The sequence below is a fragment of the Posidoniimonas polymericola genome, from assembly GCF_007859935.1.
In the GTDB taxonomy this organism is placed as follows: domain Bacteria; phylum Planctomycetota; class Planctomycetia; order Pirellulales; family Lacipirellulaceae; genus Posidoniimonas; species Posidoniimonas polymericola.
The window spans coordinates 343162-800041 of the sequence record NZ_SJPO01000001.1; the positions used below are offsets into that span (position 1 = coordinate 343162).

Below are 456880 nucleotides of genomic sequence, written 5' to 3' on the forward strand. Positions count from 1 at the left end.
CTTGACGCGGGCGATGAGCGGCTTGACCAGGTCGCGGTCGGCGCCCATCAGCAGGCCCTCGGCCAGCTCCACCACCGACACCTTCGTGCCGATCTCGGAGTAAACCGTGCCCATCTCGAGGCCGATGTAGCCACCGCCGATCACCAGCATCGACTCGGGGATGTCCTCCAGCGCCAGCGCGCCGGTCGAGGTCATCACCCGCGGCGAGCCAATGTCAAGGAACTTCGGCAGCGCGGGGATCGATCCGGTCGCCAGGATGCAGTGGTCGAACGTCAGCCGGCTGTCGTCGTCGTAGGTGTCGGGCGAGCCCCCCTCGAGCTGCAGGGTGTGGCTGTCGACAAACACGCCCCGCGCGTGGATCTGCTTGACATTGCGGCGTTTGGCGAGCTGGCTCAGGCCGCCGGAGAGGGTGTCGATGACGTTCTCCTTGCGGGCGCGGAGCTTGTCGACCGAGATCTTCGGCGGCTGGAACTCGACGCCCCACTCGGCCATCTCGTGGGCCTCGCTGACGACTTTCGCGACGTGCAGCAAGGCCTTGGAGGGGATGCAGCCCCGCAGCAGGCAGGTGCCGCCGAGCCGCGGGTCGGCCTCGACAATGGCGACCTCCAGTCCGAGGTCGGCTGCAAGAAACGCGGCGGCGTAGCCGCCGGGACCGCCACCAAGAACGACTACCTGAGAGTGCATGGGCGAAGGGGTGAGAGGGGATTGGGGCGTGCGTGGTAGAGGAGGCGGGGGTCTGCGCCTGGCGGCGCCGACGGTCCCACGAAGCCGCAGATCCTGCGTCGCTAGCCCGTCGGCCGCTCCCTGACCGCAGACCTCCGTCCCCTCTCTTCTCAACTGTTTGGCTGCAAAGCATTTGCAGCCCTCTAAGTTTATCGAATGGCGCCCTCTACACAATGGCCGACCCCGCCACCCGGGGGCGGCCGCCAAGGCGCAACCTGTTTTCTGCTAGGCCTTTGGCGTTCTCGAGCAAAAACGCGGTGATGCGCCTTCCGACACATCCCGCGGCTCCAATGCCGCCGCGGGCCCGGGCGGCGCGTCCCTCGAATTGCGGCGGCGCGGTCCCGCCACTCCGTCGGCCGACCATCAACGGCTGACCGACCGTGGCGACCTCGGGGCCGGCGCTGCGGGATGAAGTTTTAATTAATTCAAATTTTGCCTTGCACCGCCTGCGGGTGGTCGCTAGGTTCATCGAAGGAATTAAAACTTGGTCCCCGACCACTCGCGACTCAGCCCAGGAGGCCCCGCCGTGGCCCGTCCCGAATCGGAGTTCCCCACCGACCTCGAGCTCGAGATCCTCAAGGTCTTGTGGGCCGAGTCCCCGCTGCCGGTCCGCGAGGTCCGCGCCCGGCTCGAGGCCGACGCCAACCGGCCGCTCACCCACAGCTCGGTGATCACGGTGCTCAACATCATGCACCGCAAGGGCTACCTCGAGCGGACCAAAGAGGGCAAGTCGTTCCTGTTTGCGCCGCGGGTCGACAAGCAGCAGGTGTCGCAGGGCTTTGTCGGCGACCTGCTGACCCGGCTGTTCGACGGCTCGCCGTCCGCCATGGTGCTCAACCTGCTCGAGGGCTCCGACGTCGACGCCGACGAGCTGGCCGAGCTCCGCAAGCTGATCGCCCGCAAGGCAGCCCGCAACGCAAAGGAGCAACAGTGATGAACTTCCTCGCGCTCTTCGACTGGATGGATCAGACCGTCTGCACGCGGGTCTGCCTGACGCTCCTGCACTCGCTGTGGCAGTTCGCGGTGCTGGCAGGCGTGGCGCTGTTGGTCGAACGGCTCGCCCGTCGAGTCGAGGCGACCTACGCCACGCAGGTGGGCCTGCTGCTCGTCGGGCTGACGGCGCTGCCGGCAACCTACCTCATGATTGGCGAGGACGCCGCCACCGCGGTTGCCGAGTCCGCGCCGGTTGCCGTCCATCAGTCTCCAACAGCGGCTGCACCCTCCGCACCACAAGAGTTCGTGATCATTGAGAGCGAGGTTCCAGCGGCGACTGCGCCGCCGGTTGTGGCGCCCCGCGCCGGCAACGCCGCGCCTCAAGACGCGGAGCCGGCCGTCTCGTGGCAGACCGTTTCGCAGTGGCTGCTCGTTGCTTACCTGGCCGGGGTCTTGTTGATGCTGACCCGACTAGCGGCAGCTCTCTTGCACGCCCACCGACTGGCCGCCCGGGCGACCCCAGTCGCCGTCGGGCGGCACGCGGACTACCTGCGACGGATCGCCGAGCGGTGGAACATGGCCGCCGCGCCGGCGCTGGCGATGATCCCCGCCGGCGTCACGCCAAAGGTGGTTGGCCTCATGAAACCAACCATCCTGCTGCCGGGCGCTGCGCTGGCCGGCATGACCTGCGAGGAGCTCGAGCTGATCCTGCGGCACGAGCTGGCCCACGTCCGCCGGCACGACATGTGGGCCAACCTGATGCAGCGGCTCGCCGAGGCGCTCCTGTTTTTCAACCCGGCGGTCTGGCTGCTGAGCCGCCGCATCAGCACGTTCCGCGAGTACTGCTGCGACGAGCTCGCCTGCGAAACCGCTGCCGAACAGAACGCAGAGGAGCTCGACCCGCGGTCCCGCTACGCCGCGGCCCTGGTGCGGGTGGTCGAGCTGAGCCGCGGCGCCGCGCCGGCCCAGGAGGTCGCCACCCTGGCCGCCGCCGGCGGCCGCCCGTCCGAACTCCGCCGCCGCGTCGCCCGGCTGTTCGGCGAGCCCCAACGCGAGCCGCTGCGGCTGTCGCGGGGTGGGTTGTTGGCGGTCGGTGGTTTGGCAGTGCTGTTGGCGCTGCCGCTGGCCAACTCACCGGCTTCGGAGAAGCAGTCGGCAACAGAGGCGCTCGAAGGACGGTTTCCTGAAGACGATTCGACAGAACAGCGGCCCAGCTCTCAGCAGCCGATCACCGGTAGGGTGGTCCTCGCCGAAACGAGCGAGGCAGTCGCCGACGCCGAGGTCCGGCTGCTCTCTTGGCCGAAGATCCGCCGACGCTACTCGGTGAAGACGACCCGGACCGATGCCCAGGGCTTTTTCCGCTTTGACGAGTACGAGGAAGGCGACCTCAAGCTAGCCGCCTACAAGGGTAGGAAAGCATCTCGCACCAAGCGTTACGATGGTTTCGACGTCGAGCCGGGCAACAAACTGATCCAGCTCGGCCTGCAAGATGCGCCTTCGCTGAAGGTAACCGTCAAGTCGAAGGCGACCGGCGATCCCATCCCCGACGCCCGCGTCCGGCTGACCTGGACCGATGGCGACCGCGACCACCAGACCGATGACCAGGGCGAGGTCACGATTCACGGCCTGACCGCCGAGGTCTGGACCATCGAGGTGCAGGCGGCCGGATTCGCCAAAGACGGGCAGGCAATCAGCCTGCAGCCGGAGCAGCTCGCCGAGGTTACGAGCCTGCTGGCGCCGGGCTTCGAGCTGCGGGGCGTGGTGCGTGACACGGCCGGCGCGCCGCTCGCAGGGGTTGGCTTCAGCGTCTTCCCGGCGAGTATGCGGGGAGGGCAGATCGAATGGCTCGAGACAAACGCCAACGGCGAGTACTCATTCCCGTTCCTGCCTCGCCAGCCGCTCAAGCTGATGCTTTCCAAGGACGGGTTCGCCGACACGCGGCTTGATCTGCTTCCGGGTTTGGAGGAGAAGCCGTCGATCCGTGACTTCGAACTCTCCAAGCGGCCCGACGGCGGTTCCGTGACCGGCATCGTCACGACTGAGGACGGCCAGCCAATCGCCGGCGCCCGGGTCGTGAACCAAGGCAATTCGTCGGACGATCAGCGCGAGACGGTGACGGACAGCGAAGGGCGTTTCAGGCTCGACGACGTGTTTCAGGCGGTCTCCGGGCACGAACTTTTTATTCGGGCCGAGGGCTTCGCCTCGCGTGCGGTCAACTTCGAGCCGGGTCCAGCTGATAATCCCGCAGTAGCGGACGTTACCCTTGAGTTAGGCCGACGCATAGCTGGTCAAGTCGTCGACGAGGCCGGCACGGCGGTCGAAGGAGTGCGCGTCTACTACGCGGAAGGGAACCGTTGGCCTGGGATGCTGCTTGGGGGGCAGGCCGATACCGACGCGAATGGGCGTTTTCAGTTCAACTCGCTCCCTGTTGATTGCCCCTTCACGTTCACCAAGCAGGGGTACTCGCAGATTGAAGGCCGGAAGCTTCCGCTGAACGGCAAGGAGGAGGTGCTGGTCACGCTGTTGGACGAGGGCGTCCTGTCCGGCCAAGCGATCGACGACCAGTCCGGCGAGCCGGTCACGCCGATCACGGTGCACATCACGTTCTCGCCCGACAGGACAAAGGAAGACCCGGGGAGCTCGTTGACCGGCGCCCGCGCAACCGGCGAGGGCGAACGCTTTGCGACCGCCGACGGCGCCTTCCGCTTCGGCGACCTCGTGCGGGGGATGCCGCTGCAGGTGACCGTTAAGGCAGAGGGCTACCATCACGAAGTAATGCGGAGGCTGGTGGCGGCCAAGGAGGAAGACGCCGCGCCCGTCACCTTCCGAATGCGACGCATCGACCCTGCTGAGCAGCTCCGCGTCGCAGGGCGGCTGGTCGATCAAGACCAAGCACCACGGGCCGGCGTGGACCTGTGGTTGATCGTTTCGAAAGAGCGGCCGAGCCGGCGCGACGACTTCCCTTTTAACTGGGAGATGATTGAGTCAGGCGGTCTGGCAGAGTACGCCGACTGCCAGCAGTTCCTTAGCGCCACGACCGACGCGAAGGGCGAGTTCGTCTTCGAGCAGGTTACACGCGGCAATGAGATGGAGATCGCCTACAGCGGCGCCGGCGTAGCAAGGGGACGCTTTGCAGGCGTCGACAAGCTGACCAGCGACGCACTCACCAGCATCGTTGTGCCGGTAATCGAAGGTGGCGTTGTGCACGCCCAGGTGGACCCCGAAGCCTACCCAACGGCAGACGCTGTGATTCTGATGGGCAAGGACGGAGCCTATTACCCTAAGCATGACGGCGCGTCGCGGAGCTACCGCGCCGACGGTCTACCGCCCGGCGAGTACGAGATCCAGCTGTACGGTCGGTTGCCCCGCAACGCGGCCAGTCCCAGCGAACTAGAAACCCGCGTCCTGGAGCGAAAGAAGATCCGCGTACGTTCGGGCGAAACCACCGAGGTGAAGTTTGGGCCCAATCAAGCAGGCGGCGAGCCAAAACCTGGCGAGCAGGCAAACGACACTTCGCAACAGCAACTCTCCCAGCTCCGCGTCCTCGTCGTCGACGAAGCCGGCCAGCCAATCCCTGGAGCCACGGTGCGGCAGAACCATGTCATCCACACTCCGGGCGGCCCGCGCGCGACCACGATCAAGAACCAGCTCTACCAAACCGACGCCGACGGCTGGGCCGTGGTCGAGTGGACCGGCAAGTCGAAGGACCTGCGGCTGTGGGCCTCGGCGCCGGAGCACGTGACGATGCACGCGATGTGGGCAGAAGAACTCCAGCGGGACGGTGACCGGATACCGCTCGAATTCGGGTTCGAGCTGCCCGGCGGGACCGAGATCGGCGGCCGCGTGGTGGACGCCGACGGCGCGCCGATCGAGGGCGCCGAGGTCACCTACATGGACATTGCGATCACCTGGGCGTACCTCGACACGGGCAACTTAAAACGCGTCGTTCGGCCGGTCCGCGTCGCGGACGGTCCGACAGTGAAGACCGACGCCGACGGCCGCTGGACGATGAATGTCGCGCCGAGCGACAAGGAGATCGAGAAGGGTATCGAAGAGGGGAGGCGATGGGATTCATGGCTGCAGCGACCGCCTAGGCCGCTGCTGCTCAAGGTAAACCACCCTCTATACGCCGACTTTCATGGCGGCGCGTACAACCGGCTAGGGCTGATCGAATCGCCGCCGCTCGCCGAGCTGCGTAGCAAGGAAGCCGTCGTTGTACTTCAACCGCTTAAGGGCGAGGCCGCGGCCGTGGCGGATAATGCTCAGCACTCTGACGCCGCTCCGCAGCCAGCCCTTCCAGCGGAGCCAGAGAAGCCCTCACCGCCGCTCGCTCCCCCGCAAATCGACGCCCCTGAATTCCGCGTCGTCATCGCCAAGCACGTCCTCCTCCTGAACGGCAAAGAGATCGTCACCTGGGCCGAGCTGAAGCAGCGGATGAAGGCGGCCGGCGATCCGGCGAAGCTGCAGCCCAGCTTCTACGTTACGCGGGGCTGGCGGGAAGGAGACGAGAGCGAGGAGGCGGCGGGCGCGGCCATGATGCTGCTCCGCGAGCAGGTCGGCTTCGACGGGCACAGCGTCGGCAGCTTGTGGCCCCGCACCGACCTGCGGTACGACCGGATTGAGGACGCCGAGGACCTGACGCCCGAAAACCCCGAGGCGGTCGAGGGCACGGTGGTCGACGCCGCCGGCGAGCCGGTCGCGGGCGCCGAGGTGCTGCTCGTCACGCCGATCGACGAGTCGATCGGCTACCGCGCGTACCACGTCGCGTTGGTCAGCGGCCGGGTCCGCAACCCGCTCGAGCACGTCATGACCACCACTGGCGCCGACGGACGGTTCCGGTTGCAGGTCGAGGCCGGGACGCCGTACCGGCTGCTGGTGCTGCACCCCGCCGCCGGCTACCGCAACCTGCAGAAAATGCACCTCCCCGAAGACGGCAAGATTGCCCTGCTTGAGTGGGGGACCCTGCAAGTCGGCGTTGATGCTGAGGAGAAGCCGCAGACGGTCGATCTTTCGACCCGGGTAACAGCGGACGACCCATTGCCCGAGATCGTGATCAACCAGTACTGGAGCGACCAGGGCCAGGCGCCCGTCGACGCCACGTTCACCTACCGCCACGTCCCGCCGATCGTGCAGACCGCCATCCAGCGGAGCGTGCCGACCGCGGGCGGTGGCGCGACCTCGGTGCACGGCGCTAGTGTGAGCCTGTTGCCCGGGGAAGAGCAGTCGCTCTCGTTCGGTCCGCTATCGACGAAGCAGCGTGAGCAGATCGAGAGCATGCAGGAGAGGTTTAGCCGCCGCGTCGAGGACTGAGCTTGCGGTCAGTGCCAGTGGTTCGTACTCGCGTTGCCTTCTCCAGCACGCGGAATCGGTTGGTCCGTCGAAAAGGGGGACAGGCACGGCGCGATTCGATTACGCGCGGGGTTGAACCTCCTCCCCGCTTCGAGCCAGTCCCCGTTTTCGACCGCGACCTCGGTGGGCTACTCCTCCAGCACCGGGAAGTAGGTCACCCGGATCTTGGTCGATCCGAACGGGATCAGCTCGACAATCTCTTCGGGCTGGTTGGAGGTGACCGGGCTCTGGGGCGGTTCCTCGGAGTCCTCGCTCTCGCCGGCGACGCAGCTCAGACCCACGTAGTAGCCGCGGTAGCCGTCGAGGCGGTCGGTCGGATCGCTGACGCGGAACATCAGCCCGGCGTTGCCGCCCGCGGCGGCGGTGATAGTCGCCTCGAGGGTGACGTCGCCCAAATCCTCTTCACCACGTGCTAGGAGCTTGCCGGACGGCTTCGCAGTGACGCGGTGCTCACTGGCCTCGCTCGACCACTCCCCGCCGAATTCCTGCCAGTCGTCGATCGGCTGGCCGTCGAGCCGCACGTTGTCAAACCGGGCGCGGTTCTCGTAGGCCCGCAGGCCGATTGCGCCGCGGGCGAACGAGTCGTCGCGGTGGTCAATCAGGGGACGCTTGCTGTTGTCGACGAACACGCGGATCTGGTCGCCGCGGCACTCGACGCGGAGCTCGTGCGGCCGGCCCGGCTCGAGCGGCGTATCAACGCCGGCCAACGGCTGGTAGTTGTTGTCGGCGCGGCCGAGCTCGAGCCGGCCGAGCTGAGTCCGCATCCCCCAGTCCGGCAGCCGCCGGGCGGGCACGCGGAGCGTGACCGGCGCGGCGTCGGTCGCGAAGGGCGTGTCGGACACCCCGCGCTCGAGGACCTCGACCTCGGGGGCGTCGCGGTTGACCCGCAGGGCGTAGTTCCAGGCGGAAGCGGGCCGCACCTCGTACTCGTCGAAGTTGTCGAGGTAGTCGTTCGACTTTTCCCACGCCTCGTCGATCTTGAGTGAGAACGCCAGCGGGCCGCGGGTGAGGGCCACCGAGTCGTTCGCCCAGGTCGAAGCTTCGACCTTCATCGGTAAGTGGAGCTCGACCTGGTCGCCGTCCTGCCATTCACGCTGGACGCGGCAGAACGCGCCGGGCTTCACCCCGTCGATCGGCTGGCCGTTGACCGTGATGCTGGGCTCTTCGCACCACGCGGGCACGCGGAGCACCAGCGGGAAGGTCAGCGCCCGTGGGGCGGCGATGGTTAGCGTGATCGTGTCGCCGAACGGGTAGTCGGTCTGCTGGGTGATGGTTAGCTGGTCGCTGTCGTTGACCGGCAGGGTCACGCGGTTCGGCCCGTAGGCGAGCGCCGCCAGCCCGCCGTCCTCGGTGGCGGCCCACATGTGCTGGATGAACTTGGGCCAGCCGAAGTGCCAGTTGTAGCAGCAGCAGGGGAAGCCCGAGTGCGGGCCGGGCATGTTGGCGTTGTCGTAGTCCTGCTCGAAGCCGTGCCGGCCGCGGGTGGCGGCGACCTGGTTGGGGAACTGGTAGTAGGTGAGCTGGCGCATGTTGGCCGTGGTGTGGGCCGGCAGCGAGTTGTACGCGACGCGTTCCATCTGGTCGCCGAGCTCGGCGTCGCCGAGGATGGTGAGCGCGACGCCGTTCGACAGGATCCGCTCGACATCGGCGCACAGCTCGACGCCGTCGGTGCTCTTGCGGCCGGACAGCATCTCGGTGCCGCTCACCTGACCGTCGACGCGGCCGTACTGCCGCTCGAGGTTGGCCACGCCGGCGGCGAACGCCCGGCGGTCGGCCTCGGCGCCGGAGAGCTGCCACGCCACGGCGGGCATCTTCAGCGCCTGGCTGACGTTGACGATGTGGTGCGGGTGGAAGTCGCTGCCGAAGTCGTAGAACCGGTTGTCGGTGTAGATCGAACTCCACGGGTACGCCTGATCGGCGAGCAGCCGCGCGAGGTCCAAGAGCTTGCGGTCGCCGGTCTGGTTGTAGGTCCACAAGACGATGTCGATGTTGTCGCCGGCGCGGGCGCGGCCCCAGTCCTGCAGCGGGCGGTCGGGCAGGGCGGCGAGCTGGTGCTGGAAGTACCGGGTGAGGAACGGCAGGACCCGTGGGTCGTCGGTCTGCTCGTCGTAGTCGCGGAGGTAGTACAGCACAACCATCCGCGGCCACCAGTCGTCGTTGCTGGCGGGTCCGAAGAAGCCGTCGGCGCGTTGACTCTCGATCGCCCAGTCGACCCACTTCTGGGCCCGCTGCTTCAGTTGGTCGTCGTCGAGCGTGTAGGCCAGGGCCAACAGGCCTTTAACGTAGTAGGGGCCCTTCTCCCAGCCCTCGCCGTCGCCGCCGAGCCAGCCGGAGTCCGACTGCAGGGCGTCGTAGATCCGCTCGGCCGCGCCGGTTAGGCCGGAGCGCTGCAGCTCGCACTGCCGCAGCAGCCAGCCCTCGGGCCGGACCGCGCCGATTGGCAGCCGCAGGTACGGCGTGGACTGGAGCGGCGCGCGGTTGGCGATGACGTGTTTGGCGGCTGGGTGCTTGCCGACTGGGTGCTTGCCGACTGGGAGGTCGGCCGCGGGGCAGGGTAGGGGCGCATGAAATAGGACAGCGAGCAGCGGGGCGGCAACCGCCGTCACCCTGGCGAGACGCATCAACATTGGTCCAGTCCTGGCAAGAGAGTCTCAGGGCCGCGCCATTGAGGGGCAGCGCAGTCACCTCGGTCCGGCGACGCAGAGAGCGGCCAGGCGTCCCGTCGGCACAGACAAGCAAGTATAGCCGATCGCGGTCGCCGGTTCGAACCGGCGCCTGCGTCGGGGGACGCCGCAGGGGACGCCAGTTTTCCGCAGCCGGGAGATCTCGGCGCCGCGATTGCTGCTACAAAGACTCCGCAGGCGAAAGAAACACAAGAAAGTCTCAGGAAAACAGGAGAAACGAACCATGGCAGCGAAGAAGGTAGTGATCGTGACCGGCGCCGGCTCGGGGATCGGCGCCGCGGCGGCGAAACGCTTTGCGGCGGACGGCTGCGCGGTAGTCCTGAACGGCCGCACCGAGTCGAAGCTCCAGGCGGTGGCCGACGAAATTGGCGGCGAGGACGTCCTCGTCCAGCCGGGCGACGTCTCGAGCCCCGACGATGTCGCCAAGCTTGTCGAGGCGACCATCGCCCGCTTTGGTCGGCTCGACGTGCTGGTCAACAACGCCGGCATGCTGGTGCAGGGCGGGGTTGACGAGGTCTCGCCCGAGGACTGGACCAAACAGATGGCGGTCAACGCCGGCGGCATGTTCTTTTGCATCAAGGCCGCGCTGCCGCACCTGGTGAAGAGCGGCGGCGCGGTGGTCAACGTCTCGTCGGTCTCTGGCCTGGGGGGCGACTGGGGCATGTTCGCCTACAACGCCACCAAGGGCGCCGTGAGCAACCTGACCCGCGCGCTGGCGCTCGACCTGGCCGCCCAGGGGGTCCGCGTCAACGCGGTCGCCCCGAGCCTGACCGACACCGAGATGGCGGGCGGCATCATGGACGACCAAGCGGTCATGCAGAAGTTCAAGGAGCGGATCCCGATGGGGCGCGCCGCGGAGCCGGCCGAGGTCGCCGCGGTGATCGCGTTCCTCGCCGGACCCGACGCGGCGTTCGTCAACGGCGTCGTGCTGCCGGTCGACGGCGGCCTCAGCGCGTCCAACGGTCAGCCCAACCTGAGCTGACCACCGCCGCGTGGGTATCCGGGAGCCGCTCGAGCGACTAGCCTGACGGCGTCCCGTGTGCTCCCCCGTCAAACGACCCGTCAAACGACCCCTCAAGCGACCTGCTGTGAACCACCTCCGACTCGCCACCAATGTGCTGCTTGCCTGCGCGGTTGCGGCGTGCGCCTGCACGCCCGCTTCTCCGGTTGCCGTCAAGCACCTGGTGCACGATTACCCGGCGGAGGACGTGTCTGGGCTCGTGAACGTGGTGGTCGAGATCCCTGCCGGCACCAATCAGAAGTGGGAGACCGACAAACAATCGGGCCGGCTAGTCTGGGACACCAAGGACGGCGTCCCGCGGGTCGTCGCCTACCTGCCTTACCCGGGCAACTACGGCATGATCCCCCGCACGCTGCTGCCCAAGAGTCTCGGCGGCGATGGCGACCCGCTCGACGTGCTCGTGCTCGGCCCGGCGGTCCCCCGGGGAAGCGTCGTGCAGGCCCGGGTGATCGGCGTGCTGCGGATGCTCGACAGCGGCGAGCAGGACGACAAGCTGATTGCGGTCGCGCCCGAGTCGGCGCTCGGCGGCGTGAAGTCGCTGGAGGAGCTGCAGCGAGACTTCCCCGCCGCCGCCGAGATCGTCGAGCTGTGGTTCACCCACTACAAGGGTCCGGGCGAGATGCAATCGCAGGGCTACGCCGAAGCCGACGAGGCGCGGCGGATCCTTAAGACCGCTATCGCCGCGTACCAGGATGATGCCGCGACGCTTGATTAACGCCGCGCCCACTCACTCAGCTTCCCGCTGGCTGCGGCAGCGGGAACACTACCGGCGGCATGCGGATCGCGTGGTCATCGGCGCCAGTGGGGATCAGGTAGTCGAGGCTCACCTCGGGGTCGACGCCAGCGGAGACCTCGGGCGGCGTGTCGAGTAGCGCGCGGATGGTCTGGTCCTCCTGGTCGGTGTCGGTGCGGACGGCGTAGCCGCGGAACACGTCGTTGAGCTCGTGCGAGCCACCGTCGTCCCAACCGTTGGGGCCGAGCGAGTACAGCAGGTACCCGCGGCCCGTCCGGCGGTAAGCGAACGGCGCGTGGTGGAACAGGTCGGTTGGCGTCTCCGGCAGCAGCCCGGGCGTCAGCGCGTCGAGCGACTCGGGGTACCCGCCGTGCTCAACGCGGTAGAGGGCCAACGCGGCGGCGATCGGCATGAGTTTACGCTCGACGTTGCGCCGGTCCTCGGCGGTGAACACTGATTCGACCGCCGGAAGCATAAGCAGGGTCATGATCTTTCCGATGCTGTGCCCGCGGCCGGACCGGCTAAGTATCGACACCGCGGTGGACAATGTCGCAACTTCGTCTGACATGGCCATAAGTTCTGTGGACCAGAGATCGATCGCCTTGGTTCTGGCCTCCCAGTCTTCCATCGAAGCGGCCTCGACCAGACGGTCGTACCACGGGGCGGCGAATCGCAGCGTCGCGTTCCAGTTGACACGCGTCGCCGCCGCGGGTGGCAGCTTGAAGTCCGCGCCCAGGTCCTGCATCTCGAGGGCGCCGCGGATGCGGGCCATCGAGAGCACGCTGGTGATGAACATCTGACGCTCGCCCTTGTCGATCGCGTGCAGCATTCCGTCACGCTGGGGCCAAGTCGACAGGTCGTCGAGGATTTGCTGGGCCAACTCGCGGCTGAGTTCCGGGTGGTTGAGCAGGTGAACTATCAGCCGATTGGCGACCCCCTCGATGGCAATCGACACCAATTCCTCGACCAGTGTGGTCGACTTCAGCCGCGCGGACAGCGCGTACATCGCCCGAAGGTCCGACCAAGCTCCTTCGAGATCGCCCTCGCCTGTGCGAAGGTTGGCCCGTGCCGCGAGGCATCGCGTTGCGTCGCGTGAGTTTTGCACGGTCGGCAAGAGCATCGCGATCCAGGTCTCGTCCGGAGCCACAAGCAGGCTTGGTGAGGGAATGTAGAACTTCGGCTTAGCAAGGCCCTCGTGCAGCAGGCCGTATTCGGCCGAGTGCTGCTCGATGTGCTCGGCGACCAACGGCGCGTCGTCTGCCGTCCACGGCTGGTGGCTTAGCTGCGTGATCAGGCGCTCGGCCCGCTGGTCGGCCTGCTCCTGCGATTCCCACGGCGCATCCGGTTCTGCTTGGGGAAGCAGTGTTGCGGCTACCGACACGCGTAGCTCGTCGCTCGCCTCTGGCGAGACCATCCCGTTGGTCTCCGGAACGGCCATGCCCAACTCGTCGCAGATCACCTGCTGATCTTCCGGTTCGAGCCCCGCCGGCCACATCGCCTGCAGGTACTGGATGCCGCCGTTGTTCTCGGGCGTCACCCCCTCGCGGAGCTCGGCCAATAGCGCTCCGGAGTAGTCGGGCAGGCCGTCCTCGGCGAGCGGCTCGGTGAGGTAGGTCGTCTCTCGGGAGACCACAATCGGCGTGCTGATCGGCGCCAGTTGGAAGGCGATCCAGACAGTGAAGATCAGCATCAGGCCCGAAAGGACTTTCTTCCAGTGTCGCAGCATCGCCAAGGGCCCCGAGTATGACGGTCGAATGAAGAGAATGTCAGCGAGCCCGCAGTGTAGCGGAACCGCTACGCGGCTGCAGCGAGTCTCGTTGCAGCCCATCCGTCGCCGCCGCCCAAATACTGGCCAACGGCCAATCTCACCGTAGCCTAGGGCATCGCCCTAGGTTTAGGGCCAGCACGCATTCTTGGCTGAAGGCCAAGCTCAATCGTGCTGAGTTGAGGTTGGCCTTCAGCCAACGGGCCGAAACGCTCTGCTAACCTAGGGCGATGCCCTAGGCTACGGTGAGCGAGGCCTTCAGCCTCGGGGGGACCCCTTACCCGCCACGATCCCGCCGACGCAAGTTCGACATATTGCTGCGGAAACGTTCGCGATCGTTTGGTCTAATGTGCCGTGGGTTGCTGGAGGCGGTACGCGCCCCTCGACGAATTGTTTACCTTCTATGCCCCGCTAGCGCCGACGGGGACGACCCTCGGCGCAGCCTGCTGCCGGATGGACGCGAGACGCTGTCGAAGGGAATCGAGTGACCGACCACAACACCGCCGCCGAGCTGTACCGCGACGTCACCCGCGCCGCCACGCTGGGGCTGGCGGTCAACCTGCTGTTGGGCGTGGTGAAGCTGATCGGCGGGATCATCGGCAACTCGTTCGCGCTGGTGGCCGACTCGGTTAACTCGCTGGGTGATGTGGTCTCGACCGTGGCGGTGCTCTTCGCCATGAAGGTCGCCCAGCGGCCGCCCGACGAAGAGCACCCGTACGGGCACACCCGGGCGGAGGGCATCGCCGCGTCGAGCGTCGCGCTGATGCTGATCGTCTCGGCGGCGTTGATTGGTTGGGAGGCGCTGCGGCGGTTTGGCGTGCAGCACGGCTACCCCCCGATGTGGACGCTGTGGATCGCCGGGGCGAACATCGTGATCAAAGAGAGCCTGTTCCACTACAAGGTGCAGGTCGGCCGGCGGACCGGCTCGGCTGCGATCATCGCCAATGCCTGGGACCACCGCTCCGACGCGTTGTGCGCGCTAGCGGTGCTGATCGGGCTGGCCGCGATCCGCCTCGGCGGGGCTGACTACATGTGGGCGGACGAGGCGGCGTCGCTGATCGTGGCGTGTGTGATTGTCGCCTCGGGAGTGCACCTGTTCCGCTCGAGCGCCAGCGAGCTGATGGACGTGCAGGCCCACCCCGAACTGGTCGACGACATCCGCGAGACTGCCCTCGACGTGCCGGGCGTGATGGGGGTCGACACGCTGTGGGTTCGTAAGAGCGGGCTGGAGTTCTTTGCCGACATCCACATCGAGGTCGACCCCCAGATGACCGTGCACGAGGGCCACCAGATCGGCCACCGCGTTAAGGACGCACTGATCGAGCGGCACGCGTCGCTCCGCGACGTGCTGGTGCACCTGGAGCCGTTTGGGGAAGACTAGTGGTTGGTGGCGGCATGAAGCCTCGCGGCTCCGCCGCGCCCGGCGACTGTGTCTTCGCCGCGCCCGACGACTGTGTCTTCGCCGCGCCCGACGACTGTGTCTTCGCCGCGCCGGCGACTGTGTATTCGCCGCGCCGGCGACTGCGGCTCAATCCTCGCGGCGGTCGTTCACGTCAATCCCGCGTTCGCGGGCCTGCGATAGGACATGCTCGAGCAGCGCGGACCGTAGCGGTCGGTGCATCGAAAGGTAGTCGACCTGGCCGTCGGCGTGGTGCAGCTCGGCAATCGTCGTCTGCCTACGCGTTTTCTTGCGGCCGTCAGGCCGACGGCGAGTGCGGTAGACCTCGATCCGTTCGACATCGCCGAGCGTGAACCGGCGGGTGTAGCCTTGGCCAAGCACGCCCTCCCCAAACTGGATCGCTTGCGGGTCGGCGGCGTTGGCGACAAACGGACCGGTAGCCGCTGCGGCGGCAGTCCAAGCTAGTCCGACGATCAGCAGCAGTAGCGCGGCCCGTCGAGACTTGCCGCGGGCGACGCCACCAAGCAGCACCCCTGCGATGGCCGTTAGGAACACGCCCGACGCAACGCCGGGCGCCCAGCCGGCCCACGGTTCCCAGACGGTTAGCCGTTGGGCGTCGAGCGAAAACGCCACCTGGTTGCGGTTCAGCCAGCCCGCCAGGAGGGACAGCAGCAGCAGCGCCGCGAGGCCAATTAGCGAGTACTTCGTCTTCATACACTCAGAAGCATTGGATGTAGGGCAGCAGCGGCGATTATGAGGGCCAGCCAAACCGGCACGCAACCTGCATTGCCCTCGTCTGACGGGGATTCGACACCCATTCCTGGAGTAGTTTCGCCATGATTCAATCGATCTTGGGCGCTCTGGCGCTCGCTCTGTTCGCTATGGCATTCGTCAATATTATCGGCCCGACCGCCGCGTCACAGCCGGCTGACAGCATGCGGCTGGTGCTAATCTCGGCCTCGGCGGTCCTTGGGCTGTGCGCCTGGCTGACCGGCGATCACCCAGGTCGGGTGTAGCCCCCGGGCATACCGAGAAAACCCAGAACAGACCGCGCCAACTCACCCTCAGATTTTGGATCCGATGCGATGAGCAACAAGTACCGAGAAGGTCAGCAGGTCAAGTGGAAGTGGGGCGCCGGATACGGCCACGGCGAGGTGAAGAGCCGCTTCGACCGCAAGGTGACGCGCAGGATCGATGGCCAAGAGGTCACCCGCGACGGCTCCAAGGAAAACCCGGCCTACTACGTCACCGTGGAGGACGCCAACAACGTGTTGAAGCTCGGCAGCGAGCTGGAGTCCGACGCGTGATTGTCTCGAGCGTCGAGGAGGGTTGGGAGATCGTATTCCAGCGATCGCATGGGCTGCTCGCCGGCCAGATAGCCTCGCGGTTTCGAGACGAGTTCCGCCCGGAGCTATGGACCGAGACACTCCAGGCAATCCTCTCGCACGACGACCACAAGCAGCCGTTCGATGGGCGGCACTACGTGACTGACCTCGGCGCACCGAAGGACTTCACGCTGGTCTCGATGGCGTCGGAGGACCGCGTCGAGGAGACCCGTCGCCGCATCTTGCTGAGCCACCGCAACCACCGCTGGTGCGGGCTGCTGATCTCGCGGCACGCCGAGCAGCTCTACGGCGGCCACGAGGGCATCACCAGCGAGATGCAGCGGCTGCTCGAAGAAGAGCGCGACCGCCGGCGCCTGGTGCTGCGTCAGCTCAGCAAGAAGAAGGCCCAACTAGAACTCGCCTACCAGCTGCTGCGGTGGTGCGACCGTTGCTCGCTCATCCTCGTCCGCAAACAGGTCCCCGCGATGCAGCGGCGGATAGAAGTCACCCACTCGCTTCAGGGCGAGCGGCACGACCTGTGGCGCCGCGAGGACGAGTCGCTGGCGGTCGAGCCGTGGCCGTTCGAGCCCGATGAGTTCACAGTTCAGTCGGAGTACCGCGTCGCGACGCGGCTCCAGTTCGAGGACGACGCCGACCTCATCAACCACCTCGACGAGGCCGAGGTCTGCGCACGGGAGTGGGTTTTCCGCAGGAAGAACTGAGCGCTACGCCGACTTGTCTTTCGGCTTGCGACCGGCCCACTCGCCCAGGCCGCGGAACACGACGAAGAACGTGGGCACAAACAGCAGCGACGACGCGGTCGCGGCGATCATGCCGCCGACCACGGCGTTGCCGACCGCCTGGCGGCTGGCGGCGCCGGCGCCGCTGGAGATCAGCAGCGGCAGGAAGCCCAGGATCGAGCTGAAGGCGGTCATCAGGATAGCCCGGAAGCGGAGCTGCGACGCGGAGATCGCCGCCTCGCGGATGCTCATCCCCTTCTTGCGCTGCGCAGCAGCGATACGGCCATTGCCACGTACCGGCCGCCGCCGTGCGGTTATCGCGTGCATTTGCCACCGTTGTGCGGAGCTTATTGGTTGCGACTTGCCGTGGAAATCTGATGCGAGAGCAGCGTCATTTCTGCGCGCTGCGAACGCCAAGTCGCGGTGAGACCACCCGCAACCGCTGGCGGTCTTCTACGAGATTTTCCGTTGGTTTTCCGGCTCGGGCGTCGGTGGCGCTCTGCGTGGAAAGCGGGGGCTGTGCGGGCGTCCGATAGGCGAAATCGGGCGCCAGGCTTACCTAGGGGCTGCTATTTCACTTTCGCCGCCCGTCGGATCCTGCTTAAATCCCGGTACGGGCAGGAACAGGAGTCGATCGCAAACAAGAGGCGTTTGCGTGATGGTCGCGGTTGGGACGCACCACGACCCCTCTGGGATTCTGTCTTCTCATCACGTCCAAGCTTAACCACCCGATCGCGCTACCGCTGCAGGGACAGGCTTCCAGGGCAGCGGGCAAAACGACCGAATGATTCTCGGTCCCGGAGCAAATGTCTAACACAAATACGATTTGGGAGCAGGTGCGCGCGGGCGTCCTGCAGGCTGTCCAGGGTGTGGTCGCGTCGAAGGGGCGCCCGGCCCCACCGCACTCGCGGGGCCGCAACAGCGGTCAGCATATTGAGGCTCTCGAGCCGCGCCGCCTTTTGGCGGCTGATATCCCGTACCTCAGTTCGGTGAAGCCCGAGCTGGTGGTCCGCACCGACTCCGACAGCGAGGGCGGCACGGTCCTGGTCTCAGCGATCGAGGGCGGCGTCATCGAGGTTCAGTACGGAACCGACAGCTCCCTCGACACGAAGTTGTTCGACGCGAATCTTATCGAATCGATCGTGTTCTACGGCGGCGCGGGCGACGACCGCTTCGGCAACGACACCAGCCTGCCGTCGATTGCGTACGGACGTGGCGGCGATGACACGCTGGTGGGCGGTAGCGTCAAGGACTACCTCATCGGCGGAGACGGGAACGATCTGTTGCAAGGGGGCGCGGGAGACGACCGGCTCGAAGGCGGTCAGGGGGACGACTCCCTGCTAGGCGGCGCAGGCGTCGACTCGCTAATCGGCGGCGATGGCGCCGACTATCTGTCAGGCGGAGAGGGCAACGATCTGCTCTACGGGAACGATGGCAACGACCTGCTGGAGGGAGGGGACGGCGACGATCTGCTCCGCGGGGGCCAGGGCGGCGACCGGCTCTACGGGAACGCGGGCAACGACCAGCTTGTCGGCGAAGCGGGTGCCGACCGCATCGAGGGCGGCTCGGGCGACGACCGGCTCGAAGGCGGCGACGGAAACGACCTGCTCTTCGGCGAGGGGGGCGTCGACGTGCTCCTTGGCGAAGCGGGCGACGACTACCTCTCCGGCGGTGACCAGAACGACTCACTCTACGGCTCCGACGGCAACGACACCCTGGACGGCGGCGGCGGCGACGACTTCATGCTCGGCGGCGCGGGGAACGACCGCTTGTACGGCCGGGCCGGAGACGACACCATCGAAGGAAACGACGGCGCCGACTTCCTCCAAGGGGACGCCGGTGACGATCGACTGCTCGGCGGCGGCGAGGTGGACTTCCTCTACGGCGGTTCCGGTTCGGACGCGATGTTCGGCGGGGACGCTGGCGACGTGATGATGGGCGGCGCCGGCATTGACTTCCTCTACGGGGAAGCGGGGAATGACTCCCTTAACGGCGGCGATGGCGATGACCGCATCATCGGCGGCGTAGGGGACGACCGGCTGTTTGGCCGTGCGGGCGACGACTATCTCGAGGGCGGCGACGGCGACGACTACGTCGAGGCCGGAGATGGCGACGACCGCGTGCTCGGGGGTCCGGGGGCCGACTACATGCTAGGCGGCGCGGGCGTCGACTCGATGTTTGGTGGACTCGGCGACGACCAGATCCTCGGCGAAGGCGGAGCCGACCTCTTGTACGGAGAAGCCGACAACGACTCTCTCAACGGGGGCGACGGCGACGACCGAATCGAGGGCGGCGATGGGGATGACCGTTTGTTTGGCCGCTCGGGCGACGACTACCTCGAGGGCGGAGACGGCGACGACTACGCCGAGGGGCAGGACGGCGACGACCGGATCTTGGGCGGTCAGGGAAACGACTACCTGCTGGGAGGCCAGGGCGTGGACTCGCTGCTGGGCGAAGAGGGCAACGACATCCTTGACGGCGGCGACCAAGGCGACTTCCTGTATGGGTTCGACGGCGACGACTCGATCGTCGGCGGCGACGGCAATGACAACATCTACGGCGGCCCCGGCGCCGACCGGCTGTATGGCCGGGCGGGTGACGACTACATCGAGGGTGGCGACGGTGGCGACTACGTCGAGGCCGGCGATGGCGCCGACAGGGTCTTGGGCGGTGACGGAAACGACACGCTCAGCGGCGGCGCCGGCGCCAACACCCTTGTCGGCGAGGCCGGCGACGACCGCCTAATCGGCGGCGTTGGCGTCGACCACCTCTACGGCTCTTCCGGCGACGACACGCTGTACGGCGCGGAGGGGGATGACTACCTGGACGGCGGCGCTGGCAACGACGTCGTGTTCGGCGAGCAGGGGAACGACGCCGTCCGCGGCGACGACGGCGAAGACGTGCTGGTCGGCGGCGCCGGCGAGGACGAGGTGGAGGGCGGCGCGGGGCGGGACCTCCTGCTCGGCGGCGAAGGGGTCGACCTGCTCCGCGGCGAAGCGGGCGACGACATTCTTATCGGCGGCGGGCTCACCTTCGAGGACGACGCCGCCGCGCTCCGCGCGGCGCTCGCGACGTGGACCTCGTCGGACGGCTACGACGCGCGGGTCGCCGGTTTGGAGACGCCAGGCTCTCTTGGGCGGATCATCGTCGGCCACACGGTTGTCGACGACCTGGTGAGCGACTCGATGTCCGGCGGGGGGGACCAGGACTGGTACGTCCTGGCGAGCCACATCGGGATCTGGAATCCGCTGGGCGCGCCCCAGATGGGCCACATGGGACACATGGACATGGGCGGCGGCCACTTCACACTGCTCAGCTCGCCGCCGCCGCTGGAGGGGTTTGAGCTGATCGACTCAATCGACACGATCGTCGATCAGCAGGCGAACGAGCAGGCCGCGTCGATGGCCGCGCACATGGCCGACCCCTCCAAGCTGCGGGAGCACCTGGCGCTGTTCCAGCTGGTGCGGTACCAGGACGTCACGACCATGGCGGTCCGCAGCGGCAGCTGGTTCGACCCTACGGTCTGGTCGGACGGCGTCGTCCCGGCTGCTGGCGCGCGGGTGCTGGTGCCATTTGGGACACAGCTTGTCGTGGACGGCGTGTCCAAAGCCGACCTGGCCACCGTTCGCGTCGATGGCGAGCTGCGGTACGCCACGGAGGTCGACACCCAGCTCCGCGTGGAAACGATGGTCGTGTCTGCCAGCGGGCGGCTTGTCATTGGCGAGGAGGCGGCCCCCATCAGCGGCGATGCCAGCGCCCGACTGGTGTTCACCGACCCCGGGCCGATCGACGTCAGCGCCGACCCGTTCTCTATCGGGCGAGGGCTGATCACCCACGGGGCCGTGACGATGTTCGGCGATCAGAAGACCTCGTTCGAGCAGACGCACAAGCCCCTCCAGCAGGGCGCCACGCGGATCTTCCTCGACGCCGCCCCGGAGAGCTGGCGGATCGGCGACAAGATCGTCATCGCCGGGACCGAGTTGAACGGTCAGCAGGACGAGGTTCGGGTCATCAAGTACATCGTTTCCAACATCGTCTTTGTCGATGCGCTCGACTACGAGCATGTCGCCCTCGAGCCCACGCTTGGGGTTCATGTGGCGAACCTGTCCCGCAACATCATCATCGAGTCCGAGTCGACGGAAGTCGATCGCCGCGGGCATGTGATGTTCATGCACAACCGCGATGTCGATGTCCACTACGCGGGCTTCTACAACCTGGGACGCACCGACAAGTCGCGGGCGCTCACCGACCCGCAGGTCGACGCCAATTGGAATCAGATCCCCGGCACCGGCGACAACCCCCGGGCACGGTACGCGGTGCACTTCCACCGCAACGGCGTCGTCGCGGACACGCCCCCCGCGGTGGTGCAGGGGAGTGTTGTGGAGGGCAGCCCCGGCTGGGGCTTCGTCAACCACAGCAGCTATGTCGACATCAGCGACAACGTCGCGTACGGCGTCAACGGGGCGGCGTTCGCCACGGAAGAAGGGGACGAGATCGGCAGCTTCCGCGGCAACATCGCGGTGGCGATCACCGGCACCGGGCTCCTGCCCAACGCCCGAGCCAACGTTCAAGACTTCGGTCACAGCGGCGACGGCTTCTGGCTGCAGGGCGCCGGCGTCGCGGTGACGGACAACGTGGTGGCCGGCGCCCAGGGGCACGCCTTCATCTACTACACGCGGGGATTCGAGCGAGGCAGCGGCATCACACGATTCCTCTCCGCAAACCTCGACGACCCCTCGCTGGCCGGCGGCGACGAAACGATCGACGTCCGCTTCGTCCCGATCAAGGAGTTCTCCCGCAACGTGGGTTACGCATCGGGCGCCGGGCTCAAGATCCGCTACCACCTCCGCTTCTCCGAGCACGACGCGACAAGCTTGGTGAGCGACTCGACCTTCTGGAACACCCTCGAGGGAGTGCGGCTGCCGTACAGCGCTCGGGTGATACTAAAAGACATCACGGTAATCGCCGACGACGCCTACAACGCGCACACCGGGGTTGGCGGCAACCGTGTCACGGAAAGCATCACCTACGACAACCTGCGTGTTGAGGGCTACGCCCGCGGCATCTGGATGGCGTCCGCCGGCCAATCGGTGGTGAACGGCGGCCTGTTTAATAACATCTCGAATATTCTTGTCGGCAGCGCGATCAAACCGGGCAGGTCGGTGCTGATCACCGGCGACCCGGTGTTCCTTCACCCGGCTGACTACCCGATCAGCCTGACCGCGAACATCACGATGTGGTTCCACAACGAAGAGTACGCGCCGGCGTTCGACTACTTGTTTAACGACACCACGGTCGTGCTAAACTTTGGCGCCTACAGCAATCGGCGGCTGTACTTCTCAGTGCAGGATCCGGACGCGGTCCCGTTCCCGGCCGCCGCCGACCACATCCCGGCCGAGTACGTCGGGCTCACCAGCCAGCAGCTGTTCGACCGCTACGGGCTGGCGATCGCCGGCCGGATGGCGCCGGACGGGCTGATCTCCGTGAACGGCATTGCTGGATTGTTGTAGAACCTAGGTCTGAGGTCGCCGCGTGAGCCGCGTCGGGGCCTCGCGGAGGCCTCCGGCGCCCGAGAGCCGTGCTACGCCGACTTGTCTTTCGGCTTGCGACCGGCCCACTCGCCCAGGCCGCGGAACACGACGAAGAACGTGGGCACAAACAGCAGCGACGACGCGGTCGCGGCGATCATGCCGCCGACCACGGCGTTGCCGACCGCCTGGCGGCTGGCGGCGCCGGCGCCGCTGGAGATCAGCAGCGGCAGGAAGCCCAGGATCGAGCTGAAGGCGGTCATCAGGATCGCCCGGAAGCGGAGCTGCGACGCGGAGATCGCCGCCTCGCGGATGCTCATCCCCTTCTTACGCTGCTCGGCGGCGAACTCGACGATCAGGATCGCGTTCTTGCTGGCGAGCGCTACCAGCAGCACCACGCCGATCTGCGTGTAGGTGTTGTTGTCCATGCCGCGGGCCATCAGCATCACCACCACGCCGAGCGCGGCGAGCGGCACCACGGCGATCACCGCGGCGGGCTGCACCCAGCTCTCGTACTGCGCTGCGAGCACCAGGAACACAAACACCACCGCCAGCAGGAAGATCAGGTACTGCTCGCCCGACGACTGCTTCTCCTGGAACGACATGCCGGACCAGAAGTAGCCCACGCCGGGCGGCAGCGTCTGGTCGGCCATCTGCTCCATCAGGTCGAGCGCCTGGCCCGAGCTGACGCCCGGCGCCGGCTCGCCGTTGATCTGGGCGGTGGGGTACAGGTTGTACCGGGAGATGAGCTGCGGCCCGAGCGTCTGGCTGACGGTGACCAGCGAGCCGAGCGGCGCCATCTCGCCCGCGGCGTTGCGGACGTCCAGGTAGGCGATGTCCTCGGGGCTGGCGCGGAACCGCTGGTCGGCCTGCACGCGGACCTGGTAGGTGCGGCCGAAGCGGTTGAAATCGTTCACGTAGGCCGAGCCGAGGTACGCCTGGAGCGTACCGAACACGCTGCTGAGCGGGATGTTCTGCGACTTCACCTTGTCGCGGTCGACGTCGGCGAACAGCTGCGGCACGCCGGCGCGGAAGGTGGTGTTGAGAGCGGTGAGCCGGTTCTGGCCGTTGCCCGCGGCGATCATCTCGCTGGCGGCGTTCTGCAGCTCCTCGAGCCCGACGTCCTGCCGGTCGACCAGCTGCATCTGGAATCCGGTGGCGTTGCCCAGGCCGTCGATCGGCGGGGGGACAAACGCGATGGCGAACGCCTCCTTGATCTGCGCGAACTCCCGCCGCAGGTTCCCGACAATCGCGTCCTGAGTCTTCTCCTTGGTCTCGCGGTCGGCCCACGGCTCGAACACGATGGCGGCCATGCCGGAGTTCGAAGCCCGGCTGCCCGATAGGATGGAGAAGCCGGAAATCAGCACGCGGTCGCGGACGCCGGGCGTCCGCTTCAGCACGGCGTCGACGCGGTCCATCACCTCAACGGTCCGCTCGAGCGAGGCCGAGTCGGGCAGCTGGATGTTGGCGAACGCGTAGCCCTGGTCCTCGGTCGGCATGAACCCGGTCGGCAGCCGCCCAAAGCCCACGGCGGTGGCCGCCACCAGCACGCCGAACACCAGCAGCGTCAGCGGGACCACACGGACGCTGCCGCCGATCACCGCCTTGTAGACGCTCGTGACGCGGTCGAACACCGCGTTGAAGGCGCGGAACAGCGGGTTGCGGACCTCGCCCGAGGGCCGCAGCAGGATGCCGCACAGCGCCGGGCTGAGCGTCAGGGCGTTGAGCGTGCTGATCACCACCGCGGCCGAGATGGTCAGCGCGAACTGCTTGTAGAGCTGCCCGGTGATGCCCCCCATGAACGCGGTCGGCACGAACACCGCCAGCAGCACCAGCGTGGTGGCGATCACCGGGCCGGTCATCTCGTCCATCGCGCGGACCGCGGCCTCCTTGGACGACAGTCCCTCGTCGATCCAGCGGGCCGTGTTCTCCACCACCACGATCGAGTCGTCCACGACGATGCCGATCGCCAGCACCACGCCGAACAGCGTCAGCATGTTGATGGAGAAGCCGATGGCGGCCATCACGCCGAACGTGCCAATCAGCGCGACCGGGATCGCCGCGCACGGGATCAGGGTCGCCCGCCAGTCCTGCAGGAAGATAAAGATCACCAGCACCACCAGCAGCACCGCCACGAACAGCGTGGAGTAGACCTCCTCGATCGACGCCTCGACGAACTTGGTGGTGTCGAATGGGATGTCGTAGGCGATGCCGGCGGGGAAGTCCTCGGAGAGTCGCTCCATCGCTTTGTGGACGCCGGCGGCGATCTCCAGCGCGTTGGCGCCGGGCAGTTGGTAGATGGCGATGTTGGTTGACGGGTCGCCGTTGAACTTGGAGTCGATGCCGTAGCTCCGCGAGCCGAGCTCCACCCGCGCGACGTCCCGCACCCGGGTGAACCGCACGCCGTCGGCGGTCTTGATGATGATGTTCTCGAACTGCTCGACGTCCTTCAGCCGGCCGAGCGTGTTCACGGCGTACTGGAAGGCGGTGCCCTCGGGCGCGGGCGGCTCGCCGATCCGCCCGGCGGCGACCTGCACATTCTGCTCGCGGATGGCGTTCAGCACGTCCTCGGTGGTCAGCTCGCGGGCCTTCAGCTTGTGCGGGTCGAGCCAGACCCGCATGCTGTACTCGTCGGCGCCCATCACCTCGACCGACCCGACGCCGTCGATGCGGCTGAGCTCGTCGCGGATGAAGCGGGTGGCGTAGTTCGACAGGTCCAGCGCGCTGACCGACTTGTCGGGCGAGGTGAGCGCAATGAACTGCAGGATCTGCGTCGACTGCTTCTTGGTGGTGATGCCCTGGCGGCGGACGTCCTCGGGGAGCTTCGGCTCGGCGACCGCGACGCGGTTCTGCACCAGCACGGTCGCCATGTCGAGGTCGACGCCGATGGCGAACGTCACGGTCAGCTTGTACGAGCCGTCGTCGGCGCTGACCGACGACAGGTACAGCATGTCCTCGACGCCGTTGACCTCCTGCTCGATCGGCGCGGCGACCGTCTCGGCGACAACCTTCGCGCTGGCGCCGGGGTAGCTGCAGCTCACCTGCACGGTGGGGGGCGAGATCTCCGGGAACTTCGAGATCGGCAGCCCCCGCTGGGCGACCGCGCCCGCCAGCACGATCACGATCGAGATGACGCTGGCGAAGATCGGCCGGTGGATAAAGAAGCGGGACATATCAGCCAGGGGAGCAGGGCCAGGGGAGCAGGAAGCGTGGGTTCGGTGACATCCGCGGCGCCAGGCCGCTACTGCGTCGCGGCGTCGGGCTGCCCCGCGGCTTCACTGCCCGACACGGGGGGGCTCGCCTCGGTTGGCCGGACGGTCGACCCGGGCCGGGCGCGCTGCAGGCCGTTGACCACCACGCGGTCGTCGGGTTTCAGCCCCGACTTGATGACCCGCTTGCCGTTGGACAGGCCGGCCGTGACGATCGTCCGCCGCTCGACCTTGTTGTCGGCTCCGACCACCGTGGCGTAGGGGCCGTTCTGGTCGCGGCCGAGCGCCGCGTCGGGCAGCAGCAGAGCCTCCTGTTCCTCGCGCGGGATCGCGACCCGCACGAACGAGCCCGGCACGATGGTCAGGTCCGGGTTTGGGAACACGGCCCGCACCAGGTACGTGCCGGTCGCGCGGTCCACGGCCAGGTCGGCGTAGTCGAACGAGCCCTCGTGCGGGTAGCCCTCCTCGTCGGCCAACCCGATCAGGATCTTGCGGTCGTTGTTGTCGCGGGTCTTGGGGCCCGGGGCGTCGCCCCGCTCCTGCGCGGCCTTCTGGAACCGGCGTAGCTCGGCCTCGTTGATCGTGAACGTCACATAGATCGGGTCGTACTGGATCACGTTGGTCAGCAGGGTCGACTCGCCCGCCCCGACCAGGTTGCCGATGTCGACCTGCTCCTTGCCGACGCGGCCCTTGATGGGCGAGGTGATCTTGGTGTAGCCGAGGTCGAGCTCCTCCTGGCGGACCGTGGCCTGGGCGGCCGTGATCTCCGACGCGGCCGACTCGATCGACGCCTGCGCGACGTCGATCTCGGCGACCGAGTTCTGGTACTTCGTGCGGAGCTCGTCCAGCTCGGCCTGGGTCACGCCGCCGCTCTGGGCGGCGCGGGCAGCGCGGTTGTACTGCGCCTGGTCGTTGGCGGCCTTGGCCTGGGCCTGCTTGATGACGGCCTCGGCGCTCCGCTTGCGGGCGTTGGCGACTTCCTCGGCCGCCTTGGCCGCGTCTACCGCGGCCTGGAACGGCGCGGGGTCAATGACGAACAGCTGATCGCCCTCTTCGACCATTGCTCCCTCGGTGAAGCTGGCCTCCTGCAGGTAGCCCTCAACCCGCGCGCGGATCTCGACCCGCTTGTAAGGGACGGTCTCGCCAGTGACCTCCAGCAGGTCGGCGACCCGGGCCTGTTCGGGCGAGGCGACGGTCACCTCCGGCGGCGGAGGCGCCTGGAACTCGTTCTTGGGGTCGCTGCACCCGAGCGGCAGCAGGAGCAGGGACAAGAGGGCGGCAAGCGAGAAGCGGCGCATCGTGGGTTTTCCGTGCTCCGTGGTAGGCGGATGGAACTGCGGGACAGTCTAGCCCACCCAGCGGGGGGACGCCACGACCTGCGGTGGTCGGCAACGGTTACCCGACGGCCCGTGATATCCAGAAAGACGAGCGTTAGGCGAGAGCTTTACTCGCCGAGCACCCGGCGGAGCGCCGGGTCGAGCGCGGGGTCTTGGAACCGGTAGCCGGTCTCGAGCAGGCGGGTCGGCTGCACCGCGGCGCCGGCCAGCAGCGCCTCGTCGGCCATCTCGCCGACCGCGGCGCGGAGCGCGAACGCCGGGACCCGCATCACGGTCGGCCGGCCGAGCACGCGGCCCAGGGTCTTGGTGAACTCGCGGTTGGTCACCGGGTGGGGCGAGACCGCGTTCACCGCGCCGGCGACCCCCTCGTTCGCCAGGCAGTGCTCGATTGCGGCGACCATGTCGGCCAGCGTAATCCAGCTCATGTACTGCCGGCCGTCGCCCAAGACGCCGCCCAGGCCGAGCTTGAACGGGGTGAGCATCATCGCCAACGCGCCCCCCTTGGGGCTCAGCACCACGCCGGTGCGGGTCTGCACGACGCGGATGCCGGCCTCCCAGGCGGGCCGGGTCTCGGACTCCCAGGCGACGCAGGTCTCGGCCAAGAAGCCGCGGCCGGGCGGGCTGTTCTCGTCGACCGGGTGCGACCCGCGGTCGCCGTAGAAGCCGACCGCCGACGCGCTCACCAGCACGCCGGGGCGGGGTTCGAGCCCCGCCAGCGTAGTCGCCAGCAGCCGCGTCCCCTCGATGCGGCTGGCGGCGATCGCCTGCTTCTTTGCGGGGCTCCAGCGGCCCGAGGCAATCGGCTCGCCCGCCAGGTGGACTACCGCCTGGACGCCGGCCAGCTTGTCGCGGTCGATCTCGCCGTCGGCCGGTTTCCAGTAGATGTCGGCCGAATCGGCGGCCGGCCGGCTGCGGACCAGCCGGCGGACTTCGACGCCCTGCTGCTCGAGCGATTGGCACAACGCGGCGCCGACCAGTCCGGTGGCGCCGCTGACCGCGATGGGGGAGGGGAGGCTCATGCCGTTATTCTGACGCCTGGGGCGCCAATCACAAGCGGCGCCGTCCCTTGAATTCGCGGCTGGCCCGCTCCATCAGCCGCTTTTCCTTGGCGGTCAGGCTGTCGGCGCCGTGGTCGCTGATCTTCTTGAGGATCCGGTCGACCTCGACCTCGAGCTTGTCCATCGCGGCGTCGGAGTCGTCGTCGGGTTCGGAGTGCACGCGGAGCTTCGGTCGCCGCTTGAGCGACGGCAGGCTCAGCTCGCCCGGCAGCCAGCCCGCCAGCCGCCAGTGCTGGAAGTGGTACGCCGCGGCGAACGCGGCGCCGCCGAGGTGCCCCTGGAACGAGACCATTTCGCGGTTCTCGCCAAACGCCCGCATCAGGTCGTTCCCGACGATAAAGGCTCCGAGCACCCACATCGGAATCGGGAACACGAACATCAGCAGCACGGTGCGGTGCGGGTACAGCAAGGCGAACAGCACGACGACCGCGACCGTGCCCGCCGAGGCGCCAATCGTCGAACTGGGCGACTGTGTGGCGAAGTCCCAGGCGACAATCGCTAGGCCGCCCGCCAGCACGGCGCCGAGGTAGTAGGCCAGGAACTCTTTGTAGCCGAAACGCCCCTCGAGCTCCCGGCCGAACATCCACACGCCAAACATGTTGCCCAGCACATGGAACAGGTCGTACTGGCTGTGCGCGAGGGCGTAGGTTGCAATTTCGTACACGCGCCACGGGGCCTGCAACCAGCCGAGGGGCTGGAGCGCGAGGGCGTCGATCGCCGGGTTCGGGATCACGCCGGTCTGTGGGTTGCGCGGCCCGTTGAACAAGATCTCGATAAAGTACGCCGCCAGCGTCACCACGACGATTTGGTTGACCGCGGTGATCGGGAAACGGAGCTGGAGGCCGCCCCCGCCGCCGTAGCTGTCACGCCATTGGGGCTGTCGTTCGTAGTCGCGGTCGTAAATGCCCACAGGCGTATGCTAGCTAGGATTCTTGGAGAGGCGGGGCTGGGTGAAGAGCTCAATCGGCGGCCTAGCCTATCTTACGCCGCGCCCCGGAGAAAGTGCAGGTTTTTGCCGGTGGGGCGGGGTCCCGAGGGCCAAAACCGGGGAGCCGGCGGCGTAAGCCGTCGGAGCAGCGCTACGGCCGAGGCTGCCGGCGGAATCCTCCGGCGCCTGACGGCGCCGGCTCTTGCTAGTCCCAGCTCGGGCGAGCCCGGCTCACGCTACTCCGGCGACAGATTGTCGCGGGTGGTTGCCTCGGGCCGTCCGCCGCCCGATGCTAGAAGCAAGATTGGCCTGTCTCACCTCACACGAGCAGGCGGCGATCGTCGCTCCACGCCACCGGACCACCAATCCAATCCCCCCGAGCCTACGCGGATGTTCTACTACCCGGTCAACGACTTCGGCCCCGTGATGAAGGGGATGATTATCGGCGGGCTGGGGATCTTCCACGTCTACCTGGCGCAGTTCGCGATCGGCGGCGGGCTGCTGATGAGCTGGTTCCAGTGGCGCTCGATGCGGAAGGAACGGGCTGACGGCGAGCTCTACACCCGGTTTATCGACGGCCTGTTCCGCGTGCTGGTGCTGGTGTCGTTTGTGACCGGCGCCGTGACCGGTGTGGCGATGTGGTTCACCACCATCCAGATCAGCCCCCGCACGATCGGGCTGATGGTCGACCAGTTCCACTGGATGTGGGCGATCGAGTGGACCTTCTTCAGCCTGGAGGTCGCCGCGGGGTACGCGTTCTACCGCCGCGGGCCGTCGCTCGACCCGCGGAGCCGGCTGACGCTGCTGCTGCTGTACTCGCTGGCGGCGTGGATGAGCCTGTTCTGGATCAACGGCATTTTGTCGTGGCAGCTGACGCCCGGCGGCTGGCACGAGAGCCACAACGTGTGGGCCGGGTTCTTCAACCCAACGTTCTGGCCGTCGACCATCTTCCGCACCCTCAGCTCGATGGCGACCGCCGCGCTGGTGGCGTGCCTGGTGGTGAACCTCAGCCCGCGTTTCGACGCCGACGAGCGGCGGACGCTGGTGCACGCGTCGTTCCGGTTCCTCGTGCCGATGGCGGCGATGCCGCTCTTGGGCTTCTGGTTCCTGGCGGCCGTGCACCCCGAGTCGCGGAGCTGGGCGCTAGGGGGGAGCATCGCGATGACGATGTTCCTCGGGATCGGCGTCGGCGCGTCGGCGTTGATCGGCGCCTACGCCGTGGTGGTGATGTTCAAGCCGAGCATCACCGTCAACGGGGCGACCGCCGCGCTGCTGATCGCCCTCGGCTTCGGCGCCACCGCCGGCGCCGAGTTTGTCCGCGAGGGGATCCGCAAGCCGTACACCGTGCACGGCACGCTCTACTCGAACTCGATCTCGCAGGACGAGGTCGCCGAGCTCCGCCGCGTCGGCTGCACCACGGGCGACCCGTACCCGCTGCTCGGCGACCAAGAGCTCCCGGAGCAGGTCGCCCTCGGCGCGCACGTGTTCCGCGTGCAGTGCGGCGTCTGCCACACGTGGGACGGCGCCAACGGCCTGGCCCACCTGACCAACGGCTGGACCGACGATCAGCTGCGGCTCAACATCGCCCAGCTGCAGCGGACCAAGGCGTTCATGCCGCCCTTTGCCGGCACGGCCCAGGAGCTCGAGGCGCTGGTGCAGTGGCTCCGCTGGGGCCACGCCGAGCAGCCCGCCGAGTGGGCCAACAGCGACGACGCGGCGGTGATCGAGCAGATCCAACGCCACCTGGACGAGGTCGGGGTCGAGCCCGGGATTGAGGTTGCCGAGAGCAAGCCGTTGGGCGCGAAAACCGAACCCAACGGAGACTGAAAAGTTGAGGTTTTAGGGAGGAAAACTGCCGTATGGCGCGGTCCAATAGAGGGCTCGGAAGGTTCTTTGTTGGTGGTTGGGATCGGCACGAGAAGGCACGAGAAGGCGATAGCGGTTTTTCGAGGGCGGCGCTCAATCACAATCCCCCTCCCCCAAGGGTGAGGGGCTAGGGGAGGAGGCCTCGGCAAGATGGCGGAGCTTGGATCCTTCCGATTAGTTGTGACCCTGGAAGCATAAGGAGGAGGAGCTGCGCTCCGCTAGTTTATTGGGCCCCCTCTCCTAACCTCTCCCCTTTTGGGGGAGAGGCATTGTTGCGCGCCGCTTCGCGGCACTGCTGTGGGTCGACGTTCAAGCAATGAGTTTTGTCCCCTTCGGCGGTTGGAAAAGTAGAAAATCAGCGGAAACGAAAGGCATGGCTGGGACAAAACCCCCGGTGGGGCGAGCGTGCTGCTCCGTGGCGTTGCCCGTAGCAGATATCCGACCGCAGAGTTTTGTCCCCTGTGGCCGTTTAGAAAGTCGTATTCCGGCGGAGTGGGAGCCGTGGTCGGGACAAAACTCGGCGGAGGAATTGAGGAGCTTCGCTCCGCTGTTTTTTAGGCCCCCTCTCCTAGCCTCTCCCCCTGCCGGGGAGAGGGATGGTACGCGCTGCTTCGCGGCATTGCTCTGAGTCACCTGCCAACTGCCAACTGCCACCTGCCAACTGCCAACTGCCAACTGCCAACTGCCAACTGCCAACTGCCAACTGCCAACTGCCAACTGACACCTGCCAACTGCCAACTGCCAACTGCCACCTGCCACCTGCCAACTGCCAACTGCCAACTGCCAACTGCCAACTGACAACTGACAACTGACAACTGACAACTGACAACTGACAACTGACAACTGACAACCACCCCCTACCCACCCCATGTTTCCCTTCGACCAACCGACACCCACTGCCTTTTACTTGGTGCTGTACCTCGGCACGCTGCTGCTGCACGTTGTGCCGATGAACTACGTGCTGGCGGGGTCGAGCTACCTGGCGTTGCTCGGCGTTTGGGAGACCGCCCGAGGCCAGGTGAGCGAGCCGCACCGGGCGATCGCGGCCGGGCTGCGGGACTGGATGCCGTTTGCGCTCAGCATCGCGATCACCGCCGGCGTGGCGCCGTTGTTGTTCCTGCAGGTGCTGTACAAGGAGCCGTTCTACACGGCCAACCTGCTGCTGCTGCACCGCTGGATGGCGATCCTGCCGATCTTGATCGTGGCGTTCTACCTGCTGTACCTGCAGAAGTCGAAGCGGTTTGTCGCCCGGCCGGCGGCGGTGCGGATGCTGGTGTCGGTCGGCATCTTCTGCTGCTTTGGTTTCGTCGCGTGGAGCTGGACCGAGAACCACCTGCTCAGCACGCGGGGGCAGGAAGTCTGGATCGAGCAGTACACCCAGGGGGGCTGGTTCTACGGCGACTGGGAGCTGCCCGCGCGGCTGGCGTTGTGGTGGGTCGGGGCGTTTCCGATGCTGGCGATGATCCTCGCCTGGCAGGTCCCGGCCGCCCGGGCGTCGCTGGTGCGGTTGGCTCTCGTGGCGCTCGCCGCCTCGGCAGTCGCCGGCGTGGTGTACTTCCTGCAGATCCCGGCCGCTGCGCGGTCGCAGATTGTTTCGCGTGGTTGGCCCTACCTCACGCTTGGCCTGCTCGGTGGGGCCGGGCAGGCGGCCGTGTGGACGCTCGCCTGGCGGGTGCGTGAGCTGACTGCCGGCCTGCTGGCGGGGCTCTCGGCGGCCGCGGTGCTGGCGGCGCTCGGCGTGACGGTGCTGCGTGAGCTGAGGCGGCTTTCGGCGATCGACATCACCGCGTACTACGACCAGCACGCCGAGGCCGCGGGCGTGGGGGGCTGGTGGCTGTTCGTGCTGCTGCTGCTGATGAACGCCGGCCTGATTGCGTGGGTGATCCGGATCGCGTGCCGCCCGGCGGCCGAGCCGAACCCCCAGAAAGCCAATTCAGCGACTGAGTAAGCTGGCACACCAACGCCCCGGCTGGGTCGCGTAGAATGAGCACACGCGTGGCTGCCGGCCGCGCCCTGACCAATTCCAACCAGGGGTCCCCGCCATGAAGTGCCTCGCCCAGAAGCTGCTGATCGTCACGTGTTTGTTCGCCGCCGCCAACGCCTTCGGTGAGGAGCCGCCGCTGCTGAAGCCCGAGCTGGAGAAGATGAGCCAGGGCGCTGCCGATCGGGTGCCGCCCGAAATGCTGCGAATGTTCGCTCAGGGGATCGCCGAGGTCCGCGACACCGGCATTGAGGGCAAGGCGGCCAACGTCGGCGACCCCGCGCCCGACGCGACGCTCTATGACTCCGAGGGCGACAAGGTCGAGTTCAGCTCGCTGTGGGCCGAAGGGCCGGTGGTGCTGACCTTCTATCGCGGCGGCTGGTGCCCGTACTGCAACCTGCAGCTGCAGAACCTGCAGAAGTCGGTCGCGGCGCTCGAGGGCGCCGGAGCGCGTGTCGTGGCGGTCGCGCCGGAGCTGCCCGAGAAGGTCGGCGAGACGGTCGCCAAGCACGACCTCAGCTTCTTGGTGTTGTCGGACAAGCACAACGCGCTCGCCAAGAAGCTCGGCATTGTGTTCAAGCTGCCGGACGTGATCCTGCCGGTCTACCGCGACCGGTTGAAGCTGGCCGAGTACAACGGCGACCAGGCGTTCGAGCTGCCGCTGGCGGCGACCTACGTGATTGATGCCGACGGCGTGATCCGCTACGCGTTCCTCGACGCCGACTACGCCAAGCGGGCCGAGCCGCGCGACGTGCTGGCGGCGTTGAAGAAGCTATAACACGAACGGATTAACGAGCCGCGGCGGGCTCGGCGAAGAACAACTCGCCGACGCCCCGCGCGGCCTGGCGGAACTCGGCCGCCGGCATCGCCAGCGTCTGCCATTTTTCCGACAACGGCCGGGCGGCCCGGACGTAGCGGTCGAGCGGCACGCCAACAAACGCGTACGCGGCGCCGCGGTAGTGCAGCACCTGCTCGACCGGCACCGGCGACGCCTCGGCGGTCAGGTGGTAGGCGAACACCAGCAGCGCGTCGAAGCCGGCGCCGAACCGGGCCCGCCAGCGGGTGAGCGAGTCGAGGTCGTCGCGGGTGGTCCAGTTCTTCCAGTACTGCCGCTGCTTGACCCCGGCCGGGAAGCGTCGGCCTTTGACGTCGACCAGCCACGAGGTCCCGGTTCCCTCAGCCGAGGCCGACGGGGTGACCAGGAAGTCCACGCTCTTGAGCGACGCGTCCTCGGCCAGCGCGCGGCGCTGCTCGTCGACCGCGACGTAGGCGATCCGCTCGGCGCGGAGGTACGCCTCGAAGGCGGCCTCGTAGTGGTTGTGGCGGTTGGCCATCGGGAGCAGCGGGGCGAGGGTGACAGAAAGGTCCGGCGCCAGCAGCGGTTACCAGCATAGCGGAATTCGAGGCCCACAGGGCTTCTTTTCTGCTTGGCGGCGGGCCGGATTGGCGACAACCGTGCGTCCTTACCGGGGAGCTAAATCCGCCATTCCGCTCGCCCGAGCAAACGCCTATCATCGGCGCGGGGCCGTCTGCGTGCTAGCATGCGCGGACGGAATTCGCCGTGAAAACCAGACCCTTGGGAACACTTTTACAAAGCTGCCGCCATGAGCAACACCCGCACCGAACGCGACACGATGGGCGAGATGCAGGTCCCGTCGGACGCGCTGTACGGCGCGTCGACCGCCCGCGCTGTCGATAACTTCCCGATCGCCCACCAGCCGGTCCCGGCCGACGTGGTGCACGCGTTTGGCTACCTCAAGGCGGCCTGCGCCGAGGCCAACCTGCAGCTCGGCAAGCTCGACGCCAAGCGGGCCGAGGTGATCATCGCCGCGTCGATGGAGGTGGCCGAGGGGAAGCACGACGAGCACTTCCCGGTGGACGTCTACCAGACCGGCAGCGGCACCAGCACAAACATGAACGCCAACGAGGTGATCGCCAACCTGGCGAACCTCAAGCTCGGATTCGAGCTTGGCGCCAAGGGCGCCGACGGCGCGGTGCACCCCAACGACCACGTCAACATGGGGCAGAGCTCCAATGACACCTTCCCCACGGCGATGCACATCGCCGGCGCCGCCGCGATCAGCGGTCGGCTCGCGCCCGCGCTCGAGCGTCTCGCAACGGCCCTCGGCGACAAGGCCAAGGCGTGGGACAAGATCGTCAAGATCGGACGCACCCACCTGATGGACGCCACGCCGATCCGCGTCGGGCAGGTGTTCGGCGGCTACGCGGCCCAGGCCGGCTACTCGGCGACCCGCGCCGGCCGCGCGCTGGCCCGGCTGCTGGAGAACATGCCGATCGGCGGCACTGCGGTCGGCACCGGCATCAACACCCACCCCGAGTTCGCCGCCAAGGTCTGCGCGGCGCTCTCCAAGCAGCTCGGCGTCGAGTTCGCCGAGGCCAACAACCACCCGGAAGCTCAGGCCGCCAAGGACTCGTTTGTCGAGGCCCACGGCGAGCTCAAGGCGATCGCCGTCGCGCTCTCCAAGATCGCCAACGACATCCGCCACCTCGGCAGCGGGCCGCGGTGCTCGCTCGGCGAGCTCATGCTGCCGGCTACCCAGCCCGGCTCTTCGATCATGCCGGGCAAGGTGAACCCGGTGATGTGCGAGTCGATCATGCAGGTCGCCTGCCGCGTGATTGGCAACGACGCCACCGTGACCACCGCCGGGCTCGGCGGCGTTGGTTCTATTTTCGAGCTCAACGTCGCGATGCCGGTGATGATCGACGCCTTCATGCAGTCGGTCACGCTGCTGACCAACGGCGCGGGCGTGTTTGTCGACAAATTGGTCGAAGGCCTCGAGGTCGACGCCGAGCGTTGCCGCGGGCTGATCGACCAGTCGCTGATGATGGTCACCTCGCTCGCGCCGGAGATCGGCTACGAGAAGGCGGCCAAGCTCGCCAAGGACGCCCTCAAGTCGGGGCAGACCATCCGTGAGATCTGCCTCGAGGAGAAGGTGCTCGGCGAGGCCGAGCTCGACAAGCTGCTAGAGCCCATGAGCATGACCGACCCGCACGCCTAGGCTTCAGCAGGAAGCTGGAGTTGGGCCCGCGGCCCAAGCTACAACCGCCCACCCCGCCAGGGGTGGGACCGCACGACCAAGGAACTCTCGCATGGACGCGAAACGTTTCTCTCCCATTCTGGTGGCTCTTGCAGCGCTGAACGCCACCCCTTCGGCGGTCGGCGAGCCGGCCGCGCTGCCGTCGCCAGTCGAGCCGCCGCTGCGGCTCGCACAGCCAGTCGAGCCGCCACGGCCGCTCGCGCAGCCCGACGAGCCGGCGCCGCTCGCGCTGCCGCGGTCGATCTCCGCGGCGCCGCCGCGCCCCGGCGTGCACGACGCGTTCGACCTCGAGCGGCCGCCCGCCAGCCCGGGGCCGCTGCCGCCCGTTCGCCATGAGCAGGGCCGCGACGACCAAGTCCATCAAACATCGCTCGAGCCGGAGTCGCCCCGCCGCCAGCAGCTCCTGGCCCTCTACAACGAGGCCGAGCGGATGGCGGGCCGTGGGCGGTCCGCCGCCGACCTCACCGACTTGATTGAACGCTGCGAGCTGGCGGCCGAGCGGCTCGGGCCCGACGATTCGCCGGAGCTTACCCGGCTCACCTCGTGGGCCTACAACCGCCGGGGCGAGCTGCACGCCGCCGCCAACCAGCCACGCGACGCGTTCGCCGACTTCCAGCACGCCGTGGTGCTCGACGACCAGAACGCCCCCGCGCTGGTCAACCGCGGCGTCACGCTCGCCCAGTACGGCAAGACCAAGGAGGCCCTGGCCGACTTTTCCGCCGCCTTGGCGCACGACCCGCGTAGCGCGCTCGGCTACCGCAACCGCGCCGAGCTGCTGGCCGGCGCCGGCCAGCACGACCGCGCGATCAACGACTACAACAACGCCATCGCCCTGCACCCCGCCGACCCGGCCCTGCACGCCGGCCGCGGCTTCGCCCAGGCGCAGCTCGGCCGCTACAGCCACGCCGTGCGTGACTACAGCGAGTCGCTCCGCCTGATGCCGGGCGACGCCGACACGCTGGTGCTCCGCGCCAACGCTTACGCCGAGGTCGGCTACTACGAGCAGGCGGTCGCCGACCTCGACGCCGCGCTGGCCCTCGCGCCCGCCTCGGCGTCGGCCTACCAGAGCGTCGCGTGGCTGCTGTCGACCTGCCCCGACGCGCGGTTCCGCGACCCGGCCAAGGCGGTCGAGTCCGCCCGCCGGGCCCTCCGCTTCGGCGCCCAGGGCGACCCCTGGCTGCTCGACGTCGCCGCGGCGGCCTACGCCGGGGCCGGTCATTTCGAAGAAGCCATCCGCATCCAGCAGCAGGCCGCCATGCTCGCGCCGCTCGAGGCCCGCCGCGAGCTGCAGCAACGCCTTGCGCTCTACCAGCAGGGCCAGCCCTACCGCCAGCCGCCGGTCCGCACGGCCGTTGCCCCAGTCGTGAGAGCCCAGGCGAACCGCTAGCTGCGTTCCAACCGGGAGACGGCGACCATCCATCCCACGTTCCTCAGTGCCGCGCTGTCGTGCCTTGTGCTTGCCGCCTGCACGGGCTGCACCGGTTCGCGTTGGGGCCGCAGCCACCCCAGCTACGCGGCCAAGTACCCTCGCCACACCGGCAACCTGGCGCGGATGGCCAAGCAGGCGGTCGACGCCCGCCACGTCGCGGGCGAAACGGGTCTCTACTCGGGCGTGAGCGGACGCGACGAACCGGCTGGCGGGGCGGTTCACTTGGGTGGTTTTCACTATCCTGAGTACCTCAACGGCGCCGTCGAGACGCGGCTGGGAATCCAAGGGGTTGGGGTTCCGAATAAGGACTTCTTCTCCGGCGGTTTCGAGTGTGGAGCCCGGCTTCAATCGCCATCGCGGCTGGCGCCATTCGTTGGCATCGGCGGCTACGCAGGCGGCAACGAAAAAGACGACGGCCGCGACAACAACGGCAACGGCTACATTGACGAGGACTTTGAGAAGAACGACACCAGCTACGACGTCGCCGTGATCCCAGAGGTTGGCGTCCACTTTTGGACTACTCCCTACATTCGCACGTCGGCATCGGCGAGCTACTACGTCACCTCCGCCGGCGGTGATTCCGATTTCATGCTGTACGGCGTCAGCCTGTCGGTCCTGACCAAACCGAAGTCGCCTGCCTACACTGACCCAAGTGAGTTTTGCCCGATCGATTGCGGCGACGCCACCGACAGCAGCGGGCTCTTCCCCGGCGAACTCTACCCCAGCGAGCCCTGGCCGCAGGCCGACTCCACCGAGCCGCCGCTCAACCCGGCCTACGAAGGCCTGCTCGATCCCTAACCCGCCGCCTAAGGGCGAACCAAGCCCGCCATCCGGTTGTCCTCCCTCGCATGTCCGAATACCGCTGGAACCAGTCCGACGCCGCCCGCGACTACGACGCCGCGGCGCCGGTGATTCACCCGCTCTACCTCGAACAGCACGCCGCGCTTGTCGACGCGTTGCCGTTTGACCCGCTCAAGGAGTTCCGCCTCTTGGACCTCGGCGGCGGGTCGGGCCGCCTGGCCGAGCGGGTGCTCGACCGCTTCCGCTACGCCACGGTGATCGTGCTCGACCAGTCGCAGCCGTTTGTGGGCCTGGCCCACGAGCGGCTCCGCCGCTTCGGCTCGCGGGCGAGGACCGTCTGCCGGCCGATGCAGGAAGCGTGGGGCGCCGACTTGTCGCCCGCCGGGGCGCGGCTCGACGCGGTGGTCAGCACCTCGGCGATCCACCACCTGGAGTCGGCCGAGAAGCTGGAGCTGTTCCGCATGATCCGGGCCGCGCTCCGGCCGGGCGGCGTGTTCTTGAACGGCGACGAGCACCGCCCCGAGTCGGACGCCGAGTACCGCGCGCTGCTCGAGGAGTGGGGCCGTCACATGGAGGAGGCGCACGCCTCGGGCGAGATCCCGGAGTCGTTTGGGCCGATCATCGAGAAGTGGCGGACCCGCAACCTCGAAGAGTTCGGCGGCCCCCGGTCATCGGGTGACGACTGTCATGAAACGGTCGAGGGGCAGGCCGCGTTGCTCAGCGAAGCAGGCTTCGCCAGCATTGAGGTCCCATGGCACGAACGGCTGTGGGCCGTCACGGCAGCGTCGTAGCGAGGGATTCTACGAAGCGTCGCGGCTCCGCCGCGCCTAGCAAATCAAGCTAGCTCTTGATGCCGCTGATCTTGATGGTGGTGAACAAGGCGCGGTGGCCGTTCTTGATGCGGCTGTTCTTGCGGCGACGCATCTTCATGACGTCGATCTTCTTGCCCTGCGTCGTGGCGACCACCTCGGCCGAGACGCTCGCACCGTCCACCATGGGGGCGCCCAGCGTGACCTTGTCGCCCGAGCCAACGGCCAGCACCCGGTCGAAGGTCAGGCTCTCGCCTTCCTTCAGTCCGCGATAATCAATGGCCAGCTGCTGGCCTTCTTCGACTTTGTATTGCTTGCCGCCGTCGGTGATGATCGCGTACATGGCTAGGTTCGACTCGTAGGACGCTAGTAAAGGGCCCGCAAGGGACCGGTTGAGAATCTCAGATTTTAGCGGCGGATCGGCAACCTGTCGAGGGGCGATCGCCCGCGGACGGCCGCTGCCGGATCGACTTTTGTCCCTAATTCCGACATGCAATCATAGGGACAAAAGTCCGGCCCCATTTCTCGCGGCGATCTCTGTAAGTTGTTTTTGTGGAGATGGTTACGGCGAATTCCGTGCGACGCCGGCTCCGACTTTTGTCCGATTCGGCTCGCTGGCCGGGACAAAAGTCCCTTCTGCGTGTTGGTCCCACGGGCGCCCGCGGCAGGCCCCCCCCGCGGCAGGCCCCCCATTGCCCCGCCCCGTGCAACCATTGGAGCCGCCTTGGTGGCTCTTTTCTACCGAAATCCAGACAAGCCCTAGGGGCAGTTAAGCTTCGCTCACTACCGCTGTCGCGAACCCAGTAGCGGGCAACCGTGTCTAAGCAGCACCCGCCTGTGCGGCGGCGGGCCCTTTGAGTGGCCGCGCCGTGGCTCCCCTGCAATCAGAAACACAGCGACCCCAGCTAGCGACACTCCACCGCGGAGGGCCAAGCCATGAAACTCACTAACCTATCGGCCGAACCGACCGGCAAGCTCCACTCCTGGTTGCCGACCGACCTGGAGGCCGAGGAGGTCGTGTTCCTGCCCGACGCGTGCCCCGGCAAGTCGCCGCTGCCAACCGGCACGGCCGTGCTGACCCATCAGCCTGACTGGCGGCGGTTCGCGGTCTCCGACTGCGGGTGCGGCATGCGGCTGCTCCGCTCGGGCCTCGCGCCGGGCGAGCTCGACCAGCGGCGGTGGGACGCCGTAGCCGACCGGCTGCGCCGCAATAGGGGCCGCCTCGGCGACCTGGGCGGGGGCAACCACTTCCTCGACGCGCTCGAGCCGTACGACGACGGCCCGCTGTCGTTCCTGGTGCACACCGGCTCGCGGAACGAGTCGGGGCACGTCGACGACCTGGTCGGCTCGCCCGACCGGTTCGACGCCGAGTTCGACCGCAACGTCGACTGGGCGTGCGACAACCGCGCCGCCGTGCACGACGCGCTCGAGGCGGAGTTCGGCCCGCTCGAGCTGGTGCTCGACCTGCCGCACAACACGTACGAGCGGCTGGCCGACGGCGGGGCCGTGATCCGCAAGGGCTCGGTGCGGGTCGAGCCGGGTGACCTGACGGTGCTGCCGTCGCACATGGCCGGCGACGTCGCGTTGGTCCGGGCCACCGCCGCGGTCGCGGGGACGCTCGACTCGATGAGCCACGGCACGGGCCGCAGCATGTCGCGGGCGGACTGCAAGCCGCTTGCCGAGCAGTACGACTTCGCCGCCCTCCGCGCCCGGGGGCTGCTGCCCACCGGGCTGGCCGACGCTTCGCTGCGGACCGACGGGCCGTTTGCCTACCGCGACCTTGACGACTGCCTGCGGCTGATCGACGGCTACGTCGAGACCGTCGCGCGGTACGCGGTGGTCGGGTACATGGGTCACCTGTAGTCAACGAAGAAGGAGTCTTTGCGATGGACAACCCGACCTGGCTGCTGGTGACCACCGGGCACGGTCCGGCCGAGTGCGAGCTGTTTGCGGCGCACCTGGTCGGCCTGATCAGCGCCGACGCCGAGTCGGCTGGCGTCGGCTGCGAGCTGGCCAGCACAACGGGCGGCGCGTGCGAGCGCGGCGTCGCCTCGGCGTTGTTGTCGTTGTCACGGGGCGATGTCGACGAGTTTGCGTCGCGTTGGGTCGGGACCCATCAGTGGGTCTGCCCCAGCCCGGTGCGCCCCCGCGCCCGCCGCAAGAACTGGTTCATCGGCGTCACCGCGCTGCGGGCGCCCCAGGCGCCCGCGTGGCGCGAGTCCGACCTGCGCGTCGACACGTTCCGCAGCTCGGGGCCGGGCGGCCAGCACGCCAACAAGTCCGACACCGCGGTCCGCGTGACGCACGTGCCGACCGGCCTGGCGGCGGTGGCGCAGGAGGAACGCTCGCAGCGCCGCAACCGCGACCTGGCGCTCGCCCGATTTGCCGAGCTGTTCGCGGCGCAGGGCGAACGCGGCCGCCGCTCCGCCGCGACCGAGGTCTGGCGCCAGCACGCGGCGCTGCAGCGCGGCGCCGCGGTCGCGGTCTACCAGGGGCGCCAATTCCAGCGACAAGCCTAGTGGGCGTTCGTCGTACCAGACCCTGCGTGATGCTGGGGAGGGCACAAACGGTTCCGGCGGGGCGCCCACAACGGGGCGTCAATATGTCGAGCCCCGACCACAGGTGGTCGGGGCTCGACGGGTTCCATTGATCACGGCTCGCGGGCCACAGTTCAAGGGTCGAGCGGTGAAGGCCCGATTCCCCGGGCCTAGACCATCGGCGCGGGATCGATGTCGCCGTAGAAGCCGGCAAACACGAAGTCGGCGAGCTTCTCTTCAAGCATGTCGTCGGCGACCGCCTGCGAGCCGTAGTCGCCTTCGTCGCCCGGCTTCGGGTCGACGACGCTCCCGCCCGAAATTGCGAACGCGGGGACCTCGGCTCCGCCGCCCTCGCCGCCCGCTTCGTCGGACGCGGGGTCGCGATCGAAATCTCCAATCACGTCGGGAACGCCCAGCTTGTTGCTGTCGTCGTCGGTGTAGGGGGCGTAGTCGCCGTCGCCGGGCACGCAGCCCCCTTCATCCTCGCCCTCGACGCCCCATTCGACTTTCTCGTCATCCTCGCCATTGTTGTCGTCGTCGTTGGTGTCGTCCCACGCCCACTCGACGGCGTCATCGCTGGGGTCGTCGCTGGAGTCGCCGCCGCTGTCGTCCGATGAGCTGTCCTCCCAGGCCCACTGGACTTCGTCGTCTTCCCATTCATCTTCGACGGTCTCGGCCCCAGTGAAGAAAATTTGCCCCTTGCTATTCCCCGACGCCCAACTGCGTGCGACAAGGTCCCCGTCCTCGTCTTCTCCATTGTCCCCACCGTTGCGGTAGACCTCCGCCCCATCCCACTGCAAGTCAAACCCGTCATCGGTCGATATCAGCCAGCGGTCGATGCCTGGGGACTTTGCCGAGACGTTGCCGTCCTGATCGAAACCGATCTCATCTCCCGGCTCCAGCCGCAAGCGGATCCGATAACCGTTCTTAGTCTGGACGTCATAGAATCCGTTGCCCAGGGGTTTGACCGGGTCGTCCTGCCGAAGCTGCGCGTCGCGATCGGCCGACAAGCCTCCCTTGGAGATCTCAACGCTGAGGGCGGGCTTCAGCACTTGTTGGCCGCTTTCGCTATCAAGCGCGTGGTCCGCGATCGAATCGACCAGTTTTGACGGATCGAGGTCTTGGACCATTGGCTGACCAACGTAGACGCTCGCGGCGAGCGCCTTCGGATCGACAGCTGGGGCGTCAACGCCCAGGTCGGCGGCCATCAGGACTCGGGTTTCGAGGGACTCAAGGGTGCGGAAACGGCGGTGCGAACTCATGTTGGGATTCCGGTAGCAAGGAAGGGGGTGCGTCGGCGCCCTCGAACGAGGGTTCAGATCCCGCGGCACAAGGCTCTTACGAACGGGCCGCGGAGCTGTTACCGAAACCTCAATAATTCTTCCGACCAGGATGTGGCAGACGGCAGGCGCTGCCGTGTTTGACGATGATTCTGCTGGAAAACGGCCTGTCGGCGCTGCGCACTCGGTGGCGATGAGGGGCGGCCGCGACAAACGTCCCTGGCGAACTGAGGTTTAGGGCAGGGTCCCCGTTCGCCTTGAACTGGCGGTGGTCTGGGCGCTCCAACAAGGAATGCTTGGCCACACTGTGTGTGCCATTCGGTGTTGGGAACCCGTCGGCGGAAACTCCGCCGCCTTGTCGCCTTCTCCCGCGGTCTCCTGCCAACGCCGACCTGCTCACGATTCCCCAGAGTTCTCCTGCACGACCAAGCCGTGCGAGACCGGCGTCTGTTCGTGCGGCGTGTTCGTCGACGCGCGCAAGTTGCAGTCGCCAATCACGATCTAGGTCGCAGCGTTTGATTTCTTTGAAACCGTGATGGTAGACGCCGGCTTCCACCTGGGGTTGTTCGAGCGGTTTGAAGCGGCCGAGGTGTGCTTGAGCGAAGGCTCATTAAGTAGGCCTAAGGAGCACGCCCCGCTCAGCAGAGGTCGTCCAAAGGTCATCGTTGAACAGGCGCCCGCCGCGTGCGAGATCTTCGGAAACTGTTTCCTACTATCGCGTTGCTCGCAAGCCGCTTCCCAATTGACGCAGAACGCGCGCGTCGAGGGGTTTCCGCCTAGCCGCCGCGCGGCAGGCCAGATAACGTTAAGGCAGACGGGGGGCGTCTGTCGTAGGTTTGTAGCGATGGAAGGAGGGCCTGCATGTCCCCAAGATTCTCGATACGTCTGCCAGAAGGGGGCCGGTACCTGGTAGCGGATGGCCTGCAAGGGCCCGTGACGTTTGAGGTCGGCGTCGAGATTGCACTCGGCCTGATCGCGGCCGACGAGCCGCGCCGTTGGCGACGCTACCTGGTCGACCTCCGCGGCGGTCCGACCGTTGCCTCGGACGCCGAGAAGTACGCGTTCGCCTACCACAAGCTCGACTCGGTCGGCGCTCCGCGCGACTCAAGGGTTGCGTTGATCCCCGACCCGACCGACCGGTCGCTCGACTTCTTCGAGACCGTCATGCTGAACGCCGGCTACAACCTGCGGCTATTCGGCAGCGAACCGGACGCCGCCGCGTGGCTGCTGGCCGGGGACGACGCCGTGGAACGCCGCCCGGCAGGGCCGCCCCACCGCGACGCCAGCTAGAACCTGCCGCAGAAGGGCACACGGCAGAGCACGCGACAGAACACACGGCGGTCGCCACGGACGTGGCGACCGCCGGTGCTGCTGACGCTTGCTGGACCGTGGGGCGTCGCTAGCGGGTCTCGAACCGGACGTCGTGCCCGGCGTCGTCGGTGCACTCGATCTCGAGGTGCTCGGCCCCCAGGCCCTCGCGGCCCTGGATCAGGATCTCGACCTCGCCCTCGTCCTCGATGCGGGCGAGCTCGCGCCGCTTGCGGTTGTTGAGGTAGGTCGCGACCTCCTCCTCAACGGTCACGGAGATCCGCGCGACGTCCTCGAGCTGCGAGGCCATGATCAGCTTGCGGACCACCTCGATCGACATGCTCTCGGCGCTCTTCACCAGGCCGCTGCCGACGCAGCTCGGGCACTCCTTGTAGACGCTCCGCTTGAGGCTCGGGCGGATCCGCTGGCGGGTCATCTCGATCAGCCCGAACGGGCTGGTGCGGAGGATCTTGGTCCGGGCGCGGTCGCGTTTGACGGCGTCGCGGAGGGTCCGCTCGACCAGCCGGCGGTGCTTCTCCTTGCGCATGTCGATGAAGTCGTTGACCACCACGCCGCCCAGGTCGCGGAGGCGCAGCTGGCGGGCGATCTCCTTGGCGGCGTTCTGGTTGAGCTGGCAGGCGGCGTCCTCGGCGGAGCCGGCCTGGCGGAAGTTGCCGCTGTTGACGTCGATCGCGACGAGGGCCTCGGTCTGGTCGATGACCAGCGAGCCGCCGCCGCGGAGCGGGACCTTCCGCTGGTTGATCAGCGCGATCTCCTCGTCGAGCTTGTAGCGGTTGAACAGCGGCTCCTTGGCGTCGTGCAGCTGCAGCCGGCTGACGTACCGCGGCATGACGATCTGCAGGAAGTCGCGGGCGCGTTCGAAGGCCGACGGCTCGTCGATGTGGATGGCGTCGATCTCGCTGGTGAAGATGTCGCGGATCGTGCGGATGACGATGTCGGACTCCTCGTAGATGTCGCACGGCCCCTCGGCGTTCTTGATCCGCTTGACAATCAGCTTCCACAGCCGCACCAGGTAGGCGAGGTCGCGGGAGAGGTCCTTCTTGGTGCGGTCGGTGCCGGCGGTGCGGACGATGAAGCCGAGGCCCTTGGGCGGGGCCAGCTCGCGGAGGATGTCGCGCAGGCGGCGGCGGTCGTCGTCGTCCTCGATCTTCCGGGAGACGCCGATCCGGCCCAACGCCGGCATCAGTACCAGGTACCGCCCGGGGATGCTGATGTAGGTCGAGAGGGTGGGCCCCTTGGTGCCGATGCCCTCCTTGATGACCTGCACAACGACCTCGTCGCCGCGTTGGAAGATGTCCTGGATGGGGGGCTTCACGCGTGGCCGCACGCCGGGACGCAGGCGCCGCTGGCGGGTGTCCTTCTTGGTGGCGACCGCGCCGTTCTCGTCGACGTCGACGTCTTCATCGTTGTCGATGTCGTCGTTGTCTTCGTCGTCGTCCGATTCGTCGACCGCTTCGGACGAGCGGCCGGCCTGGCTGCCGTCGGGCTCGATCGGCAGGCTGGGGTCGTAGCCCCCCTGGCGGAAGTACTGCGGCTCGACGTCCGAGATGTGCAGGAAGCCGTTGCGTCCGACGCCGAAGTCGACGAACGCGGCCTGGATGCTCGGCTCGAGGTTGACGATGCGGCCCTTGTAGATGTTTCCGACGTAGTTGTCCTGGCTGCTGCGCTCGACGTAGAGCTCCTCCAGCACGCCGTTCTCAACGATCGCGATCCGGCATTCTTCCGGCTGCGCGACGTTGATCAGCATTTCTTGTTTCATGGCGGTGAGTAGTTTGAGTGTGGTGTTTGGTAAGCGGCTGACGGGGGCCGGCGACCGCCGGCGGGCAGCCTATTAGTCGATGTGTTCTGGCAAGCGTTTCAGTAGTTCTTCGCGGAGCAGCGCCTTGACGTCGCGCGAGCTCTCCATCTCTAGCACGCGCTGGGCGACCGCCTCGCACTCCGGGATCGAGACGCTGCGGCACAGCCGTTTGAGTTCCGGCGCCGCGGCGGGGGTGGTGCTCAGGCTCCGCAGCCCAAGCCCCAAGAGGAGCATCGTGTACAGGGGGTTGCCGCTCATCTGGCCGCACATGCTGATCGGCTTGCCGTGCGCGTCGGCGCTGTCGATCGACATCTTGATGAGCTTGATCACCGCCGGGTCGGCGCTCGTGTACAGGCTGGCGACGTCCTTGTTGCTCCGGTCGACCGCCAGCGTGTACTGCACGAGGTCGTTGGTGCCGATGCTGAAGAAGTCCACCTCGTCGCAGAAGTGGTCCATCATCATCACCGCCGACGGGACCTCGACCATCATGCCGACCTTGATGTCGCGGTCGAACGGCACGCCCTCCTCCTCGAGGTCCTCCATCGCGTCGGCCAGCACCATCTTGGCCCGCCGCAGCTCGATCAGCGTGCTGATCAGCGGGAACATGATGCGGATGTTCTTCGTGACGCTCGCCCGCAGGATCGCACGCAGCTGCGTGCGGAACATGTCCACGTGTTTGAGCGCCAGGCGGATGCTACGCAGGCCCAGGAACGGGTTCCGCTCGTCCTCCGGGTCGGGCAGGGCGGGCAGCTTGTCGGCGCCGAGGTCGAGCGTCCGCATCACGACCGGGAAGCCGGCCATCGCCTCGGCGACGTCGCGGTACGCCTGGTAGTGCTCCTCCTCGGTCGGCTCGCCCTTGTTGGCCAGGTAGAGGAACTCGGTGCGGTACAGGCCGATGCCGTTGACGCCGCGGTCCAGGCACTGCTGCGCCTCGCTGGGGAACTCGATGTTCCCCAGCAGCTGCACCTGAATGCCGTCGGTGGTCTCGGCCGGCAGGTCCTTGAGGCTGGTCAGACGGTTGGCCAGGTCTCGCTGGTGGTCGACCTCGTGCCGGTAGCGGGCGAGTGTCTCCTCGTCCGGCTGGAGGATGATCAGCCCCTCGTCGCCGTCGATGATGACGGTCTCGCCGCCGGACGCGTCGGACAGGAACGCGCCGACGCCTACCACGGCCGGGATGCCGAGCCCCTCGGCCACGATCGCGGTGTGGCTGCCGGGGCCGCCGACCTCCGTGGCGAAGCCGCGGACGAACCGCGGGTTCATGTGCGCCGTTTCGCTGGGCGTGAGGTTGCGGGCGAGCACCAGCACCTCGCTGGTGATCTTGGCAAGGTCCTCACGCCGCTCGCCGAGCAGGCGGTGGAGCAGCCGCTTCTCGATGTCGAAGACGTCGTTGGCGCGCTCGGCCATGTAGTCGCCCTTGAGCGACTGGAAGACCTTGGCGTACCGCCGCAGGGCGCGGCTCACGGCGTACTCGGGCGAGTAGTGCCGGTCGCGGATCATCTCCTCCAGCTCCTCGCGGAGCCGGGGGTCGTTGAGCATCTGCACGTGGGCCGAGAAGATCGACGCGTACTCGTCGCCCAGCTGCTCGGAGACCCGCTGGCGGCTCTCCTCGATGTCGGAGGTGACGCGGGCGATGGCCTCGTGCAGGCGTGTGAGCTCGCGCTGGACCACATTGCGCGCAAGGAACCGCCGGGGGATCCGGAATCCCTCGTTGTCGAGCACGATCGCTTCGCCGATGGCGACGCCAGGCGAAACGGCGATTCCCTGTAGGCGTTTCATAGCGCCCTTTCGGGCACAGCCCCGGGGGCCGCGAGCGGCGGCCGCGGGGCAATCGGCCCGCGCCGCCCCGCGCCGGGACGGCCGGGGCCGCCCCTGGGCCTCTGAGAGCAGGCGCGCGGCCGGTTGCTGGCAGCAACCGCGGCCGCTGGTTGGGGCCGCTCTCAGACCCGAGCCGCGCGGCGATCGCCGACGGCTCTTGGCTGAGGGTGTGCAGTAGTTCTTGTGTTAGTAATCGGCGGGGCCGCCGGGCGGTCGCCCGGTCGCTCTCGCCGCTTTGCCCGCTGTGTGCGGGTCCGCTGTGTCTGTAGCAGACGCAGTGCCCTTGGCGGACGCTGTGTCTCACGTGGCCTGGCAGCCGTGGTTCGGGCTTGTTTGGGTCGCTCGTCCGCTCTGCGGGGTCGTGCCCGCGGCGGCTCTCAGCTCGCCTGATCCTGCGTGGCTGTTTGGTCGTCGCTGTCGTAGTAGGCGCCGATCAGCTCGGCGATCTTCTCGACGGCCTGGGGGGCGTCTACCCCGCTGGCCGCGACGGTGATCGTTGATCCTTGGCGGGCGCCCAGCGTCATGATCTGCAGGGCGGCCTTGGCGTCTACCTTGTATCCCTCTAACTCAAGCGTGATTTGTGACTCGTAACGCATGGCCTCGGTCGCGACGAGGCTGGCCGGTCGGATGTGCAACCCGTTGGGGTTTTGCACCAACACGATCTGGGTTTGTTGAACGTCGGCCATCGCAATGCTCGTCGCAAAGCCCGTCCCTTGCACAACGCGTCGCGACGCCCGGCGTCGGGCGTCGGCGGCGGGCGGCTAGGAACCGAACTGGTTGTTGTCGGCCTCTTCCAGCAGCTGCCAGATGTCCTCGGAGGTTGAGCTCTGCTTCAGGAACCGGCAGAACGAGTCGTCGCGGAGCTGCCGCGAGATGTTCTCCAGCGCCCGCAGGTGGTCGCCCGGCCGGTCCGGCGGCGAGACCAGCAGGAACAGCAGGTGGACCTTCTCGCCGTCGAGGCTCTCGAAGTCGACGCCCCCCTCGCTGACGGCCACGGCGCCGCACAGCTTGTTGACGGTGGGGTGCTTGGTGTGGGGAACCGCGACGCCGCGGCCGATGCCGGTGCTGCCGAGCTCCTCACGCTTCATGATCGCCTGGACGATGCTGTCGAAGTTCTCCTCCGCGATCTCGCCGGCCTCCATCAGGGCGGTGGCCATCTCGCGGATGACGTCCTCTTTTTCGGTGGCCTCGAGGCGGGGCCGGATGGCTTCCTTACGGATGAAGTCAGAAAATTTCATCTGTCACTTGTGTCCTTGTGTCTTAACGCTTTTTCTGGCGCTGTGTCTGGCTCGTAGCGGGGCGCCGCGGCCTTGGCCGCGTCCCGCCGGGGGCCCCGGGCCGGCCGACAAGGTCATCGCCGGCTGGGCGGGGGGTCGCTTTTATTGGGGCGCCGGCGTTGCCCGGGGCGCCGCGTGCGATCAGTCGTCGCTGTCGTCGAAGCTGTCGTCCGCGACCGCCTCGGCCGTCTCGCCGGCTGCCGTATCGTCCTCTATCCGCTTGACCGAGGCGTCCCGGTTGCGGGTCTGTACCTTGTCCTTGTAACGGCGCAGCTGCTGCTCCATCTTGTGCAGCGCGCTGTCGAAGACCGCTATTAGATTATCGCCTTGATCGTGCGATACAAAGTCGTGTTTGTGTTCCGCCGACACATTCACGTCTACCCGCGGCTTGTTCGCGTCCTTCAGGTCCACCACGACCTCGATGGCGCTCAGACGGTCAAACAATCTGAGCAGTTTCTCTGCCTTGGTGACAAACTTCTCCTGGGTCGCTTCATTCAGGTGCCCGTGCCTGGTCGTGACGTTAATCTGCACCGAGTATTCCTTAGCGAGACGTTAGCTGAATCCAGTCAAATAAGATCGCGCGGCCCAACCGGCCGAGGGCCTCATTGTAGCGGCCGCGAGAAAAAGACGGAACCGAGCTAACTTGGGGCGGTCGTGGGGGTGGCGCAACGCCGCCCCCCAGGCCGAAACCACAGAAAATGAGGCGTTCGAGGGCTGTTTGACACCGGCGGAAGCCCTTCCCCCGCCCGCGGCCCGGCGGGGGCTCGTCCGTCGTTGTGCGCGGAGCCGCAGTCTTGAGCCGCCGGCTACTCCGCCGAGTTCATCAGCCCCGCGGGGCTCAGATCGCCGTCCTCGAGCCGCGCCCGCTGCCGGTTGATGGCGGTCTCCCGACCGCCGGTCGTGCCGGTCGGGCTGAACACCTGGCGGCGGCCGGTGATCTGCTCCAGGTTGCTGTTGGCCAGCACGCGGACGTCCAGCTGGTCGCTCGAAAGCCGGTCGATGAGCGTCCGCATGGCGCCGACCCGCCACTCTTCCGGCGTCCGGCCGACCTGCTGCAGGTTGTACCCGCAGAGCATCTCCCACAGCTGCTCGGCGACCTCCACCGGCCGCTGCCGGTGCAGCTCCTCGTGCACCGCCTGGGCGAGCGCCGGGCTGCTGGTCATCGCGAACCGCAGGGCGGCGATCTCGTCGGTCCAGGAGAGGTGCTGCTCCTCGTCCCGGAGCGCTTTGATGGTAGAGTCGAATTGTCCGATGTGCACCGCGCAGATCGTCGCCAGGGCGCGCTCCTCTTTGCGCTTCGAGTTGTTGAGCGTGGCGAGCTGCGTCCAGACCGGCGGGCCGACCTGGATCTGCGCCGCCAGCCGTGGCGACGCCTCGCGGGCTACCTGCGAGTTGGCCCGGTCGTCGAGCCAGTCGGGGTCGGCGTTGTAGGCCTGGATCTTGCCGACCTGCTCGTCGGACATCAGCCACATGCCGCGCTGGTCGGCGTTGACGTCGAAGCCGTCGCCCGACCACTGCACGTCGCCAACCGGGGCGTAGCACTCGGCCACCAGGGGTGCGGCCTGCTTGCGCGGATCGACCCCCGGCTGGAACTGCCGCTTGACCTCCACCGCCAGCGACGACGCCTCGCCAAGGGTCAGCCGCCCGAAGCGCTGACCCACGGAGAATGAAACCTCCGACGGCGCCTTGCCCATGTTGGTCAGCAGCACGCGGCCGTACACCAGGTTGATGTCGGGCGTGCGCTGGCCGAGGCTGGTGGCGTCCAGCCGGGTGCCGTCGAACAGGTCGAGCACGACCTCCGAGTCAAACGCCACGGCGGGGCGGTAGGTGGGCAGCGACAACAGTTTGTCGCCCGGCATCACCTCGCTGCGGTCGGCGATGCGCCGCCAGTTTTCGGTGTCCGGGTCCTTGCGGAGCAGCACGGCGCCCTGCGAGAAGACCAGGCCCAGCCGCCGCGGGGGCTCGGGCTCGGCCGGCGCTGGCGGCGCCGCGGGTTCGGCGGTCGGACCGTCGTCGCCGCTGTCAGAGATTGCCGCGGGGCCGTCGGTCATCGGGCTATCAGATCCATCGGCGTCGGTCGGGTCGCCCGGGATCGGCGGCTCGTCCTGGGGCAGCGGGCTGGTCGGCTGCTCCGACGACGCCATCGGCACGGCAGCGGCCGCGTCGTCCGGCGACTCCATCGGCTCCACCGGCTCCACACCCGGGGGCGGGCCGAGGGGGAGCGGCTCGTCGGCCGGCGATGACTCACGAGCCGGCGGCTCGCTGGTCGGCAGCCCCGCGGGCGTGTCACTCAACGGCCCGCCATCAGCCGAGTCGTCGCCCGCCGGCTTGTCGACCGCGGGGGCATTGTTCGTGGGGACATCGATCGGTGGTGGCAGAGGCGTGTCGCCCGACTCGGGGTCGGGTTTGGCGGTGGCCTCACCGCCGGTTTCTGCTGGTCCGCCCTCAGGGGTCGTGGCCAATGGCGGCGGCTCGGTCGGCGCTTCGGCGTCGCCGGCGTTGGCGACCGCCGGCGCGTCGTCACGCATCCAGCCGCCCGGTCCGAACGCGAGCAGCGCCGTCACGCCCAGCACAAGCAGCGCCGCGATCGCCGGCAGCAGCCGGGTCAGCATCGAGCGTTCCGACGCGCGGAGGTAATCGGGGATCTCCGACACGCCGCTGTGCTCGGTCACCGGCGGGCCGACTTCCGCCGCGCCGGCGGGGGGCGAGGCAGTCGCGGCCGCGGCGCCGCGGCCCATCGCGTACAGCCGGTCCTTGGTCGCGGGGTCGATCTCGGCCCGCTGGCCGAGCACCATCGTCAGCACGTGGTGGCACAGCGCCGCCTCGGCCAGGTGCGAGTCGGCGTCGGGGAAGGTTTCGAGGTCCAGGCACCGCTTCTCGAACTCCGTGACGTCGTCCGGCGGCAGCGTGTTGTCGAGGTACTCCGCCACGACGTTTGCGTCGCTGTGCGGCCCGCTGGCGTGCAGGTCGGGCGCCGGTTGCCGCAGCCGTCGCGTGGCGTCGCGGGTGCGGTGCAGCAGGTCGTTCGCGACGTCGCTCGCGGCTACCCGCTTGGCGAGCTCCTCCTGGTCCTGCGGTTCAAGAATGTTGTCGAGGTAAGCCAGCAGCGTGCGGAGGGTAAGTCGCATAACAAATCGGCGCCGTTTGAGGGGGTGTCGCGGGCGGGGAACGCCCGTCAGTAGTTGTTAGTGCGAATCTGCGCCGCGCTCCGTGCAAGATTCTGCGAAAAAGAAAAAAGAGGGTGAATCCAGCCGGCAAGCGTCGCCCCCTCCGTTGAGGAAGCGTGGCGCGGAATCAGGTAAGATTTTCAAGCAGATCGGCGGCTCGGCCGGCGTTGTTCTAGCGGCGCGGCCTGGGCCCGGCGTCCTGCTTGCTTGTCTTTGGCCAGCCAAACGTTTGGGGAGGCTTCGTATGAAGGTAGCTGTTCTGATCTGCGTCGCCGCGGTGTCGGCCTTTGCGGGGGCAGGCCAAACGCACGCCGCCGCACGCCCCAACATCGTCTACATCCTGTGCGACGACCTCGGCATCGGCGACGTCCACGCCTTCAACCCCGACCGCGGCAAGATCGCGACCCCGTCGATCGACCGATTGGCGGCCGAGGGGATGATGCTGACCGACGCGCACACGTCGTCGTCGGTCTGCACGCCGAGCCGCTACAGCATCCTCACGGGCCGCTACGCATGGCGTACCCGCCTGCAGTCGGGCGTGCTGTGGGGCAAGGGGGCGCCGCTGATCGCCGAGGGCCGGCCGACGGTCGCCTCGTTTCTGAAAGAGCAGGGGTACGCGACCGCGTGCCTCGGCAAGTGGCACCTCGGCCTGGGTTTCGCCGACGAGGAGTACACGGCGCCGCTGACCGACTCGCCCATCGACCACGGCTTCGACTACTTCTTCGGCATCTCGGCGTCGCTCGACATCCCGCCATTTGCATGGATCGAGAACCGCCGGTTCACCGAGGTCCCCAGCGTCAAGAAGACATTCTACCGTGAAGGCGAGGCCGCACCCGGCTTCGAGGCGGTCGACGTGCTGCCTACCCTGACCGACAGGGCGGTCGCCTACGTCCGCGAGCACGCCCCGCGCGACGAGCCGTACTTCCTGTACCTGCCGTACGCCTCGCCCCACACGCCGATCGTGCCGACCGAAGAGTGGCGCGGCCGCAGCGGCCTGGGCGACTACGCCGACTTCGTGATGCAAACCGACCACTCGATCGGCCAAGTGATGGAGGCGATCGACGCCTCGGGCGAGGCCGACAACACGATCGTCATCGTGACCAGCGACAATGGCTTCGCGCCCGCCGCTGGCGTCGAACGGCACGAAGACAACGGTCACTTCCCCAGCGCCGGATTCCGCGGCTACAAGGCGGACGTCTGGGAGGGGGGGCACCGTGTGCCGCTGGTCGTGCGGTGGCCAGCGGTCGTGGCGGCCGGGTCGCGTTCGGAGCAGCTGGTGGGGCTGATCGACCTATTCGCCACCGTTGCCGACGTGCTCGAACAGGACCCGCCTGCCGGCGCGGCCGAGGACTCGGTCAGCCTGCTGCCGATCCTCCAGGGGCACGACGAGCCGGTCCGCGACTCCACCATCCACCACTCGATCGACGGCTGCTTCGCCCTGCGTGACGGCGCGTGGAAGCTGGCCCGCTGCGCCGGCTCCGGCGGCTGGGCCCAGCCCCGTGAGAAGCAGGCGGCCCAGCAGGGCCTGCCCCCGGTCCAGCTGTACAACCTGACCGCAGACATCGCGGAGCAGCACAACCTGCAGGCCGAGCGGTCCGACGTGGTCGAGCGGATGAACACCAAGCTGACCGAAGCGGTCCGCTCGGGCCGCACCACGCCGGGCGGGCCAGCGGAGAATGACGTCCCGGTAACCATCGACAAGAAGCCCAAGAAATAGGCAGGCGGCATGCACCGTTTTTTGATTAGTCTGACGGCCGCGTTCGCCGCGGCGCTCCTCGCGCCGACGGCGGGCCACACCGCCGCGCCCAATATCGTCCTGATTGTGGCCGACGACCTCGGCTGGAACGACGTCGGCTACCACGGCGGCAGGGTCCGCACGCCGCGGATCGACCAGCTGGCGTTCGAGGGGGTCGAGCTCGACCGCTTCTACGTCTGCCCGGTCTGCTCGCCCACCCGCTCGGGGCTGATGACCGGCCGCTACCCCAACCGCTTCGGCCTGCACAACGACGTCATCCCGCCGTGGCGGGACTTTGGTCTGGCGACCGACGAGCAGTGCCTGCCCCAACTGCTGGCCGCCGCGGGCTACGACCGCCGCGCGTGCATCGGCAAGTGGCACCTGGGGCACTCGCGGCGGAGCTACCACCCGCTGTCGCGTGGCTTCACCGATTTCTACGGGCACCTCAACGGCGCGATCGACTACTTCACGCACCTCCGCGAGGGCGAGCTCGACTGGCACCGCGGCTTCGACGCCTGCCGCGACGAGGGCTACAGCACCACGCTGCTGGCCGACGAGGCGGTGCGGTTCATCGAGGCCTCGTCCAGTGAAAAGCCCTACTTCGTCTACCTGCCGTTCAACGCTCCCCACTCGCCGCTGCAGGCAGAGGAAGACCAACTCGCACGCTTCGGCTTCGACCCGGGCAAGCCGCGGTTCGGCAGGAACAACAACCGGGAGGGCTTCGGTGAGCAGGGACGCGGCAACACCAAGCGGCAGACCTACCGGGCGATGGTCGCCGCGCTGGACGAGTCGATCGGCCGGGTGCTCGACGCGGTCGAGGCGACCGGCGACGCCGACAACACGCTGGTGTGGTTTCTGAGCGACAACGGCGGCACGCCCCAGCACGGCGGCAACAACAAGCCGCTGCGCGGCGCGAAGGGGAGCGTGTGGGAAGGGGGAGTGCGCGTGCCGTCGGTGATCCGCTGGCCGGCCGCTATCGAGGGGGGCCGGCAGTTCGAGTCGCTCGCCGCGTACGTCGACGTGCTGCCGACGCTGCTCGCCGCGACCGGGGGCGGGCCAACCCCCAAGAACGAGATCGACGGCGCCAACCTGCTGCCGATGCTCGCCGACCAAGCGCCGGCCGGGCAGCGCAGCCTGTACCTCGGCAGGCGCGCGGTCGTGACCCGCGAGTGGAAGCTCAAGGGCGACGAGCTGTTCCACGTGTCGGTCGACCCCAACGAGACGGCCGACGTCGCCGCGGATCACCCGGAGGTAGTCAAGGAACTCCGCGAGGATCTAGCGCGGTACGAGGCGTTAACCTCCGATATGCAGAACCTGCCCTACGGCGCGGGGCACGAGGGGTTTGTTGCGCCGAAGAATTGGAACATCGAGCGTGAGTAGCAGCGCACGAAATCAGCAGCCGACAGTTTACCCCCGTCGGCTCGGGAATGGCTCGCTCAGGTCCACTCCGCTACCCAATGGTCGCCAGCTCCTTCAGCTTCGCGACAATCGCCTCGCTCCCCTCGACCGGGGCCTGGCAGGCGTGGTTCTCGCAGACGTAGAGCTTGGGCTCGCCGGACTGCTCCTCGCGGTTGTTGAACGTGCCGGTTAAGAGCGGCGAGCCCGGGGCGTCACCCGCTCGACAAGCGATGACGCGGCGCGGCAGGAAACGCCGGTGGGCCGACTCGGCCAGCCGCCCCGCTTCGGGGCCGGTGAAGACCAGCTCGGGCGTGGGGCCGGCGTACAGGTCGGCCGCGATCAGCATCTGGCCCATCGCGATCGGCACCCGCTCCATCATCGAGGCCGCCGCCTGCAACGCCCTGTGTGCGGCGGTGAGGTACTTCTCGTTGCCGGTCAGCTTGCCGAGCCGCACCAGCGCCGTCGCCGCCAGCGACGCGCCGCTCGGCGTCGCGTTGTCGGTCAGCTCGAGCGTGCGGGTGATCAGCTCGGGGTGGTCGTCCGAGGTGTAGAAGAACGAGCCGCTCTGGTCGTCGGCGAAGTGCTCGAGCACGGTGTCGAGCAGCGCGGCGGCCGCTTCGATGTGGCGCTCGTCGAAGGTCGCCTCGTACAGGCTGATGAGTCCGCCGGCCAGCGCGGCGTAGTCGTCGAGGTAGGCGTTGAGCTTCGCCTTGCCGCCGGCCCAAGTGTGCAGCAGCCGGCCCGGCTCGGGCGAGAGCTCGGCCAGGACGAAGTCGGCGGCCCGCCGCGCGGCGTCGATGTAGCGTGGCTCGGCGAGCGCCGCGCCGGCCCGGGCCAGCGCGTCGATCATCAGGCCGTTCCAGTTGACCAGCACCTTCTCGTCGCGGCCCGGGCGGACGCGCTTCGATCGCTCGGCGAGCAGCTTCTGCCGCATCGCCGCGAGCCGCTGTGCGAGGTCGGCAGGGTCCTGGCCGAGACGCTCGGCCTGCTCGTCGACGCTCTTGGGGAGGTTGACGATGTTGGCGCCCTCGAAGTTTCCGGTCGGCGTGACGTCGTAAACGCGGCAGAACAGGTCGGCGTCGTCTTCGCCGAGGGCGGCGCGGATCTGCTCCGACTTCCAGACGTAGAACTTGCCCTCCTCGCCCTCGCTGTCGGCGTCCTCGGCGCTGTAGAAGCCGCCGGCCGGGTCGGTCATGTCGCGGAGCACGTAGTCGATGGTCTCGCGGGCGACCTGCGCGTAGCGGGCGTCGCCGGTCGCCAGGAAGCCCTCGACGTAGGCCGCCGTCAGCGACGCGTTGTCGTACAGCATCTTCTCGAAGTGCGGCACGAGCCACCGCTCGTCGACCGAGTAGCGGGCGAAGCCGCCGCCGAGGTGGTCGTACATGCCGCCGGCGTGCATCCGGTCGAGCGTGTGGGTGACCATCTTCAGCAGGTCCTCGCGGCCGGTGCGGCTGTACGCGCGGAGGATCGCCTGCAGGTTCATCGGCTGCGGGAACTTGGGCGCGGCGCCAAAGCCGCCGTGCTGGGGGTCGAAATCTTTCTCATAGCGTCCGCATGCCGACACGATGAAATCGCCGTCCAGATTGGCCTCGCCGCGGTCGGGCAGCGACAGCGACTGGATGCGGGTGGTGAGTTCCGCAGCGGTCTCCTCGGCCTGCTGGCGGCGGTTCTGCCACGCGTCGACCACGGCGGCCAGCACCTGGTCGAAGCCGGGCATGCCGCGGGCGGCGGTGGCGGGCCAGTACGTGCCGCCGTAGAACGGCTTGAGCCCCGGCGTCAGGAAGACGCTCATCGGCCAGCCACCGCGTCCGGTCAGCATCTGCACCGCGTTCATGTAGATCTGGTCGAGGTCGGGGCGCTCTTCGCGGTCGACCTTGATCGACACAAAGTGCTCGTTCAGGTAGCCGGCGATCTTCTCGTTCTCAAAGCTCTCGTGCTCCATCACGTGGCACCAGTGGCACGCCGAGTAGCCGATCGAGAGGAAGATCGGCGCGTCACGCAGCGTGGCCTCCGCGAGCGCCTCGTCCCCCCAGGGCCGCCAATCGACCGGGTTGTCCTTGTGCTGGAGCAGGTAGGGGCTGGATTCCGTGGCGAGATGATTCGGCATTAAGCAAAAAGCTAGGCAAATGGTGAGAGATCGGACTGCTAGCTGCCCACAAAGTAGGCAGGCGTCACCCTAGCATTACGGTTCCGCAGTCCTGGTCAACTGCCCGGCATCGGCCTGGTTGACGGACAATCCCGCAAATGGGCGTCGTTCGAGCGGCCCGCAGTCGCGAATGGCACAACGGTTGCATTGCCCCAAGCTCCTTCCTATGCCGGCCCCCAGCGGCCCCCGCCCCGACGGGATCGCCCCGTGCGATCCCTCTTTGCACCGTCGCCCCGACGGTCCCCCCGAAAGAAGAGATGCCAGCGATGCAAAAAGGTTTTCTGATCGACATGGACGGCGTGATCTACCGCAGCAGCCAGCTGATCCCTGGTGCGGTGGAATTCATCAAGCTGTTAACCAAATGGGATATCCCGTTCCTGTTCCTCACCAACAACAGCCAGCGGACCCGCCGCGACACCGCCACCAAGCTGGTGCGGATGGGGATGCCTATTCAGGAGAGCCACATCTACACCTGCGCGATGGCGACCGCCCGGTTCCTCGCCCGGCAGAAGCCCGAGGGCACCGCCTACGTGATCGGCGAGGGCGGGCTGCTCAACGCGCTGCACTCTAACGGCTACTCGATCGTCGACAAGCACCCCGACTACGTGGTGGTCGGCGAGGGCCGCACGCTGTCGTTCGAGATGCTCGAGCACGCCGTGCAGATGGTGCTCGACGGAGCCAAGCTGATCGCCACGAACCTCGACCCGAACTGCCCCACCAACACCGGCACCCGGCCGGGATGCGGGGCGATCGTCAAGCTGATCGAGGAGGCGACCGGCATCCAGGCGTTCAGCGTCGGCAAGCCGAGCCCGGTGATGATGCGCTCCGCCCGCAAGGAGATTGGCATGACCACCTCCGACACGATCATGATCGGCGACACCATGTCGACCGACATCATCGGCGGCGTGCAGATGGGCTACAAGACCGTGCTGGTGCTGACCGGCACCACCAGCCGCGAAGACCTGAAGAAGTTCGCCTACCAGCCCGACCTGGTGGTCGAGTCGATCGCCGACCTCTGCAACGAAGAAACCCTGCTGAAGGAACTCATGCAGGCCCGCAGCCGCGAGGATGATTCTCCTTCGGAAGTCCTGCAGTGGGCCGGCGCGGCGAACTAGTCGCAACACGAAGACGAACGGCTTGAACGGGGCCCCGCTGCTTGCCAGCGGGGCCCTGTTTTGTTCTTGCGGATCAACGGATCGGCAACGCGAAAACCAACGGCTTCCGCCGTTGGCTACCGAAGATCGGCTGGCTTCAGCGGCAGCGAGAGTCCGTAGCTGCCGGCGGAAGCCGGCAGTTTTGCCTACCGGCAACGCCGCAATTACGATGGCGGCATGCCGGATTACCTCTTCACCATGCACGCTTACCAGAGTTGGATGCCCGATCGTCCCCAAGGGTACGTTCGCCGAGGGGACGGGTTACTCGAACCGGATAGTGGAAGGGCGTTTGCCTACCGCCAGTCGGCCACCGAATCGCCAATCCTATTCGGCCCTGCCGAGTACCCCGTGATGGCGTGGATCACCCACGACTGCTGCCAGAACCGCGGCTGGCAACTTCGTGCCATTGCGATCATCCCGAGCCACACGCACCTCGTGGTAAGCTGGCGGGACGTGACCGAATGTGGAAAGGTCTTCGCCAAGATCAAGAACCTGGTGAGCCTCGAGCTGAACCGCAGCGGGGATCGGCGCCGTGAGCATTGGTTCAGCCGCTCCGGCAGCAAGCAGCAGGTGAAGGATCGCGAGCACTATGAGCGGCTGCTCTGCCGCTACCTACCGAAGCACAACGGCTACTTCTGGCGAGAGGGCATGCCGCCACCGCAGAAGCCGGCGTGAGCGGTGGGCAACGCGGAAACCAACGGCTTCCGCCGTTGGCTGCGGAGGAAATGCGAGGAGGATCCATTCGAAGCGTTGGAGAGTAGCTGCCGGCGGAAGCCGGCAGTTTTCGCGTTCCTAGTCAGAGGGTGCGATCGCAGCCAATCCGAAATCCGTACGGCTTCCGCCGTAGGTTACTCGATCCACCCGCCACCGAGCACTCGCTCGCCTTCGAAGCAGACCACCGCCTGGCCGGGGGCGACGCCGAACTGGGGCGTTTCGAATCGCACGCTCAGCTTGTTGTCGGCGAGCACGGTCAGCTCGGCCAACGCCGGCTTGGCGTTGTAGCGGATCTGCGCCAGGCAGCGGCGCTGCTCGCCGGGGGTCACGTCCACCAGCCAGTTGGCGCCGCTGGCGGTGAGCTGCGTCGAGTCGAGCGCCGCGCGATCGCCCAGCACGACGCGGTTTGTGTCGGGTTCGATCCGCACGACGAACGCCCGCTCGCCGAGCGCGACGCCGAGCCCCTTGCGCTGGCCGACCGTGAAGCCCTCGATGCCGTTGTGCCGGCCGACGACGCGGCCGTCGGTGGTGACCAGCTCGCCGGCGCGGCCGCCGGCGTCCGAGTTGTTCTGCTCGAGTCGGCGGCGGACAAACTGGTCGTAGCGGCCGCTGGTGACGAAGCAGATTTCTTGGCTGTCCTTCTTCTCAGCGACGTTCAGACCGATGCCGGCGGCCAGCTCGCGGATCTTCGGCTTCTCGAAGCCGCCGACCGGCAGCAGCATCCGCGACAAGTCGCGGCGCTTAATGCCGAAGAGCACGTAGGATTGGTCCTTTGCTTGGTCGATTCCGCGGAGCAACGCCGGTTCGTCGCCGGAGCTATCGATCCGCGCGTAGTGGCCGGTCGCGACGTACTTGGCGCCGACCGAGTCGGCGTAGTCGAACAGCTTGCCGAACTTGATCCAGTTGTTGCACTGCACGCACGGGTTGGGGGTCCGCCCCCGGGCGTACTCGGCGGCGAAGTAGTCCATGATCTGGCCGAACTCTTCGTTCAGGTCCAGGGCATAAAAGGGGATGCCCAATCGGTCGGAGACCCGCCGCGCGTCCTCGGCGTCGGCGGCGGTGCAGCAGCCCTGCTTGTGGTCCAGGCGGTTGACGATCGGCAGCGAGCCCACGCCCGTGGGGGCCGGGCCCTCGTCGGTGGAGCAAACGGCCGGCGACTGCTCGCCGTGCCGCATGAACACGCCGATCACTTGGTGGCCGGCCTCGAGGAGCAGGTGCGCGGCGACGCTCGAATCAACGCCGCCGGACATGGCTAGGACAACGAGGGGCATGGGCTCGTGGTAGGGGTATAGGAACGAATTGCCTTCATCTTAGCCCAGCCCGCCAGAGTTGGGACCGGCGCCCTCGCAGCTTTCCGCCAGCGCGCCTACAATGCTCAATCCCAACCGCACCGAGTAGGAGGCAAACTAGGTGGACAAGCAATGGTACGATCGCGCCGCCGCGATCCAGGAGGCCCTGACGCAGCTCAGGGACTCTCTTTGACTACGCTAGCAAGAAGCAACGGATTATAGAGATCGAGCAGTCTCAGGCCGCGCCCGACTTCTGGAACAACCAGGAGCAGGCGCAGGCCGCGATCGCCGAACTCAAGGGGCTGGCGACGATAGTCGCCCCGCTCGACGAGGGGATCGCCGCCAACGAGGACCTGTCCGCGGCCATCGAGATGGCCGAGGAGGACGAGTCCTTCGCCGAGGAGGCGCCCGGCATGGTCGAGGCCCTCGAGGCGCTGATCGAGAAGCTCAAGCTCTCGGCGCTGCTCAGCGGCCCACACGACAACACCGGCGCCATCATCAGCATCAACGCCCGCGACGGCGGCACCGACGCCAACGACTGGGCCGAGATGCTGCTGCGGATGTACATCCAGTGGTCGCAGAAGCACGAGTACAAGGCCGAGCTGCTCGACCGCCAGGACAACGACGAGGCCGGCATCAACAACGCCACGATCGCGGTCCGCGGCCCGATGGCCTACGGCTACCTCAAGGGCGAGAGCGGCATGCACCGGCTAGTGCGGATCAGCCCGTTCAACTCCGAGGGCAAGCGGCAGACCAGCTTCGCCGCGGTCGACGTGTCGCCCGAGATCAGCGACTCGGTGGACGTCGAGATCGACGAGGCGGACGTCCGTGAAGACACGTTCCGCGCGAGCGGAGCCGGCGGCCAGCACGTCAACAAGACCGACTCCGCGATCCGCCTGACGCACATCCCCACCAACATCGTGGTGCAGTGCCAGGCCGAGCGGTCGCAGCACAAGAACCGGGCCAGCGCGTGGAAGATGCTCCGCGCCCGGCTCGCCCGCGTCGAGGAAGAAAAGCGAGAGGCCGAGGAAGCGGCCAAGTACCAGCAGCAGGCCAAGACCGGCTTCGGCAGCCAGATCCGCAACTACTTCCTGCACCCCGACCAGCGGGTCAAGGACGCCCGCACCAAGTACCAGCAGGGCAACTTCCACGCCGTGATGGACGGCGAGATCCAGGGCTTCCTCGAGGCGACCCTCCGCTGGCGGGCCGGGCAGCCGATTGAGGACGACGACGAGGACTAGCTTGGGCCTGGGCGACTCATCGGAGGCAATAGCCGCGGCCCCGTCCGCCGACCGCTACTTAAGGCCGTTGCGTAGAGGATTGTCTTCATCCCACAGTGGGGGCAGCTATGTTCGCTCGCAGACCGACGCACCCTGCCGTCGAACACGCGGTGGCGACGCCATCCGGGCTGCTCGTGGCGGTCTTCGCGCGCGACGAGAAGCGGTACACGCATCGAATCGAGGTCCGGCGGCCGGGCGAAGATGTCGTCGTGCTGCTCCAGGCGCTCAGCGGTCGCGATCCCCGCATCCCGGCCAGCCCGCCGCTGCACGGGCTGAACGTCGACGAAATCGGCTACGCGCCGCGGCCATTGGTCGCCGAGGCGAAGCTGATTGGCATGTCGACCGACAGCAGCTGGCGGGTCGCCCTTGGCCCCGCGCCGGGCAGGGCCGACGCCCTGCGGTACGCGGCGAGCTGCCGCCTGGCGAGCATGTTCCCGGAGGTGCGTTCGAGCTACCGCGCGGCCGGCGCGACGCTCATTGAAAAGTCGAACGAGGCCGCGACACTACGCACCGCGGGCGTGCGGTGGCGGATCTCGTTGCAAGCAACCGAGCAGCTGCCGCGGTCGCCGTTCTGCCGAATCGAGCTGCCGAGTTCACTCGAGTGGTCGAAGCGGCCATCGGTTGCGGTAGTCGCCGAGCCAGCGATGAACGCGCAGCCGCCGCTGCGGCTGGGGTGGTGCTTCGAGGTGTCGTTGGAAGAATGACGCCTCGTCGGTGCTCGAGATGCTAGCCTCACGGCAGCGATTGGATATCGTTGGGCAGTCGGCTCAGCTCAGCCCAGCGTTCACCGCCACCTTCCAACTCATCGGGGTCGTCTCGCGTGTTCCAGGCGTAGCTGATGTGGGCCATCACGTGCCCGAGATTGATCTTGTAGTCGACTTCGTCGACAGCGCCGTGCTCGGTCATGCGATCGATCAGGTCGCCGAGGTGCTCGCGGGCGTCGTCGAGCTGATGGAGCAGCAGGGCCCAGGCGACGGGGTTTTATCGCTGATTGATCATAGCGGCAGTTGTTTGGTGGGGGCGGAGAGACCTGCTAGAATAATGCCATGAGCACCGCCGCTGGCCAACCCGATCTGCCCCTCTCGTTCTCCCTGCCGCAGACGCTGGGGCCGTACCGGGCGGCGGACTATCTGAAGCTGCCCGAGGGCGAGCCGGTTGAGCTGATCCGAGGGGAGTACATTGTGTCGCCGGCGCCGAACTATACGCATCAAGCAATATCGCTTTGCATGTCTGCGTTACTGCTTGAGTGGACCAAGCAGGGTGGGGGGCGAGGCGCAGCGGCGCCTTTTGACGTGAAGCTGTCAGACTCCACAATTGTCCAGCCCGACCTTGCGTATGTGTCGCTCGCTCGCAAGGACGTTATCAAGGAGCGTGCCGAGGGCGCCCCGGATCTGGTCGTCGAGATTGTCAGCCCCTCGAACGCCGCCCGCGACCGGGTTCACAAGCTGGCGCTCTACGCCGAGCACGGCGTGCCGGAGTACTGGATCGTTGACCCCGCGGAGCGGGTGATCGAGTTCTTGCTGCTCGACGGCGACCGCTACAAGGTCGAGCCGCTCACCAGCGACTCGTACCAGTCGCCGCGGCTGGCGGAGGTGTCGATCGACCTGCGGGAGTTCTGGGCGGACGTCGCGAAGCTGATCGGCGGTTGAGTCGGGCTCAGCCCTTCTCGGCCAGCATCTTGTCGAGCGCGGCGAACACGCCCTCGCTGGCGCGTTCCATCTCGGCGACCGCGGCGGGGACCCCCTGGCGGTCGGAGCCGGGTCCGAGCATCGAGAAGATCTTGCGGGTCGCCTCGTGGACGCCGGCGTGGGGACGCTCGAGTGTAGCGTAGGACGGCGCCCGCGAGAAGTTCTCCTTGCCGGCGCCGCTGCCGTACCACTTGCCTAGGCGGCAGCCGGTGCTGTCGACGAAGTCGAAGGTCGGCTTGTCCGACAGGATGCTCAGGTACGTGTTCACCTTCCACAGCACGTGGTCGAGCTTGGCCAGGCTCATGAACACGCGGTCGCTGGTCGCGACCAGCCGCTCCTGGGTCTGGGCGTTCTGCTCGCGGGCCGAATCGAGGGTCGACTCGAACGAGGTGATGGTCCCCTCGATCCGTCCGGTGCGCTCGTCGAGCCGCTGGATCCCCTCGGACAGGTCGGTCGACGAGCGGCGGATCTCACCGACGGTCTTGGCGATCTGGCTGGCCGCCTTCTGCGACTGGTCCGACAGCTCCTTGACCTCGGTGGCGACCACCGCGAAGCCGCGGCCCGACTCGCCGGCGCGGGCGGCCTCGATCGTGGCGTTCAGCGCCAAGAGGTTGGTCTGGTCGGCGATGTCGCGGATCGAGCCCGCGACGTCGCCCACGGCGTGCAGCTGCGAGTCGGACTTCGCGACGTGCTCCCGCGCCAGCGAGACATCCTGGCGCATGACCTCGGCGCCGGAACGGATCTCGGCGAATTGGCGGGACATTTCGGCGAACAGCTCGGCCGCCTCTGCCAGCAGGCGGTCATTCTCTTGATTGTGCGCAACCGACTCGGCCAGGTTCGACTGGATATTGGCCAGCGCCGTGCGGAGGTGGTCGTTCTCTGCACGGAGCATCGCGACGAGTTCGTCGTTGGCGCGGGCGTGGTCGGTGGGGGCTTCGAGGGTGCTGTTCATCTTGGTGGCTGCCATCAGGGTGCGAGGGGCGTCCGTCCGCCAGGACGCCGTGTAGAAGCCTAGGACACCCACGGGGCTATTCCGCTGAGCCGCCCCTCGATTGCGGGAGCGTGAGCCGGCGGGGCGTCGCGCCCCGCACCGTATCGCAGCATACGCCGGTTTTGACGGTTCTGCGAGAAGCGCGCCCGCGTCCAGTGTAGCAACGGGCCACTAACGCCGTCGCCGCAGCGCGAGCGACGGCGTCGCGAATAGCAGCAGCAGCGTCGCGGACCCGGGTTCAGGGATTAACTGGATGAACCCGCCCACGTCGGGGATCACGACTACCCGGAACACGTTGGGCGGCGGGCCCGGCAGCATCGCGCCTGCCTTCTTGTCGACCGTCACGCGGAAAAAGCCGTCCACCGAAAATCGGTCGTCAAACGCCGGCATCACGATGGGGCCGAACACGCCGTTGTCGTTCAGCACGGTCGAGGCGTTCAGGCCCCCGGCGACATTGAACGCGTCGAAGGTCTCGGTGTCCGACAGGGTGACCGCCGCCGCGCCGGGCGCGCCGGTCGTGGTGTCGGTCCAGGTGGCCGAGAATTCGTAATTGATCCGGTAGCCTTCCGGGGCGAAGCCGTTGAGGCCCAGCGTGAGGCTCAGCGGGACCGCGGGGATGCCGGTTCCATCGACGAAGAAGTCGAGGTTAAAGTCGAACCGGTACTCGATCACGCCGTCGCCGGCCGCCAGGTCGCCGTTGTCGGTGAACGCGCCCGAGGGCGCGACGGTGAACACGCCGAAGTGGTTGCTGTTGCTAGGGTCGAAGGGGGAGGACTGGGTCCAGTGGGAGAAGGCCCCGACCGCCTGCACGACCGACTGATTGGGCGGGTCGCTGGAGACCGCGCCTTGAGAGACGAGACTCCCCTTGTCCAGTTGCGGGATGATGCCGGGGAGGCCATTGAGCGGCGAGGTCGAGGTTTGGACGCCGACGTCGGTGAAGTCGGCGGTCAGGGACCACAACCCGGTTCCGGTGCTGCCCCGAGTTCCCGCCAACGCTAGGCCACCGGGCGACGCTACTACGGCCGCAACCAACACGCACCAGTGCGCTCGCATGAGACCCAACTCCCTTCGAGAAATGAGTGGAAGAACTAGGGACGCCGCAGCTATGTGAGGAAGCCCGATTCCGAGGAGGGTAGCACCACGCTCGCAGGCCGACAAGCACACGGGGCGCCAGCGGCGCGACTGCCGGCGCCACGTGGTGAATCTCTAGATCCCGACTAGCTGAGAGGCTTACCGGCGCCCGAGCAGCGGGAAGAACTGCCCGCCGAGCGGCTGACCCTTGGGGACCGCGGGCACGCCCTCAAGCAGCGGCTCGTCGGAGTCGCTCGCGACGCCGTCCGCCACCAGGTTGACGACGACCACGCGGCGGGGGCGGTCGCTCTTGTTGGCGGGCGAGCCGTGCACCGTGAGCGGCGCGTGGAACGCCGCGTGGCCGCGCGGCGCAACCACGGAGACCGGCGCCTCGAGTGCGGCGTACTGCTCTGCGGTCAGCACGCCGCGGATTGCTTGCATGTCGCCGGCCAGGCCGGTCACCGGCAGGAGTTCCCAATTGTGGCTGCCGGGGACGTACTGGATGGTGCCGTTGTCGGCGTCGCAGTCGTCCAGCGGGATCCAGATAGTGAGGTGCCGCATCGGCTTGGTGCGGGTCCAGTACGAGTAGTCCTGGTGCCAGGCCACAACGCCGCCGTGGTGGGCCGGTTTGCAGAACAGCTGGTCGTGCCAGAAGCGGGGCGGCGCGCCGAGCAGCTGCCGCGCTGCGCCGACCAGCAGCGGGTTCCACAGCAGGTCGTGGAAACCTTCACGCAGCCGCCAGGCGCCCAACGCGTGGAACAAGGCCGTGTCGGGCGTGGTCGACTCGTTCGTGTGGTACTCGTACCACAGCTCGCGGCCGGCGTGGACGGGGTCGAAGAACTCGTCGAGCTCGCGGCACAACGCGTCGCACTGCTCGCCGGTCAGCAGCGGGACGCCCGCGAGGAACCCCTGGCGGCCAAATGCGTCGACCTGGTTGGCCGATAGCGGGGCAGGGGAGACACCATCGGCGGGCGGGAACAGCCCGCCGATGGGGCGGTGGACGGTAGAGAGATCCATGCAAGTTTCCCTGTCCAGGGCGGTGCGGGGCTGCTGTGTGTCGCATTCTCGACGATGAAATTGTAACCGATCGGCGTTGTCCGGTATTAGGGGATGGCCCGTTTGTGCGCCGCACGGAACAGAACAGAAGACGCAGCGGCCCCGCCCGAGGCAGGCGGAGCCGCCCACTACGAGGCGGATTCCGCGAATGAGTTCAGGCACGCGTTTGCGCTATTGTTTTCTGCTCACCCTGGGCACGATCGGCCCGCTGCTGGTGAGCACCCTGGCCCACGCCGACGTCTTCCCGCGGCGGGGCGTCTCGAAGAGCACCGGAGCCCGGGACGGCATCTACCTGGTGCTGCGTGACGTCGGCGACAGCCCGCTCTCGGCGTCGGACGTCACCCGGATCCGCACCAGCGAAGAGCAGACCCGCCGCTTCTACGCCGAGAACTCCGGCGGCAAGTTCGACATCGCCTACGACCACATCCTCGACGTGCCGCTGACGCTCAACGCGGACCGCACCCGGCCCGAGGGCTGGTTCGAGCTGGCCGAGAACTACGTCCGCAGCAACTACGGCATCGAGCCGGAAGACTTCCACCTCAACGTGTTCGACGTCGAGCGCACCACGCCGGACCCGAACCAGGGCTGGTCGGGCATCGCGATCATCCCCAGCAACAACATCGCCGTGCAGCCGGACGTGTCGAGCAGCTGGGGGCAGATCGTCGTGGACCACGAGCTGGGCCACCGCATCGGCGCGCCGCACTCGGGCGCCTACCGCGCGGTCAACGACAACAACTACAAGCCGTACGTTTGGGACGCCGCCGCCGGCCAATACGCTGTGTACAACTCCGACCTGCACGGCCACCAGGCGATGCCGCTCGGCATCCACAAGGACGAGTACGGCAACCCCTTCAGCGTGATGGGCAACATCAGCCACGAAGACTTCGCCATCAGCGACAAGCTGCACACCTACGGCTGGCTCAACGAGGACCAGGTGCCGGAGCTGTCGGAGCTGGGCGAGGGGACCTACCGCATCTACGCCCACGACACGCTCGAGAGCGTCTACAACGATGCGAACGATGTGTACGGCGTCACGGAAACCTACCAGCCCGACAAGCTGTACGGGCTGACCTACACCCGGCGGGCCGAACGCTTCAACACCAGCCGCGGCCAGTTCGAGCAGTACAACCAAGAGCTGACGATCGAGTACCGCGCCGGCCGTGGCGGCGTGCAGTTTTACCTCGACAACGCCGTCATCGACCTCGACCTTGAGGGCGGCTCCGACCGCAACAACCGCGAGCGCGAGCTCGAGTCGGGCAAGAGGGTTAGCGACCTCGACTTCGCCACCTCGGTCTTCTACACCAACACCGAGGGGGAAGACTTCCTCAGCTTCAACCCCCCCGCCCCCACGGACGTCTGGGACCTGAACGATTCCTACTTCGACTTCCGCGCCCTGCGGGGGTACAGCGACGAGTTTGGCTCGTTCATCGACCTGCAGGTCACCGCGCTCTACCGCCACCCCGACGGTGACTACAACGACGACGGCGTTGTTGACGCGGCCGACTACGTCGTGTGGCGTGACAACCGCCGGGCGGATCCGGGCACGCTGCCCAACGACCCGAACAACGTCCGGATCGGCACGGCCCAGTACCAGACCTGGCTCGACAACTACGGCGCCACGAAGTTCGGCGGGTCGGCCACCGCTGCCGCCGCCGTGCCCGAGCCCGCCGCCTGGGCCCTGGCGTGCCTGGCCCTGATCGCGACGCGTCGACGCGGCCGGGCTTAGCCCCCCGGGCCGGCGCCTGCGGGACGCCGCGACCGACCCTGCCCGACACGGTGGTCGTCGGTCTGGCCGATTCTGTTGAAAACGACGCTCAGAAAACGCTCATCCCTGGCGTTTGCTTGTTGGGGAAGCGGTCTGCTCTGATCGCGGCTACGGGCTGCTGATCCTCCCCACGGAACCAAATAGGCGGAGGTTGGCTGATGACTCGAGGCGGCTGCGCGCAGACGGTGTGGGTTGGTTTAGCGGCGGTCGTCGGGGTGATGGCGTCGGCCGCGGCCGACGCGGCCGTGTTCCCTGGTGCGGGCAGCAATAAGAGCACCGGGCTCCGGTCGGCCCTCTACATGAAGGTCCGCGACGTCGACGACGCGCCGTTGACGATTGACGAGCGGCAGACAATCGAGAGCGTCGAGGAGAAGACCCGCCGCTTCTACGCCGCCAGCTCCGGCGGCCAGTTCGACATCCGCTTCGACCAGGTGGTCGACGTCGCGCTCCAGCTCAATGCCGACGGCACACGCCCCAACCAGTGGTTCGCCAAGTCCGAGGACTACGTCCGCGATACCTACGGAATCGAGCCAGAGGACTTCCACCTCAACCTGTTCGATGTCAACCGCACGACCGCCGATCCGAACCAGGGCTGGTCGGGCATCGCCATCCTGCCCGGCAACAACATTGCCGTGCAGGCCAACGTGGCGAACAGCTGGGGGCAGATCGTTGTGGACCACGAGCTGGGCCACCGCATTGGCACGCCGCACTCTGGCGCCTACCGCGCTGTCAACAACGCCAACTACACCCCCTACGTCTGGGACGCAGACCAGAACGAGTACGCAGTGTACAACTCGACAGCGCACGGGCTGCAGCCGACCACCTTCGGCATGCAGCTCGACAGCTACGGCAACCCCTTCAGCGTGATGGGCAACATCAGCCACGACCAGTTTTCGGTGAAGACCAAGCACGACAAGTTCGGCTGGCTTACCGACCAGCAGGTCCCTGACCTGGCCGACCTGGCGGACGGGACCTACCGCATCTACGCGCACGACGAGCTCGAGGTGGTCTACGACGAGGCGAACGACGCCTACGGGGTCGAGTCAACCTACGCCGCCGATAAGCTGTACGGCCTGCAGTACTCGCGGGGCGGCGAGCAGTTCAACCCCGACCGCCGCCGCTTCGAGCCCTCCACGCAGAACCTGACGCTCGAGTACCGCAGCGGCCGCGACGGCGTGCAGTTCTACCTCGGCGGCGCGATCCTGGACCTCGACCTCGAGGGGGGAACCAACCGCAGCGGCCGGGAGAAGGAGCTCGAGGTCGGCCAGACGCTCAGCGACCTCGACATCGGCGTGTCGACCTTCTGGACCAGCGCCGACGGCCAGGACTTCCTCAGTTTCAATCCGCCTGCGCCGACCGACCCGTTCGAGCTGAGCAGCGTCTGGCGGGAGTTCTCGGTGCTGGGGACCGCCGCCGACGAGGTCGGCAGCTACATCGAGGTCGCGGTCTCGTCGGTGACGGCCGGCATCTTGGGCGACCTCAACGGCGACACGCTGCTCGACCAGTTCGACCTCATTCTGTTCCGCGACAACTGGCTGAACGACCTCTCGGGCCTCGACCGCCTGTCGCGGCGTTCCCTCGGCGACCTCGACGGCGACGGCCGCGTCGACAGCGACGACTGGTCGCTGCTCCGCGGCGCCTTTGCGACGCAGGGCGTGTCAGTGGTCGGCGGGGCTGTCGTGCCAGAGCCGACGGCGGCTATGCTGCTGCTGCTCGGCGCGGTGGTCGGCTCCGCCCGCCGGACCCTCCGCGATTCAACCGCACTCGATTCTTCGACCTCGCCAGGACACCCGTGATGCTCCGATCTTTGCTGCTGATAAACACGCTGCTAGTGACGAATCTGCTGGCTTGCGCGAGCGCCGCGGAGTCGGCGATCGAGGCCGGCCGCCGGGTGCTGGCCGCCGACTACAGCGTCGGCCGCATTGCGCTGATCGACCCCGACGGATCGATTGCCTGGGAGCACAAGATCGGCCCGATCCACGACCTGCAGCTGCTCGACAACGGCCACGTGCTGTTTCAGCTCTCGTGGACCCGCATCGTGGAGGTCGACCCGGCCGACAACCGCATTGTGTGGGAGTACGACAGCGCCGGGGGCGACAACCAGGGGCAGCGGGTCGAGGTGCACTCGTTCCAGCGGCTGCCCGACGGGCGCACAATGATCGCCGAGTCGGGGCCGGGCCGCGTCATCGAGGTTGACCAGGCAGGCGAGATCCGCCACGAGTTGAAGCTGAAGGTCGACCACCCCGACCCGCACCGCGACACCCGGCTGGTCCGCAAGCTGGCGAGCGGCAACTACCTGGTCGCCCACGAGGGGGACGGCGCCGTCCGCGAGTACGCGGCCGACGGCGAGGTGGTGTGGGAGTACGAGGTCCCGCTGTTCGGCCGCAAGCGTCGTGGCGGGCACGCCGCGGAGGCGTGGGGCAACGCCGTGTTCGCCGCCGAGCGGCTCGCGAATGGCAACACGCTGATCGCCACCGGCAACGGCCACGGCGTCATCGAGGTGACGCCTGACAAAGAGGTCGTCTGGCGGCTCAAGCAGCGGGACCTGCCGGGCGTGACGCTCGCCTGGGTCACGACCCTGCAGCCGCTGCCCAGCGGCAATGTCATCCTAGGCAACTGCCACGCCGGGCCGGACAACCCGCAGATCGTCGAGGTGAATCGCGACAAACAGGTAGTGTGGTCGTTCGAGGATCATGAGAACTTCGGCGACGCGCTGTCCAATTCGTGGGTTGTCGGGGTAGGGGAATAGCGGCCGTGATTAGCCGTGCTCGTCTCCGCTTCCCAATGTTGGCCACGCGCGTATAGTGAAGTGTCCGGGCCCGATTTTGGCGCCTGGCGATCCTCCTTGATGCCCTTCCAACCGGCGTGCCAGCACCGACCGCACAACCCGATCCCGCCCCGCCCGAGACTGCCCAGCCCGAGCCCGCCAAGCCGGAGCTGGTCGTGCTGATCCACGGCATTGGGTCCACCCGCTGGCTGCTGTGGCCGCTAGCGCGTCGACTCCAGCGGGCGGGCTACGCGACGCGGCTGTGGGGCTACTTCTCGCTGCTGGGGTCAAACCGCCAGATCGGACGGCGGCTGGCGGGGCACCTGCGGCGGCTGGCCGAGTCCGGCGAGTACGGGCGGGTGCACATCGTCGCGCACAGCATGGGCGGGATCGCGACCCGTTGCGCGCTCGCGGAATTCGAACAGCTCGGTGAGCGGACCCCGCACCTGCTCGGCAGGATCGTGATGGTCGGCACCCCCAACCGCGGCTCGCACACGGCCACCCAACTCACGCGGCTGCACGGCCGTCTGAGCCCCACGCTGTACGAGCTGCGCGACACCCCCGACAGCTTTGTGAACAACCTCCCCGCGCCGCCCGAGCACGTCGAGATCGGCGTCATCGCGACCCGCGCCGACCGGGTGGTCGCACTCGACGCGACGCACCTCCCGGGGCAGCGCGACCATTGCCTGGTCGAGGGGATGCACACCGGGGCGTTGTGGACGCCCGAGTGCGCCGGACAGGTCGAGCACTTCCTGCGGCACGGCGAATTCCACCGCGCCGACGCCCCGGCGCGGCTGACCGAGCGGGCGGTGCTGTCTTAGCGGCTTCTGCCGGCAGGGCTACGGGCTGAGTGACTCGTTGAGCCACTTGCCGTACGCGTGGCTGGCGTGCGAGATCGGCGTCGCGATCACATCGGGCACGTCGTACGGGTGGAGCGAGCCGATCAGCTCGGCAACCTCGTCGAACGCGGCCGCGCGGCACTTCAGCGTGCAGACGTACTCCTCGGTCGACTCGACCTCGCCCTGCCAGCGGTAGGTGCTGGTCATCGGGCCGGCGATCTGCACGCAGGCGGCCAGGCGGCGGTCGACCAGCTCGGCGGCGATGCGTTCGGCGACCGCGCGGTCGCCGGTCGTGGTCTGGATCTGGACAAATTCGGTCATGCTGGTTTTGACGTTGAATGGTTGGGGGTTGGGCGGCCATTCTACACGATCGCGAGCATTTTCTTGCGGGGCGCCGTGGCGTCTGCTAGTGTCGATAGGGGAACGGCACGCACGACGCGCGCCGATCCTCCTCTCTTTTTCCGGGCCGTGCGATGAAGTCCCTGCTTCTGTGGAGTTGCTTGCTGGTGGCCTGCGGGCTGGCGACGGGGTGTCGGCAAAACCCGCTGATCGACTGGACCAGTCGTCAAGCCGAAGAGATGGAGCGGCTGACCAGGCTGTTCAAGGAGATCAAAACTCCGGAGGACGCCGACGAGCGGCTCGAAGAGATCCGCGAGTGCTACCAGGCGATGACCAAGCTCAAGCGGGACGCGCCGGCGCTGTTCCGCAAGCACGCCAAGGACAAAGTGCTGAAGTCCACCGCCGAGTCGACCAACAAGCGGCTGAAGCGGGCCGATCAGGACCTGACGCGGGCCGCCGGCGCGCTCGAGAACCGGCGAGATTTTTCAGAGCCGTTTGGCTCGATGCTGCGCGTCGAGGCGATGGAGTTCATGCTCGCCACGGTCGAGGTGATCGGAGAACTGAGCACGATCGAGGGCGTGCCGCCGCAGCCAAAACTCGGGTCGGCCGACGCAATCCGCGAGCCACTCCGCATGTACCGCGAGTACGGAACCGCCCAGGTGGTAGAGGTCGAGATGATGGGCCGCGGGCGTGACGCCGCGGGGTTGCTAGAGCGGGCGGCCGGCTCCAACGCCGAGAGCTACACGATGCCCGACGCTTCGCTGGTGCTAGTTGGTCCTGTCAGCGACTTCGACGACTACCGCCGTGCGCTTGCCGAGCAGGGCGATGTCAGCGAGATCGACCCCGGCCGCCGAACGTTCAAGTTCCGACCTGCCGGCGGGTCGGCTTCCAGCAGGTCGATTGCCGACCGGGCCTACGCCGGCAATGGGCGCTCCGCGTCACGGTTCGGTGGCGGGCTCTTCGACGATGATCCCTCCGACCGGCCCTCCGACCGGTCCTCCGGCAGCGGAGCCGCAGGGGTGGCCGACGCGGGCCCGACCGGCCCGCCGCGCACGGAGCAGGAAGCGATCATCCAGCGGATGCTCGCCCAGGCCCGCGGCGAAGTCGTCCCCGCCAACCAGTCCGCCGGCTCGCCAGCAGACGTATTGACCGCCGCGGCCGAACCGGCGGCGGGGCCCGACTGGTCGAGGCCGGCGCCCCCGGAAGGCGAAGCCGCGCCGCCGCTGCGCTCCGCGAGCCCAGCCTTGGCGAACCTGTCGCCGAGCGAGCAGCGCTACCTGCGGCTGGCGGAGCAGCTCACGGGCGAGAACCGGTTCGCCAAGCGGACCGCGGCCGACAAGCTGCTAGAGATCGCGCCGACCGACATCAAAACCAAGGCGACCCGGCAGAAGGTGGCCCGCGGCTACCGCACGCTGCTGTCGGACGCCGACTTCATGGCGACCGAGGGCGAGTCCGTCGTCCGCGGCCTCGAGGCGTACGCCGGCCGCCACTGCGTGCCGCTGCTGATCAACCACATCGCCACCCGCCCGGTAGAGGTTCCGGTCGCCGTGATCGAGGCGATCGCCAAGCACCCTTCCCCCGCGGGCGCCAAGGCGCTGGTGCTGCTGCTGGAGTCGTTGGCCAACCGCGACCAGGCAGCGGACGCACTCCGCCAATTTGGCCCCGACGCCGAGCCCGCGCTGCTCGCCGCCGTCGCCGAGCTCGACCCGCTGGCCAAGCCGATCGCGGTCGAGCTGCTCGGCGAGATCGGCACGCGTGCGTCGGTGAGTACGCTTTCGCGGCTGGTCAGGACCGGCCCCTCAGCCAGCCGCGCCGCCGCCAGCGACGCGCTGCGGCGGGTGCAGGACCGCCTGTAGCGGGAGCGGCTCTGACGCGGCAGCGGCCCTACAGCCGGCGCAGCCGCGCCAGCCGCTACGACCTCCGCCCCGCCGCCGGGCCCCCGCGGCGTCCCGCGCACTAGGCTTACCAAAAGAGTAGACACCACTCCTTTGGGACGGCCGCCTGCGCGATGAACTCGCTAACTCCTATCACGTCTGTCATGATCCCGCCGCTGCGGGTCCTCACGCCCGAGGACCCGGCCGGCGTCAGCGGGGCCAAGCAGCTCCCACGCGTGCTGCACGTGATCAACGGCGAGCACTACTCCGGCGCCGAGCGGGTGCAGGACCTGCTCGCGCTGCGGCTGCCGGACCACGGGTTCGAGGCCGGCTTTGTCGCCCTCAAGCCGGGGCGGTTCGGGAGCTGCCGACGGTCGGTCGACACGCCGCTCGAGGAGCTGGCGATGCGCTCAAGGTGGGACCTGCGGGCCGTCGGCCGGGTGGCCAGGGCGGCGCAGGCCGGCGGGTACCAGATCATCCACGCCCACACGCCGCGTTCGGCGATGGTCGCCGCGCTGGCCGCGCGGCAGCTCGAGCTCCCGTTTGTGTACCACGTGCACAGCCCTACCAGCCGCGACTCGACCCGCTGGCTGGCGAACCTGGTGAACGGCCGCATCGAGCGGCTGAGCATCGCCGGCGCCGCGAAGCTGATCACGGTCTCGCCGACCCTGACCGATCACATGAAGTCGTTGGGCGTGCCCGACGAGCGGCTGCGGTGTGTGCTCAACGGCGTGCCGAAGGTCGCCGGGGCCGAGCCCCGCAAGAAGCGCGAGGGCGTGTGGACGCTCGGCATGGTGGCGTTGTTCCGTCCGCGGAAGGGCGCCGAGGTGCTGCTCGAGGCGCTCGCGCTGCTCAAGTCCAAGGGGCAGGACGTCCGCCTGAGTGCGATCGGCCCGTTCGAAACCCCCGACTACGAGGAGCACCTGGTGTCGCTGGCGGGGCGGCTGGGGGTCGGCAACTCCGTGAGTTGGATTGGCTTTACCGAGGGCGTCGGCGCCGAGCTCGATCGGGTCGACGCGCTGGTGCTGCCGAGCCTGTTCGGCGAGGGGCTGCCGATGGTGGTCCTCGAGGCGATGGCCGCCGGCCTGCCGGTGATCGCCACGCACTGCGAGGGGACCGCCGAGGCGGTTGCCCACCGCGAGACCGGCTACCTGGTCGAGCCGTCGAGCGTCAGCCAGCTGGCCGGCGCGATCGACTCGCTCCTGACCGGCGAGCTCGACTACGAGCAGGCGTCCGCCCGGTCGATCGCCCGGCACGCCGAACGCTTCTCCGACGACGCCATGGCCGCGCAGGTGGCTGAGGTGTACCGCGAGCTGCTCGGGCTGCCCGATGCTCGCGCGGAATCAATAGCCGATGGATTACATCCATCGGAAGCCCCTGTTTGAGGCTGCCACCTACGGTCGCACCGCTTGGTGCGCCTCCGACAGATGTAATCTGTCGGCTACTCATCCGCTACCGCGTGGTCCCGGCTTGCGGGGCGGCGGCCGACTGCGTGTTGGGGGCGTCGATCACGTGCTGCCAACCGAGCGGCGTGCTCGGCGTGGCGAACAGGGTCGCCCAGCGGAGGCGGTCGATCGTGTTGTTGATGCTGACGCGGTCCTTGTAGAACACGTACGCGCTGCGGCTCGAGTCGGGGCGGATGATGTTCATCGACAGCGGCAGCAGCGTGCGGCGGTCCAACTGGATCTCGACCATCTGATACTCGACCGCGTCGGCCATCTTCTTCGGCACCGCCGAGATCTGGATCACGTCCGGGATCGGCTGCCGTTTGGCGTCCAGCGCCTGGAACGCCTTCATGAAGAACCGGGCCTTGAGCTTGTCGGCCTCGGCGCCGAACAGGAATGGCAGCGGCGTGTCGACGATGCCCTTGCCCTGCATCTCGGGCGGGATCGGCCGCTCGACCAGCTGCTTGGGGTCGGTGTGGAAGTTGTACTGGAAGACGCTCTTGCCGTCGCACACCCAGTGCTCGCCGATGGCGTTCTTGTCGTGCTCGTGCTTGCCCTTGGGCGGGCCCTGGTAGCCCGGCTCGACGGACTCGGCCTTCCAGCGGTGGATCTTCTCAATCTTGAAGCTCCCCTTGTCCGGCTTCTGGTAGCTGATCTCGCCCTCTTCGATGTTCGAGGCGATGTTGGCCGCCGGGCTGAAGGCGTCGTACTCGTAGCGGACAAACGGGCAGCTGAAGGTCTTCACCTGGTCGCTCGACTTCTCCCACACGGCGAGCACCTGGTCGAGGTACTGCTGCTGCTGGGCGTTGAGCTGGAACCCGGGGGGCGCCTTGGGTTGCACCGGCGCGGTTTGCTGCCCTGCAGCGAGCGGGCAGGCAAGGAACAGGGCGATCAGGGCGTGGTAGATTAAACGCGTCATGCGTGGGCCTGTAAGTGGAGGCTTAAGGCTTTCCGGCCGCCCTCCTTGGCGACCGGTTTCGATTTAGGCCGCGGAGTATACCAGCGGCGGCGTGCTCGACCTATGGCGAAAAGATGCTGCCAGCAGCACGCGTTGACCGAACGCCAACTTCAACCCAAGAAGCTGCGTTGAGATTGGCCGTTGGCCAATGAACGGCGGCCCACGTGCTAGCTAGCAACAATCTCGAACGCCCACCGCGGGTCGCCCTCGGAGCGTTCGCCTGGCGCCAACACTACCGAGCGGTCTGCCAGCATCACCTGCGCGGTGGGGTGGCCCTCGATCCCGACCGGCCGGACGACCGCCGTCGGCCTGCCGCTGATTTGCAGCGTCAGCTCTCCGCCGGCGAGCGTCGCCTCGACGCCCTCGCCGAGCTTGTACTCGGCGGCCACGTGTCCGCGGGTATGCTTAAGCCGGCAGGCGAGGTCGAACGACAGCCGTCCGCCCGGCGCACTTTCGTTGCTGTGGGCCCCGTCGCTGCCAGCATCGATGCCGCCGGCTTCAATGCTGGCCGACCAGTAGCGGCCTTCTGCCATGCCGGTCAGGAAGGCGATCGACCCGCCGGTGGGGGTGGGCTGCTCGTAGACTTCCTGGAACACCGGCCCGGTGAGCGGCGGGGTCGGCGCGTGGCACGCCAGCAACTCGGCGCCGCCGATCAGGTAGCGCTGCAGGAAGCGGTCTCCCTCGAGGCGGAACTCGCCGCTCAGGCTGCCGGTTTGAATCGTTGTCGGGGGCTTGGGCTTGGTCACGGCTGGGGTGGGTCTGAAGGTTGCGGCTCAGCGGGGGACGAATCGGCAGATTCTCGCTCGGAGGGCGGCGGCCTGGCAGGCGCCAGTTCGTCCATCAAGGCGTCGCGACGCTCCTGGCGGAGGCGACGCTGCTCGAAGAAGTTGTCGCGGCGGTTGACGCCCTGCTCGCTCAGCGGACCAAACCGCTCGCCGGGCGGGCGGTTGTCAAAGTCTGGGGGCGGGCCATCGCCCAGCGGTGGGCCGACCTCGTCTCGCGGTCCGAACCGGTCGCGCGGCCCCAGCCGTCCTCGCCCGCCGGGGGGAGGCCCCAGGGGTTCGCCGTTGGGGCCCAGTCGCGGCGGCTGCCGGCCGTCTGGCGGCGGGCCCAACCCATGCGGGCCGGGTCCTCGGGGCCCCGATCCCCGGCGTCCGCCGAACCCGTCTTCAAACTGCCCCTCGAGCGGCGGGGTTCCGTTCGCCCCGTCGCCGGCCGCCCCGGGCTCGCGGAAGTCATTCGGCGGACCCATCATCGCGAGCACGCCGAGCACCCCTGCTCCGCCGAGCAGCAGCGCCACCGCCGCGGCGATGGCCGCGGTGCGGTTGGCGGCCAGCCAGCGCTGCGCTTGGGTCGTGACGCTGGCCGCGGCGATCGCGACCGGCTGATCGACGAGGAATCGCCGCAGGTCGGCCGCCAGCGCGGCGCCGTCGGCGTAGCGGTCGGCCGGGTCGGCCGCCATCGCCTTGAGGATGATCTTCTCCAGGTCGACCGGCACGCGCGGGTTGAGCTTCCGCGGACGCTCGGGGCGGTGCTCGTTGATCTTCTGTAGCACCTGGCTGGGGGTCGGCGCCTGGAACGGCGAGCGGAAGGTCACCAGCTCGTACAGCGTCAGCCCGAGCGAGTAGAGGTCCGACTTCGCGGTCGCCTCGCCGCGGAGCTGCTCGGGCGCCATGTACCGGAGCGTGCCGAGCAGCTCGCCGGTGCGGCTCATGTCGTCCTGGTTGATCATCTTGGCCAGGCCGAAGTCGGTGACCCACACGCGGCCGCTGCGGTCGAGCAGCAGGTTGGCCGGCTTGATGTCGCGGTGCAGGGCCCCGCGGCCGTGCGCGTAGGCGAGCGCGTCGGCCGCCTGGGCGCCGATCTTCGCCACGCTGCGGTAGTAGGCGGGGTCGAGCGCGTCGATGTCGACGTTGTCGTCGTCCAGCAGCGATTGGCCCAGCGAACCGGCCCGCACTGCGCTGGGGAGCGACCCCGACGCGGAGAACGCGATGGTGAGCGCCTCGTCGGAGGCGGCGCTCGGCGTCTGGACCTCGGTGGTCCGGGCGAGGTCGAAGTCGTCGGTCGCCATGGCCGCGGCCAGGCCGTCTTCGAGGCTGCTCGGGGAGCTGGCTTGGAGGGTCTCGTCGGCGGCCAGGCTGACGCTCGAACAGGCGGCGAGGGCGTCGCCCCGCGTGCGGCGGCCGACGTGCCGGGTGAGCACGTCGAGGCCGACGCCGTCGATCCGCTGCATCACCAGGTAGTGCAGGCCGTCCTGCTCGCCGACGCTGTAGATCGGCACAATGCTGGGGTGCTGCAGCGCGGCGGCGGTGCGGGCCTCGCGGCGGAAGCGTTCGAGCTGCCGGGTGTCGAACAACGCCCGGCCCGGCAGCACCTTCACCGCCACGCGGCGGCCGAGCGACTCCTGCTCGGCCTCGTACACGACGCCCATCCCGCCGCGGCCGATCTCGCCGAGGATCCGCAGGTCGCCGAGCCGGTCGGGCGCGTCGAAGTCCCGCGGCCCGATGCTCTGCTTGTCGGGCTTGGCGCTCTCGAGCGCGACGATGGTCGGGAACAGGTCGCGGATCTCCTCGGCCTGATCCGGGTGCGCGGCGGCGTAGTCCTCTACCGTGACCCGCCGCCCGCGGCGACGGTCCTCCAAGAACTGCTCGGCGAGCAGCTCGATGGGTTCACGGTTTTCAGTCGGCTCCGACATAGGACGTGCTGGTAATGAGAACAGGAGGGAGCAGAGAGAGCAGAGGAGATAGGGCTTAAGATCCTTGGTCGGCGCCGGGGAGCATCAACCTCGAGAGGCCGTCAACCAGTCTCATTGTATTGAAGTTAATGACGAGCCCGAGTGGCATGTCGAGTAGTTTCATGTAGCTTAGGATCTGAGCTTTGTGGATCGGGACGACCGATTGAGTCGCTTTGACGTCTACCAGCAGGCAATCGTTGATCAGCAGATCGAAACGCAGCACTTCTTCGCGAGTGAAATGTTTGTAACGCACCGGCACGTTTTTCTGGGACGCGACGTCGTAGCCGCGCAGCTCGAGTTCCTTTGTCAAGCACCACTCGTAAACGGACTCGAGCAGGCCGGGACCCATGGCCGTGTGCACTTCGATAGCGGCGCCGATTACGTCCTGGGTGATTGCCGCCGCGTCTTTGAATTTTGGGTGCATCTCGCCCGACCCGTCTAACGCCGTTTGTTGGATTTGATCTGGAGCGGGCGTTGCTTCAGAGCCTCTGCTCTCTCTGCTCCCTCATGTTCTTCTTCTGTCAATGCTGCCGCCTACGTGAAGGTGTGTTTCCAAATACCTAGGGCGTTGCCCTAGGCTACGTTGAGATTGGCCGTTGGCCAATGTGGTGATGGGACTAGCTACTGGTTCAGCAGCGTCTCCAGGCTTTTCATGCCTGGGATGCTGTCGACGACTTCTTTTAACCGCTTGATCGCGCGGACGTATCGGATGCTGGCGGCTTTGACTTCGATGCCGAGCGCCTCGGCGACCTCGCCGTTGGTCAGCTCCTCGAAGTGACGCAGGGCGATGATTTCTTGGTCGTTCTCGCTCATCGTGGCGATCGCCTGCTGGAGCTGCTGGCCGAGCTCCTCGCGGATGGCCGCCTGGCTGGGCGAGGTCAGGTGCCCGAGCAGGCAATCTGCTAAGGAAACGCTGGTCGCCACGGCGTTTCTACTGGGGACGCGGTGCACCTCGCGGCCGGCGTCCCGCATCTGGGCGCCGACGTGCCGGCGGTGGGCGTCGATCAGGGTCTGGGTCGAGATCAGCCGCAGCCACACGAACAGGCTGCTGTCGGGGTCCTTTGCGACCGCCTTGCGGAAGTGATCCAAGCGGGTCGACGCCTGCAGGAACGCCTCCTGCAGGATGTCGTCCGGGTCGAGCCGCCCGCGGAGCCGCCGGTCCATGCGGAACATGACGCCGGTGCGGAGCCGCTCGCGGTGCAGGCTGAACGCCTCGCCGAGGGCCGCGTCGTCGCCATCGACTAGCCGCTGGCGGAGCTGCTCGTCGGTGGCAGGGGACATAGATCGCTCGTCGAGGTAGGGGCCGCGATAGCAGGGGCACAGCTAGTAGTATCGCGGATTGTGCTCTCTCGGAAAACCTCAGGCAAAACGCCCCTCCGGTCGAGCGGCGCCTCAGCCTGCCGCGGCAGCCGGGCGGTTGCGCTGGCGTGCACCCCGGCGCGAATCTCGGCGGCCGGCTGTAGACCGCGCCCGGCCGCCCGCGTTTAAGAACTCGGATGCGTCATTCAGGACGGCGCCGCCTGAGGGAGGGCGGACGCGAATCCCCAGTTGGGTCTACGGGACAAAGGAGTACCGTGTCATGTTATTCAAACTCATCGCAACAGGCGTAGCGGCAGCGGCGGTTTCGGCCGTGACGATCGGCTTCGCCCAGGGCCAGCCAGGCGACAACAACGACGCCCCGCGGCCTGCCCGGTTGGGGCCGATCGCGCCCGGACAGGTGTTCGACAGGATCGACGCCGACGGCGACGGCGTCGTCACGAAGGAAGAATTTGCCAAACATCAAGAGCAGCGTCAGGCCCGCCGGCCGGGCGGTCCCCCCGCGGGCGGGCCCGCGGATGTCGGCCCCCAACGCGGTGGTCGCGGCAACGGGCAGGGCATGGGACAAGGTCGCGGACAGGGTCCTGGGCAGGGCCGACGCATGGGCCAGGGCCGCAACGCCGGCCGTGGACCGCAGGGCCAAGGCTTCAACGCCGACCAAGGACCGCGGATGGGGCCGCCGATGGGACAGCAGGCCGGACGCCGCGGAGGCCAGGGCGGACCCGGTCGGGATGATTTCACCGGCCCGCCGCGGGGCGACTTCTGCCCGCACTGCCAGGGCTCGGGGATGGCTCCGCAGGGTCCCGGAATGGGGGGTCCCGGAATGGGAGGCCGTGGGATGGGTGGCCGAGGAATGGGTGGCCGAGGAATGGGCGGCCGCGACTTCGGCCCGCCGCCGCGTCTCGAGGGCGATCAAGCCGCCCCGCCGCGTGGTCCGCGAGGTCAGGGCCGCCGTGGTGAAGGCCGTGGCCGCCGCGGCTTCGACCGCCCGCCGGTCGACGACCAGCCCGCCGCCGAAGAGCAAGTGCAGGAAGAATCGGAAACCTGACCTCCGACACAGGCGACCGATCCTCAAAGCACCCGGCAGCGGCCGACGAGAGTCGGCCGCTGTTCTTGCGCGCGGAGGCTACTTTACCGCGGCCGCCGCTTTGGCGCTTGCGACTTCTTCGTAGCCGACGTCGTAGACGCCGAGCTCCATCAGTTGGGCGGCGAAGGTGTAGGGGTCGGCCGCGTAGACCTCTGGGATCTCGACCGAGATCCGCGACGCGTCGACCGTCTTGACGTACTCAAGGGCCGCCTCCTCGTTCCATTGGTCGGTCGGGATAAAACAGTCGCGGTACATTCCCTGGATAAGGTCGCGAACGGTGGTTGTCTCGACGACGCCGGCGTACTGTTTTTTGAGCCGGATCAATACCCGCCCGTTGCGGACGATTGGATGCTGAAACAAAGCCTCCAGCCGCATGCCGTTGACCAGTGTGCCGGTCGCCGCGTCGGACTCCGCCTCGACGAAGCCCGCCGCCCGGCCGGCTTTCACCCCCTCGGGCGTCAAGAGCGTGGTGGCGATCAAGTAGCCGCCGGCGATGCTCTGGCCCGACAGCGAGGTGATCCTGCAGGGGAGGATCTCGCCGCGCGTGGCGGGCTGCTTGCCGAGCGTTGCCTGGACCCGCACGAGCTTGAAGAACGGCTGGTACTTCTTGTCTTCAAGCAGCTTCTCTCGTTGGTCGCTGTCGCCGACCCAGGCGAAGGGGTTTGCGAGCGTTCGCTTCTCGGAGAGCGACAGCGTCTCCGATCGGTCCACCGCTGCTAGGTCGAGCAGCAGCCCGCAGCCGTTAATCGATTCGGGATGGTAGGTGATCAAGTCGGCAACCTGCCTTAGCTCGCACCGCCCAGGAGAGGAAGTCGCTGTGTGCGTTGGCGACTCCGGGTAGGCGGCGTGGGCCGATAGCGGCAGCGCCGCGGCAGTAATCAGCGTGAAAACGGCGAGCAGGCGCACGGACATCAAGACCTCGCGACAGAAGAGTTGGCGTAGAGAGAATGTTCGAATGCGATCGTAGTCCACGGTTCCCCGCGGCAACCAGATCAGTTTGTAGCCAGTCGCGACGCGTCGCCACGGATCAGCCCATGGCGCCAGCCATGGGACCGACCTGGTACGCGGTCCTACGGCTGGCGCCGCCAGCCAGGGGAACCGCACTTGCCGGTGTGACCGCTACGGCCGCGCCAACGCGAACGCGGCCGACAACCATTCAGCTAGCATCCCTGGCGGTCCGATGCAGGATCATGGCGCGCCGTCGCTGCGCCGCGGTCACCACTCCCTTCACGCCGGCCTCAGGAGAATCACCATGTGGAGAAGCTTCTTCCTCGCGATGGGCGTGTTCTCGCTGCTGCTGGGCGCCGAGTGCCTGGCGATCGACCAGGCCACCATCAAGCCGCGGATCCAAGGCGGCCAGGTCATCCGCCCCGAGAAGACCGTGCAGCCCCCCGACTGGGCCCCGTGGAGCCTGATGGCAGGCGGGGCGGTGATCGTCCTCTACACCTTCACACTCCCGCGTCGCGTGAAGGACTAGGCGGCCCAAAAGACCGGATGGCCAAGCCGAAATGCCCAATAAGCAGGGATTTAGCCCAAAAATCGGGGCATTTTGGCTTGGCGATCGCTCATTGAACGCCCCGCCATCTGCTTGAAACACCGGCCCGCGGCGGTCTATCATGAACCGCTTGGCTCTTTCTGGGTCATGACGGTAAGTCCGTTGACCCACCATCCCGATTCCCCCGACCCCGTTTTACGCCATGGCGACTGTCACCAAGCCAGAGTCCTCGACCGCATCTGAACTCGTTTCCGGGGCCGACATCCTGGTGCAGTCGCTGGTCAACCACGGCGTCGACACCATCTTTGCGTACCCGGGCGGCTGCAGCATGCCGCTGCACCAGGCCCTCACGCGGCACAAGGACAAGCTGCGGACCATCCTGCCACGGCACGAGCAGGGGGGCGGCTTCGCCGCGCAGGGCATCGCCCGCTCGACTGGCAAGGTCGGCGTCTGCATGGCGACCTCCGGCCCTGGAGCGACCAACCTGGTCACCGCCATCGCCGACGCCAAGCTCGACAGCATCCCGCTGGTCGCGATCACCGGCCAGGTGCCGACCGCGGTCATCGGGTCCGACGCCTTCCAAGAGACGCCCATCGTCGAGGTTTGTCGCGGCATCACCAAGCACCACTACCTGGTGACCGACGTCGAGGATGTCGCCCGCGTGATGCGCGAGGCGTTTGTCATCGCCAGCACCGGCCGCCCCGGCCCCGTGCTGGTCGACATGCCCAAGGACGTGCAGCTCGCCCTCTGCGAGCCGGACTACGACGCGCCGCTCGACCTGCCCGGCTACCTCAACAAGGAAGGCGAGTTCGAGGTCCCGCAGGCCCGCAGCGAGCAGATCAAGCAGGCGGCCGCCGCGATCAAGCGGGCCAAGAAGCCGGTGATCTACGCCGGCGGCGGCGTGGTCATCTCCGGCGCCAGCGACGAGGTCCGCACGCTCGTCAAGAAGACCGGCATCCCAATCACCACCACCGTCATGGGCCTGGGCATCTACCCGGGGACCGACCCGCTGTCGCTCGACATGCTGGGCATGCACGGCAGCGTCTACTCGAACTACGCGGTCGACGAGGCCGACCTGTTGATTGCCCTCGGCGTGCGGTTCGACGACCGCGTCACCGGCAAGCTCGAGGAGTTCTGCAAGCACGGCAAGATCATCCACGTCGACATCGACGCCGCCGAGCTCAACAAGAACAAGCCGGCCCACATCCCCGTCCAGAGCGACGTCAAGCAGGCCCTCACGGAGCTCAACAAGATCGTCGAGGCGCCCGAGGACATCAGCCCCTGGGTCGAGCAGTGCCTGGAGTGGAAGAAGAAGTTCCCCTTCAAGTACGACGAGTCGTACCCCGGCATCACCCAGCAGCACGCCATCAAGACCCTCTGGGAGATCGTCCACGAGAAGGACCCGATCATCTCGGTCGGCGTCGGGCAGCACCAGATGTGGGCGGCCCAGTTCTACAAGTTCGACAAGCCCCGCACCTGGCTCAGCTCCAGCGGCCTGGGCACGATGGGCTTCGGCCTGCCGGCCGCGATGGGAGCGCAGAGCGTGTTCCCGGACCGGCTGGTCATCGACATCGACGGCGACGGCTCGTTCCAGATGAACATCCAGGAGCTGTCGACCCTGGTCTGCGAGAAGCTACCGGTGAAGGTGCTGCTCTTGAATAACCAGCACCTCGGCATGGTCGTGCAGTGGGAAGACCGCTTCATGCAGGGCAACCGTGCCCACACGTACCTCGGCCCGGTCGACCACCCCGAGTGGGCCGGCAAGGGCGACGGCATCGGCCGCGCCGGCCGCGACCACCGCTACGCCGACTTCGTCAAGATCGCCCACGGCTACGGCTGCGGCGGCGCGTACGTCGAGCGTAAGGAGGACCTGCCGGCCGCGATCGAGGAGATGATCGCCTACGACGGACCCTACATCCTCGACGTCAACGTGCCGTACCAGGAGCAGGTGCTGCCGATGATCCCGAGTGGCCACACCGTGCGGGATATCATCACGGAGTAGGCAGCCGCTCACTGATGTCGAGCCACCCACCAACCCCCGGCGGAAGCCGGGGGTTTTTTATTGACGCCCCAGGCGCCCGTCGGGGGCCGGGGCGGGTAAGCTGGTCCGATCCCCTCTCAATTGCTGTTCTCAAATCCAACGAAAACTGTGGCGGACTCGTCCCACCCATCATCGCCCTCGGCCGAAGACCTCCAGCAGGCCGCCCAAATCCTCGAGCAGGTCGCCGCCGACCGCGGGCTGCTCGCGCAGCTCCCTGAGGAAGACCGCCAGCGGCTGCTGCGGATCGTGAACCAGGTGGCGCTGCCCGACCGCGGCTCACGCCGCAAGCTCCGCAAGGAGTTCCACCGCAAGAAGCAGGCGGCGCTCGACGAGCAGCGCAAGGCCGACGCCGAGCGGCTCGCGACGACCGGCATCCGCGCTCAGTACAGCACGCGCCAGCTCAAGAAGCCAGAGCCCCCCGCGCCGTTCGACACGCCGCCGCCCGCATTAACGCACGATGCTTCGGTAGCCACCGGTGAAGGGGCAACGGGGCAGGGCGCCGCCGACCCGCTCAGTGATTGGCCCAAGCTCGACCTGCCGCGGACCTGCTACACCTGCAAGGCCGAGTACGACCGCCTACACCACTTCTACGACGCCCTCTGCCCGGCCTGCAGCCAGCTCAACTGGACCAAGCGCAACCAGACCTGCGACCTCTCGGGCCGCGTGGCGGTGGTGACCGGCGCGCGGGTGAAGATCGGCTATCAGGCGGCGCTCAAGCTGCTGCGGGCCGGCGCGCACACGGTAGTGCTGACCCGCTTTCCGCGCGACGCCGCGCGGCGGTTCCTGGAGGAGGCCGACCACGAGGAGTGGCGGGGCCGCCTCGAGATCCACGGCGCCGACCTCCGCCACACGCCGAGCGTCGAGGCGCTGGCCGACCACCTGGCCGGCACGCTGCCGCGGCTCGACTTCCTGTTGAACAACGCCTGCCAGACCGTGCGGCGGCCGCCCGGCTTCTACGCGCACTTGATGGAGGGCGAGCGGCGGCTCGGCGAGTCGCTCCCCGACGAGGCGCGGCCCATGCTTGCCTCGTACGAGGAGCTCCGCAAGCAGGGCACGCGCGAAAACAAGCCAGAGCTGGCCGGCGCCGCGCTGGCCGCCCTCGGCGACGGGCTCGCGCGGGACAGCATCGCGGGCATCGTGAAGGCGGCCGAGTTGTCGCAAATCCCGCTCGTGGCCGGCGACGAGGACCGCGGCGAGCACCTGTTCCCCACCGGCCAGTACGACGTCGACCAGCAGCAGGTCGACCTGCGGAGCGTCAACAGCTGGCGGCTCCGCCTGGCCGACGTGCCGACCGTTGAGCTGCTAGAGGTGCAGCTAGTGAACGCCATCGCGCCGTTCATCCTCAACGCCCGGCTCAAGCCGCTAATGACCCGAGTCCCGACGCCCGACAAGCACATCGTCAACGTGTCGGCGATGGAGGGCGTGTTCTATCGGGCGTACAAGACCGACAAGCACCCGCACACCAACATGGCGAAAGCGGCCCTCAACATGCTGACCCGCACGTCCGCTCAGGACTACGCCCGAGACGGCATCCACATGAACAGCGTCGACACCGGTTGGATCACCGATGAGGACCCGGCCGAGATCGCGAAGCGGAAGCAGGAAGAGCTGGGCTTCCACCCGCCCTTGGACCTGGTCGACGCCGCGGCCCGGATCTGCGACCCGTACATCGACGGCCAGCTGACCGGCAATCACGTGTGGGGCAAGTTCTTGAAGGACTACCAGGTGGCGAACTGGTAGGCGTGCTCGCTAGGCGCTCTGCACTCGTACGGCTTTCGACGGCCGCAGGGCGAGCAGCAGGAGGATGAGGGCGATTGGCAGCAGGGTCGCCACCGCCCCGTTCCCGTAGGCGATCTGCAGGGCGGCTTCCCCAAATTGGTTGGCGGGTAGCGTCCTGACCAGCACGATGGTCGTCGCGATCCTTGCCGCACACGCCGCCAACAGTATCGCACCGGCCGCGGCGGCGAAACCAACGACGCCAATACGCGAAAATCCGTGGCCAATAACGGCCCCCCGGGCAGTCAGCATGACCACCGCCCCAAAGGCGATCCACGCGGCGGCCGAGGCCGCCACCGAAGACCCGCCCATGAGCGTTCCCGTGCCGCCCAGCCAAGCGGTCACGGCTTGAGCCGCCAAGCCGACGGTGTTGGCGACGGCTTGGCAGACAATCAGTGCGAGGCCGCCGGCCGCCATCCACCGCACCCGCCGTCTCCAGACGGCCGTGGTGTTGACCTTGCTGTACTCGACCGCCAAGTCGGGCGTCCCGCCAACCCGATGCGCGGCGACCAGGAACGCCTCTTCCTCGCTGAGGCCCAGTTCCCCAAGCGTGTCCAGCGAGTCACGCAGATGAATCTCGAGCTCGTCGGCGTCGGTGGCGTCAATCGAGCCGGCCGACTGCAGGTTGGCTCGCCAGTCACTGATCGACTTGTTCAGCTCAAACATGCCTTGGGTCCCCAGAGGAGGGTGAGGGTATCGTGCACCGCCAGCCAGTGCTCGCGGTGCTGGGCCAGCGACTTCTTGCCGTTGGCGCTGACGCTGTAGTACTTCCGCCGCCGGCCGTTGTTGGCCTGCTTCCAGCTCGACTGGATCAGGCCTTCTTTCTCCATGCGGTGGAGTACCGGGTAGAGCATGCCCTCGCTCCACTCGATCTGCCCGCCGGAGGCCTGCCGCACCTGCTGGATGATGGAGTACCCGTAGTCCTCTCCCCGCGACAGGATCGCAAGGAGCAGGGGGCGGGTAGAAGCAGCGGCGAGTTCTTTGGGAAGCATGATGTCGCCCGTGAATACCTAGCGTTGCTAGGCTTTTTACTTGTGTCCGCTAGGTATGTCAACCAAGTGATGGAGAACCATCGATCCACGATGGGGAATTCGTGCCTGCGGCGACCTGCGACCTGGATTTTTGGTGGTTTGGGGTGTCTTGCCGGCCCCAGCTGATGCCGATATACTGCGGGGCTCACAAAGCATGCGAGGTCCCTCACAGGGCCACGCCTACCGTACAGAACCCCGCCTCGGCGGGCCGCTAAGAGCGGGAGACTCCAATGACCATCGATAAATCACTCAAAGTTAAGCGTGGCTCCACGGGTACCCGCAGTGTGCTGACCCGTGTCGAGCGGCTCAAGCAGCTCAAGGACAACGAGCGCTGGAGCGAGGGCGATTCGCCGTTTGGCATCCCAAAGGTGCGGGTGAAGAAGCTCCAGATGAAGAAGAAGAAGAAGAAGGAAAAGGACGAGGACAAGAAGTAGCCTCGGCCGTAGGCGAGCGCCGTCCCGAGCGGGTTCTTTCCGCTGTAGGGCTCGGGCTATGCGAATCCGACCGGCCCTGCCGGACCTTCCGATGCACATCGCAAGAAAAAAGAGTCGCACCAAACTTGGTGCGGCTCTTTTTGTTTCATGCGGCGCCGTCGACACTACTCGACGTCAAATTCATCCAGCTTGCGATCGAGGGCAGACAGGATAGCGCTCTCCGCCTCGACGCGGCCGCCGTTCATATCGGCCAGCTGGTCGCTGCGCCGCGCAACCGCCCGGCCGATCAGCCGCTGGAGCGTGGCCGCCGACTGCAGCCGCGGCCCGACGTCAGCCTCTTCAGGCGAAAGGCCGGCGAGGTAGAGCTGCAGGAAGTTGCGTTGGTCGTTCAGTTCGTCCAGGTCGCGGACGATCGCGGCCAGGCGGAACGCCGACAGCTCCTTCGCGCCGACCAGCAGGCCCTCGAGTTCCCGCAGGCGGGAGTTGTAGCCCGCGACGCGGGTCGAGAGCTCGAGCAGGTCGATCTTGACTGCTTGGCTGCGAGAAACCGGCTTGAACCGCTTGCTGCCTCCGGACACGCCCTGCTGGGCGACCCGCGCCCCGTCGTCGGCGAAGGGGTCGCTCCAGTCGAGCTTCTGGGCGGCCGGATGGTCGGCCCAGGCGTCGGTTGGGGCCGTGGGCTCTGGTGCTGAGAAGGCGGCAGGCTCTGGCTGCGCTGCGTACTCTGGTTCGGGTTGGTCCGGGCTCTTCCGCTCGGGCGCCACAACCTCGATTGGGTCCGCGGCAAATGTGGGCGGTTCGACCGGCAGCGGATTGCTAGGTGCGGGGTCGTAGGCGATTGGGCTGGCGGGTTCTGCGGGCGCTGGTTCTGCCGCCACCACTTCTGCTACGGGCGCCACCTGGGGCGGCAGGAACTCGGGCGGGCTCGGCAGGGCGCCGCGGCCGCCCAGCATTGAGCCGCGGATCACGCCCTTGAGCCACTGCTCCATGGCGTCGGCGTCCTGGTCGGTGCGGGCCGAAGCGTTCCAGGCGTCGAGCGTCTGCTGGAGCAGTTCCCGATTGGCTTGGTAGGTCGACTCGTTGCTGCGGTGGCTCTCGCTGCGGAGCTGCAGGTGCTGCGCGGCCCGCCCGACCAGCGATTGCAGCTCGCTGGTGCGGGCGGTCGGCTGGGCGGTCAGCGTCGTGGGGAATGCCGCGACGATCGCCAGCACAACGGCCGGGCAGATCGAGCAAAGCTTCGGGGCGGTGGTCATTGTGTTTCGGGTTCCGGCGACGGTTACAATGAGGGGTCCCGCTTCCGCGGGCGCAGCACGCGTTTAAACCTAGACCCGCCGCATTGCAAGTCAACCCGCGACCCCCTGACCCGTCCCGGACTCGTCGCACAAAGGGGCGTCTGTGGCCGCTTGTGCTGGTGCTGCTGGCCGTGCCGGTTGTGCCCGCCGTGCTGCTGGGCGAGGACTGGGTTCGCGGCCTGTGGTCAGGCGAACTCCCCGATCGGGCATTGATCGTGGCTGGCGCCGCGTTGCTGGCGTCGGACATCTTGCTGCCGGTCCCCTCGGGGCCGCTGCTTGTGCTGCTGGCGTCGCGGGTCGGCTGGCCGGCCGCCACGGCCGCCGGCGTGATTGGCCTCACGGTGGGAGGGCTGGCTGGGTACGCCCTGGCCCGCTGGGGCGGCCGTCCGCTGGCCGTCCGCTGGGCGGCGCCGGACGAGCTCGCGCGATGGGAGCAGGCGATCGCCGCCAATGGCTCGTGGATGGTGCTGGCGTCGCGTCCGATTCCGGTGGCGGCCGAGGCCGTGACCCTGGCGGCCGGGCTCGGCAGGATGACGCTGGGGCCGTTTGTTGGCTGGCTGCTGGTCGGCAACCTGCTGACCTCGCTGGTTTTTTCGGTGCTCGGTCAGGCGGCGGCTCAGAGCGAGGTGCTGAGCGTCGCGGTTGTGTTGGCGGTCGCTGCTCCGCTTGCTCTGCATCAATTGGCGAGGAACCGCCACAATAGGCGGGCGCCTAAAGACTGAATTATCCAGGTTTCGGCAAATAGCTTGTTTTTTAGGGGTGACTTTGGTTTCGCTCAGATCAGGAGCTGGCGGGCGCCGTTTGCACGGTCGACCCAATCGATAAGAACGAATTGCAAGTGTCCGACTGGAAAACACCACAGAGCAACTGCCCCTTCAGCGAACGCCGTGTGGCATGCCGATACCCCTCGTGTCGGCACTCCGCAGTTCAATCGCGGCGTTGTTCGGCATGTACCACTAAGCGATCCAACCTTGCGGGCAGGGCATTGTTGGGATCGTCACAGCGGCGTCGCCGTCGAACAACGGCGGCGCGCGCCGCTGCGCACATCCTGATTGCGTCGCGCTCCGCCTGGGCGGGTTCCACGAAACCAACACGTGGGGACCAGTTCCATGCAACGCACGTTCGAAGAGTCGAGTCACTCTGGCAGCTGCTACGAGGTCGTAGTGGCGTCCCGGGACGGAGAATTCATCTCCACCGTACAGGCGCTGGCCGCGTCGCTCCCGACCCAATTGCAGGTCCGGGTGACGGCCGACGCCGATCATGTCGAGACCAACGGCCTCACCGCCGCGGTGGTCGTCGACCGCCGTTCTCTGTTAGGCCTGGGGGGCTCGGTCATTGCCCGGCCGATGCCCGAGGTCCCGGTGCTCTGCGTGCTCGACGGCGCCGAGGGCGCCGCGCTCGAGGCGCTCCGCCGCGGGGCTTGGGACGTGCTGGTGCCGCCGTTCGAGGCCCGCGACCTGCAGCGGCTGATGGAGCCGCTGGTCGCCGAGGGCGTCCGCCGCGCAGGCGACCGCGAGCTGATCAAAGACTTCTATTCCCGGCTCAACGCCCTGACCGACGCCGAGAGCGAGGTCATGGAGGCGGTCTGCGACGGCAAGCTCAACAAGCAGATCGCGCGGGAGCTGAATGTCAGCATCCGCACGGTCGAGCAACGCCGCCGCCGGGTGTTCACCAAGATGGACGTGCCGTCGGCGGTGCCGCTGGCGTGCCGTGTCTCGGAGGTCCGCACGATCGAGCGGCTGTCTCGGCCCGCCACGCTGAGCCCTCCGCCCGCCGACCCGCTGGGCCACGCACCGGCCATGGGTCCCGCTCCACCGGCGCCGACCCGGATGCCCGCCATCGCCGTGCCGACCTACAGCGCCGCTCCGATGAACCAGCCTTGCTGAGCGGCCGCCGGCAGTGGCGACATTGACCCACCTGGGGGCAGGGGCCCGCCGCGACAGCTTGCGGCGGGCCGGGGTCAAAACAGCCATTGCTGGCCGCCGGCCGCGGCCGGCGGCTTGAAGGCGGCGGCGTTGAGCCGCTCGCCGTCTACGTAGCCCAGCTTCCGCTTGAACGCGCCGAAGGCTTGGCCGATCTGCAGCGCGTACGCGCCCTCGCCGCGGTGGCGGACGCCAAACCGCGAGTCGTTTAGTTTGCCGCCGCGCACCGCGCCGATCATCGCCGTGACGCGTTCCAGCGACTCTGGCGCCGCGATCCGCAGCCAGTCCATGAACACCTCCTGCACGCCTGGAGGGAGCCGCAGCAGCGTGTAGCCCGCCTGCACGGCGCCCGCCTCACGGGCGGCGGCGAGGATCGCCGGCAGCTCGCTGTCGGTCAGCCCAGGGATCACCGGCGCGGCCATCAGCTGCACCGGGATCCCGGCGTCGGTCAGCTCGCGTATCGCACGGAGCCGCGCCGCGGGGGAGCTGGTCCGCGGCTCCATCTTCCGCGACAGCTCCGCGTTGAGCGTTGGGATCGAGATCGCCACCCGGCCGGCCCCGTGCGCAGCGAGCTGCTGCAGCACGTCGATGTCGCGGGTCACGCCCGCGTTCTTGGTGATGATCCCCACCGGCTGCAGGCACTCGGCCGCGACCTCCAGGCAGCCCCGCGTCAGCCGCAGCTGCCGCTCGATCGGCTGGTAGCAGTCGGTCACCCCGCTGAAGGCGATGGTCTCTGGGGTGTAGCGGGGCCGCGCGAGCCACTCCCGCAGCAGCGCTGGCGCCCGCCGCTTGACCAGGATCACGCTCTCGAAGTCGATCGCCGGGTCCAGCCCGAGGAACTCGTGGTACGGCCGGGCGTAGCAGTAGCTGCAGCCATGCTCGCACCCGCGGTAGGGGTTCACGCTGTAGCGAAACATAATGTCCGGCGAGCTGTTCTCCGTCACCACACTCTGCGAGTCGTCGTCGAAGAACCGCGTCGGCGGCCGCCGGGCGAGGTCCTCCAGGATGTCGTCCTCGGCCAGGTGCTCGTGGTCGGCCTCGAGCTGCAGCGGCTCAAAGCGGTTGCCGACCGGCGCCTGGGCGCCGCGGCCGCGGAGCGGTTTGCCGGGTTCACGTGCCATGCACGGTAGTATACGGGTGTTTAGTGCCTGTGCAATGCCGCCATCCCTTGCGGTTGCGTTTGCACAACGCAGCGGGGCCCGACGTCCTGGGTTTGCCTCACCGGCTCCGTCCGACCGGTTCTGGGCGGTTTGCTCGAAAGCGTTGTGAACAAACACGTTAGCTCCCGGGGCTGGCCTTTTCCGGAGCGACTGGCGCCGCGGGTGCGTTGGTCGTTGGGCACAAGCGAACCGCTTCCTCCCTCGGATTCGCCTTGAGTTGATTGCGGCGTACTGCCGGGGGCCCCGTCCCCTCGGGCCCCCGGCAGCCGCCCAATCCAGCGACCCAACCCAACGACCCGACGAGCCGAACCCTATGCACGCTATCGAACTTGTGGATGTTGCGGGAGTCTTGAGCCTCGGAGCCCAGGGGCTGCTCGACGACTGCCCGCAGATCTCGCAGGACGCGCTCACCGAGTACTGGACCTCGTCGCGTTGCCGGCTCGACGCGTGGGGCCGCCAGCTCCGCAGGTTCGCCTCGCCCGGCGCCGACCTGGCCGGGGCCGAGTTCCGCTCGCTCGCCGAAGAGGTCCTCCTCAGCGAGGCCCACACCCGCACCCTCGCCGCGCTCTGCGTGCTGCACGACTCCCGCTGGGGGGGCGAGCAGACCGCCGGGGCCATCGCCCGCAACGTCCTCGCCGGCCACGACGAGGCGGTCCGCCGACTCAAGCCGCTGCTGTCCCAGTCGCCCGAGAAAGAGTTTGTCCACATCCAGAGCCGCGCCCGCCGCTGGACCGACCTCCTGCTCGGCTACCTGCTGCCGTGCTGCAGCGCCCCCGGCAGCAAGAGCCCCGACGGCCACGTCATCGAGTTTTCGTTCGACCCGCAGCGGGTGGTCGACTTCGCGTTCGACGCCGGGGCCCACTCCGGCCACTCGGCGGTCGACGTGCAGCGGCTCTTGTCGGCCAGCCTGCGGATGACGCTGCAGGGCTGCTACGCCGAGCCGGTCTGCGGCGAGAACAACCAACGCATCGCGGGCGCCAGCCTCGGGTTGTTCGGCCCCGAGGCGTTCGACTCGTTCGGCGTGCTCCGCAGCACCTGGGTGCGGCGGCTCGAGCACACCACCGACGAGACCCTCGGCATGATCGACGGGCTGTTCGCCGAGAAGCCGCTCCCCGCGCCGACCCCGGCCGTAAAGCGGTTCTAGCGGTCCCCAACCTGGCGGACTTTTGTCCCTTATTCACCCATCGATTCATAGGGACAAAAGTCGCCGCCCACCGCGAGCCCCAAGGCCCGCTTCACACGGCGATAGCAGTCTCTGGCAAGTCACCCTCCAGTTCCCACGCCCGACTTTTGTCCGTTCTTGCACGCATCCGGGACAAAAGTCGGATGGTCGCGACTGGCGGTTACCGAGCAAAGCGTCGCAGCTCGGCCGAGCCAGGCCCCTGACCGCACCTCCATTTGACCGCGCGGGGTGGCCTAAGTTCTACAACGAACTGGCAAGAATTCGAGGTTCGTTTCAGCCGCTCGGCGGGCGTGTGGCGCGGACCGATAAGAGCCTAGTTATGCTTCGCTCAGCACCCACTCGCGGGCGGAGTCGACCTCGGTGTGATCGAAGTACTTGATCTTGGCCGTGGTGAACGGGCGGCAGAAGACCGACATCCCCTTCTCCCACTTGCTCTCGCCGACCAGGGCCAGCCGCTCGATGTGATTGAAGTGCTTGACGTCAAACTTCAGGTCCTCCCACAGGGCGCCCGCCTCCCAGCCGTGGAAGTCGTGCATCACCACCAGCACGCGGATCTTGCCGTGCTCGCTGATCCGCTGCTCGATCTCCGGGACGAAGATCTCGTAGGCTTCCTTATTCAGCTTGCCCGTGACCTCGATCTCGACCAGGTTGCCCTGGGCCGCTTCGACTAGTTCGAGTGACATTGTCTCTCCTCGCTTTCGGTTGGGGGCGCCCACCACGGCGACCGCGGTGGGCGTCCGGTGCGACGCGGACCTTTGTCTGCCCTGTTCTCTACGTACTCGCCGCCGGCATGGGTTGCTGCGGTTTCGAGCCTCCCCCCGGGCTGCAACCGATTGCACGCGGCGTGCAACAGCCCGCAGGGCCGCTGGATGCCAGTAACGATTCACGGCGACGTCTGCCGAGAACGGTTGTCCGCGCCGGTCTCGTGCTGCAACATCAGCGCCGAATGAACCGACCCGGAGATATCGCCCGCCATTTTTCTCCGTCAATCAACGAGAGGACCGGTTCGCACCGAAGTTTGCGCACGAGTGCGCGCACCTGCCCAGCGGGGGGGCGGGAGATGGGCGACTGCAACCGGCGGCGTTACGCCGCTAGCGCCATTGGAAGCAGGCGCCGAGAATAGGAACCGCCTTACGACACCCGGTTTAGTTAGGCATCAAGTAGGCTAGGCGTCGCCGTGTGGGATCGTGCCTGCCAGGCATTGACGCCGATTGCGAAAAGTGGAGCGAGTGGCGGCCGCGGCGCACGATAAAAAGCCACTCCGTGCTGCCCCGCACGGAGTGGCCTGCTGCCCTAGTACGCGTCGGCGATGACCTCGCCGTCTTGCCGGTGTGCCAGCTGGTTGAGCACTTCCTGATTGATGTCGTAGTTGAGTGAATGCACCGAGCCGTCGGCAAAGACCGCGTTGAAGCCGCCTGGGTGAGCCGCTCCGAACGCGTAGTCGTAATCCTGGCTGCAACTACCGGAATTTCGCGGGGTGCGGTTGCCAAAATCGATCGCGGAATCGGCGCGTGGCGGAACGATTGCCGCACGCATGTTGTTGCAGTCCCATCCATCTACCCAGCCGGCGTCGTCGCCGGGATAGCCAATCCCTCCATCGGCCGTGCCGCCGTTGTAGTAGTCAATTGGCACCAGCTTCTCACCGACTACGAACGTCTTGCTCGACCCGTCAACAATCTTGGCGAAGGTCACCTTTGTCTGCCAACCCTCATGGCGGCCGCCCCCAGACAAGCTTGCCGTGCTGCTATTGACGAGCCAGTCGCAACGCTGCACGACGCCGTCGAACCCAAAGTACCGCCCGACCCGCTTGAATCCAGAGGCTTGGTTACGGCTAGGCAGCCCAGAGCCACAGCTGCGGCACCCCCAAAACGATTCGCTGATCTGACGCTGTGCGCCCGGCTGACGGTAGTTTGCCATTTGCAGCTCGGCCAGGTAGGCGTCGTAGTCCATGTCGCCGACCTGCGACCGCGAGGGGCCCGCGGTAGCAGCGGCGTAGTCGGTCTTTGAGACCCCCGACAGTGAACCCGGGTCAGGTTGCCGGCGCGAGGGGCAGACATACAGTGACACGATCTGGCCGTTTATTTGTTCAGACTGCGTGAACTGGCTAATCGTGCCCTCTTCTAAGTAGGGGAGAATCTGGTAGGCCCACGTCAAACCCTGCTCAAGCGGGCCGTTGGGGGGGCCGACCCGCGCGTTCTCGTTCGCTACGCTCCCGGTGTCGGCCAGGTAGTTCTCGATGTCGGCCCCGGGATTGGTGCCGCCGAGTGGGAAGAACTTGTAGGTGTCGTAGAAGTTCTGGATCGACAGGCCGATGTTCTTCAGGTTGTTCTTGCACTGCATCCGCCGGGCCGACTCGCGGGCCGCCTGGACGGCCGGCAGGAGCAGCGCGATCAAGATGCCGATGATCGCGATCACCACCAGCAGCTCGACCAGGGTAAACCCGCGGCGTGCGGTGCGGTCGGGCATAGTAGACCTAGGTAAGAACATCTCGTGCCTTCGATTCTGTTGCGAGGACCGATGGGGCCGCCGCGGGCGAGGGCCCGCGGCGGCCGTGCTCGGGGCGTTCTAGCTGCGGCGGCGACGCAGGCCGACGACCAGCGCGGCCGCGGTCAGGCAGCACAGGCCGGTTGCCGGTTCGGGCACGGCGCCCGCGGCCGCCGACGGGGCGGAAGTGGCGCCGTAATTGGCGGCCCAGTCGTCGTAGTCGGACTGGTCGTAGGTCGTGCCGAAGCCGTCACGCCAAACCGTGTAGTCGGCGGCGTCGACCATCCCGTCATTATTGAAGTCGCCCGCCAGACCGGCGATGGCGGTCATCAGTGAGAAGTCGTCCCAGAAGGCCGACTGGGCTCCGCCGGCCGGGTTGTTGAAGATGTTGTTCACGACGCCGGCCACGCGGACCTGGGCGGTGCCCGCCGGCGCGGTGGCCGATAGGCTGTGGTCGTGCCAGAGGTTGTCGGAGGTCTGGCCGCCGTCGACCCGCAGATCGTACGACGCGGTGTCGATGACCGTGCCCGAGCCGTCCAGGAAGCTGAGCTCCATGAGCATCTGGTTCTCACCGTTGCCCTGGTCGGCGGCGAAGTTGACCTCGAACCGCGAGGAGGCATTGAACGTGTACTCTACGCCGGCCATGGCCTCGACTGATTGCTGGACAACGCCGTTGGATCCGTCTCCGGCGAACGCGCGCACCCACACGCCATTGGCGCCGCCGGTGTCGCCGTTGTTGGCGAAGCCGGCGTACGAGAGCACGTTGACGTCGCTCGGAGTCTCGACAATCTCCCAGATCTCGCTGAGGACGTCCTCGAGCGTCGGCGGGGTCTCGTTCAGATTGCCGTTAAGGAGCAACTCCGTGCCGGGAGCGCTGTCGTTCGTGAACGAGAAGTTGTCATAGAACGCCGACTGGCCCGGGTCGATGTTCTCGACCATGTCGATCGCTTTGGCGCTGATGCGGGCTTGGGTGGCGCCTGTCGGGGCGGTCGCGGTGAGGGGCGTGTGCGAAAGCCAACCCCCACCAGAGAATTGAAAGTCGTCGTTGACGAGGTCGAGCGTGGCGGGCGTTCCAACCGGTGTGCCCGAGCCATCAAGCCACTCGATCTCAAAAAAGCTCTGTGTCGGAGTCGGCGTCGCGACGCCGCCGTTTTGCTGGCCGAGCGGAGAGAGCCCGTCGAGCGAGACGACGCCGCCCGAGTAGTTCTGTTCGAAGTTCGAGGCGCCCGTTAGCGTGTACGAATCGCCCGCGGATACGGCGACCACCTGCGAGAGGATCGCGTTGATGCCGTTGAAGCTGCGGGCCTCGTCGCCGCCGTTGAACGCCTGCAGCCAGAGGCCCGAACCGCCTTCTTCGTCGTTGATATCGTTGGCGAACCCTACGAGCGCGGCGGCGCCGACCGGCGACATGCTGCCGTCGCTAATAAACTCCTCAAGCGTCCAGAAAGGGACTTCCCCACCACTAACGGTTGCTTCGAAGCCGCCTGCTGTCAGCAGCTCCGCGGCGGGCGCCTGCACGGCGATCGACGCAGTTGCTAGGCAGAGAGACAAGACCGCAGAAAGTCGCAAAGTAGTCTTCATCGTGAGTAGTCCTGCTTGAGTAGATGAGCCTTCGCTTGCGCCCCGGCCACCGGTGGATTTCATCAGCAGCGCAATGCCATAAGTGTTCTGAGCGGAGCCGACGGGCGCGAGCAGAACTGCTGCCGCCGCCACGCCATAGCCGCGAAGCGCTGACGTTGGGAATCGTTGTGGCCGAAAGACAAGTAACAGAAAGAGCCGGACACGAGTCGTACGCCGGATCGGTCCGCACAAGGACGCACGATCCGACACTAGGATGTTATTAATTCCTGCGAGTCATTGCAAGCGCTTGCGGAAGATTCTGAGAGATTTGTCTCAGGGTGATGCGCTGTGCCGCGTTCGCTGGCCCGGACCCAGATTATCGACGAGACAGGCAAAAAGACGCAGTAATTCTGCGATAAGTCACGCCCCTTCCGACGCAATCGGCCACCACGCCCCCACCGTCCGACCCCGCCGTCGACGGCGTCCAATCGGGCCAGAGTCGCACGAAATGCAAGGGCGACTGAAATCGCTTTCATAGCGGCGGATAAGGCGTGGATAAGGCTCGCGTGACCCGAAATGGGCTGATCCGGCGTGTATTTGACGCGTGTTTTCACCCCAGTCTCACACCACGACTTCCTCTGCGGATGGCCGACTACGGCCGCGCCAGCCGGTCCTCGACCACGTAGCGTTCGAACCCCGGCATCTGCTCGCACAGATCCTGCAGCACCCGCGATGCTAGCTCGCGGGCGCCGGCCGGCGAGAAGTGGGTGGCGTCCCCCTCGGTCTGCAGCCGCGCGGCGGTGACCGGGCCGAGGTCGTTGAACAGCTGCTCGGAGATCGCCCGCAGGTCGACCAGCGTGACCCCTTCTTCGGCGGCAACCGCCCGGGCCGCCTCGGCGTACGGCGCGTTGCCGACGTCCTGCCGCAGCCGGTCGGTCCCCTCGTCGTACAGCCGGCGGCGGGGCGGGGTCAGCAGCACCGGCACGGCTCCGGCGTCGCGGGCCTCGGCAATGTACCGCCTGAGGTTCGCGCGGAAGCTGCCCCCCGGCGCCGGGTCGGTCTCACGGCCGGGACCCTTGCCCAGGTTGTCGTTGTGGCCGAACTGGATGAACACATAGTGCGGCCCGCCTGCGGCCTTGGCCTCGGCCAGGCCGCGTTCCCAGCGGCCCTCGCTGCGGAAGCTCTCGGAGCTGCGTCCGTTGGCGGCGGCGTTGATGACCGTGCTGCGGTCGTCGAGGAACTTGCGGAGCCCCCAGCCCCAGCCCTGCAGCGTCGACTTGGCGGCGTAGTCGGCCACGGTCGAGTCGCCGATCACCAGGATCACCGCGTCGCGACGTGGGGCAGTCTCGGGCAGCTTCACCTGCCCGAGACGTCGCATTGCGAGCGTCGCGTGGCAGCCGTAGAGTGATTCGCCGTTTAAGGTCGCCGGCGCCGAGTCCTCGTTGCCGCCGGCAAACACCAGCCGCGCGGTCCCGTCGCCGCTGATCAGCTCGGCCTGGCCGCCGTCGGCGCGGGTGACGGTTGCGGCTACGGCTCCGGCGACCGGCTCGCTGAACCGGACGTAGAGCTTGTCTTGGTGGGTCTCGACCTCGACGACCTCGGGCGGGGACTGGCTCTCCGGGTCCCAGCGGCCGTCGAACGTCCACGCCGGCGTGATCTGGTCGGGCGTCGGCGATCCGGCGGCCTGGTCGAGGTTGTCGGCGTGCCAGGCGTAGTCGCCCCCGTCACGGTGGCAGTCATAAAAGTACTTCCGCTCCCACTGGTAGCGGTCTTCCTCGGGCACGTTCGACAGGTCCTTCACAACGCCGATTGGCCGGTCGGCCATGGTCTTCGCGAAGCGGCAGCCGAGCAGGTAGAACTGGCTCGGGTAGTGGTTGCGGCCGAGCCAGAAGTCCTGCACGCCGTCGAACTCGCAGCCGGTGAGCACAAACTTCATGTGCGCCGGGTCCATGTGACCGTCGTGCCAGATGGCGGCGGTGGTGAGCACCTCGTAGAACTTGGAGTCGCGGACGAAGCACCAGCCGCGGGGGCAGACAAAGTCGACCGCGCCGCGGAACTCGCAGTTGCGGTGGTAGTACATGCCGTGCGCGGTGTTCCAGAGCGAGAGCGTGTCGCCCCCCTCGCCCACGACGCGGCAGTCGTCGATGATCACGCGGTTGGGCTGCCCGTAGATGGCGAAGGCGTGCTCGTGGGTCGGCTGGGTGTTGTCGATCGTGAGGTGCTCAAGCACGCAGTCGTCGCCGTACAGGTTCACGACGCCGGCGCCGAAGCGGTCGTACCGCTTGTGGTACTCCTCACGCGGGAAGTTGAAGTGGATGGTCACGCCGCCACGGCTCTCGCCACGCAGCGTAACGCGGCTCTGGTCCAGCCGGAGCCGCTCGTTGTAGTGCCCGTTGGGGATCTCGATCACCACCCGCTCGTGGTTGTCGAGCGGTACTTGGTCGATGGCGTCCTGAATGGAGCTGTCGACCGTAATGGTGCGGACCGACTCGGCGGCCGCGGCCGTGGCGAGCAGCAGCGAGAAGCAGAGGAGGCAGAGGCTACGCATGGCGAGCGGCTTTCGATGACTGGGGAGAGTGCTCAGGAAGATACCGCTAGGTGAGCTTGAAATGGGGACTGGCTCTCGACCGCAATACTAAGCGAGGCCATTGTGTCGGCGCGACTGCGGTCGCGTGCCTGTCCCTTTTTCAAGCGGGGCGTACCAGTGGTCCATCGAAAAAAGGGGACAGGCACGCCGCGTCCCAGCGTGCCTTGGGATCTTTCCCACTCACGGCGTCGAGCCAGTCCCCATTTCTCGACTCGCGACCGAGCGATGTCGCCTCGACGCCCCTCAGTGTAGTTGGCTCGCGGTGGGACGTCCCCCCACCGGATCGCAAACAAGCGGTCGATAGTCGCATTGTTCAGCCGGAGCGGCGGTTTGAGAGGGCAGACGGCCAGCGGAGCAAACAGAGGCGGCACGGAGGGGCTGTGCTGATGGGACACCTGCCGACGCTGGCCTGGTGCAAAGTGCGTGGCGGACCCGGGTCGCCGTTGGTGATTCTCTGGTGGGGGCACGCTCCCTACTTACCTCCAACCACACGAAACAGAGCGATTATCATGATGAAACGCACACTCACTTGGGCGGCCCTGGCCGCATTGACGCTGGCGGCCCAGGCTCCACTGGCGGGCGCGGCGGTGATCTTCAACAACTTCGGCCCCGGCAATGATTTCGGCAATGGCGGCCGCGTCGTCGACGGCGGCGACGGCGTCGCCGCAATCGGCGACATCGACCAGGCGGTGGCCTTCACCGTAGGCCCTGCGGACCAGATGGCCGAAACGCTTTCGCTGGGCATTTTCGTCAACGACTCGCCCGCGATCGGAACGGGCCCGGTCGACATCATCCTGGCGATGGACTCTGGCGACGGGCCGGGCGCCGCGCTGCAGACCTACTCCACCACCGTCAACGCGACCGGCAAGCAGGTGCTGAATGTCTCGGGTGCGCCGGTGTTGCTCAGTGCGAACACGACCTACTGGGTCGTGATGGACGCCGAAGACGAGTTCCGTGGGAGCTGGAACTTCAACACCATTGGAGACATCGGCCTGACCGCCGGCCGCACCGACCTCGGCATCTGGGGCACGCGTCCTCTTGACGACCGTATGGCGCTGCGGGTCGAAGGCCGAGTGCCGGAGCCGGCCTCGCTGGCGGTGCTGGGGATCGGCGGGATGGTGATTGCCGGGCGCCGGCGGCGCGGGCGCTAGCGGCCCGAGCCAAACTCTGCGATCAGCGTGTCACGGAGCTCGATTTCATTCTGGTTGGTGCGAACGCTCGGCGCGTTGAAGTAGACCTCCGCGGCGGCCTTGTGCATCGGCCCGCCCTGCATCGAGTGGTCCTGCAGGTGGCAGTGGGCAAAGCCGTCCGTCGCCCCCTTCAGGCCTTCGAGCAAACAAATCAACGCGTCGATCTCCTCGTCGGATCTGAAGAGGACCGAGACGCCCGGCTTCTTGCTGGGTCCGGCGAGCTTGATGTCGGAGAAGGCGAGGTGGTTGGGGCGGGGCATGGGTTGCTACGCATTCCGTCGACGGATTTGAGTGAGCGAGAGCCAGACTCTGAGTTCAGGATCCCCACTGTATCACCCAATTGCCGTCTTCGTCGGGGTGTAGCCCTTCAAAGAAAATGTGGTGCACATCGACGCCGCCGAGCCATTTGGTCTTCTCACGAGTCATCCGCTCAGTCGCCTCATGATCAACTGTCGTGTCTCTGAACTCACCGCGGAGCCGAATTGAAGACACGAGGTAAGCTGTCGAGGCTAGCTCGGCCTCGGAAAGTGGGCGGAAGTCGTTCGTCGAGTCAACAAATACTTCTGGCGCCAACCGGACGGCGGTAATCTTGGCGTCGCTATCGGCCGACAGATTCAGCAATCCGGCGACTGGGTTGGCAGGATTGTTCAGCTCAATCTCCAGTGTGCCGCTCAAGCTGTTAAAGAACTCCAACTCAGGACGTTCCACTGGTCGCTCACAATGCTTGACGTTCCTTACCCGCGACGTGATCCGTGTAATTCGCCGGACTCCGGCCTAAGTCGCCGCCCCTGCTCGCTGCGCCTCGCGCTTCGCCACTAGCGCCCGCACGTGCTCGATATCGTCCTTCGGCGTCGCGCTGATTAGCTTCTGGGTGTACGCTTCTTTGGGGTTGGCGTAGATGTTCTCCGACGGGCCAAACTCGACGATCTTGCCGCCCTTGTTGCCCTCGGCGTCGGATACCGGCATCATCACGGCCATCATGTCGGCCATGAATTTCACGACGCTCAGGTCGTGGCTGATGAAGATGTAAGTCAGCCCGCGGTCTTCTTGGAGCTTCTTCAACAGGTTCAGCACCTGCGCCTGGACCGACACGTCCAAGGCCGAGACCGACTCGTCGCAGATGATGAACTCCGGTTCCACGGCTAGCGCCCGGGCGATGCAGATCCGCTGCCGCTGGCCGCCGGAGAACTCGTGCGGGTAGCGGCGCAGGTGGTCGGCGGACAGTCCGACCTCTTCCAGCAGCGTGGCGGCGCGGTCGCGGCGGTCGGCCTTGCCCGAGCCGAGCTTGTGGATGTTCATCGGCTCGGTGATCGCCGCGCCGACCGTCATGCGGGGGTTCAGCGAGCCGTACGGGTCCTGGAAGATGATCTGCATCTGCCGCCGCATCTCGCGGAGCCCGCTGCTGGAGAGGCCGGTCATGTCCACGCCGTCGTACAGCACGCGGCCGCCGGTCGGCTCGATCAGCCGCAGGATGGCGCGGCCGGTGGTGGTCTTACCGCAGCCCGACTCGCCCACCAGGCCGAGCGTCTGCCCGCGGTAGACGTTGAACGACACGCCGTCGACCGCCTTCACGTAGCCCACGGTCCGCGACAGCACCCCGCGGCGGATCGGGAAGTACACCTGGAGGTCCTTGACCTCCAAGAGCGGCTTGGTCCCCTCGTCGACGGTGGTCGTGTCGGGCGGGTGGTGGCCCTCGGTCCACGGGTGGCCGATCGCCTCGAGCTCGCTCTTGGGACTCAGCAACCGGCCGCGGCCGTGATGCTTGAGTTCGTTCAGCCGCTCCTCGGACAGCTCCTTCTCGATGATCGTGACCTGGCCGCCCACGACCCTGGTCTCCATAAAGTCCTGCACGGTCGGCAGCAGGCGGTACGGCGTTGCGAGTTTGGGGCGGCAGGCCAGCAGGCCCTTGGTGTACGGGTGCTGGGGCGACTCGAAGATCTGCAGCACGGGGCCGTACTCGACCATCTCGCCGCGGTACATGACGAGCACGTCGTCGGCGATCTCGGCGATCACGCCGAGGTCGTGCGTGATGAACAGGATCGCCATGCCGCGGGTGTCGCGGAGGCGGCGGAGGATGTCGAGGATCTGCGCCTGGATCGTGACATCGAGCGCCGTGGTCGGCTCGTCGGCGATCAACAGCGCGGGGTCGCACGAGAGCGCCATCGCGATCATCACCCGCTGCTTCTGCCCGCCGGACATCTGGTGCGGGTAGCTGTCGACGCGGACCTCCGGTTCGGGGATGCCGACCTCGTCGAACAGCTCGATGGTGCGTTTGCGGGCGTCGGCCTTCGACAGCCCTTGGTGCAGGATGATCGCCTCGGCGACTTGGCTGCCAACCGTGAACACTGGATTCAGCGAAGTCATCGGCTCCTGGAAGATCATGCTGATCTCGGCGCCGCGGATCTTCCGCATCTCGGGCTCGGGCAGGCCGACCAGGTCCTGGCCGAGGAACGAGATCTTGCCCGACTCGATCTGGGCGCTCGACGCCAGCAGCTTCATGATCGACAGCGACGTGACCGACTTGCCCGAGCCGCTCTCGCCGACAATGCCGAGCGTGCGGCCCGGCTCGACGCGGAACGAAACGTCGTCCACCGCCCGGACGACCCCCTCGTCGGTGTGGAAGTAGGTGCGGAGATTCTGGATATCAATGACGGCGGACATGGGGGGATCCGGGGTGGTGGGGCTCGGTCGTCGGCGCGGTTGGTTGTAGGAGGCCTCTCCGAGGGCGATTATCGCAAGCAGGGCCCGCGGTCGGAGACCCCTCTCACCGTTTTTCGGGCAGCCGTTAGTGCCCCGCCTGTTGGAGTCTTGGGTCGGTCGCTTCCTGCAGGCCCTCGCCGATCAGGTTGTAGGCCAGCACGGTCAGGAAGATCGCGGCGCCGGGGTACAGGATCAGCCACCAGGTTTCTTGGATTGCTGTACGCCCTGACTGGAGCAGCGTGCCCCAGCTCGGGTTGGGGGGCGAGGCGCCGAAGCCCAGGTAGCTGAGGCCGGCCTCGGTCAGGATGGCCGACGCGATGCCGAACGAGATCGGCACCAAGACCGGCGCCAACGCGTTCCGCAGCACGTGCCGGCTCATGATCCGCACGCGGCCGGCGCCGATCGCCCGGGCGGCGGTTACGAACTCCATCTGCTTGATCTTGAGGAACTCCGCCCGGGTGAGCCGCGCGATGCCGGTCCAGCCGGTGACGCCGATCACGGCCATCAAGTGGAAGTTGCTCACCTTGTCCAGGAGCGCGACCAGCGCCAGGATCAGCACCAGCCCCGGGATGCACATCACGACCTCGATCAGCCGGCTGAGCACGATGTCGACCCAGCCGCCGAGGTAGCCGGCCAGCGCGCCGATGGTGATGCCGATCGCCGCGGCGATGCTCATCGAGATGATGCCGACCGACAGCGCCGTCTGAGAGCCGTGCACCATCGACGCGAACACGTCGAAGCCCTGTTGGTTGACGCCAAACCAGTTCTGGCGGCTCGGCTTGCCGTCAACTCCCGAGGGGTTCTCCTGGTAGTCCTCCCAGCCCTTGGCGTAGCGGTAGGTCCGCTCGCCCTGGTCGTTGGTCTCGCGGACGGCGAAGTCGCGGGTGCGGATGCGGCGGTAGGGGTCCTGGTAGACCAGCGGCCAGACGGCCCAGCTGTTGGGGTCGTTCTCCTGCAGCATGATCGGGTAGCGGTTGAGCACGCGGTCCTTGCGGAAAATCGGGTTCTCCCAGCCGCGTTTGTAGTAGCCCATCACAGGGAAGTAAATGCTCCCCTTGTAGCTGCAGATGATTGGCTTGGTGCCGGCGATAAAGGGCGCGAACAGCGCGACCATCGCCAGCAGCACCACGTACGCCAACGCAATCATTGGCAGCTTGCGTTTGCGGAATTGGCGCCAGGACTCGAGCCAGAAGCCGGGGGATTTCTTGGGTTGGTCCGTCATTCGTGTCGCGGGGCGCCAGTCCGGTCGATGGTCTTATTATTGGTACGTGACGCGGGGGTCGACCACCGCGTACAGCAGGTCGGCCACCAACTGGCCGGCGAGCGTCAGCACGCTGAACATCAGCGTCAGGCCCATGATTGTCGGATAGTCGCGTTGCAGAATCGACTCGAAGAACAGCCGGCCCATGCCGGGCCAGACGAAGATCTGCTCCAGGATGACCGCGCCCGACAGCAGGCCTGGCAGCGTCAGGCCGAGCAGCGTCACGAGAGGGATCAGCGTGTTGCGGAAGGCGTGCTTCCACAGCACCGCGGCGCGGCTGACGCCCTTGGACCGCGCGGTGCGGATGTAGTCCTGGCGGATCACTTCCTGCATGTTCGCCCGGATGAACCGCGAGTAGTAAGCCAGCGACGCGTAGGTGAAGCAGGCGATCGGCATCGCCGCGTGCAGCATGATGTCCCACGCCTTGCCGGCGGTGGAGAGCTGCGCGTAGTTGTCCGAGGTCAGGCCGTACAGCGGCAGCCAGTCGAGCTTCACGTAGAACAACAGCTGCAGGTAAAGCGCGGCTACGAACGAAGGGAGCGAGTACAGCCCGTACAGCAGTGTGCTGACGGTCCGCTCGGCGATGGTCCCGTTCTTGGCGGTCGCCCATAGGCCGAGCGGGATCGACAGCAAGTACGTCAGCAGCAGCGACGTGACCGACAGCAGCAGAGTGGCGGGCGCCCGCTCTCCGATCAACTGTGCGACAGGTTTGTTGTTCCTGGGGATGCTTACTCCCAGGTCTAGATGCACCGCGTCGCCTAGCCACCTCCAGTAGCCGACATACCATGGCTTATCGAGGCCGTATCGCTTCTCTAGAAGGGCGTAGTCCGCATCGGACATCTGCCGGTTCGGGTCCATCATCGCCGGGTCGGTGGTCAGCGGCGTGCCCGGCATGAACCGGATCAGCCCGTACACGACGAATGTGACGAGCCAGAGCGTGAGCACGGCGATGCCGATGCGGCGTATCAGGTAGTTCAGCATAAAGCCAGCGGCGGGCGGCGTGTGGCGTCGGGGGGCAAGGGCGGGGGCGGAGAGCTGGTGAAGTCCCCGGCCCTACGGCGCCGCGTCGGGGACCCACAGGCTGCCGAAGCCGGGGCTGTAGCCGAACGGACCACGCGGGCTGAAGTTGTAGCCCCGCAGCTTCTTGTTGAACCCGTAGAAGCTGCTGCGGTAGAACAGCCAGGTGTAGGGCTGGTCCTCCCACAGCTGCATGTGGATGTCGGCGTAGATCTTGGCCCGCTTCTCGCGGTCGAACTCCCGCTTGCCCTGCTCGAACAGCTCGTCGACCCGCTTGCTGGAGTAGTTGCCGTAGTTGCGGCCCTCGTCGGTGCCAAAGATGTTCTGGTTGGTGAACGGGTCGGTGCCGGTGCCCCAGCCCGCCATCATCGCGTCGAACTCGTGGTTGCGGGACTTCTCCTGCATCACCGTGAACTCGGTCGGCTTTACGTTGCAGACAATGCCCAAGAGGTCCAGGCACTCCTTCATCAGCGTGGCGGTCTTGATGCCGGTTTCGGTGGTGTAGGTGGTGAGGGTGAACTCGAACTGGCGGCGGCGGCCGTTGATCTCCTTGTCGAGGATGCCGTCGCCGTCGGTGTCCTCCCAGCCCGCCTCGGCCAACAGGTCCTGCGCCTTCTCGAGGTCCTGCTTGACCGGCTCCGGGCCGTCCTTGGGGAACATCCAGGCGTCGGGGTGGTAGTTGCCGCGGGACTGCTCGTACAGGCCGTAGCAGATGGTCTCGAGCAGCTCCTCGTAGTCCACCGCGTAGGTCATCGCCCAGCGGACCCGCTGGTCCTTGAAGAACGGCGACTCGACGTTCCAGATGAAGTGGAACTCGACCCACTCGGTGTCGTAGACCTTGGTGTTGTTCTCGTAGAAATCGTCGCCGTTGGTCTGGGTGACCCACTGTTCGGGGCGGAGCTCCATCTGGTCGATGTCGCCCGACTTGAGCGCCAGGAGCGCCGTGTTGAAGTCCTCGATCCGCTTCACACGGACGGTTTTGAAGTACGGCTTGTCCCGCACCTGCTTGCCGTTGTGCATGTAGTAGTCCTCGCGCCGCTCGAGAACGAACTCCTGGCCGCGGGTCCGCTTCACCAGCTTGTAGGGGCCGGCGACTACGGGGTCGTCCTCCAACCGGCTGTGCTCCTTGCTGCGGGCGAGCGTCGGGTCTGCGGGGATCGTCTTCTCGTAGATGTGCTTCGGGATCAGCGAGATCTGCATGTTCTCGGTGTTGGTCGGCAGCGACTCCTTGTGGAAGATCACCAGGGTGTGGTCGTCGTACGCCTTGACCCACTTCAGCTCGTCGACGCCCGAGCGGACCGCGGGGACCACGACCGCCTCGGTCATGATGGCCTTGAACGAGTACTCGTAGTCGTGCGCGGTGACCGGCGTGCCGTCCGACCAGAGGACGTCGTCGCGCAGGACGAACTTGTCGACCATCTTGTCCTCGCTGGTCTGCCAGCTCTTGACGGTCTCACTAGTGGCGAACCAGTCGAAGTTCTTGTCGAACGCGAGGATGCCGCTCATGGTCAGGCTGCCGTACTCGAACTCGGTGACGCTGCTCGCCGAGAGCGGGTTGGTGCTCTTCAGATCGCCGCCGACGTGCCGCGTCACCGAAGCGTTGTGGTCGACGCCCGAGCCGTCCTTGGGGGCGAGCCTCCCGAGCGCGGCGCGCATCTTGGCGTTGTTCTCGGGCGAGTCGTTCTTGAGCTTGAGCGCCTCGGCGGCGGTGATCTCGGGCGCGGGCTGCTCGGCCAGCAGCTCCCGCATCACCTGCAGGCCGTCACGCACGGGCCGGTCCTGCCAGTTGGCGTTGGCGTCGACCTCCTCGAGCGGCGGCGGGTCGAACGGCTCGAGCAGGTCGGCCAGCTTGAACGGCTTGGCCGGCGCGTCGTCCTCGGCGGCGGCGTCGCCTGGGGCGGCGCCCGCTTTGTCGGCGGCCGGCGTATCGGTCGAGGAAGAAGAGGTGCAGCCAACGACGGCGAGCAGGGTCAGCAGCAGCGGAACGCAGAGAGTCGGCCGGAGATACGAACCGGGCGTCGTCGGGCAGCGGAGAATCATCGAGAGTCCCGTGGTGGTGCGCAGGCGCTTCGGGGCGCAGTTAGGCGGCGGCAAATCCCCCCTAAAGGGCGCATGCTATCACGGTCGTTTCCCGCGGGTCAATGACGATTGCGGCGACCGAAGCCGCAACGACCGAAGCCGGGATGACCAAACCGCCGCACGACCGTGTGCTGGTCGGTTCGGCTTGGTCACTGGGCGTTCACCCAAACGGTGCTAGCGTCCCAAGAGTCGGTCGACCGCGGCGCCGATATCGGGCTCGCGCATCAGCGACTCGCCGACCAGGATCGCGTTGACGCCCGCGTCCTCGAGCATGCGGACGTCGTCGTGCGTGCGGATGCCGCTCTCTCCTACGAATACGCAGTCGGGCGGGGCTTGTTCACGCAGCCGCACGGTGTGCTGCAGGTCGACCTCGAACGTGTGCAGGTTGCGGTTGTTGACGCCGATCAGCTTGGCGCCCGCCGCGACCACGGCTTCCATGTTCTGCGGATCGTACAGCTCGACCAGCGGCGTGAGGCCGAGCTCGAGCGCCGCGTCGTGCAGCCGCTTCAGCTCGTCGGCGGTCAGGCACTCCGCGATCAGCAGCGCCGCGTCGGCGCCAACGCTGCGGGCCTCCAGCAGCTGGTGCTCGTCCAGGATGAAGTCCTTCCGCAGGCAGGGGAGGCCCACTGCCGCGCGGACGTTCCGAAGGTAGTCGAGGCTCCCCTGGAAGTACTGCTCGTCGGTCAGCACGCTCAGGCAGGTCGCGCCGTGGGCCTCGTAGGTCTTGGCGATACGGACCGGGTCGAAGTCGTCGCGGATCAGCCCGGCCGAGGGGCTCGCCTTCTTCACCTCGGCGATCAGCTTGATCGGCCCCACCGCGGCGAGGGCGGCGAAGAAGTCCCGCGGTGCCGGCGCGTCGGCGATCGCCGCGCGGAGCTCGGCCTTCGGGCGGAGCGACTTGGCCTGGGCGATCTCGTCGCGCTTGGTGGCGACAATCTTGTCGAGGATGGTGGGCATGGGTCAGAGGTGGGAACCGCCAAGACGCCGAGACGCCAAGGGAGCCGCCGAGCTAGGAAGATGTCAGGGGTAAACTTGAGGGTGCCGGGGGCGCTCCGCGGCAGCGGAAGCCCCCGATCCGGAACGGACGGCCGGCAAGTACATCGCGGGGGCTTCCCTGGCGGGAGCGCCCCCGGCACCCACCGTTCGGGGATTCTGCCCAAGTCGCTACGACAAAACTCGCATCAGTTCTTTGACCACCGCTTCGGCAGTCAACGCAACCGTGGTCGACTCGCCGGTGCCCAGGTTCTTGACCTGCACCTGGTGGTTGGCGAACTCGTCGCCGCCGGCGATCAGGGCGGCCTTGAAGCCCTTCTTGTCGGCGTACTGTAGTTGCTTGCCGAGCTTCTTGGGCTCGGGGTACACCTCGCAGCCGATGCCCGCTGCGCGGACCCGGGCGGCGAGCTTGAGGTAGTCGCCCAGCCGCGAAGCTTCGAACAGCGGGATGAACACCTCGGCCGTCGTCTGCGATGTCTCAATCAGCTCAAGCTCTTCCATCGCCGACAGCAGCCGGTCGAGCCCCAGCGAGCCGCCGATGCCGGGGAGCTGCTGCTTGGTGTAAAGGTCCGCCAGGTTGTCGTAGCGGCCGCCGCTGGCGATGCTGCCGATGCCCGGCAGGTCGTCGAGGGTGGTCTCGAACACGAGGCCGGTGTAGTAGTCCAGACCGCGGGCGATCGACACGTCGATCTTGACGCGGTGGTCGGGCACGCCGGCCGAGGAGACCGCGTGCATCATCTCGCGGGTTCGCTTGAGGGCGGCCTCGCCGTCGGCGTCGCTCGAGATCATCGGCTCGACGGCGCTGAGCACCTCGTCGCAGCCGCCGCGGAGCTGCGAGAAGTCGAGGATGGCGGTCGCCTGTTCGTGCGAGGCCCCGGCCGACTCGCACAGCTCGGCCTCGACCTTCTCCCAGCCCGCCTTGGACAGCTTGTCGAGCGCGCGGAGCACGGCGGTCGACTGGTCGGCCAGGCCGAGCTGCCGCAGCACGGCGTTGAGGATGCCGCGGTTGTTGACGTGGATCGTGAACTTGTCGAAGCCGATGGCGGCGAGCAGGTCGTTGATGACGAGGATGGCCTCGATGTCGGCCGCCACGGCGGTCGTGCCGATGGTGTCGAAGTCGCACTGCATGAACTCGCGGTAGCGGCCGCGCTGGGTGTTCTCGCCCCGCCACACGGTGGCGATGTGGTAACGCTTGAACGGCGTGCCGAGCTGGCCGATGTGCTGCGCCGCGAACCGCGCGAGCGGCACCGTGAGGTCGAACCGGAGCCCGACGTCGCGGCCGCCGTGGTCCTGGAACCGGTAGAGCTGCTTGTCGGTCTCGTCGGAGCCCTTGCCGGTGAGCACCTCGAGGTACTCGAGCGCGGGCGTGTCGATCGGCGCGAAGCCGAACGAGCGGTACACCCGCCGGGCGGTGTCGATGAGCCGCTCGCGGGGGATCATCGCCTCGGGCAGGTAGTCGCGGAAGCCCTTGAGGGTGCGTGGTTGGATCAACGACATAGGTCGATTCACCACAAAGACACGAAGGCACAAAGACGAACGGCGGGGAGGCTGCTCAGCGGCTTCTGCTTGGTGTCTTTGTGCCTTGGTGGTGTAATAGGTTGGCTGTGTGAAGCGTCATGAACGGAGCGAGGAGCTCATTAGCCGCGGGGCGTTAGCCCCCGGTTCTATTCGCTCGAACCGGGGGGCTAACGCCCCGCGGCTCATCACGTCGTCCACCATCCTGCGCGTCCTACGCCACGACGGCCAGCGGATCGGGCTTCTTGCTGCGGATGCTCTCGCTCTTCTTCTGGAAGCGGGCCTCGGTGTACTCCCAGACCTGCTCGTGGGTCTCGAGGTAGAAGTCGTAGGTCCAGTCCTCGTCGTACTCGCAGTTGTCGAAGGTGTAGTCGCGGCAGATCTGCGGGCGGGTCTCGTAGACGCCGCAGCGGTAGTCGTCGCCCAGCTTCTCGCAGACCGTGTGCACCAGCAGGTACCAGTCCTCGTCCTCCTTGAAGAAGGTCGAGTTGTGGTGTAGCACGATCCAGCGGATGTACTCCATGTCGGCCGCCTCGGAGGGCGTCTCGTACGGCACGGCGATATAATGACAGCACTTGGCCGTGCAGTGTTCGCACAGGTTGCCCCCTTTGGGCAGGTCCTCGCGGCGGATCCGTTTCGTTCCGAAGGCCGGAGCGCTAGGGGCAGGGGCGGTAGGCATCGTGGGCGGCTCTCCTTTGCTTGATCGGTGCAAGCCGCCTAATCTACCATGCGTGGTAGAGCGGCGGAAGATCGCGGCTCAACTAGCAGCCGGCCAGCTACGCAGGTAGCCGGCGAGCTACTCCTCGGCGGAAGCCCCGCCGGTTGCTCGGCTGGTTGCTCGGCTGGCCGGAGAGCTGTGGGGAATCGCTTGAGGGACCAACTCCGCTCCTTCGGTTGACCCGGCGAGGCGTAGCTCGCCGGCTATTGCTGCTCCGTTGAGGGGCCGCATTGGGGTTAACTCTCAACACGTTATTGTCTTACTATGACGCTTGCCCGCAGCTTCCCGCCGATTGCCGCCCTTGGGGCTCGGGTGCTAGTGCTGGGCTCGATGCCGGGCGCGGCCTCGCTGGCGGCGGTCGAGTACTACGCCCACCCACGGAACGCGTTCTGGCCGATCATGGGCGAGCTGTTCGGCGCCGGGCCGGAACTGCCCTACGAAGCCCGCGCCGCGCGGCTCCGCGAGCACGGCGTGGCGGTCTGGGACGTATTGCGAGAATGCCGCCGCGCGGGGAGCCTCGACGCCAGCATCGTCGTGGCGTCGGAGCGGGCGAACGACTTTCCGGCATTCCTGGCAAGATTCGACCAGGTTGAGCGAATCTACTTCAACGGGCAGAAAGCCGAGGCCGCGTTCCGCCGGCACGCCGCGCCGCGGCTGCCAGACGACTGCCTCGACCGCCTGACGCTAACCCGACTGCCGTCGACCAGCCCGGCGCACGCGGGGATGAGTTTCGCAGAGAAGCTGGCAAACTGGCGTCAGGTGTCCGACCACGCCGGAAAGCCAGTCAACCAATAGGGGAGGGGAGAGATGAACCACGACCAGCCGAGCGCGACGAACCCGTACGAGAGCACGCACGCCGAGCCCGTCGAGGGCCAGGACTGGTCGCTGGCCGACGGCCCGACCAAGCAGTGGGCCATGATCATGCACTTCTCGCAGCTCGCCAACTACGCGGTCCCGCCGGCGGGCCTGATTGCGCCGATCGTCATCTGGCGGCTCAAGAAGGACGCGCTGCCGGGCATCGACGCCCACGGGCGTAACATCGCGAACTGGGTCGTCAGCTCGCTAATCTACCTTGTGCTGACCTTCGTGCTGTTCATGACAGTCGTCGGCATCCCGATCGCGTTCCTGCTGGGCGGGATCGTGTCGATCCTGATGCTCGCCTACCCGATCATCGGCGGCATCAAGGCCAACGACGGCGTCGCGTGGCGCTACCCCGGTGCGTTCCGGATCTTCTAACGCGACTCCAGCCAACGTTCGCTCTTGCGCAGCAGCCGCAGCACGCTCTCCTCCTGCGTCAGGGCGTGGACCTCGCGGGGCGTGCACCAGCGGACGTCGTGCGACTCGTCCGACACCGCGATCGGCGTCGGCTGGTCGGTGGCCAACAGGAACCGCAGGTCGTGGTGTTCGTGCGCCGGCTCGGTGACCTCGCCCGCGGCGTTGCGCCGCTCCGGGATCCGATGAACATCGATGTCCAGCGGCTCGGGCGAGAGGGCGAAGATCCCGTCCAGGCCCGACTCCTCGGTCGCCTCGCGGATCGCCACCCGCAGGACGTCGCGGTCGCCGTCGGCGTGACCGCCGGGCTGGAGCCACTTGTCGAGCTTGCGGTGGTGCAGCAGCAGGCACTGCGTCCGGTCGGGCGAGAGCACCCAGGCGCTGCCCGTGATATGCCCCGGCACGCAGGTCCGCTCGAAGCAGTCGTCGTGCGTCGAGGCCAACGCCCGAACGCGCTCGACCATCGCGGCTTCATCGGGGTGGGCCGATTGGTACTGGTCGAGGATCTGCAGCAGGGGGTCGTTCATTAGTTGTTAACCCGTATCGCGGCGGGGCCAGCGTGTTTCTCGTAGCCCTCGGCTCTGCCGGGGGATGGAATCACGGCAGTGTTCAAAAGCGGGGCAGTCCCCCGGCGGAGCCGGGGGCTACGAGGTGAATCGACGTGGCGACGCGGACCTATATTTTGATTACCGCTGCAGGTTCCAATCATCGCGGCGGTAGTACTCGTCGGCCAGCTGCTCGACGAGAGCGGCAGGGTAACGGCCGAGGTCTTCGATGGCGGTGAAGCCGCGGCGGAGGGCCTCGATCAGTGTATCGCTGTCGGCGTCGAGATTGGTGAGGAACTCGCCGTGCTCGCGCTGGTCGCGGTAGTCGGGCTGGCGGGGCGGGTGCTTGAGGTACTTGGCGATGTCCTCGATTGGCAGCCCGTGCATCAGCGTGCCGTGGTACAGCAGCCACTTGCGGGCGACGCGCAGGCTGTTGCCAGAGAACTTCAGCAGCCGCTCGCCGTCCGGCACGACGAGGTCGCTCTGCCCGGCGCAGCGGACGCCCGGCGCGATCTCGGCGAGCGAGGTGGTCAGCACGCCCAGCACAAATTGGTGGGCCCGGTCGACCGCGGCTAGTTCGGGCCGCTTGGTCAGGTCGAGCAGCGTGGTGTACATCAGGCAGCCGCGCCCGGTCAGGATGGTCGCGCCGCCGCTGACGCGCCGCAGCACCGGCACTCTGTCGGCCTGGCAGGCCTCTTGGTTGACCTCGTCCTTCACGCGTGACGAGCGGCCCAGCACGACCATGGGCGTGGGGGGCTCCCAGACGCGGAGGACCTCGGGGTGATGGGGGCCGTCGGCCGCGGCGTCTAGCTGGGCGCCTTCAAGCAGCGCATGATCGAGCGCCAGGTTGTGGGCCGGGTCGGCGAAGGTGTGCTCCAGCCACCGCAGCCGCAGCGGCGGTCCGGACTGGGGCGGCGTCTGACAGGATACTGGCATGCTTGACGATTGTAGGGGTTGCGCGATCGGTGGCGAGCCCGGACCCGCACGAAGTTGCCCGCAGACGGCTGGGCCCGGCGCGAGTGTCGGCCAACAATGAGTCGGGCGCACAGATTCTCTGAGCGTCCCAACTCGAAACAGGCTTGAATCTTTTTTGCCTGCTAGCAGTTGTAAGGGAAGAAATTGATTTGCCGCGCGGCGGTTCGTCACGCACACTTCGGACAGGGAAGGGATCCCTCCGGACACGGTGCTGCGCGGCCGTCCGGCTTTTCAAAGGGATATACCAAGCAAGTCGGGTCAATCTGTATGTGCCAACGTGTCCTAAACTGTGTGCTCGCCCTGGTTATCGGCCTGGGGCCGATCGCCGGCTCCCGTCCCGCCGCCGCCCAGGGCCCCAGCGGAACATCGTGCTGCGGCCAGACCTACCGCGTCGAGTGCCAGACCGTCTACGACGAGAAGCAGGTCACCTGCTACAAGACCACCTACGAGACCGTCTGCGAAGAGCGGCAGGTGGTCCACAAAATCCCGACCTACGAGACCCAGTACCGCCAACGCACCTACAAGGTGATGAAGCCGGTGCAGGAGACCTCCATGCGCGAGGTCCGCTACACGGTGCAGCGGCCGGTCTACGAGACCCACTACCGAGACGCCAGCTACAACCAGGTCCGCAACGTCGTCGAGACCTCCTACCGCGACGAGTGCTACTCCGTGCAGCGGCCCGTCTGGGAGACCAGCGAGCGCACCGAGCGGTACGTCGTGCAGCGGCCCGTTTGCGAGACCGTCTACAAGCCGCAGGTGCGGACCGTGATGCGCCCGGTCACGACCTTCAAGACCGACTACGTCGACCAGGGCTGCTACGTCAACCAGGTCGCCGTGACCCCGGGCACGACCTCCGGGCCGCGGCTCCGCTGGATGAGCCCGCAGCAGACGGTCGACCCGGCCACCGGCGTCGTGCAGACGGTGCGTCCCGGCCTGGCGTGGGTCAACCAAACCACGCCGCCGCAGCAGCACGTGCAGCAGGTCTGGAAGCCGAACGTCGTGGCGGTGCAGAAGCCGGTCGTGACGATGGTCGCCCAGCAGGTCACCGAGAACGTGCCCGTGCAGGTGCAGCGGATGGTCTCTGAGGTGCAGTGCCGCAAGGTGCCGGTCCGGGTCTGCCGGATGGTCACCGAGCAGCTCACCCGCAAGGTGCCCGTGCAGACCTGCCGCCAGGTGGTCGAGCGGATTGAGCGGAAGGTTCCCGTCCGGGTCTGCCGGATGGTTAATGAGCAGCGTGTCTGCAAGGTGCCCCACACGACCTGCAAGATGGTCGCCGAGGAGCGGGTCGAGAACATCCCGGTGCGGGTCTGCAAGATGGTCGAGAAGGTCGAGACCATCCGCACCCCGCGCGTGATCACCAAGAAGGTGCCGGTGACCTACACCTACAAGGTGCCCCGCACGGTGACCTACCGCGTGCCGATCGAGGAGCCGTGCTGCGACACGTGCGCGTCGGTCGAGGCGCCGGTGGATAACCTGTTTGCAATGCTCCACTAGGCGGCGCCTTCCCCCTAAGCTGCCCGATAGATGCAATCGGTTCGTCGTGCCGAGTGCAGGGCCGCCGTGGGGCCCCTCTTACCGCTCTGCGCATTGACTTCGCGCCCTGCCTGCGCGACACTGCTAGGCCTCTCAGTAGTCGCCCATTGAAGGAGACTAGGCCCTCAGCGAAGCCAGGACGGATGACGCTTCTTACGATCAACGGCACGGACCGCAGCGACGCGGCCGATCCTTCGGCCCGCTACAGCGCTTCGGTGCTCGCCCACGCGGCCGGCGTCAGCGAGGCGGCCGTCCGCCGCTGGACGCGGCGGGGCTACCTGCGGGCGGTGGTCGGTTCTCGCGGCGCCCCCGGTTACGGCTTTGTTGAGGCCCGGGTCGCGCGCACACTGGCCAGGCTGACGTCGGCCGGCATGTCGCTCGATCAGGTCGACCGCGTGGTCGACCGGCTCACCGAGTCGGCGCCCGCCGGATGCCGCCCGCTCGCCGAGTGGGATATCGCCCCGCACGGGGACACGGTTGTCGTGCTCTCGGACGGTCGGGCCCGGGACCCGGCCGGCCAGCTGATGATGGAGTTCGACCGCCCCGCCGGGCCCGCCTGTTGGTCCGACGACCACCACCCGTCGGTGCTGCCGTTTGAGTCGATGGCAGCCGATTGCGACAGCGGGCTGCCGTTCGATCCGGACGAGGTCCGCGACGAGGCGACCGAGCTGCTCGAGCAGGGCGACTACCTGCTGGCCGAGCAGATGTTCCGCTCGCTGTTGCTGGCGGGCGAGGGCGAGCCGCTCGACCACCTGGCGCTTGGTGAGTGCCTGAGCCGCCAGGGCGACCTGTCTGCCGCCCGCGAACGGTACGCGGTCTGCTTGGAGCAGGACCCCGATTCGCTGGCCGCACGCCTCAGCCTGGGGGGCGTCTACCAGCAATTGGGAGAGTGGGAATTGGCCGCGGGAGCGCTGGAGGGCGTGCTGGCCCAGGCGGACGATTGCGTCGACGCGTTGATCCCGCTTGCCGAGGTATACGACCAATTGGGGCGGGAGGAAGAGGCCCAGGGCCTCCGCCGCCGGCTGCTGCGACACGCCCCCGAGGGGCCCTGGGCCGCCGAGGCCCGCGCCCGCCTTACCGAGCCGTGCGACGCCGCCGACGATCAGGCCGCAACGGCCCCCGAGGTTGAAAATCCCTCCGGTTTCCCTATTCTGCAGTGATCGTGAGCCGGGGCGAGCCAGGCGGACCGCCCCCACAGCGCTGACACGAGGCGCTAGAACGAGGCTGAGACTAGAGCACCTATGGGCGAAGTCCTATTCCAGTACAAGCGGGTCGACCCCACCACCTGGGCGTACCTTTCGTCGCTGCTCGCGATTGCGTTGTTCTTTAAGTTCAATCGCTTCTGGAGCGTGCGCAACTTCGACCTGCTGCTGGTCATCCTGCTCGCGCCCGGGCTGCTGTGCATCAAGCTCGGCCTGGAGAAGAACGCCACCGGCGCCGACGGCTTCGGCATCGAGATGTTCGGCTACATCTGGCTGTTCTCGGTCAATGCGTTGCTGCTCCTGCGGATGCTGCTCGACTCGGCGATGGTCCGGCGGCCGCTGCTGGAGTCGAACCTGACGGTCGGCGGGCTGAGCTTCCTGACGGCGTCGCTGCTGCTGTTCCTGACCGCCAACGTCATCAACGGCACGCCGGAGAAGGCCGACATCTTCGCCGCGCAGCGGGCCGAGCACGTCCGCAACGTCGAGACCTCGGACGTCGAGAACCGGGTGCTCGAGACCCACGGGCCCGGGTTCACGCTGTTCTTTTTTTTGCCCCACATCTCGACCCAGACGGTGATGGGCAACGAGCCGGTCGCCCCGGCCGAGTCGTCCGACGGTCTTGGGGACGGTTTCAATGACGGGGCCCCCGGGGGCGACGCATCTGCCGAGCAGTCCGGCGACCAGCCGCCGCCGATCTCAACCGCGCAGCGCGTCACCGCCAAGATCATGGCGATCTTCTCGCAGATGATGATCGTGCTGGGGATGGTGCTGGTCGCCGCGCGGCACTTCGACAACATGCGGATGGGCATCGCCGCCGCGACGCTCTACCTGCTGCTGCCCTACACCGCGATGTGGACCGGCGCCGTGACCCAGGCGCTGCCCGGCGCGCTGCTGGTGTGGGCCGTGCTGTGGTACCGCCGCCCGCTGGTGTCGGGCGCCCTGATCGGGGCGCTGTGCGGCAGCATCTACTACCCGATTTTCCTGACGCCGCTGTGGATCGCGTTCTACTGGAACCGCGGCCTGGCCCGGTTCCTGATCGGGTTCGGCGTGTCGATCGGCGTGCTGGTGGTGGTGCTGCTGTTCACGTCGTTCGACGTGACCGGCTTCCGGCCGGACGTGTTCACCGACCGCCTGACGCAGATGTTCGGGGTGTTCTGGCCGCGGATGGACGACCAGGACGGCGTCTGGCACTACTGGAACGCGGTCTACCGGCTGCCGGTGATCATGACCTTCCTGTGCCTGAGCGTCAGCTTCCTGGTGTGGCCGTCGCAGAAGAACCTGGGGACGCTGCTGTCGTGCTCGGCGGCGCTGATGATCGGCACGCAGTTCTGGCACGCCCACTCCGGCGGCATGGCCCTGGCGTGGTGTCTGCCGGTGATGCTGCTGACGATCTTCCGGCCCAACCTCGAGGACCGCGTCGCGGTTGACGTGGTGTACGGCAGCCGCGGGAGCCGCACGAAGGCGAGCTAGCGGCAAGCCCGCGATGCTGCGTAGCGCTTGGGAGTAACTGAAGGCGGAAGCCATCAGGTAGGCGGCGGCCCACGCTGCGGGGCTCGAATCCCGCGGGCTTCCGCCAGCGGTTACCCCGATCTACGCCGAGGCAAAGTCGCCGGGGCTGATCCCTAGGTCGACGATGCTGCACGCGACGATCGGGTGCAGGCCGAGCGCCTCGGCCCGTTCGACCACCTCGGGGGCGTCGGCGCCCGGGTTGAGCCAGAACTCGCGGCAGCCCTTGGCGGCGATTTCTTCGAGCAGGCCAAGGGTAACGTCCGGCGGCAGGTAGACGCTGATGCGGTCGAGGCTCTCGACCGGCACGTCGGCCAGTGTGCAGTACGTCGTCAGGCCCTCGATCTGGCCCCCCTTCGGGTTCACGGGGTAGACCTCGTAGCCCTGCCTCTGGTGGGCGCGGACCGACTTGTTGCCGTACTTGGATCGGTTGCTGCTCGCTCCGAGAATCGCCGCGGTTGGTTTGGGCATCGGTTACTCGTCACGTCGGAGGTCGACCACCTGGGTAGTGGTCCGATTGGCCAGCCACCTGCGCCACGCCTGCTCGTCGTAGCCGAAGTTCTCGCCGGTCATCTGGACCAGCGCGGTCCTCACCTCGGGGTTGCGGAGGTCGCGTCGAATAACCTCCGCCTTGCCGTTGCCGAACGTGAACCCGCCGCGAGAGTCCATGCCGATGTTGGTCTCGCCGGGGGCGTCCGGCCCGGCCTTGAACTCGTGCGTGGTGATCAGCGCGCCGATCAAGGCGCCCAAGGTCTCTTCGGCGCCCAGCATACCGAGGGCCGCGCCGGCGCGGTTGACGATCGGGTTGCTCGCGCTGCTCAGCGAGCGGGTGTAGATCTCGGCCAGGCCCGGGCGGTTGGCCTTGATCAAATGCTCCAGGCAGGTGACGCGTTCCTCGTGCCGCTGCGAGTTGAGCGACAGCGTCGCCAACGCCTGCACGGTGGCGGGGTGGTCGATCTGGGCGGCCGTGGCGATCAGCAGGTCGCGGACGTCGAGGTTTTGTTCTCGGCTCAGCAGCCGCACCAGGGCCGAGGCGGCCGCCGGGTTGCGGAGCTGCTGGAGCTCCTCGGCGGCCATCATCGCCTCCTGCGGCTTCGACGACCCGAGGTCCCGCCGCCAGCGGGCGAGCTGCTTCTTCCAGTTGACGGCCAGCTCGGAGCCGCGCTCGCTGCGCTGCAGCAGCTCGACCTCCTGCGGCGTGCGGTAGCGCCCGTCGTAGCGAACCAGGCCGCGCGACTCCATCAGCTCGTCGCGGGTCATCCACTTGCCGCGGTGCACGCTGTAGCCCAGCAGCTGCCGCGCTTCTTCGTGGTTGGGGTCGAGCTCGATGACCCGCCGGGTGTGGACCTTGGCCTCGTCGTCCAGCCGGTTCGTGCGGCACCACTTGGCGAGGTCCCAGTTGGCCTCGGCGGTGTCGGGCACGGTTGCGGCGCGTTGCTGGTAGGTCGAGGCCTCGGCCGATTGTGGGATCGCACTCCGCACGTCCGATCGGTTGAGCGTCACGCGGCCGCCGCCGGCGAGCTCGAGGTAGATCTTGTCGCGGTCGCCGTCCTCTTGATTGACCAGCTGCCCGACAAGCCGGCCGCCGCTCTCGAGCACCACCACGTCAGCGGCGGCTGCGGTGGCGAGCAACGCCAGCAACGACACGACCAGCAGGGGGCGGGGGGCAGAAAGCATGCGACAGGCAGTGGGGGAGGGCGACTTGTCGAGAGGGCGGGTCGTGGGCGGGCGGGGCGTTCTCTATTATAAGGGCCAGCCGCGACCGCTGGCGACTATTTCGTCGCCGGCGGTCCGATTCAATCCGCATATCCTGTGCAGCCGAACCCGCCTAGCGATGGACACCCCACCGAACGAGCCCGCGGGTCCGCCCGCTGGGTCGGGCGACTCGCCAGTTAGTCGTCACCGGGCCGAGGGCCCCGCGAGTCTCGCCTGCGCGGTGGTGACCGTTTCCGACACCCGCACCGAGGCCGACGACCGCGGCGGCGGTGCAATCCTGGAGCTGTTGGCGTCTTCCCCCCATCGGGTGGCCGCGCGGCGGATCATCCCCGACGAGCCGACGGTCATCAACGATGCGATCTGCGCGTTGGTCGATCAGCCCGACATCGACGCGGTGCTGCTGACCGGCGGCACCGGCATTGCGCCCCGCGACCACACGATCGACGTCGTCGAGCGGCTGCTCGACAAACGCCTGCCCGGCTACGGCGAGTTGCTGCGGATGCTCAGCTACCAGCAGGTCGGCTCGGCCGCGATGCTGAGCCGCGCTACCGCCGGCGTCGTCGGCCAGACCATCATCCTCACCATGCCCGGCAGCCCCGCCGCGGTGCGGCTCGCGATGCAGGAGCTGATCCTGCCAGAGCTGGGGCACCTCGTGAGCCAGGCCCGCGGGTAGCACGACCCGTCCCGATTGCCCCGATCAGCCCACGGCGCCAGCCGTGAGACTGCCCAACGGGTTGGTCCCATGGCTGGCGTCACGGGCCGTTCAGTGCCTGCGGGCTGGCGGCGCCGCCGGCTGACGACTTCGGTTGCTAGCACGCTGGGGATCGATCTTGCCCCGGTGTCGAGGGTTGCCTAAGCTCCCCGCTCGCGCGCCGGATTGCGCGCGGTGAATGCCATCCCACGCCCGTGCCCAAGGAGGGGCGCCGTGCAACGTCTACTCATGCTCGCGATGCTTAGTGCGCTGCTGGGTGGCGGGTACATGTTCACGCAGGGGATGAGCGTCGGCGACCTGCAGAAGGTCGTCTCGGCTGGCAAGCAGGCCGCGCAGCAGTACTCTTCCAATGGCCAGGGCGGCGGCCAGCCGGCCTACCAGCCGCAGTCCCCGCCGCCGATGTCCCCCAGCGCGGCCGGCTACGTGCCGTCGCAGCCGGCGGCGGGCTCGACCATCCGCATCGGCAGCTACAACATCGAGAAGTTCGGCGACAAGAAGGCGAGCAACCCGTACGTCATGCGGACCCTCGGCGCGATCGTCAAGAACCTCGACCTGGTCGCGATCCAGGAGATCACCACCCAGGACGAGTACTTCATCGACAAGTTCCTGGAGCAGTACGTCAACAACACCGGTCGGCGGTACTCCCGTGTGGTCGGGCCGCGGCTCGGCCGCAGCTCCTACAAGGAGCAGTACGCGATCCTCTACGACACCAACACCATCGAGTTCAACCCGCAGCTCAACTACACGCTGCAAGACTACGACGACCTGCTGCACCGCGAGCCGCTGGTCGCGATGTTCCGCGCCCGGGCGGCGCCGAACCCAGACGACCGCTTCAGCTTCGTGATCATCAACGCGCACACCGACCCCGACGAGACCGCGCAGGAGTTCGACGCGCTCGCCCAGGCGTACCTGGCGGTGCAGCGGAGCAGCGTCATTGGCGGCCAGCAGGAGGACGACATCATCCTGCTCGGCGACCTCAACACCAACGTCCCCGCGGCCAGCCCGTACCGCAACGACCCCGGCAGCCGCAGCCTGCGGCCCTCGGACCTCGGCGGGCTGGGGCGGTTGTCGTACCTGTACCCCGTGATCCGCAACCAGGCGACCAACACGTCGGGCAGCAAGCTGAACGACAACCTGCTGATCCACCGTGGCGCGACGGTCGAGTTCACCGGCCGCTCCGGCGTGATCGACGTGCAGGGCGTGTGGGGCCTGAGCCCCGACCAGGCGCAGCTGGTGTCTGACCACCTGCCGGTGTGGGCCGAGTTCAGCGTCTTCGAGAGCGGCGCCCCCGGCCGCATGGCGACCCGGCCCGTGCAGCCGACGCGGTAACGCGGTGCGTCAACCGCGCCGACGCCCTCCTAGTCTCGTCCGCTCGGCGGGGCTTTTCTCGGTCAGACCACACGCTACAGGCCGAGGGTTGGCCTCGCGATCGATCGCGTTTGCGGCTTACGACTTGCGATTGAATACCGGCCCGAGAGGTGGCTGTTTTATGCCAAGAACCGGTTGGCGGATGATTGTCTTGGCGTTGCGCCCGTGCTAGTTTCGTGGCGCTACCGCGGTGGTCGATCTTTTCTGAAGTCCGCATCTGTAACCGGGAGGTTCCTGCCATGCGCCGCCAATGTCTCTGTGCAATTGTTGTGCTGGCGATCGCCAGCGCTGCCCCGGCCGCGGAGTTCAACCGCTCCTCGCTCCCGATCACGCAGCCGCCGTTCAAGGGCAAGATCGGCCTGACTCCGGCGGAGTCGACCAAAGACTTCCCCGCCCAGGTCGCCGCTCCGAAGGGCGCGCCCAACGTCCTGGTCATCCTGACCGACGACGTCGGGTTCGGGGCGAGCAGCACCTTCGGCGGGCCGATCCCGACCCCGACCTTCGAACGGCTGGCGCGATCGGGGCTCCGCTACAACCAGTTCCACACGACCGCGCTCTGCTCGCCGACCCGGGCGGCCTTGATAACCGGCCGCAACCACCATCGCGTCTCGACCGGAGTCATCATGGAGGCCGGCGTCGGCTACCCCGGTTACAACACGCTGGTCCGTAAGTCGTGCGGCACGATCGGCCAGATCCTCAAGTACAACGGCTACAACACGTCGTGGTTCGGCAAGAACCACAACGTGCCCGACTGGCAGTCCAGCCAGGCGGGGCCGTTCGACCTGTGGCCCACCGGTTTGGGATTTGAGTACTTCTACGGCTTCGTCGGCGGCGACACGAACCAGTGGGCGCCCGCGCTGACGGAGAACACCCGTCCGATCGAGCCCCCCGCCAACGACCCCGACTACAACTTCGACGTCGACATGGCCAACCGCGCGATCGCATGGATGCGGATGCAGAACGCCGTCGCGCCCGACAAGCCGTTCTTCTGCTACTACGCCACCGGCACGGCCCACGCGCCGCACCACGCCCCCAAGGAGTGGATCGACAAGTTCAAGGGCAAGTTTGACCAGGGCTGGGACCAGGTCCGGGCCGAGACCCTCGCCCGCCAGAAGAAGCTAGGCGTCGTGCCCGAGGGGACGCGGCTGACGGAGCGTTCGGAGGGGATCGCGGCCTGGGACTCGCTGAACGACAAAGAGAAGGAACTCTACGCCCGCATGATGGAGGTCTACGCCGCCGCGCTCGCGCACGCCGACCACCAGTTTGGCCGCATCATCGACGCGATCAAAGAGTCGGGCGAGCTCGACAACACGCTGATCATCTACATCCAGGGCGACAACGGCGCCAGCGCCGAGGGCAGCGCTCAGGGCCTGCTCAACGAGATGACGTTCTTCAACAACATCGAGGTGCCGTTCGACACCGTTTACGAGCAGAGGGCCGAGCTCGGCGGGCCGATGGCCTTCAATCACTACCCGATCGGCTGGGCCCACGCCATGGACTCGCCATTCCAGTGGACCAAGCAGGTGGCGTCGCACTTCGGCGGCACCCGCAACGGGATGGTGATCTCGTGGCCCAGCAAGATCAAGGAGGCGGGGCGGGTCTGCCCGCAGTTCCACCACGTGATCGACATCGCGCCCACGATCCTCGAGGCAGCCGGCCTGCCCGCGCCCGAGTCGATCGACGGCGTCACCCAGGAGCCGATGGACGGCGTCAGCCTGGCCTACACGTTCACCGAGCCGAAGGCCGAATCGAAACGCACCACGCAGTACTTCGAGATGTTCGCCAACCGGGCGATCTACGACAACGGCTGGGTGGCGTGCACCAAGCCGCCGATCGCGCCGTGGGTGAGCGTCGCCGACCCGGTCGACATCGTCGAGGGGTATGAGTGGGAGCTGTACAACATCAGCGAGGACTTCTCTGAGTCGAACAACGTGGCGTCGCAGCACCCGGACAAGCTCCGCGGGCTGCAGCGGCTGTTCTACATCGAGGCGGTCAAGAACGACGTCCTGCCGCTGGACAACAGCAAGGTTGAACGGCTGGACGTCACCAACCGCCCGAGCCTGACCCGCGGCCGCGACGAGTTCACCTACTACGACGGCATGACCCGCATCCCAGAAGGGTCGGCGCCCGACATGAAGAACAAGTCGTTTGGCATCACCGCCGTGGTCGAGGTCCCCGAGGGGGGCGCCGAGGGCCTGCTGATGACCCAGGGGGGCCGCTTCTGCGGACTCGGGTTGTACCTGCTCGAGAGCAAGCCGGTGTTCGTCTACAACCTGGCCGACGTCGAGCGGTACCGCGTGGAGTCGCCGCAGCCGCTTGGCCCGGGCGAGCACGTCGTGACGCTCGACTTCCGCTACGACGGCGGCGGTGTCGGAAAGGGGGGCGTTGCGACGCTCAGTGTGGACGGCAGCGAGGTCGCGTCAAAGCAGCTCCCTCGCACCATCGGCTACCGCATGTCGCTCGACGAGACCCTCGACATCGGCGAGGACACCGGCACGCCCGTGAGCGAGGACTACCAGGTCCCGTTCAAGTTCACCGGCGAGATCGACAAGGTGACCATCAAGATCTCCGACCACGAGCTCACCGACGAGCAGCTCCACGAGTACCGCCAGCAGCAGGTCAAGGCGGCGCTGTCGCGGTAGGCAGGCCCTGCCAGCGGCCTCCGCGATTGCCGGCGAAAAGGCGATACGCCAGTCCTTTGGTTGGCGATGATGCCGAGGGACTTCTGGGTGTCGACTTGGTAGAATACGCAAAGCGGCAAGCACCGCCAAACGGCGCGGGCCGGCGTCGTTTTCTTTTGGCGACGAGTGCCGGCCGCGCGGTCCCTTCGGGCGAACCCGACCAACGCAAAAAGGCCAGGCGATGAACGCGTCCCATCAGGTGTCCAAGCACGCGAAGGAGCTGGAGCAGGCCAACGAGATCCTGCGGGAGTGGAACCGGCAGCAGCTGGTCGTGGCGGCCTACATCGCCTTCCCCGCCGCCGTCGGCCTGATCTTCGCGCTAGCCTTTACCGGCCTCCTGGGCGGCGCCGCGCTGCCGGTGGGGTGCGCGCTGGGACTGACGGCCGGGGTTGCGCTGTGCCGCGATCTGGTTCGCAGCCGCAGCGGCTCGCTCTGGATAGCTTTTGCGCTGGTCGCGCTGTTGTGGCTCGCTGCGATCGGCGTGGCGTTGATCTCACTGCTGTGAGTGCAAGCGGCGAACGGCGTTGGCTATCGGTCTTGTTCTGCGATCTCGAGTGGCCCCGCTGCTGTTAGGTGCCTGCGCTGGTGCCTGCGCTGGTGCGTCGCGTAGTAAGTTCCTCGTCGTTCCGAAGCGATTTGTCAGTCGACGCGAACACTTGTGCTACTCTCATCGGCTACGAACCAACCGTGCTGGGTTCAATCGCGTACTCAATAGACGAGGCAACACAATGATTCGGCTTCTTGGCGTGTTTGCCGCGTTTGTGGGCGCGGTGGTTGTTGCGGCGGAGCCGCGCCCTTTGCTGGTGATTCAGGAGCGGGACCCGTGGCGCATGGTTATGGGGTCGGACAGCGCCAAGTTTGTACTCTACGACGATGGTTCGATCATCTACCTCCGATCCGAACCGATTCCGGGCGATCCATTTGCGCGGCGGACCGTGGCGGACGCCAAGGCCCAGGTCGAGAAACTGCTCGGCTTCGATATCGCCACCGCCGAGGACAATTATGAGCTTACGTGGACCACTGACCAGGTGACGACTACAGTTTGGACCCCTGCTAAGCAGATCCGCATCTACGGTAATTGGCGAGAGCGGCCTGCTAGGGGAGACCGCGAACAGTGGGCGACTCTTCCGGCCGAGCTCCGACAGGCGCTGACGCGGATAGAAGAGCAACGCGAGGCTGAGGGCAAGCCGTGGCTCCCAGAGTCGATCGAGGTGATGCTGTGGCCTTACGGAAACGCGCCCCAGGAATCAATTGTCTGGCCGGCCGCGTGGCCAGGCCTCGACGCCCCCACAACCCTCAACCGCGAGAATCTCTATCTTGTCTTCATGCCGTCGGAGCTGCTCCCGGATCTCCAGAAGTTCTTGGCGGCGCGGAAGCGAAAGGGCGCCGTGTTGATCGGAGGCAAGAAGATGTCGGCTGCTTACCGATTCCCGTTTGTCGGAGAGCAGGCTTGGATGCCGTGATGGCGAACCTGTCGGAACAAACGACTCTGGCGCGCCTACTAGCCACCAACATCGCCGTTTGCAGAGCACCCGTACGCGTATTCGACCCCACCGCGTGACTCGCTTCGACAACGAACTCGGAAAGACTCGCGGGCCGCGGCCGGTGGTGACGAGTCTCAGCGTGGCAACCGCATCGGGCGAGCGCGTTTCAACCCGCTATTATCGCAATGACTTCTGCATCAGGACGTGGGCAATGCCGACTTCCTCAAACTCCTGGCCAACCTGCCGATAGCCGAGCTTGCGGTAGAAACCAGCGGCCGGCACGCGGGCGTGGAGCCGCACGTTCCTGTAGCCCCGTTGGAAGAGCTCTCGCTCGAGCGATTCAATCAGCTTGCGCCCATGGCCCCGCCCCTGCGTGTGCCGCACGACCGCCATCTGCCGGAGCTTAACCTCGCTCGGTGAGATCGGCTTCGCCACCACGCACGCCTGCAGCTCATCGCCCTCGAAGAGCCCGAAGTGCAGCTGGTTGGCCTCGAGGGCGAGCTCCTCCTCGTCGAGGCTGAGTCCGAGCGGGGCTCGCAAGACCTCTTGCCGCAACCTGCACGCGTGGCGGTAGTCGTCAGAGCTGTGGGCAATTTCGCGAAACTGTAGCATCGGGGGCGATGTCCTCTGCAGAGCAACCAAGCGGGCAGAAGCCGAGCGTTTGGCTTCGACTTACGCCGTCGCGAGCGTGAAGCAGACCGCACGGCTTTAATCCTCCTCGTACGCCTTGCCTGCCTTGTACCGTTTCAGACATTTTTTCATGTGAGCTTTCTCTTCCTCGGGCGCCGAGTCGAGAGCCTTGCGCTGACACTCGACGGCGTCGTCGAAGCTGCCTTGCGCCGCGTGGGCTGCTGCAAGCACGTAGTGGTCGTCGTATCCCATGTCACCTGAGAGTTTGCGAGACTCTTCCGCCAATTGGACGGCGCGTTCTCCATCACGGAATCGAACGTCGGAACAAGTTGCCAGAATCCAGGCGAGGGTTCTGTACCTCGTGGAATTTTCTGGGTCGAGACGGATGGACTCGTGGTAGTCGGCGATCGCCTCTTGGAAGCTGCCACTTCTCGTCCACGCAACTCCGCGGTTGTTGTACGCAGAGGGGTCGTCGGGGTCGAAGCGTATCGTTTCGGTGAAGTCAGCGACTGCCTTGGTGTACTCACCTAGCCTAGTAAACGTGTTGCCACGGTTGTTGTAGGCGTCGGCGTGCTGTGGGTCGCAGCGAATGGCCTCGCTGTAGTCCGCAATCGCTTTGTCGGGCTCACCTCTTCGATCCCAATTGAGGGCCCGATTGAAGTAGGCATCGGCGTATTGTGGATCGAGGTTGATGGCTTCGCTGCAGTCGGCGATCGCCTGGTCGTATTCTTCAAGTTCCGTCCACGCTTTGGCACGGTGATAGAAAAAATACTTTGCAGAGGAGTGCCTCGGTTCGAGACCAATCGCTTCGGAGTAGTCGGATACTGCCTTCGTGTATTCGTCTAATCGGGCCCAGGCACGTCCGCGGACGTAGTAGACAAGAGCGTCCCCGGGCGCGAGATCGATCGCTTTGGTGTAATCGGAAACTGCCTTCGTGTATTCGCCTTTCCGGGCCCAGGCACGCCCACGGTCGCTATACGCAAGGGCGTCCCCGGGGGCGAGGTGGATGGACTCGGTGAAGTCGGCGATCGCCTTGTCGTACTCCTCCTTCGTCATCCAGATCCGGCCACGGCTATGAAACGCGTACGCATCCACTGGGTTGAGGTGGATTGCCTCCGAATAGTCGTCGATCGCCTTGTCGTGCTCGCCCTTCACGGCCCAACAGTACGCGCGGCTTAGGTAGGTATGGGGGGACTGGGGGTCGAGTCGGATGGCATTGGTGAGGTCATCAATCGCATCGTCGTGATCACCTTGTTCAGACCGAAGGCGGCCACGACTGCCTAACGCGTACGCGTCTTGCGGGTCGAGAGCGATGGCCTCTGAATAGTCGTCGATTGCCTTGCTGTCCTTTCCTTGCATGGACCAGGCGTAGGCGCGGTTTTGGTAGCAGTCGGGAGAGGTTGGATCGAGATGGATGGCCGCCGTGAAGTCGGCGATCGACTTGTCGTGCTCACCAGCCTTCCCCCAGGCCCTCCCGCGACCGCAGAGCGCGAACACGTCCTGTGGGTCGAGTTGAATGGCTTTGTTGTAGTCGGCGATGGCCTTGTCGTGCTCGCCGTTCTGGCTCCAACTGAAGCCGCGGTGCACATAGGCGACGGAATCATTCGGATCGAGAGCGATGGCTTCACTGAAGTCGGCGATGGCCCTGTCGTGCTTACCGAGCTCTCTCCACCTAGACCCCCGTTCGATGTAGGCGACGCAATCACTTGGTTCTAAGCGAATAGACTCGTCGCAACCTGCAATGGTTGCATCGTGCTCGCCCATTTCACTCATGTTCGTCAACTCACGCGTTTGGCAACGTGTTGCTCTTTGAAGGCAGTCGTGCTGGCGCCATCGCCAAGTTGGAAACCAGTAACTCGAGGGTAATTGTAACCTTCACGCAACACGACGTGAAACAGGATCAGGTCTCATGGGGGGGGAGGCAGGGGCACTGCTGCTTGGCGAACTTGGCGTCCTGGCGGCTCGTTCCCTCCCAGCCCTGACGTTCCTGGCCGCCCGCAAGAACTTCTCCATTTCGTTGTAGAAAGTAGGCCACCCAGCGCGGTAGATTACACGCACAACTGAGGCATCGAGCAGAGCTCAGGGCGGTCGCCGTCCGAGAGTATCCAGCAGAGCCCGGCCCGAGGGAGCGTCGCTAACCATGCGGCGCCCTTCGGGCCGGGCTTTTTTTGTGCCCGTACCGAAAACGGAGCGAAAGGAACGCCGTGAAACGCGTCGTGAAAACACTGGCCGAGGCCGCGCCCGATATCCACGATGGCGACCTCTTGCTGTTCCGCCGCCGGGGGCTGATTGCGATTGCGGGTCGGGGTGAGCACGCGCACGCCGCCAAGGCGGTCCGCTGGGGCGACGACCTGTACTGCGTCGAGGTCCGCGAGTGGCACGGCGGCCGGGCGGTGACGCTCGCCAGCCAGGTGGGGCGCTACCCCGGCCGCATCGACGTTTTCGCCGCCAACCCGCGGCGGCGGTGGCCCGAGTACGACCGCGCCGCCGCCGCCCGCTACATGCGGCGGCTGGCGGGCTGCGACTACGGCTACGCGGCCGTGCTGCGGGCGGCGCTCTTGCACTTGCCCGTTGTGCGGGCGCTCGTCAGGCCCCAAACCGAGGACGATGCGGCCAAAGACGACGCGTCGGACCAGCGGCCGCCGTTCTGCAGCCAGGCGTGCGCCATGGCCGACCGCGTTGCGGGCGGGGTCGACCCGACGCCGCACTTGGCCGACCGGCTGACCGAGCCGGCCGATCTGGCCCGCAGCCCGTTCTACGAGTACCGATTCACCCTCTGTGGAGGCGATCAATGACCCGACGACGCAACAGTCGCCGCGAGTTCGAGTTGGCCGTGCTGGTCGCCCTGACCGTGGCCGCCGCGTTGGCGATCGTGGCGAGCTGCCGCGGGCAGTGTCCCGGCGGCGTCTGCCCCGCACCTAATGCTCAGCGGCCGCCGCAGCGGCCAATACAGTGGAGCGAGGTCCAGCTCGGACCGCTGCTGTCGGCGGCCATCTGCCGCGTGACGAATCACCACGATGGCCACCACGCCGGCAGTGTGGAGCTCGGCACAGGCACGCTGATCCGCGGCCGCGACGGCCGGCCCTACGTGCTGACCTGCAGCCATTTGTTTGACGCCGGCGTCGGGCGGATGACGGTGCGATTCGCCGGCGGGGGAGAGACGCCGGCCTCGATTGTCGCCCGCGACACGGCGCACGATGTAGCGTTGCTGGCGACGAACGCGGCCGCCACGCCGGTTGCGCACGCCGAGTACCAGAACGACCGCACGCTGGTCGCCGCCGGCCTGGGAGGCGATGGTCGCCTGCGGGCGGTGCGCGGCGACGCGGCCGGCAAGTCCACGCCTAACGGGGCCCGCTACCCGAGTGTCGTGATGCACGGCGCGGTGCGGCCGGGCGACTCCGGCGGGCCGCTGCTCAATGCCGAGGGGCACGTGATCGGCGTGGTGTGGGGCGCCCGCGGGAAGACGACCTACGCGACGGTCGGCGAGCCGCTCAGGGAGCTGCTGGAGCGGCTGCCACCAATTGAAGCGACGCCGCACGAGCCACGCGTCGCCGCCAACCCGCCCCAGATCGCACCGCCTCCCGAGTGCCGCTGCGAATGCCAGTGCGCCGGCGACTGCGTGCAGCGCGGCGACCTCGACCGCTACGCCACGCTGGCCGACCTCCAGCGGATCGGCGTGCAGGGCGAGCGGTCACCGCCGCCCGCCGTTGACGCGGGGGGTGGGCACGGCGATTTGCTCTCGGGCGTGCTCGCCGCAGCGGCGACGGCGCTCGGCATCGGCGGTCCCGCAGGGGTGGCGTTGTTCGCCGCCAAGTTGCTGCTGCGGCGCCGCACCTCGCGATCGAGTCAGAGCCGCGGCCAGGGAGGTCCGCGCCGCGGCAGGTTTCCGCGCAAACCGGCAACGCCCGACCGACCAGCAGCAGTACGAGTGGAGCCAGCAAGAGAGCCGCCCGATCGCCGTTGACACCCCTCCGCCGCCCCCGGCCGTAAGGCGCGAGACGCACTACGTCCCCTACGAGAACGACCGCTTCGCTCGCGCGCACCAATGGGCCAGCGAACAGGTCGCCCGCAAGTTCCCCGGGGCGGTGGAGGTTTTGACCACGCTGGACTCGTTGATCAAGCAGCAGATGAACGGGAGTGACAGCTAATCCCCCTCCCCGGCAGGGGGAGGGGTTAGGGGAGGGGGCAGAGTTTTCCGGTAGTTGGGGCTTCCCTGTACGAGCTCCCAAAGGATAAGCCACAGGCGTGGATTGTGGTCCTCCAACCCCCTCCCTCAATCCCTCCCCCTGCCGGGGAGGGAGGACACGCTTGCGACCCGTGAGCTCGCCAACTACTTCGCACGACCCACAGCACTTCACCCAACAAGGAATCAACCATGCCAATCACCAACACCGATGCGGTCCTGTGGTACAACGTCGGCGTCTTTGGCGACGCCGGGTACGCGGTGCCCAATTGGTCGAACGACGTCGGCAGCCTCAATCCGCAGGTGCTCGACTGGGTCGAGCTGGTGGGACGCAACCTGTTCCACATCATGCACCACGAGGACGCCGACCTGCGGATCCCGCCGTCGATCAACACCTGCAAGCGGGTGCACAAGCTGTACCTCCGCGCGGCAAACATCCTGGCCGGCAGGGCCGTGCCCGCGGGCGTCGACAACATGGAGGTCCGCCACGCCCGGCCCGCCGGCGAGGTGTTCCGCGTCTACCCGGTGCCGTACTTCAAGGTCCGCAACCCGTTCCTGCGGCGGTGGGCGGGGCTGATCTTGGTGTCGCTTTCCGAGGCCATGCAGCACACCGAGAACCGCAAGGAGATGGAAATCTCCACTGCGTTCGCCGGCACGGTCGGCCAGTACGTGCGGCGGGTCTACACCAACATGGCGATCGAGCTGTTCGGCAAGACCCGCGAGGCGGCCATCGCCGACGGCTTCGCGCTGACCGACGCCGACCTCGCCGCGTACAACCCCGGCGCGTTCTTCACCTCGACCGAGATGGTCGACACCGTGCCGCGGCTCGACCGCGTGTTCACCGAAGACCGCCTCGAGGTCCTGGCCGAAGGGATCTCCGTCACCGAGCTCCCCGCCGACATCGGCCCGTGGCCGACCAACCTGACCAACTTCTACAGCGGCGTGCGGAGCGATGGTGTGATGCCGGGGGCGACGAGCGGCGGCAGTGGCGCTACCGCTGCGCCGATCATCCCCCCGGCGCCGTAACGGGAATCCCCCTCCCCTGAAGGGGGAGGGGTTAGGGGAGGGGGTAGTTTGTCCGTTAATACACGCCTTCCTGTACTAGTCCACGGCCTTTCTGACAGGCGTGCCGCTAGGTAATTCCTCACCCCACCTCCGACCCCTCCCCATCGAGGGGAGGGGGGACACGCTCGCAACTCGTGTACTCACTTCACCCCCTCCCACAGTGTTTTCGAAAAGCGGGCTCCCCCAGAGGGGGAAGGGACTAACGACGGCGAGGCGTAGCTCGCCGGCTACTCCAACCAACTCACACCCATGACCCGAGTCACCCACGACCGCGTGCGGCTGGCGCCTGCCGACTGGGGCGGGCTCTGCTCGCTCGCGTTGACCATTGCGATGCTCGTCGGCGCGACGCTCTACAAGGTGCACGACGCCGCGGCGGCGGTGCGGGCGCGGCAGGCGCGGATCGACGCCGAGCTCTCGCACCTCGACACGCAGGTCAAACGCCTGCAGCAGGACGTGCGGCTGCTATTGAGAAAGGACGAACCATGAACGTACGCGACCGCGTGACCGAACTCCGCCGTGTGCCGGCGGGCTGCCTCACGCCGCACCCGCTCAACTGGCGGACCCACCCCCAGGGGCAACGGGCGGCGATGCAGGCCGTGCTGGGCGAGCTCGGCTACGCCGCCGCGCTGGTCGCCCGCGAGCTGCCCGACGGATCGCTGCAGCTGATCGATGGGCACCTGCGGGCCGAGGTGACGCCCGACGCCAGCGTGCCGGTATTGCTCGTCGACCTCGACGACCTGGAGGCGGCCAAGCTGCTCGCCACGCACGACTCCATCGCCGCGCTGGCCGGCGTCGACCGGGAGTCGCTCGACGAGCTGCTCGGCCGCGTCGAGACCGAGAGCCCCGAGCTGCAGGCGGTGTTCGACGGGCTGGCCGCGCAGGCAAACCCGACCGGCGTCGACGTGCCGGCCAACCTGCCTGACCTCGACATCCCCGAGACCTACCAGGTAGTGGTCGACTGCCGTGACGAGGCCGAACAGTTTGAGGTGTACCAAGCCATGCGAGAGGAGGGACGCAAATGCCGCGTGTTGACGCTGTAGTTGAGTGCCCGGTGCACGACTCGTTCCGGGTGCAGCAGGCCGCAGGCTTGTTCGACGTGCCGCTCGGCGAGCGGGCGAGCGAGCGGTTCACGGTCGAACTTCCCGACCTGGCAGACGACTGGCAGATCGGCCTGATTGTCGGCCCGTCAGGAAGCGGCAAGACGACCGTCGCCCGCCACGCGTACGGCGAGCGGCTATTCAAGTCGGCCGACTGGCCGGCCGACCGCGCCGTGGTCGACGCCTTTGACCCGTTGCCGGTCCGCCAGACGGTTGGCCTGTTCACGGCCGTCGGGTTCAGCTCGCCGCCGTCATGGGTCAAGCCGTATCGAGTTCTATCGCGGGGGGAGCAGTTCCGCTGCGACCTGGCCCGGGCATTGGCCATTGCGGATTGCAGATTGGGGACTGTGGATTCATCGGATTCTGCCCCAATCAAATCCGCCATCCGCAATCCCCAATCCGAAATCCCCCTGGTCGTGTTCGACGAGTTTACGAGCGTCGTCGACCGCAACGTGGCGCGGGTCTGCTCGGCGGCGGTGGCGAAGGCAATCCGCAGCGGGCGAGTGCAGAAGCGGTTCGTCGCCGTGACCTGCCACTACGACGTCGCCGCGTGGCTGACGCCGGACTGGACGCTCGACATGGCCGACTGCCGGCTGGCTCGGGGGTGTCTTCGACGACCGCGCATCCGATTGGAGATCCATCGCTGCCGGCTGGAGGCGTGGCGGCTGTTTGCGCGGCATCACTATCTGACTGGCTCGCTCGCCCCGCAGGCCCGCTGCTACCTGGCGACCTGGGATGGAGCGCCGGTGGCGTTCTGCGCGACGCTGCCGGTGATCGGCCGCAAGGGGCACCGGCGGTTCACGCGGATCGTCACGCTGCCGGACTACCAGGGGATCGGTATCGGCTCGCGCGTCGTCGAGGCGGTCGCGCAGCTCCACCGCGAGGAGGGCCTGCGGATCAGCGTCACCAGCAGCCACCCGGCATTGATCCAGCATTGCAAGGCGTCGCCCTACTGGCGGACTTCGAACGTGAAACGCAATCGCCAACGCCACGCCGGCACGCACCTGCACCCCAACTACCGCGACTGCACCGGCCGGATGGTGGTGTCGTTTGAGTACGTCGGTCCCACGGCTGGCGCCGTGGGCTGTTCACCATCCAAACCCGAATTGCGTAGCCAACCAAATCCTAGCCCACGGCGCCAGCCGTGGGACTGAACGACATCGCACACAAATGCCAGAACTAACCGAACAACAGAAGCAAGACCTCTGCAACCTAGCCGCGGTCGGCTGCCGCCGCGAGACCGCCGCGCGGTTCGTCGGCCGCACCGTGGCCGAGATTGCCGAGGTCACGGAAGCCGATCCCGAGTTCGCGGTGCGGCTATGCCGTGCTGAGGCGACCGTCGAACTCGCCCACATGCGGTGTGTGCAACAGGCGATCCGGGACGAGAAGAACTACCGCGCCGCTATCTGGTGGCTCGAGAACGCCGCGCCCGAGGGCTACCTCCGCCGCACGACCGACGCGCTCAGCCGGGCCGAATTGAACAAGCTGCTCGCGGCGATTATCGCCGCCATCGAGAGCGAGGTGGCCCGTCCCGAGGAGCGTGACGCGCTCGCCGGGCGGCTCAGCGAACTCACCACGCAGCAGGACGACATCATCAAGGAGGGGCGTTCATGACAACCATCGGAGCATCCTTCCGGCCGCCTGGCTGGACCTCGCAGCGGGTCACAAGGGCGCTGCAGCAGGTCGCGCGAGCGGTGGCGGCCTCGGCGGCTGCGGTCCGTTCGGCAGACGCCGACGCGTCGCTCGACCTGCTGGCGTGGGGGCAGCGGTACCTGCCGCTGCATTTTTCCAAGCCGCCATCGGCCATGCACCGTTGGCTGGCCGAGCACGCCGACGCGATGCAGGCCAGCCGCGGCGCGAAGGTCAACCTAATCGGCCCCCGCGGCGGCGCAAAGAGCACGGTCGGCACGCTGGCGGCGGTGCTGCGGGCGGCGGTCACGGGGCGCGAGAAGTACATCTGGATCGTGTCGGCCACGCACAGCCAGGCCCACAACCACCTGGCGAACCTCAAGCACGAGCTGACCGACAACCGGCGGCTGGCGGCGGCCTACCCGGCGGCGACCGGGCCTGCCAAATGGTGGCGAGCGTCGTCAGTGCGGCTGGGGAACGATGTCGTGATCGAGGCGTTCGGCGTCGGCCAGCGCCTGCGGGGCCGCCGGATGGGCGCCGCGCGGCCAAGCCTGATTGTCTGCGACGACCTAGAGGACGACCGCCACATCGCCTCCGCCGCGGCCCGCGACGTCAGCCGGCAGTGGTTCTTCGGCACGCTGCTCAAGGCGGGGGCCGCGGGCACAAACGTCATCAACCTGGCCACCTCGCTGCACCGCGACGCACTCGCCCCGCGGCTGCACCAGACTCCCGGCTGGGCGTCGCGGGTGTTTGCGTCGATCGAGGAATGGCCCACCGAACAAAATCTCTGGGCCGAGTGGGAGCGGCTCTACTGCCTGCCCGACGAGGACGCCGCTCAGCAGGCCGCCGTGTACTACGAAGCGAACCGCGACGCGATGCACGCCGGCGTGCGGGTGCTGTGGCCCGAGTCGGAGGACCTGCTCGCGCTGATGCGGCAGCGGGTCGAGGGGGGCGTCACGGCGTTCGAGCGCGAGAAGCAGGGCTGCCCGATCGACCCCGAGCGGTGCGAGTGGCCCGCCGAGTACTTTGGCGAGCACGCCTGGTTCGACGACTGGCCCGACGGCCTGCGGCTGCGGGTGATGGCGCTCGACCCGAGCAAGGGCGGCGACGCCCGGCACGGCGACTACTCGGCTTATGTGCTGCTCGGCGTCGGCCCCGGCGGTGTGCTGTACATCGACGCCGACCTCGCGCGACGGCCGACCGCGCAGATGGTGGCCGATGGTGTGGGGCTGCTCGAGTCGTTCCGCCCGCGGTCGTTCGGCGTTGAGGCCAACCAGTGGCAGCAGCTCCTGGCGGCCGAGTTCCAGAGCGAACGCGCCCGCCGCGGCCTCTTGGGCCAGGCGATCGCCGAGATCCACAACCACACCAGTAAGGCGATGCGGATCCGCCGGCTCGGCCCGTACCTGTCGCAGCGCCGCTTGCGTTTCCGCCGCGGCTCCCCCGGCGCCCGGCTGCTGGTCGAGCAGCTGCAGGACTTCCCCCTCGCCAGCCACGACGACGGCCCCGACGCCCTCGAGATGGCCGTGCGGTTAGCAGAGGAAATCTGGCAGAGCGGGTAATGGGGCGACTTCAGAGCCTGTATGAATTACCGCCGCGACGCGGCGCAAAATCCCCCTCCCCTGTAGGGGGAGGGGTTAGGGGAGGGGGCTGAGTTGTCCGTTAGGGGCCGTAGTCCTGTGCCAAAAGCAATCGCTTGGCGCGTAGGCGGTCCGCTGTGGTGAGGCCAACCCCCTCCCTCAATCCCTCCCCCTGCCGGGGAGGGAGGACACATTCGCAATCCCTGCTCCTGCGTTCCCCGGCGAGGCGTAGCTCGCCGGCTATTTCCCATCGTCGACTAGGAGTTGCTCAATGCCCAACGACATCAACACCACCCTCAACCAACTCCGCAGCCGGCTCTCGGAAGCCTGCGGCGACCTGTGGCACGACTTTGTCGATCCCCGCGACGCGTACGCCGGCGAGGACGGCGAGTGGTGGGCGCCGCTGGTCGCTAGCGGCGGCGGTGGGCAGCGTGTCGACACGCCGCTCGACGAGCACGGCCTGGCCCGCCTGCGGGACGAGTGCCGGCGGCTGGCGGTGCACAACGAGTTCGCGATCAACGGCCACGAGAACCGCGTCAATTACATCGTCGGCGCGGGGCACGTCTACCTGGCGACGCCGCGGAAGGGCCGCCACGCGCCCGACGCCTTGGCGGGCCGGGTGCAGGCGGTGCTCGACGAGTTCCAGCACGAGAACCGCTGGCACAGCCGCCAGCAGGAGGTGGTCCGCCGCCTCGACCGCGACGGCGAGGCCTTCCTGCGGTTCTTCACCGCCGGCGGCGTGACCCGGGTGCGGGTGATCGAGCCCGACCAGGTCGCCGCGCCAGAGCGGGCCCGGCACGACCCGCGGGCGAGGTTTGGCGTCGTGACCGAGCCGGGCGACGTCGAACGCGTGCAGGGCTACTACGTCGACGGCCGCTTCGTGCCGGGCGGCGAGGTGCAGCACCGCAAGGCGAACGTCGACGCGAATGTGCGGCGCGGCCTGCCGCTGTACGCCGGCGTGCGGAGCAACCTCCGCCGGGCCGAGCGGCTGCTGCGGAACATGAGCGCGGTGGCCGAGGTGCAGTCGGCCATCGCCCTGATCCGCCGGCACCGCACCGGCACGCGGACCGGCGTCGAGCAGTTTGCCGACCAGGCCGCGTCCAGCACGCGGACCGACGCCGGCGGCCGCACCGAGCGGATCACGCAGTACGGCCCCGGCGCGATCCTCGACGCGCCCGCCGGGCTGGAGTACGAGTTCCCCGCCACCGGCATCGACGCGTCACGCTTCGTGGCGGTGCTGCAGGCGGAGCTGCGGGCGATCGCCGCGCGGCTGGTGATGCCGGAGTTCATGTTCACGAGCGACGCGTCGAACGGCAGCTACGCGTCGACGATGGTCGCCGAGGGCCCGGCGGTGCGGATGTTCGAACGGCTGCAGGCCAACCTGATGCAGGACGACTGCGAGGTGATGTGGCGGGTGATCGACAACGCCGCCAGGGCAGGGCGGCTGCCCCGTGATGTCCGGCAGCAGATCGAGATCCAGATCACCCCGCCGTCGCTGCACGTGCGTGACCCGCTGAAGGAAGCCCAGGTGAACAAGATCGCCCACGCGGCCGGCGTGCTTTCGCCCCAGACTTGGAGCCAACGGCTGGGGTTGGACTACGACCAGGAGCAGATGAACCTAAAGATGCACGAGCATCGAGGGGAGCAATAGCTAGTCGCTGCGCAGCAGCGGCGGCGGCGGCCGTAGTCCTCCTCCCCTAAAGGGGGAGGGGCTAGGGGAGGGGGCTGAACGTTCAGAACGTGGACGCGTTCCTGTACCAGCCGGTGTCCTTACGCCCTCGTCAGGAATGAGACATCGCGATTTGCGACCCGACCCCCTCCCTTGGTCCCTCCCCCTTCCGGGGAGGGAGATAGAAGCTCGCCGCTTCGCGGCTTGCTCTGATGCAGCAGTCACTTGGATTCACTCATTCACTTCGAGAGAAGCTCCACTTGCAAACCCAAACCCGGGGCCCCGGCGAGGCGTAGCTCGCCGGCTATTTTGGGTCGTTCTTGTACCCTCAAGCAAGGCCTCCACAAGATGTAGAAACGCCTACTTCTTTGTAGAAAAGAGCCGCGCGATGCAGAGAATAGAGAGCATGAGAACCACCCAAATGACAACACGATCGCGGGCGGAAAAAATCGGTCAGGCCCAGGTGGTGCTGACCGAGGTGTTGAGCAAAATCGCCCGGCCGGGGTACTTCGGCGTGGCGACCCTGACGGTTCACCTGCAGGACGGACACGTGCAGCAGGTGAAGGTGATGACTGAAAAGCAGATCAAGGTTTAACTCCCACTCCCTCCCCCTCTGGGGGAGGGCCGGGGTGGGGGCGCCCTGCTAGTGAGCATGACCCTTTGGTCCTAAAGCAGAGATCGGCCATGTAGCCAACGCACCCCCTCCCTAAACCTCCCCCAAAGGGGGAGGGGATTACTTAACGGTATCGAACGAGCCTGACCCAACTCAGGCATCCCCTTCGAGCCCACCCTGGCGCCCACGCGGCGCCTCGGTGGGCTTTTTTTGTGCCCCGAGCGAGGAACCCAATGCCCGAGACTTCTTCCCACCCCAACCCGCTGCAGGAGTTCGTCGACTCGCGCGACCAGCCGCTGCGGCTCGACCGCGCGGCGAGCGTGCTGCGGGGCGTCAAGCTGCTGGGGCTGCAGAGCCGCAACCAGCGGGAGTACCGCGAGGACGCCCTCCGCCGCGCGATGACGCTGTACGAGGGAGCCCGCGTGAACGTCAACCACCCTGCGGGCGACCCGCTCGCGCCGCGGGACTACCGCGACCGCCTGGGCGTGATCCGCGGGGTGGAACTGCGGACCGGCGAGGGCCTGTTCGGCTCGTTGCACTTCAATCCGAAGCACCCGTTGGCCGAGCAGCTCGCCTGGGACGCCGAGCACGCGCCGCACAACGTCGGGCTGTCGCACAACGTGCTCGCCCGCACATCGCGGCACGACGGCCGCACAGTGGTCGAGTCGATCGAGCACGTGCAGAGCGTCGACCTGGTGGCCGACCCGGCGTCCACCGCGGGCTTGTTCGAGCACCAGTCGCCAGCCGCTCCGGGTGACACGAACGCCGAACTCGAGCAGCAGGTCGCCGAGCTAACACAAGCGGTCGAGCGGGCCGAGCACTCCGCGCGGGTCTACCGGCTGCTGGCCGAGCACGGCCTGCGGCCGTCTACCGGCGCCGGCAAAGAAGGCGTCAGTGGCGGCGCCGCTGTCAGCGAGGCCTTTATCGCCGCGCTGCACGCGACCCGCGACCCTGCCGCACTAGAGCAGCTTGTGGTCGACCGGGCCCGGCTGCTCGACGAGGCGACCCGGGAGAGCTTCGGCCCGATGACGCTGTCGCGAGAGCAGCCGCTGCTCGGCGAGTCGGCGCCCGAGCCGGTCAGCACCGGCGACTTTGTCCGGGCGATCACGCGTTCCAAGTAGCCGCTGGTTCTCCGAGCCGGCGGCAAACGCGGAGGAGCCGCGGCGCTTAGCAATGACCCCTGTTTTGTCTTCTACGAGAGGAGCCCCTTCTATGGCGAACACAATGCGATGGCGCTACGGCGCAACCAACCCCGTGGTGCTGGCGGTCGACTCGGCGACCGTCATCGAGATTGGCGACCTGGTGTATCTCGCCACCGACGACGCCCGTCCGGCTGGCGACCAGCTCGACCAGGGGACCGAGTCGCTCAACCAGCAGACGCTGCACGCCGAGTTTGCCGGCGTGGCGATGCAGCACAGCGCCGCGGGCGACACCCAGCCGATCCGCGTCGCGACGACCGGCGTGTTCGATTTCCCGTGCGACGCGGCGACCTTCGAGGTCGGCGACCTGATCGGCCCGATCGAGAACGCCGCCGGCGACGCCCTCGAGAACCAGAAGGTCAAGGCCGTGGCCGGCATCGGCGCTTCGGTCGGCCGCTGCGCCGCCCGCGCGCCCGACGCCGCCACCCGCGTGCTGGTCGACGTCGTCAGCAGCCTGATGCGCGGCGGCGTGCAGGCCGTGGCGTAGTTCACAACAAATCCCCCTCCTCTTGATGGGGAGGGGCTAGGGGAGGGGTGAGGACCCGCGAGGCAGGTCAGCCTTGAGTGCTTGTTTGGGCAAACCACGTCCGAACTTCTCCCCCCACCCTAACCCTCCCCACGAGGGGGAGGGGATGGACATCTTTCATTTCTATCAGGAAACAAACCTATGCTGAACTATCGCGAACTCAAACGCCGCTACGACCTCGACGGCCCGCAGCAGACGGTCGAGCACCTCACCACCGCGCTCGAGGAGCAGCAGCTCCGCCCCGAGGACTTCAGCCTGCGGGACCTGGCCGAGGCGCTCGTGCCCGACGGGCGCGAGTGGGTCCGGACGCTCGACCCGCGGGCCGACTCGGTCAGCCTGCGAGAAGCCGGCGACGGCGTCGACGTGACCGCCTTCCAGAATGTCGCGGGCCAGGTGGTGCGGTCGAAGGTGCTGGCCGCCTACCAGCAGGAGGCGTTCGTCCTCTCCAAGCTGGTCGACACCATTCCGACGCGGCTCGACGGCGAGAAGATCCCCGGCGCGACCCGCGTCGCCGACTCGATCGACCAGGTCGAGCCCGGCATGCCGTTCCCGAGCCTCGGCTTCGGCGAGGACTACATCGAAACGCCCTCGACCTCCAAGCGTGGATTCATCGTGCCGGTGACCCGCGAGGCGGTCTTCTTCGACCGCACCAACCTGGTGCTCTCCCGGGCGGCCGAGGTGGGCGAGATCCTCGGACTGAACAAGGAGAAGCGGCTGCTCGACCTGCTCGTGGGCGTCACCAACAACTACAAGCACAACGGCGTCGCGTACGACACGTACCAGGCGAGCACGCCGTGGGTCAACGAGCTGACGGGCAACGCGCTGGACGACTGGACCAACGTCGACGCGGCCGAGCAGCTGCTGGCGGACATGCTCGACCCGGCGACCGGCGAGCCGGTGCTGCTGGGCGCGACGCACGTGCTGGTGATGCCGGCCTACCGGCACGCGGCGCACCGCGTGTTCAACGCGTCGGAGATCGCCTACACCGGCTCCGGCAGCGGCACGACCACCAGCGCGGCCAACCCGCTGGGCAACTACACGGTGAAGGAGAGCCGGCTGGCCTACCGACGGGTCATTGCTGCGGGCGAGGCGGCAGCCGACGCCAAGAAGTGGTGGTTCCTGGGCGACCTACGCCGCGCGTTCGCCTACATGGAGAACTGGCCGATCACGGTCACCCAGGCGCCGGTCGGCAGCGAGGCCGAGTTCACCAACGACATCATGCTCCGCTTCAAGGCGAGCGAACGCGGCGCCGCCGCGGTGCTCAACCCGCGGTACGTCGTGAAGTGTACGGGCTAGGTCGAGCGTTGAACGCGGCCGAGTAGTTTGCCCTACGGAATCCCCCTCCCCTGAAGGGGGAGGGGTTAGGGGAGGGGGCTAAACGTTCAGGACGAGAACGTGCTCCTGTACTCGATGCTTTTTACGGCACTCGTCAGGAATGGGACATCGCGCTACACGACCCGACCCCCTCCCCCATAAAGCCAGAATTGGCCCTCCCCCTTGGGGGAGGGAGATGAGTTCGCGCCGCTGCGCGGCTTGCTGCGATTGGCAATGCCGCGTTGAATCGCACCTTCCGCCTTCGATGACGTTTGCTCGCTGATCCTCACCCCACCCCCCAGCCCCTCCCCATCAAGGGGAGGGGAGCTAATCCCTTCCTCCCCCATTGGGGGAGGGGATTTTTAAGGAGCCCGACTCATGCCAACCGACGCGACCCAACTCCAAACCATCCGTCAGCAGACGCTGGACCTGATTGAGGAGATCCGATTGAACCCCAAGCCGACCTACTGGCTCGACGGCCAGCGGGTGCACTGGCAGGAGTACGTCGAGTCGCTCGAGCGGTCGGTCGACTGGTGCGACAAGAAGCTGTTCGAGTGCGAGGTGTTTGAAATCCGTAGCCAAGGAGTCTGTCGCTGATGACCGTACTGAATGCAGAAGCTGATTTTGCGAGCGTGATCGATGGCCTGCAGTCGGTCACCGTGCAGCGTGAAGCGGGCGGGTCGGTTGTCGTGGCCGCGGCTCGGCTGGTGAGTCGCGCGGTGGGCGAAGAAGACTCGTCGGGCGGCGGGGTGCTGATCGAAGACCTGGTGTGGGACCTTCCGTGGCCAGACGGCGCCGCGTCGATCGACGTCGGCGATGAGATCGAGCACGGCGCGAGCGGCAGCTGCGTCGTGCTGCGGGTCGAGCAGCGTGGGCCGGGCGTGCGGTACCGCTGCACGGCCCGCGACGTCACCATCAGCGATGCGACCAGCGTGCTGGTGGACCTCGAGAGCCCGGTCTGGGAGGACCTTGGCTCCGGGCCCGAGATCACCGGCTGGACCACGATCGCCGCCGACGTGCCGGCCCACATCCAGCCGGCGGTTGTCGAGCACGACTACAGCGGCGACCCGACCGTGTCGGCCAGCACGTTCACGGTTTCGTGCGAGGCGGTCGACGACCTCGAGCTGTGCGAGCGCGTCGTCGCGGCCGACGGGGCCGAGTACCGCGTCGACCGCGTCCTCGACGACGGCCGCATCGACAAGCTGCCGGTGCTGGAGGTGACCCAGACGGTTGCCGCGAGTTAGCCCTTTGTGACGCTACTCCGCTCGGGCGTGAGCCGAAAAACGAGGACCGGCTCGACGCGCGGAGTGGGGTGGAAATCAGGGTTGTCGTGACGCGTCGTGCCTGCCCCCATTTCAAGATCACCGAGCGGAAGATCGCCGCACTAACGTCGTTTGGGAAGCGGCTCGATGTTGTTGACCTGGCGATCGATGTCGGTCACGCGGGCGTAGAGCACCTCGATCAGCGCCGCCAGCACCTCGGCCTGGTCGGACTCGAGCACGACGCGGGCGCAGTCCATCAGCTCGCGGTTGGCGTTGAGCCGCTGGGCCTCCAAGCGAACGCCCTCGGCGGTCAGCGCGCCGCCGACGCCGAACCGGCTGGCGAGCTCGGCGTAGTCGGCCGGCGTCCAGCCCGCGAACAGCTCGGGGTAGGCGGCCGCCTGCTCGGCGACCAGCGGGTTGGTCGCCAGGTCGAACGCCTCGGCGGTCATCCCGCTCGGCGCGGCGAACAGCTCTTCGGTCTCGACGCCGAGCGACTCGGCCAGCCGCTGCACGGTCTTGGCGTGCGGCTGCTTGTGACCCTGTGCGATGCCGCGGATGGTCCGCCCGTCGAGCCCCGACGCCGCCACCACGTCCTCGTACGTCAGCCCGTCACGCGCCATCAGCCGCCGCAGGTTGTGCGCGACCAACGCAGTGGGGTTCAGCGGAGAGTTGGCAAGCGGGCTCACGGCAGGCATGCTGGCTGGGGAACGGCCCGCCGGGTTGAGGGAGCTGGGTGTGCGGGCGATATACAAAGGTACACTCAGGCTGGGCGGCCGTCAAATCTGGGGCTGATTGGCCCGCGGTTGATCGGAGTCGTCATGAGAGCGTGGGTGCCGGGGGCGCTCCCGTAAGGGAAGCCCCCGACGCGTGCCGCACGGGGCTAGCTAGCTCCGGGGCTTCCGCTGCCGCGGAGCGCCCCGGGCACCCAATCGTGGTCTAAAACTCAACCACCATCCCATCCTCCGCCACGACAAGTTCTGCGAACGCCTCGCGGGCCATTGCTAGGTCGAGGGGCTGGTCGGATTCGCACATCGGGTTCATGTGCACCATGACGAGTTGCTTGGCGCCGGCGGCGGCGGCGTTCTGCGCGACGTCCGTCGCGCAGCTGTGGCCAGTGAGCTCGGCCCAGTCCCGCTCGTCGTCGTTGAAGTACGCCTCGTGCACCAGCAGTTCGACGCCCTGGATGTGCTCGAGGTACGCCGCGTCGGGCCGGGCGATGGTGTCGGTGACGTAAGCCAGGCTCCGTGCAGGCTCGGTGTCGGTCGCGGGCCAATCGAGTCGGTACCCGACCGAGCCGCCGGGGTGCTCGAGCGGAAACCAGGTCAACCTGCCACCCTGCGGCAACGCGACGCTGTCGGCGAGCGGCGTGAACGTGCAGGGCGGGGCGACCGGGAACAGCAGCTTGTTGAACAGGCACTGCTCGACAACTTCCAGCTTCTCGGGCTCACCGTGCACGCGGATGCGCCGGGCGCCCTGGCCGTCGAACAGGTTGAGCAGGCACGTGAGGCCGAACACGTGGTCGAGGTGCGCGTGCGACAAGAAGATGTCGAGCGACTCGGTCTCGAGGTGCTGCTGAATCTGATAAGCGGCCGTGCCGGCGTCGAGCACGACGCCGATCTCGGGTATCATCAGGCACGCGGTGTGGCGTCGGCGGTTCGGGAAGTAGCCGCCGGTGCCGAGCAGGGTGATTTTCATCTGATACCGCGACCTAAGATGGTAGTACGAACCACTCAATTGAGCGTTGCATGGTGATGGCACCGAAGCCGACCGGCGGAAGGCCGGTTTCCGTGCCCGAGGGCTTCCAGCCAGGAACTCATTTACCGCGCAACCATCAGCACTCAAGTCTAGCACGCCAGGCTCCAAGGCGACAATCAGGATGACCAGCACGACCCGATCCCGTATCACGCTCGCCCTCTCTGCACTCGTGGTCCCGCTGGGGGCCGCGTTAACCGGTTGCGGCGGCAGCGGCAGCAGCACTCCAGCCAAGCAGGAAGTGGTGGTCTACACCGCGCTCGACCAGGAGTTCTCCAAGACGCTGTTCGACGCCTTTACGCGGCAGACCGGCATCGAGGTCAAGCCGAAGTTCGACGGCGAGTCGACCAAGACCACCGGGCTGGTGGCGGCGCTGATCGCCGAGAAGGACCGCCCCCGCAGCGACGTGTTCTGGAACAACGAGGCCCTGCACACGCTGCGGCTCAAAGAGCTCGGCCTGTTGGCGCCGAGCCCGACAGCCGCCGCGGCCGACTACCCGCCCGAGGCCCAGGACCCCGCGGGGCTGTGGCACGGCTTCGCCGCCCGCGCGCGGGTGCTGATCGTCAACAACAACATCGTCCCCGAGGCGCGGCGGCCCGACTCGATCAACGACCTGGTCGACCCGCAGTGGTACGACCGGGTGGGGGTCGCCAAGCCGTTGTTCGGCACCACGGCGACCCACGCGGCGTGCCTGTTCGTCGCGCTCGGCGAGGAGGAAGCCAAGGCGTACTTCGAGGGCGTCAAGCGCAACGCGCGGATCCTGTCCGGCAACCGCCAAGTCGCCCGCGCGGTGGCCAGTGGCCAGCTGGCGTTCGGCCTGACCGACACCGACGACGCGATGCTCGAGGTTGAGTCGGGCGCGCCGGTCTCGATTATCTACCCCGACCAGCAGGACGACGAGCTCGGCACGCTGTTCATCCCCAACACGCTTTCGATGCTCAAGGGCTGCCCGAACCCTGGACCGGCGCAGCAGCTAATCGACTACTTGCTGTCGCCCGACATCGAAGGCCGCCTGGTGATGGGCCCGAGCGCCCAGATCCCGCTCAACAGCAAGACCGCAGCCAAGCCGCGGGTCGAAACCCCGGCGACCGTGAAGGCCATGGACGTCGACTTCGCGGCGGCTGCTGAGGCTTGGGACAGCGCGGCCGAGTTCCTGCGGGATGAGTTTACTGCCGGTAACTAGAGTCAGCGGCTCATGAAGCGTCGCGGCTACGCCGCGCATGATGCTGCTATTGCCGCGCCGGCACAGAGCAAGCCGCGCAGCGGCGCGACTTGATCTCCCTCCCCCATGGGGGGAGGGATTAAGGGAGGGGGTCGGGTTGCAAAGCACGTTGTCGCGCGCCTGACTATCGTCGAGCTGCTAGATCAATACAGGAGAGTTTTCAATTAACGGAGAATTCAGCCCCCTCCCCTAGCCCCTCCCCCTTCCGGGGAGGGGGATTTAGGCTCGCCGCTTCGCGGCTTGCTCTGAGCGCGCGGCGGAGCCGCGACGCTTCATAGTTCGCCACCAACTCAATACCCGTAATGGGCCGCGGCGTGGAGCTTGGCTTGCTCCTCTTCGTTCAGCCCTTCGATCTTCAACGGGTTGAAGCCGTGGTCGCGGGTGAGGTGGGTCCAGAAGGTCATGCCGCTGACGCCGGCCTCGGGGATCTCGACCGTGGTCATCCACTCACGGAGCTCCTCGGCGTTGAGGCTGCGGAGCCACTTGCTGGGGGGCCGGCCGTGGCGGGCGCGGCGGACGGCGAGCGGCTCGCCCGGATCGCTGGGCGGGTCGTCTGGTTCTGGGATCGGCTCGGCGTCGTCCATGACGGACTGCTTGCCGAAGCGCACCTCAGCGGGCACAAGCTCGTCGGGCAGGTAGCCTGTCTTCTCGGTGTACCGCTCGCCGTTGTGTTTCTTGATGGGCGTGGTGATGCCGGTCACCCGCCACTTGCCGTCGACGAGCTCCTCGCGCTCGAACCACCGCCAGTAGTCGTCCTCGCCGATCGTCCAGTGCACGGCAGCCTCGGTCGACTCGGGGTCGACCGGCGGGGCGGGCGTCGGGTTGGGCTCGGTCGCGCGCATCGCCAGCGCTGCTAGCTGGTCGAGCCCCTGGGAGCCGAGTTTTTCTGACAGGCCAAACAGGCCCATCCCGACCATGAAGGCGAAGCGGCGACGATTCATTTCTGACAGGCCCGGGTAGCGGCGGGGGAGGTATTCGACCGGAAACAACCGTGGAATAAACATAGCCCGGGCCCGGCGACCAGGAGCGGCGCCCCCAAGCGGGGTGTGCTCGCCGAAACATCCCTCAAGGTCGGCGCAACCGGCACCGATACCTGTTAGGTCGGACCCTCCTGCGCAGGGACAGCGGCCCGTCCGACGGCGTCCCCGCTCGCTGCTAGCAGGCGGGGAAAGAAGTTCGATGAACCTCAGCGCAAGGACGCGCTCATGTCGGCGACCTACAGCAGCTTTGACACCCTGACGATTGGCTCCTACCAGGGCGAGGCGTCGCACGGCGGCCCGATGCTGCCGGTGCTCGCGGCGATCCCCGCGATTGGACCGCAGGCCAAGGCCGCCGCCCCGGCGCCGCCGGTCGAGGCCCCACCGGCCCCGCTGGTGCGGAACGAGGCCGCGCACGCCGCCGAGGTAGCGCCGCCGCGGTCCCAGGCCGCCGCGCCGCAACCGCCGGCGCACCAGGCTCCAGAGACGCCGGCGCCCACGCCCGCGGCCCCGCTGCCGCGTCCCCAATTCAATCCGGCGCCAGTTGCCGACGCCGCGCCAGACCCTTCGGAGGACCTCTGGCAGGAGTCCTCTTGGGCGGCCCAGCTGTTGTCGCTCGAGACCACGCTTCGGCCGCACGCCCGGCTAATCCTGCTGGCGGCGTTGATCGCGATTACCGGTCTGATGCTGGTCGTGTTGCGCTCGCCGGTCGAGGTGCTGCCGGACTCTCTGCCCAGCAACATGGTCGACTCTACGGAGGTTCCAGCCCTTAGCGAGGTGCAGGGCGCCGTGATGGTGGCGGCCGACGCGGGGTCGTCCGCTCCGCGGCTCGACCCGCTGCCGTCGATGCCCGGCGTGTCGATGCCGGGCGCGTCGCCGGCGCGGCCGTCCGCCACCGTGACCGCGGCCGGCCCGGCCAGCATGCCGGTGGCCCCGTCAGGACGGGCCGGGATGGCCGACATCACGCCGGTCGAACCGCACCGCACCGCGTCGGTGGAAATCGAAACCACCCCGGCGGCCGCGGCCGAGCGGGAAGTACGGGTCGCCCAGGCGCCCGCCTACCCGAGCACCAGCTACACGGCGCCGGCCTGGCCGGTCGAGACCTCGACCACGCCGCCCCACGCCCAACTGCAGTGGCCCACCAAACCCTCTAGCGCAGGCATGCAGCAATGAGCTTTACGGATCAGGCCTTCATCAAGGCGTACCGCACCGACACGCAGACGGAGCCAACCCCGGTCCCGCGTCCCGTGTCGCACTCGCACGAGACGCACCGGCACGGCCCCCACGCCAACTTCGCCAAGTCGCCCGAGCGGCGGCCGCTGTCCGAGGCGATCGCCGAGGAACGCGCCGCGCAGGCCGCCCACGCGGCCCAGCAGCAGCCGGCCGGCGTGCAGGCTTCAATCGCCGGCGTGACGCTGGCGACCTTCGCCGTGCCCGAAGTGGCTTCGCGGCTCGCGCTGGAGTGCGGCGAAGAATACCGCCGCATGATGGCCTACGCGTCGCGCTCTGGCGGGGTGATCGGGCTGCTCGGCGCCGGCCACGGCGTCGGCTGCAGCACCACCACGCTTGCCGCCGGCCTGGCAATCGCCGCCGACGGCCGTGCCCCGGCCGCCGTGATCGACGCCGCCCCGGGCGAGCCCGGTCTGGCGCGGTCGCTTGGCGTCTGCGACTGCCGGTCGCTGTCCCGCACGCTTGAGAATGGCGGGGCGGCCGCCGACGCGCTAATCTATGGCGCGGCTCAGAACATCTCGCTCGGCTTTGCGTTCGACGAGCACACGGTCGACGAACGCCGTGTCAGCGGCGCGCTGCGGGGCCTGATCGCCGACCACTCGGCCGTGCTGGTCGACCTTGGCTGCGACATCGAGTCGATCGCCACCCAGCCCGCCCGCGGAGCCGACTCGCTGCGGCTCGACGCCGTGGTGCTGGTCCGCCGCGCGAACGCCAACGAGGCCGACCTGATGTTCGCCCGACGGGTGCTGACCGCCGCCGGACAAAACGTGATCGGCGTGGTGGAGTCATTCGCTTAACCGGCTGCCACCCGCGCCGGGCTCTACTTCCATCGGCCACTAGCCACCAGCCACCAGCCACTAGCCACTAGCCACTAGCCCACGCTCAGTCATGTACGCCGACTACTGGCAACTCGACGCCAAGCCGTTTGAGCCGCACCCGGACGAGGAGTCCTACTTCCCGTCCGAGTCGCACGACGGCGCGCAGCTCAAACTCCGCTACGCGCTGGATCAGCGGCGTCCGGCCGCTGCGCTGGCAGGCCCTAGCGGCGTCGGCAAGACGCTGCTGGTCGACCGGATCATCGCCGACCTGGGCGACCACGCCGGCCCGGTGGTGAAGGTGGTGTTCCCGCAGATGTCGCCCCGCGACCTGCTGACGCACATCGCCGACGCGCTCGAGGCGCCGCTGCCCGAGAACCCTCGCCGCAGCACCGACGAGGCGGTCGCTCGGATCGACAAGGCGCTCGCCGCGAGCGTCGCCGCCGGCCGCCACACGCTGCTGGTCATCGACGAGGCGCACCTGCTCGAGGACGGCGGGCTGCTCGAAACGGTCCGCCTGCTGCTGAACCTGGCCGCCGGAGCGACGCCGCGGATGACGCTGCTCTTGGTTGGGCAGATGGGTCTGCTCTCGGCGATGGGCCGCGCGACCTCGCTCGAGGAACGCCTGTCGGTCAAGACGCTGCTCCGCTCGTTCGTCTCCGAGGAGACCGCCGAGTACCTGCAGCACCGGCTGAACGCCGCCGGCGCGAGCCGCGAGGTGTTCACCCCCGCTGCGGTCGAGGCGGTGCACCAGATCACCGGCGGCATCCCCCGCCAGATCGACCGGCTGTGCGACCTCGCACTGCTGGTCGGCTTCGCCGAACAGCTCGCCGTGATCGACGAGCCGCAGATCCACTCGGTCAGCAAGGAGCTGCTGGCCTTGTCCACCGACTGACTGTCCGCCGACTGATTGGCGGCCGACTAGACGGCGGCCGGTTTGTCTGCGGGCGAATCGGTCGGAGCGACGATGACTACGCAATCAAGATGCGAGCCAGAATTGTCAGCGGCTGGAGTTCCCTGGGGGGGCGCTCCACTCGCGGGCGGTACTGGCTCGCTCTTTTTTTGCGTGCTACCGACGCTTCTGACAAAACCGACAGAAGAACGTCGACCGCTGCGCTTGCACGATCCGCTCGATCGGGGCCTCGCACCGAGGGCAGGGGAGTCCCGCGCGGTCGTACACGCGGTGGCAGTTCTGGTAGCCGCCGTCCTGGCTGAGGGCGTTGCGGTAGGTGCCGTCGGACAGCGTGGAGCCCTCGTGCTTGATCGCCTCGTGCAGCACGGCGTGCGTCGCGTCGACGATGCGCGTCCACTGCGGCTTGGTGAGCCGGTCGCACCGTGCCTGGGGGTGCACGCCCGCGACGTGCAGGATCTCGGCCGCGTACAGGTTGCCGATGCCGGCGACCGCCTTCTGATCGAGCAAGCCGACCTTGATCTCGCGCCGGCTACCGCCGAGCCGCGCCCGTAAGGAAGCGTCCGTCACGGCCAAGGCATCCGGACCGAGCTTGTCCGGGCCAAGGGCAGCGTCGAACTCCGCTGGCGTCAGCAGGCGAACATTCCCCAGCCCGCGGCGGTCCCAGTACCAGAACGAAGCATGCTCCCCGCCGTCGACATCGAACCGCACCCGCAGGTACAGCGGATCCGGCGGGTCGGCGGTCAGCACCAGCCCGGTCATGCGGGGCTCGAGGATCACCGCGTCGCCCGAAGCCAGCCGCACGACCACCCGCTTGCCGATCCGGTCGACCGCCGCCACCGCCTGACCCACCGCCCGGCGGCGGAACGCGTCGACCCGCGGCGCAAACAAGATCGGCTTCCGCGGGCACGGCAGCCGCTCGACGCCGGCGATCACTCCGCCCGTGATCCCGGCGACGCCGCGGCGCATGGTTTCAACTTCGGGGAGCTCGGGCACTGACGCGACGTTGTGAGGACGGGAAGTAGGGAACGCTAATGGCCGCTGGTCAGTGTCAATTAGCGGCCATTAGCGGTGTTGATGCTAGGGGCCCGTGCAGATCATGCGGTAGCCAGACCATCGCAGGGCGACCGCAGAAACGGCGCCGCCGATGATCGCCCCGGAGTTGAACCAGGAGAAAATCCAGAGCAACTCGCCCCAAGCAGGCATAGGGCCTAGGCTGGTAGCGATGAAGGTCGCGCCCAGAACGCAGGCGCCGACCACCAGTGCGAAGACTGCTAACGGTCGGGTGTTGAAACGGTCGGCCAGGATGAGGTGCACGAGAACCGGGGTCGGCAGGACGAGCAAGGTGAACACGATCGGCAGCGTCACAGCTTCTACACCTCTGCTCAGGTGGTCTGTCGTGAAAGCGACGGCCTTTGCCAGCGCGCACAGAGCCGCAACGATGGTTGTCCAGCCAATCAGGAAGCGTAGACCGAATTGGGCAACGGAGGTAGCGGGGGTCTGCAAGCCGGCCGTTGAGATGCGGACAAGCCGCCAGCCGGTCTTCCACCGCAGCACAGCGAACAGTCCCCAGAAGGTGAACGCGATCACCGCGAACAACACGGCGATCATTGCGTCCCACTCCCGCAGGCTGGACATCAGCAGCAGAAAAATGCACGCGGCGGTACCCGTCGGCGCCCGCAAGACCCACGACGCCTGTGTCCAGGCGGCCCACCAGGCGCACACCATCGGTTGTGAGAGGAGCACCCCAATCAGCAGCCCACCAACCTCCTCACTATCGGGGCCATCGCCGGCAATGGGGTTGAAGAGGAAGCCGAACAGCCCATGTGCCGCCAGCAGCGCCAGTGGCCCCCACACCGCCGGGCGCCACCCCGTCTCGCCGGGCGTCGAGGCCGATTCTTCGGCGTTATCGTCGGTTTCGTCCATCGCTACCCGTCCGGCTCCGCCTTGCTAAAGTGGTAGGTACCGCCGACAATTGACCGACTACAGACTACCAGAAACCGCACGCCTGCAGGCAGAGCGTCCCCGATGAGCACCCCAGCTACCCCTCCCATGGTCCCCGACGCCGTAGGCCGCTTTGGCCAGTTCGGTGGACGCTTTGTCCCCGAGACCCTGGTCAAGGCCCTCGACCAGCTGACCGCCGAGTACGACAAGTCGATCACCGACCAGGCGTTCCAGGATGAGCTGGCCGAACTGCTCCGCGACTTCGTCGGCCGGGCGTCGCCGCTGTACCATGCGAAGCGGCTCAGCGAGCAGGTCGGCGGCGCCCAGATTTGGTTCAAGCGGGAGGACCTCAACCACACCGGCGCGCACAAGATCAACAACACGCTCGGCCAGTGCCTGCTGACCAAGCGGATGGGCAAGGGCCGCGTCATCGCCGAGACCGGCGCCGGCCAGCACGGCGTGGCGACCGCCACCGCCTGCGCCCACTTCGGCCTGCCGTGCGTCGTGTACATGGGCGAGGAGGACATCCGCCGCCAGAAGCCGAACGTGTTCAGCATGAAGCTGCTCGGCGCCGAGGTGCGGCCGGTCACCAGCGGCAGCCGCACCCTCCGCGACGCCATCAACGAGGCGATGCGCGACTGGATGTCCTCAGTCGACGACACGCACTACATCCTCGGCTCGGTGGTCGGCCCGCACCCGTTCCCGCGGATCGTGCGTGACTACCAGAGCGTGATCGGCAAGGAGACGATCGAGCAGTTCCAAGAGCGGTTCAGCCGTTTGCCCGACAAGGTCGTGGCGTGCGTCGGCGGCGGCAGCAACGCGGCCGGCATGTTCTACCCGTTCGTGCCGCACACGGACGTCGAGCTGGTCGGCGTCGAGGCCGGCGGCCGCAGCGACAAGGCCGGCGACCACGCCAGCCCGTTGACCTACGGACAGCCCGGCGTGCTGCACGGATCGTTCAGCTACGTCATGCAGGACGAGGACGGCCAGACCTGCGACGTGCACAGCATGTCGGCCGGCCTCGACTACCCGGGCGTCGGCCCGGAGCACAGCTACTGGAAGGACTCGGGCCGGGTGCAGTACACCAGCTGCCGCGACGACGACGCCATGAAAGCGTTCGACGCCTGCGCCTCCGCCGAAGGCATTATGCCCGCCCTCGAGAGCAGCCACGCGGTGGCCAAGGCGATGGAGATCGCCGCCGGCATGAAGCCCGACCAGATGGTGGTTGTCTGCCTGAGCGGCCGCGGCGACAAGGACGCCATGGAGGTCGCGCGGCTCAAGGGTGTAGAGTTCGGTTGATTCCGGCAAAGAAGGAGTAGGAACACTAATTGCCGCTGATGGACTTCAATGAGAGCTCATTAGTGTTGATCAGTGTTCCCTAACGTCATCGCTCGAATGCCGGAACGGCGCTGTCGCTAGTTCCTGCCTACCTCTAATGTCAGCTATGAATTTCATCCTCGCCCGTACCGCCCTGATGGAACGCCTGAGCGTGACCTCGCAGATCATTGTGGGGGTGTCGCTGTTGATCTCGCTGGCGTTCGTCGTCTGGCTGCTGACCCGCCGGCCAAAGGCGTGAACGGCGGTGACTTTGGCTGCTTACCGATGGCCGTGGGCTCGAGGAAAGTGGCACTCCGCAGCCCGCGACGCCGGGGCTATACTGGTCTTCCCTGCTGCGCTGGGCGCCGGTGAATCCGCAATCTGCAATCCCGAATCCGAAATGCCTTCGATCCCCGACCTGTTCCAGAACCTCCGTGCCGAGGGCCGCAAGGCGCTCATGCCGTTCGTCACCGCGGGCGACCCCGACCTCGACTTCACCGCGGCGGTGCTGAAGGAAGTGATCGGCCGCGGCGCCAGCCTGTGTGAGCTCGGCATCCCCTACAGCGACCCGATCGCCGACGGGCCGGTAATCCAGGCGAGCTACACCAGGGCGCTCGGCAAGAAGATCAAGCTGGCCGGCATCCTCGAGATGCTCGGCGGCGTCTGCCCCGAGGTCGACGCGCCGATCGTCACGATGGTCAGCTACGCGATCATCTACCGGCACGGCGTCGAACAGTACTGCGCCGACGTCAAGGCCAAGGGGGTCAGCGGGCTGATCGTGCCCGACCTGCCAGTCGAGGAATCGCCGCGGCTGGCGAAGGTGACCGGCGAGCACGGGCTGAGCCTGATCCAGCTGGTCACGCCGACCACGCCGCGCGAGCGGGCGCTGCGGATCTGCGAGACGTCGACCGGCTTCGTGTACTACGTGAGCGTCGCTGGCATCACGGGCGAGCGCACCGAGCTGCCGCCCGACCTGATCGACAATGTTGGCTGGCTGCGGAGCCAGACCGAGCTGCCGATCTGCATCGGCTTCGGCATCAGCAAGCCCGAGCACGTCAAGCTTTTGGCGCCGGTGGCCGACGGATTGATCGTCGGCTCGGCCGTGGTGCGCCGCATCGCCACCGCCGCCGAGCGCCCCCGCGACGAGGTGCTCAAGGAAGTAGGCGACTACGTCGCCGAGTTGCTGGCGGCCATGCCGTAGCGGTGCAGGCGCTAGCTGGAAGGCGGTGGGCGCTAGTCGTAGCTGGCGTGCCCCCAAGGTGTCCAATGCCGAACCAGCGCCCAGCGGCCTCCAACCAGCGCCTACTCTGCGGCATTTCAGTGTTGCACGGGCGGCGGGAATGCCGATATAAGCGGATGGGGCGAATGTCCGGAAGATTTATGTTGATTTGGATTTTCGCCGCAAGCTAGAATAGAGGTACTGAGAGTGAGAGAAGCGCCAGGCGGCTGGTCGTCCTTCTCGCCTACGACCCGCCGCTGATTACGTGGAAGAGGCGCACCGGCTATCCGGTCGTGACGTCACGCCTACGGTCACTACCGGAATCGCCGCTGCGGGGCGAGACGGAGACCGTCCATGCTTGACGCCCGTTCGCCCCAAGACCGCCACGACTCTACCGCCCGCCGCTTCTTCGCGGGCCTCACCGAATACGCCTTCCAAAGCCGCTTGGGCGTGGCCGACCCGCCGCTGGTCGATTACGTCTCGGAGCTGCTGGAACGCTTCGTCAGCACAACCTCGCTGTACGGCGTGCGGAGCGTCCGCGGCGAGCAGCTCACTCAGGTGGCCGACATGCTCGCCGAGGCCGAGGCCCGCATCGGCCCCGCACGCCGCCGCGTGCACCGCCACATCGGCGACTTCACGCTGTTCTGGACCGGCGTCTATCCCGAGATGGCCGACCGCATCAAGCGGGCCGGGCTGAAGGACTCGCTGCTCGACTACCGGGACCAGGGCCGCCGGGCGTACTTCCTGGCCAGCCGGATCCCCACCGACAACGACAAAGCGCCGGGCGAACTGCTCGAGCGGATGGCCGATCAATTCGAACTGATTGAGTACGGTTTGGCTGAGGTCCGTCGACTCTGGGACGAAGGTGAACATGAGAACGAGCCCCTGGGCATCATTGTTTAATGTATTGAGGCTTCCGCCCTTGGCGAAGCGTGGTCCGCGGGATACGGTAGGGGCCTTGTCACCCCATCCGGCCCACCCCGCACCCCGACCTCACCTCTGTGGCAGACGTACACCTCTACACCGACGGCGGTTGCAGCGGCAACCCGGGGCCGGGGGGCTGGGCCTATCTCCTGCGCCACCCCGAGAGTGGCAAAGAGCTCGAGGGCTCCGGCGGCGAACCCGAGACCACCAATAATCGCATGGAGCTCACGGCGGTGGTGGAGGGGCTCGCCACCCTCAAACGCCCGACCGAGGTCGAGCTGTTCACGGACAGCGTCTACGTCGGCAAGGGGCTGAGCGAGTGGATGAAGAACTGGAAGAAGAACGACTGGCGTCGCCGCGAGGGCAAGAAGTGGGCCCCGGTTAAAAACGAGGACCTGTGGCGTAAGCTCGACGAGCTCTCCCAGCTCCACCAGATCAAGTACACGAGGGTCGCCGGCCACAGCGGCCACGCCGAGAACGACCGCGTCGACGAGCTGGCGGTCGCCGCCTATCAGAAGTACTTGTAACGCGACGCTTCATAACGCTCGCCGGCTGATCGCGATACAATACCCGGCATGGAGCCCGCTTCCGCCAAGTCGACCATCGAGCAGCTCGCAACGCCGATCACGGTGTTCGACGAGGTCAGCCCGCAGCGGGCCGTGCTGTTTGAGAAGCTCGGCCTCCGCAGCGTCCGCGACGTGCTGTTCTGCTTCCCACGCGACTACGAAGACTTCTCCGACGTCCGCCTGGTCGACGACCTCGAAGAGGGCCTGCTGCAGACCGTCCGCGGCCGCGTGACCGAGGTCGACTCGCGCGGCGGCTTCGGCCGCACCCGGGTCGGCGTGATCATCGAGGACGCCCAGGGCGGCGCGCTCCGCGCCACCTGGTTCAACCAGATCTTTATGCGCGACAAGTTCAAGCCGGGCCAGCTGGTGCAGCTCTCGGCCAAGCCCCGCAAGTCCGGCCTGCGGTGGGAGATGGCCCACCCGCGGGCCGCCTGGCTCGAGGACGACAACGCCGCCGAACACGACGGCCTCTTGCCGGTCTACCCACTGACCGAGGGGATCAGCCTGTACCACCGCCGCCGGCTGTCGGAGCTGGTGGTCGAGCAATTCGCCGAGGTGCCCGAGGAGGTGTTCCCCGACGACCTGCTGCAGCGCCACGGGCTGCTGCCGCTGCGGCAGGCGATCCCGCAGGTGCACTTCCCCAAGAACGACGCCGAGCGTGACACGGCGCAGCGGCGGTTTGTGTTTCAAGAGCTGTTCATCCTGCAGCTGGCCCTCGCCGCGCGGCGGCTCCAGCAGCAGCTCTCGTTCAAGGCGCCGGTGCTGCCGATCGACGCCAAGATCGACGCGAGGATCACGCGGCTGATGCCGTTCGAGCTGACCGCCGCGCAGCGCGGCGCCATCGACCAGATCGCCGCCGACATGGCCCGCGACGTGCCGATGAACCGCCTGCTGCAGGGCGACGTCGGCAGCGGCAAGACCGCGGTCGCGTTGTTCGCGATGCTGCTGGCGGTCGCGCACGGCAAGCAGGCGGTGCTGATGGCGCCAACCGAGGTGCTCGCCCGCCAGCACGCCCGCACACTCGACGCGCTGCTCAAGGAGAGCCGCGTCAACTACCGCCTGCTGGTCGGCGGACAGGGCGACGCCGAGCGCCGCGAGGTGCTCGCGGGCTTGGCCAGTGGCGAGGTGAGCGTCGTGATCGGCACGCACGCCATCCTGCAGGACAAGGTCGAGCTGCCGCACCTCGGCCTGGCCGTGATCGACGAGCAGCACAAGTTTGGCGTCAAGCAACGCGCCGCCCTGCGGACCGGCGACCGCTCTCCGCACTACCTGGTGATGACCGCCACGCCGATCCCCCGCACAATGGCGATGACCCAGTTCGGCGACCTCGAGGTGTCGATCCTCGGCGAGTTGCCCGCCGGCCGCCAGCCGGTCAGCACGTACCTGGTCGAGCCGAGCCAGCTCGACCGCTGGTGGAAGTTCGTGCAGGACAAGCTCCGCGAGGGCCGCCAGGCGTACGTCGTGGCGCCGCTGGTCGAGGAGTCGGAGAACGTCTCGGCGACCAGCGTCGAGCAGGAGTTCGAGCGACTCACCTACGGCGAGCTGCACGGCTTCCGCGTCGGGCTGATGCACGGCCGCATGTCGTCCGACGACAAGGAGGGCGTCATGCAGCAGTTCCGCTCGGGCGCGCTGCAGGTGCTGGTCAGCACCACGGTGATCGAGGTCGGCGTCGACGTGGCGAACGCGTCGGTGATGGTGATCGCCTCGCCGGAGCGGTTCGGGCTGAGCCAGCTGCACCAGCTCCGCGGCCGTGTCGGCCGCGGCGGCCACCCCGGGTTCTGCGCCATCATCCCGCAAGAGGAGCTCTCCGACAACGCCCGCGGGCGGCTCGAGGCGTTCGCCAGCACGACCGACGGGTTCGAGCTGGCCGAGCTCGACTTCTCGCTCCGCGGCCCGGGCGAGCTGTTCGGCGCCAAGCAGAGCGGGCTGCCACCGATGCGCATCGCCGACCTGCAACGCGACCGCGACGTGCTCATCGAAGCCCGCGAGGCCGCCCAGCAGCTCTTCTCCCAAGACCCCGGCCTCAAGGACCCCGAACACCAGAAGCTCCGCAAGCAGATGCTGTACCGGTACGGCAAGGCTCTAGAGCTTGGTGATGTGGGGTAATGGCTGGTCGACGGTGGTTGGGTGCCGGTCATGAAGCGTCGCGGCTCCGCCGCGCGCTCAGGGCAAGCCGCGCAGCGGCGCGCGTAAATCCCCCTCCCCGGAAGGGGGAGGGGCTAGGGGAGGGGGCTAAGTTCCCCGTTAGTCACTGCTCTCCTGTACTGGCCACAACGCAAGCGACTCGTACAGGAGCGCGACAACGCGCTTTGCAACCCGACCCCCTCCCTTAATCTCTCCCCCCCCTGGGGGAGGGAGATCAAGTCGCGCCGCTGCGCGGCTTGCTTTCTGATCAGCGGTCCCGGCTTAACGAATCCGCACGGCCGCCGGCCCGCCTGGCAGCACGTGCGACGCCGGCGGCTTCGGCACAACGCCGCGGAGCTCGAGGTCGTCCCATTCGGCAGTGTCGTCGAACGTGCCGACGCCGACGCTGCCGTAGGCGAAGGTCTTGTCGACGGCGGTCATGAACGGCTTGGGGTGGTTCTCCCAGTAGACCTCGATCTGGCCGGACTCGACCTGGCGGACAACGCGCACGGTGTGCCAGTGGTCGTCCCACGGCGTGCCGTCGTTGGTTGTGGCAGTGATCTTCCGGCGGTCCGCGCCGTCGACAATGTGGATCTGGTTGTGGATCGCATCGGTCTGCTTGCCGAGGTGGGCGTAGTAGTAGTGCGCCGGATCTTGGTAGCCGAAGATCAGGCAGACGTCGCGGCCGCCGTAGTCGGCGTGGGTGCTCTTCACCCGTGCGGTCAGCTCGCAGTCGCTCACCACCGCGGCGTTCCAGAGGGCGACATGAAACGGGCTGCGGTGCGGCGGCTGGTAGCTTGGCTTCTTGGCGTGCTGGCTGAACACGCGGTTGCCGGCTTGGCTCACGACCCGCCAGTTGTCCGCGTCGAGCGGCGCCCAGTCGTCGGCGCCGTCGGCAAAGTCGTCCTGAGCGATCAGCGCCCAAGCTTCGGCCTGAGCGGAGGGCTGGGCGGCGGCAAGCACGCCGCAGCTGGCGAGCCAGACGAGCGGAAGGCAGATTTGGCAGAGAGTCGGCATCGTTGGGGTCCGGTGTTCTGGCGTCCTGTTGGCGACGCATCGCACGGCGCCGACGAGCCCTCATTGAACCGCGCCGGAAGCCCGATTGCTACACAGCGACGCCACCAAAGCAGCCGCTGGGCCAGGAAGAGCCGGCCCGGAGCTGCCCGGCCAGGTACAGCCGGTCGGCTAGCGTCGCCGCTCGGTTTCGGGACGCTGCCCGGGCAGGCGGCTCGAGGCGGGCGTTGGGACGCCCTGCGGCCGGTCGACGCGGTTCAGCTCGTCGGTCACGAGCCATTCGAGCAGGCAGTGCACCTGGAGCGCGTCGGAAAAGCTGCGTCGCGCCATGGGGTCGGCGTCGAGGTTCGCTAGCAGCCGGCGATGCACCTCATCGGAATCGCTACCATCCAGCAGCTCGCAGACGAGATTGAACGTTTCGTCTGGTTCGGTCGGCATGCTGGCGGGCTCTCGCGGAAACGGATTCAGAAGTGGCGTCACTAAGTACATCGCTCATCGACGCGAAATCTGACCAGAATTCTGCCTATTCGCCCGCTTTTACGCCATCCGACTCTGTCGTTGCAGGCAGGGGCGCTACTTCAGCGGCCGAATCGGCCGCCGGCTTGCCGCCCGCGGGGTCCGGCGCTGGGCGGGGCGTGGGACGCAGCGCGGCCGCCTTGTCGATGAGCGTCAGGAACTCGTGGCGGTTGCCGTGCGGGTCGGCGCCGACGCCGGGCTGGGCGATTTCCCGAACCGCCTCCCACGTCAGGTTGCCGCTGTGGGCCGAACCGCGGAGCAGCATGCCGAACCCGGCCGCCGCGGCGGCGAACTGCGTATCGGGCGTCGCCTCGCCAAACGACTTGCCGTCGTCGGACACGGGCCACTCCCGCTTGGTGCTGGTGTCTTCGTCCGGCAGCTTGTACCGCATCTTAAGCGTCAGCAGCTCGCCGCTGGCTGCTGGTTCCTCGGCGTCAGGCCGCGGCTTGGGTTGCTGGTAGCGGAGCTCGTCGAGCTCGGGCGTGGGGGCCGGCTCGCCGGCGGGGACTAGCTCGTACAGGGCGGTCACAGTGTGCCCGGCGCCGATCTCGCCGGCGTCCTTCTTGTCGTCGTTGAAGTCCTGGGCGGCCAGCACGCGGTTCTCGTAGCCCAGCAGCCGGTAGGCGGCGACCTGGGCCGGATTGAACTCGACCTGGATCTTTACGTCCTTGGCGATCGTGACCAGCGTGCCGGTCAGGCCGCGGACGAACACCTTCTCGGCTTCCTGCTGCGTGTCGATGTAGTAGTACGTGCCGTTGCCGCGGCCGGAGATGGTCTCCATCATGGCGTCGTTGAGGTTGCCGCGGCCGAAGCCGCAGACCGAGAGGAACACGCCGGTCTGGTCGGCCTTCTCGGCGACCATCCGCTCGAGGTCGCCCGTGCTGGTCGTGCCGACATTAAAATCGCCGTCGGTGCACAAGATGACGCGGTTCGAACCCCCTTCAATAAAATTGTCCTCGCAGATCTGGTAGGCAAGCTGGATGCCGGCCCCGCCCGCGGTCGAGCCGCCGGCGGTCAGCTTGTCAAGCGCCGCCAGGATCGTGTCTTGCTGGTCGCCCGGCGTGCTCGGCAGCGCCAGGCCCTCGGTCGACGCGTACACGACGATCGCGACGCGGTCGTTCTCGCCGAGCTGCCGCGTGAGGGCCTTCATGCCTTCGATGACCAGCGGCAGCTTCTCTGGGCTCTGCATCGAGCCGCTGACGTCGATCAGGAACACTAGGTTCGACAGCGGCCGCTTGTCGGCGGCCAGCTCGCGGCCCTTGATCCCGATCCGGGCGAGCCGGTGCTTGCCGTTCCAGGGGCAGGCGGCCACCTCGACGTGCGCGGCAAACGGGGTGTCGTCGGTCGGGGGCTGGTACTGGTAGTCGAAGTAGTTGACCAGCTCCTCCAGCCGTACCGCGTCGGGCGGCGGCAGCCGGCCGCTATTGAGGAACCGCCGCACGTTGGCGTAGCTGGCGGTGTCGACATCGATGCTGAACGTGCTGAGCGCCTGCAGGCCCTCGACCGCGATGAACGCGTTCTCGTGGATCGGCTGGTACTTATCGCCGGAGGCGTCTGGTCCCTCGCCGGCGGCTCCGCCTTCGGGCCACCTCTTTCCGGATTGGCTGTCGAGCTCGAAGGTTTCGCGCCCGTTGCGTGTGACCATCCAGAGGTAGATCTCGGGGTCGATATTGTCGCTGATGGGGACGCCTCGCCCGTCGCCGAAGCCGTGTTGGACGACGTTGCCACCGTTCGCGTGAAGGCGAATCGTGTCGATTGTCGGGGCGAAACCAGGCGGGCCATTGTCGCCTCCGTAAGAGCTCATGTCATCCGGCTTGCTCGCTGCCGCGACGCCATACTCGGTGGCCGCTCCGCCTTGGCCCTCGCTCGGCGGCAGAGGAGCAGAGAGGGGCACGGCAGGCCGTGGTCTTACTGGGCCCTCGCCGCCGCGCGACATCGGTGAAAGGTTGGCCGCCAAGACGCGATTTTCGCGTTCTACCCCGCGGAGATAAGTGTCGCCGGCCGCACTCTGGTTGCCGGCGGTCGTTGCGGGGGGGTAATACGGCGCATCACTAGTCATGGCGTAACGGTTCATCAGTTTGCGCTCTGAACCAGCATCAATTCTGAACTGCTGACCTCCGGACTCGGCCATGCTACGGTTCTGAGAGTCTGGTGCGTCCCCTGATTGTTCGCCCGGTGCATGGTAGTGCGACCGTTCGAAGTATTTCTGGTCAGCTCGAACCTGACCGCCGACGCCCGTGTCGATCTTTGACCTGTCCATGCGGCGCGATACATTCGAGTCGCTACGATTAATGGACTCTTGAATCGCTTGCCGCAAGAGGTCTGCCGTGCGGCGGTCGTGAACTGCGGACGCTTCCGTCTCGTGTAACGTTACGGGGGCATCGTGCCCGAACTGCCGCCGCATCTGTTCGAGCATGGCGAGCTGCTCCGCTTCTTCTTGAGCGGTTGCCTCCGGCGAAGCCTTGGCGACCTCCAGCGGCCGATCGTTAAGCGCGCTGTACCCCACCACGCCCGCCAGCAGGCTCGCGGCGGTCGCCAGCGTGCCCCACACCCGCCAAGAGCTCGGCGTGGTGCGCCCAGCCGGGGCCTTCGTACGGGCCTCGACCGCGGCGCGGGCGAGGATCGACGCCGACAGGTCGGGCGCCGACTCGCCGCCTAGCGTGTCACGCAGGCCAAGGTCAATCAGCCGGTCGGTTAGCTCGTTGGGGTCGGTGGATTCGGTCAGTTCGTTCATGGTCGTTCGCTCAGTTAATTATTCAACAACTCGCAGCCAGTCAGGAGCCGGCAGCGCTAGCCGCCGGAGCAAAATCGGTTCGCGGTCGAGCTAGCGAGCCGCGTTCTCAAGCAACTCCGACGGCTGACGCCGACGGCTCATAGGAGGTATCTACACGCGGCGTTCAATGCACTCACGCAGCACGGCGCGGGTGCGGCGGAGCAGCGTTTTCACGCCGGCGGGTTTCATGTCGAGCCGGTCGGCGATCTGCTCGCGGCCGAGGCTCTGCCGGTAGGCGAGGTCGATCGCTAGAGCGGCGCGGCCCTCGAGTTGTTCGGTGCACGCCCGCAGGGCGGCGGTGAACGCCTGCCAGCCGCCATTGGGTTGATTGTCGATCCGCTCGGCCCACACGGCCTCGGCGGCTTCCAGGGCGACGGTGCTGACCTGCCGTTGCTGCTTGCGGCGGAGCATCAGCAGCTGGTTGCGGGCCGCGGTGCGGAGGTAGGCCGCGGTCTGCGGGGTGGTTTGGTGCTGGAAGCGGCTGCGGGCGAGGGCGAGGAAGGTCTCTTGGGTCAGGTCGTCGGCCTCGGCGGCGTCGGCCCCGAGGTACCGCAGCAGCCGCCAGACGCCGGCCTGGTGCTGGCGGACGAGCTCGGCCAGCGGTTGGTCTGGCGCGGCCGCGGAGATCGCACCCGCCGCTGATCCCGACGCCGGCGGCGGGGCGTCGGCGTTCTCCTCGGCGGTCTGATTTGGCGTTTCCAGGGCAGTGGAGGCCCGGGCGTCGGGCGACTGGCTGAGGGCGGTCATGTCTGCCTTAGTGCTCGAACGAGGGCCGGGGGTTCAAGAAAAAGTCAATCTAGCCGATTCGACGCCGCCGGGCGCCCGTCGGTTCCCCGTCGGGCGGCGAATGATTGTGAGGGTTGCGCCGGAAACGGCCGGGGGTCGGGCCACTCGCCGGGGTCCGCCAAACCGGGGCCGCCGCCTGCAGGTGAAAGTTGACATACGCTTTTACAACAGCCAACGACGCGGCCCCGCTGCGTGTGCTAGCTTGCCCCCCCGCCCGAGTCATCCTATGAAGAACGATGCCGTTAGTCCGACCAGCCCGCACGAGCGGCGGCGGAAGGGCGCGTTGCGACTGCCGATCCAGAAGGCGATCGCCGTGCGGATGGTGACCCAGTGGCTGTGCGCGGCCGTGGTGGCCATTGCGCTGACGCTGGTGATGCAGATCTTCACGAACCCGACGATGTCGGTCGAGGAGCAGGACCAGCTGCGGTCGATGACCTGGGGCCCGATGGTGATCGCGTTCCTGGCGACCGCCCCGATGGCGGCGCTCGACATGGCCCGGTTCTCGCACTCGATCGCCGGGCCGGTGGTGCGGTTGAAGCGGGTGATCGGCGAGCTGGCCGACGGCCGGCAGGTCCCGAGCGTCGAATTCCGCAAGGCCGATCACTGGCACGACCTGGCCGACGATTTCAACCGGCTGAACGTTGAGGTCGAGCGGCTGCGAGAGATCGAACGGGCGTACCTGGCCCAAGAGGCGCCGCACGCGAACCACGACGACCAATTGGTCCAGGCTTAACGCATGACCCAGACCACCCCTGAAACACGCGGCCCCCGCCGCCGTGGCACCGCCACGGTCGAGCTGGCGGTGTGCCTGCCCGTGCTGACCCTGCTGGTGTTTGGGTCGATGCAGGCGTGCGACATGATCTACCTGAAGCACGGGCTGACCACGGCGGCCTACGAGGGCTCGCTCGAGATCGCCCGGCCGGACGCCAATAACATCACGGTCTCAGCGCGGATCAAACAGGTGCTCGGCCTGCGTGGCGTGACGAACGGCACCTACTTTTTCACCGCGGCCGAGAACATCCAGGACCTTTCGCCCGGCGACCCGGTGACGATAAGCATCACAGCGCCGGTCGACGAGAACCTCATGGTGTCGGGGTTTTTTGGGACGCCAAGCGTGTTGACGGTCAACTTTGAGTGCACGCGTTGAACCCACTTCCCTTGTCTCACGGTATTGTGATTGTCATGACCCACGCGAAGAGTAGACGAAGACTCGGCGCTATGCTGCCGCTGATCGCGGTGCTGCTTCCGGTCATGCTGGTGTTCCTCGGGTTTGCAGTGGACGTCGCGTACATGCAGAACACGCGGCTCGAGCTGCACGCGGTGACTGACGCTGCCGCTCGGGCGGCGGCCAGCACGCTGAGCCGCACCGACAGCAAGAAGCTCGCCCGCGACGCGGCAGAACGCATCGCTGATAGCAACCGGATCGCTGGACAGCCGCTGAAGCTGGCAGTCAGCCAAATCGAGTTTGGACGTTCGGTGCGTTCAGAGTCGGGGAAGTACGAGTTCTCGGTCAACACTCAGCCGTACAACGCGGTGCGGGTCACGGGTGACCGGCGTGAGGGTTCGGACACCGGTGCGGTGCCGCTGCTGTTCGGCAAGATCATCGGCGCGAAGAAGTTTGAGCCGGTGTTCACGTCGACCGCCAGTTTCCTCAACGTCGACATCTGCCTGGTGCTTGACCGGTCGACCTCGATGAAGGCAGACGTCAACGCCACGACCTCGGGCATGTACACGACCGACCCGCTGTTTTGCCAGCCGCCAAAGCCCAACACCCGTTGGCGGGCGTTGGACGGGGCCTCTAAGGTGTTCACCGACGCACTCCGCGACAGCAACGCCAGCGAGCAGGTGGCGATTGTCTCGTACAATAGCGCGTTTAGTCCGGCGGTTTACTGTGGCACGTCGACCGACGCGGCCTCGCTCAATATCGATCTGACTACTGATCTCGACGCGGTTGACGGCTCCGTCACGGACCTCACCGGCAGCGTCTGGAACGGCAATACCGACATCGAGTCGGGTATGCGGAAGGGGCTGAACACGCTGCTCGCTAGCGCCTCGGCTCGGCCCAATGCCGACCGCATCATGATTGTCATGACCGACGGCAACGAGAATGTCGGCAGCGCGGTCGCCGCCGCGTCTGATTGTCGGACCGCGAGGGTTCAGGTGCACACCGTGACGTTCAGCGTCGAAGCCAACCAGACGGTCATGAAGGAAGTCGCGTCTATCGGCGGCGGAAAGCACCTTCACGCCGAAACCGAGGCTCAGCTAAAGGCGGCGTTTAAGGAATTGGCGGCCATCGCTTCTCAGCTCACCGACTGATCAGGCTCCCCATCCGGAGTATCGCAAATGCAGACAATACTTTCGCGGCGAGGTTCCGCGCTCCGGCGGCGAGGAACCAGCGTCGTTGAGTTCGCGCTGACCGCGCCGGTGCTCTTCGCCCTCGTCTTCGCAGCGGTCGAGTTCGGACGCGCCAACATGCTGCTCCACACCACCGCGATCGCCGCCACCGAGGGCGCTCGACGGGGAATCATCGCTGGTGTGACCGCGGAGGAGTGTCATCAGGCAGCGATCAACGAACTGCAGATGCTCGGCATCAAGGACGCGCTCATCATGGTGCACCCCGAGGTGATCACCGACCAGACTGAGATGATCACTGTGGGCGTTCGGGTGCCGATCAACACCGCTAACAGCTACCTGACTCCGCGGTTCTTTCTCGACGACAGCGTGATCAAGGTGGTCTCGATCACACGCGAGGCGAAGAGCGGCGCCGAAGCCGCTGCGCTCGCCGACAATTTCAATCAACTCGTCGCCGACGCCCTGAACGAAGGCTTGGGCAAGAAGCTTGGCAAAGGCGCTGAAAAGGACGCGAAGGCGGCAGCCAAGGCTGCCGAGAAAGCCGCCAAGGCTGCCGAGAAAGCGGCTGCTGAGGCTGCCAAAGCTGCAGAAAAGGCAGCCGCTGACGCCGCGAAGTCCGCCGCGAAAGCGGCTAAAGGGGGCGGGAAGTAACGCCGCTAGGCGTTGACCGTCACGCGCTCGCCCAGCTTCCACCCCTCCGCGCCGCGGTCGACGCGGTGGTACAGCGTGTCGCGTTCCACCGGGTCGCGGCCCGCCTCGCGGATCAGCCGCTGGATCTGCTCGACGCTCATCGCCTCGGGCGTGGTGGCCCCGGCGTCGTGGTAGATCAGCTCGTGGCGGACGGTGCCGTCGATGTCGTCGGCGCCGTAGGCGAGCGACAGCTGCGCCGTGCCGACCCCCAGCATGATCCAGTACGCCTTGATGTGGTCGATGTTGTCGAGCATCAGCCGCGCGATGGCCATCTGCCGCAGGTCCATCAACGCCGACGGCTTCTTGATCTTCCGCTCCTCGCCCAGCTTGTTGTTCTCTGGGTGGAAGGCGAGCGGGATGTAGGTCTGGAAGCCCGCGTGCCCCTCGGCGTTCATCGCGTCCTGGTGGTCGCGCAACCGGATCAGGTGGTCGATGCGGTGGTACGGCTGCTCGATGTGCCCGTACAGCATGGTGCAGTTGCTGCGGAGGCCCAGCGTGTGCGCCTCGCGGTGGGTCTCGAACCAGCGGGAGGAGTCGGCCTTGTGCTCGCAGATCTGGCCGCGGATCTCGGGGTGGAAGATCTCGGCCCCGCCGCCCGGCAGGCTGCCGAGGCCGGCCTCCTTCTGATCCTCCAGCACCCAGCGGATCGACTTCTTGGTGAGCCGGGCGAACCAGTCGATCTCGACCGGCGTCCACGCCTTGAGGTGCAGGCTGGGGTAGTTGTCGTGCAGCAGGCTCACGACCTTGCGGTACCACTCGTACTTCGCTTGGTGGTGCAGCCCGCCGACGATGTGCATCTCGGTGCAGCCGTTGTCGGTGGCCTCCTGCCCGCGGGCGAGGATGTCGTCGTCCTGCATCCAGTACCCCTTGGGGTCGCGCAGGTCGGAGCGGAACGCGCAGAACGTGCAGCGGTAGACGCAGATGTTCGTGGCGTTGAGGTGCGTGTTGATGTTGTAATAGCCGGCGTTGCCGTTCTTCCGCTCGCGGACGATGTTGGCCAGCTCGCCGAGCTCCGGCAGCGGGACCTCCGGCGACTCGAGCAAGAGGCCGTCGTCGAACGTGAGCCGCTCGCCGGCTTCAACTTTGTCACGGATCGGAGCGAGGATGTCGGAAGAAGGGCGTGCCATCGTTGCGATTGCGGATTGGGGATTTCGGATTGCGGATTCGCCGCGGGGGATCGTGTCGCGGCGCCGATCATTCGCCAACGGCGACATTCATCGTAGCCTAGGGTTGGTTTCGTCGCGTGTTGGCCAACGGCCAACCTCATCGTAGCCTAGGGCATCGCCCTAGGTGGGTGGGCTCCTTCTCCATCACACCATCAGGTCTAACGCCCCCACCACCAAGAGCCCCAGACTGATCACCGCGTTCACGTTAAAGAACGCGAGGTTCACTTTTTCCAGGTTGTCGGGGCTCACCAGGCGGTGCTCGTAGACCAGCAGCACGGCGACCGCCGCGATGCCGATCCCGTACAGCCAGCCGAACGGTGGGTACACCAGCGGCAGCAGGGCTAACAGGAGCACCGTGGCCGCGTGACAGCCGGCCGCCAGCCGCAGGGCGCCGGGGACCCCGAGCCGCGTGGGGATGCTGTTGAGCTCCGCCCCGCGGTCGAAGTCGTAGTCCTGACACGCGTATAGGATATCGAATCCCGCCACCCACGTCAGGACGCCGGCGCCGAGCGTTGCTGCCGGCAGCAGGTCCAGCGGGTTCTGCATCACGGCCTCGCCGCGGATGGCGATCCAGGCCGCCAGCGGCGACATCGCCAGCGCCGCCCCCAGCCAGAAGTGGGCCAGCGAGGTAAACCGCTTCGTGTAGCTGTACCCGCATAGGAACAATAGGACCGGCACGCTCAGATAGAAAGGGAGCCAGTTCGGCAGAAACAGCAGCGTGCTGGCGACGAAACCGGCCGAGCAGAGCACCGCGAACGCCGTGACCTGCGTCACGCTCAGGATGCCGGCCGGCAGGTGCCTCCCTGCCGTCCGCGGGTTGCCGGCGTCGATCTGGCGGTCGACCAGCCGGTTGAACGCCATCGCCGCCGAGCGGGCGAACACCATGCAGAGCAGGATGCCGAGGAGTTCCTGCCAGCGGACGTCGAGCATGGCTGCGAGGTTGGACGGGGCGAATTCAACAACCGGATCCGAACCGGGGGGATTCAAGTAAACAAGCTTCGGGCCTGGGCCGAGGTAAGCGACGTGCCTGAACGCTTGGTAGTGCCAAGCCATCAGCGCCGCCAGCAGCGCGAAGGGCAGCGCGAAGATTGTGTGGCTAAACCGGATCAGCGACAGCAGGTGTTTGGCAGTTTGCAGCATTCAGCGTGAGCGAATCGCGATGGTTGTCGATACGGAGTAGCCCACGGCGGAAGCCGTGGGTTTGCCGATCGTAGTGGTTACTGCTTTGGCGGCAGCGAGCGTGAAACCTCCGGCTTCCGCCGGAGGCTAAGAAGAACTGCCGCAGGGTTATTCTTCTCCCCAACGCTTGATCAAGGCATTACGCACCCCGAGCTGGTCACAGATCCGCGCGACGACGAAGTCGACCAGGTCGGCCATCGTTTCGACGCCGTGGTACCAGCCGGGGGCGGCCGGCAGCACGACCGCGCCGGCCTCGGTCGCCTTGCGCATGTTGTCGATGTGCGTCAGCGAGATCGGCGCCTCGCGGGGCACGAGGACCAGCTTGCGGTGCTCCTTGAGCTGCACCTCGGCGGCGCGCTGGATCAGGTTGCCAGCCGCGCCGGCGGCGATGGCGCTGAGTGTCGTGCCGCTGGTGGGGCAGATCGCCATGCCGCCACTCAGGAACGAGCCGCTGGCGATCGGGGCCATGAAGTCCTGGTAGTGGTGGTAGTGCAGCACGCCCGGCTTGTCGGCCGGGTCGGCGATCTCGGCCCGATCGGCCAAGAGCGGCGTGCGCTCGGGCGACAGGTCGGCCGCCGTTAGCTTGTTCAGGTCGAGGTCGAAGCCGAGCTCCTGCTTCACTACCGCCGCGCCCGACGGGCTGACCGCCAGGTGCACGTCGCGGCCGACGGCGAGCAGCACCTCGAGCAGCCGCACCGTGTACACCGCGCCGCTGGCGCCGGTCACGCCGAGGATGATTGGGAGTTGGTCGGTCATAGGCTCCGCCGGTGCATCTTCCAAGAGCCGCGAGCGTCAGCTCGCGGAGCAGCTCAATGTCGGTGTTCGATAAGGGAGATTCGGCCTGGCGGCCGACGCTAGGTTGGGGGGTTAGGTAGAGGGCTTCGTGCCGACGTACAGCGTGGCGACGCCGAACGTCATTGGGTAGAACTTCACGCCGCTCAGGCCGGCCGACTCCATCCGCTCGACCAGCTGCTCGTACTCGCAAAACTGGCCGACGCTCTGCGGCAGGTACTCGTACGCGGCGCTGTTGTTGCGCGCCAGCGCCTGGCCGATCCGCGGCAGCACGTTGCGGAAGTACCAGCCGTACATCCCGCGGAGCGGTTGGCGGCGGGGCGTGGTGAACTCGAGCACTGCCACCTTGCCGCCGGGCTGGCAGACCCGCGTCATCTCGCGGAGCCCCTGGTCCGTGTCCGCGACGTTCCGCAGGCCAAACGCGACGCTGACGATCTGGTACGCGTCGGATGCGAAAGGCAGGTTTTGCGCGTCGGCCTCGACCCACTCGACGTGGTCGTTGACGCCGAGGGCCTCGCCCTTCTTACGGGCGATGGCGAGCATCTCGGGGCAGAAGTCCGAACCGGTGACCGGCAGGCGGCCCCCCGCGGCGCGGTCGTAGGCGAGGGCCAGGTCGCCGGTGCCGGTGCAGAGGTCGAGGACCGGCGCCTCCCCACTTGGGGGGACCAGGCGCACGGTTCGCCGCCGCCAGTAGCGGTCGATGTTGAGCGAGAGCAGGTGGTTGAGCAGGTCGTATCGCGGCGCGATTTCACCGAACATCCGCCGCACGCGGTCGTTCGACTTGTCCACGCCGTCGCCTGGGGCGACGGCTTCTGTCATTGTGGTCTTTTTCAGGCAAGGGGTTTCCGGGCACGGGCCGCGGGAATTCGTTATGCTGCTCCAAGTAGACCCGCACAGCGGGCGGTTGTGCAACCGGCGGCGCTCGTCTCTCCGCAGTTTGTCGCCACGCAGGTTCGCTGGCTTTTCTGCACGGAACGGAACCAATCGATGACGGCGCTCCCCGATCTCTCGGTGCACTACCTGCCGCAGTTTGTCGCCGAGCACGACTTTGTCGGCGGCACGGTGGTAGTGATCGACCTGCTGCGGGCCTCCACGACGATCTGCCACGCCCTGGCGGCCGGGGCCCGCGAGGTGACCCCGTTTGTCGAGGTCGACGACCTCCGCCGGGCGGCAGAGGGCCAGGACCGCTGCGGCCTGCTGCTGGGGGGCGAACGCGGCGGCGAGCGGATCGACGGCTTCGACCTGGGGAACTCTCCGCGGGACTATACGGCCGAGGTCGTGTTCGACAAGCGGATCCTGTTCACCACTAGCAACGGCACCCGGGCGCTGCACCACGCCCGCCTGGCCGCCAAGGTAGTGGTCGGCTGCCTGGCGAACCTGTCGGCGCTGGTCGAATCGCTCTCGCACGACGTCGACCTGCACCTCTTGTGTGCGGGCACCAACGGGCATGTCTCGCGGGAGGACATCCTGGCCGCCGGCGCTATCGCCTACGAGGTGACCAACAACGACCGCCCGGCCCGGCGTCTGAACGACGCCGCCGAGTCGGCCCGCGGCGAGTGGCAGGAGCTGCTGAACACGGCCCGCTCGGCCGGCCGCAACGCCGACGAGCAGCTAGCGGTCGACCTCCGCGACACGCCGCACGGCAAGACGCTGGTGAACCTTGGCTTCGAGTCCGACCTGGCGCTGTGCGCCACGCGTGACTCGGCGGCGGTGGTTCCCTCGTACGATGCGCGGTCGGGGAAGGTCCGGGCAGTCTGAAGCGTCGCGGCTCCGCCGAGCGTTGCCGTGGTGCTGAGCAAGAACGCGGCGGAGCCGCGGCGCTAAATGCCAACGCGCCGTTAGAAGATGCGGCTGCTGACTACGGCAGCTTGAACACCGATTGCGTCTTCACAATGGCGTAGTCGTCGGGGAAGGTGTGCAGCGCCTGGACCAGCATCGAGCGGTCGCGGGACTGGACATTCACGTAGCTCAGCGCGCCGAGGCCGAACCGGCCGCTGGAGTCGAACTGGTGCAGCATGCCTTCTTTGGCGCCGGCCAGCATGATCTCGTTTTGGAAGGTGTAGAAGGCCTTGGCGTCGACCGACTCGAGCGAGAAGTTGACGCGGTAGGTCACGCCGCCGCGGCACTCGACCTGGTCGTTCTGCTCGCCGCGGAGCGAGTGGCACATCAGCCGCCGGCGTTCGGGCAGCAGGTCCTGTGCCGAGGTGGCGATCTCGGTCAGAACCAGGCCGTCGTAGCGCCACTCGATCGCGTGGCCGGCGCTGGTGATCGAGAGCTTCGCCTCGTAGCCGCCGCCCGGCTCACTGGCCGAGCCACTGCCGGACCCATCGGCCGGCTTGCTACCTGGTTTGCCCCGCTTAACCGTGCGGCTCTTGTAGGTCTGGAAGAGTTCGGGGTGCAGAGTCCTCCCGTAAAGTTGGAAGGTGAGCTCTGCAATCTTGGGCCGTGTTGATAGCACGAATCCGTCCTCTTCCGCTACACGTCACACGAGGGTTGAGTCGCCGCGACAACCGCGTCGACACCCCAATTATACTCGCGCCATGGAGAGCGAACAAAGGTCGATTATTTATGTTCTTAAACGCGGTTCTTTCCACTTGACACTGCGGCAATCATAGAGCCAGTTGAGCGCTAAGCAAACGCGCCCGGCCGCCCGATCGGTGGGGTTGCAATCCGCGCCCGATTTGCTCTCGCCGCGTGCGCCGAAACCCGCCTCTCCCAGTTCACCAGGCGATCGCGCCGGTGAGGATGTCGTACACCGCGTGCGCGCCGATCGCAACGCCGAAGCCGCGGTACAGGAAGATGCCCGCGAACAACGCGCCGGCGATCGCGCGGAACAAGAACACCGACAGGTAGAGCGGCTCGCCATACGCGCCGACGTGGTGCGCCGCCGCGAACAGCAGGCTCGACACCGCCACCGCCAACGCGATCGCCCGCGGCCGCGGCAGCGTGTACGCGAACATCGCCATCAACGCCGGCAGCAGCAGCAGGCGGAAGAGGGTCTCCTCGTAGATGCCCGCGCCGACGAACTCGATGATCTGCTCAAAGAACCGCTGCACCGGGCCGGCGGCCATCGCGATGCGGTGCTTGTCGCCCGGCGCCGCCGTGGAGAGATCCGTCGAAAACGTCATCGACAGCAGCGGCGCGAACGCCGACCCGAGCCCCCGCAGCGCCAGGCCGATCAGGATCGACTCGCCCACCATGCCGGGCAGCACGCCGCGGGGGGTCTTCCACGGCTGCCGCGACGCGTGGTGCCACGCCAACAGCACACCGACAATCACTGCCGGCAGCACCAGCCCGCCTCCGAGTCCCAACACGCCGAGCCAGCCCCGCATCCAGACGTCGGCCCCGTTGCGCGGCGCGTCGGGGAAGGTCCACACGCCGATCTCGTACAGCGCGAGCAGCGGCGCCACGAACAGCAGGCAGACCAGCGGCCGGCGGGTCTCGTTCCAGTAGCGGCGGAAGGCGGCCGAGTCGAGCTTCACGGTGGGGCTCCTTGGCTGGTGGAGCGTCACCGTTGCAGCGCGGGCGCGTTGGTCGGGTCCTGCGTCGGCAGCTTCGCGAGCAGCTCCACCGCCCGCGGGCACGCGTACGGCGACCCCACGCCGGGCGTTTGGACCAGCGGTAGTAGGGCGTCGAGTGGCTGGGCGTGTTCGCCGTCGGCGACCAGCATTGTTTGCCCCTGACGCTGCATCACGCAGTTCTGGTCAAAGCCAGCGGAGGGCGACAGCAGGCCTAGGACGCGGCAGCCGGCGCCGTCGAGCCGCAGGCGGAACGCCAGCGCGTCGAACGCCAGCGGGGTGTTCGGGTACGCCTGCAGCCGGATGTTTTCCTCGACCGCGGTCAGCATCGGCCCGGTAAGCACGCACCTTAGCTGGTAGCGGGCGAGGTCGGCGAACGGCCACGCGGCCTCGCCGGCGGCGGCCTCGACGCACAGGTCGAGCCGCTCGAACCGGCCCGCCTGCCAGGCGAGGTCAACGCCGTAGAGCCGGGCCGGCACGTGCGTGTGCAGGCCGGACTCGGGGGGGGTGAACGCGGCGAGGTCGACGCCGTTGAAGCCGCCTTGGAGCTGGCCGTGGTTCGCTTCGAGGTCCAGCGTTAGCTTGCCGGCGAACGTCGCGGCGGGGCCGAGGGCGGCCGGCAGCGGCGTGAGCCCGGCGAGCCGGCCCCAAGCGAGCGGCGCGGCGCCGGTCTCCAGCGTGAGCCGCGTGGTGGGCGGGTCGAGCTGCCGGTTGCGGACCAGTTGAAACCGCCGCCCATCGGCGGCCTCCTCGGCAAGGCTCCACACGCGGCGGTCGGCGACTGGTGACTCGGACGTCAGCCGTGCGTCGGCCGCTAGCAGTTGGTTGCCGCAGCGGACCTCGGCGAATGTGATCGACGCGACGCCTGCCGTGACCCCGCGGAGCGAGTCGCACAGCACCCGCCCGGCGTCGGCCAGCTTGCCGACTTCAATTGTCAGCACGCCCGCCACGCCAACGACCCCCTCATCCGTGCCGGCGCACCGCAGCGTGTCGAGCGTGGCAATCAGCGCGCCGGTCTCGGGGTGCAGCACCCGCAGGTCGGCGAACCGCCGTTCGCCGGGACGCGGGGTGTAGCACTGGCCGCACTCGACCCGCACGCCGAGCCCGGCGGCGAGGTCCGCTAGCTGCTTGTGCGAGTAGTCGGGCCGCAGCCGCCAGGCGATAACGCCGGTCACCGCGAAGGTCGGCAACAGGCAAGCCAGCAGAAACAGCGCCCGGCAGAGCCGGCGTTTGGTCGATTGGTGGAGCAAAGCAGCAGGGTCGGCGGTCGGAGGCGGGCGATCGAGTCCAAGTTCCTAGGCGCTCTCCCACCGGGCTGCTGGTCGAAAAACGGGGACTAGCTCGGTGCGTCGAGCCGGTTGGATCCCACGCCGGGGGAGCGCAAGCGTCGTGCCTGTCCCCCTTTTTCGACCCCACTTGCAGGCATCGGAAACGGGGACAGGCACTCGACCGCAGCAGCGTCAGAACGCAGCCAATGCGATCTCGTGCGGTCGAGAGCTAGTCCCCGATTCCTGCCCAACCCAGCAGGTTCGTGCCGACGCCCCTACCTCGGTCGTTGCCGCTCGTCTACTGCTCGCGAGCCATCTGGAGGAAGAGGTCGTAGCGGGCCTGCATCTCGCGCAGGCTGTCGCCTCCAAATTTATCGACCAATGCGACGGCAATCTCGAAGGCAACCACATTCTCGACAATGACGCTAGCAGCGGACACCGCGCAGACGTCGGATCGCTCGTAACTTGCCTCCTGCGGCTCTTTTGTCTCAAGATTGACGCTGCCGAGCGGCTTCGCAAGGGTGCTGATCGGCTTCTTGGCGGCGCGGATCACCAGCGGCTGGCCGTTGGTCATGCCCCCCTCGAGCCCACCGGCATTGTTCCGCGGCCGGGTGAAGCCGAGGTTCGGCGTGTCGCGCTGCGCGGGGTCGTACTCGATCGGGTCGTGCACCTCGGAGCCGGGCAGCCGGGCCGCCTCGAAGCCCAGGCCGATCTCGACCCCCTTGATTGCTTGCACCGCCATCACCGCCTGCGCGAGGCGGCCGTCGAGCTTGCGGTCCCACTGCGCGTGGGTCCCCAGGCCGAACGGCAGACCCTCGACGCGGACCTCCATGATGCCGCCGAGCGTGTCACCCGCCTTGCGGGTCTTGTCGATGAGGGTCTTGAAGGCGGCGTCCTGCGCCGGGTTGAGCGAGTAGATGATGCTGCTGTCGCGCAGCTCGCGGAGCTTGTCGATCGGGCCGGTCACCGGGTCGATCTTCTCGCCGCCGAGTTCGACGACGTAGCCAACCACCTCGATGCCGAACTGCGAGAGCAGCTGCTTTGCCAAACCGCCCGCGGCGACGCGGACCGCGGTCTCGCGGGCCGACGAGCGCTCGAGGATCGGCCGGATGCCGCCCAGGTGCTTGATGCTTCCGGTCAGGTCGGCGTGTCCCGGCCGGGGGCGGGGCAGGTCCTCGAGCCGCTCGAGCTTGTAGTCGCGGTTGGGGACCTCGAGCACGATCGGCGAGCCGAGCGACTCGCCCTTCCAGATGCCGGTGCGGACCTGCACCTGGTCGGTCTCGATCCGCTGCCGCCCGCCACGCCCGTAGCCCCCTTGGCGGCGGCGGAGCTCGTTGTTGATCGGCTCGGGGTCGATCTTCACCCCAGCGGGGAAGCCATCGACTAGCGCAATGAGCGTCTGCCCGTGGGATTCGCCGGCGGTCCAGTAGCGTAGCATTGCAGGGTAGGGGAGCGGGTTCAGCGGGTTGGTGAGAAACATTCAGTTTACTTAGCGGGGCCGGTTTCGACTATCGGGAGCGGTTTTTGCCTGTTTTTTCAGCGGTCTGTCCCGTTGACGCCGCATGCCCAGTAGCCGATGGATTACATCCATCGGAGGCCCCGGGTAAGACTCGCAGGCTATAGTGTCGTTTTCGGTGCTTATCCGCAGGATGCAATCTGGCCCCTCCGGAGAAGCGTGCGTGCCCTGCTATTTGTTCACTTACCACGCTTACGGCTCGTGGATGCCAGACCGCGAAGACGGGTACGTTCGCCGCCGGCGAGGAGTCCTGCCGCCGGATCTCGGCATGGCGGACCAATATCGGACGAACGCCAGCGAAGACGCGGCAGACTTCTACGCTCCTGAGCAACGCACAATTATCGAGGCCGTGCTTGACGCGGCGCCGTTCATTCAAGTTGAGGTTCATTCGATCGCGACAGAGGCGACGCATTTTCATGTGCTTGCAAGCTGGAGATCTGAGCGGGATCGCATCGGTGTTTCGAATAGCCTGCGCGGCCGAGTCCGGCGTGAACTGAGATTGCATTTTTCGGCGCGTCGTTGGCTTGCCCGAGACGCTTCGCGCCGCCAGGTGAAAGATCGGCAACACTTTGAGTACTTAGTGCAAACCTACCTTCCTAGACACCGGGGCCTGAAGTGGGACCGAAAACTTGGAATCTACGAGTAGCTGGTGTCAGCATGCAATACACGGCGGCGATTAAGTATTCTGAAGTGGAGTTGTTCAGCATAGAAACCGACCTGGTGATTCTCCGACGGATGTAATCCGTCGGCTATTGTGGTGATCTGTAGCGATGGAAGCCGAACAACCCTTCAACCCTTACGCGTCGCCAACGGCCGAAGAAGCCCCCAGCGAGGTCGAGCAGCTGAAGGACAAGCGGCTGATCATCTTGCCTCCTGTGTGCGAGCTGCCGCGGCGGTGCGTATTCTGCAACCAGCCCGCCACCAAGTCGCACCGGCTGCGGTACCGCTGGTGGCTCTACTTCTGGGGCGTGTTCAGCATCTCGATCAAGTGGTACGCCTGTGAGTTGCATGATGTCCAGGTGCGGCGTCAGCAGCGTTCGTGGTGGAATTGGTTGGTCTGGTTCGCGGGCTTCATCGTGGTCGCGAATGGGATCGACTATCTGCCAGCGGGCGTTAGTGGTTTTCTAGGCGCCTATGGGTTCGGTGTGGCGATCGCGCTCGTTCTGGTGGCACACTACTGGTCGCGACGCAGAGAACACGAAGTGCTCACCCTCCCGACGGTCGACCGCGCGGAACCCGACGCGGTCGCCTTTAAGCACGCCGGCCGACCGTTCCTTGACAGCCTGGCCGACGGGGCCGAGGGGTACCTGGTGGTCGATAAAATCCCATAGGTCTTGGCGATGAACGAAAACCCGTACGCGTCGCCAACGGCCGAGGAGCAGCCCGACGTTCTGCCCTCCAAGGACATCAAGGACGACCGGCTGCTGGTGACCCCGCCCATGTGCTCGCTGCCGCCGCGGTGTGTGTACTGCAACGCCGCCGCGGGGGACTCTCGCCCGACTGCCGGGTACTGGTGGTTCTCTTGGTCCGGACTCCGACGCGCCAAGGTGCAGTGGTTCACTTGCCAGGCCCACAAGCGTCAGCTCAATCGGCAGGCATGGCCGGGCCTTGCGATTGGTATTGCCTACCCTGCAATCTTCCTCGCGTCCGCGCTGCACGACTACATTCTTGGTGAGGAAGATTGGTTGGAACGCGTGCCGAAGGTTTTCATGCCCGTCTTCATCTTGACGATGGTGATTGCCTCACTGCTATCCCTCTGGCTGACGAAAGGTTATCTGAAGCTCCCGAAGGTGGTCCGCGTGAAAAACGGCTCCGCCTACCTCAAACACGCCGGCCGGCCGTTCCTCGACAGCCTGACCGACGGCGCCGAGGGGTTCCGGGTTGTGCATAAGTTGCCGTCGTAGTTGCTCGCCATCGCGATGCGCGCCGCGTTTGACTCGTAGCCCCCGGCTCTGCCGGGGGACGACTTACTAGGCTGGCCTGCCTATCATGCGATCCCCGGCAGAGCCGGGGGCTACGGGCGTATACTGGGATCGAATGATTCTCTTGTTCGCTGCTGAGTTGAGATTGTGACCGAATCCGCCGACCACAACCCGTACGCGTCGCCCCTGGCAGAGGACGAGCCTGGCGATCCGCCCGTGTGGGACGCCTTCAGTCGCAACGGGTTGGTCGTCACGGCGCCCAAGTCAGAACTGCCTGCGAGGTGCTTCGTGTGCAACCAGCCCGCGACCCGCCGGCATCGGATGCGGCGCGACGGCTGGGTCACGATGAAAGGGTTGGTCTCCGTTTCTCTGCTCTGGTACTACTGCGACACGCACCACAAGCGTCAGTGGATCCGCCGGCTGTCACTTCCGGCGACGGCCCTGCTCATCCTACTGCTGCTGCAGATGGGGCCTGTGGTGACGCTGGCAATCCAGGCGGGGAATGTGGGCCTAGTAATATCACTGGCCGTCGCGATCGTTTTGTTAGTTTCGACGCTCTACGGCATCCGCTTGGCAGGGGAGTGGATTGGCGGCCGGCCAACCATTGTCGAAGTGACTCCCGCACGTGTGAAAGTGAAGGGCGCCGGAGCAGCCTTCCTGGCGAGCATCCACCGCCCCGCTTGACCACCGACCCCGATCAATAGCCGGCGAGCTACGTCTCGGCGGATCTCTCTTAGCGGGGCAAACTCTGCTCTCGTGGGGGAGCATCCGCCGACGCGTAGGTCGCCGGCTATTTTGGGGAATCTCCACTTGTGTTTGCCCGTGACTATGCTAGGGCCATGCCCTGTTTTCTCTTCACCTACCACGCCTACGGCACGTGGCTGCCGGATCGGAGCGAAGGGTACGTTCAACGCAAGCGAGGTTTGCTTTTTCAGGATGTTGAAATGGGTCGCATCTACAGACACGCCATGACGGCTGACGCCGTCGTCTTCGATGGCGAACGCCAACTCGTTGCAATTGAGGCCGTGCTGAACGCCGCCCGGTGTGTTGATCTCACCGCTCATTCGATCGCCACTGAAACGACGCACGTCCACGCCCTCGTGAGCTGGGCCAGCGAACAACGCACTTGGCTGCAGAACCGCTCGAGCGTCAAGAAGGCAATCACGCTAGCCCTGCAGCAAGGCTCTGACCGCAAGCAGTGGCTTTCTGACAGCGCGTCGCGCAAGCAAGTCAAAGACCGCAATCATTTCGCGCACCTGCTGCATAACTATCTGCCGTCGCACCGTGGCTGGAAGTGGGACGAACAAAAGGGGCGCTATCAGTAACCGGTCAGCGATTCCCATAGCCGGCGAGCTACTCCTCGGCGGATCTCTCTTAGCGGGGCAAAATCTGCTTTCGTGGGGGAGCAACCGCCGACGCGTAGGTCGCCGACTATTGTCTTGCTACTCAAACTCCTCCCCAGTCAGCTGCTCATAAGCCTCGATGTACTTGGCCCGCGTGCCGGCGACCACTTCTGCTGGCAGTTCGGGGGGCTCGCTGTTCTTGTCCCAAGTGGTCGAGCTCAGCCAGTCGCGCACGTACTGCTTGTCGAACGACTTCTGGCCGCGCCCCGGCTCGTACTGGTCGGCGGGCCAGAAGCGGCTCGAGTCGGGGGTCATGACCTCGTCGATCAGGATCACCTGGCCGCCCTGCTGGCCGAACTCGAACTTGGTGTCCGCGATCAGGATGCCACGCTCGGCGGCGTACTCGGCGCCGAGCGTGTAGATCTCGAGGCTCTTCCGACGCAGTTCTTCTGCTAGCTCGGTGCCGAGGTCGGCGACCATCCGCTCGAACGGCACGTTCTCGTCGTGCCCCTCGTCGGCCTTGGTGGCGGGCGTGAAGATCGGCTCGGGCAGCTTGTCGCTCTCTTGCAGGCCGGGCGGCAGCTGGACGCCGCAAACCGTGCCGGACTGCTGGTACTCCTTCCAGCCGGAGCCCGACAGGTAGCCGCGGACCACGCACTCGAACGGCACCACCTGTGACTTGCGGCACAGCATCGTGCGGCCCGCCAGCCGCGAGCGGTCGATATCGTCGGGCAGCTGCATCTGGTCGACGTCGGCGGTGATCAGGTGGTGCGGGATGCCGACGCGGTCGAACCAGAACACGCTGGTCTGGGTGAGCACGCGGCCCTTGTCGGGGATGCCAGTTGGCAGCACCCAGTCGTAGGCGCTGAGGCGGTCGGTGGCGATCAGCAGCACGCGGTCGCCCAGGTCCCCGTTTCCAAGGTCCCCGTCTCCCAGGTCATAGACGTCCCGCACCTTGCCCCGTCGGACGGGCCAGTGCGGGAGGTCGGTGGTCAGCAGGCAGTCGGCGGGCATAGCGATCGGTCGAATTGCGTGGGTGGGATTTGCGGGCCGGTGGGGCGTGCGGAGTATACCGCGGGGCCGGGGGGGCCGCCCAGCGTCGGCGATTGGCGGGCAAGAACGGTTGTTGCCGCCGTAGCCGCAACCTAGAATCAATGTTTGGACGCGGCTGACGGGCGTCCGACACCAGCGTCCAACTACTCTTGGGCCGCGTTGGGGGCAAGCGTTGGTCGTAGGCAATTTCTGAGGCGTCCATGGCGATCCCGGCATCTCATCTCCCTCGGCTGCTGGGCAACCCGCCCCGCGGAGGACGCGGCGCCGCCGACCGCGTGGGGAGCACGCCATGGGACTGATGCGGCTGAACGTCCGCTGCCCCGAACGCATCGCGGACCCCGACCTCAAACGCGTGTACCTCGCCGGACCCGACGACCTGCCGTACCACGGCCGGGCGCACCTCGCCGGCGACATGCTGCACATCGAACGTCGCGAGGACGCCTCGGGCGCGCTGTGCGTCCCCTGGGTGCTCGACGAGCACGGCGTGTGGATGATCAACACCACCACGCTGATGGAGCGCGAACGCCCCTACCAGCTCGAGGTCGAGCTCGCCCGCGGCATCGTGTTCCGCGTCCGCAACCAGCTGGCCGCCTGGCAGATGCTCGGGCTCAAGGCGCCCGAGGACCTGACCAACCTGATCTCCGAGGCGACCACCGCCTTCAGCCGCTCGGCGGTGATGCAGGCCGACCCGCCGGCCGCGGTCGCGAAGGCGATCGAGGCGATCTCGCTCGGCGCCGCCGCGTCGCTCCGCCTGGCGGACGTCTACGCCGAGCAGGCGCTGTCGGTCCGCACCGCCAACGGCGCCCGCCTGCCGACGCTGCTCGGCGTCCGCATGGCCGCGCCCCCCGACCCCGGCAAGGGGCTCGGCTACGGCGAGCAGCTCGACCCGTTCAGCATTATCTCGATCCCCAGCGGCTGGAAGGACGTCGAGCCGACCGAGGCCAAACGCGAATGGTCCCCCATCGACGACACCGTCAAGTGGGCCCAGGAAAACCGCCGCCGGGTCAGCCTCGGGCCGCTGCTAGAGTTCTGTGATTCGCGCGTCCCCGAGTGGGCCTACCTGTTCGAGGGCGAGGGCGACACACTCGCCTCGCTTATGCTGGGTCACGTCGAGGCGTGCGTCAAACGCTACCGCGGCCGCGTCAACCTGTGGAACGTCGCCGGCCGGGTCAACCGCAGCCGCGTGCTCGGCCTGACCGACGAGCAACGCCTGCAGCTGGTCGCCCGCGCGGTCCGGCGGGTCCGCGAGCTCGACCCCGGCACGCCGGTCACCGTCTGCTTCGACCAGCCGTGGGGCGAGTCGCTCGCCTCGGAGTCGGCCGACCTGGCCGCCATCGAGTTCGCCGACGCGCTCGAGCGGGCGGACCTCGGCATCGCCGGCTTCGGCGTCGAGCTGAACATCGGCTACCTCCCCAACGGCACCACCCCCCGCAGCCCGTTGGCGTACAGCCAGCTGCTCGACAACTGGAGCCTGCGGCTCGAGCTGCCGCTGCTGGTGATGCTGACGCTCCCCAGCGGCGCCGGCCCCGACCCCAAGGCGGTCAGCAAGGTCAAGGCCTTGCAAGCCAGCGGCAACCCAGACGCCCCGCCATTCCCGTCCCCCGATTCGCAGGCCGAGTGGATCCAGTCGTGCCTGCCGGTGTTCCTGGCGAAGAACTGCGTGCAGGTCGTGATCTACAATCAGCTCCGCGACGACGTCCCGCACGAGCTGCCCCACGGCGGCCTGGTCGACGCCGCCGGCGTCGCCAAGCCGGCCGCCGCCGCCCTGGCCGAACTTCGCGGCCAGTATCTGGCTTAGCTGTACCTGGCGTAGCTGGGGAGCCGGTGTGCTGCTCCATCGGCTGTCACCGATGGCTCTCTATTCCAGATTCTGGAATGCAGCGGTGACTTTTTTCCCTGCTGTCGACATCGGTTTATAGGGACAAAAGTCGGGCCCTGTGTGCGCCGCGCGTCTCGCTAAGTTGTTTGCCGGCTACACGTAATGAGATGCCGCACGCTTGTCACCAGGCGACTTTTGTCCGTTGTTGCGCACTCGTGGGGACAAATCTCCGCAGCTGGTCGTTTAGCGCCGCCGGCGCGCACACCCTGGGGAATGGCGTCGATCCTGTATTGGAACGGACGGGGTGGCTCTTTTCGACAACCAAGTGGCGAGACTCTGAGAACCCTGCTGGCCGCAGAAATGGCAGGCTCGGCCGGCGGTCGGTTGCAAACTTCTCGTCCTCCGCACTTTTTGCTTCCGCTCGGGGCGCCGCGGCGCGTAGGCTGATGGGACTCATGGCTTATCTCTTCGGAACAGGAGCTCCAGGCGTGAAGAATCGCACCGGCCTTTTCTTCTCAGCGACCGCGGTCCTCGTGCTGTCTGCTGGGAACCTCGCGGCGCAGTTCCCGACGCCGACCTACGGCTGGAACCTCGGCAACACGCTCGAGCCCCCGAGTGGCGAGGGGTCGTGGGCCCCGGCCGCGACTCAGCAGATGATCAACGCGGCAGCCGACGCCGGGTTCAACACCATCCGCCTGCCGGTGGCGTGGGACAGCCACGCCAACCAATCAACCCACCAGATCAACGCCGCCTGGATGACGCGGGTCAAGGAGGTGGTCGACTGGTGCATCGACGCCGACCTAACCGTGGTGCTCAACACGCACTGGGACGGCGGCTGGCTAGAGAACAACATCGGCGCCGCGGTCAACCCGACCATCGACGCCAAGATGGCCAGCTACTGGACGCAGATCGCCACCACGTTTGCCGACTACGACGAGCGGCTGTTGTTCGCCGCGGCCAACGAGCCCAATGTCGACAACGCGGCGCAGATGACCACGCTGACCCACTACTACCAGACCTTCGTCGACGCGGTGCGGGGGCAGGGGGGGGCCAACGCCGACCGCTGGCTGGTCGTGCAGGGTCCGCGGACCGACATCAGCAAGACCGACCAGCTCATGAACACCCTCCCCACTGACCCGACCGAGGGCCGGCTGGCGATCGAGGTCCACTACTACGACCCGTGGCAGTTCGCCGGCCTTGATCAGGACGAGAACTGGGGCGACATGTTCTACTTCTGGGGCGAGGAACACCGCTCGACCACGCTGCCCGGCCGCAACGCCACCCACAGCCAGGAGGCCCACCTGGCGGCGCAGTTCCAGAAGATGAACGCCAAGTTCGTCAGCCAGGGCGTGCCGGTGATCCTCGGCGAGTTCAGCGCCATGAACCGTACCGGCAACCCCGACCTCGTGGGCGAGGAGCTCGAGCTGCACCTCGCCGCGCGCGAGGCGTACCACAAGCTGATCGTCGACACGGCCAACAGCCTCGGCATCGCGCCGTTCTACTGGGACAACGGCCACACCGGGGCCAACGGCTCGGGGATCTTCAACCGCGTCGCCGCCACGGTCTTCGACCAGCGGACCGTCGCGGCCGTGACCGGCGGCCCCGGCCTGGCGGGCGACTTCAACGCCGATGGCCGGGTCAACGCGGCCGACTACACGCTGTGGCGGGACAACGCCGGCTCGGCCAACGACTACTTCGCCTGGTGGGGCAACTACGGCGCCGCGGCCGCGGCGCCCGGCGACGCGTCGGTCGTCCCCGAGGCGCACGCGCAGGCCGCGCTGGCGGTGCTCGCCAGCGTAGGCAGCGTCTGGCGGATGCTCACCACGCGGTCCGCTGGGCGGTAGCGGAGAAGCCTCTACCAGGCCTCTGCTTCTTGTGCCTTTTTGTGGCCATTTGATAGAGCCACGAAAAGGCACAAAGGGCACAAAAACTGGCGGTTAGGCTGTGTGTTCGCGTGCTTCGCGGCCTCGCTGCACTGACGTTTTTTGCTTTCTCGAGATCGCTTGTAAGAAACTGCGGTCCGCAGGCAACTAGTAGGGTGTTCTGCCCACGTGCCTGACCCTTGAGAGGCCGGCGCGGTAGGAGCTTTCATCACACACTCGAGTTTGAGTCCACGCGAACGCGGATGCACGACCGGGAGCGGGAAGAGCGACTGAACGACTGGCTGAACCGCCACGAGGGCCTATTGGTCAAGGTCGCCCGCTCGTTTACACGGACGTCGCACGACCAGGACGACCTGATCCAGGAGATCAGCTTCCAGCTGTGGAAGTCGATCCCCGGCTACCAGCCGAGAGTTGCCGAGTCGACCTGGGTGTACCGGGTCGCGTTCTACACGGCGATTAACTGGTCGCGTAAGGAGCGGTCGCGTGAAGAACGCGTCCGCGAACTCCGCGACAAGCCGCCGCCGAACGAGCGATCGGGGCCGCCCGACCAGCGGCTGGAGTGGCTGTACGACCAGATCGCCCGGATGGAGCCCATCGACCGCTCGCTCACGCTGCTGGTGCTCGACGGGCGCAGCTACCGCGAAATGTCCGAGACGCTCGGCATTTCCGAGAGCAATGTCGGGGTCCGGATCAACCGCCTCAAGAAGCGGCTCACAAATCAACTGGAACGAGGGGACGATCATGAGCTTTGACGACGTGCAGGCGATCTGGGATTCACAACAACCCGCCGGGGACCGACTTGATCGGGACGCGCTGACGCAGTGCATCAAGGCGGACAGCCGTTCGCTGATGCGGATCGTTGGAGCGACCGAGATGGTGATGACGCTCACGCTGTTGTTCATGGCGGCGATGTTCATGCGCGACCCGCTGCTCCAGGGGCACGACCGTGTGCTGCTGGTCGCCGCCTTCGCCTGCCTGGCGGCGGCGGCCTACGTGTGGACCGGCCGCGTGGCCCGCAAGAAGCGGGAGGTCCGCTACGACGCGTCGCTCTTGGGGATGGTCGAGCGGTCGATCGCCGCGATCGACTACCAGATCGCCCGCATGCGGGGCTTCCTGTGGTGCTTCGGGGCCCCGACCAGCCTCGGCCTGTTGATCGGGCTGCTGATCGTCGACGACTCGAAACGCTACCTGTTCTACTGGGTTTTCATCCCGGCCTACTGCCTCTGCATGGGCCTGACCTGGCTGCAGATCGGGCGCGAGATCCGCACCAAGACGCAGCCCGAGCGGCGGCGGCTCGCGCAGCTGCGCGACCAGCTCATCGAAGGGTGACCTCAGACGCCGGACCGCCAGGAGCCCCGACATTTCTCGTGCCTCTTCGTGCCTTTTTGTGGCCATTTGATTGAGCGACGAAAAGGCACAAAGAGCACGAAAAGTTGGTGTGAAAAGCGAAGTTGCACGCGGACAGGTGTCCGACCGTCTGTCCGCGATTGGGCCTACTCGATCCGTGCCTGCTCGATCTCCTCGATTGCCAGGTAGGCCGACGCGATGCTGTTGCCGGCCAGGCTGCGGCGGTTCCGCTCGGCGTTGGGGGAATCGGACTTCAGCATGCGCAGGTACCACCAGACCGATACCGCGAAGCCAACCACGCCCACGGCCAGCGACGGGTACAGCGAGTACGGGTGCAGCACGTCGTCGAAGCCGAGCGACACGGCCACCGGGATCCACATCAGCCACCAGATGAACCCGATCAAGACGCCCGCCCGCAGGTACGCCGAGCGCACGCTGTCGAGTTTGGCGCGGATGTCGGCGATCGGCTTGGAGTAGTCGATCCGCTTGATGCGGGTGCAGACCAAGAGCCCCTGCGAGATCACCACCACGCCGTACACGTGCAGCAGCACGCCGTTGAACACGCGGTGCGGCACATTCGTGTTGCGGGCCCAGCACTGGGCGCCGATGGCGATGAAGGCGATGCCTATGAGCACCTGCACCAGCTGCCAGCGGAATAGCGGCCGCAGCGACTGCTCGATCCGCTCCATCAGCCGCCGCCGCGTCAGCAGCATGCGGCCGGCCAGTTCCTGCTCGGCCAAACTTGGGGAGGCGGTGCTCGGCGAGCCGGCGGCGGGCGACTCGTAGTCGACGGTCGCGACGGGGTCGGGGCGACGGGTCGACACGATGGTCTGGACGTCGGTTTTGATCTGGCTGGCGTGCTGGTAGCGGCGCTGCGGCTCCTTCTCCAGCGTGCGGAGCACGACCTCGTCGAGTCGCACGTCGATCTGCACCTTCTGGGACGGCGCGGCGAAGCGGCCGATCGGCAGCTCGCCGGTCAGCATCTCGTAGAACACCACGCCCAGCGAGTAGATGTCCGCCCGGTGGTCGACGCCGCGGGCGCCCTCGAGCTGCTCGGGCGCCATGTACCGCGGCGTGCCCATCACCTGGTGCGTGCCGGTGAGCGTCTCCTCCGGCGCGTCGGCGCCCAGGATCCGCGACAGGCCGAAGTCGGCGATCTTCACGACCCCGTCGGCCGAGATCAGGATGTTCTCCGGCTTGATGTCGCGGTGCACCACGCCCTTGTCGTGCGCGTACTGCAGCGCGTCGCACAGGTGCGGCACGATCGCCAGCGCGTGCTCGGGCGACAGCCCGCCGGACCGGACCACCTCGCGGAGCGTCGAGCCGTCGACGTACTCCATCAGGAAGTAGTAGGTGTCGCCGGCGTGGCCGAACTCGTACACCGACACGATGTTCGGGTGGGTGAGCTTGGCGAGCGTCCGCGCCTCGCGGGTGAACCGCAGCGCGAACTTGACGTCGTGCCCGAACTCCTCGGGCAGGATCTTCAACGCCACCAGCCGGTCGAGCCCCGGCTGCCGGGCCTGGTACACCGCGCCCATGCCGCCGGCGCCGATCAGCCGCACGATCTCGAGCGCCGGGAACAGCTCTGCCACCCGCGCGACCGAGGGGGGCTCGAACGCACCGCCGTGGGCCCGCGCCGCTTGCTCTCCGGCGGGCAGGACCTCGCGGAGGGCGTCGTCGATGGCGGCCGCCGCCTCGGGGAACCGCGGGAGGTAGTCCTCGGCGGTGGGCGCCTCGCCGCGGCGGCGGCGGTAGTCGACCTCCAGCACGATCAGCTCGGCCAGCAGCACCTCGCGCTCGTCGGCCGGGGAGTCGGCGGTCGTAGAGTCGGCCGGCAGGGAGGCCTCGATCGGCCGCGGCTCGCCTGCCTGCCACGCCCGCTCGAAGTCGGCGCAGAGGTCATCGATCCGCTCGAGGGAGGCGATCGGGAGTTTCTTCTGGCGGATGCTCATCATTCTCGACCAATTCTTGCTGGCATTTTTCTCGGATCAGGTGCAGGCGGCGTTCGACCGTCCGCTCGGAACAGCCGAGTTTTGCGGCGATTTCGGCGTTGGTGTGCCCCGCTAACTTGGCAACCGCCAATTCCTGGAGCTGCCCGACACCCAGATGAGAAAAAAGTTGCTCCACCGCTTCCTGCAGCATCAGGACCATCTCGGGCGAGGGCTCGTCGCCGATCGCCTCGATGACCAGCGAGTCGTCCCCGGCGGGCCCATCCCGTGGCCCATCGAGCGAGTGGACCTGCACGCCGCCGCCCCGCCGCTGCCGCTGGTCGTGCCGGTGCTTGTCGACCACCTTGCGGGCCGCCATCCGCAGCAGCAGCCGCCACAGGTCGTCGCGGTCGGCCAGGTCGGGGAAGCGGCCTGCCTCGGCCGCCCGGTAGAAGCTGTCGAAGACGCTCAGCACGATGTCCTCTTCGTCCGACACCGCGGCGTTCTGACCCCGCAGCCGACTGCGCACCGCCCGCACCAGCCGATCAAAGTAGTGCCGCCAGAGCCGCGACGCCGCGGCCGAGTCGCCCGCCTTCACCAGGTCGATCCAGTGACTGACATCAGACGAGCGGGGCATTAGCGGGGGCGGGCACGATGGGGCCCGGAGAGGAGCTGCGGGGCGGTTTGCCTTATGGTAGCACAACGGGGCGCCGCGGAGACGGCCCGAATGGGAGACTATGCCTTCCTACGTGGGCCGGGTACTGTTTACCGCTATACTTCTTGGATCGAGTTAATCCAATTTCGCAGTAGGCGTAGGTAGAGGAATGTCATGATCAGACTGGCCCTCATTGGACTCGCGCTCTTGTGTGTGTCATGCAACGGTGACCCTGCAGAGCGACGCGCCGCTTCAGTCGAACCAGCGATCGACAGGACCGGCAAGGCCATATACGCGGAATTCAAGTCGACAATTGGCCAAGACAATGTCGTGAGGCCTACGCCGTTGTATCGGGAGGTTGCAGAAGATGACTCGTATTGGGAGTCTGAAACAGGATTCAACCTGTACCGGAAAGTAATGATCGAACTGAGTGATGCAGACGGTGTGTGGCTGAATTTCTTGCACTGGCAAGCGCCGAAGATCAGTGGTCTGCAGGAAGCGATTAAAGATGGTATGGCGGCGTACGTATCCGAGGGGCAAACGCGAGCCTATGTCGCTGACCTGTACGAGCATGTTCCTGTTGAGGAACGAGACCTGTCGTACATGTTCTATGCGGCATTTGCTGACTCTCACTGTGGTGTGCGCCGTAACCTTCTGTATCAGATTCCAACGGATAGACTCAACTCAAATCAAATGGCTTGTCTCTTGAACAAGGCGAATGACGAAGATGAGTGGTACTTCGCTCGCATAGGAGCAGCGTGGGCCTTGGCCGCAGCAGGCAATGAATCTGGGGTGCTCTGGGCGCAATCGCAGAAAGAAATAATGGAGAACAAGGAGCATCAGCAGCTACTGGATCAAGTTCTTCAAGCGGCTGAAAGTCGTGCTAATCTGTCGCGATAACGGTCGCCAGCGATGACTCGGACAGGACTGATATGAATCCCATCCGTGCTGTGTGGCGGGCTTGCGTTTGCTCCACGGGTTTGGCCAGCCATGCGACCCGTAGCCCCCCGCTCTGCGGGGGAATCTTGTTGGCCCACGGTTGAACGTCGGTGACGCTATCCCCCGGCAGAGCCGGGGGCTACGAGCTTTTCCGCTAGGCTGCCGCTACGGTGGGTTTCGACTAGAATGTCATTGCGTGCCGCCGGTTCCTGAAAGGGCCAAACTGCCCGCCGCGTAGGCGTTGGATCCTTCTTCCCGACTGATTGATTGTTCCATGGTCCGTCGCCTCACCTTCGCAGCGCTCTCCATATGCGCTGTGATCGTAGTCAGCGAGTGGGGCCTCTTTGGCGGCGAATACCCACCCTGGCTGCTGGTCGGGCTGGTGCTCGGCCTGTGGTTCTTGTTCTTCCGTTGGTGCAGCGAAGGCAGGTTCTCCGACTTGCTCGCCGGCGTGGAGCACGAGGCCCCGGAGATTGCCTGGCCGGATCGCCGGCAGGTGGTGAGCGCCACCGTGCTGGGCATCGCGTTCATCGCGGCTGGCGCCGTTGCTCTGGCGTGCTTCGACTCCCTGGTGTCTCTGGGGCTGAGTTGGAATCACGGTTAGCCCGCCTCAGCGCCGATACTGCTCATCCGTTACGTGCTCTAGCCACTCGACCACCTTGCCGTCCTGGGCCTCCTGCACGGCGATGTGCGTCATCGCCACGGTCGGGCAGGCGCCGTGCCAGTGCTTCACGCCGGGCGGGAACCACACGACATCGCCGGGGCGGATCTCTTCGATCGGGCCGCCCTCGCACTGCGCCCAGCCGACCCCGGCCGTGACGATCAGCGTCTGGCCGAGGGGGTGCGTGTGCCAGGCGGTGCGGGCGCCGGGCTCGAAGGTCACGGTGGCGGCCGCCGCGCGGGCCGGCTCGGGCGATTGGAACAGCGGGTCGATCCGCGTCGTGCCGGTGAACCAGTCGGCGGGGCCGGGGGTCGAGGGCTGGGATCCTAGGCGGGTGATCTGCATGGTGGTCTCCGTTGGCTGGGTTTGGCGCCGCGAGCGAAACCGAGTCAGACTTCACGGAGCGACGACGCCTACAAGAGCCCGTCGCAGCTCGGCCGCGAGTACCGCCGGCAGCACGGCGCAGCAGCGTCTTCAAGCACCTACGTTGTCAACGCACAGTAAACGCCAAGCACCGCAAGCAGGATAATCGCGACACGGACCCCAATCATTCGGCGGAAAAGATTGGCCGAAAAGATCGTTCCCATGGACAGGAACAACAGTCCGGCCGTCACCATGTTCGATTGAGTTCGCAACGCGCCTCCGACAAGCAACAGCGCCGAACCAAGAAGCATCCCTACTCCCACAAGCTGTACGGCCAGCGGTCTTTCCCGCGACCCTAGAGCTTGCGTGTCAACTAGGTCGCCAGTGCCGGCAGTTCGTCGCAACATGGGTATTTCCAGAGTTTGCAGAGAATTAGGGGTAACGTCGAAGGGTATTCGCTTGCGCACTTCGGATCTTGGCCAATTCGACCGAGCAATTTATCGCCGGCCGGCACTCACAACCCAATACTCTTCGGCGGGTACTTCTTAAACGTCGCGCCGTGGGCCTTGAGCTTGCCGCTGACGGTCGCCATCCATGGGTCGAGGCGGTGGCCCACGGTCATCTCTTCCTTGGGGTCGAGGTACAGGTTGAAGAACCACGGCGCGAGGCCGACGTCGCGCACCGTGGCGAGGTCGATGTGCATGTGCGGCGCCTCGGCGATGACCACCTTCACGTGCGCCTTGTACTCCTTCATGCGGCACGCCATCAGCTCCTTACCCCACCAGAAGTAGACCGTTTCTCGCTTCGACTGGCCGTCGTCGGCCAGCAGGAACGAAGCCTGGTCGATGTAGTCGTAGTAGCGGTCGCCGGGCAGCTTATCGGAAGCCACGCCCGCCAGGTTCAGGCCGACGCCGAACAGGTCCATCAAGTCGAACAGCCCGTCGGACACGCGGCCGGCGGGGATCACCCCCGGCCACGAGGCGACGCCCGGCACGCGGACGCCCCCCTCCCAGGTCGTGCCCTTGGCGCCGCGGAACGGCGTGTAGCCGGCGTCGGGCCAGGCGTCCATCTGCGGGCCGTTGTCGGAGGTGAAGAAGATCAGCGTGTTCTCGCGCACGCCGGCCTGGTCGAGCGCCGCGACGATCGCGCCGACCTGCGCGTCGACCTCGCGGATGCTGTCCTTGTACGGGTACTTGGCTTCGCTCCGGCCGGCGTGGTCGGGGTGCGGGAAGTTGTCGCAGTGGACCTTCATGAAGCAGTGCTCGATGAAGAACGGCTGGTCGCCGGCGGCGAGCTCCTTGATCCGCTTGATCGTGAAGTCGGTGAGCGTCTGGTCGGCGGCGGCCATGTCGTCGGTCGACTCAATGGCCGCAAGCTCTTCGGTCGGGCCGCCCTTGCGGCCGTGGGTGAGCCGGTCGGACGGTCCGACCGCTTCGAACGCGGCCAGGCGTTCGGGGTTCAGCACCAGACCGGGAAAGCGGCGGTCGTCGACGCGCTGCGAGATCTCCTTCTGCGCCGGGTAATAGCCGTAGTACTCGTCGAAGCCAACATCGTGCGGGCGCATGCCCTCGGACTCGCCGACGTGCCACTTGCCGGTCAGCAGCGTGAAGTAGCCGGCGTCGCTCAGCAGGGCGGGCAGGCTGACCTCGTCGGCCCACGGGTTGGCGGTGATCTTGTCGCCCGCCAGGATGGGACGCACCAGGCCGGTGCGGACCGGCAGACGGCCGGTGAGGACTGCCGAACGGGTTGGCGTGCAGGTCTGCTGGGCGTAGCACGACGTCAGCCGCAGGCCCGAGGCCGCCAACTGGTCGATGTTGGGCGTCGACGCGCCGACCGTGGCTCCGCCGCCGTAGCAGCCAGGGTCGCCGTACCCCAGGTCGTCGACCACCAGCCAGACGATGTTGGGCCGCCGGCCGGTCTTCGCCTGGAGGCGCGCTAGCTTGGCCGCCACCGCCTGGTCCTGCTGCGGACGGGGGATGGCGGCCTCGAAGTTCTCGGCGGTCTGGACCGAGCGGTCGAACCGCGGCGGCTGCTCGGCCGACGCGGCGGGCAAGCAGCAGAGCAAGAGCAGCAGAGTCGTGAGGCGTTTCATGGGAAGCGATGCTCGGCAGTGGGATTCAGGGCAGGGCGGCGACCGTCCATTGTAGCCCGGATTGCCGCAGGGCGACTATTCATTGGAGGCTCTGCGCACGGGGTTGTTGTCCCCTGCCTGGCGGCCGGTAGAATCGCTTGGCGACCAAGCCCCCGCACGCGCGCGACCCACCCGAGGCGTCATCCGATGCGAAGAGAGCCACACACGGCCATCACGCGGCGTCGATGCCTGCTGCGTTGCGTGGCGGGGGCCAGTTCACTTGTTCTGGCCAGGGGAGGCCCGCACGTGCTTGCAGCAGCCGAGGGCGGAGTCGTTGTCGATTTCGGCGCCGACGGCGAGGACCTGTTCGCGTACCTCCACCGCACCGCGGGCGGCTTCGACCTCGCCGCGTACCGCCGGCTGCTCGGCGCGGGCAACGAGTTCAAGGAGGGCGACCAGTCCGAAGGGGTCGCCGCGGCCGACGACGCGTCCCGCGCGGCGGCCCGGGAACTGCTCGCCAACACCCGGATCGGCGACCTCGAGCGGCAACCAGTCTTCACCGACGCGCAGTCGGACTACATTGCCCAGGCGGTGGACCCCGAGGCCGCTCGCAAGCTGGCGGGCTGGACGGTGGGCCGGCTCAAGGCGTTCCTGCTGGAGTCGAGCGAAGAGCAGATCAAGCAGATCATGCCCGGCCTGTCGAGCGACGCCATCGCGTGCGTCGTGAAGCTCTGCACAAATGACCAACTGATTGCGATTGGCGGCAAGGTATTCAACCCGCTGCCGGGCTCGAAGGTCGGCGCGCGGGGGTACATGGGCGCGCGGATCCAGCCGAACTCGCCGACCGACCACCCCGAGGACATCCGCTGGCAGGTGTTCGACGGCTTCGCGTACGCCGTGGGCGATGTCGTGCTGGGGACCAACCCGGTGTCGAGCGAGGTCGAGTCGGTCGCGCGGGTCGAGCAGGTGCTGGCCGATATCCTAGAAACATTCGGCATCGAGGACGTGCTGCCGCACTGCGTGCTCGCCCACATCGACGTGCAGGCTGAAGTGGAACAGCAACACCCGGGCACGACCGGCGAGTGGTTCCAGAGTCTGGCCGGCGTCGAGGACGCCGCGCGGACGTTCGACATCAGCGTCGACAAAATGGTGCGCCACGCCCAGAGCCGCGACGGACGCTTTGCCCTCTACTTCGAGACCGGCCAGGGCGCCGACGCGACCAATGGGCACGGAAAGGGCTTCGACATGGTCCTGCACGAGTCGCGCAAGTACGGCCTCGCCCGGGCGCTGCGGCAGGAGGCCGGTCGTGCGCAGCAGCGCGCCGGCCGCGCGGCGGCGCCGTGGGTCCACGTGAACGACGTCGCCGGGTTCATCGGGCCCGAGGTGTTCCGCAACCGCGAGCAGCTGGTGCGGTGCTGCCTGGAAGACATCGTGATGGGCAAGCTGCACGGCCTGACCATCGGCCTGGACGTCTGCTCAACGCTGCACATGGAGGTCGACCTCGACGACCTCGACTGGTGCGTCGACCAGATCATGCCGGCCTGCCCGGCGTACCTGATGGCGCTGCCGACCAAGAACGACCCGATGCTGAGCTACCTCACCACCGCGTTCCAGGACCACGTGCGGGTGCGGGAGAAGTTCGGCTACAAGGTCGACGACCAAATGTGGCGGTTCTTCCAAAGCCTCGGCGTTATCGACAACCAGGGCCAACCGACCAAACACTTCGGCGACCCCGCCTGGGTCTACCTGCAGTACCGACGCAAGCAAGGCGACTCTCGCGCCGAAGCGGAGATCCTGGCCGAGGCCCGCGAGCAGATGGCCAACGTCCGCGGCCGCGGGGTGTTGCTGGCCGAGGGCTACGGCGGCCACCCGTGGGAGCTGGCGCCCGAGCTCGACCGCCGCGTCCGCACGCTGTACGAGGACTCGAAGCAGTGCATCTGGGCCGAGCTCAGCGCTCCGTTTGCCGCCGCCGTGCCGCACGCCGTGCCGATCCGCTCGCAGACCGAGGACCGTGCGGACTACATCCTCCACCCGCCCGCCGGCGAGGTGCTCGACGACGCGTCGCTGCAGACCGTGCGGCGGCTCCGTGACCGGCGTTCCGGCGACGGGCGTTCGGAAAGCGGCCGTCCCGCCGAATACGACGTGCAGCTGGTGATCTCCGACGGGCTGAACGCCTTGTCGCTGATGGACAAGGATCACCTCGCGCCGTACCTGACGGAGGTTCGTCAGCAGCTTAGCGAGGCCGGCTACCGGCCCGCGCCGGAGAACCTGCTGCTCACCGGCGGCCGGGTGCGCGCGGGGTACCGGATTGGCGAGGAGCTGTTCGGCTCGCTGCCAGCAAGCAAAGATGCGCGGGCCGTTCTGCACGTTATCGGCGAGCGGCCCGGCTCGGGCCACCACGCGTTCTCGGTGTACATCACGGGCCAACCGGCGGGCGCCTGGGCCAAGCCCGGCGTGACCGACCACAACGTGACGCGGGTCGTCTCGGGTATCGCCGACACGGCCTTGCCGCCTGCGACGGCCGCGGCCGACACCGTGCGGATCCTCAAACAGCTGGCGCCGCTCGGTTAGTCGCGACGCTACGCGGCCGCCAGCTCGACGCGCAGCTAGTCCGAGTTTTCGAGCAGCAGAATCACGCGATATGGTCGAAAAGGAACCGCCACCCCTTGTCGTTTGGAGTGGCCCACTCTATCGCGGCGGTTTTCGGCCAGCAGTGCATTGCAGCCAATGGGTAGTGCATGCAACCGTACGCCTAAACGGCGCTTAATTTTCTTGACTGGGCGATCAGCAACCGCTACAACGCGATGCACTGCGTGCGCCTGCTAGTGAACTGGTGGGTCTCAGACGTGTCCTCTGAAGGACCGCCAATGCGATTCCATTGGGAAAACCGGCCACAACGGGGATTTACTCTCGTTGAGTTGCTTGTGGTTATCGCGATCATTGGGGTTCTCGTCGCGTTGCTGCTGCCCGCGGTTCAATCGGCACGCGAGGCTGCCCGGCGGACGCAGTGCATCAACCAGCTCAAGCAGCTCTCGCTTGGAGCGCTGAACCACGAGTCGGCGCACAAGATACTTCCCTCGGGTGGCTGGGGCTACAAGTGGACCGGCGATCCCGACCGCGGGGTCGGGGAAACTCAACCCGGAGGGTGGCCTTTCGCGCTGCTCGATTACCTGGAGGAGCCGGGCGTGGCGTCGGTCGGCAAGGGGATGCCTGAGTCCGAGAAGCAGGCCGCGCTGTTGAGGCAAAAAACACAGCCAATCGCGATGTTCTACTGCCCGAGCCGACACGCCGTTGGCCTAGGGTACGGACCAGAATCCTCACACAACTCCGATCAGCCGGCGGACAGCCTGGTGGCGAAGTCCGATTACGCCGCGAACGGCGGCAACCAGTTGCCCGGGCAGGGGGGCGCCAATGTCACGAGTGGGCCGGCGAAGTCGTGCCTGGTCGACTACCCTGCCTGCCCCGGTCTGGCGTCGCGCGCCGAGGCGTTCAAGAGCAACGGGCCAGTCGTTGCGCGGTACGGCGTGGCGCTCCGCCGGATCACCGATGGCACGTCCAAGACGCTATTGTTCGGGGAACGCTGGCTGCACACAACGCTGCATGATCTGAACCACGGAGTGTTCGTGGGGTACGACAACAACTCGATGTACCAGGGGTACGACTGGGACACCGTGCGGTGGGCGAGTTCACAAGTAAACAGCAACGGCGAGGCGCTCGGCATGCCGTGGCCGGATCAGCAGGGCGAAACCGGAGTCCGGGGCCCGTTGCCGTCGAGCACCTTCAGGTTTGGTTCCGTGCACTCCGGCGGGCTGAACGCGTCGCGTGTCGATGGATCGGTCAGCAGCGTGAGCTTCGATGTCGACCCCGAAGTCTGGAACTCGCTAGGCGGCGGTAATGACGCCTAGCGTCGGTCCGAGGGGCTGAAACACTTTCAACCGATTTACCATCTATGCAGTCACACTTCACACTCAAACCTGTCGACTCGAGCAAACCTGTCGACTCGAGCAAGCCTGTCGACTCGAGCAAGCCTGGCGACTCGAGCAAGCCTGGAGACTCGAGCAAGCCTGGAGACTCGAGCAAGCCTGGAGACTCTAGGCGGCGTGCAGGAGTTGGGCAGCGCCGCCCCTGCTCCCGAGGGGCAGCCGCCCGCCGCGGCGGCGCCTTCACTCTGGTCGAACTGCTTGTCGTGATCGCCATCATCGGCATCCTGATCGCACTGCTCCTGCCGGCCGTGCAGTCGGCTCGCGAGGCCGCACGCCGGACGCAGTGCAGCAATCAGATGCGGCAGATGGGTTTGGCGCTGCAGACGCACGTCGATTCGCTGAGCATCTTCCCGTCGGGGGGGGTCGACCCCTGGCCCCGGATCGAGGACTACGCGTCAGGCGGCAGGCCGTTTACTGCCCCCAAGCAGGGGCTCAGTTGGGCCTTCCAGATCCTGCCGTACATGGAAGAGGGGGCCGTGCACAACCTGGTGCAGTCGCAGCAACTCCCGCTCACCCCGGTCAACATGTACTTCTGCCCTTCGCGGCGCGGGCCAACGCAGAACCCCAATCCGGCGGCGTCGGTCACCGGCCGGTGGTTGATGGACTACGCCGCGCTGGTCGCGGCGCCTAGTCGCAGTCAGCTCAACGGGACCCGGGGACCGTTGTATTGGGGAGCGCGGGTAAGCAGTGACCAGCAGTACACGGACTACATGGCCGATGGTCAGATGTGCGCCACGCCGCTGATGTGGGGCGGCAGCACGACCCACCTCGAGGGCAGCACGGCCACCTATGACCCATCGAGCCCTTTCCCCAAACTGTTCCCGACCCAGGGGGTGATCGTCCGCAGCAACTACTACGTGGAGGACGGGACCGGCATCAGCGGCTCGCCCCAGGCGCGCAAGCTGGGGCTGCCGAAGCCAACCACGTTCGCGAAGATCACCGACGGATCTAGCAATACGATCGTGTTGTGCGAGAAGCGCATCGCGGTGGGCCGCTACCCGGGCGACGCCACCGACGACGACGCAGGTTGGTCCGACGGGTGGGACTACGACACGCTGCGGCTGGCGACCTGCCAGCCCTCCAGCGACTCCGCCGAAATCACCTCCGGCGGCGCGACCGTGATGACCGCCGGCGCGGCCCACACGGGATTGATCTACTGCGCGTTCGCCGACGGCTCCGTCAGGGGAGTCAAGTACGACGTTGACCTCGAGACATTCAACCTGCTCGCGCACAAGTCGGACGGAGAACTGATCAACGAAAGCTTCTAACCGTCCCAAGTGTCGAGCCGCCCGATACGGGAGCCCGGCCACCCCCCCCCGCCTGCGTGCACTGTAACTACGACACGCGGCATTCACCCAGTCTGCTTTTGTCAACCACGGAGCCACAGCGATGAAGACTACTTGGAAATTGAGCACGCTTGCCGCGGGCGTTTGCTGCCTGCTGACAGCAAGCGCTGCGCTGGCCGACTACGAGGCGGCCGTCCTCGCTCTCAACCCAAGCCACTACTGGCGACTGAACGAGACCACCGAGGGCACCGCCGCCGACTTGATTGGGGCGCAGGACGGCACGCACCAGGGCGTGTTCGGCGAAGGCTTTGGGATGGTTGGCGCCGAGGGACCACCCGCAGCCGGACTCGGCGAGGGCAACCTGGCGTTCGCCGCCAATGACTTTTCGTCGGTCGGGATCGGGCCAGGGTCAGCGATGGCGGCGTCGACGATGACGGTATCCGGTTGGTTCCTAGAGCGGGGCAGCCAGGGCGGCGACCGGTTTTGGACCAACAACCAGTCCGATCCCAACACCAGCTTCCAGATCTTCTTCGGAGGCGGCTCGGGTGACGTCGCGGCCAACCTTGGAATCGGCCTGAACCCCGCGGTTAACGGCTTCCCCTCCTCGGGGCTCCCCTCCGGGTCGGGGGTAGGCAACTTCCACATCCCCGAGTCCACGGTGAACGTGAAGGACGGCGAGTGGCACCACATCGTCGCGTCCCGCAACGGCAACAACATTGAGGACGTTATTGTTGTGATCGACGGCGTTGACTACGGCGTCGACACCTGGCGTGACTCCACCGACACTTGGGGCACCACAGGGTCGGACGCCCAGATCGCCACCCGCACGCCCCCGGACGGCGGCCCGTCGCTGCAGGCGATCAACGGGTCGGTCGATGAGATCGCCGTGTGGCTCGACCGTCAGCTCACTGTCGAAGAATCGATCGCGCTCTACCAGGCCGCCATCGGCGTCACCCCCGGTCTGGTCGGCGACACCAATGACGATGGCGTTGTCAACACCTTGGACATCGACCCGTTTGTGCTCGCCTTGACCGATCCGGCGTCCTACGACGCCACCTATCCTGGCATCCGCCTCGAGCGGGCCGACATCAACACGGACGAGGTGGTCAACACGCTCGACATCGACCCGTTCGTGACCATTCTGACGGGTACCGCTTCCATCGCCGCCCCCGAGCCCGCCACCCTGGGTCTGGCCGGATTGGCCATCGCCGGCGTCCTTGGCGTCCGCCGTCGTCGCTGAGTGGTTGCCGCTGGGCGGTCGCCGCTCTCGCGAGCGGATCAACCTGAAGCATGCCAAGGGCCCCTGACTTGTCAGGGGCCCTTTTTTGTCGGGGGCCCGCGTGTTGGAACGCTGGCGCCGCGTCGCTGGCGATCTGTGCGCGGGCTTGTTGCTGGCACGGGGCGCCCAAGGGAGCGGTGGCGCCGAAACGGCCAGTATCAGCCCGGCCGGGCTTGCTCCGCCGCCAGTTCGGCGCGGAGCTCGTTCGAGAGCTCGAGCTCCTGGGTCTGCGGCTCGTCACGCAGCGCGGCGAGCAGCAGCTCGAGTTGCTCGTCGGCGGTTTGGGCGAGGTCGAGCAGCAGGATCGCCCGGCCTTTGAGTTGGCAGACGCCGCCGCCGCGGCCGTCGAACCAGTCCTCCCGGACCTCGATGCCGACGCGCTTGGCGGCGGCGACCGCTTGGTTGCGTAGTTCCACGGCGTGCATGCTGGCGCCTTGTTGGTGTTGCCGCGCGCAGTTCGCTGCGCACGGCTTGATAGCGGCGGTAATCGTTATAGCCTCCGCGGAGCGCCGCGGCGGGTGTGGTCCTCACACGTTCTGCCGCGCCGCGAGGGGCGGCGGGGATTCTAATCGCTCGCTCTAAGGTTGCCCACGGCGAATCGACGATAGCCCTAGAGGAGCGGTAAGCAGTTAAGCGGCAACAAGTTAAGAGGATTCGGCTTGGCAAGACAGCCCGCCGCGCGAGCCACGGCAAGCTGCGGTGACCTTTCCGACCGATCTACGACCCCACGCCAGGCGGAGACTACGATGCCAAGCAGTGCGCCAGCGAATCCGTCCGACCTCGAGCAGCAGCTCGCCGATCTCAAGGCCGAGCTCCTCGAGACCCAGAAGATGGCGGCCATCGGCGAGCTCGCTAGCACCACCACGCACGAGTTCAACAACCTGCTCACCACCATCCTCAACTACGCCAAGATGGGGCTGCGTCACACCGACGACGCCACCCGCACCCGGGCGCTCGAGAAGATCCTCAGCGCGGGGACCCGCGCCGAGAAGATCACCAACAGCGTGCTCGGCATGGCGCGCAACCGCGGCGCCAACGCCGCGCCGACCAACCTGGCCGACCTGGCCGGCGAGACCCTCGTGCTGCTCGAGCGCGAGCTCGCCAAGTACCGCGTGCAGGTCGAGACCGACATCCAGACCGACCGCCGCGCGATGGTCGTCGGGGCCCAGATCCAGCAGGTGCTGATCAACCTGCTGACCAACGCCCGGCAGGCGATGACGCAGGGCGGCCGGATACTGGTCCGCGTGGCCGAAGACCCGCAGAGCGGGACGGTCGACCTGACGGTCCGCGACAACGGGCCGGGCATCGCGCCGGAGCACCTGCCGAAGATCTTCGAGCACCGCTTCAGCACCAAGAGCGGCCCCGACGCCAGCGGCAAGGGCGGGGCGGGGGTCGGGTTGTCGGCCTGCAAGGAGATCATCGAGAACCACGGCGGCCGGATCCGGGTGGAGAGCACCGTGGGCCGCGGCGCCGCGTTCATCTTGAAGCTGCCGGCGGTCGCCGAGCAGGCGGCCGCGCCGACCGCGGTCAAGCGGCTCGGCGTGCCGGCTTAGGCTTGCAGACCGTGAGGGGGGCGCCCGGGGCGCTCCGCGTTAGCGGAAGCCCCGGAGGAGTACGGGCCGGTTGAGGCCCATCACGGGGGCTTCCCGATCGGGGGCGCCCCCGGCGCCCGAAGCTCCGAGGAGACGCTCTACAGCGCCCGGCGGTGCTTCTTCTTTTTCTTCGGCGGCGCCTTGGGCGGCGGGTCCTGGGGCGGGGCGTCTTCAGCGGGCGCCTGCTCCGCGGCGGGCTGCGGCGCGGGCTCCGGCTTGGGGGTCGAGCCGGTGGGGGGCGCCATGCCGAAGAACTGCACGGCCGGCTGCTGGGCCTTCGGCACGACCGACTGCACGGCCTCGAAACCCTCCATCTCGCCGCGGATCAGCAGCTTGTTGATCAGCTGCTCGATGCGGGTCAGCTCGCCACCCTGCTCGCTGTTCACGAACGTATACGCGACGCCGTCGCGGCCCATCCGGCCGGTGCGGCCGACGCGGTGCACGTAGTCGTCGGCCGACTCGGGGATGTCGTAGTTGAAGATGTGCGAGATGCTCGAGACGTCGATCCCGCGGCCCACGACGTCCGTGGCGATCAGCAGCTTCACCTCCTCGGCGCGGAACTGCTTCATCACCCGGTCGCGGACGTTCTGGGCCATGTCGCCGTGCATGCACGCCACGTTGGGGTTCTTCCGCGACAGCTTCAGGTGCAGCTTGTCGACCATCCGCTTGGTGCGGCAGAAGACGATCGCCTGGGTCGGCTGCTCACGCTCCAGCAGCTTCTGCAGCAGGTCGTACTTCCGGGTGTTGTCGACCGTGAAGTAGAACTGCTCGATCGTGTCGACGCCCTTGGTCTTGGGCGAGAAGTCGAGCGTGACCGGCTCGATCATGTACCGTTTGGAGAGCCGCTCGATGGCCGGGTCGACCGTGGCGCTGAGCAGCAGGGTCTGCCGCGCGGTAGGGCAGCGGCGGAGGATCTTCTCGATGTCGGGGCGGAAGCCGATGTCGAGCATGCGGTCGGCCTCGTCGAGCACGACGATCTTGACCTCGTCGAGCCGCAGGGCGCCGCGGCCCAGCAGGTCGAGCACCCGGCCCGGCGTGCCGACCACGACGTCGGCGCCGCGTTCCAGCTTGGTGATCTGCGCCTTGATCGGCTTGCCGCCGTACAGCGGCACGCTCTTGATCTTGCGGCCGTAGGCCAGCTTGTCGAACTCGTCGCGCACCTGCACGGCCAGCTCGCGGGTCGGCGCCAGCACGATGGCGAACGGGCTCTTCGACTTGCCCTCTTCGAACCGCTCGAGGATCGGGATCGCGAACGAGGCGGTCTTGCCGGTGCCGGTGCGGGCCTGGCCGAGCACGTCGCGGCCGGTGAGGGCGACCGGGATCACGCCCGACTGCACCGGGCTGGGGTGCTCGTAGCCGGCCTGGCGGAGGGACTCCCGCATGGCGGGAGAGAGGTCGATGTCGTCGAAGGAGGCTTTTTTGGAGTTTTCTCCGTCGCCCTGGGGGGCGGGGGATGCTTCAGGCATTTTGGCTCGCTGGGAAAGGATCGTTGTCACGGGGCGTGACGCTTTCCTCTCCGGGGCCCGGCCGCTGCCACTGCTGGGGGCCCGGCCGCCGGTGCTGCGCCACACTGCTCTGCTTGCTGAGTCTGTGTATTCGCTGTAAGCCTAGCAGTGTAAGGGGTTTGGGTCAACGGAGGCGCCCCCCGTGCCGGGTGGGGGCCCCAGCGCATAAAAACAGGCCGGGACGCCCTGCGGCGTCCGGCCTGATTTGTTCGTTGTTTCACACGCTCGTGAGGAGCGGTCCTCATCCCGTGGGGGAGAGAAACAGAGCCGCCTACTTCTTCTTGGCGGTCTTCTTCTTGGCGGTCTTTTTGACAGCCTTCTTCTTGGTCGACTTCTTAGGAGCGGCCTTCTTGGTCGCCTTCTTAGCGGCCTTCTTCTTCGGCGACTTCTTCGCGGCCTTCTTCTTGGTCGACTTCTTCGCGGCCTTCTTCTTGGTCGACTTCTTCACGGCCTTCTTCTTCGTCGCGGCCTTCTTCTTAGTCGACTTCTTCGGAGCGGCCTTTTTGGCCGTCTTCTTCTTGGCCACCTTCTTCTTAGCTGCCATTGCGAATGGCTCCTTCCCTGAAAGCGCCTCAAAAGTTTAAGGGTCCCTCTCTCGGGCGCAAGACAAGAGAGAAGACAACAGTTTCACTTTTAACGCGTTGTTGACACACCCGCACAACTCCGTCGCGAGTGCTTTGCGCGCATTGAAGCAGTTTCTGCTTCATTAAGTCAAGTGGAATTGGCAAAAAAGGGGAGTGAGGAGACAACCTCAAGAAGGGGTGACTAAGTCCTTCGAGTTCCTTAGCGAGAGTTTATCGGCGCCGGCGCGACCCGACGTTAGCGAGACTCCCACCAGCGGCGCCCAACTAGTGGCCAAGATGGCGCCCCAGCTAGTGGTCCGAGGCCTCCGCCGAGTGGCGCCCCGCGTAGTGTTTGAGGAGCGCGGCGAACTGCTCGGCGTGACCCTCCAGCGGGGCCCCGACGGGGTTCTTGAAGAAGCACGCCAGCGCGCCGACCGCGCCCCGCTCGCCCCGCGCCGAAGACGCGTCCAGCAGCCGCGCGAGGTCGAGCACCAGCGGCGCCGCGAGCGCCGAGTCGTGGCCCTGCCAGGTGACCTGCAGCGTCATCTCGACCCCCATGAAACCGCGGAAATGCACGTGATTCCAGGCGGTTTTACGCTCGCCCAGGCTCGCCACGTACTCGATCGAGACCAGCGACTGCGGCCCGTCGCCGGGTTCGCGGCCGAGCAGCGCGTCGAGCGCGGCGTCCTTGCAGCCGAGCTTGCTCTGCTTGTTCTCCTGCGACGACAGAATCCGCCCGTCGGCGTTGCCGAGGATGTTGTGGCCGACCCAGCTCATGACCTCCAGGTTGCGGCTGGCGAACATCGGCGCCAGGGTGGTCTTGAGGAGGGTCTCGCCGGTCTTGCCGTCGCGGCCGGCGTGGCACGCGCCGACCTGAATAGCCAGCTGGTCGATCGCCGCGCAGCTCGCCCCCAGCGACGGTGTGAAATTTACAAAACCGCAGCCCGACTCCAACGCCGCGATCGCGTACAGCGAGCTGGCGCGCAGCGGGCAGTCGTGGGGCGTGGCGAGCAGCGGCTCGAGCTCTTCCCAAGAGTCGGGCAGCCGTGTGGCGTCGGTCGGCGGCTCGGTCGACGAGGCGACCGCCACGATCACGCGCTCGAGCCGTTCGGATTCCCGGAACCGGTCGAGATCGTGCTTGATGGCGTCGACCGCGGCGCGGGGCGTGTCGAAGCGGCGGGCGGCGTCGCCCGCGGCGAGCTGGTCGACCGCGGAGCCGCTGTTGTGGACCACCCCGGGCACGATCCGCTGGTCGATGGCGCGGAGCTCGTCGCCGCAGGCGGCGACCAGCGCGGGGGGCAGGCCGGCGTCGAGCGCCGCCTGGGGCAGCTCGCCCGCCCGGATCTCGCAGCCCCCCAGCACAAACTGCCCCCAGTCCCGCAGGCCGGCGGCCGCCAGCGGCGGCAGCTCGGTCACCAGCCCGGTGGAGCCGATCAGGCCCTGCTGCAACGCACAGCAGCCGACTGCCGCGGTGGTCGCGACGCCGCCGCGGGCGCCGACCAGCCAGAGGCCCGTGCGTGGGGGGGCGGGTTGCGGGGGCATAGGTGGCCTGTTGGGTAGGGGCGGGGCTTGCGGCGGCCGCGGCTGGGTCGGCAGGCGCCGTCGCCCGCCGCTTGGAGAACCCTCGGTTCGGATCTATTATTGTCAAAGCGTCAGAGCGTTGCGTCAACGCGCGCTGACAGGCGCGACACGGCGCTCACCGGCGCGACCGAATGCTGCTCTTGGTGATTACTCCCGGCGGTTCCAATAGAAAGCCCTCGTCCGATGTTTGAGTCCGTCTCTGCGGCCCCCCCCGACGCCATCCTCGGCCTGACCGACGCCTACAAGGCAGACCCGAACCCCGAGAAGATCAACCTCGGCGTCGGGGTCTACCAGGACGAGCAGGGCAGGACGCCGGTTCTGGGGACCGTCCGAGCAGCGGCGGCCCGCCTGGCGGCGGACCTGGCGAGCAAGTCGTATCTGCCGATCACCGGCTCGGCCGACTACGCCGAGGCGGTGCAGAAGCTGATGTTCGGCGACCAGGACGAGATCCCCCGCTCCCGCCGCGCGGTCACCGCCCACACGCCCGGCGGCACCGGCGCCCTGCGGGTGACTGCGGACTTCATCAGGCAGAACTTTGCCGACGCAACGGTCTGGATGTCGCAGCCGACCTGGGCCAACCACCCGGCCGTGTTCGCGGCCGCCGGCGTGCCGACCAAGACCTACCCCTACTTCGACAAGGCGAGCAACGGCCTCAACTTCGAGGAGATGATCGCCGCGCTGAAGAAGATCCCGGAGGGGGACGTCGTGCTGCTGCACGGCTGCTGCCACAACCCGACCGGCATCGACCCCACCGCCGAGCAGTGGGCCGAGATCGCCAAGACCCTCCGCACGGTCGGCGCGCTGCCGCTGATCGACTTCGCCTACCAGGGCTTCGGCGAGGGCGTGAAGGAGGACACCGCCGGGCTGCAGGCGTTCTGCCGACCCGGTGAGGAGCTGATTGTCTGCAGCTCGTTCTCCAAGAACTTCGGCCTGTACCGCGAGCGGGTCGGCGCCGCCACGTTTGTCGCCGCCGACCAGGACAGCATGCTGCGGGTCGCCAGCCAGGTGAAGCGGGCGATCCGCTCGAACTATTCCAACCCGCCCTCGCACGGCGCCGAGCTGGTCGTAACCATCTTGCAGGACGCCAAGCTCCGCAAGCAGTGGGAGGGCGAGGTCGCCGAGATGCGCGACCGCATCAACGGCATGCGGACCCTCCTGGTCGAGAAGCTGGCCGAGCACGGCGCCCCGGGCGACTTCGAGTTCATCAAGCGGCAGAAGGGCATGTTCTCGTTCAGCGGCCTCACGCCCGACCAGGTCGAGCGGCTCAAGAACGACTACGCGATCTACATCGTCGGCTCCGGCCGGATCAACGTGGCGGGCATCACGCCGAGCAACGTCGACCGGCTGGCGAAGTCGATGGCCGACGTGCTGAAGGGGTAGCGGCCGACGGGCACGCCGCGTTCTCTCCGCAGCTGCCGGCGGAAGCCGGCAGTTTCAGCGTCTGCGTTCGTGTTGGGAACACTAATAACCGCTAATGATGCGGGACCCCAGCTGATTGGCATTGGCGACAACGCCGCTTCTCAGCTGAAACTGCAAGCATGGACCCGAGTCGAAGCAGCGGAGTAGCGGCCCCGATTCTTGTCGAAATGAGCCAGCCGGTGGGGTCTAATGAACGGTGCTCCAAGGAGCCGTTTCCCTCAGGTCTGTCCCACGGCTCGCGCCGTGGGCTGAGTTTGCTGCTGCGCGTTTGCGAATCGCGGCATGAGCGGCGGTTTTTTGTTCCCGGCACGGTGCATGGGACAAAACGCCGGGTGCGGCGGACAAAACCCCCCGCGGCTCGAAGCCGCCCGATCGCAGAATCGCTGCAAAACAAGCGTGAGACGCGGTCCGGGGAAAAGTCGGGCCGGGGTTTTGTCCCCTCCGCTCGTGTTTTCGGACTAAACCATGGCTTCCCGCAGAATACTGGCGTCGGGCAGCCATTCGGTTCATAATCTTCTTTCTGTTTAGCTTTTCTCTTCGGGAGCCTCTCATGCGCCGCCTCTTCGCGATACTCGCCCTACTTACTTGCGCTGCCGCCACGGCCCAGCAGGTCGACATCACTGTGCACGTCGACCAGCCCGCCGCCGAGATCAGCCCGCACCTGTACGGGTTGTTCTTTGAGGACATCAACTTCTCTGCCGACGGCGGGCTGTACGCCGAGCTCGTGCAGAACCGCTCGTTCGAGTACTACCCGGTGCCGGGCGGCAACCCGTTGAGCCAGCGTTACCACCCGCTGTATGCTTGGGAGCGGGTCACCCACGGCGACGCGGCCTGTGAGCTGCAGGTCGAGAAGGGGATCCCCCTGAACCGCAACAACACCTCGTACCTGGCGGTCCGCGTGCGCCGCGGCGGCGAGGGCGCCGGCGTGCAGAACCTAGGCTTCGACGGCATCCGTTTGGACAAGGGCGACGAGTACCGCGTCAGCCTGTACTCCCGCTGGGAGGACGGCCGCGGCGCGCCGCTGCAGGTCGAACTGGTCGACGCCGACGGCAAGTCGCTCGCCTCGACCGAGCTGGAAGCCGGCGGCCGCGACTGGCGCAAGTCCGAGGCGGTCATCACCGCCAAGGCCAACTGCGACGACGCCCGGCTGGCGGTCACCACCACGGGCCGCGGCAAGCTCTGCCTAGACATGATCTCGCTGCTGCCGGTCAAAACCTTCAAGGGCCGCGAGAACGGCCTGCGGGTCGACTTGGCCCAGTCGCTGGCCGACCTCAACCCGAAGTTCTTCCGCTTCCCCGGTGGCTGCATCGCGCACGGCCAAGGCCTGGAGAACGTGTACCGCTGGAAGGACTCGGTGGGCGACGTCGCCGAGCGGCGGGCGAACTGGAACCGCTGGGGGTACCACCAGACCTACGGCCTGGGCTACTTCGAGTACTTCCAGCTCTGCGAGGACATCGGCGCGACCCCGCTGCCGGTGCTGCCGGTGGGCGTGTCGTGTGGGTTCACGCCGCCTTACCAGTGCGTGCCGATCGAGGAGATCGGCCCGTGGGTGCAGGACGCGGTCGACCTGATCGAGTTCGCCAATGGTCCGGTCGACTCCAAGTGGGGCAAGCTGCGGGCCGAGATGGGCCACCCCGAGCCGTTCGGCATGGAGTTCATCTGCCTGGGCAACGAGGAGCACGACACGCCGGAGTTCGCCGAGCGGTTCCCGTACTTCGTCGAGGCGGTCCGCAAGGCCTACCCGGACATCAAGATCATCGGCACGTCGGGCCTGGGGCCGGGCATCCCGCTCTACCGCCAGATGCAGCGGCAGGACGTCTACAGCTCGGACGAGCACTACTACGAGAGCCCCGATTGGTTCGTGCAGCACCAGGACCGGTTTGACGACTTCGACCGCAACGCGCCGAAGATCTTTGTCGGCGAGTACGCGTCGCGCGGCAACCGGCTGCAGAACGCGGTCGCCGAGGCGGCCTACCTGACCGGCATCGAGCGGAACGCCGACATCGTCGACATGGCGTGCTACGCGCCGCTGTTTGCCGACGTGAATCACACGCAGTGGAACGCCGCTAACCTGATCCACTTCGACAAACGCAACCTGGTGAAGACCCCCAACTACTACGTGCAGCAGCTGTTCGCCAAGAATAAGGGCGACCAGTTCCTAACCACCGATATCGAGCAGAAGATCAACCAGCAGGACCTGCCCGAGTACGCCGGCGCGGTCGGCGTTGGATCGTGGAGCACGGCGGTTGCGGTCCGCAACGCCAGGCTCAACGGCGAGCCGCTCGACCCGTCTGACTGGACCGCCCACGGCGGCGACTTCGGCGTGCAGGACGGCGAGTACCGCCAGACCGACGAGCAGGCCCAGGGCGTCATCAGCATCGCCCCGGCCGAAGCCGGCGCCGAGGCGACCTACGAGCTCGAGGCCCGCAAGCTGAGCGGCGCCGAGGGCGTGCTGCTGGTCTTTGGCTGCGACGACCCCGAGAACTACTTCTGGTGGAACGTCGGCGGCTGGGGCAACACCCAGCACGCGATCGAGCACTGCGTCGACGGCAGCAAGTACGCCATCATCGAGACCCGCGGCTCGATCGAGACCGACCGCTGGTACAAGCTGCGGGTTGAAACGGAGCCCGGCCGCATCCGCTGCTACCTGGACGGCGAGCTCGTGCACGACTACCAGCACCCCACGCCGAAGGTGGGGGTCTCGAGCACGTTTGACAAGCAGACCGGCGAGGTGATCCTCAAGTTGGTGAACCCCTCGACCGAGGACCTCAAGGCCCAGGTCAGCCTGAGCGGCGGCAAGGTGCAGGCCAAGTCGGTCGACTCGATCCTGCTGACCGGCTCGCCCTCGGCGGCCAACTCGATCGAGGAGCCGGACAACGTCGAGCCGACCACTTCTCAGGTCGACGTGAGCGACAGCTTTGCGGTCGACATGCCCGCCAGCTCGGTGCGGGTGCTGCGGCTGCCGTTGGAGTAGCGTCGGCTCACAGCGCCTGTTCGCTCGTCGGCAACTCGGGGTCCGATGGCCCCTGACCGCCGGTCGGCAACTCTGGCTGTGACGGCGTGGGCGCCGGTGCGCTGGGGGGTGGGTCGGATGGACCCTGGGGGACGCCCGGCGGGTCGCCGGGGGCGGGGGCGCCCGGGTGCGGGCTTGGCGGTGGTGTGATTTCTGGTCGGGGGGCCATAGCTAGATCCTGAAGTGATGAAAGAGAAGAAGCCGCCGCGGCCGAGCCGCGACGGCTTCCTCAACGAGGGACTTAGCGGGATAGACTACCGCTGGTTGTTGGGATTCACGTTGCGGTTCACGGCGCCGGTCGCGTTGGACCGACGGTCGTTCATCCGGCGATCGTCCTGGTGCTTCACGCCGTAACGCTCGTTCATCTGGCGGGTGAACTGCGGGTCGGTCGCGCTGGGCCAGTGGTCCTCGTCAAAGCCCTCGGCGCCTTCCAGCTTCTCCTGCGTGACGTCGAGGACGAGCACGTAGTCGTTCGGGTCGTTGGCGTCGTCCGGGTCGGGAGTCACCTTGAAGGCCTGGTAGGGCACGGCGAACATTTTGTTGCCCATCCCCAGGAAGCCGCCGTAGGTCACCGCGACGTACTGGATCTTGCCGGTGCGGGCGTCGAGGACGATGTCGCTCACCTCGCCGACATTTTCTTCGGCCGGGTTCTCGATCGCCTTGCCAATCAGAGAACTGGCGCGGACCGTGTGTCCGCTAGAGCTCTGGTCCAGCTTGCTGGCGTCGGCGCCGTAGTTGGCGGTGCGCTGCTGAGCCGCATGCTGCTGGCCGGACTGATGCTGGCGTGCATCCTGCTGGGCCTGCGTCTGAGCATTAGCGCTGGTCGCGCAGAGTGCGACGCCAAGCACCGTCGCCAGAATTCCCGTGGTCCACTTTTTGATAGTCATCTTTTCCACCCTTTTGTGAGTTGCGTTGTTAATCTCGTGCCGCAGTTGTCTGCCTCTAGCAGCTGCAGCTTCGCTCGAAGTGCGAAACCTGCTCCTCGGCCTCTTCGCGTGCGATGCCGTACTTCTCCTGGACTTTGCCGACCAGCTGCTCACGCTTGCCGTCAACGACGTCGAGGTCGTCGTCGGTGAGCTTGCCCCACTTCTGCTGGGCCTGGCCCTTAGCCTGTTTCCACTTGCCTTCGATCTGATCCCAATTCATGTCTATGTCTCCTTGGTCAGGGTTCCTGTTGCTCGCACCACTGAGGTGCGTTGGGGTATCACTTAGGCAAAGGGTGTGCCACGGCGCGGTTGGTTGTTGGTTGGACCAAGCGGGGCCTCTCAGCCGGTACGAAGTGACCGCCCGCCGGGCAGCCTGGACGCGCCGGCGTCGGCGGCATTAGCAGTGGCGATACGGGGGTGAACGCGATTCGAGCGGTAGCTGGGTCGCCCGCGTCCGGCGTGACCCGTCGCCTTGCAGGGCGCCAGAGGTTCGTGCTGTGCGAGTCGTTCGGGATATCCGCCTGCCTGTTAGGCTGGGTAGGAAAACCGCGGTGGAACAGTTGCACTGGGGGGTGGGTGAACGCCGAATCTGCTATCCTGGTAGCGTTTATCGCTGAGGCAATCCTTACCGCCCCGACCGACCGCCCACTGTGAATATCCTCTTCGCGACCACCGAAGCCGCCCCGTTCTGCAAGACCGGAGGCCTAGGAGATGTATGCGGCGCGCTGCCGATCGAGCTCGAGAAGCTCGGCGACCGCCCCGTGGTAATCATGCCCGCCTTCCGCCAGGCGCTCGAATCGGGCCAGCCGATCGAGAGCACCGGCGTGCGGTTCGAGGCCCCGATCGGCCGCAAGCTGGTCGCCGGCGAGCTGCTGCGAAGCACGCTGCCCGGTTCGGGAGTGCCGGTCTACCTGATCAAGCAAGACGAGTACTTCGACCGGACCGAGCTGTACGGGGAGCACGGCGCTGACTACGGCGACAACTGCGAGCGGTTTGTGTTCTTCGCCCGGGCGGTGCTCGAGTCGATCCGCGCCCTCGACCTAGAGGTCGACGTGCTGCACTGCCACGACTGGCAGGCAGGGCTGCTGCCGGTTTACCTGAAGACCATCTACGCCGACCGCACCCGCTACCGCGACATCGCCACGCTGTACACGATCCACAACCTGGCCTACCAGGGGAGCTTCTGGCACTGGGACATGGAGCTGACCGGCGTCGGCTGGGAGTACTTTACGCCGCAGCACATGGAGTTCTACGGCCGGCTGAACTTCATGAAGAGCGCGCTGATGTTCGCCGACGTGCTCACCACGGTGAGCCCGCGCTACGCGATGGAGATCCAGAGCCAGCCCGCCAGCTGCGGGCTGGAGGGCGTGCTGCGGCACCGCAGCGACCAATTGTTCGGCGTGCTCAACGGAGTCGACTACACCGTCTGGAACCCGGAGACCGACCCGCACATCGCCGCCAACTACGGCCCCGAGAACTTCCAGCACGGCAAGGCGGTCTGCAAGGCCGCGCTGCAGCGCGAGTTGGGCCTGCCCGAGCGTTCCGGCATCCCGCTGATCGCCACCGTCGGCCGCCTTGCTGAGCAGAAGGGGTTCGACCTCATCGCCGAGGTGCTGCCCCGCTGGGCCCAGCAGATCGACGTCCAGTGGGTGCTCCTTGGGACCGGCGAGCAACGCTACCACGAGCTGCTCGCCCGGCTGCAGGCCGAGTTCCCGGAGCGGGTCGCTGTGCGGCTCGGGTTCAGCAACGAGCTGGCCCACCGCATCGAGGCCGGAGCCGACCTGTTCCTGATGCCCAGCCGCTACGAGCCGTGCGGCCTGAACCAGTTGTACAGCCTCAAGTACGGCGCCGTGCCGGTGGTTCGCGAGACCGGCGGGCTGGCCGACACTATCACCAACTGCACCGACGCCACCCTCGCGGGCGGCACGGCCAACGGCTTCAGCTTCGGCGACCCTAACGCCCACGCGCTGTCCGACGCCATCGACCGCGGTTGCCGCGCGTACCAGGATCAGGGCTTGTGGGACAACTTGGTGCGGACCGGCATGCAGCAGGACTGGAGCTGGGGCCGCAGCGCCCGCCGGTACGACGAACTGTACCGCCTGGCGATTTCTCAGGTTCGTGAGCCCGCGACGATGGGGTAGGATCGAGGACGTCCCCGCCAACCCCCGCCCGGCCGTTCCCTGCCTGCTTGATGAACGAACTCCGCCGCGATCCGCTCACCGGCCGCACCGTCCTGTTCGCCAGCGGCCGGGCCGGTCGGCCGAACGACTTTGACCAACGCCGGGCCGCACCGCCCGAGCAGTCATCCAACGGCTGCCCGTTTTGTGCCGGCCACGAGTCGCAAACTCCGCCTGCCCTGGCCGAGCGGTTGGGGCCCGACGGCAATTGGACCCAGCGGGTGGTGCCGAACAAGTACCCGATCTGTGGTCGCCGCGACTCGGACGTCTGCGCCGGCGCCCATGAGGTCTTGATCGAGAGCCCGCGGCACATCCAGACCACGTCCGAACTCGGGCAGGAAGGGTTAACCGGCGTGCTCGGTGTCTACGGCGAGCGCCTTTCTTTCTGGCGTGCCGACGGGCGATTCCCCTGCCGGATGGCGTTCAAGAACTTCGGCGCGTCGGCCGGAGCGTCGCTCGCTCACCTGCACAGCCAGCTGGTGGCGCTGCCGCTGCTCTCCAACCAGCAGGCAATCGAGGCCGCCCTAATCGCCCAGCACACCGCGCCCGCCGAAGCCTGGCGGCAGTGGCAGGAAGAGGAGCTGTCCGACGCTCGGCGGATCGTCGCCGAGGGACCCGGCTTGGTCGCCTTCTGTCCAACGGCTAGCCGTGCCGCGGGCGAGCTGTGGTTGATGCCAACCGAGCCGACGCCGTTCATCGAGGGGACGCTCGCCGATAACGCCGACGAACTGGCGGCGTTGCTCTACCCGCTGCTGGCGAGGCTCGAGGAGCAGATCCTGCCGGCCGGCTACAACCTGATCGTCTCCACAGCTCCGACCGAGGGAGTTCTCCAGGACGCCTTCTGCTGGCGGATAGAGGTCGTGCCGCGGGTGGCTGCGCTCGCCGGGTTCGAGCTAAGCTCGGGCATGTACATCAACACGCTGCCACCGGAAGAAGCCGCCGCAAGGTACCGCGGCTAAATCCTCGTCTTACGCGGCGCCCCTACTTCCGCCCCCTTTGGCGTCCGCGAGCAAGGTAGGCAGGTCCGCTCTCCGCAGGTGCTCAACATCAGTGGTCGTCAGCGAATCTGCTACGACCCAACTGTCTGGCATCCGGGTCGGTCTGAATCTGCAAACTCACCCGGATCGGGCCAAACGCCGTGGGCCGGAGGGTCGATGGTAGTGACTGCGGCTCTCGGGTGTACTTTGCCGATTGGCGAAGCTGGAGGCCGCGAAATCCGGTGAGTTTATCGCCTTATCCGTTCACAACGCATGGACGGATTGCCCGCGGTCGCATTAGGATTGTGGACGTGCCGGGCGGCGAAACGAGAGTGGTTGGGCAGTCGCTGCGGATTGCCCCGCCTGAACCCTAAAGAAACGCCGCCCCGTCGGCCCCTGATGACTGAGGAACTGGCCCCTATGAGCCCCTTCGTGCGACTCGTGCTGGTGCTGCACAACCACCAGCCCATCGGCAACTTTGATGGCGTCTTCGAGCAGACGTACCAGGACAGCTACCTGCCGTTCCTGGACGTCTACGAGCGGTACGAGGGGCTGCCGATATCGCTGCACACCAGCGGCTCGTTGATCGAGTGGCTGGCCGTGCACCACCCCGAGTACCTGGACCGCGTCGCGAACCTGGTTGAGCAGGGCCGCATCGAGGTGATCGGCGGTCCGTTCATGGAGCCGATCCTGACGATGATCCCCGGCCGGGACCGCGTCGGCCAGATCCGCGCCTACAGCCAGTACCTGCACGACCGCCTGGGCGCGACCGTCCGCGGCATGTGGATGCCCGAGCGTGTCTGGGAGCAGACCCTGACCGCCGACATCGCCGAGGCCGGCATCCAGTACACCGTGCTGGACGACTACCACTTCCGCAACGCCGGCTGGACCCCCGACCAGCTGCACGGCTACTACGTCACCGAGCACGACGGCCGCCTGCTGTCGGTCTTCCCGGGGAGCGAGCGGCTGCGGTACACGATCCCGTTCGCCGAGCCCCAGGCGACCATCGACCACCTCCGCGGCATCGCCGAGCAGCAGCCCGGCTCGATCGTCACCTTCGGCGACGACGGGGAGAAGCTCGGCTCGTGGCCCGACACCAAGCAGCACGTGTACGACAACGGCTGGCTGTGCCGCTTCTTCGAGGCGCTGCTGGCCAACCAGGAGTGGCTTAAGGTCACCACGCCCGGCGAAGCGGTCGACAACGTCGCGCCGCTCGGCAAGCTCTACATCCCCGAGGCGAGCTACCGCGAGATGACCGAGTGGGCCCTGCCCGCCGTGCAGCAGAACGCCTACCACGACACGCAGCACCTGCTGGAGGACGAGGGCCGCTGGGAGCTGATCCAGCCGTTCACCCGCGGCGGCTTCTGGCGGAACTTCAAGGTCCGCTACCCCGAGACCAACGAGATGTACTGCCGCATGCTGCAGGTCAGCAACCGGCTGGCCAAGCTCCGCACGCAGGGCGACGGCGGCGAGCTGCTCGACGCCGCGCAGTACGAGCTGTACCGCGGGCAGTGCAACTGCAGCTACTGGCACGGCGCCTTCGGCGGCTGCTACCTGCCGCACCTGCGGAACGCGGTCTACAAGGCGCTGATCGCGGCCGACAACCTGATGGACCAGCACGAGGGCCGCGGCTGGGAGGGCGACCGCTCGTACTGGGTCGAGGTCGACGCCGACGACTACAACCTCGACGGCCGCAAGGAGATCCGCCTCGCGTCGAACCGGCTCAAGGCGTTCCTCGCGCCGGGCGAGGGGGGCAAGCTTTACGAGCTGGACGTCCGCAGCATCTGCCACAACCTGCTCGCCACGCTCAGCCGCCGCGAGGAGGCCTACCACCGCAAGGTGCTGCTCGGCCCGACCGGCGACCAGGGCGCCGTGGCCAGCATCCACGACCGCGTGGTGTTCAAGCAGGAAGGCCTCGATCAGATGCTGCAGTACGACTCGTACGGCCGCAAGAGCCTGATCGACCACTTCTACGACATCGACGCGTCGCTCGACGCGGTGTCAATGAACGAGGCCCGCGAGCAGGGCGACTTCGTCACCGGCGCGTACGAGTCGAAGCTCCGCCGCAACCCGGACCGGATGCAGGCCCAGATGTGGCGCGACGGCAACGTCGACGGCGCCCCGGTCAAGGTGACCAAGGGCGTGACCCTCGAGGCGGGCGGCTCGGAACTGGAGATCACCTACCTGCTCGAGAACCTGCCGGGCGACCGCCCGCTGCACTTCTCGGTCGAGCTCGGCATGGCCGGCCTCCCCACCGGGGCCGACGACCGCTACTTCGTCGCCGGCGATGGCAATCGGCTCGGCCAGCTCGGCACGAAGCTCGACTTGGCGGACGTCGACTCGCTGAACTTGGTCGACGAGTGGCTCGGCATCGACGTCGGTCTCTCGATGGACCGCCCGACCTCGATCTGGACCTACCCGATCGCCACGGTCAGCCAGTCCGAGGGTGGCTTCGAGATGGTCAACCAGAGCGTGGTGGTGCAGCCGCACTGGATCCTGCAGGCCGACGAGCACGGCCGCTGGAGCGTCACCATGCGGATGAAGATCGACACCACCATGGCCGAGTCCCGCATGCACCAAGCCGCCGAAGCGGCGACCGTGTAGGGCTCATAGCCACAACGAACCGACGAACGCGACGCACGGGGGGCGACCCTGTGCGTCGCGTTTTTTGTGCTGCATCGATTCTTGGTTGTTTCGGAGAGTGCTGCGCAGAAACCTCCGGCGGAAGCCGAAAGGCCTCAGATTGACACTTCTGGCGCCGTCAATTTTCCGGCCCGCGCACACCTACGCACGCCAATGAAGCACGCTAGCCAACAAGGAAAGGGAGATTAGCAGAAGTCTGCTCCCAGTTGGTTCGGGTGCAACGGCTGCCCAGACTCCTGATTTCGTTACAAAGTACGGTCTAAGAAGAGTAGGCGGTGGTGTCTCGTCCTCCGGCCAAGTTGCAGTTAAGACGGTTAGACTGCTGTAGTTCCGAGTGAAAACCCCGTCGATTCCGAAGATAGGACCTTCTTCGAGAGTGAAGTCGAGGACTATCCCTCGGGGCTCTAGGAATCGACTGTTGGGTGGTGTGGCATTGGAGTACCAAATACCGCTGGGGTGTGGGGCAAGCTCCCCGAGCTCGTTTTCTTGCAGTTCGAATGGAAGATGCAGTTCGCTAAACGCCCAGTCGAACACTCCTTCGTAGCCAAAGATTGTGGCTGCGGCGCTGGTGAAAGTCAGCGATTGAATGCTAGCGAGATCGTAGGGCGCCGGTTCTCTGAGCTGTAGGTAAGCCAGCGTCGCTGAGCCATCGTGAGGATCGAACGCGTATGTCCGACCGAGCGCAGTTCTTTGGCCGATGGCGAAAACGCCCAGCAGCAGCGCAAGGCCCGCAATCGCATGGGAGCTGGGCATGAGATTGGAAGCCCGATCGGCGAGTATTGGTAAAATGGCGAGACTGTCCGCAGGTTCTCACATAAGAGCGACCACGGCAACATCACTCTACGATCAGCAGACGCAGAGCTACCACAGCTTGGGTGGTAGCTGGCTCGTATGGCTGACATGGTCAACCTGCAGGCTTCCGCCGGCAGTTGCCGGGTGTATTAGCGCGCTCCTAGTCCAGCAGCCCAGCCCAATCCACCACGCGATCCAGTCCCCCACCCCACGCCGCGGTGGCCAGTAGCGGGACCGTCATCCTGGCAGTGAGCTCGTCGGCGTTCGAGGCGACGCTGGCGTCTTGTTCGGGGCCGGCGCTGTTGAGCACCACGCCGGCGACCCGGCAGCAGTGGCAGCGCGACTCGGCGGCGAGCAGCGTGGCGAGCGTGTCGTGGATCACGCCCAGGCGGTTGGCGGCGACCACGACCATCGGCGCGGCGAGCGCGTCGGCCAGGTCGGCGTTGTAGAAGTCGCCCTCGGAGAGCGGCGAGAGCAGGCCGCCTGCCCCCTCAACCAGCAGCACGTCGCAGTACGGCCGCCACGCGTCGGCGCCGGCGACTAGTTGGTCCGGCGTGAACGACTTGCCCTCCGCCCGCGCCGCCACATGCGGCGCCACCGCGGCCGTGTACCGCAGCGGGCAGACCAGCTCGGGCGTCTGGGGCCGGCCGGCGGCCTCCCACAGCAGCTCGGCGTCCTCGCTGCGGCCGTTCTCGCACCCGCTGGCGACCGGCTTGTAAACGCCAACCCGGACGCCCGACTCGCGAAGCTGCTTGGCAATCAGCGCCGCGACATAGGTCTTGCCAATCTCGGTGCCGACGCCAGTGATGAAGAGGGTTTTCATAGGGGCAGCGTTCGTGCGAAGTCGTTTCGCGTGACGGTAGGCAATTGCGGATTGCAGATTGAGGATCGCGGATTGCTAGTGAGGCCGGCGGTGCGCGATTGAATCCGCAGTCCGAAATCCCCGATCCACAATCGCTTCACACGCCAAGGAACTCTTCGGCGGCGTCCATCAGCACGTCTTCGGGCGGTTCGACGCCGGTCCACAGGCGGATGGCTTCGGCGATCTCGCGGGTCAGGATCTCGACGCCGGTCACGACCTTCGCGCCGCGGTCGGCGGCGGCGTGCAGCAGCGGGCTGAGGCCGGCGCGGACCCGCGCGTCGGCGACTACCATGTCGCCTCGCAGCGATCCGGCCAAGGCCTCGGCGGTGAGCGGGTCGCGTTCCTTGGCCCAGCACGACGCGCACATGATGAGGTTGACCTCGGCCGGCAGGTCGATGTACTGCTCGTCGGCGTCGATCGACTCGATCGGGTGGTCGGGGTAGGCGGCCCGCAGTCGGTTGATGAGTGGCTCGCCCTCCTCGTGGCCAAAGTCCACCACGCGGAGCGACGCGGCGCCGTGCTGCAGCAGGGCGAAGGCGGTCGCGAGGCCGCGGCCCTCCAGCCCCAGCACCGCCGCGTGACGGCCCGCGATCGGGTGGCTGCGGACGATGCAGGCCGCGACGCTCTCGCCGGCCAGGTCGTCGCCGATCAGGCGGTCTTCGCGCCGCAGCAGGATCGAGACCGAGCGGGTCTGATCGGCCCGGTCGGTGTGCTTGCTGATGTGCTCCCAGCTCAGCCGCTGCAGCGAGGGGAGCAGCAGCATGCCGCTGAAGCCGAGCGCCGCAGCGCCCCGCAACGCGTCGACCAGCTTCGACTCGTTGACCTCAAACGTCAGGAACCGCCAGTCGATGCCGGCCGCCGCGAACGCCTGCTCGACCATGAAGTGGGTCGGGTTACCGGTGACCGACTGGCCGATCAGGCAGCACTTCTCTAGCAGCGAAGTTTGGGACACGGGCGGCGGGCTCGGAGCCGGGGTGCGGGGAGTGGTAGGTGCGCGACCAAGCATTATGATCCCACATGCGGCCGGCACCACAAGGCCTGCGGTGTCGCGGTTTGGTGGCCAGTCGCTAGCTGCCGCCGCCAGGATGCCGCAAAAGGCGAAACCGAAAGGGGAGAGCCCGCGTGCGCGGTCGCCGGATTTCCCCGGCCGGCATTCTACGTTCCCCCTCGCAGCCCCCGTCGCAGCCCCCGTCGAATATTGCCCCCTTGGCGGGTAAACTAAGGGGCCTATGGACCCCCAGACGCCACGCCACAAATCGCTCGCCGGTCAGACGGTTACGGTCGACCTCGACCGCCGCCGCCGCTGCGGTTTTCCAGAGGTGGTGTACGGCGAGGGGAAGACCGTCGAGGCGATCGCGGCGGTGTTTGACGAGCAGCACGCCCGCGGCGAGCCGGCGATGGCGACCCGCGTCTCGCCCGAGCAGGCCGAGGCCCTGCTGCCGCTGCTGTCTGGGGCAACCTACAACCAGGTCGCCCGCATCCTCCGCCGCGAGTCCCACCCGGGCCGCCCCCGCGTGGGGAAGGTCGCCGTGGTGAGCGCCGGCTCCAGCGACCTGCCAATCGCCGAGGAGGCCCGCGAGACGCTCGACTGGATGGGCGTGGCGGTCACCATGGTGCACGACGTTGGGGTCGCGGGTCCGCATAGGCTGCCGGAGCGGCTCGCCGAGTTCGAGGACGCCGACGCGGTGGTGGTGGTGGCCGGCATGGAGGGCGCGCTGCCGAGCGTCGTGGGTGGCTACCTCGCGTGCCCGGTGGTCGGCGTGCCGACCAGCGTCGGCTACGGCGCCAACTTCCAGGGGCTGTCGGCGTTGTTGTCGATGCTAAACAGCTGCGCGTCGAACGTCACGGTGGTGAATATCGACGCCGGCTTCAAAGGGGGCTACGTGGCGGGCCTGATTGCGACCCGCGCGGCCGCCGGCACGGAGGGGCGCCGCGATGCGTGACCTCTCCCAAGAGCCGCTGCCCGCACTCCCGCCCCGCCGGCCCGAGAGCCACAAGGGCGACTTCGGCCGCGCGATGATCATCGGCGGCTCGCGCGGCATGGCCGGCGCGGTCGCGATGGCGGGCATGGCTTGCCTGCGGAGCGGCGCCGGGCTGGCGACGCTCGGCGTGCCGCGGTGCATTGGCCCGGTGGTGGCCGGCTTCTGCCCCGCGTACATGGTGCGCGAGCTGGTCGACGACGAGCCCGGAACGCTGTACTGGGCCAACCTGTTCGACCTGGTCCCGGTCGAGCACAACTACACTGTTTGGGCGCTCGGCCCCGGGCTGGGCGAGCCCGACGCGACCGCCGAGCTCTCTGGCCGGATGAACCGCGAGTGGACCGCGCCGCTGGTCATCGACGCCGACGGGCTCAACGGCGTCGCGCTGTACGAGGCGCGTTACGCCTCGGCCCCGCTCACGCCGCCGGGCCCCCGCGTCTACACGCCGCACCCGGGCGAGTTCGCCCGCCTGGCGGGGGACGACGCCCTGGCCGAGCAGGCCACCGGCGACGACGACGCCCGTGTCGCCGCCGCCGCGGCCCTGGCCGCCCGCGACGAGGGCGGCAACACCGTGGTGGTGCTCAAGGGCCACCGCACCGTGGTGACCGACGGCGCCCGGTTCTCGATCAACGCGACCGGCAACCCCGGCATGGCGACCGGCGGCAGCGGCGACGTGCTGACCGGCGTGATCACGGCGCTGATCGCCCAGGGGCTGTCGGCGTTCGACGCGGCCCGGCTCGGCGTGCACCTGCACGGCCTGGCGGGCGACATCGCCCGCGAGCGGACGGGCGCGGTCTCGCTGATCGCCACCGACCTGATCGACGCGCTCCCCACAGCGTTTCAGAACCCCAACCCCGACTCCTAGACCGCGGCAGGAACCCAGGTGGAAGTGATCCGGCATCTCGACGACCTGCCCGACCAGGCGCGTGGCGGCGCTGTGTCGATAGGCAACTTCGACGGGGTGCACCGCGGTCACGCGGCGTTGATCGCCAGGCTGGTCGCCAGCGCGAAGCAGGTCGGCGGCCCCGCGGTGGTGTTTACGTTCGACCCACACCCGGTCCGCATCCTGCGGCCGCAGCACTGCCCCCCGCCGCTGACCTGGACGCACCGCAAGGCGGAGCTGCTGTCGCGGCTGGGGGTCGACTACGTGGTCGCCTACCCCACGGACGAGGCCCTGCTGCGGCTCTCGGCCCGCGAGTTCTTCGACCGCGTGGTGGTCGAGTCGCTCGGCGCCAGGGCGATGGTCGAGGGCCCCAACTTCAATTTCGGCCACAACCGCGAGGGCGACGCCCAGGCGCTCCGCAGCCTGACCGCCGACGCGGGCGTCGCGCTCGAGATTGCCGAGCCGGTCGAGATCGACGGCCAGATGGTGTCGAGCTCGCGGATCCGCCGGTTGATTCAGGAGGAGGGCGCGGTCGGCCAGGCCCGACAGCTGCTCACCGCGCCGTACCGGCTGCGGGGCATTGTGACCCACGGCGCGGGCCGCGGCGCCAAGCTCGGTTTCCCCACCGCCAACGTCGAGGGGATCGACACCCTGATGCCGGCGCACGGCGTCTACTGCGGGCTGGCCAACATCGGCCGCGAGCGGCTGCCGGCCGCCATCAACCTCGGCCCCAACCCGACCTTCCAGGACATGTCCGCCAAGGTCGAGGTCCACGTGATCGACTACGACAAGACGCTGTACGGCCGCCCCCTGGAGGTCGACTTCATCGACCGGCTGCGGGACGTCCGATCGTTTAATTCGCCCGAAGAACTCATCGAGCAGGTCCGCCGCGACGTGCTCGAGGCCGACGAGACCGCCCGCTGCTTCCTGCTGGGCGACTGCTAGCCACTCCCTGTTCAAGAGTCTTACGCCGAAAGCCCCACCCGCATGTCTATCGACTGGAAACCGTTTGTGCCGCTCGTCCAGCAGGCGAGGTCGTTTGTGCTGACCAGCCACATGCGGCCCGACTGCGACGCGCTCGGCAGCGAGCTCGGCATGGCCGCCGCCCTCGTGGCGCTCGGCAAGACGGTGCGGATCGTCAACGGCGACTCGGTGCCCAGCCACATCAGCTTCATCGACCGCCGCGGCCAGGTCGAGGTGATCGGCTCGGGCGTCACCGACGCCGAGGTCCACATGGCGGACGTGCACATGGTGCTCGACACCAGCGCGTGGGGACAGCTCGGCCCGATGGCCGACGTGATCCGCAGCTCGCCGGCCAGGAAGGTCGTGATCGACCACCACGTCAGCGGCGACGACCTCGGCGCCATGACCTTCAAGGACACGACCTCCGAGTCCAACGGCCGGCTGGTGCTGCAGGCGGTCGAGGCGCTCGGCGTGAAGCTCACGCCCGACATCGCCAAGCCGCTGTTCTACGCCATGGCGACCGACACCGGCTGGTTCCGGTTCTCGTCGGTCACCAAGGAGACCTTCGTCGCGGCGGCCAAGCTGGTGGCGGCGGGGGCCTCGCCGCACGAGTCGTTCGGCGCGCTGTACGACCGCAACACCCTGGCCCGCGTCCGCCTGCACGGTCGGATCATGGACAGCGCCGCCCTGGCGATTGACGGCCGGGTGTCGGTCGCGCGGGCGACCGACGCCGACTTTGCCGCGACCGGCGCCGAGGTCGCCGACACCGAGGACGTCGTGAACCGGGTGCTGAGCATCGCCGGCGTGGAGGTCGCGGCGTTGTTTGTCGACATGGGGGGCGGCGCGATCAAGGTGAGCCTCCGCAGCCGGAGCGACTTCGACGTCCGCCAGATCGCCGAGTTGTTCGGCGGCGGCGGCCACACCAAGGCCGCCGGCGTACGGATCCGCGGCTCCGTGGACGACGCGCAGCAGAGCGTGCTCGAGGCCGTGCGGGTCCAGATGGGCTGAGCTCTGGCGATTCATTATCCTAATCCTAGCAGCTAGCAATGCACCTCCTCGGAATCGGCCTCGCTGCTGCTGTTGGCATGCTGTTCTACCATCAAGAGGTAGAGGCGGACGGGCCGAGCCTGCACGCGGCGCTGGCTGAGCCGCAGCTTGGGGTAGCCTTCCTCGTTTTCTCGTTATTCGGAGCGGCCCTCGCCTACTGGCTCGCGACTGCCAAGGTGGGGGACTTTGGGTTTGCCCGCCACTGGCGGGCGCCCTCGGACACCTACTTGTTTCCGTTGGTGCTGGTGGGATTGCTCTTCTATCAGTTGCTTGGCTTCGCGTTGGGGATGGCGGCTGTTGGCGTTTTTCATGACCGCAGCAGTTTCTGGGCCGCTGGTGGAATGTCGTTGGTTCTTGCCGGGCTGGTGGTCGGCATTCGGCGCCGGCGCCGAATGCCCAAGGGCTGGGGGTGGCCCCTGCCTTGGGGGCTCCGCCAGGAGTGCCGCAATGGCGACTCTGAAGGGCCTGCCGACGACTGAGTCACGCTGGCCGGCAATGTCGTTAAAGTCCCCCCCGGCGGCCGACCGATCGAGGGGGATGGAAGCGTGGCTCTGCGCCGCGCGATTCCTCACCTTATCGCGTGTTCGTTTATGTGGTGCCGCCATTGCAAGCAGGACGTGCCGGCTGTCGCGCCAGCGACCGATGGCGCCGTGCACTGCGCACGCTGCCACGGAACGCTCGATCAGCCCGCCTTTGCCACCGGGGTTAGCGACGCCGGCGTGGGGCTCGATCAGGAGTCCCGCCGGACCGCCGAGCCACAGAAGCTGCTAGCAGGCCTCGACGACGCCTACCGGCTGGACGACATGCGGCGCACCATCCGCGGCGCCCAGCGTCGCGCGGGGAACGCCCCCCGGATGCTCCGCTTCGACCCGCCCGAGCTGTTCGTCGAGCAAGCCAGGGTCGAGCCGCCGGTTGCCGAATCGTCGAAGCAGCGCGTCGACCAGCCGATCCGCGATAGCCACCGCCCCACGCAGTGGGCCGCGTGGGCCCTGGCGCTCGCGGGCGCGATGGGCCTTGGCGCCGGCCTGGGGCTGATGTTCTGGTCGCTCACCGAGGCGCGGCCCGAGCTGTGGGACTGGGGCGTCGGCGCCACGCTGGGCGGGCAGGGGCTGTTGATCATCGGACTGGTGCAGCTCATCGCCGGGTTGTGGAACAGCAGCCGCACCGCCAACAACACGCTGCGGGGCGTGCATCAGGAGCTCCGCCGGCTGGGCCGCACCACCGAGTCGCTGCTCGGAGCCAACTCGTCGACCGCCGCCAACTTTTACGCCGACCTCGCCCGCGGGGCCAGCCCCGAGATGCTGCTGGCGAACCTCAAGGGGCAGGTCGACGCGCTGTCGAGCTACGTCACCCGCGACTGATCGAGCTCACTCGGCGCCCGGTACCGGCGGCGGTTGAACGGGGTCCTCCGCCAGGAACCTCCCGGCGACCCCCGCCCCCTGCGTCAGTTGCATCGCCTTCTGTAGTTGCAACTCGGCCGCGCGTCGCTCGCCGCCGAAGTGCAACAGCACGCCCGCCAGCAGCCGCGCGTCGGCGTCGTTGGGGAACTGCTGCAGGCGTTCCTGCAGCGCCGTGTGGACGTCGGCGAGCCCTTCTTTGCTGTACACGGTGCCGAGGTCGAACCGCGAGTCGGGCCAGTCGGGCTGCTGCTCCAGGCCGCGTTCGAGGGCCTCGACGGCCTCGGCGTAGCGGCCGGTCGCCAGCTCGAGCAGCATCGTGCGGAACGCCAGCTCCGGCAGGTCGGGCGCCTGCTTCTCGGCCTTGCGGTAGCGGTTGCGGGCGTCGAGCAGCCGCCCCTCGCGGAGGTAGCGGTCGCCCAGGTCGATGTACCGCCAGGCGTGCTTCAGCTGGTCTGGGCTGGGGCCGTCGATGACGTCCGGACCCGCCGCCAGGGCCGCGCCGGCGATCCCGCCTGCCGCACGCCGCGGCAGCGCGGCGGCCGGGGCTTCGGCGGGGCGGAGGCCGTAGATCTCTCGGTAGTCGACCACCTGCACCGGGGCGTAGTAGGGGTAGTAGCCGGAGTAGTAACCCGAGTAGTAGCCAGGCGTTGAGTAATAGCCGGGGTAGTACCCGGAGTTCCAGCCGCCCGATCGGCGGTAGTACGATCCCCAGCCGCCGTAGCCGCCGCTGTACGGACCGTAGCCCCCCTGGGGGATGCTGAAGGTCGGCACGTTGGGGTACTTGTGGCTCGGCGTGCCGAGCACCTTGCCGTCCATCACCGCCGGCCGTGTCGGCGAGTCGCCCGGGAACCGTGTGCGCTGCGCATCGGCTGGACCGATGGCGCAGAGGGTGACAGCTCCAATCACGGCGTACAGCACCAAGTTCGTTCGCATCGCGACGTCCTCCCGTGACAAGAAAGCAGCGGCCCTTGCTTCATTGTTCGGATTGCGGACGCACGCGTCAAATTGTTGGCAGTGTTGATCCAGTAGCCGATGGATTACATCCATCGGATTGCCCTTGGAGGGGAGCACGCACCGGAGCCTCCGACGGATGTAATCCGTCGGCTAGGGGGAACCGCTCGCTCCGCTAGACAGCAGAACCGGCGCCCCTCCTGCTACCCGTTGATCCGCTGCTCGATCTCACTCTGCACGTCGTCCAGCTTGACGCGGACCTGCTCCAGGGAGTCTCGGTCGCGGAGCGTGACGGTCTGGTCCTCGAGGGTCTGGCCGTCGACGGTCAGGCAGTACGGCGTGCCGATCTCGTCCTGGCGGCGGTACCGGCGGCCGATGGCCGACTTCTCGTCGTACTCGACCGGCATCTTCTTCTTCAGCGCGCGGTACAGGTCGCGGGCGATCTCGGGCATGCCGTCCTTCTTGACCAGCGGCAGGATGGCGGCCTTGATCGGCGCGAGCCGCGGGTGGAACCGCATCACGGTGCGTGTCTGCATCTTGCCCTTGTCGTCCGGCTGCTGGTCCTCGTGGTAGGCCTCGCAGAGGAAGGCGAGCGTCGCGCGGTCGGCGCCGGCCGACGGCTCGATCACGTGCGGCGTGTACCGCTCGTTGGTCAGGTCGTCGCGGTAGGTGAGGTCCTTGCCGCTGCCGCGGTGCACCGGCTTGCCGTCCTCGCCCTTCTGCACCTCGAGCGGGCAGGAGTTCGGGTCGAGCTTGCCCTCCATGTGGCTCCGCAGGTCGAAGTCGCCGCGGTGGGCGATCCCCTCCAGCTCGCCGTACTCGCCCTCCGGCAGGAACGGGAACGCGTACTCGACGTCGGCCGTGCCGGTCGAGTAGTGAGACAGCTCGTCCGGGTCGTGGTCGCGGAGGATCAGCCGCTCGCCCGCCAGGCCGTGGTCGGTGTACCACTTGAAGCGGCGGTCGCGCCAGTACTGGTACCACTTGGCCGAGTCGTTCGGGTGGCAGAAGAACTCGATCTCCATCTGCTCGAACTCGCGGCTGCGGAACGTGAAGTTCCGCGGCGTGATCTCGTTGCGGAAGCTCTTGCCGATCTGCGCGATGCCCAAGGGCAGCCGCACGCGAGTGCTGTCGAGCACGTTCTTGAAGTTGACGAAGATGCCCTGCGCGGTCTCGGGGCGGAGGTACGCGGCGTCCTTCTCCGAGCCCATCGCGCCGACGATGGTCTTGAACATTAGGTTGAAGTCACGCGGCTCGGTCAGCGTGCCGACCTCCTTGGCGTCCGGTCCGTAGGCCGACGCCAGCTCCTCCATCGACAGCTTGTCGAGCGAGACGATCGGCCCGTCCCACTTCACCTGGTCGGCGTCTTTGTTGCGGAGATTGAAGCATTTCAGCCCCCGCTTGGCGATGTCGTCCTCGACCTCCTCGGCCACCGAGGTGACGAACACCCGCTTGTCCTTGGCCTCGGCCCAGCGGCCCTGCACCTGGTCGTAGCGGTAACGCTTCTTAGTCTCTCGGCAGTCGACCATCTGGTCGCAGAACAGGTCGTAGTGCCCCGACACCTTCCACACCTGCGGGTGCATGATGATCGTGCAGTCGAGGCCGACCATCTCGAAGGTGCTGGGCGCTCCCTCGTGCTGGGTGAGCTCGTCGTGGCCGCTGACCATGTCCTGCCACCACGCCTCTTTGACGTTCCGCTTCAGCTCGACGCCCAGCGGGCCGTAGTCCCAGAAGCCGTTCAGGCCCCCGTAGATCTCGCTCGACTGAAACAGGAACCCCCGCCGGCGGCAGAGGGAGACCAGCTTTTCCATTTCCATGGTCGTGACGCTTGGTTGACTAGGCGATTGTTGATGGGCGATTGCGGTGAAGTGCGTCCCCCCATCGGGTGGATGGGAACCCTAGATTCTAGTTGCCACGCCCGGCAAGCGCCTACGGCGGCTCGGATTCCTGCCGGCCGGGACCCCGAGTAGCGGTCGGTTTTGTCCGAAAAAACGATCGGAGGGGACAAAACCCCAGCCGAGTCTTCCTCCTGGCGCTCGTTTCACACTGGCATAGCAGGTTTTGTCGCGTCCGGCGGCGAGCCCGCCGACGGGGTTTTGTCTGCCAGGTTTTGTGCGCTGCGTAGACGCACCTGACGTGCTCCGACGCCCGGCCGTGGGGCCCAGATACAGTTCCCGGCCCAGTCCCTCATTATCTCGCGCTGCGCGGCTTTTTGCAGCAACCATCCGGCAGGCAAGAGGTGTGATCCGCGCAGCGTTCGAGCCGCCCAAGACCGATGCCCTGGGCGGCTCGAACGATAGATAGCAGGGGGCATGCCCCCGGCGATAGGCCGCGGCAGAGGCCAAACCTAGGCGGCGTGACCTAGGCGGCGTGCGGCATCGCCTGCGGGTACTCGATCTCAGCGCGGGCCGGGGCGATCGCACGCAGGCCGTTGACGATCTGCGTCAGCCAGCCGGTGCGGAGGCTCAGCACAAAAACGCTCCAGGCGGCCAGGTGCACCGCCAGGCCGGCCATGTAGTTCAGCGTAATCGGCATCAGGATGCCGCCCGCCATCAGCGTCAGCGGCGTGGTCAGCAGGTGTTGGGCGGCCCACACCGGGTAGGTGTCACTCGGGGTGTGACCGTGGCCATTCGCCAGCGTTAGGGTGAGCATGAGCATCAGCGTGAAGGTGCCGATGGCGGGGAGGAAGATGGACCAGAACGTGCGGCGGGTGGGAAGGTCCGCAACGGGCGCATCTTGGGCGGGGGCGCTGCTAGAGCGCGAGAACTTCTTCAGCATGGGACAGTACAGCCTTTGAGAAATCGCCTGTAGTTCGGCCAGGTAGGATTGGCCAGGTGGGACCCTCGTTATTGCGTGGTATCGGCGATCGTGCAATGTCGTTTCCGGCGAGAAAAATCATTCTTTTGCAGCGCGGCCGGAAAACCTGGCAAACCTGAGCGAGTAGATCGTTAGCGCCCCATGCGTGCATGAGGAAGACCGAGCCCCCCAGCGGAGGGATTCGCGGTATGATGGGCGGTCTCGGGCGCCGCCGGGCGGGTGGCTGGCCGCGCGCCGCAGGTTCCCCCTAGCTGACCAGAGAAAGTCGCGTCGTATGAGCATCCAGTGGTTCCCCGGCCACATGCACCAGGCCCAGGAGCAGATCCGCGCGGTGCTGCCACGGATCGACGTGATCATCGAGCTGCTTGACGCGCGGATCCCGTTCAGCAGCGAGAACCCGATGCTCGCCGAGCTCCGCGGCAAGAAGCCGTGCCTCAAGGTGCTCAGCAAGTCCGACCTGGCCGACCCGGTCCAGACCGCCGCCTGGCAGGCGCACTTCGAACGCGAGACGGGCGTCCGCGCCCGGCCGATCTCGACCAAGCAGGCCGGCACGATCGCGCGGCTCACCGAGGTCTGCCAGAAGATGGCGCCCGCCCGGTCGAGCGTCAACAAGCCGGTCCGCACGATGATCGCCGGCGTGCCGAACGTCGGCAAGTCGACGCTGATCAACATCCTGGCGGGCCGCAAGGTGGCCAAGGTCGGCAACGAGCCCGCCATCACCAAGAGCCAGAAGGAAGTGGACGTCGGCCGCGGCGTGGTGGTGCTCGACACGCCCGGCATCCTCTGGCCGCGGATCGAGAGCAAGCACAGCGGCTTCCGCCTGGCCGCCACCGGCGCTGTCAAAGAGAGCGCGCTAGAGTACGAGGACGTGGCGTTCTACATCTGCGGTTACCTGCTCGACCACTACTACGAGGGCCTGGCCAGTCGCTACAACCTCGAAGAGAAGCCCGCCGGCGCGGTCGCGCTGCTCGACGCAGTCGGCAAGCGGACCGGCTGCCTGCGGAAGGGGGGCGTGGTCGACTACGAACGCGCGTCCAAGGCGTTTATCACCGACCTCCGCAACGGCGCCCTCGGACCGCTCACCCTCGAGACCCCCGAGATGGCGATCCGCGAGAGCGGCGAGGAGTAGGCTCGCCGCGTCCGGCCGTGCGTTGGGCAACGCCCAACCTCACCGTAGCCTAGGGCATCGCCCTAGGCAGGTTGGCGGCGCCACCCCATTGGCTGAAGGCCAACCCCACCCCGGCGCCGCGTGTTGGGTTTAGAATGATGATTGCTGGCTGACCGTGACCTAGGGCGATGCCCTAGGCTACGGTGAGAATGTCCGTTGGCCATTGGATCTTGTTGGGGCGAGCAACGCTGCAAGGCCGCGGCATTCTTGTCATTGGGAGGAGTGTCATGCGTAGCCGCACATCGATCGCTATCTTTGCGTTGCTCATCGCGTCGACCGCCGTTGCCGATGACGCGCCCGCCCCCATCGAGCCCCCCACCGCGGAGCTCCGAGCGGCGTTCTCGCTCGCCCCGCACTACCAAAAGGCGGTCGTCGTCGAGGGGTTCCCGATCGTCGCCTCGGCCAAGGTCTCTGACGCCGCCCTCCACGAGGCCGCGCACACCGTCTGCCAGATGCTCGGTAGCCGGCCCGACATCCTCAAGAAGCTCGCCGAGAACCGCATCCGCCTGGCCGTGATGGCCGCCAGCGAGGTCACGACCGACCTGCCCGAGCACTCCGACCTGACGCCCGCCAGCTACTGGAACCGCCGCGCTCGGGGCCTCGGCGCGACCCGCCAGCGGCCCGCCGTGTCCTGCGGCGAGGAGAACCTGCTGCACCTGGCCGGCGACCCCTACCGCACCGAGTCGATCCTGGTGCACGAGTTCGCCCACGCGATCCACCAAATGGCGGTCAACGACCTCGACCCCACCTTCGACAACCGCCTGCAGGCGGCCTATCGCGCGTCGCTCGACAACGGCCTCTGGAAGGGGATGTACGCCGCCGAGAACAAGGACGAGTACTTCGCCGAGGCGGTGCAGTCGTGGTTCGACACCAACCGCGAGAACGACAGTGTGCACAACCACGTCAACACCCGCGCGGAGCTCAGCGAGTACGACCCGGCCGCGGCCGCGCTGGTGCGCGAGGTGTTCGGCGACAGCCAGTGGCGCTACGTCCGCGCCGACGAGCCCCACCTGAAGGGCTTTGACCGCGCGGGCCGCAGGTTCACCGCCTGGCGTTCGGGGGAGTAGAAGAGTAGGCCGGAACAAGCGATAACGCCGTTCCGGCAGACCGACCTGCAAGCGCCGGAACCGCGCTGGGCTTGTTCCGGCCTACAGGCTTAGGCCGGCGTGGGCCGGTGTCGGATGAGCCTGGCGCCCAATCCGACCACTACGAGCATGGCCAGCAAGTTTCCCGGCTCGGGCACGCTCGCCGCGGCAGGCGTCGACAGGCCGGCGCCGTAATTGGCCCGCCAGGCTACGAGCTGCGCCGCGCCGATCGGTTCGCCGCTCGGGTCGTTGGGGAGCGTGCCGGCCGGGGCGTCGCGGTTGTCGCGCCAGACGGAGTAGTCGGCCGCGTCGACGACGCCGTCGGCGTTGTAATCGCCCGGGAGCGGCGCGACCAGCGCGAGGGTTAGCTTCGCGTCGGGGGAGAACTGAAATGGCGCTTGGCCATCGGCGTTCAGATCAAAGCTGAAGTGAGTCCCATCGCTCAGTATCCCCGACAAATTGACGTTGCGCTTAGAAAGCAAGAAGGGCAAATCGGGAGTTAGTCCCGGCAGGGGCTCGCCGTTAACCAGGAACGCGAGTCCCGTGACATTGATCTCGCTCCTGGCGGCTGGAAAGAAAGCACTCGAGATTTGCCCCCCGCTGATGTTAACGGTGCTGCCTGGTTGGGCGAAAAAGAACTGCTCAACAACACCCCCGCTGACATTGATAATACTGTCCTCGTAGGCCTGAAAGACTTCGCTTATGCGTCCTGATCGGAGGTTGATGGTGCTGCCGATGGCTTCGCTAGTTTTCCCGAGCGTTCCCCCATCGATATCAAGCGAAGCGTCAACGATAGCGAAGTTGCGATTGAGAACCCCACCCGTACCAAGGGTCATTGACTGTCCGGCCCGCAACCCAGAGACCATAGATGGATTCGCCGTGTCCACCAAGATCGGATTGAAGTCGGGCGGTGGCAGGGAGTGCTGGGTAAGCTTTACCCCGGATAAGGCGTCACTGTTTTCGCTGGTGAAGATGAACGGTGAGCCATCGGCGAACACGCCCGTGAATAGGTCGCCGTCAGACAGGCTGATTTCGGTTTCGGTGAAGGCCGTTCCGTTGTGCTTGTATTCTCCGCCGATGAATTCAACGTTGCTTCCTGCACTCGCCATAAATGCGAACCCAAAGTTGCCACCCCTGATCGTGACATTGCTATCGGGTTCGGCCATCAAGCCGAAGACCATGCCGCCGCTGATTTCGATTTCACTGTTGGCTTCTGCAGAAACGTAGGCAGTCTCTCCACCAAATACAGTGACTCGACTATCTTGCATTGCGTAGATGCTTGAACGCATAGCCCCACCGCTGATCTCAACTCGGCTGCCGGAATAAGCGTTGACTCGCGGTCCAGTATCATCAAACATGCTTGTGCCACCGGAAACGAGCAGCTCACTGCCTGCATTGAACGACATAAAGCTGGTGCTGTACTCACCATCGATGAAGTTCACAACACTGCCCGCATTGGCACTAAATGTACGGCTGAGGCGACCGCCGTACAGGTTAACTTCGATATTCGTGCTAGTGCCGTCAGGCGATCCCGCTACAAAGTGGACCGGCATTCGGCCGAGTTCGGCCACGTTCAGCTGCGTCGATGAGCCAAGCGAGCTCGGCACGTTTGCAGGCGGCGCATTAATCACGGTGTCGAATTGCGCGGAGGCCGGCGCCGCGCAGCACAAGCAAACAACCACGACGGCCGCAAGCCTTGTGCGTGTGGCGGCGAGAACTTCCGACCAGCGATAGGAGCGTCTTGGTTGCATCAGTTGCCGGGATCGTCGGGCCAGTTCATCGCGATTCAAGGCCAGCGAGAGAAATGCCTAGCTTGCCATTATAGGCAGCCGGTGAGAATCGCCGCAGGCGAATATTGGCTTGGGCTTCTCGTGGGTCCGGCGCCGTAGGTACGCTCGCCATCGTCACGGCCGGTCGACCACCATCACCGACGGCGTGATCGCCTTGTCCGCCGGCAGCCGCAGCCGCACGACGCCGCCGCTCGGCCGCTTGGTCTCCTCGCGTCCGGTGGTGCCGACCACCACGATCTCGTCATTGACCACGGGGATCTCGACCTCCGCGGCCTCGCCGCCGGGCAGCGCCCACGCGACCCACACGCGTCCGCTGTGGTGGCCGTCATCGGGTGGAGGACCGTCGTGCGCAGGATCATCGTGCACGAACACAGCCGCTTGGCCGGCGATTAGCCGCGCCTCGTCTGTGGCGTTGCGCATGGGAGTTGGCGCCGGCAGGTGTCTCACGTACAGGCGGACGGCCGTTTGCTCGGCCTGCGATGCGTCCATCACGCACACCTTGTCGACCCCCGCCGCGAACGCGCGGGTGAAAAACTGCCACCGCCAGTCGGCCCGCCGGCGGGCGGAGGTGACGCCCAGGAAGTCGTAGTTCCCCTCGGTGTGCCAGTACTCCCGCGGCGGGGCGGCGCCGGCGCGCTCGGCCCACGCGTCGTAGAGCGGACGCTGCTCGGCGTAGACGGTCTCGATGGTCCGCGGCGTGCCGGTCACGAACGAGTCCATCCCCTCGTACACGTGGAAGCTGGCCGCGTTGATCGCCGGGCCGATCGAGTAGGCCTGCCCAGTGGTGCGGTAGTCAGGCGAGCCGTGCAGCGCGCCCGCGTCGAGCGTCTGGCGGATCCACTCGTTCGCGTGCCCGCCGCCGGCGCAGCCCGGCGCCACGATCACCGCCGCGGGGTCGTGCCGGCGGATCGACTGGCTCACGAGCGTGACGAACTCGGCGTAGTCGCCCGCCTGGCCGGACCAGCTGGTGCGGTACGACTCCGGCTCGTTGTCCAGCTCCCACGCCCGCACGCCGTAGTCGGCGCCCCAGCCCTGCTGGGAAGCGAGCACGCCGCCGGGCGCGTACCGCTGGGCCAACCGCCCCGCGAAGTCGGCCGCCGCCTGCATGTCCTTGGGCGCCGACTTGCCCGGCTCGCGCCGGCCTGCCCACGCCGGCGGCCCGCCCGCGTTGCCGCCCACCACCGGCGCCTGCATCAGGATGTTGAGCCCACGTTGGTGGGCCGCCACCACGAACGCGTCGAGCCGCCGCCAGGCCTCGGGCGGGCTCGTCAGATCCGTCACCGGCCCGTCGGGCTCCAGCTTGTTCCAGTACACGCACATGAAAGTCCACCGCAGACCCATCGCGGCTTCCTTGTCGAGCGCGTCGGTCTTCGACCCGCCAAACATGGCCCCGCCCGAGCCGTTCCAGCTGCCGGTGTGGCCGAGGTAGGGCGACTCGAAGCCGTCGAGCCCACCCCCGAGCGGCGCGCTGACGGTTGCATCCGCCACATCGCCGTCCGGCAGAGCGTCCGCAACGACCGGCGTGCCGTTCAGGTACACGCCCAGCCACGTGATCAGACCTGCGATCAGGCAGAGCACCGCGACGCCCAGGAAGCAGCCGAGCCGGACAAGGCGGCGGAACCACGATCGCTTGCGGGGTGGGGGAGCGTTCATGATTCGGTAGCGGCCGCAGCGATGGATAACGCGGGCCGAAACCGCGCTGCGCTTGTTCCGGCCTGCGATCGCTCTATGCGTTGAGCGACTTCACAAACTCCGTCAGCACCAGGTTTACCGCGTCCGGCTGCTCGACCGGGGCCATGTGGCCCGCGGCGGGGATCACGACCAGGCCGGCGTTGGGGATCGCGTTGACCACACGCTGCACCTCCTCGGGCTGACTGAGCTGGTCCTCGGCGCCGACGATCGCCATCGTCGGGACGTTGATGCCCGCCAGGTCGGGCGTCGAGTCGGGACGCTCGGCCATGCCCCGCTGCGCGGCGGCGATCGCCAGCGGGTTGGTCGCGCTGATCACCTCGCGGGTGCGGGCGACCATCGGGTGCAGGGCGTCGAGGCTGCTCTCGGCGAATAGCTTGGGGATCATCGCCTCGGCGACCTTCTCGGCGCCCCACTCCTGGACGTGGTTGGCCATCTTGAGCCGCATCTTGCGGGCGTCGTCGGCATCGTCCGAAGCACGCGTGTCGACCAGCACCAACGCCCGGAGTTTGTCGCGGTGGTTCTTGACGAACTGCCAGCCGATGTAGCCCCCCATCGAGAACCCAGCGTAGACCACCGGCTCGTCGACCCCGAGCGCGTCGAGCAGCGCGGCGAGGTCGTCGGCGTACTGCTGCATCGTGATCTTGGGCGGGTCGCCCGCGTCGGCGAGCTCGGTGGCGCCGTACCCGCGTAGGTCGGGCGCGATCACGCGGCAGTGCTCGGCCAGGACCTCGACCTGCGCGTCCCACATGGTGTGGTCGAGGGGGAATCCGTGCACCAGCAGCACCGGGATGCCGGCGCCCTCCGTGCGGACGTGCATCGCGATGTCGTTGACAGGGATGGTCTGGGTGTTGGGCATAGTGCTGGTGTTCGCTTATCCCCCTCCCCCTTGGGGGGAGGGGTTAGGGGAGGGGGTACGGTGTCTGTCTGAATACGTATGCCTGTACTCTCAACCAGGTTCTCGCTGTTGAACGCGTTCTCTGATTTGCGGCCCGACCCCCTCCCACCCGTTCCCCTGGCAATACGGGCTCCCCCCAAAGGGGAGGGAGACACGCGCTCGCTGCTGCGCAGCTTGCGCTGTGAATGGGCCGCGCGTTACTGCTTCTGCTTCGACAGCTCTTGCTCGAAGAACTCGAGCTGGCGCTGCATCACCTTGTATTGGGGCGAGAGCTCGACGGCGCGGCGCTGCGTTTCGACCGCTTTTTCAAGGTCGCCGGCGGCGTAGTAGCAGCGGCCGAGGGTGTCGAGGTACCCAGGGTTCTGCTTGCTGATCTCGAGTGAACGCAGCGAGTAACGGACCGCCTTGTCGAAGTCGCCCTCGGTGTTGGCGATCAGCCACGCCCACTGGTTGTACGGCTGCGAGTTGCTGGGGTCCTGGTCGATCTGCTCCTCGAGCGCGTCGGCCAGCGTGTGGATGTGCTCGACCGTGACCGTGCGGTACTCCTCGCCCGGCCGCGAAGCGCGGTGCATCGCGATTGGGATGTCGGCGTTGGTCGGGTCGTGCCCGAAGGCCTCGAGCAGGGCGGCCCGCTCGGCGGACGCCTCGCCGGCGTCCCGGTGGGCGAGGGCGCGGTAGTAGGCCTCGTACGCACTCAGCTCGGCGAGCGGGCGGAAGTAGTTGCTGCGGTTTTCGGTGAGCTGCTGGTACTGGTTCTGGTTCTCCTCGTTGAGTTGGATCTCGGCGAGCAGCGACTTCAGCACCGCGGCGGCCTCGACCGGCTGGTTGTCGTCCTGCAGCAGGTCGGAAAGCAGCCACGCGGCGTAGGCCCCGTCGGCCGAGAGCAGGCCGGACTCCTCGATCGCCGCCCGCAGCTCGCGCTCCGCCCAGTCGATTTGTCCCTCCTGGCGGAGCCGGTCGCCGGCGATTACCCGGCCGTCGAACAGTGGCCGCTGGCGGCCCTGGTTGTCGCGTGGCTGAGGGCCGACCGCGAACGCCTGGTCGGCCAGCTGTTGGGCCTCCTGCTCGCGGCCCTGCTTGCGGCGCGCGCCGGCCGCCAGGTACAGGCCGGGCTGAGTCTCGAGGTAGGGCATGACGGGCCGCCCGGTCAGCACGCTGTCGACCGTGGCGTCGGCGCCGGCCTGGTCCATCCAGTCGAACGCCCGCTGGAGGACGCCCGCGGCGGCCGACGCGTTCTCTGCGGCGAGCCAGCGGGCGGTCGCCGCGGCGGCCTGCTGCTTGCCCGCTTGCAGCTCGACCCGCAGCAGGTTCCAGTAGAGCGAGTCGAGCACGTTCGGCTCGACATCCGACTGGCCGGCCTCGATCCGCGACTGCAGGGTCGCCAGCTCGCGGCGCCAGGCGTCGGCCGCCTCGGCGGGTTGGTCGGCCTGGTCGACGAACCGCTGCAGCCAGCGCGTCGCCTGGCGGGTGCTCGGGCCGTAGTCCTGGGTGAGCTCGTCGAGCACGAGCCGCAGCCGCCGCCGCGCATCCTCCGGCACGCGGTACTGCTGACCGGTCAGGCTGTCGGCCTCGGTAGCCGAGAGGTACATCGCCAACGCCGCCCCCTTGGCCGCGACCCGCTCGGAGAGGTCGAAGCGGGCGACCCGGCAGAGCGGCGCCAGCCCTTCACGCTGGCCAAGCCCACCGAGCTCGGCCACGGTGTCGGCCCGCTCGTCGACGTCCAACCGGCCGTAGTCTTCCAGCGAGTCGCGGACGCGGGCCGAGTCGCCCGGCTGCGACCAGTAGATGGTCATCTCCGAGAGCAGCCGCTCGGCGGTCGAGGCGATCTCCAGGTCCTCGTTCTCGCGGGCGGCGTACAACACGTCGAACGCGGCGAGACCGATGTCCGCCAGGTCCCGCTGCGCGGCGCGGCGCTCGGCGTACTGCTCGCTGCCGAGCTGCTTGATCAACCCCGGCGCCCGCTGCTGCAGCTCGACCGGCGTGGGGTCGGCGAGCGTGGGACTGCTCGGAGAGAGAGCCAGGAAGAGGGCGACCAGCGTGGCGACGCTGAGCTTAGGCATAAGGGCCTCTGCGAATCCCCCTCCCCCACGGGGGGAGGGGTTAGGGGAGGGGGTACGGTTTCTAGCGGTGAGCGTGTGCCTGTACTTGCGTCTTGGCGTCGCGGGATTGTCTAGCTGTTGAACGCGTCCTCTGATTTGCGGCCGTGCCCCCTCCCTCCCGTTTACCAGACAGTACGGGCTCCCCCCGTGGGGGAGGGAGATTCGGGCTCGCTGCTGCGCAGCTTGCTCTGTTGGCCGCGCCGCCTACTCCCCGCGGCGTTCCATCGCCTCGATGTAGCGCCGCAGCCGCTCGACCTCGTCGGTGACGCTGCTGAGCTTGAGCATGTTCTCGACCCGCTTCAAAAGCTCGAACTTGTTCACGGGCTTCGACAGGAAGTCGTCGGTGCCGGCCTCGACGGCGCGCTCGATGTCGCCCAGCTCGTTGAGCGCGGTGACCATCAGGATCATCACGCCGGAGGTGGCCGGGTCGGACTTGAGCCGCTGGCAGACCTCGAACCCGCTCAGCTTGGGCATCATCACGTCCAAGAGCAGCAGGTTCGGCTTGAACGCCGCCACCTTGTCGAGCGTGTCCTGCCCGTCGACGGCGATCTCGGTCTCGATGTCCAGGCCAGCGAGGTACGCCTCGAGGAGCTCGACGTTGGGCTCGTTGTCGTCGGCAATCAGGACGCGGGGTTTTTCGGTATCAGCCATGGAGACGTTTGATTTATCGCTGAGGCTATGGGCCGTGAAGTTTTGATTTAACCACAAAGGACACAAAGGTCACGAAGACTGATGTTGAACTTGATGGTCGGTCTGCTGAACGACGGATGTTCCCTCTGGAAGCCCACCCCAACTTTGACCGGCCCAGCGCCAAAGCTCATCAAGTTGAACCTCTTCTGGCGGACCAGAGTCGGGCGGCTCCGCAAGGCCCTGGGCGGAGTAAAGCAAGTTCATCGTGCGAATCTGCGCCGTTACGATCCCGTTATCAATCTTGTCGGTGGAAAGCTCAAGCACATCTCGCCGAATATCGCGAGCAATAACCGCGGTACCGTCTTGCCTTCTTGAAACACACGCCGACGTCGCCAGGTGCGGAGGTCGGCAAGTAATTGTTTCAATGCGAACACGGTAGAGGCATCACCGCGCTGCTTCGTGTCCTTTGTGCCCTTCGTGGTCGATCTGTCTTTGGTGGCTTTGTGGTGAATCCCATCCTGTCCGGCTAGCTCATCACAGCCGTTTCGTCCGCCGCCAGCGCGGCGGCCGGCACGGGGAACTCCTTGCAGAGCGACTTGACCTGCTGGCGAATGTTCTCGTGCGCCGCGGCGTCGTCGGCTTTTTGCAGGGCCTCGACGATCCAGCCGCCGATGGTCTTCATCTCGGCCTGGCCCATGCCGCGGGTGGTCAGCGCCGGCGTGCCGATGCGGATGCCGGACGGGTCCATCGGCTTCCGCTCGTCGAACGGGATCATGTTCATGTTGACCGTGATGCCGCAGGCGTCCAGCGCGGTCTCGGCGGTCTTGCCGCCGATGCCGAACGGCGTGACGTCGACCAGCATCAGGTGGTTGTCCGTGCCGCCGGAGACCAGCGACAGCCCGCCCGCCAGCAGCGCGTCTGCCAGCGCCTGGGCGTTGTCGATGACGTTCTGGGCGTAGGTCTTGAACTCGGGCTTGAGGGCCTCGCCGAAGCAGACCGCCTTGCCGGCGATCACATGCATCAGCGGGCCGCCCTGGGTGCCGGGGAACACGCGGCTGTTGAGGACCTTGGCGAAGTCCTTCTTCGCGAGGATCAAACCGCCGCGGGGGCCGCGGAGCGTCTTGTGGGTGGTGGTGGTCACCACGTCGGCGACCTCGACCGGGTTGTTGTGCAGCCCGGCGGCGACCAGCCCGGCGTAGTGGGCCATGTCCACCATCAGCTTGGCGCCCACCTCGTCGGCGATCTCCTTGAACTTCGGGTGGTCCATCTCGCGCGGGTACGCGCTGGCGCCGGCGATGATCAGCTTCGGCTTGTGCTCGCGGGCCAGCTTGGCGACCTGGTCGAAGTCGATGCGGCAGTCTTCCTTGCGGGTCTGGTAGCCGTGGAAGTCGTACAGCATGCCGCTGATGTTCAGCTTCATGCCGTGCGTCAGGTGGCCGCCGTGCGCCAGGTCGAGGCCCAGCACGCAGTCGCCCGGCTCGAGCAGGGCGAGGAACACGGCCGTGTTGGCCTGGGCTCCCGAGTGCGGCTGCACGTTGGCGAAAATATCTTTGCCGACGGGGGCCCCGAACAGCTCCTTGGCCCGGTTGCGGGCCAGGTCCTCGACCACGTCGACGTGCTCGCAGCCGCCGTAGTAGCGGCGGCCCGGGTACCCCTCGGCGTACTTGTTGGTCAGCACGCTGCCGGCCGCCTGCATCACGGCGGGGCTCGTGTAGTTCTCGCTGGCGATCATCTCCAGGCCGTCCTGCTGGCGCTCGATCTCGCTGGCGATGGCTGCCCAAACGTCGGGGTCGTTGGCTTCGATAAAGTTCATTTGTGAGGGGAACGGGGTCAGGGGGCCTGTGAGGTAGCGGTGGGGGAGTCCCTGTATTGTCGAAGTGTGCCCGGGGGGTGTCAATCGGCGGAATCACCGGCCGTTGCCACCGTGACGCGGAGTTCCCCGCTATTGTCGGCCAGCTTGGCCGGCGAGTCGTTCACCCGCAGGTAGAGCGTGCCGGAGTAGGGCGCCCGGAAGGTCGACGCGGCGCCGAGTGGCACGGGGGCGAAGAAGCCGCCGGTGGCGGTCGCAGATACCTTCTGGCCCGCCGCGTCGCGGGGGTCGATCGCTGCGAGCAGCACGCCGAGCGGGCGGCCGTTGTGGTAGTCGAGGCTGATGCCGCCGGCGGTGCTCTCGACCGGTTGGCCCTCGGGCCCTTTGGTGGGCTCGACGGCGATCGTGAACTTGCCCTCGGCGGTGAGTTGGTACTGCTGGCCGGCTTCGAGGAGGATTCCGGTGGACTGCCAGCCTTTGTCGGCGGCGATAGACGACCTGGCGGTCGACGCTAGCGGTTTGCCTGGTTGGAAGTCGATAGCTTCGCGCTCGATGTCGTAGCCGTACTGGATCGTGGTGATGAATATCCGCCACTCGAGCGACAGGTCGGACCAGTCATCGGCGTAGGCTGCTTGGAAACGCTCGTTGAAGTCGGGGTCGAGCACGTGGCTCGATAGCTCGCGGAACCGCTCCTGGTAGCGCGGGTGGTGGTCGAGCACGGTCGCCAGCGCGCCGACCCACGCGTACGAGCGGTTGGGCAGGATGCGGCGGTTGTCGATCTTCATCACCGCCGGGATGGAGAACGCCTGCTTCTCGGCGACCGCCTCCTGCAGCAGGCCGACGCGGCCGACCGACCGCGCTTCGGGCCCGTCGGTCAGCACCACGCCGAGCCGCAGCTGGCCGGTCTCGGCGTCCCAGGTGTGCATGCCGAGCAGCTCGGCCATCCCTTCCATGTACCAGCCCGGCCCGCAGCCGCCGAGTTGGGTTGCCATGAAGCTGTGCGTCCCCTCGTGCAGCAGCAGGTCCTGCCGGTAGTACGCCGCGTCCTGCTCCATGACCCACAGCTGGTAGCCCTTGGAGAGCCCATGCGGGAAGCTCTCGCCGCCGTCGGGCAGCAGGCCGCCGGGCCGGAACCGCTCGCGGTCGCCGATCAGGAACCCCTGCACACGCCAGCCGCGGGTCTGCTGCGGGTCGACGCCGAACCGCTCGGACCACAGCGGCACGGCCGCGTCGAACACGCGGGGCAGGGCGTCGACTTCCGGATCGGATGGCAGGTCGGTGATCAGCGTTAGGTGCTCGCCAGCGAGCATGCGGAGGCCCTGGCGCTCGAGCCGCGCGGCGTCGATCGCAGGTGGGGTCGGCCAGCTCGTTTGAGCAAACACCACCATTGGCAACGTCAGCACGGCGACCGCTGCGAGCACCAAGAGCCGGCGGCGTAAGCCGCCGGAGCCGCATGCCAGCACTGCAGCGACCAATCCATTCCGCGACCAACGCAGCCATTGGCCAACGGCCAATCTCACCGTAGCCTGGGGCAACGCCCTAGGTCGTCGAGCTAAAGGGGGTCGATGCATTAAGAACAGTTCCGCCGAGGCGTAGCTCGCCGGCTATGGGTTACTCTCCGAGGAGTTGTTGGAGGCCGCCTCGGAGCAGGCCCCGCACGCCATCGCGGACGAATTCCTTCGACAGGTCGCGCAGCGCCCGCTCGTCGATGTTGGGGCGGCCGAAGGTGCCGCGGACCGGGATCTGTACGCTCTTGCCGCGGAGGCCCTGCAGCAGCGGGCGGACGCCGATCCAGCTGTCCTTGACCGGGATCGTGAGCAAGAGGTCGAGGGATTCGTCGAAGCCGACCGAGCCGGACGACTGCACGCTGACGTCGCCGACGTCGAACTGCAGCCCCTCGTGGAAGACGCGGCCGTTGGCGATGGTGAAGTTGATGGTGCGGTCGCTGATCGACAGCAGCGTCGTGGCGTCGGCGGGCGAGCCGAGCAGGGCGGTCGCGTCGCCGCTCTTGATGAGCGCCTCGACCTGCTTGGCGAGTTGCACCCACTGCACGGTGGTCGGGCCGGGGTTAACGATCACCGACCGCGCGTCGAGCTGTCCCTTGGCCGACAGTTGACTCAGCGGGCTGAGCGGGCCGCCCGCCGACTCGACCCGCAGCGAGAACAGGCCCTGGCTGCGGGTGGCGTCGGCCAGCACCGGCGCGATGTACTTGAGCAGCCGCTCGCTGATCTCGGGCGTAACCTGGACGTTGGTCAGGATCGGCCCGGCCACAACGCCCCACACGGCGGGCGGCGGGTCGAGCCGCGCGGAGAGTTGCCCGGTAAGCGTGCCGCCGCTGACCGCCAGGTTCAGAGGGTCGAGCTTCACCTCGCCGTCGGCCAGCGTGACGCCGAGCGCCCCCTGGCCGATCGGCAGGCCGAACAGGCTGATGGCGGTCCACGGGGCCTCGAGCCGGCCGCGCCAGGCGCGGCTCCACGGCAGCGGCGCCTGCGGCCCTGTCGGCTGGGGGGTGGGGGCGGTGCGGGTCAGGCTGAACCGCCCCTGGTGCTTGCCGCTAACCCGGACCTCGGGGCCGACGTACCCGGCGATCACCGGAGCGAGGGCGGTGAGGTCGTAGTCGACCGTGCCGTTCAGCTGGGTCGCGCCGCGCTGTGCGCCGCCGCTCGCCTGGACCTGCAGTGTGTTGGAGGTGACCGTGGCCGACTCGATGGTGAGCTGCTCGGTCGCCGCGGCGTAGGCGGCGGTCGCCTTGACCGCGAGCTGCGGCTCTTCCAGCAGCCGCCGCTTGGTGGCGGCGTCGAGGAACGCGATGTTGGTCCCCGCGCCCTGCAACACGGCCCGCAGCGTGCCGTCGGTCTGCGAAAACTCAACCGCGCCCTGCACCTGGCCAACCGCCTGCGGCCGGTCGCTGGCGGCGAACCAGTTGTTGAGCCGGGCGAGGTCGGCCCGCAGGGCTAGCTTGCCCGACGCGGCCGGCTGGCCGGCGGCGGCGGTCGCGCGGACCCCCTGCGAGGCGACCGACAGGGTCGAGGTCACGAGCTCTCCCTGGCGGGACTCCAGCGTGCTGGTTGCGCTGTCCCACACAAAGTCGCCCTTGGCTGTGGCCCGCGGCTCGCGGACCGCCAGGCCGAGGCCGTCGACCGCCAGCTGGTTGATCGCGGCGTCCAGGCCCGACAGCTGGAGCACGCCGCCGCCGAGGCGCGCGTCGGTCTTCAGGTTGATGTCGCCGGCCAGGCGGAGGTTGTCGACCAGGACGCCGCCCCCCAGCGGCGCCAGCGCCACCCGCAGGCGGTTCTGCCACGAGGTGAGCCCGCCCTTGAGCTCGACGCCCAGCGCCACCACGGCCGGCGCGTCGAGCGCAACGGGCTCTCTCAGGTCGACGACCAAGAGGTCGCCGCCCGATTGGAGCCCGACCCGCGCCGCCTCGAGCCGCGCGGGCGCGCCTGCTGGGTTGAGCGTCGAGTCGGCCGACGCGCTGGCTTCGAGCTGCTCTTCTTCGAGGTAGACCTCGCCCCGGCGGGCGACCATCACGCCGGTCATGCTGGCGACGAGGGTCGCCTTGCGGTGGGCGGCGTCGGGCGCCTCGACCCGCAGGTCGGCGTTGCCCTTGCCGGCCAGGCGCCAGTTACGGAGGTCGACGAACTGCCCGACCTGCTCGGCGAGCTTGTCGAGGTCGAAGCCGAGGTTGCCCGTCAGGTTGGTCAGGTTGCCGGAGAGGTCGCCCCACAGGAACTCCGACTCGCACCGCAGCGCGTCGACCGTGAACAGCCCCCCGGGGCGGGACGCAACGCCGCGGAGCGTAAACGGCTGCTGCCAGCCGATCCGCTTGCCGGCCGCCTCGGCGACCAGCTCGCTGGCGGTCACCGAGCCGACGACTTTGGTCCCGGCGTTGGTTTCCGTTTCGAGCTGCGCGGTCAGCCGGCCAGAGACCGGCCGCACGTCGTCGCGGAGCGCGACCGCCGCGGGCGCGAGCTGCGCGAGCCGGGCCAGGTCGAGGTCGGCAGCGAGCCGCCCCTCCGGCCAACGCCCTGCCTGCCGCCAGGCGGCGGCGCCCTGCGCGAGCAGGTCCTTCAGCTCGGTGACGCTCATCGCGCCGCGGGCGCGGAGGCTGCCGATGTCGGCCGACACGACGCTCGCGTCGCGGAGCTCGAGCCGGCCGTTCTGAGCGACGAAGGCCCAGGGCGCTTCGACCCGCGAGAGCCGCAGCGTGTCGCCCCCGAGCAGCCGCGACTGCAGCGCGAACTGGTCGATCGCGATCGTGCCCTGGCTGTTGAGGTTGCTGGCCGCCAGTGCGTCGGCCCAGTGCGGCGCACCGGGCGGCGGGGGCGTCCACGACACAAAACCACGGCCGGTCGCCGTGCCGGTCAGCCGGAGCCGCGGGTCGAGTCGCCGCGCGAACGGCTCGGCCGCGTTGAGCGGCGCGGCGGTGAGCTCGAGGTCGAACTGCCGTTGCCCGCTGTTCCCGGCAGCGGGGTCGGCGGCAATCGGCTTGATAACAAAGTTTGCCGGCGGGGCGCCGTCGGCGATCGGCTGGAACTGGTTGAACGCCGAGCCGAGCGTCGCGCTGGCGGCGAGCGTCGACGGCCCGCCGGCGAGATCGACCTGCAGGTTGATCGCCTGGTGGGTCCAGCGGCCGCCGCTCGCCGCCTCGGCGACGTACAGCGTGCCCTGCTCGACCGCGACCGCGCCGAGTTCTCGACCGGCGATCTCGGGCGGCCCGCCCAGCGGCTCGAGGTCATCGCTCGGCGGCTTGGCCCGCTCGATCGCCGCGACCAGGTCCTGCACATTGCTGCCGTCCGGCCGCACGTTGAGGTAGGCGGTCGGCCTGACCAGCAGCACCTTGATCGGCTCGGCGGCCGAGATCAGCCCCACCAGCCCGTGGCTGAGCCGCACCTCCTGGGCCTCGAACACCAGCTCGCCGCGGGCGTCGCGGAGCTCGATCCCTTGAGCGGACATCGGCGACAGCCACCCGCCGCCCGCTGAAGCTAGCGTTAGCGCGCCCGCCTCGGGCGGCAGGGCGCCGGCGACCAGCGACTTCACCAGCGGCGTGCGGACCGCGATGGTCGGCGCGAGCGCGACGAGGATCGCCAGCACGATCGCCAGCCGCAGCAGCGCACGCGGCAGCCGCCGGGTCCGCGGCTGCTGTCGGGTTTTGTCGCGGCGTGGCATCGGCGTGGGGTTCCGGGGTGAGTCGTGGGGAGCGGCGCCCTCGATTCTACCGGGACCGTGCGAAGCCCACCACGCGGGATTCAAGCGTGAGAGAACAGCCTACGGCGGCAGCCGTGGGTTTGACGCCGCGTCAGCCGTGGAACCTCCGGCTTCCGCAGCACGCTAGAGGGGAGGGGCGAGGTCGTTTACAGGTCGAACTTCACCGTGCGGGACAAGTACCGCCACAGGCGTTGGGCTAGCGTCCGGGGCTCGGCGTGGATCTTGGCCTTGCCGGTCAGGCCGACGCGCAACAGCTCGAACGCCTCGCGGGCGTCGTCGGGCATGTTGGGTTGCTTGATCAGCAGCGCGTCGGCCGAGACCTGCGGCGTCATCGGCCGGGGCGTGCCGGAGGGGTCCATCTCGGTCGCGACGTCGCCGCCCGCCAGGCTGGAGAGCCGCGGCGGGGTGGTCTTCATGGTCTTGGTGCTGACCTCGCGGACGCGGCTGACGAAGGTGAAGTCGGTCGACTGCTTGAACAGCAGCTCGACGCGGCGGTCGGCGAGGAGGTCGGTCTCTTCGGACTCGTCGATCACCAAGAGCGCCTCGAGCCGCTCGGGGTCGTAGATCTGGCACAGGTGGGTCGAGATCGGCAGCGTGGCGCCGAGGTTGTCCTCGTCCAGCGGCGTGCCGTGCCAGTCCGAGAGCTGGTACTCGTCGTTCGGCTGGGGTCCCTTGTACGGCGGCGGCAGCACAACGCCGTCGGCCGGGGCGGTGATGACCAGCCGCGCGGCGTCCTTCTGCGTCTGAGCGAGCTGTTCGCGGGCGGCGGCCAGCATCTCGAGCACCTGGCTCCGCTGCTCGGCGGCCTCGGTGCGCGCGAGGCTCATGACGTCGAGGTCGCGGATCTTGGCCTCGTACTTCTGGACCTCGCCGCGGAGCCGCTCGATCTTCAGCCGGATGTCGATGTTGCTGAGCTCGGCGATCTTGTCGCCCGCCCGGACCCGCTGGCCCGGCCTCACGTGGATCGAGCTCAAGAGGCCCTCCGACTCGGTGTAGACGTCGGCCGGGGCGTAGGCCTTCAGCTCGACCGGGGCGTACACCGCCGAGGGGAACGGGATGAGCATCACGCCCGCGATCACCGCCGCCACGACGGCGAAACTGGCCAGCATGCGGAGCTTCTTCACCTTTGCCATCCTCCCGGGAACCTTGAAGTACTTGTAGAGCTTAACCAGCGGCATCACGAGCATGCCGTAGATTGCCATCGTCGCGATCAGCTGCCCCAGCGGCTTCAGGCCGTAGGGCTCGAACACCTTGTTCAGGAAGTAGATAATCGAGAAAACCACCACCCAGCGGTAGATGGTCGACGCCACGGTGTAGGCGGCGAACCAGCCCTGGTTCCGCTTCGGCAGGAACGGGTCCTCCGGCGGCTCGATGCCGAGGCACAGGTGGCCCAGCTTGCGGGTCAGGATCGACTGTGCCTTCTGCCGCATGTTCGGGATTTCCAGCAGGTCGCTGAGGATGTAGTACCCGTCGTACCGCAGCAGCGGGTTGGCGTTGAACATGATCGTGCTGACCGAGCTGACGAACATGATGTTCAGGCAGATCTGGTTGATCGTGCTCGCCGGGTCGGTGAACCACCACACGAACGTGCAGAACGACGCCAGCACCACCTCGACGTACATGCCCGCCGCGCCGATCGCTGCGCGGTGCCACCGGCTCGGCAGCATCCAGCTGTCCGACACGTTGCAGTACAGGCACGGCGTCAGCACCAGGAACATCACGCCCATTTCGTGGCACTCCCCGCCGAAGTGCTTGCACGACAGCCCGTGGCCGAACTCGTGCAGCACCTTGGTGCAGCCGAGCACCACCGCCAGAAGCAGCCAGTTCTTGACCGCGAAGAAGCTCTGGAAGTCGGGCAGCCGCGCGTAGAACACGTCGAACTGCACCAGCACCAGCGTCGATGCCGCCGCCACCAGCAGCAGGCAGAGCACCATCGCCGGCACGCTGAAGAACCACCGCACCGGCGGGAAGCTGTACAGCAGGTTGAGGATCCCCTCGGGGTCGATCCCCTTGAAGCGGATCGACAGGATGTTCGACATCCGGCCGACCATCTCCTTCTTGCGGCGCTCGTCGCGGCGTTTCTTGAGCTGCTCGCCCTGGCCGCCGGCGTTGGCCAGCACCAGCCCGCTGCGGTGCAGCATGCCGATGAACTGCTGCAGCTCCTCCGGCCGGATGGTCTGCGGCGGGAACTCGGCCTCGAAGCGGTCGGCGATCTCCTCCAGGCTCGACTCGCCGTCGAGCATCTGCAGGATCGCGAACTCCTCTTCCTCGAAGCGGAAGTACTGCAGCGCGATCGGGTCCTTCACCACCCAGTAGACGTTCCCCTGGTACTTCTGCCGCTTCGCCTGCAGGTCGGGCCGCACGCGGATCGCGATCGATCGCGACGAGCTGCTGACCAGGCTTTCGGCGAGAGTGGCCATGGAAAGGGGAAGCCGGAAAGGGGAAAGGCGAAGGGAGAGCTTGCTGGGGGCACGCCCTGCAAGGGGGTAGTGAACAGTTCAGGGCGCCGGGGGCGCTCCGCGATAGCGGAAGCCCCCGACTGTCGTGGAAACTCGGCCAGTGCATCGCGGGGGCTTCCCTGCGGGAGCGCCCCCGGCGCCCTGGTGGCTTACTTCTGGTTGTTGTTTGAGTTTGAGCCGGTCGCGACGCCGCCGGTGCCCAAGTGGATGGTCATCGTCGCATCCATGCCGGGCAGCAGGACCCACTCGCCGTTGCGGGTGCGGTTGGAGATCTCGGCGCGGACGATGAAGCGTTGGCTCTCGTCGCCTCTGCGGAGCACCGGGTTGTACGACACGATCCGGCCGGTCGCCTTCTCGACACCGTTGGTCGCCTTGGCGGTGATGGTCACCTCGCAGCCCTTTACCTCGGCCGGCGAGAGCTTACCGAGCGGCACGAGGCCCTCGACCCGCAGCGTGTCCATCCGCACGAGCTGCAGGATCGGGTCGCCGGGGTTCACCCACTCCTGCTGGTGGCGGTAGACCTTGGTGACCTCGCCGTCGAACGGCGAGCGGACCGTGCGGCGTTCGATCTGCAAGTCCGCGGCCTCGACTTCGCCCTTGGCGACGTACGCCTCGAGCAGGGCCAGTTTCAGGTCGTTGGTGGCCTTTTCGATGGCCAGCATGGCCCGTTCGGCCTCGAGCTTCGCCTTGCGATACTGCGGGTCGGAGATCGCCTTCTCAAAATTCGCCCGCACACCCTCGACCTCTTCGAGTTCGGCCTGGGCGACCTCTTGGGCCTTGCGGGAGTACTTGATCTCGATGTCGTCGTTGGCGCGTTTCACCGCGGCGTGGTACTTGTAGGTCGCGACCTTCTTCTCCATCTCCTGCATGCGGGTGTCGATCTTGGCGATGACATCCTCGGACTTGACGCGGGCGCCTTCTTTCATGCCCTGGAAGATCAGCACGCCGGCCTCGGGCGCCGGCAGCTCGATCGTGTCGACCAGATCGACCGTGCAGTTGCCGATCTGGTGGCTGTCGGCGTTGAGCTGCCGCGCCGGCGGCTGGTCGGCCGGCAGGCGGTAGCCCTGCGCCGAGGCGCCGCTCGCGGCCAGCCATGAACCGAGCAGCAGCGGGCCGGCCAGCGTTAGGGCGAGCAGGTTGCGGTGGGGGGAAAGGGGCATAGCGTGCCTCGCGATGCGTAGGTGGGCCGCGGGTGCGGCTGGTTATTGATTTATACGGGCGGGGGGCCCGGCTGTTACGCCGGGCCGAGCCACCCACTGGTGTGAGGTTAGAACCGGAACAGGATCTCGGACTGGATGGTGTCGTAGAGGTCGTGCAGCCAGTAGTAGAAGAACGACCGCTCGCCGCAATACACATTGGCTTTGACGACGGCGTCGATCTTGGGGTCGGGCATCAGCTCGCGGAATTTCTCTTGGTCGAACGCGACCCGCAGCCGCACCACGTTGCCCTCGTCGCCGCGGCTCTCGGAGGTCTCGTCGACTTCGACCACGCGGCCCTCCAGCTCGTCCTCGGGCTTCGAGGCCGGGATGAACACCACCTTCATCGGCTCGCCGGCGGCCTGGGTCTCCTTCCAGGTGCGGGTGACGTGGCCCATCTTCTTCTCGGGCATCAGGATCTCGACCTCCCAGTCCCCGTCGGGGTTGGCGATCTCCATCACCGCCGCGCCCTGCTGCACCGGCCGGCCGGGCGGGAACTGATCGCTCAGCTTCCACTTCACGACCTGACCCGCCATCGGGCTCTTGATTGTCAGCAGCTGCTGCTTCTCGCGGAGGATCTTCAATTGCTCTCCGAGCGACTTGATCTCGCGATTAACCTGCACCTGTTCGGCGTCCCGCTGGGCGCGGTCCTCGTCGTCCTCGCGGCGGGCGTCCGAGGGGCGGTAGAGCGATTCCCGCCGCGCGTTGGCCTGGTCGAGCTTGCCGAGCACGTCGGCCACCTCGGAGTCGAGCTCCAGGCTGCGGAGCTTCATCAGCGGCTGCCCCGCCTGGACCTGGTCGTTGTTGTCGACCAGCAGCTCGTCGACCTCGCCGTTGATGCGGGCGAAGACCGGCTTCTGCTCCACCGGCTGCAAGCGGCCCTCGCCGTCGAGCTTGAAGTCGACCGGCGTCAGCGTGCCGGCCGCGATGCCGCCGGCAATCAGGGCGATGACCGCCACGGTCTTGGGGAGCGTGCGGCCGCGGAACAGGCCGGTCGCCTTGCCGAGGGTCTTCCACAGCGGCATCAAGAACAGCGTGCTGTGCTCCAGCGCGTTGCCGATCGCCGTGACGCTGTGCCCACGCACCACGTCGACCCGTTGGCGGTAGCCGTCCGGGATGGTGCTGTCGACCAGCTGCTCGACGATCAACGCGCCGAGCACCTTGGGCGGGCCTTTGCGTTTCGCCTTCTCGTCGGGCGGCAGGTCCTCGTCCTCGGTCTCGACCAAGGGGAGGATCGCCATGTTCTTGGTGTTCGACTCGTCGACGTAGGCGTCGATTGCCTTCTCGACCTGCGGCGCCAGGCCGGCGCCGTCGCCGCTGAACCAGACGTCCTCGCCCGTCTTGCAGACCGCCTTGGCGACCTTGGTGAGCAGCGTGGCGATGTTCGATCGCTTGTCGAACACGTCCTGGCCGCTGATCGCCTCGAGTGTGACGCGGCTGCCGTGCTTGACCGCCACGGTGACGCGGTCGCAGCCGATCAGCCGCCGGCCCTCGTTGGCGATGGTAAAGGCGGCCTCGCTGACGTCGAGCGTCTGGTGGGCGGTGCGGGTGAACGACTCGAGCTGCTCCCACAGGGTCTGCTTCTCGGACAGGTGGGCCAGGCGGCGGCCGCGGAGGTAGTCGCCCGCGAGGTCGCAGGTCTGCAGCAGGAAGCGGAGGTAGCCGCGCTTGGTCGCCTCGCCGGCGCCGGGCCGCTGGAACACCTCGACAATGCCCTGCACGCCCTGGTCGTTGTGCACGGGCGCCATGACCAGCAGGAAGTCGGTCGGGTTGGCGGGGCCGTGCTCGTCCGAGTCGCCGCCGCCGGCGGCGCCGGAGTGCGGAGCCACCAGCTTCCCCTCGGGCTCCTGCAGCACCTGGGTCAGCAGCCGGCCGTGCTGCTCCTGGCCAATCGGGTTGTCGACCAGGCCGGTGTCGCGGAGGTTGATCTGATAGGCGAGCTGCAGCACGCCCGAATCCGACAGCGTCCACACCGCGCCGCCGCTAGCGGCCAGCGCCGCGACGACCTTGTTGAGGAAATTGTCGTAGAACTGCTGCGGCGAGGAGCCCGACTTCGAGAGCTCGGTGATCTGCTGCAGGATGCCCTGGATCTCCCGCTTGGCGCGCTGGACAGCGTCGTCCGACGGGCTCTGCGTCGAACCTTGCGAAGGGCCCTGGGACGAGCCCTGCGATGGGGCGGGGCGGGGGGCTGAGGAGAATTCGGACATGCCTGCTGCTTGACGTCGGGGCAGGCGGGGCCTGCGGTGGGACTGGCGTATTCGTATAAGTGTATCGCAAGGCTCGGTTTGCGCGCCTTGCGGGGCGCTGCCGGGGCCGACTCAGCCGGGGTTTGTGTCTGCCCAGACCGCACAGCCGTTGCAGTCGCTCTGAGCTGCCTAGTCGGGGTTGCTGCGGCGGCCTGCGGTCGGTCGGGGCGGGCGACCCATCGCGGTGACCCGTTGGGGCGACCCGTTGATGCGTCACAGCGGGGCGATCTGCTGTCTGGTACGACGCTCGGGCCAATCTGTTTCTCTAAATGCGCCCCAACCTGGACCTTAAAGCTAAGTGAAGGATATACTTACGGGCTCCTTTTGCTGAAACCGTGAGCGTTTCACCGTCTGCCGTCCGAGTCGCCCGCCGACTCGATTCGCCTGTCGTTCGGGTCGATCCGAACACAGGGGCAGGCGACTGACAAAAGCGAAGCGTCGGACAACCACCCTTGAGCCGCCTTAGCACGGGCAAACCCGGCGGCCTGCAAAGATCCCTAGTTTTTTATGGCGAAAGAGAAAGAAGAGGCCCTCGAAGTCGAAGGCACAGTTACTCAAGCGTTGGCCAACACACGGTTCCGCGTCGAAATCGACGGGGGGCACATGGTGCAGGCTCACGTTGCCGGCCGGATGCGGAAGCACTTTATCCGCATCGTGCCCGGGGACCGTGTCCGAGTCGAGCTCTCTCCTTACGACCTCACCAAAGGTCGGATCACCTACCGCGAGCGGTAAACCGCGGTATTCTAACAGCTGGCGAACCGAATTGACCCAGCAGGCGAATAAAGTTCTCGAGATCTCCAGAAGTTTCGACGAGCTCGCCGTAGGTCTACGCTTGGGCGGCGAGAATCTCGTCCCGGTTCGCCCCAAGGCGCCTCCGCCGGCGGCCGTACCGGGCTATGTTTTGAGAGTCGCCGCGTACAAACCGACAGCCGCGCCGTAGAAAATTCACCGCGGGGCCGGCGCCACAGCCCTGGGCGACGCGACCCCTTCATGGAACCAACTGGCCACCGATGGCCATCCCAACATTATTTGAATCAAGGAGCTCTGCCGTGCTTCACCCCTGTCAACGTCGCGCCGTGATGTCGGTGCTCCTGATGCCCGTCCTAATGGCCGCGGCCTGCCTGGTCGCCCCGCAGGTCCTGGCTCAGCCGGGCGCCGTGCAAGAAGACACCCTCACCATCGATGAGCCGGCGGCCGGAGCCCCGGCGACCGTCGCCGCGGTGTCGGTCTCGAGCTACCAGAAGCTGCTGGACGACGTCGGCTACCTCGGCGGCCTGGTCGAGATGCCCCAGGCCTCGCAGATGGTCGAGGGCATGATCGCCATGTTCACCCAGGGTCAGGGCCTGGTCGGGCTCGACAAGGACCGCCCGTGGGGACTGCTGGTGCAGAGCTCCGGTCAGGACTTCTCGCCGCTGGTCTGCCTGCCGATCAACGACCTCGAAGGCCTGCTGGCGCTGGGCGTCAACGCCGGCATCACCACCGACGACATGGGCGACGGCGTGAAGAGCGTCTCGGCCCAGGGCCAGACCTACTACATCAAGAGCAGCGGCGAGTGGGCCTACGCGGCGCAGCGGGCCGACCAGCTCGCCTACCTGCCGGAGAGCCCGGCCGACATGCTCGGCGAGCTCGTCAACCAGTACGACATCGGCGTCAAGCTGATGGCGCAGAACGTCCCGCCGATGTTCAAGCAGATTGCCGTCGGGCAGCTGCGGCAGGGCATGCAGGAAGGGCTGGACCGCCGCCCCGACGAGACCGACGCCCAGTTCGAGGCCCGCAGCAAGCTGGCCGAGGCCAACATCGAGAACATCGAGCAGCTGATCAACGACCTCGACCAGGCGGTGATCGGCATCTCGATCAACCCGGACGGCGGCGGCCTGATGATCGACTTCCGCGGCACCGCGGTCGCCGGCACCAAGCTGGCCGACCAGCTCGCCATCTACCAGGCGTCGGGCACCAAGCTGGCCGGCTTCCTGGCGGAGGACGCGTCGCTGTCGTTCGCGACCGCCTACTCGATCCCCGCGGACGTGCTGCCGCGGGTTGTCGAGGAGTACGAGCGGCAGATGGCCACCGCCCGCACCGCGCTGACCCAGATGCTCGAGGAGGCCGACCTGCCGAACGACGAAGTGCGTGAGACGCTCAACTCCGCCCTGGAGGACGTGCTGGCCTGCGCCGAGGCGATGGTCAAGTCGGGCGAGGTCGACATGGTCGGCAACATCCAGCTGAAGATGGGCGGCGCGTCGGCCATCGCCGGCCTCCGTACGCCGGAGCCCGAGAAGATTGACGCCGCGCTGAAGAAGGTCGCCGCGCTCGCCGAGGGCGACCCCAACTTCCCCGGCATCAACTGGGCCGCCGAGACCCACGAGGGCGTCACCCTGCACACGCTGAGCGTGCCGGTCGACGACCCCCAGGCCCAGGACGTGCTGGGCGGGCAGGTCAACGTCGCGGTCGGCATCGGCCCGGACGCGGCCTACTTCTGGCTCGGCCCCGACGGGGTCGCCGCCCTCAAGCAGGCGATCACCAATTCGGCCAGCGGGACCAAGGACGTCAAGCCGGTCCAGATGTCGATGTCGCTGGCCCAGGTGATGGAGTTCGCCGCCGCCGTGGCCGAGGCCTCCGGTGAGGACGCCGCCGCCCCCCAGATGCTGGCCCAGCTCCTCAAGGACGCCGACAGCAGCCAGATCAACGTCACTGTGGACGGCGAGCCCAACGGCATGCGGTACCGGGTGAAGGTCGACGAGGGCGTGCTCAAGGCGATCGGCAAGACCGGCGCCGAGATGCAGCGGGCCCAAATGCAGTAGGCCCAAATCCAGTTGGCCCTGTTGCCACGGCTGGGCGACCCCGGCAACGAATCCAAAGCGGCGCCGGGCTACCGGCGCCGCTCTTTTCTTACCCCAACGCTTCTCCCGCACAACGGAACGACAAGATGAGCGCTGCCTCGCTGGTCCTGACCATCATCGGCGCCGACCGCCCCGGCCTGGTCGAGTCGATCGCCCAGACCGTCGCCGATCACGAGGGCAACTGGCTCGAGAGCCGCATGGCCCACCTGGCCGGGCAGTTCGCCGGCATCCTCCGCGTGGAGATCGCGGCCGACCGCGCCGAGTCGCTGACCGCCGCCCTCAAGTCGCTGACCGACGCCGGCCTCGAGTCGGTCGTGCTGACCGACGTCTCACCGGCCGCCGAGTACGCGACGCCCGTTGTCCTGCTCGACCTGGTCGGGCAGGACCGCCCCGGCATCGTACGGCAGATCAGCCGCGTGCTGGCCGCCTCGGGCGTGAATGTCGAGGAGCTCTCAACGCAGCGGACCTCGGCGCCCAACACGGGCCAGATGCTGTTCCAGGCCAAGGCCCGGCTGCGGATGCCGCCGGGGCTGTCGCAGCAGCAGCTCCGCGATTCGCTCGAGGGCGTGGCCGGCGACCTGATGGTCGACGTGTCGCTGGCGAGCGAGGAGTAGTGCTCGCTGACTTCGCTCTGCCGGTCAGCCGGCCAGGCCGGCCTCGATCCGCTGCATGTACTCGATGCTTTGGCGGGCGATCGCCTCGGGGCTCGGCTCGTACTTGAACACCTCGACCGAGACCCAGCCGTCGTAGTCGGTGTCCTGGAGGGCGGCGAAGATTGGTTCGAACTCGACCTCGCCCATCCCCGGGCCCAGCAGGTTGGGGTCGTTGGCGTGGAAGTGGGCGGTCCACGCGGCGTTGTCGCGGATGATGTCGGCGATCGGCTTGCCCTCGCTCGCCATCGCCTTGACGTCCAGGTGCAGGCGGCACCACGGCGAGTCGACCAGCTGCGCGAGCGTCACCCCCGACTCGGCGGTGAGCATGAAGTCGCCTTCGGCGGGGCCGAGCGGCTCGAGGGCGAGGGTCACCTCGTGCTCGCCGAAGACGGGCATCGCCTCGCGGAGAACGCTAGCGGCGATCTCTTCGGCCTGCTCGTAGCCGACGCCCGGCAGCAGGTTGCGCTGCTGGGGCGAGCCGAGCACCAGCACCTTGCCGCCAAGCTGGCCGCACAGCTCGGCGAGTTCTTTCAGGTAGTCGGTGGTCGCCTGCTGCACGGCCGGGTCCGGGCTGGTCAGGTAGAAGCCCTCGGTCTTGGCCAAGAGCCAGTGCAGGCCGACCACCTCGAGCCCGGCGTCGGCGGCGATCCGCTTGACCTCCGCTCGGCGCCCGGGGGGGACGTTCCGCACGTCCGACACCGTGGCGCCCGGCATCAGCGTAAATGGGGCGATCTCGATGCCGGTGTAGCCAAGTTCGCGGGTCGTGGCGAAGGCCTGCTCGAACGGCTGGTCGCCGAAGGTTTCGTTGCAGAGGGCGTATTTCATGCGGTCGTGGCCCGGTCGGGAATTTCGTCGGGAATTTCGTCGGCGGAGTCGCTGGAGGAGGGCGTCGCGGCGATTCGGATGCCCGGCGGAGCCGAGCGCACAGATGAGCGCTAATTGCCCCTCCGCCGCGCGGCAGTTAGGCTGGGGATTTTCGGCATTCTACCGCAGCCCGGATCCCGCGGATACATCCCATGAGTCTGACCTCCCCGACCGCCGTCGACACCATCGTGCACGGCGATTGCCTGGAGCGGTTGCGCGAGCAACCCAACAACTCGGTCGACATGGTGTTCGCGGACCCGCCGTTCAACATCGGCTTCGAGTACGACCAGTACCACGACGACCACGCCGACGACGACTACATCGCCTGGTGCCGCGACTGGATGAGCGAGCTGCACCGGGTGCTGAAGCCGGGCGGCGCGTTCTGGCTGGCCATCGGCGACGAGTTCGCCGCCGACCTGCGGGTCGAGGCCCACCGCAACATCGGCTTCGAGCCCCGCAACTGGGTGGTCTGGTACTACACGTTCGGCCAGAACTGCAAGCGGAAGTTCAACCGCTCGCACGTGCACATCTTCCACTTCACCAAGGAAGGGGACGCCACGCACACCTTCAACGCCGAAGACCCCAAGGTCCGCGTCCCCTCGGCCCGCGCCCTGGTGTACGGCGACAAACGCGCCAACCCGACCGGCCGGCTGCCGGACGACACCTGGATCCTCCGCCCGCAGGACCTGCGTGAGGAGCCCGAGGCGTTCCAGCCGATGGACGACACCTGGTACTTCAGCCGGGTCGCCGGCACGTTCAAAGAGCGGCAGGGATTCCACGGCTGTCAGATGCCCGAGCAGCTGCTGGGCCGCATCGTGCGGATCAGCAGCGACCCGGGCGACCTGGTGCTCGACCCGTTCAGCGGCAGCGGCACCACGCTGGCGGTCGCCAAGAAGCTGGGACGGCGGTGGCTCGGCTTCGAGCTTTCCGAGGAGTACGTCCGCTACGCCACCGAGCGGATCGACAACATCGCCGAGGGGGACGAGCTGAGCGGCCCCTCCGACCCGGTCAGCAGCGCCCCGACCACCGCCGCCGGGCGGAGACTCAAGGACCATCCGCTGCTGCCGACCTTCGAGAAGGACGACTTTGAGCCCGAGCTCAAGGAGGCCGCCGGGGCCGAGGAGATCGAAGAGTCAGCGGCGCCGGTCGCGGGCGACCTCGCCACGGCGGCCGCGGACGCGGCGGCGGACGCTGTGATCTCGGCCGCGGGCAGCGCCCAGCAGCCGGTCGCCGCGCCGCGCAAGCAGAAGTCGCTCCGCGAGCTGCAGCAGCAGGTCATCGTCGACGCGTTCCACGACACCCACGACGGCTACTCGGTCGACTGGCTGCTCTGCTCTCCCGAGCTGCAGAACGCCTTCCACGCCCGCTGCCGCGAGTCCGGCATGATCGGCCGCGCCGGCGACTGGAACCGCGAGTTGCTGAAGCTCCGCAAGGCGGGCAAGCTGACCCGCCGCGACGAAGAAAAGCACGGCTGGCAGAAGAAGGTCGAGTTCGGCCCCGAGCAGCGCGACGAGTTCGCCTTCGCCGGCGAGATCGCCTGGGCCGAGATGGAGCGGAAGTTCCCCGGCTGGTCACTCGACGCGTTGCTCTGCTCGCCGGGCAAGGCGTACCTGTTCGACCGCACCGCCGCCAAATACGTCAAAGGCTACGACGCCGCCGAGCTCCGCTGGGCCGCGCTGCGGCTCCGCAAGGCCCGCCACGCCCTAGCGGTTGAGGCCAAGCAGTACCACTTTGTGCTCGAGAAAAAGGAATTCCCCCGCTTCCAGCCGTGGGGCCGGTTCCGGGCCGACCACCTAGACGAGCAGCCCGGCCTGTACCTGCTGCGGAACAAGGCCAAGGAGGCCCTCTACTTGGGCGAGACCCTCGACCTTGGTCGCCGGCTCGCGGCGCACGCCGCGGCGACCTCGCCCGGCCGGGCTGTGACCCAGGTCGGCGTTATTCTCTCGGAGGATCTGCCAAGCGACGATTACCGGGAGCTGCTGTGGACGCACCTGATTGGGCGGCACAACCCGCGGCTGAATATCCCGGCCATCGAGGTAACACTCGAGTAGCGGCGGAGTGCCGAAGAATCCTCACGAAAAGTGAGAATTGGCGGATGAAATTGTTTGTCTGCCTAGGTGGGCGATCGCTTGTTGCTTGCAGCTCGTCGGCAGCGTACCCTCTCTCTTGGTCCGCTTCTCTTGTTGCCGAGGATGATTGATGCAAACTAGGCTTGTGTTCGGTGTTGTTGTCGCCCTCCTGCCCGCGATTGCAGGCGCCGAATCCTGGCCGACCTGGCGCGGACCCAACGCCAACGCGGTCGCCCCGGCGGGCAAGTACCCCACCGAGCTCAACGACCAAACCAAGGCCTGGGAGGTCGAGCTGCCGGGCGTCGGCAGCTCGACGCCGGTGGTCTGGGGCGACGCCATCTACCTGACCGCGTCGCAGGACGACCAGGAGCTAGTCTGCAGCTACACGCTCGACGGCAAGCAGCGGTGGCAGGTCGCGCTGCCGGGCGCCGCCCAGGCAAAGCACCGCAACGCCACGCCGAGCAACCCGTCGGCGGTCTGCGACGGCGAGCACGTCGTGGCGTACTTCAAGAGCGGCGATGTCATCTGCCTGACGACCGACGGGCGCGAGCTGTGGCGGAAAAACCTGCAGGAAGCGTACGGCGACGACTCATTGTGGTGGGACCTGGGCACCTCGCCGGTGATCACCTCGGCGGGGGCTGTGATCGCCGTTATGCAGAATGAAATCGGCTACCTCGTGACACTCGATCTAGAAACCGGCCAGGAGTTGTGGAGGGTGGACCGAACGTACCCCCGCCCGAGCGAGTCCGATCAGGCGTACACCACGCCGACGGTCATTCAAGATGGCGGCGCCGAGGTCATTGTCACCTGGGGCGCCGACCACCTTACGGGGCACGACGCGGCCTCGGGCGCGTTGCTGTGGGAGTGCGGCGGCTTCAACCCGGAGGACAAGGGCCAGTGGCGGGTGATCGCCTCAGCAACCATCGCCGACGGGGTTGCATACGTCCCTCACGGGCGCGGCGATTTCCTGGGGGCGGTGCGGGTAGTCGGTCCGCACGACGCGACCGAGCAAGAGCGGTGGTTGTGGCGGGTAGACGGCGTCGGATCCGACGTGCCGTCGCCGTTAATTGAAGCGGGCAAGATCTTTATTCTGAAAGACTCGGGAGTCTTGTGCTGTGTGGACGCGGCCAGCGGCCAAACCAGGTGGGAAGAACGGCTGCCCCGCAGCCGCCGCCGCTACTTCAGCTCGCCGCTGCTGGCCGGTGGCGTGCTGTACTGCGTCAGGGAAGACGGCGCCGTGGTGTCGGCGTCGGTCGATGAGGGATACCGATTTTTGTCAGAAACTTTCCTGGGCGACGACTCGGTCGCGACCCCAACCCCGATCGACGGGGGACTCCTGTTTAGAACCCGCACCAAGCTCATTCGCTTTCAGGCGAATTAGTAGGTGACTAACGATAAACCAAGCCTGCTATTCGACTTCCGCACATCTCGACAAATTGGCGCCTAAAACGCGCGGTATCATTGTTGGTAGAGGGGCTCCCTCTCACGAGTGTCGCGCCTCGAGGGCGCCCTGCAGTCCCCGTCGTTTTGAATTGCAGTATACGCCGTTGTCAGTCTTATCTGCCTGCCGTATATCAGTGGAGCGGGGCCCGTTGCCGGCTGCTAAGTGGGGCGTCAATCCCCACTTCCTGGATGGCTTTTGTAGTCGATTCGCTGGAGGTCGTTTGTGACCCACGCTGCTCTCACTGTTTGCTTGGTCGACGATGACGCCGCCGTCTTGAAGGTGACCCGCGAGGTGCTTCTGGGTGGCGGGTATCAGGTGCGCTGCTTCCAGTCGGCGGCGGAGTACCTAGAAGACTCCTCTCCAAACGATGACTGTGTCGTTACCGACCTCAACATGCCGGGCATCGGCGGCGCCGAGCTCCTCAAGCGGATCCACGAACTCGACCCAACGCTGCCGGTGATCGTGCTGACCGGGTTTGCCGACGTCGCGACCGCCGTGAAACTGATGGAACGCGGCGTCGTGACGCTGGTCGAAAAGCCGTGCAGCTCGATCGACCTGCTCGCCGCGGTGGCGAAGGCGATTTCCGATGGCGAGCACCGCCGTTACCGCCGCGACCAGGCCCACGACGTCATGAACCGGCTGGCCCAGCTCAATGACGAGGAGCTGGCGGTGATGAAAGGAGTCGTGCGTGGCTTCTCGAACAAGGTGTTGGCCGGACGGCTTGAGATGAGCGCCCGCACGCTCGACCGCCGGCGGCACTCGGTCTTCGAGAAGATGGGCGCCGAGTCGCCTGCCGAGCTCGCCGCGCTCGCCGAGCGGTTCGACCTGTTCAAGGATTGAGGGCCGCGCTAGAGGTCCGCGGACCACCGGGGCCTGGGAGGGTGGGGCTCAGAAGAGCCGTCGTTGGGCGACGTCGTGTGTTGGTCGCGCAGCGGCAACAGTATGCGGAACGTAGCGCCCCCTTCGGGCCGGGACCTCCCCACGACCTTTCCCCCGCACTGCTCGACGATCCCGTGGACGACGGCCAGGCCCAGGCCGGTCCCCTTGTTGGCTTCTTTGGTGGTGAAGAACGGTTCGAACATCCGGTCGAATGCCTCCTTCGCGATGCCGGCGCCGTTGTCCGTCACCGAGAGCTCGGCCCACCGCACGCCGGCCAGACGCTCCTCGACCGTCTCGCCCTGGTTGACGCCGGTCTTGATGACCACGACGCCGTCGCTCGAGGAGATCGCGTCGCGCGCGTTGACCACCAGGTTGAACAGCGCCTGCTCGAGCTGCACCGGGTCGGCCAGCACCGGCAGCGGCTGCGCGTCGAGCACGAACTCGCAGCGAACGGAGTTGCCGGCGAGCCGCTGGAGCAGCTTGCTGAGCGAGTCGACCTGTTCGTTCAACTCGAGCTCGCGGGGCTGGTGCGGCTGCCGGCGGCTGAACGTGAGCAGCTGCCGTGTCAGGGCCGAACCCCGGCCGGCGGCGTCGGCGATGATGCTGAGGGTCTCGTGCGTCGGCGCGTCGGGGTCCATCGACTCGAGTTGCAGCTCGGCCTCGCCGAGGATCACCGCCAAGAGGTTGTTGAAGTCGTGCGCGACGCCGCCGGCCAGCCGGCCGATGGCCTCCATTTTCTGGGTATCGCGGAGCCGGTCGGCGAGCCGCCGGGACTCGGTGACGTCGCTCAGCACGCCGTGTTGGGTCACGACACCGTCTTCGACCGAGCCGAGCGAGTACCGCCCCTCGAGCCACCTCTCGCCCCGCTCGGGGTGCAGCAGCCGGAACTGGTGGACCCAGCCGGTACGTTCCCGGACCGCGGTGAGCACAGCCTCCCGGAACGGCTTCAGGTCGTCGGGGTGCACTCGATCCCGCAGGGCGTAAGCGTTGCTCTGCAGTTGGGAAGGTGTGAGCCCTGTCAATTCATAGATGCCGGGGCTGAGGTAGGTGAACTCCATCGATTCGTCCGAGGTGAAGCGGACAGAGTTCAGCACCCCGGGCGACGCCTCCGCCGTGACCATGAAGCGATCCCGCTCACGCTGCAGCTCCTGCTCGGCGATCTTCAGGTCGTGGATATCGGTGGTGGTGCCGTACCAGCCCTCAATCTCGCCGCTGTCGTCCCGCCCGGCGACTGCGCGGGACTGCATCCAGCGGTAGCCAGACTGCTCGGGGGTGGCAATCCGCATTTCGACCTCGTACGGTTCGCCGGTGCTGAGGCTGCGAGACCACGCCGCGTTCCGGCGGCCAATGTCGTTGGGGTGGACCACCGGCGGCTGCCAGCCAGAGACGTCGTCGAAGTGCGAGCCCTGGTAGAGCTCGAGGCTCCGTTGGTTGCGGTACCTGAGTCGGCCATCGGGTTCGGCGACCCAGACCGCGGCCGGGATCGATTCCGCCAGGCCGCGGAAGCGGGCCTCGCTATCACGCAGGCGTTGTTCGGCTACCTTGCGGGCCGTGATGTCGCGCACGACAGAAATCGCCTCGGTCGGCGTGCCAAGGTCGTCGGTCTGAATCGCAATCGAGAGCGTCACCCACTTGATGGCGCCATCCTTGCAGCGGTAACGCTTGTCAATCTCAAAGTGGCGCTCTCCCCGTTCGAGAGTCTTCTTGGCCTCGAGTTGGCCGCGGCCGCGGTCGTCCGGGTGGGCGATATCGCCTACATTCAGCTTGAGGATCTCGTCCTGCGAGTAGTGGAGCATATCTGCCAGCTGCCGGTTGGCTAAGCGGATCTTGCCACTAGGGAGGTCGGCGATAAAGACGCCCACCGCGGCGTTCTCAAGAACGGCGCGGAAGCGAGACTCGCTCTCGCGAAGCCGTTCCGCCGCCTGCTTCTTCGCCGTGATATCGATGACGATACCGTAGGCGTGCGCAGAATTGGCGCCGCTGCGGCCGCGCATCACGGCCTCCAGCCAGGCCCACACGCAAGTACCGTCCTTCTTGAGGAAGCGTTTCTCCATGCCGTACTGGCGGACGCCATCGGTAACCGCCTGCTTGTAGCGAGCGACATCCCGCTCGCGGTCTTCTGGGTGCGTGACGTCGCCAATAGTGAGCCGCACCAGCTCGTCGTGGCGGTAGCCCAGCATCTCGCAGAAGCGGTTGTTCGCGGCGACGTACCTGCCGGTGTAGGCGTCGACGACCGTGAGGCCGACGCTCTCATTCTCGAAGAGCGTGCGGTACCGCTCCTCGCTCTCTCGCAGGGCGGAAAACGCCTGCTGGCTGTCGGTCTCGTCGCGGACAGTCATCACGATCAGCGGCTGGCCAGTGGTGGTGTCTTGCACCACGCTTCCGTTGTAGCGAAACCAGCCGCCGCTCGGATTGTCGACGGGTCGGACGCACAACAGCATGTCTTCGACAGGCCTGCCGTTCATCATCCGGAGGTACGGCCACTCCTCAAACGGGACCGCTTCGCCGCTCGGCAGGCGGACGTCGAAGGCGCCCTTGTGGTCGTGGATCATGTCGCCAGGGCGGAGGGGGCTTGCTTGGCCGCCGCAGCTAACGGAGTACGCCCCCAGTATGGTCCCGCTAAAGTCCATCACCACGACTCCCGCCGCTACGCTGTCGAGGATGCCGCGCAGGCGATCGCGTTCAGACTTGATCTCGGCGACGGAATCGCCACCCGGGTCAACTTCGGGAGGCGCGTCCGTCAGCACGCACAGAAGGGAGTGGTCGAGCAGCACCCGGGCGTCGAGCCGAAGTCTCCGCGCGGCGCCTGCAAGGGCGTCGGGGCAGGTCTGCCGACGCAGCACCGAGCCGACGGCAGATTGGGCGGCCGCGGAAGCGAGTTCATCGACCTCGAACCCGAGGCTCCGCAGGGGGGCCTCACGGGCAGGCCGTTCGCCCATCAGGTCGATCAGCAGGTCGTTGCCGTGGAGCAGCTCGCCCGTGGCGGAGAACCAGCCACAGGCGGTCGGCATCGCGTCGACCGCCGACCTGGGGTCGAACGCCGCCGGCGCGCCACCGTGGGGGCCAGCGGTCGGCTGCGGAGGGTCGCTGCGGTTTGCTGCGGCGGGCTTGTTCGTTGAGGCTCCGCGGTCTGCTGTCGGAGGCGGTTCTTCTGCCCGTAGTCGTGCAGGCGGTGGTCCGACGCCAGGTTGATTCGGTCGAGCAGGCACAGGGCGTCTCCTCAGGCGTAGGTCACCCGTCGACGACACACAGCAGGGCTGTTGGCCGTAAACCTGACTTGGATGAGCGTGACAGAGGTAAACACCGGGCCTTTCCCGCTGGCCGATAGGCGCCCTCCGCCAGGCTCAGCATCGGCCAATCTGCGGTGGGATGCAAGACGTTTGGGGCCCAAATCCGAGTCTCATTTGGCGGGCATTCGCCTGCGAATGGCCGCCGCAGAGCGTCGATCTAAGGAATGCAGCCGGGGCGGCAGACGACCCCTGGTGGTACGGGATCCAACGGTCGTCCCCGCCGGGCAGGGGCGGGGTGCGGCTACGGGGTTGCGTCGAAAGCCGACCGTCGTATAATGCGGGGCTTGTAATGATGTTGGCACTCCCACACCCCACATAACAAGCTTTCGACCATGGCGTTTGGCAAGAAGCGGCGTAGCACCGGCCCGAACAACAAGCGGCGTTCCAAGGTGAAGACGCCAAAGAAGGACCCGTTGTTCATCGATGGCGTGAAGCCAACCCCGATGTACGTCGACTACAAGGACCTCGAGCTGCTCTCGAAGCTCACCAACCGCCACGGCCGGATCGTTAGCCGCCGCAAGAGTGGCTGCCACGCCGCGAGCCAGAATGCGGTCGCCCGGGCGATCAAGCGGGCACGCTTCATGGCGCTCATGCCGTACGTCGGCGACTGATCGGCTGCCGAACGTCGCGTTGTGCCTGGGCCGGCTGCTAGCTAGCCTGACGGGCCGTTTGGTCGGTTCGTGCAGCACGGCAGTGTAGGGGCGTTACGGTCGCGACCGATCACGACTCGCTCCTCCGGTGGCCCTTGCCATGCCAGAAGTCTTTCGCACTCAGCGGTTCGTCGAGTTCTCCGATACCGACATGGCCGGCATCGCCCATTTCTCGGCCTTCTTCCGCTACATGGAGTCGGCCGAGCACGCCCTGCTGCGGAGCCTTGGGCTGAGCGTCTTCCAGTCGCACGGTGATGACCTCGCCATCAGCTTCCCCCGGGTCAATGCCGAGTGCGACTACGCCTCCCCGGTCCGCTGCGAGGACGTTCTTGATATCGAGGTCGCTATTACCAGGTTGGGTGGCAAGAGCATCACCTACCGATTCGAGATGACCTGCGGCGGGGTTGAGGTTGCCACCGGGGCAATGACCAGCGTCTGCTGCCGCATCGAGCCTGGCAAGCCGCCGGTCGCCGTGCCGCTGCCGGACGAGATCGCCGAGAAGCTGCGGCCGTTCGTGGCCGGCTAGTCGCCGTTGGTCTTCTCGGGGTTCTGGTTTCTAGGGATTCTGGGCCCGTAGGTTGCCGTTGCTGTCGTAGCGGATGAACGCGAAGTAGACGAACACGATCAGCAGGATCGGCACGTTGACCAGGAAGAACCAGCTGATGTAGTGGATCTGCAGGGCGGTCAGCACCGCCACGGCGGCCCAGAGCCACCAGGTGTCGCGGGTCAGGCTGCGGATTTGATTCATCGGATCCCCGGCTATTCGGCCCCAGCAACGGCGGGCGTGGCGTCGGTCTCGGCTGGGTCGGCGCCGGGCTGATCGTCCGGGGCGCCGCTTTCCGCAGAGTCGCCATCCTCGGAGTCGGCGCCTTCGCCGGCGTCCGCAGAATCGTCGTCTTCATCGTCGTCCGCTGCTTCGTCGTCGAGTTCTTCTTCCTCTGCCTCTTCGGCGTCCACCGTCTCGGCGAGGGGCGAACGCAATCCGAATTGGTGCACCAGCCTGCCCCCCTCGTGGGCCGCGTTGGCGAGCTCGGTGACGGGGTACATCCACAGGCCCAGGAAGATCAGGTTGATGAGGATCCGAGGGCCGATCTTGGCAAGCGGCTTGTAGAAGGTTGTGAGCAGGCCGACGCCGAGGTACAGCACTGTTAGGGCGGTAAACAAGTTGCGGGCGTATATAGCCTGCTCCTCGTGGTGGTCGAGGACATCGTAGGGGTCGTCCTCGGCTTCGACTTCTTCGTCAAATTCGCCCATCCAGTTCATGGCCTCGTCTCCCGTGCTGGTGGCGACGAATGCTGCCCCCACGCCCAACAGCATCAAGATTAACGTGCACACCAACATCGTCCGTAGGCCGGTGACCGCCGTGAGCACGACAAACAGCGGAACTACGAACAGTAGCGCGATGGGGAAGTGCACGACCACAACGTGCAGACCGCCAGGAGGAGGGGTAGGGGGCATAGATCAGGCTCGCAAGTCGATGCAGGGGCGTGTTGGCGTCGATCGAGAAATCGGCTGACTGACGCCCCCAGGATGGTTGATTGGCCAACGTGTGTCGAGTCCGTACCGCAGTGCGGCCCACGCCCGAAGTTCCCTTACTGCTGGGCGACCGCGTCGTCCTCGGCCAGCGGCAGCAGGTACCGCTGCATCTGGGCCAGCTTGCGGGGGCCGATGCCGTTGACCCGCATTAAGTCGTCGGCGGTCCGGTATCGTCCCTCGGTGTCACGGGAATCGACGATCCGCTGTGCGAGCACCTGGCCGATCCCAGGCAGTTGGGCCAGCTCGGGCCAGGTCGCTTCGTTCACGTTGACGAGGTACTGGTACCGGAGCGGGGTGGCGTGGTCGATCTCGATCAGCCCGGGGGCAGCCTGCTGATGGACCGCCAGCCACGCCGCAAAGCCGAGCATCGCCACGAACGTCAGCGCGGCCACGGCCAGTTGGTCGAGTCGTCGGAGCAGGGGCTTGGGCACGGCAGTGGATTGCCAACCGGGAGCGTGGGCATCAGACTCCTAGGTTAGCACGCCGCCAGACCCCGTACCGAGAGGAAGAGAGTTGGCCGCCGATTTTTCACAGATCTCCTGGGACGCAGCCACCGAGCTCGCCGCCCAAACGCTGATCCGTCTGGCGTTGCAGGAGGACCTCGACCATCAAACCGACCTCACCTCACAGTGCGTGGCGGACGGAGGCGGTCAGGCGACGGCGTCGTTCGTGTCGCGGGGCACGGGGGTCGTCGCGGGGCTGCCGATCCTGCCGCTGGTCGCCACCGAGGCGGGCGCCGCAATCGAGGTCGAGTTGCTCGCCGCTGACGGGGACAGCGTAGCCCCGGGCGACGCGGTCGCCACGATGTCGGGCCCGGCAATCGACCTGCTCACCTGCGAACGCACGATGCTGAATTTCCTCTGCCGGCTATCGGGCGTGGCGACGCTCGCTAGCCGCTTTGTCGACGAGGTCGCCGGGCAGGCGGCGATCTACGACACCCGCAAAACGACCCCCGGCTGGCGCCGCTTAGAGAAGTACGCCGTCGGCTGCGGCGGCGGCCACAACCACCGCACCGGGCTCTACGACGCGGTCCTGATTAAGGACAACCATCTGGCCCACGCCGCCAGTGCAGGCGTGACGCCCGCCGACGCGGTCCGCTCTGCCCGCCAGCAGGCGCCCGCGGGGACGGTCATCGAGGTCGAGGTTGACTCGCTCGATCAGCTCGAGCAGGTGCTGCCGGCACGGCCGGATATCGTGCTACTGGATAACATGAGCAACGAGCAGCTGCGGCGAGCGGTTGGGGTGCGGGATTCCGGCCACGCGGGGGTCGTCCTGGAGGCCTCAGGTGGCGTGAACCTGCAAACCGTGGCCGGAATTGCCGCCAGCGGGGTTGATCGGATTAGCGTCGGGGCGCTGACTCATTCGTCAGGATCGTTCGATTTCGGCCTGGATTGGGGGAGGATTTGAGCGACCGTAAAGCGGGTTGCCACAACGGTTTGACCCCCTGAGCCCGCGAGCTAGATTTGCCGGGTTGAGGCGCCCTTGGGGAGGGGCATCTCGGCTTGGACGCGGCGGGTAGAGCATGGAGCTTGAGGGGACCCCGCCGCGTCTCTTTTTTGTTTGAGTGTGACGGTCAGGGCGACCTGCGAGTTTTGAGAAAACTTGTTGACAGTCACCAGTGCCCCGCTTAGTCTATATATCAGGTGCGGACAGCCGTTCCGCCCGTAGCGGTCTCAACTGCCTTAATTCCGCTGCTTTATTAAGTTTCTGAAGAGGGGTGAACTCATGAATGTCAATTCGGCGGTCGCGGGACTCCTCCGCGTCACGTCCGGGCATTCACCGAGTCAGCCATTTGGGCCCCTCACTGGCGCGAGATTCTGATCGCGTCGTGTCGCCTGCGAGCCAATTCCTTTATTTGTATGCGCTCCGCAGACCCCTCTAGCTGACTCATCCGCAGCAACTCGTTTGCTGCTCCCCGCCCGGCGCTCTGACGCCCAGGACTGTTCCACGAGCAAAGACGCAACCGGTCTGGCGCTGTGCGCCTGCCCTGCTGCGTAGTGCTCCTCAATTGGCGTCCGTTGAATCTGGCCGCGTCTCTTTGCGCGGCGTTGCGCTGGGGCCTCACCCGGTCCTAGCGTTCGTGTCAGACATCGTTGCCCGGCAAAAGCATGCCGGGCGTCCTACCCAAAAGTATCAAACGCTCCAGCAAGTCGGCTCAGCCGGCGCTGGGACAAGGATTTATCAACTCATGCGAAATCAACTAGCAACCTGTCTCGCGGCGCTCGCCGTGGCGACGCTCGCGGCCGACGCCCGTGCCGTGAATTCCTACGAATTCTCACTCTCGTTCAGCGAGGCGCTGATGGAGGCTGAGGGCACTCCCGACGAAGCGATCGTCAAGCACTACGAGGGCTGGGACTCGGCTGTCGCCCGCATCCGGAAGCGGAACATGCCGTTCATTGAGATCACCAACACGTCCACCGCGGCGGAGGTGATGTCGCGGTTCACGATGTCGATCGCGAAGCCCCAGTACGACTTCTCCGACGACGTGCTGCTGTCGTTCGCCAAGCTCGGCGTCACCACGCCTGGAATCAACATTAGCAGCAGCTCGCCGGACGACGGCGACACGCTGCTGGTTGTCGATTTCGTTGATGGCCTGCAGCCGAACGAGACCGTCCGCTTCCAGGTCGACATCGACGTCGACCCAGACTACCTGGCCGCGAATCCGGGCGTCGAGATCTACCCACACCCGGACTACCGGATGGTGTTCTTCGACGTCAACGGCAACGACAGCTCGGACAACTCGGTCCTGACCACGACCTTCACGGCCGCGAACGGCTCGACCAGCTCGCAGTCGCAGACGCTGCCGGACTTCGATCAGACGACCGATGTCTACATCAACGGCACCGGCCTGCGGAACTACAACACGATGGACGGCGTCGAGATGTTCGAGCTGACCGGCGAAGGCGAGATCCCCGAGCCGGCAGCCGGCTTCCTGGCGATGATGGCGCTGGCCGCCGTCCGCTACCGCCGACGGTAGCCCTGGACTAGCGTTCGCGTGCCTTCAGCGTGGCCCCCTGTTTGGGGTGGCTTGCCCCGCTGAGGGCGGAACGATTCTCAGGTGGATCCGTGGAGGTGGCCCATGTCGAGGCGCGTCTGCTTTGAAACCGGCAGCTGCAAGGCTGCAGGACTCCAGCGACCGGCTGGGTGGTGCTCTGGGCGAGAAGACGCCCGGAGCTGCCGAACGATCGCGGGGCGTGGTGAGCAGCTGTCGTGCGCCACGCTCGTCGTCCGGCGGTGCCGATTAGTCCGCCGCAAGTAGTCCATTGAGAACGCCAAGCGGCGGCGCCGTTCACTCGGGTAGGGGTGACTACGGCGCCGCCGTTTCTTTTTGCGCGCTGCCATCGCTGGCGCCCCTCCTGCTAGCAGTCAGGCTAGCAACCATCTGGGGCAGATCAGCAGGCCAACCAGGCCGACTGAGCAGCTCCCGTTGCAACCGGCAAGAGCCGGCATCGACGGGACTGGCCGGGGCTCAGGTGGGGTTGTGGCGGTTGCTCCGCTCGGCGGGGTTGCATGGATTGTGTCGAAAAAAAGCAAAGTGCGGATGTTCCGGTTTCCGATTCTTGGATACGTCCCGTGATCGCTACGGGGTGCGTTCTACGGACGCTCAATCCAGCTAGCGTGGCCCCGCAGGCGGAGTTCGCCAAGCCACGCGACTGGGATCCACAAGGGGGGAAACCGAAATGAGAAACTTCTTACGCGCAAGGTATGCGCTGACCCTGGGCATTGCCCTAGGTCTTCTGACAAACACCGCGGGAGCCCAGCAGGACGCCATGCTGGCGGTCTTCGAAGGCGATGCTCAGGGCGTCGAGAACGCCGGGTTCATTGGCTCCGGCAGCGACGTGCAGCTCGTTAGCTGCGACTCTCCCATGGCCGAGCTTGGGCTGGGCGCCTCGGGGTGCAGCCACCAGATCGTATTCGGCGCCGAGTACCTGATGGTCCGGGCGACTCACAGCGAGCAGCTGGCGTATGTCGAGAACAACACGGTGGGCCTCGGCACGAACGACGAGTTCATCCGCTACCACCAGTTCGAGTCGAGTTTCGACCCCTCGTTCCGGGTCTACGCGGGAATTCGTATCCCCGAGTGTGGCCAAGAATTCCGCTTCACCTACACCAACTTCAGCAGCGACGGCAACTTCAACAGCATTGCCCAGTCGGGCGCCGCGGGCGTCGGGCCGGTTGACATCGCCGCCCCGTTCGAGGTAATCCCGGCAGGCACCGGCGACACGCTATTCGGCTCGTCCTCGGTCAAACTCAACAACTTCGACCTGGCCTGCATGAAGACCATTCCGTTGGGGTGTGCCCTCGGTTCGGGCTGCGGCGACTGCTGCGACCCCTGCGGTTGCGACCCCTGCGGTTGCGACCCCTGCGGCTGCTGGTGCCCCGCGTGGGACATCACCTGGAGCGGCGCCGTGCGTTTCGCGGACATCAGCTCCGAGCTGAACTACGGCAACAACATCGTCAGCACGACGGTCCCGGTCGCCAACCGCTCCGCCACTAGCCGGGTCGACTTCACCGGCGTTGGCCTGCGTGGCGGCTTCCTGGGTCGTCGCTACTTCGGCAAGACCGGCATGACGAGCGTCTTCCTAAAAGGCGACATCTCGCTGCTCGTGGGCGACCTCGACTACTCGGCCATTGGCACCGACGGCACCGGCGCCAACCAGTTTACACCGAGCTACTTTAGCGGCACTCAGGTGATCCCGGTCACCGAGCTCGAGGCCGGCGGCACCGTCGCGCTGACCAGCAACCTGAGCGTCAGCGGCGGCTACCTGTTCTCGGCCTGGCACGACCTGGGGCACCGTGCGGAGTACAACTTCGCCACGACCACCGGTGGCCAGACCGTCAGCCTGGACGACGCCAACATCCTGGCGTTCGACGGCTGGTTCCTCCGTGCTGAGGGAACCTTCTAGGCTGCGAAGGCACGCTTGAAACCTAAGGCAGGGCCGGTTCGAATGAGCCGGCCCTGCTTTTTTCTTGCGCAACTTACAACCCACTACACGCCGATGAACCTCCTCTTCCTCTGCACCGGGAACTCCTGCCGCAGCCAAATGGCCGAGGGCTGGGCCCGGGCCCTCAAGTCCGACGCGCTCAACGCCTACTCGGCCGGCATCGAGAAGCACGGACTCAACCCGTACGCGGTCCGCGCCATGCAGGAGGCGGGCGTCGACATCCGCGGGCACGAGTCCCAGACCGTGGCCGACCTGGGCCCGATGGAGTTTGATGTGGTGGTGACCGTCTGCGGGCACGCCGACGAGAACTGCCCCGTGTTCCCCGGCAACGCCCGGGTGGTCCACCACCCGTTCGACGACCCGCCGCGGCTGGCGGCCGACCTGGAAGACGACGAGGCCAAGATGAAGGTCTACCGCCGGGTGCGGGACGAGATCCGCCAGTTCGTCGAAGGCCTGCCCGGCTCGCTCGAGGGCTGAGCAACGCCCGAGCAACAAGACCATCCGCGCAAGAAGAAAGCCCCCTTCAACGCCAGTTGCTAGCGGCGGGGGCTCTGGTCGCCTCGGCGGCGCGTCTGACCGTTGTGCTCACGTGTCCGGCGGACACTGGGGCGCCAGTCGGCGTCGCGCTCGACGGTGTTACTTGACAGTGTTACTTGTTGAGCAGCCGCTCGCGGCGGGCCCGACGCTGGGCACGCAGGCGGGCGCGACGCTTGGTCTCGGACGGCTTCTCGTAGAACTCGCGGACACGCATCTCTTTCTTGATGCCGCTACGCTCCACCAGTTTACGGAAGCGGCGGACCGCCTCTTGGGCTGTTTCTCGTTCGCGAAGGGTCAGCTTAACCACGTCGTTGATTCATCCTAACTAGGGCGTTCCGGGGTGATCCCCCCACACGGCAGGCTGCCGGGCTGTGGGGAATTCGTAAGGATAGCCAATTTACCGTGCCTGCGCCAAGGCGTCTCGCCGGACTGGGCGCCGCACTCGCCGCTCGCAGCCTGCCTGGCCGGCACACCTTGCCGAGCCGCTCCGACCGGCTTTTCAGGACCGACCGGCACAACGCGCAACTGTTGGCGCCACAAAGGGTTCCAGGCCACCGACCGCCCCGGATCCGGTGCACCCGCAGGCCCTGGCGGGTCGATCTTTCTGGCGTTGAGGGCGCCCAACGGGTGAGCGGCCTCCGATCGCGATCCCCCTCCGAAAAGGCCGGCGTCCGCCGTCCCCTCCGCATGTCTGGTTCCCCGCAGGCCAATCCGCACGCTCAGCGGCTGGCCGATCTCGACCAGCGGCACGACGACCTGATCGACGAGATCGAGGCCCTCAACACCCGCATCGAGGCCGCCCTGGCCGAGCTGCTCCCCTCCGCGGCTACTTCCGACGCTCCAGCCGCCCCGACTTGCTGATCGCCCGCAGCAGCCGCATCCCGAGCATCGCGCTCAGCACCACGCCCGCCAGCCCCGGCGCCGAGGTCCCCTCCAGCGGCCAGATCCGGATCGGCAGCACGCCGTGGCTCACCATCAGCGACGAGCCGAGGAACAACGCGCTGGTCATCATCCCCAGCACCAGCCGGTTGACCGACGGCTCCAGCCCGCGGTGGTCGAGGTGCACGTCGAACTTGCCCGACTGCACCTGCTCTAGCAGGCTGCCGAGCCGCCGCGGCAGGGTCTCTGCGAGCCGCTCGGTCTCGAAGAACAGCCGCCGCAGCCGCCGCGCCTGACGCACCGGCGAGAACCTCCGCATCAGCGCCCGCCGCTGCAGCGGGGCGAGGATCTCGATCAGCGAGAAGTCGGGCGCCAGCTTGCGTGAGGTCCCCTCGAGCATGATCATCAGCTTCAGCAGCATCGCCAGCGACGCCGGCAGCACGATCTGGTGGCGGCGGATGATGCCGATCAGCTCGTGCAGCGCGCCGCTCAGGTCGAGCCCGCTGATCGGCTGGCTGCCGTAGTGGTCGACAAAGTCCGCGACGTCCATCCCCAGGGCGGCCTCGTCCAGGTCCGGCGGCGTCGCGCCGACCTTGGTCACCACCGAGGTCAGCATCTGCGAGTCGTTGTTCACGACCGCCGAGATCATGTCCTCCAGGTCCTCACGCATCCGGTCGCCCAGCCGGCCGACCATGCCGAAGTCGATCAGCCCGACCCGGTCGCCCGGCAGCACGATCAAATTGCCCGGGTGGGGGTCGGCGTGGTAGACGCCGTGCTCGAAGACCATCGTCAGGAACGCCTGCGCCCCGCGCCGCGCGACCAGCTCGAGGTCGGCGCCGTTGGTGCGGAGCTCCGGGTCGCTCACCTTGCGTCCCTCGAGCCACTCGGCGGTCAGCACCCGCGACGAGCAGAGCTCGGGGATCGCCGCCGGCACGCAGACCGAGTCCGACTTGCAGAAGTACTCGCCGAACTGCTCCAGCCGCCGCCGCTCGTGCGAGAAGTCCAGCTCCCGCAGCAGCGTCCGCTGGAACTCGGTCGCGACCGCGGTCGGCCGGTAGTTTTTCAGCTCCGGCAGCCGCTCCGCCAGCGACGCCAGCCCGATCAGGATGTCGGTGTCGACCGCCGCCTGGGCCTGGATGTGCTCGTGCCGCACCTTGACCGCCACCAGCCGCCCGTCGGTCAGCCGGGCGCGGTGCACCTGGCCGATCGAGGCCGACGCTACCGGCGTCATCTCGAACTCGGCGAAGCACTCCTCGAGCGTGCCACACAGGTCGGCCTCGATGGTGGCTCGGATCCAGTCCCCCTTGTCCTCCGGCGCGCTGCTCTGCAGCAGCACCAGCTCGTCGGCGAGTGCCGCCCCGACCAGGTCGGGCCGGGTGCTCAGCACCTGACCGAGCTTGATGAACGCGGGGCCGAGCTCCTCCATCGCCCGGCGGATGCGGGCCTCGTGGCTGATCCGCGAGATGGCCGCCCCTTCGGAGTCCTTCAGCAGACCGGTCGCGATCGGCAGCTCGAACCGGCTCAGCCAGCCGGCCAGCTGGTACTTGCTCAGCACCGACACGATCTCGCGCCAGCGGTTGGCGTTGCGGTAGAGCTGCGGGATGGTCGAGATCTTCATCCGTGCCGAACGGGGCCAGGCTGAACAGGGCAGGGGGGAACAACGGGGCTGCGACTCTATGGTACCTCTACGGTAGGCCCCGGGCGACTCGCCACCGCGGCTCGCCCACGGTTGGCCCAGGAGCGATCGGGTTCTAGTGGTGGTAACGGTTGTAGCCGGAAAGTTGGTGCGTCTACAAAGCGTCGCGGCTCCGCCGCGCGTCTGCCGCAGTCGCCGGGGTTTTGTCCCACACATTCGCCGAGCGGATCGCCGGCGCCCCCACCCGCAACGCGTTTCGCACTGCTATACCAGCGTACAATGCTGCACACCCCCCACCGCCGCCACCGGTGTATTGTCCGAATAAACGCGCGGAGGGGACAAAACCCCCACCCACGCCGACCCCTCGGCGGCTTGGCCCGTCACAACGACTTCTCTTACCACCGGCGCAGCACCGCACGCCGCGGAGAAGCAACTTCTCGCGTCAGCGCGACACGGCGAACACTCTTATTGGACCGCACGTCGTGGCGCTTTGCAGTAACAAACCGGCAGGGAATTGGGATTCGTCGGATTCCTGCTGGCAAGTTCAGAGCCGGGCCGATGACCTACACTTGAGTTGCGTCTTGCCGACCCAAGATCGAGGTTCCCGCGATGCCCCGCCAATATCGGTTGCCGCTGCTCTTCCTCTCGCTTGCCTTCACCGGCGGGGTGACGGTCGCGATTGGGCTGGTGCTCGGCGGCAAAATGAGCCGGCTGGAGGCCGACGGGGTCACGACGACCGCCCGGGTGACCCGCCTCCGAGAAGTCTCGTCTGGCAGCGGCAACAGCCGCACAACCAACTACCGCGTCTGGCTAGACGCCGAGCACAACGGCCAGGACTACGCCCTCGAGGACGATGTGGCCGAGGACATCTACCGCCCATTGGCCGAGGGGGGCTCCGTCAGTGTGGTCTTCGTGCCGGACGGGAGCGGCCTGTGCCTGATCGGCGCACAGGCCGACGTCGCCCGCGTCGCGCAGACGGCCGAGTGGGTTCGGTACGGCGGCGCCGCGGTCGCGGCAATCGGCGCCACACTGCTCGCGGCGGTGTGGTTTGCCCCGCGACTGCCGTCGAACGATGGCAGTCTCTCGGGGCAGGCGTATGGCCGAGCCTAGCAGGCCTGCCGAGTTCTTGACGCTTCAGTCGATCTTCTCTCTGTTGCCTCTGCGCCCTCCTGTTCACAGGAAGGGAAGGAAACCGGAGGACGCAGCGGCGGCAAAGGGCGAGAGGTGGGGGTGAACGGCTCTGCCTGAGGCGACTTATCTTGCTTGGCCGGCAGCGATCCGTGACCATGTTGTCTGCTGCAACCGGTATGGCATTTGTGGCCACAGATCGAGCATGCTGAAGCTCTGCTCTCTGCGGTTCTCGCTCCAGTGCGCCAGTTGTTTCACGGCGACGACTTCTGCCAGCGCATACGAGAAAACCGCAGGGCAGCGGGCTGCCCTGCGGTTGCGCTAGATCATCGGTCGCACCGCTCTGGTGCGGCTCAGTCGTGATGGTATCCGTACGCGTGGCGGATGTACGGGCGGTCGGCGTCGTAGTCACCGTCGTAATCGCGACGCAGCTTGGTGTCGAGGTCGTCGTTCCACTTTGGGTGATCCGACCGGTACTTCTGCTGAGACGTGTAGCCGAACCGGAATGCTTGTTCACGGTTCTCAAAGGCGTCGTCCGAGCCGATCGCCTGTTTGATGGTATCGTCGACATCTTGGTCCATATCGCGCGCGTTGTCAGAACCAAAATCTGCCTTGGTCTGTTCCCAGTCGTTTGCGAACGCCGCCTTCACGCGTTCCCACGCGCTGTCATTGTCGGCAGTGTTGCTCGTTGCTTTGGTCGCCATTGCGGCACCTCCATTGGAATGAGAAAAGCATCGCTCGTAGTGCCCCAAGTAAGATGCACATCGTGTGCCGCTGACTAAACAGCGCCAGTTCATGGCGAATTGGAGCCTTTTGACGGGCTTCGTTAGCTTGAGTGGATGGGCTGCTCGGCGACCCTGGCGATGAAATGGCCACGCTGGCAGCGGCGGAACCATCACCAGCAGTGGTGCAGGCGCCCGCGGCACGGCCGCGGCGTTCGCCGATCCCTAACGGACCCACGCGCCGCCATTGCCCCAAGGGTGGCCGACGGCAGGCCCGGCCACGCGGTGTTGGCGTTCACGACGTGGGGCATTCGCCCCGCAACCGTCGGCGTGGCGCCCGCCGCCCTGGGCGAACACCGAAGCCATCGCGATTTCCTAGATCTTGTCCTCGCGCGAAGCCTTCACAGCGCAGCTCAGCTGCTGTATCGGTCCGAGAGTCTGCCCTTGCCCGGCAGCAGTTGTTCGCTGGACTACCGCGTTTCGATAGAAGTCCACTGCGACGGGCAGACGTTCGGATTCGAGGACGACGTGGCCGAGGACGTGGCCCGCGTCGCCCAGGCCGCCGAGTGGGCCAGGTGCGGCGGCGCAGCGGTTTCTGCGATCGGTCTCGCGAGTCAGCCGTACGGCCATGCCTAGCAGGCCTGCCGAGTTCTCGCTGCAGTAGTGGCGACTCTCTCTGCTCCCTCCTGTTAGTCAAAACGGGTAGGAACAGAGGGCGCAGAGGAAGCAGAGGGCGGGCAGCGAGCCGCGAGGATTCAGACCTTCTTCCAAGTCGGACGCGACAGCGCGCCTAGCGGCTTCGCACAGCACAGCGGGCCTCCACTCGCTAGACTGATAGGCACGCATATTCATCCTGTTCGGTGATAGGATGCGTTGGCCGCCAGGACTGCCCTTGCCGATGCAGCCCGCGTTGACTGATGGGAGATCGAGTGGAGTCACGATCCTATCCGCGGCTTCTCCGCTTCTCGCTGCGAACCGTCCTCGTCGGCATGACAGTGCTGGCTGTCACGATCGGGCTCTACGCCCGCAGCGTCCGACAGCAGCGTTCGGCGGTTGAAGCGTTGCAAGCCATCGGGGCTACGGTTCAGTACGAAAAGCGGTTGTCGGGACTCTGGGCGCCGGAGTGGCTTACCAGCAGGTTGGGGGTCGACTGCTTCGTCGCCGTTACTGGCGTGCGTCTGTCGGGTCGGCGGGAGGAGCGCCGGTTGATGCCGATCGGCGAGCCGAACCTGTCGCTGGCGGTCGCTGCGATGGAGCGTCTGCCTCGAGTGCGGCGGATCTACTTCGCCGATACCCGCGTTACCGACGAGCAACTCGCAGTCCTGGGCCTACTCTCGGGGCAGATCGAGTCCCTCTACTTCCACGAACGAGGGAACCGCGGCTTCACTGGCGCGGGGTGCCGGCATCTGGCGGCCTGGCCGCGACTGAGGCAATTAACGCTGGACAGCGAAACGCTGGATCCTGAGTCGCTCCATCACCTGACAAATATCCCGGCGCTGGAGTATCTGGCGATCGCAGGCACGCTGAGTCGCGAAGACTTCGAGACCCTGTCGCGTGTGCCCAACCTAACCGGCCTGTCCCTTAGCGGGTGTGCGTTCGATGGCCGCTGGCTGGAGGAATTCAGTCGCAGCAAGCACCTCGAGGCGATAACGCTCCACAACATCTTTCGGAGATTCAAATACCTCGGGCCGTACACGGCAGCGCACGAACCCGACTTGCCTGCTCATCGGGATTCGATCGAATTCAAGTTCAGACCAGGTGGTTTTCCTAATATACCTATCAGCCCTTTCCCAGTACTCCCGCCGCCAGACGCCCTGGACCGTGCTTTCGAAGAGTGGATGGAAGAGCACCTGCCAGGCGTGAAGTTCGGAGTGATTTACAGCAGCTAACGCTTCGCACGCCGTGGCGGCGCAGATTACTCTTGCTCAGGTCGGAATCACCACTACGGGGCATCCTGGATGGTGTCTCCTCACAGCACAACGGGCCCCCATTCGCTAGACTGACAGGCGTGCAAGCGAGTCCCTTCCGTCTTTGCCACTCTTCGAACCATGCCGCTTTTCCACCGCCCATTAAAACCTTCCGAGTACGCCGTGGGCGTGTTCACCGCAGCGTACCTGGGGGCGTCACTGGTTCGATTAATCTGCTCGCCGAACGCGGAGTTCGCGTTCTACCTGACCGTGACCCTGCTGCTGCTCGGGGCGGTGGTGGCGCTGCACCGGAAGATCGACCTGCACATTGGCGCGCTGTGGGGGCTCGCCGTGTGGGGGCTGCTGCACATGGCGGGCGGGCTGGTCTACCTCCCGGTGGACTGGCCGATCGGCGGCGAGACCCACGTCCTCTACAACCTGTGGCTGATCGAGGACCGGCTGAAGTACGACCAGGTGGTGCACGCCTTCGGCTTTGGGCTGGTGACCTGGATCGCGTGGCAGGGGCTGACCTACGCGTTCGCCCAGCACGGCGTCCGCCCGCGGCCAACGCTCGGGCTGATGACCCTGTGCGTCTGCGTCGGCATGGGCGCAGGTGCGCTGAACGAAGTAGTCGAGTTCGCCGCCTTCCAGACCCTGCCCGAGACCAACGTCGGCGAGTACGAGAACACCGGCTGGGACCTGGTGTCGAACCTCGTCGGTTCGCTGATTGCGGCGACCGTGATCTACCTGCGCCGTCAGCCGGAAGTTGGCAAATAGTTCGAGGGCTGCCTCACTCGTGATGATGCCCGTGCGTGGTCGTCACGTGGTGGTGCGACGGGTGGGCGGCGGGCGGGGCGTCGCCGCCGACATGCACCACGTGCGGGGCGAGATCGGCCAGGCCGTTGACGTCCTCGGCGGCGGCGACCACCTCGAACCGATCTTCTGAAGGCGTGGGCAGGGTGATCTCCCACTCGGCGTAGCTGCCGCGGACCGAGCGGGCCGGTCGGCCGTTGACCAGCACCTGCTTGATGTCGCTGGCGTCGGCTGTGGCGCCGGCCACGCGGACCAGGGCGCCGTCGCGGAGGGCGTGGGTCACCAGCGTGACCGGCGGCTCTTCGTCGCTGAAGCTCGACACGCCGCCGAAGCGGCGGCGCGATCCGCTTTCGTCCTCCGATTCGGGCGGCATGCCCATGCTGAGCGGGTTGTGGATGTCGTTGACGCGCATCTTGGCGGTGGTGATGCGGCGGTAGCCAGAGCGGTCCATGATCGAGCGCCAGATCGCCACGTCCGAGTCGAACACGTCGAGCCCGTCGACAAACACGCCGGTGGTCCCCAGGTGCACGGCCCAGTTGGCTTCCCAGCAGCGGAAGTCGCGGACCCAGAACGGCTTGCCGGGCGCTGGCATCGCCTGGGCGGCCTCGTCGGCGAGGGTGAGGTTCTGGTTGTAGATGTCGAGTCCGCCCCCCTCGGGCCGGGTGACGCCGCGGAGGTTCAGGCAGAAGAACTGCATCGTGTGGGCCTCGTTGTCCTGAAAGCGGACGAACGGCATGGTGCGGGTGTCCTGCATCGCCACCTCCCCGTCCGGCTGGCGGATCGGCCGCACCGGGTCGTAGCCGTCGGCCGCCTTGCAGTCGAACCGGTAGCCGTACTCAGCGCACTCCGCGGCGACGTTCCGGGTGAACACGTTCTGGCAGTTGGCGAACCAGAAGCCGGCGCCGCGATTGGGGTCGAACGGGATCACCTGCTCCGGCAGTGGCCGGCCGGGACCGACCGTGCAGGCGAGGTTGTGGTCGAGGACGTTGTTGGTCTCCGTGCCGTCCTCGAGGAAGAAGCCGTGCCCGATCGACTTGTAGCCGACGCAGTCGCGGACCACGAGGCCGTCGGTCCCGTGGATGGTGAGGAAGCGGTTGTGGCTGTCCCAGATCGACGCGCCGATGACCGAGCTGCCGCGCATCGTGTCGCCGCACAGGTGGTAGTGCAGGCTGTAGCGGCCGAGCGCGCCCTGCTTGCCGAGGTGGCGGAACTCGGCGTAGCTGATCGAGCCCCGCGAGTGCACGTGGATCATGGTGTGCCCCCGCGCGACGTCGGGCTCGGCCGACTCCACCACGACATTGCGGCTGAGGTTGGCGACCTCCGCGCGGAAGGCGCCCTCAGCGTAGTGATCGTGCGTCAGCGGCCGGTCGAGCGTAATCGGGTAGCCGCCGGTGAAGTCGCGGCCGCCGATCTTGGTGATCGTGCGGACCTCGGTCTGGGCCCCGTCGAAAAAGGCGTCGTCGAGGAAGGCGCCGCTGCGGCCCCGCCGATTTCGCTGCCGGGTGGTGCTGGTGACGATCACCCGGTCGCCCACGCGCCAGTCGGCGACCGGCTGGTCGACCGCGACGCGGTTGTCGCCCGTCTCGGCGCCGCGCTGCAGCTTGACCCAGGTCTTGGCGAGCGGCGCGCCGTGCAGCTCCATGCGGCCGCCGCAGTTCAAGAGCGCGGGGCACGACTCGCGGTCCATCCCTGCGACATAATGTAGGCGGATCGTGGCGGTGTGATCGACCGGCAGCGGGCTGCCCGGCTCGCCGATCAGCAGCGTCGCCTGGTGCCCGCCGGGGTGGACGTGCTCGGGGGTCTCATGGCAGTCGAAGCCCTGCTCAGAGGGCTCCTCGCTGGCCGTGAGCTGCACCAAGCCCGCCTCGAGCCGCGTGTCGCGGTCGCGGGCGAACTCCAGCGTGCCGACAATCTGCACCAGCCGCAGCACCTCGCTCGACGCGACGTCGTACCGCACGTGGTGCTCGCGGCCAATCACTACCCGGTCGCCCGTCTGAGGGACGCGGCCCGCGTCCCAGGTGGCGGGGTCAGACCACGGGCCCGACTGCGCGGTGCGGAGCAACGGCGGTTCAGGGGCTGCGGCGAGTGTCTGGTGGGTCGCGACGAATTGGCAGCACAGCACGAGTGCCAGGCAGCGGGCGGTCGATTGCAAGTTATCTGACTCCGGTTAAGACGCCACGCGTTCTAGCGGCGCGAGAGGTTGATGGGTTCCATCGTGGCCGGCTCATCGCCGCTCGGCAGCGCGAAGGTCGTCACGGGTTGAATGGGGTCGCGGTAGCGTCCGCCGAAGCGGTCGGGGCCCTCGACCACCGAACCGTCGTCGAGCAAGACCGACGGCCAGAACGCGGTGACAGCGAACGGGCCGTCGCTGCTGACGCGGATTTTGAAGGCGCCGTCGGGATCGGTGCGGGCGGTGGCGGACGCCGTCGGCGGCGCGCCGGCAGCAACTGCCTCCGTCAGCACGACGTACACCCCCTCGGCCGCGCGGCCGTCGACCCGCACACTGCCGTGCACCTCGCGGGCGGCGGGGTGCTGGTCGCAGCCGACGCTCAGCAGTGCGAGGCACGCCAGCCATCGGACGCTAGTCATCGATTACCTCGGCGCTGTCGCGGCTCACCAGGAACATCAGCACCCGGGCGGACGTGTCCTCGGCCAGCAGCCGGACGCTGCCGTCCCCCATGCCGGCGTGCGCGCCGCCGGGGTGGAAGCCGAAGACGCCCTGCGAGTTGTTGCAGTTGATCGCACAGTCCGTGCCGGCCGGGATGTTGCGGAGGGTGGTGGGGTAGGTCTCGGCCGTGTAGGAAGGGTAGGTCTGCACCATGAAGGCGCACCAGCCGAGCCAGGTGCCCCACGCGCCCGGCTGGTCGAGCGTGACATCGTCAGACGGCATCGGCATGCCAACGCCGCGGACGAAGTGCTGGTCGTAGCCGGCGTGCTCGACCACCATCGTGGTGTTCGACAGGCCGTCGGTCACCTTCGACATCTTCGGCTCGTCCCCCTTAAAGATCGGCGACGGCCGGTCGGCCCCTGGGTTCACCAGCTCGTACGCCGACGAGTTGATGCCGTGGTTGACCCAGTAGTCGAGGGCCCAGCCGGTGAGGATGCCGGCCGCGCCCGGGTCGCTGGTCGTGCCGGTCGTGGTGAGGAAGTCGCCGTAGCTCGAGCCGGTGGAGCTCGAGAGCCGCATCTTGATCGGGTCGGTGATCGGGTTTGACGGGCAACGCACGAGTCCGACCTCGAGATTCGCCAGAGGCTGGTGCGACGGGTCGGCGAAGCCGCCCGGCGCGGTGCGGTCGAACAGGTCCGCGACGTTGCCCTCCTCGATGAACGGCAGCAGCCCGACCATGTGACCGAACTTGGGGTCCTTCGACAGCCGCGCCGGCGGGAACATCCGGTAGGTGTCGTGGTAGTTGTGCATGGCGAGCGCCATCTGCTTCAAATTGTTCTGGCACGACGATCGCCGGGCCGCCTCGCGGGCCGACTGCACCGCCGGCAGCAGCAGGCTGATCAAGACGCCGATGATCGCGATCACGACCAACAGTTCGACCAACGTGAAAGCGCGAACGTGGGGATACTTCAAACGCATGGGGCAACGGGAGGGAGGTGCTGGCGGGAGGGCAGGGCGCCGGTCTGGCGGGGACCGGCGCCCGCGACTGCTGCTCTCCTCTAGCCAATGGCGCGCCAAACTCGCGCTAAGCGTTAGGAAACGACGCTCGCACCCTCCCGCGAGCGGTGCTGCCGCACGGTAGCGACGAAACACAACAAGACGTTCTCCGCTAGCGTGTCGATCGGTGCGGCGCGGGCGTCGTATCGACCGACACTACGCGACGCACAGCACCAGACTAGTGTCAGCAGGGCGGGGCTCGCCGAGCGGCCAGTGGAACTTGCGGTCGGTCTCGGCGATCAAGACGTCGTTGATCGAGGCCTCGCGGCGCCGCATCAGGCCCTCGTTGTCGAACTCCCACAGCTCGTTGCCGTAGGCGCGGCGCCACTGGCCTGACGCGTCACGGTGCTCGTACTGGAAGCGGACGGCGATGCGGTTGTCGGTGAACGACCACAGGTCCTTCATCAGGCGGTAGTCGAGCTCGCTGGCCCACTTGCGCGTCAGGAAGCCGCGGATCGCGTCGCGGCCCTGCAGGAACTCGCCGCGGTTGCGCCACGTCGAGTCCTCGCTGTACGCGAGGGCCACCCGCGCCGGGTCGCGTGAGTTCCACGCGTCCTCGGCGGCGCGGACCTTCTGCCGGGCGGTCGACTCGGTGAACGGCGGGCGGAGGGAGGTCGGGGGCGTCATCGGTTCATCTCCATTCGAAAAGGGGCCGGGCGCCGCGCCTCGCGGCGCCCGGCCATGGCAGGGGTTACACGCTGCAGCCGCAGGCGGTCGTGCACGCGGCGGCCTCGCCGACCTCTTCGAGCGGCGCCGCGACGGGGAAGTCGACCTCGGTCTGGGCCAGGTTGTTGAAGTAGTTGGTCAGCGTGTTGAGCGCCACGGCGGCGACTACCTCGGCGACGGCCGCGTCGTCGAAGCCGGCGGCGCGGAACTGGTTGAGGTCGTCGTCGCTGACGCGGCCGCGGGTCGCCACGACCGCGGCGGCCAGCTTGGCGACCGCGTCGGCCGTCGGCTCGCCGCCCGAGGCGCGCCGGGCGGCGGTAATGGCGTGGGCGTCCATGCCGGTCGACTTGCCGATGGCCGTGTGGGCGGCCAGGCAGTACTCGCAGCCATTGGCCTCGGCCACGGCCAGCGCGATGACCTCCCGCTCGTGCGCCGTCAGCATGGCGTCGGCGCCAAGCGCGGCCGACAGGTCGAGGTAGCCCCGCAACGCAGCGGACGAGTTCGCCAGGCCCCGCAGCAGGTTGGGCACGCGGCCCAGCTTCGACTGCACGGCCTGCAGCAGGGCGGCTTGAGTGGCGTTGGCTTGGTCAGAGGCAACTAGGGGAAGACGCGACATGATAGAGCTCCTGGTAGGGCAGGGAGTGGGTTCTGGGCGACAGCTCGCCGTCATAGCAGTGCCCTTAGGCATGATTGGCGCCAAACGTCGGGATTTCTCGTAAGTTATTTTTGGGTAGAGCTTTAGGTGTTTTCTTGCCGGGTTGCTAGAGCAGCGACATTTCGATATCAAGCGAGAAGTCGTGGTTGGGCAGCGAGATTACGCTATGCTTCAGCCATGCCGCCGCTCTCCGATCACACCCCGATGTTCAGCCATCCCAAGCAGCTGCTGCTCGACTTGGCGCAGCAGCGGGAACTGCCGGCATTGCTCGATCTGCTGGTGAGCCGGATCGCCGAGTCCGAGGGCGTCGCGCTCGCGCGGCTGTGGCTGGTGCGGCCGGGCGCCGGCTGCGAGACCTGCCCCATGCGCAGCGAGTGCCCCGACCAGTCGCAGTGCCTGCACCTGGTGGCGAGCCGCGGCCGCTCGGTGGTGGAACCAGAGAATAACCTCTCGCGACTCGACGGCCGGTTCCGCCGCTTCCCGATCGGCGTCCGCAAGGTGGGCCGCATCGCGCTGACCGGCGAAGCGATCGAGGCGCCCGATCTCGACACACTGCCCGAATGGGTCGTCGACCCGGAGTGGGCACAGTCCGAGCAGATCGTCGGCTTCACGGGCCAGCCGCTCACGCACCACGGCATGGTGCTCGGCGTGCTCGGCGTGTTCAGCCGTGTGCGGATCGGCGACGAGTGCTTCGACTGGCTGCGGATGATTGCGGACCACGCCGCGGCGGCGATTGCGCACTCTTACGCGTGGGAAGAGGTGCAGCGGCTGCGGCAGCGTTTGGAGGACGAGAACGAGCACCTGCAGCACGAGATCGCCGCCGAGCAGGGCTTCGGCGAGATGCTCGGCCGCAGCCCCGCGTTGCGCAACGTCACGCAGCAGATCGAGCTGGTCGCGCCGACCGACTCGACCGTGCTGATCTTGGGGGAGAGCGGCGCCGGCAAGGAGGTGGTCGCGCGTGAGCTGCACCGCCGCAGCCGCCGCGCGGACCGGCCGCTGATCAAGGTGAACTGCGCGGCGATCCCGCGTGAGCTGTTCGAGAGCGAGTTCTTCGGCCACATCAAGGGCGCATTCACTGGCGCGCTGCGCGACCGGGTAGGCCGGTTCGAGCTGGCCGACGGCGGCACGCTGTTCCTCGACGAGGTCGGCGAGGTGCCGCTCGACCTGCAGAGCAAGCTGCTGCGGGTGCTGCAGGAGGGCGAGATCGAGCGGATCGGCGAGGAACGGACCCGCCGCGTCGACGTCCGGGTGATCGCCGCCACTAACCGCGACCTCCGTGAGGAGGCCCGCCAGCGCCGCTTCCGCGAGGACCTGTACTACCGGCTGAGCGTGTTCCCGGTCGAGCTGCCGCCGCTCCGCGACCGCCGGGAGGACGTCCCGCTGTTGGCCGAGCACTTCCTCGAGCAGGCCTCACGCCGGCTGGCGGTCGCCAGGCCGCGGCTCACCAAGGGGGTCGCGCGGCAGCTCCAGCAGTACGACTGGCCCGGCAACGTCCGTGAGCTGCAGCACGTGGTCGAGCGGGCAGTAATCCTGTCGCGCGGCGGCCCGCTCCGCGTCCAACTCGACGACGCGCCCGCCGCTGCCGCGCCGCCCACGAACGCCGCCGACGCCACCGAACTGCTCACCGAAGCCCAGGTCCGCGACTTCGAACGCGCCAACCTCCGCCGCGTGCTCGACGCCGCCGGCGGCAAGGTCTACGGTTCCGGCGGAGCGGCCGAGCTGCTCGGCATGAAACCGTCGACGCTGATTTCGAGGCTCAAAGCCATGGGCGTCGAGCGGCGGTAACTTGTCTCGAATGAGTCGCTGGGCCCGCATTATTGACTGCGGAGAACCGTTGGCGTAGGCTGTCGGTTGACTTGCCGGAAGGTCACCCCGCCTAAATTGCAGCGTCTGCAGCAGGGATCTCGGTCGAGATTGTTGCGCTCGTCGCGTCTTCTAAAGAGCAGAGATAGGACCGCAGATCATGATGTGCTCCACATTTTTTCAATCGTTTCTCGCCCTGGTCGCTGCGACTATGACGCTGCTGTGCTTAGCGTCGCCTTCTTCTGGCGAGCGGCTTTTCCTGAACGGCAGCATGTACTCGGCGACCGGCGAGTTGATCCCGCGCCAGTATCCTTTCCCAGAGGGGACCGGCATCGAGAACCAGGAAGTGGTCTACTTAGATCGCACTCTCAGCGCCGATGGGAAGGTTGTGACGACCTGGGCGAACTCACTGGGTTTGGAGATCGGCTACCACCGTGACGCTAGGACAGGGGAGTACTTGGGGACAACCCAGAGCTTCGTCTATCTGTACGGCGGGTCGGTAGGGCAGCCGATTTACACGGGGTGGGGGGGGCCGGATGATGCGATCGCCTTACCGCCTCACCGTCGCATGATGGAGAGGGTGCACGCCCCGCCCGGTGGCGCTGACTACTTAGCGAGAGGAGTCACGGAAGCACCTGAGGATTACGGTCCAGCGGTCGATGTTCTATTTGACAGCCAGACCGGCTTGGTGCGTCAAGCGTTTGGATCGGTGCTGTGTTTCGGTCCTGGTCCGCTCGGTCTGCAGTCGCGACTCTACGCCAACGAGGGCCAGCAGATCGTCGTCTACGAGGAGGTGGATGACGGTGGCGTCATCGATTTCCAACGCGTCAATTCCTACGCAAGTCCGATCAATGTGAGCGACGCCTATTACTACGACTTCGTTATCCCAATTCACGCGGGCGCCGATGGGAATCTGTACTTCTTGAAAGACAACGCTGTCCATCGCATGAACGGGCTGACCGGCGAGGACCTCGGCGTGTTCGTGTCCCTCGATCAGTACGACTCGACTGGTCCACCGGCAGAGGAAGCATTCACAAGCATCCGAATGGCCGAAGAGCCTTACCTCTACGTTCAATACGCAGGTGTTGAAAAGCCTTACACTGCGTTCACCAAGTTCGACTTGGCTACCGGCCAGCGAATCGGCGGATTCGAGATCGAGGCTCTCAATATCGACTTCACAGCTACCCTACAGTGGCAATCGTGGGAAATCGTTGAAGGGGTTCCCGAGCCGAGCAGCGTCGCTGTGCTCGCAAGCGGCGTCTGCTGCCTGCTGGGCCGCCGGCGCCGCGTTGGGTGAGCCTTCTATGTTTCGACGGCCGCGAGCGCCTGCTTGGCGAGTCGCGCGAGCCGCGGTTGGGGCGACTCGGTTAGTGGCTCGAGCGCCTCGCGGCAGCCGCTGGCGGGCGGGCCGATCTTGCTGATGGCCCACACGGCGCGTTCGCGGACGGCGATGGGTCGCTGCGCGGCGGCGGTCTCGGCGAGCTGCGCCGCGGCCGGCGCGCCGGCGGGGCCGAGCCGGCCGATGAGGGTTGCGGCCCAGTAAGCCGGCAGCTCGTCGGCGTTCAGCAGGTTGACCAGCGCGTCGAGCTGGTCGACGGTAGGCGGGCCGCACTTCTCGAGCGCGGCGATGCACGGCTCGCCGATGTCTGAGTCGCCGGCGTGCGCGGCGAGCGTGGCGGCGATCGGGCCGGCGCCCTCGCCGTCGATCATCGCGCGGTCGGCGGCCGCCAGTCGGTCGTTGCCGCCGCCCGCGAGGGCGGCCAGGATCTGGTCGTGTGTCATGGGGGCGTGATCATCAAGGGGGTGCGAGCAACGACAACGCTACTGATCGACCAATCGCCCGTCATCCAGTCTCTTGCTCGACTGCATCGCGGCGGCCAGGTCGGGGCTGTGCGTGACGACCACCAGGATGGAATTGGTTTCTTGTTGCAGTTCCAGCAGCAGGTCGGTGACGCCGCCGGCGGTGGTCTGGTCGAGGTTGCCGGTCGGCTCGTCGGCAAGGACCAGCGTCGGCTTGCGGACCAACGCCCGGGCGATGGCGACCCGCTGCCGCTCGCCGCCCGACAGCTCGGACGGCAGGTGGGTGAGCCGCTGGCTGAGGCCGACGCGGTCGAGCAGCTCGCGGGCGATTTCCTGCTCGGCGGGCCCGGCGGAGCCAACCGCCAGCAGCGGCGTCAGCACGTTCTCGAGCACCGTGCACTGCGGCAGCAGGTAGTGCTCCTGGAAGACAAAGCCGATCTGCTCGCCGCGGAACTTGGGGAGCTCCTTCTCCGGCAGGGCGTAGGAGTCCTGGCCGGCGATGGTGATCGTGCCCGCGGTCGGCGGCTCAAGCCCGCCGAGCAGTGCTAGCAGCGTGCTCTTGCCAGAGCCGCTGGGTCCGACAATCGCCATGCTCTGGCCACGGTCGAGGGAGAAGCTAGCTTCGCGCAGCACCTCCAGCGGTCCCGAGGGGGTGGGGTAGCTCTTGGCGGCGTGGTCGACAACGAGGTCTGGCATGCCGTGATTGTCGGCTGCTGGCGCCCGACCGCCAAGGGGCACGCCGCCCAGGGCCACGTTGCTAAGGGCCACGCCGCGGCCGCCCACAGACTCTTCCCGACCCGAACAGGGCCCCGCGATTGCTGTATCGCTAGCGGGGTGATCCCGCTAAAAACACGTCGACTTGCTGCCCGATAGGGGGTACAAGTCGGACCGCTACCCCACCACTCTTGCCCCCGAAACTACCGATGTCGCTCTCCCGTCGGGCGCTCTCCTGGCTCATCGCGTTGGCGATTGTGACCCTCCGCATCACTTGCCGCGTGCGGGTCTACAACGACCCCCGCCCCAAGCTCCGCGAGGCGGGCCTGCCTTACACGTACTCAACGCTGCACGCGCATCAGGTAGCCGTGGTGATCAACCGCGAGCCGGGCACGGCGGCCATGGTATCCCAGTCGAAGGACGGTCAGCTGCTGATCCCGGCGTTCAAGCTGATGCGGGTGCGTCCGAAGTGCGGCTCGAGCGGCGGCGGCGGCAAGGGCGGCCGCGCCGCGTTGCAGGGCCTGGCCGACAACCTCCGCGGCGGCGACCCGGCGATCCTGGCGGTCGATGGCCCGATCGGCCCCCGCGGCCGCGTCAGCAAGGGCGTGGCGGTGCTCGCGAAGCAGACCGGCTGCGCCGTGATCAACGTGGTCGGCATCCCCACCAGCCGCTGGATCATCACCAAGGCGTGGGACCGGCTGCAGATCCCCAAGCCGTTCAGCACCATCCACGGCTACTTTGGCGAGCCGCTGTTCTACCAAGTCGGCGAGAGCATCGAAGACTTTCGCCTGCGCGTCGAAGAGCAGCTGAACGCGCTGGAGCAGAAGCACGACCCCGAAGAAGCGGCAGCGGCCGCCGCGGCGACCGCTGCCCGGCCGCCCAGACGGCGCCGCGTGGCGGCGTAGATCGCTGGGGCACGCTGCTTATCTTATTATCTAAATTCTTGCGCCGCCGCCGGCAACCCATGGCTGGCACGGCCAACACCGTCAAAGCCACGGCATGCGGCTCGGGGACGGGGTGAGAGCCGAACTCGAAGAAGTACGAATGGACTTCTGGCTCATTGCCTGCTGCGTTCGGCGCCAGGCTCATGCTGTACGACTTGACCCGAACTCTCTTTGCACCAACAGTAGAAACCTCGGAAGAGAGAAGATTGTAGCCAGCGAGATTCCCGAGGTCGAAATCGGTGTCGGATCGTTCGAATTGATTGAGCGCGATCAATTCGTTCGAGTCGGCGTCGTAGATTTCAGAGACCGTTCGCAGCAATCCGATCCCGTCTCTGCGCCCATTCTCATAGCTTGGATGGTGAGCTACTCCAAAGCTCTCAATCCGGCCTTCGCCAGCCTGCAGCACAAACTCCGTCTGGATTAGCTGGGCGTATCCGTCGGGGAAGTTCCCAATGCGGCCGCCAAGCAGGGTTCCAAAGATGCTATCTCGAGGGCCAACATACAGCAATGAATCCAATCGATTTACGTAGTGTATCTCTGAGAAGGGTGTGGTGAAGTCTCCTGCGACCAAGAGGGCGCCGGCAGCCGACGTGCTAATTGGAGAAACGGAAGCGAGTCTTGATAATCCGCTTGCCCAGGCGTAGTCGACTGCGGCGGGAAGCGTTGGGTACACCGAGGAGTCAATGGCGACCTCCACTCGTTTCCACGAGAGCTCCGTGAGTGTCATTCCGTTGCTAACGACGACCGTTCCCGGAGTCGCAAAGTCTTGAAGTGTCGCGTCGAGTGCAAGCGGGTACCCAGGCTGAATGATCCCTGCTTCTTCTTGAGTCAAGCCGGAGGTGAGCAGCCACGTTGCGAGTGGACCGCCTCTGACGTCCATCACGCGGACAAGGTTGTCACGGGCCACAATCTGGGCAACCACACCATCCAGTCCATCGCAGTGGATCAAGAATCCAACCGCACAGTGCGTGCCATGCTGGTCGACGAAGATGGGGGCCGCACTGGCGGACTCCCCTTGATTCTGCGGGAACAGACCTCGCTCTGCGTAGTAGCGCAGGCGGTGCATCTGAAGTTCTCGACGGCTGGCAAGCTCCCGCAGTGCCTGGCGCCGCTGCGAGTACGTCCATTCGGTTCGCGACACTGCCTCTGCCCGCCACAACGCTACCAGCAAGCTGTAGTTTCGGTTCCGCTCGAGGGTTTCTACGACTGCGGCAAAGTGATGTGTGAGTTGCGAGTCGATTTCCTCACGGTCCAATCCTTCGTCCCACACCGTCGGACCGAAGACCGCCGACCGAAACTCTGTTGGGTTGATTTCGATTGCGTGGGGTTCAGTGATCGGGCGGGCGAGCCCTGTAGAGCAGAGCAACACGCACAGACCAATAACCCGAGCGGCGAGTGAGGTGTTAGACATTTAGATCTCGACTGGCGAGGCTGTTTGAAATCGGCGGCGATACCTGTTAGCGGAAACAGAAAAAGCCACGAAGTCGAACGTCCCCACCCCGGAGGGGCTTATGGGGGCGTTCGGACTCGTAGCTTTGGCAGTAGCGGAAATTGTCGTGCGTGAGTGACAAGAGGATCTGAAACCGGAGTCTAGCCATGCGTCGGGACGATTGCAAGTGTTTTCCGCAATGCGCTCATTCCCGAAACACGCGATTCGCGCCCAAGCCGCTGAACACCGTGAACGGCTACTTCGACTAGACGCTGTGTGGTGACGAAGGTCGAGATTTCCGCCAAGATCGGTGCGCCGGCCCCGAACCCTGCCGTTGATGGACTAGACTAGCCCCTCACGCTTCGCCGTCTCAGATTCCTTCGGCATGAGCCGCCCCGATGTTTGGATACCTCCGCGGCCCCCACGGTGACCTCGACTACCGCCGGGCGTATGCGCGGTGCTGCCGGTTTCAGCGGCTGTGCTTTGGCGCCCGCACGGCGCCGGTCGTGAGCTACGAGGGGGTGTTCGCTTACCTGCTGGCGAGGGAGGCGCTCGGCGGCGGCGTGCTGCTAGAGTCGGAGTCGACCTGCTGCCGTTTGCGGGGCGCGCGGGCGGTTGCCGGGGCGGACGACCAGCCGCTCGGCGAGTTCGCCGCGGCGCTCGGCATGCTGCTCGCCGGGATCAAGCTCCGCGACGATGTCCGCGACGACCGGTCGCTCGCCGCGCGGCTGGCGTTGTTCATCTGGCGGCGACCGATGAAGCAAGCCGAGGAGTACTTCGCCCAACTCGACCCGGCAGCGCCCAGCCGCTTCCGCGAAGTCGTCGAGCGGCACGTCGCGCTCGAGGCTGCGGGCCAGCGCTGCTCGCTGGCCGAGTTCGCCCGGCCGACGGCCGAGGGCTTCGGCTACGCGTTCTCGCTGCTGTCGCGGTTGGACGGGCGACTGATCACGCACGCCGATCGGTTCGAGGAGATCGGTCGGGCGATCGGCGGCGCGATCATCATGGCCGATTGCGCGGTGGACTGGCGGCGTGACAAACGGCGTGGTCTGCCCAACCCGGTGAAGGACGCGGACGCCGCCGACGACGCCTCCACGGCCGCGCAGCGCGAACTTGTCGAGGCGTCCTCGTGTTGGTGGGCGATGGCTGATCGCCGCGTTTCGCTGCGGGTGCTCAGCAGCGCGATCGAACGCATCGAGTCGCGGCGCTCGGCCCCACTGCCGCCCGGAAAATGCCCCACGCTGCGGCCGTCGCATCTGATGCGAGCTGGGTTTTGCGACTGCGACTGCCCAATCGGCGGGTGCGACTGTGGTGGTGGCGACTGCGGAGGCGGGGAGTGTGGGGCGTGTGGAGGCGGTGGTCCTGATGTTGGCTGGGCGCCTGGGGCGTCTGCCGGCTGCTGCGACCCCAGCTGCTGTATCTGCATCGACTGCTGGATGTGCGAGCCCCGCCAGCAGAAGCCTGAAATGACCCGCCGGCGGTGGGAGTCGTTCATCGGACGGACCGGCTTCGCCAACGGCGACCTAGCTCCCGTCGGGATGGTGGTGATTGACGGCCGCTCTCACCCCGCCAGCACAAAAGGGCCACGAATCGGCGGTGGCGCCTGCGTCGAAGTCGTGGACGTCGACGAATTCGGCTTGATTGTGCAGCGTAGCGAGCAGACGCAAGCCTGACGATTACCCTCCGGCGGCATCGGCGCTATGATTAGGGATTCTGGGATTAGGGGTTCCGACCGCCGATCCTCGCCTGCCGCCGCTCCCCCCACGCTCTGGTTCGTCATGCCGCAATTCCAGCTCAGCTCCGAGTTTCAGCCTGCCGGTGACCAGCCGGCCGCTATTGAGAAGCTCACCAAAGAACTCAAGGCGGGCCGCCGCGCGCAGACGCTGATGGGCGTCACCGGCAGCGGCAAGACGTTCACCATGGCGAACGTCATTCAAGAGCTGCAGCGGCCCGCGCTGGTGCTGAGTCACAACAAGACGCTCGCCGCCCAGCTGTACAGCGAGTTCCGCGAGTTCTTCCCCAACAACGCGGTCAGCTACTTCGTCAGCTACTACGACTACTACCAGCCCGAGGCCTACATCCCGCAGCGGGACATCTACATCGAGAAGGACGCGTCGATCAACGAGGAGATCGACCGCATGCGGCTGGCGACCACCAGCAGCCTGGTCAGCCGCCGCGACGTGATTGTCGTGGCGAGCGTGTCGTGCATCTACGGCTTGGGCTCGCCCGAGGACTACAAGGAGATGATGGTCGGCCTTACCGTGGGCGACGTCATCGACCGCGACGAGATGCTCGCGAAGCTGATCGACATCCAGTACGAGCGGAACGACCACGACCCGGCCCGCGGCAAGTTCCGGGTGCGCGGCGACTCGATCGAGATCTGGCCCGCCTACGAGGAGTTCGCCTACCGCATCGAGATGTGGGGCGACGAGATCGAGAAGCTGTCGATCATCAACCCAACCTCGGGCGAGGTGGTCGACCAGCTGCAGAGCATCTACATCTACCCGGCCAAGCACTTCGTGCTGCCCGAGGAGCGGATCGAGAACGCGGTCAACAACATCCGCAAGGAGCTCTCCGGCCGGCTCGAGCTGTTCAAGGAGCAGGGCAAGCTGCTCGAGGCCCAGCGGCTCAATGCCCGCACGCGGTACGACATCGAGATGATGCTCGAGATGGGCTACTGCCCCGGCATCGAGAACTATAGCGGCCCGCTGAGCGGCCGGCCCGCCGGCTCGCCGCCCAACACGCTGTTCGACTTCTTCCCGGACGACTACCTGCTGTTTGTCGACGAGAGCCACGCCACGATCCCTCAGGTCGGCGCGATGTACAACGGCGACCGCGCCCGCAAGACCACGCTGGTCGAGCACGGGTTCCGGCTGCCGAGCGCGCTGGACAACCGGCCGATGAAATTCGACGAGTGGCAGGAGCGGGTCAAGCAGGTGGTGTACGTCAGCGCCACGCCCGCCGACTTCGAGCTCGAGCAGACCGGCGGCGAGGTGGTCGAGCAGATCGTCCGACCGACCGGCCTGTTAGACCCGGTGATCGAGCTCAGCCCGGCCCGCGGCCAGGTGCCGCACCTCCTGGAGCAGGTCCGCGAGCGGGCGGCCAAGAACGAGCGGGTGCTGGTCACGACGCTTACCAAGCGGCTGGCGGAGGACCTGTCGAGCTACCTGTGCGAGCAGGGCGTCTTGTGCAAGTGGCTGCACTCGGAGCTCGACGCGTTCGAGCGGGTCGAGCTGCTGCGGGACCTGCGGCAGGGCAAGTTCGAGGTGCTGGTGGGCGTCAACCTGCTGCGTGAGGGCCTCGACCTGCCGGAGGTGTCGCTGGTGGCGATCCTCGACGCCGACAAGGAGGGCTTCCTCCGGAGTGAGACCTCCCTGATGCAGACCATCGGCCGCGCGGCGCGGAACGTGAACAGCAAGGTCATCATGTACGCCGACAAGGTGACCCGCAGCATGCAGGCCGCCATGGACGAGACCGACCGCCGCCGCAAGGTGCAGCAGGAGTACAACGAGGCCAACGGCATCACGCCGCAGACCATCATCAAGGCGATCCGCGCGGGCATCGAGGGCGAGGCCGCCGCGCACGCCGCCGCCAACGCCGCTGTCGGCCGCTCGGACGAGACCCAGTACATCACCGAGGAGTACATCAACGAGCTCGAGAAGGAGATGTACGAGGCGGCCGACTCGATGGAGTTCGAACGGGCCGCCATCCTCCGCGACCGGATTGATAAAATGCGGGAGAGCATCGGCCAGAGCGTCGCGGCGGTGGAGGACTCGCTCAAGAAGACCGGCAAGAAGGGCCGCGGCCGCACGAAGAAGGCGAAGGTGCCGCGCCCGAAGAAGGGGGTGTGACGGTCAGTCGTCCGTGGTCAGTTGTCAGTTGCAAGCTCTTCTAGCCCACCCAGCCAGGAGTGAGGCGCCAACATTGGCGCCCGATGTGCCAACCTGTTCAGCGACTCTCTCGCCCGCGTGCAGCCGTCCTCCGGGCGGCCGTGCCGACCGCTGCACTCTCAGCCTGATTCCAAAGGAGCCAACACGATGCGACTCCCACCGCGCCTGGCCATTCCCCTCGCGCTCGCCCTGTCTTGCTGTTGGTCGTCGGCAGAGGCGGCGCAACCCGAGAGCAGCGACGCCATGATCCACGGCGGGCTCACCGAGGTCATCGAGCGGCTCGTCAAGATCGAAGAGCGGCTTGACAAGCTGGCCGACGGCCCGAGCGAGTTCACGCCGGTGCAGATCACGGTGGTGGATACGAGCGGCGGCCCGATCCCCGGCGCCAAGGTGCAGCTCAGCGGCGTCCGGGAAGGACGCGAGCTGCAGGTGACGGGCGAATCGACGGCCGACGAACCGGTCGCGTTCTCACGCAGCCTGCCGTACGGCAAGTACCGGATGACGGTGGAGCTGCCCAATGGGTACCGCGTCAATCGGAGGGCGTTTGTCGTTGAGTACGGCGCGAAGATGGCAGTTGAGGTGGTCGCGCCGCCGGCCGACGAGAGCGGGACGCTGGTGCTCCGCTCTAGGATCAGCGCCGAATCAGCAGAGGGGCTGCGATTCGGCGAGCGGCGGACAAGCAGGGGCATTGCCTATACAAAGTCAAATGCGCCAGAACCTTCCGAAGACGGCGGCAGCATGGCCGACTACCCTACCATCGGTGACGGCCTTGCCGAATTGATGGCGGCGGTGAGCATCAGCGTGACCTGCACGCTCGAGCAGCCCGACGGCAGCGAGATTGAGTGGAAGTGGGCGCCGGAGGGGCACAGCCATCAGCCGCTCTACTACGCCACTTCCGACGGACACATGGCGCCGTACGACGGGCTCTTCTCTGGCGGTGAGACCCGCGAGGCGGATGCCGAACGGTTCGAGGACCTCGGTCTGCGTGAGTCGATCCACTACCTGGTGCAGCAGCGGGATGTTCAAACCCAGGATTCCGCAACGATCACGCTGCCGGTGGGCACATTGGTTGTCGAGGTCGACCCGCCGATCGCCCACGCCGAACGGCCGGTCGCCGAGGCCCTGCGGGCGGATTCCAGCGTGGTCGATAAGGTGTGGTTGAACTCAAATCTGGGGAAGAAATCAGAGTGGTGGGGCCGCTTGCTGGGCGAGAATGATTGGGATTTCGGCAATCCCTTCCACGCCGACGCCAAGATTGACCTGAGGGCGGGCGAACAAGCAAATATCACGATCGGTCCTGCGGCCCAGTAGCGGGCTGACGTGATATACTCGGCTCCCTGGTCCGTTTAGTTCTAACCCGCCATCGAGTGATCGCCATGTCCATGCCAACCGACAACCCCAACGCCTACGACGCGCCCGAAGCCCCGCCCGAGAAGAAGCCCAAGGGCTGCATGTTCTGGGGCTGCCTGATTGTCGGCATCGGCGGGGTGCTGATGCTGCTGCTCTTGGTGGGCGGCGGGTTCGGCGCGTACTTCTGGGCGAAGGGGCAGATCGAGCAGTATACCTCGACCGAGCCGGCCGAGATCCCGGTTTCCGAAGCGACCGACGAAGAGATCGCCGAGATCCAGGCACGCGTCGACGCGTTGCAGCAGGCGGTCGAGAACGATCAGCCGGCCGCCCAGAACGAGGTGGTGCTCACCGCCGACGACATCAACGCCCTGATCGCCAGCAACCAGGACATGAAGGGCAAGGTCTACGTGACCATCGAGAACGGCGAGGTCACGGGCGACGTCAGCATGCCGCTCGACGACCTGCCGATGGGCAAGGGCCGCTTCCTGAACGCCAAGGTCACGCTGAACGCCAGCTACGAGGACGGCGTGCCGATCGTCACACTCAAGGGGGGCTCGGTGAAGGGCCAGCCGCTGCCGCAGCAATTCATCGACGCGCTCGCCAATGAGAACCTGGCCAAGGACCTGCTGAAGGACCCGAAGGTCGCCGAGAAGCTCCGCAAGTTCGACAGCATCAAGGTCGAAGGCGACAAGATCATCCTGAGGCTCAAGGAGCCGGCGGACGGCGAGGCGCCGGCGGGCGCAGAGGGGCCGGCAGCAGGAGAAACGGCTGAGCCCGTCGGGGCGGGCGCGGCGGAATAGTACGGCCGCGCCTGCTAATTAGAAGCCGACGCATCCGTTTTTTCTCCGGACGTCGATCGTGATTACAATCGCGGTTGGTTTCGGCAGTACGGTAATCGGGGGCGGAGAATGCAGATTCTCAGGCGTGCTTGCATTGTGTTGGCGGCTGCGTTGGCGCTGATCGCGGCGGGCGCCTCGGTGGCCCACGCCGAGATGCTCCGTTTCGCCTTCGACGACATCGCCGGCGACCCGCGTGACAACTTCGACGTGACACGGGTCGAAGTGACATTCGACAACCAGACGGGCGACTACACGATCGTGGCCGAGTCGACCGCCGAGCACCCGTTTTCGGGTTCTCACCGCTTGTACCTCAGCGTCTTCAACCCCGACACGACGGCTACCTCTACCACTTTCGGTGTTGGCCGCTATAGCTTTAGTTCGCCAACCCCGACCACTCGACAAGAACGCTCCGGCATTTCGTCCGATCTGGTGGGCTGGATGGCGGGCGAGCGGGTCGCCAGCTACGACTTGTTCGGCTCAGCCAGCAGTGACATCGTTTATTCCGTGCTCGGTGGGAACCGAGGTGGCTTCAATAATTCCGACGAAATCCGTGACGACACGGTGATCGTTCGGGCGCCAGTCCCGGAGCCGGCGGTCTTGGCAGTGCTGCCATGGTGCGGGGTGCTTCTTTTTGGCTCACGGCGTTCGCGGTGAGGTTGGCCTCGTTGTTCAGCGTTGGCGTCTGACTTATCTTGGAAGGATGAGCCAACCAACGCCGATCGCTCCTGCGGAATACCAATTACGCCTCGCCAAGGCGCAGCGTCTGCTGGCCGAGCACAACCTCGACGCGCTCTTGCTGCCGGCCGGGACGAGCCTGCGGTACTTTACGGGCGTTGCCTGGGGATTGAGCGAGCGTTTCCTCGGCGCGGTGCTGCCGCGGGAGGGGGAGCTGGTTTACGTCGCGCCGGCGTTCGAGGAACCCAAGGTGCGCGAGCTGCTCGTACTCGACGGGCCGCTCGCAGTCTGGGAGGAGCACGACTCGCCGTTCGAGCTGGTCGCTCGTTTGCTAAAGGAGCAGAACGCCGGCCGGGTAGCAGTTGAGGGCACGACACCGTTCTTCATGGGCGAGGCGCTCCGCCAAGCCGCGCCGAGCGTCGAGCTGGTCGACGCCGCGCCGGTGGTCGACGGCTGCCGGATGCAGAAGTCGGCGGCCGAGGTCGCCATCATCGAGCACGCGATGGGCGTGACACTCGACATCCACCGCCGCGTGCGCGATCGGCTCGCGGTCGGGGTGACCAACACCGAGATCGCCCGCTGGATCGACGCCGAGCACCGGGCGGCGGGCGCCGACAACGGGTCAACGTTCGCGATCGTGGCGTTCGGCGAGTCGACGGCGTTCCCGCACGGGCCCAAGGGGGAGCAGCGGCTCGCGGAGGGCGACACCGTGCTGGTCGACACCGGCTGCACCTTTGATGGCTACCACTCGGATTTAACTCGGACTTATGTGTTTGGCGAGCCGACCGCTCGGCAGCGGCAGATCTGGGAGATCGAGCGCGAGGCGCAGGCCGCGGCGTTCGCGGCCGCCCAGCCCGGCGCGCCGTGCGAGGCGGTCGACGCGGCCGCCAGGGCGGTGCTCGAGCGGCACGGGCTCGGGCCCGACTACCAGACGCCCGGCCTGCCGCACCGCACGGGGCACGGGCTGGGGATGGACATCCACGAGGCGCCGTACCTGGTCCGCGGCAACCAGACGCCGCTGGCCGAGGGGATGGTCGGCAGCATCGAGCCGATGATCTGCGTCTACGGCGAGCTCGGCGTGCGGCTCGAGGACCACTTTGTGGTGACGCCCGCCGGGCCACGCTGGCTCAGCGAGCCTTCGGCGTCGCTCGACCGACCGTTTGGGTAGGGCCGCCGGCCGTGGATCACTGCGGTCTGGTTTCTTGGCGTTGGGGTTAGGTCGGCGCACAAAGAAAGCCGGCGGCCCCAAAGGACCGCCGGCCCGAGTCGAATAGCTCGTTCTCTCTTGTCGACCGTTAGCGGCGGCGACGTCCCACCAGGCCACAGACGGCCAGGCCGGCCAGGCACAGGGCCGCCGGCTCGGGCACCACGCGGGTGCCGCTCATGTCGGCGTAGGTGGTGCCGATGCGGATCTCGTCGACCAGCAGCTGGCCGGCGGGGCGGCCGCTGCTGGTGTCGCCAATGAACGGCCGCAGCGAGTCGATGCCGGAGTAGTCGGCGGCGTCGATCGCCGAGGCGTCCGCCGTGCCGAGGGTCGGCTCGACATTAGGATCGGGGTCGATCCACAGGTAGGCATTGTCGTTGACGGTCTCGTCGCCGATGTGGTCAATCCGGATCACGCCCCAGTGGAGTTCGCTGTAGGGAGCGTTCGGCGCGCCCTGGCGGAGGCCGCCGCTGCCGAGCGGGATGATCGACCATTCGTCGGCGGTGGCGTTGGAGGAGTTGCCCATCGCCAGGCGTTCTGAGCCGCTGTCGAACAGGCTCACGTTTACGCCACGCGGGTAGGGGTTGGTGCCAAACGCCGGCGGGTCCTGGACGTCGCCGATCCGCTGACCGATGTAGCTGTACCAGGTGGTGGCGCCGTCCGAAGAGTCGAGCTCGGCGAAGTCGCGGAAAATCGTGTAGGTGCCGTTTTCGCCAGAGAGCAAGGCGTGGCCGCCCGAGGTGGGCAGTCCGGCTGGGCCGGCTAGGCTGCCGGCCAGGATGGTTCCGCCGGCGGCGCCGGCGTCGCGCCACGCGCTGGTGAACCCGCCGCCGCCGTTCTGCCCGTTGAGGGCTTCGTTTTCGTTGTAGTCAAACGGCTCGTAGGCGACGAGCTCGGCGGAGGCCGAGCCGGCCGCCAGCATCGCCGCGAACAGCGTCAGTGAAAAAGCAAATCGAGACATGAGCAGACAATCCTCCCAGGGGAACAGAAAACATGCCGCCACCTGCGCCGGAGTGGAACGCGCCGACAACTAATTGGTGGCCGCTAGACAAGGTTGATGAGTTGCATTGCGAGCCGGTCGAAACGCGTGCACGGCCGGCCGCACGAGTAGTCTAAACGGCCGCGGGCACGAATAGCGACCCTTCGGGCAGCCGAATCTGCCCGGTAATAGGACATTTGCAAACAGGGGCGCCGCCGGTGCATCTCGGCGTCCCTGTATGGTCGGCCGGCGACGAATGGTCCGCGACAAAAAGGGGCCGCGACAACGGGGCGGCGGCGGATCGCAGTCCGCGATAGAATCGGTGTCGTGTCCTCGCCGCCGACTGGAGCTTGTCTTGGCCCGCATCGCACTGCTGTCTGCATTGATTGGCCTGGCGCCGCTCGCGTTGATTTCGCCGTTGGCCAGCGGGGCGGGCGCTTCTTGGCGGAGCGTGCTGTCGCAGCCGCGGCAGTGGTACGCGTCCGCCGAGGCAGAGCGGATCGCGGACAACGTGCTCGCCTACCAGCACCCCAACGGCGGCTGGCCCAAGAACATCGACAAGGCCCGGGTGCTCAGTGACGCAGAACTCACCGCCGTGCGTCGCGACGCGCCCCGCGGTCAGACGATCATCGACAACGGCGCCACGCACACCGAGGTCCGCTTCTTAGCGCGGGTGTCCGCCGCCACCGGCCGCCCCGCGTACCGCGACGCCGCGCTGCGGGGCGTCGACTTCCTGCTCGACGCCCAGTACCCCGGCGGCGGCTGGCCGATGATCTACCCGCTGCGGCGTGGCTACTACACGCACATCACCTACAACGACGGCGCCATGGTCGGCGTGCTCCGCGCCCTCCGCGACGCCGCCGCCGGCGAGGACGAGTGGTCCTTCGTCGACAGCGCCCGCCGCGCCCGCGCAGCCGACGCGGTCGAGCGCGGCGTGCAGACGATCCTCGCCACGCAGATCCGGGTCGACGGGAAGCTGACCGCGTGGTGCGCCCAGCACGACGAGCACACCCTGGCGCCGGCGAAGGCCCGGGCGTACGAGCTGCCCTCGATCAGCGGCCAGGAGAGCGTCGGCATCGTGGAGTTCTTGATGGAGATCCCCGAGCCGAGCGATGACGTCGTCGAGGCGGTCGAGTCGGCGGTCGACTGGTTCCGCCGCTCGAAGGTCGAGGGGGTGCGTGTCGAGCGGACGCGTCGGCCCCGCAACAGCGTGCTGGTCGAAGACCCGGACGCCCGGCCGCTGTGGGCCCGCTTCTACGACATCCCGACCAACCGCCCGATGTACGTCGGCCGCGACGGCGTGCCGCTTGACGGCTACAACGAGCTAGAGCTCGAGCGCCGCCTCGGCTACAGCTACCTCGGCCCCTACGCCGAGCGGCTGTTGGCGAAGAGCTACCCGCGGTGGCGCGAGCGGGTCATGGGCGACGAATAGTCCGTTTGGCGTCTGACTACGGCGACAGCAACTCGGCGATCTCGCCCTTGTCGAGCCCCGCGGCGACGCGGTGCACGACCACGCCGTTGTCGAGCGTGATGAAAGTCGGCGTGGCGTTGATCTGGTAGCGGCTCGAAAGCTCTCGATTTGTAAGCGTGTTGATCGAACGGATCTTGTAGCCCTGAGCCTGCAGCGTGCGGACCCGCCGCTGGGTCTTGACGCTCACCGGGCAGTTGGGGCGCCAGAAGTGCAAGAGCTCGAGGGATTCGCCGCAGGCGGGACGCGCGTAATCAATGCGGGGCAGATCGCACTGCTGGCCGCACGAATAAGGGTTCTCGCGGAGCTGTTTGCCGACGAGGCCGCCAAACTCCTCCGCCAGCGGGGGGCCGGCCACCGCCAGGGCGGCGACGATCGCAAAGCTATGCCAGTTCATCGGGGGCCTCTTGGGGGCTCGTCCTGCGGTATCGGCGGGTGTCCAACGCAAGCATAGCCCGCCCGCCGGCTAGCCGGACGGGGCGTTGGTGCGGGCGCTAAAACTTTGGCGAAAACGACTTTTCACGGTAGAAACAGGCATCGCCTCGGCGTTTCTACGCCGCCTGACGTGCGGGCTGTCAGAAGAAGTGTCCGTACGGCCTGTAACGCCGCCGTCGCGCCGCCGTAGGAGCGGGTACCGGAACAGAAGCTCTCTAACTACGAGGCCCACGATGCCCCAACACCGCCACGCGTTGCCGCAGCTCAACAACCAAACCGTAATCACTGACGGCGGGATGGAGACCGTCCTGCTGTTTCAGAAGGGGTTCGAGCTCCCCGATTTCTGTGCGTTCCCGCTGCTCCGCACCGAAGAGGGGAGGGCGGCCCTGGCCGAGTACCTGACCGACTACCTAACGATCGCCCGCCGGCACGGCGTAACGCTGCTGCTGGAGAGCAACACCTGGCGGGCGCACTCCGATTGGGTGACGAAGCTCGGCTTCCACGAGTCCGACGCGGCCGACCTAAACAACGAGGCGATCGACCTGCTCGTCTCGGCCCGCGAGGCGAACCCGGACGTGCGGACCGTGATTAGCGGCTGCATCGGTCCGCGGGGCGACGGCTACGTGCCGTCCAGCGCAATGTCTGCCGATCAGGCGCACGGCTATCACCGTGCCCAGGTAGAAACCCTCGCCCGCAGCGAGGCCGACTTAATATCCGCGCTGACGCTCAACTACACCGACGAGGCGATCGGACTGGCCCGGGCCGCGGGCGAGGCCGACATGCCGTGCGCGATCTCGTTCACCGTGGAGACCGACGGCCGGCTGCCGACCGGGCAGCCGCTCGGCGAGGCGATCGAGCAGTGCGACGCGTCGTGCCCGCAGCCGCCGGCCTACTACATGATCAACTGCGCGCACCCGACGCACTTTGCCCATCTGGCGGACGAGGGCGCGCCGTGGCTGGAGCGGGTGGGCGGGCTCCGCGCCAACGCGTCGACCAAGAGCCACGCCGAGCTGGACGAGATGGCCGAGCTCGACGAGGGCGACCCGGCGGACCTGGGCGCTCGTGTCGGCGCGTTCCGCCGCCGGATGCCGTCGCTCAATGTGGTGGGCGGTTGCTGCGGGACCGACCACCGCCACATCGCGTCGATCGCGGCGGCCTGCTGCGATTGCTGACCCGACCGGCGCCGCTTGCCGCCGCGTCGGAGGGAGAACCGGATGCACGGTGCATGGAAGGTTCGGTCGAGTGCCGGTCGTGCATGGTCGATCAACACCGCCGAGGGAACGACCGCCGCCCCGATCGGCGCCTTCGACTACAGCTCGCACAAGGTCCCGTTCGGAACCTCCGTCTCGCTTTAGTCGGCGACGCACCCTTGCCAGCGGGATAATGGTCCGGCGATAACGTTGGGAGACTGTCGCAGACGCGATCGACTTCCACCGCAGGGGACCCATGGGCAAACGCAAGCTTTCGTTCGGCTCGCTCGACGAGGCCGCCGACGAGATCCGCCGGCTCCGCGACGGCGGCTATCAGCCGCTGGTCAAGTGGAACCTGAGTGAGTGCTGTGAGCACCTCGACAAGACGATGCAGGCCGGCATGACCGGCAGCATCAAGCCGCTGCCGTGGGTCCTCCGCGCGACCGTGTTCCGCGCAATGACCGAGGCAATCATGGCGATCGGCAGGATGCCGGGCGGCGCTCCGGCGCCACCCGAGATTGCGCCCCAGGAGCACGCCGAGGACGAACCGGCCGTGATCGATGCGTGCCTGGCGACGCTCGATCGCGCCGCCGCGTTCCAGGACCCGCTGCCGACACACATGTTTAGCACCGGCATGAACGCCCGCAAGTGGAAGCGGCTGATGTGCGTCCACGCCGCGCACCACCTGGGTAATCTGCAGCCGAAGCAGGGCTGATTGCGGGCGCCGCGAGCGAATCCGTCGTTCCTCGTGATTTGTCGGTCAAATTGCGTGCGGGCCAATATCTCTTCTTTAGGCCCAAGCTTGGATCTGCGTCGCGGCTCCTCTTATAATTGAGGCCGGCGATTCGCCACGCTCGTGCCACCCCTGCCTCGGATCGGTATGCCCCGCCGCTGCGTCCATCGCGTGATCTCGACCGCCTGCGTGCTCGGTGCGTTGTCGGCGTGCGTGCCGACCGTATCTGCGGACGAGCCGATCGAGTTCAACGAGCACATCCGGCCGATCTTCGTGGAGCACTGCGCCGGCTGCCACGGCGGGCCGAAGCAGGCGGGGGGCGTGTCGTTCTTGTACCGCCGCGACGTCCTGTCCGAGGGCGACAGCGGCCAACCGGTCGTCACGCCGGGCGACCCCGAGGCCTCGCACCTGATCGAGCGCGTCACCGAGCCCGACAACGACTTCCGCATGCCCCCCAAGGAGCACGGCCCGCGGCTGACCGACCACGAGATCGGGCTGCTGAGGGAGTGGGTCCGGCAGGGCGCGGCGTGGCAAGAGCACTGGTCGTTCGTGAAGCCAGAGCGTCCCGATCGGCCCGCGGTTGTGCACGACGAGTGGCCGCTCCACGAGCTCGACTACCACGTGCTGGCGAGGCTCGAACGGGAGGGCCTCGCGCCGTCGCCGCTGGCGCCGCGTGAGCAGTGGCTCCGCCGCGTGACGTTCGATTTGACCGGCCTGCCGCCGACCGAGGCCCAGCGTGACGCGTACCTGGCCGACGACGCGGCGGGCGCCGAAGAGCGGGTGGTCGAGCGGCTGCTCGAATCGCCGCGGTTCGGCGAACGCTGGGCGGCGATGTGGATGGACCTCGGCCGCTACGCCGACACCATGGGCTACGAGAAGGACCTGGGCCGCACGATGTGGCCGTGGCGCGATTGGCTGATCCGTGCGCTCAACGCCGACCTGCCGTACGACCAGTTTGTCGTCAAGCAACTGGCCGGCGACCTGCTCCCCAACCCGACCCTCGACGACCGACTCGCCACGGCGCTGCACCGGAACACGCAGACCAACACCGAGGGCGGCACCGACGACGAGGAGTTTCGCCTGGCCGCGGTGATCGACCGCGTCAACACGACCTGGCAGGTGTTCCAGGCCCAGACCTTCGGCTGCGTGCAGTGCCACACGCACCCGTACGACCCGATCGAGCACCACGAATATTACGAGTTCGTAGCGATCTTCAACAACACCCGCGACGCGGACTTTGATGACGAGCAGCCGCTGCTGCGTGTTCCGGCGGACCCCGCGGACAAACCAGAGCTGACTGCACTCGACGACGAAGCGTCGCGGCTGCACCGCAAGTTGCACGTCGGTGTGCTCGATATCGCAGGCGACGATTCGCAGTGGCAGCCGCTGGCGATCGCCAGCGCCGCCGCCAACAACGGCTCGCAGCTGGTAGTGAAGCGACACGATGGCCGCGACGAGGTTTGGACCCGAGGCACGATTGCCAGCGGCACGGACTTCACGCTGCAGGCGGCTCCGTCGGGCGATCTCGCGTCGCCGATTACTGCGCTGCGGATCGACGCCCTGCCGAAGGACGCTGAACAGGCGTTGCGGATCCCTGAGGATGGGTTCGTGGTGACGCGCCTCTCGCTGCAGGTCATTGCGGCCGACGGGAGCAAGCTGCGGGAGGTAGAGGTCCGCTCTGTGTTCTGCGATGAGCCCGAGCCGATGTTCGATCCGCGTGAGAGCCTTCGCGACAGCACCGACGGCTGGGCGGCGTACACCAAGCTCTTCCGGCGCCGCTGGGCCGTGTTCGTTCTCGCCGAGCCGCTGGAACTGCCCCCCAACGCCCGGCTGCAGATCACGCTCGACCACGACCGCGAGGGCTCGGGCCAGACGCCGTTGGTGCTGGGGCGTTCCCGCTTTAGCATCAGCACCAGCCAGCAGTGGGGGCGGTTGCAGCAGGACCCAAAGTTCGTCGCCTCGCTGCAGCGGCTCGATGAGATCGCCAACCAAGCCAAGCAGATCGCCTGCGCCCGCGTGCCGGTGATGCAGCAGCGTGACCCGCGTGCGGCGCGGAACACCTACACTTTTGTCCGCGGCAACTGGCTGGAACGCGGCGAGCAGGTGCGGCCCGGCACGCCCGACTCGCTGCCGCCGCTCCCAACCGACAACGGCGGCAACCGGCTCGACATGGCCCACTGGATCGCCTCGCCCGAGAACCCGCTGACCGCTCGCACGCTGGTCAACCGGGTGTGGGAGCAGCTATTTGGGCTCGGCGTCGTCGAGACGGTCGAGGACCTCGGCGCGAGCGGCGCCGAGCCGTCCAACCAGCCGCTGCTCGACCTGCTGGCGACCCAACTGCAGGGCGAGATGCACTGGAGCTTCAAGTCGCTGCTGAGAGAGATCGTCCTTTCGGCGACCTACCGTCAGGACTCCCGTGTCAGTGCGGAGCTTGCCGAGCGCGACCCGCGGAACACGCTGCTCGCCCGCGGCCCGCGCACGCGACTGCAGGCCGAGATGGTCCGTGACCAGGCGCTGTTGCTGTCGGGCCGGCTGTGCGACAAGCCGTTCGGCCCGCCGGTGATGCCCTACCAGCCTGACGGTGTGTGGCGGTCGGTCTACAGCGGCGCGGCGTGGGAGACCTCGCCCGGCGAGGACCGCTTCCGCCGCGCGGTCTACACTTACTGGAAGCGGACCAGCGCGTACCCCAGCCTGATGGCGTTCGACATGACCAGCCGCGAGGTCTGCACCCCGCGCCGGCTGACCACCAACACGCCGCTGCAGGCGCTCGTCACGCTCAACGACCCGGCGTACGTCGAGCTGGCCCAGGCGTTGGGCGAGCGGATGACGCAACACGGCAAGGCTCCCGCCGAGCAGATCGCCTGGGCGTACCGGCTGGCGGTCGGTATGCCGGCGGCCGACCAGAGCGTTCGTGAATTGCTCGACCTGTACCACGCGGCGGAAGAGAGCTACCGGCAAGACCCCGCGGAAGCCGCTCACCTCGGCGGCGACGCGGCGGCCTTCGCCCGCACGGTCCTGGCCAACGCCATCCTGAACCTCGACGCCTCGATGACCAAGTAGGCGATAGCGAACCCAGCATGAACCTCGCTCAACAGCTGCAACGCGACCAGCTCCAACGCCAGACCCGGCGGACGTTCCTCAGCGAAGGGATGGCCGGGCTGGGTGCGTTGTGGCTCGGCGGCCAGCTCACGCAGCCAGCCTACGCTGGCGGCGGCGCGATCGAGATCGACCGGGCGCAGCCGCAGGTCCCCCGCCGGCCGCACTTTGCCCCGCGCGCCAAGAGCGTGATCTACCTGCACATGGCCGGCGCGCCGAGCCAGTTCGAGCTGTTCTGCCACAAGCCCGACCTGCAGCGGCTCAACGGCCGCGACTGCCCCCAGGAGTTCCTCGAGGGCAAACGCTTCGCCTTCATCCAGGGGACGCCGCAGCTGCTCGGCTCGTACTACCCCTACCACCAGTCGGGCGAGAGCGGCGCGTGGGTCAGCGACCGGCTGCCGCACTTCGAGCGGGTGATGGACAAGGTCTGCTTCGTGCACACGATGCGGACCGACCAGTTCAACCACGCGCCGGCGCAGCTCTTGATGCAGACCGGCGACCAGCGCCTCGGCTACGGCTCGATTGGCTCGTGGGTGACCTATGGCCTGGGGAGTGAGAACCAGGACCTGCCCGGCTTTGTGGTGCTGGTCTCTGGCGGCAAGTTCCCCAGCGCCGGCAAGAGCGTGTGGGGATCGGGCTTCCTGCCGTCGGTCTACCAGGGCGTGCAGTGCCGCTCGCAGGGCGACCCGGTGCTGTTCCTCTCGAACCCGGACGGGCTGAGCCAGGGACTGCGGGGCCGCATGATCCAGGCGATCAACCGCGTCAACCGCCGCACCCACGACGAGCTCGGCGACCCCGAGACCGTCACCCGCATCGCCCAGTACGAGATGGCGTACCGCATGCAGATGGCCGCCACGGATGCGATGGACATCCACCGCGAGACAACCGCCACCAAAGCGTCGTACGGCGTCGAACCGGGCGCGGAGAGCTTCGCCAACAACTGCCTGCTCGCGCGGCGACTGGTCGAACGCGGCGTGCGGTACGTGCAGCTCTACGACTGGGGCTGGGACTCGCACGGAGCCGCCCAGAGCGAGGCCCTCAACGGCGGCTTCGCCGGCAAGTGCCGCGACATCGATCAACCGATTGCTGCTCTGCTCAACGACCTCGAGCAGCGCGGCCTGCTGGACGAGACCCTCGTCGTGTGGGGCGGCGAGTTCGGACGCACGCCGATGCGCGAAAACCGCGGCGGCCGCGAGATGCGTTTCGTCGGACGCGACCACCACCCGCACGCCTTCACTATTTGGATGGCGGGCGGCGGCGTGAAGGCCGGCACGCACATCGGCGAGACCGACCCCATCGGCTACGAGCCGATCACCGAGCCGATCCAGGTCCGTGATCTGCACGCCACGATGCTGCACCTGCTGGGACTCGACCACCGCAAGCTGATCTACCCGCACCAGGGGCTCAACCAGAAGCTCACCGGGGTGAAGCCGTCGCGCGTGGTCGACGAGATCCTGGCGTGACGCCGTTGTCGGGCGCCGTTGGGGCGACCAACCTTGGGCCGCTGCAGGCGGAGCTAGCAGACGCCCGAGCCCTGTGTAGGTTGCCCAGTCTCCGCAGCGTGCACCGGGCTGCACGCGGTTGGTTGCTGGTCGCGTCCCCGAGCCCTAAGATCGTGGACAGATGTTGTCAGCCACGAGTCGACGCCTAGGGAGGGAACTTGGCTAATGAACCGTTCACTTTTACACGCCGCTGGTTGCGGCGTGGTCTGTTTGGTAGTCCTGTTGAGCACGGCTGCTCGCGAAGCACGGGCGGTTAGCTACGCGGTGAACGTGGATGGCGTCGACGCCATCTTCCTGGCGGGCCGCACCGACCTGACGATCCCCGACGCGTCGCTGCCGTGGACCGGGCCCGGCGACTACCTAGTGCGCCACCCATCACCGACGCCCGAGGAGGCGCTCGAGAGCCTGCCTTCGGGCATCGGCATCACCGCGGGCGACGTCGTGCGGGTGCTTGACCCGACAATCGGCGGCATCGACTTCTACAACGGTTTTGGACCTCCCTACTTCGGCCCCAGCGGCAACTCGCTGGCGGGCAGCTCGGTGGGATCGCTGGGCGGCATCAGCGGCTACGCAGGCCCGCAGGGCCCCTTAACGGGCGTGTTCCTCGACGACTCGGTCCCGTCCGCCGGTCCTGCGCCGTCGACCATCGATTTCACCCCCGCTGGCATTGGCGTCGACTTTCCAGAACTCAGCCCCGAACTCGGGCAGGTGTTCTACATCGGCGACGGCGTCACGAGCGGCGGCGTCTTTCAGGAGTTTACCGCCCCGGCCGGTGCGACCCGGCTGTTCCTCGGCATCCCCGACGGCTTCGGCTTCAGCGGTCCGCCCGGCGCCTACGACGATAACGACGGCTCTTACCGGGTGGTGATTGGGGTGAACGAATTGCCGGTCATCCCTGAGCCAACAGCGGCCACTCTGGTTGCCCTGGCGGCGTGCTGCTTTGCACGCGCCCAGCGGCGGCGCCGCTAGATGCGAGCCGGCGTGTGGTGATCCGTCCGTCACCTTGAGGATTAGGCACGCCGCGGATACTCTGAATAGGGTCAGGAGTTTGATTCCCAGCGGGGAACGCGGCAGCCGGAAGCCGTGATCCCGACCGACCAAGTCCTCAATAACTGGGGACGCGTTACGCGAAGCACAGGGTTGGGTGAGCGGCCGAGGGCCGCCAGCGGTCGGCCCGTGTGAAGTTGGGCCGCGCAGCTGCCCCCGCGGGCGGCGCGTGCACTCTTCCGTACGGGCCCGGTCGCAGATTGCTGTCGGCCCCGCCTTTGCGTCGCCTCCTGACGAAGCGCTCGCCTCACCACCCCCGCCACATTGACCCGCCGCACCCAAGGATCGCGCATGCCCTCTCTGTCGGCGCCAACCCGCGTGTCGCAGGGCGTGGTGTGCCTGGCGGGCGGGTACGCGCTGGCAAGCGGGTCGGTCACCCTTACCGGCTGGTTGTTTGATATCAAACGACTCGCGGACTGGTGGGGTGATGGCATCTGGATGCAGTTCAACACGGCGCTTGCCGCGATGGCCAGCGGGCTGGCGTTGCTGCTGCTTACCCAGCTGACGGGATCCGCGTGGGGGCGACGGGTTGGCCAAGCGGCGGCGGCGCTCACCATTCTGATTGGCGTCCTGACGCTGGTGGAGCACGCCACCGGCCTGAACATCGGGATCGACACGCATCTCGATCGCTCCTGGGGGCAACGGGCCACGGTCTCGCCGGGCCGGATGGGGCCGCCTGCCTGTATCTCCTTCACGCTGCTGGGGGTCTCGCTGCTCTTGCTGGTGCGGGGCCGAAGGGGGCGCCGGATCGGCAGCATCATGGCGGTCGCCCCGCTGCTAATCTCGTCGCTGTCGCTCATCGGCTACTGGTTCGGCGCGGACCAGTTGTTTGGCATGGCGAAGGTGACCGCCATTGCGCGTCAGACTAGCACCATCCTCGCCGTGCTGGGCGTCGGGGCGATCGCTGCTTACCCAGAACGCGGAGCGTTCTGCGCCCTTAGCCGCGACGACATCGGCGGGCAGTTGTTCCGCCGCCTGCTGGCGCCGGTGCTGGTGGTGCCGTTGATCATCGGCTGGCTATTGGTGCGCGGGCACAACCTGGGCTACTACGATCAGGGGTTCAACGCGGCGGTGCTGGTGCTGGGCGGCGTGGCGCTGTTCGTGGGGCTGCTGTGGTGGACCGCCAAGAACCTCGGCCAGTACGCGGTCGAGGCGCAGCGCGCCCAGAACTACCTTGCCGCCATCGTCGAGAGCTCGCACGACTCGATCATCAGCAAGACCCTCGACGGGACCATCGTCAGCTGGAACGCGGGGGCCGAGCAGCTGTTTGGCTACACCGAGGTCGAGGCGGTCGGCCGTTCGATCGAGCTCATTGTCCCGCCCGAACGGCGGGACGAGGAGCGCGACATCCTCGAGCGTCTGCAGCGGGGCGAGCGGATCCAGAACTACGAGACCCGCCGCCGCCGCAAGGACGGCGAGCAGGTGTACGTTTCGATGTCGATTGCCCCGGTGAAGTCGGCCTCGGGCGAGGTGCTCGGCGCGTCGAACATTGCCCGTGACATCACCGAACGCCGCCGCGCCGACGAGGCGGTGCGGCGCCGCGAGGCCGACCTCCGCGCGCTCGCCGACACGATGCCGCAGCTGGCCTTCATGGGGCACCCCGACGGCGGCATCTTCTGGTACAACCAGCAGTGGTATGAGTACACCGGCCTCGCGCAGGGCGAGAGCGAGGGCTGGGGCTGGCAGAAGCTGCACGACCCCGACATCCTGCCGACCGTGCTCGCGCGGTGGCAGCAGTGCCTGGCTTCCGGCGCGCGGTTCGAGATGGAGTTCCCCCTCCGCGGCGCCGACGGCGAGTACCGCTGGTTCCTGACCCGCGTGCACCCGCTCCGCGACGACGCCGGCCACGTGGTGCGGTGGTTTGGCGCCATGACCGACATCGACCGCAGCAAGCGGGTGGAGCAACGCCTCCGCGAGCAGACCGAGACGCTCGAGCTCCTCAACGAGACCGCCAAGGCCGTCGGCTCGGTGCTCGGCCTGGGCGAGCTGTTGCAGTTCATCACCGACATCGCGCGGCGGCTCAGCGGCGCCAAGTACGTCGCGTTCTACTGCAACACCGCCGACGAGGCCGGTGACGAGCTGACGCTGCGCGCGGTGTCTGGCGCCCTCCGCGAGGCGTTCGACCCGCTCGCCACCCCGTCGGCCCTGACGCTGTTCGGGCCCGACGCCGGCGGCGACCGGTCGGTCTGCGTGGACGACCTGCAGCAGGTCGCCTCGAGCGACCCCCAGAGCGACTTCCCCGGCCTGCCGCTGGGACGCTTCACCGTGCGCAGCTACCTGGCCGTGCCGGTGGCGTCGCGGTCGGGAGAGATCGTCGGCGGGCTGTTCTTCGGCCACCCCGAGCCCAACCGGTTCGGCCCGCAGATCGAGCAGGTGATCGCCGGTGTGGCTTCGCAGGCGTCGGTGGCGATCGACAACTCGAGGCTCTACGAGAACCTTAAGCAGGCCGCCGACGAGCGGCTCATGCTGCTCGAGGCCGAACGCGCCGCCCGCTCCGAGGCCGAACGCGTCAGCGTCATGAAGGACGAGTTCCTGGCCACCCTCTCGCACGAGCTGCGGACCCCCCTCAACGCCATCCTGGGCTGGGCCCAGATCCTCGACCCCGACGAGTCCGACCGCGAGGAGCTCGCCGAGGGGCTCGAGACCATCCAACGCAACGCCCGCACCCAGACCCAGCTGATCGAGGACCTGCTCGACATGAGCCGCATCATCTCCGGCAAGGTGCGGCTCGAGCCCAAGCTGCTGACCACCGCCGAGGTGATCCGCCAGGCGACCGAGTCCGTGCGGCACTCCGCCGAGGCCAAGGGCATCAAGCTGGTGCACAACTTCGACGCCGAAGGGCCGGTCTGGGGCGACCCCACCCGGCTGCAGCAGGTGTTCTGGAACCTGCTCAGCAACGCCATCAAGTTCACGCCCGCAGGCGGCAGCGTCACGACCACGCTGAGCGAGCGGGGCGGGCAGGTTGAGGTGAGCGTCACCGACTCGGGCATCGGCGTGAAGCCGGAGTTCCTGCGGGTGATGTTCGACCGCTTCCGCCAGGCCGACGCCACCACGACCCGCGCGTACGGCGGGCTTGGGCTGGGGCTGTCGATCGTTAAGAACCTGGTCGAGCTGCACGGCGGAACCATCGAGGCGTCCAGCGAGGGCGAGGGCCGCGGGGCAACCTTCACCGTCCGGCTGCCGGTGAACGAGTCCGAACGCCACGACCCGCGGCAGTCGCAGGGCGCGGCGCCCGAGGAAGCCGACCCGGGCATGGCCGGGCTGCGGGTGCTGATCGTCGAGGACGAGGTCGACTCGCGGGCGATGCTCAAACGCGTGCTGAAGCAGTCGGACGCCGAAGTGATCGAGGCCGGCTCCGCCGACGAAGGGCTCCGCCTGCTGAAGTCGACCCGGCCCGACGTGATCGTCAGCGACATCGGCATGCCCGGCGTCGACGGCTACGATTTCATCCGCAGCGTCCGGAAGCTGCCGGTCTCGGCGGGCGGCCAGACGCCGGCGGTGGCGTTGACGGCGCTCACCCGCTCCGAGGACCGCACCAAGGCGCTCATGGCGGGCTTCGGGGCGCACGTCGCCAAGCCGGTCGACCCCAAGCGTTTGCTCAACACCATCCACGGACTCGTCGCTACGGCCCGTAGCAGCGAGGCCAGCTGATTGCACTACTCAGGCGCTTCTGCAGAACTATGACCGCACTCACCACCAGCCAGGTCCGGATTGTCATCGCCGAGGACGACCCCTCGTCGCGCGAGATGCTGGTGCGCCTGCTGGCGAAGCTCGGCTACGAGGTAGCCTGCGCCGTAGAGAACGGCGCGGACCTGCTCGACCGCTGCCGCGAGGAGCGGTTCGACGTGGTCCTGGCCGACCTCGACATGCCGCAGATGGACGGGCTCGAGGCCGCCGAGGAGATCGCCAAGCTTGGCCAGCCCTGCATCCTGATCTCCGGGCACGCCGACCTGCACCAGATCGTGCTCGACCGCGAGCCGATCATCTCGGCGCTCTCCAAGCCGGTGCTGCTGCCGGAGCTGGAGCAGGCGATCCGCCGCGCGCTCGGTTAGGCGGTCAGCGGGGCGTGAAGCCCGCGGCGCGGACCAGCTCCGCCAGCCTGGCCGCGGTTACCGGGCCCTCGACCACCGCCCGACCGGGAGAGAGCGTGACGCTGGCTTGTTGGATGTCGCTGTCGGCGCGGAGCGTCCGCTCGAGCTTGGCCACGCAGCCGCCGCAGGTCATGCCGTCGACGCCGATCGATTGGCCCGAGTCGGACGCCGGCAGCGGCTGCTTGGCGCGGCGCCACGCCGCGAGTTCCTCGGCGGCGAATTTTCCGACCAACGCCAGCAGCACCACGGCGCTCGCTGCCGACCACCAGTTTTGGTGCTGGTGGTGGAGCATCTCGGTGACCGCTGCGGCCGGGATAACCGCCTCGAACAGCAGCCCGGCCGCCACGCTGCCGGCGATGATCACGCCGAGGTACACCGCCAACGCCCGGCCGCCGAGCGCCTTGCGGACCGCTCCAATGGTCGCCAAGTTGGTAGCCGGGCCCGCCATCAGGAACACCAACGCCGCGCCGGTCGGCAGCCCGCCCGCCACTAGCGAGGCGGCAATCGGCACGGAGGCCGTCGCGCAAACGTACAGCGGCACCGAGATCACGAGGGTCAGCAGCATGGCGGCCAGGTCTCCCCACACGGCGCCGCCGCCGGCCGACAGCCCCGACAATGCGTTGGGGGGCAGCAGCACGCCGATCAACGCCGACGCAACCACGCCCAGCACCAGCCACCGCCAGAGCGACTTGAGCAGCATCTGGGCGTACGACAGCACCTCGCCCAAGCTCCGTGGCGCCGGCGGTTCGTCTTGTGCAATCGGCAATGCAAAGCCAGACGGTGTGTCGTCGACCGCGTCGGCCAGCCAGCCACCGACAACGCCGGTCACCGCGGCCGCTGCCAGTTTGAAGACCGCGAACGGCCATCCGAGCATCGTCGCGCTCACCAGCACCGAGTCGACGCCGGTCTGCGGCGTGCTGATCAAGAAGCCGACCGCCGCGCCGCTCGACGCGCCGGACTTCCGCAGGCTCAACCCGACCGGGATCACCCCGCACGAGCAGAGCGGCAGCGGCACGCCCAGCAGCACGCTCTTCACCACGCCCCACGGGCCGCGGAGCTGGCGGTTGAGCCACCCGGCGGGCACCAGCACGTGCAGCAGCCCGCCGGCAAGCGCGCCCAGCAGCAGCCACGGGGCGAGCTCCAGCGTGATGGTCCAACAGGCAGCAAGGAATTCGAGAACGCGTGGCATAGGGGGGCAAACGATTGGGCGATGGCTTCCGGCCGCGGGTCGCGGCTACTAACGTAACGGTTGCCCACGACCGCGGCCGGGTCAAGGCCGGCCACCAAGCGGGAGGCCCGCGAATGCGAGAAACCGGCCCAGTGACCGCGAACCGGGGCGGCCCTACGGGTGACCCTGATGGTGACCTTCCAGGCAACAAGAACCCGACCGCCGGCAAACCAAGCACCCCCTTTTCCGCCATGCTGACCTTCCACGTCAACGAGCCCGCCCACCTCGACGCGTTCATCGCTCTTAACGAGGCCTGGATCACCGAGTACTTCGAGCTCGAGGAGGGAGACCGCCGGCTGGCAGCCGACCCCGGCGCGATCGCCAGGTCCGGCGGGGTGGTGATCTCCGCGATAGAGGACGGCGAGGTGGTGGGGGTGGGAGCCGTTGTACCGCTGGAGGACGGCGTCTGCGACTTCATCCGCTTCGCCGTCGACCCGAGCCGGAGGTCTCAGGGGATCGGCCGGCAGATCATCAACCTCGCGATCGAGCACGCCCGGGCGATGGGCGGCAAGCAGCTGACGCTGTACACCAACACCAAGCTCGAGGCGGCGCAGTCGTTGTACAAGTCGCTCGGATTTGTCGTCACGCACCGCGGCCCCCACCACGAGTACCGCCGCCCCGACCTGGTGATGTCGCTCGACCTCTAGACTAATTTAAGAACCTCTGTGCGAGTGACAGCAGGGTCGGGGCGACGGGTTGTGGCAATGCAGAGGGCAGGTGAAACGCCCGGCGTAGGCGGCTAGAATGACAGTTCTTGTCCCGCCCTGCTGGAGTCGCCGCCACGATGCCGTCCGCCGCTAACCGACGATTGTTTGCCGTGCTGTCGATCGCCCTCGCCGCCACGGTCTGGCGCGCCGCCGGCGCCTGCCAGGCGGCGGAGCCGACGCCGCTGATCTTTGACACCGACTTCGGCAACGACTGCGACGACGTGCTGGCCCTGGCGATGGTCCACACGCTCGCCGACCGCGGTGAGTGCGATCTGTTGGCGGTGACTGTCACCAAGGACCACCCGTACTCGGCGCCCTTCGTGGATGTCGTGAACACGTTTTACGGCCGGGGCGACACGCCGATCGGAGTCTGCCGCAGCGGCGTCACGCCGGACGAGGGCAAGTACAACGGACTCTGCCAAGCAACCGACGACGGCCAGTTTCGCTATCCGCACGACCTCACGAGCGGCGCCGACGCGCCCGACGCGGTCGCCGTGCTGAGAGAGTCGCTGGCGGCGGCAGCAGACCGCTCGGTCGTGATCTGCCAGGTCGGCTTCTCGACGAACCTCGCTGCGCTGCTCGCTTCTGCGGCCGACGAGCACAGCCCGCTGGCAGGCCGCGAGCTGATTGCTCAGAAGGTGCGGCTGCTGTCGGTCATGGCGGGCGCGTTCGAGTCGATCCCCGGCCCCGACGGCCAGCCTCGCATCCACCGCGAGTACAACGTCGAGCGCGACCTCGCGTCGGCCCAGACGCTCGCCGAGCAGTGGCCGACGCCGACTGTGTGGAGCGGGTTCGAGATCGGCATCGCCTTGCCGTACCCGCACGAGAGCATCGAGCAGGATTTCGGCTACTTCCCGCACCACCCGGTCGCCGAGGCCTACCGCTTGTACAGCCCGCCGCCGCACAACCGCCCGACGTGGGACCTCACCACGGTGCTCTACGCCGTACGCCCCGACGAGGGCTACTTCCGGCTCTCGCCACCCGGCCGCGTCACGATCGACGACAACGCCGTCACGCACTTCCAAGCCGAGGGCCACCGCGACCGCTACCTGATCATCGGCCCAGCGGCCCGCGAACGGGCGCTGGTGGCGATGGTAGAGCTGACGAGCGCCCGGCCGGCTACGGATCGGCCTTAGGGATCTCGATACCGTTGGGCGTGTCGGCAAACCAGTCGACCGTCACGGCGTAGCAGAACGCGCCGGCCGGTTCGGGTTCGTTGCCCTTGTCGTCCGGCGGCAGCGGCGCCATCAGCAGCGTCTGGCCCTTCTGCATCCGGCAGCGGGCGGTGAGCGTCCGCTTGGACATTCGCAGCGACTGCACCGTGACCTCCCGATTGGGCAGGGTCGTCGTGCCGACGTCGTCGATGTGCGAGAGCAGCAGCTGGCAGTTGAGGTCGAGCGTCTGGTCGTCGATGACCCGCGGCAGGACCCGCACCTCGGCGCCCTCGGACAGCACCGCGATGTTCGGTTGCGCGGCCGTGGCAGACTCGCCGCGGACGTAGTCGACGCCTAGCACAAACGGCGTTTGAGACTGGTCCCGGACCATCGCCTGCTGGCCGCTGAACAGGGTGACCTTCGGCGCCTGGTAGAGCCCGCGGCGGGGGTGCGCCTGCCACTTCTCGATCAGGGCATCGGTCGCGGCGGCGTCCAGTGTCGCCGCGATGAACGGCGAGTAGTCCACCACGACCGACTTGGTTGTGAACAGCGGTTCGTCCACATCGCCGTTGAAATCTAAGCCAGGCGTGGTTGAGTAGCCGCCCGCCGGGTGTGGAAATGGCGTCGCCACCGGCTCTTGCTCGATGTCGGGAAACGCGACCGAGCGGGTCCAGTCGACGCCCGGCAGGTCGTCCAGTTTGGCGGCCCTGATGACTCGCGTGCTGACGAACACCTGCCAGGTGTGGCCAGAACGCGCGACCTCCTCCAGCTGGGTGGAGAAGAGCTGGTGGACCGCCTTGGTCGCCCGCACGGCGACTCGGCGGGAGCCCTCGGGGGGTAACGCCCTGGGCTTTCCGCCTTGCATTCTTGAGAACGCCAGCAGCCATGCGCGCGGGTTCTCGGCATCGGGATGGACCTCTTGGATCTTGGCGAGTGCCTCCGAGAGATCGTAGGTCCGCAGCTCGACGGCGTCTGCGTCAGGGCCGTCGAACGCCCAGCTGTATGGACTGGTCTGTAGGGGCAGGCGGTCGTGCGCGTTGTCCGAACGTGAGGACGCCGGGTCGGTCAGCGTGACGACCGCGACGACCGCCAGCAACGCGGCGCCCAAGAGTTGCGGCGCGCGGCGGAAGCGGGGCGTGGCCTCGCTAAGGGCCTCGATCCGGGCGCCGAGCTCACGGGCAGAGCGAGCAAACCAAATCCCGACCAGCCCGGCGGCGGGCGCCGGCCCGGCCGATGCGAAGCGGAGCAGCAGGTCGGCGTAGTCCTTGAGCTGCGCGGCGGGCAGTCGGCGTCGGACCGCCTCGTCGCACGCCTGCTCGCGGTACCGCTCGTAGCGTCCGAGAGCGAGCCACGCGATTGGGTTGCACCAGTGCAACGCCCTCACCGGGGTTAGCAGCCACGCGGTCAGGCAGTCGCGGCGGCGGAGGTGGGCCGCCTCGTGCAGGGCGACCATGCGGAGCTCGTCGGAGGTGAGCGGCTCGTCCGCGGGCAGGCAGAGCGTCGGCCGCAGCACGCCAAACAGCGCCGGCGCGCCGAGGCTCGGCACACGCTTGATGCGCGGGCGGCGGACGCCGACCTCGTCGCACGCGTGCAGCACCACGTCGACAACCGAGGTGTCGTCCTCGGCTGGGCAACGACGCAGCTGCCAGGCGAACCTAACCGACGCCAGAGTGGCCCGCAGCAGCACCCAAGCAACGCCGGCCGGCCAGGCGGTCATGAGAATCCAGAACAGCACGTCGTCCCATATCGCACGAGATGGCGGCGCGGCGGGCGTGGCTGTGGCTGGGATGGTTGGGGAGGGCGTCGGAGAAGCAGCAGCGGTTTCCGTATGGTTGAGCTGCGGCTCTGCCACGGCGACCGCCGAGCGGTCACCCTCCAGCAGGCTCCACGCCCGCTGCACGCTATACAGGCTCTCCGGCGCGACCGGCATCATCAGCCTGGCCGCCACCAACAGCCACAGCGCGGCGCGGATGCCTGGGGCAATCCGCTTGCCGGCCACTCGGTCGACAAGCCACACCAGCAGCACCACCGCCACAGCGGCGATCCCGGCATTGGCAAAACATTCGAAGAGCTCTTCGATGGGATGAATGAAACCGCGCATGATCAAACCTTCCTTGGGGGATCAGTTGGACTTCTCGTCTAGCAGGCGACGCAGCTCGGCGACCTCCTGCTCGGTGAGCTTGGATGTCTTGACCAGGTGCATCAGCGCCGGCGCGGCGGCGCCGCCGAACACGCGGTCGAGAAACGAGCGGCTCTCACGCCGCACGCAGTCGCTGCGGCGGACGGCCGCGCGGTACAGGTAGCGTTTGCCGTCCCGCTCGTAGGAGAGGGCCTGCTTCTTCACCAGCCGGTGGAGCATGGTTTTCACCGTGGCGGCGGTCCAGCCGTTGGCCTCCGCCAGCTGCTCGACCACCTGCTGGGCCTCGACCGGCTGGCCCTCCCAGACGACGTTCATCACCAGCCACTCCGCGTCGGAAATAGCAACACTGCTTGCCATAGGGGCCTCCTTCCTTGTTGGCCGGCAATTTAGATTACATCTGTAAACGGTGTCAACGTGAGATCCCGCAGAATCTCGGGCCGCCCGCACCGGGAGCCGGCAGCAAGAGAATCTCTCAATCTGCCCGCTGCATGGTGGAAAGCAGCCCGCCCGGCGCGGTCAAATAGGGCGGCGACCTCTTCAACAAGTCAATCGGCAGGCGGGAGCAAGATATGGGGAGAGACACAACACGACCGACGCTCGCAGTCCTTGTGGCGCTCATCGCGGCCGGCGCCGCTACCGCCGAAGCCGAGCGACCCAACATCGTCTTCATCATGAGCGACGACCACGCCTACCAGGCGATCAGCGCCTACGACGGCTCGCTCAACCAGACGCCCAACCTCGATCGGCTGGCGGCCGAGGGCGTGCGGTTCGACCGCTGCTACGTGACCGACTCGATCTGCTCGCCGAGCCGCGCCTGCATCCTGACCGGCAAGTACGGTCACCGGAACGGCGTGACCAACAACTACACCAAGTTCGACGGCGGCCAGGTCACCTTCCCAAAACTGCTGCAGCGGGCCGGCTACCAGACCGCGATGATCGGTAAGTGGCACCTCGGGAGCGACCCCACCGGGTTCGACCACTGGGACATCTTGCCGGGGCAGGGCAAGTACTACCGGCCCGACTTCCGCACCGCCGACGGTCAACGCGCCGTCGACGGCTACGTGACCGACGTCACCACCGACCTGGCCGTGCGGTGGCTCACCGAGCAGCGGGCGACCGACAAGCCGTTCCTGTTGATGATGCACCACAAGGCGCCGCACCGCCCGTGGGACCCCGCGCCCGACAAACTGGCCGCGTACCGGGGACGCGAGTTCCCCCAGCCCGCCACCTTCGACGACGACTACCAGGGCCGGGCCTCGGCCGCGCGGCTCGCCGAGATGCGGATCGAGCAGATGCGGCCCAGCCCCGACCTGAAGATCTGGGACGACGACGACCGGCACCGGCGGTGGCTCTACAAGCACATGTCGGACGCGGCCCGCGCGAAGTGGGAGCAGGAGATCGACCCGCGGTGGGAGCAGTGGGCCGGCGGCAACGACCCTCGCGTGGGCGACCCGCCGCTGCAGAAACGCCGCTGGATGTGGGAGCTGTACCTGCAGGACTACCTGGCGTGCGTCGACTCGGTCGACGAGAGCGTCGGCCGCGTGCTCGCGACTCTGGAAGAGCAGGGCTTGGCCGACAACACGATTGTCGTCTACACCAGCGACCAGGGCTTCTACCTCGGCGAGCACGGCTGGTTCGACAAGCGGCTGATGTACGAGCAGTCGCTGCGGACGCCGCTGCTGATCCGCTGGCCGGCTGCCAGCAGTGTCGAGGCCGGGCGGGTAGAGAAGCAGATTGTGTCGAACGTCGACTTTGCCGCCACGTTCCTCGACGTGGCCGGCGCCGACGTGCCCGATGCAGTGCAGGGCCGCAGCTTCCTGCCGATGCTCAGCGGCCAGACGCCGCCGGACTGGCGGGAGGACTTATACTACCACTACCGCGAGGGGCCCGAGCGGGACCACGCGGTTGCGCGGCACGAGGGCGTGACCAACGGCCGGCTCAAGCTGATCCACTACTACGAGACTAGCGAGTGGGAGTTGTTTGACCTCGAGGCGGATCCCCACGAGGTGCGCAGCGTGTACGACACCCCTGCCTACGCCGAGCGGCAGACGCGGATGCATCACCGGCTCGGCGAGCTCCGCAAGGAGCTCGGCGTGCCGGACCCGACGCCCAACGGCCCGGTGGCCCTAGGCCAGTGAGCGGCGCCGCGACAAGAGCCATGTTCCCGTCGCGGCGAGCAGCAACAACGCAGCCGGCTCGGGTGCGTTGGCGGGAGTCGCCGCCGGCGCGGTGAGGCCGAAATGGTTCGCCCACGAATCGTAGTCGGCAGCGTTGTACTGACCGCGAGGGTTGTCTCGCCAGGTGGCGTAGTCGGCGGCGTCGACGAGGCCGTCCAGGTTGAAGTCGCCCGGCAGGGCCGCCACCGCGGCGACCTGGTAGGGCTGGTAGTCGATTGCCCAGACGAGGCCGTCACCAAGCTCCGGCAGCCCCGTGACCGCGTCGAACACTCCCTCGGTCGGGCCCATGAGGAAGGCGATTTCATCGCCGTAGCTTGGCGCAATGGCATCGGCGAAGTCGAAGCCGAGCGTACCGCCGAGGCTGCTCAGCTGGCTGACCCGCAGCACGCTGTGCAAGTTGGGCGTCAGGCCGTCGACCGCGATCCGCAGCTCGCCGGTCGCCGACTGCTGGAAGCCGCCCCGCACGAAGAGGTCCTCCGGGCCGGCGTCGGGTGCAATCAGCCCCGCGTTGTTGAGCGATGTGATGCTAGGCGTCTGGTCGTTCAGCAGCAGCTCGCCGTGCCCAGTGATGGCGGACCCCGTGTGGTTGTTGAGAAAGTTGGCGGTGAGGTCGCCGGCGACTTGGATGGTCGCGCCACTGGCGTTAATCAGCCACGGCGAGGAAATGTTGTTGCCGCTGCTGGCGGCCTCGATCACGCCGCGGTTGGTGAAGGATTGATTCTGCGAGACGACCAGAAAGTGTCCCTCGCCGGAGCCGGACAGCAGGCCGTTCTGCAGGAGGTAGCTGTTCGTTCCGAGGTTGATGGTGAGGCCGTCGGCCGCGTCGGCGATAATCGCCCCATTGTTGACGATGTCGTATCGGTACGCATTCATACCCCCGCTGCCGGTGATCCGGTGTCCGGCCGCGTTGGTGAGCAGGCCGACCGGGCCGGACCGCGGGCCGGTGAGGACGCGGTTGACCAGCCGCAGCTCGCCCTCGCCGCTCAGCGTGGTTGGTTGCCCGGCTAGGCTGCCGCTGCCCGTCAACTCGATCAGGGCGTTGTTGACGATGTTTCCGCCGAGGTTCCCCTGCTGAATCTGCAGGCGCCCCGCGTTTACGATGTCGCGCAGCGACCCGTTTGGGTCGCCGAGGGCGCCGTCAATGACAATCATGCCGTCGGCGATCTCTTCATCGGGGCTCGCGTCGGTAGTGAGTCGACCCCCACGCAAGGCGTAGGCCGAGACCACAGCGCCTGCTTCGGCGTGCACCCCGGCCGCCGTGGCGCCGAGCAAAACCTCGACCGATGGAAGCACAAGCGTCGAACCGGCGCGCGCGACCAGCAGCCCGTGATTGCGGATCTCTTTCCCGGGCGCGTAGCTTGTTCCGTCGCCCGCGACGCTCTCCACTACCCCGTGGTTGTCAAGGATAATCTGGTAGGAGCCCGACGGGCTGTTCGAGAGCAGCCGAAGGGTGTTGTCGCGGTTCGTGACAACAACATCCGCCGGCGTGCCGCCCTGCTCGGCTTCAAACCGTCCGCTACCCGCCAGCACCACCATGCCGCCCCCAGCGAGCTCGAGGCCCCCGGACACCACCAGCAGTTGAGTTTCCAGCACGCCGGTGTTCTCGATGCGGCCCCGCAGGGCAACCGCGCCCGCTTGCCCGCCGACGTGCCCCTCGATCCGCACCGAGTCGAGGATGGCCGGCTGAGACGAGAAGCCGAACTGCAACTCGGACACGGGGCCGCTTGGCGGCTCGTTTGACTCGTACTGCGCGTCTGTGCGTAGGACGCCGCCGTGGATCGTCGTGCCATAGCCAAGCGACACCTGCCCGCCGCCGGTCGCCTCGATCACGCCAGCGGCGGAGCCCTCGAAATTCTGCAGCTCGGCGCCTTCGAAGCTGTTGCCTTCGATCCGGAGCAAGCCGCCGGCGCCGCTAGCGCTCAGCACGCCCGAGTTCACGACCGGAACGCCGCTCAAGTTGTTGAAGGCGATCCGCAGCAACCCGCCGGGCGTGGCGGCGTCGGGGCCGTGGCCGGCGTCGACTACGCCGCGGTTGATGAACTGCCCGCCGTAGACGTCAATCGTGCCGCGACCGATTACGGTGTTGTCTTCGTTTGTAATCCGCGTGAAGCCAACCGAGCTGGGGTTGATGCGCAGGAAGTCTTGCCCACCCCCCACTGCCGGGTCGCCGAGCAGCAGCTCCCCGCCGCCGGTCAGCGTGGCGTCGGAAGTCAGTTGGGACGCCTCGCCGTGGATGATCTGCCCGGTGTTCTCGATCTGACCGGCGAACGGCCCGTACAGCTGCAGTCTTCCCTCGACCCGCACGTCCTGGATGGCGTTCGCCCTGATCTCGCCGGCGGGATCGGCGGCGAGCACGCCGCCTACTACAGTGACGCGGAGGTCGACCAGCGAGTTAGGCCCGGCCTCGATGCGGCCGGCGTCGCCGCCAACGTAGTTGAGCAGTTGGCTCATCCCCCCGCCCTCGTCAACCAGCAGCGTCGCCCCGTTCTCGGCCCGCATCAGTCCGGTACTTGTCATCAGCAGCGACGACGGCGCCGAAGCGCCGATCGCCGTCTGCAGCTTCAGCTGATAGTTGGGATCGTTGGCGACGATCGTTCCTTCGTTTAGCAGGTTGCGTTTGGTGTCGATGCTGCCGCTCCCCTCGATCACGCCGAGGTTGTACAGCAGGGGACTCCGCCCGCCCAAGGCGGAGCCGAGCGAGGGGAGGGCGCCAGAGTTCAACTGGACCAGGGTCAGCCGGCCGGTCTCGCCGATCACGATTGGCCCCATCGGGCCCACCCGTCTTGCGTCCTCGAGCCGGAGCGCGCCGTCGAGAGCGAAGAGTCCGTTGTGATACAGGTTGGCGCCGCCCGCAAGCGTCAGCGCGTCGCCGGCGTCGATCGTTAGGTCGGCCACCGTCACGGTCGCGGACTGGTTGAGCGCTACGGAGGAGTCGACCGCCGGGCTGCGGTCGATCTGCGTCACGTCGGTCATCGCCTCGGGCACGGCGCCAAGCGACCAGTTGGCGGGCTCCAGCCAGTCGTTCGACACGCCGCCGATCCAGAAGTTCTCGCTCCCGAAAGCGGCGCCGGCGGCCGTGGCGGCAAGCACGCAGGCTGCGCGGCAAAACGCGGTGACCGAACGCATGACGAGACTCCCAGCCGATGGACAAGAGCGGGTCGCCCGGTTCGGCGGGGAGCCTCGCGTGAGGGCCCATTATAGTCCGCCGGCAGCCCTACCCGCCAGGAATTCGCGGGCTAGAAGCAGGCGCCGCCGAGGAAGAATGGCAGCGAGCCGGTCGCAATTAAGCCGCCACGGTCGCCGCTCGGACTGCTAGCGGACTTCGACCCATTTCATGATCCGCATCTCAGTCGACTTTCCGGCGGCGTAGGCGGCGGTGACCTCGTCGGGCAAGAGCGCCCGGTTGTAGAGCCGCGCGTCCCACATTGGCCCCTGGAAGTACGCGTCGGTCGCCCAGTTGCTGCGGGCGATGAAGTTGCTGATGCGGACGACGTCGGGCGGCGTGCCGATGGTTTGGGCGTAGGCGAACTCTCCATTCACGTACAAGGTCGCCCAGCCGGTGGAGTCAACCGTAACGGCGTAGTGTCGCCAGGTGTTGTTGACAATGGCTGACGATGACACCAGGAACTGGTCGCCTAGGCTTCCTCCGCGAATGCCAGCCCGCACATGATCGGACGTGCCTTCTCGATTGAGGGTCAAGTTCTGGGCGTCGGTCCCATTGCCGATGTCGAAGAACCTGGCCCAGCTGGCGGTTGCGGTTGGCTTGGCCCACACCGTGAAGCTGTAGCCTTCGCTGAGATTAGCGGCCACGGTCGGCAGCACAACGTGCCCGTCCGCGCCATCGAACGAAGCGGCCTTCAATTTCGAGAGGGGACCTGTCTGACCGAGCACCACGCCACCGGAGTACTCCGCGTGGAGCCCGTAGCCCGACGAGTCGACCGCGGTGTAGCCGCTGGTCTCGTCGAGCTTCCAGCGTCCGATCAGCCCGTAGATCTCGGCGATCTCCGGTTCGGTGAGCCCCCGATTGTAGACGCGGAAGTCGTCCAGTACGCACGGGTCGCCATTCTTGAAAGGGTTGGACCCCAGGTATAGCGCGCCTGTGTTCCCGTACGAGTCGCCGTCGACCGTGCGGGTGCTGTCGAGTTGCCCGTCGATATACAGTCGGTAGACTCGGCCGGATTTGGTCAGCGTGAGGTGCGACCACTGGTCGGTGGGCAGCGGTTCTGCGGATATTGAACCGGCGTTCCAGTTCCCGTTGGCGCTGATCGCGTACTCGACTCGGTTGTCGCCGAAGTTGAGTGACAGGTTGGGGGTTCGCTCCTGTGAGGTGTCGCCCTTGTGCACCAACGGCCGGTCGTATGAGTCGGGCGCAGACGGCTTCACCCACAGCGCTACGCTCAGATCGCCGCCATCAACTCCCAGATCGTCGAGCGACGGCGATGACGGCGCGGTGACATGCTGCAGCGTGTCGGTAATCTGGGCTCCATAGAGTCGCGGGGCGGCGTGACCGAGCGTGGGGCCGTCGACGTAGGCTCCGTCGTTCCCCAGCGGGGTCGCGTCATTGGCGGTCGCCCCGGTTAGCTCGTCAAGCTTCCAGTGGACGATCAGCCCGTACAGCTCGGCGACCTGCTTCTGAGAGAGCCAGTGGCTGTAGATGCGGAAATCATCCAGGGCGCCGGTGAAGTACTGATTTGAACCGGTGCGGCAGCCGAACGTCATCAGGGCGGCCGGCTGCTTGGTAAGGTCGGCCGCGTAGACGCCGGAACGGTCGAGCTGGCCGTCGACGTAGACCTCGTACTCGTCGTCCGACGAGCGGTAGTTGACGACGATGTGGCGCCAGCGGCCGATGAAATCAAAGGCCTTGGTGGGCGTCATGTCGTCGGGCGCGCCGGACCAGCAGAGGTCGAAGTAGATCCTGCCGTCCGGGTTCTGGAAGCACTCGTACGCGTTGCCGTTGCCGAACGGCCGCTGCCGCACCGCGGGGGGGGCGTCGCAGCGGACCCAAAACGCGACGCTGCCTTCTTCCGGCGGGTCGAAGTCGGCGGCGGTGAGCGCGTCGCTGGCGCCGTCGAAGTACAGGGCGCCGCCCCGCACGCCCTCGATCCACTGGGGAGCGCCGGCGTTGAAGTCGGCGTGGTTGGCGTTCGGGGAACTATCGGCGGCTGTTGTGCCCGAGGCGTCGTCGAAATCCCAATGGCCAACCAGGCCGTACAGTTCTACCACCTCGGCCTGGCTCATTGCGTAGTTGTAGACCCTCAGGTCGTCGAGCGAGCCGGTCAGGTGACTGCTGTAGTAGGGGGTCGCCTCGTCGCCGGCAGTGGTCTGCGAGCCGACCGTGAACGACGGGTTGCCGGACGAGGTGGCCGAGCCCACCAGCACACCGTCTAGGTAGAGCCGGACCTGTTTGGTGGCGCCGTCGAAGGTCGCCGCGTAGTGCCGCCAGCCGGTCCCGACCGTCGAGCCGCCGGACGCCCCAAACTCCTCGAGGACGCCGCCGTTCCAGAACGCCAGCGACGGAGCGCCCTTGGCGGCCGAATGGGACAGCAGCCCGACCGCGTCGCCTACCGTTAGGATGGTGGCGCCGTGGGTGTCGTAGCCGGTGGTGTTCGCCCAGCCCGCGACGGTGAAGCTGCCCGGCTCGCCCAGCTCGGTGGCGACCTGAACCTTGCCGCCGCTGCCGACTGTGAGCGCGTTGTCACGCTTGCCGTCGGTCCACGCGGTTGTGCCGCTGACGGCGCCGTCGTGGTTGTAGCTAGAGGAGTCGTTGGCGGTGGCGCCGGAGGTCTCGTCGAGCTTCCAGTGCAGGAGCAGCGGCGAGGCCTCCGTGTAAGTCACGTGCAGCTTCGGGGCGTACGCGGAGTTCCCGGACCGTTTCCAGAGACCCGTCCCGCCGGAGACTGGCTTGAGTATCATCACCATCGCGTTTCCGGGCGACCATCCTGTGCGGCTGACAACTTCTTGGATGATGTGGGCAATGTCCGGCGAAGGCATCGACTGCCCCTCAGAGAACGCCATCGAAGGCGCCGTGGCCGCGAGATTGGCGGTCGTTCGCGGGCGGGTGCTGAGATTGTTTGCGGTAGTACTAAAGGTGGGCGGGTTGTCGGCGGCTTGGGCGTAGAGTTCGACCGAGAAGGCGGCGGTTTCCGAGCCGTAGTGGAACATCTCGAAGGTCGCGCTGTTGATCGTCGCGCCTGCCGGGATCGTGACATTCTGGAAGCGGGCGCCGACGTAGTTGTCGAGCCAGCTGTAGCCGTCGCCGACCCACATCTCGCCGGTCGACGGGTCCTGGTCGGCGTCGTCGGAATTCTGCGAGACCGTGAACGTGACGCTCGTTTGAGCGTGGGCAGCTGCTGGGGCCAACGCGGCCACCGCAAGGCACGCCAGGCCGATCGCGCAGCCGGCCGCGCGGCGCAGGCCGAAGTCGGTGCGAGCGGGGGGATGGGCGGGAATCGTGGGCATACGCAAACGTACGCCACCGGTCCGCCCGGTCACTCCACTCAGCGTCTGTCGCTCGCGTCGGCCGGGGCGCGTCTTGCCAGACGCGCGGCCTTTGCCGGTTGTAACGCCCGGGCCAACCGCACACGCTCGCCGGCCACAAAAAAAGCCCCGCGATCGCTCGATCGCGGGGCTTCGGAGTCTTGTGGTTGTCGACCGCTGGGCTAATCGAGGAAGCCAACCAGCTCGGCGCTGCGGCTGGGCTGCTGCAGCTTGCGGACGGCCTTGGCCTCGATCTGGCGGATACGCTCGCGGGTTACCTTGAAGATGTGCCCGACCTCTTCCAGCGTGTAGCTGTAGCCGTCGCCCAATCCGTAGCGGAGCTTGATGATCTCCCGCTCGCGGTAGGAGAGGGTCTTGAGGACCGAGGTGATCCGGCCGCGGAGCATCTCTTGGGCCGCGCCGACCGACGGGCTCTCGGCGCCGGAGTCGGGCAGCAGGTCGCCGAAATGGCTGTCCTCGCTGTTGCCGACCGGGCGGTCGAGGCTGATCGGGTAGCGGCTCATGGCGAGCACGCGGCGGGCCTCGTCGATGGTGCACTCGGCGGCGCGGGCCGTTTCTTCAATGGTCGGCTCGCGTCCCAGCTTCTGCAGCAGGGCGCGGCTGACGTTCCGCACGCGGCTCATGGTCTCGACCATGTGGACCGGGATGCGGATGGTGCGGCTCTGGTCGGCCACGGCGCGGGTGATGGCCTGACGGATCCACCACGTGGCGTAGGTGCAGAACTTGAAGCCGCGGCGGTACTCGAACTTGTCGACCGCCCGCATCAGGCCGGCGTTGCCCTCCTGGATCAGGTCCAGGAACGACAGGCCGCGGTTGCGGTACTTCTTAGCGATCGACACCACCAGGCGGAGGTTGCCCTCCGACAGGCCGCGCTTGGCCCGCTGGTACTCGGTGTAGATCTCCTTGAGGTCGGCCACCCGGTTGCGGAGGCTGGTGGGGGTTTCTTGCAGGGCGCGGAGGATGTTGCGGGTCTCGATGATGACCGGCTTCCGCTCCTCCATCGGGCGGCGGTCCTTCTTCATCTGGGCCAGCTGTTCGCACAGCTCGTCGACGCGGCGGCTGAACTGCTCCAGCTGCTCGATCATCGGCTCGATCCGCTGGGTCCGCAGGCCGAGCTCCTCGACCAGCAGCACGGCGCGGCAGCGACGCTGGCCGAGGCGGCGCCAGGCGGCGCGGCGCTCCGGCATCTTGTGCAACTTGCTGGTCGCGATGCGGTAGTCTTCGGCGTTCCGCTCCAGCAAGATCTCGAGCGTCCGCAGGTTGTGCGGCATGCGGCCCAGGATCTGCTCCTTCTCCAGCCGGTCGGTCACGCTGACCTGCACGGTACGGTCGAAGGGGAGCTCGCCGCGGTGCACGCGGCCGAGGATCTTCACCGCGTTCTGAATCACGTGGTCGCAGGCCAGCAGCTTGCGGCGGAACGCGGTGCGGGTAGTCTCGATCCGGCGGGCGAGCGAGATCTCCTCCTTGCGGGTGAGCAGCGGGATCTCGCCCATCTGCGTCAGGTACATCCGCACGGGGTCGTCGGACCAGGACTCGTTGTCGTCGGCCTCGAGCAGGCCTTCTTCCTCGTCCGAATCGTCGTCGGTCGTGTTGTTCGTCGTGACCGAGTTCGAGATGCCGCTGCTGTCGTCGTCGTCGTCCGAGCTCGCCAGCGACGAACCGAGTCCCGCGGCAACCTCCGTTGCTACGGCGCCGTCCTCGTCAAGATCGTTGTCCAAAAGGGATTCGTACAACTTTATTTACTCCTACCAAACGAAGGTTTTGAGTTGCTCTGGCGGCTAGCCGAGATTGTGCTGTCGGGAAAGTTGGCCCTGCCGGTCGGTGATTCACGGGCAGTCCCCGTGAGTCGCCGCTGGCGGTTGTCTTTCGTCTCCGAGACAGGCGTGCGAGTGGCGCCCTGGTAGGGAGGGCCGCCAAGCGGTCGCGTTCGCCTTTGATAGTGGAGACAGCCTTGCTGCTCGTGCAATGAAAGACCCGTTGCAAGCCTCGCTCGTTCGCCACGGCCGCGTGCTGCGGTCCGTGTCGGTGCGATTCGTCGTGCCGGCGCGGCGCCGGCTCGATTCTGGGAGGTCGCCGCCGGCGCCGGGCAATCTGCCCAGGCCCGCACGCCGCCCACTTGCGTTTCAACCCCTTAGGAACCAACCCCTTGTTCTGTAAGTCGCCTAGAGACAAATAATTCTAACACCCTGTCACCGCCAGCCGGGTGGGGGAACTTATTTGGGAGGAGTTTACGTTCGCGCAAAGTCCAACGCCTCGGCAAACGCGCCCGGCAAGAAACCACGTCGGTTGGCTTGCTGGCTTCGCGATCTCGCCCGTTGGCTTGTCTTGCGGAACGCCACCCAAATCAGAAGTTGCCCAACACACCTGACCAATAACGCCTGCCTAGCAGGTACGCCCTGCAGGTCGCTGCCCGTCGACACGCGGTCCGGAGACCGGCGTCCCGATGGCGGTCACGCCCTAATCTGCCCAGCGGTCCGGTTGCCGACCCAGCGTCTGCTGAACTGAACCAGCGTCTGCTGAAACGGCGTGTCGCCGCGGCGTGCATCTGGCTCGCCCGGCTGCACGCGACAACCGAATTGCTCGCGTCCATCCTTGTATTGATTGGCGTCCCACTAGCTCCACCAGGGAAGCGAGCGAACGCCTTAAATCTCAACCTAGCAGCACCCGGCGGCAATCTGCCGCCGAACAATGCCCCTGCTAAGGCCGACTCTCCGAACGCAAGCAGCCACCGATCATCACCGCATCCATTTGCCAAGAGCTCGGTTGTCGAGTCACGGGCTCCAAGCGGGGGGAGGCCGGGCTGCGACATACCGCCTTTAAAGCGATGTCAATGGTCTGCACTAAATTTTAAGCACCCAGGCCGGCCGGTCCATAGCCAAAAACCGAAAAATCCTTACGATAGATCGATTCGGTCGGCTCCCCGAAGCTTGGCGGTGGTCTCTTCCTAACCACCTTTCAGCATCCGGACCTACGTTTGCAAACAGCACGGCCCCCTGATCGGACTGATTGCGTCGGCGTGGCGAGCGGGAATAATCTGCCTCCCCGAGGCTGCAATCCCGGGAGAGGACCCGCGTCGATGCAGCCGGCCTCCAAAACGCCGACCCTCAAAACGCCGACCCAAAAAACACAGCGGCCGAACGGAAAAGACTCCGCAGGGTCCCGAGCCTGGCGCCGGCCCGGCAAGCGAGCCAAGACTCACTGACCCTCGTCCCCAACTACGCGGCCGCACCGCAAACCGTTCTAACGATCGATTAACTATGCACCTGCTCCCCTGTGCTTGCGGAAAGAGCATCCCGGTTGAGGTCTCCCAGGCGGGGGACCGCGTCACCTGCGAGTGCGGCGCCCAGGTCGAGGTCCCGCCGCTGAGGCAACTCCGCGAGCTGCCGGTGCAAGAAGACGCCGCCGCCCCCGTCACGCGGCCCAAGAGCGACTGGGCCGTGCACCAGGGGGTGCTGACTGCCGGCATGCTGATCGCCCTCACTCTGGCCGGCATCGGCCTCTGGCGGTGGGCCCACGAGCCCCCGATGCCCAAGGGCTTCGACGCCGAGGCGACCGGCCAGCGGGTCGACAACTTCGTCGACCAGATGACCCCCGGGCAGGCCTACGGCCAGTGGGTCACCTCTTACTCGCAGAGCCGCGGGCTCGAGGTCATGCAGAGCGACCAGGAAGAGGCCCTCATCGCCTACATCGGGCACCTCCGCCAGCTCCGCTGGGCCCTGCTGACCGGCGCCGCGGTGGTCGCCGTGCTGAGCGTGCTGCTCTACCTGCAACTCAAACCGCGCAAGCAACGGTCGTAGGATGCGGCTGCGTCGCCACTCGACTAGCTCGCCAGCAGCGCCAGCCGCTCGGCCGGCGAGAGCTCCGAGACGCCCCCCAGTGGCCCCACCCGGCACGCCCGCACAATGCTTAGGTCGTCGCGGTTGACGACCAACAGGTACCGAGTGAGCGCCTGCGAGCCTTGCAACAGGTAGACCGAGTCGGTCTCGGCCAATCGCCACCGCCGTAGCGCGGCGAGCGTCGGGTGGGCCGCCTTGATCGCCTCGAGCGACGGCTCGCCGGCGCGGACCCGCCGCATCCGCCGGCAGCCCTCGCAACGGCCCCCCTGCTGCGAGGCGTGGCTCACCTGCTGCCCGCAGCGTTTGCAGGCGACAAACTCGGAGGCCAGCGACAGCTCGCCCGACACGGGGCAGGGCTTGGTCAGCCCGGGGTCGACCCGCTTGCCGGTCGCGGCGCAGGTCACCAGGTCGCGGTCCAGCAGCTCGCGATCGCTCACCTCGCAGCGGCCGATCTCTTCGGCGGCGACAATGCCGAGCCCCTCCACCAACGCCAGCGAACGGGTCTGCCGCCCGGTGTGCGGGCATGTGACCAGCGGCGCCTCGAGGGTGCTGGCCCAGCCCTCGAATGGAGCCTTGAGCGTGGATTCGCCGATGGTGAACTGGATGTGCCCACTGACCCGCTTGGCCCACACCACGCCGGTCGGCAGCGGGGCGCCGGTTCCGCGGGGCGCCAGGCAGTGGGGCGGGGCCGGCAGGTGGAATTCGAGGTCCTTGGTGTGCGTCAGCCCGAGCTGGTCCGCCAGCGCCTGTGGCACGGCGTCCCCGTGCGAGTCGTACAGCGTGTGGACAAATGCCGGGTCGTCCCCGCCGGCGACCGAGGTCACCCGCACGAACGGCACGTCCTCGAAGTGGCAGCCGGCGATGTGCGACCGGCCGTTGGCCACTTGGTACGCTCCCAGCAGGGCGCCCGCCAAGTCGTGCACGCGTTCGGGCTGTCCCTCGGGCGCGAGGTTGGGGGGCGTTTCGAGGTCGGCGAGCCGCGCGATCAGCTGTCCGGCCAGCTCGGCCGCGCTGTCAAACCGCTCGCCGCTGGCGGGCACGTCCGCGTCGCGTTTGCGGCGGTGCAGCAACGACGAGCCGAGGCCGCTGCGGGCGGGCTTCTCGGCCGGCTCTGAGCCCTCGGCGAGTGGACGCAGCGTGAAGGCCTGGCCGTCGAACTCCATCGCCAGGTGGAGCCGGCCGGCCGACCAGTTGGCGAACGAACCCCACGGCTCCTGCCAGCCGCAGGGCTTGGTGGCTCCGATGGTTTCGGTGGGCGAGGGGGTCACGCTGATGGGGGCCCTTTGTGGGGCCGCTGATGGGTCGTGTTGGCTGACCGGCAGCGGCAGCGCCGCCGCTACTGCTTGTGCAGCACGTAAACCACGTCTTCGGTGCTACGGTTTATCTCAACTGGCGAATCGACATCATACGCAAAGTCGTAGGTCGCGACGCACTCCAAGCCGGGGACGCTGGCAATAAGATCGTCCATCTGCTCGGCCGTGTAGGTCCTGAAATCGAACTGATTCTTCAGACGGAACACCTTGCTCGGGGTATAAACGTCAAAGGTCATGCCGACCGTCTCTTTGCGGGCGCGTCGGTCCACTTTGATCGACCACATGCGCGATAACACGCTGAGGTTTCCCCGCCGCGCGGCCCAGCTCTCCTCGCCGCTCATCGGCTGCCCCCGCGCGGGGGTGAGGTGCAGCCCCAGCACGTACAACCCTCCTTTCTTCAGCGACCGCGCAACACAACTCAGGTGGTCGTGCGCCTGCTGCTCGGTCGCCAGGTGGCGGAAGCTGTTGATCGTGTTGAACGAGGCGTCCACCTTCTGCTTGACGCGGTAGTCGCACATGTCGCCCACGACGGCGGTCTCTGGCAGGTTGAACTTGGCGAGCCGGTCGTTGCAGTACGCCACGGCCGCGGCGTTGAGGTCGTTGCCGCCAACCTGGTAGCCCGCTTGCGAGAACCGGTACAGCAGCCGCCCGGTGCCGCAGGCCGGCTCGAACAGCCGCTCGACCATCAGGTCGGTGTGCCGCTCGAACACATCCTCGAGGAAGTCCATCTCGGCCTTCCAGTCCGAGCCGAAGACTAGGTCGTAGTACTTCGGGTAGTCGTACAGGTTGCCTTGGATCGTCTCGATCATTGAACTCGCTAGGAAATATTGGTCGTTGGAAATCGGCTACTAGCAGGGGCAGCCTACCCCTCGCAGGGTGGGCTAGCCATTGACTCGCGTGGTAGAACCAGGGTGGATCATTCTAGCCCAATTCCCCTACCGCGACCGAGGCGCCCCCGTGACCCAGCCCACCACCGGAGATTTCCAGCAGCAGGTTAGGCTAATGCAGAGCATCTTTGCCGCGATGGTGCTCGGCCCGCTGGTCTTCGCCTTGGTCGTGCTGCTGGTGCTGCCGGGCGAAGGGGCAGGCGACGGGCCGCTCACCAAGATCGGGCTGATCGGCGGCTTTGGCGCGCTCTGCCTGAGCGGGCCGGTGGGCCGCGTGCTGCGGTCCCGCGGCGCGACGGCCGGCAGCCCGCTCGGCAGCTTCCTCACGGCGCTGATCGTGTCCGGAGCGATCCTCGAGGGGGGCGTGTTCCTGAACCTCCTTGCCCACATGCAGGAACGCTCGCTGTGGTCGCTCGCGATGGCCGCGTTGCTGTGGACCGCCCTGCTGTTCAAGTTCCCCGCCGAGACCCGCGTCCGGTCTTGGCTCGAGAAGCAAGAACTCGCAATCCGTGAAGCAGCGGCGTTTCGAAAGTAGGAGCGATCCTGTGGTGCGGGAGGATCCTCGAGTTCCTGCCCCCGAGCCGACGACGCAATCGAAAACGTGTGCTCGCAATGAAAAAGTCCGACTTACTCCTGAAAGGCGCTGTTGGCGCTGGCGTACTGGCGGTCGTCGCCTTGGTCATTGCGAGGGCGTTCTTTGTAGACCTTTATCGGATCCCCCAGGACGGAATGTACCCCGCTCTGCCGGCGGGCAGTCGGATTCTCGTTGCGCGTCGTCCCTACGGTGACGTGTCTGACGTAGAGCGAGGCGACGTGGTCGTGTTCCGACGCGATGAGGGCGGCCAGCCTTACAACTACATCTGGCGCGTCGTCGCGTTGCCGGGCGATCAGGTGGTCGCAAGCGATCGGGCGCTCAGCGTCAACGGTGTAGCCGTTTCGCGTCAAGAGATCCGCGAAGTCAACGGCGCCACGGTATTTCAAGAGACTGTCGGTGACGCACGCTACGAGGTTGCGTTCAGCGCCGTGCCTCAGGCAACGCCGCCGAGCATCTCGGTGGTGGTTCCTGCCGACCACGTTTTTGTGATGGGGGACAATCGGTACGGCGCGCGAGACAGCCGCTACTTCGGGCCGATCCCGTTTGGGTCGATTTCCGGTAAGAAGATCTGGCCGTAGGGCTAGAGCGCAGCCTGACAGCCCCTTAGACGCGGTCCAGCATCGAGCCGAACACGGCCGCCACTGCGCCGATGCCGGCGCCGATGAGTGCCCCCACCGCCGCGGCTTGATCGGGCCGGGGGCCGGGCTGGTCGCTGTTACGCCAGCGGATTGCGAACGCGACGATCGACCCACACACGCTGTAGCCGATGATCGTGCCCAACATCTTTATCAGCACTGGGTCCATCGCTCACGCTCCCGTCTACCGCTGACGACTAGTAAGTGCCCTACGGGTAGGTGCCCCAAGGGCGATTTGCTTCAGCCTGCGGGCACGAGCCTCAGCAGCCCCGCGGCGTACTTGCGGATCTGCTTGGGGGTCGGACCGTCGGCCAGGTTGGAAAGCATGTCGGCGATCTTCACTTCCCTGGCGATCGGGTTGCCGAGGATCGCCGACAAGTACGCCTCGTAGGCCACGCCGGGCGACTTGGTCAGCAATTCGACCGCGTCGACAACCTCCGCGGGAACGCCCGCGGCGAGCAGCGATTCGCGGGTCTCGTCGGTGTCCTCGAGCACGTCGTGCAGCCAGGCGGTCGCGATCAGGTTGGGGGAGTCGCCGACCCGTGCAACCACCGCCCGGGGGTGCTCGACGTACGGCGTGACGCCGTCGCGCCGGAACTGCCCGGCGTGCGAACGGACCGCGATCTGCTCGGCGAGGTCGACTAGCGAGGTCATGCTTGGCGTTGAGGGTCGGCGGGGAGGGTCGGCGGGGAGGTTGGGTGGGGAGGTTGGGTGGCTAGTTCGATTCCGCGCCGCCCTTGTCGAGCGGCCGGAGCGTGATGCTTGCGAACACCGCCCGAGTGCCGTGGTCCTGCAGCTCGATGCGGCCCCGGTCGCTCTGAAACACATCCTTCACGGGGCCGAACTTGCTGGCGCCGATCCGCTCGCGCCACTCGCTGCTGCCGCGATCGGCGTCGACCGTCTTCTGGCCGTTGAGCCAGTGCTCGGAGTGGTCGCCGCGGACAATGATCCGCGACTCGTTGTACTCGCCCGGCGGGTTGAGCTTCCGCGGCGTGATCGGCGCGTACAGCCCGTAGATGCCGCCGGTCGACTGCTGGGGCGTCTGCTTGAGGGCGACGCCGTCGATCATCTGGTACTCGCAGCCCAGCCAGCCGGGGTGGCCGTAGACTCCCTGCTCGTAGAACCGGACGCGGTACTTCACGCCGCTGTTGCCGCGGGGCGGGATCTTCCAACGGAACGCCAGCTCGAAGTCGCCGTACTCCTCGGCCGTGTAGATCGAGCCGACATGCCCCGGGCAGACCAGCTCGCCGTCCTCGACCCGCCACCCCTTGGCGACCGGCTTGCCGTTCTTGTCGACCCACCCGTCGAGCGAGTGGCCGTCGAAGAGCTGAATCGTTTCGCCGGCGGTGACGGGCGCCACGAGGAGCAGCAGAAGAATCACGTGTTTGACGCCTGGCATGCTTCACGACCCTTGGGATCTGGGGCTCACACAACGCCGTGCCACCCGTGTGACGGACGGCGCCCGGCCCCCGGATATGTTCTGGGGATCAGTGTAGCAGCTCACAAATCGCCACGCCTACTTTGCCGGGGGAAACCGGCAGGCGTAGACTAATGACGGCGCGAAGCTCGCGTCCCTCGTTTTTCAGCAAGAGGCTCGCAATGCTCCTCGCCCACGACCTCGTCCAGACCACTCAAACCGTCACCCAGTCGGGCATCGGCCTCGGCTCGGCCATCGCCGTGGTCTGCTCGTGGGAACGCAACCGCTCGATCTTGTGGGCGATCCTGGCCGGGCTGCTGTCGTGGTTTTACGTGATCTACTTCGCGCTGACGCGCGACGAGAGCGAGACCAAGCGGCTCCGCTGACGCCGGCCGCCCGAGCTGACCTAGAAAACGTTCGACACCAGGTAGTCGGTCGGCCTAGAATCAGCTCACGCATCTCCTCTCGTCGGTTTGCGTCTTGACTACCCGATCCGCCTGCCGGATCGCACGGCGACCGGTTCAACGTCTTCTCTACGATCGCAGTGAGGCGAACTCATGATGACAGCGTTCCCGTCCTGCCGCTCGGCGGCCCCGATGCTCAGGCCGATCCTCGTTGCCGCGGCGGCGTGCCTGCTCGCGTCGACCGAGCGAGCCGCCGCCGACGCCATCCGCACCGTTGCCCTCTCGGATCAGATAGCGCCGGGGTTCGACGAGCCGTTCGATTGGATTATTGATTCGGGCATCGCGATCAATGATCGCGGTTCGGTTGTGTTCCGCGGGGCCGTTGGTGAACCGCGGGCGTATGGGATCTGGAGAGAAGTCGACGGCAACCTTTCGCTCGTCGCCAGTGAGGGCGATCCGGCGCCCGGAACGCCCGATGTGTTCGGAACGTTTGACTCTTCGGACTTCGTGTTCGATCGGCCGATCATCAACAACCAGGACGTGGTCCTCTTCGCCGGCACCAGCCGCGACGACACGAGCTCGCGGTTTGGCCTGTGGGCTCAGCCCAAGGTTGGTGAGGCGACGCTCGTCGCGATTGAGGATCGTGACCTGGCCCCGCCGGACTATCAGCTGGTCAGCCACTTCCGGTACACAGCGAACGATCGCGGCGAGGTGGCCATGCACGCCGCGCAGGACGCCGGCCCCGACTCGGCGTTGCTGCAGGGGATCGCCATCGACGGGCTGTCGCTGCTGGTGCAAGAGTCCGAGGTGCTGGGGGCGAGCGGCTACCATGTCGATGACATTCCGAGGTCGCAGGTATGGATCAATGATAACGGCTACGGGATTGTCAGCGCTGCGTTGGAGGACGACGGGGCCAATCCTCACGTGGGGCTGTTGCTGACCCACCCGGGCGAGCCCGCCCAGCCGCTGGCGGTGCAGGAAGTCGCTGGCGAGATCGGCGGGGCCCAAACGTCCTACTCCTATATCGCAGGCGGGGTGAACAATCGGAACACAGTCGTGTATACGGACCAGCGTTTCTCGCGAGACGATCCGTCGCTGTTCCAGCAGAGCCTCTGGGAGTGGAGCCCCAGCTCGGGCGCCGAACTCCTGGCGAGGACCGGCGAAGTCCACGAGGACCTCGGGGTTACGTTTGTCAGGATCAGCCACGCCGTCGTGAACGGAAACGACCAAACCGCGTTCCTGGCCCGCACCATCGACGGCGAGGGCCAGTGGTCCGCGCAGGGGCTCTGGCTCGAGTCGCCCGACGGCGTGCTCACGGCGGTCGTCGAGCAGGGCGCCGACGCGCCGGGCGCCGCGGCGCAGTTCCTGTCGGTCGGCGATGGAATCTCCGTGAATCGTCGGGGGCAGATTGCTTTCTTGGGGCACCTCCAGGGCGACGGCGTGACCAGCGACAACAGCGGGGGGATCTGGGCGACCGACGCCGACGGCCAGCTTCAGTTGGTCGCCCGTCACGGGCAGACCATCGACGTGAGCAGCGACGCCACGACGCCAGACCTCCGAGTCATCGACCGGTTGTACTTCTACACAAACAGCAATGGCAACAGCCCCATGAGCGGGCTCGAAGACGGCCGTGCTAGCCCGTTCAACGAAGCCGGCGAAATCGTGTTCGACGCCCGCTTCACCGACGGAACCACCGGCGTTTTTGTTTCGCGGCTGGTCGCCGTGCCGGAGCCGAGCGTGACGTTGCTCGCCGGGGTGGCCGCGCTCGCGGCGGCCGGTGGCGGTCGCCGGCGGGCGTGAAGCCGAGCTACCGCACCATCACGGCGTCGATTGCGCGGTGCAGCCGGTTCCAGTCCTCGACCACGTGCCGCTTGGCCGACTCGTTGAACCGTGCGACGTTGCCGTCCTCGCGGGAGTAGCGGAACGTGGCCAGGTCCAGCGGCGAGTCGGCCAGCGCCTCGTGCACGCGTGCGGTGTGCTTCTCGTGGTCGTCGACAAACACCACGGCGCGGAACGCCCGCGACTCGACCAGCGTGCCGTTGTCCGGGATCGCCCGGGCCAGCAGGGTCTGCAGCATGTAGCCCTTGTGCTGGCCGGCGGTCATGTAGATGCCGTTGGCGTAGCTGACCGGCGCGAGGCGGCCCTCGATCTGCTGGATGATCTCGGCCGACAGCCCGTGCGCGTCGGGGCGGTTGGCGTCGAACGGCAAGAACAGGCCGCGGGCCTCGTCGATGCGGAGGGCAGAAACGGAAAAGTCGTAGCCGTTGCGGGTGAGTTCCCGCTCGGCGGCGTCGCGGAAGCTATGCCCCCGCGAGGTGAGCACCACGGTCGTGACGCCGAGGTCCTGGATCTGTTCGATCAACGCCGGCAGCTCCGGCTGGGGCGGGTGCATGCCGCTCAGCGCGAACAGTTCGCCCTGCACGCCCAGCAGCCCCGGGAAGTCGCGGGCGACCAGGTCACGCGAGCGGGGGTTGTCCTGCTGCAGCTGGGCCTGCCAATTGAACCACTGGTCGCTGCCGAGGTCCTGGTTCATCGCCAACAGCGTGTTGTCGATGTCCATCACCAGCAGCACCCCAGCGGCGGTGTGCTTGGCGGCGAACTTCTCAACCTGCTTCACCACTCGCTCGAAATCGGCGGTGGTGACTGCCTTGCGGATCCGAGCGCCGGCGGGGCGTTCAGCGGCGCCGGCTTCAGCGGCGGGCTGCTCGCTGCTCGGCGGTTCGGCCGCAGGGGCGAGCGCCGGCTCCTCGGCCGCGGCCCAGGGGGACCACAGCAGAGCAATCGCAAGGACGAGCAGCGTAGGGCGAGGCAGATTCAAGGTGGCAGCCAGATGTCGGGGTCGCTGGGGCGTGGCACTGAGGGAATCGCAAGAAAACATCCTCGCCAATCTACCCATTCTAACAAGCCTGCGGCCGCCTCGCTGCGGGCCTTTCTATCGGCCGCAAGAGACGCCGTAGTGGGCGTGAAATCGCTATTTGCCGTCGGTTTTCGGTCGAAACCGGCCGCCCCGCGCGGTTCAATAGAGCGTGCCTCGCCGCCCCGCCGCTCCCGCCGTAACCCCGATGGCCGCTCGATGCCCGTCGCAAAACCGCCTGCCTTTCGACTGCTCCTCCTGCTGGCCTGCCTTGTGGCCGCGCCGCTGCTGGCGGGCCAGCCGTGCAAAATAACCGTCGTCGACGCCGAGAACGGTTGGCCCGTGCCGCTGGTCGAGTTGACCACTACGAGCCATGTCGAGTTCGTAACCGACAACGCCGGTGTTGTGGCGTTTGACCTGCCAGAGTTCATGGGCCGCGAGACCTGGCTGACGGTCGCGTCGCACGGGTACGAGGTTCCTCAGGACGGCTTTGGCTACCGCGGCGTGCGGGTGACGCCGACCGCCGGCGGCGATCTGACAATCAAGATCGAGCGGAAGCAGATCGCCAAGCGGCTCGGCCGGCTGACCGGGTCGGGGCTGTTCGCCGAGGCCCAGCAATTGGGCGAGCACCGCCCCTGGCGAGAGTCGGGCGTGGTCGGATCGGACACGGCCTACGCCGCCGAGCACCGCGGCCGGCTGCACTGGATCTGGGGCGACACGGGCCTGCCGGGGTACCCGCTCGGCATCTTCCAGACGCCCGGCGCGGTGTCGGAGCTTACCCCGCTGACGAGCTTCGAGCCGCCGATCGCGGTCCGCTACGACTACTTCCGCGACCAGCGGGGCAAGGTCCGCAACCTGGTTCCGATACCCGGCAAAGGTCCGACCTGGACTTCGGCGGTGGTCTCGTTGCCCGACACGCGGGGCGAGCCGCACCTGGTTGGGACCTACGCCAAGATCCCGGAGCACCTGGCCGCCAATGAGATGGGGCTAGTCGAGTGGAACGAAGCGGCCGAGCAGTTCGAGCGTGTGCTGACGTTCTGGAAGAAGTCAGATGAACAGCCCAAGCCCCCGCGGCTGCGGCCCGACGGGCATGTCGCGATCGCCGCGGACGACACGGGGCGCGAGTGGGCCTACTTCGGCGGTCCCCCCAACATCCGCTGCCCGGCGACCTACGAGGCGTGGCGCAACCGCGAGACCTGGGAGCCGGTCGACAACCCATGCGAGTTCCCCGCCGCCGGGGGCGGCCGCGTAGCGGTCGCCTCAGCCGACCTCGCCTGGAGCGACTTCCGCCAGAAGTGGGTAATGATTGTGCAGCAGAAGTTTGGCGACTCGGTCTTCGGCGAAGTGTGGTACCTGGAGGGCGACTCGCCCACGGGGCCGTGGGGGCCGGCGGTGAAGATCGCCAGCCACAACAACTACACCTTCTACAACATCCAGATCGACCGCTGGTTCGCCGACCGCCGTTCGCCCGTGCTGCTGTTCGAGGGGACCTACACGCACACCTTCACCGACAACCCGCATCAGACGCCCCGCTGGGACTACAACCAGGTGCTGTACCGCCTGGACCTAGACGATCCGAGCCTTGCGGCCGCGCGGCGGGACTGACCGGCTGAGTCCTTGTTGCACAGGCCCGCATCGCGGCCGTGCCGCCGAAAACTTCGCCTCGTTTAGCTTTTTGACTAGACTGGGGGAGCCCGCTCGCGGCCCGCTCGTCGGCCTGGCAGGCGGCTTCTCTTGGAGCGGATCAAATCGGAAGAGGTGGTTGGATGTCAGGCGTGGGTCGATTGCGTTGGCTCTTGGGGGTGTGGGCGGTGTTCGCGTTGGCGGCTCCAAAAGTTGTCCACGCCGAAGACGTGCTGCTCTTCCCCTACTTCGACTCCAACGGCGAGAACGGCGTCTACCTCTCGTGGAGCCACGACGGACGCACGTTCCACCAGGCGAACTCCGGCCAACCGATCTTTACGCCGCCCCAGTGGGGCGGCGGCCAGAACCTGACCCGCGACCCGTCAATCGTCTACAACGACGGCCTGTTCCACATGGTCTGGACCTCCAACTGGTCCGGCAATATCTTCGGCTACGCGTCGTCGCCCGACCTGATCAACTGGTCCACACCGCAGCAGGTGCAGCCGTTCCCCAACGGCTCCGAGCAGCCCAACAACACCTGGGCGCCCGAGATCCTGTGGGACCACATCGCGAGCGACTACAAGATCGTCTGGTCATCGACGCTGCCGAGCGAGCTCAACGACAACGACGGCAGCCAGGACCCGCACGGCGGCGACCACCGCATGTACTACACCAGCACGACCGACTTCCAATCGTTCTCTTCGCCGGAGCTGATCTACCCCGACCTCGACTACAGCGTGATCGACGCCCACATCGTGTGGCAGCCGGGCGGCCGCGGCGGGACAGGCCGGTGGGTAATGTCGCTCAAGCGGGAGCAGGGCGCCAGCCAGGGCGGCAAGAACATCCGCCTGGCGTTTAGCGACGCCGCGATCAGCCCGGCCAGCTTCATCAACCCGACCGAGCCGTACGTCGGCTCCGGCACGGCGATCCAGGGCGGCCAAGAGGCCGAGGGCTCGTCGATGGTCTACTGGAACGACGAGTGGCTCCTGTACTGGGACGCGTACACCAGCGGCCACTACTCGCTGGCGTCGTCCACCGACCTGGAAAACTGGACCGACGATTCGAACGAGCTGTCCTTCCCGGTCGACCACCCGCGGCACGGCACCGTGATGATCGCCGACGCCGCGAACGTCGGCTGGCGCCTTGCCGCGCGGGGCGACCTCAACTCGGACGGCGTTGTGGACGTCGGCGACTACCAGATCCTGATCGGCAACCACCTAACCGACCTATCGGCCTACGACCAGCTCGGCCAGGCCATCCGCGGCGACCTCGACGCCGACGGCGACAACGACTTCGACGACTTCCGCCTGTTCAAGACCGACTACGAGCGGACGTACGGCGCCGGCTCGTTCGCCGCAATGCTGGCGGTCCCAGAACCGGCCGCGTCGGCCTGGTTGCTCGCCCTTTTCACCGTCACGACGCTGCGGCGCCGCCGCACCTGAGTTATGGCGGAGACGACAGCCGAACAGATCGCAGCGTGCCTCCTGGAACTCGCCGAGCAGAGGGGCGCCGGCAAGACCTTCTGCCCGTCCGAGGCGGCGCGGCGGCTCTCGCCCGAGGACTGGCGGCCGCTGATGCCGGCGATCCGTTCGGTCGCCACCCGACTGGCCGAGAAGGGCGGCCTGGCAATCACCCAGGCAGGCCGTCCGGCGTCGATCGACGCCAAGGGGCCGATCCGGCTGGGGCTGCCGGATTGCTAGCTGGTCTAGTCTTAGGGGACGCTGGCTGACAAGGCCATCAATAAGCCCCGCCCCTTCCAGAGAGAAGAGGCAGGGCCCACAGTCGGTGCAGGCCCGCACTAGGCGGTAGCGGCCAGTTTATTCAGGTTCTTCGAGAGCTTGGTCAGCTTCTTGTCGGCCGACTCTTCCTCGTCGATATTCTGCTTGAGCAGCTTGAGAGCCTTGGAGTAGCCGAGCACCTCGGCCCACGTGCAGAGCGTGCCGTAAGTGGCGATCTCGTAGTGCTCTGCCTTCTGGGCGCAAGCAATGATCAGAGCGTCCTTCACCTCGGGGTCGGCGTCTTCCTTCAGGCAGTCTTCACCTTCCTTGATGATGCCCTTCATCGCCTCGCAGGCTTTAGCGCGTGCGGACTTGCCGGTTTCTTCGAAGGACTGCTCGACACGCTCCACGTGCTTCTCGGTCTCGGCGAGATGGTTCTCGAAAGCCGCCTTTAGGTCTTTGCTGTGAGACTTTTTGGCCATCTTGGGAAGCACCTTGAGCAGCTGCTTCTCGGCGCTCAGCACATCACGCAGCTCGTCGTAAAAGGCGTCGGCGAGTGTATCTAGGGACATGGTTGCTCCTTGAGGGGGATGAGGGGAGCCCGCTCCAACTTTGCGTCGGGGCGAGCAAGGGGGCGTTGATGTTCAACTCGGCGGCGCTCTGGCCACCGTGCACGGCCCTACCGTAGGCAATTGCCGTGCCGTAGAGATTCAAGAGAGAACCACGCCATTCGGACCGAGGAATGCCTCCCCACGCATCGGTCTCAGCAGGCGGACGCCGCTAGGCGAGCAGCTAAGAGGCCAACATGAGCGTGGCGCGCTCACGACATCGGCGAGAATTCAGCCAGAAGCGTGGCGGTTCTTGGAGAGCTTCTTCTTGATCTCCTTCTTCAGGTCGCCCAGAACCGAGGCCTTGTTGGTGTTCTCCAGCACCTGCATCACGACCTTTTTGGGGCCCTTGTCACCCCAGCTCGATCCCTGCTCGAAGTACACCCGCGCCGCCTGGCCGACGATGTAGCTGCCGTAGCCGGCGGCCGCGGCCTGGGGCGCGGCGACCAGCGGCGCCGCGGCGCCGAGCGAGATCCCCTTCAGCAGCGAGCTGCCGTAGCTGGTCACGGCCTCGCCGAGCATCACCCAGCCGGCCGCCTTGGCGAGCGACAGCGCCAGGTCCCGGGCGCGGCCGACGCTCATCTCCAGCCCGTAGACGTTGGCCAGCGTAACGATCATCGCCGCGTCGACAGCCAAGCCGCCGGCAACGTCCGCCACCGCCACCGGGTTGAGCGCCACGGCGGTCGCCTTGGCGACCGCGAACGTGCGGATCACCTGGGTCGCCTTCTGGTTGCGCATCTGCACGCGGATTGCGGCGATGCGGTCGCTGCGGTCCGCGGCGTACATCGACGCGTTCAGCGCAATCAGCGACGAGCCGTCTGCCTCCAGCACCTCGAGGATCCGCTCGCGGAGCCCGCCGACGTCGACCGGCGGCTTCCGCCACTCGCTCCGCTGCGACCCGTCGGCGCTCTCGATCACATACTGCAGCTCGCGCGGGTCGGCCGACGTCGTGACGATGTTCTCCGGGTCGACCAGCCCGGCCGCCCGCTGCGTGCGGAGCACGTCGAGCAGGTCCTCGAGCTGGCTCGGCGTGTACAGGTCGGTCTTGTTAACCACCAGCAGGATCGGCTTGTGGAAGGTCGCCAGCTCGGCCAGCGCGTTGTGCTCGGTCTCGTTGAGGTCCGAGTCGGTGACGAACAGGATCAGGTCGGCCCGCTCGGCCGCCTCGCGCGCCATCTCGGCCCGCTCGGCGCCGCCGACCTCGTTCAGGCCTGGCGTGTCGACCAGCACGACCTGCGACTGCTCAAAGCCCGGCAGCACGTACCCGGCGCCCTCCCAGTCGAGCCGCCAGACATCCTTGGTCCAGCCGCCGCGGACGTTCACCTGGGCCGACTGCGTGCCGGTCAAGGCGTTGATCAGGGCGCTCTTGCCGGTCGAGATCTCGCCGAACACGACAATCTCGACCCGGCCGCTGCGGAGCTTGCGGGCCATGTCCCGCAGCTCGCGGAGGTCGCCGAGCAGGATGTCGCGTTCGGCCTCGTTGCAGCCCTCGACCTTCTCGATCGCGCGGCGCACGGCGTCGAGCGCCGACCACATCTCGCGGTCGTCGTGCTCGGGCGGCGGCCCAGCCGGGGACTGCCCAGCCGGGGACCCCGCTTCCGGGGGCTGGGCGGCCGCGGCGTCGGGGGTGGTCTCTTCTTGATTCACACGGAGTTCCGTAGGGCGTTGTTGGCAGGCTCTGGGGCAATCATCGTGCCGAGCCGGCGTAATTCTACAGTGTAGCCCCCCCTAGCCGGCGAGCTACGCCTCGCCGGAGGCCGCCTCCCCAAAGGTTCTGTAACTGGCGGTTTTGTCCGCAGGATTTTGTCCGCAGGGTTTTGTCCACCACCCTCCTCGGCGAGCCAGCCCCAACTCCTGCCAGCGTGACCGTTTTCCACTGCAATAGCGGCCTCAAACGCGATTCCCGCCGGTGACCGGCCCACGGGTGTTTTGTCCGAAATATCGCGCGGAGGGGACAAAACCCCTGGCGAACCCACCCCCTGCGTGGCTCCCCTGCAATCTCAGGCGGCAGCCCTACGAGAGGAGCTTATCTACCGAGCGCGCAGCGCCACACGAACCGCCGGCTTCCGCCCGCAGTTGCTTCAGAGCACAGAACGCCCAAGTCGATCTACCACAACCTCTCCATTGGACCGCGCTCAGTGCGTCATTTCTACAAGAAACGGGAGAATGCCCCGATTCGCCCTCAGCGGGTGGTGAAGGCCGACCCGCGGGCGAATCGATCGCCCTACCGAATCACCGTCTTGCTGGACTCGCCCGCTTCTTCGCGGACCAAGCGTGGGACCGCGTAGCCGGGCAGGCGGGCGCGGAGCTTGGTGATGATCTGCTCGCCGAGCTCGCTCGGCGTTTCGAAGTGCGCCGCGCCCGCGACCTTGTCGAGCTGGTGCAGGTAGTACGGCATCACCCGGTGGTCGACCAGCCGCTCGCACAGCTCGGCCTGGGCGGCGGTCGTGTCGTTGACGCCGCGTAGCAGCACCGCCTGGTTCAACAGCGGCACGCCGGCGCCCGCGAGCCGGGCGATCGCCCGGGCGACCTCCCCGTTGACCGCATCGTCGAGTTCGTTGGCGTGGTTGGCGTGCAGCACCATCACCGGCGTGAGCCGCGTGCCAGTCAGCCAGGCGAGCAGCTCGTCGGTCACGCGGCTAGGGATCATCACCGGCAGCCGTGTGTGCACCCGCAGGCGGTTGACGTGGGGGATGTCGGCGATGCGGCGGGCGAGCTCGCCGAGCGTCTCATCGACGAGCGTGAGGGGGTCGCCGCCGCTGAGGATCACCTCGTGGATGGTCGGGTCGGCGGCGATCTGGGCAAGGGCCTCATCCCAAGCGGCCAAGGCCTTGGGCGACTCGCTGTAGGGGTAGTGCCGCCGGAAGCAGTAGCGGCAGTGCACGGCGCACGCGCCGGTGGTCACCAGCAGCACGCGGCCCTGGTACTTCTGCAGCAGTCCCGGCGTGAGGGCGGCCGCGGCGTCGCCGACCGGGTCCTGGTCGAAGCCGGTGGCGGGCGCCAACTCGTCGGCCAGCGGCAGCACCTGCCGCAGCAGCGGGTCGGCCGGGTCGCCGGGCCGCATCCGGCCGACGTAGCCGCGGGGCGCCAGCAGGGGGAACTCGCGGGCGGCCGCGCGGGCCGGTTCGACCCACGAATCGGGCAGTTCCAGCAGCCTAGCCAGCTCGGCTGGGTCACGGACCGCCTGCCGCAGCTCGGCCTTCCAGGGGGGGGAGTCAGCGGGGCGGACAAACCGCGTTGGAGAGGATAAACTGGTCAATTCGCCTGAATTCCGGGGGGGCGGCAGTGCCCGACCGGTTTTATCAGCGGCGGGCGCTAGTTGGAAGGCGCTAGCTGCTGGGCGCAGGGCGCTGGTTTACGCCTGGCGGCATTTTCTGCCGTTTACACGAGAAACAGCGCAAAGCGCCTTCCAACCAGCACCCGCACACCAAAACAAGACGAACAAGCGAGAGGACCTCACACGTGGGAACCATCAACACCAGCGACTTCCGCAAAGGCATGAAGGTGCAGATCGACGGCACCCCCTTCCTTTGCGTCGAGATGAACTTCCGCAAGCCCGGCAAGGGCGCCGCGCTCTACGAGTGCAAGATGAAGAACCTGCTCCGCAACACGGTTGTCGACCGCACCTACCGCGCCGGTCAGACGCTCGAGGAAGCGGACATCATGGAGTTCACCGCCCAGTTCCTGTACAAGCAGCTCGAGAGCTTCGTGTTTATGAACAACCAGGACTACGAGCAGTACGAAATGACCGCCGAGCAGGTGGGCGATCAGTGGAAGTTCCTCAAGGAGAACATGGACTGCCAGATCATGACCTTCGACAACAACCCAATCGGCGTGGCGCTGCCCAACCACGTGGTGCTGCAGGTCACGTTCGCCGAGCCGGCCCCCAAGGGCAATACGGCGACCGGCGTGTCGAAGCCCGTCACGCTCGAGACCGGCGGCGAGATCCTCGCCCCCGCCTTCATCAACGAGGGCGACTGGCTGCGGGTCGACACCCGCACCGGCGAGTACGTCGAACGGACCACCGCTCCGGCGTAATCTTCGCTCCCTCCCCTGTGGGGGACCCGCGTTCCTAGAAAACCTGGGGGTGGGGGCGCGCCGTGCCCCCTCCTCGCCCCCACCCTAACCCTCCCCCAAAGGGGAGGGGATAAACGATCGACGACGCTCTAAACAAGTCTTGTCATGCCCCTCGAAATCGTTCACTACCCGCACCCCACGCTCCGCCACGAGTCGCGCCCACTCAAGCGCGTCGACGCGGAGCTGAAGCAGATGGTGGCCGAGATGTTCGAGCTGATGTACGAGCACGAGGGGGTCGGGCTGGCGGCCAACCAGGTCGACCTGCCGTACCGCCTGTTCGTGATGAACCAGGAGGGCAACCCCGACGCCAAGGAGTTCGAACGGGTCGTCATCAACCCGGTGATCTCTAAGGGCAAGGGCTCTGAGGAAGGTCAGGAAGGCTGCCTGAGCGTGCCGGGCGTGCACGCCCAGGTGCCGCGCAAGACCTCGATCTTCCTGCAGGCGTACGACCTGTCAGGCAACGAGATCAAGGAGGAACTCCGCGGCTTCCCCGCGAGGATCGTCCAGCACGAGACCGACCACCTCGACGGCGTCATGTTCTTCGACCGCATCAGCCCGCCCGCCCGGGCGGACATCGCCGGCCAGATCGAGGAATTCGAGATCGACTTCCAGAGCCGTCTGAACACCGGCGAGGCGCCCACCGCCGAAACAGTCGCCGCCCGCCTGGCGGAGCTCGAGAAACTGCGGACTTAGTGGTTCCCCCTCCCCGGCAGGGGGAGGGGTTAGGGGAGGGGGCGCCCCTGAGACACGGCCGTCCCCGATTCTCGCGGCGCGTCTATGGTCCGTCGAAAAACGGGGACAGGCACGGCGCGTTCTGATGAGAGCTGGGACGCCGAATGTCCCTCGGGCTTCGAGCCAGTCCCCCTTTTTCGACTCGCGGCAAAACGCGGCAACGCCAGAGGGCACAACACCATGCGTCTGATCATCCTCGGAACCGGACCTTTCGCAGTGCCGATGATGCAGGCGCTGATCGCCAGCGATCACGAGATCGTGCAGGTAATCTGCAAGCCGCCCCGCGGCCGCCGCAAGGCGCCGCCGGCGCCCGTCGCGCTGGCCGCCGAGCAGGCCGGCCTGCCGCTGTGGACGCCCGAGTCCGCCAACGAACCAGAGTCGCAGGCCCGTCTCGCAGAGCTCGCCGCCGACCTCTTGGTGGTGTGCGACTACGGCGAGATCCTCAAGCGCGAGACCCTCGCCACGACCCGCCTGGGGGGCGTCAACCTGCACGGTTCGCTGCTCCCCAAGTACCGCGGCGCCGCCCCCGTGCAGTGGGCTGTCCTGAACGGCGACGCCGAGTCCGGCGTGACCGTCATCCACATGACGCCGACGCTCGACGCCGGCCCAATCCTCGGCCAGGCCGCCACGCCGATCGAACCCGACGAGACGTCCGGCGAGCTCGAGTCCCGGCTGGCCGAGCTCGGCGCGCCGCTGACGCTCGAGGTGGTCGACAAGCTGGCCGCCGGCACGGCCGGGCCGCTGCCGCAGGACGACTCGCTCCGCTGCCGCGCGCCGCGGCTCAGCAAGGAGCTGGGCCAGATCGACTGGTCCAAGCCGGCCCAGGAGATCAAGAACCTGGTCCGCGGCGCCCACCCCTGGCCCCGGGCGTACACGTTCTGGGGCTCCGGCCGGGGCGAGCCGCTGCGGCTGGTGATCGACCGGGTCGAGGTCTTGCCCGAGGCGGGCCCGGCGCCGGCCGGCGCGGTGGTGAACGCCGACGGCCGGTTGGTGGTCGCCGCCGGCGAGGGCGCCATCGAGATCCTCCAGCTCCAGCCCGCCGGCAAGCGTGCGATGGCGACCGCCGACTGGCTCCGCGGCGCGGCGATCAAGGCGGGGGATGGGCTGGGCGGCGGGCCTAAATCCTAGCCCATTGTTGGATTGCGATGGGCTTGGCGATTACAAGTAGAGCACCCGGACATCGGGACCCGGCACGCCGTGGGGCAGGAACACCTGCGTGGTTTGGTTGCGCCCGTCGACGTTGACTTCGATCTCGGCATTGCCCGCCTCGATAGTGGGGCACGTTCCGCGGACAATGAACTCGCGCGGTCCAAGGTGGGAGAGGCCGTACGAGGAATCGCCGACGATCAGGCGCAGGCTGACTTCAGCCGAATAGCGATTGGTGGACGCCATGCTTAGCGACTCCGAGTTGTTCGAGCGAGTTCAGACGTATGCCTCGCAACGAGAGTTAATAGTATCCGAAGAGAAGAAGCTCGGATACGGAAGCGACGGAACGGTTTGGCAGTCGGGAAACTCGGCTATCAAGGCTGTTCATCGGCGGCCTAATTATGAGGTTGAACGGGATAGCTACCTGCGGTTGGCGGAGGCCAGCGTTCATTCGATCGGAGGCTTCGCGGTCCCCCGGCTCATCGACTTCGACGACGCACTTCAGGTAATTGAGATGGAAATCGTGCAGGCGCCCTACCTGATCGATTTTGGCAAGGTGTACCTCGATCACCCGCCCAGCTACTGGAGCGATCCTCAGATGCGGGAGAACATCTACGCGGAATGGCGTGAGCGTTTCGAGGAGCACTGGGAAGAGGTCGCTGGCGTCATGTTCATGCTGCAGAAATACGGCATTTACTATGTGGACCCGAGGGAGTCGAACATCAACACCCAGGGGCTGGAACCCTAGGCCGTTGAGGGGCCCGGCGCCCGGTGTGCTGTCGGAGCGGTGAGAATCCCCCTCGCTCCGCCCCCCGGATCGCTGGTAGGATAGGGGACCCTCACCGCAGGACTGATGGCATGGATGGACTCGACCGCTGGGACATGGCGCTGCTAGCAGGCGCCGTGATCGCCGCGACCTGGAAGCTGATGGCGCTGATGGCCGTGCGGCGGAACCGCATCGTTGCGCAGGTGCAGCAGCAGATCGACCAGCAGCGCGAGCTGCAGAAGCAGCAGGCGGACGAGGCGGCGCAGAACGAGTCGGCCGCCTGACGCGCCGCCGCCCCGCGCGGCGCGCCGTAACGCCCCTGACCGTTTTGCTCCCCCGACCGGGAAGACGACCCTCACGACCCGACGACGCTTCTGCCTAGCTTCTGCCGACCAAGCCCCAGCCGCCCATGTCTACGCCCCCCAAAAAACTCTACATCGAAACCGTCGGCTGCCAGATGAACCTGCTCGACAGCGAGCTGGTCGTGGCGAGCCTCCGCAAGGAGGGCTACGAGCTGACCGGCACGCCGGCCGACGCCGACACCATCCTGTTCAACACGTGCAGCGTCCGGCAGCACGCCGAGGACAAGATCTACAGCGCGCTGGGCCGGCTGAAGAACGCCAAGCAAGAGAAGCCAGGCCGCGTGATCGGCGTGATGGGCTGCATGGCGCAGAAGGACCAGAAGCTGATCTTCCAGCGGGCGCCGTACGTCGACCTGATTGTCGGCCCCGGCCAGCTGCACCAGGTGCCCGAGCTGATCCGCGGCATCGAGCAGGACGGCCAGCAGCGGATGGAGGTCAGCCTCGGCCGCAAGGACGGCAAGGTCGACACCATCAAGCGGAGCCACGAGAGCTTCGACCCGCTGCGCGACCCGACCATGCGGCCCACGCCGTTCCAGGCGTACGTGCGGATCCAGATCGGCTGCGACAAGTTCTGCACCTACTGCATCGTCCCCAGCGTCCGTGGCCCGGAGCAGAGCCGACCGCCGAGCCAGGTCCTGGCCGAGGCAGGCCAGCTAGCCGACGAGGGCTGCAAGGAGATCACGCTGCTGGGCCAGACGGTCAACTCCTGGCGCCACGAGGAGGACGGCCGCCGCTGGCGGTTCAGCGACCTGCTGACCGAGCTGCACGAGGTCGACGGGCTGGAGCGGATCAAGTTCGTCACCAGCTACCCGCGCGACATGACCGACGACGTGCTCCAGGCGGTCCGCGACCTGCCGAAGCTCTGCAAGTACCTGCACGTGCCGGCGCAGAGCGGATCGGACGAGCAGCTCAAGCTCATGAAGCGCGGCTACACGGTCGCCGAGTACCGCGAGATGCACGACCGCGCCAAGCGGTGGATGCCCGACGTGGCGATCACCAGCGACTTTATCGTCGGCTTCAGCGGCGAGACCGACGCCGACTTCCAGCAGACGATGGACCTGGTCCGCGAGTGCCGGTTCAAGAACAGCTTCATCTTCAAGTACAGCGAACGCCCCGGCACCAAGGGCGCCGACCGCATGCCCGACGACGTGCCGGACGCCGTCAAGCGGGAGCGGAACAACGAGCTGCTGCAGCTGCAGAACGTGATCAGCGAGGAGGACAACCAGCCGTTCCTCGGCAAGGCGGTGCAGGTGCTGGTCGAGGGGCCGAGCCGCAAGGAAGCCATCCGGATCGAACGAAGCGAGCAGGAGGGTGAGGCTTCGCCCGGCCAAGGTCTGCAGCTCACCGGCCGCACCATGTGCGACCGGATCGTGGTGTTTGACGGCAACGCCCGGCAGATCGGCCAGACGCTGCCGGTCGTGATCTACGAGGCCAACGCCCACACGCTGCAGGGCGTCGTGCAGACCGACCACGTGGGGCCGGAGGTGTTTGATCTGGCTGGCTCGGCGGGCTGATCACTCAAACGGCTTGCCATTCACAGTAAACCCGTCGGCACGCAGGCCGTCGATCTCGCCGCGGCGGAGCTGGGGGCGGTCGGACTGCAGCTCGATGTCCTGCAGCAGGATGTTCTGCACCAGGTCGCCCTTGTTGCCCCGCAGGTCGCCGAGCGTGGCGACCGTGCCGCAGACATTCTTGATGACGATGTTGCGCACCACCGACCGCGGCGGGGCCATGCCCTGCGGGTCGAAGAACTGCGTCCACGGCTTCACGTCGAACAGCGCCTGGGCGCCGTCGAGCGTGAGGTCCTCGAAGCTGAGGTTCTCGTACAGCTGCGGCGTGTCGGGCCGCAGCTTGAGCCGGCACACCGGCACCGCCTTGCCGACCCGGCAGTTCCGCACCACGACGTTCCGCACGATGGTCGCCTCGCTGCCGCAGGTCAGCACGCCGTGGCCGCTGACGAAGTCGCAGTCTTCGACCACGATGTTCTCGACCGGCGGGCTCGACGCGTCCGCCAATGCGCGGGGGCCCTTGGTCCCTTTGAGTGCGATGCAGTCGTCGCCCACGGAAATCGTGACCCGGCGGATCGTGACGCCCTGGCAGCTGTCGATGTCGATGCCGTCGGAGCTCGGCGCTCGGTCGATCGAGACCTCGCCCCACGGCTGGTCGTCGCCCGCGATCTTGGGCGGGTCGCCGTGCGGCGCGGTGATCGAGATGTCCTCCAGCAGCACGTTGCGGCAGCGGTAGGTGTGCAGGTTCCAGAAGCCGGAGTCCTTCAGCGCGATGCCCGCTACGGTCACGGAGTCGCAGTTGTCGAAGTACATCAGCCGCGGGCGTTCGACCTCGAGGTTGGTGCACTTGCGGTTCTCGGCGCGGCGTTTCCAGAACGCCCGCCAGTAGGGCTTGCCGTTGCCATTGAGGGTCCCCTCGCCGGTGACCACGGCTCTGGGAAGGCCCTCGGCATTGATCAACGCGGGCCGCCACGGCTGCACCTTGCCCTCGATGCGGGTCTGGCGGGTGGGGAAGTCGGCGATGTCGGTCGAGCCGAGCAGCACCGCGCCCTTTTCCACGCGGAGCGAGACGCCCGGCTTGAGGAACAGGGCGCCGGTCTTGAACACGCCCGCGGGAACGACCAACTCGCCGCCCCCCTGGGCCGAGAGCTGGTCGATGGCGGCTTGGATCTTGGTGGTGTTGAGCGTCTCGCCATCGCCGACGGCGCCGTGGTCGACGATCGAGGCCGCCGGGGCGGGGCAGGGGACGGCCAGCAGGACGCCGACAGCCAGAGCAGACTGGGCAGCCAGAGCAGACAGGGCACGCAGCATAAGAAGAGCCTCTCGAGCAGCAGACAAGGTGCAGGAAATCAGGCCGAAGCTCCGGCCGCCGTCTGCCTAGCTTAGGCGTTATGCACGCCAGATTCGAGTAGAAAGGCCGCCTACCGGTCAGCTTGCGGAAGAGGGGCCGCCGGTTGCGTTAGGCGGCGCGGCTGCTGGCGTTCCACGCCTTGGTGAAGAAGCAGGTGCAGCAGTTGTGGCACCGCACCTTGGCGAGCAGCACCAGGCGGTACACCAGCGAGTCCTGGCTGCGGCTGACGTAGACGTTGGTCGAATGGCAGTGGGGGCACTTGAGCATGGGCGGGTCTCCTTACCTAGCACTGCATCGACCCGGCCCGGCCGGCCCGATTGTGGGAAGCGGGCAGTCGCTGGCAAATCACTGCACCTGGGTTCGGGGCATAGCAGTTGTGACGCACAGTCCGTTCAACCCCCCAGACTCGGTGGTGGGTCCGCAGCAGGCCAATCGGCACAACGAATCAGGTTTGCTGACAACGGGCTCTTTACCTAACCCGACCCCCCGCGATACGAAAGAAACGCCCGGCTGCGACGTCGCGCAACCGGGCGTGTTCGATCTTCTGGTGGTGTCGCCCGTGGGCGCTGCGGGGCTTACAGCCGGCCCATTAGCAGCAGCACAAGTAGGATCAGCAGCAGCAGGCCGCCGATGCCGCCGATGGCGACATTCTGCAGCAATGCCGCCACGATGAGCACGACAATCACAACTCCGACTAGGCCAAGACGCATAGCATTCACTCCGGTTTGAGGTTGGATCAGTAGTTCCGCGGGCCGCGGACCTAGCTTTCGATGACGTAGGTCGCCCGTCCTGTGTGGGCGCCGAGCCAGCCGCCAAGCAGGGCCACCGCCAGTGCCGTCGCGGCGCCGCCGAAGGTGACCCACAGCACGGCCTGGGCGTAGTCGCCGGCGGTCTCGGCCATTTCGTGAGCGGCCTGCTTGTAGGACTCGATCTCCTCCTCGATCGCGGTCGAGGCTCCTTCCCACAGCTCTTCGATCTCGTCGCTGCTAAGGGTGGTATTCCGCGCGAGGGCTCGTTTAGCCTCTTCGGGTTTGCCGTTGTACATCGCCATGGCGATCTGCTGCGCGGCGGCGGCGTCAAGTTCCCGAATTGCCTCGCGGATCTCGGCCCTCTTAACTTCCGGGCCGCCCTCGGCATCGAGCGACTCCGCGTAGCCCGACACCTGTCCGGCGAGCTTCTGCTTCAGGTCCTCGCGGAGGGGCTTCTCGTTATCGGGGTCGCCGATCGTCTCCTCAACCTCTTCGTAGACGCCGTTCACCAACGCGCGGGCGTCGGACTTTGACAGCTCGGTCGCGCCGGACAGCAGCTCGGCAGCGCCGTCAGAGTCGTTGTCTAGCAGGTCTTGAGACAGGCGGCGGATGGTCCGCTCATCAAGGCTGTTTACCGCGTCACGGATCTCCTGCTCGGAGAGCTGCTGGTCGACATTGGCGGCCATCTCGACCGCCTGGTCGGCGAGCCGATTCTTAACCCGCTGCGCGGTCTGCGTCTGCAGAGCGGAGCCGACCGCCTGTCCGGTGGTCTGGGCGGCCGATCCGACCGCCTGGGTCGCGTCAACCGCGACGCTGGCGGTGGCCGACAAGGCCGACTGACCGACGCCTAGCAGCATCGAAAGCCCGTAGTAGGAAATCGCGACCGCCGCCAGCGTGCCGACGCCCCACAGCGTCAGGCCGTGCAGCATCCCCGCAAAGTCGTCGATGGAGCCGGCCAGTCGGGCGGCGACCATCGACCCGATAAAGAACGCGATCAGCCAGCTAACGATGGTCCAAGCGGCGGCCGCGTCGTCGAGGCCGCCCTCCATCGTGGCCGAGTCGTAGGCGTCGGAGATGCTGACGCCCAACGCCAAGCCGAACATGTGCAGCAGCCAGCACAGGCTGAGCGTTACGACCAGGCCGGCGAAGATCGCGCCCCACGAGAGGCGCGGCCAGAGAGCATGTGGCTCCTGAATAGTTGTGTGAGTGTGGCTATGGGGGCCGTCGTGAACGACATGTTCTTCCATCGTTAGCAACCTTTCTTGACGCGAGTGTTCGGATCAGGGTGGAACAGGTGAGTAGGGGTTTAAGGCAACTAGTGCGCCAAGCGGGTGGGTTTTGTTGAAACGGCGGAAATGGAGGGGGCTGGCGACCGTTACCTTCGCGATCAGGTCGAATAGGAACCGTTGTGCTTGGCGCTCGAGCAACCCCGCCGGCGCTGGCGAGCAAGAATCGAGCGGCAGTGAGCCAACTCGCTCTCCGCTAGCCGCTAGCTTCGCTAGACATTGCCACCGAGCGGCGGTAAAAGTCTTTCCACGCCGCTGCGGCTGCGGCGTTGAGCGTCAACCTGCCCGGCGGGCGGGCAATACGGTCCAAGATCCGGCAGCCGGCCGCGAATACCTCCCGACAGACGCAGTCGGCCAATCCCAATTCCCTTCTCCTCGAGTCACGCCAAGGAGACGAATGATGGACGCACGACACGCAGAGCTGTGGCGCCGGATCGCTGAATTTAAGTTCGACGACCCGGCCGCGGCCTTCACGTTCACCCAGCGGCTCGCCCGCGAGAACCGCTGGTCGGTCGGCCACGCCGATGCAGTCATCGACGAGTACCGCCGGTTTGTGTTCCTGGCGATGACCGCCGGCCACGAGGTCACCCCCTCCGAGGCGGTTGACCAGGCGTGGCACCTGCACCTGACCTACACACGCAGCTACTGGGACGAGCTGTGCGGCCGGGTGCTGGGGCGCCCGCTGCACCACGGCCCGACCCGCGGCGGCTCCGTGGACTCGGCGCGGTTTCACGAGCAGTACGAGCAGACCCTCGCCAGCTACCGCGCGGCGTTTGGAGACGAGCCGCCGGCCGCAATCTGGCCGACCGCCAAGGTGCGCTTTGGGAACCGCGGCGGGCTGGTGACGGTCGACAAGCGGCGGGCGTGGGTAGTGCCCAAGCCGTGGGACGTGCTGCGGGCGCCGCGGGTCTCGGCGGGTGCTCGGTTGGTTAGCACGGCGGCGCCGCTCGCCTTGCTGGCGGCGACCAACCCGTTCGATCTGAAGGGGCCAGAGTTTCTATCGCTGTACGGGTCGGCCTTGGTGATGGCCATCGCGGTCGGAGTGGCGCTGCGGTGGCTCCTCCGCCCCGGCGACTACGGCAGCACCGAGCCGCTGGGGCCCTTCGAAGCTGCCGTGCTGGCCGACGGTGTGAAGGGTGGGGTGCGGGCGGCGACCGCGTCGCTGCTGCGGGGCGGCTCGATCCAGATCGCTCCGGCGGCAGGCGGCTCGTCGAAGGACATCCGCTTCAGCGTTCACCACGGGACCCCGCCCGACGCGACCGAGCTCGAGCAACGCATTGTCGCCGCTTGCGGCGTGAGCAACGGCGCCCGCTACAGCGAGCTGCTGTCGCGCGGCAAGTCGGCCGCCGAGAAGATCCAGCACCGGCTCGAGGGGTGGGGCCTGGTCGTCCCCGGCGACGGTCTGCACGGCAGCCGCTGGGCGCCGGCTCTGCTGATGTTCACGCTGCTGGGCTTGGGCGGGGTGAAGGTCTACGTCGGTCTAATGCGAGAAAAGCCGGTCGGCTTCCTCCTGCTGCTCCTGCTGGCGACCCTCGTTGTGCTCTGCTTGTTCCTCACTAAGCCGCACCGCACGGTCGCCGGGAGCCACGTGCTGCGGGCGCTGCGGCGTGACCGGCGCGAACTCCGGAGCAAGGCCGCCGTAAAGCAGGCCGACGACGGCGTCCAGGCGACCGCGTGGGCCGCGGCGTTGTTCGGGGTGTCGTCCTGCGCCTACGGCGATCTCCTGCTGCTGCCGACCGCTTGCAAGTTCCCGGACGGGCCGCCGGTCTCGACCGGCGGGTCGTCCGGCTGCGGGGGCGGCGGAGATGGGGGCGGCGGCTGCGGCGGCGGGGGTTGTGGGGGAGGCTGCGGAGGCTGTGGCGGGTAGCAGCGGTCCACGGCGGCTGAAACAGAGCTTTCCCCGGGCATTCTAGCGTCCGCGCAAAATAATCACGCCAGCTTCATTTCTGCGCATGGCGGGGCTACACTGGGACTAGTTGACACCAGGCGGTCGAGACAGGCGCCCTGCGCGCCCCTTCTATTCGCGGAACAATGCAACTCGACACGCTGTGCAACTACCTCGACGACACGTCGTCTGCCGGGACGTGGCTTCAATCGATCGGCATCGCCCGCATCGACTCGGGGCATCGCAACCTAGTGATGATGGCCGAGGCCGGCGTGCCGCTCGACCTGCTGGCGAACCTCTGCGACCAGTTCGCCGCCGCGGCGCCGATCCTCGCCGACCGCGACATGGCGTGGAACAACCTCGAGCGGTTTGTGTCCGGCGCCCGCAACCCGCTCAGCACCACGGCCCTGTTCGAGCGGGACTCCGAGGCCCTGCCCAACCTGCTGCAGCTGTTCTCGACCAGCCAGTACCTGAGCGACATCCTGGTCCGTGACCAGGAGGCCTACGACCTCTTGCGCATGACCGAGGGCCGCCCGGTCGCCCGCGACGTGCTGGTCGACGAGCTGCGGCCGGACCTGGCCTCGATCACGACGCGGGACGAGGCGCTCGCCGCGCTCCGCCGGCACAAGCAGCGCGAGACCCTCCGCATCGCCTACGGCGACATCGTCCGCAACCACTCGGTGGCGACCGTGTCGCGGCAGGTCTCGTTCCTGGCCGACGCGCTGGTCGAGGCCGCCCTCGGCTTCGCCCGCCGGCAGCTCGAGCAGAAGTACGGCGTCCCGCGGTGGGGCCAGGGCGACGCCGTGCGGTTCTGCGTGCTGGCGCTCGGCAAGCTCGGCGGCATCGAGCTGAACTACTCCAGCGACATCGACCTGATCCTGCTGTACGACCATGACGGCGCCACCGACGGCGCCCGCTCGATCAGCAACCGCGAGTTCTTCGAACGCCTGTCGCGCGACCTGGTCAAGCTGCTCAGCGAGAACACCGACAGCGGGGTCGCGTTCCGGGTGGACCTGCGGCTGCGGCCGGAGGGGAGCCGCGGGCCGGTCTGCTCGAGCCTGGAGCAGATGCTCGCCTACTACGACAACAAGGGCCGCACCTGGGAACGCCAGGCGTTTATCAAGGCGCGGTCGATCGCGGGCGATGTTTCGCTGGGGGACGAGCTGCTCGGGCGGCTCGAGCCGTGGGTCTACCGCCGCTACCTCAGCCTGGCCGACATCACCGGCATCAAGTCGCTCAAGCAGCGGATCGAGCACCGCGCGAAAAGCGAGGGCGACGACCTCCGCAACGTCAAGACCGGCCACGGCGGCATCCGCGACATCGAGTTCGTCATCCAGTTCCTGCAGCTGCTCAACGGCGGCACGCTGGCCGAGCTCCGCACCGGCAACACGCTGGACGCCATCACGCAGCTCGACAAGGTCGGCTGCCTGACGCCGCAGGAGCGGAGCCTGCTGGAGGACAACTACTGTCAGCTCCGCAAGCTGGAGCACCGCCTGCAGATCATGTACGACCTGCAGACGCACAACCTGCCGGAGTCGGACGACGAGCTCCGCAAGGTGGCGATCCGGATGGGGTACGCCGACACGCCGCCCCGCTCGGCGCTCGACTCGTTCCGCGAGGACCTGGCCGAGCTACGCGAGGTGAACCGCCGGATCCTCGACCACCTGCTGCACGACGCCTACGTCGGCGACGGGCAGGAGGAGCCCGAGGTCGACCTGATCAACGACCCCGACCCCACCCCTGAGCGGATCCAGGAGGTGCTCGGCAAGTACCCGTTCCGCGACGTGCCCGCCGCCTACGCCAACCTGATGGCGCTGGCGACCGAGAAGATCCGCTTCCTCTCGACGCGGCGCTGCCGGCACTTCCTGGCGTCGATCTCGCCGCGGCTGCTGCCCGCCATCGCCCAGACGCCCGAGCCCGACACCACGCTGGTCAACCTCAGCCGCGTCAGCGACTCGATCGGCGGCAAGGCCGCGTTGTGGGAGCTGTTCAGCGAGAACAACGCCTCGCTCAACCTGTACGTCACGCTGTGCGCGGCCTGCCCGTACCTGGCCGGCATCCTGACCAGCAACCCGGGCATGATCGACGACCTGCTCGACAGCCTGTTGGTGGAGGGCCTGCCGACGCTCGCGCGGCTGAAGTCGGCGCTGGCCGAGCTGACCCGCGGGGCCGAGGACCAGGAGCTGATCCTGCACAGCTTCAAGAACGCCCAGCACCTGCGGGTTGGCGTGCGGGACATCCTCGGCAAGGACGACGTCAGCGCCACCCACGCGGCGTTGTCGGACATCGCCGAGGCGTGCCTTGACGCGATCATCACGACCGAGCACGCCGCGCTGGTCGAGAAGTACGGCGCGCCGACCATCGTGCTGCCCGACGACCCGGAGCTGGCCCCCGCCGCGCTCGCCGGCCGCGACGGTCAGCCGTGCGGGTTCATCGTGCTGGCGCTCGGCAAGCTCGGCGGCGGCGAACCCAACTACCACAGCGACCTCGACCTGGTCTTCCTGTACGAGCACGAGGGCCGCACCCAGCCGGGCGGCCGGGCCAGCGAGGGGACCACCAACGGGCACTTCTTCAGCGAACTCACCCAGCGCATCATCAAGGCGGCCGGGCACCTCGGCCCGCATGGCCGCCTGTACGAGGTCGACGCGCGCCTCCGACCGACCGGGCGTGGCGGCTCGCTCGCCATGCCGGTCGACGCGTTCCTCCGCTACTTCGAGGACGGCGTCGGCCAGCTCTGGGAACGCCAGGCGCTGTGCAAGGCCCGCGTCGTGCACGGCGCGCCGGCCGCCGCCGAGTACGCCCTGCAGGCGGTGTGGCAGGCGGCGTTCGGCCCCGAGTGGCGCCAGGAGCAGGCCGAGGAAATCGGCCAGATGCGGCTGCGGCTGGAAGAGACCGCCAGCCCGCACAACCTCAAGCGTGGCCGCGGCGGCACCATGGACACCGAGTTCCTGGTGCAGATGCTGCAGCTCAAGCACGGCGGCTCCGACCCCTCGATCCGCGTGACCGGCACGCTCGCTGCGCTGGCCGCCCTGCACGACCGCGGCTACCTGGCGGACGACGACTTCGAGCACTTTAGCGAGAGCTACCGCTTCCAGCGGAGCGTCGAGGCGCGGATCCGCCTGATGGACTCGCTCGGCCGCCACGAGCTGCCGACCGACGAGGCCGAGCTCCGCAAGCTCGCCTTCCTGCTCGGCGGCGGCGACGGCGAGCGGCTCGCCCGCAGAGCCGCGGAGTACTTCGACGAGAACCGCCGCCGCTTCGAGAAGCTGTTCGGAGCGTGATAGGCGTCACGCTCTCGGCTGTCGACCGCGTGCACTTAACCGCATGCAGGTGCGGCGACCCGCATGGTGGTGCGGTTTCTCCCGACCATCAATCGTTCTGAGCGCAAAAGCGTGGAAAATAGCATGGAGTACCTACACAAAGCCGACTGGTTTTTTTGAAACGATAAGTCAGACTAACAGTCTCAAGCAATCGCTTTTGTCACGACACGTAGTAGTAGAGAAACGGAGGAAGCCCTGATGGTCGAACTTACCGACAGGGAACATCAATTGTTGCGTCTCCTGGTTGAGGGGGCGTCCAATCGCGTTGCCGCCAATGAGATGGGCATCGCATTGCGGACGATGGAGCTCCACCGCCAGAAGGTGATGCAGAAGCTTGGCGCCAAATCGGCGGCCCAGCTCGGATACCTGTACTGCATGGTGGAAAAGGGCGAGCCCTGCGCCGCGTCTTAACCACGTGGTCCACTCGAGGCGTGCGGCGCAATCGGCGCACGCACGCCCGGACCGCCTCTCCCCGAGCGCCCTCGGCGCCGGTGCCCGCTGCGCGGGTCTTCTTGTGCCCCGCCGTGCTATCAGGCGTGCTCTAATTCCGGGTTAGCCGTGTCGTGTCCACGTAGCCGTGCTGCCCGCCGGTCATCCGCGACAGCCGCTTGAGGAAGTTGTCGCCGCCCCGTTCGGGGCCGCGGCCGAACTCGATCGTGCAGACCGTCGCGCCAACCCGCTCGTTGAGCCGCGCGATCTGCTGCAGCTCGCCGCCGGTCATCGCGTCGTCCGCGTCGGTCAGGAAGAACACCACGTCGGGCTCCATCCGCAGCGCGTGCCGCAGCGCCAAGAAGCGGTCGGTGCCGCCGTCGGCGCCGATGCTCTCGACGAACGCCTGCGCCGCGGCCAGCGTCCGCTCGTTCGCAAAAGTGATGCGGGCGCCGCCGCCGGTCAGGTCGAACGCCTTCAGGCGATGGTTGAAGAACACGATCTGAAACTGGTTGGTGCTGCCCAGCGCCGAGAGGCTCGCCAGCAGCTGCGCCTTGGCGGCCGCCAGCGGCGCGCCGGTCATGCTGACCGAGCGGTCGAACGCGTAGACAAACTTGTGCCCGGTCCCCTCGACGCCGAACACGCTCACGGTGGCCCCGCCGCCGATGGTCCGGCCGGGCAGGGCGTCACCGCCGCCGGACGGACCCCCGCCGGGGGTGACGCCCAGCACCTCGCCGCTGGCGGCCGGGCCGGCGTCCCGCGGCGGCAGGTGGCTCGCGAGTTCGGCCATCGCCACCTCCCGCTCGGCGGCGTCGCCCGCCGCGGCGTCGAGCGTCGGCTGGTCGGCGTTGCTGCTGGGCTGCGGCGCGTCGTCCTCGCCGTGGTAGCTGGTCGTGGCGTCCTCGAACTTCCGCAGCACAATGCCGGCCCGGGCGGTGGTCTGCTCGGTCGCCCCCCGGTGGCGGCCCCCAGCGATCACCAGCACCGCGGTGACTGCCAGGCTGTGGGTCAGCACCGAAATGGCCCAGGCGGGCCATTGGCGGTGGGCGGGGTCGGGTTGTCGGTTGGCGTTGGTCGGCACGCTGGTTCTCGGCGGGAGGGCTCGCGGGTCTAGTCTACCAGTCGGGCGGCGGTGGCCAAATCGCTTGCGGTCGGCGTACGGCGCAGTAAGCTTGCCTCGCCTAAGCGTGTGGTGCTAGAGGAGTTAGGCGCCATGCGGTAAGATCACCGCAGCGCCGGCTGGGCCGTGGCAAGATGGCCGCCCCACCGGCGAATACCCAGAGCGGCGTCTTCTCGGCCGAACCGCCGGGCGGGCGGATCCCTGATTCGGCAACGGTCCCCAACCCAAAAACGGAGTCCCTCCTATTATGCCCCCCTGGATGATCGCGCTTATCGTCATCGGCGTTGTTGGCCTGATCGTGCTGATGTACGGCGTCGGCATCTACAACCGGCTGGTGACCCTCAAGAACCGTTTCGAGAACGCGTTCAGCCAGATCGAGGTCCAGCTCAAACGCCGCTACGACCTGATCCCCAACCTGGTCGAGATCGCCAAGGGCTACATGTCGCACGAGCGCGAAACCCTTGAGGCGGTGATCTCTGCCCGCAACCAGGCGGTCGGCGCGCTGCAGGCCGCCGCGGCCAACCCGGGCGACCCCAAGGCGATGGCCAACCTGGCCGGCGCCGAGTCGGGACTGGGCGGGGTGCTCGGCCGGCTGTTCGCCGTCGCCGAGGCCTACCCCGACCTCAAGGCCAACCAGAACATGATGCAGCTCTCCGAGGAGCTCACCTCGACCGAGAACAAGGTCGCCTTCGCCCGCCAGGCGTACAACGACTCGGCCACCGCGTACAACACCTACAAGCAGACCTTCCCGCCGGTGTTCTTCGCCGCCATGTTCGGCCACGGCGCCAACGCCGAGCTGCTCGACTTCGACGACGCCCAGATCAACGAGGCGCCCAAGGTGAGCTTCTAGTCGGCCACGGTCCGTCTCCTGCGTAACAGCCGCTAAGTTCACCGACGCCGCATGGCCACCGACTTCTTCCAACGCCAGGACGCCGCGCGACGCAGCACCGGGATGCTGGTCGTGTTGTTCCTGCTGGGCGTCTTGGGGATCGTCATCGCGGTGACCGCCGCGACCTACGCGGCGGTTGAAAACTTTGATATCGGCGTGCGGCTGAACGCGCTGACCGGCCAGCCCGAGGACGCCGAGGCGCCCTACCGCTACGCGATCGCCGCCGGGCTCGGGTCGCTGCTGATTATCTTCGGCGGCACCATCTACAAGATCATTGTGCTCCGCAGCGGCGGCGGGCAGAGCGTCGCCGAGCGGCTTGGCGGCCGCCGCCTGCTCTACGCCGACGCCGGCCACGGCGAACGCAAGCTGCTGAACGTCGTGGAGGAGATGGCCCTGGCGTCCGGCGCCCCGGCGCCGCCGGTCTACCTGCTTGACGAGGACGGCATCAACGCCTTCGCCGCCGGCTACTCCCCCTCCGACGCCGTGATCGGCGTCACCCGTGGCGCGGTCGAGAACCTCAGCCGCGACGAGCTGCAGGGCGTCATCGCCCACGAGTTCAGCCACATCCTCAACGGCGACATGCGGATGGGCATCCGCCTGATCGGCATCCTGCACGGCATCCTGCTGCTCGGGCTGGTCGGCCGCTGGCTGTTCGAGATCATCGTCCGCGGCGGCGCGTCGTCCGGCCACCGCCGCAGCTCCAACTCGAAGGGGGGCGGGGGCGGCGGGGCCGTGCTGGTGATCCTGGGGGTCGCCGTTGCGCTGATCGTGATCGGCGCCATCGGCAGCCTCATCGGCGGGCTGATCAAGGCCGCTGTCTCGCGCCAGCGTGAGTACCTGGCCGACGCCTCGGCCGTGCAGTTTACTCGCAACCCGGGAGGCATCGGCGGGGCCCTCAAACGCATTGGCGGGCTGGCGTTCGGCTCGCGGCTGCACGCCGCCAACGCCGCCGAGATGAGCCACATGTACTTCGCCCAGGGCGTATGGGAGGGCTTCACCGGCCTGATGGCGACCCATCCCCCGCTCGAGAAACGCATACTCGCCGTCGACCCGCAGTGGGACGGCAAGTTCCCGCAGGTCAAGCAGGGCGCCCGCCCGAAGTCTGTCGTCGCGGGCGCGGCCGGCTTCCTGGGCGGCGACGTCGGCCGCCCCGACGCCGAGCAGACCTACGTGCCGATCGCGACCGTCGACCACGCGGTCGACCAGATCGGCGAGCCGACCGAGCTGCACCACGAGTACGCCCGCGACCTGCTCGAAGAGATCCCGCCGGTGGTGCTCGACTCGGTCCGCGAGCCGTACGGCGCCCGCGCCGTCGTGTACGGCCTGCTGCTCGACGACGACCCCGCCGTCCGCGAGAAGCAGTACGCCGCGCTCGGCGAGCTCGCCCAGCCCGACGTGGTCAAGCTGACCCGCGAGCTGGCCCCAGTGCTCGACGCCACCACCGTCAACGCCCGGCTGCCGCTGATCGACCTGGCGCTGCCGTCGCTCAGGGCGTTGTCGCCGCCGCAGTACGAGGCCTTCCGCAAGAGCTTCTGGGCGCTGGTCCGTGCGGACGAGCGGCTCGGCCTGTTCGAGTGGACGCTGGCCCAGGTGCTGATGCGGCACCTGACGCCGCAGTTCGAGCCGGTCCGCTCGCCCGGCGTGCAGTACTACGGCCTGCAGAAGCTCACCGGCCCGGTGTCGGCGCTCCTGTCAGCAATGGCGCACGCCGGCCAGTCACCCGACGAAGCGGCCGGCGCCTTCGCCGCCGCCGCCGCGCACTTCCCCGAGCTCAGGCTCGAGCTGCTGCCCCGCCGCGAGAGCGGCCTGTCGAGCCTGCAGAGCGCGATGGAGACCCTCGCCACCGTGGCTCCCCGCCTCCGCGGCCAGCTGATCGACGCCTGCGCCGAGTCGATCTGCCACGACGGCCTGGTCAACGCCCGCGAAGCCGAGCTGCTCCGCGGCGTGTCCGACCTGTTGGATTGCCCGATGCCGCCGCTAGTCGCCGGCCAAACGGTAGCGGCCTCGTAATGTATCCCCGGCTCTCCGAGCCGGGAAAGCTAGCCGCGTCGCCGACGGGCAAAGGTAGGCGGCGGCTAGAACGCTACCCCATTAGCGCTCATTAGTGTTCCCGACTTCCCAGCCAACCAACAAGCATCGTCGCTAATTCTGCCGTTTCGGAGAAACGGCGATACATTCTGCTCAGTCCTGCACCGCCCCCTCGCGGCGCTGGCAGACATGCCACAAGACGCCGCACGGGTCGTACACGTACGCGACCACCAGCCCCCACGGCTGCAGCGTCGGCGGCTTGGGGGGCTGCACGCCGAACCGGCCCGGCAGGTCGAGTGACACGATCCACGCCCACCACGCGTTGAGGTCGTCGACCATCAGCTGCATCATCGTGTTTTCGGCCCACTGCTGCTGGTAGTGCCGTTGCAGGATGAAGCCGCCAGAACCGGCCGCGAAGATCGCGACCTCGCTGTCCAGCAGCATCTCGAAGCCGAGCGCTTGGTAGAAGTCACGCGAGACCGCGTAGTCTTTCACCGGCAGGAACGGCCGGGCGAGTTCGGTTCCAGTGGGGATGTTGCTCATATACGCTTCATTCTTGTTGCAGTCGGAAGAGGAACCTTGTCGGCAAGCGTGCTACCACCCACGCTGCCCGCGCAGCCAAACGATCTGGCCCGTGTGGTGCCTCGCGTGCCACGGGTAGTAGTGCAGGGCGTTCCACAGCACGACCGTCTGGCCAGTCTGCGGGTGGACAAACGTGCGGCCGAAGTCGTGCTCGGTCATGGTCTCGAGCAGCTGCAGCCAGCAGGCGTGCACCGAGTGCAGCATCGCCAGCGGCGGCGCGACCGCCCCGATTGACGAGTCGCCGAGTCGGACCCAGTCGGCCTCCTCGTACGCCTTGATGGTCGGGTTGTCCTCGGTCATCGCCCACTTGAAGCGGAGGTAGCTGTGCACGTGGCTGTCGGCCACGTGGTGCACGATCTGGCGGATGGTCCAGTTCTTGTAACGCGTGTCGAGCTGCTTGTCGGACAGGCCGTCGATCGCCTCGTGGAGCGAGGGCGCCGCGGCGGCTAACGCCGCAATGAGGTCGGCCTTGGCCGCGTTGCTGAACGGGCCGGGCTCGGGCGGCGGGCCCACGGGGTTGTCGGGCGCGGAGTTGGTCATGGGGTTTCTCCAGGGGCCGCGGTCGTCGCGCGTCAGGCGGTTGGCTCGTCGAGCCCGTTGGCGATCTGCCGCAGCTTCTCGAGGAACCGGATGTCCTCCTCGCCGAGGCAGGCGGCCTGCCACGCGCGGCGGTCGTTGGCGATTCCCTCGTAGGTGTTGGTGATTGCCTGGCTGGTGAGCCGGAGCATGCGGCGCCGGTCGCGGTCGCCGAACGAGAGCGACTCGCTGGCGAACTCGGCCGCCGGGTCGAACTCGTAGGCCGAGGTGCCCAGCGCGCGGTCGAGCTGGGCGAGCACCGGGTTCAGCAGCGACGATGCGCCCGACTCGTGGAACTGGTTGAGCACCTCCTTTTCGGCCGCGCGGATCCGCGACGCGGCCTCGCGCGAGCTGGCGGCGTCGCCGGCGTACTTGAGGCCGTGCTTGGAGAGCAGCATGCCGAGCGACGGGATCAACGCCTTGGCAGCCACCGCCGCCCCGGCCAGCGGGTTGATCAGCGCCACCAGGCCGCCGATCAGCAGCACGCCGCCGAACACCTGCTGGTCCAGGCGGTCGATCTGGTCGGCCAGGTCGTTCAGCCGCCCGCCGACCGACAGCCCCGACGCCGGCGCGGTGGCGACATCTTCGCGGGCGCCCTCAAGCAGAATCTGCTCGAGCGTCGGCAGGGCGTTCTCGTGCGGCAGGTGGAACACCCGCCGCTTTGGCAGGTCGTTGATTGGCGGCGCGCCCTCCGGCAGGCACCGCATGGTGTACAGCGAGTACCACAGCTCCGACCGCCGGTCCGGCACCAGGTAGTAGTGCTTCTCGTCGACCTGGCCGTGGTCGTAGGAGGTCGAGGTCTCTGTCGACCCAAACAGCCAGGTCTGTCCGAGCGACTCCCGAGCGTACCCTACGCCGGTGCCGACCAGACCGGTCGCCTGGGAGATGGCGTTTGCGCCGAGGTCCTTGGCTTGGTTGAGCCAGTTCAGCAGGTCCATAAGAGTAAGTCAGCGGAGCGGGGAGGCGGTACGCAGCGAGGCAGGGCCAGCACGACTAGTTCGCTGGCCGGCGCGGGGTATTGGCTCCAGTGTATCCCCGGTTCTCCGTACCGGGAATTCCTCGCCGCGCCGCTGTCCGTCGGGCCGCTGCAGGGCAACGGCGATACGTTGGCGGGTTTCAGCTTCTGTGTAGAAATCGGCCCCGGGCGCGGTTCTAATAGAAGGTTGCCCCTCGCTCGCTGAGGGCCAGTCTTAGCTTCGTATTCCGGAACCGCCCCATGAGTTTTGTCCCTGACCGCGTGCAAGAACGGATAAGAGTCGCGGACTTTCGTCCCCACCGTGATGCGAGGAACACTGGTATACAAGCCTGAAACGAAAGCCGGCGGAGACGAAACGCCCCGACTTTAGTCCTCATAAATCGATGTTCGAATGGGGGACAAAACTCCCACCCAGCCGATGAAACCAGAGTACCTACGAGCCAAGTCCGAGCTGCTCGACCAGCTCCGCGAGTTCTTCCACGGCCGCGGCTTCGCCGAGGTCGTGACCCCGATCGAGTCGCGCGAGGTGATCCCCGAGCGGCACATCGAGCTGTTCAAGTTCGACGGAGCAAAAGGGGACTGGCTCGCGGCCGGACCGATGCCAACCCGCGGCGCCGGCGGTGAAGCAGCGTGCCTGTCCCCTTTTGCGGAGCCTAGAGCAGAGATTGGCGGAGAAGGAAACGGGGACGGGCACGCTGGTTTGCACCCTGCTCGACAGGGCAAGAACGGGCCGGCCGCGAGCCAGTCCCCGTTTTCTTCGAGCGTTTATTTGCAGGCGTCGCCCGAGATGGCGATGAAGCAGCTGCTGTGCCGCGGGTCGGGGCCGATCTTCCAGTTCGCCAAGGCGTTCCGCGCCGAGGAACGTGGCCCGCTGCACTCGCCCGAGTTCACGATGCTCGAGTGGTACCGCCCGGGGCACGACATGGCCGCTGGCGTCGACCTGTTGGACGAGTTGATCCAGGCGACCTTGTCGCCTGTGCCGTGCAAGCGTACCAGCTACCGCGACGCGATCATGGAGCACGCCGGCTGCGACCCGTTCGATGCGGCGGCGGTGCAAGAAGTGGCCGCCGGGCTGATTGACGGCACGGTCAACGACACCGACGAGCTGCTCGACGAGTTTCTCAACGTCCTGCTGGCGACGCGTGTCGAGCCGCACCTCGGCGCCGAGCTTCCCGAGATTGTCTACCACTACCCGGCCTCTCAGTCGGCGCTGGCCCAGACGGCGATCGACGACCACGGCCACGCGGTCGCCGAGCGGTTTGAGCTGTACTACCGCGGCGTCGAGCTGGCCAACGGCTACCACGAGCTGACCGACGCCGCCGTGCTGCGTCGGCGCTTGATCGAAGCCAATCAGGGACGCACGGCTGATGGCCGCGAGCCGCTGCCGCTGCCCGAGGAGATGCTCGCCCTGATGGAGTCGCCCGGCCTGCCGCCGTGCGCCGGCGTGGCGCTGGGCTTCGACCGGCTGCTGATGCAGAAGGTCGGGGCCGAGTCGATCGACGAGGTGTTGTAGAAGTCGAACGAGCCGCGCAGCGGCGACATAGAATCTCCCTCCCCCACGGGGGGAGGGACTAAGGGAGGGGGTACGGTGGCAAAGCAGTTAACGCAAACCTGACGAGCACGGCGGTAGCTCCCAGCAAAAAGGCACAGGGAAGTCTGAAGTCGCGGACAACGCACCCCCTCCCCTAACCCCTCCCCCCGAGGGGGAGGGGGATATAGATGCTGCGATGCTTACTTGCGGTCCCAGACCTCGAAGGTGAAGGCGTGCTCGTGCTTCTCGTCGGCGGGGTGGTCGGTGCTCTCGGTGAGGGTGAACTGCGACCAGTCGACCTCCGGGAACGTGGCGTCGCCGTCGGGGATCGTGGCGTGCACACGGGTCAGGTAGATGCGGTCGACGCGGGGCAGGGCGTCGGCGTAGACGCGGCTGCCGCCGCCGATGAATACCTGGTCGGTTGGCGCCGCGACGCCGGCGGCGGTCGCGATCGCCTCGTCGAGCGAAGTGGCGGTCGCGACGGCGGTCCCCTCCTTGAGGTCCGTCGGCACGGAGACCTTCTCCGGGCTGCTGGTCAGCACGATCGAGGTCCGGCCGGGCAGCGGGCGGTCGTGCGACTCGTAGGTCTTGCGGCCCTGGATGATGCAGTGGCCGATCGTGTGGTTGCGGAACCACTTGAGGTCGGCCGGCAGTCGCCATGGCAGCCCGCCGTCTTGACCGATGACGTTGTTCTCGCTGGCGGCGGTGATGATCGAGAGTTTCATACGGAGGCGCGTCGGAGACGCGGCGCTAAATGACATGGTGCGGGTTCAACGGAATACTAGCCATGAACCACCAGCTGCCAACTGGCTCACACCGCCACCGGCGCTTTGATGTGCGGGTGCGGGTCGTAGCCCGAGAGCTCGAAGTGCTCGAACTTGAAATCGAACAAAGAATCAACGCTCGGGTCGAGCGTCATGGTGGGGAGCGGCCGCGGGTCGCGCTCGAGCTGCGTGCGGGCCTGCTCCAGGTGGTTGTTGTACAGGTGGGCGTCGCCCAGGGTGTGGACGAACTCGCCCGGCTCGAGGCCGGTCACCTGGGCGACCATCATCAAGAGCAGCGCGTAGCTGGCGATGTTGAACGGCACGCCGAGGAACACGTCGGCCGAGCGTTGGTAGAGCTGGCAGCTCAGCCGCCCCTCGGCGACGTAGAACTGGTACAGCAGGTGGCACGGCGGCAGGGCCATCTGGTCCAGCTCGCCGACGTTCCACGCGCTGACGATCAGCCGGCGGCTGTCGGGGTTGCCGCGGATCTGGTCGACCAGCTCGTGCAGCTGGTCGACGGTGCGTCCGTCGGGCGTGGTCCAGCTGCGCCACTGCTTGCCGTACACCGGGCCGAGGTCGCCGTTCTCGTCGGCCCACTCGTCCCAGATGCTGACGCCGTTCTCGTTGAGGTAGGCGGTGTTGGTGTCGCCGCGGATGAACCACAGCAGCTCGTGGAGGATGCTACGCAGGTGCAGCTTCTTGGTGGTGACCAGCGGGAACCCATCGGCCAGGTCGAAGCGCATCTGCCGCCCGAACACGCTGCGAGTGCCGGTGCCGGTGCGGTCGCCCTTGGCGACGCCGCTGGCGAGGATGTCGGAGAGGAGGTCGAGGTACTGTTGCATTGGGAGGGCTGTCGGCTATCGGCAGTTGGCCACGGGTGGAGCCACTCGGGGGGCGTCGAATCGCCCCCTATGCTACCAGCTAACGGCCGGCGTCCGACAGCCTCACTCCCCCTTCGCCATCAGCTCCTCGACCACCTTGGCGACCATCTGCGGGTCGTCGGACTTGCGGATATGAGCGATCCGGTCCGGCTTCAGGCCGCACTTCTCGAGCGCCTTGATGATCATCTCCCACTGCTTCTCGCGTTTCTTGCCCTCGGCCAGGTAGAGCTCGGTGACCAGCTCGCTGAGCCGCTGCAGGCCGATGGACTCGCGGTTGTCGTAGTACCGCTTGATGATGTTCTGCTGGTGCTTGCTGTACTGCTGCGGCATGGCTTCCTGCGGGGGTGCGTGGTCTGCGGGGGTGGTGACGGTCGGGCGGTGGATTATAGCGGCCCGATGGGGGGCCGCCAGCGTTTTGCCGGGCCCGGCCCGGGGGTCGGGCGAGGGGCCCGACCCAGGTTTTTGTCGGCAGAATCACCTCCGCGGCTGCAGCCGGGCGGCATTCCGCGGCGGCGCGTCTTTTTCCGGCCGAGTCCGTCAGTTAGGCTGGAGCGCAGCCACAGGCGAGGCAATGGCGTCCACCGATACCACCATGAAGCAAGTTGTCGCGATCGTGAAGCCCTTCCTCGCGGAACGGATCCTGGAGGCGCCGCGCCCCGCTCGAGGCGGTCGTGGTCCGCGAGGTCAAAGGGATGGGCAAGCAGAAGAGCTACCTCGACCAGTACGCGGACTCCGAGTACTCTCTGGCGTTCCTGCCGAAGGTCGAGATCACGCTGTGGGTCGACGACGCCCGCGCCGAGGAGGTGGTCCGCAAGGTGGTCGAGGCCGCCCGCACCGGCCGGATGGGCGACGGCAAGATCATGATCCTGCCGGCCAACCCGATCGAGATGCCGGTCTAACGCTCCCCCGGAGCGGCCGTCCGCCAACCGATTTTCTCCACGCTTCCGAATTCCCTCAACCCGACGCCGCCGAGCTTGTCTGGACTCACGCGATTGCTGCTCGCGGCCGAAGGGGGCGGCGTGCTCGACATTATCGTCGCCGGCGGCTTCACCGGCCTGGCGTTCGTGCTGGTGCTGCTGGCGCTGTCGATGGTCGCGCTGGCGCTCGCGGTCGAGCACCTGCTGACTATCCGCCGCGACGTGCTGATGCCGCCGGGGTTGGCGGAGAAGGTCGCCAAGCTGCTCGCCGAGCGAGACCTGCAGGGCGCCGCCGCCGCCTGCGACCAACGCCCCAGCTTCCTGGCCCACGTCATCCGCAGCTCGCTGGTCGAGGCCGCCGACGGCTGGCCCGACGTCGAGAAGACGCTCGAGGGCGCGACGCTCGAGCAGGCGGCCCGGCTGTTCCGCAAGATCGAGTACCTGTCGGTGATCGGCAACATCGCGCCGATGATCGGCCTCCTGGGGACCGTGGTCGGGATGATCTTCGCGTTCCAGGAGGTCGCCGCCACCGAGGGCGCCGCCCGCGCGGCGGAGCTGGCCGGCGGCATCTACCAAGCGCTGGTGACCACGGTCGGCGGGCTGCTGGTGGCGATCCCGTCGCTCGCGGCGTTCGCCGTCTTCCGCAACCGGGTCGATGGCCTGGTCAGCGAGGCAGCCGCCGCGGCCCTGCGGGCGCTGCGTCCGCTGAAGCGTCCCGCCCGCTGAGCGGGGCGTGCTGGCGCCGCGGGTGGTTTGGTATTGACCAAATGTGTGGTGGGCAATACGTTTCTGCCCCCACTGGTTGTGCCGAAAGCCCAAGATACCGCCGCGATCAATTGTTCAACTGGCTCTTATCCGCCCTGCGGGCGCCGACGCGCAACCTGTGCGTGGCCGCGTGCGCCGCTTGCGGCGCCCGGCACGGCCTCGCCCAAGAGTCGGCTGAGCTGTTTTCCGCGCCGCAGCCGCCCTACGAGCTGACCGCCGACCTCGGCTACGAGCTGCCGCCGCTCGCCGAGCACCGCTGCAGACCAGACCGGCCTTCGCTGCTCTCGGAGATCGTCGCCGACCACCAGCACTTCTACGACGCCCACACCATGGGCTGGCTGGCCGCGGGGGTGGGCGCGCACGCGGTGATTAGCAACACCAACATCGACGAGTTCCTGCGCGAGGAGTACCAGCAGAACATCCGCAACGCCGACACCGACGAGTGGTCGGAGGTGTTCCACATGTCGAAATTCTTCGGCGAGGGGACCTACGTGCTGCCGATCTACGCGGCGACCGCCCTGGCGGGGATTCCCTTCAACGAAAACACCGTGCTTGGTCAGACCGGGCAGTGGGGCGAGCGTTCGATCCGTACGGTCCTGGTCGGCGCTCCGCCGTTGCTGGTGCTGCAGTCGTTTATCGGCGCCTCACGCCCCGGCGAGAAGCACTCCGAGTCGCACTGGGAGCCGTTTCAGGACGACAACGGCGTCAGCGGCCACGCGTTTATGGGCGCGGTGCCGTTCCTGTCGGCCGCCAAGATGGCCGAGCACCGCTCGGTCAAGGCGTTGCTGTACGTCGGGTCGGCGATGCCGGCCATCTCCCGCGTCAACGACGACGCGCACTACACCTCGCAGGCGATCCTCGGCTGGAGCATCGCGTACCTCGCCGCCAACGCCGTGGACGACACCTACGACGCAGAGCGTCTGCCCCAGGTGTTCCCCGGCCCGGTCGGGGCCGAGGGGAACGGCGTCAATGTGCTGTGGCGGTACTGAGTGCCCGAGGCCGGCGCGGCGGCTAGTTGTCTCGTGAGTACCCAAAGCTGGCGTCGGAGCGTGCCTCCTCGAGCATCCGGTCCTCGGCGTTCTTGTCGCCGGCCGCGCCCAGTTTGGCCAGTTCGCTCGGCATGCTGCGGATGTGCAGGTCACGCTGCGGGAAGGCGATCTCGACCCCGTGCTTGCGGAACTCGTCGTCGACGGCCAGCATCAGCTCGTTGCGCATCGGCATCATGTTCGACAGGTCCTGGGTGAACACGCGGAGCTCGAAGTTGAGGGTGCTGTCGCCGAACGAATCGAACAGCACGAACGGCTCGGGCGTCTCCGCGACGTTGGCGTTCTCGCGGGCGACTTTGTACAGCAGCTCGGTGGCGAGCCGGGTGTCGCTGCCGTAGGCGACCCCCACCTTCAGCACGTGGCGGAGCATCCGGCTGGAGAGGGTCCAGTTGATCAGGTTGCCGGTGATGAAGTCGCGGTTGGGGACGATCAGCTCCTTATTGTCCCAGTCCTGCACCGTGGTCGCGCGGATGCGGATCCGGGTCACCACGCCCGACACGTTGCCGATGGTCACGACGTCGCCGGGCCGGACGGGCCGCTCGAACAGCAAGATGATGCCCGACACGAAGTTCGCGAAGATCTCCTGCAGGCCAAAGCCGAGGCCGACCGTCATCGCCGCGACCAGCCACTGCACACTCTGCCAGCCGATGCCAAGGAACCGCATGCCGATCACCACGCCGATCACCACAATCACGTACCGCGAGACCGAGGTCGCCGCGTAGCGGGCGCCGGCGTCCAGCGGCAGCTTCTGGAACAACGCGATCTCGAGCAGGCCCGGCACGTTGCGGCCGGCGAACCAGGTCAGGCAGAACACGCCGATGGACAGGATCACGCTGCCGAGGGTGACCCACGGGTACGCGCCGTTGTCGTCGGGGATGCCGCTGGCCCAGAGCCCGAAGGTGTCGGGGTCGGTCAGGGCGTTGAGCGCCGGGAGCACGTCGCCCCAGGCCATCAGCAGCAGGCCCACGATGCTCGCGCCGACGCCGACGCCCACCAGGCTGCGGGCCTGCTGGTTGATGTCGCTGAGGCTGACCTCGGGTTCGACCTCGATGGCGGCGTTCTCGGTAGGGGCGTTCTCCTGGGCCTCGAGCAACGCCTTGCGCTTCTCGCGGGCCCGCTGCATCGCCACGCGTCGGTACGCGACGAGCAGCCACCGCATCAGCATCGCCCGCACCGCCAGGCAGCCGAACACGACGCCGGCCGAGAACAGCACCCGGCGGGTGAGCTGCAGCGCCGTGTAGTGCATCCCCAGCCCCGAGGCGAGCGCCAGGCCGAGCGTCGCGGCGACCGTCAGCGGGCCGAGCAGCCGCACCAGGCGGGCCACCCACAGCTTCTCGCCGGCCGCGGTCAGCACACTGACCAGCGGGCCGCGGGGGCGGAAGAACATCATCCCCACCACCCCCATCACGAGGAGCGACAGGATCAGCGACAACCGCCCGATCGACTGGATCGCCTCGGCGTCGCGGGTGATCTCAACCCCGACCGCGATGGCGAGCAGCGGGAGGGCGACCAGCTGCATCGGTCGCGCCGCGCGTCGCAGCGACACCATGCCCCGGTTGTCCCAGGCGAAGTGCGCCGGGCCGAGGCCGCCGCGGCGGCACGCGTGGCGGAGCAGGTCGAGCACGGCGTACTGAACGGCGAACAGCGTCAGGGCCCCGCCGGTGGCGAAGATCAGCATCGTGGTGGACGAGCTGAGCCGGTAGCCGATGAACCCAATCATCAGTGGCGTCGGCGCGGCCAGGAAGACCGTGGCGAGCAACGCCTCGACGGTTGGCCGGAACGTGGTGGCGGCCGGCCGCGCCGCGAGCTCGCCCTGCTCGTACAGGATGTTCTTTGCTTTGCGACGCCAGGTCAGCAGCAGCAGCGTCACCATCGACGCCAGCAGCCACAACTCGGGCCGCGCCTTCGCGTCGTCCAACAAAAACTGACCCAGCGTCCTCAGGTCGGCCAGCCGCGCGGACGGGTTGGTCCAGAAGTCGCGGGTGTAGGCGAAGTCGCGGTACGACAGCCGCTCGGCGCTCGGCACCCAGAACACCTTCTCGGCGATGAAGTCGGACAGCGCGCGGGTGTTCTTGACGATCAACGCCTCGGCCGCGTTCAGCTTGCCGAGGTCGGTGAGGTAGCTCTCGGTGTTGGTGACCAGGTCGCCCAGGGTCTCGTCGCGGGACTCGAGCAGCGCCCTCAGCTCCTGCTCGATCTCAGGCGAGATTGTCTCGCCGGTCTGCTCCTCGTACTCCTTGACCGCGGCCGCCAGCTTGACATCAATGGGCTTCGTGCGGGCCGACTTCCAGCCGTACTTCTGCACCCGCATCTCCGACATCCGGGCGGCGCGTTTGCGTTGCCGCTCGCGGATCTTGGTGAGGTCCGGCAGCTGGTCCTGCTCGCTGCGCAGCACCGACCCAATCGTCGGCGAATCCTGCAGCTCCTCCGCCTGGTGCATCACGTTCTCGAGGTTCGTCTGCGCCAGCTGGCTCTGGTCGTTGGTCCGGTCGAGCTGGGCCTTCAGCCTGGCCTGCTTCTGGACCAGCTCAGAGTTCTGTTCCGCCAGCTCGGCGTTGAGCTGCGCCTGCGCCTTCACGGCCGGGTGGGCGGTCACCACCGCCAGCTGGGCTTCCTGGGTCTTGCGGTCGGCGTCGGCCTGCTGCTGCATCGCCAGCTGTGCGGACACCGCGGCCAGCCATTCCTCCGCCTTTTTTAGCGATTGCGCCGCGGCTTCTTGCTGTGCGGCCTTCCAGCGGGCGGTTACCTCGTAGGTGCGGTTCTCTTGTTCCAGCAGCTGCATCTCCTGTCGCAGGGACGCGATCGTGGCCAGCAAGTTGAGCCGCTTGGCCTGAGCCAGCAGCGGGGAGTCGGCGCTGAAGTCGGCGCGCAGGGCCTCCTCGGTCTTGGTGAGCTTGGTGCGGGTTTCGATCATCGCGTCGGGAAGCCGTAGGCGCCGGGCGGCTCGGCTCTCGATCTCGGACTTCACGGCATCGAGCCGCTCCTTGGATTGGCTCACCTCCTGGTCGGCGGACGCCTTGGCTGCTAGCAGGTCCGCAATCGCCAGGCCCTGCAGGCGCCGCGGGCCGCCCTGCTCGGTTGGCGGCGGCGCGGCCCCGCTGGTGGCCATCTCCACCTCGCGTTGCAGACGGGCCGTGTTTTCCTTGAGCTGCTTTACCTTGGTTAGCTGGCCGGCGGTTTTGTCGCAGAGCTCCAGGACCTGCTTGCGTTCATCGTCGCCGAGTTGCTCGGCCGGGGCGTCGGTCGCCATCTGCCGGAGCTCGGCCAGCTGCTGAGCGATTTCGTTAGGGTCCAGGCCGGCGGGCGACACCGGCGCCTCGGCCGGCGCCTGCGCGCACGACGCGAGCGGTGAGGCCGCGACAACGCAGCAGGCGAGGATCAGGCAGAGGATGCGACTCATGGGGTAATCTCCAAACATCGTCGAGCCAGCGTAGGTGGGGCAGCGTTGCGGCTGAGCTGGCTGGGGCGCGGCGGGGCGGCCCGCCGACCTGCGCTAGGATAACACTTGTCGGTTCAGCGGCTAGCGGAGATCTCTTTGCTAGCGATCTCGACGGCGGCTGCAGCGTGCCGCGGGGCCGACCTAACTTGGCCAAGGGTGGTCGGTTAGCAGGTTGCGCGGCGTCCTCAGCGGGGCTTTTCTGGTCGCAGCCGGTTCGCTGCGGCAAACGGAATTGGGCGCAGCAAGACCCACCCCATGCTACCATCCTACCATCCTACCTGCGGTCTCGCTCGCTGCAGGTCGGCCACACGCTTCGGTCCTGCCGCTCTCCTCATCCCTGCTTGTCTCGGCTCGCGATGGTTTTCTTCGCCGCTGGTTGGCAGTTCCGCGATCATCGCCCCGCCGGTCCCCACGCCATCGATTGCCGCCGTGCAGCTGGCGGTCGTCTTCTGCTTTGTCGCCGGGCCCCCGCGCCGCGGCTAGATCGTTTGGATTGTCCTGAGTTGCCCGCCGCCTAGGCTGCATCGAGGCGCTACTCTGCCGCGGGTCGGTTCGCGCTTTGCGAACACCGGGCGCCGGTGCGCGCCACTGGCATGCTGCCGGCGTCCGCCAGACGCCGCCGCAACGTTGGGGTGATCGCCCCCATCGCTCTTAGGGTCTTCACCCCCATTTCGGCCCTTCTCGCCTGCTCGGGCGGCTGGTTCGTGGCTGCGCTCCGTTGGCCCTCGCTATCACGCGTTCAGCAGCGGACGCGGCGACGCGTTTCTCGAAGGCGCCCGATCACGCCGGTCTGTCTGCTCGTCGTTCGCACCCCTTGCCCGAGCAACCGCAGGACCGCAGCCATGGCCAGCAGGCACACTTCCAAGTCAACCAGCAACCGCAGCGCCCGCCTCGCGATTGAGGGGCTCGAGGACCGGCGCTTGCTTGCCATCGCCTGGGCCAACGCCGACCCCATCGCCAACGGATTTGATGCCGAGTACGGCGCCCAGGCCGATCTGGCGACCGCGATTGTTCGCCGGGCCATCGGCGATTGGGAGCGTTCGATCACCAGCTTCAACTACGCGGTCGACGACGACGCCGACCCCAACAACAACCTCGACGACACCTTCACGCTGACGCTCAGCGCCGGGGCCGTCAGCGGCGGGATCGGCGTCACCTCGAGCATCACCTACGGCGCCGACCTGCGTCCGCACGAGGCGACCATCACCATCGACGACGACGCGGGCGGCGACGGCTGGTACTTCGACGCCACGCCCCTCGACGACGCCGAGTTCTCCGCGGCCGTAGCGCCGTTCGAGGCGAACTTCGTGGACGCCAGCACCGCCGGGCAGGCCGCCGTGCGCGACTTCTACCGCACGGTGGTTCACGAGATCGGCCACGCGGTCGGCATCGGCCTAGTCAATGTCGCGGCGCTCGAGGGCGGCGTGTACCCCTACTTCGACGCCTACGCCAACCCGGTGACCAATCCGAACTCGACCAACACCAGCGACACAATCCTCGGCTCGCTGACCCACCGCGGGATCGACCAGGACAACAACCTGCGGCTGGTCTCTGACCCCGACGGCACGCCGGGCAGCGGCGACGAGATCTACGCCGTCAACGAGCTATGGGAGTACAGCCTGGCGGGCGGCGGGACGATCACGTTCACCGAGGCCGACGGCGGGCACCTCTACAACGGCGCACCCGACCCCAACCACACCAGTATCGCCGTCCACGAGCACGACCTGATGAATCCCGGTGCGGCGGCCGCCGGCTCGCCGGTCGCCGTGTCGCGACAGTTCATCTCCGACACCAACCTCGACCTGCTGGCCGACGCCTTCGGCTACGCGACCAGCGCGCCGGCGGGGTCGCAGGACATCAACGCCGACCAGTTCACCGCGGGCGCCGCCCAGATCAGCTTCGAGCAGCAAGCCGGCACGCTCCTGGTGCAGGGGCTGCACTGGGACCCGACCGCCAGCTCGGCCACCCACGTGGACGACACGATCTCGATCACCCAGGTGGGCGGCGACATCCGCGTGGAGGTCTCCTACACGCTCGACAGTGGCGATTCCTACACCTTCACCCGCGACATTGAGGAGTCTCGGGTGCGCCAGATCATTGTCGCCGGGGGCGGGGGGGCCGACAGCATCACCATCGCCACGGGCCTGGCCGACATCACCCACGAGGTCGACTACGTCGTGACCAGCAATCAGGACGCCGACGACAATGGCGCGTTGGGCGACGGCGAGATCGACCTCGACACGACCCTCGGCGGCGCGCAGGTCACGCTCCGCTCCGCGGTGCGGGACGCCAACAGCCTCGGCTCGGCGGCGTCGGTCTACCTGCCGCCCAGCCCGCACGCCTACGTGCTGACCCTCACCGGCACAGAGGCCGGAACCGCCGCTTTCAACGACCTCGACATCGATGAGGACATCGCCATCTACGGCGCCGGCGCCGGCCTGAGCGTGATCGACGCCTCCGGTGTGAGCGACCGCGTGCTGTCCGTCAAGAATGGGTCGTCGCTCACGCTGCACGGGCTGACCCTCACCGGCGGCTCCGCGTCCGGCAACGGTGGCGGTGTGCTGGTGGACACCGGCGGCGATCTCGCCCTCGATGGGGTCGCGGTCGTCGACAATTCGGCAACCGGTAGCGGTGGTGGGGTCTTCGTGCACGGGTACCCAGGGTCGAGCTCCGCCGACATCCAGAACAGCGTGTTCACTGCCAACTCCGCGGGGCAGTTCGGCGGCGGCGTGATGGGATCGCAGTCGGGCGCGACGATCACGGTGGGCGCTACCGTGCTCGCGGGCAACACGGCCGTCTTCGGCGGGCCCAACTTCTACCTTGTCGGCGGCGCTGCCGGCACGAACGACGGCGACAACCTGGTGGGGACCTACAGCGGCACGTTCTTCAATACTTCCGCGGGGGACACCGTCAACGGCACGCCGGACTACATCGTGACCAGCGTCGCCGACCAGTACGACAGCAGCGACGACTTCTACGCCTTCTCGCTCCGCGAGGCGATCGACGCGGCCAACGGCGTTAGCGGCGCCGACGAGATCTGGCTCCCCGCCTGGGACTACCTGCTGACCATCCAACGCACCTCGCAGCACGACAACCTGCAGCCGACCGACACCGACGCCGCCTTCGGGGACCTCGATGTCTGGGGGAGCCTGACGATCAGCCGAGCCGGAGCCCTCACGAAATCGGTCCGCTGGGCCGACTCGACCCACACCGACAAGACGTTCGAGCTCCTCGGCGACTACAACGATGACCACGTCGTCGACGGCGCCGACTACACGATCTACCGGGCGAACAAGTACAACACCGGGACCGACCCCGACGAGTGGGAGAACCTGCCCGGCGACGCCAACGACGACGACACCGTCGACTCGTCGGACCACGCCATCTGGACCAGCAACTACGGGGCGACGCTGACGCTAAACGACGTGTCGTAGCCGGGCAGACCACTGGAGGTTCTGCTAGACGAGGCCCCAGCGCTTGCGCAACCACCACTCGACCGAGAGCAGCGCGACCAAGAGCAGGAAGAACGGCCAGGTATCCCAGTAGGTGACCCGCGCCACGACCTCCTCCAGCACCTCCGGGTCGGCGGCGGCCAGCTCGGCCAGCAGGTCCGGCAGCTCCTCGGGCGCGAGCGAGCGGCCGCCGGCTTGTTCGGTGATCTGGGCCAGCTGCGCGAGCACCGCCGGCTCGGCGCCGGGCTGGTCGAGCTCGACATCGTTGTCCGGCGCGGTGAACCGCGCCTGGGCCGAGCCGATCACTGTGCCCGACTGTCTGCCAGTGGCGGTCACGAGGTAGTCGCCGGCCAGGTCAATCTCGCGGAACACGCCTGCCCCGCCGTTCTCCCCGGCCGGTATCGGCACGGTCCGGGTGTCGCCGTTGGGCCGCCTGACGGTGACCTCGAGTTCGACCGGCGCCGAGTTGCCCTCGGCCGGGTTGGCGCCAACGGTGATCTCGAGCGGGGCGCCGCGGGCGACGCGACGCGACGCGAGCTCGACCCACACCGGGTTTTTCTTGGAGTCGTCCTTCTGGGCGAGCCACAGGATGGCCTGCCGCCAGAAGCGGCGGTGGGCCTCGCCCTGGCCGGCCATCACCCACCGCCAGGTGCTGTCTCCGGCGAAGGCGAGCGACCGCCCCGCCCCCGGCTGGCTCGCGACCAACAGCGGCGCGCCGTCGTGCTCGGGGTCCTCGGCCAATACCTGCGCGTTCGGCTTGAGCGTCCGCTGCACGAAGCGATTGGCGCCGGTCATCGGCGGCAGGGCGTCCCACGCGTCGGCGGCGTTAGGGGCGATCTGCATGATCGGGTGCCGCACACCGAACGGCCGCGCCGGACGCATCCGCACCGGGTCGGCCAGGTGCATGTCGGTCCGCAGCGGCTCGCCGAAGCGTTGCCGCTCCAGCCGCCCCGGCGTGACCGGCAGCACGGGCGTCAGCGGGCTGCTGTCATGACCGCCGGGGCCGAAGCTGTGGTGGCCGCCGGTCATCATCAGGCCCGCGCCCTGGCGGACGCACTCGGCGATCTCCTCCCAGGTGGCGGCGTCGAGCGCGTCGGCGTCGACGTCGTCCAGCAGGTAGACGTCGTAGTCGTTGGCGTCCAGCAGCCGCGTCAGGCTCTCCCGCTCGGGGTCGTAGTCGAGCTTGCGGCGGGTCACGACGATGTCGGGCGAGGCCGCCAGCGAGCCGCGGACAAACCGCTGCTCGACACCGGGCTCGCCGCCGATCCGCTTGGCGCCGGTCAGGTACAGCACCCTGACGCCCCCCTCGCGGACGGTGACGAAGGTCGCCTGCGCGTTGTTGCTGGTCAGCACCTCGCCCGGCTGAGCCTCGATCCGCAGCTGCACCTTCTGCTCGCCGAGCCGGCTCGGCGTGTGCTGCAGGCTGATTGGGTACTCGGCCGCCGCGGGGCCGGCGGTAATCTGCGTGGCGTCGACCACCTGCAGTTGGCCGTTCTCGTCCTCCCACTGCAGCTGCACGGTGAGCGTCTGGTTGGGGTAGCCGTCGACCCGCAGCCGGCCGGTGACCCGGGTCGGCGTGTTGGCGAACACCGAGTTGCTCGCCAGCAGGTCGTCGATCGCCACGTCCGACCGCGCGCCGCCGGCGGGCGAGCCGAACGCAAACGGGAAGATCGGCGTCCCCTCGAGCGCGTACCGCCTGGCGGCCACCTGCGGCGCCAGGTCCGACGGCGGCACGGCCCGCTGGGCGCCGTCGCTCAGCAGCACCACGCCGAGCAGCCGCTCGGAGGCCTCGTTCTCAAGCAGCTCGGCGAGCGACTTGCCGAGCGCGGTGCCGTCGCCGTTAGGAGTCACGCCCCTGAGGGCGTCGGCTCCGGCCGCCGGCCGCAGCGACTGGTCGAATGTGTAGTACTCCAGGTCGTGGTCGCGGCCGAGCTGCTCGAGCGACCCCCGCGACTGGTTCAGCAGCTCCATCGCCGACGCCCACCGCGACTTGCCGCCGAGTGAGTCCTCGACCGTCATGCTGCGCGACGAGTCGACCAGCACCAAGAGCGCCGAGCGGAGCACCTCGGTCTGCGTGCGGACCACCTCGGGCCGGAGCAGGGCGAACAGCAGCATCAAGCAGGCCGCGATCCGCAACGCCGCCAGCGAGAGCCGCCGCCGCCGCGTGAGGGTCCCCCGCGGACGGACCGCGCACAGCCCCAGCAGCACCGCGGCGATGATCGCCACGAGCCACGGTCCGCCGACGGGGTTGAGGGTCCAGGACAAGGTTCGCAGTGGAGTGGGATTAGAGGCTAGTTAGGCGTGAAGGAGGTTGGCCACAAAAAGGCACGAAAGAGCACAAGAGGATGGTGTTGGTTCGCGAGTCGAAAAACGGGGACTGGCTCGCCGCTTCGGGCTCTCGTGCCCTTAGATCTTCGCTTGCCGCGGCGTGCCTGTCCCTTTTTTTCGACGGACCTCAGGCGGGCGCCGCTCGAAAAGGGAAAAGGCACACGACCGCCGTCGGGTTCTTGCCCGGGCGAGGGCTCGCTCGACGGTCGAGAGCCAGTCCCCATTTCAAGCTCACGCGACTTTGTTTCGTAGAGTTTCATTGCGAGCCACAATCCTTACTGGTCAACCGGGTCGTCGTAGAACCGGTTGGCGACAAAATGCTCGGCGGCCAGGGCGATCACGGCCAGCATGATCAGCCACGGGTACAGCTCACGCCCGACGCGGCCGATGTCGACCTGCTCGGCCAGGTCGGCCTCGCCGGCGGCTAACCGGTAGCGTCCCTCCGGCAGGGCGGCGGCGATCTGCTCGTCGGTGACGCGCTGGAGTTGGCCGACTTCGGCAGGCGCAGAGACCGAGAACCCGGCGTCGAGTCGCTCGTCGCCTCCGCCGGCCTGCAGCCGGTAGTTGCCAGGGTCTTCGGTCATGCCGATGGCGGCCTCGCTCTGGGCGGCGGGCAGCGTCTGGCGGATGGAGTCGCCGCCCGGCAGCCGCAGCACGTAGCTGGTGGCGCCGGCCGCGTCGCCTAGGGGGACGATGGCGGTCTCGCCCGGCCGGTAGACGCGGCGGGTGTCGGCCGCGCCGCACAGGTAGCTCCCCATACTGTCGACCAACGCCAGGAACGGCCACGGGTCGACGCCGGTCGGCAGCAGGTTCCAAGGCTGGCCGTTCGAGGGTCCCGACGAAGGATCAGAGAGTGGCGTCGTGACCGTCAACGCCACGCCGCGGTCGAGCCGACGCTCGACAATCGCCGGCTCGCCGTTGGCGTAGCCGGCGACTACGACCGCCTCGGGACTCAGCTCGCCGAGGCTCCAGTACTCGAAGACCGGGAACTGCGGCCACGGGATCGACTCGGCGAAATCGGCCAGCGGCGCGATCGCCGGGTGGCTGTACGAGCGGGGGCGGAGGTAGGTCTCGTCGCGAGACTTCCAGCGGAACTCGCCCGGCAACAGCTGCTGCGCGTCGGCCGAGTTGAGCCGGGCCAGCTCCGAGTTGCGGCCGAGGGCGATTGCTAGGGAGCCGCCGCGGCTCACATAGTTGGCCAACGTCCGCCACGACCCGCTGGTCAAGGGCGGCGGGTCGAGCAGCAGAGCTGCGCGGTAGTCTTGCAGCTTCGACGGCCACTTGCCCGAGAACGCATCGACGTCCACCTCGTACGCCTGGGCGGGGCCGGCCGCGGTCAGCGCCTCGCGGACAAACACCGGGTCGGCGGGCGGGGCGGCGAGCAGCAGCACGCGGCGCGGCGGCTCGACGCTGACGGTGAAGTACTGAGTGTCGTCGGCCGGCAGCGGGTCGCCGCCGACCACGCGGACGTAGCCCTGGTGCACGCCCTCGGTGAGCGACGCGACCGAGAACTCGACCTGCTGCTGCGGCGAGTCGATCGTGACGAGCTGCTCGCCGCGTTTCTCGGGCCTGCTCTGGGAGTCGCTCTGGCCGTCGATCCACAGCTCTACGGTTACTGGCTTGTCGGGCTGCTTGCCAACCGAGGCGAGCGTCGCCTCGAGCCCGAGCGTCTGCCCAACCGCCAGCGTCGACGCCGACAGCTCCAGCCGCGGGATGCCAACGTTCACAGGGTTATCGACGCCAACATCGGCGATGTAGAGCGTTGCCTTGGGGTGCTCTTCGAGCGACTGTGCGAGCGACTCCAGCGCGGCCGAGTCGAGCGCCCCGCGGCTGCGGTCGGTAAACAGGAACACCTCCTGCCGTTGGGCGCCTGCCTGCGCAAGTGCAGCGAGCGCCGACCGCGTGGTCGCCGCCAGGCCGCGATCTCGCGAGGCGGCCCGCACGCGGTTGGCCCGCAGCCTGGCGCCTTCGCGATCGAGCAGCCGCCCCGGGCTGGTCGACCCGGTGTCGGCCACCACGACCTGCCCGTCGGCCGGCAGCCGGCCGAGCAGCCAGTCGGCCAGGTTCTTGGCGGCGGCGAGCCTCGTCTGGTTCTCGCTGCGGTACGCCATCCGCGGCGAGTTGTCGATCACCAACGCCGCCGCCGAAGAGCCTCCGCTCCCTTCCAGTCCCGAACCCTGCAGCACGGGCCGCGCGAGCGCGAACGCCAGCAGCGCGATCCCCGCGCAACGCAGCAGCAGCAGGATCAAGTGCCGCAGCTTCAGCTTGGTCTGATTGACCGACCGCCGCTTCATCACAAACCGGAGCGCTGGGAACATCAGCTGCTGCGGCTTGCGGCGCATGACCAGGTGCAGCACGATCGGGATGGCGATCAGTGCGGCTCCGGCGGTCAGGAGTGGAGTGAGGAAGGTCATCTGATTTCGGATTGGGGATTTCGGATTGCAGATTGGGTCCGAGGCCTCGTGCGTTCAATCCGCATTCCCAAATCCGCAATCCGCAATCTTCTCACGCTCGTTGCCTCCGCGTCGCCAGGTACTCCGTCAGCGCTTTATCAAACGCCATGCTCGTGTCCAGCGGCACATAGTCGATGCCGCTCTTAAAACACTCTTCGCGGTACGACTCGCGGAACGCGTTGATTTCTTCCAAGTAGTCGCGGCGGTAGCCGTCGGCGTCGATTTCGAGGCGTTGGCCGGTCTCGGGCTCTTCGAAGTCCACGAGGCCGTGGAACGGAAACTTCACTTCGGCCTCGTCGAGCACGTGGAACAAAATGACATCGTGCCCGCCGTGGCGGAGGCGGCGCAGGGCGGCGATGACCGGCTCGGGGTCGGTCAACAGGTCGCTGAAGACCATCACCAGGCTTGCGTGGCGGAGCATCGCGGCCAGCTGGATCAGGCTGTTGCCGATGTCGGTCTCGCCCTCGGGCTTGAGGTTCGAGAGCAGCGACAAGATGGTGCCGATCTGCTGCCGCTTGCTCTTGGGGGGGAGCGAGCGGGTAATCTTCTTGCCAAACGTGACCAGGCCGACCGGGTCGTTCTGCAGGATCATCAGGTACGTGAGCGCCGCGGCCAGGCAGATGGCGTAGTCGAACTTAGTCAGCTCCTGCCGGTAGGTGTAGGCCATGCTGGCCGACAGGTCCATCGCCAGGTAGCCGGTGATGTTGGTCTCGGCCTCGAACTTCTTGACGTAGTAGCGGTCGGTCTTGGCGTAGGCGAGCCAGTCGATGTCCTTGGGGTCGTCGCCGGGCGTGTACTTGCGGTGCTCGCTGAACTCGACGCTGAACCCGTGGTACGGGCTGGCGTGCATCCCCTGCAGGTACCCCTTCACAATGAACTGAGCGCGCAGGTCCAGCCGCTTGATCTGCTGGATAACTTCGGGCTTGAGGTACTTTTCGGAGGACAAGCGAGCGAGGGCGGTCGGAGTTCAGGAAACGCGTGGGTGAAATAGCCGGCGAGCTACGCCTCGGCGGGTTCGGGTTGGATTAACCACAGAGAGCACGGAGGTCACAGAGAGACTTCCGGTGAAAGTTGGCTTGGTGGGGGAATCGTCTTTCCTACGGCCTGAGAGAGTTGTTCGATTACGGCTAGCAGTTGATCTGGCTTTCCATGCTTTGCGTTCCGGAAGGGAATGTAGAACCGAAAAACCGCCGGCGTGCGCCAGGGCCTAAATACCATTGCAAGTGGGTTGTTCTGCTTGCTCCCTCCAAACCAGCGATAGAGAACAACAGGCAGCGAGGCCTTTGCCCACCTCTTGCTCTCCGAGCAGTTCAGGTGTTGGCTTCGCTTGTCAAGAATCGGAATGACGGTTTCTTTGAAATACGACTCCCAGTAGGGGCTGTTTGAGAAGACGATCAAGGTGTCTCGGCCGGTCGCGACCCCGTAGACCCAAGCGACCAGCAGAAGCAACGCGGATCCGATGCACCAGCAAAGCAAACCAACGAGGGCTAACGCGATGAGGAGTGGCGATATCGCTATGACGAGTGCCACACCCAGCACTCTAGTTCCAGTTCTCTTTACGATGTTTATCTTGATCCTCCTCCGTGTCCTCCGTGAACTCTGTGGTTCATCCAACTGACAGCCGTGGTGGAATCGCTAGTGGGGCTCCACGCCCTTTCAGGGCGTGCCAACCGGGCGCATTCCTTCTTGGTGTCCTTCGTGTCTTTGTGGTGACTTAAACCGTACACCGCCGAGGCGTAGCTCGCCGGCTACTTATCTAGCCTGCGAACTTGGGAATCTCAGGGGTCGGGATCTCTTTGATCAGCCGATCAATCACGTCCTCGGTGGTCATGCCTTCGGCTTGGGCTTGGAAGTTGGTGCTGACGCGGTGCCGCAGCACGGGGGTGGCGACCTTCTGGACATCCTCCACGGCGACGCTGAACCGGCCGTCCATCGCGGCGAGCGCCTTGCCGCCCTGGATCAGGAACTGCCCGGCGCGGGGGCCGGCGCCCCAGTCGACGAGCTCGCGGACAAACTCTGGCGCCGACTCGTCGCGGGGGCGGGTCGCCCGCACGAGCGACGCGGCGTACTTGATCAGGTACTCGCTCACCGCCACGCTGCCGACCAGCTTCTGCAGGTTGAGGATCGCCTTGCCGGACAGCACCTTGCTGATCTCGGGCGTCTCGCCGCGGGTGGTGTTGGCGAGGATCCGCTCCTCCTCGTCACGCGACGGGTAGTCGACCTTGATGTTGAACATGAACCGGTCGAGCTGCGCCTCGGGCAGCGGGTAGGTGCCTTCCTGCTCGATCGGGTTCTGCGTGGCGATGGTGAAGAACGGCTGCGGCAGGTCGTAGGTGGTCTGGCCGACCGAGATCTCGCGTTCCTGCATCGCCTGCAAGAGCGCGGCCTGCGTCTTAGGCGGCGTGCGGTTGATCTCGTCGGCCAACAGGATATTCGTGAAGATTGGCCCCTCGACGAACCGGAAATTCCGCCGGCCGTTGTCGTCTTCTTCCAGCACGTTCGTGCCCGTGATGTCCGAGGGCATCAGGTCGGGCGTGAACTGGATCCGCTTGAACTCCAGGTCGAGGATCTTCGACAGCGTGCTGACCATCAAGGTCTTGGCCAGGCCGGGCACGCCCTCCAGCAGGCAGTGCCCGCGGGTGAAGATGGCCGCAAAGATCTGCTCGATGACCAGGTCCTGGCCGATGATCACCTTCTGCAGCTCCTGCTGCATCACCATCCGGTGCTGCCGGAACTCCTGGAGGACGTCGCCGAGGTTGCGAGACATGCGTGTTGGTGGTTGGTGGCTTGTGGTTGGTGGCTTGCAGCAGAACGCCGGCTTGCTCCGACCAGCCCACCTCGCCAGGGGTGGGACCAATCGGCAATACTGCGGCGGAATTACCCGAGTACTAACTCGTCATTCTAGGCTCGTCATTCTAGGGTTCGCATGTCGACCAGCCAACGCTTGCCGTAATCGCGTTTGCCAGCCTAACTCTAGAAACGTACGATACTTGCGTATTCTTCCTTCAGATCTCCCAGAGCGGCTCCCGATGCGCTCCGCGGTTCAAACCCTTGTGTGTCTGGCTGTAGCGATTGGGGCGTTTGCGCAGCCCCTGGCCGCCCAGCCCGCCGACACGCTCGACCCCGAGGCGGTGCGTGCCGCCATCCGCACCGGGGTGGTCTACCTGAAGGATCAGCAGAAGGATAGCGGCCGCTGGGACGAGATGCCCGGCTTCCAGGGGGGCATCACGGCGCTCTGCACGCTGGCGCTGCTGAACGCCGGCGTCGAGCCCGACGACCCCACCGTCGAGAAGGCGCTCGACTACCTCCGCCGGATCAAGCCCGACCGGACCTACTGTGTTTCCCTGAAGATCATGGTGCTGGCCGCGGCCACGCCGAAGCGTGACCTGGCGACCATCCAGGAGTGCGTTAAGCAGCTCGAGTCGACCCAGCACCCCGGCCCGGGCATCGACACCGGCGGTTGGTCGTACCCCGGGCCGGGCGCGGACCCGAGCAACGCGCAGTTCGCCACGCTCGCCCTGCACGAGGCGCAACGCGTCGGCGCCAAGGTGTCGCTCGACACCTGGCGGGCCGCTAACGGCTACTGGCGACGCAACCAGAACGCCGACGGGTCGTGGTCTTACAGCGGGGGGCAGGGCCCCTCGGGCAGCATGACCTGCGCCGGCATCGCCGCGCTGGTGATGACCGGCGAGGCCCTCAACGAGGGCGACGCCCGCATCGAAGGCGACCAGGTCCGCTGCTGCGTGCCCCACGAGGACGACGACCGCATCGAGCGGGCGCTGTCTTGGATGGGCCGCAACTTCTCCGTCACACGCAACCCGGCCTCCGACGCGGTGAGCCGGGGTTGGCTCTACTACTACCTGTACGCGCTGGAACGCGTCGGCCGGCTGACCGCGCACCGCTTCATCGGCGAGCACGACTGGTACCGCGAAGGGACCGAGTTCATCGTGAGCAAGCAGGACCCGCTTTCGAAGTACTGGACCGGCGGCCGCAGTGAGAAGAACCCGCATGTCGGCACCTCGCTGGCGCTGCTGTTCCTCTCCAAGGGCCGCCGCCCGGTGCTGATGGCCAAGCTCGACTACGGCGACGGCTGGAACCAGCACCAGTCGGACGCCGCGCACCTGACCGCGGTGGCGGAGCGGGCGTGGCGGCTCGACCTGACCTGGCAGCAGTTGGACCCGGAGGGCGCCTCGGTCGAGGACCTGCTGCAGGCGCCGGTGATCTACCTCAGCGGCTCGAACATCGCGCGGCTGACGCAGCACGCCGAGAAGCTCCGCGCGTACGTCGACCGCGGCGGGTTCTTGTTCGCCGAGGCGTGCTGCGGCGGCAACGGCCCGTTCCGCCGCTCGGTCGAGCAGCTCGTCGAGGCGATGTTCCCCGAGCCCGAGTACCGGCTGCGGCAGCTCCGCCCGGCGCACCCCATCTGGCGGATGGAGCGGGCCGTGCAGCCCGACTCGGCCTACCTCGGCAAGCTGTGGGCGGTGGAGTACGGCTGCCGCACCTGCGTGATCTACTGCGACGAAGACCTTTCCTGTTATTGGGAACTCGACCGCCCGCAGGCGGTGGAGTCGTACCCGGCGACCGTCCGCTCGCGCGTGAAGGACGCCGAGGACGTCGGCCTCAACGTGCTGGCGTACGCCACCAACCGCAAGCCGCTCGGCAAGGAGCAGGTGTTTGTCGACAACGCGGCCGACGACCTCGAGGACTCCGACGCCGAGCGGGGCGTGATCCGCGTCGCGAAGCTGCAGCACGGCGGCGGCTGCAACGACGCGCCCGGCGCGCTCGCCAACCTGACCCGCGCCGCCTCGCAGGGCGACCTCAAGCTCCGCGTCAGCACCGACGCGCCCCTGGTGAGCCTGACCGACGAGTCACTGTTCACCTACCACGTCGCGTTCATCCACGGCCGGCACGAGTTCGGCCTGACGCAGAAGGAACGCGACAACCTCCGCGACTTCCTCACCCGCGGCGGCACCCTGCTGGGCGACGCGATCTGCGCCAGCGACGATTTCACCCGCGGGTTCCGCCGCGAGCTGCTCGCCGCCATTCCGGGCGCCCAGCTCGAACGCGTGCCGCCGGACGACCCGATCTTCACCGACGCCTACGGCGGCTACGACATCCGCACCGTCAAGGCCCGCAGCCCCCAACCGGTCGCCGGGGGGCAGCCGCTGGCGGCCAAGCTGCGTTCGACCCGGCCGGTGATCGAGGGGATCAAGATCGAGGGCCGCTGGGCGGTGCTCTACTCGCCGTACGACCTGAGCTGCGCGCTGGAGAAGCACGAGGCGGTCGAGTGCCGCGGCTACTCCCGCGAGGACGCGGCGCGGATCGGTTTGAACGTGCTGCTGTACTCGATCAACTACTGATCCTCGTGCGTGCACTTTCGCTGCTTTACAGCCGCCGTGGCGACTGGTAAGCTGCCGGCAGAGTCGCGTTGGTGGTTGGCCTGGGAGCGTTCTTGCCCGGCCAACGAACAGGGAATCCGGTGCAATTCCGGGACGGCCCCGCCGCTGTGACCAGGCGTTTGCCCGCCGATCCTCTTTCGCCATTGCCGCTGGTTTCCTTCGGGTTCTTGCCCCTGGGTTCTGGTGGTGAGAAGGCCGATCGGACCGGGGCCTGGGAGTCAGAAGACCTACCATCGCGTTTACCCTCGGCCGCCTGCGAGGGACGGGCGCCGCACCGGATGACTGCGCTGCTGCACCGTGTTAGGTCCTCTGCCGTGCTGGCCGTGGGCGCTGTGTGCACTTAGCGGCTCGAAAGAACCCACGCGGATGGTCCGCCCCCGTTCCGCCGTCACGCGCCCAATGGCCCGCCGCCGCCCGCTGCGCGGCTTTACCCTGGTCGAGCTGCTGGTGGTGATCGCGATCATCGGCGTGCTGGTAGCACTGCTGCTGCCGGCGGTGCAGGCGGCCCGCGAGTCGGCCCGCCGCACCGCGTGCCAGAACAACCTGAAGCAGGTCGGCCTGGCGCTCTTGAGCTACGAGGACGTCGGCAAGGCGTTGCCGGTGGGGTGTGTGGGTTGTCGGGAGAAGCCGAAGTTCCGCCGCTCCTGGTGTGTCGACGTGCTGCCCCACCTCGAGCACGGCGATTTGTATGACCGGTTCGATTTGAGCCTCGCGGTCAACGACCCGGTCAACCTGCCGTCCGCCGCGGCCGTGCTGGGAGTTTTCCTCTGCCCCAGCACCCCGGAAGGGCCCCAGCTGGCCGCTGACGGCCGCTTCAAGGGCGCCGCCTACGGCGACTACGGCGGCCTGTACGGCGCCGAGGGGCCGGCCGCGTCGGCGCCGTTTGGCGCCGCGCAGTTCCTCGCCGACCCGTACCTCGGCGTCATGCTGTACGAGCAGCCCACTAGATTCCGAGAGATCACCGACGGCCTGTCGCACACAGCGGCGGTCGCCGAGCTGCTCGACCGCCGCAGCGGCGACGCCGAGTGGGCCAACGGCGCTACCCTGTTCGCGCACGAGCTCGGGCAGTCGGTCAACGAACAGACCCTGCTCGGCAACAATGTTGGCGGGCCGCACCCGGGCGGCGCGTTTCTCTTGTTCTGTGACGGCCATGTCGCGTTCATCCCCAACGAGCTCGAGCCGGTGCTGTTCACGGCGTTGCTGACCAGGGCGGGTGGGGAGCAGCTATGACGCTCGTCCGGCTGATCGGCCTCGCTGCCGTTTGCACGCACGCGACGCTCGCCGCCGCGCAGGTCACTTCGTTCGACGATGTCGAGTACTGGGTCGGCGAGGGCGCCAACCGTGCGGCGCTGGTCATCGACTGGTCCGAGTTCGAGGGCGAGGGCGATCCACTCGTGTGGGGCTACCGCTGGGACGGCGTGGCGACCGGGCGGCAGATGCTGATCGACGTGATCACAGCCGACGAGCGACTCTACGGCAAGCTCACGCCCGGAGACGTCCTGGTGCTCGGCCTCGGCTACGATCGGCACGAGCCGGCGTCCTTCGCGATCTCCGACGGCTCGACGTTCGACCAGAGCGGGCTGACCCACGCCGGCACGAACAACGACTTCAACGCGGCCGCTACCGACCCAGGCGACGCCTACGCCGAGGGCTGGGACGACGACTTCTGGCACTACGCCACGCGGGCCGACGGTTTCGACTCGCCGTGGGTCAGCAGCCAGCAGCCGATGGGGCTCCGTACGCTGACCGATGGAGTCGTGGATGGCTGGACCTTCACGCAGTTCGTCAAGGATCAGCGGGACTACGTGACCTACCCCGACCCGGCGAGCCCGGCCCTGCCGCCGGCTGTCCCGCTGTTGGGCGACTACAACGCCGACGGCTCGGTCGACGCCGCCGACTACACCGTGTGGCGCGACGGCGGCTCGCCCGCCGGGCCGATCCACTCTGACTACCTGCTGTGGCGCGACAACTACCTGCCCGCCACCGGCTCCCCTGCCGGCGCGCCGTCCTCGGCGTCGCCGGCGCCCGAGCCGCTCGCGGCTCTCCTGCTGATGCTCGCCGGCGTGTGTACCGCCGGCGCCCGCCTGTTTAGTTCTAGACAACTCGGAACGACCTCATGAAGCTTGCTGTTACCTTTGCTGCCCTCGCCACCCTGCTCGCCGCGTCGCCGGCCCGTGCCCAGTACGCGGTCGAGGTGACCTCCTACACGCCCGGCGCCGCACCGTCGGCCGGCTACACGAACACGGCCGCCGCGCTCGGCGGCCCCCAACGCGACACCGCGTTCGGCGCCGTCACCACCTTCAATCCTCCGTTCAGCACCGACGACCTGGTCTCGATTGGCGAGGGTGGTGAGCTTACGCTCCGCCTCTCCAACTACGTCCTCCCTCAGGTCGGCGGCCCCGAGATCGGTGTGTTCACCAACACCGGCATCGCCGACATCGACTGGCCTAACGGACAGGCCGCGGCGGTCTTGGCGAACGACGGTATCGCCACCTTCGGCATCGACTCCGCGGTGGTCGAGGTCAGCGCCGACGGCGCGTCATGGGTTTCGCTGGGTGAGGTGCTGTTCGACCTCCCCACCGCTGGCTACACCGACCCTGCCGCGACCTCGCCCGCTAACTTCCAGCAGCCGTTCACCGGCGTGCTGGCCGACTTCGCCAGCCTCGACCTGGCCGGCATGCAGACGCTGCTCGGCGGCTCGGGCGGCGGCTACTGGCTCGATATTTCCTCCACTGGTTTGAGTCAGGTGGGTTACGTCCGCTTCAGCCTGGCCGACGATGGCGACGCGCTGACCGATCTCAACTTCGACCTCGACGCGTTGAGCATCGCGGCCGGCGCCGTCGGGCCCGCCACCGTGCCCGAGCCGGCCGCCGTCCTCTTGCTTCTCACGCCGCTGGCGCTTACAACCCGCCGGCATGTCCAACCACGCCGAGCATAACGCCAGGGTCTGGGACCAGCTCGCCCGCCGCGGCGCGCCGCTGACCCGCCCCGCCACCGAGGCCGACCTCCGCAACCCGCTCCGCGCGGTCGACCCGCAGGGCTGGCTTGGCGATTCGATTGCCGGCTGGCGGGTGCTCTGCCTGGCCGCCGGCGGCGGGCGGCAGAGCGTGTTGTTCGCCGCGGCCGGGGCCGAGGTTACCGTGCTCGACGTCAGCCCCGAGATGCTCGCCCACGACCGCCGGGCCGCCGCCGAGCGCGGCCTGGCGGTCCGGGTGGTCGAGGGGACCATGGAGGACCTCTCGGCATTCGCCACCGGCGGGTTCGACCTGGTCGCCCAGCCGGTCAGCACCTGCTACGTGCCCGACGTCGTGCGTGTCTACCGGCAGGTCGCCCGCGTGGTGCGTCCCGGCGGGCTGTACCTGAGCCAGCACAAGTCGCCCGTCAGCCAGCAGGCGACCGACCAGCCCGCGGCCGGCGGCTACACAGTTGCCGAGCCGTACTACCGCGAGGGCCCGCTGCCCGCCGCCGCGCCGGGCCGCCTCCGCGAGGCCGGCACGCTTGAGTACCTGCACCGCTGGGAGCAGCTCATCGGCGGCATGTGCCTGGCCGGCTTCGCCATCGAGGGCCTGGTTGAGCCGCTCCACGCGCAGCCCGACGCGGCGCCCGGCGAGTTCGCCCACCGCGGCCAGTTCATCGCCCCCTACGTGCGGGTGAAGGCCCGCCGCGCGGACAGCGAGTCGCCCCGCAGCAAGCCGACGATCTTGTCGGTGTGACTCATCCGACGGCTCGCTTGCCGGGCGACTGTTGTCCCGGCTGAGTTTTGTCCCGGCTGAGTTTTGTCCCGGCTGAGTTTTGTCCCTGCTGGGTTTTGTCCCTGCTGGGTTTTGTCCCTTCTGGCGACATCGATTTATAGGGACAAAAGTCGGGCCTTATTTCGGGCGGCGTTGGTCGTAAGTCGTTAGGTGAGGATGCCTTGCGAGGAAGCGCTCGGTCGGTGACGATCGACTTTTGTCCGTTGCTGCGTGCCAGAGCGGACAAGAGTCGTCTGCATAGCGGACCCTGCCAAAGGCGAACCACGGCTCCCCCATTAGCACCAATCTGGCGGCTCTTTTCTACAACGAATCCAGCAGAAGGATGAGTCTCTGGCCGCTCGTAGCACGACGCGCAGCGTCGTGCTACTCTTGGAGCGAGTCGCTAACATGCCGCGATTCCCTAGCTAGGTGTTCTTCTCTTGAAATCCCTCACGATAAACCTGCTGCTAGCGGCCGTCCTGCTGGTTGTCCTGTCCTTAGGCTACCTCTTGTATTCGAGGGCCGCCCTGGTAGCACGCTACTCAGAGTTGCTCATTAATATCGCGCCGCGGGAGCTCGTGGAGGTCGACGAGGAAGAGTTCTCTAGGTGGCTCGAAACCCTAGAGTCCGACGATTGGGAAGTTCTGCGCACCGGCAACGAAGGCTACTCGCAAGTCCTCCCCAACTTTGTGCCCTACGGTTTCGAGCCAACCATCAACGGCTTCCTCGACATGCAAACAATGCCGTTCCCTCCTGCGGAACCACTTTCTAATGACGAGCTTCGTCGGCTGTCAAAAGCGGCTGAGTTGCGTGCAAGTTACGATAGCCTCGGACCAGGCGGCACAATCTATGTCTGTCGTCGGGACGGCGTTGTGCTAGGGTTCTACCAATCGTATTCACGTGGATCGAGGGAGTACTCTATCCTGGAGGACGGTGGCTACGTCATATATATCGCACAGCCCAAGAATGCCCAGAAGTTGCACGCTCTTACCGACTTCCCAAAGGACTAAACTACCCACCGCATCTTGCAACGGAGTGCGACAGCAGAGAAACGCGGACAACGAGGATCTAGGCACTGCCTCAGAGAGCCTTTCCAAGCCCGGCGCCGCCAGCTTCCATACAAGCCCGCAGCGCTAGCTAGGGAAAGCAGCGTTAGTTGGGCCGGCCCGCCCAGGAGTCGCGAAGAGGGTGCTTAGGCCCGTGTGTCGGCTTACTCGCTGAGCCACTTCCGCGAGTGCTCGTTGAGCTGGTTGAGTTTGAGTAGCCGCTGGCGGCCGGCAGGGCTGATGGCGGTCCCGTCGATGGCGAGCCACTCGAGGTCCGGCCACTGCAGCAGCACCTCGACCGACGCGTCGGTCACGCCGGGCCACAGGGGGGGAGCTCCTCCGCTCACGCCCGTGCCGAATATGACACTGGAGACTCGGCTCGGCGACTGTGCGTCTCGGAGGAGCGCCGCCAGGTTTTCGAAGCGGTCGTCGTCGAACGTGCGTTCACAGATGACGATGGTGAGGGTCCCATCGCTCTGTCGCCCCAGTCGTCCGTCTGTCCCGAGGATCGCTGACGCGTCGGCCTGGAACCGCTCGAACCGCGCCTGGGCCCGCAGGTCCTGACGGTGCTCGGCGCCCAGGATCGCAAACACTGCCGCTAGTAGCGAGGTGACCACGAACACCTCGGTCAGCGACACCCGGCTCAGCCGGGCAGCCGGGTCACGGGCCTTGCGGATCTGCCGGACGGCGCCCAGCCCCGCGCCGGTGGCCACCAGGATCGCGATCGCCGCGTACCGCGGCGGCCGCAACGGCGTGTCGGTCCACAGCGATAGGGCCCAGCCTCACAGGCCGCCGCCCAGGCAGGCCGCCGCCGTTGCAATCACGATGCCGCGCCAGCCGATCGTGCGGTCCGCTGTTGTGACCGTCATTTGTGTTACATCTGTAGTGGCCTACGCCGTTGCTTGGTCGTGTGATCGCCATTCTAGGAGTCAGTCGGCCGCTGCGACAACTCCGTTCGGTCGGACGCACCTAGCGTGCTGCTCGGCTACAATGCGGTCCGGCGGCGCCGGTCGCGCATCAATTCTCCTCATCCCAAGGGCTCCCCGATGCCGGCGCTTGAGCAAACGCTGTTCGGACTCCTCGTGTGCGGCGTGGTCATCGTCGCGATCCTGCTGCTGATCCTCGTGCGACTGCAGCAGCTGCTCGAAATGAATCGCAGGCGGCCACGCTCGGCGGTCGAGCAGGCGATCGAGCGGGGCGACTTCGAAGAGATCATCCGCCGCGCGCAGAAGCAGCTCGAGCAGACGCCCCACCACACCCGGGCGCGGTGGTCGCTCGCCAAGGCGTACTTTGCCAAGGAGATGTGGGCCGAGGCGAAGGCCGAGTTCGAAACCATTGGCCGAAACGACCCGAGCTGGCGGGTCAAGTTCACCGAGCCGTATCTGGATGAGATCGAGAAGCGGCAGGCGGGCTGAGCTCCACGAATGCCGCCAGACGACGTCTCACGGCGGGCGGTTCTCTAGAAGACCACCGCGGTCGGAATCTGGCTTTTCACTGCCTGGACTACCGAGTCAGGGCCGGCTAGTGGCGTCCGGCTAGCGTTAGGAGTAGAGTAACCAACGCCGGGCCTGACTTCTCTATCCGACGGCCCTCTTTTTCTCGGGAGCTCGCTATGATTCTGCATCGTTTGCCGTCCTTGCAATGCTTGGCGGCCGTGCTGCTCTGCTCCACATTTCTAACTTCTGCGCGAGGGGCCGAGGAAGTCAATGTCCTCAACTACATTCGCGCCGAGAGCGACGCGCAGTTCGCCGGCTACGCCGCCAAGGCGGGCGGCGTCGGCAAAGTGCTCCACATGCGCGAGGTGTACTCGGTAGAGAACCAAGTCACGATCCGCGGCAACCGCGACACGCTCTACTCATTCGTGGTCCTCGACCTGACGACGCCCGCCGTGGTGATGAAGCCCGAGTCTCCCGGGCGGTTTCAGTCGTTGCTGGTAATCAGCCAAGACCACTACAACCCCCTGCTCAAGAACGGCGGCGGCGAGGTCACGCTCAGCCTCGACAGCGTCGGCACGCGGTACGCGATGGCGCTGTTCCGCACCTTCTGCGACCCCAACAGCCCCGACGACATGAAGCAGGCGCACGCGCTGCAGGACAAGATCCAGTTGAAGCAGTCCTCGCCCGGCAGCCTCAAGCTGCCCGACTGGGACAAGGCATCGCTTGTTGCGACCCGCGCCCAACTCAATCAGCTGGCTGCGAAGGTGAAGAGTTTCCCCTTGGCCTTCGGGCGGAAGGGCGAGGTCGACCCGATTCAGCACCTGATGGGCAGCGCCTTCGGCTGGGGCGGCAACCCCCAGCGCGGCGCCATGTACTTCAACGTCACGCCTGAGAAGAACGACGGCCAAACCGCGTATACCCTGACCATGCCCAAGGACGTGCCGGTCGAGGCCTTCTGGTCGGTGACGGTGTACAACAAGGAGGGCTTCTTCTCGCCCAACGACCAGAACGCCTACTCGTTCAACAGCATCACCGCCGATCGCAACGCCGACGGCACGGTAACTGTCCACTTCGGCGGCGACGCCAAGGCCGCCAACTACCTGCCGATCACCCCCGGCTGGAACTACATTGTCCGCTGCTACCTGCCGGGTTGGCAGGTAATCGAGGGCAACTGGTCGCCGCCCGCGCCGGTGGCGTCGCCCTCAGAGTAGCGTCTTGACGCCCGTCGCACCCCAACAACCTTATGCGTCGGGTCCGCCGAACACCACGCGGGCCGGCCTCGCGTTGAAGCACTCGTCGACGATATCGAAGTGGTCGAGCGTGACCTGCGACGGGTGCTCTACCCCGCAGGCGCGGCTCAGCTCCAGCAGGTCCTTGCGGAGCGTGACCACGTAGTTGGCGAACCGGTTCGCCTTGTGGGTCGGGTCGAGGCCCCGCATCAGCCAGCGGTTCTGGGTCGCCACGCCGGTCGGGCAATGGCCGGTGTGGCAGCGTTGGGCCTGGATGCAGCCGATCGACAGCATCGCCTCGCGGGCCACGTTGATCATGTCGCAGCCCATGCCCATCGCCAGCAGCGCCGACTCGGGGAAGCCGAGCTTGCCGGAGCCGATGAACACGACCTTGTCCTGCAGGCCCGACTCGCGGAACAGCCGGTAGACGCTGCCGAAGCCGATCTTGAACGGCAGCGCGACGTGGTCGGAGAACGCCAGCGGCGCGGCGCCGGTGCCCCCCTCGCCGCCGTCGATAGTGACGAAATCGACGCCGCGGTCGTCGGCGGCCATGCGGCGGGTCAGCTCCTCCCAGAAGTCCATCTGCCCGACCGCCGACTTGACGCCGACCGGCAGCCCGCTGGCCTCGGCCAGCTGTTCGACAAAGTCGAGCAGGCTGTCGACGTCGTGGAACTCGGCGTGCGAGGCGGGGCTGATGCAGTCCCGCCCCATGGGGACGCCGCGGATCGCGGAGATCTCGCTGGTGATCTTGGCGGCCGGCAGCACGCCGCCGTGGCCCGGCTTGGCGCCCTGGCTCAGCTTGATCTCGATCGCCCGCACCGGGTTCGCCGCCACAACATCGGAGAACCGCTTGAAGTCGAACCGCCCCCGCTCGTCGCGGCAGCCGAAGCACGCGGTGCCGATCTGCCACACCAGGTCACCGCCGTGCTGGTGGTGCGGGGACACCGCGCCCTCGCCCGTGTTGTGCAGGCAGCCGGCCAGCAAGGCGCCCCGGTTTAGCGCCTCGACCGCCGCGGCGCTGAGCGAACCGAAACTCATCGCCGAGAGGTTCACCACCGACGCCGGGCGGAACGCCTTGGCGCGGCGCCGGTGCTCGCCCAAGACCTTCTCGCAGGCGATGGGGTGCAGCGGGTCGTGGCCCGGTTCGCCCGGCTGCGGCTCGTTGAGCGGGAACGCCGAGTGGCGGATGATCAGGTAGTTGGGCGAGGCCTCGAGGTCGTTGTCGGTGCCGAAGCCGAAGTAGTTGTTCTCCTGCTTCGACGACGCGTACACCCACCGCCGCTGGTCGCGGGTGAACGGGCGTTCCTCGTCGTTGTTGGTGACGATGTACTGGCGGAGCTCCGGGCCGATCGCCTCGAGCCAGTAGCGGAAGTGCCCGACGATCGGGAAGTTGTGCAGGATCGCGTGCTTCTTCTGCAGCACGTCGTAGGCCACCCAGGTCGCTAGGGCCAACGCCAAGAAAACCAGCACGGTCGTCAGAGAGGGCATGTCGTCCTTCCCACTGGGGTGCGTCCGCCACAACTCGTGGCGAGCAGCAGTTTAACAGGAAGACGCAGGCAAAGTAGAGCGGCCAGCGGGCCCGCCAAGCAGGAACCGCCGCCCGTGCCACTACCGGATTGCCGTCGGGCTAATCTGCCGTCGTGTCGGGATCGCCCTTGGTCTTGCGAGGGCCCGGGCGGAAGAAGAGCCACACCGCGTAGAAGATGGCGGCTGCTCCCGCCGCCGCGCTCGCGATCCTGATGGTCATCGCGTAGGGCACGGCCGCGACATCGATGAGGCTGTACCCGATCAGCGCCAGCACGATCGCTTCGAGACGCCGCGGAGCCTTCCTGGCGGGCGATGCGGCCCTCCCTTCAGGCGCCGACTCGGGCGAACGGTACGGGTTGTCGTCGGCCACCGCTCACTCCTCAAGGCTGACGGCGCCTTCGATGAGCAACGGCCACCACGCGTGCTTGCCCAGAAATAGAACCCCTATCGCGCTGACCACCAGCAATGCAAGCAGCGCAAGGGTGCTCAGGTTCAGCAGGAGCGTCATGACCAACGCGATGCGTAGCTGGATCAGCGCGAGCGCGACGGCGACGAAGCCGGTCAAGATCAGCAGGTCGCCGGACCGCGCCCGTAGGCCGCCGGCGATCTTGGCGTGCACGGCGAGCCACGCGGTCGCCATCAGCCAGTAGGGGCAATTCCAGCAGAATGTCTCGGGTGTGAGCGCCATGCCGAACCCCGCCGGCTGATGGCCGAACCCGTAGGGCGGGATCGAGAAGCCGCAGAAGTGCCCGTCGGCCCGCTCGCTCCACACGGCCGATCCGGCGCAGGTCCCGATGAATTCGTCTTTGCCGGCCGCCACGAAGAACGTGCTGTTACGTTGGTTCGATAGGCAACCAACGCCGATCGGCCCCGCCTGGACCCGGGCCGAGACGCAGTTGGGGAAATCCTCCGGCACGACTTCGATCCCCCACAACGCGCCCATTAGGGGGATCCACGGCCAGCTAGTGAACCAGAACAAGCAGCTCAGGCCCGACAGCGAGAGCGGCAGTGCACGCAGCAGTCGTGGCATGGGCGCCTCGTGCGGTCGTCGTAGAGCTGGGCGATGGGGGCCGGGCGATGCGGCCGCGTCCAATACCGACCCCATGCCGCTACGACATCTACGTGCTGAACACGCCGCCGGTTCACGACTCCGCGGGCCGTGCTACTCAAGCCCGTCGTGCAGGCAGTGCCGCAGGCAGTACACGCTCATCGCCGTGCCGTACTGCTGGTGGTAGTTGTAGAACGGGTAGTCCCACCAGGTGCCGTCCTTCTCCTGCAGCGGCAGCAGGATGTTCGCCAGGTGATCCTGGAAGTACGGCCGCTCGTCCTCCGGCAGCATCTCGATCGCCATCGCGGCGTAGTAGTGGCCGTAGTAGTAGAAGTAGCCCGCCACCTGGAAGTAGCTCTCGTGCGGCTGCGGGCGTTTGCGGCCGATCCCCAGCCAGCCATTGCGGGCGAACAGCCGGTTGAGCCACGCCCGCAAGACGCCGTCGGTGACGGCGTGGTCGCCCCATTGGCGGAGCGCGACGTTGCACGCCTGGCTGCGGCCGAGGCTGCCGCCGGGGCGGTTGATGCCCAGCCGGGGCGACATCATCAGGTACTCGCCGTAGGCGTAGGTGAAGTCGGGGTTGCGCTGCCGCACGACCGACGCGATCGCCTTCTTGGCGAGCTTGTCGGGGAAGGTCACGCCGATCGCCTCGGCGTCGTGCAGCGAGACCAGGCCGGTCGCCGTGGTGAAGCTGTTCGGGCTGCTGCCGGGGATCTTCGCCACGTGGTCGAAGTCGTAGTAGCCCCAGCCGCCGGAGAGGAACGAGTACCGCTTGAGCTGGTCCGACTGGAACTGCGCGGCCGCCTTGAGCTTGGCCTGCAGGTCGGGGTCGTCCTCGGCCCAATAGTAGAGCGCTGTGAAGCCGGTGATGCCGTACGCGTGGCCCCAAGTGTTGTAGATGGCGTCCGACGCCGAGCGGCGGACCTTCTCGTGGTTGGCCAGCATCCACTCGGCGCCGCGGCCCAGCGCCTCGTCGACGCGCTGCTGCCGGGCCTCGTCGAGCGTGTCGCGGGCCTCGTACAGGGCCTCGACCACCAGCCCGGCCACCGCCAGCTTGAAGCCGTCGTGGGCGCCCGGCACGGGGGCGTAGATGTTCAGACCCTTGGTGTTCTCGGGGCTCCCCCAGCCGCCGTTGGGGCGTTGGTCGTCCAGCAGGTAGTCGACGCCGCGGTTGATGGCGGTCTGGATCTCCTCGCGCGTAGGGGGAGTGATCGCTGCAGGCGTCGGGCCCTGCTCGGCCAGCGGGTACTTGCCGGGCGCAGCGCTATCTTTGGCGGGGGCGTCCTTGGCGAGCGCGACCCCCGGCACTGCAGAGAGGACGAGCAGCAGCAGGGTGAGCGGCAAGGTTCGCATGCGCAGTTTCCGAAGCTAGTGTGGGTCGACTCTTGTGGCGACTCGTAGCCCCCGGCTCTGCCGGGGGATTGCGTGACCGACGAACTTGACCACCGGGGCAATCCCCCGGCGGAGCCGGGGGCTACGGGCGATCACTTAGGCAATCGGCCATCAGTCGTCGCTGTCGTCGTCGTCCTTGTCCTCATCGCCGTCGTCGGTCCCCTTCTCCTTGGGGTCGACCGAGATGACGTCCCCCTCTTTGAGGCCCTTGAGGATCTCGATCTCTTTGTCGTCGGTCTTGCCGAGCTTGACCCACTGCTTCTCGACCTCGGTTTCGTCGTCCTCCTCCTCGACCAGCCAGACGTAGTGCTTGTCGGCGTCCTCGTCCTTGTGCACGGCGTCCTTGGGGACCAGCACCGCCTTCTTCTTCTCGTAGGTCAGGATCTTCGCCTTGCCGGTCATGCCGGGGAGCAGCCAGTCGGGCGTGTCGCCGGTGATGTCGATCGTGACGTCGAACTTGCCGGCGGTGGCCGGCACCCGGTCGACCGCGCCGACCTTGGCCTCGATGGGGTCGACCCCCTTGGCGGTCAGGCTCAGCTCGACCGGCTGGCCGTCCTCAACCGTGGGCAGGTCCTCTTCCTTGACGGTCGCCAGCAGCGTCAGGTTTTCCGGGTCGACGATGGTCATCAGCACGGTCCCCTTCGGCGCGCTCTTCTCGGGCAGCAGCTTCTGCTTCAGCGAGGTAGTCTCGCCCCACTTGCCGTTCACGCAGCGGCCGTAGTAAACCACGCCCGCCTTCGGGGCCTTGATCGTCATCAGCCGCTTGTCGGCCGTCAGGTCCGAGTGCTTCTCGAGCGACTTCTTGCGCGACTTGCGGGCCTGCTCCAGCTCGTAGCGGGTGCGGCTGAGGTCGAGCTCGGTGGAGTCCTTCAAACGCTCTAGGGCCAGCTCGACGCGGCGGTTCATCTGCTTCATCCGCTCGTCCTGCCGCGGCAGCGACGAGCCGAGCGTGACCTCGTTGTTGTACTTGGCGAGCTCGTACGAGAACTTGGAGAACTCGAGCTGCGTCCGCTGCCGGCGGAGGATCATCTCCTCGGTCTCCTCGGTCAGGTCGTCGGCCTCGTACATCTTCTCGAGCTGCTCGAGCTCGTCGTTCGCGTAGTCGAGCTGGAACTTGCTCTGCTTGAGCCGCATGTCCTGCATCTTGACGATCAGGTCGCGTTCCTCGTCGGTGTAGCGTTCGTAGTCCTCCTGGGTTTCTTCCCAGTCGGTCTTGGCGTCCTTGAGCCGACGCTCGAGCTCCTCCTCGCGGCGGGGCAGGTCCTGCTCCATCTGCATCAGCGACAGCTCGCTCAGACGCTGCGACAACTCCAGCTCCTCGATCGCCTCGTCCAGGTCTTCCGGGTCGAAGCGGACGAGCGTCTCACCGGCGCGGACCTTGGCGCCGTGCGGCACGATCTCCTCGATCTCGAACGAGCTCCAGGTCTCGGAGTCGAGCGCGACCTCGGTCATGGTCTCGGAGATCACCGAGCCCGAAACCTCGACCTCGATCTTGAGCGGCTTCTTCTTGATGCTCAGCGTCTTGCGTTCGGGCTTCTTCTCCTCCTTGTCGGAGTCGTCGTCCTTGTCGCCGTCCTCTTCCTGCTTGGCGTCGGAGTCGTCGGGCTTCTTCTCGTCCTCGTCCTTCGCCTCGGCCTTGTCCTCAGATTCCTTCTTGTCGGACGCCTTTTCCTTGGCCTGCTCGTCGTCTTCCTGCTTGGCGTCCTTGTCTTCTTTTTCGTCGTCTTCGGCCATCGCCTTGGCGACCGACTCCGCGACGGTCTCTGCGAGGGTCGGGCCCTCGTCGGCGGACGCAAGCGAAACAGGGGCGACCACAATCAGCGACAACAGCAGCAGGCGCCAGAGCACGGTGCAGGGCATGGGGTGATTCCTGAGCGAAGGGAGGGCGACGCCGACGCCGTGGGCGGGGGAGCCGTTGAGTGTTATTGCGTGCCGAGTGATGGGCGGCAAGCCAGAGGGTTTAGGCAAGCCGCGCCAGCCCTCATTCTGTGTCCGCGACCCCCGATTTGCAACACGAGTCCGCACACCCGTTACAGACGGACCAAACCGGTCGGTTGTTCGGCACTCTGGGCGCCCAGACGCATTGCGGGCCGCCCCGGCGGCCGGGCCGGGGCAATTGCACGTACAATTAAGGGATGCCCGACCGCTACCTTACCCGTGAACAGGCCCGAGACGTCGACCGCCGGGCGATCAACGAGCTCGGCTACCCCGGCCCGGTCCTGATGGAGAACGCCGGCCGCGGCTGCGTCGATGTGCTCCAGCGGCAGGGGGTGGGCGGCCCGGTGCTGGTGCTGTGCGGCAAAGGAAACAACGGCGGCGACGGTTTCGTCATCGCCCGCCACCTGATGCTCCGCGGCGTCGAGTGCCGTGTCGCGTTGACGGACGCCCCGACCCAAATTACCGGCGACGCGCAGACCGCCCACCGTATGCTCCAGCCGTGCGGCGTCCGCGAGCAGCTCCTGGCCGACGCGGTTGAATCTACCCTCGACGACCTGGCCGCCGGGTGCGACTGGTTGGTCGACGCGTTGCTGGGCACCGGCGCCCAGGGCAACCCCCGCCCGCCTGTGGACGCCGTGATCCGCTGGGCGAACCAGCAACCCGCCCGCCGACTCGCAATCGACCTGCCGAGCGGCCTCGATTGCGAAACGGGTCAACCGGGCGAGCCCACATTCCGCGCCGACTGTACCTGCACGTTGGTCGCCCCCAAGGTCGGCTTCCGGCAGCCCGCCGCGCAAGAGTTTCTTGGCCAAGTCCACACGGTGTCCATCGGGCTGCCAATGGACCTACGGACCACCGAACGGTGACCCCACTCGCCCTCCGCCCAACAGCCACGCCGCCAGAATTGCCGCTACCTAATCTGCTGGTTGGAAAAACCAGCGATACTCTGTGATGCAACTCCCGCTCAGCAATCAGATCGCGTTCACGCTCCGCTACCGGCCGCTTGTGCTGCCGATGCTGCTGGCGACCGCCTGCGTTGACCTGGTGATGGTTTGGCAGCAGAGCCGGGGCGGCGACCCGGTGGCGTCTTCGCTCTTGTTCCACTTCGTCATGCTCGCCCAGACCGGCCTGCTGGCGCTGTGGACCGCGTCGAACTCCTCGCTGTGGTGGCTCAAGCTCGGTGTTTCGTTTGCCGCGATCGTGTGCTTCTCGATGGAACCTGGCTGGGTGCTGCCCGCCGATACCCTTGGCACCCACTGCGTCTACTACGCCTCGGTGCTGGCGATCGAAGCGGCTCTCAGGACCGTTGCGTACTTCCGCGCCAGCGCCGCGGGCGGACTCCGGTTTCAGACCCGCCATCTGCTGATCGCGATGACCGTCACGGGCGTGCTGGGGGCGTCGTTGAAGCTGTTTCAAGCGAACCGCTGGAGCCGAGTCGACGACCTCTACTTCATTATCGCGTTGCACTCCGCCCTGGTCGCGATGCCCTTTCTTTGCCGCGCGATTGTCCGGAGAACGCGCCGCTCATTCCGCAGCAATGCACTGGCTGGCATCTACTGCCTGATGGCGGCCGTCGTAGTTGGGGGGGCGCCGTCGTTGGTGGTTGGCGGGAGCATCAACGAGCTGTTCGTCAACGCGTTCGTAAACGTCGCGGTAGTCTTGGCGGCGTGGTTCATCGCCGTGGACGTCCGACCCGACGCCCGCCGCCGCCTGGCCGCCCGCCGCGAACGCCGCCGGGCAAAGCCGCCGGAGCTGACGGTGGTCCCCCCGCCGTAGGAATTGGCCGGGGGGTTGACCGAACCAGCGCCGACCGCCGACGCGCTCGACCTGCGAGGGTAGCGGCGCCCCGAAAGTTCGCCTCGGAAGGCCGTGCTACTGCCTGGCTACTCTTTCCCGATGCAGTAGATCGCCTTGTCGGTCCGCAGGAACAGGCGGTTGTCGCCGACCGCTAGGGCGGCGTTGGTGCGGCTGTCGTCGGACTCGAACTTGTTGACCGACAGCAGCTCCATTTCTTCGGGGTTGGCGGCCAGCACGTAGGTGCCGTCGAAGCGGCTGCTGGAGTAGATCTTGCCGTCGGCAGCCGTGGCCGAGGCGTACACAATGCCGGGCCGCGGGCGGAGCCGCTCCTCGTACTTCACGTCGCCGGTCTTGGCGTCGAAGCAGTACGCGACGCCGTTCTTGTCGTGCGTCAGGTACAGGTAACCGTCGCAGTAGACCAGCGAGTTGACGTTCGAGCCCTTCTCGATCCGCCACAGCACCTGGTCGTTCATGTCGCCCGAGCCGCCGGCGGGCACGGCGATCGTGGTGTTGCGGCGGGCGCCGGTCACGTACACGACTCCGTCCGCGGCGATCACCGACGGGCAGAGGTAGCCGTCGGGGCAGCCGTCGCAGAACCAGAGCTCGTCGCCGGTCTGGGGGTCGTAGGCGGTCAGCCGGTTGGGGACGTTCAGCACGGCCTCGGTGCGGCCGTTGGCCTCGACCAACAGCGGGGTCGCCCAGCAGTCGCGGATCCCGTCGACCTTCCACTTCTCTTCGCCGGTCATTTTGTCGAAGCCGTAGAGCGACTTGCTCTCGATGCTGGCGTTCACCATCAAAATGTCGCCGCAGACCACCGGCGAGGTCGCCGAGCCCCAGCCGTGCGTGCCAGAGCCGAGGTCGCGGTTCCAGATGACGTTGCCCTCGAGGTCCAGGCAGTACGCACCGGAAACCCCGAAGAACGCGTAAAGCCGCTCGCCGTCAGAGGTCAGCGTGCTGCTGGCGTAGCCGTGCATTGAGTCGAGGCCCGCCCGGTACTGGCTCTCGGGGAGTTTGGCCGGGAAGTCCTTCTTCCAGAGGATCTCGCCCGACGCGCGGTCGAGGCAGACGATATGGCGGACCAGGTTTTCTTGGTCGCCCGGTTCGTTCTCGTCCTCGGCGTAGCCGGAGTAGCAGGTGAGGTAGACCCGCGGGCCGATGAGCGTGGGGCACGAGGTGCCGGGGCCGGGCAGGTCCTGCTTCCAGACGATGTTCTGCTGGTCGTCCCACTCGGCGGGGAGGTCGGTCGCCTCGGCGGCGCCGAACTGCTGGCCACCGCGGAAACCGACCCAGTCTTCGGCCGCCCCGGCCTGATTGGGGAACGCGACTGGCAGCCAGGCGACCAGGCTCAACCCAAAGAAGCAGGCACGGGCAGAACGAAACGACGACAGCAGAGCCGGGACGCGGGTCATAGCGGGGCCTCACTGGGTGGGATCGGAGGGGGGAGCCCCTTCGTTTTACCCAATCGGCCTACGCGATGCTACAGAGCCCATGGCGGTCAGCCGCTACATGCCGCCGTCCATGCCGAGCCGCATTTTCAGCTCTTCGAAGTCCTGCATGTACCGCTCGGTGGTGGAGTGGACGTGCTCGGCCTCGGTGATGAACTTCATGTCCTCGCGGCAGTCGAGGTAGTTGTCGATCATGATGCCTTCGTAGGCGGTCAGGTCGTTGCCGTAGACGATCAGCAGCTTGTGCTCGTCGAGTTGGACTTCCTGCGGGAGCTGCGGGTTCAGCACGGCGATGCCGGTGCAGCCGTCGTTGACCAGCAGCTCCTCGAAGTCCCACAGCACGCTCTGCAGGATCGGCATGTCGATCGACTCGCGGTACAGGTCGGTGTGGCCGCCCGAGTTGTGCGCGTGGCTGGTTTCGAGGACGACGTCCACCACCGGGCCGAGCGGCTGCAGCAGGTCGATGAAGGTTTCCATCATCCGCTGGCGGCTCGCGGCGCCCATCAGCACCGGCACGTTGTTGCGGGTCTCTTCGTCACGGTAGAAGTCGTGGCGGAAGCCGGCGCTCGGCACCACCTCCAGCGCGTAGCTGGGGCGGACGGCGTCGGACAGCTCGAAGTCGCCGTACCGCGCGACGCCCAAGTGGGCCTCGAGCTCGTCCTCGCTCAGGCAGTCGAAACTGCTAGCGGGGGCGGCGACCGCCTGCTCTTCGTCGAAAACAGTTGTGAAGAAATCTTTGAGAAAACCCATCGGAGATTCTCACCTCACTAAATCGATGTCTTTGGCTAAACGCCGTGCGCAACAACGCCGGCTTCTGTCGGGTTCGGGGGTGAGAGCTTCCTGGTTCTCGCAGCTGCAGAGGGGGCGCCCGGGGCGCCGCTCCGCATGCTGAACCCTAGGTCACCCAGGATGCACGTCGGGTGGCCTTGAGTTTGCCGCCGAGGAATTGGAAGGGATTGACCGCAATCAATTGCTACAGCCAGACCACCCCCGGGTAGGGCGTCGGGAAACACGCCCGGTGCAGAAACCGGCCGCTTCTTCCGAGCGGCGAGGCGGTCGCCGACCATCGCCGCGGCGCCACGGCCCGCGCAAACCACACGGCCCGCGCAACCGGCCCTGGGGACCTTGCCGGCAGACCGCACCGGCTGAGAAGAGTGCGAGGCGCCGGGCGTGTGACCCGGCTACCGAGACTGGCCGACCGGATCAGCCAATCCGCACGACGATCTTGCCGGCGAGCTCACCCGTGCCGTGCAGGGTGTTGTCCTCCTGCATGCGGTGCGCGGCGGCGGCCTGGTCGAGCGTGAAGGTGTGGCTCACCTTCGGGCGGTACTCGCCGCTCGCGAGCCAGGCGTTGATCGAGTCGGCCGCCTCGCGCTGCTCGTCGGGCGTCGCCTTGAACATCACGAAGCCGTGCAGGCTGGCGCCCTTCACGTAGAACGGCCCCACCGGGAACTCGGGCCGCGCGTCGCGTCCCGCCATCAGCACAATCCGGCCGCGGTCCGCCAGGCACGACAGGATGCGGTCGAAGTCCGGCTCGCGGGTGGTCTCCCACCAGACGTTGACGCCCCCAAAGGACGGGACCTCGGCGGCGAGCGCCTCGGCCAGGTCTTTGACCTTGTAGTCCACGGCGACGTCGGCCCCCAGGTCGCGGCAGGCCTGGCGTTTCTCCTCCGTGCCGGCGGTCGCGATCACTGTCGCGCCGAGCGCCTTGGCCATCTGCACCACGGTTGACCCCACGCCGCCCGAGCCGCCGTTGACGAGGATCGTCTCGCCGGAGGCGAGCCGCGCCTCGCGGACCAAGCCGAGGTGGGCGGTGATGCCGACCAACGCGCCGGCCGCGGCCGCCTCGTCGGTAACGCCGTCGGGGATCGGGTAGAGCCAGTGCTCGTTGACCGCGGTCAGCTCGCACAGCGTTCCCTGGCGGCCGAGCAGGCCCTGGTTGCTGCACCACACCCGCTGGCCCGGCCGGAGGCCGCCGCCCGAGCGGACCACCTCGCCCGCCAGGTCGCAGCCCGGCACGAACGGCTTGGGCAGGTCCATCGCGATCATGCCGCCGCGGACGTAGGTGTCGATCGGGTTCACCGCCGCGACCTTCACCCGCACCAACGCGTCGCCCGGCCCGGGCTGCGGCTCGGGCAGCTCGCCGACCTGGATCGACTCGGCGGGACCAGCTTGCTGGACAAAGGCGGCTTTCATTGTGCGAGTCCTGACTTCGGGCGGCGAATAGGTAGATGGCCAATCAGACTAGGATAACCGTGCTGCGGGAGCTTGAAAAAGGGACTGGCTCTCGACCGCAAAGCTGAAGAGTGCCGTTCGATACGATGTGAGTGCGGTCGTTTGCCCGTCCCTCTTTCAAGCGGGCCTTCCACATGCGGCGCCCCTAAGACTTCCAATTCCGGTGGTCCGTCGAAAAACGGGGACAGGCACGACGCCCCGCTGCATGGTGCTGGGGGTCCAGCCGGACCAGCACGTCGAGCCAGTCCCCGTTTTCCGACTCGCCGGCTGCCGGCGCCGTTTCGGGCCCGCCACTGCGAACCGCGCGTCTTCTGCGGTAAGATAGATTCCTTGACGCTCACCACGATCTTACCCACCCCAGCCCCGTTCAGGTAACCAACCCCGCCCATGATGGGACTCCGCAAACCATCCGCCGGCCTGCTGCTGGTGCTGCTGCTGATCGGCGGCGGCTACGCGGTGGTGAGCGTCACGCCGAACGTGATCGCGCAGTACAACAGCGCGGCCGAGATTAACCCCACGGTCGGCTACGCTTACCTGGCGGTGGTGTCGCTCGGCGCGCTGGCGTTCGCCGGCGGCGTCGGCTACCTGTTCCTGCGGCTCGTGAAGAACGCCCGCGCAAAGCACAAGGAACACGCCCGCCGCGCCAAGGATCCCAGCAAGCTGTCTGCCAAGGAACGCGAGGCCGAGCTGGCCGACAACCTGGCCGCCGGCCGCGACTACGCCGCCACCTCGGCAATGAAGGCCAAGCTCCGCGCGGAGCTGGAGCGGATGACCGAGGAGCTCGAGTCCAAACGCGAGCACCGCCGGCTGGAAATCGTCGCCTTCGGCACCATCTCTAGCGGCAAGTCATCGCTGCTCAACGCGCTGTGCGGGCAGGACGCGTTCCGCTCGAGCGTCGTGGGCGGCACGACCATCGCCAAGAGCAGCGTCCCCTGGTCGGGGCAGGACAAGGTGGTGCTGGTCGACACGCCCGGCCTGGCCGAGGCCGACGACGAATCGCACGGCCGCGTTGCGATCGAGGCGGCCGAGGCGGCCGACCTGGTGCTGTTCGTCGTCGACGGCCCGCTGAAGCACTACGAGCAAGAGCTGCTCGAGCTGCTCGCCAAGATGGAGAAGCGGGTGGTGCTCTGCCTGAACAAGGAAGACTGGTACGACGCGCGGCAGCAACCGGAGCTGCTCGCCCAGCTCGCCGAGCAGGCCAGCCCCGCCGTGGCGGCCGAGGACATCGTCGCGGTGCGGGCGAGCTCCACCACCCGCCGCCAGGTCCGCGTGCTGCCCGACGGCTCGGAGGAGGTCGGCGAGGTGACCGACCCGCCGGACATCTCGCCGCTCGCAAAGCGACTCATGACGATCGTCCGCAAAGAGGGGGGCGACCTGCTGCTGGCCAACCTGCTGACGCGTTCCCGCGGCCTGGTCGACGACGCCAAGGAGAAGGTGCTGGTCGCGCTCGACGAGGAGGCCGACCGCGTCATCAACCGCTACATGTGGGCCGCGGGCGGCGTCGGGCTGATCCCGATCCCGCTGCTGGACCTGGCCGGCGGCAGCGCGGTGACCGTCAAGATGGTGGTCGACCTGGCGGCCGTCTACAAGCAGAAGATCGACACCGACACGGTCGTCGAGATGCTCGCGCAGCTCAGCAAGAACCTGATCGCCACGCTCGGCGCGAGCGCCGCCGCGCCGGCCCTGGGGGCGGCGCTCGGCTCGCTGCTGAAGACCGTGCCGGGCGTCGGCACGATCACCGGCAGCCTGCTGCAGGGCACGGTCCAGGCGCTGGTGACCCGCTGGATCGGCAAGGTGTTCTGCGAGTACTACCGCAACGAGATGAAGACCCCGCCCGGCGGCCTGGCCGAGATGGCCAAGCGGCAGTGGAAGTTCGTCACCAGCCCCGACGAGCTGCGGAAGCTGGTGCGGCTAGGGCGGGAACAGACCGACGACGATTCCGAATAGCCGGCGAGCTACACCTCGGCGGGAGTTTGCTGGGACGTCCTCCGTTAAAGTGGTACAATTCGGGTATGGCTATCAACTGGAACCAATGCGAATCAGTCACCCGCGACCCCGCCGTACTGAGCGGCGCCTGGGTGTTCCGCGGCACGCGCGTCCCCGTGCGCAGCTTGTTCGAGAACCTCGAGGACGGCGCGACCATCGACGCGTACCTCGAGTGGTTCCCGGGTGTGTCACGCACGCAAGCAGAGCAGGTATTGGAGCACGCAGCGGCGAGCCTCTCCGAGCCCGCGGCGTCATGAGAGTGCTGTTCGACCAAGGTGTCCCGGTCCCCCTCAGACGAGAGTTGCAGACCCACTCGGTCGAAACCGCCGCCGAACGCGGCTGGTCCGAGTTGGCCAACGGCGACCTGATCTCCGCGGCGGAATCTGACGGGTTCGACTGCCTGCTCACGACAGACCAGAATCTGCGCTACCAGCAGAACCTGAGTGAGCGAACCCTCGGGATCGTCGTGCTGCTGACGACTTCGTGGCCGAAGGTTCAGAAGAAGATCGATCTCGTCCAAGACGCATTGGATTCGCTTGATCCGCAGGGCTACATCGAGGTTACGTTCTAGCCGCCGAGGCGTAGCTCGCCGGCTACTTTCCAACACGATGATTGACCGCATCCCGATCCACGACGCCCACCGCATCGACCAGCTCCGCAGCGAGCGGCGTATCGAGCCGGGTCTGCTGCGCCGGCTGCGGATCGCGTTCTTCAAGAAGGGCGCCTCGGCGGATGAGGCGCTCGCCCATCTGCCCGACGGCGCCCGGCGGGCGTTTGCCGAGCGGGTCGACTTCCACCTGCTGCGGCTCGACCACCGGGCCGACTCGCAGCAGGACGGCGCGTCGAAGCTGATCTTCAAAACCGACGCCGGCTACCTGATCGAGTCGGTCATCCTGCGGCCCGGGACCGGCCGCACCGCGCTGTGCGTGTCGAGCCAGATCGGCTGCGCCGCCGCGTGCGACTTCTGCGCCACCGGCAAGATGGGCATGGCCCGCAACCTGCCGGCCGCTGCGATCCTCGACCAGCTCGTCCAAGCGAACCAGCGCCTGGCCGCCGAGGACCGCCGCGTCCGCAACCTGGTGTTCATGGGCATGGGCGAGCCGCTGCACAACGAGGCCAACCTGCACGAGGTGCTCGCCGCCCTCGCGCACCCGCAGCTCTTCCACCACCCGATGAACCGGGTGCTGGTCAGCACCGTGGGCATCCCCGACGCGATGGTGCGGCTCGCCCGGCGGTTCCCGGAGGTCAACCTCGCGCTGAGCCTGCACGCGGTGCGGCAGCAGGCCCGCGAGCAGATTGTGCCGCTCGCCCGCCGCTACCCGATCGACCAGCTGCGGGCGACCATCGAGCAACTTAACCGGCTGCAGGGCAAGCCGGTGATGCTGGAGCACCTGATGCTGGCGGGTTTGAATGACTCTCTCGAAGAAGCCCAAGAACTCGCCGCGTGGTGCGAAGGACTATTGGTGCACGTGAACCTGATCCCCTACAACCCGATCGAGGGCGCGCCGCACCTGGTCGGCACGCCGCCCGAGGGCCGTAAGCGGTTCGCCCAGGTGTTGAAGGACGCCGGCGTCACGACGACCACGCGCTACTCGATGGGCCAGGACATCGAGGCCGCCTGCGGCCAGCTGGTGCAACGCGGCAACCGCGAGGTCGCCCGCCAGGCGTCGGCGGCCAAGGCCGACCAGTGCCGGATTTAGCCGCCAGGGCAGACTGCTAGCCCACCCCGCCAACCCTTTGCAAGCTGTTCTATGGACCACGAGACGACCGACCAGAACGCCGCGACGAAGGCCAACGAGAAACTCGCCCTGGGCATGTCGCTCGGATTGTCGATTGGCGTGGGAATCGGAACGGCGCTCGGCGCCGCCCTGGGAAACGTCGGAATCGGCGTCGCTCTGGGGGCGGCGTTCGGCCTCTCGATAGGAACCACGGTCGGCGTGCTCGCTGCGAACGCCAAGAATGCTGGCGGGGAATAGCGTTGTCGGAAACCCAGGGGGAGATTCTCACCGAAGCGCCGGCCAGAGAAGAGTCAATGATTAATCTTCAGCAGCTCGTCGAACGGGTCGGTCCGCTCGACCACCGCCGGGCCGCTCGCTACGCCCTTAATGCGGCGCTCCAGCTTGAAGAACTGCATCGCCAAGGGGGGGTCCATCGTGATGTCCGCCCCACGACGCTCGTCCTGGACCACCGCGGCAACGCCGAGCTGGTGGCCGCTGCCCCCGCGCCAGCGATCAGCACGCTTACGTATTGTTCCGATGCAGAGCTTCCCGAGGTGCTTCCGTGCGTCGATTACCTGGCGCCGGAGGCCGCCCTGTCGTCCGAGCGAGCAGATCATCGCCGTGACATCTACAGCCTCGGGTGTGTGCTCTACTTTCTGCTGACGGGGCGCCCTCCGTTCGCTGCCGGCTCGGTTTCAGAACGCCTGCTCTGCCATCAAGTGACGCCACCGCCGGCGATTGCTAAAAGCCGGGCTGATACGCCAGCGATTCTCTCGCAGCTCTGTGCAAAGATGATGTCCAAGAAGCCAAGAGATCGCCCGCAGTCGGCTTTAGAAGTCGCCGAGACGCTCCGCGGTTGGCTTAAGCCCTAGCTGCCCAGCGCATGTGTCGCCCGGGGAGTCAGACCAGTGCCTGATGCATTCATCAGCCGGCAACGCCGCTAGTTCACGACCTCGGAGAGTCGTGCCACTATGCCGATTGGTTTGGCGAGTTGTTGGCAGTGAGCTTTTGGTAAACCGCGACGGTCTCTCGCGCCATCCGTTCATCATGGTAGTGGTCGTGCACCACGCCGTGCCCCGCGTCGGCTAGCTGCTGGGCGTAGGCGCGTTCGGTCAGCAGGCGGGCGATCTGGGCGGCCAGGGCGTTCGCGTCGCCGGGGGGGAACAGCAGGCCGCCGCCGGTGTGCTCGACGAACTCCGGGAACGAGCCGTGCTCCGGCAGCACCAGCGGCACGCCGTGGGCCAGCGCCTCGATGGCGGGCAGGCCCTTGCTCTCGCGGTAGACGGTCGGCGTGCTGAAGACGTCCAGCGAATGGAGGAACGCCAGCTTCTGCGGACGGTCGAGCTCGCCGAGGTACTCGAACCGCTCGGCGAGCGGGCCCTGGGCGACCTCGGCCTGCAGCTTCTCGAGGTACCGGCGGTCGCCCTCGCCGAGGTAGCCGGCCGCCTTGAGCGTAAAGTCGAGGTCGGGCCGCGACGCGGCCAGGTGCGTGCAGGCCTCGACCAGCAGATGGAGCCCCTTCTCCGGGCACACCCTGGCGAGGTAGCCCACCGTGAGCGGGTGGCCCTCAGTCCCCCTCCCTTCTAGGGAGGGGTTAGGGGAGGGTGGGGCGTCGCCTTCCACGGCGTGTGCTTGTGCTGGGGCGTTCTCAGCGGGGGAATTGACCGGTACAGGAGCACTTTCTTGTCTTTTTACGTCTACCCCCTCCCCTAGCCCCTCCCCCTGCCGGGGAGGGGGAGCTTGGACGCCGCTGCGCGGCTTTGGATAGTCGGCCAGATTCAACCCGTGGGGGATGACATGCACCTTCCCGCGGTCGACGCTTAGGTAGTCGGCCATGAAGTCGGCGTAGTAGTTATTCAGCGCCGTGAAGGCGGCGACCTCGGCGGCGCGCTCTCGCAAGAGCTCACGCGCCTGCTCGTAGTGGGGCGGCTTGAGGGCCTCGAGGAAGATGTCCTCGCCCGACAAGGCGCAGACGACCGGCGGGCCGCCCCGCTCGCTAATCCGCCGGGCCATGCCGATCAGCATCGAGTTGGACAGGTGCACCACGTCGGGCCGGACGTCGTCGATGAGCCAGTCGACCAGCTCGTCGAGCTGCGTGGCCTGGTTGCCGAGCTCGCCCTGCAGCATGCTGACCGTCATGCCGCCGAGCTTGGCCGGGTCGACGCTCGCCGCGCCGCGGGTGACGTAGTTCAAGAATCCCGGCCGGTCGAGCAGGCCCGACAGCCACCGCGGCATCAGCCGGAACAGCCGCGAGGTCTGCAGCAGGTACGCGTTGACCCCGCCCATGAACACCCGTTCGATCCCGACGTTCTTGCCGTCGGTCCGCAGGGGCGTGTAGGTCGGCACGAGGATGACGTCCTCGCCGAGCTCGAGCATCGCCGCCGCCAGGGTGTTGTCGTGCAGACAACTCCCGCAGTACATCCCAGCGGCTCCGGCGGCGATGTAGGCGATCTTCACGAGTGCTTGCGCTGCTACGAGCCAAAAATTCCCTCCCCCCATGGGGGAGGGTTAGGGTGGGGGTGCGCCGTGTACCCGGTTCGCCCCCACCCCGTCCCTCCCCCGCAGGGGGAGAGAGTCTGTCCCACGGCTGGCGCCGTGGGCTAGGAAATCGTGGAGGGAGCTACGCCCTTTCGGGGAAAAACTTCCGCAGCACGGCCGCGTCGGGTTTCGGCGTCACCAGCGACACCACCACCAGCGCCACGGCCGATGCCAAAAAGATCGGCGCCACCGGCTGCATCTTGTAGACCGCGTCGCCGAGGGTGAGGTCGAACGTGTAGTCGCGGATCTCGCCGTAGTCGGACGCGGCGAACTGCCAGCACCACATGCAGATGGCGGTCAGGATGCCCGCGTACGCGCCTGCCTTAGTGAGCCCGCGCCAGTAAAGCGCGGCGAACACCAGCGGGAACAGGCTCGAGAAGCCGCTGAAGCTCCACACGCCCAGGTTGAACACGCTCTTGGTGTTGCTCAGGCTCAAGAGGTACGTCAGCGCGACGATGCCGATGATGAACGCCCGGGTGGTGAACACCTGGGCCCGGTCGGACAGGGGTTCCTTGCGGTAGTGGTTGACGATGTCGGTGCTGAACATCGTGCCCAGGCAGAGGAACTGGCTGTCGAGCGACGACATGATCGCCGCCAGCACGCCGGCCGCCAGGAACCCGCCCAACAGCGCGCTGGTCTGGGTCTTCACTAGGAACGGCAGGATCGCGTTCGGGTTGACGATGTCGGTGCCCGGCACCTTGGGCAGCGGCGGGCGGGTCGGCATCAGGTCGGTCGTGGCCCAGATGCCGATCAGGATGCACGGCACCCACACGATCATGATGAAGATCGGGTGCGCGACCACCGGCAGCTTGAAGCTCTCGGCGCTCTTGGCGGTGAGCCAGTGCTGGAACAGGTGCGGGAACATGCCGACCGAGAACGGCACGAACAGGTACGTGAAGAACTCGGTCTTTGACATCGCGATGCGGGTCGCCTTGTCGGGCGGCACGGCGGCGCTCAGCTTCTGCATGTTGGCCAGCAGGTTACCCTCGCCGCCGAGCTTGTTGGCGATCACGCAGAACGTGACGATGCCCAGCACCATGAACACGGCGGTCTGGAAGGCGTTGGCCCAGGCCGTGCCGCGCATGCCGCCGAAGAACACGTACACCAGCACCACGCCGCAGATCATCAGCATGCCGATGTACGGGGGGATGCCGCCGGCGATGCCGGGGTTCTTGCTCGGGAACAGGTCGGGGAACGCGCCGGCGGTCATCGCCTGCATGACCGTGCCGCTGGAGATCACGCCGACCAGCAGGTACGGCACCACGAGCCCCACCAGGATCGGGAACAGCAGGAGGCCGATCTTGTCGCTGCCCAGGCGGTCGCGGAAGAACTGCACCTGGGTGCTGTAGCCGTACTTGCTGCCGAGCCGCCAGAGCCGGATGCCCAACAGGAAGAAGCAGAGCGAGTGGATGATGCCGCTGGACGAGGCCATCAGCCCGTACACGCCGACGCCCGCGGAGTACGCCTCGCCGGTCGAGCCGACCAGCGCGAACGCGGTCATGGTCGTTCCGAACAGCGACATCAGCAGCAGGAAGGGGCCGATCGAGTGGCTCGCGAGCTGGTAGTCCTCCTTGGAGCCCGAGAACAGCCGGCTGGCGAACAGGCCGAGCAGAACGAGCAGCGCGAGGTAGCAGCAGATGACAATGAGTTCAGTCACTTGGTGGCCTCCTCGCCGTGCGATTCGGCTGTCAGGTCGTCGTCCCAGCAGAAGCGGGTCGCCATGAACCACACGACGCTCGCCGCGATTGAGATGCACGCGTGGTAGAACAGCGCGATCGGCATGAAGCCGAACACCAGCGTGCCGTCCTCCCAGAACCAGTTGTCCTGGTGGAGCACCACCAGCAGCAGAACCAACGCCCAAACAAGCTTTTGCATAAACCGTGCGCCTGATCGTGAGGTAAGAGGCGGGAGCAATAAGCCGCTAGTCTAGCAGAAGCGGCGTGGCGTGTGGCGGGGGAAGCAGGCGTCGGGGCGGCTGCCAGTATTCACCACGCCGTCAGACCAACCCCGCACCGGTGCGAGGGTGTCGGTTGAATCCCTTTGCGGCTGCGGCAACCTCGCGATTCGTAGCCCCCGGCTCTGCCGGGGGATCGAACAGATGGCACGGTTTGCCCGCGGGACAATCCCCCGGCAGAGCCGGGGGCTACGACGCGATGTTAGGTTGATGATTACCACCCGTGCGCAATGCGTAGAGCCTCAGTCGCTGGCCAGCGTGGTGCGGGTCAGCTCGGCGACCTCCTGCTGCAGGTGGGCCTCCATGTTCTGGTTGACCGACACCTCCCACGGCAGCAGCACCGTGAACGTGCTCCCCTTGCCCAGCACGCTGGAGAGCGACACCTCGCCACCGAGCAGGCGGCACAGCTCGCGCACGATCGACAACCCCAGGCCGGTGCCGGAGTGCTCGCGCGTCATCGCGTTGCCCTGCGGCTGCGCCGAGCCGCCCTGGCGGAACTTCTCGAACACGATGGTCTGGTCTGCCTCGCTAATCCCCACGCCGGTGTCCTCGACCGTCAGCCGGGCGTACTGGTCGTCGTGCCGCGCGGTGCGGACCACGATCCGGCCCCCCTCGGGCGTGAACTTGATGGCGTTGGACAGCAGGTTGTTGAGGATCTGCTGCAGCTTGCCCTGGTCCTGACGCATCATCGGCAGGTCGGGGGCGAAGTCGCAGTCGAGGTCGATGTTCTTCCGCTCGGTCAGCGGGCGGGCCATGTCGCACTGGGCGCTGACGACCGCGTCGATGCGGAAGTCGGTCGGGCGGATGTCCATCTTGCCCGACTCCATCTTCGCCAGGTCGAGGATGTCGTTGATCATCTCCAGCAGCATGCGGCCGCTGCGCTGGATGTTCGACACGTACCGCTGCTGCTTGTCGCTCAGCCCCTCGACGCCGGCCAGCACGTCGGAGAAGCCGAGGATGCTGTTGAGCGGGGTCCGCAGCTCGTGGCTCATGGTGGCCAGGAAGTCGCTCTTCAGGCGGTTCATCTCGAACAGCCGCATGTTGGCCTGGGCGATCTGGTCGATCTTGGCGTCGAGCTCCTCGTTGACCTCCTGCAACGCGTCCTGCTGCCGCAGCAGCCGCCGCAGCATCCGGTTGAACGACGCCGCCAGCTCCTCGAACTCGTCGCCGGTGAGGATCTCGGCGCGCTGCTCGATGTCGCCCTCGCGGACCGCGTTGGCCACGTCGCGGAGGTGCTGCACCGGCTTGACGATCACGTAGCGGATGATGAAGTACAGCAGGAACATCGAGATGAACGCGATCAGCACGGCCGCCGTCCACATCGACGCGCGGAGGCTCGCCAGGTTGCCCTCGGCCTGCTCGCGGTCGACCTCGACGCAGATCACGCCCAGCAGGTCGCCCTCGACGTAGGGCCGCGGCGCGCCGCCGAGGGCCCGGTGGCAGTCGACGCAGCTCTTGTCGGCGTAGAGCGGCTGGTAGTACCGGTACCGCATCCGCCCGTCGAGGTTCACCACGCGTTCCTGGAAGTTCTTAGGACGGTCCTCTGCCGCCCGGCCGTCCGACGAGGAATCGTCCTCCTTGGGCGCGGTCGGGTTGGCGAAGATGTCCTGCAGCAACTCCCGCTCGTAGTCGTAGCGACCCGGGTAGTAGTAGATGTAGTCGCGTTCCTCGGCCAGGTTCCGCGAGCTTGGTTCGGGCAGGATCGCGTACCAGTCGAAGCGGCTGCCGACCGTCTTGCTGCTCTCCAGCGCCTGCAGGTACAGGCCAACCTCCAGCGACTCCGGCGCGGCGGCCGCCGCTTCGTCGTCCGCGGCGAACGGGCCGGTCTGCTGGCTGCGATCGGCGCGGGGCTCCGCGACCATCTTCTCGACAATGTTGAAGTGCTCTTCCAGCCACGCGGCCCGGACGAGCTCGGGGCCGAGCTTGCGGTCGTTCTCCGCGTACTGCCCTTTCACCCACACGCTGAAGTAGTAGAAGATCAGGAAGAGCATCACGCTGAGCGATACCCCGAACCAGAGCAGGCACTTCCGCTCTAGGTTCGACTCGCCGAGAACGCGTTTGAAACTCTCGTAGGACATGCGCAGCGGTGTGAGGTCGAGGGCGTGGGGTCCTGGTATCTTACGGGCTCTGGCGGCGTGGGACCAATGGCATTGTGCCCGTGCTGCCGACCCAGCTCTACATCATCTCCCACGGGTCGACGTCCACGATCCAGCGGAGCCCCTCGGGTGGGGTCAGCTTCGCCAGGGCCGCCTTGACCGCCGCCCGGAGGCGGTCGCCGTCTGGGTGCATTGCTTGCACGTGGTAGCGGAACTCGCCCCGCAGCTTGGCGATCGGCGCCGGCGCCGGCCCGCGGAGTTTCAGGGGCCCGCCGGGCCGCAGCGGATCGTCGTCCCCCCAGGCGGCCTGGATCTGGTCGACCGCCTGCTGGGCGAGCGCGGCGGTCTGCTGCTCGCTCTCGCCCCGGCAGACAAAGCGGATCATCGAGCCGTAGGGCGGGTAGCCGAGCGCCTCGCGCTGCGGCAGCTCGACGCGGGCGAAGGCGTCGTAGTCGTGCCGGGCGGCGGCGGCGATCGCCGGGTGCTCGGGGTCGAAGGTCTGCACCAGCACGCGGCCCCCCTTCTCGCCCCGGCCGGTGCGGCCGGCGACCTGGGTCACCAGGTGGAAGGTCCGCTCGCCGGCGCGGAAATCGGGCCAGTTGAGCGCGGTGTCGGCGTTGATTACCCCCACCACCGTGACGTTCGGGAAGTCGAGGCCCTTGGCGATCATCTGCGTCCCCAGCAGCACGCGGTACTCGCCGTTGCGGAAGGCGTCGAGCGCGGTCTCGTGGCTGCCGGGCCGGCGCATGGTGTCGGCGTCCATCCGCAGGACGCGGGTCCTGGGGAAGCGGGCCTGGACCTCGGCCTCGAGCTTCTGCGTGCCGAGCCCGCCGTAGCGGATCGCGGTGCTGCCGCAGTCGGGGCAGACCTGCGGCGGCGCCTGGCGGTGGTCGCACCAGTGGCACAGCAGGATCGCGTCCTGCCGGTGGAAAGTGAGGGAGATCTCGCACTCCGGGCACTTGGCCGACGCGCCGCAGGCCGGGCACTGCACGTGGGTCGAGAAGCCGCGGCGGTTCAGGAGCAGGATCACCTGCCCGCCGTCCCGCAGCGCGGCGTCCATTGCCTGCATCAGGTTCCGGCTCAGCGCCCCGCGGCGGTTGTGGTCCTCGCGGAGGTCGACCAGCCGCACGGCCGGCATCGGCCAGTTGTTGACCCGCCGCGGCATCGACAGCAGCTTGTACTCGCCCGCCGCCGCCCGCTGCCAAGACTCCAGCGCCGGCGTCGCGCTCCCCAGGATCAGCGGCACGTTCTCGTCCGCCGCGCGGCGCTGGGCGACCTCCCGCGCGTGGTACCGCGGCGCCGAGTCCTGCTTGAAGGTGGTCTCGTGCTCCTCGTCCACGACGATCAGGCCGAGGTCGGGCGTCGGGGCGAACACCCCGCTGCGGGCGCCGACGATCACCTGCACCTCGCCCGCGGCGATCTTCTTCCAGTGCCGGTGCCGCTCGACGTCCGACAAGTGGCTGTGCAGCACCGCGATGTGGTCGAACCGCGCCCGGAACCGCCCGACCGTCTGCGGCGTGAGGCTGATCTCGGGCACCAGCACAATCGCCTGGCGGCCGAACGACACCACCTTCTCGATCGCCTGGATGTACACCTCGGTCTTGCCGCTGCCGGTCACGCCGTGGATCAGCAGCGTGCTGTGCCGCGCGGCGTCGAGCTCGCGGTAGATCTCGCGCAGCACCGTGGCCTGATCGTCGTTGAGCTGTTTGGGCGCCTCACGCGTGACCACGAGCGCCTCGAGCTCGCCCTGGTCGAGCCGCTCGACGCGGGACTCGATCAGGCCCTGCTTGCGGAGCGTGTTGATCGGCGCCGAGGTGCAGCCAACCCGTGTGGCGAGCTGCTTGAGCGTCAGCGGCTTGGGGCTGTTGGCGAGCGCCTGCAGCACGTCGCGTTGCTTGTCCGTGACGTCGAGCGTGGTGACCCGCGCGGCGACCCGCGTCGGCACACTGAGCAGCGTCACCTCCCGCGTGCCGGCCTGGCCCCGCACACCGGCGGGCACCACCGCCTCGAGCACCTGGCCCCACGGGCACAGGTAGTAGTCGGCCATCCACCGCGTCAGCCGCAGCATATGCGGCGTGAGCAGCGACTGCTTGTCGAGCACACCGGCGATCGACTTCAGCTTGCGCCCCGGCGCTGGCTTCGAGCCGACCGCCACGCAGTAGCCGACCTCCGTGCGGTTGCCGCGGCCGAAGGGGACCCGCACCCGCCGGCCGACCTCGAGCAGGGTCTCCGGCCGCCGCGCGTCGAGCAGCTCGTCGGGGATCAGGTAGTCGTACTCATTGTCGGGCCCAGTGGTCAGCACCACCGTGGCGAGCGTCTGCTGCGCAGCGGCGTCCAATTCCCACGGAGCGGGGTCGTCGTCGAACAGCGATTGCTGGTTGCTGGCCAAGTGGAAACGTTTCGCTCGCAATGTAAGAAGTAGGGGGAGAATCCGCAGCCTCCGGCGGAAGCCGGAGGTTTTGCCCCGGTGGTTGCTTTCTCTCTGGTTCCAAACCTCTGGCTTCCGCCGGAGGCTACTCAACTCGTGGAGATCGCAACGCCCACCCGCGGCATGACTCCCGCAGCGGAACCGATTACGATAACCCCTTCGCCCCCCAGCTCACCACCCACACTCACGGCAGACCCCTGGCCCAGCGACTCGGTATCTTCGGCGGCAGCTTCGACCCGGTGCACCACGGCCACCTGGCCCTCGCGCGCGCGTGCCGCGACGCGGCCCGCCTCGACGAGGTGTGGCTGGTCCCCGCGGCCGTGCAGCCGCACAAGCCGCACGGCCCGGTAGCCGCGAACGAAGACCGCCTGGCGATGCTCCACCTAGCGACCGACTCCGACCCAAGCCTGCGAGTGAGCGACCTCGAGATCGCCCGCGGCGGCGTCAGCTACACGGTCGACACGCTCCGCGCCGTGCACGACCAGGCGCCCGACGCCGAGCTCTACCTCTTGATGGGCGCCGACACGCTGGCCGATCTGCCGAAGTGGCGCGAGCCCGAAGCGATCCGCCAGCTCGCCAGCCTGCTGGTTGTCCACCGCCCCGGCGAGCCGCTCCCCGAGGTCGACGGCGTGACGATCGTCGAGATGCCGTTGTCGGACCTCAGCAGCAGCGAGATCCGCCGCCGCGTGGCGGCCGGTGAGTCGATTGAGGGGATGACGCCCGAAGGCGTGGCGGGGTACATCGCCGAGCGTGGGTTGTACCGGTAGGCCACCGCTATCGACAGGACTCGAAGTACGCGCTCACTCTGCTGGAAGTCGTCAACAGCACCACCGACACGCCGTAGGCGAGCGCCATGGCGGCCATCGCCACCCCGCCAAAGACGAATCCGTTGGTGACAAATGCGAACGCGGCCAACGCCGCAACGAACGCGCCGAGCGAGTAGAGCACTACGGATAGCCAGCGGGCCCAGGTCGCGCCGCGGTAGAGGTTCACGGCGATCAGCACCGTGAAGAAAAACCGGACGAGCCGCACGACAATACGCTCGGCCCCCTGCACGCTGACAAGTGTCGCGATGCTTGCCCCGAGATCGCTACAAGCAGCCAAGCGATGGTCGCAACCAACCGCCGGCCTTTGAGGACTGCCTCGGTTTGTGTGGCCGGCTCTTGTTCAAAGTCCGTCTCGGGGGAAAGGTAGGGGTTGGTGCTCATGAGGGAAATCAACCGGTGGAATTTCGAGTAGCGTAGGACGGCTACGCGACGCCATGATGCGCGAGTTGGTAGGCCGGAACAAGCGCAGCGTCGTTCCGGCAGTTGCGGCCGCGAAACGCCGGAACGGCGCTGACGCCTGTTGCCGGCCTACGATAGGCATGGCGTCAAGCCAGCACCAAGGCGTCGCCGCCGGAGTGTGCGGGCAGAGCTAGGGGCACAACGGCGGAACCACGGTCGAGGAAGTGACGCAGCTCGGTTGTGCCGGCGTCGGACGAGGGATCGCCAATGGTGGTGACGAGCAGGTAGACATCGGGCACACCGACGATTTCGTAGAGTTCGAGCGAGTCCGATCCGAAGTCCTTGTCGTAGTCGGGCTTGTTGATACGCCGCTTCTGCTCGGCGAAGTAGTCCTCGAACTCTGGTCGCGGGAGAGGGCAATCGTAGGTCCAAGCGTCCTCTGCGACGTTGCGCAGCCAACGGTCGTGCTCGGCTTCGGTGATCTCCGAGGCGTTGGCGATCATGGCGCAGAGCTGCGCACGGGTGAGTTGCGAGTGTTGGGCGTCCTTTCCAAGTTGCTCGAGCAAGATGGTCGTTCTGGGGTCGCAGGGGCCGTAGATCCGCAGGCGCGCCAAGATGTCGGCGTGCCGGTTCGAGCGGCGGTCGATCTGGCGGTAGTGCGAGGCGAGGTTCATGGGCTGGGCGGCCATCGAACAGGAGAGATCCCAGCCGGCAGGCGGCATTACGCGCAGCGCCGTTCCGGCGATTTTACCTTAGCCCCCGCCGGAAGACGCCTCACTCTGCTGCTTGGTCAAGCTGGGGTCGACTTGCGCAGCAGCAGGAAGGGGCTTCGTCGGTGGTAAGAGGATCTCGCGCCCGGAGGCCTGCTGGCGTTTCTGAAGGTCGGCGACAAGTCCTTTGAGCGTGCCGCCCGACTCCGCCAGCAATTCACTGCGTACTCTGTGTAGTTCGTCAATGATGGGATTACTGGTCATCGTTGTCCTCCCCTCCGAGGAATTCAGCCGGCGTGCAGATCAGCAGTCCCCCATAACCCGCGTCATCGAATAGGCGGTAGATGCGCGGGAGCTCGTGGGCGTTGGCGATATGTCGGCAGTTTAGCGTCAGTAGGTATTTTACTCCGCCCACAGCCGCAGCGGCAACGTGCAGGGCGTCCGCAGCCGCTTTCTCAGGCATGGCGTGCGCTGCAATCAATTGTTCGGCGAGCAACAGGACATTTTCGGAGATGCCGACTAGCGGCAGGCCCTCCAGTAGCCGAAGGCGCTCTGAGGCGGCTTCGGGGTCTCCTCGGCTCGCCTCATCGAGGGTGAGCTGAGAGGTGACAAGCTCAAAGTTATCGCGTTGTGTGCTCCACCAATCGCGGGCCTGTTGCTGTAGGCCAGCGATCGCTACATCGCGGCTCGGTCGCGCTGTAGCGAAGCTTGCGATCGATGTTTCGATGTAGAGCCTATCCATAACTCTACTTTACCATGAGCGAACGCCCGACGTGCTTCGGCTTGCTCAGTGTGCCGGAACGGCGCTGCACTTGTTCCGGCCTACGCAGTCGCTCAGCCAACAAAAAAGCCCCGTCAAACGGGGCTCAAGTCGCTGTTTCGATGGCCTCGACCCCGGCGTGAACGCCGGGGCTAAGGCCGGTGGTCGTTGTTCGCCCGTGGCGTCGGCCGGGGCGGCTAGCCCTGCACGGCCGCGCTGCGGCTGGCGTGGCTGCGGAGCGGCATCGCGAAGTGGGCGCCGGAGAGCGTCTGCTCGCAGTCGCTGTTCGCGCCGCACAGGCGGAGTGAACCCCCCTGGGCGTGCAGCTTGTCGCGGAGCTCGTCGAGCTGCGCGGTCAGCGGCTTGGGCATCTTCTTGAGGTCGTCCAGCTCGACCACCAGCCGGTACGTGAAGTGGCGGGAGCAGATCTCCCACATCTCGTCGACCAGGTGGTCGGTCGCCGCGTCGGATTTGAGGTCGGGCAGGCGGACGAACAACCAGTTGGGGCCACGGTCGATGCGGCAGTGTTGGCCCAGCGTATTGGGCGTGAGAGTAGCGGCCATGAGGTAACGCTCCGTCGTCGTCGAAGGGGAAAAGATGTTCCAGGGGCAGCGCGGGAGGGGACGCGGGGAAGAGGCGTCAGGCGGATGCAGATCGGTCGGCGACCCACTCTCGTGTGGCGCTTATCCTACGCCCGCACCGGTAGCGCGAGCAACCCGAAACAGCGATTCTTAGCGCAACGGATTGCGCGCTAACCACCTAGCATTTCCGCCGCCGTCTGCTTGGCGACCGCGAGCGCCTCGGGCAGCTTGTCGGGCTGCTTGCCGCCGGCCTGCGCCATGTCGGGGCGGCCGCCGCCGCCGCCGCCCACGGCCTTCGCCACCGGGCCGATCCACTTGCCCGCGCTGAAGCCCTTGTCTTGCAGGTCCTTGGTGATGCCAGCAACCAGCGTGACTTTGTCGTCCCCCTGGGTGGATGCTAGCAGGATTGCGGAGGGTTGGGTCTTCTGCCGCACGGCGTCGATCAGCTTGCGCATCATGTCGGGCGTGGCTCCGCGGGTCTCGGCGACGACGACCGTCGCGCCGGCCACGGTCTGGGCCTCCTCGAGCAGCGAGTCGGCCGACAGCGGGCCCGCCTCTTCGCGCTCGGCAAGCTGATTCTCGAGCGACGCGATCTCGGCCTTCACGGCCTCGACCCGGTCGGGGACGTCCAGCAGGCCAACCGACAACAGCCGTGCGGCTTCGCCGAGGGCGATCTTCTTCTGCTCGTGCGTGGTGGCGCCGTGGGAGGTTGACTTGTACTCGGCGGCGCCGCTGTGGCCGCCGCCCGCAATCGCCTTCTTGAGCGACTTCTGCTGCTCAAGCAGCGACCCGACCGCGGTGGCTAGGTCGCCGGCGCTGACGCCGAGCGTGGCGGCGGCGGAGTCGGCCGCCTGCTCAATGTCGGCGACGAAGGACTCGGCCCGCTTGCCGGTCAGGGCCACGATCCGCCGGGTGCCGGCCGATACGCCCTCCTCGCTCAGCACCTCAAACGACGCAACCTGGGCGGTATTGGTAAGGTGGGACCCACCGCACAGCTCGCGGCTGAACGCGTCGGCGGCGATCGGGCCCATCGAGACCATCCGCACCGGGTCGGGGTACTTCTCGCCGAACAGCATCATGGCTCCCTGCCGCCGGGCCTCGGCCAGGGGGAGGGTCTCCCATTCGACCGGCGCGCCTGCCTCGACGTAGGCCTTCACGTCCGTGGCGATGGCGGCCAACTCGTCGGCGCCGACCGGCGAGAGGTTCGTGAAGTCGAACCGCAGCCAGTCCTCGTCGACCTTCGAGCCCTGCTGCTGGGCGTGGCTCCCCAGGTGCTTCTGCAGCGCGTGGTGCAGCAGGTGAGTGGCCGAGTGCGCCCGGGCGATCGCCTCGCGGCGGTCGGCGTCGACCACCGCCTTGACGGTCGCGCCGCCGACCAGCTTGCCGCTTTTGAGGTGGCCGGCGTGGACAAACAGCTGGCCATCCTTCTGGGTGTCGACCACCTCGAACTCGAAGTCCTTGCCGATCAGCTGGCCGGTGTCGCCGACCTGGCCGCCCGACTCGCCGTAGAACGGGGTCTTGTCGAGCACGACCCGCACCAGGTGCTCGTGCCCGACCTCCTCCATGCTGTCGCACAGGTGGTCGTCCGGCGCGACGCCGGCGATGATGCCGGCGACGGTCGCCTCGCACTCGAGGGCGTCGTAGCCGACGAACTCGGTCTTGTGCAGCGCCTGCTTGAGCGAGTCGATCGGCCCCTTAGCGCCCATCACGGTGTGGGTCAGCTTGCCGGAGGCCTCGCCGTGCTCGGCCATCGCGTGCTGGTAGCCGGGCCAGTCAAACGCCAGGTTGTGCTCGGCGGCGAGCGACTCGAACAGCTCCGGCGGCACGCCGTAGGTCTGGTACAGGTCGGCCGCGACGCCGCCGTCGACCTTCAGGCGGTTGTCACGCCGCATCTCGTCGAACACGGCCTCGATGCGGCTGAGGCCGCCGTCGATCGTGCCGAAGAAGTTGGCCTCCTCCTTGGCGATCACGTCGCTGACCCGCTTGGTGGTCTCTTTCAGCTCGGGGTAGGCGTCCTCCATGGCGTCGACCACCGCGGGGACCAGCTTGCACAGGAACGGCTCGCGCATCCCCAGCTGGTGCCCGTCGAGCACCGCGCGGCGCAAGAGCCGCTTCACCACGTACTTCTCCTTCTGCGGGCCGGGGTAGACGTTCTCGTGCACGGCGAACGCGCACGCCCGGACGTGGTCGGTGATGCGGCGGAGGCGGCGGCCCTCCTCGCTGGCGTACTTGTACTTGACGCCGCACACCTCGGCCGCGGCCTGGACGATCGGCATCAGGGTGTCGATGTGGAAGTTGGTCTCGACGTTCTGCAGGGCGGCGGCGGTCCGCTCCAGGCCCATGCCGGTGTCGATGTTCTTGCTGGGCAGCGGGCGGAGATTGTCCGGCGGATCGCCCACGCGGTTGAACTGCGTGAAAACCAGGTTCCAGATCTCCAGCTCCTCGCGGCCGGGCGCGGTGTAGTAGATCTCGCTGCACGGGCCGCAGACGCCGTCGGGGCCCTGGCTGGGGGCGCTGGCGGGCCAGAAGTTCTCGTCCTCGTCCTCGTAGCTGATCCGCGAGGTCGGCAGGCCGATCTCCTCGTGCCAGATGTCGGCCGCTTCCTTGTCGTCCTTGTAGACGGTGACCGTCAGGGTGTCCTCGGGCAGGCCCAGCCACTCTTTGTGGGTCAGGAACTCCCACGCCCAGTGGATCGCCTCGCGCTTGAAGTAGTCGCCGAAGCTGAAGTTGCCGAGCATCTCGAAGAAGGTGTGGTGCCGCGGCGTGCGGCCGACGTTGTCGATGTCGCCGGTCCGCATGCACTTCTGGCAGGTGGTGGCCCGGGTGTAGTCGAGCTTCACCTTGCCGAGAAAGTGGTCCTTGAACTGGTTCATGCCCGCCGGGGTGAACAGCACGCTGGGGTCCCAGGTCGGCACCAGCACGTCCGAGGCGACGCGTGTGTGCCCCTTGGATTCGAAGAATTCGAGGTACTTCTCGCGGAGTTCGTTGGTTTTCATAGCAGCAGCAAAGGGTGCGTTGGCGTTCGCCAGGGCGGGCGCCAAGACGGATGCGAGGACGGATGATAGCAGCGGGCGGGCCGGGCGGGCGTGGCCGGCGGCTCGCAGCCCGCGATGATACCGCATTCATCAGCGTTCTGGCAGGCCGGAGCCGACGCTGGCGACCGCCGGAGGGGTCCGGTATTCTCGTATTTCGAGGCTTCCCCACACCACGGACAGGAACACGGCAAGCAGATGACCCTCCTCACCACTCCAGGAGCGACCGCCCCCCGCAAACGCTCGCGGGCAGGTTGGGCGATTGCTTGCACGGCGGCCGGGCTGCTGTTGGGCGGCCCCGCGTCCCGACCCGCGTCGGCCGAGCCCGCGCTCGCCGACCCGCCCTCCGCCAAGACCGACGCGCCCACCGCGCTCGACCGCTACGTGGCCGAGGAAGACCCCGACTACGGCTGGCGGCTGGTCGGCCGCCACGAACACCCGTTGGGGGTCGAGATCGTGGCGGAACTGACATCCCAGGCGTGGCGGGCCGCCGATGAAGTCGACCGCCCGGTCTGGAAGCACTCGCTGGTGATCGTTGTCCCCGAGGGCGCCGACCCAACAACCGCCATGCTGTTCATCGGCGGCGGCCGCAACGGGGCCGACCCGCCCGGCGGAGCCAACGACCAGGTCCGCGCCGCCGCGCTCACCACCCACAGCGTCGTGGCCGAATTGGGCATGGTCCCCAACCAGCCGCTCGAGATCGGCGCCGACGGCCAAGGACGCTACGAGGACGACCTGCTCGCCCGCTCCTGGAACAAGTACCTGGAGACCCGCGACCCAACCTGGGTCGCCCAGCTGCCGATGGCCAAGTCGGCCGTCCGGGCGATGGACGCCGTGCAGGAGATCCTCAAGCAGGAACAGCCGGAGCTGGCGATCGAGCGGTTCACGGTCGCCGGTGCCTCGAAGCGGGGCTGGACCACCTGGCTGACCGCGGCGGTCGACCCCCGTGTCGTGGCCATCGCGCCGATCGTGATTGACGTGCTCAACGTCGACGAGTCGATGCGGCACCACCACGCCGCCTACGGCGAGTGGTCGCCCGCGCTGCGTGACTACGAGTCGCAGGGCCTGGCCAAGCTGTTCCTCGGCGACCAGGGCGAGCCAATCCTCAAGCTGGTCGACCCGTACGAGTACCGCCAGCGGTACACGATGCCCAAGTGCCTGATCAACGCCACCGGCGACGAGTTCTTCCTGCCCGATTCCTCGCGGTTCTACTTCGACCAGCTGCCGGGCGAGAAGCACCTGTGCTACGTCCCCAACGCGGGGCACTCGCTCAAGGGCTCCAACGCGCTGGACACGCTGATCGCGTTCCACCACAGCGTCGTGCACCAGGTGGAGCGTCCGTCGATTACCTGGCGGCCCGGCAATGGGGGCCAAATGACCTTGGTCTGCTCGACCGAGCCGACGCGGGTCACGCTGTTCCAGGCCGACAACCCCGCCGCCCGCGACTTCCGCAAGCCGGTCATCGGCGACGCCTTCAAGCCGGAGCGGCTCGCGGTCGGCGCCGACCTGCAGGCGACCGCCGATATCACCACGCCGGCCGAGGGCTGGCGGGCGAGCTTCGTGCAGGCCGAATTCGACATCGGCGCCGCCACCCCGTGGCGCGTCACCACGCCCGTGTGGGTCACGCCCGACGTGCTGCCACACGCCGAGGGAAAACTACCCCCTCCCCCTGTGGGGGAGGGTTAGGGTGGGGGCGCCCCGCGGCTCCGGCTGAACGCGCGAGAACTTTATTGAGGAATCTCTAAGCAATCGGCGGGCGAACCGTGTCCCCGCCGCACCCCTACCCCGGCCCTCCCCCAATGGGGGAGGGAGTAAGACTACGCCTGCGAGACACTGCACCAATCCTGACCAACATGCCCGAAGCGACCGCCAACACCGAACAGCTCGCCGAAGCCCTGCTGAGCTACTGGGGCTACGACTCGTTCCGCCCGCTGCAGCAGGAGGCGATGGAGTGCGGCATGAACGGGCGGGACAGCGTGGTGGTGCTGCCGACCGGCGGCGGCAAGTCGCTGTGCTACCAGGCGCCCGCCGCCTGCCGCGACGGCGTGGCCGTGGTGGTGTCGCCGCTGATCTCGCTGATGAAGGACCAGGTCGACGCGCTCACGGCGTGCGGCATCCCCGCCGCGGCGCTCAACAGCACCCTGACCGCCGACGAGCGGCGCGACATCACCCAGCGGCTCCGCGCCGGCGAGATCAAGCTGCTGTACGCCGCGCCCGAACGTTTGTTGCTCGACGGCACGCTCTCGTTCCTGACGCAGCTCAAGGTGTCGTTCGTCGCGATCGACGAGGCCCACTGCATCAGCGCCTGGGGGCACGACTTCCGCCCCGAGTACCGCGGGCTGAAAGTCCTCCGCGAGGCGCTGCCGCACGTCTCGATGCACGCGTACACGGCGACCGCGTCGGAGAAGGTGCGGCAGGACATCGCGTCTCAGCTCGAGCTGCGCGACCCGGCGATGCTGGTCGGCTCGTTCGACCGGCCGAACCTGGTGTACCGCGTCCGCCGCGCGAACCAGAAGCTCAAGCAGATCACCGCCGTGGTCGACCGCCACCGCGGCGAGTCGGGCATCATCTACTGCATCAGCCGCAAGGAGGTCGAGCGGACGGCCGACGCGCTCCGCTCGCTCGGCGTGCAGGCCGCCCCGTACCACGCCGGCCTGTCGGACAAGGAGCGGCACCGCAACCAGGACGACTTCATCGAGGACCGCGTGCAGGTGGTGGTCGCCACGGTGGCCTTCGGCATGGGCATCGACAAGCCGGACGTCCGCTTTGTTGCGCACGCGGGGTTGCCCAAATCAATCGAACACTACCAGCAGGAGAGCGGCCGCGCGGGCCGCGACGGGCTCAAGTCGGAGTGCCTGCTGCTGTTCAGCCCCGGCGACGCCAGCACCTGGCGGCGGATGCTCGCCTCGTCGGACGACCAGCAGGCGTTCACCGCCGCGATGCGGTCGGTCGACCAGATGTGCGACTACGCCAACAGCGTCACGTGCCGGCACAAGTCGCTGGTCGAGTTCTTCGGCCAGGACTACGAGAAGCCGAACTGCGGCGCGTGCGATGTGTGCCTCGCCGAGTTGGAGACCGTCGACGAGCCGCTGGTCCTCGCGCAGAAGATCGTCAGCTGCGTCGCGCGGCTCGAGCAGCGCTTCGGCGGCGACTACACGTCGAAGGTGCTGGCCGGCTCGTCCGAGGCGCGGATCCTCAACGCCGGGCACGACCGCCTCAGCACCTACGGCCTGCTCAAAGAATTCAAGCCGCCGGTGATCCGCGACTGGATCGAGCAGCTCGTCGGCCAGGGCTACCTCCGCAAGGAGGGCGAATTCGACGTGCTCCAGATTAGCGAGACCGGCCTCGGGCTCCTCAAGGGCGACGCCGAGCCGCGGCTGCTGAGTCCCTCGGCGCCCGCCGCGCGGCAGAAGAAGAAGTCGGCCGACGACGACTGGGAAGGGGTCGACCGCCCGCTGTTCGAGAAGCTCCGCACGCTCCGCGGCGAGCAGGCCGCCGAGCGCGGCGTGCCGGCCTACATCGTGTTCGGCGACACCGCGCTAAGAGACATGGCCCGCGTCCGCCCCACCTCGCTCGACGCGTTCTCCAACGTCAAGGGCGTCGGCGCCAAGAAGCTCGAGGACTTCGGCAAGCTGTTCGTCGACGCCATCGCCGACTACTGCCAGGCGAACAACGTCGAGCCCGGCGACCCCGCGCCGACAGTCGCCGCCCGCCTGGCGGCGTCCGACGAAGAGGGCCCCTCGCTCCCCGCCGTGGCCGCCTTCCGCCACTTCCGCGATGGCCTCAGCATCGACGAGACCGCCGCCCAGCTCGCCAAGGCCAAGTCGACCGTGGTCGGCTACCTCAACCAGTACCTCCAGCACGAGCAGGTCACCGACCCCAGCCCGTGGGTCGACCGCGCCGAGGCCCGCCAGATCGAGGACGCCATCGAGCAAGTCGGCGTCGGCCGCCTGAAGCCGATCTACGAGCAGCTCGGCGGTAAGGTCGGGTACGATGAGATCAGGATTGTGGCGACTTGTGTTGGGAACCGGGGGTAGATAGCCGTTAAATTTTGGGTCTCGTATTCTTATGAGTAGTATCGCTAAGCGTCCCGATCTAACGGCAACTCACAAAGAGATTGTTCAGTATGCGCGGGAGTGGGTTTGCTATGCAGCATCGCATGGACTGAACGCCGCCCTTAATCTCCTCGACCGTAGAGACAGTGAACCCCCGTGGAGCGAGGAGTTCGTCGGCACCCTCTCTGAGAATCATTTCGGAGACGGAGCGAAAGGCGTGATCTCTGATCCGAGCGGTCATGGCGACTTGCGCGTAGAAGCTTACGAATTCAATGATGGATCTGGTTTCGCTGTCGACCACGACTTGGCGATGAACGGAAAACGTTCCGACTTTACCGCTCAGTTCGAGTTCATTAAGTCGAATTCCGGCTTCCAGATCTATCTCACGGACATTCACGTGCTATAGCGGCCCCACGGATTGGCAGATCCTTAGAGTGGAGTCGCGAAGCAACGCGCTTGTCCCCCTCCCCGGCAGGGGGAGGGGCTAGGGGAGGGGGCTGAGTTTTCCGTTAGTAAGTGTCTTCCTGTACTATCCCTGTCCGCGGACGCTCGTCAGGAATGCGACATCTAGGTTTGCGACCCGACCCCCTCCCTTAATCCCTCCCCCCGTGGGGGAGGGAGATTGTGCTGCGCGGCATAGGCGGGAATGAGACAGGCGCTACCTGTCTACAGCCACCACTTCGTGATCGCGATGATCGCTGCGATGCCAATCGCAATCAGCACCACGTGGCCGAAGCAGCCCGGGCCTTCGGAAAAATTAAATCGTAAGCCGCTGACTCCGAAGAAGCCGTTGTCCATGTTGCTTGCGAGGAGGAGGATCGGGGGCAAGACTCACTTCTCGACCGTCAGCTTGTAGACAACCGCCAGCTCATTCGGCGCCGCCTCCGGCGCGGTCACGCTAACGCCGTCGTCGGTTTGCTCGAAGGCGATCTTAGCGTCGGAGCCGAGCAACTCGACGCCGGTCACTCTGGACCCGTCGCCGGCGAAGCCCTCGAGCAGCGTCTTCGCCCCGGCGCCGGGCCAGCCGAGCACCAGGGCGTACACAACATCGCCGTGCTGCGTGTAGCGGACGTCCTGGGCGGTGTAGCCCTGGTCGAGGGCGATGCCGCCGAAGTGGCCCTTGCCGGCCGTGGTGGGGCCGTGGCCGTAGGTTGTGAACGGGCGGGTGCTGTAGATCGCCTCGCCGTATTGGCCGAGCCACTCACCTAGTTCGAGCAGCACCTTGCGCTGGTCGTCGGGGATCACGCCGTCGGCTGTGGGCGACACGTTCAACAGCAGCTGGCCGTTCTTGCTGACGATGTCGATCAGGCTGTGCAGCACGACGCGCGTCGGCTTGACCCGCAGGTTGTCCGTGTAGCACCAGCTGCCGAGGCTGATGGTGTCGTCGGTGAGCCAGGTGAAGTCGGTCTGCTTGTCCATGCCCCCCTTCTCGAGGTCCAGCACGCAGACGTCCTGCGGCATGTCTTCTTGCTTGTAGGTGACCAGCACCTGCTGGCCGTGCTCGGCGGCGTGGTTGAAGTAGTAGGCGAGGAACTCCTGCCGCTGCTCTTCGGGGATCTCGTCAAGCCAGCTGTCGAACCAGATCAGGTCGGGGCTGTAGTTGTCGATTACCTCGGTCAGCTTGCCGAGCCACAGGTCGAGGAACTTGTCGCGCGGCATGTAGCCGTACAAGAACGCCCGATCGGGGTCCTCGAGCACGCTGGGGAAGTTCCGCTTGGCGCCGTCGTAGTGGCCGGTCCAGCTGCCCGGGTCGCCGGCCTTCTTCTGCCACAGGTTGTTGCGGGCGTGGTGGAACGTGGCGACCACCTTCATGCCGCGGCTGCGGGCGGCGGCGGCGACCTGGCCCATGATGTCGCGGTGCGGGCCGCGGTCGGCGGCGTTCCAGGGGGTGAGTTCGCTGTCCCACATCGCGAAGCCATCGTGGTGCTCGGCCACCGGGCCGACAAACTTGGCTCCGGCCTGCTCGAACAGCTCGACCCACGCGTCGGCGTCGAAGTGCTCGGCCGTGAAGTCGTCGACAAACTTGTCGTACGGGTAGTCGGTGGGCTCGCCGTACTTGTCCCGGTGGCGCCGGTAGACGTCAGTGTCCGTGAGGTGCATGTTGCGCGGGTACCACTCGTTGCTGTACGCGGGGACGCTGTACACGCCCCAGTGGAAGTAGACGCCGAACTTGGCGTCGCGGAACCACTCGGGCGCCGGGGTGTGCCGCCGCAGCGACTCCCAGGTCGGTTCGTACTTCTCCTCGGCGAGCGACACGCCCGTCGAGCAGGTAAGCAGCAGCGTGAGGGCGATCGATGCTAGCAGTTTCACGGCGGAACTCCGGTGATGATGAGACTTGGCGCCGGCGTCTGGGCCGGGGCGTCCCCCATGATAGCTGGCTTGCCGAGTCCGTGCTTGCACTTCCCCAGCGGTGGGGTGCGCCGCGGCAATCGCCAGCCCGCGGAGAGTTTCGTTGGCTAGCACCGGCAAGGTTTACCGATACCCAACACGCGAGCGTGCAACGCAACTCTCGGAGTCCGGTTCACGTGTTCAAGCAAATCTCAGCCGCCGTGCTGTGCACACTGGCGACCGCTGCGCCTGGCCACGCTCAAGAATTAGAGTCGCCGCTGCGGTTTCCGCTGTCCGCGTACGGGCAGACCGAGTTGGATACGCAGCCCGCGGCCGACGCAGTCGCCTACACGCAGTACGACGAGCGGCTGACGCCGGTCTCTCTGCTGCAGGAGTCGTGCGGCTGCGGCGTCGAATGTGGTGACAGCTGCGCAGGCGGCCGCGACAGCTGCGTCGACTGGGTGCTGCCGCGGTCCAACCTGCCGCTCCCACTGCTGAAAGGGATGGCGGAGAAGTCGGGGACCACGCTGCCGCTGCCGTTGGGCACCAGCTTCATCTGGACGGAGATCGATCGCAACGTCGCGGTGAGCGACGTGCGGCTCGGGCTGGGCAGCAACCCGCTGACTTCGGTCGATCGGGTCGCGGTGCCGGAGACGACCTTCCACGCTTCATCGAAGATCGCGCGGATCGACCTGTGGGTGCTGCCGTGCGTGAACCTGTACGGAATCGTCGGGCACACCCGCACCACGGGCAACGTCGCGGTGACGGTCGACAACTTCCCGCTCCCGTCGTCACCTCAAGCGGTGCTGAACGTGCCGGTTGAGCTCGAGGGCACGACTGCCGGATGGGGGTGCACCTCTGGCATCGGCGGGAAGGACTGGTTTGCGATGCTCGACATCAACAAGACCTGGACCGACTTCTCAAAGCTCGACTCGTCGCTGACGGCGCTGGTGATCACACCGCGGGTAGGGCTGGTCGTCGATCGGCCGCTGTTCAAGGGCGAGGTGCACATCGGCGCCATGTGGCAGGACACCGCCCAGACGGTCGAGCTGACGGTCGACCACCCTTTGCTCGGCAACGGCCTTCACGTGCAGGTCGACCAGTTCGAGCCGAACCCCTGGAACTTCTTGGTCGGCGGCCTCTGGGCCCTCGACGAGCGGCTGCAGGTGATGGTCGAGGGCGGCATGGGCGGCCGCAGCTACGTCGTGTCGGGCGTGACGGTGCGGTACTAGCCGCCTGGAGTGGGCCGCCAGGCCCCATTTTCTTCTAGGCACGCTGCGCTAGCCGCGCGCGTATTCCCCTCCCCTGCAGGGGGAGGGGCTAGGGGAGGGGGCAGAGTTTCCCGTTAGTAAGCGTCTACCTGTGCCATTCCTGTCCGCGGGCGCTCGTTAGGAATGCGACATCGCCGTTTGCAGCCCGACCCCCTCCCTCCGAGTCGCCTCGAATGCGGCCCCCCCCGCGGGGGAGGGAAATTTCGGCGCGCCGCTGCGCGGCATTGCTCTATGGCGTTTCCCGCAGCCCACGCTCCGGCAGCAAGCACTCCAGCGGGCACCCCGCGCACTGCGGCTTCGGTCGGCAGTGGCGTTTGCCGAGTTCGACCAAGAGCGCGTGGTACTCGTTGAACAGCGTCGCGTCGCGGGGCAGGGCGGCCTCGAACTGCTGCTGGAGCTTGGCGTAGCTGTCGCGTTTGTCGGCCCAGCCGTGCCGCTCGAGCGCCCGGCGGGTGTAGGCGTCGATGACGAAACTGGGGTGGCCGGCGGCGTATAGCACGATGCAGTCGGCGGTCTCCGGTCCGACGCCGTGCAGCGCTAGCAGCTCGCGGCGCAGCTGGTCCTGCGGCGTCTTGGCCAGCGACTCGATCTGGCCGCCGTGCTGTTCTACTAGGTAGGCCAGCACTGAGCGCAGCCGCTTCTCCTTGACCCGGAACACGCCGGCCGGGCGGATCAGCTCGCTCAGCTCCCCCGCGGGCAGCGCGAGCAGGTAGTGCGGGTCGAGCCGGCCCTGGCGGTGGATGTTCTCGATCGCGCTGACGACGTTCTCCCAGCGGGTGTTCTGCACCAGCACCGCGCCGACGATCACCTCAAACGGCGTCTCCGCCGGCCACCAGTGCTGCGGCCCGTACGCCGCGCGCAGGCGGTCGTAGATCTCGAGGGCCGGGAACGGTGGTGGTTGCTTCGCCATCGGATGTTCATCTCGCCACAGCCAGGAGCCCCGAGCGTCAGCTCGGGGAGCCGAATGCTAGTACAAACGCTGCTAGCACCACTGCCGCATTGTTATGGACCCGTTGCCCAGCTTGTTGAATAATGCCCCACTTGCCAATGCTATCTTTGGTCGCCGGGCTACCACCGGTGGCCGCGAGGGTATCCGGGGACGCATGGACGCTTCCTTCAATCCGCTGCTGTTTGTCGCTGGGGCAGGCGCGTGCGCGTTGGTCTTGGTCGGCGGCGGCGGAACGGCCCTCTCGCTGCTGCGTCGCCGCACCGGCATCCGCTCCCGGCGTCGGCAGAGCCACGAGGCGTTCCTCGAGCAGGTCGAACGCACCGCCGAACGCGCCCGGGCGAAGCTCAACCGCTCGCTCGCGTGGGAGGGCGCCAGACCGCTACGCGTCGCCGCGGTGGTCGACGAGTGCGACGACGTGAAGTCGTTTTACTTTGCGTCGACCGACGGGCGGCCGCTGCCGCCGTTCCTGCCGGGCCAGTACCTCACGCTCCACGTGCCGTGCGCCGCCGGCGGCAAGCAGGTAGTGCGGTGCTACTCGCTCTCCGACCGACCCCGCGAAGAATACTACCGCTGCACGATCAAACGCCAAGGCCCGCCCGGCGACCAGCCCGAGCTGCCGCCGGGGATCGGCAGCAACTTCCTGCACGACCACGTGCACACCGACGACGTCCTGCCGTGCGAGGCGCCCCGCGGGCCGTTCTACCTCGCCGCTCAGGGGGACGAGCCGGTGGTGCTGATCGGCGGTGGCATTGGGCTGACGCCGATGGTCAGCATGGCGAACACGCTCGCCCAGACCAACCCGACCCGGCGGGTCTACCTGTTCGCCGGCGTCCGCAACCGCGGCGAGTTCCCCTTCCGCGACCACCTGCGGTCGTTGGCCGAATCGCTGCCCGATTTCAAGCTGTTCTCGGTCTTCTCCCGGCCGACCAGCCAGGACGCCGACCACAAGGACTTTGACCACCACGGCCGGATCACGGTCGACTACCTGCGGACGGTGCTCCCGTCTTGCAACTTCCCGTTCTACTTGTGCGGCCCGCCGGCGCTGATGCAGTCGCTCGTGCCGGGGCTGCTGGAGTGGGGCGTGCCCGACGATCAGATCCACTTCGAGGCCTTCGGCCCGGCCAGCGTGCGGCTGCCGAGCGACCGCAACCCGGCCGCCGAGGCGATCGGCGAGCCGGTCCGCTTCGAGCGCCAGGGCAAGGAATTTGTCTGGGAGGCCGGCGATGACTCGCTGCTGGACGTCGCGGTCAAGCACGGCGTGCCGGTCGAGTCGGGCTGCCGCGCCGGCAACTGCGGCCAGTGCGCCCTGAAGGTGCTGGCTGGCAAGGTCGCCACGCTCCGGACTCCGGGCGCCACGCCCCCCGACGGCCACTGCCTGGCCTGCGTCAGCGTGCCCGATGGGCCGCTGGTGGTGGACGCTTAGCAACGAAATGCAACGAATGACGCGAAACGAACGATACAGCTTGCCATCCGCATCGCCCGTAGCCCCCGGCTCTGCCGGGGGATTGCCTGCATTGGGAACAGAAGAACAGGAAATGGGGACTGGCTCGCGACCGTCCTGGCGGCAGATTGTCTTGCCTCCTACCCGACTGGGTCGCGTGCCTGTCCCCTTTTCCTGCGGACCACCTGGGCGATGCGCCGCGACTCACTCACACGAGAAAAGGGGACAGGCACGTCGCCTTCACAATCCAGTGCAGTTCCCACCGTTTCAGGGCGACGAGCCAGTCCCCGTTTTTCGTGACGCCGCCTTATCCCCGCGTTTGGGCCATGCCTTGCTGATCGCGTTCGTGTTGGCCGCTAGCGCGGCCGCGCAGGAGACACCCGACCTGCCCAAGTGCGACCCGGCCAAGGTGCTCGGCGACGAGGCCTGCGCCAAGTGCCACCAGCAGGAGGTCAACCAGTGGCGGCTCACGCCGCACTACCGCACATTCGACATCCTGCACCGCAAGCCGGAGGCCAAGGCGATTGCCGACAAGCTGGGCCTCCGCTCGGTCAAGCGAAACGACACCTGCGTCCGCTGCCACTACACGCAGCAGGAGCAACGCGGCCGCGCGCGGGTGATCGCCGGCGTGAGCTGCGAGTCGTGCCACGGCGCGGCGGCCGACTGGGTCAACCTGCACGCCGACTACGGCGGCCCCAACGTCACCAAGCAGATGGAGTCGGCCGAGCACAAGAAGCAACGCCGCCAGGCGAGCGTTGCGGCCGGCATGAACAACCCGTCGGACATCTACCTGATCGCCCGCCAGTGCCTCGGCTGCCACACCACGCCCGACGAGCAGCTAGTAAACGTCGGCGGCCACAACGCGGGCAGCGCCGGCTTCGAGCTGGTGAGCTGGTCGCAGGGAATCGTGCGGCACAACTTCCAGCGGACCGACGGCCAGTCGAACGCCCCCAGCAGCGTCGAGCAGCTGCGGGTGATGTACCTGGTGGGCGCGATGGCCGACCTCGAGATGAGCCTCCGCGCGGTTGCCAAGGCGACTACGGCCGCCAACTTCGGTCAGCAGGCCGCCGCCCGGGCGGCGCGGGTCAAGCAGCGGCTGTGGGAGGCGCAGCGGCTGCTCGACGACCGGCTGATTGCCAAGGCGCTCGACGCGGTGGCGGAGCTCGAGCTGACGCTCGACAACGCCGACGCCATCCTCAACGCGGCTAACCGGGTCGGCAAGGCGGCGCAGGAGTTCTCCAAGACCGCCGACGGCGCGACGCTCGCCGCGATTGACCCGCTGCTGCCAACCGCCGACAAGTACAAGAACTGATAGCTAATTCATTGCAACGCTTTTTCACCACAGAGGGCACGGAGAGCACGGAGCACGCAGCAGATAAACCAGTGGTTGTTGTCTCAGTCTCCTCCGTGCCCTCTGTGGTTTATTCAATTTGATCACCACCCAAGTCATCACCCGACCCCAACGCTGGGACGAGCCGTTCGACCCGGCGATGGACGACCGCGCCGTCTCGCGGCTGCTCGGCGTGCCGCCGTTCCGGGAGATGGACGAGCAGTCCTTCCCCGACCGGCTGCCGCTGCGGGCGATCTTGGCCAACGACACGCGGATCGTCAACTACAAGCCGGGCGACCTCATCATCCGCGAGGGTGAGTACGGCGCCAGCGCCTACCTGATGCTGCACGGCTCGGCCCGCATCGCGCTGGACGCGCTCGAGGAGGTGGCCGACAAGGAGCCGGTCAAGAAGCGGGGCCGCCTGACGCGGGCCGTCGCGCGGCTGTGGAACGCGCCGCTCGCCCGCGAGGTCCGACGCCGCCCCCGCGGGCAGCGGAATGCCCCGCGGCTGGGCCGACGCGGCGCCGGCGACCACCCGACGTTCTTCCTGCAGGACATCCCGCGGGTGATCCAAGACTGCTACACGCGTCCGCTGCAGCCGGGCGAGGTGTTCGGCGAGGTCGGCGCCCTGACCCGCAGCCCGCGCACGGCGTCGGTCTTCGCGGAGTCGGACTGCATCGTGCTCGAGATCCGCTGGCAGGGCCTCCGCGACCTGATGCGGTACGCCCCGCAGATGAAGCAGCACGTTGAGAAGCTGTACCGAGAGAACAGCCTCCGCGTACACCTGCTCGAGACCCCGCTCCTCGCCCACCTGTCCGACGAGCAGCTTGCCGCGGTGGCCGACGCCACCCGGTTCGAGACCCACGGCTCGTTCGACTGGCACTCGGACCTGCTGGGCGACAAGCCCGAGGACCTGTTCGCCCGCGTTGAACGCGAGCCGCTGGTCGCCGAGGAGGGCGCGCTGCCCGAGGGGCTGTTGCTGCTCCGCTCCGGCTTCGGCCGCGTCAGCCAACGTCGCGGCGACGGGCACCAGACCGTTTCGTACATCGGCAAGGGCGCCGCGTTCTGCGCGGCGGCGCTCGCCCACGGCTACCGCACCGGCGAGACGCCGCCGCTGCGGCTTTCGCTCCGCGCGGTGGGGTACCTCGACGTGCTCTTGATCCCGCTGTCGGTCTGGAACGAGGTGATCGCCCCCTCGCTGCCGCCGGAGGAGATGCAGGCGCTGCTCGACAACTACTGCGGCCAGCAGTGCGCCGCCGAGACCAGCCTGCCCGCCCGCACGCTCGACTTCCTGGTCGACCGGCGGCTGGTGAACGGCGAGCAGACGATGGTCATCGATCTCGACCGCTGCACCCGTTGCGACGACTGCGTCCGCGCGTGCGCCGCGACGCACGACGGCAACCCCCGCTTCGTGCGGCAGGGGCCGATCCACGACCACTTCCAGTACGCCAACGCCTGCATGCACTGCGTCGACCCGGTCTGCATGATCGGCTGCCCGACCGGCGCCATCCACCGCGACTCGGCGAGCGGCGTTGTGCGGATCAACGACCCGACCTGCATCGGCTGCTCGACCTGCGCCAACAGCTGCCCCTACCACAACATCCGCATGGTCGAGGCCCGCTCGCCGGCGGGCGACATCCTGGCCGACGACGCCGGGCTGCCGATCATCAAGGCGACCAAGTGCGACCTCTGCAGCGACCAACCCACCGGCCCCGCCTGCCAGCACGCCTGCCCCCACGACGCGCTCGCCCGGCTGAGCATCGCCGACAGCCAGCCGCTCGCCCAGTTCCTGAACCTCGACGTGCTGCCGAGTGAACGCCCGGGAGGCCCGGTGTGACCCACTTGAAACGTCTGCCAACAAGAATCCCCCTCCCCGGCAGGGGGAGGGGCTAGGGGAGGGGGTTTGTCATCCGTTAGTTCGAACCCAACCTCTCCCCTCAAGACCTTTTTCTGCGCAGTACAGGAGCACCGACTCTACCGGACACCCAACCCCCTCCCTTGATCCCTCCCCCTGCCGGGGAGGGAGATTAACGTACTCGCCCTTCCTACCTCCCATGAACAAGTTCGCACGCCGCCGATACCGCTGCAGCGCCGCCGCGCTGGCGCTGGTCGCTGCGCTGTGGGCGTGGCTGCGGTGGGTCGACGGGTCGCTCGGCGCGACTGCCTATCAGAGCGGCTACGTGCTGTACGGACTGATCGTCTTCCTGGCGGCGTACAACGCCCGCAAGAAGCTGCCCGGCCTGCCGCTGGGGAGCAGCCGCGCGTGGCTTCAGCTGCACCTGTACGTCGGCGTGGCGACTGTCGCGCTGCTAGGCATGCACATCAGCTGGCGGCTGCCCAACGGCTACTTCGAAACCGCGTTGGCGGGCGTGTTCGCGGCGACCGTGCTCAGCGGCGTGTGGGGGCTGTACCTCACCCGCACGATCCCTCGGCAGCTCGCCCGCACGTCGGAGCAGATTGTGTTCGAGCGGATCCCCCGTCTGCGGAACGACTTGCTGCGTCGGTCGCGGGCGGCGGTGCTGGCCGGCGTCTCGCAGACCGGCTCGACGACGCTCGCCGAGTTCTACTCGACGCGGGTCGACAACTACCTGGCGGCGCCGCGCGGCGTCGGCTACTTCTTGCGTCCCTCGAGCGGCGTGCGGCGGCGTGTGATGGCCGAGCTGACCGACCTCCGCCGCTTCCTTACCCAGGCCGAGGAAGTCGCCGGCGAGACCCTGTTCGCCATCATCCGCAAGAAGGACGACCTCGACTTCCACCAGGCGCGGCAGGGGCTGCTCAAGGGGTGGCTCTTCCTGCACATCGCGCTCACCTACACGCTGCTCACGCTCGCCACGCTGCACGGCGTCGTGGCGCTCGCCATGCGGGGGGGCCACGCGTGAGACGCCTGTTCCACGACTTTGCCGAGGGCGAATACGACCGCCCCAACCAACGCTACATCTGCGGCCAGGCCGACGAGGCCTGCGCGTGCCCCTTCGGCCCCACCCCCAAGGGCGCCTGCCCCGAGCTGGCCGAGTGCCAGCCCGTTAAGCAGGGCGACCGCTGGCGCTGCAACCGGCCCGCTACCCGCGGCGGTCCCTGCGACACCGACGACGGACACGGCGGAGCCGACGCCGGCCCCACGCCCGATGGGCAGTGCTGCCGCGTCAACAAGTGCTCGCCCCGACCCAGCCTGCGGGTGTTCCGCGGGCGGCTGGCGTGGGGCTCGGCGCTCTTGGTCGCCGGCGCGTTGGCGATGCTGATCGCGTCGCCGCTGAAGACCGAGGTCCTCGCGCCCGGCCCGCTCACGCAGCCGCACGCACAGCTGCTCGCCCGCGGCGACTGGCAGGGCCGCTGCGCCGCCTGCCACGTCGATCAGGACCGGCCGATGCTGCTGCTGGCGGTCGGCAACCTGACCGGGATGCACGCCGCCAGCGGAGGGACGGACGCCACCCAGTCCGACCTCTGCATGAACTGCCACCAGCAGCAGCTCGCCAAGAATTCGGCGCTGCTCGCCCACGGCCTACCCGCCGGCGTGCTCGAGCACGCAGGCGATGACCCGATCGCGTGCTCGACCTGCCACCGCGAGCACCACGGCGCGATGTTCGACCTCACCGCGATCTCTAGCGTCCGCTGCCAGTCGTGCCACCAGCAGCAGCATGACAGCTTCGCCGGCAGCCACCCCGACTTCGGCGCCTGGCCGTACCAGCGCCGCACCCGTGTGGCGTTCGACCACGTGTCGCACATGAAGAAGCACCACGTAGAACAGAAGCAGGCGTTCGACTGCCGCGCGTGCCACCTCGAGTCACAAGGCAGCCGCAGCCTGGTGATGGCCAACTACGAGGCCGCCTGCGGCTCTTGCCATGATAAGGGGATCGCCGCCAGCAGCGGCGCCGGCCTGGCCATCATCGGCCTGCCGCTCTTGGACCTTGATGCGATGGAGGACCACGGAGTCCCTATCGACGACTGGCCCCAGCAGGCGACCGGCGACTTCGACGGCGAGCTCCCCGCACCGCTGAAGCTCTTGTTGGCCGACGAGCCGGCCCTCGTGGCACTGCTCGACAAGTACGGCGCCGGCTTCAGCTTCTTCGACATCGACCCCGACTCGGCCGACGACGTCCGCCACGCCGCCGCCCTGGTCGCCGCCATTCGCCAACTGATCGCCGACGCCGAGTCCGAGGGGCAGCAGGCGTGGGCCGACCGCCTCGCGAAGGTCGCTGGGCACCCCCTTACTGACGCCCAGCAGAAGACCCTGCTGGCCGGGCTGCCGGTCGACCTGGTCGCCCGGGCGGGACGCGGGTGGTTCAGCGGTGAAGAGGACGAAGATGCAAGAACACCAAGCGAGCAGGCCGCCAAGCTGCCGGCCGGCGGCTGGTTTGTCAGCGACGTCGCGCTCACCCTCGGCTACAAGCCGCAGGGCCACGCCGACCCGTTGTTGACTGGCTGGATCGAGCTGATTGTGTCGTTGGGCGACCAGCATCACCTGGTCCGCGAGGCGGCGCTCGCCGAGCTCGCGCGGCCCGAGTCGCCCGGCCAGTGCCTCACCTGCCACAGCGTCGAGCAGACGCCGGGCGTCAATGGCAAGGGGGGCGGGCTGATGGTCAACTGGCTGCCGTACGACGCCACCCGCCAGCCGCGCGGCTTCACGAAGTTCAACCACGGCCCGCACATCACCGTCAGCGAGCTGGCCGACTGCACCGCCTGCCACCAGCTCGACGCGTCGGCCGAGACCTCCGCCGCGTACGTGTCGACGAACCCCCGCGACTTCGTCAGCCACTTCCTGCCGATGACCAAGGCCGACTGCGCCGCGTGCCACCAACCCCACGCCGCCGGCGACAACTGCGCCCAGTGCCACAACTACCACGTGGACCCGCTGGCCGCGGAGCTGACGCGCACGAAGTAGCACGGCTCACCGAGCCGTGAAACGAACCCCGGTCAGCCATTCACGCCGGGCGTCGCCCCGCCAAACACCTCGTAGCCCCCGGCTCCGCCGGGGGACCGTCCTGCGAAATGACTCAACCGGCGTGCAATCCCCCGGCAGAGCCGGGGGCTACTAGTCGCACGGCGTGTCGACGCCTACTCGTCGTCGGCGTCGTCAGAGATCCGGTTAGTGTTCTCCTCAAGCTGCTTCATGAGGTCTTCGTCGTAGACTGGAGCCGGCGGTGGTGGCGGCTCCCAGTAGAGGGCGTCCAGGCTGAGGTCGCCCCGGTTGTCGGCGCCCCAGTAGATGATCCCTTCGGTCGGCTCGGGCGGCTTACCCCCGTCATCAACGCCGTCGGCCCAGATGCTGTAGACCTGGTAGCCTTCGTCGGTGCGGCGGTATCGAAGCGCCGCGCTGTCGTCTGCAAACGGGTCGGTCGGAACGGCGTCGAGAATTTCCGGCACAAGTGTGTCAAGTTTCTCGGGCAGTCTGCCATGCTGTCGCTGGTACATTTCGACAGCGTACTCGAGTCGTAGCAGCCGCAAGGTGGCAAGGTGACGGTAGCAGGCCAAGCGGAATGGCTCGCTTGCCCAGCTAGGGCTTCCGAACGTCGAGAGAATCTCGCAGAGGTGGCCATCCTAACCCATCGCCCGCTGGGACCACACCTTGTCTCGCAGCATGATCTGGTCGATGGCGTCGACACGAAGTTCGGCGGCCTCAAGACGTTCAACAATGTCGCCGAGCCGCTCGCGTGGGGCCGAGTGCTTCAGCTCTCGGAGCGGTTCAACACCCATGCCGCTGCACGCAATTCCGATCAGGGTGTCTACCATTAGTCCACCTCGCGTCAAACTGCAGCCGTAGTCAAGGACGGTGAGGTAGTCGTCGACCGCATCCGATAGTCTGCCTTGCTTCTCGTGGAGCCTTCCGCTAGCAGCGAACCCTCGGCTAAGAGTTCGGAGTCCGCCGAAGTCGGGTACGTCAAGGTCTTCCATAGTGTAGGTAAGGCGGCGGAAGACGTCCTTGGTGACTCCTGATCGCACGAGTTCCAAAGCTTGATCGACCTCGGCGACGACCGCCTGCAACTGGGGTGTCGTCGCTGTGTCGACATCAAACGCCCAGGTATCTACCGTTGGAGAGGCGGGCAGGGCGCTGGCCGCCTGCAGGTAGTCTTCGAAACCGTTCGGATCTGGCAAAGTGCATTCGGGAATCGGTGTGCGGTGGGTTAGCCTGGCCAGCATGTAGAGCAGCGGGGCGACGGTAAGCAATGCTAAAGCCACGCCAGTGCCAAGTCGCAGCCGGCTCGACGACCTGTAAGTGCCGGGTGTGCCCAGGAAGCAGAGCTTCGTTAGGACGGCCACCGCAACCGCAACGCCGATCGACACGACCAGCCACTCGAGGTGAACGTCGAAGCTGTTGGTGGAGACCAGCAACGCGTCGAGGATCTTTTGTTCGCCATCGTAGGTCCATTCGAGCGTCTCGCGAACTTCCGGCAGGGTCTGTTCGAAGAACGCCAGCGGCACGGCGACGATCACCGTGCCTAGCAGCGCCAGGCTCCATCGTTGGAGACCTCCCCGCGATGCCCACAACGCCAGGAGTGTCGTTAGGCCAAACGCGAAGCCCACCATCGCGGGGCTGAGCAGGTCGAGAAAGACAAATTCTTCCTGCGCAGCGAAGGCTGCGAGTACCCAAGCCAGCGGGACCACGGCCAACAGCGCGTCCCGCAGCGCGAACCGCGATCCGCCTCTATCCGCTCGATCCCGTCGCCGCCACCGCCACGCCTGGACGCCGAGCGCGACCACCAGCCCCTGCAGCACGAAGGCGACGAACATCTCGTACGCCGGGATCAGCAGCGGCAGCGAGGCGACCGCCAGGAAGGCCATCGTCCGCACGAACCAGTGCCGCGTTGAGGTCGCCGCCCAGGCAGCAATCAGGCCGACCGACGTGAGCGTCGTGAACAACAGCAGGGCAGGAGCGAAGACCATGCGGGCGATTGTATCCGATCGGGCGTGCCAGGCTTACTCGCCCTCTTCGAGCTGCCCGTACATCGCGTCGAGGCTCAGGTCGCCGGCGATGTCCGCGTTCCAGGAGACCTCGCCGTTTGCCTCGCGGGGTGGGGCGCCGTGGTCGTCGCCGCCGTCGGTCCAAACGCAGTACAGCCGATAGCCCTCGCCGCTGCGGGCGTACCGCAGCGGCGCGTCGTCTGCCGCGTACGGGTCCGTGGGGACCGCCGCAAGAATGGCCGGCGTGAGTTGCTGCAGGTTGTCGGGCCAGGCGCTGTGCCGGTGGTGGTAGAGTCGCAGGGCGTACTCGACCTGCAGCAGCCGTAGCGACGCAAGGAACTGGCGGTAGGACGCCCGTGAAGAGAGGAATGCGGGACGCGTCAGGCTGTCGCTGACGCCGAGGATTTCGCCCAGGTGGCCGGTCCAACCCCCTAGGCGTTGCATGAACCTTCCTTCCTTCAGCGCGATGCTGCGGAAGTCTTCGGCCCGTTGGTCGGCCGCGGCGATCTCGGCGATCACGCCCGGGTAGGCGCTCGGCGGCGTCGACTCGCGGATTTCGTACAGCCCTTCGGCTCCCTGACCACCGCACGCCGCGGCGACCATGGCGTCGACCATCAGCCCTCCGCGGCTCAGGCAGGCGCCGTACTGCGCGAGCAACGCGTACGCCCTCGCGGCTTCGGCGGGCGAGCCGTCGGACTCCAGCGAACTGGCGTAGGAGTCGAGCGAACGGGCCACCGCCTTGTAGTCGCCAACCTTGCTGAGGTGAGCTTCGAACGCAGCCATCGATGGCTCTGCGGAGTGGGCCCGCTGCAGCCGAATGTCATTCTCGAGTCCCATTTTCACGAGTTCGGCGACCTGTTCTTGCCTCGCAATCATCGCCTCAATCTCTGCTGGCGAGGCGAGGCCCGCCTCGGTGTTGTCGTCGCTCGGCACGTCGAGCGGCGTCAGCAAGAGCAGCCGGGCCTGATCGAAGTGCACAATGCCGTTGTGAAGCGGGATCTCTTCCCGCGGCAGCGGCGCCGGGTGGTCGAGCAGGTAGAGCGTCATCAGGGGCGCCGCGACGATCAGGACCGCAAGCGCTCCGTACGCGATCGCACCGCAGCGGCGCTTCGACCCTTCGCCCTGGTGCAGTCGCAGCCCCCAGGCAACGCAGGCGGCGACAGACGCCAACGCCGTCAGCGCAACCAACCAGAGTGGGTCCGATGGGGTCTCAACTCGTTCCCAGCGGAGCAGCGCCTCGGTTGGCTGCGCAATCTGGTAGCCGAGCGAGGCGAGCAGCTGTGCCCAGGAGGGCGCGAGCAGCACGGCGGCGACAACGGCAATCGCGGCTAGGGCCATCCGCACCCAGCGGTTCCACGGGACCGCGGCAACCAGCCACAGGGCGACCACAAAGAGGAGGCCGCTAACGGCGCCCGCCAGCAACATGCCGCCCCACCGATCCGGGCCGAGCGCCGGCATCCGCGCCAACACGGTGCAAACCGCGGCAACCGGGATCACCGCCAGCAACAGGTCACGCATGGCGAACTGCGACCCGCGCCGCTGGCCCGCGGCACGCCGCCGCACCCACCGCCACACCCCTACGCCGGCGACAACCGTGCCGCCCGCGGCGGCGATCGCGATAGTGAGCTCGTACGCCGGGATCACGAGCGGCAGCGCGGCGACTCCCAGCAGCACCAGCGTCCGCGTCAACCAGTGACGCGGCGACGTCGCGGCCCAGGCGGCGATCAGGCCGACCGTCGCAATCGTGGTGAGCAAGAGTAGGGTCGAGGCTAGGACCATCGGTGTGATTCTAGCTGAAACCGAACGCCGACGCGGTCGCGGGTCGGCCTGTCAGCGGATCGGAATCTCTCGCCTGTTTTGAGTAGAAATGGGCCGGTGCGCGGGTTCCAATGAAGGGTTGCGGGTCGCTTGGAGTCGCGTGCTGGGGGCGGGGCGGCGTTGCCCGGTGTTGAAGCGTTGGGGCGGCGGTGGGGTGGCGCCCTGGGGGATGCAATGGCGGACAAAACCCCTTGGGGGCGCGGCCGCGCGGAGTCCCCCTCACCCCTGGGGGGAGGGGGAGGCCTGTGTTAGTTAATCGGGAGGGGGTACGGCGTCGAGAGGTTGGCATGGTCCTGTACTGGTCCCTGGTGTCGCTGATAGTCAGGAGAGGGACAGCCTAGCTTGCGGCCCGACCCCCTCCCTCCGTGCCTCCAGAGGAGCGGCCTCCCCCCTTTGGGGAGGGAGAGCGTTGCTCGCCGCTGCGCGGCATTGCTCTGCGGAAGAGAGAAACTGAGAACGGGTGACTAGCGGCGGCTTAGAACTTCCACCGCAGCTCGCCACGCACGCCGCTGATGTCGCGGGAGTTCTCGAGCCAGCCGTGCATCGCGTCGACGCGGATGAGGTAGGCGTTGGTGATCGGCAGCTGCCAGCGGGCGCCGACGCCGTACTGCGGACCGGGCGCGTTGCGGGTGGCGTCGTCGTCGAAGGTGTGCAGCGCGGCGGCCTCGACGATGAGCTGCTGGTTGAAGTTCGGCGCGGCGAGCAGGTCCAGGCCGATCGAAGCGCCGAGCGTGTTGTTGCCGCTCGCGTCCAGCGTCGGGTAGCCGGTGAGCGCGTCGCTCTGGAACAGGATGCCGGTGTTGAATAGTACGCCGCCGGCCGCGGCCGCCCGGGCGGCGGGCTGGGGGCGGCCAATGCCGGCGAAGAAGTTGCAGTACGGGATGACGTTGTACGGGTTCTGGGTAATGAGCGAGTTCTCCACCAGGAGCAGCACGCCGTCGGCCGTGCGTTGGCGGCGGGGGCCGCTCTGCCCCTCGTTGACAATCACGCGGACCGAGTTTGACACGGCGCCCAGGTACCGCCGCGTGTACGAAAGGCCAAGGTTGTGGTAGTCGCGGCCAATGTCCTCGTCGTCGGCCACATAGGCGTAACCGATTTCAAAGTACCCGCCGCGGGCCTCAATGAACGTGGTGGCGCCGAACAGGGAGCCGGTGTGCAGCGAATTGCCAAACGCGTCGGTCGACACCTGATCGAACGCTGTGAAGAACGTGATGTCGTAGTTGGACCAGTCGAGCCACGGGTTGTTGCGGGCCGGCAGGGTGACCGCGGCGCCCCAGAACGCGTCGAGCATCCAGGTGCCGTTTTGGAACAGCATCGGGATCAGGCCGACGGTCACCGGCAGGTCGAACGGGGCGTAGGTGTGCTCCCAGCCGCCGAGCATCTGGCCGAGGTCGCCCTCGAAGAACAGCGTGTCGGTGTTGGCGCTCCAGAAGTCGATCTCGTTCTTGAAGCTACCATTCTCGAACCGGGTGAACGCCGCGCCGTCCTGCAGCGGCCCGGTGAAGGCGTGGATCCGCTCGGTCGAGGTGATCCAGTAGTCGAGTTCGAGGTTGAGCCGCGCGGCGAGGACGTCGGTCTCGCGGTTGACGTTGCGGTTCACGGCGGCGCCGACGCGGTAGTCGCCGTAGACGTAGAACTTTTGTTGGACCGGGTTGGTGGGGCCGCACCAGCACTCGGTCTGCGGGATGGGACCATTGGAGTAGAACGGCATACCGCCCTCGACCCACGGCCGCTGGGTCGGGACCTCGTACCGGCCGCCGTAGACGTCGAGCGCGGCGCACGGGTCGTACTCACCCTGCCAGTAGCACGGGTCGGGGCTGAAGTCGCACCCGCCGGGGACGACCGGTTGAGCGTGGCAGTCGACCGCGCACTCCTCCACGGGGGGGAGGCAGCGGACCGACGCCGGCGGCGGCGGCAAGAACCCGTAGCGGCCCACGCTCGGCTTGTAGTGCGACTGCGCCGCCGACGTCTGGCAGTTCGGCGGGAGCTGCACGTGCGCGCCGGGCGCCACCGCCCACGCCGGCTGCGCCGCGGTCGCGAAGATCGCGAGCAGGCAAGCAATGCGGCGGGTGGCGGTGGTGAGTTGCAAAGTAGGTTCGACTGGTTCCCCTCCCCCATGGGGGGAGGGGCTAGGGGAGGGGGTAGGTTGTCCGCTAGTGGAGCTGTTCCTGTACTGGCCTTGTGCTCGTTTGATAGTCAGGGGAGGGACATCATGTTTTGCGGCCCGACCCCCTCCCTCAATCCCTCCCCCCGTGGGGGAGGGAGGTTAGTGCTCGCCGCTTTGCGGCATTGCTCTGTACTAAGCCCACTGTTACCTCACATAGAACTCAACCGACCGGTGGTGCATGTCCAAGATTCCTTCGTTCATCATCCGGACCATGTCGTCGGTCGCCTCGCAGAAACGCATGAACCAGATTGGCTCGATGCGGTTCCGAAGGCGGAACGACAAGCGGTACTTGCCGGGCGCCTGGATCAGCTCTTTGGGGATCTTGTAGTGCACGCGTTTCGTGCCGAGTGGGGCGATCGAGCGGCTCTCCATGCGGATGAACGGCGGGTGATTCATCGTCGTGATCGGGTTGGCGCCGGGGCGGAGGAACGGCAGCTGGTCGATGTCGACGTTGACCGGCAGCGGCATCTCGCGGTCGGTGCCGGTGGCGCCGGTGATCAGGAACATCGTCTGCAGGTTGAACAACTGGTGGTCGAACGGCGCCCGGTTGAGCTGCACGTCGCGCGAGTGGATGTCGCACAGGTCGCCGTCGGAGTCGGTGTAGCCCGACTCCCAGAGGCGGTCGCCGTTCGGGCCGATCAGCACCACGTTGGCCCACAATTGCGGCTGCGCGCCGAGCGATGCGGTCAGCACGTTGTGCCCCTCGTTGAGGTTGGTGACGTCGTAGTACAGGCGGATCGGGGCCCCGCGGGCCGGCTCGTGCTTGAAGTAAGGGCCGGCGACGTGCATGTGGTCCGTCATGATCTCGCGGCGCTTCGCGTTCTTCTTCTCGAGCGCCTTGAGGTTGTCGTCGATCACCTCGCGGGCGTCGAAGCGGTCGTCGGCCTCCTGCCACTCCGGCGGGAAGTGCGCGACCAGCTTGCCGTCGTCCAGCGCGTCCTCAAAGTCGTCAGTGCCCCAGCCGGCCCGCCAGTTGAACTTCAGCCACTGCTGCATCGTCCACCGCTCGGCGTCCTTGTTGTGGGGGAACACGCCGGGGTGGCTGATCGAGTAGTTCGGCCCGTAGAACATGTGGTTGGCGTGCTTGCGCTGCTTGTTGACGGCCTTGCCGCCGACCTCGGCGATGGGGCCGATCTCGTAGCCCGAGGCCTCGCCCGGCTTCAGGCCCATGTGGCAGTCCTGGCACGTGACGCCCTTCTTGCACGCGGGCGACTGGCGATACTGCTCCCACACCACCTCGAGCTTGATGCCGGGGTGCACCGCCACCTGGTGGCACGAGGTGCAGAACTCGGCCTTGGAGAGCTGGTCGAAGTACCGGCCCTCGAGGTGGATCGGCTGCCCCGCGCCCTTCTGGTCGGGCGAGGTCTTCACCTTGTAGTGGTCCGCCTTGGCGATCGCCGCCGCCACGCCGTCGCCGCCAATGCCGCCGTACACGGGCGCGTAGATGTCGCCCGGCACGATCCGCCGCTCGCCGTTCGCCTTGGTGTAACGCTCGTTGATGCGGTGGCAGGCGATGCAGGTCACGCCCTCGCGGGCGACCTTCGGCATTTCCCACAGCGGGGTCGCGCGGTTCTCGCCCAGTGCGGTGCCGACCGGCGAGTGGCAGCGGTAGCAGAAGTAGCCCACCGTGCCCTGGCTGAGGTCGGTGATCTTCTGCTCGAACTTCTGGAACATCGGCGAGACAAACGCGTACGCGTGGCTCGACACCCGCCACTCGTCGTACAGCTGCTTGTGGCACTCGCCGCACTCCTGGGCCGACGGGTAGCAGTTCTTGGCGAACAGCTCGCGGTGGGCCCCGATCGAGCTCAGCTTGCTGTCGGTCGCCGCGCCGCCGGCGGCCGAGGGGACCGAGTGCGGCGCTCCGTGGGCGGCGCCGCTAGCCGACGCGGCAGCAGGCAGCCTGGGCGCCGGCGCCGCGAACACCGGCTCCGGAGTAATCGGCCGCTGCTCACGCGGCTGCATCCCACCGCCATCGCTGCTCATGACGCGCCGCGGCGCCGCCGCGCGTTGCTGAGTTGGTTGCGGCTGCGCCGGCTTGGGAACCACTTCGACGGGCTTGCTCGGCTGCGGGAGCGGATCGACCGCCCGCTGGGACCGCTGCGGCATCCCCTCGGGCTGCTTCGCCGGTTGCTCTATGGGCTGCTTTATTGGCGCCGGCAGAGCCGATCGCGGCGCGTCGAACAGCGACCGACCCGGCTTTGCGGGAGCGACCGGTGGCGCCGACGGTTGCTGCGGTGGCAGGGGCTGCTCGCTCCGCTCAATCGAAGGCGCGGGACGCGTCGGCGGTTCGGGCTTGGTGGGTGGGGTCGGTTTGGGCACGACCGGCGGTCCGGCGTCCGAGGGCGACGCGGGCTCGCCGCCGAAGCCCAAGTCCGGCCCCTCGATGGCGTCGGGAGTCCACAGCCGCGAGTCGACGCTGGGGGCGGCGGGCGGTTCCGCGGACCCCCCGGCCGGAGCGGGGGACTCGGCGATCTTGGTGGGCCCGGGGGCGGCCGGCGGCTGATTGTTGCGAGGCTCGGCGGTGGCAGGCGGGGCGAGTTCAATCGCGTCGGCCTCCAGCGCATCTGGGTCAGGGGGAGTTGCCGCCAACGGGGCGGTAGCAGGTGGTTGGGCAGCCGGCGGCGCGATGGTCACGGCGGGCCCGTCGTTGGGGGCCTCCACCGGTGCTCCCGCAGAAGACTCGGCGGGAGCTTTGTCGGCGGCCGGCTCGGCGGCCGCCCCGCCGTTAGCCTCCTTGTCCTCGGGCACGAACCAGTCGCCCGGTGGCACCAGCCAATCGCCGCGGTCCGTGTTCTGGGCGACACGCAGCGAGCGAACCGGCTGCTCGGTCGCGCGCATCGCGACGCGGATCGGTTCGCGTTGCGGGCTCGGCATCGCGTCGGTTTGCTGGCTGGCGACCGGCGGCGGCGCCAGGCCTTCGCGGTCGAACAGGTCGAGCGCGTGGGGACACGCGGCGCCGATCATCGCCCGGAGCTCCGGGTCGGGCGGCAGCCGGCGGACCGTTGGGGCAGGAGACTCGGCCGGAGTGGGAGCAGAAGCGATAGAGGGGCGGCTAGTCGGTGGAGCAGAGGCAGATGCTGCCGCAACCGAGGTTGGTTCGGCGGCCATCGTTGGAGCGACCGCGGCCGTCGTGTCGGGCTGCGCCGGCCGAGCCAGGTCACGCGAGGCGAGCTGCACCGCGCGGGCGCCCACCAGCAGGCCGGCTGCGACGAGCAGGCCTACCAGGATCGGCGGGGACGAGTTCGGGCGGGGTGTCGCCAACGGGGCTTCCTTGCCTGCGTTTGCGGTGCGGGTTCGACCCCGCTGCGGGGGCCGGCAATCGATGCAATGCTATCACTCCACGCGAGCAGCGCATCCAGAACCAACATCGAGCTTTCACCCACCCACCGCCCCCCATTTCACCTCACGACAGCACAGAGGCCGCCACCCGCAAGGTTTGACTTCGGGTTACCGGACAAAGCGGGGCGCCAACAGCAAGAGCCCCCGAAAGTCGGCGGCTCGTTGGGTCGGTTGGTTGCTCTGCGGCGATTGCCTACCGGCGGCGGCGCGAGCCGAGGGCGGCGAGCGCCAATCCGGCCAGGCCCGCTGTGGCGGGCTCGGGGGTGACGGTGATCGAGAAGGCCGGCGCGTCAAACGCCACCGCGCCCTGACCCCAAACCGTAAACGGGTTGACGGCATTGGGGGCAGCGTAGACCGAGGTGGTGCCGGGCGCCAGTGCCTCAATCGAGAGGACGCCGTGGTTTAAGTTGGCGCCAAAATTGCGGGGGTCGCGGTAAAAGCCTTCGAGGTTTATGCCGAGGCCAAACGAAATTACAGCGACCGCCAACGATCCGTCGACGAGGTGGCCGTTGGTGTTGAGATCGCCCTGCTTGATGCCATCCCACGCGGGTCGCCCAAACACAACTGGGTTGGCGATGCTGATGTCTGTCGCCTGGAGCGTGCCGTTAGGCGTCGCGACGATGTCGAACGAGGCGCCAGTGACCTTTATTCCAGCGACGCGCGTGACCCAGATGTACAGCTCAGCGGTGTCACCAACTCCCATCGTAAGCGGACCGGTGGCCGTAGGATCGGTAGGGCTGCTGCCGAGGAACACGGTGACGGCGGGCGCTGTCGCTGCGGTGCAGAGGGCAATCAGAAACGACGCAACGAGGGGCTTCATGCAATTCTTACCTGTGGCCAGACGTCGAACGTCGCCGGCATAGGCCTCCGGCGCCGGCGATGGCGAGTGCTGACAAGGCGAATGTGGCGGGCTCCGGCGCCATACGACGCACGCCGTGGTCGGGGATGGTGACAAACGGGTCAATGTCGAGAGTGTTGACCTTGCCGTCGAGGTTGAAGTCTGCAACTGCTTCCATCGGAACGCCAGGGTGGCTTGATTTCCAATCCTCCGGGGCCGTCAGCGTTTGGACGAACGGGTCAATATCGAGGGTATTAAATACTCCGTCGATATTTGTGTCGCCCTTCATCCAGCCCGCAACGCACTCCACGGTACAGATTTCGAACGTCGGGTTATCGAAGGAGGTGGTCTCTTGGCCGTCCACAACGAACGCAGCTTCGGAGGGGAGGGCGGTGATCACGGATTCTGCATGCCAGGAATTGGTCTCGAGCGAGAGTACTCCGTGCAGAAACGCGCCATCGACCTCGCGGGAGTCCAGGCCCGTGCCGATCAGCGAGGCGTCAATGCCGAGAGAGTCACCCGCAACCGAGATCGAACCATCCACAATGTGAGAACCATAGATTGGCAGGTCGCCCGATTGAATCCCGCCCTGCCAGGCGGCGGCGCCCTCGACGACGGGGTTCTGAACCTGGAAGCCAGTAGCCGTCAGTCCGCCCCATGGCCCTGCGAAGAGATCGAACGCCGCGGTCGTGATCTTGGTCCCGGCGTCGGGGCGGATCCAGACGTATAGGTCGGCCGTGCTGTTCTCCGGCACAATCAGCGGATCGACAGCGCTGGGGTCGGTTGCGCTGCTGCTGAGGAACACAGAAAGGGCGGGCGCTGTCGCTGCGGTGCAGAGGACAATCAGAAACGACGCAACGAGGGGCTTCATACAATTCTTACCTGTGGCGAGAATGCGAACGTCGCCGGCAGAGGCAAGCGGCGCCGGCGATGGCGAGTGCTGACAAGGCTATCGTGGCGGGCTCGGGCGCCGACGACGTGGCGACGGGCGATTCTCCGTAGACGAACCCTTCAGTCCACTTGGCAATATCCAGGGTATTAACAACGCCATCTTCATTCATGTCGGCCACGGCTTCCATCGGCACGCCGGGGTGGGCTGCTTTCCACACTGCCGGCGCCGTCAGAGTTTGGACGAACGGGTCGATATCGATGGTGTTGAATACTCCGTCGAGGTTGGTGTCGCCCAGAAGTGGCGGAGCTACGCACGCGCCGGTGCAAACGGTCAAACCGTCCCTTTGAAACTGCAGAACCTCTGCGCCGTCGACAACAAACGGGAGGCCCGCGGTCGCGGGGTACACATTGGATTGCACGGACCAGTTAGACGATTGCACCGACAACACGCCGTGCAGGAACGCCCCGTCGAATTCGCGCGGGTCTTGGCCGCTGCCGATTAGGCTGGCGTCGATTCCGACGCCGCCGCCAGCGAGGGCTACCGAATCATCGACGAGCCGCCAATACCCGTCCACCACGCCGTCCTGCACGCCACCCTGCCATACGGAAGTGCCTAACACATCGGGGGTTTCGATCTCAAACCCGGCGACTTCGAGAGCCCAACCGTACGACGTGCCGATATCCATCGCCGCGGTCGTGATCTGCGTGCCCGCGTCAGGTCGGATCCAGACGTAGAGGTCGGCCGTGCTGTTGAGCGGCATGATCAGCGGGTCGACCGCACCCGGGTCGGTCGCGCTGCTGCTGAGGAACACGCTGAGCGCCAGGGCTTGGGTAGCCCATGTAAAGACAACGAACGCCGCGATGAGCCCTTTCATTAATCCATTCCTTACCAGCGATTCGTCCGTACTAGAAGTCGGCGAGATGCCGCAATTGCCAGTATACCCAATCCTACCGCCGATGGCTCAGGGATTCTGCCCGATGGACTGACGTGCCCGGCCAGGTTGCCAACAGAGTAGCTAGAGAAAGTAGTACGCACGAGCGATTGAAAGTCGGCGTCAAGACGAGGCTCGCCGTCATAGGCCAACTGGGTAGAGACGTAGAAAACACTGTCTATGGCGATGGCATCGGTGACCGCTTGGATGGTCCCCGGCGGCAAATCGATCACTCGATTGGGGGGGGCGATCGTGACGAGATTATCAACGAGCAGGTCGAGAGTCGGATCGACCACCCTAGCATCTTCTGGGGGGGACACTGTCGAGGTGGGCGCATCGAGGACGGGCTCGTCGACAGGCGCCGTCGACTGCGATGAGTCGAGGGCCAGATCAGCGGGAGAGGCCGGCGACGTGGTCGGCAGACCGACTCTCGGGTCAGTCGGGCCGGTAACCTCGACAACAAATGCGGGGGCGTCAAAGGGGGTGACTCCCAGGCCGCGTACCGTGAGCGGATTACGCTTGCTGGGGGCGGCAAAAACCCTGGTAGTCCCGCCGAGGTCGCCTGCCTCGATCGTAAGTGTGCCGTGCAGAAAGGCGCCGTCGACTTCATACGGGTCCCAGCCGCTGCCGACGAGGGCCGCGTCGAGGCCGGAGGAGGTGACCGCGACCGCGACCGAGCCGTCGACCAGATTCCAGTTGCGATTCGTCTTGCCGGGCGAAGGGCCCTTGGAGCCCTGCCACCGGGGCTGACCGAGCACCTCGGGGTTCAGCACGTCGAAGGCGGTAGCCGACAATAGGGAGTTGTCCGAGGCAATGTCGAACGCCGCCCCGTTGATCCTGGCGCCGGCGTCGGGCTGGATCCACACGAAGAGCTCGGCCGACTCGCGCGGCGCCAGCGTCAGGCCGTCCGTCGCGTAGGGATCGGAGCCGCTGCTGCTGAGGAAGATATTCACGGCCGAAGCCGGGCCGGCTAATGCAAGTGCCGCGAGCACGCACCAAGCCTGGCGTCGCTGCAGTGCCATCAAACCGTGCAAAGAGGAGGTAAGTGCAGTCGCGGAGCAGAGTTTTTCCACAGGACGTCATCCACGGGGAGGCAGCGAAATGCAGAGCGCTACCCTAATAGGCCGGAACTACCCCGTCGCGCAACGGGGACTCCCCACCTGTTACCGTTCGTACCGGCCGGGCCGGGCAAGGCCGCCAAGCACCCCCCAGGGCGCCAGCAATCGCCAAGCTAGCGGGCTCTGGCGTCGCCGCGACCCCGGCGCCGGTAATCACCTGCACAAAAAACTGGATATCGAGTGTGTTGACCACAAGATCCATGTTGATATCAGCCCGCTCGACTCGGATGCCGGGGTACATCGCGTCGTACGCTGCGGGGTTCGTCAGGGCGAGCACGAAGGGGTCGATGTCGAGCGTGGAGACGAAGCCATCGTCGTTGGTGTCGCCGACGATGCCCATTGGAGGCGCGCCGAAACTGTCCAATAGGAGATCGCCGAGCACTCCATTCTGGGCGACATAGCCCTCTGCCTGTAATCCACCAGAGTTCTCGTAGCCGAGGGTCAAGAGTTCGTAGACGCCGGCCGCCAGGCCAGGACCGCCAAACGAGGCAAACACATGCCCGTTCTCGAGTTCGGTCCACAAGCCGGTCGTATCGCCGCCGATAGGGCTGCCTGGCAGGAACGGGTTGTCGCCTGGGTTGGGGGTGTCGAACGCAACCGTGTCGCTAATCTGGGCGCTGGTGAGCGTCAGCCCGTGCGTGAACTCCACGGCTACCTCGACGCCAATCGCGCCGGGCGCGTCGAGCACAACCTGCACGCCGGCCGTCCCATTGCCGTAGTCGACAACCGATAGGCTAGGGACCGCCACCGCTGTGGGGGCCAGGCACACCAACGCAACAATCGAAAATAACAGGCTTCTCATAGATGCAACTTCCGAAGGGTACTCGACGCTAGTAGCTTCCGGCGACGCGGGCGTGGGACGCTTCCAACCGCCAGCGATCCGGCAGCGATTAGTAGTGAGGCGGGCTCCGGCGCCCGGGCGGCCGACGCTCCGCCGGTCAGCAGCGCGACAAACGGATCGATGTCGAGCGTATTGACCTGCAGGTCGAAGTTGACGTCGGCACGCTCGACGCGGATACCAGGGTAGATCGCGTCATACGCAAGGGGGTCCGTCAGGGCCAGCACAAATGGGTCGATGTCGAGGGTGTTGAGCAACCCGTCGTCATTAACATCGCCGACGATGTCAAAGATTATGTATCTGAAGTCAGAGAGGAGTGGTCCCAGTGTCCCGTTCTGCGCGACGTAGCCTGCGACATCGACGCCGCCAGAACCAGCGTACAGCACGTTCAGAGTGAGTAGATCATAAACGCCGGCGGCGGTGCCTGGGCCGCCAAAGGAAGCGAAGACTTGGCCATTCTCTAGGTCGGTCCACAGGCCCGTCGAGTCGCCGCCGATGGGGCTGCCGGGTAGGAACGGGTTGTCGCCGGGGTTGGGTGTGTCGAACGCCACCGTGTCGGCAATCGTAGCGCTCAGCAAAGAGAGCCCATCGGCCGCTTGGACGGTGACCTCAACGCCGATCGCGCCGGGCGCATCGAGCACGACCTGGACAATGACCTCATCGAAGTTGTCAATGTTGAGCATCAGAGAGGGCGCCGCAGAGCAACGAGTACCAGCCACGATGGCTCCCAGGCTCATCAAGAGCCCCACCGGCAAACCAGACTTTCTTAGCAGCTTATTCATAGAACAACTCGCTACGCAAATCGGGCAGAGGAACGCCGAGCTTGAATGGCTTGCGGGTCGCAATCGCCCAGCCGCTCGGGGCCACGCGAATGGCAGAGCCAAGGGTAGGCCTACCTAGGTTATAGTAGTAGCCGCATCGCCCCACAAACAAATAGGCGCCCCTAACAACGGCGTTGCTTAGCAAGCTACGGCACGTTACGGACGTCGGCGGAAGCCGAGGGCGCCGGTGACGGCTAGGCAGGCGAGGGCTGCTGCGGCTGGCTCCGGCGACAGATAGACAAGGAAACGCGGTGCTTCGAACGGCACTGCGCCTTGCCCCTCGACGGTGAACGGATTTACGGCGTTAGGGGCGGCGTACAACTCATACAGCTCAAGCGCCCTGGGGTCGCGAACGTCAATAGTCAGCGAGCCGTAGTTCCAACTGCCACCGAAATTCCGCGAGTCTAACCCTAAACTATCCAGCTGGGCGTTGATGCCTTGCGAGGTAACAGCGACCGCCAACGTTCCATCCACCAGGTGGCCATTGGTGTTCAAATCGCCCGGCTTAATGGCGCCTTGCCATGCGGGCGTGCCAAAGATAAGTGGATTGTTGACGCTGATCGCTGTCGCCTGGATCTTGTCAGGATGGGTTGTGACGATGTCGAACGAGGCGCCGTTGATCTTGGCGCCGGGATCGGGGGTAATCCAGATAAACAGCTCGATCGGATCAAAGGGGAAGCCGACAGTAGAGAGGTCCATGGGACGCGTGGCCGACGGGTCCGTCGCGCTGGTGCTTAGGAAGATGCTGACCGCCGAGGCGTTTGCGGTCCAGGCAGCAGCAAGCAGCAAAACGGCAAAGCTTTTCATAGCGACGGATCCTCGGTGCAATAGGCTGAAGAGCACAGGAAAGTTCCTGCCATGCCGTTGGAAGGGCGAGAATCCTGCCGACGGCGATCGCTAGCGTTTGTGGCTTCACCGAGCGATGCCTGTTGCGTCGGCGATCGAACGAGAGCGAGATACTTACGCCCTTCGTTATAGTGCTAGCCGCACCGGCTAGCAAACAAAAAAAGAGCCCCTGACAAGTCAGGGGCTCTTTGTAGGTTTCAGCTTAGTTCCGCTCGCGAGAGCGGCGATCGCTTAGCGACGACGGCGGAAGCCGAGGACGCCGGCGATGGCCAGGCCGGCCAGGCCCATGGTGGCCGGCTCGGGGATGCCAACCACGTTGACCGCGAAGGTCGGGGCATCGAACTGTACACCGCCCTGGCCTTCAACCGTGAACGGGTTGGTGGCGTTGGCGGCGGCGTAAAGGTTAGTCGTACCACCGGCGAGAGCCTCAATCGACAGCGAACCGT

383 protein-coding genes and 1 riboswitch (2 of these 384 running past the window's edge) are annotated in these 456880 nt (G+C 67.2%); of the genes, 199 read left to right on the top strand and 184 right to left on the bottom strand.

The window, feature by feature from the left end:
* A protein-coding gene (gene lpdA, locus Pla123a_RS01375; protein WP_146583727.1) for a dihydrolipoyl dehydrogenase crosses the window boundary here: on the bottom strand, positions 1-684 show its 5' end (the start). The gene continues 738 nt to the left of window position 1, outside the view; only the first 684 of its 1422 coding nucleotides appear in the window; the start codon lies at positions 682-684; its stop codon lies beyond the left edge, outside the window.
* Positions 685-1249: 565 nt separating this feature from the next.
* Between lpdA and Pla123a_RS01380 the strand changes: the two genes are divergently transcribed.
* Positions 1250-1657: a BlaI/MecI/CopY family transcriptional regulator gene (locus tag Pla123a_RS01380; RefSeq protein WP_146583728.1), complete on the top strand. Its 408-nt coding sequence runs from the start codon at positions 1250-1252 to the stop codon at positions 1655-1657.
* Positions 1657-6966: a M56 family metallopeptidase gene (locus tag Pla123a_RS01385; protein ID WP_146583729.1), complete on the top strand. Its 5310-nt coding sequence runs from the start codon at positions 1657-1659 to the stop codon at positions 6964-6966. Before Pla123a_RS01380 ends, Pla123a_RS01385 begins: the two co-directional genes overlap by 1 nt.
* A 167-nt stretch (positions 6967-7133) precedes the next feature.
* Here the strand turns inward: Pla123a_RS01385 and Pla123a_RS01390 are convergent, their stop codons facing one another.
* The gene (locus Pla123a_RS01390; RefSeq protein ID WP_197527583.1) at positions 7134-9626 is read right to left on the bottom strand and encodes a beta-L-arabinofuranosidase domain-containing protein; all 2493 of its coding nucleotides are present in this window, start codon (positions 9624-9626) and stop codon (positions 7134-7136) included.
* 286 nt (positions 9627-9912) lie between these two features.
* On the opposite strand from Pla123a_RS01390, the gene Pla123a_RS01395 reads away from it, so the two are divergent.
* Together Pla123a_RS01395 and Pla123a_RS01400 are read left to right on the top strand one after the other, a co-directional pair.
* Complete coding sequence (locus tag Pla123a_RS01395; RefSeq protein WP_146583731.1) at positions 9913-10671, top strand: SDR family NAD(P)-dependent oxidoreductase; 759 nt, start codon at positions 9913-9915, stop codon at positions 10669-10671.
* 106 nt (positions 10672-10777) lie between these two features.
* On the top strand, positions 10778-11425 hold the full coding sequence (locus tag Pla123a_RS01400; RefSeq protein WP_197527584.1) for an inorganic diphosphatase: 648 nt from the start codon (positions 10778-10780) through the stop codon (positions 11423-11425).
* 16 nt (positions 11426-11441) lie between these two features.
* On the opposite strand, the gene Pla123a_RS01405 is transcribed toward Pla123a_RS01400, so the two are convergent.
* Positions 11442-13169: a hypothetical protein gene (locus tag Pla123a_RS01405; protein ID WP_146583733.1), complete on the bottom strand. Its 1728-nt coding sequence runs from the start codon at positions 13167-13169 to the stop codon at positions 11442-11444.
* 523 nt (positions 13170-13692) lie between these two features.
* Between Pla123a_RS01405 and Pla123a_RS01410 the strand changes: the two genes are divergently transcribed.
* A complete protein-coding gene (locus tag Pla123a_RS01410; protein WP_146583734.1) occupies positions 13693-14589 on the top strand; it encodes a cation diffusion facilitator family transporter in 897 nt (298 codons plus the stop codon).
* A 147-nt stretch (positions 14590-14736) separates the two neighbouring features.
* On the opposite strand, the gene Pla123a_RS01415 is transcribed toward Pla123a_RS01410, so the two are convergent.
* The gene (locus Pla123a_RS01415; RefSeq protein WP_146583735.1) at positions 14737-15321 is read right to left on the bottom strand and encodes a hypothetical protein; all 585 of its coding nucleotides are present in this window, start codon (positions 15319-15321) and stop codon (positions 14737-14739) included.
* A gap of 122 nt (positions 15322-15443) precedes the next feature.
* Here Pla123a_RS01415 and Pla123a_RS01420 point away from each other — a divergent pair, with 122 nt between their 5' ends.
* The 3 genes from Pla123a_RS01420 (at position 15444) to Pla123a_RS01430 (ending at position 16654) form a co-directional block, all read left to right on the top strand.
* Positions 15444-15623 (top strand): hypothetical protein, encoded by a 180-nt coding sequence (locus tag Pla123a_RS01420; protein WP_146583736.1) that lies wholly within the window; start codon positions 15444-15446, stop codon positions 15621-15623.
* A gap of 69 nt (positions 15624-15692) precedes the next feature.
* Entirely contained in the window at positions 15693-15914 is a 222-nt protein-coding gene (locus Pla123a_RS01425) for a hypervirulence associated TUDOR domain-containing protein (RefSeq protein ID WP_146583737.1), read from the top strand.
* Positions 15911-16654, top strand: coding sequence for a DUF3891 family protein (locus Pla123a_RS01430; protein ID WP_146583738.1), 744 nt, complete (start codon positions 15911-15913; stop codon positions 16652-16654). The genes Pla123a_RS01425 and Pla123a_RS01430 overlap by 4 nt, the downstream gene beginning before the upstream one ends.
* 3 nt (positions 16655-16657) lie before the next feature.
* Here the strand turns inward: Pla123a_RS01430 and Pla123a_RS01435 are convergent, their stop codons facing one another.
* Entirely contained in the window at positions 16658-16999 is a 342-nt protein-coding gene (locus tag Pla123a_RS01435) for an efflux RND transporter permease subunit (RefSeq protein ID WP_146583739.1), read from the bottom strand.
* A 662-nt stretch (positions 17000-17661) separates the two neighbouring features.
* Here Pla123a_RS01435 and Pla123a_RS01440 point away from each other — a divergent pair.
* A complete protein-coding gene (locus tag Pla123a_RS01440; protein WP_197527586.1) occupies positions 17662-22182 on the top strand; it encodes a G8 domain-containing protein in 4521 nt (1506 codons plus the stop codon).
* A gap of 71 nt (positions 22183-22253) precedes the next feature.
* Here the strand turns inward: Pla123a_RS01440 and Pla123a_RS01445 are convergent, their stop codons facing one another.
* The 4 genes from Pla123a_RS01445 to Pla123a_RS01460 form a co-directional block, all read right to left on the bottom strand.
* On the bottom strand, positions 22254-25373 hold the full coding sequence (locus tag Pla123a_RS01445; RefSeq protein WP_146583741.1) for an efflux RND transporter permease subunit: 3120 nt from the start codon (positions 25371-25373) through the stop codon (positions 22254-22256).
* A 68-nt stretch (positions 25374-25441) separates the two neighbouring features.
* Positions 25442-26707, bottom strand: coding sequence for an efflux RND transporter periplasmic adaptor subunit (locus Pla123a_RS01450; protein ID WP_146583742.1), 1266 nt, complete (start codon positions 26705-26707; stop codon positions 25442-25444).
* A 146-nt stretch (positions 26708-26853) separates the two neighbouring features.
* On the bottom strand, positions 26854-27765 hold the full coding sequence (locus Pla123a_RS01455) for a TIGR01777 family oxidoreductase (protein ID WP_146583743.1): 912 nt from the start codon (positions 27763-27765) through the stop codon (positions 26854-26856).
* A gap of 28 nt (positions 27766-27793) precedes the next feature.
* Positions 27794-28714 carry a rhomboid family intramembrane serine protease gene (locus tag Pla123a_RS01460; RefSeq protein ID WP_146583744.1) on the bottom strand — a complete coding sequence of 307 codons (921 nt, stop codon included), beginning with the start codon at positions 28712-28714 and terminating at the stop codon, positions 27794-27796.
* 408 nt (positions 28715-29122) lie between these two features.
* On the opposite strand from Pla123a_RS01460, the gene Pla123a_RS01465 reads away from it, so the two are divergent.
* The 3 genes from Pla123a_RS01465 to Pla123a_RS01480 all read left to right on the top strand — a co-directional run bounded on the left by Pla123a_RS01465 (position 29123) and on the right by Pla123a_RS01480 (position 33357).
* Positions 29123-30559 carry a c-type cytochrome gene (locus Pla123a_RS01465; RefSeq protein ID WP_146583745.1) on the top strand — a complete coding sequence of 479 codons (1437 nt, stop codon included), beginning with the start codon at positions 29123-29125 and terminating at the stop codon, positions 30557-30559.
* Positions 30560-31466: 907 nt separating this feature from the next.
* A complete protein-coding gene (locus tag Pla123a_RS01475) occupies positions 31467-32546 on the top strand; it encodes a hypothetical protein (RefSeq protein ID WP_146583747.1) in 1080 nt (359 codons plus the stop codon).
* Positions 32547-32640: 94 nt separating this feature from the next.
* Complete coding sequence (locus Pla123a_RS01480) at positions 32641-33357, top strand: peroxiredoxin-like family protein (RefSeq protein WP_146583748.1); 717 nt, start codon at positions 32641-32643, stop codon at positions 33355-33357.
* Between the two features lie 10 nt (positions 33358-33367).
* On the opposite strand, the gene Pla123a_RS01485 is transcribed toward Pla123a_RS01480, so the two are convergent.
* Positions 33368-33913: an HYExAFE family protein gene (locus tag Pla123a_RS01485; RefSeq protein ID WP_146583749.1), complete on the bottom strand. Its 546-nt coding sequence runs from the start codon at positions 33911-33913 to the stop codon at positions 33368-33370.
* Positions 33914-34183: 270 nt separating this feature from the next.
* Here Pla123a_RS01485 and Pla123a_RS01490 point away from each other — a divergent pair, with 270 nt between their 5' ends.
* The 4 genes from Pla123a_RS01490 (at position 34184) to Pla123a_RS01505 (ending at position 38659) form a co-directional block, all read left to right on the top strand.
* A complete protein-coding gene (locus Pla123a_RS01490; RefSeq protein ID WP_146583750.1) occupies positions 34184-35599 on the top strand; it encodes a class II fumarate hydratase in 1416 nt (471 codons plus the stop codon).
* A 91-nt stretch (positions 35600-35690) separates the two neighbouring features.
* Entirely contained in the window at positions 35691-37025 is a 1335-nt protein-coding gene (locus Pla123a_RS01495) for a tetratricopeptide repeat protein (RefSeq protein WP_146583751.1), read from the top strand.
* A gap of 66 nt (positions 37026-37091) precedes the next feature.
* Entirely contained in the window at positions 37092-37865 is a 774-nt protein-coding gene (locus Pla123a_RS01500) for a hypothetical protein (protein WP_146583752.1), read from the top strand.
* Between the two features lie 50 nt (positions 37866-37915).
* On the top strand, positions 37916-38659 hold the full coding sequence (locus Pla123a_RS01505) for a class I SAM-dependent methyltransferase (RefSeq protein WP_146583753.1): 744 nt from the start codon (positions 37916-37918) through the stop codon (positions 38657-38659).
* Positions 38660-38708: 49 nt separating this feature from the next.
* Here Pla123a_RS01505 and rplU read toward each other — a convergent pair whose 3' ends face one another.
* The gene (gene rplU, locus Pla123a_RS01510; protein WP_146583754.1) at positions 38709-39020 is read right to left on the bottom strand and encodes a 50S ribosomal protein L21; all 312 of its coding nucleotides are present in this window, start codon (positions 39018-39020) and stop codon (positions 38709-38711) included.
* Between the two features lie 593 nt (positions 39021-39613).
* On the opposite strand from rplU, the gene Pla123a_RS01515 reads away from it, so the two are divergent.
* Entirely contained in the window at positions 39614-40540 is a 927-nt protein-coding gene (locus Pla123a_RS01515; RefSeq protein ID WP_146583755.1) for an RtcB family protein, read from the top strand.
* A gap of 23 nt (positions 40541-40563) precedes the next feature.
* The gene (prfH, locus tag Pla123a_RS01520; RefSeq protein ID WP_146583756.1) at positions 40564-41196 is read left to right on the top strand and encodes a peptide chain release factor H; all 633 of its coding nucleotides are present in this window, start codon (positions 40564-40566) and stop codon (positions 41194-41196) included.
* Positions 41197-41384: 188 nt separating this feature from the next.
* Here prfH and Pla123a_RS01525 read toward each other — a convergent pair whose 3' ends face one another.
* On the bottom strand, positions 41385-42476 hold the full coding sequence (locus Pla123a_RS01525; RefSeq protein WP_146583757.1) for a hypothetical protein: 1092 nt from the start codon (positions 42474-42476) through the stop codon (positions 41385-41387).
* 879 nt (positions 42477-43355) lie between these two features.
* Here Pla123a_RS01525 and Pla123a_RS01530 point away from each other — a divergent pair.
* Positions 43356-43784 carry a hypothetical protein gene (locus Pla123a_RS01530; RefSeq protein ID WP_146583758.1) on the top strand — a complete coding sequence of 143 codons (429 nt, stop codon included), beginning with the start codon at positions 43356-43358 and terminating at the stop codon, positions 43782-43784.
* A 109-nt stretch (positions 43785-43893) separates the two neighbouring features.
* Here the strand turns inward: Pla123a_RS01530 and Pla123a_RS01535 are convergent, their stop codons facing one another.
* The 6 genes from Pla123a_RS01535 to Pla123a_RS01560 form a co-directional block, all read right to left on the bottom strand.
* Complete coding sequence (locus tag Pla123a_RS01535; protein ID WP_146583759.1) at positions 43894-45582, bottom strand: Rne/Rng family ribonuclease; 1689 nt, start codon at positions 45580-45582, stop codon at positions 43894-43896.
* A 72-nt stretch (positions 45583-45654) separates the two neighbouring features.
* On the bottom strand, positions 45655-47397 hold the full coding sequence (gene ptsP / locus Pla123a_RS01540; RefSeq protein WP_146583760.1) for a phosphoenolpyruvate--protein phosphotransferase: 1743 nt from the start codon (positions 47395-47397) through the stop codon (positions 45655-45657).
* Positions 47398-47813: 416 nt separating this feature from the next.
* Positions 47814-48122: an HPr family phosphocarrier protein gene (locus Pla123a_RS01545; protein ID WP_146583761.1), complete on the bottom strand. Its 309-nt coding sequence runs from the start codon at positions 48120-48122 to the stop codon at positions 47814-47816.
* Positions 48123-48197: 75 nt separating this feature from the next.
* On the bottom strand, positions 48198-48674 hold the full coding sequence (locus tag Pla123a_RS01550; protein WP_146583762.1) for a PTS sugar transporter subunit IIA: 477 nt from the start codon (positions 48672-48674) through the stop codon (positions 48198-48200).
* A gap of 180 nt (positions 48675-48854) precedes the next feature.
* Positions 48855-49244, bottom strand: coding sequence for a ribosome hibernation-promoting factor, HPF/YfiA family (hpf, locus tag Pla123a_RS01555; protein ID WP_146583763.1), 390 nt, complete (start codon positions 49242-49244; stop codon positions 48855-48857).
* Between the two features lie 275 nt (positions 49245-49519).
* Positions 49520-51841 (bottom strand): hypothetical protein, encoded by a 2322-nt coding sequence (locus Pla123a_RS01560; protein WP_146583764.1) that lies wholly within the window; start codon positions 51839-51841, stop codon positions 49520-49522.
* A gap of 283 nt (positions 51842-52124) precedes the next feature.
* On the opposite strand from Pla123a_RS01560, the gene Pla123a_RS01565 reads away from it, so the two are divergent.
* The gene (locus Pla123a_RS01565; RefSeq protein ID WP_146583765.1) at positions 52125-53597 is read left to right on the top strand and encodes a sulfatase family protein; all 1473 of its coding nucleotides are present in this window, start codon (positions 52125-52127) and stop codon (positions 53595-53597) included.
* 9 nt (positions 53598-53606) lie between these two features.
* Entirely contained in the window at positions 53607-54995 is a 1389-nt protein-coding gene (locus Pla123a_RS01570) for an arylsulfatase B (RefSeq protein ID WP_146583766.1), read from the top strand.
* Between the two features lie 70 nt (positions 54996-55065).
* Here Pla123a_RS01570 and Pla123a_RS01575 read toward each other — a convergent pair whose 3' ends face one another.
* Positions 55066-57120: a thioredoxin domain-containing protein gene (locus tag Pla123a_RS01575; RefSeq protein WP_146583767.1), complete on the bottom strand. Its 2055-nt coding sequence runs from the start codon at positions 57118-57120 to the stop codon at positions 55066-55068.
* A gap of 305 nt (positions 57121-57425) precedes the next feature.
* On the opposite strand from Pla123a_RS01575, the gene Pla123a_RS01580 reads away from it, so the two are divergent.
* Both Pla123a_RS01580 and Pla123a_RS01585 read left to right on the top strand, forming a co-directional pair.
* A complete protein-coding gene (locus Pla123a_RS01580; protein WP_146583768.1) occupies positions 57426-58274 on the top strand; it encodes a TIGR01457 family HAD-type hydrolase in 849 nt (282 codons plus the stop codon).
* 390 nt (positions 58275-58664) lie between these two features.
* Positions 58665-58988, top strand: coding sequence for a hypothetical protein (locus tag Pla123a_RS01585; RefSeq protein WP_231956296.1), 324 nt, complete (start codon positions 58665-58667; stop codon positions 58986-58988).
* A 173-nt stretch (positions 58989-59161) separates the two neighbouring features.
* Here Pla123a_RS01585 and mnmA read toward each other — a convergent pair whose 3' ends face one another.
* The gene (gene mnmA, locus Pla123a_RS01590) at positions 59162-60298 is read right to left on the bottom strand and encodes a tRNA 2-thiouridine(34) synthase MnmA (RefSeq protein ID WP_146583770.1); all 1137 of its coding nucleotides are present in this window, start codon (positions 60296-60298) and stop codon (positions 59162-59164) included.
* A gap of 139 nt (positions 60299-60437) precedes the next feature.
* Here mnmA and prfB point away from each other — a divergent pair.
* Together prfB and Pla123a_RS01600 are read left to right on the top strand one after the other, a co-directional pair.
* Positions 60438-61557, top strand: a protein-coding gene (gene prfB, locus Pla123a_RS01595; protein ID WP_391541692.1) for a peptide chain release factor 2 whose coding sequence is annotated in 2 segments (ribosomal slippage) — positions 60438-60506 and positions 60508-61557 — 1119 coding nt in all. Because the reading frame shifts where the segments join, the coding sequence is not laid out codon by codon here.
* Positions 61558-61706: 149 nt separating this feature from the next.
* Positions 61707-62300 carry a hypothetical protein gene (locus Pla123a_RS01600; RefSeq protein ID WP_197527587.1) on the top strand — a complete coding sequence of 198 codons (594 nt, stop codon included), beginning with the start codon at positions 61707-61709 and terminating at the stop codon, positions 62298-62300.
* A gap of 28 nt (positions 62301-62328) precedes the next feature.
* Here the strand turns inward: Pla123a_RS01600 and Pla123a_RS24410 are convergent, their stop codons facing one another.
* Positions 62329-62502 (bottom strand): hypothetical protein, encoded by a 174-nt coding sequence (locus Pla123a_RS24410; protein WP_197527588.1) that lies wholly within the window; start codon positions 62500-62502, stop codon positions 62329-62331.
* A gap of 140 nt (positions 62503-62642) precedes the next feature.
* Here Pla123a_RS24410 and Pla123a_RS01605 point away from each other — a divergent pair, with 140 nt between their 5' ends.
* On the top strand, positions 62643-63245 hold the full coding sequence (locus Pla123a_RS01605; RefSeq protein WP_146583773.1) for a Uma2 family endonuclease: 603 nt from the start codon (positions 62643-62645) through the stop codon (positions 63243-63245).
* 7 nt (positions 63246-63252) lie between these two features.
* Here Pla123a_RS01605 and Pla123a_RS01610 read toward each other — a convergent pair whose 3' ends face one another.
* The 3 genes from Pla123a_RS01610 to Pla123a_RS01620 form a co-directional block, all read right to left on the bottom strand.
* Positions 63253-64251 carry a methyl-accepting chemotaxis protein gene (locus Pla123a_RS01610; protein WP_146583774.1) on the bottom strand — a complete coding sequence of 333 codons (999 nt, stop codon included), beginning with the start codon at positions 64249-64251 and terminating at the stop codon, positions 63253-63255.
* A gap of 195 nt (positions 64252-64446) precedes the next feature.
* Complete coding sequence (locus Pla123a_RS01615; RefSeq protein WP_146583775.1) at positions 64447-65328, bottom strand: hypothetical protein; 882 nt, start codon at positions 65326-65328, stop codon at positions 64447-64449.
* Between the two features lie 177 nt (positions 65329-65505).
* Entirely contained in the window at positions 65506-66363 is an 858-nt protein-coding gene (locus Pla123a_RS01620; protein WP_146583776.1) for a phytanoyl-CoA dioxygenase family protein, read from the bottom strand.
* Between the two features lie 187 nt (positions 66364-66550).
* Between Pla123a_RS01620 and Pla123a_RS01625 the strand changes: the two genes are divergently transcribed.
* The 4 genes from Pla123a_RS01625 to Pla123a_RS01640 all read left to right on the top strand — a co-directional run bounded on the left by Pla123a_RS01625 (position 66551) and on the right by Pla123a_RS01640 (position 71755).
* A complete protein-coding gene (locus Pla123a_RS01625) occupies positions 66551-68128 on the top strand; it encodes a hypothetical protein (RefSeq protein WP_146583777.1) in 1578 nt (525 codons plus the stop codon).
* A 197-nt stretch (positions 68129-68325) separates the two neighbouring features.
* Entirely contained in the window at positions 68326-69963 is a 1638-nt protein-coding gene (locus Pla123a_RS01630) for a hypothetical protein (RefSeq protein WP_146583778.1), read from the top strand.
* Positions 69963-70916 carry a beta-propeller domain-containing protein gene (locus Pla123a_RS01635; RefSeq protein WP_146583779.1) on the top strand — a complete coding sequence of 318 codons (954 nt, stop codon included), beginning with the start codon at positions 69963-69965 and terminating at the stop codon, positions 70914-70916. The genes Pla123a_RS01630 and Pla123a_RS01635 overlap by 1 nt, the downstream gene beginning before the upstream one ends.
* A 116-nt stretch (positions 70917-71032) precedes the next feature.
* Complete coding sequence (locus tag Pla123a_RS01640) at positions 71033-71755, top strand: esterase/lipase family protein (RefSeq protein ID WP_197527589.1); 723 nt, start codon at positions 71033-71035, stop codon at positions 71753-71755.
* A gap of 18 nt (positions 71756-71773) precedes the next feature.
* Here Pla123a_RS01640 and cutA read toward each other — a convergent pair whose 3' ends face one another.
* Complete coding sequence (cutA, locus tag Pla123a_RS01645) at positions 71774-72094, bottom strand: divalent-cation tolerance protein CutA (protein WP_146583781.1); 321 nt, start codon at positions 72092-72094, stop codon at positions 71774-71776.
* Positions 72095-72246: 152 nt separating this feature from the next.
* Between cutA and Pla123a_RS01650 the strand changes: the two genes are divergently transcribed.
* Positions 72247-73968, top strand: coding sequence for a HEAT repeat domain-containing protein (locus tag Pla123a_RS01650; RefSeq protein WP_146583782.1), 1722 nt, complete (start codon positions 72247-72249; stop codon positions 73966-73968).
* 182 nt (positions 73969-74150) lie between these two features.
* Positions 74151-75371 (top strand): glycosyltransferase, encoded by a 1221-nt coding sequence (locus Pla123a_RS01655; protein WP_197527590.1) that lies wholly within the window; start codon positions 74151-74153, stop codon positions 75369-75371.
* Positions 75372-75438: 67 nt separating this feature from the next.
* Here the strand turns inward: Pla123a_RS01655 and Pla123a_RS01660 are convergent, their stop codons facing one another.
* From Pla123a_RS01660 to Pla123a_RS01680, 5 genes are all read right to left on the bottom strand, one after another.
* Positions 75439-76350 (bottom strand): hypothetical protein, encoded by a 912-nt coding sequence (locus Pla123a_RS01660; RefSeq protein WP_146583784.1) that lies wholly within the window; start codon positions 76348-76350, stop codon positions 75439-75441.
* Between the two features lie 206 nt (positions 76351-76556).
* Positions 76557-77135, bottom strand: coding sequence for a hypothetical protein (locus Pla123a_RS01665; protein WP_146583785.1), 579 nt, complete (start codon positions 77133-77135; stop codon positions 76557-76559).
* Complete coding sequence (locus Pla123a_RS01670; RefSeq protein WP_146583786.1) at positions 77132-79084, bottom strand: protein kinase domain-containing protein; 1953 nt, start codon at positions 79082-79084, stop codon at positions 77132-77134. The genes Pla123a_RS01665 and Pla123a_RS01670 overlap by 4 nt, the downstream gene beginning before the upstream one ends.
* A gap of 55 nt (positions 79085-79139) precedes the next feature.
* Positions 79140-79547 carry a GxxExxY protein gene (locus Pla123a_RS01675; RefSeq protein WP_146583787.1) on the bottom strand — a complete coding sequence of 136 codons (408 nt, stop codon included), beginning with the start codon at positions 79545-79547 and terminating at the stop codon, positions 79140-79142.
* Between the two features lie 197 nt (positions 79548-79744).
* Entirely contained in the window at positions 79745-80404 is a 660-nt protein-coding gene (locus tag Pla123a_RS01680) for a sigma-70 family RNA polymerase sigma factor (RefSeq protein WP_146583788.1), read from the bottom strand.
* 298 nt (positions 80405-80702) lie between these two features.
* On the opposite strand from Pla123a_RS01680, the gene Pla123a_RS01685 reads away from it, so the two are divergent.
* Positions 80703-81488 carry an EF-hand domain-containing protein gene (locus Pla123a_RS01685; RefSeq protein WP_146583789.1) on the top strand — a complete coding sequence of 262 codons (786 nt, stop codon included), beginning with the start codon at positions 80703-80705 and terminating at the stop codon, positions 81486-81488.
* Positions 81489-81566: 78 nt separating this feature from the next.
* Here Pla123a_RS01685 and Pla123a_RS01690 read toward each other — a convergent pair whose 3' ends face one another.
* Positions 81567-82439 (bottom strand): hypothetical protein, encoded by an 873-nt coding sequence (locus Pla123a_RS01690; RefSeq protein ID WP_146583790.1) that lies wholly within the window; start codon positions 82437-82439, stop codon positions 81567-81569.
* A 340-nt stretch (positions 82440-82779) separates the two neighbouring features.
* On the opposite strand from Pla123a_RS01690, the gene Pla123a_RS01695 reads away from it, so the two are divergent.
* From Pla123a_RS01695 to Pla123a_RS01705, 3 genes are all read left to right on the top strand, one after another.
* Positions 82780-83004 (top strand): hypothetical protein, encoded by a 225-nt coding sequence (locus tag Pla123a_RS01695; RefSeq protein ID WP_146583791.1) that lies wholly within the window; start codon positions 82780-82782, stop codon positions 83002-83004.
* A 220-nt stretch (positions 83005-83224) separates the two neighbouring features.
* Positions 83225-85024 carry a biosynthetic-type acetolactate synthase large subunit gene (gene ilvB / locus Pla123a_RS01700; RefSeq protein WP_146583792.1) on the top strand — a complete coding sequence of 600 codons (1800 nt, stop codon included), beginning with the start codon at positions 83225-83227 and terminating at the stop codon, positions 85022-85024.
* Between the two features lie 147 nt (positions 85025-85171).
* Complete coding sequence (locus tag Pla123a_RS01705) at positions 85172-86803, top strand: SDR family NAD(P)-dependent oxidoreductase (RefSeq protein ID WP_146583793.1); 1632 nt, start codon at positions 85172-85174, stop codon at positions 86801-86803.
* A 9-nt stretch (positions 86804-86812) separates the two neighbouring features.
* Here Pla123a_RS01705 and Pla123a_RS01710 read toward each other — a convergent pair whose 3' ends face one another.
* Together Pla123a_RS01710 and Pla123a_RS01715 are read right to left on the bottom strand one after the other, a co-directional pair.
* Positions 86813-87505, bottom strand: a complete 693-nt coding sequence (locus Pla123a_RS01710) for a hypothetical protein (RefSeq protein WP_146583794.1) — start codon at positions 87503-87505, stop codon at positions 86813-86815.
* On the bottom strand, positions 87493-87831 hold the full coding sequence (locus Pla123a_RS01715) for a PadR family transcriptional regulator (protein ID WP_146583795.1): 339 nt from the start codon (positions 87829-87831) through the stop codon (positions 87493-87495). The genes Pla123a_RS01710 and Pla123a_RS01715 overlap by 13 nt, the downstream gene beginning before the upstream one ends.
* 269 nt (positions 87832-88100) lie before the next feature.
* Here Pla123a_RS01715 and Pla123a_RS01720 point away from each other — a divergent pair, with 269 nt between their 5' ends.
* A complete protein-coding gene (locus Pla123a_RS01720) occupies positions 88101-88304 on the top strand; it encodes a small basic protein (protein ID WP_146583796.1) in 204 nt (67 codons plus the stop codon).
* Between the two features lie 164 nt (positions 88305-88468).
* Here the strand turns inward: Pla123a_RS01720 and Pla123a_RS01725 are convergent, their stop codons facing one another.
* Positions 88469-89557, bottom strand: coding sequence for a hypothetical protein (locus tag Pla123a_RS01725; protein WP_146583797.1), 1089 nt, complete (start codon positions 89555-89557; stop codon positions 88469-88471).
* Positions 89558-89709: 152 nt separating this feature from the next.
* Between Pla123a_RS01725 and Pla123a_RS01730 the strand changes: the two genes are divergently transcribed.
* Positions 89710-90318 carry a TVP38/TMEM64 family protein gene (locus Pla123a_RS01730; RefSeq protein WP_197527591.1) on the top strand — a complete coding sequence of 203 codons (609 nt, stop codon included), beginning with the start codon at positions 89710-89712 and terminating at the stop codon, positions 90316-90318.
* A gap of 387 nt (positions 90319-90705) precedes the next feature.
* Complete coding sequence (locus tag Pla123a_RS01735) at positions 90706-91482, top strand: LuxR C-terminal-related transcriptional regulator (RefSeq protein ID WP_146583799.1); 777 nt, start codon at positions 90706-90708, stop codon at positions 91480-91482.
* Positions 91483-91556: 74 nt separating this feature from the next.
* On the opposite strand, the gene Pla123a_RS01740 is transcribed toward Pla123a_RS01735, so the two are convergent.
* A complete protein-coding gene (locus Pla123a_RS01740) occupies positions 91557-92639 on the bottom strand; it encodes a PA0069 family radical SAM protein (protein WP_146583800.1) in 1083 nt (360 codons plus the stop codon).
* A 352-nt stretch (positions 92640-92991) separates the two neighbouring features.
* Between Pla123a_RS01740 and Pla123a_RS01745 the strand changes: the two genes are divergently transcribed.
* On the top strand, positions 92992-93822 hold the full coding sequence (locus Pla123a_RS01745; RefSeq protein ID WP_146583801.1) for a hypothetical protein: 831 nt from the start codon (positions 92992-92994) through the stop codon (positions 93820-93822).
* A 356-nt stretch (positions 93823-94178) separates the two neighbouring features.
* Here the strand turns inward: Pla123a_RS01745 and Pla123a_RS01750 are convergent, their stop codons facing one another.
* The 4 genes from Pla123a_RS01750 to Pla123a_RS01765 form a co-directional block, all read right to left on the bottom strand.
* A complete protein-coding gene (locus Pla123a_RS01750) occupies positions 94179-94544 on the bottom strand; it encodes a SpoIIAA family protein (RefSeq protein ID WP_146583802.1) in 366 nt (121 codons plus the stop codon).
* Between the two features lie 610 nt (positions 94545-95154).
* Entirely contained in the window at positions 95155-96327 is a 1173-nt protein-coding gene (locus tag Pla123a_RS01755) for a DUF1559 family PulG-like putative transporter (RefSeq protein ID WP_146583803.1), read from the bottom strand.
* A gap of 99 nt (positions 96328-96426) precedes the next feature.
* Positions 96427-97926, bottom strand: coding sequence for a hypothetical protein (locus tag Pla123a_RS01760; RefSeq protein WP_146583804.1), 1500 nt, complete (start codon positions 97924-97926; stop codon positions 96427-96429).
* A 631-nt stretch (positions 97927-98557) separates the two neighbouring features.
* Positions 98558-100453, bottom strand: a complete 1896-nt coding sequence (locus Pla123a_RS01765; RefSeq protein WP_146583805.1) for a pectinesterase family protein — start codon at positions 100451-100453, stop codon at positions 98558-98560.
* 551 nt (positions 100454-101004) lie between these two features.
* Between Pla123a_RS01765 and Pla123a_RS01770 the strand changes: the two genes are divergently transcribed.
* Positions 101005-101643, top strand: a complete 639-nt coding sequence (locus Pla123a_RS01770; protein ID WP_197527592.1) for a PEP-CTERM sorting domain-containing protein — start codon at positions 101005-101007, stop codon at positions 101641-101643.
* Here the strand turns inward: Pla123a_RS01770 and Pla123a_RS01775 are convergent.
* From Pla123a_RS01775 to Pla123a_RS01815, 9 genes are all read right to left on the bottom strand, one after another.
* Positions 101640-101942 (bottom strand): hypothetical protein, encoded by a 303-nt coding sequence (locus Pla123a_RS01775; protein ID WP_146583807.1) that lies wholly within the window; start codon positions 101940-101942, stop codon positions 101640-101642. The two genes, Pla123a_RS01770 and Pla123a_RS01775, sit on opposite strands and share 4 nt — an antisense overlap.
* A gap of 55 nt (positions 101943-101997) precedes the next feature.
* On the bottom strand, positions 101998-102390 hold the full coding sequence (locus Pla123a_RS01780) for a hypothetical protein (RefSeq protein WP_146583808.1): 393 nt from the start codon (positions 102388-102390) through the stop codon (positions 101998-102000).
* 66 nt (positions 102391-102456) lie between these two features.
* Positions 102457-104343 carry an ABC transporter ATP-binding protein gene (locus Pla123a_RS01785; protein WP_146583809.1) on the bottom strand — a complete coding sequence of 629 codons (1887 nt, stop codon included), beginning with the start codon at positions 104341-104343 and terminating at the stop codon, positions 102457-102459.
* A 124-nt stretch (positions 104344-104467) separates the two neighbouring features.
* On the bottom strand, positions 104468-105604 hold the full coding sequence (locus tag Pla123a_RS01790; RefSeq protein ID WP_146583810.1) for an ABC transporter permease: 1137 nt from the start codon (positions 105602-105604) through the stop codon (positions 104468-104470).
* 36 nt (positions 105605-105640) lie between these two features.
* Entirely contained in the window at positions 105641-106624 is a 984-nt protein-coding gene (locus tag Pla123a_RS01795; RefSeq protein WP_146583811.1) for an ABC transporter permease, read from the bottom strand.
* 72 nt (positions 106625-106696) lie between these two features.
* Positions 106697-108700: an ABC transporter substrate-binding protein gene (locus Pla123a_RS01800; RefSeq protein WP_146583812.1), complete on the bottom strand. Its 2004-nt coding sequence runs from the start codon at positions 108698-108700 to the stop codon at positions 106697-106699.
* 213 nt (positions 108701-108913) lie between these two features.
* Positions 108914-109696: an indole-3-glycerol phosphate synthase TrpC gene (trpC, locus tag Pla123a_RS01805; RefSeq protein WP_146583813.1), complete on the bottom strand. Its 783-nt coding sequence runs from the start codon at positions 109694-109696 to the stop codon at positions 108914-108916.
* Between the two features lie 207 nt (positions 109697-109903).
* Entirely contained in the window at positions 109904-111223 is a 1320-nt protein-coding gene (hisS, locus tag Pla123a_RS01810) for a histidine--tRNA ligase (RefSeq protein WP_146584255.1), read from the bottom strand.
* A 238-nt stretch (positions 111224-111461) separates the two neighbouring features.
* Positions 111462-111926 carry a YkgJ family cysteine cluster protein gene (locus tag Pla123a_RS01815; protein WP_146583814.1) on the bottom strand — a complete coding sequence of 155 codons (465 nt, stop codon included), beginning with the start codon at positions 111924-111926 and terminating at the stop codon, positions 111462-111464.
* 303 nt (positions 111927-112229) lie between these two features.
* On the opposite strand from Pla123a_RS01815, the gene Pla123a_RS01820 reads away from it, so the two are divergent.
* On the top strand, positions 112230-112760 hold the full coding sequence (locus Pla123a_RS01820; RefSeq protein WP_146583815.1) for a DNA-deoxyinosine glycosylase: 531 nt from the start codon (positions 112230-112232) through the stop codon (positions 112758-112760).
* 12 nt (positions 112761-112772) lie between these two features.
* Positions 112773-113201 carry a DUF4870 domain-containing protein gene (locus tag Pla123a_RS01825; RefSeq protein WP_146583816.1) on the top strand — a complete coding sequence of 143 codons (429 nt, stop codon included), beginning with the start codon at positions 112773-112775 and terminating at the stop codon, positions 113199-113201.
* On the opposite strand, the gene Pla123a_RS01830 is transcribed toward Pla123a_RS01825, so the two are convergent.
* Both Pla123a_RS01830 and Pla123a_RS01835 read right to left on the bottom strand, forming a co-directional pair.
* A complete protein-coding gene (locus Pla123a_RS01830; RefSeq protein ID WP_146583817.1) occupies positions 113198-113764 on the bottom strand; it encodes an NUDIX hydrolase in 567 nt (188 codons plus the stop codon). The genes Pla123a_RS01825 and Pla123a_RS01830 overlap by 4 nt on opposite strands.
* A 159-nt stretch (positions 113765-113923) precedes the next feature.
* Positions 113924-114718, bottom strand: a complete 795-nt coding sequence (locus tag Pla123a_RS01835; protein WP_146583818.1) for a lipoate--protein ligase family protein — start codon at positions 114716-114718, stop codon at positions 113924-113926.
* A 306-nt stretch (positions 114719-115024) separates the two neighbouring features.
* Between Pla123a_RS01835 and Pla123a_RS01840 the strand changes: the two genes are divergently transcribed.
* From Pla123a_RS01840 to Pla123a_RS01850, 3 genes are all read left to right on the top strand, one after another.
* Complete coding sequence (locus tag Pla123a_RS01840; protein WP_146583819.1) at positions 115025-116251, top strand: hypothetical protein; 1227 nt, start codon at positions 115025-115027, stop codon at positions 116249-116251.
* Between the two features lie 182 nt (positions 116252-116433).
* Positions 116434-117450 (top strand): tetratricopeptide repeat protein, encoded by a 1017-nt coding sequence (locus Pla123a_RS01845; protein WP_146583820.1) that lies wholly within the window; start codon positions 116434-116436, stop codon positions 117448-117450.
* A gap of 81 nt (positions 117451-117531) precedes the next feature.
* Positions 117532-118962, top strand: a complete 1431-nt coding sequence (locus Pla123a_RS01850) for a hypothetical protein (protein ID WP_146583821.1) — start codon at positions 117532-117534, stop codon at positions 118960-118962.
* Between the two features lie 120 nt (positions 118963-119082).
* Here the strand turns inward: Pla123a_RS01850 and Pla123a_RS01855 are convergent, their stop codons facing one another.
* Together Pla123a_RS01855 and Pla123a_RS01860 are read right to left on the bottom strand one after the other, a co-directional pair.
* Positions 119083-119469 (bottom strand): CoA-binding protein, encoded by a 387-nt coding sequence (locus tag Pla123a_RS01855; protein ID WP_146583822.1) that lies wholly within the window; start codon positions 119467-119469, stop codon positions 119083-119085.
* A gap of 3 nt (positions 119470-119472) precedes the next feature.
* Entirely contained in the window at positions 119473-120675 is a 1203-nt protein-coding gene (locus Pla123a_RS01860) for a hypothetical protein (RefSeq protein ID WP_146583823.1), read from the bottom strand.
* A 157-nt stretch (positions 120676-120832) separates the two neighbouring features.
* Here Pla123a_RS01860 and Pla123a_RS01865 point away from each other — a divergent pair, with 157 nt between their 5' ends.
* From Pla123a_RS01865 to Pla123a_RS01885, 5 genes are all read left to right on the top strand, one after another.
* Positions 120833-121387 carry a MogA/MoaB family molybdenum cofactor biosynthesis protein gene (locus tag Pla123a_RS01865; RefSeq protein ID WP_146583824.1) on the top strand — a complete coding sequence of 185 codons (555 nt, stop codon included), beginning with the start codon at positions 120833-120835 and terminating at the stop codon, positions 121385-121387.
* Between the two features lie 252 nt (positions 121388-121639).
* Positions 121640-122755 (top strand): endonuclease/exonuclease/phosphatase family protein, encoded by a 1116-nt coding sequence (locus tag Pla123a_RS01870; RefSeq protein WP_146583825.1) that lies wholly within the window; start codon positions 121640-121642, stop codon positions 122753-122755.
* 278 nt (positions 122756-123033) lie between these two features.
* On the top strand, positions 123034-125436 hold the full coding sequence (locus tag Pla123a_RS01875; protein ID WP_146583826.1) for an arylsulfatase: 2403 nt from the start codon (positions 123034-123036) through the stop codon (positions 125434-125436).
* Between the two features lie 220 nt (positions 125437-125656).
* Positions 125657-125980: a hypothetical protein gene (locus Pla123a_RS01880; RefSeq protein ID WP_146583827.1), complete on the top strand. Its 324-nt coding sequence runs from the start codon at positions 125657-125659 to the stop codon at positions 125978-125980.
* 223 nt (positions 125981-126203) lie between these two features.
* Complete coding sequence (locus tag Pla123a_RS01885) at positions 126204-126938, top strand: hypothetical protein (protein WP_146583828.1); 735 nt, start codon at positions 126204-126206, stop codon at positions 126936-126938.
* A gap of 198 nt (positions 126939-127136) precedes the next feature.
* On the opposite strand, the gene Pla123a_RS01890 is transcribed toward Pla123a_RS01885, so the two are convergent.
* Both Pla123a_RS01890 and Pla123a_RS01895 read right to left on the bottom strand, forming a co-directional pair.
* A complete protein-coding gene (locus Pla123a_RS01890) occupies positions 127137-127571 on the bottom strand; it encodes a GNAT family N-acetyltransferase (RefSeq protein ID WP_146583829.1) in 435 nt (144 codons plus the stop codon).
* 96 nt (positions 127572-127667) lie between these two features.
* Entirely contained in the window at positions 127668-129362 is a 1695-nt protein-coding gene (locus tag Pla123a_RS01895; protein ID WP_146583830.1) for a tetratricopeptide repeat protein, read from the bottom strand.
* A 431-nt stretch (positions 129363-129793) separates the two neighbouring features.
* On the opposite strand from Pla123a_RS01895, the gene Pla123a_RS01900 reads away from it, so the two are divergent.
* The 15 genes from Pla123a_RS01900 to Pla123a_RS01970 all read left to right on the top strand — a co-directional run bounded on the left by Pla123a_RS01900 (position 129794) and on the right by Pla123a_RS01970 (position 143705).
* Complete coding sequence (locus tag Pla123a_RS01900) at positions 129794-130384, top strand: hypothetical protein (protein ID WP_146583831.1); 591 nt, start codon at positions 129794-129796, stop codon at positions 130382-130384.
* On the top strand, positions 130381-131553 hold the full coding sequence (locus Pla123a_RS01905) for a S1 family peptidase (RefSeq protein WP_146583832.1): 1173 nt from the start codon (positions 130381-130383) through the stop codon (positions 131551-131553). Before Pla123a_RS01900 ends, Pla123a_RS01905 begins: the two co-directional genes overlap by 4 nt.
* A gap of 411 nt (positions 131554-131964) precedes the next feature.
* Positions 131965-132798, top strand: coding sequence for a hypothetical protein (locus Pla123a_RS01910; RefSeq protein WP_146583833.1), 834 nt, complete (start codon positions 131965-131967; stop codon positions 132796-132798).
* A 288-nt stretch (positions 132799-133086) separates the two neighbouring features.
* On the top strand, positions 133087-133323 hold the full coding sequence (locus Pla123a_RS01915; RefSeq protein ID WP_146583834.1) for a hypothetical protein: 237 nt from the start codon (positions 133087-133089) through the stop codon (positions 133321-133323).
* Positions 133320-133877, top strand: a complete 558-nt coding sequence (locus Pla123a_RS01920) for a hypothetical protein (RefSeq protein ID WP_146583835.1) — start codon at positions 133320-133322, stop codon at positions 133875-133877. The genes Pla123a_RS01915 and Pla123a_RS01920 overlap by 4 nt, the downstream gene beginning before the upstream one ends.
* A complete protein-coding gene (locus Pla123a_RS01925) occupies positions 133856-135088 on the top strand; it encodes a GNAT family N-acetyltransferase (RefSeq protein ID WP_146583836.1) in 1233 nt (410 codons plus the stop codon). The genes Pla123a_RS01920 and Pla123a_RS01925 overlap by 22 nt, the downstream gene beginning before the upstream one ends.
* A 16-nt stretch (positions 135089-135104) precedes the next feature.
* Positions 135105-135548: a hypothetical protein gene (locus Pla123a_RS01930; protein WP_146583837.1), complete on the top strand. Its 444-nt coding sequence runs from the start codon at positions 135105-135107 to the stop codon at positions 135546-135548.
* On the top strand, positions 135545-137122 hold the full coding sequence (locus tag Pla123a_RS01935) for a hypothetical protein (RefSeq protein ID WP_146583838.1): 1578 nt from the start codon (positions 135545-135547) through the stop codon (positions 137120-137122). The genes Pla123a_RS01930 and Pla123a_RS01935 overlap by 4 nt, the downstream gene beginning before the upstream one ends.
* A 289-nt stretch (positions 137123-137411) precedes the next feature.
* Entirely contained in the window at positions 137412-138791 is a 1380-nt protein-coding gene (locus Pla123a_RS01940; protein WP_146583839.1) for a phage portal protein, read from the top strand.
* 424 nt (positions 138792-139215) lie between these two features.
* Positions 139216-139404 (top strand): hypothetical protein, encoded by a 189-nt coding sequence (locus Pla123a_RS01945; RefSeq protein WP_146583840.1) that lies wholly within the window; start codon positions 139216-139218, stop codon positions 139402-139404.
* 251 nt (positions 139405-139655) lie between these two features.
* Complete coding sequence (locus tag Pla123a_RS01950) at positions 139656-140543, top strand: hypothetical protein (RefSeq protein WP_146583841.1); 888 nt, start codon at positions 139656-139658, stop codon at positions 140541-140543.
* A 91-nt stretch (positions 140544-140634) separates the two neighbouring features.
* Entirely contained in the window at positions 140635-141108 is a 474-nt protein-coding gene (locus Pla123a_RS01955) for a capsid cement protein (protein WP_146583842.1), read from the top strand.
* Between the two features lie 180 nt (positions 141109-141288).
* Entirely contained in the window at positions 141289-142443 is a 1155-nt protein-coding gene (locus tag Pla123a_RS01960; RefSeq protein WP_146583843.1) for a phage major capsid protein, read from the top strand.
* Between the two features lie 396 nt (positions 142444-142839).
* The gene (locus tag Pla123a_RS01965) at positions 142840-143058 is read left to right on the top strand and encodes a hypothetical protein (protein WP_146583844.1); all 219 of its coding nucleotides are present in this window, start codon (positions 142840-142842) and stop codon (positions 143056-143058) included.
* On the top strand, positions 143058-143705 hold the full coding sequence (locus tag Pla123a_RS01970) for a hypothetical protein (RefSeq protein WP_146583845.1): 648 nt from the start codon (positions 143058-143060) through the stop codon (positions 143703-143705). The genes Pla123a_RS01965 and Pla123a_RS01970 overlap by 1 nt, the downstream gene beginning before the upstream one ends.
* Positions 143706-143845: 140 nt before the next feature.
* Here the strand turns inward: Pla123a_RS01970 and Pla123a_RS01975 are convergent, their stop codons facing one another.
* Positions 143846-144409 (bottom strand): helix-turn-helix domain-containing protein, encoded by a 564-nt coding sequence (locus Pla123a_RS01975; protein WP_197527593.1) that lies wholly within the window; start codon positions 144407-144409, stop codon positions 143846-143848.
* Between the two features lie 250 nt (positions 144410-144659).
* Positions 144660-145418, bottom strand: a complete 759-nt coding sequence (locus Pla123a_RS01980; protein WP_146583847.1) for an MBL fold metallo-hydrolase — start codon at positions 145416-145418, stop codon at positions 144660-144662.
* A 181-nt stretch (positions 145419-145599) separates the two neighbouring features.
* On the opposite strand from Pla123a_RS01980, the gene Pla123a_RS01985 reads away from it, so the two are divergent.
* Positions 145600-146658 carry an extracellular solute-binding protein gene (locus Pla123a_RS01985; protein WP_146583848.1) on the top strand — a complete coding sequence of 353 codons (1059 nt, stop codon included), beginning with the start codon at positions 145600-145602 and terminating at the stop codon, positions 146656-146658.
* Positions 146659-146987: 329 nt separating this feature from the next.
* On the opposite strand, the gene Pla123a_RS01990 is transcribed toward Pla123a_RS01985, so the two are convergent.
* A complete protein-coding gene (locus Pla123a_RS01990) occupies positions 146988-147638 on the bottom strand; it encodes a hypothetical protein (protein ID WP_146583849.1) in 651 nt (216 codons plus the stop codon).
* Positions 147639-147902: 264 nt separating this feature from the next.
* Here Pla123a_RS01990 and Pla123a_RS01995 point away from each other — a divergent pair, with 264 nt between their 5' ends.
* From Pla123a_RS01995 to Pla123a_RS02005, 3 genes are all read left to right on the top strand, one after another.
* Positions 147903-148847, top strand: a complete 945-nt coding sequence (locus Pla123a_RS01995) for a hypothetical protein (RefSeq protein WP_146583850.1) — start codon at positions 147903-147905, stop codon at positions 148845-148847.
* Positions 148844-149701 (top strand): CpsD/CapB family tyrosine-protein kinase, encoded by an 858-nt coding sequence (locus tag Pla123a_RS02000; RefSeq protein WP_146583851.1) that lies wholly within the window; start codon positions 148844-148846, stop codon positions 149699-149701. Before Pla123a_RS01995 ends, Pla123a_RS02000 begins: the two co-directional genes overlap by 4 nt.
* Positions 149702-149792: 91 nt before the next feature.
* Positions 149793-150614: an ExeA family protein gene (locus Pla123a_RS02005; RefSeq protein WP_146583852.1), complete on the top strand. Its 822-nt coding sequence runs from the start codon at positions 149793-149795 to the stop codon at positions 150612-150614.
* 174 nt (positions 150615-150788) lie between these two features.
* On the opposite strand, the gene Pla123a_RS02010 is transcribed toward Pla123a_RS02005, so the two are convergent.
* Entirely contained in the window at positions 150789-151625 is an 837-nt protein-coding gene (locus Pla123a_RS02010) for an Fpg/Nei family DNA glycosylase (protein ID WP_146583853.1), read from the bottom strand.
* 84 nt (positions 151626-151709) lie between these two features.
* Positions 151710-152555 (bottom strand): hypothetical protein, encoded by an 846-nt coding sequence (locus tag Pla123a_RS02015; protein WP_146583854.1) that lies wholly within the window; start codon positions 152553-152555, stop codon positions 151710-151712.
* 102 nt (positions 152556-152657) lie between these two features.
* Between Pla123a_RS02015 and trpB the strand changes: the two genes are divergently transcribed.
* From trpB to recG, 6 genes are all read left to right on the top strand, one after another.
* Positions 152658-153872 carry a tryptophan synthase subunit beta gene (gene trpB, locus Pla123a_RS02020; protein WP_146583855.1) on the top strand — a complete coding sequence of 405 codons (1215 nt, stop codon included), beginning with the start codon at positions 152658-152660 and terminating at the stop codon, positions 153870-153872.
* 136 nt (positions 153873-154008) lie between these two features.
* Positions 154009-154149 (top strand): hypothetical protein, encoded by a 141-nt coding sequence (locus tag Pla123a_RS24415; RefSeq protein WP_197527594.1) that lies wholly within the window; start codon positions 154009-154011, stop codon positions 154147-154149.
* Positions 154150-154290: 141 nt separating this feature from the next.
* Positions 154291-155091, top strand: a complete 801-nt coding sequence (gene trpA, locus Pla123a_RS02025; RefSeq protein WP_146583856.1) for a tryptophan synthase subunit alpha — start codon at positions 154291-154293, stop codon at positions 155089-155091.
* A 372-nt stretch (positions 155092-155463) separates the two neighbouring features.
* Positions 155464-156012, top strand: a complete 549-nt coding sequence (locus Pla123a_RS02030) for a hypothetical protein (RefSeq protein WP_146583857.1) — start codon at positions 155464-155466, stop codon at positions 156010-156012.
* 98 nt (positions 156013-156110) lie between these two features.
* The gene (gene rnhA, locus Pla123a_RS02035; protein ID WP_146583858.1) at positions 156111-156560 is read left to right on the top strand and encodes a ribonuclease HI; all 450 of its coding nucleotides are present in this window, start codon (positions 156111-156113) and stop codon (positions 156558-156560) included.
* 48 nt (positions 156561-156608) lie between these two features.
* The gene (gene recG / locus Pla123a_RS02040; protein ID WP_146583859.1) at positions 156609-158705 is read left to right on the top strand and encodes an ATP-dependent DNA helicase RecG; all 2097 of its coding nucleotides are present in this window, start codon (positions 156609-156611) and stop codon (positions 158703-158705) included.
* A gap of 300 nt (positions 158706-159005) precedes the next feature.
* On the opposite strand, the gene Pla123a_RS02045 is transcribed toward recG, so the two are convergent.
* From Pla123a_RS02045 to Pla123a_RS02060, 4 genes are all read right to left on the bottom strand, one after another.
* Positions 159006-159740, bottom strand: a complete 735-nt coding sequence (locus Pla123a_RS02045; protein ID WP_146583860.1) for a hypothetical protein — start codon at positions 159738-159740, stop codon at positions 159006-159008.
* A gap of 168 nt (positions 159741-159908) precedes the next feature.
* On the bottom strand, positions 159909-160175 hold the full coding sequence (locus Pla123a_RS02050; RefSeq protein WP_146583861.1) for a hypothetical protein: 267 nt from the start codon (positions 160173-160175) through the stop codon (positions 159909-159911).
* 85 nt (positions 160176-160260) lie between these two features.
* Complete coding sequence (locus Pla123a_RS02055; RefSeq protein ID WP_231956297.1) at positions 160261-162987, bottom strand: vWA domain-containing protein; 2727 nt, start codon at positions 162985-162987, stop codon at positions 160261-160263.
* A 150-nt stretch (positions 162988-163137) separates the two neighbouring features.
* A complete protein-coding gene (locus Pla123a_RS02060) occupies positions 163138-163773 on the bottom strand; it encodes an RNA polymerase sigma factor (protein WP_146583862.1) in 636 nt (211 codons plus the stop codon).
* 265 nt (positions 163774-164038) lie between these two features.
* Here Pla123a_RS02060 and Pla123a_RS02065 point away from each other — a divergent pair, with 265 nt between their 5' ends.
* From Pla123a_RS02065 to Pla123a_RS02080, 4 genes are all read left to right on the top strand, one after another.
* Positions 164039-164545, top strand: coding sequence for a hypothetical protein (locus tag Pla123a_RS02065; RefSeq protein WP_146583863.1), 507 nt, complete (start codon positions 164039-164041; stop codon positions 164543-164545).
* A gap of 3 nt (positions 164546-164548) precedes the next feature.
* The gene (locus Pla123a_RS02070; protein ID WP_146583864.1) at positions 164549-164959 is read left to right on the top strand and encodes a TadE/TadG family type IV pilus assembly protein; all 411 of its coding nucleotides are present in this window, start codon (positions 164549-164551) and stop codon (positions 164957-164959) included.
* A gap of 71 nt (positions 164960-165030) precedes the next feature.
* Positions 165031-166128: a vWA domain-containing protein gene (locus Pla123a_RS02075; RefSeq protein ID WP_197527595.1), complete on the top strand. Its 1098-nt coding sequence runs from the start codon at positions 165031-165033 to the stop codon at positions 166126-166128.
* A 27-nt stretch (positions 166129-166155) separates the two neighbouring features.
* Positions 166156-166815, top strand: a complete 660-nt coding sequence (locus tag Pla123a_RS02080) for a TadE/TadG family type IV pilus assembly protein (RefSeq protein WP_146583866.1) — start codon at positions 166156-166158, stop codon at positions 166813-166815.
* Between the two features lie 5 nt (positions 166816-166820).
* Here the strand turns inward: Pla123a_RS02080 and mqnE are convergent, their stop codons facing one another.
* The 4 genes from mqnE to ubiE all read right to left on the bottom strand — a co-directional run bounded on the left by mqnE (position 166821) and on the right by ubiE (position 170810).
* A complete protein-coding gene (mqnE, locus tag Pla123a_RS02085) occupies positions 166821-167981 on the bottom strand; it encodes an aminofutalosine synthase MqnE (protein WP_146583867.1) in 1161 nt (386 codons plus the stop codon).
* Positions 167982-168164: 183 nt separating this feature from the next.
* Entirely contained in the window at positions 168165-169160 is a 996-nt protein-coding gene (locus Pla123a_RS02090) for a 4-hydroxybenzoate octaprenyltransferase (RefSeq protein ID WP_146583868.1), read from the bottom strand.
* A 147-nt stretch (positions 169161-169307) separates the two neighbouring features.
* A complete protein-coding gene (locus Pla123a_RS02095) occupies positions 169308-169955 on the bottom strand; it encodes a UbiX family flavin prenyltransferase (protein ID WP_146583869.1) in 648 nt (215 codons plus the stop codon).
* Positions 169956-170066: 111 nt separating this feature from the next.
* Positions 170067-170810, bottom strand: a complete 744-nt coding sequence (gene ubiE, locus Pla123a_RS02100) for a bifunctional demethylmenaquinone methyltransferase/2-methoxy-6-polyprenyl-1,4-benzoquinol methylase UbiE (protein ID WP_146583870.1) — start codon at positions 170808-170810, stop codon at positions 170067-170069.
* Positions 170811-170978: 168 nt separating this feature from the next.
* Between ubiE and Pla123a_RS02105 the strand changes: the two genes are divergently transcribed.
* Positions 170979-171749, top strand: a complete 771-nt coding sequence (locus Pla123a_RS02105) for a 2-phosphosulfolactate phosphatase (protein ID WP_146583871.1) — start codon at positions 170979-170981, stop codon at positions 171747-171749.
* A gap of 100 nt (positions 171750-171849) precedes the next feature.
* On the opposite strand, the gene Pla123a_RS02110 is transcribed toward Pla123a_RS02105, so the two are convergent.
* From Pla123a_RS02110 to aroC, 4 genes are all read right to left on the bottom strand, one after another.
* Positions 171850-172449: a DUF2617 family protein gene (locus tag Pla123a_RS02110; protein WP_146583872.1), complete on the bottom strand. Its 600-nt coding sequence runs from the start codon at positions 172447-172449 to the stop codon at positions 171850-171852.
* A 262-nt stretch (positions 172450-172711) separates the two neighbouring features.
* On the bottom strand, positions 172712-173473 hold the full coding sequence (locus Pla123a_RS02115) for a CPBP family glutamic-type intramembrane protease (RefSeq protein ID WP_146583873.1): 762 nt from the start codon (positions 173471-173473) through the stop codon (positions 172712-172714).
* A gap of 26 nt (positions 173474-173499) precedes the next feature.
* On the bottom strand, positions 173500-174759 hold the full coding sequence (locus Pla123a_RS02120) for a hypothetical protein (RefSeq protein ID WP_146583874.1): 1260 nt from the start codon (positions 174757-174759) through the stop codon (positions 173500-173502).
* 316 nt (positions 174760-175075) lie between these two features.
* Positions 175076-176257, bottom strand: coding sequence for a chorismate synthase (gene aroC / locus Pla123a_RS02125; protein ID WP_231956298.1), 1182 nt, complete (start codon positions 176255-176257; stop codon positions 175076-175078).
* A gap of 241 nt (positions 176258-176498) precedes the next feature.
* On the opposite strand from aroC, the gene Pla123a_RS02130 reads away from it, so the two are divergent.
* The 5 genes from Pla123a_RS02130 to Pla123a_RS02150 all read left to right on the top strand — a co-directional run bounded on the left by Pla123a_RS02130 (position 176499) and on the right by Pla123a_RS02150 (position 179540).
* Positions 176499-176939 (top strand): hypothetical protein, encoded by a 441-nt coding sequence (locus Pla123a_RS02130; RefSeq protein WP_146583875.1) that lies wholly within the window; start codon positions 176499-176501, stop codon positions 176937-176939.
* 124 nt (positions 176940-177063) lie between these two features.
* Positions 177064-177624, top strand: a complete 561-nt coding sequence (locus Pla123a_RS02135) for a hypothetical protein (protein ID WP_146583876.1) — start codon at positions 177064-177066, stop codon at positions 177622-177624.
* A gap of 9 nt (positions 177625-177633) precedes the next feature.
* Positions 177634-178197, top strand: coding sequence for a hypothetical protein (locus Pla123a_RS02140; RefSeq protein WP_146583877.1), 564 nt, complete (start codon positions 177634-177636; stop codon positions 178195-178197).
* Positions 178198-178362: 165 nt separating this feature from the next.
* The gene (locus Pla123a_RS02145; RefSeq protein ID WP_146583878.1) at positions 178363-178899 is read left to right on the top strand and encodes a hypothetical protein; all 537 of its coding nucleotides are present in this window, start codon (positions 178363-178365) and stop codon (positions 178897-178899) included.
* A gap of 155 nt (positions 178900-179054) precedes the next feature.
* Complete coding sequence (locus tag Pla123a_RS02150) at positions 179055-179540, top strand: hypothetical protein (RefSeq protein WP_146583879.1); 486 nt, start codon at positions 179055-179057, stop codon at positions 179538-179540.
* A gap of 117 nt (positions 179541-179657) precedes the next feature.
* Here the strand turns inward: Pla123a_RS02150 and Pla123a_RS02155 are convergent, their stop codons facing one another.
* Positions 179658-180572: a phosphoribosylaminoimidazolesuccinocarboxamide synthase gene (locus Pla123a_RS02155; RefSeq protein WP_146583880.1), complete on the bottom strand. Its 915-nt coding sequence runs from the start codon at positions 180570-180572 to the stop codon at positions 179658-179660.
* A 328-nt stretch (positions 180573-180900) separates the two neighbouring features.
* Here Pla123a_RS02155 and Pla123a_RS02160 point away from each other — a divergent pair, with 328 nt between their 5' ends.
* The 4 genes from Pla123a_RS02160 to Pla123a_RS02175 all read left to right on the top strand — a co-directional run bounded on the left by Pla123a_RS02160 (position 180901) and on the right by Pla123a_RS02175 (position 185642).
* On the top strand, positions 180901-182409 hold the full coding sequence (locus Pla123a_RS02160; RefSeq protein ID WP_146583881.1) for a hypothetical protein: 1509 nt from the start codon (positions 180901-180903) through the stop codon (positions 182407-182409).
* A 509-nt stretch (positions 182410-182918) separates the two neighbouring features.
* A complete protein-coding gene (locus tag Pla123a_RS02165; protein WP_197527596.1) occupies positions 182919-184274 on the top strand; it encodes a glycoside hydrolase family 5 protein in 1356 nt (451 codons plus the stop codon).
* A 281-nt stretch (positions 184275-184555) separates the two neighbouring features.
* Positions 184556-185065: an RNA polymerase sigma factor gene (locus tag Pla123a_RS02170; RefSeq protein WP_146583883.1), complete on the top strand. Its 510-nt coding sequence runs from the start codon at positions 184556-184558 to the stop codon at positions 185063-185065.
* Complete coding sequence (locus Pla123a_RS02175) at positions 185055-185642, top strand: hypothetical protein (protein WP_146583884.1); 588 nt, start codon at positions 185055-185057, stop codon at positions 185640-185642. Before Pla123a_RS02170 ends, Pla123a_RS02175 begins: the two co-directional genes overlap by 11 nt.
* Positions 185643-185806: 164 nt before the next feature.
* Here Pla123a_RS02175 and Pla123a_RS02180 read toward each other — a convergent pair whose 3' ends face one another.
* Together Pla123a_RS02180 and Pla123a_RS02185 are read right to left on the bottom strand one after the other, a co-directional pair.
* Complete coding sequence (locus Pla123a_RS02180; protein ID WP_146584258.1) at positions 185807-187612, bottom strand: serine/threonine-protein kinase; 1806 nt, start codon at positions 187610-187612, stop codon at positions 185807-185809.
* Positions 187560-188225: an ECF-type sigma factor gene (locus Pla123a_RS02185; RefSeq protein WP_146583885.1), complete on the bottom strand. Its 666-nt coding sequence runs from the start codon at positions 188223-188225 to the stop codon at positions 187560-187562. The genes Pla123a_RS02180 and Pla123a_RS02185 overlap by 53 nt, the downstream gene beginning before the upstream one ends.
* Before the next feature lie 192 nt (positions 188226-188417).
* Between Pla123a_RS02185 and Pla123a_RS02190 the strand changes: the two genes are divergently transcribed.
* Positions 188418-189143 carry a hypothetical protein gene (locus Pla123a_RS02190; RefSeq protein ID WP_146583886.1) on the top strand — a complete coding sequence of 242 codons (726 nt, stop codon included), beginning with the start codon at positions 188418-188420 and terminating at the stop codon, positions 189141-189143.
* Positions 189144-189456: 313 nt separating this feature from the next.
* Positions 189457-189786, top strand: coding sequence for a preprotein translocase subunit SecE (locus tag Pla123a_RS02195; protein WP_146583887.1), 330 nt, complete (start codon positions 189457-189459; stop codon positions 189784-189786).
* 6 nt (positions 189787-189792) lie between these two features.
* Here the strand turns inward: Pla123a_RS02195 and Pla123a_RS02200 are convergent, their stop codons facing one another.
* Together Pla123a_RS02200 and Pla123a_RS02205 are read right to left on the bottom strand one after the other, a co-directional pair.
* Complete coding sequence (locus Pla123a_RS02200; protein ID WP_146583888.1) at positions 189793-190188, bottom strand: (R)-mandelonitrile lyase; 396 nt, start codon at positions 190186-190188, stop codon at positions 189793-189795.
* A gap of 532 nt (positions 190189-190720) precedes the next feature.
* Positions 190721-192298 carry an arylsulfatase gene (locus Pla123a_RS02205; protein WP_146583889.1) on the bottom strand — a complete coding sequence of 526 codons (1578 nt, stop codon included), beginning with the start codon at positions 192296-192298 and terminating at the stop codon, positions 190721-190723.
* Positions 192299-192583: 285 nt separating this feature from the next.
* Here Pla123a_RS02205 and eutB point away from each other — a divergent pair, with 285 nt between their 5' ends.
* The 4 genes from eutB to Pla123a_RS02225 all read left to right on the top strand — a co-directional run bounded on the left by eutB (position 192584) and on the right by Pla123a_RS02225 (position 198786).
* Positions 192584-194848, top strand: a complete 2265-nt coding sequence (gene eutB / locus Pla123a_RS02210) for an ethanolamine ammonia-lyase subunit EutB (RefSeq protein WP_197527598.1) — start codon at positions 192584-192586, stop codon at positions 194846-194848.
* A 296-nt stretch (positions 194849-195144) separates the two neighbouring features.
* Positions 195145-196182 (top strand): DUF1559 domain-containing protein, encoded by a 1038-nt coding sequence (locus Pla123a_RS02215; protein WP_261342737.1) that lies wholly within the window; start codon positions 195145-195147, stop codon positions 196180-196182.
* A 44-nt stretch (positions 196183-196226) separates the two neighbouring features.
* Positions 196227-197528, top strand: a complete 1302-nt coding sequence (locus tag Pla123a_RS02220; protein ID WP_146583892.1) for a DUF1559 family PulG-like putative transporter — start codon at positions 196227-196229, stop codon at positions 197526-197528.
* 121 nt (positions 197529-197649) lie between these two features.
* Entirely contained in the window at positions 197650-198786 is a 1137-nt protein-coding gene (locus Pla123a_RS02225) for a PEP-CTERM sorting domain-containing protein (protein WP_146583893.1), read from the top strand.
* 197 nt (positions 198787-198983) lie between these two features.
* Here Pla123a_RS02225 and Pla123a_RS02230 read toward each other — a convergent pair whose 3' ends face one another.
* Positions 198984-199250, bottom strand: coding sequence for a hypothetical protein (locus Pla123a_RS02230; RefSeq protein WP_146583894.1), 267 nt, complete (start codon positions 199248-199250; stop codon positions 198984-198986).
* A gap of 321 nt (positions 199251-199571) precedes the next feature.
* On the opposite strand from Pla123a_RS02230, the gene Pla123a_RS02235 reads away from it, so the two are divergent.
* Entirely contained in the window at positions 199572-200378 is an 807-nt protein-coding gene (locus Pla123a_RS02235) for a sensor histidine kinase (RefSeq protein ID WP_146583895.1), read from the top strand.
* A 137-nt stretch (positions 200379-200515) separates the two neighbouring features.
* Here the strand turns inward: Pla123a_RS02235 and Pla123a_RS02240 are convergent, their stop codons facing one another.
* The 3 genes from Pla123a_RS02240 to Pla123a_RS02250 all read right to left on the bottom strand — a co-directional run bounded on the left by Pla123a_RS02240 (position 200516) and on the right by Pla123a_RS02250 (position 204027).
* Positions 200516-201883 (bottom strand): DEAD/DEAH box helicase, encoded by a 1368-nt coding sequence (locus Pla123a_RS02240; RefSeq protein ID WP_146583896.1) that lies wholly within the window; start codon positions 201881-201883, stop codon positions 200516-200518.
* 310 nt (positions 201884-202193) lie between these two features.
* Positions 202194-202466: a hypothetical protein gene (locus tag Pla123a_RS24425; protein WP_197527600.1), complete on the bottom strand. Its 273-nt coding sequence runs from the start codon at positions 202464-202466 to the stop codon at positions 202194-202196.
* A gap of 328 nt (positions 202467-202794) precedes the next feature.
* Positions 202795-204027 carry an inositol-3-phosphate synthase gene (locus Pla123a_RS02250; RefSeq protein WP_146583897.1) on the bottom strand — a complete coding sequence of 411 codons (1233 nt, stop codon included), beginning with the start codon at positions 204025-204027 and terminating at the stop codon, positions 202795-202797.
* A 222-nt stretch (positions 204028-204249) separates the two neighbouring features.
* Here Pla123a_RS02250 and Pla123a_RS02255 point away from each other — a divergent pair, with 222 nt between their 5' ends.
* Positions 204250-205446, top strand: a complete 1197-nt coding sequence (locus Pla123a_RS02255; protein WP_146583898.1) for an amino acid aminotransferase — start codon at positions 204250-204252, stop codon at positions 205444-205446.
* A gap of 589 nt (positions 205447-206035) precedes the next feature.
* Positions 206036-208459, top strand: coding sequence for an alpha-L-arabinofuranosidase C-terminal domain-containing protein (locus Pla123a_RS02260; RefSeq protein WP_146583899.1), 2424 nt, complete (start codon positions 206036-206038; stop codon positions 208457-208459).
* Positions 208460-208752: 293 nt separating this feature from the next.
* On the opposite strand, the gene Pla123a_RS02265 is transcribed toward Pla123a_RS02260, so the two are convergent.
* A complete protein-coding gene (locus tag Pla123a_RS02265) occupies positions 208753-209385 on the bottom strand; it encodes a PRC-barrel domain-containing protein (RefSeq protein ID WP_146583900.1) in 633 nt (210 codons plus the stop codon).
* A gap of 55 nt (positions 209386-209440) precedes the next feature.
* On the bottom strand, positions 209441-209644 hold the full coding sequence (locus Pla123a_RS02270; RefSeq protein WP_146583901.1) for a CsbD family protein: 204 nt from the start codon (positions 209642-209644) through the stop codon (positions 209441-209443).
* Positions 209645-210074: 430 nt separating this feature from the next.
* Between Pla123a_RS02270 and glgA the strand changes: the two genes are divergently transcribed.
* The 3 genes from glgA (at position 210075) to Pla123a_RS02285 (ending at position 215182) form a co-directional block, all read left to right on the top strand.
* Positions 210075-211565: a glycogen synthase GlgA gene (gene glgA, locus Pla123a_RS02275; protein ID WP_146583902.1), complete on the top strand. Its 1491-nt coding sequence runs from the start codon at positions 210075-210077 to the stop codon at positions 211563-211565.
* Positions 211566-211615: 50 nt separating this feature from the next.
* Complete coding sequence (locus Pla123a_RS02280; protein ID WP_146583903.1) at positions 211616-212560, top strand: galactose-1-phosphate uridylyltransferase; 945 nt, start codon at positions 211616-211618, stop codon at positions 212558-212560.
* Between the two features lie 438 nt (positions 212561-212998).
* Complete coding sequence (locus tag Pla123a_RS02285) at positions 212999-215182, top strand: alpha-amylase/4-alpha-glucanotransferase domain-containing protein (RefSeq protein ID WP_146583904.1); 2184 nt, start codon at positions 212999-213001, stop codon at positions 215180-215182.
* A gap of 991 nt (positions 215183-216173) precedes the next feature.
* Here the strand turns inward: Pla123a_RS02285 and bioD are convergent.
* Positions 216174-216836, bottom strand: coding sequence for a dethiobiotin synthase (gene bioD / locus Pla123a_RS02290; RefSeq protein WP_146583905.1), 663 nt, complete (start codon positions 216834-216836; stop codon positions 216174-216176).
* Between the two features lie 136 nt (positions 216837-216972).
* A complete protein-coding gene (locus tag Pla123a_RS02295; RefSeq protein ID WP_146583906.1) occupies positions 216973-217827 on the bottom strand; it encodes a shikimate dehydrogenase family protein in 855 nt (284 codons plus the stop codon).
* A 277-nt stretch (positions 217828-218104) separates the two neighbouring features.
* Here Pla123a_RS02295 and larB point away from each other — a divergent pair, with 277 nt between their 5' ends.
* The 6 genes from larB (at position 218105) to Pla123a_RS02325 (ending at position 223108) form a co-directional block, all read left to right on the top strand.
* Complete coding sequence (gene larB / locus Pla123a_RS02300) at positions 218105-218818, top strand: nickel pincer cofactor biosynthesis protein LarB (protein ID WP_146583907.1); 714 nt, start codon at positions 218105-218107, stop codon at positions 218816-218818.
* Positions 218811-219719, top strand: coding sequence for an NAD(P)H-hydrate dehydratase (locus Pla123a_RS02305; RefSeq protein WP_146583908.1), 909 nt, complete (start codon positions 218811-218813; stop codon positions 219717-219719). The genes larB and Pla123a_RS02305 overlap by 8 nt, the downstream gene beginning before the upstream one ends.
* Positions 219720-219737: 18 nt before the next feature.
* Entirely contained in the window at positions 219738-220682 is a 945-nt protein-coding gene (locus Pla123a_RS02310; RefSeq protein WP_146583909.1) for a bifunctional riboflavin kinase/FAD synthetase, read from the top strand.
* A 42-nt stretch (positions 220683-220724) separates the two neighbouring features.
* A complete protein-coding gene (locus Pla123a_RS02315; protein ID WP_146583910.1) occupies positions 220725-221708 on the top strand; it encodes a DHH family phosphoesterase in 984 nt (327 codons plus the stop codon).
* A gap of 38 nt (positions 221709-221746) precedes the next feature.
* Positions 221747-222226, top strand: a complete 480-nt coding sequence (locus tag Pla123a_RS02320; RefSeq protein WP_146583911.1) for a hypothetical protein — start codon at positions 221747-221749, stop codon at positions 222224-222226.
* 111 nt (positions 222227-222337) lie between these two features.
* Complete coding sequence (locus Pla123a_RS02325) at positions 222338-223108, top strand: hypothetical protein (protein WP_146583912.1); 771 nt, start codon at positions 222338-222340, stop codon at positions 223106-223108.
* A 6-nt stretch (positions 223109-223114) separates the two neighbouring features.
* Here Pla123a_RS02325 and Pla123a_RS02330 read toward each other — a convergent pair whose 3' ends face one another.
* The 3 genes from Pla123a_RS02330 to Pla123a_RS02340 form a co-directional block, all read right to left on the bottom strand.
* A complete protein-coding gene (locus Pla123a_RS02330) occupies positions 223115-224080 on the bottom strand; it encodes a tetratricopeptide repeat protein (RefSeq protein WP_146583913.1) in 966 nt (321 codons plus the stop codon).
* A gap of 221 nt (positions 224081-224301) precedes the next feature.
* On the bottom strand, positions 224302-225906 hold the full coding sequence (locus Pla123a_RS02335) for a glycine--tRNA ligase (protein WP_146584260.1): 1605 nt from the start codon (positions 225904-225906) through the stop codon (positions 224302-224304).
* Positions 225907-226456: 550 nt separating this feature from the next.
* A complete protein-coding gene (locus tag Pla123a_RS02340) occupies positions 226457-226873 on the bottom strand; it encodes a hypothetical protein (RefSeq protein ID WP_146583914.1) in 417 nt (138 codons plus the stop codon).
* A gap of 313 nt (positions 226874-227186) precedes the next feature.
* Here Pla123a_RS02340 and ylqF point away from each other — a divergent pair, with 313 nt between their 5' ends.
* Positions 227187-228041 (top strand): ribosome biogenesis GTPase YlqF, encoded by an 855-nt coding sequence (gene ylqF / locus Pla123a_RS02345; RefSeq protein WP_146583915.1) that lies wholly within the window; start codon positions 227187-227189, stop codon positions 228039-228041.
* A 266-nt stretch (positions 228042-228307) separates the two neighbouring features.
* The gene (locus tag Pla123a_RS02350; protein WP_146583916.1) at positions 228308-229147 is read left to right on the top strand and encodes a hypothetical protein; all 840 of its coding nucleotides are present in this window, start codon (positions 228308-228310) and stop codon (positions 229145-229147) included.
* Positions 229148-229236: 89 nt separating this feature from the next.
* Here Pla123a_RS02350 and Pla123a_RS02355 read toward each other — a convergent pair whose 3' ends face one another.
* The 11 genes from Pla123a_RS02355 to Pla123a_RS02405 form a co-directional block, all read right to left on the bottom strand.
* Positions 229237-230955 (bottom strand): hypothetical protein, encoded by a 1719-nt coding sequence (locus Pla123a_RS02355; RefSeq protein ID WP_146583917.1) that lies wholly within the window; start codon positions 230953-230955, stop codon positions 229237-229239.
* A 114-nt stretch (positions 230956-231069) separates the two neighbouring features.
* Positions 231070-232608, bottom strand: coding sequence for a hypothetical protein (locus Pla123a_RS02360; RefSeq protein ID WP_146583918.1), 1539 nt, complete (start codon positions 232606-232608; stop codon positions 231070-231072).
* Between the two features lie 73 nt (positions 232609-232681).
* Positions 232682-233503 carry an alpha/beta fold hydrolase gene (locus Pla123a_RS02365; RefSeq protein WP_146583919.1) on the bottom strand — a complete coding sequence of 274 codons (822 nt, stop codon included), beginning with the start codon at positions 233501-233503 and terminating at the stop codon, positions 232682-232684.
* Between the two features lie 236 nt (positions 233504-233739).
* The gene (locus tag Pla123a_RS02370; protein WP_146583920.1) at positions 233740-235602 is read right to left on the bottom strand and encodes a hypothetical protein; all 1863 of its coding nucleotides are present in this window, start codon (positions 235600-235602) and stop codon (positions 233740-233742) included.
* 243 nt (positions 235603-235845) lie between these two features.
* A complete protein-coding gene (locus Pla123a_RS02375) occupies positions 235846-236292 on the bottom strand; it encodes a response regulator (protein WP_146583921.1) in 447 nt (148 codons plus the stop codon).
* Positions 236293-236797: 505 nt separating this feature from the next.
* Positions 236798-238084: a serine hydroxymethyltransferase gene (locus tag Pla123a_RS02380; RefSeq protein WP_146583922.1), complete on the bottom strand. Its 1287-nt coding sequence runs from the start codon at positions 238082-238084 to the stop codon at positions 236798-236800.
* Between the two features lie 80 nt (positions 238085-238164).
* Positions 238165-239544 carry a hypothetical protein gene (locus tag Pla123a_RS02385; protein ID WP_146583923.1) on the bottom strand — a complete coding sequence of 460 codons (1380 nt, stop codon included), beginning with the start codon at positions 239542-239544 and terminating at the stop codon, positions 238165-238167.
* A gap of 148 nt (positions 239545-239692) precedes the next feature.
* Positions 239693-243250 (bottom strand): AsmA-like C-terminal region-containing protein, encoded by a 3558-nt coding sequence (locus tag Pla123a_RS02390; protein WP_146583924.1) that lies wholly within the window; start codon positions 243248-243250, stop codon positions 239693-239695.
* A gap of 185 nt (positions 243251-243435) precedes the next feature.
* Complete coding sequence (locus Pla123a_RS02395) at positions 243436-245709, bottom strand: efflux RND transporter periplasmic adaptor subunit (RefSeq protein WP_146583925.1); 2274 nt, start codon at positions 245707-245709, stop codon at positions 243436-243438.
* A gap of 188 nt (positions 245710-245897) precedes the next feature.
* Positions 245898-246908 (bottom strand): HlyD family secretion protein, encoded by a 1011-nt coding sequence (locus Pla123a_RS02400; RefSeq protein ID WP_146583926.1) that lies wholly within the window; start codon positions 246906-246908, stop codon positions 245898-245900.
* 107 nt (positions 246909-247015) lie between these two features.
* Positions 247016-249151: an HlyD family secretion protein gene (locus Pla123a_RS02405; protein ID WP_146583927.1), complete on the bottom strand. Its 2136-nt coding sequence runs from the start codon at positions 249149-249151 to the stop codon at positions 247016-247018.
* A 546-nt stretch (positions 249152-249697) separates the two neighbouring features.
* Between Pla123a_RS02405 and infA the strand changes: the two genes are divergently transcribed.
* From infA to Pla123a_RS02420, 3 genes are all read left to right on the top strand, one after another.
* A complete protein-coding gene (gene infA, locus Pla123a_RS02410; RefSeq protein WP_146568605.1) occupies positions 249698-249922 on the top strand; it encodes a translation initiation factor IF-1 in 225 nt (74 codons plus the stop codon).
* Positions 249923-250239: 317 nt separating this feature from the next.
* Positions 250240-251988, top strand: a complete 1749-nt coding sequence (locus Pla123a_RS02415) for a hypothetical protein (protein ID WP_146583928.1) — start codon at positions 250240-250242, stop codon at positions 251986-251988.
* A gap of 125 nt (positions 251989-252113) precedes the next feature.
* On the top strand, positions 252114-252641 hold the full coding sequence (locus Pla123a_RS02420; RefSeq protein WP_146583929.1) for a glycine cleavage system protein R: 528 nt from the start codon (positions 252114-252116) through the stop codon (positions 252639-252641).
* 24 nt (positions 252642-252665) lie between these two features.
* Here the strand turns inward: Pla123a_RS02420 and Pla123a_RS02425 are convergent, their stop codons facing one another.
* A complete protein-coding gene (locus tag Pla123a_RS02425) occupies positions 252666-253505 on the bottom strand; it encodes a sugar phosphate isomerase/epimerase family protein (RefSeq protein WP_146583930.1) in 840 nt (279 codons plus the stop codon).
* A gap of 191 nt (positions 253506-253696) precedes the next feature.
* On the opposite strand from Pla123a_RS02425, the gene Pla123a_RS24430 reads away from it, so the two are divergent.
* From Pla123a_RS24430 to Pla123a_RS02445, 3 genes are all read left to right on the top strand, one after another.
* The gene (locus Pla123a_RS24430) at positions 253697-255595 is read left to right on the top strand and encodes a DNA methyltransferase (RefSeq protein WP_197527601.1); all 1899 of its coding nucleotides are present in this window, start codon (positions 253697-253699) and stop codon (positions 255593-255595) included.
* Positions 255596-255743: 148 nt separating this feature from the next.
* The gene (locus tag Pla123a_RS02440) at positions 255744-256994 is read left to right on the top strand and encodes a PQQ-binding-like beta-propeller repeat protein (protein WP_146583931.1); all 1251 of its coding nucleotides are present in this window, start codon (positions 255744-255746) and stop codon (positions 256992-256994) included.
* Positions 256995-257279: 285 nt separating this feature from the next.
* A complete protein-coding gene (locus Pla123a_RS02445) occupies positions 257280-257897 on the top strand; it encodes a response regulator transcription factor (RefSeq protein WP_146583932.1) in 618 nt (205 codons plus the stop codon).
* A gap of 8 nt (positions 257898-257905) precedes the next feature.
* On the opposite strand, the gene Pla123a_RS02450 is transcribed toward Pla123a_RS02445, so the two are convergent.
* Positions 257906-260947, bottom strand: coding sequence for a PAS domain S-box protein (locus tag Pla123a_RS02450; protein WP_146583933.1), 3042 nt, complete (start codon positions 260945-260947; stop codon positions 257906-257908).
* Positions 260948-261558: 611 nt separating this feature from the next.
* Between Pla123a_RS02450 and rpsR the strand changes: the two genes are divergently transcribed.
* Together rpsR and Pla123a_RS02460 are read left to right on the top strand one after the other, a co-directional pair.
* Entirely contained in the window at positions 261559-261837 is a 279-nt protein-coding gene (gene rpsR / locus Pla123a_RS02455; RefSeq protein WP_146583934.1) for a 30S ribosomal protein S18, read from the top strand.
* A 139-nt stretch (positions 261838-261976) separates the two neighbouring features.
* Positions 261977-262402 carry an acyl-CoA thioesterase gene (locus Pla123a_RS02460; protein WP_146583935.1) on the top strand — a complete coding sequence of 142 codons (426 nt, stop codon included), beginning with the start codon at positions 261977-261979 and terminating at the stop codon, positions 262400-262402.
* Between the two features lie 30 nt (positions 262403-262432).
* Here the strand turns inward: Pla123a_RS02460 and Pla123a_RS02465 are convergent, their stop codons facing one another.
* The 3 genes from Pla123a_RS02465 to Pla123a_RS02475 all read right to left on the bottom strand — a co-directional run bounded on the left by Pla123a_RS02465 (position 262433) and on the right by Pla123a_RS02475 (position 263843).
* Positions 262433-262624, bottom strand: coding sequence for a hypothetical protein (locus Pla123a_RS02465; RefSeq protein ID WP_146583936.1), 192 nt, complete (start codon positions 262622-262624; stop codon positions 262433-262435).
* An 11-nt stretch (positions 262625-262635) separates the two neighbouring features.
* Entirely contained in the window at positions 262636-263334 is a 699-nt protein-coding gene (locus Pla123a_RS02470; RefSeq protein ID WP_146583937.1) for a hypothetical protein, read from the bottom strand.
* Between the two features lie 134 nt (positions 263335-263468).
* Positions 263469-263843: a ComEA family DNA-binding protein gene (locus tag Pla123a_RS02475; RefSeq protein WP_197527602.1), complete on the bottom strand. Its 375-nt coding sequence runs from the start codon at positions 263841-263843 to the stop codon at positions 263469-263471.
* 82 nt (positions 263844-263925) lie between these two features.
* On the opposite strand from Pla123a_RS02475, the gene nadC reads away from it, so the two are divergent.
* The 4 genes from nadC to Pla123a_RS02495 all read left to right on the top strand — a co-directional run bounded on the left by nadC (position 263926) and on the right by Pla123a_RS02495 (position 268835).
* A complete protein-coding gene (gene nadC / locus Pla123a_RS02480) occupies positions 263926-264819 on the top strand; it encodes a carboxylating nicotinate-nucleotide diphosphorylase (protein WP_146583938.1) in 894 nt (297 codons plus the stop codon).
* A 781-nt stretch (positions 264820-265600) separates the two neighbouring features.
* Positions 265601-266389 (top strand): hypothetical protein, encoded by a 789-nt coding sequence (locus Pla123a_RS02485; protein ID WP_146583939.1) that lies wholly within the window; start codon positions 265601-265603, stop codon positions 266387-266389.
* 703 nt (positions 266390-267092) lie between these two features.
* Complete coding sequence (locus Pla123a_RS02490) at positions 267093-268319, top strand: Lpg1974 family pore-forming outer membrane protein (protein ID WP_146583940.1); 1227 nt, start codon at positions 267093-267095, stop codon at positions 268317-268319.
* Positions 268320-268412: 93 nt separating this feature from the next.
* A complete protein-coding gene (locus Pla123a_RS02495) occupies positions 268413-268835 on the top strand; it encodes an arsenate reductase ArsC (RefSeq protein ID WP_146583941.1) in 423 nt (140 codons plus the stop codon).
* A 172-nt stretch (positions 268836-269007) separates the two neighbouring features.
* Here the strand turns inward: Pla123a_RS02495 and rpsU are convergent, their stop codons facing one another.
* Entirely contained in the window at positions 269008-269202 is a 195-nt protein-coding gene (gene rpsU / locus Pla123a_RS02500) for a 30S ribosomal protein S21 (RefSeq protein ID WP_146583942.1), read from the bottom strand.
* A gap of 380 nt (positions 269203-269582) precedes the next feature.
* Here rpsU and Pla123a_RS24435 point away from each other — a divergent pair, with 380 nt between their 5' ends.
* Positions 269583-269756 (top strand): hypothetical protein, encoded by a 174-nt coding sequence (locus Pla123a_RS24435; RefSeq protein WP_197527603.1) that lies wholly within the window; start codon positions 269583-269585, stop codon positions 269754-269756.
* Here the strand turns inward: Pla123a_RS24435 and Pla123a_RS02505 are convergent.
* The gene (locus Pla123a_RS02505) at positions 269722-271392 is read right to left on the bottom strand and encodes an ABC1 kinase family protein (protein WP_146583943.1); all 1671 of its coding nucleotides are present in this window, start codon (positions 271390-271392) and stop codon (positions 269722-269724) included. The genes Pla123a_RS24435 and Pla123a_RS02505 overlap by 35 nt on opposite strands.
* A gap of 627 nt (positions 271393-272019) precedes the next feature.
* On the opposite strand from Pla123a_RS02505, the gene Pla123a_RS02510 reads away from it, so the two are divergent.
* A complete protein-coding gene (locus Pla123a_RS02510; RefSeq protein WP_146583944.1) occupies positions 272020-272520 on the top strand; it encodes a DUF3592 domain-containing protein in 501 nt (166 codons plus the stop codon).
* Between the two features lie 371 nt (positions 272521-272891).
* Here Pla123a_RS02510 and Pla123a_RS02515 read toward each other — a convergent pair whose 3' ends face one another.
* A complete protein-coding gene (locus Pla123a_RS02515; RefSeq protein ID WP_146583945.1) occupies positions 272892-273242 on the bottom strand; it encodes a hypothetical protein in 351 nt (116 codons plus the stop codon).
* Between the two features lie 462 nt (positions 273243-273704).
* Between Pla123a_RS02515 and Pla123a_RS02520 the strand changes: the two genes are divergently transcribed.
* From Pla123a_RS02520 to Pla123a_RS02530, 3 genes are all read left to right on the top strand, one after another.
* Complete coding sequence (locus Pla123a_RS02520) at positions 273705-273896, top strand: hypothetical protein (RefSeq protein ID WP_146583946.1); 192 nt, start codon at positions 273705-273707, stop codon at positions 273894-273896.
* Between the two features lie 293 nt (positions 273897-274189).
* Positions 274190-275149, top strand: a complete 960-nt coding sequence (locus Pla123a_RS02525; RefSeq protein WP_146583947.1) for a hypothetical protein — start codon at positions 274190-274192, stop codon at positions 275147-275149.
* A gap of 159 nt (positions 275150-275308) precedes the next feature.
* Entirely contained in the window at positions 275309-275944 is a 636-nt protein-coding gene (locus Pla123a_RS02530; protein WP_146583948.1) for a DUF2238 domain-containing protein, read from the top strand.
* A gap of 13 nt (positions 275945-275957) precedes the next feature.
* On the opposite strand, the gene Pla123a_RS02535 is transcribed toward Pla123a_RS02530, so the two are convergent.
* The 5 genes from Pla123a_RS02535 to Pla123a_RS02555 form a co-directional block, all read right to left on the bottom strand.
* A complete protein-coding gene (locus Pla123a_RS02535; RefSeq protein ID WP_197527604.1) occupies positions 275958-278132 on the bottom strand; it encodes a G8 domain-containing protein in 2175 nt (724 codons plus the stop codon).
* 32 nt (positions 278133-278164) lie between these two features.
* Positions 278165-278569 carry a hypothetical protein gene (locus Pla123a_RS02540; RefSeq protein ID WP_146583949.1) on the bottom strand — a complete coding sequence of 135 codons (405 nt, stop codon included), beginning with the start codon at positions 278567-278569 and terminating at the stop codon, positions 278165-278167.
* Positions 278562-279566, bottom strand: coding sequence for a DUF1559 family PulG-like putative transporter (locus tag Pla123a_RS02545; RefSeq protein WP_146583950.1), 1005 nt, complete (start codon positions 279564-279566; stop codon positions 278562-278564). The genes Pla123a_RS02540 and Pla123a_RS02545 overlap by 8 nt, the downstream gene beginning before the upstream one ends.
* 234 nt (positions 279567-279800) lie before the next feature.
* Positions 279801-280271, bottom strand: coding sequence for a nuclear transport factor 2 family protein (locus Pla123a_RS02550; RefSeq protein WP_146583951.1), 471 nt, complete (start codon positions 280269-280271; stop codon positions 279801-279803).
* Between the two features lie 64 nt (positions 280272-280335).
* Complete coding sequence (locus Pla123a_RS02555; RefSeq protein ID WP_146583952.1) at positions 280336-280926, bottom strand: carboxymuconolactone decarboxylase family protein; 591 nt, start codon at positions 280924-280926, stop codon at positions 280336-280338.
* 243 nt (positions 280927-281169) lie between these two features.
* Here Pla123a_RS02555 and Pla123a_RS02560 point away from each other — a divergent pair, with 243 nt between their 5' ends.
* Both Pla123a_RS02560 and Pla123a_RS02565 read left to right on the top strand, forming a co-directional pair.
* A complete protein-coding gene (locus tag Pla123a_RS02560) occupies positions 281170-282750 on the top strand; it encodes a sigma-54-dependent Fis family transcriptional regulator (RefSeq protein ID WP_231956299.1) in 1581 nt (526 codons plus the stop codon).
* Between the two features lie 178 nt (positions 282751-282928).
* The gene (locus Pla123a_RS02565; protein ID WP_146583954.1) at positions 282929-284065 is read left to right on the top strand and encodes a PEP-CTERM sorting domain-containing protein; all 1137 of its coding nucleotides are present in this window, start codon (positions 282929-282931) and stop codon (positions 284063-284065) included.
* Between the two features lie 5 nt (positions 284066-284070).
* On the opposite strand, the gene Pla123a_RS02570 is transcribed toward Pla123a_RS02565, so the two are convergent.
* Positions 284071-284550 (bottom strand): hypothetical protein, encoded by a 480-nt coding sequence (locus Pla123a_RS02570; RefSeq protein WP_146583955.1) that lies wholly within the window; start codon positions 284548-284550, stop codon positions 284071-284073.
* Positions 284551-284589: 39 nt separating this feature from the next.
* Entirely contained in the window at positions 284590-285264 is a 675-nt protein-coding gene (locus Pla123a_RS02575; RefSeq protein WP_146583956.1) for an ABC transporter ATP-binding protein, read from the bottom strand.
* Between the two features lie 227 nt (positions 285265-285491).
* Here Pla123a_RS02575 and Pla123a_RS02580 point away from each other — a divergent pair, with 227 nt between their 5' ends.
* From Pla123a_RS02580 to Pla123a_RS02615, 8 genes are all read left to right on the top strand, one after another.
* Positions 285492-286187, top strand: coding sequence for a lysophospholipid acyltransferase family protein (locus tag Pla123a_RS02580; RefSeq protein ID WP_146583957.1), 696 nt, complete (start codon positions 285492-285494; stop codon positions 286185-286187).
* A 139-nt stretch (positions 286188-286326) separates the two neighbouring features.
* Complete coding sequence (locus Pla123a_RS02585) at positions 286327-286650, top strand: hypothetical protein (RefSeq protein ID WP_146583958.1); 324 nt, start codon at positions 286327-286329, stop codon at positions 286648-286650.
* Positions 286651-288053: 1403 nt separating this feature from the next.
* Positions 288054-289325: a DUF5685 family protein gene (locus Pla123a_RS02590; protein WP_146583959.1), complete on the top strand. Its 1272-nt coding sequence runs from the start codon at positions 288054-288056 to the stop codon at positions 289323-289325.
* Between the two features lie 105 nt (positions 289326-289430).
* On the top strand, positions 289431-291503 hold the full coding sequence (uvrB, locus tag Pla123a_RS02595; RefSeq protein WP_146583960.1) for an excinuclease ABC subunit UvrB: 2073 nt from the start codon (positions 289431-289433) through the stop codon (positions 291501-291503).
* Positions 291504-291689: 186 nt separating this feature from the next.
* Entirely contained in the window at positions 291690-292853 is a 1164-nt protein-coding gene (locus Pla123a_RS02600) for a carboxypeptidase-like regulatory domain-containing protein (protein WP_146583961.1), read from the top strand.
* A gap of 65 nt (positions 292854-292918) precedes the next feature.
* Entirely contained in the window at positions 292919-293692 is a 774-nt protein-coding gene (locus tag Pla123a_RS02605; protein ID WP_146583962.1) for a hypothetical protein, read from the top strand.
* A 150-nt stretch (positions 293693-293842) separates the two neighbouring features.
* The gene (locus tag Pla123a_RS02610) at positions 293843-294385 is read left to right on the top strand and encodes a hypothetical protein (protein WP_146583963.1); all 543 of its coding nucleotides are present in this window, start codon (positions 293843-293845) and stop codon (positions 294383-294385) included.
* A gap of 46 nt (positions 294386-294431) precedes the next feature.
* Entirely contained in the window at positions 294432-295574 is a 1143-nt protein-coding gene (locus tag Pla123a_RS02615) for a M24 family metallopeptidase (RefSeq protein WP_146583964.1), read from the top strand.
* A 127-nt stretch (positions 295575-295701) separates the two neighbouring features.
* On the opposite strand, the gene Pla123a_RS02620 is transcribed toward Pla123a_RS02615, so the two are convergent.
* Complete coding sequence (locus Pla123a_RS02620) at positions 295702-296571, bottom strand: PEP-CTERM sorting domain-containing protein (protein ID WP_146583965.1); 870 nt, start codon at positions 296569-296571, stop codon at positions 295702-295704.
* A 373-nt stretch (positions 296572-296944) separates the two neighbouring features.
* On the opposite strand from Pla123a_RS02620, the gene pelA reads away from it, so the two are divergent.
* Positions 296945-298021 carry a pectate lyase gene (pelA, locus tag Pla123a_RS02625; RefSeq protein WP_197527605.1) on the top strand — a complete coding sequence of 359 codons (1077 nt, stop codon included), beginning with the start codon at positions 296945-296947 and terminating at the stop codon, positions 298019-298021.
* A 16-nt stretch (positions 298022-298037) separates the two neighbouring features.
* On the opposite strand, the gene Pla123a_RS02630 is transcribed toward pelA, so the two are convergent.
* Positions 298038-298454, bottom strand: a complete 417-nt coding sequence (locus Pla123a_RS02630) for a thioredoxin family protein (protein WP_146583967.1) — start codon at positions 298452-298454, stop codon at positions 298038-298040.
* 271 nt (positions 298455-298725) lie between these two features.
* Between Pla123a_RS02630 and Pla123a_RS02635 the strand changes: the two genes are divergently transcribed.
* The 8 genes from Pla123a_RS02635 to Pla123a_RS02665 all read left to right on the top strand — a co-directional run bounded on the left by Pla123a_RS02635 (position 298726) and on the right by Pla123a_RS02665 (position 310112).
* A complete protein-coding gene (locus tag Pla123a_RS02635) occupies positions 298726-299664 on the top strand; it encodes a homocysteine S-methyltransferase family protein (RefSeq protein ID WP_146583968.1) in 939 nt (312 codons plus the stop codon).
* A gap of 42 nt (positions 299665-299706) precedes the next feature.
* On the top strand, positions 299707-299847 hold the full coding sequence (locus Pla123a_RS24440) for a hypothetical protein (RefSeq protein WP_197527606.1): 141 nt from the start codon (positions 299707-299709) through the stop codon (positions 299845-299847).
* 91 nt (positions 299848-299938) lie between these two features.
* Positions 299939-300397, top strand: coding sequence for a DUF1569 domain-containing protein (locus Pla123a_RS02640; RefSeq protein WP_146583969.1), 459 nt, complete (start codon positions 299939-299941; stop codon positions 300395-300397).
* Between the two features lie 165 nt (positions 300398-300562).
* Positions 300563-303475, top strand: a complete 2913-nt coding sequence (locus Pla123a_RS02645; protein ID WP_146583970.1) for a PSD1 and planctomycete cytochrome C domain-containing protein — start codon at positions 300563-300565, stop codon at positions 303473-303475.
* Positions 303476-303492: 17 nt separating this feature from the next.
* A complete protein-coding gene (locus Pla123a_RS02650) occupies positions 303493-304974 on the top strand; it encodes a DUF1501 domain-containing protein (RefSeq protein ID WP_146583971.1) in 1482 nt (493 codons plus the stop codon).
* Positions 304975-305178: 204 nt separating this feature from the next.
* Complete coding sequence (locus Pla123a_RS02655) at positions 305179-305982, top strand: PEP-CTERM sorting domain-containing protein (RefSeq protein WP_146583972.1); 804 nt, start codon at positions 305179-305181, stop codon at positions 305980-305982.
* A gap of 369 nt (positions 305983-306351) precedes the next feature.
* Positions 306352-309711, top strand: coding sequence for a PAS domain S-box protein (locus Pla123a_RS02660; protein WP_146583973.1), 3360 nt, complete (start codon positions 306352-306354; stop codon positions 309709-309711).
* A 29-nt stretch (positions 309712-309740) separates the two neighbouring features.
* Positions 309741-310112 carry a response regulator gene (locus tag Pla123a_RS02665; protein WP_146583974.1) on the top strand — a complete coding sequence of 124 codons (372 nt, stop codon included), beginning with the start codon at positions 309741-309743 and terminating at the stop codon, positions 310110-310112.
* Positions 310113-310116: 4 nt separating this feature from the next.
* On the opposite strand, the gene Pla123a_RS02670 is transcribed toward Pla123a_RS02665, so the two are convergent.
* On the bottom strand, positions 310117-311340 hold the full coding sequence (locus Pla123a_RS02670; RefSeq protein WP_146583975.1) for a permease: 1224 nt from the start codon (positions 311338-311340) through the stop codon (positions 310117-310119).
* A 230-nt stretch (positions 311341-311570) separates the two neighbouring features.
* Between Pla123a_RS02670 and Pla123a_RS02675 the strand changes: the two genes are divergently transcribed.
* Together Pla123a_RS02675 and Pla123a_RS02680 are read left to right on the top strand one after the other, a co-directional pair.
* Positions 311571-312026 carry a GNAT family N-acetyltransferase gene (locus Pla123a_RS02675; protein ID WP_197527607.1) on the top strand — a complete coding sequence of 152 codons (456 nt, stop codon included), beginning with the start codon at positions 311571-311573 and terminating at the stop codon, positions 312024-312026.
* A 137-nt stretch (positions 312027-312163) separates the two neighbouring features.
* Positions 312164-313222: a nucleoside hydrolase gene (locus Pla123a_RS02680; RefSeq protein ID WP_146583977.1), complete on the top strand. Its 1059-nt coding sequence runs from the start codon at positions 312164-312166 to the stop codon at positions 313220-313222.
* Here the strand turns inward: Pla123a_RS02680 and Pla123a_RS02685 are convergent.
* Positions 313206-315341 carry a M56 family metallopeptidase gene (locus Pla123a_RS02685; RefSeq protein WP_146583978.1) on the bottom strand — a complete coding sequence of 712 codons (2136 nt, stop codon included), beginning with the start codon at positions 315339-315341 and terminating at the stop codon, positions 313206-313208. The genes Pla123a_RS02680 and Pla123a_RS02685 overlap by 17 nt on opposite strands.
* 21 nt (positions 315342-315362) lie before the next feature.
* Positions 315363-315737 (bottom strand): BlaI/MecI/CopY family transcriptional regulator, encoded by a 375-nt coding sequence (locus tag Pla123a_RS02690; RefSeq protein WP_146583979.1) that lies wholly within the window; start codon positions 315735-315737, stop codon positions 315363-315365.
* Positions 315738-315988: 251 nt separating this feature from the next.
* Here Pla123a_RS02690 and Pla123a_RS02695 point away from each other — a divergent pair, with 251 nt between their 5' ends.
* Positions 315989-317518: a sulfatase family protein gene (locus tag Pla123a_RS02695; RefSeq protein ID WP_231956301.1), complete on the top strand. Its 1530-nt coding sequence runs from the start codon at positions 315989-315991 to the stop codon at positions 317516-317518.
* Here Pla123a_RS02695 and Pla123a_RS02700 read toward each other — a convergent pair.
* The 3 genes from Pla123a_RS02700 to Pla123a_RS02710 form a co-directional block, all read right to left on the bottom strand.
* Complete coding sequence (locus tag Pla123a_RS02700; protein ID WP_146583981.1) at positions 317507-320683, bottom strand: hypothetical protein; 3177 nt, start codon at positions 320681-320683, stop codon at positions 317507-317509. The genes Pla123a_RS02695 and Pla123a_RS02700 overlap by 12 nt on opposite strands.
* A gap of 186 nt (positions 320684-320869) precedes the next feature.
* Entirely contained in the window at positions 320870-324016 is a 3147-nt protein-coding gene (locus Pla123a_RS02705) for a LamG domain-containing protein (RefSeq protein ID WP_146583982.1), read from the bottom strand.
* Between the two features lie 200 nt (positions 324017-324216).
* The gene (locus Pla123a_RS02710) at positions 324217-325788 is read right to left on the bottom strand and encodes a sigma-70 family RNA polymerase sigma factor (RefSeq protein ID WP_146583983.1); all 1572 of its coding nucleotides are present in this window, start codon (positions 325786-325788) and stop codon (positions 324217-324219) included.
* 1524 nt (positions 325789-327312) lie between these two features.
* Between Pla123a_RS02710 and Pla123a_RS02715 the strand changes: the two genes are divergently transcribed.
* Complete coding sequence (locus Pla123a_RS02715) at positions 327313-327852, top strand: hypothetical protein (RefSeq protein WP_146583984.1); 540 nt, start codon at positions 327313-327315, stop codon at positions 327850-327852.
* Positions 327853-327875: 23 nt separating this feature from the next.
* On the opposite strand, the gene Pla123a_RS02720 is transcribed toward Pla123a_RS02715, so the two are convergent.
* Both Pla123a_RS02720 and Pla123a_RS02725 read right to left on the bottom strand, forming a co-directional pair.
* Positions 327876-329159: a hypothetical protein gene (locus Pla123a_RS02720; RefSeq protein WP_146583985.1), complete on the bottom strand. Its 1284-nt coding sequence runs from the start codon at positions 329157-329159 to the stop codon at positions 327876-327878.
* 68 nt (positions 329160-329227) lie between these two features.
* On the bottom strand, positions 329228-330013 hold the full coding sequence (locus Pla123a_RS02725) for a class I SAM-dependent methyltransferase (RefSeq protein ID WP_197527608.1): 786 nt from the start codon (positions 330011-330013) through the stop codon (positions 329228-329230).
* A gap of 148 nt (positions 330014-330161) precedes the next feature.
* Here Pla123a_RS02725 and Pla123a_RS02730 point away from each other — a divergent pair, with 148 nt between their 5' ends.
* Positions 330162-330626 (top strand): hypothetical protein, encoded by a 465-nt coding sequence (locus Pla123a_RS02730; protein WP_146583986.1) that lies wholly within the window; start codon positions 330162-330164, stop codon positions 330624-330626.
* Between the two features lie 77 nt (positions 330627-330703).
* Positions 330704-331264 carry a signal peptidase I gene (gene lepB, locus Pla123a_RS02735; protein WP_146583987.1) on the top strand — a complete coding sequence of 187 codons (561 nt, stop codon included), beginning with the start codon at positions 330704-330706 and terminating at the stop codon, positions 331262-331264.
* A 25-nt stretch (positions 331265-331289) separates the two neighbouring features.
* On the opposite strand, the gene Pla123a_RS02740 is transcribed toward lepB, so the two are convergent.
* The 3 genes from Pla123a_RS02740 to Pla123a_RS02750 form a co-directional block, all read right to left on the bottom strand.
* Positions 331290-331490, bottom strand: a complete 201-nt coding sequence (locus Pla123a_RS02740; RefSeq protein WP_146583988.1) for a hypothetical protein — start codon at positions 331488-331490, stop codon at positions 331290-331292.
* Between the two features lie 71 nt (positions 331491-331561).
* Positions 331562-331975 carry a GTP pyrophosphokinase gene (locus Pla123a_RS02745; RefSeq protein ID WP_146583989.1) on the bottom strand — a complete coding sequence of 138 codons (414 nt, stop codon included), beginning with the start codon at positions 331973-331975 and terminating at the stop codon, positions 331562-331564.
* 61 nt (positions 331976-332036) lie between these two features.
* Positions 332037-332720 (bottom strand): 3-keto-disaccharide hydrolase, encoded by a 684-nt coding sequence (locus Pla123a_RS02750; RefSeq protein ID WP_146583990.1) that lies wholly within the window; start codon positions 332718-332720, stop codon positions 332037-332039.
* 200 nt (positions 332721-332920) lie between these two features.
* On the opposite strand from Pla123a_RS02750, the gene Pla123a_RS02755 reads away from it, so the two are divergent.
* Positions 332921-333124, top strand: a complete 204-nt coding sequence (locus Pla123a_RS02755) for a hypothetical protein (RefSeq protein WP_146583991.1) — start codon at positions 332921-332923, stop codon at positions 333122-333124.
* Between the two features lie 171 nt (positions 333125-333295).
* Positions 333296-334942 (top strand): DUF7453 family protein, encoded by a 1647-nt coding sequence (locus tag Pla123a_RS02760; RefSeq protein WP_146583992.1) that lies wholly within the window; start codon positions 333296-333298, stop codon positions 334940-334942.
* Between the two features lie 7 nt (positions 334943-334949).
* Here the strand turns inward: Pla123a_RS02760 and Pla123a_RS02765 are convergent, their stop codons facing one another.
* Positions 334950-335960 (bottom strand): DUF2608 domain-containing protein, encoded by a 1011-nt coding sequence (locus Pla123a_RS02765; protein WP_146583993.1) that lies wholly within the window; start codon positions 335958-335960, stop codon positions 334950-334952.
* Between the two features lie 255 nt (positions 335961-336215).
* Here Pla123a_RS02765 and Pla123a_RS02770 point away from each other — a divergent pair, with 255 nt between their 5' ends.
* The 3 genes from Pla123a_RS02770 (at position 336216) to Pla123a_RS02780 (ending at position 339319) form a co-directional block, all read left to right on the top strand.
* Positions 336216-337601: a hypothetical protein gene (locus Pla123a_RS02770; protein ID WP_197527609.1), complete on the top strand. Its 1386-nt coding sequence runs from the start codon at positions 336216-336218 to the stop codon at positions 337599-337601.
* A 179-nt stretch (positions 337602-337780) separates the two neighbouring features.
* Entirely contained in the window at positions 337781-339061 is a 1281-nt protein-coding gene (locus Pla123a_RS02775; protein ID WP_146583994.1) for a glycoside hydrolase family 43 protein, read from the top strand.
* A gap of 3 nt (positions 339062-339064) precedes the next feature.
* Positions 339065-339319, top strand: a complete 255-nt coding sequence (locus Pla123a_RS02780; protein WP_146583995.1) for a DUF3253 domain-containing protein — start codon at positions 339065-339067, stop codon at positions 339317-339319.
* A gap of 98 nt (positions 339320-339417) precedes the next feature.
* Here the strand turns inward: Pla123a_RS02780 and Pla123a_RS02785 are convergent, their stop codons facing one another.
* From Pla123a_RS02785 to epmB, 3 genes are all read right to left on the bottom strand, one after another.
* Positions 339418-339909, bottom strand: coding sequence for a YciE/YciF ferroxidase family protein (locus Pla123a_RS02785; protein WP_146583996.1), 492 nt, complete (start codon positions 339907-339909; stop codon positions 339418-339420).
* Between the two features lie 267 nt (positions 339910-340176).
* On the bottom strand, positions 340177-341592 hold the full coding sequence (locus Pla123a_RS02790; RefSeq protein WP_231956302.1) for a GTP-binding protein: 1416 nt from the start codon (positions 341590-341592) through the stop codon (positions 340177-340179).
* Positions 341593-342169: 577 nt separating this feature from the next.
* Positions 342170-343204: an EF-P beta-lysylation protein EpmB gene (epmB, locus tag Pla123a_RS02795; protein ID WP_146583997.1), complete on the bottom strand. Its 1035-nt coding sequence runs from the start codon at positions 343202-343204 to the stop codon at positions 342170-342172.
* Positions 343205-343407: 203 nt separating this feature from the next.
* Here epmB and efp point away from each other — a divergent pair, with 203 nt between their 5' ends.
* The 3 genes from efp (at position 343408) to fmt (ending at position 345882) form a co-directional block, all read left to right on the top strand.
* Positions 343408-343983 carry an elongation factor P gene (gene efp / locus Pla123a_RS02800; RefSeq protein WP_146583998.1) on the top strand — a complete coding sequence of 192 codons (576 nt, stop codon included), beginning with the start codon at positions 343408-343410 and terminating at the stop codon, positions 343981-343983.
* A gap of 144 nt (positions 343984-344127) precedes the next feature.
* A complete protein-coding gene (def, locus tag Pla123a_RS02805; protein WP_146583999.1) occupies positions 344128-344715 on the top strand; it encodes a peptide deformylase in 588 nt (195 codons plus the stop codon).
* 219 nt (positions 344716-344934) lie between these two features.
* Positions 344935-345882 (top strand): methionyl-tRNA formyltransferase, encoded by a 948-nt coding sequence (gene fmt / locus Pla123a_RS02810; RefSeq protein WP_146584000.1) that lies wholly within the window; start codon positions 344935-344937, stop codon positions 345880-345882.
* 30 nt (positions 345883-345912) lie between these two features.
* Here the strand turns inward: fmt and Pla123a_RS02815 are convergent, their stop codons facing one another.
* Positions 345913-346146 (bottom strand): hypothetical protein, encoded by a 234-nt coding sequence (locus tag Pla123a_RS02815; protein WP_146584001.1) that lies wholly within the window; start codon positions 346144-346146, stop codon positions 345913-345915.
* Between Pla123a_RS02815 and Pla123a_RS02820 the strand changes: the two genes are divergently transcribed.
* The 3 genes from Pla123a_RS02820 to miaB all read left to right on the top strand — a co-directional run bounded on the left by Pla123a_RS02820 (position 346145) and on the right by miaB (position 348542).
* Positions 346145-346648 (top strand): hypothetical protein, encoded by a 504-nt coding sequence (locus tag Pla123a_RS02820; RefSeq protein ID WP_146584002.1) that lies wholly within the window; start codon positions 346145-346147, stop codon positions 346646-346648. The genes Pla123a_RS02815 and Pla123a_RS02820 overlap by 2 nt on opposite strands.
* A gap of 110 nt (positions 346649-346758) precedes the next feature.
* Positions 346759-346950, top strand: coding sequence for a hypothetical protein (locus tag Pla123a_RS02825; RefSeq protein WP_146584003.1), 192 nt, complete (start codon positions 346759-346761; stop codon positions 346948-346950).
* 125 nt (positions 346951-347075) lie between these two features.
* Positions 347076-348542, top strand: a complete 1467-nt coding sequence (gene miaB / locus Pla123a_RS02830) for a tRNA (N6-isopentenyl adenosine(37)-C2)-methylthiotransferase MiaB (RefSeq protein WP_146584004.1) — start codon at positions 347076-347078, stop codon at positions 348540-348542.
* Here the strand turns inward: miaB and Pla123a_RS02835 are convergent, their stop codons facing one another.
* From Pla123a_RS02835 to Pla123a_RS02840, 4 genes are all read right to left on the bottom strand, one after another.
* On the bottom strand, positions 348543-349847 hold the full coding sequence (locus Pla123a_RS02835; protein WP_146584005.1) for a glycoside hydrolase family 28 protein: 1305 nt from the start codon (positions 349845-349847) through the stop codon (positions 348543-348545).
* Positions 349848-349995: 148 nt separating this feature from the next.
* Positions 349996-350154 carry a hypothetical protein gene (locus tag Pla123a_RS24445; RefSeq protein WP_197527610.1) on the bottom strand — a complete coding sequence of 53 codons (159 nt, stop codon included), beginning with the start codon at positions 350152-350154 and terminating at the stop codon, positions 349996-349998.
* A 308-nt stretch (positions 350155-350462) separates the two neighbouring features.
* A complete protein-coding gene (locus tag Pla123a_RS25140; RefSeq protein WP_261342738.1) occupies positions 350463-350597 on the bottom strand; it encodes a hypothetical protein in 135 nt (44 codons plus the stop codon).
* A gap of 50 nt (positions 350598-350647) precedes the next feature.
* On the bottom strand, positions 350648-351883 hold the full coding sequence (locus tag Pla123a_RS02840) for an MFS transporter (protein WP_146584006.1): 1236 nt from the start codon (positions 351881-351883) through the stop codon (positions 350648-350650).
* 439 nt (positions 351884-352322) lie between these two features.
* Between Pla123a_RS02840 and Pla123a_RS02845 the strand changes: the two genes are divergently transcribed.
* From Pla123a_RS02845 to Pla123a_RS02855, 3 genes are all read left to right on the top strand, one after another.
* Complete coding sequence (locus Pla123a_RS02845; RefSeq protein WP_197527611.1) at positions 352323-353789, top strand: TIGR04222 domain-containing membrane protein; 1467 nt, start codon at positions 352323-352325, stop codon at positions 353787-353789.
* A 164-nt stretch (positions 353790-353953) separates the two neighbouring features.
* Positions 353954-357088 (top strand): bifunctional [glutamate--ammonia ligase]-adenylyl-L-tyrosine phosphorylase/[glutamate--ammonia-ligase] adenylyltransferase, encoded by a 3135-nt coding sequence (gene glnE, locus Pla123a_RS02850; RefSeq protein ID WP_146584008.1) that lies wholly within the window; start codon positions 353954-353956, stop codon positions 357086-357088.
* Between the two features lie 237 nt (positions 357089-357325).
* Positions 357326-357538: a LuxR C-terminal-related transcriptional regulator gene (locus tag Pla123a_RS02855; RefSeq protein WP_146584009.1), complete on the top strand. Its 213-nt coding sequence runs from the start codon at positions 357326-357328 to the stop codon at positions 357536-357538.
* Positions 357539-357668: 130 nt separating this feature from the next.
* On the opposite strand, the gene Pla123a_RS02860 is transcribed toward Pla123a_RS02855, so the two are convergent.
* Positions 357669-358637 carry a hypothetical protein gene (locus Pla123a_RS02860; RefSeq protein WP_146584010.1) on the bottom strand — a complete coding sequence of 323 codons (969 nt, stop codon included), beginning with the start codon at positions 358635-358637 and terminating at the stop codon, positions 357669-357671.
* 298 nt (positions 358638-358935) lie between these two features.
* On the opposite strand from Pla123a_RS02860, the gene Pla123a_RS02865 reads away from it, so the two are divergent.
* The gene (locus Pla123a_RS02865) at positions 358936-359526 is read left to right on the top strand and encodes a LemA family protein (protein WP_146584011.1); all 591 of its coding nucleotides are present in this window, start codon (positions 358936-358938) and stop codon (positions 359524-359526) included.
* Positions 359527-359577: 51 nt separating this feature from the next.
* Positions 359578-361575 carry a M48 family metallopeptidase gene (locus Pla123a_RS02870; RefSeq protein WP_146584012.1) on the top strand — a complete coding sequence of 666 codons (1998 nt, stop codon included), beginning with the start codon at positions 359578-359580 and terminating at the stop codon, positions 361573-361575.
* A gap of 171 nt (positions 361576-361746) precedes the next feature.
* Here the strand turns inward: Pla123a_RS02870 and Pla123a_RS02875 are convergent, their stop codons facing one another.
* Genes Pla123a_RS02875 through Pla123a_RS02885 form a run of 3 tightly spaced genes read right to left on the bottom strand, consistent with a single transcriptional unit; the run spans position 361747 to position 363689 of the window.
* Complete coding sequence (locus Pla123a_RS02875) at positions 361747-362136, bottom strand: VOC family protein (RefSeq protein ID WP_146584013.1); 390 nt, start codon at positions 362134-362136, stop codon at positions 361747-361749.
* A gap of 51 nt (positions 362137-362187) precedes the next feature.
* Complete coding sequence (locus Pla123a_RS02880; protein WP_146584014.1) at positions 362188-362715, bottom strand: YfiT family bacillithiol transferase; 528 nt, start codon at positions 362713-362715, stop codon at positions 362188-362190.
* Positions 362716-362747: 32 nt separating this feature from the next.
* Complete coding sequence (locus Pla123a_RS02885) at positions 362748-363689, bottom strand: hypothetical protein (protein ID WP_146584015.1); 942 nt, start codon at positions 363687-363689, stop codon at positions 362748-362750.
* A gap of 456 nt (positions 363690-364145) precedes the next feature.
* Between Pla123a_RS02885 and Pla123a_RS02890 the strand changes: the two genes are divergently transcribed.
* Positions 364146-365240 carry an EF-P lysine aminoacylase GenX gene (locus tag Pla123a_RS02890; RefSeq protein ID WP_197527612.1) on the top strand — a complete coding sequence of 365 codons (1095 nt, stop codon included), beginning with the start codon at positions 364146-364148 and terminating at the stop codon, positions 365238-365240.
* 218 nt (positions 365241-365458) lie between these two features.
* Here Pla123a_RS02890 and Pla123a_RS02895 read toward each other — a convergent pair whose 3' ends face one another.
* The 3 genes from Pla123a_RS02895 to Pla123a_RS02905 all read right to left on the bottom strand — a co-directional run bounded on the left by Pla123a_RS02895 (position 365459) and on the right by Pla123a_RS02905 (position 367233).
* Positions 365459-365983 carry a dihydrofolate reductase gene (locus tag Pla123a_RS02895; RefSeq protein WP_146584017.1) on the bottom strand — a complete coding sequence of 175 codons (525 nt, stop codon included), beginning with the start codon at positions 365981-365983 and terminating at the stop codon, positions 365459-365461.
* An 86-nt stretch (positions 365984-366069) separates the two neighbouring features.
* Positions 366070-366864 carry a thymidylate synthase gene (locus Pla123a_RS02900; protein WP_146584018.1) on the bottom strand — a complete coding sequence of 265 codons (795 nt, stop codon included), beginning with the start codon at positions 366862-366864 and terminating at the stop codon, positions 366070-366072.
* 102 nt (positions 366865-366966) lie between these two features.
* The gene (locus tag Pla123a_RS02905; RefSeq protein WP_146584019.1) at positions 366967-367233 is read right to left on the bottom strand and encodes a hypothetical protein; all 267 of its coding nucleotides are present in this window, start codon (positions 367231-367233) and stop codon (positions 366967-366969) included.
* Between the two features lie 362 nt (positions 367234-367595).
* On the opposite strand from Pla123a_RS02905, the gene Pla123a_RS02910 reads away from it, so the two are divergent.
* The 3 genes from Pla123a_RS02910 (at position 367596) to Pla123a_RS02920 (ending at position 369574) form a co-directional block, all read left to right on the top strand.
* Positions 367596-367802, top strand: coding sequence for a P-II family nitrogen regulator (locus tag Pla123a_RS02910; RefSeq protein ID WP_231956303.1), 207 nt, complete (start codon positions 367596-367598; stop codon positions 367800-367802).
* Positions 367803-367877: 75 nt separating this feature from the next.
* Positions 367878-368546: a MotA/TolQ/ExbB proton channel family protein gene (locus Pla123a_RS02915; RefSeq protein WP_231956304.1), complete on the top strand. Its 669-nt coding sequence runs from the start codon at positions 367878-367880 to the stop codon at positions 368544-368546.
* Positions 368547-368656: 110 nt separating this feature from the next.
* On the top strand, positions 368657-369574 hold the full coding sequence (locus Pla123a_RS02920; protein WP_146584020.1) for a phosphatase PAP2 family protein: 918 nt from the start codon (positions 368657-368659) through the stop codon (positions 369572-369574).
* Between the two features lie 22 nt (positions 369575-369596).
* Here the strand turns inward: Pla123a_RS02920 and Pla123a_RS02925 are convergent, their stop codons facing one another.
* Positions 369597-373031 (bottom strand): mechanosensitive ion channel domain-containing protein, encoded by a 3435-nt coding sequence (locus Pla123a_RS02925; protein ID WP_197527613.1) that lies wholly within the window; start codon positions 373029-373031, stop codon positions 369597-369599.
* Between the two features lie 881 nt (positions 373032-373912).
* On the opposite strand from Pla123a_RS02925, the gene Pla123a_RS02930 reads away from it, so the two are divergent.
* Positions 373913-376504: a hypothetical protein gene (locus tag Pla123a_RS02930; protein WP_146584022.1), complete on the top strand. Its 2592-nt coding sequence runs from the start codon at positions 373913-373915 to the stop codon at positions 376502-376504.
* Positions 376505-376528: 24 nt separating this feature from the next.
* Here the strand turns inward: Pla123a_RS02930 and Pla123a_RS02935 are convergent, their stop codons facing one another.
* From Pla123a_RS02935 to Pla123a_RS02955, 5 genes are all read right to left on the bottom strand, one after another.
* Positions 376529-378787 (bottom strand): glutamine amidotransferase, encoded by a 2259-nt coding sequence (locus tag Pla123a_RS02935; RefSeq protein WP_146584023.1) that lies wholly within the window; start codon positions 378785-378787, stop codon positions 376529-376531.
* Between the two features lie 338 nt (positions 378788-379125).
* Complete coding sequence (locus Pla123a_RS02940; RefSeq protein ID WP_146584024.1) at positions 379126-381264, bottom strand: BatA domain-containing protein; 2139 nt, start codon at positions 381262-381264, stop codon at positions 379126-379128.
* A 91-nt stretch (positions 381265-381355) separates the two neighbouring features.
* On the bottom strand, positions 381356-382249 hold the full coding sequence (locus Pla123a_RS02945) for a DUF58 domain-containing protein (protein ID WP_231956305.1): 894 nt from the start codon (positions 382247-382249) through the stop codon (positions 381356-381358).
* Between the two features lie 101 nt (positions 382250-382350).
* Complete coding sequence (locus Pla123a_RS02950) at positions 382351-382917, bottom strand: hypothetical protein (RefSeq protein WP_146584025.1); 567 nt, start codon at positions 382915-382917, stop codon at positions 382351-382353.
* Between the two features lie 142 nt (positions 382918-383059).
* A complete protein-coding gene (locus tag Pla123a_RS02955) occupies positions 383060-384070 on the bottom strand; it encodes an AAA family ATPase (RefSeq protein WP_146584026.1) in 1011 nt (336 codons plus the stop codon).
* A gap of 262 nt (positions 384071-384332) precedes the next feature.
* On the opposite strand from Pla123a_RS02955, the gene Pla123a_RS02960 reads away from it, so the two are divergent.
* The 6 genes from Pla123a_RS02960 to Pla123a_RS02985 all read left to right on the top strand — a co-directional run bounded on the left by Pla123a_RS02960 (position 384333) and on the right by Pla123a_RS02985 (position 391443).
* Positions 384333-386663, top strand: coding sequence for a DUF4159 domain-containing protein (locus Pla123a_RS02960; protein ID WP_197527614.1), 2331 nt, complete (start codon positions 384333-384335; stop codon positions 386661-386663).
* 52 nt (positions 386664-386715) lie between these two features.
* A riboswitch (cobalamin riboswitch) is annotated at positions 386716-386951 on the top strand.
* A gap of 150 nt (positions 386952-387101) precedes the next feature.
* Positions 387102-387932, top strand: coding sequence for a DUF1559 family PulG-like putative transporter (locus Pla123a_RS02965; RefSeq protein ID WP_197527615.1), 831 nt, complete (start codon positions 387102-387104; stop codon positions 387930-387932).
* Positions 387929-388822 (top strand): hypothetical protein, encoded by an 894-nt coding sequence (locus Pla123a_RS02970; RefSeq protein WP_146584029.1) that lies wholly within the window; start codon positions 387929-387931, stop codon positions 388820-388822. Before Pla123a_RS02965 ends, Pla123a_RS02970 begins: the two co-directional genes overlap by 4 nt.
* A complete protein-coding gene (locus Pla123a_RS02975; protein WP_146584030.1) occupies positions 388819-389640 on the top strand; it encodes a hypothetical protein in 822 nt (273 codons plus the stop codon). The genes Pla123a_RS02970 and Pla123a_RS02975 overlap by 4 nt, the downstream gene beginning before the upstream one ends.
* Complete coding sequence (locus Pla123a_RS02980; RefSeq protein ID WP_146584031.1) at positions 389618-390415, top strand: class I SAM-dependent methyltransferase; 798 nt, start codon at positions 389618-389620, stop codon at positions 390413-390415. Before Pla123a_RS02975 ends, Pla123a_RS02980 begins: the two co-directional genes overlap by 23 nt.
* 458 nt (positions 390416-390873) lie before the next feature.
* Positions 390874-391443, top strand: coding sequence for a hypothetical protein (locus tag Pla123a_RS02985; protein ID WP_146584032.1), 570 nt, complete (start codon positions 390874-390876; stop codon positions 391441-391443).
* Positions 391444-391643: 200 nt separating this feature from the next.
* Here the strand turns inward: Pla123a_RS02985 and Pla123a_RS02990 are convergent, their stop codons facing one another.
* Positions 391644-392228, bottom strand: a complete 585-nt coding sequence (locus Pla123a_RS02990; protein ID WP_146584033.1) for a hypothetical protein — start codon at positions 392226-392228, stop codon at positions 391644-391646.
* A gap of 297 nt (positions 392229-392525) precedes the next feature.
* On the opposite strand from Pla123a_RS02990, the gene Pla123a_RS02995 reads away from it, so the two are divergent.
* Together Pla123a_RS02995 and Pla123a_RS03000 are read left to right on the top strand one after the other, a co-directional pair.
* Positions 392526-392894 carry a tetratricopeptide repeat protein gene (locus Pla123a_RS02995; RefSeq protein WP_146584034.1) on the top strand — a complete coding sequence of 123 codons (369 nt, stop codon included), beginning with the start codon at positions 392526-392528 and terminating at the stop codon, positions 392892-392894.
* Between the two features lie 197 nt (positions 392895-393091).
* A complete protein-coding gene (locus tag Pla123a_RS03000; protein WP_146584035.1) occupies positions 393092-394126 on the top strand; it encodes a DUF1214 domain-containing protein in 1035 nt (344 codons plus the stop codon).
* A gap of 30 nt (positions 394127-394156) precedes the next feature.
* Here the strand turns inward: Pla123a_RS03000 and Pla123a_RS03005 are convergent, their stop codons facing one another.
* From Pla123a_RS03005 to Pla123a_RS03025, 5 genes are all read right to left on the bottom strand, one after another.
* Positions 394157-395632, bottom strand: coding sequence for an FMN-binding glutamate synthase family protein (locus Pla123a_RS03005; protein WP_146584036.1), 1476 nt, complete (start codon positions 395630-395632; stop codon positions 394157-394159).
* Between the two features lie 139 nt (positions 395633-395771).
* Positions 395772-396041, bottom strand: coding sequence for a hypothetical protein (locus Pla123a_RS03010; protein WP_146584037.1), 270 nt, complete (start codon positions 396039-396041; stop codon positions 395772-395774).
* Between the two features lie 3 nt (positions 396042-396044).
* Positions 396045-396701, bottom strand: a complete 657-nt coding sequence (locus Pla123a_RS03015; RefSeq protein ID WP_146584038.1) for a hypothetical protein — start codon at positions 396699-396701, stop codon at positions 396045-396047.
* A 132-nt stretch (positions 396702-396833) separates the two neighbouring features.
* Positions 396834-398072, bottom strand: coding sequence for a hypothetical protein (locus tag Pla123a_RS03020; RefSeq protein ID WP_146584039.1), 1239 nt, complete (start codon positions 398070-398072; stop codon positions 396834-396836).
* Between the two features lie 150 nt (positions 398073-398222).
* Positions 398223-399971 (bottom strand): efflux RND transporter periplasmic adaptor subunit, encoded by a 1749-nt coding sequence (locus tag Pla123a_RS03025; RefSeq protein WP_146584040.1) that lies wholly within the window; start codon positions 399969-399971, stop codon positions 398223-398225.
* Positions 399972-400246: 275 nt separating this feature from the next.
* On the opposite strand from Pla123a_RS03025, the gene Pla123a_RS03030 reads away from it, so the two are divergent.
* Positions 400247-400915 (top strand): NAD(P)H-hydrate epimerase, encoded by a 669-nt coding sequence (locus Pla123a_RS03030; protein WP_146584041.1) that lies wholly within the window; start codon positions 400247-400249, stop codon positions 400913-400915.
* An 85-nt stretch (positions 400916-401000) separates the two neighbouring features.
* The gene (locus Pla123a_RS03035; protein WP_146584042.1) at positions 401001-401825 is read left to right on the top strand and encodes a hypothetical protein; all 825 of its coding nucleotides are present in this window, start codon (positions 401001-401003) and stop codon (positions 401823-401825) included.
* Positions 401826-401932: 107 nt separating this feature from the next.
* On the opposite strand, the gene Pla123a_RS03040 is transcribed toward Pla123a_RS03035, so the two are convergent.
* The 3 genes from Pla123a_RS03040 to Pla123a_RS03050 form a co-directional block, all read right to left on the bottom strand.
* Positions 401933-403255, bottom strand: coding sequence for an outer membrane protein assembly factor BamB family protein (locus Pla123a_RS03040; protein ID WP_146584043.1), 1323 nt, complete (start codon positions 403253-403255; stop codon positions 401933-401935).
* A gap of 93 nt (positions 403256-403348) precedes the next feature.
* A complete protein-coding gene (locus Pla123a_RS03045) occupies positions 403349-404041 on the bottom strand; it encodes a hypothetical protein (RefSeq protein WP_146584044.1) in 693 nt (230 codons plus the stop codon).
* Positions 404042-404494: 453 nt separating this feature from the next.
* The gene (locus Pla123a_RS03050; protein ID WP_146584045.1) at positions 404495-405487 is read right to left on the bottom strand and encodes an NADPH:quinone reductase; all 993 of its coding nucleotides are present in this window, start codon (positions 405485-405487) and stop codon (positions 404495-404497) included.
* A 429-nt stretch (positions 405488-405916) separates the two neighbouring features.
* Between Pla123a_RS03050 and Pla123a_RS03055 the strand changes: the two genes are divergently transcribed.
* The 6 genes from Pla123a_RS03055 (at position 405917) to Pla123a_RS03080 (ending at position 410102) form a co-directional block, all read left to right on the top strand.
* Entirely contained in the window at positions 405917-407473 is a 1557-nt protein-coding gene (locus Pla123a_RS03055) for a YcjF family protein (protein ID WP_197527616.1), read from the top strand.
* Between the two features lie 65 nt (positions 407474-407538).
* On the top strand, positions 407539-407769 hold the full coding sequence (locus tag Pla123a_RS03060; protein ID WP_146584047.1) for a DUF433 domain-containing protein: 231 nt from the start codon (positions 407539-407541) through the stop codon (positions 407767-407769).
* A complete protein-coding gene (locus tag Pla123a_RS03065) occupies positions 407766-408083 on the top strand; it encodes a hypothetical protein (protein WP_146584048.1) in 318 nt (105 codons plus the stop codon). The genes Pla123a_RS03060 and Pla123a_RS03065 overlap by 4 nt, the downstream gene beginning before the upstream one ends.
* Positions 408084-408120: 37 nt before the next feature.
* The gene (rlmN, locus tag Pla123a_RS03070; RefSeq protein WP_146584049.1) at positions 408121-409212 is read left to right on the top strand and encodes a 23S rRNA (adenine(2503)-C(2))-methyltransferase RlmN; all 1092 of its coding nucleotides are present in this window, start codon (positions 408121-408123) and stop codon (positions 409210-409212) included.
* A gap of 51 nt (positions 409213-409263) precedes the next feature.
* The gene (locus Pla123a_RS03075) at positions 409264-409488 is read left to right on the top strand and encodes a hypothetical protein (protein WP_146584050.1); all 225 of its coding nucleotides are present in this window, start codon (positions 409264-409266) and stop codon (positions 409486-409488) included.
* 56 nt (positions 409489-409544) lie between these two features.
* Positions 409545-410102 carry a protein kinase domain-containing protein gene (locus Pla123a_RS03080; RefSeq protein WP_146584051.1) on the top strand — a complete coding sequence of 186 codons (558 nt, stop codon included), beginning with the start codon at positions 409545-409547 and terminating at the stop codon, positions 410100-410102.
* A gap of 97 nt (positions 410103-410199) precedes the next feature.
* On the opposite strand, the gene Pla123a_RS03085 is transcribed toward Pla123a_RS03080, so the two are convergent.
* The 5 genes from Pla123a_RS03085 to priA all read right to left on the bottom strand — a co-directional run bounded on the left by Pla123a_RS03085 (position 410200) and on the right by priA (position 418228).
* On the bottom strand, positions 410200-411687 hold the full coding sequence (locus tag Pla123a_RS03085) for a glycosyltransferase family 4 protein (RefSeq protein ID WP_197527617.1): 1488 nt from the start codon (positions 411685-411687) through the stop codon (positions 410200-410202).
* A 163-nt stretch (positions 411688-411850) separates the two neighbouring features.
* On the bottom strand, positions 411851-413425 hold the full coding sequence (locus Pla123a_RS03090; RefSeq protein ID WP_146584053.1) for a sodium:solute symporter family protein: 1575 nt from the start codon (positions 413423-413425) through the stop codon (positions 411851-411853).
* Positions 413422-413643, bottom strand: a complete 222-nt coding sequence (locus Pla123a_RS03095) for a DUF3311 domain-containing protein (protein ID WP_146584054.1) — start codon at positions 413641-413643, stop codon at positions 413422-413424. The genes Pla123a_RS03090 and Pla123a_RS03095 overlap by 4 nt, the downstream gene beginning before the upstream one ends.
* A 321-nt stretch (positions 413644-413964) precedes the next feature.
* On the bottom strand, positions 413965-415800 hold the full coding sequence (locus tag Pla123a_RS03100; RefSeq protein ID WP_146584055.1) for an ATP-binding protein: 1836 nt from the start codon (positions 415798-415800) through the stop codon (positions 413965-413967).
* 97 nt (positions 415801-415897) lie between these two features.
* Positions 415898-418228 (bottom strand): replication restart helicase PriA, encoded by a 2331-nt coding sequence (gene priA / locus Pla123a_RS03105; protein WP_231956306.1) that lies wholly within the window; start codon positions 418226-418228, stop codon positions 415898-415900.
* 233 nt (positions 418229-418461) lie between these two features.
* Between priA and nadD the strand changes: the two genes are divergently transcribed.
* Positions 418462-419013: a nicotinate-nucleotide adenylyltransferase gene (gene nadD, locus Pla123a_RS03110; RefSeq protein ID WP_261342742.1), complete on the top strand. Its 552-nt coding sequence runs from the start codon at positions 418462-418464 to the stop codon at positions 419011-419013.
* A 7-nt stretch (positions 419014-419020) separates the two neighbouring features.
* Here the strand turns inward: nadD and Pla123a_RS03115 are convergent, their stop codons facing one another.
* The 6 genes from Pla123a_RS03115 to alaS all read right to left on the bottom strand — a co-directional run bounded on the left by Pla123a_RS03115 (position 419021) and on the right by alaS (position 424519).
* Positions 419021-419350: a hypothetical protein gene (locus Pla123a_RS03115; RefSeq protein ID WP_146584057.1), complete on the bottom strand. Its 330-nt coding sequence runs from the start codon at positions 419348-419350 to the stop codon at positions 419021-419023.
* A 268-nt stretch (positions 419351-419618) separates the two neighbouring features.
* On the bottom strand, positions 419619-420161 hold the full coding sequence (locus Pla123a_RS03120) for a hypothetical protein (protein WP_146584058.1): 543 nt from the start codon (positions 420159-420161) through the stop codon (positions 419619-419621).
* A 63-nt stretch (positions 420162-420224) separates the two neighbouring features.
* The gene (locus Pla123a_RS03125; protein WP_146584059.1) at positions 420225-420446 is read right to left on the bottom strand and encodes a hypothetical protein; all 222 of its coding nucleotides are present in this window, start codon (positions 420444-420446) and stop codon (positions 420225-420227) included.
* Positions 420436-420924 carry a type II toxin-antitoxin system VapC family toxin gene (locus Pla123a_RS03130; RefSeq protein ID WP_146584060.1) on the bottom strand — a complete coding sequence of 163 codons (489 nt, stop codon included), beginning with the start codon at positions 420922-420924 and terminating at the stop codon, positions 420436-420438. Before Pla123a_RS03130 ends, Pla123a_RS03125 begins: the two co-directional genes overlap by 11 nt.
* 215 nt (positions 420925-421139) lie before the next feature.
* Positions 421140-421505 (bottom strand): hypothetical protein, encoded by a 366-nt coding sequence (locus tag Pla123a_RS03135; RefSeq protein WP_146584061.1) that lies wholly within the window; start codon positions 421503-421505, stop codon positions 421140-421142.
* A gap of 188 nt (positions 421506-421693) precedes the next feature.
* Positions 421694-424519, bottom strand: coding sequence for an alanine--tRNA ligase (gene alaS, locus Pla123a_RS03140; RefSeq protein WP_146584062.1), 2826 nt, complete (start codon positions 424517-424519; stop codon positions 421694-421696).
* Between the two features lie 234 nt (positions 424520-424753).
* Here alaS and Pla123a_RS03145 point away from each other — a divergent pair, with 234 nt between their 5' ends.
* The 3 genes from Pla123a_RS03145 (at position 424754) to Pla123a_RS03155 (ending at position 429016) form a co-directional block, all read left to right on the top strand.
* Entirely contained in the window at positions 424754-426241 is a 1488-nt protein-coding gene (locus tag Pla123a_RS03145) for a PhoPQ-activated pathogenicity-related family protein (RefSeq protein WP_197527619.1), read from the top strand.
* Positions 426242-426408: 167 nt separating this feature from the next.
* Positions 426409-428592 (top strand): DNA helicase RecQ, encoded by a 2184-nt coding sequence (gene recQ, locus Pla123a_RS03150; protein WP_146584064.1) that lies wholly within the window; start codon positions 426409-426411, stop codon positions 428590-428592.
* A 31-nt stretch (positions 428593-428623) separates the two neighbouring features.
* Complete coding sequence (locus tag Pla123a_RS03155; RefSeq protein ID WP_146584065.1) at positions 428624-429016, top strand: DUF7668 domain-containing protein; 393 nt, start codon at positions 428624-428626, stop codon at positions 429014-429016.
* A gap of 260 nt (positions 429017-429276) precedes the next feature.
* On the opposite strand, the gene Pla123a_RS24450 is transcribed toward Pla123a_RS03155, so the two are convergent.
* A complete protein-coding gene (locus tag Pla123a_RS24450; protein ID WP_197527620.1) occupies positions 429277-429438 on the bottom strand; it encodes a hypothetical protein in 162 nt (53 codons plus the stop codon).
* Between the two features lie 3 nt (positions 429439-429441).
* On the bottom strand, positions 429442-430920 hold the full coding sequence (locus tag Pla123a_RS03160; protein ID WP_197527621.1) for an alpha-L-fucosidase: 1479 nt from the start codon (positions 430918-430920) through the stop codon (positions 429442-429444).
* Between the two features lie 215 nt (positions 430921-431135).
* Here Pla123a_RS03160 and Pla123a_RS03165 point away from each other — a divergent pair, with 215 nt between their 5' ends.
* Positions 431136-432170, top strand: a complete 1035-nt coding sequence (locus Pla123a_RS03165; RefSeq protein WP_146584066.1) for a hypothetical protein — start codon at positions 431136-431138, stop codon at positions 432168-432170.
* 268 nt (positions 432171-432438) lie between these two features.
* Here the strand turns inward: Pla123a_RS03165 and Pla123a_RS03170 are convergent, their stop codons facing one another.
* A complete protein-coding gene (locus tag Pla123a_RS03170; RefSeq protein ID WP_146584067.1) occupies positions 432439-433119 on the bottom strand; it encodes an endonuclease III domain-containing protein in 681 nt (226 codons plus the stop codon).
* A 193-nt stretch (positions 433120-433312) separates the two neighbouring features.
* On the opposite strand from Pla123a_RS03170, the gene Pla123a_RS03175 reads away from it, so the two are divergent.
* From Pla123a_RS03175 to Pla123a_RS03195, 5 genes are all read left to right on the top strand, one after another.
* The gene (locus tag Pla123a_RS03175; RefSeq protein ID WP_197527622.1) at positions 433313-434581 is read left to right on the top strand and encodes a 2Fe-2S iron-sulfur cluster-binding protein; all 1269 of its coding nucleotides are present in this window, start codon (positions 433313-433315) and stop codon (positions 434579-434581) included.
* Positions 434582-434930: 349 nt separating this feature from the next.
* On the top strand, positions 434931-435911 hold the full coding sequence (locus Pla123a_RS03180; RefSeq protein ID WP_197527623.1) for a multiheme c-type cytochrome: 981 nt from the start codon (positions 434931-434933) through the stop codon (positions 435909-435911).
* 118 nt (positions 435912-436029) lie between these two features.
* The gene (locus tag Pla123a_RS03185) at positions 436030-437766 is read left to right on the top strand and encodes a cyclic nucleotide-binding domain-containing protein (RefSeq protein WP_231956307.1); all 1737 of its coding nucleotides are present in this window, start codon (positions 436030-436032) and stop codon (positions 437764-437766) included.
* A 217-nt stretch (positions 437767-437983) separates the two neighbouring features.
* Positions 437984-438808: a hypothetical protein gene (locus Pla123a_RS03190; RefSeq protein WP_146584070.1), complete on the top strand. Its 825-nt coding sequence runs from the start codon at positions 437984-437986 to the stop codon at positions 438806-438808.
* Positions 438805-440808 (top strand): cytochrome c3 family protein, encoded by a 2004-nt coding sequence (locus Pla123a_RS03195; RefSeq protein WP_146584071.1) that lies wholly within the window; start codon positions 438805-438807, stop codon positions 440806-440808. Before Pla123a_RS03190 ends, Pla123a_RS03195 begins: the two co-directional genes overlap by 4 nt.
* A gap of 173 nt (positions 440809-440981) precedes the next feature.
* Here Pla123a_RS03195 and Pla123a_RS03200 read toward each other — a convergent pair whose 3' ends face one another.
* The 13 genes from Pla123a_RS03200 to Pla123a_RS03260 form a co-directional block, all read right to left on the bottom strand.
* On the bottom strand, positions 440982-441290 hold the full coding sequence (locus Pla123a_RS03200; RefSeq protein ID WP_146584072.1) for a hypothetical protein: 309 nt from the start codon (positions 441288-441290) through the stop codon (positions 440982-440984).
* 174 nt (positions 441291-441464) lie between these two features.
* Positions 441465-442808 carry a hypothetical protein gene (locus Pla123a_RS03205; RefSeq protein WP_146584073.1) on the bottom strand — a complete coding sequence of 448 codons (1344 nt, stop codon included), beginning with the start codon at positions 442806-442808 and terminating at the stop codon, positions 441465-441467.
* 33 nt (positions 442809-442841) lie between these two features.
* Positions 442842-444581 carry a hypothetical protein gene (locus Pla123a_RS03210; protein WP_197527624.1) on the bottom strand — a complete coding sequence of 580 codons (1740 nt, stop codon included), beginning with the start codon at positions 444579-444581 and terminating at the stop codon, positions 442842-442844.
* Positions 444582-445119: 538 nt separating this feature from the next.
* Positions 445120-446733, bottom strand: coding sequence for a hypothetical protein (locus Pla123a_RS03215; protein ID WP_146584075.1), 1614 nt, complete (start codon positions 446731-446733; stop codon positions 445120-445122).
* 222 nt (positions 446734-446955) lie between these two features.
* Entirely contained in the window at positions 446956-450072 is a 3117-nt protein-coding gene (locus Pla123a_RS03220; protein WP_146584076.1) for a multiheme c-type cytochrome, read from the bottom strand.
* Between the two features lie 271 nt (positions 450073-450343).
* Positions 450344-450970: a PEP-CTERM sorting domain-containing protein gene (locus tag Pla123a_RS03225; protein WP_146584077.1), complete on the bottom strand. Its 627-nt coding sequence runs from the start codon at positions 450968-450970 to the stop codon at positions 450344-450346.
* Between the two features lie 7 nt (positions 450971-450977).
* Complete coding sequence (locus Pla123a_RS03230; protein ID WP_146584078.1) at positions 450978-451859, bottom strand: PEP-CTERM sorting domain-containing protein; 882 nt, start codon at positions 451857-451859, stop codon at positions 450978-450980.
* 7 nt (positions 451860-451866) lie between these two features.
* Positions 451867-452754, bottom strand: coding sequence for a PEP-CTERM sorting domain-containing protein (locus Pla123a_RS03235; RefSeq protein WP_146584079.1), 888 nt, complete (start codon positions 452752-452754; stop codon positions 451867-451869).
* Positions 452755-452765: 11 nt separating this feature from the next.
* Entirely contained in the window at positions 452766-453884 is a 1119-nt protein-coding gene (locus Pla123a_RS03240) for a hypothetical protein (RefSeq protein ID WP_146584080.1), read from the bottom strand.
* A 43-nt stretch (positions 453885-453927) separates the two neighbouring features.
* Positions 453928-454731: a hypothetical protein gene (locus Pla123a_RS03245; RefSeq protein WP_146584081.1), complete on the bottom strand. Its 804-nt coding sequence runs from the start codon at positions 454729-454731 to the stop codon at positions 453928-453930.
* Positions 454728-455450, bottom strand: a complete 723-nt coding sequence (locus Pla123a_RS03250) for a hypothetical protein (protein ID WP_146584082.1) — start codon at positions 455448-455450, stop codon at positions 454728-454730. The genes Pla123a_RS03245 and Pla123a_RS03250 overlap by 4 nt, the downstream gene beginning before the upstream one ends.
* 294 nt (positions 455451-455744) lie before the next feature.
* On the bottom strand, positions 455745-456395 hold the full coding sequence (locus tag Pla123a_RS03255; RefSeq protein WP_146584083.1) for a hypothetical protein: 651 nt from the start codon (positions 456393-456395) through the stop codon (positions 455745-455747).
* Positions 456396-456665: 270 nt separating this feature from the next.
* A protein-coding gene (locus Pla123a_RS03260; RefSeq protein WP_146584084.1) for a PEP-CTERM sorting domain-containing protein crosses the window boundary here: on the bottom strand, positions 456666-456880 show its 3' end. 421 nt of this gene lie beyond the right edge of the window; 215 of the gene's 636 nt are visible here — the last part of the coding sequence; its start codon lies beyond the right edge, outside the window; its stop codon occupies positions 456666-456668.

Excerpts from the sequence above, each read along its gene's own strand:
- Pla123a_RS02715 (WP_146583984.1), top strand. The coding sequence starts at position 327,313 with ATGCACCTGCTCCCCTGTGCTTGCGGAAAGAGCATCCCGGTTGAGGTC.
- Pla123a_RS01860 (WP_146583823.1), bottom strand. The coding sequence starts at position 120,675 with ATGCTTTCTGCCCCCCGCCCCCTGCTGGTCGTGTCGTTGCTGGCGTTG.
- Pla123a_RS02005 (WP_146583852.1), top strand. The coding sequence starts at position 149,793 with ATGTACGCCGACTACTGGCAACTCGACGCCAAGCCGTTTGAGCCGCAC.
- Pla123a_RS03065 (WP_146584048.1), top strand. The coding sequence starts at position 407,766 with ATGAGAGTGCTGTTCGACCAAGGTGTCCCGGTCCCCCTCAGACGAGAG.
- Pla123a_RS01480 (WP_146583748.1), top strand. The coding sequence starts at position 32,641 with ATGAAGTGCCTCGCCCAGAAGCTGCTGATCGTCACGTGTTTGTTCGCC.
- Pla123a_RS02895 (WP_146584017.1), bottom strand. The coding sequence starts at position 365,983 with ATGAAACTCTCGATCATCACCGCCGCCAGCGAGAACAACGTCATCGGT.
- Pla123a_RS02640 (WP_146583969.1), top strand. The coding sequence starts at position 299,939 with ATGGGCAAACGCAAGCTTTCGTTCGGCTCGCTCGACGAGGCCGCCGAC.
- Pla123a_RS01880 (WP_146583827.1), top strand. The coding sequence starts at position 125,657 with ATGAACGCGTCCCATCAGGTGTCCAAGCACGCGAAGGAGCTGGAGCAG.
- rplU (WP_146583754.1), bottom strand. The coding sequence starts at position 39,020 with ATGTACGCGATCATCACCGACGGCGGCAAGCAATACAAAGTCGAAGAA.
- Pla123a_RS02370 (WP_146583920.1), bottom strand. The coding sequence starts at position 235,602 with ATGCCTAAGCTCAGCGTCGCCACGCTGGTCGCCCTCTTCCTGGCTCTC.
- Pla123a_RS01390 (WP_197527583.1), bottom strand. The coding sequence starts at position 9,626 with ATGCGTCTCGCCAGGGTGACGGCGGTTGCCGCCCCGCTGCTCGCTGTC.
- Pla123a_RS02815 (WP_146584001.1), bottom strand. The coding sequence starts at position 346,146 with ATGGCGTCCACCAATCGCTATTCGGCTGAAGTCAGCCTGCGCCTGATC.
- Pla123a_RS03155 (WP_146584065.1), top strand. The coding sequence starts at position 428,624 with ATGAGTAGTATCGCTAAGCGTCCCGATCTAACGGCAACTCACAAAGAG.
- Pla123a_RS01655 (WP_197527590.1), top strand. The coding sequence starts at position 74,151 with ATGATCCCGCCGCTGCGGGTCCTCACGCCCGAGGACCCGGCCGGCGTC.
- Pla123a_RS02440 (WP_146583931.1), top strand. The coding sequence starts at position 255,744 with ATGCAAACTAGGCTTGTGTTCGGTGTTGTTGTCGCCCTCCTGCCCGCG.
- Pla123a_RS01890 (WP_146583829.1), bottom strand. The coding sequence starts at position 127,571 with ATGCTACAGTTTCGCGAAATTGCCCACAGCTCTGACGACTACCGCCAC.
- Pla123a_RS02510 (WP_146583944.1), top strand. The coding sequence starts at position 272,020 with ATGCCCCGCCAATATCGGTTGCCGCTGCTCTTCCTCTCGCTTGCCTTC.
- Pla123a_RS02170 (WP_146583883.1), top strand. The coding sequence starts at position 184,556 with ATGCACGACCGGGAGCGGGAAGAGCGACTGAACGACTGGCTGAACCGC.
- rlmN (WP_146584049.1), top strand. The coding sequence starts at position 408,121 with ATGATTGACCGCATCCCGATCCACGACGCCCACCGCATCGACCAGCTC.
- glnE (WP_146584008.1), top strand. The coding sequence starts at position 353,954 with ATGCAACTCGACACGCTGTGCAACTACCTCGACGACACGTCGTCTGCC.
- Pla123a_RS03025 (WP_146584040.1), bottom strand. The coding sequence starts at position 399,971 with ATGCCCTGCACCGTGCTCTGGCGCCTGCTGCTGTTGTCGCTGATTGTG.
- Pla123a_RS01670 (WP_146583786.1), bottom strand. The coding sequence starts at position 79,084 with ATGTCGGAGCCGACTGAAAACCGTGAACCCATCGAGCTGCTCGCCGAG.
- Pla123a_RS01545 (WP_146583761.1), bottom strand. The coding sequence starts at position 48,122 with ATGGCCGACGTTCAACAAACCCAGATCGTGTTGGTGCAAAACCCCAAC.
- Pla123a_RS01825 (WP_146583816.1), top strand. The coding sequence starts at position 112,773 with ATGAACCACGACCAGCCGAGCGCGACGAACCCGTACGAGAGCACGCAC.
- Pla123a_RS01910 (WP_146583833.1), top strand. The coding sequence starts at position 131,965 with ATGCCAATCACCAACACCGATGCGGTCCTGTGGTACAACGTCGGCGTC.
- Pla123a_RS03120 (WP_146584058.1), bottom strand. The coding sequence starts at position 420,161 with ATGGCCGCCCAGCCCATGAACCTCGCCTCGCACTACCGCCAGATCGAC.
- Pla123a_RS01905 (WP_146583832.1), top strand. The coding sequence starts at position 130,381 with ATGACCCGACGACGCAACAGTCGCCGCGAGTTCGAGTTGGCCGTGCTG.
- Pla123a_RS03245 (WP_146584081.1), bottom strand. The coding sequence starts at position 454,731 with ATGAGAAGCCTGTTATTTTCGATTGTTGCGTTGGTGTGCCTGGCCCCC.
- Pla123a_RS02325 (WP_146583912.1), top strand. The coding sequence starts at position 222,338 with ATGTGGTGCCGCCATTGCAAGCAGGACGTGCCGGCTGTCGCGCCAGCG.
- Pla123a_RS01615 (WP_146583775.1), bottom strand. The coding sequence starts at position 65,328 with ATGCGAGCGCACTGGTGCGTGTTGGTTGCGGCCGTAGTAGCGTCGCCC.
- Pla123a_RS01565 (WP_146583765.1), top strand. The coding sequence starts at position 52,125 with ATGAAGGTAGCTGTTCTGATCTGCGTCGCCGCGGTGTCGGCCTTTGCG.
- Pla123a_RS01560 (WP_146583764.1), bottom strand. The coding sequence starts at position 51,841 with ATGCGACTTACCCTCCGCACGCTGCTGGCTTACCTCGACAACATTCTT.
- Pla123a_RS03060 (WP_146584047.1), top strand. The coding sequence starts at position 407,539 with ATGGCTATCAACTGGAACCAATGCGAATCAGTCACCCGCGACCCCGCC.
- Pla123a_RS02230 (WP_146583894.1), bottom strand. The coding sequence starts at position 199,250 with ATGCACGCCGTGGAACTACGCAACCAAGCGGTCGCCGCCGCCAAGCGC.
- aroC (WP_231956298.1), bottom strand. The coding sequence starts at position 176,257 with ATGTTTCTCACCAACCCGCTGAACCCGCTCCCCTACCCTGCAATGCTA.
- Pla123a_RS02390 (WP_146583924.1), bottom strand. The coding sequence starts at position 243,250 with ATGCCACGCCGCGACAAAACCCGACAGCAGCCGCGGACCCGGCGGCTG.
- Pla123a_RS02180 (WP_146584258.1), bottom strand. The coding sequence starts at position 187,612 with ATGAGCATCCGCCAGAAGAAACTCCCGATCGCCTCCCTCGAGCGGATC.
- Pla123a_RS02190 (WP_146583886.1), top strand. The coding sequence starts at position 188,418 with ATGATCAGACTGGCCCTCATTGGACTCGCGCTCTTGTGTGTGTCATGC.
- Pla123a_RS01385 (WP_146583729.1), top strand. The coding sequence starts at position 1,657 with ATGAACTTCCTCGCGCTCTTCGACTGGATGGATCAGACCGTCTGCACG.
- fmt (WP_146584000.1), top strand. The coding sequence starts at position 344,935 with ATGCGTCTGATCATCCTCGGAACCGGACCTTTCGCAGTGCCGATGATG.
- Pla123a_RS01395 (WP_146583731.1), top strand. The coding sequence starts at position 9,913 with ATGGCAGCGAAGAAGGTAGTGATCGTGACCGGCGCCGGCTCGGGGATC.
- Pla123a_RS03175 (WP_197527622.1), top strand. The coding sequence starts at position 433,313 with ATGGACGCTTCCTTCAATCCGCTGCTGTTTGTCGCTGGGGCAGGCGCG.
- Pla123a_RS02825 (WP_146584003.1), top strand. The coding sequence starts at position 346,759 with ATGGATGGACTCGACCGCTGGGACATGGCGCTGCTAGCAGGCGCCGTG.
- recG (WP_146583859.1), top strand. The coding sequence starts at position 156,609 with ATGGAGCCCGCTTCCGCCAAGTCGACCATCGAGCAGCTCGCAACGCCG.
- Pla123a_RS01935 (WP_146583838.1), top strand. The coding sequence starts at position 135,545 with ATGACAACCATCGGAGCATCCTTCCGGCCGCCTGGCTGGACCTCGCAG.
- cutA (WP_146583781.1), bottom strand. The coding sequence starts at position 72,094 with ATGACCGAATTTGTCCAGATCCAGACCACGACCGGCGACCGCGCGGTC.
- recQ (WP_146584064.1), top strand. The coding sequence starts at position 426,409 with ATGCCCGAAGCGACCGCCAACACCGAACAGCTCGCCGAAGCCCTGCTG.
- Pla123a_RS03250 (WP_146584082.1), bottom strand. The coding sequence starts at position 455,450 with ATGCTCAACATTGACAACTTCGATGAGGTCATTGTCCAGGTCGTGCTC.
- Pla123a_RS02075 (WP_197527595.1), top strand. The coding sequence starts at position 165,031 with ATGCTGCCGCTGATCGCGGTGCTGCTTCCGGTCATGCTGGTGTTCCTC.
- Pla123a_RS02240 (WP_146583896.1), bottom strand. The coding sequence starts at position 201,883 with ATGCCTGAAGCATCCCCCGCCCCCCAGGGCGACGGAGAAAACTCCAAA.
- Pla123a_RS02515 (WP_146583945.1), bottom strand. The coding sequence starts at position 273,242 with ATGGCGACCAAAGCAACGAGCAACACTGCCGACAATGACAGCGCGTGG.
- rpsR (WP_146583934.1), top strand. The coding sequence starts at position 261,559 with ATGGCGTTTGGCAAGAAGCGGCGTAGCACCGGCCCGAACAACAAGCGG.
- Pla123a_RS02645 (WP_146583970.1), top strand. The coding sequence starts at position 300,563 with ATGCCCCGCCGCTGCGTCCATCGCGTGATCTCGACCGCCTGCGTGCTC.
- Pla123a_RS01710 (WP_146583794.1), bottom strand. The coding sequence starts at position 87,505 with ATGTTTGAGCTGAACAAGTCGATCAGTGACTGGCGAGCCAACCTGCAG.
- Pla123a_RS03100 (WP_146584055.1), bottom strand. The coding sequence starts at position 415,800 with ATGTCCTACGAGAGTTTCAAACGCGTTCTCGGCGAGTCGAACCTAGAG.
- Pla123a_RS01625 (WP_146583777.1), top strand. The coding sequence starts at position 66,551 with ATGAGTTCAGGCACGCGTTTGCGCTATTGTTTTCTGCTCACCCTGGGC.
- Pla123a_RS02840 (WP_146584006.1), bottom strand. The coding sequence starts at position 351,883 with ATGGAAGAACATGTCGTTCACGACGGCCCCCATAGCCACACTCACACA.
- Pla123a_RS01845 (WP_146583820.1), top strand. The coding sequence starts at position 116,434 with ATGACGCTTCTTACGATCAACGGCACGGACCGCAGCGACGCGGCCGAT.
- Pla123a_RS01530 (WP_146583758.1), top strand. The coding sequence starts at position 43,356 with ATGTCCCCAAGATTCTCGATACGTCTGCCAGAAGGGGGCCGGTACCTG.
- Pla123a_RS02780 (WP_146583995.1), top strand. The coding sequence starts at position 339,065 with ATGGCGGAGACGACAGCCGAACAGATCGCAGCGTGCCTCCTGGAACTC.
- Pla123a_RS02425 (WP_146583930.1), bottom strand. The coding sequence starts at position 253,505 with ATGAAATACGCCCTCTGCAACGAAACCTTCGGCGACCAGCCGTTCGAG.
- Pla123a_RS01820 (WP_146583815.1), top strand. The coding sequence starts at position 112,230 with ATGACGCTTGCCCGCAGCTTCCCGCCGATTGCCGCCCTTGGGGCTCGG.
- Pla123a_RS02350 (WP_146583916.1), top strand. The coding sequence starts at position 228,308 with ATGCGTAGCCGCACATCGATCGCTATCTTTGCGTTGCTCATCGCGTCG.
- Pla123a_RS02870 (WP_146584012.1), top strand. The coding sequence starts at position 359,578 with ATGGCCACCGACTTCTTCCAACGCCAGGACGCCGCGCGACGCAGCACC.
- Pla123a_RS02550 (WP_146583951.1), bottom strand. The coding sequence starts at position 280,271 with ATGACGCCCCCGACCTCCCTCCGCCCGCCGTTCACCGAGTCGACCGCC.
- Pla123a_RS01835 (WP_146583818.1), bottom strand. The coding sequence starts at position 114,718 with ATGCCAGTATCCTGTCAGACGCCGCCCCAGTCCGGACCGCCGCTGCGG.
- Pla123a_RS02570 (WP_146583955.1), bottom strand. The coding sequence starts at position 284,550 with ATGACACACGACCAGATCCTGGCCGCCCTCGCGGGCGGCGGCAACGAC.
- Pla123a_RS03020 (WP_146584039.1), bottom strand. The coding sequence starts at position 398,072 with ATGCGAACCTTGCCGCTCACCCTGCTGCTGCTCGTCCTCTCTGCAGTG.
- Pla123a_RS02740 (WP_146583988.1), bottom strand. The coding sequence starts at position 331,490 with ATGGACCCAGTGCTGATAAAGATGTTGGGCACGATCATCGGCTACAGC.
- Pla123a_RS24435 (WP_197527603.1), top strand. The coding sequence starts at position 269,583 with ATGTCTGGTTCCCCGCAGGCCAATCCGCACGCTCAGCGGCTGGCCGAT.
- Pla123a_RS02315 (WP_146583910.1), top strand. The coding sequence starts at position 220,725 with ATGTCTATCGACTGGAAACCGTTTGTGCCGCTCGTCCAGCAGGCGAGG.
- ptsP (WP_146583760.1), bottom strand. The coding sequence starts at position 47,397 with ATGAAACGCCTACAGGGAATCGCCGTTTCGCCTGGCGTCGCCATCGGC.
- Pla123a_RS01990 (WP_146583849.1), bottom strand. The coding sequence starts at position 147,638 with ATGAATCGTCGCCGCTTCGCCTTCATGGTCGGGATGGGCCTGTTTGGC.
- Pla123a_RS01660 (WP_146583784.1), bottom strand. The coding sequence starts at position 76,350 with ATGACGCGTTTAATCTACCACGCCCTGATCGCCCTGTTCCTTGCCTGC.
- Pla123a_RS01760 (WP_146583804.1), bottom strand. The coding sequence starts at position 97,926 with ATGAAGACTACTTTGCGACTTTCTGCGGTCTTGTCTCTCTGCCTAGCA.
- Pla123a_RS01620 (WP_146583776.1), bottom strand. The coding sequence starts at position 66,363 with ATGGATCTCTCTACCGTCCACCGCCCCATCGGCGGGCTGTTCCCGCCC.
- Pla123a_RS02560 (WP_231956299.1), top strand. The coding sequence starts at position 281,170 with ATGTTCAGCCATCCCAAGCAGCTGCTGCTCGACTTGGCGCAGCAGCGG.
- Pla123a_RS02205 (WP_146583889.1), bottom strand. The coding sequence starts at position 192,298 with ATGAAACGCCTCACGACTCTGCTGCTCTTGCTCTGCTGCTTGCCCGCC.
- ylqF (WP_146583915.1), top strand. The coding sequence starts at position 227,187 with ATGAGCATCCAGTGGTTCCCCGGCCACATGCACCAGGCCCAGGAGCAG.
- Pla123a_RS02970 (WP_146584029.1), top strand. The coding sequence starts at position 387,929 with ATGACGCTCGTCCGGCTGATCGGCCTCGCTGCCGTTTGCACGCACGCG.
- miaB (WP_146584004.1), top strand. The coding sequence starts at position 347,076 with ATGTCTACGCCCCCCAAAAAACTCTACATCGAAACCGTCGGCTGCCAG.
- Pla123a_RS01690 (WP_146583790.1), bottom strand. The coding sequence starts at position 82,439 with ATGTCCGTGCGCCTGCTCGCCGTTTTCACGCTGATTACTGCCGCGGCG.
- Pla123a_RS02185 (WP_146583885.1), bottom strand. The coding sequence starts at position 188,225 with ATGCCCCGCTCGTCTGATGTCAGTCACTGGATCGACCTGGTGAAGGCG.
- Pla123a_RS02270 (WP_146583901.1), bottom strand. The coding sequence starts at position 209,644 with ATGAATTGGGATCAGATCGAAGGCAAGTGGAAACAGGCTAAGGGCCAG.
- Pla123a_RS01925 (WP_146583836.1), top strand. The coding sequence starts at position 133,856 with ATGCCGCGTGTTGACGCTGTAGTTGAGTGCCCGGTGCACGACTCGTTC.
- Pla123a_RS02705 (WP_146583982.1), bottom strand. The coding sequence starts at position 324,016 with ATGCCCACGATTCCCGCCCATCCCCCCGCTCGCACCGACTTCGGCCTG.
- Pla123a_RS01465 (WP_146583745.1), top strand. The coding sequence starts at position 29,123 with ATGTTCTACTACCCGGTCAACGACTTCGGCCCCGTGATGAAGGGGATG.
- Pla123a_RS01650 (WP_146583782.1), top strand. The coding sequence starts at position 72,247 with ATGAAGTCCCTGCTTCTGTGGAGTTGCTTGCTGGTGGCCTGCGGGCTG.
- Pla123a_RS02470 (WP_146583937.1), bottom strand. The coding sequence starts at position 263,334 with ATGCCCCCTACCCCTCCTCCTGGCGGTCTGCACGTTGTGGTCGTGCAC.
- Pla123a_RS02220 (WP_146583892.1), top strand. The coding sequence starts at position 196,227 with ATGCAGTCACACTTCACACTCAAACCTGTCGACTCGAGCAAACCTGTC.
- Pla123a_RS01875 (WP_146583826.1), top strand. The coding sequence starts at position 123,034 with ATGCGCCGCCAATGTCTCTGTGCAATTGTTGTGCTGGCGATCGCCAGC.
- Pla123a_RS03135 (WP_146584061.1), bottom strand. The coding sequence starts at position 421,505 with ATGGCCGCTACTCTCACGCCCAATACGCTGGGCCAACACTGCCGCATC.
- Pla123a_RS02930 (WP_146584022.1), top strand. The coding sequence starts at position 373,913 with ATGGCCAGCAGGCACACTTCCAAGTCAACCAGCAACCGCAGCGCCCGC.
- Pla123a_RS01405 (WP_146583733.1), bottom strand. The coding sequence starts at position 13,169 with ATGCTGCGACACTGGAAGAAAGTCCTTTCGGGCCTGATGCTGATCTTC.
- Pla123a_RS02585 (WP_146583958.1), top strand. The coding sequence starts at position 286,327 with ATGGACTTCTGGCTCATTGCCTGCTGCGTTCGGCGCCAGGCTCATGCT.
- Pla123a_RS01585 (WP_231956296.1), top strand. The coding sequence starts at position 58,665 with ATGGCGTGGATCACCCACGACTGCTGCCAGAACCGCGGCTGGCAACTT.
- def (WP_146583999.1), top strand. The coding sequence starts at position 344,128 with ATGCCCCTCGAAATCGTTCACTACCCGCACCCCACGCTCCGCCACGAG.
- Pla123a_RS01955 (WP_146583842.1), top strand. The coding sequence starts at position 140,635 with ATGGCGAACACAATGCGATGGCGCTACGGCGCAACCAACCCCGTGGTG.
- Pla123a_RS01950 (WP_146583841.1), top strand. The coding sequence starts at position 139,656 with ATGCCCGAGACTTCTTCCCACCCCAACCCGCTGCAGGAGTTCGTCGAC.
- Pla123a_RS02955 (WP_146584026.1), bottom strand. The coding sequence starts at position 384,070 with ATGTCTCGCAACCTCGGCGACGTCCTCCAGGAGTTCCGGCAGCACCGG.
- Pla123a_RS02960 (WP_197527614.1), top strand. The coding sequence starts at position 384,333 with ATGCGCTCCGCGGTTCAAACCCTTGTGTGTCTGGCTGTAGCGATTGGG.
- alaS (WP_146584062.1), bottom strand. The coding sequence starts at position 424,519 with ATGAAAACCAACGAACTCCGCGAGAAGTACCTCGAATTCTTCGAATCC.
- Pla123a_RS03130 (WP_146584060.1), bottom strand. The coding sequence starts at position 420,924 with ATGGATAGGCTCTACATCGAAACATCGATCGCAAGCTTCGCTACAGCG.
- ubiE (WP_146583870.1), bottom strand. The coding sequence starts at position 170,810 with ATGACAGAAGCCGTCGCCCCAGGCGACGGCGTGGACAAGTCGAACGAC.
- Pla123a_RS01850 (WP_146583821.1), top strand. The coding sequence starts at position 117,532 with ATGGGCGAAGTCCTATTCCAGTACAAGCGGGTCGACCCCACCACCTGG.
- Pla123a_RS01570 (WP_146583766.1), top strand. The coding sequence starts at position 53,607 with ATGCACCGTTTTTTGATTAGTCTGACGGCCGCGTTCGCCGCGGCGCTC.
- Pla123a_RS02155 (WP_146583880.1), bottom strand. The coding sequence starts at position 180,572 with ATGCCCGCCGACTGCCTGCTGACCACCGACCTCCCGCACTGGCCCGTC.
- Pla123a_RS02485 (WP_146583939.1), top strand. The coding sequence starts at position 265,601 with ATGCGAAATCAACTAGCAACCTGTCTCGCGGCGCTCGCCGTGGCGACG.
- Pla123a_RS02045 (WP_146583860.1), bottom strand. The coding sequence starts at position 159,740 with ATGCCGACTCTCTGCCAAATCTGCCTTCCGCTCGTCTGGCTCGCCAGC.
- Pla123a_RS01790 (WP_146583810.1), bottom strand. The coding sequence starts at position 105,604 with ATGACGGACCAACCCAAGAAATCCCCCGGCTTCTGGCTCGAGTCCTGG.
- uvrB (WP_146583960.1), top strand. The coding sequence starts at position 289,431 with ATGCCGCAATTCCAGCTCAGCTCCGAGTTTCAGCCTGCCGGTGACCAG.
- Pla123a_RS01495 (WP_146583751.1), top strand. The coding sequence starts at position 35,691 with ATGGACGCGAAACGTTTCTCTCCCATTCTGGTGGCTCTTGCAGCGCTG.
- Pla123a_RS01630 (WP_146583778.1), top strand. The coding sequence starts at position 68,326 with ATGACTCGAGGCGGCTGCGCGCAGACGGTGTGGGTTGGTTTAGCGGCG.
- Pla123a_RS02015 (WP_146583854.1), bottom strand. The coding sequence starts at position 152,555 with ATGGACGAAACCGACGATAACGCCGAAGAATCGGCCTCGACGCCCGGC.
- Pla123a_RS01765 (WP_146583805.1), bottom strand. The coding sequence starts at position 100,453 with ATGCGTAGCCTCTGCCTCCTCTGCTTCTCGCTGCTGCTCGCCACGGCC.
- Pla123a_RS02160 (WP_146583881.1), top strand. The coding sequence starts at position 180,901 with ATGGGACTGATGCGGCTGAACGTCCGCTGCCCCGAACGCATCGCGGAC.
- Pla123a_RS02225 (WP_146583893.1), top strand. The coding sequence starts at position 197,650 with ATGAAGACTACTTGGAAATTGAGCACGCTTGCCGCGGGCGTTTGCTGC.
- Pla123a_RS02785 (WP_146583996.1), bottom strand. The coding sequence starts at position 339,909 with ATGTCCCTAGATACACTCGCCGACGCCTTTTACGACGAGCTGCGTGAT.
- Pla123a_RS02090 (WP_146583868.1), bottom strand. The coding sequence starts at position 169,160 with ATGCTGCAAACTGCCAAACACCTGCTGTCGCTGATCCGGTTTAGCCAC.
- Pla123a_RS02665 (WP_146583974.1), top strand. The coding sequence starts at position 309,741 with ATGACCGCACTCACCACCAGCCAGGTCCGGATTGTCATCGCCGAGGAC.
- Pla123a_RS02875 (WP_146584013.1), bottom strand. The coding sequence starts at position 362,136 with ATGAGCAACATCCCCACTGGAACCGAACTCGCCCGGCCGTTCCTGCCG.
- Pla123a_RS02975 (WP_146584030.1), top strand. The coding sequence starts at position 388,819 with ATGAAGCTTGCTGTTACCTTTGCTGCCCTCGCCACCCTGCTCGCCGCG.
- bioD (WP_146583905.1), bottom strand. The coding sequence starts at position 216,836 with ATGAAAACCCTCTTCATCACTGGCGTCGGCACCGAGATTGGCAAGACC.
- Pla123a_RS02865 (WP_146584011.1), top strand. The coding sequence starts at position 358,936 with ATGATCGCGCTTATCGTCATCGGCGTTGTTGGCCTGATCGTGCTGATG.
- Pla123a_RS02725 (WP_197527608.1), bottom strand. The coding sequence starts at position 330,013 with ATGATCGAGACGATCCAAGGCAACCTGTACGACTACCCGAAGTACTAC.
- Pla123a_RS02925 (WP_197527613.1), bottom strand. The coding sequence starts at position 373,031 with ATGAGTCGCATCCTCTGCCTGATCCTCGCCTGCTGCGTTGTCGCGGCC.
- Pla123a_RS01930 (WP_146583837.1), top strand. The coding sequence starts at position 135,105 with ATGCCAGAACTAACCGAACAACAGAAGCAAGACCTCTGCAACCTAGCC.
- Pla123a_RS02770 (WP_197527609.1), top strand. The coding sequence starts at position 336,216 with ATGCCCGTCGCAAAACCGCCTGCCTTTCGACTGCTCCTCCTGCTGGCC.
- Pla123a_RS01485 (WP_146583749.1), bottom strand. The coding sequence starts at position 33,913 with ATGGCCAACCGCCACAACCACTACGAGGCCGCCTTCGAGGCGTACCTC.
- Pla123a_RS02750 (WP_146583990.1), bottom strand. The coding sequence starts at position 332,720 with ATGCCAGGCGTCAAACACGTGATTCTTCTGCTGCTCCTCGTGGCGCCC.
- Pla123a_RS01425 (WP_146583737.1), top strand. The coding sequence starts at position 15,693 with ATGAGCAACAAGTACCGAGAAGGTCAGCAGGTCAAGTGGAAGTGGGGC.
- Pla123a_RS03030 (WP_146584041.1), top strand. The coding sequence starts at position 400,247 with ATGCCCGACCGCTACCTTACCCGTGAACAGGCCCGAGACGTCGACCGC.
- Pla123a_RS02420 (WP_146583929.1), top strand. The coding sequence starts at position 252,114 with ATGAGCGCTGCCTCGCTGGTCCTGACCATCATCGGCGCCGACCGCCCC.
- Pla123a_RS01830 (WP_146583817.1), bottom strand. The coding sequence starts at position 113,764 with ATGAACGACCCCCTGCTGCAGATCCTCGACCAGTACCAATCGGCCCAC.
- Pla123a_RS01750 (WP_146583802.1), bottom strand. The coding sequence starts at position 94,544 with ATGTCACTCGAACTAGTCGAAGCGGCCCAGGGCAACCTGGTCGAGATC.
- Pla123a_RS02685 (WP_146583978.1), bottom strand. The coding sequence starts at position 315,341 with ATGCGCGGTTTCATTCATCCCATCGAAGAGCTCTTCGAATGTTTTGCC.
- mqnE (WP_146583867.1), bottom strand. The coding sequence starts at position 167,981 with ATGGCACGCCCTTCTTCCGACATCCTCGCTCCGATCCGTGACAAAGTT.
- Pla123a_RS01915 (WP_146583834.1), top strand. The coding sequence starts at position 133,087 with ATGACCCGAGTCACCCACGACCGCGTGCGGCTGGCGCCTGCCGACTGG.
- Pla123a_RS01840 (WP_146583819.1), top strand. The coding sequence starts at position 115,025 with ATGTGCCAACGTGTCCTAAACTGTGTGCTCGCCCTGGTTATCGGCCTG.
- Pla123a_RS02150 (WP_146583879.1), top strand. The coding sequence starts at position 179,055 with ATGCCCTGTTTTCTCTTCACCTACCACGCCTACGGCACGTGGCTGCCG.
- Pla123a_RS02285 (WP_146583904.1), top strand. The coding sequence starts at position 212,999 with ATGAGCCCCTTCGTGCGACTCGTGCTGGTGCTGCACAACCACCAGCCC.
- Pla123a_RS02615 (WP_146583964.1), top strand. The coding sequence starts at position 294,432 with ATGAGCCAACCAACGCCGATCGCTCCTGCGGAATACCAATTACGCCTC.
- Pla123a_RS02655 (WP_146583972.1), top strand. The coding sequence starts at position 305,179 with ATGAACCGTTCACTTTTACACGCCGCTGGTTGCGGCGTGGTCTGTTTG.
- Pla123a_RS02650 (WP_146583971.1), top strand. The coding sequence starts at position 303,493 with ATGAACCTCGCTCAACAGCTGCAACGCGACCAGCTCCAACGCCAGACC.
- Pla123a_RS02880 (WP_146584014.1), bottom strand. The coding sequence starts at position 362,715 with ATGACCAACTCCGCGCCCGACAACCCCGTGGGCCCGCCGCCCGAGCCC.
- Pla123a_RS02340 (WP_146583914.1), bottom strand. The coding sequence starts at position 226,873 with ATGCTGAAGAAGTTCTCGCGCTCTAGCAGCGCCCCCGCCCAAGATGCG.
- Pla123a_RS01685 (WP_146583789.1), top strand. The coding sequence starts at position 80,703 with ATGTTATTCAAACTCATCGCAACAGGCGTAGCGGCAGCGGCGGTTTCG.
- Pla123a_RS01885 (WP_146583828.1), top strand. The coding sequence starts at position 126,204 with ATGATTCGGCTTCTTGGCGTGTTTGCCGCGTTTGTGGGCGCGGTGGTT.
- Pla123a_RS01455 (WP_146583743.1), bottom strand. The coding sequence starts at position 27,765 with ATGAGCCTCCCCTCCCCCATCGCGGTCAGCGGCGCCACCGGACTGGTC.
- Pla123a_RS02575 (WP_146583956.1), bottom strand. The coding sequence starts at position 285,264 with ATGCCAGACCTCGTTGTCGACCACGCCGCCAAGAGCTACCCCACCCCC.
- Pla123a_RS01415 (WP_146583735.1), bottom strand. The coding sequence starts at position 15,321 with ATGAAGACGAAGTACTCGCTAATTGGCCTCGCGGCGCTGCTGCTGCTG.
- mnmA (WP_146583770.1), bottom strand. The coding sequence starts at position 60,298 with ATGCCCCTCGTTGTCCTAGCCATGTCCGGCGGCGTTGATTCGAGCGTC.
- Pla123a_RS01505 (WP_146583753.1), top strand. The coding sequence starts at position 37,916 with ATGTCCGAATACCGCTGGAACCAGTCCGACGCCGCCCGCGACTACGAC.
- Pla123a_RS02280 (WP_146583903.1), top strand. The coding sequence starts at position 211,616 with ATGAACGAACTCCGCCGCGATCCGCTCACCGGCCGCACCGTCCTGTTC.
- Pla123a_RS01920 (WP_146583835.1), top strand. The coding sequence starts at position 133,320 with ATGAACGTACGCGACCGCGTGACCGAACTCCGCCGTGTGCCGGCGGGC.
- Pla123a_RS01855 (WP_146583822.1), bottom strand. The coding sequence starts at position 119,469 with ATGCCCAAACCAACCGCGGCGATTCTCGGAGCGAGCAGCAACCGATCC.
- Pla123a_RS25140 (WP_261342738.1), bottom strand. The coding sequence starts at position 350,597 with ATGCGTCTTGGCCTAGTCGGAGTTGTGATTGTCGTGCTCATCGTGGCG.
- Pla123a_RS02365 (WP_146583919.1), bottom strand. The coding sequence starts at position 233,503 with ATGCCCAACACCCAGACCATCCCTGTCAACGACATCGCGATGCACGTC.
- Pla123a_RS01515 (WP_146583755.1), top strand. The coding sequence starts at position 39,614 with ATGAAACTCACTAACCTATCGGCCGAACCGACCGGCAAGCTCCACTCC.
- Pla123a_RS01795 (WP_146583811.1), bottom strand. The coding sequence starts at position 106,624 with ATGCTGAACTACCTGATACGCCGCATCGGCATCGCCGTGCTCACGCTC.
- Pla123a_RS02235 (WP_146583895.1), top strand. The coding sequence starts at position 199,572 with ATGCCAAGCAGTGCGCCAGCGAATCCGTCCGACCTCGAGCAGCAGCTC.
- Pla123a_RS02215 (WP_261342737.1), top strand. The coding sequence starts at position 195,145 with ATGCGATTCCATTGGGAAAACCGGCCACAACGGGGATTTACTCTCGTT.
- Pla123a_RS03015 (WP_146584038.1), bottom strand. The coding sequence starts at position 396,701 with ATGCCACGACTGCTGCGTGCACTGCCGCTCTCGCTGTCGGGCCTGAGC.
- trpA (WP_146583856.1), top strand. The coding sequence starts at position 154,291 with ATGCCTTCGATCCCCGACCTGTTCCAGAACCTCCGTGCCGAGGGCCGC.
- ilvB (WP_146583792.1), top strand. The coding sequence starts at position 83,225 with ATGGCGACTGTCACCAAGCCAGAGTCCTCGACCGCATCTGAACTCGTT.
- Pla123a_RS02250 (WP_146583897.1), bottom strand. The coding sequence starts at position 204,027 with ATGCCCCCGCAACCCGCCCCCCCACGCACGGGCCTCTGGCTGGTCGGC.
- prfH (WP_146583756.1), top strand. The coding sequence starts at position 40,564 with ATGGACAACCCGACCTGGCTGCTGGTGACCACCGGGCACGGTCCGGCC.
- Pla123a_RS02565 (WP_146583954.1), top strand. The coding sequence starts at position 282,929 with ATGATGTGCTCCACATTTTTTCAATCGTTTCTCGCCCTGGTCGCTGCG.
- Pla123a_RS03050 (WP_146584045.1), bottom strand. The coding sequence starts at position 405,487 with ATGAAAGCCGCCTTTGTCCAGCAAGCTGGTCCCGCCGAGTCGATCCAG.
- Pla123a_RS02675 (WP_197527607.1), top strand. The coding sequence starts at position 311,571 with ATGCTGACCTTCCACGTCAACGAGCCCGCCCACCTCGACGCGTTCATC.
- Pla123a_RS02900 (WP_146584018.1), bottom strand. The coding sequence starts at position 366,864 with ATGCAACAGTACCTCGACCTCCTCTCCGACATCCTCGCCAGCGGCGTC.
- Pla123a_RS01985 (WP_146583848.1), top strand. The coding sequence starts at position 145,600 with ATGACCAGCACGACCCGATCCCGTATCACGCTCGCCCTCTCTGCACTC.
- Pla123a_RS01995 (WP_146583850.1), top strand. The coding sequence starts at position 147,903 with ATGTCGGCGACCTACAGCAGCTTTGACACCCTGACGATTGGCTCCTAC.
- trpB (WP_146583855.1), top strand. The coding sequence starts at position 152,658 with ATGAGCACCCCAGCTACCCCTCCCATGGTCCCCGACGCCGTAGGCCGC.
- Pla123a_RS02910 (WP_231956303.1), top strand. The coding sequence starts at position 367,596 with ATGGGCAAGCAGAAGAGCTACCTCGACCAGTACGCGGACTCCGAGTAC.
- Pla123a_RS02460 (WP_146583935.1), top strand. The coding sequence starts at position 261,977 with ATGCCAGAAGTCTTTCGCACTCAGCGGTTCGTCGAGTTCTCCGATACC.
- Pla123a_RS01675 (WP_146583787.1), bottom strand. The coding sequence starts at position 79,547 with ATGCACCCAAAATTCAAAGACGCGGCGGCAATCACCCAGGACGTAATC.
- Pla123a_RS02580 (WP_146583957.1), top strand. The coding sequence starts at position 285,492 with ATGTCGCTCTCCCGTCGGGCGCTCTCCTGGCTCATCGCGTTGGCGATT.
- Pla123a_RS24440 (WP_197527606.1), top strand. The coding sequence starts at position 299,707 with ATGCACGGTGCATGGAAGGTTCGGTCGAGTGCCGGTCGTGCATGGTCG.
- Pla123a_RS01815 (WP_146583814.1), bottom strand. The coding sequence starts at position 111,926 with ATGCCTACCGCCCCTGCCCCTAGCGCTCCGGCCTTCGGAACGAAACGG.
- Pla123a_RS03040 (WP_146584043.1), bottom strand. The coding sequence starts at position 403,255 with ATGACCCGCGTCCCGGCTCTGCTGTCGTCGTTTCGTTCTGCCCGTGCC.
- Pla123a_RS02495 (WP_146583941.1), top strand. The coding sequence starts at position 268,413 with ATGAACCTCCTCTTCCTCTGCACCGGGAACTCCTGCCGCAGCCAAATG.
- Pla123a_RS24410 (WP_197527588.1), bottom strand. The coding sequence starts at position 62,502 with ATGACCGAGCACGGCGCTGTCGACGAAGTCGACTACAAGATCAATCTC.
- Pla123a_RS01580 (WP_146583768.1), top strand. The coding sequence starts at position 57,426 with ATGCAAAAAGGTTTTCTGATCGACATGGACGGCGTGATCTACCGCAGC.
- Pla123a_RS01450 (WP_146583742.1), bottom strand. The coding sequence starts at position 26,707 with ATGCGCCGCTTCTCGCTTGCCGCCCTCTTGTCCCTGCTCCTGCTGCCG.
- Pla123a_RS02845 (WP_197527611.1), top strand. The coding sequence starts at position 352,323 with ATGGACGCACGACACGCAGAGCTGTGGCGCCGGATCGCTGAATTTAAG.
- Pla123a_RS01420 (WP_146583736.1), top strand. The coding sequence starts at position 15,444 with ATGATTCAATCGATCTTGGGCGCTCTGGCGCTCGCTCTGTTCGCTATG.
- Pla123a_RS01785 (WP_146583809.1), bottom strand. The coding sequence starts at position 104,343 with ATGTCCGCCGTCATTGATATCCAGAATCTCCGCACCTACTTCCACACC.
- Pla123a_RS03075 (WP_146584050.1), top strand. The coding sequence starts at position 409,264 with ATGGACCACGAGACGACCGACCAGAACGCCGCGACGAAGGCCAACGAG.
- Pla123a_RS02980 (WP_146584031.1), top strand. The coding sequence starts at position 389,618 with ATGTCCAACCACGCCGAGCATAACGCCAGGGTCTGGGACCAGCTCGCC.
- Pla123a_RS02080 (WP_146583866.1), top strand. The coding sequence starts at position 166,156 with ATGCAGACAATACTTTCGCGGCGAGGTTCCGCGCTCCGGCGGCGAGGA.
- Pla123a_RS02260 (WP_146583899.1), top strand. The coding sequence starts at position 206,036 with ATGCGCCGCCTCTTCGCGATACTCGCCCTACTTACTTGCGCTGCCGCC.
- Pla123a_RS01940 (WP_146583839.1), top strand. The coding sequence starts at position 137,412 with ATGCCCAACGACATCAACACCACCCTCAACCAACTCCGCAGCCGGCTC.
- Pla123a_RS02200 (WP_146583888.1), bottom strand. The coding sequence starts at position 190,188 with ATGCAGATCACCCGCCTAGGATCCCAGCCCTCGACCCCCGGCCCCGCC.
- Pla123a_RS02605 (WP_146583962.1), top strand. The coding sequence starts at position 292,919 with ATGTCCATGCCAACCGACAACCCCAACGCCTACGACGCGCCCGAAGCC.
- Pla123a_RS02555 (WP_146583952.1), bottom strand. The coding sequence starts at position 280,926 with ATGTCGCGTCTTCCCCTAGTTGCCTCTGACCAAGCCAACGCCACTCAA.
- Pla123a_RS02940 (WP_146584024.1), bottom strand. The coding sequence starts at position 381,264 with ATGACCTTCCTCACTCCACTCCTGACCGCCGGAGCCGCACTGATCGCC.
- Pla123a_RS02760 (WP_146583992.1), top strand. The coding sequence starts at position 333,296 with ATGATGACAGCGTTCCCGTCCTGCCGCTCGGCGGCCCCGATGCTCAGG.
- Pla123a_RS03255 (WP_146584083.1), bottom strand. The coding sequence starts at position 456,395 with ATGAAAAGCTTTGCCGTTTTGCTGCTTGCTGCTGCCTGGACCGCAAAC.
- Pla123a_RS02600 (WP_146583961.1), top strand. The coding sequence starts at position 291,690 with ATGCGACTCCCACCGCGCCTGGCCATTCCCCTCGCGCTCGCCCTGTCT.
- Pla123a_RS01865 (WP_146583824.1), top strand. The coding sequence starts at position 120,833 with ATGGACACCCCACCGAACGAGCCCGCGGGTCCGCCCGCTGGGTCGGGC.
- Pla123a_RS02660 (WP_146583973.1), top strand. The coding sequence starts at position 306,352 with ATGCCCTCTCTGTCGGCGCCAACCCGCGTGTCGCAGGGCGTGGTGTGC.
- Pla123a_RS01735 (WP_146583799.1), top strand. The coding sequence starts at position 90,706 with ATGCAACGCACGTTCGAAGAGTCGAGTCACTCTGGCAGCTGCTACGAG.
- Pla123a_RS02195 (WP_146583887.1), top strand. The coding sequence starts at position 189,457 with ATGGTCCGTCGCCTCACCTTCGCAGCGCTCTCCATATGCGCTGTGATC.
- Pla123a_RS02375 (WP_146583921.1), bottom strand. The coding sequence starts at position 236,292 with ATGGCTGATACCGAAAAACCCCGCGTCCTGATTGCCGACGACAACGAG.
- Pla123a_RS02745 (WP_146583989.1), bottom strand. The coding sequence starts at position 331,975 with ATGACCTCGCTAGTCGACCTCGCCGAGCAGATCGCGGTCCGTTCGCAC.
- Pla123a_RS03005 (WP_146584036.1), bottom strand. The coding sequence starts at position 395,632 with ATGCCCTCTCTGACGACCGTGCTGGTTTTCTTGGCGTTGGCCCTAGCG.
- Pla123a_RS02130 (WP_146583875.1), top strand. The coding sequence starts at position 176,499 with ATGCCAGACCGCGAAGACGGGTACGTTCGCCGCCGGCGAGGAGTCCTG.
- Pla123a_RS01775 (WP_146583807.1), bottom strand. The coding sequence starts at position 101,942 with ATGCCCCGCCCCAACCACCTCGCCTTCTCCGACATCAAGCTCGCCGGA.
- Pla123a_RS02105 (WP_146583871.1), top strand. The coding sequence starts at position 170,979 with ATGACGGCGCTCCCCGATCTCTCGGTGCACTACCTGCCGCAGTTTGTC.
- Pla123a_RS01550 (WP_146583762.1), bottom strand. The coding sequence starts at position 48,674 with ATGAAATTTTCTGACTTCATCCGTAAGGAAGCCATCCGGCCCCGCCTC.
- Pla123a_RS01895 (WP_146583830.1), bottom strand. The coding sequence starts at position 129,362 with ATGAGTGAAATGGGCGAGCACGATGCAACCATTGCAGGTTGCGACGAG.
- Pla123a_RS02905 (WP_146584019.1), bottom strand. The coding sequence starts at position 367,233 with ATGCCGCAGCAGTACAGCAAGCACCAGCAGAACATCATCAAGCGGTAC.
- Pla123a_RS02255 (WP_146583898.1), top strand. The coding sequence starts at position 204,250 with ATGTTTGAGTCCGTCTCTGCGGCCCCCCCCGACGCCATCCTCGGCCTG.
- Pla123a_RS01980 (WP_146583847.1), bottom strand. The coding sequence starts at position 145,418 with ATGAAAATCACCCTGCTCGGCACCGGCGGCTACTTCCCGAACCGCCGA.
- Pla123a_RS03045 (WP_146584044.1), bottom strand. The coding sequence starts at position 404,041 with ATGGGTTTTCTCAAAGATTTCTTCACAACTGTTTTCGACGAAGAGCAG.
- Pla123a_RS03205 (WP_146584073.1), bottom strand. The coding sequence starts at position 442,808 with ATGGTCTTCGCTCCTGCCCTGCTGTTGTTCACGACGCTCACGTCGGTC.
- Pla123a_RS03145 (WP_197527619.1), top strand. The coding sequence starts at position 424,754 with ATGACCCTCCTCACCACTCCAGGAGCGACCGCCCCCCGCAAACGCTCG.
- Pla123a_RS01435 (WP_146583739.1), bottom strand. The coding sequence starts at position 16,999 with ATGCACGCGATAACCGCACGGCGGCGGCCGGTACGTGGCAATGGCCGT.
- Pla123a_RS02135 (WP_146583876.1), top strand. The coding sequence starts at position 177,064 with ATGGAAGCCGAACAACCCTTCAACCCTTACGCGTCGCCAACGGCCGAA.
- Pla123a_RS03225 (WP_146584077.1), bottom strand. The coding sequence starts at position 450,970 with ATGAAGCCCCTCGTTGCGTCGTTTCTGATTGCCCTCTGCACCGCAGCG.
- Pla123a_RS02630 (WP_146583967.1), bottom strand. The coding sequence starts at position 298,454 with ATGAACTGGCATAGCTTTGCGATCGTCGCCGCCCTGGCGGTGGCCGGC.
- Pla123a_RS03055 (WP_197527616.1), top strand. The coding sequence starts at position 405,917 with ATGGGACTCCGCAAACCATCCGCCGGCCTGCTGCTGGTGCTGCTGCTG.
- Pla123a_RS02050 (WP_146583861.1), bottom strand. The coding sequence starts at position 160,175 with ATGCCGACCGAACCAGACGAAACGTTCAATCTCGTCTGCGAGCTGCTG.
- Pla123a_RS24430 (WP_197527601.1), top strand. The coding sequence starts at position 253,697 with ATGAGTCTGACCTCCCCGACCGCCGTCGACACCATCGTGCACGGCGAT.
- Pla123a_RS01525 (WP_146583757.1), bottom strand. The coding sequence starts at position 42,476 with ATGAGTTCGCACCGCCGTTTCCGCACCCTTGAGTCCCTCGAAACCCGA.
- Pla123a_RS01490 (WP_146583750.1), top strand. The coding sequence starts at position 34,184 with ATGAGCAACACCCGCACCGAACGCGACACGATGGGCGAGATGCAGGTC.
- Pla123a_RS02540 (WP_146583949.1), bottom strand. The coding sequence starts at position 278,569 with ATGACTAGCGTCCGATGGCTGGCGTGCCTCGCACTGCTGAGCGTCGGC.
- Pla123a_RS24415 (WP_197527594.1), top strand. The coding sequence starts at position 154,009 with ATGTCAGCTATGAATTTCATCCTCGCCCGTACCGCCCTGATGGAACGC.
- Pla123a_RS02995 (WP_146584034.1), top strand. The coding sequence starts at position 392,526 with ATGCCGGCGCTTGAGCAAACGCTGTTCGGACTCCTCGTGTGCGGCGTG.
- Pla123a_RS02885 (WP_146584015.1), bottom strand. The coding sequence starts at position 363,689 with ATGGACCTGCTGAACTGGCTCAACCAAGCCAAGGACCTCGGCGCAAAC.
- infA (WP_146568605.1), top strand. The coding sequence starts at position 249,698 with ATGGCGAAAGAGAAAGAAGAGGCCCTCGAAGTCGAAGGCACAGTTACT.
- Pla123a_RS02590 (WP_146583959.1), top strand. The coding sequence starts at position 288,054 with ATGTTTGGATACCTCCGCGGCCCCCACGGTGACCTCGACTACCGCCGG.
- Pla123a_RS02505 (WP_146583943.1), bottom strand. The coding sequence starts at position 271,392 with ATGAAGATCTCGACCATCCCGCAGCTCTACCGCAACGCCAACCGCTGG.
- Pla123a_RS01800 (WP_146583812.1), bottom strand. The coding sequence starts at position 108,700 with ATGATTCTCCGCTGCCCGACGACGCCCGGTTCGTATCTCCGGCCGACT.
- Pla123a_RS03125 (WP_146584059.1), bottom strand. The coding sequence starts at position 420,446 with ATGACCAGTAATCCCATCATTGACGAACTACACAGAGTACGCAGTGAA.
- Pla123a_RS01725 (WP_146583797.1), bottom strand. The coding sequence starts at position 89,557 with ATGACCACCGCCCCGAAGCTTTGCTCGATCTGCCCGGCCGTTGTGCTG.
- Pla123a_RS02330 (WP_146583913.1), bottom strand. The coding sequence starts at position 224,080 with ATGCGAACGAACTTGGTGCTGTACGCCGTGATTGGAGCTGTCACCCTC.
- Pla123a_RS02065 (WP_146583863.1), top strand. The coding sequence starts at position 164,039 with ATGAAGAACGATGCCGTTAGTCCGACCAGCCCGCACGAGCGGCGGCGG.
- Pla123a_RS02835 (WP_146584005.1), bottom strand. The coding sequence starts at position 349,847 with ATGCTGCGTGCCCTGTCTGCTCTGGCTGCCCAGTCTGCTCTGGCTGTC.
- Pla123a_RS01605 (WP_146583773.1), top strand. The coding sequence starts at position 62,643 with ATGAGCACCGCCGCTGGCCAACCCGATCTGCCCCTCTCGTTCTCCCTG.
- Pla123a_RS02965 (WP_197527615.1), top strand. The coding sequence starts at position 387,102 with ATGGCCCGCCGCCGCCCGCTGCGCGGCTTTACCCTGGTCGAGCTGCTG.
- Pla123a_RS02530 (WP_146583948.1), top strand. The coding sequence starts at position 275,309 with ATGCCGCTTTTCCACCGCCCATTAAAACCTTCCGAGTACGCCGTGGGC.
- Pla123a_RS02320 (WP_146583911.1), top strand. The coding sequence starts at position 221,747 with ATGCACCTCCTCGGAATCGGCCTCGCTGCTGCTGTTGGCATGCTGTTC.
- Pla123a_RS01740 (WP_146583800.1), bottom strand. The coding sequence starts at position 92,639 with ATGGCACGTGAACCCGGCAAACCGCTCCGCGGCCGCGGCGCCCAGGCG.
- Pla123a_RS02305 (WP_146583908.1), top strand. The coding sequence starts at position 218,811 with ATGCGTGACCTCTCCCAAGAGCCGCTGCCCGCACTCCCGCCCCGCCGG.
- Pla123a_RS01965 (WP_146583844.1), top strand. The coding sequence starts at position 142,840 with ATGCCAACCGACGCGACCCAACTCCAAACCATCCGTCAGCAGACGCTG.
- Pla123a_RS02140 (WP_146583877.1), top strand. The coding sequence starts at position 177,634 with ATGAACGAAAACCCGTACGCGTCGCCAACGGCCGAGGAGCAGCCCGAC.
- Pla123a_RS01475 (WP_146583747.1), top strand. The coding sequence starts at position 31,467 with ATGTTTCCCTTCGACCAACCGACACCCACTGCCTTTTACTTGGTGCTG.
- Pla123a_RS01770 (WP_197527592.1), top strand. The coding sequence starts at position 101,005 with ATGAAACGCACACTCACTTGGGCGGCCCTGGCCGCATTGACGCTGGCG.
- Pla123a_RS02680 (WP_146583977.1), top strand. The coding sequence starts at position 312,164 with ATGCCGTCCGCCGCTAACCGACGATTGTTTGCCGTGCTGTCGATCGCC.
- Pla123a_RS02400 (WP_146583926.1), bottom strand. The coding sequence starts at position 246,908 with ATGCCCCTTTCCCCCCACCGCAACCTGCTCGCCCTAACGCTGGCCGGC.
- Pla123a_RS02265 (WP_146583900.1), bottom strand. The coding sequence starts at position 209,385 with ATGACTATCAAAAAGTGGACCACGGGAATTCTGGCGACGGTGCTTGGC.
- Pla123a_RS02000 (WP_146583851.1), top strand. The coding sequence starts at position 148,844 with ATGAGCTTTACGGATCAGGCCTTCATCAAGGCGTACCGCACCGACACG.
- Pla123a_RS01680 (WP_146583788.1), bottom strand. The coding sequence starts at position 80,404 with ATGTCCCCTGCCACCGACGAGCAGCTCCGCCAGCGGCTAGTCGATGGC.
- Pla123a_RS03235 (WP_146584079.1), bottom strand. The coding sequence starts at position 452,754 with ATGAAAGGGCTCATCGCGGCGTTCGTTGTCTTTACATGGGCTACCCAA.
- larB (WP_146583907.1), top strand. The coding sequence starts at position 218,105 with ATGGACCCCCAGACGCCACGCCACAAATCGCTCGCCGGTCAGACGGTT.
- Pla123a_RS02175 (WP_146583884.1), top strand. The coding sequence starts at position 185,055 with ATGAGCTTTGACGACGTGCAGGCGATCTGGGATTCACAACAACCCGCC.
- Pla123a_RS01755 (WP_146583803.1), bottom strand. The coding sequence starts at position 96,327 with ATGCCCGACCGCACCGCACGCCGCGGGTTTACCCTGGTCGAGCTGCTG.
- Pla123a_RS02450 (WP_146583933.1), bottom strand. The coding sequence starts at position 260,947 with ATGCCGACCGCCTGTGGCTGGTTCTCCGCCACGGGCGAGCTGCTCCAC.
- Pla123a_RS02055 (WP_231956297.1), bottom strand. The coding sequence starts at position 162,987 with ATGAACGAACTGACCGAATCCACCGACCCCAACGAGCTAACCGACCGG.
- Pla123a_RS02405 (WP_146583927.1), bottom strand. The coding sequence starts at position 249,151 with ATGTCCGAATTCTCCTCAGCCCCCCGCCCCGCCCCATCGCAGGGCTCG.
- Pla123a_RS03035 (WP_146584042.1), top strand. The coding sequence starts at position 401,001 with ATGCAACTCCCGCTCAGCAATCAGATCGCGTTCACGCTCCGCTACCGG.
- Pla123a_RS02820 (WP_146584002.1), top strand. The coding sequence starts at position 346,145 with ATGCTTAGCGACTCCGAGTTGTTCGAGCGAGTTCAGACGTATGCCTCG.
- Pla123a_RS24445 (WP_197527610.1), bottom strand. The coding sequence starts at position 350,154 with ATGCTCAAGTGCCCCCACTGCCATTCGACCAACGTCTACGTCAGCCGC.
- Pla123a_RS03080 (WP_146584051.1), top strand. The coding sequence starts at position 409,545 with ATGATTAATCTTCAGCAGCTCGTCGAACGGGTCGGTCCGCTCGACCAC.
- Pla123a_RS02395 (WP_146583925.1), bottom strand. The coding sequence starts at position 245,709 with ATGGCCACTCTCGCCGAAAGCCTGGTCAGCAGCTCGTCGCGATCGATC.
- Pla123a_RS01635 (WP_146583779.1), top strand. The coding sequence starts at position 69,963 with ATGCTCCGATCTTTGCTGCTGATAAACACGCTGCTAGTGACGAATCTG.
- Pla123a_RS02060 (WP_146583862.1), bottom strand. The coding sequence starts at position 163,773 with ATGACCGCCCTCAGCCAGTCGCCCGACGCCCGGGCCTCCACTGCCCTG.
- Pla123a_RS01970 (WP_146583845.1), top strand. The coding sequence starts at position 143,058 with ATGACCGTACTGAATGCAGAAGCTGATTTTGCGAGCGTGATCGATGGC.
- Pla123a_RS01960 (WP_146583843.1), top strand. The coding sequence starts at position 141,289 with ATGCTGAACTATCGCGAACTCAAACGCCGCTACGACCTCGACGGCCCG.
- Pla123a_RS02755 (WP_146583991.1), top strand. The coding sequence starts at position 332,921 with ATGCTCCTCGCCCACGACCTCGTCCAGACCACTCAAACCGTCACCCAG.
- trpC (WP_146583813.1), bottom strand. The coding sequence starts at position 109,696 with ATGCCCACCATCCTCGACAAGATTGTCGCCACCAAGCGCGACGAGATC.
- Pla123a_RS02700 (WP_146583981.1), bottom strand. The coding sequence starts at position 320,683 with ATGCGTTCGGTCACCGCGTTTTGCCGCGCAGCCTGCGTGCTTGCCGCC.
- Pla123a_RS03230 (WP_146584078.1), bottom strand. The coding sequence starts at position 451,859 with ATGAAGCCCCTCGTTGCGTCGTTTCTGATTGTCCTCTGCACCGCAGCG.
- Pla123a_RS02545 (WP_146583950.1), bottom strand. The coding sequence starts at position 279,566 with ATGCGTTTGAAGTATCCCCACGTTCGCGCTTTCACGTTGGTCGAACTG.
- Pla123a_RS02490 (WP_146583940.1), top strand. The coding sequence starts at position 267,093 with ATGAGAAACTTCTTACGCGCAAGGTATGCGCTGACCCTGGGCATTGCC.
- Pla123a_RS03000 (WP_146584035.1), top strand. The coding sequence starts at position 393,092 with ATGATTCTGCATCGTTTGCCGTCCTTGCAATGCTTGGCGGCCGTGCTG.
- Pla123a_RS01695 (WP_146583791.1), top strand. The coding sequence starts at position 82,780 with ATGTGGAGAAGCTTCTTCCTCGCGATGGGCGTGTTCTCGCTGCTGCTG.
- Pla123a_RS02620 (WP_146583965.1), bottom strand. The coding sequence starts at position 296,571 with ATGTCTCGATTTGCTTTTTCACTGACGCTGTTCGCGGCGATGCTGGCG.
- Pla123a_RS01575 (WP_146583767.1), bottom strand. The coding sequence starts at position 57,120 with ATGCCGAATCATCTCGCCACGGAATCCAGCCCCTACCTGCTCCAGCAC.
- Pla123a_RS01445 (WP_146583741.1), bottom strand. The coding sequence starts at position 25,373 with ATGTCCCGCTTCTTTATCCACCGGCCGATCTTCGCCAGCGTCATCTCG.
- Pla123a_RS02380 (WP_146583922.1), bottom strand. The coding sequence starts at position 238,084 with ATGAACTTTATCGAAGCCAACGACCCCGACGTTTGGGCAGCCATCGCC.
- Pla123a_RS02465 (WP_146583936.1), bottom strand. The coding sequence starts at position 262,624 with ATGAATCAAATCCGCAGCCTGACCCGCGACACCTGGTGGCTCTGGGCC.
- Pla123a_RS02360 (WP_146583918.1), bottom strand. The coding sequence starts at position 232,608 with ATGAACGCTCCCCCACCCCGCAAGCGATCGTGGTTCCGCCGCCTTGTC.
- Pla123a_RS01945 (WP_146583840.1), top strand. The coding sequence starts at position 139,216 with ATGAGAACCACCCAAATGACAACACGATCGCGGGCGGAAAAAATCGGT.
- Pla123a_RS03170 (WP_146584067.1), bottom strand. The coding sequence starts at position 433,119 with ATGGCGAAGCAACCACCACCGTTCCCGGCCCTCGAGATCTACGACCGC.
- Pla123a_RS03190 (WP_146584070.1), top strand. The coding sequence starts at position 437,984 with ATGAACAAGTTCGCACGCCGCCGATACCGCTGCAGCGCCGCCGCGCTG.
- Pla123a_RS02635 (WP_146583968.1), top strand. The coding sequence starts at position 298,726 with ATGCCCCAACACCGCCACGCGTTGCCGCAGCTCAACAACCAAACCGTA.
- lepB (WP_146583987.1), top strand. The coding sequence starts at position 330,704 with ATGAAAAAGTCCGACTTACTCCTGAAAGGCGCTGTTGGCGCTGGCGTA.
- Pla123a_RS02030 (WP_146583857.1), top strand. The coding sequence starts at position 155,464 with ATGCTTGACGCCCGTTCGCCCCAAGACCGCCACGACTCTACCGCCCGC.
- Pla123a_RS01745 (WP_146583801.1), top strand. The coding sequence starts at position 92,992 with ATGCACGCTATCGAACTTGTGGATGTTGCGGGAGTCTTGAGCCTCGGA.
- Pla123a_RS02890 (WP_197527612.1), top strand. The coding sequence starts at position 364,146 with ATGAAACCAGAGTACCTACGAGCCAAGTCCGAGCTGCTCGACCAGCTC.
- Pla123a_RS02855 (WP_146584009.1), top strand. The coding sequence starts at position 357,326 with ATGGTCGAACTTACCGACAGGGAACATCAATTGTTGCGTCTCCTGGTT.
- Pla123a_RS02670 (WP_146583975.1), bottom strand. The coding sequence starts at position 311,340 with ATGCCACGCGTTCTCGAATTCCTTGCTGCCTGTTGGACCATCACGCTG.
- Pla123a_RS01720 (WP_146583796.1), top strand. The coding sequence starts at position 88,101 with ATGACCATCGATAAATCACTCAAAGTTAAGCGTGGCTCCACGGGTACC.
- Pla123a_RS02690 (WP_146583979.1), bottom strand. The coding sequence starts at position 315,737 with ATGGCAAGCAGTGTTGCTATTTCCGACGCGGAGTGGCTGGTGATGAAC.
- Pla123a_RS02335 (WP_146584260.1), bottom strand. The coding sequence starts at position 225,906 with ATGGAAAAGCTGGTCTCCCTCTGCCGCCGGCGGGGGTTCCTGTTTCAG.
- Pla123a_RS24425 (WP_197527600.1), bottom strand. The coding sequence starts at position 202,466 with ATGGCAGCTAAGAAGAAGGTGGCCAAGAAGAAGACGGCCAAAAAGGCC.
- Pla123a_RS02095 (WP_146583869.1), bottom strand. The coding sequence starts at position 169,955 with ATGACCGACCAACTCCCAATCATCCTCGGCGTGACCGGCGCCAGCGGC.
- Pla123a_RS01715 (WP_146583795.1), bottom strand. The coding sequence starts at position 87,831 with ATGCTTCCCAAAGAACTCGCCGCTGCTTCTACCCGCCCCCTGCTCCTT.
- Pla123a_RS03095 (WP_146584054.1), bottom strand. The coding sequence starts at position 413,643 with ATGCAAAAGCTTGTTTGGGCGTTGGTTCTGCTGCTGGTGGTGCTCCAC.
- Pla123a_RS01610 (WP_146583774.1), bottom strand. The coding sequence starts at position 64,251 with ATGGCAGCCACCAAGATGAACAGCACCCTCGAAGCCCCCACCGACCAC.
- Pla123a_RS02070 (WP_146583864.1), top strand. The coding sequence starts at position 164,549 with ATGACCCAGACCACCCCTGAAACACGCGGCCCCCGCCGCCGTGGCACC.
- Pla123a_RS01535 (WP_146583759.1), bottom strand. The coding sequence starts at position 45,582 with ATGAAACAAGAAATGCTGATCAACGTCGCGCAGCCGGAAGAATGCCGG.